Raw genomic sequence first — 366,151 nt, 5'->3', positions numbered from 1 at the left:
CCCTATAAAAGGTGTCCGGCGGTGTCCTACTCTCCCACACCCTCCCGAGTGCAGTACCATCGGCGCAGTCAGCCTTAGCTTCCGGGTTCGGAATGTAACCGGGCGTTTCCCTGACGCTATAACCGCCGTAACTCTATCAACATATCAACCACACCCACCCCACAAGGGTGTTGTGTGTGGCCGTCCGTTGGGAACCACAAAGTGGACGCGAAACATCGTTACATCTGAAAACCTATGCCCACCCAAAAGGTGGTGGAAATCAAGTCATCGGCTTATTAGTACCAGTCAGCTCCACCCGTTACCGAGCTTCCACATCTGGCCTATCAACCCAGTCATCTACTGGGAGCCTCACACACTCAAAGGTGTACGGAGATCTCATCTCGAGGCCGGCTTCCCGCTTAGATGCTTTCAGCGGTTATCCATCCCGAACGTAGCCAACCAGCCATGCCCTTGGCAGAACAACTGGCACACCAGAGGTCCGTCCAACCCGGTCCTCTCGTACTAGGGTCAGATCCTCTCAAATCTCCAACGCGCGCAGAGGATAGGGACCGAACTGTCTCACGACGTTCTAAACCCAGCTCGCGTACCGCTTTAATGGGCGAACAGCCCAACCCTTGGGACCAACTCCAGCCCCAGGATGCGACGAGCCGACATCGAGGTGCCAAACCATGCCGTCGATATGGACTCTTGGGCAAGATCAGCCTGTTATCCCCGAGGTACCTTTTATCCGTTGAGCGACAGCGCTTCCACAAGCCACTGCCGGATCACTAGTCCCGACTTTCGTCCCTGCTCGACCTGTCAGTCTCACAGTCAAGCTCCCTTGTGCACTTACACTCGCCACCTGATTGCCAACCAGGTTGAGGGAACCTTTGGGCGCCTCCGTTACATTTTGGGAGGCAACCGCCCCAGTTAAACTACCCACCAGGCACTGTCCTAAAACCCGATCAGGGTTCGTAGTTAGATATCCAATATGACCAGAGTGGTATTTCAACAACGACTCCACCAACACTAGCGTGCCAGCTTCACAGTCTCCCACCTATCCTACACAAGCCACACCGAACACCAATACCAAGCTGTAGTAAAGGTCACGGGGTCTTTCCGTCCTTCTGCGCGTAACGAGCATCTTTACTCGTACTGCAATTTCGCCGAGTTCACGGTGGAGACAGCTGGGGAATCGTTACGCCATTCGTGCAGGTCGGAACTTACCCGACAAGGAATTTCGCTACCTTAGGATGGTTATAGTTACCACCGCCGTTTACTGGGGCTTAAATTCAAAGCTTCGACCCAAAAGTCTAACCTCTCCTCTTAACCTTCCAGCACCGGGCAGGCGTCAGTCCGTATACGTCCACTTGCGTGTTGGCACGGACCTGTGTTTTTAGTAAACAGTCGTTCCCCACTGGTCTCTGCGGCCACCACACCCTTTCCGGAGTAAATCCGTATAAGTGGATGGCCCCCCTTCTCCCGAAGTTACGGGGGCATTTTGCCGAGTTCCTTCACCATGATTATCTCGATCTCCTGAGTATTCTCTACCTGACCACCTGAGTCGGTTTGGGGTACGGGCAACAGCAAACCTCACGTCGATGCTTTTCTCGGCAGCATAGGATCACCTGCTTCCCCAAACGGGTCCGCATCGTATCTCACCCAAAGCCGAAAACTATTAATAAACGACGGGCTACATACTTACACCGGGACAACCATCGCCCGGCACAGGCTACCTTCCTGCGTCACACCTCACGCTCACCACCCCAGTTCGGGTTCGCAGCCGCCACCGAACATCACCCGAAGGATCCATCCAGCTTTGGATTGCTTAGCACTACTAGTTAGGTCTTTGACGGTTTACCGCCGGTACGGGAATATCAACCCGTTGTCCATCGACTACGCCTGTCGGCCTCGCCTTAGGTCCCGACTTACCCAGGGCAGATTAGCTTGACCCTGGAACCCTTGGTCTTCCGGAGGACGGGTTTCTCACCCGTCTTTCGCTACTCATGCCTGCATTCTCACTCGTGTGGCATCCACGACTGGTTCACACCGCCGCTTCACTCGCCACACGACGCTCTCCTACCCATCCATACGGCTGGACCACGAAGGCCTACCTGTTATATGAATGCCACAACTTCGGTGGCGTGCTTGAGCCCCGTTACATTGTCGGCGCGGAATCACTTGACCAGTGAGCTATTACGCACTCTTTCAAGGGTGGCTGCTTCTAAGCCAACCTCCTGGTTGTCACAGCAACTCCACATCCTTTTCCACTTAGCACGCGCTTTGGGACCTTAGTTGGTGATCTGGGTTGTTTCCCTCTCGACTATGAAGCTTATCCCCCACAGTCTCACTGCTGCGCTCTCACTTACCGGCATTCGGAGTTTAGCTGACGTCAGTAACCTTGTAGGGCCCATCGGCCATCCAGTAGCTCTACCTCCGGCAAGAAACACGCAACGCTGCACCTAAATGCATTTCGGAGAGAACCAGCTATCACGAAGTTTGATTGGCCTTTCACCCCTATCCACAGCTCATCCCCTCAGTTTTCAACCTAAGTGGGTTCGGTCCTCCACGCGCTCTTACACACGCTTCAACCTGGCCATGGATAGATCACTTCGCTTCGGGTCTAGGACACGCGACTGAATCGCCCTATTCAGACTCGCTTTCGCTACGGCTTCCCCACACGGGTTAACCTCGCCACATATCGCTAACTCGCAGGCTCATTCTTCAAAAGGCACGCAGTCACACCAACAAAGGGTGCTCCTACGGATTGTAAGCAAACGGTTTCAGGTACTATTTCACTCCCCTCCCGGGGTACTTTTCACCTTTCCCTCACGGTACTAGTCCGCTATCGGTCATCTGGGAGTATTTAGGCTTATCAGGTGGTCCTGACAGATTCACACGGGATTTCTCGGGCCCCGTGCTACTTGGGATACACACCACGCGGTAAAACCATTTCGGATACGGGACTCTCACCCACTCCGGTCCGCCGTTCCAAGCGGTTCTCCTATAGCTTCACTCTCACGTTCGAGACTCAGCAGCGTCTCACGGCATGTCCCGCAACCCCGACCATGCAACCCCTGCCAGGTATCACACATGATCGGTTTAGCCTCATCCGGGTTCGCTCGCCACTACTACCGGAATCACTGTTGTTTTCTCTTCCTGTGGGTACTGAGATGTTTCACTTCCCCACGTTCCCTCTACCCGCCCTATATATTCAGGCGGGAGTCACCAGGTCAGCAAGCCGCCTGGCGGGGTTTCCCCATTCGGAAATCCTCGAATCACAGCCCGTTTATCGGCTCCCCGAGGCTTATCGCAGATTACTACGTCCTTCTTCGGCTCCAGATGCCAAGGCATCCACCGTTTGCTCTTAGAAACTTGAAATCACATAAGTATTCAGAAACACACACCCACCCAAAAAGATGAGCATGTGACCAATGAAATTACATTAAGAATCAGTAACACCACCAACACAAAACACACCCCCAAAAGGATACGAATCATGCGTGGCATCACTAGATGCTCGCGTCCACTGTGTAGTTCTCAACGTACGGTCGATCCCACAATCATGAGCAACACGTCCCATAACCGCAGGTCAGAAAACCAAGTCCACCCACCCCCAAAGAGGCAGATCGGCTGGTCTTCCAGGACCCAATAGTATGCACCAGAGAAACACCAACTCACACACCCACACGTTCCAACAACCCTGTCCACGAGGAACAACGCTGCGTACTAGCACAGGCGAGCAAATCAATGCTTGCATTGTCAAATGTTCCACCCATGAGCGGTTACGCATCACACGTATGGTGATGATCGCACCATTCTGCAACAACAATGTTGTTGAGTGCTCCTTAGAAAGGAGGTGATCCAGCCGCACCTTCCGGTACGGCTACCTTGTTACGACTTAGTCCTAATCACCAGTCCCACCTTCGACAGCTCCCTCCACAAGGGTTAGGCCACCGGCTTCGGGTGTTACCGACTTTCATGACTTGACGGGCGGTGTGTACAAGGCCCGGGAACGTATTCACCGCAGCGTTGCTGATCTGCGATTACTAGCGACTCCGACTTCATGGGGTCGAGTTGCAGACCCCAATCCGAACTGAGACCGACTTTTTGGGATTCGCTCCACCTCGCGGTATCGCAGCCCTTTGTATCGGCCATTGTAGCATGCGTGAAGCCCAAGACATAAGGGGCATGATGATTTGACGTCATCCCCACCTTCCTCCGTGTTGACCACGGCAGTATCCCATGAGTTCCCACCATAACGTGCTGGCAACATAGGACGAGGGTTGCGCTCGTTGCCGGACTTAACCGAACATCTCACGACACGAGCTGACGACAACCATGCACCACCTGTATAGAAGTGTCCAAAGAGTTCTGTATCTCTACAGCGTTCTTCTATATGTCAAGCCTTGGTAAGGTTCTTCGCGTTGCATCGAATTAATCCGCATGCTCCGCCGCTTGTGCGGGCCCCCGTCAATTCCTTTGAGTTTTAGCCTTGCGGCCGTACTCCCCAGGCGGGGAACTTAATGCGTTAGCTACGACACAGAACCCGTGGAACAGGCCCTACATCTAGTTCCCAACGTTTACGGCATGGACTACCAGGGTATCTAATCCTGTTCGCTCCCCATGCTTTCGCTCCTCAGCGTCAGTTACGGCCCAGAGATCTGCCTTCGCCATCGGTGTTCCTCCTGATATCTGCGCATTCCACCGCTACACCAGGAATTCCAATCTCCCCTACCGCACTCTAGCCTGCCCGTACCCACTGCAGGCCCGAGGTTGAGCCTCGGGTTTTCACAGCAGACGCGACAAGCCGCCTACGAGCTCTTTACGCCCAATAATTCCGGACAACGCTTGCACCCTACGTATTACCGCGGCTGCTGGCACGTAGTTAGCCGGTGCTTTTTCTGCAGGTACCGTCACTTTCGCTTCTTCCCTACTAAAAGAGGTTTACAACCCGAAGGCCGTCATCCCTCACGCGGCGTTGCTGCATCAGGCTTGCGCCCATTGTGCAATATTCCCCACTGCTGCCTCCCGTAGGAGTCTGGGCCGTGTCTCAGTCCCAGTGTGGCCGGTCACCCTCTCAGGCCGGCTACCCGTCGTCGCCTTGGTGAGCCACTACCTCACCAACAAGCTGATAGGCCGCGAGCCCATCCTTCACCGATAAATCTTTCCCACAACAGACCATGCGGCCATTGTGCATATCCAGTATTAGACACCGTTTCCAGTGCTTATCCCAGAGTGAAGGGCAGGTTGCTCACGTGTTACTCACCCGTTCGCCACTCTTCCACCCAGCAAGCTGGGCTTCATCGTTCGACTTGCATGTGTTAAGCACGCCGCCAGCGTTCGTCCTGAGCCAGGATCAAACTCTCCGTAAAAAATTACATGCACCCTGGTAAGCGGAATAAGCCACCACGATGCGAGTTCAACCTGACAAAACGAACATCATTACTGACGTTCATATAATTTGTCCAAAAGGAATCGCCATCAACCAAACCCACAAGGGCTTAGCGACGGGATAAATAATTGGCATTTGACAATCAAGTGCACACTATTGAGTTCTCAAAGACCAGACACCACCCGTAGAATCCCCCGAAGGAACCCTTCCGAACAGCAACTGTGCCCCAGGCAAACACCCAACCGGGCATTCGCTGCGCATTCATATAGACCGGACCGCTTGGCTTCTGCTTAGCTGCCCGGCTGCGTTGCGCTGACAAAGGAATACATTACGCAGAATCCGGGCACACCGCAAACCACACCCCGTTCCCGGGCGTGTCTCATCGTGCGGCCTGAGCTGTCCTTTCCTGGGCGCTCCCCCGGGCCTCCGACTCCTCCCCTGAGAGTGCAGAACGGGCGCGCACTCCGGGAGGAGTACGCGCCCGTTTCAGGATCACAAGTGGTGTGCGCTACTGCGCGGCACGCTCGAGCACAAGCTCGCGAACGCGTGCGGCGTCTGCCTGTCCACGCATTGCCTTCATCACCGAGCCGATGATGGCTCCTGCCGCCTGCACCTTGCCATCACGGATCTTGGCAAGCACATCGGGCTGCTCCGCAAGCGCGGCGTCAACCGCCGCGATCAGGGCGCCGTCGTCCGAGACAATTGCGAGGCCACGGGCATCAACAATCTCCTGGGCGGTGCCTTCACCGGCGATGATTCCTGCGATCACCTGGCGCGCGAGCTTGTCGTTAAGCGTTCCCTCGTCGACGAGCGCGACGACGGAAGCGATCTGCTCGGGGGTGATGAGATCCGCGGGCGCAGCGGACTGCTCGTTTGCGATGCGGGCAATCTCACCCGTCCACCACTTGCGCGCAGCCTGGGCAGGAACGCCAGCGGCAACGGTCGCCTCGATCGACGAAACGAGGCCAGCGTTGACAACATCCTGGAACTCCAGCGCTGAGAACTGCCACTCGGCCTTCAGACGACGCGTTCGCAGCGTCGGGTGCTCGGGAAGCTGCGCGCGCAACTCCTCCACGAGTTCACGCGACGGCGTCAACGGCGCAAGGTCCGGCTCCGGGAAGTAGCGGTAGTCATCCGCGTCACTCTTCGGGCGACCCGGCGAGGTCTCCCCCGTGTCCTCGTGCCAGTGACGCGTCTCCTGCGTGATGCTGCCACCCTCGCTGAGGATCTGCGCCTGACGCTGGATCTCAAACCGCACAGCGCGCTCGATCGAGCGGAGCGAGTTCACGTTCTTGGTCTCCGTGCGAGTACCGAGCACGCTCATGCCTGCGTCCTCGTTGCCGCGCGGACGCAGCGACACGTTCGCATCGCAACGCAGGTTGCCGCGCTCCATCCGAGCATCAGAGATGCCAAGCGAGAGCACCAGCTCTCGAATGGTGGCGACGTACGCCGCAGCGATCTCCGGGGTGTCTGCCTCGCCGCCGAAGATCGGGCGGGTGACAATCTCAACGAGCGGGACGCCCGCGCGGTTGTAGTCAACCAGCGAGTACTCGGCACCCTGGATGCGCCCGGTGGAGCCACCCACGTGGTTCAGCTTGCCGGCGTCCTCCTCCATGTGCGCACGCTCGATCGGAACGTGGATGACACGCCCCGAGGCCAGCTCGATCTCGACCGAGCCATCGTGGGCGATGGGATCATCGAACTGCGAGATCTGGTAGTTCTTCGCCATGTCGGGGTAGAAGTAGTTCTTGCGCGCGAAGCCAGACACTTCTGCGATCTCGCATCCGAGTGCGAGCCCCAGGCTGATTGAGTACCGTACGGCCTCATCGTTCACCACGGGGAGCGAGCCCGGCAGGCCGAGGCACACCGGGGTGAGGTTCGTGTTCGGCTCCGCACCAAAGGTGTTGGGGGCCGAGGAAAACATCTTGGTCTTCGTGTTCAGCTCGACGTGCACCTCGAGGCCGATCACGGGCTCGAAGCGCTCCAGCGCCTCGGCGTAGTCCATAAGCTTCGTCTTTGCCATTACGCGTTCGCCTTCCCGGTCGGGGCGCCTGCAAGGGACGGCGCCTGTGCCCAGAAGGGCGCTCCGTCGCGGTCGGTGATGAGCTGCTCAATCGCAGCCCCCGCCTGGTAGAGGCGTGCATCCTCAAATGCGGGAGCCATGAGCTGCAAACCGACAGGCAGTCCGTCTTCGCTTGCGGTGCCGATCGGCAGGCTGAGGCCCGGGATACCTGCGAGGTTCGCGGGAATCGTGGTCGCGTCGTTCAGGTAGTCCTGCATCGGATCGCCGCCGTGTGTGCCGAGCGCCCACGCCGTGGTCGGCGCGGTGGGCGACGCGATCACGTCCACCTGCGCGAACGCCTGGGCAAAGTCGCGCTGGATCAGGGTGCGCACTTTCTGGGCGCTGCCGTAGTACGCGTCGTAGTAGCCAGCCGACAGGGCGTACGTGCCGAGGATGATGCGTCGCTTCACCTCAGCGCCGAAGCCCGCCGCACGGGTTTCACTCATGACGCCCTCAACGGTCCCACCGCCCTGCGGCGTGACACGAAGGCCGAAGCGCACGGAATCGTACTTGGCGAGGTTACTCGAGGCTTCCGCCGGCAGAATCAGGTAGTACGCAGCGACCGCGTACTCAAAGTGAGGCGCATCGATCTCGACGATCTCCGCCCCCTGCGCGGCGAGCAGCGCAAGCGACTCGTCAAAACGAGCCTTGACCCCGGGCTGCACGCCATCGATCATGAGCTGCTTTACGACACCGACGCGGAGCCCCTTCAGGCTCGTGGGGTCGGCACCGGCGCGCGCTGCAGCCGCCATCGACGGCCACGCATGGTTCAGCGATGTGGAGTCGTGAGCATCATGCCCGGCGACGACATCGTGGAGAAGCGCAGTATCGAGCACGGTGCGCGCGCACGGCCCGATCTGGTCGAGAGAGGAGGCCAGGGCGATTGCACCGTAGCGACTCACGCCGCCGTAGGTCGGCTTCGCGCCCACGGTACCGGTGAGGGCTGCAGGCTGACGGATCGAGCCACCCGTGTCCGAGCCGAGCGCGAGCGGGGCCTCGAACGCGCCAACCGCAACCGCGGAGCCGCCGCCGGAGCCGCCCGGCACTCGCGTCTGATCCCACTGGTTGTGCGTCGGGCCGTACGCCGAGTTCTCCGTTGCGGAGCCCATGGCGAACTCGTCCATGTTCGTCTTGCCAATGTTCACAAGACCCGCCGCGCGCGCCTTGGCAACGGCGGTCGCGTCGAAGGGCGAACGGTACCCCTCGAGGATCTTCGAACCGCTCGTCGACGGCATGTCCGTCGTGACGAGAACGTCCTTGATCGCGAGCGGCACACCGGCGAGCTCACCAAGCTGCTCCCCCGCCGCGCGACGCTCATCAACCGCGCGGGCCGCGGCAAGCGACGCCTCCGCGTCGGTCGCGAGGAATGCGTGCAAGTTGCCATCCACGGCGGTGATCCGATCGAGGTGGGCCTGCGCTGCTTCAACAGCAGAGACCTCGCCGGCAGCGAGCTTTGCGGACAGCTCGGCCGCGGTCAGCTGAATCAGTTCAGACACTACTGCTCCTCCCCCAGAATCGAAGAGACGCGGAACATTCCGTCAGTGGTCTCCGGCGCATTCGCGAGCGCCTGCTCGCGGGTGAGCACGTCGGCGATCTCGTCCGGGCGGGTCACGTTGTTGAGCGGGATCGGGTGGCTCGTCGCGGGGACGTCTGCACCCGCAACTTCGCTCACCTTCGCGATGTTCTCGAGAATCGAGCCGAGCTCAGTCGTGAGCGAATCGATCTCAGCGTCGGTGAGGGCGATTCGGGAAAGACCGGCGAGATGCTGCACGGTCTCAGCCGTGATCTCTCCGCTCGATGCGGCGCGCTCGGCCGCAGAAGTTTCAGGCATGCTGCTCCATCATGGCTTCGGGTGTGGTGTCAACCCCTCTATCCTAGCGAGCAGCCAGCGCTCTCGACCCGTCAGGCCCCCTGAAACGCTTCGTTCACCTTCCCGCTGAAGCTCGTACTTGCTTCAGGGTCGAAGCGGAGTTCAGCCTCAGCGGTGAAGTCGAGCTGCGTGAGCTCCACCCATACGACGTTGGGGTTGCTCGTCGACTCGTAGAAGAACCGTCGATCGCTCAGGTCGGCGACCGTGCGCCAGCGAGTGGTCGAGACGTTCGGTCGCACGGGATCGGCCGTGCCAAACGGCGCGGAAGCATTGCGGATCACGCTGAACGCGTACGCTGCGGCGGCACGTGCGCTCTCGGTCTCGGGGAGACGGGCAGAATAGAACGCGGCACGAGCAAAGCGATCCGGCGAGTCGGTGCCGCCGGGAAGCGGCAACTCGCCACCCAATCCCGCGTAGCGCTGCTCGAGTTCCAGCTGCTCCGAGTAGACGGGAGAGTTGGCCATGACGGTGAACTCAGTGCCGTGGTGCACGACCATCTCGCCGGCGATGAACTCGATGATGGCGGAATCGCCGCTCGGATCACCCAGCGCGATGTGGCCAGTACCGGGCTTACCGCCGATATCGAGCGGGATGATCTGGACGTTGCTCTCCTGCAGCCACGCGACGGCCGCTGCGGTAGTGGCGAAGCGATCCAGCAAGCACTGAATCGCCTGCGCAAGCGCGAGACCGGGACGGGCCGCGTCGCGCTCTCCGTAGTCGGATTCTGCCAGGTAGAGCCCACTCACCTGGAGACCGACCTCGTTCAGGCCGTCCACGGCGATGGCGCCGTACATCAGACAGACGACACTGCCGTACTCCGAACGCCAGCTGAAGGACCCCGGATCCCCGGGCGCGCTCTCGCGCTCGACACCGCGCGGCCGCACAGCAAGCACCGTCCGAGTGTCCTCGAACCAGTCCATGCTGCGCCCTACCAGGACGTTTCCGCTGCCGGGCGTACCGAGCGAAGACCACAAGAATCGCGTGCACATACTTCACACATTAGCGGGCGTGTTGCCCGTGCGTCACCCCAGTACGACTGGAGTTTCGCTCCGCGTGCCATCCGTGTTCCAGAAGCCTGAGCAGCCGCGCCGATGGCTGTCCACAATGTGGGTGTCCACGATGCCAATCGCGCTCATGAGCGCGTACATCGTGGTGGGCCCGACAAAGCGGAAGCCTCTCCGCTTCAGTTCTTTCGCGAGGGCTTCCGACTCCTTCGACGTTGCAGGGACCTGTTCCTCCGTAGCGGGCGCCGGCGAGCGCTCCGGCATCGCAGACCACACCAGCTCGGTCAGGGTGGTCTCTCCTGCCGCGGCGAGGTCCTGGGTGACCCGAGCGTTGTGGATGGTCGCCTCGACCTTCCGCCGGTTTCGAACGATTCCCTCGTCTGCGAGGAGCCGCGACACGTCTGCCTCATCGAACTTCGCAACCCTCGCGGGATCGAAGTCTGCAAACGCCCGCTGGAAGGCCTCTCGTTTCTTCAGAATGGTCAGCCAGGACAGACCCGATTGAAACGCTTCGAGACTGAGACGTTCGAACACACCTCGGTCGTCGGTCACCGGCATTCCCCACTCGGTGTCGTAGTAGACCGTCAGCCGGGGATCCTGTGTGGCCCACGCGGTGCGGGTTGGAGCAGCGGCACGCTGGCTCATGTCGTTGTCCTTTCGGTCACCCGGCCCGGCGTCTCCGCGCTGGGTGGTCCCAGGCTAGTCAGCGTGCGCTCCCCCTGGAGCGCTCTGGCAGGGAATGTGGATAACTCGTGTGGCTACTCCGCAGTCAGCCCGAGCGCCGCCGGCCCCTCGGTCACGAGGATCGCGAACTGCGCAGCGTCGAGCACCGGAATGCCCAGCTCCTCTGCCTTTCCGAGTTTGGACCCTGCTCCCGGTCCGGCCGCGACAAAGTCGGTCTTCTTGGACACGCTCGATGCAGCCTTCCCACCCGCTTGGATAATCGCCTCTTTCGCGCCGTCACGTGTGAAGCCGTCGAGGCTGCCCGTCGCGACGATCGTGAGGCCAGCGAGCACGCCGCCCTCCGCTACCGCGGCGCCGGGGCCAGGGTGCCCCGGAGTCGCCCATTGAACGCCCGCAGCGGTCCACCGCTCAACGATCTCCAGATGCCAGTCGACCGTGAACCACTCCTGCAGCGACTCCGCAATGATGCCGCCCACGCCGTCGACCTCGGCCAGTTCCTCGAGCGAGGCTGCGCGGATCGCATCGAGCGAACCGAACCACTCGGCAAGCGCACGCGCCGCGACCGGCCCAACATGCCGAATGTTGAGTGACACGAGCAGCCGCCAGAGCGGCTTCGTCTTTGCGCGCTCCAGCTCCGCAAGGAACGTCTCCGCGGTCTTCGACGGCAACGTCTCGCGGTAGTTCTTCTTGATGCCCGCAGCGCGGCGCTCGGCCGGCGACTTCTCTTCCCACCCGGGCGGGTAGCTCGCGGCGCTGAGCCGCTGGAACGGCGCACGGCGCACCGGTTCACCGGTCTCCTCATCGATACGCTGCTCGCCCGTCTCAGCATCGCGCACGATCACTTCGATCGGCACGAGCTGCTCGAGCGTCAGCTCGAAGAGTCCTGCTTCCGTCTCGAGCGGCGGCGTCGCCGGGGTCTCCGGCTGGGTGAGCGCCGCGGCGGTGATCTCGCCAAGTACCTCGACGTCGAGAGCGCCTCGCGAGCCGATGTGCTCCACACGGCCGCGCACCTGCGCAGGGCACGCGCGAGCGTTCGGGCAGCGAAGGTCGATATCGCCCTCTTTCATGGCGCGAAGCGGCGTGCCGCACTCCGGGCAGGTCTCGGGCATACGCCACTCCACCTCGGAGCCGTCACGCAGCTCAAGCACGGCGCCCAATACCTCAGGGATCACATCGCCGGCCTTCCGCAGCACGACGGTGTCGCCGATGCGCACGCCCTTCGCCTGCACCACCTCCTGGTTGTGCAGGGTCGCCTGACTGACCGTGGACCCGGCGACCTTCACCGGCGCCATGACCGCGTATGGGGTTGCGCGACCGGTGCGGCCCACCCCCACTCGGATGTCGAGCAGCTTGGTGTGCACCTCCTCCGGCGGGTACTTGTAGGCAATGGCCCAGCGCGGCGCCCGGCTCGTCTCCCCGAGCTCGGAGTGCAGCGCGAGCTCATCGATCTTCACCACGATGCCATCGATCTCGTGCTCGACATCGTGCCGATGCGCCCCGCGGTCCTCGATGAACTCGGTCACCTCATCCACGGTCTCGAACACGCGCGAGTGCGGCGAGACTGGCAGGCCCCACTCTCCCAGCAGGCGGTACGCGTCCGACTGGTTCTCGAAGTCTGGGTGCTCCCATGCGCCGATCCCGTGCACGTACAGCGAGAGCCGCCCGAGTCGTTCACGCATGAGGCCCAGTTCAGCCGCAGACTTCTTCTCTGCCCGCTGCCGGAGGCTGCCCGCGGCAGTGTTTCGGGCGTTCGCGAACTCGGGGTAGCGGACCGTGATCTGATCGTCGGCCTTCCCGCGCGCCCGCTGCTCTGCCGCGTAGGCTGCCTGCAGCTCGTGCTGCCGCTCATTGAGCCAGGCGAAGTCGATCCCGCGCAGGAACACCTCACCTCGCGCTTCGAAGAACTCGGGGATCCCAGTTCCACTCAGCTCGCGCGGGATCGCAGGGATGAAGTCAACGTTTTCCGTGATGTTCTCTCCGACGCGCCCGTCACCACGGGTGGTCGCAGTTTCGAGCACCCCGTTCCGATACGCCAGGCTAATCGCGAGACCATCAATCTTCAGCTCCGAGAGCCAGCGTACGGGGCGCCCCGCCGCCGCGCGGGTCTTCTCCGCCCACTCTCGAAATTCCTCAAGTGAGAAGACATTGTCGAGGCTCAGCAGGCGTTCGGCGTGCTCGTGCTCAGGGAAACCTGCGGATACAACCGCCGCGCCGACCTCACGCGTGGGGCTATCTTGCCCGGCGAGCTCGGGGAATGCGCGCTCCAGCGCTTCAAGCCGGTGGAACTGCTCGTCGTACTCCGCGTCGGAGACAAGACTCGCGCCCTCGGAGTAGTAGGCGCGACGAAGCCGCTCAATCTCGACGGTCAGGCGCTCAGCCTCCTCGCGAGCCGCAGCAAAGTCGCTCGGCAGCGCTGCGGCCGGCTCGGACTGCGCTGCGAGCCCGGGGGTCTCAGCGGGAAGATCGGAGTTCGTGTTCACGCCACAATTCTAAAGCCGAGCCCTGACATTGCGGCGGGCGCACCCACGCGGGGTGGCTACAGTGGGCTCCTCAGCGCGATCTGCTCGAGCGGCAGTGCACGATCGATCGTGAACTGGCCGAGCACACGCGTGCCGATGTACAGCACCGCGGTCTGCCCGGGCGCAACGCCGAGCAGCGGCTCCGCGTGTTCCAGGTCAATATCGACGACGATCTCGTGACTCGCGTCGGCGCGGTGCTGCTCCGTGCGCTCGTGCTCGGTGATCGGCACGAGACGGGCGGTCGCGGGAACCGGCTCGGCGTGTGCGCGGATCTGCACCTCGCAGGTGAACTCTCGCACGGGATCGAAGCCCGGCTCGCCAGCCCAGCTGAAGCGTCCGCCGGCGATACGCGAGATCTCCAGCTGCTCCTTGGGGCCGACGACCACCTGGTTCGACACCGGGCGGATCGAGAGCACGTAGCGCGGCTTCCCATCTGCCGCAGGACGACCGAGCTGGAGGCCGCGCCGCTGGCCCACGGTGTAGCCGTGCGCACCATCGTGCTGCCCAATCACGTCACCCTGCTCATCGAGGATCTCCCCCGGTGTGCGCGTCACGTGATCGGAGAGCCATCCGCGCGTGTCCCCATCGGGGATGAAGCAGATGTCGTGGCTGTCGGGCTTCTGCGCGACCTGGATTCCGCGCTCGGCGGCCTCCGCCCGGATAAGATCCTTCGACGGCGTGTCACCCAACGGGAAGTAGCAGTGCGCCAACTGACGCTCGGTGAGCACTCCAAGCACATAGGACTGGTCCTTCGACCAGGCGCTCGCGCGGTGCAACTCACGGCCAGCCGGACTGTCGATCAGCGTGGCGTAGTGCCCTGTCGCGACCGCATCGAATCCCAGGGCAATCGCCTTGTCGAGCAGCGCAGCAAACTTGATCTTCTCGTTGCACCGCATGCACGGGTTGGGGGTGCGTCCCGCGGCGTACTCGGCGATAAAATCGTCAACCACGTCCTCCTTGAACCGCTCGGAGAGATCCCACACGTAGAAGGGAATGCCGAGCAGGTTCGCGGCGCGCCGCGCATCCATCGCGTCCTCGATCGTGCAGCAACCCCGAGACCCCGTACGCACGGTTCCCGGCATGCGGCTGAGCGCCAGGTGCACGCCAACGACCTCGTGACCGGCTTCGACCGCGCGCGCAGCGGCGACCGCGGAGTCGACGCCTCCGCTCATAGCTGCCAAAACTTTCACCAGAGTATTCTAGGCCAGTCCGGCGGATCGTGCCCGCACCAGTGCATCCGGGAGCGCGGCGAGCAGCTGCTCAATCTCCGCGGCCTCAGAACTCGCGGCGAGCGTGAAACGCAGCGCGCCTGCAGCCTCCGCTTCAGACGCGCCGAGCGCGCGAAGCACGTGCGAGGGCTCGGCAACTCCCGCCTGGCAGGCGGAGCCCACCGACACCGACACGCCGGCGGCATCCAGGAGAAACACGAGCGAGTCGCCCTGACACCCCGGGAACGTGAAGTGCGCATTTCCGGGAAGCCGTTCCGGGCCGGGCCGCGGGCCGCGCAGCACAGCGCTCGGATCAATCTCGTGAATGCCGCCGATGAGTTCGTCTCGGAGCTGCGTGAGCCGCGCGATGGTCGCCGCACGGGGTTCCCCACCCGCACCGAGTGTTTCAGCGAGCGCTGCGGCGAATGCGACCGCGCCGGCGACATCCTGCGTTCCCGATCGTCCACGCTGCTGCGTTCCACCGTGGAACAGGGGCTCAATCGTCGCGCGGCGCGACACGAGCAGCGCGCCCACGCCAACGGGCCCGCCAATCTTGTGCGCCGAGACGCTCACCGCAGCGGCCCCGGAACGCGCGAAGTCGATGGGGATCTGGCCCAGCGCAGCGATCGCATCCACGTGGACGGGCACGCCCACCTCGGCAGCGACCGCGCAGAGCTCAGTGACCGGTTGCACGGTGCCCACTTCGTTGTTCGCCCAGAGGAACGACACCAGTGCGACCTCGCTGGGACCGGCCTCCGCGAGGGCGGCGCGCAGGGTCTCGGGATGCAGGCGGCCCTCGGCATCGAGCGGCAGCCAGATCAGCTGCGCCCCCTGCGTGTCGCGGAGCCACTCGGCGGCCTCGATCGTGGCGTGATGCTCGCCATCAGCAACCAAGATCGTCGCCCCGGATCCCGCTGCTCGGCGCCCCCAGTAGAGCCCCTTGAGTGCGAGATTGACCGACTCGGTGCCACCGCCGGTGAGAATCAGCTCGGCGTGATCGCAACCGAGTGCCGCGGCGATCTCACCGCGAGCCGTCTCGAGGCGGTCACTCGCATCCTGGCCATGCGCGTGTGTCGAAGCCGGGTTGCCCACGGTGCGAAGCGCCGCAAGGTACGCCGCCGCCACCCCGTCGGACATCGGCGAGGTGGCGGCGTGATCCAGGTATGCGCGCACGGCTGAGCGGTGCGGGATCAGTACAGGAGGTTTGCGAGTCGGCCGCGCGCCGCAATGACGCGGGGATCTGCCACGCCGACCACCTCGAAGAGTTCCAGGAGACGCTCGCGAACCGTCGCGCGATCGTCCGCGTCACTCGCGGAGAACAGCTCGAGCAGGCGGAGGAACGCGTCCTCAATATGCCCACCCGACACGTCGAGGTCGGCGACGGCGAGCTGCTCGGTGACGCCCGTGGGCGCTGCGGCCGCGGCCGAGCGGATCTCGTCTGCGGAGCGACCGCTCAGACGATCGAGCAGACGCATCTGCACGAGCGCTGCACGAGCGACGTGATCAGCCGGCGCCTTCGCGAGCACGGCCTCCCACTCCGTGATCGCCGCTGCGAAGTCGCCACGCTCGGCGGCCTCGACCGCGGCGAGGTGGGCTTCGGGGATCTGTGGTTCAGCGGGGACCTCGGGCGCTTCGCCTGCATCGGGCGCGGAGACTCGGCCGGTGACGCCGTGCTGCTCTGCGAGCTGAAGCAGCTGAGCGAACAGTTCGCGAAGCTGCGGTTCGGGCTGCACGCCCTGGAACAAGGGCACGGGGCGTCCGCCAACGAGCGCGACAACGCTCGGCACGGACTCCGCCTGGAACGCCTGCGCGAGGCCCGGGCTCGCATCCACGTCGACGCGGGCGAGCATCACGCGCCCCTCGTGCTCGCGAGTGATCTGTTCGAGCACGGGAGTGAGCGTCTGTGCGGGTTCGCTCCACGACGCGCCAAGCACAAAGACGACGGGCACGATGCTCGACAGCTGCGCGACCTGTTCGAACGCAGCGTCGGTGACATCCATGACGAGCGACGGCACGTCAACCACGCGCGAGTCAGCGCTGCTCGCACCGCCGGGCGCCCCGGGGGCACTCGCGGCAGCCCCACCCGGGGCGCCCGCCTGCGCGCGCGCCGCGAGGTGGCTGAGGTCGACCCCGCCTCCGGGGATGCGTTCGGGCATCTGCTGCGCCATGGTTAGTTCCTCACTCCTACGAGCTCGCTCGTGACGCCGAGCAGCTCAATCTTGGTTCCGGCGGTCTTGCTGGGCACGTAGAACAGCATCTGGTGTGCGACTTCCTGGATGAGCTTGTCCTGCTCGCCCGTGAGGCCGGACAACGCGGTCACCGCGTCCTTCGCCTGCGGCTTGTATCGTCCACCCGCGGCGTCGACGATCTGCTCCTCGATGACGGTCGTGGCGACAAGCGCCCCACCCGCGCCGGTCGAGAGCGCGATCGGCTTCGAGTCACCCTGCTTCGCCTGCACGGAGAAGCGCATCGTCTGGCCCTTCCCGTCGGAGGCGGACTGCGCCTCGGCCGCACGAGCCTTACCGTAGCTGTCGAGCAGAGTGTCGGTCTCGAGGTCGAAGAACTCAGCCTGCTCCGCATCCTTGCCGTTCTGCAGCAGCGCTGCGTACGCCTCACCCACCTTTGCGGGTGCGAGCGTCAGCGTCTCGATGTCATTCGAGAGCAGTGCCGTACCGTCCTCTGCGGGGGCTGCCTGCGGCATCGAGATGCCGCCGCGGAGCGCGATCACGCGCGACACGAGGTAGTTCTCGTGCGGCGTCTGCTGCGTCAGCACCAGCGCAAGCGAGGGCGATGCGGGAGCGTCTGCTGCGGCGTCCTCCCCGTCTGCCGGCGCCTGGGCGCCACCCGCGGTGGAGGCAACGGTGACGAACAGCGTGCGCGGCCACCCTTCGGTGCTCTGCACGAGCTGGTAGTCCAGCTCTTGGTCTGTGAGCCGCGGCGGGAGCACCGCATAGTCCGCCTGCTTTGCGCGGATCTTGTAGTTGGCGGTGCGCTGCGCGAGAGCATCGCCGGTGAATCGCTCTGCGAGCAGCGTCGCATCGAGCTCGTCATCGCTCAGCCCAGCTGTCTCAGACACGCGCTGCACAATGCGCTGGAGCTGCCCCTCGGTCACCGGCACGGGAGCGACCGCAGATGCGGTGGGCGCTGGCGCCTCCTCCGTTGCGGCAGGCTGATCGAACTGCGGCCAGTAGCTCGCGGAACATCCGCTCAGACCCAGCGCTGCCGTCAGGCCGATCACGGGGAGTGCGGAGCGGCGGAGGGACCGCAGGCGGCTCGGCGCTGCGCTGCGCTGCGCGGTGTCGCCGGGCTTCGCGTTCGACTGCTCGGGCTGCGACGCCGGCTCTGGAGCTGACGCGGGCGCAGCATCAGGCGCGACACCGCCGTCGGCGGCTGGCTGACTCGGCGCTTCGCGATCCCGATCCGCTGCGGGCGTGGAGGTCTGCGACTCCGCGGACTCACCACGGCCGCCCCGCGAGAACGCATTCCGGATGCCTTGCAAGGGCCCCTTGCGCCCACGGCGCGGGCCGAGGCCTCGACGATCATGGTCGACCGCGAGGAGGTACTGGAGTCCGCCCAAGATCGCAAGCACGCCGCCCGCGGCGAGCAGGGGCCCGGCCCAGGGGGTATTCCGATCCTGTGCCCATACGAGCGACACGTCCTTCGGCACCGGCTGCGAGCCGTCGGAGGCGATGAGCACCGACTGATCCGCCGTGAGCGCCACCGGTACTCGGAGCGTCTCGGTCTCTGTTCCGGTTCCCGCCTCGTCGATGACGCGCTCCTCAAGCCAGAGGTCGGATCCGCGCGGATCGAGCCCTGTCTTCGCGGCCTCTGCTTCGCTGGTGGTCGCGTCGTCCGCGGGTGCCGCGTCGATCGCGGGCGCGATGAGCGCGCTCAGCAGCTTCTTACCGTTCGTGTCGACCGACAGCTCAGCGTGCGAGAACGGTTCGACCCAGCCGCGCACGTCGCGCGTTGCCCCGGTTGCCACGAATGCGTTCTCGCCCTTCACGACCACGTTCGCCTGCCCCGGCACCTTCGCGAAGTCCGCGCCATCGATCACCGCGTATGCGGTTTCGGACTTTGTGTCGACCGGGAAGCTGATCTCTGCCGGGCCCGCCAGGAATGTTCGCTGGCCCAGCCCCAGAATCAGCAGCACGCCTGAGAGCGCGAGCGTCGCAATCGCTAGCACGTATCGCACGTGAGCTCCTCCACAAGTTTGTTCGTCGGGATCCTGCCCCTGAGACGGTGGCCTCGGGTACGCAAAATGGGTCCCTCAACGCTCCACGCTACCGGAGCTTTCCGTGTGGCACATGCGGAACGTCTCGATATTTGCCCCTGGGACCGCGCAGATCACTGCACGGCACCCCCCGATGTGAACTATCATGAACCCTTACATGCCCGCGCCGCCACCCCGGCTTCTTTTTCTCACGCGCGCGGGAACGCCCCCGTTTCAGATTCCGGAGAACACGTGTCCGAAGCAGCCCAGCCCTTCTCCCCCGCCTTCCGCGGCTACAACCGCGAGGAGGTCGACGAGCGGCTCGGAGCACTGACTGGGCACATCGCGACGCTACAGTCCCATCTCGAAGCAGTGCAGTCCGCGCACCAGCAGGCGAGCACTCTGGGTCAGGAGCAGCGTCAGCTGATCGCCGAGTTGCAGGAGCAGGTCGCTGAGCTGGGTGCGAGCGGGTACTCCGGGCTCGGCCTTCGCGTCGAGAAGAGCCTGCAGGTTGCCGAGGATCACGCGCAGCGCCTCATGGCTCAGGCCGACCTCGACGCGGAGAAGCTGCGTCGCTCTTCAGAGGAGGAGAGCGCGCGAGTCTTGGCAGCGGCGCAGGCCCGCGCCGACGAGCTGGTGCGCTCGGCATCGGAGCAGGCCGAGGTGCTCATCACCGGTGCACGCACCGATACGGCTGAGCAGGATGCGGCGGCGAACGCTGAGCGCGAACGCCTCATCGATGAGGCGCGTCGCTCCGCCGAACTGACGCGAAGCTCCGCCGAGCGCGAGGCCGCGGCGGCACGGGAAAGTGCCCATCGCACCGCACAGGCTGCGCTTGCTACCGCGCAGGCCGAGGCTGAGCGTGTCACCGCCGAGGCGCGAGCCGCCGCGGATGAACTGCGCAGCGAGACCGAGCGCAGCGCGGTGACGCTGGCCCGACAGCAGGAAGAGAGCGCGCGCGAGGCAGAGCTCGAGCGGGCCCGACTGGTGCGCGAGGGTGAGCGCGCTCGCGCGGAGTTTGCCGCATCCCGCCAGCGCGAGGAGGCTGAGCAGGAAGAGCGGTTCACTGAGCGCAGCCGCCAGCTTGAGGCCGAGGCGGATTCGCAGCGTCGCGCACTGAACACTGAGATGGAGTCGCTCCGCGGTCGCATTGCACAGGAGCGTGCCGAGCACGACGCCGCACTTGCGAGTGAGCGCGAGCAGCACGATCGCCGTATCGCCTTTGAGCAGCAGACCCACCAGGACCGGGCCGCACAGGAGCGCACCGAGCACGAGGCGGCGATCGCCCGCGAGCTCGAAGCGCACCGCGCCGAGCTCGCGACGCTGACGGATCAGGCCCGACGCGAGCAGGAACGGCTGACCACCCTCGCGGAGCAGGAGCGCGGGGATGAGCGCAGCGCTCTCGAGACCGAGCTTGCTGCCGCCCGCGAGGAGCAGGAGAAGCTCCTCGCGGGCGAGTTCAGTGCGCACCGCGAGCGGATCGGCGCCGAGCGCGAGACGCACGACATGGCGATTGCGCAGGAGCGTGCACAGCATGACGAGTCGCTTCGCGCGGAAATCGTTGCGCACGAGGCTCGCCTCCGCGACGAGCAGGAGGCGCACGACACCCGCATCGCAGCAGAGCTCGATGCGCACCGGACCACGCTCACATCTGAGCGGGATCAGCACGATGCCGCCCTCTCCGAAGAGCGGTCCGCCCATGACGCGCAGATCGCAGATGAGCGAGACAAGCACGAGACCCGGATCGCGAGCGAGCGCGAAGAACACGAAGCTCGCATCACCGCGGAGCGCGCGGCGCACGAGGACGGGATCGCCGCGGAACGCGCGGCCCACGAGGAGCGAATCGATGCGGAGCTCGCCGCGCACAATGCACGGATCGATTCCGAGTCGACGGCGCACGCCGACCGCATCGCCGCAGAGCTCGCTACGCACGCCCAGGAGCTCGATTCGGCGCGCACAGCGCAGGACGCCGCTCTCGCCGCTGAGCTCGCGGACCACACCGCACGCATTGCTGAGGAGCGCCACGCTCACGAAGAGCGCATCGGTGGCGAACTCGTGACCCACCAGGACCGTCTCATCACCGAGTGGGAGACGAACCTCGATCAGATTGCCACGGCTCAGCAGGCTCACGCCGACGAGATCAGCACGGAGCGCGAGCGTGCAACGCAGCTTGCGCTGCGCGAGCGTGCAGCGCACGAGGCAGCCCTCAACGACACAGCGGCTGCGCAAGAGGAACGCCTCGCCGCACAGCTTGCCACGCACCAGCAGCAGCTCGCGGATGAGCTCGCAGCGGAGACTGAGCGGGCCAGGATCCTGCGCGAGGAAGCCGCGGAGGCTCTCGGCCTGGAGCGAGAGGAGCTTGAGTTGCGGATGGAACGCGAGCGCGCGCAGCTCAAGGCAGACCTTGCCCGCGAGCGGGAAGAGCACGATCGAGAGATCGCCGCGGCGCTCGCGCAGCACACTGAGGAGCTCCGCGTTGCGCGCGAGACCCACGAAGCCGCGATCGCGCGCGAGGTCGCCGCGCAGCGCGCTGCAGTCACCGAGGAGACGGATCTGCTCCGCGCTGACACGGTTGCCGAGCTCGCGGAGTACCGGAGCACAGAAGAGGCCCAGCTTGCCGCGCAGCGCGCGGAGACCGAGGATCGCCTGCGCGAGCTGCAGGAGCAGATTGACACCGATACTCGCGCGTTCGCGCTGAACTCCACGCAGCAGCGCGAGGAACTCGAGCAGGATCTCGCGGAGCGGCAGCGCACCGCCGCAGAAGCAGCCGAGCGTGAGACGACCGCGGTCTCAGCGGAGCTCGCGGAGCTGCGTGGTCAGCTCGAGGCCGCACGCGCCGAGTACGAGATCATTACTCGGGACGCCGCGCAGGAGGCACGAACGACGCGCGCCACTGCGGAGCGTCAGGCCGCCGAAATCGTTCTGGAGGCTGAGCGCCGCGCACAGTCGACCTTCGCCGCGGCCGAGGACCGGGCGTCGAAGGTGCTGGCTGCTGCTGAAGATCGGATGACCCAGCTGAAGGTGGAGCGCGGCGCGGTCGCCCGATACTTCGAGAGCCTCGGCGAGGTCATCACGAACGCGCAGAAGATGAGCACCGTTGCCGGTCGGCTCGTTGATGCTCCGGTTGCCGATGCGCTCACGAGCGACGACGCCCAGGCAGGCGAGGCGAGCGGCACGCCCGAGGCCGGCGGCACCACGCAGCCCGCAGCCCAGTAGCTCGCTTCCGTGTGGCGGTGCCGAGCGCACCGCCACACCGGCACTCACTCCCCCTCTGACAGACTGGACCCATGACTCTTACGGCTGCAGCAGACGGATCCGCACTCGGAAACCCCGGCCCCGCTGGATGGGCCTGGGTGATTGATGATGCGCAGTGGCGTGCCGGTGGGTGGCCGAAGGCGACGAACAACCAGGGCGAGCTCATGGCGGTGCTCGATCTCCTGATCGCGACCGCTGATCGAGCCCAGGAAGAGCTGCTGATCCTGTGCGACAGCCAGTACGTGATCAACTCGGTGACGCAGTGGATGCCAGGCTGGAAGCGCCGTGGCTGGCGAAAGGCTGACGGCAAGCCCGTGCTCAACCGGGATCTCCTTGAGCGCATCGACACGGCGCTCGAGGGTCGCAAGGTGCGGTTCGAGTGGGTCAAGGGCCACGTCGGTCACCCGCTGAACGAGGCCGCCGACGATCGCGCGCGCGCCGCTGCAACCGCCTTCAAAGCAGGGCGGGCACCGGATGCGGGCCCCGGGCTCGCCGACGCCGCCCCACGGACCTCACCTCAGCTTGATGTGAGCTCCTCCACGTCCGCGGCAGAGCCGACGCTCTTCTAGCTCGCGCGGTACCACGGAGCTCGGGCTACGCGAGACGCCAGCAGTGCGCGTGGTAGTGCCGGCGATCCTGCACCGCGGCGCCGTCACCAAAGAGGTGCTCCGCTGACCACGCCACCACATGCGCCTGACCGATCGGAATCCCTGAGCCGCAATCCGGGCAGCGGTACTCCTTCTCGGCGCGCGCTGCAGAGATCTCACGCACGAACCACTCTCGTCCGCGTCTCGTGACGCGCTGAGCTCCTCCGTGCGCAAGGCGGGAAACGTCACGCAACTCGCTCGGAGGCGTGCGACGGTGCTTACGCGGCATAGCGGGCCTGGATCACCACCAGTGGTTTGCGGTCCAGAACGCGTACGCGTCCTTCCAGCTGCCATAGCGATCCGTCGCATACCCGGTCGCCCACCGCAGGTTGTCTACCGGGTCGTAGCCGTTCCCGGGAACCTTCGAGCAGGGGTAGGCCTGGATGAGTCCGCAGGCGCCCGAGCTCGCGTTCGTTGCGTTCGGGTTCCAGCTGCTCTCCTTTGAGGCGATGTAGTCAACGAAACCCCAGTCCGACTCAGCGATGCCTGCGGCGCTCATCCACTCAGCCGGCGACCCACCGCCGGAGAACTTAGGCGGCGCACCGAGGTCGGCTGATTCGGCTCCGTCCGGGGTCTCCCCCGCGAGCTCAGCGGCCTTCTTCGCCTCTTCCGCGTCCTTCTTCGCCTTCTCGGCGGCGGCCTTCTCAGCCTTCCGGCGTTCCTCCTCCGGGTCCGGCAGCTGCACCACGGGCACCTCGGCGTACACGAGGTCAGCCTCGGGCGACTCGTTTGGCGTGAATTCCTGATGGATGCGCTCTTGGAACGCCTGGTACGCGAGCACCTCGTCGTCGGCCTGCGCACTCGGAAGCGCGAAGGGTGCGATCACCGCGGCACCGAGGAAACCAGCGACGGCGAGCCCTGCAATAGGGGCGCGAAGCCGGGATCGACGGGAGACGGAGGAAGAGTTCACGGAAGCCACAATGTAACGATTCTATCTCAGCAACGCCAGATCGACAACGGAGGCGTTCAGGTTCACGGATACGCCCGGGATTTCGAGCTATCGGGTCGAAAGAATCAACTCCACAACGCCGTCGAGCAGTGCATCAACCTGATCTTCGTTGTAGCCACGCCACTGCGAATGAAACACCACGTCGCGCACCTCTGCGGGCGAGAGTTCGAGCTCACGGCGCTCGAACATCTCGGAGACACGGTCGAGGAACGCATCGACCTGTGAGCGGCGATACCCCGTCGCGAACAGGCCGCGGCGGCGGAACCGGCGACCGCGGGGGCGCTGGATTCGACCGCGCACTTCGGAGAGGAGCGCCCGGGTTTCGTCCCACCACGCGTCCTCCCCCGCGGCGCGCACCTTCGCACGGCGTTCACGCTCGAAAAATACTTCTTCCAACCTGTCGAGCGCCGCGTCGACGTAGCGCGACGAGTAGCCGCCGCGCTTCATGGGGAATGCGGTGTGCCGGATCGTCTCGGCGGTGAGCGGCGCACCGTCTGCCGTCGCACCCTCGTAGGCCGAGCGTGCGCGCTGCAGGAACGCGTCAACGGGCTCCTGCGCGTAGCCGAGTTGGGAACCTGTGGCGATGGGAAAAGCTGTGTGCACTGCACCATTCTCGCGTGCGCGCGCGTGGGCTTGCTGGGAACGGGCAGACATCACACGACCCCGAGGACCAGCGCGACGCCGTAGACGCCCACGGCGGACGGGAGCAGTGAATCAAGGCGATCAAGGAACCCACCGTGGCCGGGGATCCACGAGCTCATGTCCTTCACCCCGAGGTTGCGCTTGATGAGCGACTCGGTGAGATCGCCCCCGGTCGCGGTAAAGAGAACCACGACGCCGAGGATGATGCCCACCCACCAGGGCTGTTCGAGCGCGAACACTGCGACCGATACTCCAACCGCCATGGCGAGCACAGCGGCGCCGAAGAATCCCTCCCAGGTCTTGTTCGGGCTGATGCGAGGCGTCATCTTCGTACGGCCCAGCGTGACGCCCGCGGCGTACGCTCCAACGTCGACCGACACCACAATCGAAACGAGCGCGAAGACCCACCACTCCCCGCGCTCGCCGTCCACGAGCAGCACCGCGAAGGATGCGAGGAACGCGACGTAGACGAGCGTGAAGAGACCGGAGAACACATCGCGGACCAGCGTGCGCGGTGGGGTTTCCCAGGCAGGGAAGAGCCCTTCAACGAGCCGCCACACGGTGAGCAGCGCAGAGCCGGCGAACAAGCCGAGGAGCATCCCCTCGGCTCCCCAGAAGAAGGCTCCGCCGACAACGACCAGGCCCCCCAGCACCACACCAACGCGTGGCACTCGACGGCCAGAAACACGGAACGCCGCGGCGAGCTCAACGAGCGCCACGGAAACGATCACTGCGACGAGGCCAACAAACACCTCACGCATGAGAAACAGGCTCGCGAGGAACACCCCGCCGAACACGAGGCCCGACAGGATCGCGAAGAAGAGGTTGCGCCCTGCGCGAGCCTCAATGCGCGCGTTCGTGGCTTCGAGCTGCGCACGCGTGGATTCAAACGCGTTGCGCAGCTCGTCACGCCGCTCGGAGCCGGTCATACGGCTCAGACCTCCAGCAGCTCAGCTTCTTTGCGCTTGAGCGCATCATCGATCTGATCGATGAACTGCTTCGTCACGGTCTCGAGCTCCTTCTCGGCGCGAGTGATCTCGTCCTCGCCGATCTCGCTCTTGAGCGCCTCAAGGTCGCCCATACCTGCACGGCGAACGTTTCGGATTGCCACGCGAGCATCCTCGGCGCGGCCCTTGACGATCTTGACGAACTCCTTGCGACGCTCCTCGGTGAGCTCGGGAAGCGCGACGCGGATGACGCTGCCGTCGTTCGAGGGGTTCGCCCCGAGGTTCGGCATATCGCGGATTGCCTGCTCGATGTCCTTCATCGCACCCTTGTCGTAAGGCGTGATGATGAGGCTGCGCGCGTCCTGGTTCTGCACCGAGGCGAGCTGCGGCAGCGGCGTAGGCGTGCCGTAGTAGTCCACCTGCAGGTTCTGCAGCAGGGCGGGGTTCGCGCGGCCGGTACGCACCGAGGCGAAGCCTTCCTTCGCGGACTCGACCGCGCCGTTCATGCGGTCCTTAATATCGACGAAGACCTCTTCGATCACGGTGCTCTCCTTATGTGTTGCCGAACTGAATCAAGCTTAGCGGTGAACGAGCGTGCCGAGCTTCTCGCCACGAATCGCCGCGGTCACATTGCCCGCGGGCTCCATGCCGAAGACGCGCATCGGCATGCCGTTGTCCATGCACAGGCTGAAAGCGGTCGAGTCGACCACTTTGAGGCCCTGCACCAGCGCTTCCCCGTAGGTGATGTCATCAATCAGCGTAGCGTTCGGATCCTTCGCGGGATCGGCCGTGTAGACCCCATCGACGCCGTTCTTGGCAACGAGGACCTCTTCAGCGTGGATCTCAAGTGCGCGCTGCGCCGACACGGTGTCCGTCGAGAAGTACGGGAGCCCCGCACCGGCACCGAAGATCACGACGCGGCCCTTCTCGAGGTGGCGAATCGCGCGGAGCGGAATGTAGGTCTCAGCGACCTGCGTCATCGTAATAGCCGACTGCACACGGGTTTCAACGCCCGCCTGCTCAAGGAAGTCCTGCAACGCGAGCGCGTTCATGACGGTTCCGAGCATGCCCATGTAGTCAGCGCGCTCGCGGTCCATGCCGCGCTGCGAAAGCTCGGCACCGCGGAAGAAGTTGCCCCCACCGACAACAATCGCGACCTCAGCGTGCTCCATTGCCGCTGCGATCTCGCGAGCGATCTGGCTCACGACGTCGGGGTTCACCCCGAGCTTGCCCCCACCAAAGGCCTCGCCAGAAAGCTTCAGCAGTACTCGACGCTTACGGTCTGCGGTGTCAGTCATGTGGGGTCTCCTTCGCGGGGAACGGGTGGGTGAAAATTTGGGAGGGCCTCAGCTGAGGCCAATACTAGTGCGGGCATAGCACGGGACCCGGACCAAATTGGCCCGGGTCCCGTGACTACCAGTTAGGCGCCGACCTTGCTGCGAGCGAAGCCGGTGACCGTGATGCCGGCCGCCTCAGCGACCTTCTTCACGTCGCGCTTCTCGTCGTCAAGTGCGTGAACCTGCTCGCCGAGAACGACCTGCTTGAAGAACGCGTTCAGACGCCCCTCAACGATCTTCGGGAGTGCAGCCTCAGGCTTGCCCTCGTTCTTCGAGATCTCGGTAACGATCTCGCGCTCCTTCTCGACGTCAGCCGCGGGAACCTCGTCGCGCGTGACGTAGAGCGGATCAGCGAACGAGATGTGACGCGCGATGCTGAGTGCAGCCTCTGCGCCGTCGCCCTCGTAGCCCACGACCACGCCGATCTGCGGGGGCAGATCCTTCGAGGTCTGGTGCAGGTACACCGACGTGGCCGGAGCCTCGACGCGCGTGACCTTGCGGAGCACGATGCGCTCACCGATGATGGCGGACTCGTCAGCGATCACGTCAGCGACGGTCTTGCCGTCGGCGGGAGCCGCGAGGGCCTCCTCAGCCGTTGCAGCACCCGCGGCGGTGATTGCGTCGAGGACGCGCTCAGCCAGAGCGATGAACTTCTCGTTCTTTGCAACGAAGTCGGTCTCGCAAACGAGCTCGATCATCGTGGCAGCACCCTCGGTCTGACGAACCGCGACGAGACCTTCGCTCGCCTCGCGGTCGCCGCGCTTTGCGACGCCCTTCAGGCCCTTGAGACGCAGGATCTCAATCGCCTTCTCGATGTCGCCCTCAGCCTCGACGAGTGCGTTCTTGCTGTCGAGCATGCCAGCGCCGAGACGCTCGCGCAGCTCCTTCACAGCGGCCATGCTTACTGCAGCCATGTGTGACTCCTTCTGAGTGGTTCTGAACGTGTAAGGGGAACCGAATTAATCGGCAGCGGGAGCAGCAGCTTCGGTCGCCTCAGCGGCCTCAGCGGCGGGTGCCTCAGCGGCGGGCGCCTCGGTTGCCTCAGCGGCGGGGGTCTCTGCACCGAGCAGCTCGACCTCCCACTCAGCGAGCGGCTCAGCCGCTGCCTCGCCGGCCTCGGGCTTCTGGTGGCGCTCCATGAGGCCCTCAGCAACCGCGTCAGCGATCACGCGGGTGAGCAGCGCCACCGAGCGGATTGCGTCGTCGTTACCCGGGATCGGGTAGGTGACCTCGTCGGGGTCGCAGTTCGTGTCGAGGATGGCGATCACGGGGATACCAAGCTTCTTCGCCTCGTCGATCGCGAGGTGCTCCTTCTTGGTGTCAACCACCCAGAGAGCCGAGGGGGTCTTGCCCATGTTGCGGATGCCACCGAGCGACTTCTGCAGCTTCTCGAGCTCGCGCTTCTTGAGGAGGAGCTCCTTCTTGGTGAAGCCGCTCGTGGTGCCCTCGAAGTCGAGCTGCTCGAGCTCCTTCATGCGCTCGAGGCGACCGGTGACGGTCTGGAAGTTCGTGAGGAGGCCACCGAGCCAGCGCTGGTTCACGTAGGGCTGGTTCACGCGGGTTGCCTGCTCGGCGATGGCCTCCTGGGCCTGCTTCTTCGTGCCGACGAAGAGAACGTTGCCACCGCGGGCAACGGTGTTCTTCACGAAGTCGTACGCGGCATCGATGTAGCCGAGCGACTGCTGCAGGTCAATGATGTAGATGCCCGAGCGCTCGGTGAAAATGAAGCGCTTCATCTTCGGGTTCCAGCGGCGGGTCTGGTGTCCGAAGTGGACGCCGCTGTCGAGCAGCTGGCGCATGGTTACGACGGCCATTGCCGTTCTCCTGTTCTGCGCACCACGAATGGCACGCGCTTTCGGTTTGTTCGATCGCGGGTGCGATCAGATCCTGGTGCCCTCGAGCCCCGCCGCTTCGATCAGAAGATCCGAAGACCGGTGGCGGTGCGCCGATGAGTGGGCACGCGAAGTCACCTCTTTCGAGGTGCGTCGACCAGTGTAGCATCCGGGGCCTCTGGAAACCGCACGCGGCGGCGCGCTTTCGCGTGTCGTTTGCGCGACCCCGGCGGACCGCCCTCGCTCACATTTCCTCGAGCCGCGCCGGTCTCGGCAGTGTTTCCACAGGCACGGAGTTCCTCCGTGCACGGGCAGCGCGGGATCGCACACTCGAGGCATGCAGATTCCTTTCGTTTCTTCCCCAGGGGTTCGCGGCGCACTGTCGCAGGGCGAGGCGGCGCCCGGGGCCCGCACTGCGCGGTTCCGCGCACGGTCGATCCTGGTGCAGGGCGTGCTCTGCGCATTCTTACTCACGGTGTCCCCCGGAGCGAGCGCACTCCCGCGACCTGTTCCCAGCGCTGAGGCCTGGGCCGCACCTCGCTGGCTGCCACCCCTCGCGGGGACGTTCACGGTGTCCGGGGCGTTCCGAGCCCCGGACACTCCGTACACCTCGGGACACCGCGGGGTTGATCTGCCCGCCGTCCCCGGCGAGTTGGTCAGCGCCCCGGCCGCAGGAACGGTCACGTTCGCTGGGGTGGTGGTCGATCGTCCCGTGATCTCAGTTCGCGTGGATTCTGCGACGGTGTACTCGCTCGAGCCGGTTGCGAGCACGGTGGCCGCTGGCTCACCTGTCATTGCTGGCAGTCAGATTGGTGAGGTCGCTCGCGGCGCGCACTGCGCTGCCGCCCGGAGCTGGTGCCCTGGCGCGAGTGAGTTGCCGCTACGCCCGCGGGTGGGCTTGCCGATAGCGCTCCGCGAGCCGCTCGGTCGAGACATGCGTGTACACCTGTGTGCTGGCGAGGCTGGAGTGCCCCAGCATCTCCTGCACCACGCGCAGGTCGGCACCCCCGTTCAGCAGGTGGGTGGCTGCAGTATGCCGAAATGTGTGTGGGCCGCTCGGGCCCCCGCCTGGCTCCTGCTCGAGTTCTCGCGACACCAAGCGATACACAGCGCTCGGCGTCAACGGCGCACCCATCACCCCGAGAAAGAGCGCAGTCTCAGCGCTCGTTCCGCCGGCTGCTGGTTCTGCGCGCGTCGCGAGCGCCGGCCGCGCGGACCGCAGGTACGTGGTGAGGGCCCGATCCGCGGGGCCGCCGTAAGGCACGACCCGTTCCTTTCCGCCCTTGCCGAGCACACGAACGGTGCGTTCTCGCTGGTCGAGGCCCGCCGGGGTGAGCCCGCACAGTTCGGAGACACGCAGCGCAGTAGCGTAGAGCAGTTCGAGCACAGCGTGATCGCGCTGCGCATCAGGGTCGCCGCCGGCCGCACGCTGCTCGGCGCGCCTCAGAATGCGTCCGATCTGTTCGTCGCCGAGCACCCGTGGGAGCGCACGCGGTGCCTTGGGCGTGCGGAGGCGAGACGCCGGGTTTCCTGGAACGAGCTGCTTCGTCTCGAGCCAGCCGCCGAAGGACTTCAGCGTGGCGACGTTGCGTGCGAGTGTGCTCTGCGCGAGCCCACGCTGTTGCCGATCCCACAGCCAGGCACGCATGAGTTCCAGGTCGCACTCGGCGAGCTGGGTGGCCCCCGCGTCTGCCGCGAAGTCAGTGAAGTCGGCGAGGTCACGGCGGTACGCGCGAACGGTGTGCTCGGAGTACCCGTATTCTGCGTGCACCGCGGTGAGGAACGCTGCGGTGGCGCTCGTGAGATCCATGCCTCTATTGTCGCCGCTGCAGCGCCCACCGCGGGGGCGCGTCCCCCGGCGTTTCCCGTCGCACCGCGCTGCCGAGCAGCTCGAGCTCAACAAGTGCGCGTTGCGCTTCCCGAGGGTCGAGCCCTGCGAGCTGCGCCAGCCTTTCCGCGGTGCGAGAACCGCGCAGCGGAAGCGCGTCAAGTACTCTGCGGTGCGTCTCGGGCTGCCGCGGTTCGCTGTCATCTGCGGCCGCGTGCGTTTCGGTTTGTGTGAGTGACCATTCGCCGCCCCCGGCTTCGATGAGCTCCGTGAGATCACGCTCACCGGTGATGAGGGCTGCCCCGTACTCCTGCACGAGGCGGTGGCACCCCGCAGACGCCGCGCTCGTGATCGGCCCGGGCACAGCACCGAGTGGCCGCCCGAGCGTCGCGGCGTGCCCGGCAGGGCTGAAAACAGATACCCTTTACTTATGCAGAAACTGGGTAAGCAATACGCCGGGATCACAAGCTGCGTGATCTACGTGCGCATGTCGCAGGACCGCGCCGGCGAGGAGCTCGGCGTGGAGCGCCACGAGGCGGACTGCCGAGAGCTCGCGGCTGAGCTCGGCCTCACCGTGGATCGCGTATACAGCGACAACGACCTGAGCGCGACGAGCGGCAAGGCACGGCCCGAGTTCGAGCAGATGCTGGCTGCTCGCCCGCAGGCGATCATCACCTGGCACCAGGACAGACTCCTGAGACTGACCAAGGACCTGGAGCGCGTGATCGAGCTGGGCTGCCCGGTCTTCATGGTGCACCAGAGCATGCTCGACCTCGCCACGCCCGCCGGACGGGCCGTGGCGCGCACCGTCGCCGCGTGGTCGCAGTACGAGGGCGAGCAGAAGAAGATCCGTCAGCAGTCGAAGAACGTCCAGCTCGCCGAGCACGGCCACTGGCAGTTCTCGCTGCGCCCCTACGGCTACGAGCGCGTCGACGGGAAGATCGTCCAGGTCGCCGCCGAGATCGAGGTCCTGCGCGAGGGATACCGGCGTGTGCTCGCGGGCGAGAGCTACCGCCAGGTGTCGCTCGACTGGAACAGGCGGGGCATCAGGCCGCTGCTCGGCGACTCCTGGAAGCCGGCCCGTGTGCAGCGGATGCTGGAGAACTCCCACTACGGCGGCGTACCGAGCTATGGTGGCGAGGAGGTCGAGCTTGCCGAGGGGAAGTCAATCCAGTGGGAGCCGGTGCTTACGCCCCGGCAATGGCGGGACTTCGTCGAGCTGAAGATCAACCGCAAGCGGGTCCGCTCATGGGGCGTCTCGCCGAAGTACCTGATGTCGGGGATGCTGGAGTGCGGTGTGTGCGGCGGCACGATGTTCACGCACCACCAGGACGTCATGACGCGCGACGTCGCGTCACGCGAACGCTGGAGGGACTCCTGGGACGCCACGCGGCGTGCAGCGTGGATCGAGAAGCACGGCGGCACTGACCCGCTGCCGACGAAGGCGCCGCGGTTCCGCGAGGACGGCTCCCGCGTGAAGCGGGTCATGTATGTGTGCTTCGAGGACTACTGCACGTCGATCAGCGGAGAGGTAGTAGACGAGGTGGTGCGTGCGGCTGTGTTGAAAGTGCTCGCCGACGAGCGCATCGCGAGGGCGCTGCGGCCAGGTGACGAGACGGGGTCATTGCTGGATGAGATCGCCGACCTCCAGCGTCGTCGCGACGACGTCGCCGAGCTCATCGGCGACGGCCTGATGGATAAGCAGAAGGGCATCGCGAAGCTCAAGGAGCTGGTCGATAGTCTCGACCGCGCGAACGCCCGTCTCGCGGCGGTGAGGGCCGAGTCGCCGCTCAGCGACATCCGGCTCGCGGAGTCTGTGCCCGAGCGCTGGGACTCGATCCCGGTGCTGGAGAAGCGCAGGATCGTCAGCGACCTCGGGCTGCGACTGAAGATCGAGGCTCTGCCTCCGGGGCCGGCACCTGTGGTGACCGACGGCAGCCGCAAGCAGCGGAAGCTCACTGCTCGCGAAGTGTCGATGCGGCGGATCGTTCCGGCTGGTGGCTCGGACGCAGATGCGGACGCTGTTGCCCCGTGACTTCGCTCCCGCTGCGTCACGGAGAGGGTGACGAGAGCGCTTGTAGCCGGTCTCGTGGCGTCTGGCGATCTCTCGTGGCGTCATGCTGTCCGCGGCTGCGCTCCCGCTGCGCCTCGGACGGTCGGCGGGGAGGGAGAGCTCGTCGGGCATGAGGTTGCTCAGGCAGACGGGTGCATGGCGGTGGGCTGCGGGAGGCTGCTTGATGCAGCTGGGCACGCCAAAAGGGTGTCACAGACGGTTTCGGAGCCCCTAACGTCTATAACTTCGAGCTAACGTCTATCGTAACGTCTATCGTTTTTTGGGGTCACTTTGTTGGTTTATCAGTGTTCTTTTCTGAACTATAGACGCTATAGACGAATAGACACTTGGTAACCCCTACACGTACGCGCACACGCGCACACGCGGGCCTCAGCACCGTCTATTCGTCTATAGCGTCTATAACGCTCCGTTTCGCCTGGTTTACCAACGAATAGGCGATAGACACTCGATAGACGCCCGGAAGCTAGTGTCTATAACCGTCTATCGACCTCCCTCAGCGTCCATGCGAGCACCCGCCGCGCGAGGGGGTCGCCTCCCCAGAAGGGCAGCGGGAGCGCAGCCGGGGGCAGCGACCCCGCGGAGCCCGACGACACGCCAAAGTTGCTCTGCGTGTTCCATGAGATTCCTGTAAGCTTGGGAGCAACGAAACGAAAGAGGCGAAGCACAATCTGATTCCATGAGAAGACACCGGTCGCCGGAGACTTTGTCCCCGGTCTGCGCTGCAGATATTTAGAGCATGGAATACGCCCGATCCAGGGGCATGCGTCTCGGGGATAATGGCATCTCCACCCGGTGCAAGCCGGCCTTAGATTCAGCGATACTGTTGCACCAGCTGATCTTGACCCGAGGGTCGATGTTACGTCGATCCTCAGCGAAGGATCAGCATCATGGCCCATACAACGGCCCCCCTGCCCGCGACTCAGCTCGCTGAGTACTCAGACGACGACCCCCAGCTCGATCTCCTGCAGATCTCTGAGACGCGTCTGCCTGACGGCACCCGTCGCTTCGGCTCCCACGCGACCATCCGTCGCCTCGTGATCGAGGGCGTCCTCCCTCACGAGCTGGCGCCGAACTCCCGCCGCTACCTGGTGCGGCTGTCGTCTCTCGAAACGCTGGAGCGCTCTCGCGGCACCGGCCCCGAGGCCGAGCTCGCCGAGCTTGAGCTCGCGGCAAACCGCGTGCTCAACAGTCTCGGACCCCTCTCCGACGAGCAGGTCGAGCGTATCGCCGACCGCTTGAAGGGGGTGCGCTGAGATGACCGAGCAGACTATGCCCGCCAAGTCGGGAGCACCGCCAGAAAAAGAAGAAGCCCCCCACCGTGAGGTAGAGGGGACTTCCGAAGCGTTTGGCGGCGCTGAGATCAATACTACAGGAACCGAGGCGTTCCTGCCACCTCTCGCTGCCGTGTTCTCCTTGTATTCGAGCAAGGGCAGCGGCGCCAGCGGCACGCTCAACGCGATCGTCCAGGGCGAGGCCGTCGTGTACCTCTTGGAGGAGCGCAAGAACGCCCAGGCCCGCGGCACTGTATCCAGCCCGCTCTTCATCGAGGACCAGCTCCTCGCAAGGATCAACAAAGCGCTGAAGCTGGAGAACGCTCGGCGCACCGTGAACGTCAGCCCTCGGGCGGACGCGAACGAGAAGAACCAGATCCCGCTGCTCAAGAGGCTCCCTCCTCACGTCATCGGCCTCGTGCTCCTCGCGCTGCATCACGTCGTCAAGATCAAGCCGACCACGGGCGGCGACGAGGACACGGATCTCTTGGCGATCTACGTCCCCGAGGGCGACGACGCCGGCCTGTACTCGGGCTCCATGTCGGAGCTGAGCCGCGCGGCGCGCCTCTACGACAGCAGCATCAGCACGCGCGAGCTGGCGGAGGTCAGGCAGTTCCTGCAGGAGCAGGCGCCCCGGGTGAAGCAGAGCACCGACAAGGACCTCGTGCCCGTCGCGAATGGGGTGTGGCACTATACCCGCCGCGAGTTGCTGCCGTTCTCCCCGGCGATGGTCTTCACGCAGAAGGCTGGCACGCCGCTCGACCTCTCGGCGACGAACCCCGTGATCACTCGTGCCGATGGCACGACGTGGGACGTAGAGAGCTGGACCGAGGGTCTCTTCGACGACCCCGCGCTGGTGAGCCTTCTCTGGCAGGTCCGCGGCGCCCTGGTGCGCCCGAACGTGCGCTGGAACAAGTCGGCGTGGTTCTTCAGCACGAAGGGCAACAACGGCAAGGGTACCGAGTGCGAGCTGGAGCGCGCGCTCGTCGGCGAGGGCCGCTTCGCGAGCCTGCCGCTCGACGAGATGGGCAAGGACTTCATGCTGGAGTCGCTGCTGTCGGCCATGGCGGTCATCGTCGACGAGAACAACGTCGGCGTCTTCCTCGACAAGGTCGCGAACCTCAAGGCGGTCATCACGAACGACGTGCTGCACGTTAACCGCAAGGGCCTGCGTGTGATCACGTTCCAGTTCCGGGGCTTCATGGTCCAGTGCCTGAACGAGTTCCCGCGGTTCAAGGACAAGTCTGATTCCCTCTACCGCCGGCAGCTGTTCGTGCCCTTCACGAAGCACTTCGAGGTGGGCGAGGATAAGAGCATCAAGGCAGACTACGTGCAGCGTCCCGAGGTGCTGCGCTACGTGCTGAAGAAGGTCCTCGTGGACCTGCCGCCCTACTACGAGCTCGTGGCTCCTCAGGCGTCGCTGGAGCTGCTGGAGCAGTCGAAGCTGCGCAACGACCCGGTGCGGGAGTTCTGGGACGAGTTCCAGGACGAGTTCGTCTGGGACCTGCTGCCCGCGAACTTCCTGTACGACCTCTTCAAAGCCTGGGTCGCAAAGGCGAACCCCTCGGGAAAGCCGATGGGCCGCCGGACGTTCCTTGACGACCTGGAGCGGATCGTCGAGGGCTCGGAGTCCTGGTACAAGCCCGAGGAGAAGACCGCGACCTCCAAGCGCATGGCGTCGTCGGAGCCGCTCGTCGCCGTGTACGCGCTTGAGGACTGGTACAACTCCAGCTACACGGGGAAGGATCCGGCCCGGCTGGGAGTGCCGAACAACCTCCCGGCGAACTTCCGCTGGTGCCTGCGCCGCGTCGAGGCGCCTGCGCTGCTGCCCTTCGGGAACGGCGACGAGAGCGCCGACGGCTGAGCGCCGGCACAGACCACGAGATCAGAGAACGAGAGAAAGAGAGAAACACCATGAACAACATCTACAGCTATTCCGATCTTGTCAGCGAGGCTGATCGTCTCGTGTTCATCGCCGAGGACGATATTGAGGACTCCCCCGCTAAGGCGCAGTTCATGGTGCTGCGGGCCCAGGCCCTCTCGACCCTCGCGCTCGCCGAGCAGCAGCGGCTCGCGAACGTGATCGCGTTCGCCTCCGCGATGTCGAATCGTGACGCTCGGCGCTACCTGCAGGAGCCCGCGATGATCCACTGGGCCGCCGACAGTCTTGACCCGGCGATCCGCCCTTCGTTCAGGGACGGGCTGGGGCTCGGGACCTTCCGACCCGACCTCGGAGACACTGGGCCCGAAGCCACGCCCTCCGCTCCCGCTGCGGGCGCTGCTGCGTCTCCTGCCGCAGCCGACGACCGCGACGACGTCCCCTCCGACGGCCTCCCGCGGGAGAGCTTCGAGGACGCCAGCACGGGCTACGAGGCACCTGCGCTGCTGCCGTTCGATGACGAGGGCGCCTCTGGCCTCGTCATGGGCCCTGTGCGCACCGGGGCGGGCCAGCGCCTCGTGCCCGAGAGCGCTGCCACGGCTCCCGCGTCCCCGTCCTCCGCTCCCGTTGCGGACGAGAACTGAGACCGACCAGACCATCTACCTGAAGGAGAGACAACACCATGAGCATTGACTACGCGGCGCTGGACGCCGCAGACGACGAGACGATCGACGAGCAGGAGGACGACTTCATGCCGCAGGAGGCTGTGCCTGCCCAGCCGGCTGCGCCTGCTGCTGCTCCCGCCGCTGCGCCCAGGAAGCGCGCGAGCAAGCGTGCCCTCACCGAGGACGAGCGCCTGGAGCGCGCTCTGGCTCAGGTCGAGACCCTGCGGGCCAGGGTGACCGCGAAGCGCGAGGAGCGCCGCTCCAGGCTCGTCGAGGACCTGTACCGCAAGCACAACATCGTCGAGGAGCCGGGAGACCTCGGCGAGGCGAAGCGGATCTCCGAGCTCAGGCGGGCGCTCGGGCTGTGAGCGGCGCCTGCTGCTCGACCAGCGTGAAAACAGAGACCCCCGAGGCATCGCGCCTCGGGGGTCTCTGCTTTGTCCGTGATTCTCACTCGTCGCCAGGCATGGGCTCCGCTGCGTCGTAGATCGCCTGCAGCTCCGGGTCGGCGAAGAGCGGCTCTGAGTGGTGGTCGTCCTGCTCGCTCTGATCGCCCTGCATGGGAGCAGCCGACAGCATCGCTCTCGGCTTGAAGAAGCGGCACTCGCGAGGGCACTGTTCTCGGGGAGTGACCCCGTGATGCGCCAGGATGAGCCGGTCTGCTTCCTCGCTGGTGATCTCGCCGCGGATCTTGCGGCGGACGATCTCGCGCGCGACGGGATCAGTGATTGCGTGTCCAGCAGCGCCGAGGACGCCGTCGGCGGCGGCGAGGCGGGCTTCGACCTCCGCCTCTGTTATCGGGGTCGCGGGAGCGCTGCTGCTCTCGTCGTCCTCGGCCATGGCGCGGTCTCCTCTCTTGTCGTTTCGTGCAATGCACCAGTGCCTGTACTGCGACGCTGTGCTGTGCTTGCTGGCACCAGCAAGCACAGCACACGCCTCATGCTCCGGGGGTACTCAGTACATGGATCGTCGGCTGCGGCTCCAGGTGGCGCGCCTTCCTCGCGCGCTGCTCGTCGAACGAGACGCGCACGATCCCTGAGGGGTTGTCCTCGGTCTCCTCCGGGAAGAAGATGTTCTCTTCCGGGACTATGGCGAAGCGGGCCTCGAACTCGCGGCTCGTCGTGATGCCGTCGGCCCGTCGCTCGCGCAGCACTGCGTGCTTCTCGACGCTGATTCCTGGGCGCGCCCCCGAGGGGTCGCCCTCCGAGCCGTGCACGAGCATCAGCGTGTTGACACCGCGGTGGCTGTGCCTCTCGTGCCTGCGCGGGTCGTTGCGGGTGATCCAGCCGCTGCGGGTGCGCTTCGCGTAGCCGCGAGGGCCGTTGATCCCTCGCAGGTGCGCCAGCGCCGCCTGGATGGCGTGCGACTTGTCGTAGCCGATCAGCAGGAGCTGCCGGGAGCCACGATTGTCCGTGTAGCTGAGGTCGTAGACCGTCGCCGAGGAGACGACGGCCCAGTCGGGGCTTGCTGCTTTGCCGTCGGGGGTCTTGCTGGTTTTAGTCATGGTGCTCTTTTCTCTCTGTGCTTGGTGTTGCTGTTCTTCTGTGCGCGCGATGCGCCCGTCACCGTCCCCTCCGCTCCCGCTGCGGGGCCGGAATGAGCCCCGAAGGACCACGCTGCTTCTTTCGTGACGGGTCAGGAGGACCACGCAGCGGCTCCGCTCCCGCTTCGCCGCCAAGGTGTCAGGACGTGGTCCTCGGGCTTTGTTTCGTGGTGGTCCTCGTGGTGGTCCTCGCAGAGCGCTCTTGCGGCTGTTTTGGTCGCTCTTCTGCCCGCCCCTCTCTGCTGCCGCTCCGAGGGGCAAATCTCATCGGTCGTAGCGGGCTGAGTCTCAGTGCGCGAGCCAGAGCCGCCAGACGAGGCCGGCGAGCAGTCCCGGGACGCAGGCGAGGACGAGCGCCCCTGCTACCAGCAGCGGCGTCCTCGCTCGCCCACGGCTCTTCTGTTGTCCCTCTGGGCCCGAATGGGTGCCGTACTTCTCCTTCGCCCGCTCGATCAGCTCGTCGAGGGTCGCTGTGCCATTGATGTACTCCTCGTCCTCGGCGAGTTCCTCCTCGTCGGGGTAGAACCCGTCGAGAGCATGGCTGCCGCGCACTATTCGTACCGCCCGGCGCCTCCGCTCCCGCTCCGTCGCCGAGAGAGGCGGAGTGTTCTCGTCGCTCATGAGCGGCCCTCCTGCTCGTTGTCTTGGTCGTCGATCCGCGTCCCCTGGGAGGGGCTCACGAGCAGATCCGCATGCGGGCCGGTCAGTCCCCGTTGCTCCACATGAACTCGCCCGTCTCGTGGCTGATGCCGCAGGCGTCCCAGTCGAGGTCGTCGATCGTGATCGGCATGTCTTCGGGCTCGATCTCAGGCGCCACCGAGATGGGCGGGGTGTCCTTGCTGCTCATGAGAAGTCCTCCTGCTCGTTGTACTGGTCGTCGAGGGCCGCGTCGATGTCGAAGCCGACAGAGCCGTAGAGCGGGTGCCCGACCGGGTAGGTGATCGAGTAGTTCCGCCCCTGGCTGATCGCGATCGCGCGGCCGGGCTGGTGCGCGGGCGGTGATGGTTGGGCGGGCAGAGCGTCGTCTGGTTCGCTCATGAAGCTGCCTCGTCGTAAGTCTCATCGTCGATGCTGTCGGGCGCGAAGCCAGCGATCTGGTCGCGCAGCGCGAACGTCGCCTCGATCTGCGCGCGGAGCAGCAGTGCGATCTCCTCCTGCGTGTCGGGTGCGTAGTTTGTCTGCTGCAGCAGATCGCGAGCCTTTATGGAGTGGGGGTTCGCGTCGAGCTCGGGGTGCCAGAGGATGCGGTAGCTCTCGTCCCCAGGGCCTCCTGTCTCCCATTGCTCTTTGATGATCTCGTTGGCTGCGGCTATTGCCTCCGCGCGCGTGAGGTACGGACCGTAGTGGTCGAAGCTGATGTTTTCGGTTAGGTACGGTTCGACGTACCAGTGCCCCCTCCGCTCCCGCTCCGGGGCTTCTGCTGCGCGTCGATCTTCGGCCTGCGCGGCGGCAACGCGCTTGATCTCGGCGCGTGTCGGGGGCCGCATGTTCGCGCGTCTCGCGCACTCCTCGTAGACTTCGTCGTCGTGCTGGCCCTGCTCGGGCTCTTCGTACAGATGCGCGCGGTAGCTGGGGTGCCTGCGCATCGTCGCTTCGCGGGTGTGGGCGCTGTTCGTCCGGTTGCTCGTGCTGGTGCTCATGTGGGTGTCTCCTCGTGGTGTCGTACCTCCCGTACGGGTGGTGCTGCTGGCGTGTGCTGCGTGGGTGCGCGTGCGTGCTCACACCCTTCTCACATCCCCACCCGGCGGGGGCTATGCCCCCGCACGACGGGAGGTCCCCTCCCTCGTGCGGGGTGGTGGTCTGCGTCGGTCAGCGGGTACCGCAGGGCGATCGCAGAGCACCGCGCGAGCGTCACGCGTGACGCGAGACAGCGTGCGTTCTGCAGCACCCGTGTCAGGGTGCGCAGACGTGCGCTGCTCAGCGAGCCGCGACGTGCAACGCACGGTGCGGCGAGCGTGTCATGACGAGCCGCGAGGGTCGGCATGACCACGTCGCGATCGAGGAACCGTACAGGTTCCGAGAGCGCGAGGTGAGCAGGTGGTCGAGGAGGGCGCAGCCCTCCCGCAAGCAAAGGAAGTGGATGTCGAGCGTGAGCGAGACAGACACGACCGGCCTGACTGTTGAGTTCGAGCGCAGCGAAGAACGTAAACGGTCAGGTTGCTTGCCAGTGCTTAGTCACCTAAAATGGAGCCCCGAGGCGCCTGCGTACGAAGTAGCAGGCGTCCGGGGTGACAGTGCAGGTGACTAAGGACTCGGAGGGCGCAGGCGATGAACGAAGAGAAGAGCAAAGAGCGCCCGACGTTTGGCGAGGATGTCGCAGCGGCAGCGCAGGCGTCCGACACCGCTCAGGCGGGCCCGAGCGGAGCGAAGGGTGCGCCTGCCGACGCGCGCAGCGCGGCGACCAGTGCAGCTCGCGAGGTCGTCGCCGTCAGGCTGTCGACCGAGGAGCTCGCGGCTCTCGACGAGGTGCGCGAGCAGCTCGGAGGGAGCCGTTCCGACGCGTTGCGCGCGTCGGTGACGAGTGTGCACGAGGCGCTCGCCTCGGGCTCGGTGGATAAAGTCGACGACGTGCTCGCGAAGCGCATGTCGCACCGCCGCAGCGTCGCTTTGCACGAGGACTCTGCTGCTCTCGTGGCGCTGCGCGAGTCGCTGCAGGACGTGTCGAAGCGCTACGCCGAGCAGACGTTCCAGCTGCAGCGCATCGGCAACAACTGGAACCAGATAGTGAAGCTCGCTAACAGCGGCGAGGCTGTGCCGGTCGACGCCGTGAACCGCGTCGGGCGCGTGCTTGAGGAGCTCCTGAAGGCGATGCAGCGTGATGCGCAGCGCGACTCCAGCGTGCAGTACCGCGCGCTAAAGGGGGTGAGCTGACATGCCTGTTATCGTCGTGAGCTCGACGGAGGTGGCGGCGCGTCTGGCGCGCTACACGGTGAAACCGAAGCCCGGGCAGACCGCTGCTGATCGCGTGCTGCATGTCGCGGGCAACTACTGCCGCCCGGAAACAGTGGCAGTCGACTTCGCGGTGACGCGCAGGCGCTTCGGCACGCAGGGCGCTGTGCGTACCTCGCCGTCCCGCTACGCGCTGCCCGAGGCTGGCGAAGTGGCGACGCACGTGCGCGTCACGCGCCCCAACGGCCGCCGCGTCTGGCGCGAGGCCCGCGACGGCGAGACGGCGACGCACGTCTGTCATCCCGGTGCCCTCGTGCGCCAGGCCGAGGCGCGGCACCTGATCATCTCGTTCGGCCCTGACGAGGTGAACCCCAACGACCCGGATCAGGTGGCGTATGCGTTCGCGTTCGTCAACGACATGATGCGCACGGACTACCCCGGCGAGCAGTTCATGGCGACCGGGCAGGCCGACGGCAAAGGCGGCGCGTTCCACGTGCACGTGGTGCGGAACGCTACTCTGTTTGCCGACCAGGTGGTCGACGGCAGGCTCTACCAGGCGGGCTCGAAGCTCGCTGGCGGCCTGACCGACATCGACGCGATGCGCGACCGGGCTGACCGATTCCTGGCCGAGCACGGTGCGCAGTACGGCCTGGGGCCGCAGCGCTTGCCCTCTACTGCCGAGCGTAAGCGCGAGAAGCGCAGCAGCCGCGACCGGCGCATGGCGAAGCAGGGCGGTAAATCTAATCACGACATCATCCGCGACGCGTTCGAGGCAGCGATGGACGACCCCCGCGCGGTGGACCTGGACGGCTTCACAGATGCCATGGCAGAACGCGATGTGTTCGTATACGAGCGGATAACGCGCGCAGGCACGCCCCGCGAGAAGCGGGCGCTGTCGTACCGGCTCCCTGGTATGCCGCAGAACGTCCGCGGCACGACCCTGGGCGACCACTACGCGCACGAGAGCGCCATGGAGCAGCTCGCCAGCAATGCTGCTGGGCTCCAGCGTGAGAAGCGCCCTGAGCGAGTGCAGGCGGGTCGCCCTCGCCCTGCTGACGTACCGACGCCTGCTGAGCTCGCAGAGATGCGCAGCGATGTCCTGGCGTTTGCCCGTGACGAGCAGCTTGACCGTATGGAGGAGGAGTTCTCTGCTGCCCTTGTCGTGGACGAGCACCTCGCCGGCGAGGCTTATGATTCTGGCGACCACGAGACGGTATTGCGGCTCGCGGCCGAGCTCAGGGCTGATCCTGCGGGCTGGCGGAAACGCCTGGAAGACGAGGAGAAACGAGCCGCTGCACGGCAGGCTCAGGCAGATGCTGCAGCTGACGCCCGCAACGCCGAGCGCGCTGCCCGGCTGGCAGCAGAACAGGCTGCAGAACAGGCCGCGCTCGATGCGGCGGCCGAGGCTCTCAGCCGGCCTCATCGCGAGCGCCTCGCCGAGGTGGGAGTAGCGCAGGCCGAGCACAACGAGGCCGTGAAGGCCGGTATCGCGGCGGCACTGGCTGAGCGCGAGGCGCGTCTCGCTGCGGACGCTGTTCCCCTCGTAACCGAGGAAGAAACGAGCGATGCTCGGCCTGTGGACTCCGCTCCCACTGCGTCCCCGGAGGGAGGCGAGCAGAGCGAGGAGAGCGCAGAGGACGACCGTGGTCTCCTTGCTCTCTCCGACGAGGAGATCGACGAGAAGCTCGATGCCTACGCGCCTGTTGCGAGCCCCTCCGCTCCCGCTGCGGTGCCGGCGGCTGCGCCTGTTACGCCCGATCTGACCCGGAAGAGGCCTGTCAGCTCTCGCGTGCAGGCTGTGCTGGACGCGCTGCCGGAGTTCGAGCGGGGTGCGCTGCTCGCCCTCTCCCGGGGGCACAGGATCGACGACCGCACCGTGCCGAGGGGCATCGGCGACAAGTTCCTGCGCGACCACGGTGGGAGCATGAACCCGCTCGTATATGAGCAGATGATGCTCCGTGAGAAGAAGAAGCGCACCGCCGACTGGCTGCACGGGCTCGGGCGCTACGACGCACGCGACGCCCTGCGCGACCAGAAGTCGCGCGGGATATACGAGATGGTCGCAGAGGACGAGCCTGTGCTTCTTGACGGCCCCCGGGAGGACGAGGAGCAATACGAGTAGAGGCTCGTGCCAACCTCGGTCATTTCGCTGTGATCGTGACCGAGGTTGGCACAAGGTGTCTCTGCCTCACGCCAACCTCGGTTGCACCTCGGTCAGAAGCTGGTCGAAGCTCGGTTGAGGCTCGGTTACTTACCGGTGTTTTCGACCTCGTGTCAACCTCGGTTGAAACTCGCGCAGACCTCGGTTATTTCTCGGTCAGAAGCCGGTCGAAGCTCCGTCGACACTCGGTCGAGACTCGGTGCAAACTCGTGCCAACCTCGGGTGGTCATTTCTCGGTCAAAACTCGGGTGAATCTCGCGCCAAGCTCAGTCGTATCTCGTGCCAACCTCGGTGATTTTCCCGAGGCGTGAAACCTCGGTCGTAGCACGGTCAAGAGCGTGTTGAAACTCGGTGCTTGCTCGGTCATTTCTCGGGTTAGATGACGTCGAATCTCGGTTAAAAGTCGGTCGAAGTTCGGTGCTTTCTCGGGTACTTCTCGGTTTGCGTGGTCCTCAGTGTGGTCCTCCGAGGGGTCAGAAGCATGGTCCTCCGGGGTCGCAGCGAGCGGTCGCGAGATACCCGCCGATCTCGATCTGGTCCTCTTGGTCCGGGGCTCTTCGGGGCGAGTGGTCCTCCTCGGAGGGAGGGTGCTCGGCAGCTCTTGTCGGTGGAATCGCGGAACAAAGGAAGCGTTGAGACGCCCGAGCCCGAGACGAGCTGCTTACGCCAAGATTGATCACATGGTCTATCTCGTAATCCCTTTTTCACTCGTCTCAGTAGCGCTCGTCTATGTACCCGTCGCAATGCTCGTGAAGGGGAAGCTGCAGGAGTACCTCTCCAAGGGGCCAATGCGGAACCCCTGGGCGAGGTTCGCTCTGCTGCTCCTGGTGCTCGGTGGCCTCGCCTGGTTCGTGCAGTGGGCGGTGACTGAGCAAATGAAGGACGCCTGGGAAGCTGCGGTGCTGTGGTGCACGGCTGTTCTTGTGATCTTGTCCGTGGCAGCGAATGCTCCGATACCCAGCGATCCCGATGAATCGACGCCTGACGAGCCGGCAGAAGACAATCAGCGCCCGTTCTGGGACTGGACAGAGCGCGTCAACGCAAAGTCGTTCGTCACAGCCCTGGCCGCGGTGCTCGGCGCAATGAGCCTCGGCCTCTGGTTCGTCTGATCCTGCAAGAGCGATCAAGACCCCGCAGCGTGATGCTGCGGGGTCTCTCGTGATGCTCGGCTCAGCAGCTCGGGACGATCGCCACGGAGGCGTAGGATCCCGGCTCGACGGGGCTGTGGTACTTCCCGGTGATGAAGCCACCGTCGGGCTGCACGTCCTCCGGCGCGAAGCACCATGCGAGGCGCTGGCCCTCGTGGTCGACGAGCTCGAACGCCATCGGCAGACGGGCCCTGCCGTCGGTGCCCTGCAGGCTGTCTACTGCTTCTGGCGAGACTGCGCCTGCTACTGAGACCGTGACGACGCTGCTCACGATCCCCGGCTCCTCACTGACGTACAGCGACGCGAGCTCGGGCGCTGCGCTGTCTTGCTGGACGTAGTCGGCCTCCGGGATCTCCGCGCGGGAGTCGACGTCTATGCTCGTCAGCTCAGCCGAGGCCGCCACCGGCACACATGAAGGGTCGGCATAGCGCGTGGCGGCTGCAAGGAACTCGGTGCTGACCTCGACGCGCTGCCCGGGCCCAAGGAAGCGCTCGACGTGCTCGTAGACACCGCAGACGACGCCTGAGGCGTCGCTGTACTCCAGCGCGAGCGTCGCGGACTCCCAGTGCTCGTCGCTGGTGTTGGCGAACGCTGTCGCGATGCGGACGCCCTCGCCGCCCTGATACATGATGAGCTGCCCGGGGTCGACGATGCTGTTGTCGGCCGTTGGCACACGGAGGTCGTCTGAGCTGTAGACGGTGCTCGTCATTCCCCCGATGGCGCCGAACAGCATCGGGACGAGCATCGAGACCCTGAAGAATGACAACACGAACAGCGCCGCCGTGGCGATGAGGCCGCCGAGCGTGAGGCCGGTGCCACCAACCTTGTGGATTATGAAGGAGGCGATGACGAGCCCCAGCGCGATCAGGAAACCGACAGGGTCGAAGATGATGGCGATGTTGTCTTCGGACATCTTGGCCTTGGCGTCATCCACGGAGAGCCCCTCATAGCCGAAGGCGTTGCCGATGCCGAGGATCTCCCAGGCGGCCCAGCACAGCACGGCCATGCTGAGTACGCCGGTGACGACGTCGTGTGTGTCGAACCGGCGCCGCTTGGGGCGCTGGCTTTGCCCCTGCTGCCGCAGGTGCTGCATCAGCGGGTGGTCGGGTGGCAGCCCAGGAGGCGGCGTTCTGGACATGCTCTGGGCTGCGCTCAGTCAGCGATCCAGTTGCCGTCGGTGTCGCGGACGAACCCGTCGACCTCGCTGCTGGTCACGGTGATGGTGCCCGACTTCATGATGGAGAGCTTCACCTCGGCGAGCGTCTCGACATCGCCGCCCGCGAGGACGGGGAATGTGAACACCGTGCCCCCGTCGTCCGCGGGTGATGCCGCGCAGGAGTCGACGATCGTGAGCAGCCGATTGTCCGACGTGATGTAGCTTCCCGGCTCGGGGGCCGCCTCGTCGAGCTCGGACGCGGGGCTCGCCGAGGAAAGCACAGACCATACCGCCTTAGGCTGGTACTCGGCGGCGAGGTACGCCTCGTACGCCTCGGGCAGGTCCTGGAGGAAGTAGGAGTCCGCAGTGTCGATGAACTTCTCGATCTGTTCCATGCTGGGGCGGTCCTGGAAGACGAGGCTCGTGTCGCCGGTCTCGTTGATGTAGTCGGCGATGAGGTTGGTCGCGTGATCCTGGAGGCGGCTCTCTTCACCTTCGCGCCACTCGTCCTCGGTCTTCGTGGGCTTCGTCAGGACGACCTCGCCCTCGCCCGCGTAGGTGATCGACAGGTCGACCGCGCAGTACTTCGCGCCGTCGAGCTCGCGCGGGGTGAGTACAGCCTCCGTGACTAGCGGCTCGGCGTCGCCGCCGAGGGCGCTGAAGAGGCCTTCGGGCAGGCGGATCAGCAGCTCGCCGCTGTCGGAGCCGTAGCGCGGCGTCTGGAACTCGAAGACGCCCTGTTCGGGCGCTGCGTCGTTGCCGGCTGCGCTGCTGCCCTGTCCACCGCCCGAGCATCCGGTGAGCACGAGCAGGACTGCGAGCAGCGCTGCCCCGGTCGCGACGGTCTTCTTCACTGCCTTCATGGCGACGGTCCTCCTGTGTTGGTCTGCGTGTCGCCAGCAGGTCGGGCCGTTGGGGGCTGGAGTCATCCGGTGCGGGCGAGGCGCCGGGCGGTGGTTCCCGTCTCTGCTCGGGCAGTATTTCTGCTCGTCTACGAGTCAATCTTAGCAGAAATAGGGTATTGACGTACCCTCGCGCAGCAGTGAAATCACCGATGGACTTGAATGTTATGTCCGACCCAGCAGCAGAGATCCTGAAGCAGATCCTCGCTTCCAATCTCCGCTCGTACCGCAAGGGGCGCGGCATCAGCCAGAGCGCGCTGGCGCACGAGCTGGAGCTCGACACGAGGTACTACTCCGGGATAGAGCGCGGCGAGTGGAACCTGACGTTCGAGACTGTGGGCAACATCGCGGACCGCCTCGGGCTGCACCCGCTCGACCTCATCACGGGGCACGAGCCGCCGCCCGAGGACGACGAGTAGCCGCTGCGCCCCCGCAGTGCGTCGAGCGCGCCTACGGCGCGGCTCTCGTAGCAAGTAGCAATACTCCTTCTTTAGGTAGTGGCTCGGGAGAAAGACCCCCTTCCAGGACGCTGCTCGGGTCCCGGGGCGCATGTACGAAGAGGCAAAATCCGCGTAATCATGCGGAAGTGTGCAGTTGTTGCAGTTCTATACCTATCTTTTTATACGCGGACGCGCGAGAGAAATAGTCTCTACAGAAAACTATGGCGAACAACTGCAACAACTGCACAAGGCTACTTGTGGCCCTCAGTTATGCAGCCCTTCTGACCGAGCTCTCTCAAGCCCGAGAGACCCTCTCCCCAACGACGAGCGGGCGACGCTCCAGGAAATAGTCGCAACACGCCGCAGATCATGTGCAGCAGGACTGGTAGAGTGGGTACCAGTAGAGCAGAACTAAGATCCCTGTCTGAAACTCCGGTCTACTTTCCGATTTGTGTGGCCCCGCGAGAGTCCTCTCCCGCGGGGCCTTCGGCATTCTGGGTCGCTCCGGCAGTGCGCGCCGCGGACTGCTGCTGCTCCTCGATGCTCGTAGACGAGTAGATCGTGAAGCTCGAAGCTATTTGTTCGCGAAAACTCCTGTTCAACGTCGTGTTTCGTCGCGTTTCGTGCGAGAATAGTTGCAAGCCGCGGACACTCCTACTTCGCCCGGGCCCCAACTGAATAGCACAGCAACAGAAGACGACTCAGCATCCGACGCACTGCCTCGTCGAGACGCCAACCGGCGATCTCGAAGACACGCAGATCGGATTCGTAATGAGCACGACTACGAGCGCAGGATGCGCTCCTCCCGCCGGCATCGCCGACGATCCCCTGGTCATCGAGGCGGACCTGCTGGCGCAGATCCCGGGCATGACCACGCGCCGCTGGCGCGACTGGCGCCGCGTCGGCAACGCACCGCAGCCGGACGTCACCAGCGGCCACTCGCGCTGGTACCGCACGAGCACCGTCGAGGCCTGGCTCGCTGAGCACGGCCACGCCGCCTCCTCAGCCGAGGGGGTGCAGCGATGAGCACCACGAACCTCGCCTCCCGTCCCACTCGCTCTTCACTTTGGGCCCGTGCGGGCTCCGTGACCGGCTGGCGCCGCTGGACGGCGCTGCTGCTGCTCGTGCTGATCCCGCTGACGGTCGTCGGCGGCATCCTCGGCGCGAGCTCGGCCCGCGCAGAGGAGAACGAGAGCCTCCAGTACTCGTTCTACCGTGTCTCGTCCGCCATGACCGCGTTCTTCAGCTCCACGCAGGGGCCCGACGTCGAGGACGGCAAGTCCCTCGGCACCCTTGAGAACTGGTCGGGCGTCGTGACGAACCCTGGCAGCGCGGGGTCCTTCCTTGGCTACGCCGACCCGAGCTTCTCCAGCGTCACCGGGTGGCTCTCCTCCAAGCTCTCCGGCTCCTCGGACGCGATCGGGTACGACACCCTCGCCCTCCGCGACGAGGACGACGCGGTCGTCGACGACTCCCTGCAGGGCCTCGTCGGCTACGCCTACTACGGCGCGTCGCTGAAGGGGCTGGGCTTCGACGGCACGAGCACGGGCCTCTCGCTCGGGTTCATGGAGATGGCCGGCGGCTTCGTCGTGTCCGCCTTCTACCTCCTCTCGGGCGCGGTCGACTGGCTTTTCGAGGCCGTGATCAACGCGATGGCGTTCCTCAACCCGTTCAAGCTGTTCTACCTTGGCGTGCAGGCCGTGGTCCCCGCCGACGTCGCGGACGGGATGGTCGGCGGCGACACGAGCGTGTTCGGCCCGCTGAGCGGCCTCGCGAGCTGGATCAGCGGGTGGTACCAGGTGCTCACGCAGCTGTCCTGGGCCGTGATGGTGCCCGTCTTCGTCGCCGTGCTCCTCATGGGGCTGCTGCTCTACAAGAAGATGAACCGGGGCAGCGCGATCAAGAAGCTGCTGATCCGGGTCGCCTTCATCGGGCTGGGTCTGCCACTGCTGGGCTCGATGTACACGGGCACCCTGACCTCGATGCAGGCCGCCGCCGACTCGGGCAACGCTGGCGCTACCCGCGTCATCATGTCGACCTTCGTGGACTTCGAGAGCTGGGCGAAGAACTCGCGCCTCGCGGTGCCCGAGGGCGCGACTATCGAATGGGACTCGTCGCGGGACACCCCGACGAACGAGGCACAGATGAACGTGCGGAACTCCGCGCTGGCCATCAACTCCCGCTCGCTCGGCCTCGGGCTCGACCCGATCCTGACGTCCGACAACGCGCAGACCTGGACGGACGCGGCGGTCCGGGGCGGTGCTGACGAGTACCAGTACGGCTCGTGGACGTACGGCAAGGCCGCGGACATGCTGCTGCGCTACATGGGCAACGCCCAGTTCAGCGCGTCGTCGTTCGAGACCGAGTCGAAGGGCGGGCTCTCCAAGATCTCTGCCGACACCCTCTCGAACGCCACCAAGAAGGGCTGGTTCAGCTCGGCGGAGAGCGGCGACGGCAAGGACAAGCAGTTCGTGAAGGACGGCGACCTCGCCGACATGCCAGCGGACCGGATCAACGGCAACCCGGTGATCTCGCTCGCCGACGGCGCTGGCCTCACTGCCACGAGGAGCGGGAGCGCCTATGAGTTCTCCACCGCGTCGTACTGCTACGGACCGGGGATCGTCCCGACCTACGGCTCGGACATGGGGCCGCGCAGCTGCAACCTCTCGCCGCTCGCGATGTACAACTACCTGAACACCGACTTCGGGCCGACCTCGATGACGATGTACTCGTCGTCGAACGTCTCCAGCGAGGCGACGCGCTCGATCCACAACTCGGTGAACCTGGTTGGCTCCGGCGCGATGTCGGCCCTGTACTGGACGAACGCGGTGGTGCTCCTGGCCGCCTTCGTGTTCATCGGGTTCGGCTACGCGATCTCGATGGCGCTGGCGAGCATCCGCCGCACTTTCCAGATGGTCTCGGCCGTGCCGTTCGCGACGCTCGGCGCCCTGGCGGCTATCGCCAAGGTGCTCGTCTACACCGTCGCGCTCATCGCGCAGGTGTTCCTGACGGTGTTCCTGTACAAGCTGGTCCAGGAGTTCCTGATCGCGCTGCCGCAGATCATCGAGTCCCCGTTCGCGCAGCTGCTCAACTCGAACAAGGCCGCGAACGGCTTCATGCAGTACCTGGTGAGCGGCACCGGGTTCTCCCTGGTGGTGACGATCGTCTCGATCGTCTTCACGATCGCGTTCACGGTCATGGCGATGCGCGTGCGCAAGAGCCTGGTCAAGGCGGTCGAGGAGGCGGTGACCAAGCTGGTCGAGAAGCTGACCGAGACTTCGGTGGGCGCGCCCGGTGGCGGAGGCGGTGCGCTCGCGCCTGCCCTCGCCGGCGGTCTCGGCGCGGGCGCGGGAGCCGCGATGGCGAACCGCGCGATGCAGAACGCTGCGGGGAAGAAGGGTCTCGCCGCCGGTGTGCCCGGCAGTGGAAAGGGTCCCGACGGCATGGGCACTGCAGGCGGCTTCACCGGCGGCACCGACGGCGGCGACTCCTCGACGACCGTCGGCGGCGAGATCGAGACCGGCGACGGGACGCTCGCGGTCGAGGGCAGCGGCGACGCCCCCGCGCCCGGCAACGGCGACCCCGGCAGCCCTCTGGAGCTCACCGCGGGCCCCAGCGGCGACTCTGCTGCTACCGAGACCGCCGAGGGCAAGCGCGTCGAGGTGGAGGGTCTCAGCCCCGACGGGCGGGGCTACGCCGTCGACGCCAACGGCGACGCGGTCCCGGCGAAGCCTGTCCAGGGCGACTCCGACGCCATGAGCGACGTTTCGTCGTCCATGGAGGAGAGCGCCGAGGGCTACAAGGCCGCCGACAAGCAGAAGCTGGCAGCTGGCACCGAGGGCGCTCAGGCCGTCGGCCATGGCGCGGTCGCGGTCGGTCGCGGCTTCGCGGGCGATGCGGCCGGTGCCGCTGAGTCCGGCGGACGCGCGGTCGAGCACGGCGGTCAGGCTGTTGCTGCTGGTGAGCGCGCCAAGCAGGCGGAGCAGGACGCCGGCCGCTCCAGCCTGGACAAGCCGAGCACGAAGCACGCCGACCGCGCGCAGAAGGCCCAGCAGGTCTCGCAGGTTGGCGGCACCGTGGCGAACGCCGCGGGCGCGGCGTCCTCGACTGGCGGCGCTGGCAAGGCTGCGTCCCAGGGAGCAGGAGCGGCCAAGGCCCCTGCGAAGGCCCCGCAGGCCGCTCAGAAGGGCGCGAGCGCCCCGAAGAGCACCCCTACGGCGCCGAAGCAGGCGCCTCGTCCGGCCGCGCCGCAGCGCGCCTCCTCGACGACGAACGTGTCCAGCACGTCGGTCGACCGCAGTAGCAGCGTCGACCGCCGCAGCAAGGTCGTCAACAAGTCGAAGAAGCGCATCGCCCCGCCGAAGACCGGCGGTAAGGCCACGAAAGGCCTGAAGCCCGGCAGCGGCTCGGGTAAGCGGTCCTGACCGGCGAGCACCCTCCCTGAAAAGCAGAACCCCCACGGCGCCAGCCGTGGGGGTTCTGTGCTCTCCCCAGCGCACGCTCCCTCTTTGCGGGGAGGGAGGCGCTCGGGCGGTGGGTGGTTACTGCGGGAGCGTCGCGAACGCGATGGCGAACCAGATGAGCACGACGGCGATCACGGCTGCGCTCAGGTAGCCGACGACGAGCGCCGCCGTGGCGAACGCGGTGCTGGTGCTGTGCTTCCTGGCACGCCGGCGCGCGACGTGCCCCAACGGGATCGCGACGAACCAGAGCCCGAGGAACGCGAAGAGGAACGAGATGACGGAGAGCGTCTCGTGGCGGGCGGGCGGTGCGACGGGCAGCACGGAGGTCGCGGGTGCGTGGGCGATCGTAGTGTTCGACATGATGGTGGCTCCTTCGTTTGGTTAACCGGTCACCATCTATCCCGGCCCGCCTATGGCGGGCACCCGCCTGAGACGCATCGTCTTCGGCCCGGGAGGGATCGTCCGTAAGCCGAACCATTCGCAACAGGAACGCTTCCGTACCTGGTACGAGAGCGTTCCTGACGAGAGCGTTAAAGAGTGGGAGAATCTCTGAGGCGCAGGCTCGGCGCGGGGCTGCGGGGGCAGCGCGAGCACTGGGGACTGACGCAGGAGCAGCTTGCGGAGCGGATCGGCGTCACGCCTCGATACCTGGCTGCGTTGGAGCGCGGCGAGCGGAACGTGACGATGGACACATTCGACGAGTACGCGGGTCTCCTCGGACTGGACGCGCAGGCTCTGCTGGCTGGCGAGACGCACGACGAGCTGCCAGCGGTGAGGCCGAGGCCCGACGACGCGAACCCGAAGGGTCGGCGGAAGCGCTCGTAGCGGGGTGCTGTAACTAACTATTCACACTTCCGGAGCGCGGATTATTCGGCTCACGTGACGTCATCGGCTACGGCGCCCGCGAGGGAGATCACCCCTCCTACGGGCGGCTGCTCAGAGCGTGGGCATTGCGGCGCATGATGCGAACGCAGCGTACCGCGAAGCCCTCCTCAACCCTCGCGCGAGCTCCCTCTGGGAGGAGGGATCCGCGCCCGCCAGGGGCTCAGACAGGGGTGGAAAGGGCCTCTGCAGGGGCTCAGAGCGGCAAAACGTACCACTTAGAAATGCTTCGTGGTACGTTCCTGAGGCTTCGTGGTACGTTCTGGAGGCCTTCGTGGTACGTTTTTCGACTCTTTTTTATTGATTTATCAATGTAAATAGAGAAGAACGTACCAGGTGTACCAGGAAATAACATGCCATATACACGCGCATGCGCACGCACACACGCACATGTAAAGTCTTCGGAAATGTCGGTACTCGTGGTACGTTTTGCAAGAAATCCCCGGTCAGCGTGCATTTACAGACCTTTAGACCGTAGCTATTACGATTTCTTCGCGGTACAGTCACTTTTCGCGCTCCGCTCGGTTGCGCGTCATTTACCCTCTCTGACCTGGGGTTTTCTCGTCTGTTCCACGAACGAGAAACGTACCTCGAACGAGCACCGCTTCGTGGTACGTTTCGTGGAACAGCTCGCTCTACGCCTCGCAATGTTGGGTCGCGCCGGCAGTGCGCGAACGCAGATCCGGTGAAAAGAAAGACCCCGCGGCCGAAGCCACGGGGTCTCTACAGAAGGAGGCGACTGATATGAGGGTTACAAAGCCTCTCGCCAGGCACCATCCCGGACCGTGCTGCGCACGGTCCAGCTCTAGCCCTGCTGCTCGCTGCGCTACGCCGCGGGCGCACTGCTCAAGCCCAGCGCCGTGAGCACCGCCTCTACTGCAGCAGAGTCAACCCGGGCGCCGCGCTCGATGAGCTGAAGCGTGCTCCGCCCCAGGCCGGCCAGCTCGGCGAGCTCGATCTGCGAGAGCCCGGCACCCAAGCGTGCTGCGCGGATACGTGCGCCGAGCGCCTCGTCGGGCGTGTCCCGCGCGCGCCACTTCGTCATCGGCAGCGGCGCGAGCACCAGGTGCGACGTCTCGATGCAGCGGAGGTAGCCGCGCTCGTCTTCTCCTCTCGCCCGAGCGAGCCCCTGGCAGGTGTGCTCCAGCCTGTAGCCTTCAGGCACCGGCTTACTGTGTTCCAGCTCCCAGGCGAGCTCGTGGGCGCGGCGTACGGTGCCGCCGTACTGCACCTGGGGCCTGCCCGCACGGTCGGTCGACCTCGTCCAGAGGCGGCAGCCGTCCGGCGAGCGCTCTGAGTGCATCGCGAGCACCTCCTCGGCGCTCATGCCCCGCTTGCGCGGCGCTGTGTTTTTCGTACTGCTCATGTCCCCTCCTGTTCTTGTCTTGTCTCTTCTGCTCCGAGCAGTGTTCTGCGATCCGGGGGCGCGAGCACCCGGTCGCATGCTCACCCGGGCCGGGCTTTGCCCGGCCACCAGCGACAAAGTTGGAGAACAAGAAACAACAAGAGCAGCAGCACAGCTACTCCCCTGCCTCGTTTCCTGCTCGTTTACGAGGAGAAAACGGTGATCTTGGCATCTTCCACCAACGATGAAACCCCAGGTCAGACGCGCGTTTCTTCCTGGTTCTTGAGCGAATACGTGATAGGCTTGCAGCAGGCACCTCCGGGCTTTCAGAGCCCGGGCAGGATGACCTCCACGACGAGACCTAGACGCAACAGCATCCCTCTGTACAAGTACGCTGGCGGCGCTTGAGTCTCGAAGGAATGAGAGAACCTCACGCACGCCAAGCGGCAAGCGTAAAGGCGGTTCTCTCTATGAGCACCAAGTTCTCCCGCGGCCCCGATGCCGCGAACCGGGCGGAGAGGCGTAAGCGCGGCATGCGCGGCGCTCCTGCCAAGATCCTCACCGGCGGCATGGCCGCTGGCCTGCTCCTCGGCGCCCTGGCCCCGGCCTCCGGCGCGTTCGCGTGGAGTTCCGGCGGTGGCGCGAACCCCGGCACCGGCGGCAGCAACGGCAACTACGCTGAGACTCCCTACGGTGTCTCGTTCGACGACTACAACGCCGACGGCACTCCGGTGCAGGGTGTGGGCCTTGCCTCGATGGACTACCTGATGGCTTTCGCGAATGCTCCGCAGCGCTATCCGAACATCGAGGCTGCGTGCACGCAGGCGCTCTCGAACGCCGACTCGCAGCCCGGAGCTACCCCCGGGCAGTCGCGCGTGATCGGCATCTGGTGGTCGGCCGGATCGTCGGGGCCCTTCCCGACGGGCAGCAGCTACCACCAGAGCGATAACTACTTCTGGCAGAACGCCTGGAACCCCTGGATCAGCGGCGGCTTCGCCGGGCTGAACATCAGGGCTGGTCTCGCGGGCGCTGACCTCGCGGCCTATGACGCCGCCGTGAACAGCGCGCTCGTCGGCACCGGCGTGACGACCAGCTGGGACGCCACCACTTCGGCCGCGTGCATCGCGCTGTCGAACAACCAGCCCGAGCCGAACTACCAGCTGACGCTTTCGACCGACCACTCGGCGAACGTGCCGGTCGTCGCCGGCACCCAGCAGGCTGTGTACGACACGATCAACGCCAGTCGCGGGAGCTCCTCGATCAGCGAGAACGTGAACGCTACGGTCACTCTTCGCTGGAGCGGTCCTGAGAGCGCGGCGGACGCCGTCGATGCCTCGGTGTCGAAGACGGTGTCGATCGCCAACAACGGCTCGACCCGCTCGCCTGACTTCACGCCTGCCGACTTCGGCTGGCATTCGTGGCCGTCGGGCAAGTTCTGGTTCGACGTCGACGTCGCCAAGCAGGGCAAGATGAAGGATCCCGCCTCTCATGCCGGCGTGAACGACGAGCGCGAGAACTGGACGACCCCTCGTGACGAGGACGTCGTCAAGTACCTGACTTCTGGCGACCCGGCTGATGCCGTCGCCGACCAGGAGGTCTTCGCGAGCGGCATGTTCTACAACGCGGTGATCACCGCGGCTGTGAACGGCTACGAGTCGAGCATGACGATCACGGACACGATCCATACCGATCAGGTGTTCATCGGCTCGCGGACCGCCGACGTGCAGGACGCCGCGTACATGCTCGATCCCGAGGGCAACCGTGTTGACGGGGCTCAGATCTCGATCGACCGCTCGGCAGCAGGAACCGTCGTCGTCTCGGGCACCGTGACTGACATTCCGACTGCCTTCCAGTCGCGCGACTACACTCTGGTCGTCCCGACGTACTTCCTGCCGACGGGCGCCGACTACACCGTCGAGGACGACTCCTCGGTGTGCTACACCCGCGACGTCGACGAGTGCATCGAGGGCAACAGCGAGTCGGTGCGCAAGGTGACTCCTGCTCCTGACAAGGTGTGGGTGCTCGACGAGACCGGTGCGCTGACCGCCGCCGATCCGAGTCACACGAATCAGGAGGGCGCTGACGGCAAGGTCTTCCTGATGAACGACGAGGTCGCAGCCGTCGTGAACGGTCGCATCCCCGCGAACCTCGCGGAGCCGTTCTCCAGCTACGAGATCATCGACGACTGGACCGACTCGGCCCGCTACGTCGACTTCTCGGACGCGTCGAAGGCGAAGGTCTTCATCGAGACGGCGCCTGGCTCGGGTCAGTACACGAACGTGTCGAGCGACTTCGACATCACTGTGAACGGCAGCGTCACCACGGCGAAGGCGAAGGCCGGGTCGCAGTTCCTGGCGCAGTCGAAGAACTCGTCGAGCGTCGACCGCAAGGTGAAGCTCGTGATCTCCGGCGCGTTCAAGGACGACTACGACACGAATGGCGAGCTCGTGCAGCTCACCAACGCCGGCCACGAGGTCTGGAACAACGAGACCGTGGACACCAACGTGCCTCCGGTGTTCACCTGGACTCCTGACCCCAACAAGCAGGTGCTCGGCTCTGCTGACGAGTCCGGTGACAAGACCTACGAGAACATCGACGGTCTCAGCGTGTTCCCCGGCCAGAAGCTGGAGTACTCGGTGGGCGTGGATCTCCGGGTGCCCGAGAACACCGCTCGCGGCGTGAAGTCGCTGGCCGTGCTGGACACCTACGACCCGATGTTCGCTCCTGATAAGACGAGCGTCGAGTTCTGGGACTCGCGCGATCCGCGCAACCCCAAGCCGGTTCCCGCGAAGAACTACAAGCTGACGTTCGACGAGGCGACCAACTCGTTCCGTGCCGATTTCACCCAGGAGTGGATCGACGCGAACGTGAACGTCGAGGGCGCCAACAGCGAGTGGCAGACCAAGGGCTGGCTGACGATGCGCTTCACGGGCACCGTGAGGGACACCGCCCCGGGCGGCAGCACGGTCAAGAACCAGGCGTTCCAGATCATCAACGGCGCGTCGACCGCGACGGAGATCCCTGAGGTCAAGATCCCTGAGATCGAGCCCGACAAGGAGGACCTGAACGTCCACACGCTGGAGAACATCGACGGCAAGACCGTGGTGCAGGGCGATCACCTGCTCTACCGGCTGACGCTCGATGCTCGCGTCTCCGCTGACGAGCTGGCGTACAACGTGCACAAGCTCGGCATGGTCGACGACTTCGACGAGGAGTACCTGGATCTCACCGAGGCCGGCATCACCGTCAAGAACAAGGCCACCGGCGAGGACGTCACCGACAAGTTCAACATCCAGGTGAAGGACGGCAAGGCGTACGTGTTCGCCAAGCAGGTCGACAGCGTGAACTACTACGGCGAGACCGTGCCCGGCGATCCTCAGCCCGAGGACCTCGCTGCGTATGCGGAGGCTGCGATTGATCCGCACAAGACGCCGATCATCGAGCAGTCGCTGCTCGGTCACGAGTACTACGTGCTGCTGGACACTGTCGTGAGCAAGGAGGTGGATGGCTACACCATCTACAACCAGGCCACCCAGAACATCCAGAACACCTGGCACGAGACCAAGATCGTCTCGAACCCTCTGAAGGACATCGACCCTGACAAGGACGTGGTCGTGAGCGAGGAGACGAAGGACGATTCGATTAACGAGGCCGAGGTCAAGCTCTACAGCGACTTCAACTACCGGTTGAACAGCTCGGAGATCCCGGCGAACCGTGCGTACGCCGCGAGCCAGTGGCAGCTGAAGGACACCTTCGACCGCGTGCACGACGAGTTCACCGGGATCTGGGCGATCTACGCGAACACTGATGTCTACGAGGGCGACACGCTCATCTACAAGAAGGGCGACCTGCTGCAGGACTCGGCCGGTCATGAGACCGAGCCGCGCGACAGCCTCTTCGACGTGAAGTTCGACGGCGAGAGCTACACGCTCACTGTGGACGCGACCCAGAAGTACCTGGACCTCGTGAACACGCGCATGGACCTCGCGAACTCGTTCTCGGTGTACACCAAGATGATCCGCATTGCTCCTGGCGAGAAGATCGACAACCAGGTGACCGAGACCTACAACGAGGTCGAGCGCGAGAGCAACATCGTGTGGACGTCGACCCCTGAGAACCCGAGCATCAACGTGGAGAAGTACACGCTCCACGAGGGCTGGGAGCAGGGCAAGAAGGGCGACCGCGATCAGGTGGAGCTCGCGTACCCGCTGGATCCTGCGAACCTGGGCATGCTCGGTGACGAGGGTGCGGACGGTGTTGTGTCGGAGCCTCTGGAGATTGGTTTCTTCTTCGAGAATGACGGTGATGTGCCGCTGAAGGATGTGACGTTCTCGGACGCGACGATCGAGGACACCTTCGGCGACGTCGGCGGTATCATGTGCGAGGTCCCCGTGACCGAGGAGGACAAGATCGCTGCTGGCGAGGAGCTCGGCGATACTCGCTGGGTGAGCCCCGGTACGATCACGACTCTCGATGTGGGCGAGCGGATCGACTGCAAGGGCACGCTCTCGGGCATGCTCCCCGGCATGGTGCACGGCGACAACGTCACCGTGACCGGCAAGTCGGTGTTCACCGATAAGCAGGTCAGCGACGAGGATCCGTGGTTCGCTGCGGCTCCGTCTACTCCGGGTATCGACATCGAGAAGTACACGCTCTCCGAGGGCGTCAAGGACGGCGACCGCGACTCGTACAAGGACGCGCTCGCGCTGACTCCTGAGCAGGCGAAGGACGGCGTCCAGATCGGCTTCGACATCACCAACACCGGTGACGAGCCGCTGAAGGAGCTGGACTTCTCCGACGTCACGAACGACGCCACGACCGGCAAGGTTGAGGACATCCGCTGGGCCGTGCCCGAGGGCGCCGAGACCGGGGCCGACCGTGAGGGCCTCGTGCAGCCTGCTGCCGGCCCTGCTGACACTCTGGTCGCAGTCGCGACCGAGTTTGTGGACGGCGCGCCTGTCGCTCCTGCTGCCCCCGAGGAGGAGGCTTCTGCCGAGGCTGAGGCTCCCGCCGAGACCGAGCAGCCTGCCGCGGCCGATACCGTCGAGATCGACGGCGTCAAGTATGAGCTGCGCTCGCTCGACGAGCTGAAGGACCACGTCCTGATGCCCGGCGAGACTGTGACCCTGGTCGGCGTCCTGAAGGGCGTCGAGGCCGGTACCGGACACCAGGACGTCGCCGACGTCGAGGGCACCGCGGTCTACTCGGGCACGAAGGTGTCTGACGATGATCCGTGGAACGCGAAGCTCCCGTCGGCCGAGGTGCCGAACCCGCCGTGCGGCTGCGACGATCCGAGCGACCCGAAGGGCGCCGTCACCGGTGACCCGCTGGCGTCGACCGGTGGCCAGGCCGCTCTCTGGGCCGGTATCGCGTTGCTGATCCTGGCGGCTGGTGCCACCACCGCCTGGGCCGTGTCGCGCAAGCGCCGCGCCGAGCTGCTGACCGCGGCCGGCATCGACGAGGCGCCGCTGGAGCAGTAGTCTCTGCGGCTTCTGCCCTGTGAAAGCGAGAACCCCCGCAGCATTAGCTGCGGGGGTTCTCTGCTGCTCGGGGCCGGCTGCTACCAGCACTGCATGCCGGCAGGGCAGCCACCGATTCCGCCTCCGGTGCCAGGGGGCGGGGTGATCATGCCGCCACCGCCTCCACCGCCGGTGCTGCCGCTACCACCGCCGCCCGAGCCACCGCTCCAGCCGGAGTCGCCTCCGCTGTAGTCGTCGTAGCCGTAATCGTATTCGTTGTACTGTGCTGCTGCCGCCGCTTCTGCGGCTGCGGCTTCTGCAGCGGCCTGCTCGGCAGCGATCCGGGCCGCCTCTGCTGCTGCGGCTTCTGCGGCGATGCGCGCGGCCTCGTCGGCCTGGAAGACCTCGAAGTCGTCGGCGAGCTCCTCGGTGGCGCTGTCGAGCGCTGTCGCGCTCTGCTGCACGGCCTCGACCTGGGCGGTGATCGCCGCGGCGTCGTCACGGGTCTCGCAGGCGCTCGCGAGGCCCTTCTCCGCCTTCGTGAGCTCCGCCTGGGCGTCGGTCACACTGTCGATGAGCTCCTGCCCGCTCGGGCGAGCAGGCACAGCCTCGACGGCGGGCTTGTCTCCCTCCGCCTTCTGGGCGGGTATCTCTTCTACCGCAGGCCGCTCGGCGTACAGAGTGCTGGTGCCGGCGCTGTCCGGGAGCACAGTGTCTTCGACAGCGGTGAGCCCGTCTGATGCGGCCAGCTGGGTGGTCTTGGCAGTCTTACTTGCCAGAGCGGCCGCGTCGGTTGCGGTAGCGCAGAGACGGGCCGTCTCGGCGTTGTAGCTGTTGACGCTGATTGCCGTGGCGGCGATGCCGCCGCCGAGCACGAGGGCCCCAGCTGCGATCCAGGCGATGAGCGCCTTCCTGCTGCGCTTTTTGGTCTTCTCGCCGGTCCCGCTATCGGGCGCTGCGGTGTTGGTGCTGATGTCGTCGTTGCTGTTCATGATGCAACTCGTCCTCCTTCGTCGGTGACCTGCGGCCGGGCTTGTCCCGGTCGCTGGTGCTGAGCTTTACTTTGCTGCTCACCTCGGGTGCCTTGGCGCACGAGGTGGCCGGGACTGTCCTCTGACAGCCCTCACACCCACCCCCGTGCCCGGCTGCGCCGGGCACGGGACAGGTGACCGCGTGCACGTGCGCTCCCCAGATGGAGCGCACGGCACCCGATGGCGCCCGTAGGGCGCCTGGCCCGCCATAGGCGGTGCTCTCCGGGTAGAAAAAGTACCCCGGTGCGTGCAAGCGCGTCGGGGCCCCCTGCAGAAGAAGTCGAGGACCGCGCAGCGCAGTCCTCAGTCGCGTGGCGGAAAGGCGTGGTGCGCATTCACCGAGTGTATCGAAAGAGGAACGGAAGCGTTCCTTGCAAACAATTCGGTAGAGCGGAGCAGCGATCGCCCCCAGTGAAAAAGAAGACCCCCGAGGCGCGATGCCTCGGGGGTCTATCTGCTCTCATTGCTCTGGGAACCGCGACACGAAGTCGTTGACATGCAGTCGCAGCATCGCTGCTACCTCCCTATTGCTATGCCCTGTCGCGCGGGCTTCGCTTACCACTGCCTTCCTACAGGCGTGCACCTGTGCCTGGACGGCCGCCAGGAGGCGCAGCAGGTCCTCGACGGACACAGAGAGGTGCGCAGCCCTCTCCGCTGCGGAGAGGAGCTCCTGGAGCTCGTACTGCCTGAGGGAGGCGCACTCCTCCTGCACGATGAGCTCGTGCTCAAGCAGCGCGGTCATCGTTGCGCTGCCTCTGCGGTGCTGACCACGGTCTCCATGGCGCAGGCGCCGTGCTCGGGGCAGACCCTCACCCTGTACGCGCCGAGGTCCGGGAAGAACAGCAGTTCCCTCGTGCAGAGCTGGGGCGGGTCGCAGTCGAGGCAGAAGCGCTGCCACTTCTCATCGGCGATCTCATTGGCAGACATGGCTCAGCAGCTCCTGAACACGTACACGCCGGAGGCCGGAGCCTGAGCGTCCAGCACAGCGTAGTCGTGCGCCAGCTCGCGGGCGTGGCTCTTCCAGTCGAAGTGCTGCGCGACCTCCTCGGGAACGCCGTTCAGCATCCCCGTGCTGTCGACGAGATCAGCCGCGTACTCCTCGAAGGAGTCCCAGTTCCCACAGTAGCGGTCGTGGAAATCACCGAGGGCAGGCACGTCGCTCCTGCCGTCGCCCTCGGCGACGTAGTCGCCGCTCGCGACCCAGGCCCGCAGGGCAGGGCGCAGGTGCTCTTCCACGGCGAGCAGAGCCTCGGCCTGCTGCTGGGCCTCGTAGGGGCTCATCTCGCGGTCGACGAGCATGTATTCGGTGTCGTAGCACCAGAGCTCCTCGCAGCCGGCAGGGTTTAGGCCCGTGCCTCTGTGCAGCTCGGTGACGGTGATAGTGCTCGCCTCCGCGGCGTCGTACCAGTCGCCGACCAGATAGCCGGAGTTGTAATGAGCCATGCAGCCGAGCCAGACGCTCGGTGTCTGCGCTGTGCTGTTTCGGCTTGTAGAAGAAGAAACAGTAGTAACCATGGGAGCGCCCTCCGGTCTCGTGCGCGAGCAGCGGCGGACGTGCCGTGCTCATCAGGGAGGCTCCCGGCCCCGCGTGAGCGGGGCGGCTCCGCGTGGTGTGCTGCTCCGCAGAGAAACAAAAGGTGTAACGATCCAATAACGAAAAAGAACAGTGACGGAGTGTTCCCATCTCTGTCACATTTTTGCGTACTAGACTTTAGCTTCACTACTCGATACCCGGGACGGGCATCATGACGATCACGAGCTGTTTTTTGCAGAGGTTACTCCGGCTCGTGGTGGCAGTGCAGAGCACTGCCCGGGAAATCACTTGAGAGAGAGATCCTGCTGAGGCAGAGGAGCTAAAGTCTAGTTCCTTCAGAAGCTGTCATAGGTGGTCGCCGGAAGCGGCCAGCTGAAGCCCTACCCCGACGCGATGAGCGTCGGATCGGGTGGACGAGTCGCCGCGCAGCATGCGCGAGCGCGAGAAGCACAGAGCGCGGCACGGACGCCGCGCGGGAAGTACAGCACGCGCACACGCGTGCGACAGGCCCCTGGCTGCGGTGATCGCAGCCAGGTAGCAACACAGAGAGCACTGGGCGGCAACACTGCCGCCCCGAGAAGCTGGTGAGACAGGTGAGAAGCGCCTGCCTCTGCGAGCCCGGCGCCCCTGGCGGAGCCTGCGAAGCGAGCGCTGTGACGAGCACAGCGAGCAGCAGAGCTTGGCGCGGCATGACGCCGCGCCCGGAAAAGCATGTGAGACGGGTGAGACGCACTCGTCCAGACGAGCGCGCGGCGATGAGCGCTGCGCGCGGCAAATCGAGAGAAGGACAAGAAGATGACTATTACGAGCAAGCAGTTGAACCTCGCATTCGACAACATGAAGATTCGCAAGGATCCGACGGGCAAGATGCCGCTGATCGTTGTCGTGCCTCGTGACGCGATCCCGATGGACACTCCCGGAACGATCACGATCGCGGAGGGCGGGACAAAGGCCATGCGCCTCGGCGTGGAGGATCACTTCGCCGAGCTGGCGGCAGCCGAGGCTCGGGGCGACGCCCACGAGATCGACGAAGCGATGAGCGCTGCCTCCGAGATGCTGGAGATGTGGCTGGCGATCGAGCTCTCCTTCGCAGGAGTGCTGCTGAAGCACGGCAAGAAGCTCAAGGGCCGCTCGATGATCGCGGTGAAGTAGCACGCGCCAGAGAGCAACAACAACCGGGGGCGGCACAGGACGCCGCCCCCGACGAAAAAACACAGCCTCGGCGAAAGTCGCCGAGGCCCTCGCGCAAGAGCGCAAAGAACCAGAACGGAGCAAGACCATGACGAAGACAGCAGAGACGACACAGGCCGAGCAGATGCAGCTCGACGCAGTATTGCGCGCAATCCAGACGATGAGCGACAAGCACCGCGAGTTCGAGGCGGCGATGCACGCCGGCGACGAGCAGGCAGTGCGCGCAGCGCTGCAGGCCTGCACCGAGGCGTCGCACGCCTGGATACGGACCCCGTCCTACTTCGAGAACGGCTCACCCGCTGATGTGGCGAGGTACGCAGCTCTGGACGAGATCGACGCGCTCGCGGCCGCGCCGATCCCGTGGGACCCTGAGGACCGTGGCGCGACGGTGCTGGCGGCCGAGGTCTCCGAGATCGCTGCTGCGAGCGATGCCATGGGGGCAGCGTACGAGCTGGTCACGGAGATCGACGAGGAGCTGGAATACCTGGAGGGAACGATCGAGCTGCTCCGGGACATGCTGGGGCTCTTCGATGACGAGGAGGGATGCGAGTGTGAGGACTGCATTCGTGAGCCCGACGAGCTGGACGACGAGACTCGCGTCGAGTACGAGGCACGCCTCGCCCGCGACGAGCGTCGGTTCGTGGAGCTCACCATGGAGCGCGCAGCGAAGCTCGGAGCGGGCGGAGAGGACCCGCTGGGCTACTGGGGTTTGCTCGCGAAGCACGGGTTGATGATCCCTGAGTGGCACGCGATCCACAGCTACCAGCAGCGGATGCAGCAGCCGCCGGCAGTGGTCTGAGAGACAGCGGGCAAGTTGGCGGTGTCTGGCAACGCAGGTAGCCAGACACCACTGCTCCGGTTTGGTCGTCGTTGGTCACGCAAGTGCTAAGCCTGAGGAGCATTAGCCACCTCTGAGAGTTCTCCTAAACACCTGGGGCCGGCGCGAGAGTTCGCCCCATCGTAAATCCTCGTGCTGGCGCCGTCGTGACGTGCCCTAACATGCCCGGAACGGAATGCTCTTCGCGCTCCTACACACGAATCAGTAGAATTGGAAAGAGTCCGTGTTGCGCACGCGCAATGACGGACTCTTTAGTCTTGCCAGAAAGGGGTGCCGATGTCGCGCTTGTCGGACCTGCTGCGCACGTTGGAACAGCTCGATCCAAAACTCGCGAAGGATCTCGATGAGGAGATCCGGCCGCTTCAAAAGCGGCTGCCTTTCGGTCTTAACTTTGAGCGTCATGCGCCCGAGGCAGTCGAGCTGGCGGGCCACCGCATCCGCAAGACGAACAAGGTCCGCGTGCTCCCTCCCAGGGGCTCGACGGAGCGGGGCGATCAGCGCCTCTGGCACGTCGACTCGATCAGCGGCGGCATCGCCGAGGTCTCGACGCCGAACGGCGAGGAGCGCGATACGCAGTCTGTGCCTGTCGAGGACCTGGTGCTCGTCGCGGAGTTCCGCGACCGCATCTACCCTGGCCTCCGGCCCGACGGCTCCGTGGAGCGGGGCGGTGACAAGCCGTTCCACACGGTGATCAACGGCGAGAACTTCCATGTGCTTGAGCTGCTCACGTTCACGCACGAGCACTCTGTGGACGCGATCTACATCGACCCGCCGTACAACACAGGCTCCCGCGACTGGAAGTACAACAACGACTACGTCGAGGGCGATGACCTCTACCGCCACTCGAAGTGGCTGGCGTTCATGGAACGTCGTCTGAAGCTTGCGAAGCGGCTGCTGAAGCCCGAGGACTCTGTCCTGATCGTCACCATTGACGAAAAGGAGTATCTGCGGCTTGGGTTGCTACTGGAGCAAACATTCCCTGAAGCTGATATTCAGATGATTACCAGCGTAATCAACCCTAAGGGCTCAGCGCGACAAGGGCGGTTCTCCCGCACAGACGAGTACATCTTCATTGTGATGTTCGGGGATAGCCATGTTGCGCCGTGGAATACCGACATGATCCGTGAGCCCCGAGGGGCCGAAGGTGCTCCCGAGGAAGTACGTTGGGCGGGGCTACTGAGAAATGGTGAAGGAAGCCTAAGAACACGCATTCCAAGCATGTTCTATCCGATTTTTCTGGATTCAACCACTGGTGCGTTTCATTCGGTGGGAGAGCCACCTAGCGTGGAGGTGCGCCGAGATTCAATTTCTGTGCCCGACGGTGCGGTGGCGGTTTGGCCTGTGGATGGGTCAGGGCGCGAGTTGATGTGGCGTCTAAACCCTGCATCCCTTCGAGAGTATTTGTCTAAGGGTTACGCGAAGTTCGGCCGACGTGATCCAGAAACCGGTCGACGCTCCCCGTCGTACCTTCAGTCCGGCATTCTGGCGAAGATTGAAAGCGGAGATGTCGTTGTCAACGGGTATGACAACGAGGGCGCGGCCCAAGTTAGTTACTTGCCCGGCAAGCGCACGGTTCAGCCGATGACCTTGTGGAACCGTATTTCCCATTCCGCATCTGAGCATGGTGCGACTTTTGTCAAGGCACTGCTACCAGGTAGGAAGTTCCCGTATCCCAAGTCTCTGTACGCAGTCGAAGACGCCCTGCGCTTCTTTGTGTCAGGGAAACCCGACGCTGTCGTGCTCGACTTTTTCTCTGGTTCCGGTACTACCGCTCACGCAGTCATGCGTTTGAATAAGCAGGACGACGGGCGACGACAGTGCATCTCGGTGACGAACAACGAAGTCTCGGCCGAGGAGCAGACGAAGCTGCGCAAGCAGGGCCTGCGACCCGGCGATCCCGAGTGGGAGCAGTGGGGCATCTGCGACTACATCACGAAGCCCCGCATCCGCGCGGCGCTCACGGGTCTCACGCCCGACGGCGCTCCGATCAAGGGCGACTACAAGTTCGTCGACGAGTTCCCGATGGCCGACGGCTTCGATGAGAACGCGGCGTTCTTCACCTTGAGCTACGAGTCGCCGTGGATGGTCGAGGCCGACAAGGCGTTTGCGGCCATCGCGCCGATGCTCTGGCTGCGCGCAGGCGCCGTCGGCGAGCGGATCGACTCGATCGAGGGCGGCTGGGCCGTCGCGGACAGCTACGGCATCCTCAAGGACCTGGACCTCGCCAGCGACTTCGTCGCCGAGCTCCAGCGCCGCGAGGGCATCCGCATCGCCTACGTCGTGACCGACGACGACGGGCGCTACCAGCAGGTCGCGAGCGAGATCCCCGGGATCGAGACCGTGCGCCTCTACGAGGACTACCTGCGCAACTGCGAGAGCACGGGTGACATCTGATGCGATTCACGCTGAAGGACTACCAGGCCGATGCCGTCGGCGATACCCTGCGCGAGCTCGCGTCGGCGAGGGACTTCTATCGCAGCGCCAGCAAGCGGGTCTCTTCCGTGGCGCTGACCGCCACGACCGGGGCCGGCAAGACCGTCATGGCCGCTGCCGTGATCGAGGCGATGTTCTGGGGCAGCGACGACTTCGACGTCGTGCCGGACGAGGGCGCAGTGGTCCTGTGGTTCAGCGACGACCCTGCTCTGAACCAGCAGACCCGGCATCGTCTTGAGCAGGCGTCCGACCGCCTGCGCAACAGGCTGGTCACTGTGGAGCACCCGTTCCGTTACCCGAAGCTGCTGCCGGGGCACGTGTACTTCCTGAACACGTCGAAGCTCTCGCGCAACAGCCTCCTGGTGCGCGGCCATGACGACTCGAACACGCTCGACGGCATCCAGTCGCACCCCGACACGGTGCCGTTCACGTTCTGGGACACGCTGCGGAATACGATCGAGGACGACGACCTCACGCTCTACATGGTCCTGGACGAGGCGCACCGGGGCATGGGCAAGCGCCCGTCGGACACGCCGACCATCGTGAAGCGCCTCATCAACGGTCACAGCGGTGTTCCGCCGGTGCCGATCGTGTGGGGCATCTCGGCGACCGTGCAGCGCTTCGAGGCCGCGATGACGGAGGCGGAGGTCCAGTCGAACCGCGTGCACCTCGGCACGGTCCAGGTCGACCCCGTGCGCATCCAGGAGTCTGGCCTCCTGAAGGACGACATCGTTCTCGATTTCCCGGCGGAGACCGGCGACTTCAACACTGTGCTGCTGCGCCGCGGCGTGCGCAAGGTCAAGGCGCTCTCCGACGCGTGGGCCGCCTACGCCGCCGAGCAGGGCACGGAGCCGATCAAACCGCTGATGGTGCTCCAGGTGCCGAACAAGCCCGCCGCTGAAGAAGTTGCATCGGCCATCGACGTGATCCGCGACGAGTGGCCGGAGCTAGAGCCTGACGCAATCGCCCATGTGTTCGGCGATCACACTGCTCAGACGTTCGGCATGCACAGCGTGCCTTACATCTCGCCCGAGCGCGTGCAGGACGCCTCGTACATCCGCGTGCTGCTCGCCAAGGACGCCATCAGCACGGGCTGGGATTGCCCGCGCGCGGAGGTCATGGTGTCGTTCCGTCCTGCGAAGGACGAGACCCACATCACCCAGCTGCTCGGACGCATGATCCGCACGCCCCTGGCGCGACGCGTCGAGGGCGACGACCTGCTCAACAGCGTCGAGTGCATTCTGCCGAAGTTCAGCAAGGCGACGGCCAGCCTCGTGCTGGAGAAGATCATGGGTAACGATCTCACGGGAGGCGGCGACACGGGCCAGCGCGTGCTCGTCGACCCGCAGCTCATGACGCCGAACGACGCCGTGCCCGACGAGGTCTGGGAGCTGTTCCAGTCGCTGCCCGCAGAGACGCTGCCGCGCAAGCACGCGAATCCCATCAAGCGGGTCACGTCGCTCGCCCACGCCCTGGCCTCCGACGGGCTCGTGCCGGACGCGGGCAAGATCGCCCACGAGCGCCTGCATGGGGTGCTCAATGGGCTTACGGCCCAGTACGCGAAGGACCTCGCGAAGGCGCGTGAGGACGTACTCACGGTCGCTGGTGGAACCATGAGGGGTCAGGCACGCCACGGCATGCGGCGCGACGATTCATGGACCGAGGCCGCGGACGACCGCGCGATCCAGGACTCATACCGCAGCGGCGCGCGCACGATCACGCCCGATGTGGCGCGCAGCTATATCGAGCACCTCACGGCGGACGCCGACGACGAGGACGACTACCGCGACGCGTACGTCCGGGTCGCCGCCCTCGCGATGCTGACGCAGACGCGCGCGAAGCTCGACGAGGAGGCGGACGCGATCTCGAAGGAGTGGCTCGACGAGCACCGCGTCGCTATCAAGGGCCTGCCCGAGTCGCGGCAGAGCCTCTACGCGGAGATCACCGCGATGAGCACGGACCCCCAGCTGATCTCGATGGCGCTGCCGAAGAACCGCCAGGAGGAGACCAAGCGGGCCGTCGGCGACAGCGAGCAGATCCTCGAACGACGCGCACTGCACCTGCTCTCCGATGAGGAGGGCATGTTCCCGGTCGGGAAGCTGAACCCCGACGAGGTCGAGGTGCTCGACGCCGAGATGGCGCGCGCGGGTGCCCTCGCCTGGTACCGGAACCCGACGGGCGGGCGCGACTCGATGAGCATCGCCTACCGTGACTCGCACGGCGAGTGGCGCACGCTGCGGCCGGACTTCCTGTTCTTCGTCGACACCGAGGACGGGGTGCGCGCGAGCATCGTCGACCCTCACGGGCACTGGCTCCCGGATGCTGCGTGGAAGCTGCACGGCATGGCCCGGTTCGCCGAGGTCTACGGCGATCGGTTCCACAGGATCGAGGCGATCAGCCGGATCGACGGGAAGCTTCGGGTTCTCGACTTCAAGCTCGCCGAGGTGCGCGCGAAGGTGCTGGATCATTCAGACGCGAGGTTCGCCTATGAGGCGGCAGCCGTGGGGTACTGAGGCTACATCACGCTTAACAGTGGCTATTCACTGCTCCTGCTAACGCGGCGCTTCATGTTTGACTAAATGCGTGGCCCCAATCGTCAACGCTATGACGGAGGGGACAAGTAAGAGCGGAGTGACGCCACCGTGGACGATGAGCAAATAGGAAAAGACACCAAAGACGAGTCCGACAACGGTCAGAATGAGGCTGGCGACATCCAGCCGACGTCGCGGGATATACCTATGATTCGTCACCTGCCGCTCTCCTATAACTTTCGACTCGGAGTACTGTCCAGGCAGTCCGTGTGCGCCCGTTCTTCTTAGTAACATCCTCTCGGATTCTTAGACGGAAGATGTCATTCTTCCTAATCGCTAGGCCGTTGGCAACACGCCCAAGAAAAACCTGATCCTCGACGCTGGCAGATCTCGATCTGTCCTTGGTTCGGACTCTCCATTTGGTGGGATCATCAAAGTCAATCGCTGACATCTGTGCTTCAACCTCGAAGATTTCCTGAGTCTCCTCGATATCGTCCTCAGGCTTGACCGCGTTGTAGTCCGGTCGGGTCAGTACGAAGACCTCTGGTGCGTCGTCTTGCGCGGTATCTTCGTCCTCCTCGGATGCTGGGCTTGCGACTTCCAGGGATGTCACATTTGGGTCGCTTAGGGGCGCCATAATCTGCCGGAGCTGCTTCTTGCGTCTGCGAGTGCGCTTTTGAAGCTCCTCCCAAGCCGCAGCCGGAACCTCCTGCGCGGTGTCATCCTGCCAAGTGACCTTGACATTTCCGTTTTCAAGATAGTCAAAGTCCTTTACGTCGGCCCGAGCGGATCGCGTCGCCCACCAGATCACGGTACTAAGCGACGGGATCCCACCCGCTGCCACCGCGGTCTCCCAGTTCTCGCTTAAGACACGCACGACTTCAATTAGGAAGGACCCTTCCTTCGCGGGTCGAACCAGTACTTCGGAACCGCTGGGGCCTTCTGGGCTAAAAACACCTGCCTTGTCGAAGTCGCTTGCAAGGCCCACAACGCCTTGGAGCACCTCAGCCACATGTGCGGCGCGAAGTTCATGGATCGCGGATCCCTCCTCGTCCTCGCCGACAAAGCGGAGGGTAAGGGTATCGACTACGTCGTCATCAATCTGATCGGGCACGCCTCTCATCATATTGGGAGCTTTTGATTTGCCAGATAGACCCGCTCTAGCACGAATGGCGGGCTGCTGGCCCGTGGGTAAGGACCGAGAAGGCGCCGTCTATCAGGGTCTACCCAAGTGGACGTCGCAAAGCACGGGTCTCCGTGCGTCCAACGGACGCAGACCGCATCTCAATGGACACAACTGTCGGATGGTCTTAGGTCAGGCCACCATGAAGCGGCGTCACCACTAACGTTTACTCGAAGTAGTCCTCGTCGACCTCGACAGCGCTGAACCGCTGCTTCTCCTGCACGCCGACGCGGTAAGCAATCATCAGGTCGACGAGCGTTGCGCCGTCGATGAGGATGATGCGCGACTGCACCTTCTTGGCGTAGTCGATCGCGCCTGAGGTGAACGTGCTCGTCGTGAGGAAGACGCCGCGTGACGCTCCGAAGCCGTGCAGTGCCCCGACGAAGGCCTGGATCGGCTCGCGGCCGACGTTGTTGCCTTCCTTGTAGCGCTTGGCCTGGATGTAGACCTGGTCGAGGCCGAGGGCGTCTTGGTCGATAAGCCCGTCGATGCCCTCGTCGTTGGAACCACCGATGCGTCGGCCTCGCTGCGCTGCGCCACCGTATCCCATTATGAGGAGAAGATCGACGACCGCCTGCTCGAAGAAGTCGGGGTGGCTGTTACGGAGCCGGTCGAGCAGATCCTCACCGACGCTCGCCTCGATACGGGAGACTGCGTCCTCGATGACCTCGATCGGGTCGGAGATATCATCGGACGGCTGTGGGTGCGCTGTAGCTGACGCAACAGCATTGCTTTGCTCGGGGCGGTCGACCCATCGGGCCTTGCCGAGATGGCTCAGCACCCATCCCATGCGTTGCACATAGCGGGTACCCCCGGACTTGAGCGTCTCCGAGGGCGTTGTCGCTGACGCCGGCGTGCTCGGCCACGGCATCGAACGGTCGCCCGCTCTTCTGTGTGATGCCCTTGAGTTTCAGGAGCGTTTCGAACGCGTCATTCCGGCTTGTTTGCTGCCCTGCGCGAGTCTGGTGGTGTATACCATGCCGTTGTCAGTGAGTGTGGATGCGGAACGTCAATGCGCGGTGGCCGCGGTCTGGAACGTGTCGGTCACGACCGTGTCAGTGATGCGTCGGAGTGCGCTGAGATGGAGTACGAAACGGCAATGATCATCGAGCCAACCGATCACCTCAACGTGAGCCAGGGAGAATGGCACCTAACCAAATCTGCCAATCCAAGTCAGATCCGTTCTCGAAATGTGGAAGAATCCAAACGCGCCTTCGTGCTGTGTTGGTCAAGGTCTAAGTGTCGTGGTGCCGGAGTGCCCTGGTCGATCCAATCGCGGTATGCCTTCGCATTCTCACCGAAAACAGCATGAGGTAGCAAGGTTGCCAGGCGTTCATGCACACGTTCAGCGTGCCCCGCGAGCACCAAGCACCTCGTGCAGCCTCCCACATGCCGGAGTGCAGTCTCATAGTGCCTCAGCCCCAGACGGTTTTCCGAGTATCTGCGGCTTTGTTTGAGGAACTCCCGGCACCCCGTTGAGAGGTTCCGCCCCGACCCAAGCTCCTCCTTGATCCACGCCTGCCAAAGCGATTTACGATCAGATTTCACCCGGTTACTCACGAGTGACGCAGGGGTTCCGGTGTAGCGTGCACATTCTGTGGCGCCCAGGAGTTCAACATCGTGATACCACAGCAGTTCTCGGCGCTGCCGAGACAGGGAAAAGTACGCGCCGACCAGTGAGCTGCGCTGGGGAGCCGGGGGCTCAGGTTTCTGAACGTCCCCCTGAACAGCCTGCGGAGGGCCTGGGATTCGAGCCTGGTCTCGTGCAACCGACTGTGCCGTGAGCGCGAAGAACGCGCGCACAGAGGCTTGGGGGTCGGCTCCGCCTGCAATCAGTGCGAGTGAGCGCCTTCGTGCGATTCCGAGGATCTCGCCCGTGTCGATGAGCGTGGGAATGCCCCGAATGACAGCAAGCTGTGCAGCTGCGTGCCGTTGCCAGAGCACTTCGAACGCATCCTTTGACCCGGAGCGGCTGACCCGGAGCAGCCGCTGGTCGGACGCCTTCAGAAGATCGGGCATCATGTACGTCACGATTGACTGCACTCGCAACTCCTGTCTTAAGTGGGCTGGTTCAGGAGGGGGCAATCGGTGAAGCGTTGACCCCCGAGGATGGAGAATGAAGGAGAGAGGTGAGAGAGTGTCGCTTGCCCAACCTGGGGACGTTGGAAAGGAAACGTCGAAAGTGGGAACTTCGCGTTCACGCACGCGACACTCTCTCGGGCTGAGCAGAAGTAGGGGGGGGGGAGATTCTGCCCAGCCCGCCACACGGCGGAAAGACTCAGGGGGGATGGTCGTCATTCTCTCCGTGTGGCAGCTTAGGTCAGCTGTCAGTGGCTGAAGGTTGTGTCGGGCGGATTCGGCGTGGGTCGGTGTATCCTGCACGCCACACAAACGCAGTCACCAGCACGATTCCGGCACCGAAGCCGAGCGCCCACCACGGGAAACCGGGAAGGGTGGATGCTTGCCCGAGCGTGGAGAGGTCTGCGGGCGGGGTCGGGGTGACGCGTTCCCCGGTGACCAGGATTCGGTGCGTGTTGATGCCCAGTGGGGTGCAGGTGACGAGCGTGACGAGGTCACGGCCCGGCTCCGCGCGCAGGGAGTCTGTCTCCTCGGGAGCGATGACTCTAGTTTCTCGCACCTCGTAGGTGAGGACCTCGCCGAAGGTTTCGAGAGTGAATCGGTCGCCGATTTCGACACGGTCAAGGTGGCTGAACATTGTCGAGGTTGCGAGGCCTCGGTGCGCGGTGATCACTGAGCGGGTGCTTTCGCCACCAACTGGTAGATGTGATCCTTCAAGGTGGCCTGCCCCTTTCAGTAGGGTGTCCTCTGAGGTGCCGTGATAAATCGGCAGATCAACATCAGCCACGGGGAAGCGAATACGTGCCATCATGCCATCCTCATTTGCGACAAGGGTCTGGTTGTAATCAAACGCCGTGTTGGCACTGGTACCCGTGCCAGTAGGGATGGTGGCTCCGGCGAGCAGATCCACGCCAGAGGTCAACGCGTCGTTGTATCGCACGGCCTCTCCTAGCTGCTCAACTGGTCCGGGGTTCATGTTGTCCACTTCGCCCGCATAGTTGCGAACGATCTGGGACTGGTTGTACGAGGAAATCCACTGTGATGTCGTCGGGTACAACGAGATGCCAAGCCCTACGAGCACCATTACCGCGATGAGCCACGTGATAAACGACGGCCCCCACTTCGGGTGCTTGGGCGTCAAACTCGGCGGTACTGCGGGTGCTGTCGGCGGCCGCTCGGGTCGAACCAGGAGGTTGGCTTCGAAGTTCACATGGGCTCCGTCTGAATCGAGATACGGTGAGAGCACAGGGAGGGCGGGTGCCCGCGCGCCTGGTGCAGGCGAGAGATGATGACGATTACACGTCTGCTTCTCGCCTGCACCACGCGCAGGTGGTTAGGCTTCGACCTTGCGGCGTCGGGCTGCAGCGAACGCAACACCGGCGACGAGGAGGGCGATACCGCCAGCGATCAGACCAGCCTGGCCTGCACCACCGGTGAGGGGCAGCTCAGGCACCGACTGCTTCGTGTTCTCGATGACAACATCAGCAGCCGACGAGACGCCCGGCGTCACTGAGACAGCGGTGAACGCAGCGTCACCGGTGGGGGTGACGAACCCGGCGGGTGCTTGGGTCTCCTTCACGAAGTAGCACCGCTCAGCAGCGGTATCGTTCGGAGTGTTGCTGCTGTCGGTGACGTATAGTCCACCAATGTTGACAATGCCGCCAGTAACGCTTGCGAACTCAGTATCGCCGTTCACTTCGATCGGGCCGGCACCGGGCGTGGTGGTCGAGCAGTCAGCCGCGTACGGGTCGCTCGACTCGTACACCTCAAACAGTGCCCCAACAAGACCGGTGCTGGTGCTGTCTGCGTCAACCTTGCTGATGGTCAGGTCGCCCCACTTTGTGGTGACGGTGTTCGAAGGCACGCCTTCGCCGTCCTGGTTCGGGTCGTTCACAAACAGTGTCGCCGTGTTGCTGATCTCGCCCGAATCACTCCCTGTGCCCAGGCTCTCCACGATGCCGGAGAAAACGACCTCGATGGTGCCACCGATATTGGCGTTCACCGCGGCAGGGTCAACAACAACGATGAGGTTGTTGCCGGCGCCCTCGAGCGTGTAGGGAACATCCACGCCGTCGATCTGCACGGACTCCACGGTCGGGGTCCCGAGGCGCGAATCAAGGGTGTCAGAAATGATGAACGAGGTGTACGGGTCACCGCTCGGGAGCGGGTTGATGGTCGTAGAAACCGGGAAGCTCACCTTGCTGCCCAGACCATACCCGTCAGGGGCGTCAACAGTCTTCTCAACAACGTTCAGGGTGTTCTTCGGGAACACGTGCACGTCATAGAGCCACTCACCCGCGTAAGGAGAGGGCACCGTCACGATGAACGGTGCAGAGCCGACCGAAGCACCATCGGGGAGCGTGGTTTCACACACGAGGTACGCGCCGACCGTGAGACCCGGGAACGTGGCAAGGCCGCCGGTAGTGACCTGTTCACCGAGCGACGTGCCGAGGGTCTCGCCAGGCACCTCGCAGGCGCCGGAAGCGTTCACCTGAGCAGCAAGCGCACTCAAGCCATCCCAGTCCGCGGCATCGGTGAGGTTGAGGCTCGTGATCGGCCAGGCCGTGAAGCCCGCACCGTCGATGGCGTCGCCTCCGGTGTAGGCACCGGTCTTCGGGTCACCGTCGATGGCGGGATCGATGGTCTCGTGCTTGTGAATGATGATCGAGCCATCGGTTACGGAGGTATCAATGTTTCCGGGGGCGGCATCCGTAGCGTTCGCTGCGGTGGTGGTAGCGAGCATCCCGGCAAGACCGAGCGCAAGCACACCTCCTGCAGCGAGCACTCGCGTACCGCGATTTGTGGGCACAGACATAGTTGTTTCCTTTCTTGGATAGCCGCAGGTGTTGGCTACGGCAATTGAGCGAATCTCAGTGATAGTTGGGTTAGGAAGCGAGCGAGAGATCGTTGTGCTTCTTCCGCAATCGGAGAAGGATCAGCGTTGCCGCGATAAGTGCCGCGCCGCCGCCTGCGAGGAGGAACCCGAGTTCACCCATGCCGCCGGTGAGCGGGATCGCGGGCACGGCCTGCTGGTCGTTCACGATTGCTCCGAGATCGAAGTTCGCGTTAACGTCCAGAGCGGTAGCGTCGATAGTGACGCCGATCGGGGCAGTGAGGAGCATGAACCCGGCAGGTGCCTTGGTTTCGTACAGCTTGTAGTCACCAGGCATAAGCGGCTTTACGAGAAGCTCACCCTTCTCAGGGTTCAGGTCACCATTCGCTGCATCACAGTCGGTTGCGTCGTTCGCATCGCAATCGATGATGACAATTGCCTGAGCGTCAAGCTCTGCACCGTGCTCATCGAGCGGCACGAGACGCCACTCTGAACCCGAGAGCTTGGTGTCGCTCCCGTCGACCTTCTGCCAGATGAGGCCCGGCTGGATCACGGGGAACTCGACCTCGGCACAGGTTTGGCTGGTCTGCTCATCCTCGGTGCACACCGGGGTGTCGCCGTCGCCGACGAAGGCTACGTTGCGAACATTGCCGTCAACACCTACGCCCATGACGACGGTGTACTCGATGACCACGTCCTCGCCCGATGCAAGCGGACCAGACCAGGTGAGGAGCGGATCGACGTAGTCGAGAGCACCACCGGCCGGGGTAACGGAAGCATCGTCTTGGTAGGTGCCGTCATCGATCACGTCGCTGAGGTCGTCAGTGATCGTCGCGGGGGCATCCACGGTGAACGCGCCAGGGCCTGAGTTCGTTGCCGTCACCGTGTACGTCACGACATCGCCGGGGGCCACGTCCACGGTCTTGTCAGCGACCTTGGTCACAGTCAGGTTCGGTAGCAGGAACTCGGTGCAGGACACATCACCCGTAGTAGTGCCAGGTACACAAGTCTCAGGATCAGGGGTAGGCATACCCGGATCAGTCGGATCACCTACGAACGCAATGTTCTTCGCAGTGCGATCTCCACCGTCCTTCACCGTCACTGTGTATGTGAGAGTGACAGTTTCTCCGGCCGCGAGAGGGCCTTCCCAGGCAATCCGCTTCGTTGCAGCGTCAAATACAGCAGGGCCGATCACAGCAGATGTATCGCTAGTAGCAACCAAAATTGTGGCTTCATCCAGGTCGGCATCGTCTAACACGCCGCTCAGGTCGTCGACGATCATCGCAGGATTCGTGGCCGTGAAGTCATCGCCACCAGTGTTTGTCGCGGTGATTGTGTACGTGACTTCGTCACCAATTCGCACGTTCTCGGTGGCGTTTGACGTTTTCTCGACCGCCAGTGACGGTTCGGCAATGTTGAGGACAACTTGATAGTCTTCGATTTCGCCTGTGCCAAAGCCCGTGGGCGTGAGTGCGCTTGCTTGCGTGTCAATGCGGAGCCGTGCAAACGTGGTTGCGGAGACCGCACCATCAGGGACAGTCCATTCCAGTGAGACTGAACTACCCGTACACTCCTGCACATCGGACTTCTCGCCGTCGTCAAATACGCCGTTATTGTTCCAGTCAATCCAGCCGCTGACGAAACCAGGCCCCGTGCACGCGACGTCCGTGCTGAACGTTGTTCCCCTCTTGACGTTGATGCCACTTGAGAAGTCTGCAGAGTCGTCTCCCTCATCAGCGCTCGCATCTGCAGAATGCAGTGGGGCGGTATCTGCGGTGATGCTTGTGCCCAACCGGGTCGGACCAGCATCTGACGGAACACTCAAGGGGAGGTTCTTAGCCCAGCTTTGCCCTTCAGGGATCTCGGGGCCTTGCCATGATTGAGTGAATAGCGACCACGGCTGACCGTAGCTATCCGGCGCGTCCCCTGTGTCGAGGTTTAGGACCACCCCGACCGCTATCGCCGCTGCAGATCTCATGTTAAATCGAAACTCGGTTTGACCTTCAAGGTAAGCAACATAGTTGTTGCCCGATATGCCCCAGGAGACTCCACACGCCACGTTGGGCACATCAAACAAAACCTCAGGGCCGTTCCTGGTAAGCCTGAATCCATTGTTGTTTGGGCAGATCGGGGCGCGTTGCTCGATCAAACGGAAACTTGCATTCGGATCAAGTGAAGTGAGTTTCACGTACTCAAGATTCGCGCCTCTGTGCTCAGTCTCCTCTGCGTCAGAAACCACCATGCCCGCGATCTCCACCGGCTCGCCGTTCAGAGTTGCACTACAGATGTACGTTCCTTGGGCCTCGGAATACATTCCTGAGTTGGACATGATTCCGCCCATCAATTGGTTGGCTGTTCCTGTCCCACCAATGTTGTACATGTCGTCGAAAGAGTCGCCGAGCCATGTACCAGGTTTGTAAGTTCTGAATGCTCCCACCTCAACATTCAGCGTGCACTCCGTGCGGAGGACTTGGCCACCAATTGTTCGCTCTGAGGAGAGTGTTGCCCCATTCGAAAGGGTCTGAAGATTGCTTGGGTTATGTTCCCATGTCAACCAATCGATTGTGTCCTTATAGAGACCAGTACCTCCCGTTGCGTACGCAGCATTCGCCGGGGAGGCATTCACGACCATCGCGGTGGCTAGGCCCGTGCTGAGTAGGCCAGCAACCAGGGTCAATGCCAAAGACCATGAAACTCCGCGCCGCACAGACGTAGACCTGCTTGCCTTGAATCTTCGCTCCATGTGAGCTGTTCGTTCGGACTTTAGCCTTCTCAACACTGGCTCCCTTCCCTACCTTGTTTCACTTACACGTGCTCGCGTGCGTGCAACAGCACGCAATTCTGGTGAGCTGCAGATAGGACGGGCCCACTGCCGTGAATCTGTCTTGCACGCCGCTGCTCGGGCGTGTCGTGCGTCTTGGCATGACTGTTCCTCACTCTCTCCCGGCGAGTGCACGGACCCGCAGTGCTCTGGCTGTGGCCAGGAGCGCGATCGCAGCACCAAGTGCAACTGCTCCGGAGCCGAGCGGTGTGACCCAACCTGCGATGCTGCTTTCAGGCTCTAATTCGAGTGATTTCGATAGCCTGACGCGGTTCGTATCTGTCTGCGGTGTCGCGGGTGTGAGCAGAGATAGCGGCTCAGCAGAAGCCAGGTCAGGATCAAGTGCCGGCTCCGCAATTGCTTGCCGCGCCTGTGCAGCAGGTCTCGGCTCGGACTGTGCTGCAGCCTGGCGTACGAACGCTCGGGTTACAGCTTCAGTCTTTCGAGGTTCCACCTGCGGTCCAGGAGTGACACTCACTTCAGGAAGAGGGTCTATGGCTTCATCGACTGTCGGCGGCTCGTCTTCGGCTTCTGGTGCCACGTCTTCTACAATCGGGGTTGCAACATGGACCGCGATGCTGCCCGTCATGGTTTGGCCGCTGCTGTCTGTCACGGCGTACGTCACCGGCGCAGTCGACCCAGAGAAGGTTGTACTCGGCGCGAAGGTCACTGAACCGCCCGCTGAGTCAATGATCCATTCGCCTTCGGCTGTGGTAACTTGCATCCTGCCCGCGGCCGTTGAGTGCGGGAACCGTAGCGTTTCAAAAAGTAGTTCCGCGCCTTGACCTGCGTTGTCGTTACTCAACGGGTAGATGACTACTGACTGACCCGCGGTTGTTGTTGCATTATCAGGAATCAGCACGGGCGTAGGTGCTTCAAGGCGCAGCGAGATCTCGTCGACGACTCCGTCATTCGCACCGATGCTGACGAGCGTGTCGATGACGACTTCTGCGCTCCTCGTACCTGGGGGCAGCAGCATTGTGCTCTGGAATGGCACGAAGCCTGAGGTGTAGCCGCGGTCGGCGGCAAGCACCGGCCCGAATTGCTCTTCATGCAGGACCTCGCCGGTGCTGTCCAGGAACCTGAATGTGACCTGCGCGTGATCGTTCTGTGCTTCGTACCCGCCAACGAACGCGGCAATATGCGCCCTCGTGTATCCGTTATCAATCGCTGGAGCCGCAGGGTTCAAGTCAACCCGTTGCCAGGCTGTCGAGGAATTGCCTACCCCAACGAACTGGTAGCTGCCGCCCGCAAAGGTGTCCCCGGTGAGGCCGTTTTCATTCACGATGACGGAGGCCGGGTAGCCGCCGACGCCAGGCATCACAGTTGCGAGACCACCGCTCCAGCCTTCGGTGGATGCGAACTCTGCGCCACCGTTGGCGATGAGTTCGCCAGGGAGGAATTCGAGCGGGGCCCACTGTTGAGTGGGGGCTGTGGCTGCTGCTGCGCTTGATACGAAGACCCCGGTAAGCAAAAGCATGGGTATCCCGACACAGACACCAGTCATGATCCGTTTCAACTTTCCCCACTTCCCCTGAATTTGCTGGCTGTGCTCACCCTCGTGCGAGCACAGCAAACCGCAATCCCTCAATCGGGACATCACGCCCCAATAGGGCTAGGACGCTCGAATGACCACAATCTGTCACTCGAAAAGGAGTCTCGGCGTGTCGCCTCACCCGTGGCGGGTGAAAGGTGCCGGCAACGGGTTACTTCCAGTCACCTGCGGCACGAGCAATGAGTTCTTGATTCTCAATCTCGGCAGTCGCCTTGAGCGTGAAGTTGCCCTCAGCTGTCGTCTGAATTCGGAACCTCAATGGTTCACTCGCTGCCACTCCACCAGGTGCCTCGCACTGCACCATCTCTGCCGCAAATTCGCAGTTGAGCTGGGACGGAACATCTGTGACTGTGTTTCCAGGAGAGAATCGCAATTCCAGATCATGTAATTGCAGCGCCCCGGTGTTCACAGCATCAAGCTGCACCGTCAGCGTGCGAGGGCCTGGAGCCCCCGGAGGAATGCCTTCACTCAGCGTGACGTCGAAGTTGATGCCGTGCGGGTTGTCGGTGACACGCTCTCCGTCGATGGTGATGGATGGTACCGGGCTGTCTGGCACGAATGCGGGCACGAGCAGGGTTGCTGCTCCTGCGGCAACCAACACAATCCCGGCGATGACGCCTCGTGTGGGGCCGATACGGTCGATGACGCGCGTAAGCACACCGTTCACGGGCGGTGTGATGACCGCTGCAGGGGTGATAGAGGTTGCAGATGCGCTGTACTGATGGGACTGCTCACCCCTGGAGTCTGCGTCACTTCCCGAGTCCTGCGCTGCCGTGAGTGCTGGGATCGTGTGTGGGTACTGAGCTGCTACGAACAGGGGTGTGATTCCGAGCAAGAGGCCTATCGAGGCGAATCCGCGCCAGTTCCTGCGACATTTCTTGCATGTGAGTATGTGGCGGAGTCCCGGTTCGTTCGCATCGTGCGCGTCGGGGGACTCGTGCACCTGCTTTGGGAGATCATAAGCGTTTTCCGCGCACTCAATGTCGCCTTCCGCAAGGTACTCAATGAGCAGTGCCCGACGGAGGCTCTGTTTGGCTCGTTGAAGCAGATTGGATATTGCTGGCGCTTTCCGTTCAAAGCGTTGCACAAGATCCGCGGGCTTGCACCCTTGCACGAGGACTTCTTCCAACACCATTTGCTGGTCTTTACTTAGGGTGGAGAACGCGCGGCTTACGGCATCTCGCTCGTGCACAAGGTCAGTGCTGAATTCCTCGTATGCTGGCTCGTGCTTGTCCGCTGCAAGCTGATCCAGTGAGCCTATCCGTGATCTGGGGCTGCGCAGCCGGTCGATGTATGAGTTACGGATCGACACGACGACATAGGCGCGGCTGTTGCTGCGTGGTCCTTTTTCTTGTTGCCACAGCTCGATGAGCTTGACGATCGCGTTCTGCACGAGATCCTCCGCATCTGACTGGTGCTGCATGTGCAGAATTTGTCTGGTTGCGGCCATCCAGTACGACAGGTTCGCGGCAATGAACTCGCCCCCGGCGTCTCTGTCGCCACGGTTTGCTCGCTGTGCGAGCGCTTCGAGCTCCTCAATCGATGCATGTGTCGTCCCCACCGACGGTTCCTACTTCCTCTCAAAAGTATGCGTTCTTGCCTTTGACCGCTTGGAAAGAGGACGAAGTTCTCACCTGCATCTGTCGCGCGCAACGCCGGCGCGGTAGATTCCTTAGATAGGCGATGGTGTCTCTTGGGCTGCTTCTGGCGGCTCGACTGTAACGGCGGCACACCATCGGGATGTTCGTCCTTCACCCGGTCCGGGTGATTTTGCAGGGAAGGCCGGGACGTTGCCAGGGGTCACATTACATACATCGCAGCAAGTTGAACCCTCACAGATCATGGAGCAGGACACGCAAGTTCTTCTCGCAGCGGCCCACGCTGCGGTATCTGACGGAAATATAGATGAGGCTGTGCAGATCATCCTCAGCTGTTGGATTGGGGTGCTGACTGGGCCGCACTTCTTGGAACTCGACGCATTATGTGCGCGGCTGCCACATGCTGCTGCGGAGGACCCCCGTATTCTCGCGGTTCGGGCATGCGCGCAGGACGCGCAGGGCACAGACAAAGTCGCACAACTCCTACTTGCGCGTGCACTGACACTTGCGGAGCCAGAACTCGCCGATCCAGAATCGATGAAGTATCCAGACCTCGAATGGCATGTGAGTTTCGCGAGAATGATCTTGCTCGATAACCGAGAAGAGGTCATCAAGTACACCGACCGGGTCTGGACGCTGTTGGAAGGGGTGCAGATAGAAGCTCGCAGCCGAGCGGCAGCGTTTCATCACATTGGTTGGGCCTTCCTCCGTCACCGTGGTGCACCCGCACAAGGGGTGCAGGCTCTACAGTTCGCCGTGCGGGAGGCAGCGGCAGTGGGTGACGTGGGGTTACAGAATCGTGCAGCCCGGCATCTTTCATACATGCTCGCGTGGGTGGGAAAGTTTCGCCACGCAGATGAAGTGTTACAGAGCATTCGGGAAATCCCTGAGCCTGGAACACCGTGGCAGCTGAGCTCGGTTGGGGATGTGGAAGCTGCGGAGGCATATCTCGGCTACTGGACCAACGATCTTGGCCGTGCGCGGAGAAGTGTTGAGAGACTGCGATCTGATGATGGGCAGATTGTTTCGTTTGCGGGAACCGCCAGGGTGCTGTTCGTGCTCTCTGCTGCAGCGTCTCGCGATCCCGCTTTCATCCGTCAAGCCGCGCATAAGCTTCGTAGGATCCCTCAGCAAGACGCACGTGGCGTCTCTTGGCGGGCGCTGAATCTCGCCTGCCAAGCGGCGATCGCAGAAGCCACCGGCCACCGAGAACGAGCCCTCGCCATTGCTCAGAAATTCACCGGCAACGAAGGGCTGCCCCTGGTAATCGTCGCCCTTGCAGGGATCCTGCGGCGGGCCGGGAAAGTAGACGAAGCTGTGCAGATGCTGCAGCATCTACAGCCCTACCAGCAACTCTCGTATGTCAATGTTGCAATGCTGGCCACCGCCGCAACACAACAGTTTCGTAGCGGCCACCCGACGGTGGCACACGAACTCTGCGAACGTGCACTCAACGCAGCCACAGAAGAAAACATTCGGCGCCCGTTCTGTGAATGGGATCTCGAAATGCGCAAGCTCCTCACCGCCCACCTCGCATGGGGCACGAAGCACGAAACGTTCATCGTAGAGTGTCTCGCCGACGAAATCGAGGCCAGTACCCATCACAGCCTCACCAAGCGCGAACTGCTTGTGCTCGCCCAGTTGCGCACCACGCAAACGCTCGCTGAAATCGCAGAGGTTCTGGGGGTTTCTCTGAACACGGTGAAAACCCAAGCAACATCGATCTACCGGAAACTCGGAGTCAGCTCCCGCCGCGAGGCGGTCGCTGTGCTTATGAAGAAGATCCAGCCCGAGACAGGTGCAATGTAGTCGCCCTGTGCTGCCTGCGGTGACCGTTGCCGAGAACCGCGAGTTAGGCGAAGTTTCGGATGTGAGTCGTGTCGTGCGCCTGAGCCAAGTCGCCGGCTAAGTCGGTATCGCCCTCCGTTCGAGACATATGCCAAGGTGAGGCGATCGAGTCGGCAGGTTGAAGTGCTTTCGAGGAGAAGGTCAGCGGCAAGCTCGCGGTCAAGGACCGCCCGGGGCTCACTGCTGCACTTGACTACCTGCGCGACGGGGACATGCTCACGGTGCAGGAGGTGGACCGGCTCGGCCGAAACCTGCTGGAAGGGCTCATCGTGCTCACTGAGCTTTTCGAGCGCGGTATCTCGGTGAAGGTGCTCGACGGCATCGCCGCTGGTGAGCACACGGAGCGGTCGCTGATCCTTGACCTTGCTCTCGCTCTCGCGGAGGATCGCCGCCGCGACATCAGCCGCAAGACGAAGAACGGCCTCGAAGCCGCACGCAAGCGTGGCAAGGTCGGCGGCCGGCCTCGCGTGATCGACGACGACAAGCGTGCGGTCATTCTTGCGCGCCGCGAGAAGGGGGAGTCGATAAGAGTCATCGCTCGGGTGCTCGACGTCTCCGTGGGCAGCGTGCACGCCGTGCTCTTGGAAGAGAGCGCAAAAACTGAGGCGAATGCATGATCGCTTACCCTTCCGGCCAGGAGCCAGACTTCTGGGACCCGAACCCGGCCGACGCCCGGCACCGCTTCGCGCTCGGCAGGATCGCTGCCTGCTCGCCGGGCTCGCCGCCGTTCGTGGTGATCGGCATGAACCCGTCGCACGCCCGCGAGACTGAGTCCGACAAGACCGTGAACCACGTGATTGACGTCTCCAGGCGGAGGCATCCGGGGTGGCTCATGCTGAACCTCTACCCGGAGCGGTCTCCCAAGCCGAAGGCGCTCAGGCCGTATGATGCGGGGCTCTCCGCTGCGAACTGCGACGCTATCCAGCACGTGCTCGACCTGGTGGGCGCGACCGAGGTGCTCGGAGCCTGGGGCAACATGGGCGGCTCCGCGACGCTGAGGCGAGCACTGCCCGACGTGCAGGCCTTGCTCGACCGGATGAGCGTGAGGGCGTACACGCTCGACGCACTGCTGAACACAGGGAACCCGGCGCATCCGCACCCGCCGGGCCGGCCGTTGCCGATGCTCGGGCCGAAGAGGTACCTCACGTGATGACTAGAAGCGAGGACCAGATGGACGCCTTGCAGCGAATCAGCACAGGCATCGAGCTGCTTGAGAGCGGATACACCGTCGAGTGGGAACCCTCGCGGGAGATCGAGCCAGGAGTGCACACGATGTCGTACCCCCGATATGACAGCCGGCTGACGGAGGCGCTATGGGGCGCATCGGAGCTGGTAGGAACAGACTACGGCTACATAGACCGTGTCGACGAGGTGCGAGAGCTGAGCATCCCAGAGATGAGCCAGTCGCAGCTGTCCACGTTCCTCACGTGGGTGCAGCGCGGCGAGAGGTTCTGCGACGGTTTCATCGCCGAGTTCGTAAAAGAAGGCAGTGTGCTGCAGGCGCTCCGCCGGGCTTCTGAGCTGGAAAGAGGCGTGGGACTGGGCGTCGATCGTGCACGGGGCCGTGGAGCGAGCGGGCGTGAGCAAGAGGACCAAAGAGGGAGAGCAGTCACTCCTGAGACGACGACGGCGGCACGCATCAGGGTCTCGCGTCGTGCGAGCAGATGGCGTTTCTGGGACTGGGACAAGCGCACCGTGTTCGAGACGCGAACTGGCGATGCTCCGACCGAGACCGTCACGGGCACAGAGCTGGTCGCGCGCTGGGAGGGAACCGTGTGGGAACGCGATGCGCACGCGTGCATCCAGACGGCGCTGCACCTGTCGCTCTCCGGGGATCGGAGCTCGTGGGTGCGCTGCCCGTCCGGCGAAATCCTCGCAGACCCCGATGCAACAGACACCGTGCGGCCGACCGGGCAGGCAGCGATCGACGCGCGCCGCGCGAGGCTAACCGTTCAGGACCGTGTCATAGTCCCGCTGCTGGGCTTCGGCGCCGCGGTGATCATGCTCGTCGTAGGTGGGGCCTTCACCTGGTCACGAGGTGGGACGGCCGGCCTCGCCGCGTACTGCTTGACCGCGCTGGCCGCGGCTGCGGTTGGATCCGTGACGCTCGCGGCCGCCTCGCTCGGCCCGAAGTGGGCGATGCAGCTCGCCTTCTGGGCGGTGCCCGTTGCGCTGCCCGTTGTGATTTCGCTCGATGGGTACGCCCTCGGATGGCTGTTCGGGCACCTGCTCGGCCTCGCCCTCGCCGCAGCGCTCCTGACACGGGCGCGCCGTGCTCGTCAGGCGCACGATGAGGCGGCGCAGCGATGAAGGATGAGCTCCTCTACGAGAGTATGAACCCTCCAGGGATCGGAGCGCTCGTGTTCATTCTGCTCGGCGCGCTCCCGACGGGGGCGGTGCTGCTGTTCATGCTCTTCGGCGAGCAGCCGGTGACCGCTCCTGTGCCGCTGATCGTCGTGCTCCTCGCCCTCGGAGGGCTGTTCTGGGCCTTGCTCGAAGGGGCCGGCACCCGCGTCTACGCCGACCGCATCGAGTACGTCCACAAGCTCGTCAAGCGCCGCCCGGTGTACTTCAAGGACCTGGTGGAGGCGTCGTTCGTCGAGACTGCGCTCTCGCACCCGAACGTGGTGCTGCGGACTCGGGACGGCCGGAAGCTCTCGTGGTTCGTCCGCGGCAGCAGGAGCGACGCTGACCGGCTGTTCCTGAAGACGCTGCACGACGCGCTCATCGACGGCGGATACCCGGTCGAGTCGAGGGACCTCGAAGGGAGAACACCGTTCACCGGGTGGGGCCTGGAGGCGCAGTCTTGATCAGGGATGAAGGCGCGGCTCCTACTGCAGGGTTCGGAGGCTTTGCCTCTGTCTCCGTCTTTCTCGCCTCGCGACCGCGAACGCCGGATACCCCGAGGCCGTCAGGCCCCGGGGTATCCGTCACTCGTCGTCCTCGATCAACCCGCCGCCCTCGTCGTAACTCGTCCAGCCGCGGTTCAGCCCCTCCAGCTCTTCGTAGACGCAGGAGCCGTCGGGCCTGATCGTGTACAGCCGAACCTCGAAGTCGTCGACGGTCCTCTCCGCCCAGAGGTCGCCGGTGGGCTCGCCCTGCTCATCGGTCACCGCGGCGATGAACGGTGTGCCCGACGAGCCGTAGATCTCGTCGATGGTGAGCCATTGCTCCTCAGTGGGCTCGATGTGGATGATTCTGTGAGCCATGGCTCAGGCCTCCTTCGTTTCGAGCTGATCCGTCTGCCCGCCGAGCATGTCGAGCACGTCAGAGCCGGATGCCACGAGCCGCGCCGTGCCCTGCTGGACGAGCATGTGGCATCCGGCACTGACTGCGCTTGTGACCGGGCCGGGCACTGCGCCTACAGGCCGAGCCATGCCGTGTGCGAGCTGCGCGACCGAGAGCGCGCCGGAGCGCACTCCAGCTTCAGGGATAACCACTGCGCTCGCGAGCGCGGCGATGATCCTGCCGCGCATGATGAAGCGCCAGCGGGTCGGCGCTGTGCCAGGCAGCATTTCACTGACTACACAGCCGTCGACGGCGATCCGCTCGATGAGCTCTCGGTGGCCTGCGGGATAGGCTCTGTCCACTCCGCTCGCGAGCACAGCGATGGTTTTACCGCCGGCCGCAAGCGCCGCGCGATGGGCCGCGCCGTCGATGCCGTAGGAGGCACCAGCGAGCACAGCGATCTCTTGACCGGCCAGCTCTGCTGCGATCTCGGTGGTTATGTGCTCGCCATAGGCTGTGCTCGCTCGTGCGCCGGTGATGGCGACGCTCTGCGTGCTCAGCAGAGGCACGTCCCCGCGCGCCCACAGCATGAGGGGCTGAGACGGCGCGAGCGGGTCGGCGTTCTCGACGTCCGCGAGCTGTGCTGGCCAGGCTGTGTCACCGGGAATGATCGGGGTGATGCCCGCAGCGAGGGCCTGGTCCAGCACACGAGAGGCGCTGCTTGCGGTCATGTAGCGGTGCAGCTCGTTCTCGAATAACCAGGTCTCCGGGCGCTCAATGAGCTCAGCAGCCGAGGTCTCCGCGAGGAGCGCCGCGAGCCTGCGGTCTCCGGGCTCCACTGCGTTGCTCATCGCGACACGGGCCAGCAGATCCTTGTCTCTGGTGCTCATGATCTGTTCTCCTTACTGCCGGCGGCGCGCATCTGCGCGGCCATGTCGGCGATTTCTTCGGGGTCCTCGGTGGTCCGCTCGGGGTGCTGGGCGCGCCACTCGTCGACCGTGAGCAGCTCGTGCTCGGGATCATGCAGGACGCTGCTGGTGATCTCATCGAGGCTGTGCAGCTGAGGGAAGTTCGTGCCGACGAAGCTCGCCCAGCCGTCTGAGCCGACTGCGAGGGCGTCTCGTACTGAGCAGCCGGCAGCGTGGAGCACGTCGGCCAGCACGCCGGTGAGTGCACCGTGTGGGCTCGACACGGGTTGCTTCGAGAGCACAGCGTCTGTGTTGACGACTACGGCGACTGCGTCTCCCTTGAGGGCGATCTCGGCGACGGTGCGCAGCCAGGCCGCGATCTCTTCGCCGGGGCTCTTCAGCTGCTTCTCCAACTCTTGCGGCAGGTCGATTCGGGCTGAGCCCAGTGTCCTGGGGCCGTCGAACAGCACGACGAACAGGCTCTCAGGGGCTGTCATACCGGTGAGGCGCGGCAGCGCGGCGAGGAAGTCAGCGCTGTTCGTGGCCTTGAGGACGGTGGGCTGCGCGTTCATGGTCGTGCTCCTTGAATCTTCTTGATGGTTCCTTGAACGAGGTGCCAGGCGTCGGCGTCGACGGCAGTACCCTGCTCGGCGAGCTCGATGAGGACTTTGAGGCCGACGAGGGTATCCTCGTCGAGAACGAGGACTCTGTCTCCGTCGATCTCGACGGCTGAGTCGTCGCCGTAGGTGCTGACGCTCAGCAGGTATCCCTGTGAGCCGTCGGCTGTGTTGTGGTCATGGCGCTTGCCGACGATCGTGAACACAGTGGTGCTCTCGTCGTCGTCGAGGTCGACGTAGCCGTAGTGGTCGTTGTCCGTGAGGCGCCAAGGCTGGGGTTCCAGGCGGTCGCCGGTGTCGTATGGGGTGAGCGATGGGGTCAGTGAGGGGGTCATGATGTCTTCTTCTCTCCTCTTTGTGCGTCGCGGGCACGGCCGATCACCAGGAGCACCGCGCCGAATGCGGCGAACAGGACGGCGCGCCCGAAGAGGCTCGTACCGTCGGCGATTACGAGATCATTGAGGGCGAGGCCGATGGCGCTGCCCACGACGACGGTGACGCCGAGGATCGTGAGCGTGGACGTGGCGGGCTTTGAAGCAGTCATTTCGGGTCCCCTCGTGCTCATGCCTGAGCCTTGTCTGTGCTTTCCTCTGCGTTCTCCGTGCCGCGCGTGAACTCGCTGGTGCCCCAGAACAGGTCGTGTCCCATGCGCTCGGCGTTGATGGTGTGCTTCGCGATGGAGCCGCCCCGGTTCCAGAGCAGCACCTCCTTAGCGGTGCCAGTCACGAGCAGACGGTCGCCCGGCTTGACGCTCTGCGATGCGTTCACGGCGAGCTGCCGGAACGCGTTCACTGTGTAGTACACGGTGCGCTTCGCGCCGCGACGTGGACCCTCCTGGACCGCGATCTCGAATGAGATGTAGGGCTGGCCCAGCTTCGTGGTGCTGTACTTCACCGTGTCCCCGACGACGCCGGACACGGTGATCTGCTTCTGTGCTTGCTTTTGCTCAGACATGGCTGTGCTCATTTCTGTTGTTCCGTGATGCCAACAGAGCCACAGCCCGCAGGGCTGCACCTCTCAAAGTTCTTCCCGGGACGGGCTATGCCCGGCCCCAACACTCGCTTCCTTGCTCGCATCGGCGAGCGGAATAGACGCAAGAACCCCGAGGCGCAATGCCTCGGGGTTTTTGTTTTTCAGGCTCGCGCTCTTGCCACTGCTCTTGACAGCCGAGAGCACAGTGCGCGTAGAGTCGCAGTATGAGCGACGACGATGACGCCGTAGTGATTCCCGACGACGTCAGGATCACGGTGCGAGCGGACGACGGCTACCGCACCTGCCGCGTATGCGGCAGCGACTGCGTGCCGGAGGACGTCGGCGCCGACGGTATTGGAGCTCGCATCGCGTTCGTCTGCCCGGAGCACGGGTTGCACTCCGTGGTCGACCCGTTCGGGCACCTACGGTAGAGGGCCGGAAAAGCAAGAGCCGTCACGGTTGCCCGTGACGGCTCCAGATACGGTCTGTACGCATGGCACAACCGCTAATGTCGTGTCTCAGCCGGAATCCAACCGGCCTCGCCTGCAGACTGTCCACTCGTCCTCGCGGGCGCACGCGCTCACGGCGAGGAATCGAACCTCGCGTCCCTTAGGGCGACTCAGAGCACCGAGTCACGACTTTGCAGGAGGGAACTCCTGTCACATCACCACCCGGGCGCGGCTGTGCTGCGCCCCAGCGCCTGACGTCGTGTCAGGCGCATCATGACTTGTTCAGATCTGTCCGCCGCTCATCTGACGGTCGACTGCCGGAGGCGCCACTGCCGGAGCGGGAAGAACGAACGAGGGTCGCGCCTTGTGTTATGGGAGTAGCGTGGCCCTCGGTGTTTCTTCGAGGCTAGGCGAAGCGACTTACAACAAGAACGATCGTTCCGGCGTGTCGCGGCGGTGCTTGCTGTGCTGTCGAGCCGCGACCACTGCGCTCCCGCTCCGTGGCCGCTGCTGCGCTCGTGGCTGGGCCTGCTGCTGCGTTTGTTGCAGTGCTCGTTTGCCCGTGCCTCCGCTCGTACTGCGGCACGATGCTGCGCTGGTGCGCCCTGAGGCGTTCGGTCGCGATCTCTGGTGGCCCGCGGCTGCGCTGCCGCTGCGCCTCGGGCGAGCCAGTCTTTGCTGTGCTGGAACGGTGCAGCCTACCCAAGAAATGAGTAAGCAACGGACATATAAGAGTACCCGTGCTGGTTGACCCGCGGTATTGAGGGAGCCGGAGCGTGGCCCGGCTTCCGTGACAAGCGTTGCGTCGGCAAGCGCGGCGATCAAGCGATTGCGCTGCAAAAACCGCCACCGTGTCGGCGCAGCCCCGGGGACGAGCTCTGAGCACACGACCCCCTGCTCTCGCACACGCGCAAGCAGAGTGTCGTGAGCGGCCGGGTAGACGCGATCAGCTCCGCCCGCGAGCACGGCGACGGTGGGGCGCTCTGCGGCGAGCGCGGTGCGGTGCGCGACAGCGTCAACTCCGTAGGCTGCGCCAGAGACGATGACGCGTCCGCCCGCCACCGCGGCTGCTGCGAGCTCAGCGGTCACGTGCGCGCCGTAGCTCGTGCACGCGCGTGCGCCCACGATCGCGAGCGAGGGCGCGCTGAGGTGCGTTGGATTGCCGCGAACCCAGAGTAGGTGCGGCGTGTGTGCGCCAAGATCGTTGAGTTGCTGGGGCCACGCGGGGTGGGTGGGGGTCACCACGCGCATGCCGAGCTCGACAGCACGCTCGATGTCGGAACTCGCTGGGGTGTCAGCGATGCGGGGCCGCCATCTTCGCAGCGCAGCGGTGATGGCCGGGCCGCTCGGCGGCTCCCCCGCCGCCGCACTCCCTAAAGGGGCCTCTGTGCGGAGAAACCGCTCGTCGAACTCACGCGGGTGCGCCCCTCGCGCGACGAGGGCGAGCGCAGCGGGCGCGCCCAGCCATGCGATGAGGGTACCGGCGGTCGCATCGCCTGGTTCGGTGATGCGAGACCAGACGATTCGTGCGAAGAGTTCCGCGAGCTCGGCACTGGTGAGTGCGAGCTCTTCGTGGGGTGCTTCAGCGCGAGTCCCAGGTGCGGATGTAGCGTCGAGCCGCAGCTCGGGCAGTGCCCACAGCGTGTGGAGCTGAGCGCTCGTTACGGGGTCGGGCATCAGCGGCGTCGCGAGGTCGTGGCCGGTCACAGCACTCCTCCGCTTCGGAGCACGAGCGCCTGGGCGATCTGTTCGCGGCGCGGGCGTCCACCGCCTGCAAGGTCAGAGATGCTCCACGCGACGCGGAGCACTCTGTCGTAGCCGCGAAGGGTCAGCGCCCCACGGCTGAGCGCCCGGTCGAGGATCAGTGTGTCTGCGGCGGGAAGTTTGAGCGCGGAGGTGCGAAGCCAATCACCTGATACCTCAGCGTTCACGCGCCACCCGGTGCCGGCCAGTCGAGCTCGCGCGCTTGCCCGCGCCTCGGCAACCCGTGCGCGCAAATCCGCGCTCGTGAGCACGGGGCGCGGTGATTCGGGCTGTCTCGCACGGGAGACCCTTCGGAGCTCAAGCTGAAGATCCAGGCGGTCAGCAAGCGGACCCGAGATGCGTTGCTGGTATCGCACGCGTGCGCTCGGCGTGCACCGGCACGGCAGTTCGGGGTCCAGGGAGTTCGCGTTCCCGCAGGGGCACGGGTTCGCCGCGAGGATGAGTTGCACTCGCGCGGGAAGTGTTGCTCGGAGCTGGGCTCGATGGATTTCCACACGCCCAGATTCAAGAGGCTGCCGCAGCGCTTCCAGGACCGTTCGTGAGAACTCGGGGGCCTCATCGAGGAACAGCACGCCACGGTGGGCGCGGGTGAGGGCACCCGGGCGCACCGCGTTGCCGGCCCCGCCGCCGATGACCGCCGCGGCGGATGCGGTGTGGTGCGGGCTCTCAAACGGTGGAGTGTGAATCAGTCGTGTGACAGTGGCCCCGCTGCCGAGCGAGGCAATGCTGCTGACTTCGAGTGCCTCGTCGTCTGTGAGTTCGGGCAGGAGCGTCGGCAGCCGGGAAGCGAGCAGCGTCTTCCCAGCCCCGGGCGGCCCGAGCAGTGACAGGTGGTGCCGTCCCGCAGCGGCAACCGTGAGCGCGTCGATCGCGTCTTCCTGACCAACGATCTCTCGCACATCATTGTGCGTTTCGGCGGGTGGGAGCTGCCGCGTGCGGCGAGCGGGTCGGGTAACACGGCGCCCACACCCCGGCACGCCCCGGTGCCATCCCACCGCCTCACTCACATCACGCACTGCGATCACCTCGAGGTCTGGCACGAGCGCGGCCTCACTCGCTCCCTCTGCGGGCACCATCACCCGGGCGAAGCCGAGCGCCTGCGCCGCAATTGCGAGCGACAGGAGACCAGCGGGCCGGCGCACATCGCCGCCCAGCCCGAGTTCACCCAGGTGCGCGGTCTCGTGCAGGCGCGCACCGCTCAGGTGCCCGGAGACGGCGAGGACCGCCAGCGCGATTGCGAGGTCGAAGCCTGCGCCGTGCTTGGGGAGCGCTGCCGGGCGCAGGTTGACGGTCACGAAGCGGTCGGCGAGCGGCAGGCCCGCCTGCGCGGTCGCCGAGCGGACCCGCAGTTTTGCCTCGGCAAGAGCGGTGTCGGGCAGCCCAATGATCGCCATTCCCGGAAGTTGCTGCGACACCGCGGCCTCGACGGTGATGGCGGTTCCTTCCATGCCGGTGAGCGCAACAGATGAAGCCCGGTACACACCGCCGCTCACGCGACACCTCGCAGATGCTCGAGCCTGGGCCCCGCGTCTGCACGCAGCAGGATGCCGATTACGTCGATGCGCAGCCGCGCAGACACCTCCCCGCTGCCGCTCAGCCATTCGCCCAGGAGGAGCCGCAGCCGTGCCACTTTCTGCGGGGTCACCGCGGACAGTGGTGTGCCATAGCCGGTACCCCGCCGAGTTTTCACTTCAACCGCAACGAGCGTGTGCGCGGTGCGGACGATGAGGTCGAGCTCACCGCGCCGACCACGCCAGTTCCGCTCGAGAATCTCGTAGCCGTGCTCAGCGAGGTACGCTGCGGCGAGCGCTTCCCCGCGTGCGCCGAGCGCCTGGCTCTGCACGGCGCGAGCGGACCGGGCAGCTCGGGCTGACGACGCGGACAGTGTGGGATTCATTGGAGCACCTCCTGCCGCAATCATCGGCAGCGGGGTACCTGGCGTGAGGCCCGATCCCAATCTTGTGAAGAATTCGCACAGAATCGGCGTGGTGGCGGCCCTGTGAGCGGGTTGTCCCGCACACAGGGTGCACCCTCAACCTCGAGCTACAGCTTCGCCCGGTCGTACAGCGTGTAGATCTCGTCGAGTACGGCTTCTCGCGCGGTGCCTTCGACCTCGCGATACGCCGAGTACAGGTGGTCAAGCTGGGCGCGCACCTCGCCGCCCAGCGCATCGTGGCGTTCGTTCCAGGCGCGTTCGTTATCAGTCCAGTACCCCACCAGGTGCGTGTGCGCGGCGGGGAACCCGAGCGTCTTTCGCAAGTGCGACCGCACCCTCCGGGTCATGGCGGACTCTCCGGCGACCCACACCGTCTCGCTCCCGTCCGCGGCGAGCTCGGCGCGCACGCAGACGTCTGCCACCCGGCTCGCGTACGCGCCGTTCCCGCTCTCGTACAGCCAGTTCGCGCACACGATCCGCTCGGCCGCTGCCGCGGGGAGGCGCGCATCACTCGCATCAGCGACCTCGCAAAACAGCCGGATCTCGGTGTCGGGCCGAGCCTGTTCGATGATGCGCTCCACGGCAGGCAACGCGGTTGCGTCTGCCACGAGCGTGATCCGCCGCGCGGCGGGATCGAGCACAGACTGAGCGAAGGGCGAACTGATGCCGATCGCATCACCCGGACGCACCTGCTCGGCCCACTCCGCCGCGAACTCCCACCCGCGCCCAACCGCCCTCGGAATCCGTGGCTCCTCACCGGGAACGTCGGGAAAGAACAGCCGCACGTACTCGTCAGGCGACCCTGTCGTGGGGTAGCCGGCGAGGTCGCTTCCGCCCAGCACCACTCGCATCATGCCGGGGCTCAGCACGGTCTTCTGGCACACTTCTGCGCGGTACACGCGCGCCGTCGGCGCATCCATCGTCGAGACCATGAACTACCGCTGCAGTGCGTCGGCGACCTCGGGCACGAACTCGTCAAGCACCCACGGCACCGACAGCACGGAGGGTGCGGCGACCGCCTGCGACACCTCGCGGTCGGTGAGCCACACCGCACGGTCGTTCGCGATCGGCTGCCATTTCCGGAAGAGGCTCTGCGCCAGCGCGAGGTCGACCTCATCCTGGTTGTTCACCAGCCCGAGGAACACGTCGGCCTCCACCTCGTCGATCTCTTCGAGACTCACGCCGAAGTAGAGCTCGTCGGGGAACTTCTGCGCCCGCTCAGCGACCTGGGGCGAGAGGGTCAGCCCGAGATCCTCGATGATTCCGATGAGCGAAGTGGTGGGCGCGTAGAACCCGACATCGGTTCCGCTCTCGCTCACGCCCGTGGAGTACACGAACGTCGACTCAGCGAACTCGGGATGCTCGGACCCGTGCTGGGCGATGTCCTGCTGCGTCTCAGCAACCAGTTGCTTGGCGAGCGCGGGACGACCGAGCGCCTCACCGATGAACTCGGTGTGCTCTTGCCAGTCGAGATACCAGGGCTTCTCCGGGTACGCGAGCGTGGGAGCGATCTCTGCGAGCCGCTCATACTGCACATCCGTGATGCCCGAGAAGGGTGCGATGATCGCGTCGGGCCGCAGCGCGAGGATCTGCTCGAAGTCAATCTCTCCCCCGCCCAGATCGGTGAGCGTTGCGGGGATCGGGGATCCCGCGCTCTCGACCGCCTCGCGGAACCAGGGCACGAGCCCGTCATCGTCGCCAGCCCAGCTGACCGGCACCGCGACCGGGGTGATGCCGAGTGCCACGGCGATGTCCTCGCTTGCCCAACCGATCGTCACAATGCGCTCCGGTGCTTTCTCAAGCGCAAAGGTGCCGAAGGCGTGCTCGAGCGACACGGGGAACGCTCCCGACTCAGCTTCGCTCACCACAAGCGATGACTCCGCAGGTGCTTCCGCCGCGGGCCGTTCCGAGGTGCACCCGGTGAGCACGAGGGAGGCTCCAAGCAGCAGCGCGAAAGCACCGCGGGCGTGGGCGCCCGGGCTTCTGCGTCGTTGGGTGGCAAGACGAGTCATGATTCTCCTAGCGATGTCCTGTTCACAGTGGTGAACAGTTCGAGCCTAGGAACGCGCGATGTTGCGGATCGCGCAGAACGTGTCTGATTCTGCGCATACCGCGGCGCACTCGCGCAGGTACGCGCCGGGAGTCTGCCCGAATTCCTGTCGGAAGGCTGAGACGAACGCGCTGGGCGAGTGGTACCCCACGCGCTTCCCCACCGTCGCGACCGGGAGCCCCTCTGCGAGCAACGACATGGCGGCGCCCACCCGCACCTGTCTACGCCAGCGCACGAAGCTCAGCTCCGTGGTTTCGGCGAAGGTGCGCGCAATCGTGCTGACGCTCGTCCCCGTGATGACCGACCACTGTTCGAGCGAGCGGTCATCTGCCGGGTCCGCAAGAATTGCGCGGGTGATCTGGCGGATTCGTGGATCGCTCGGCACCGGCAGGCCAGCGGCGTGCGTGTGCGAGTGACGCACCATATCGATACACACCTGCTGGGCGCGGAGCCGCTCGTCTGCTTCCATCCCTGTGTCGTTCAGGTATTGCAGCATTTCCATGAGCGCCCGGCTGAGCCGCACCTGAGTGGGCTGCTCGACGGAGAGCGCACGGAAGTAGGTCGCGCCAATGCGCGCGGAGCGCATCACCTGCGACGCGTGCACGGCGTTCGGGGGGACGAGAATCCCCCACCCCGGCCGGAGCACGTGGATGGCACCGTGGATGTTCACGTTCACCACACCGGAGACGACCCAGATGAGCTCGGCGACGCTGTGACTGTGTTCGAGCCAGCGTGCGCTCGACGGCTGCTCGCGCACCATCGTGGTGAGCAGAAACGGGTATGGGATCAGCTCTGCGGGATCCGAAATCCCGTGCACCTCAGCAGGGGCGGCGGGAGAAGGCGGCGCAGATGGCATGAAATAAGGCTAGCCTAAGTTTCATGCGATGATGACGTTCGGGCACACCGATAAGACCCGTTCGCCCAGCGCCCTTCACGCGGCACCAGGACACTCGAACCGCCTCGGCGGCCGTTCGGCTACTCGTCGAGCGCGAGCTCCTGCGGCAGCGAGAACTCGCGCGCCGAGAGCTCCTCGACATTCACATCCTTAAACGTGAGCACGCGTACCGACTTCACGAAGCGGTCGGCGCGGTACACATCCCACACCCACACATCGCTCATCGTCAGTTCAAAATAGAAGTCACTGCCGGCATCCTGCCGCTTCAGATCGACCTCGTTTGCCAGGTAGAACCGGCGCTCAGTTTCGACGACATAGCGGAACTGGCTCGCAATATCGCGGTACTCGCGAAACAGCGACAGCTCAGCCTCACGCTCGTAATCGTCCAGCTCGTCCTCATTCATCCCGTCCATCCTACGCCGTCCCGCCGAACGGCGCCCGACCGGGCGCAGGCGCGCAACACACGGGGTGCGAACGGGATTGACTTATTCGAACATATGTTCGAATATTGCTGCATGAATTCGACCGCGACCGTGCACTCGCTGCAGCAGCGCATCTCCGAGATGCAACCGCTGCGGCTGGACGAGCGCGCACTTCCCACCTCCGCGGGGCTCCGCTCGCTCCTCCCTGGCGGCGCACTCCGAGCGGGCGCAAGCTACACGGTGCGTGGCTCGCAGCAGCTCGCGCTGGCCTTTCTCGCCGCAGCCTCGGCTGCGGGCGCCTGGTGCGGCGTGATCGGGCTGCCGGCGTTCGGCGCGGAGGCCGCCGCGGCGCTGGGCATCGCACTCGACCGCTGCATCGTTATTCCCGAGCCGGGGGCCGAGGCGATCGGCCTTGCTGGCGCACTCAGTGAGGCGCTCACCGTGGTGCTCGTGCATACGCCCGCACGGCCTCGAGCCGGCGATGCTGAACGCATCGCCGCGCGCATGCGCGAGCACGGTTCAGCGCTGGTCGTTTCCGGTGACTGGCCCAACCCCGAAAGCGCCCTCAGCGTCACCGCCTCACGGTGGAGCGGTCTGGGGCACGGCGCGGGCATCCTCGCGACCCGCGAGCTCGCGGTCCAGTCGCAAGATCGGCGCGGGATCCGGCAGCACCGTGTCCGCTTCGCCGACGGTGCGGTGGCGGATCGTGCGGTGGCGGATCGTGCCGTGGTCGAGCAGGTACACGTACCGGGCGCGCAGCTTCCCGCGGCAGGTGCGCCGAAGCTGCGCGCGGTCCCAGATCTCCGGGCGGGTGCTAGCGTCGGCGCGGGTGAGGAGCATCATGCCCGCGGCTGAACGAGTGCTGGTGCTGTGGATCCCCGACTGGCCGATCCACGCGCACCTCCGCGACCGCGCGGCGCAGGCGCGCAGTGCGGCAGCGCAGGGGCTCCCCGCCGCGGAGCCCGGCGCGGCGACGGACATGGCTGACGCGGCTCCCGAGGTCAGCCCGTCCTCGCCGACGGGAGCAGCGCCGCAGTGGCCTGCGCTCGCGCTCGTCGCGAACCACCGCGTCGTGGCGTGCTCCCCAGCCGCTCGCGCTGAGGGGGTGCGGGCTGGGCTGCGCGAGCGCGAGGCGCAGGCGCGCTGCCCCTCGCTTGAGGTGCATGCGCACCGCCCCGAGGCCGATGCACGAGAGTTCGCACCGGTGCTCACCGCAATCGAGCAGCTCGTGCCCGGCGTCGAACCGCGCAGGCCCGGGCTCAGCGCGATGCGTGTGCGCGGCCCCGCGCGCTACTACGGGGGCGAGGAGCCCGCCGCCACCGCGCTTCTGCAGCTCGCAGCCGAACTCGGCTTCGACGACGCACGCGTAGGCATCGCCGACGGCATCTTCGCGGCAGAGCAGGCCGCGCGCTCGGCGGCTGAAGCGCCAGGGCTCTCGCCGGCTGGGCCGGGGATCATGATCGTGCCGCCCGGCCAGGCGCCCGCGTTCCTCAGCGCGCTGCCGGTGTCGCGCGCCGCGCCACGCGATTTCGCCGAAGTGCTGCATGGCCTCGGCATCCACACGCTCGGCGCTTTCGCCGCGCTCCCCGAGGAGGCGGTGCGCCAGCGGTTCGGTGCGAACGGGATCGCGGTGCACCGCCGCGCAACCGCCGCGGGCCCCGGCCACGGCGCCGAGCTCCGACCACGTACACCCGCGCGGGAGTTCACGGTGGAGCTCGCGTTCGAACCCCCGATCGCCACCGCTGAGCAGCTCGCCTTTGCGTGCGCCGCGCTCGCCGAGCAGTTCGTGTCCGGTTTCACTGCGGAGCGGCTCGTGTGCACCGCGCTCCGCGTTGAGCTCACCGACGATATCGGCGTGCATCACGAACGCGAGTGGGCGCACCCACGCCACTTCACCGCGACGGACGTGCTCGGGCGCATCCGCTGGCAGGCCTCCGGGCTCTCGCACGACGCGGAGCGCGGCGGGGCCGGTATCACGCTCGTGCGCCTCACCCCCACGCACACCGACCGGGCTGCGGCGCACGAGCCGGGGCTCTGGAACACGGAACCCGACGAACGCGTGCACCATCAGCTCAGCCGCGCGCAGAGCCGACTGGGGCACACCGCGGTCGGCACGATGCAACTCGGCGGCGGCAGGTTGCTGCGCGACCGCCAGCGCCGGGTGCCCTGGGGAACTCGGCACGCCGACGCCACGGGACACGCCTCAGCGGCTGGGCCGTGGCCGGGTGCACTTACCGGCCCAGCGCCTAGCCTGGTCTTCACCACCCCGCTCCCCGCTGAGCTCCGCGATCGCGCGGGCACGCTCGTGCGTGTCGACGCGGAGGATCTCCTCACCACGGATCCGGCGCAGCTCACCGTAGCGCACACGGTGCTGCCCACCCCCGTGCAGGGGTGGTCGCCCCCGTGGCCGCTCCGCGAGCACTGGTGGGAGGGCGCGCCCCCACGCTTCCGGCTGCAGGTTGAGCTCAGTAACGGCGATGCGTGGCTGCTCTATACCGAGGCCGGCGGCTGGTTTGCCGAGGGCCGCTACGACTAGTTCTCCCGCGGTACCGGGAGGCAGACAGAAAAGGACACGCAATGGGGTGGAACAATCCACCGCTCCCCTGGGCGGAGCTGGAGCGCACGCTCTCCGGCCGATCCCGCCCAGCAGGCACTGAGCGGAGCGCCGGGGATGCGCGCGGTGGGCGCCCAGCGCCGCCGCCCAGCGCGGCCCCGCCGCCCGACCGGGCGAGCGAGCGAGACCCCGCGCTGCCACACGTCCCGTACGCGGAACTCCATGCGCACTCCCACTTCAGCTTTCTCGACGGAGCGTCCTCCCCGGAAGAGCTCATAGCTGAGGCCGCCACGCTGGGCCTCGAGGGGATCGCGCTCACCGACCACGATGGACTGTACGGGGCTGCCGCGTTCGCCGACGCCGCCGAGCTTGCCGGACGCCGCGCCGCCGCCGGAACCACCCCACCTCTCACGGTGTACGGCGCAGAGCTCTCGCTCGGCCTTGATGCACCGCAGCTCGGCGCCACCGATCCCATGGGCACGCACCTGCTCGTCCTCGCGCAGGGAACGAGCGGCTACCACCGGCTCGCGGGTGCCATCACCGAGGGGCAGCTGAGCGGTGGCGAAAAGGGGCGCCCGACCTACGCGCTCGACGAGCTTGCCGCGCAGGCGGGCGGTGAGTGGGCGATCCTCACGGGATGCAGAAAGGGTGCAGTGCGCAAGGCGCTCGCTGCGGGCAGTACCCGCGCTGACGAGGAGGATCGCGCTCGCGCGGAGTTGCGCAAACTCACCGAACTCTTTGGTAGCGAACACGTGTTTGTGGAGCTCACCGATCTCGGGCACCCGGGAAACGATGTGACCAACGCGCGTCTCACCGCGCTCGCGGCTGAGTTCCACCTGCCCACACTCGCCACGGGCAATGTGCACTACGCGAGTGCGGCAGAGGCACCGCTCGCGGAGGCGATGGCAGCCGTGCGTGCGCGGCGCAGCCTCGACGAGCTCGACGCGTACCTCCCGGCCTCCGGCGCGGCGCGGCTCCGCTCCGGCGCAGCGCAGCTCCGCCGTTTCGCGCGCACACCCCACGCGGTGGCTCGCACCGTGCCGCTCGCGCAGACCCTCGCGTTCTCGCTCCGCGCGGCTCGACCGCGGCTCCCCCAGCTTCCCCTCCCACCCGGCGAGACCCAGATGAGCTGGCTGCGGCGCCTCGTCTGGGAGGGTGCCGAGCGCCGCTACGGCAGCATCAGCGACCCGGTGCGCGAGCGCCTGGAGCGCGAGCTCACCGTCATCGAGGAGAAGGACTTCCCCGGGTACTTCCTGATCGTCCACGACATCGTGCAGGAAGCCCGCCGCCGCGGCATCCTCTGCCAGGGGCGCGGCTCCGCGGCGAACTCCGCGGTGTGCTTTGTGCTCGGCATCACCGCCGTCGACTCGATCCGCTACGACCTCCCCTTCGAACGATTCCTTTCGAGCATGCGTGACGAGGAGCCCGACATCGACGTCGACTTCGATTCAGAGCGGCGCGAGGAGATCATCCAGTACGTCTACGACAGCTACGGCAGGCGCAACGCGGCCCAGGTCGCAAACATCATCAGCTACCGCCCGAAGGCCGCGATCCGCGACGCGGCGAAGGCGCTCGGGTACGGGCCGGGCCAGCAGCGGGCGTGGACGAAAGCGATGGAGCGGTGGCGCGCCATCGAGGAAGACCCAGACAGCCCGATCCCGCTCCCGGTCCAGCGCCTGGCGCAGCAGTTTCTCACGGCGCCCCGTCACCTCGGCATCCACTCGGGTGGCATGGTGCTCACGGAGCGCCCGGTCGGTGAGGTCTGCCCCATCGAGCACGCGCGCATGGAGCGCCGCACCGTGCTCCAGTGGGACAAAGAGGGCTGCGCGAGCATGGGCCTCGTCAAGTTCGATCTGCTCGGCCTCGGCATGCTGAGCGCGCTGCAGAAGAGCATGGACCTCATCGCCGATGCGACGGGTGAACGGTGGACCCTCGAGACCGTGCCGAAAGAAGAGCCGGGCGTCTACGACATGCTGTGCCGCGCCGACGCGATCGGCGTCTTCCAGCTGGAGAGCCGCGCGCAGCTCAACACGCTCCCCCGGCTGAAGCCGCGCAGCTTCTACGACCTCGTGATCGAGATCGCCCTGATCCGCCCCGGCCCCATCCAGGGCGGCGCCGTGCACCCCTACCTGCGGCGGCGCAACGGCACCGAGCCCGTCACGTACTCGCACCCGAAACTCGAGAAGGTGCTCAAGCGCACGCTCGGCGTGCCGCTTTTCCAGGAGCAGCTCATGCAAATGGCGATGGCGGTGGGCAACTGCTCCGCAGAAGACGCTGACCTACTGCGCCGCGCCATGGGGTCGAAACGCGGTGAGGAGCGTATCGACGCGCTCCGCGACACGCTCTTCGCCGGGATGGCGAGCAACGGGATCGTGGGCGAGGACGCACAGCACCTGTATGACCAGATTCAAGCGTTCGCGAGCTTCGGCTTTGCCGAGAGCCACTCGATCAGCTTTGCGCTGCTCGTCTATGTCAGCTCCTGGTTCAAACTGCACTACCCCGGGGCGTTCCTTGCCGGCCTGCTCCGCTCCCAGCCGATGGGGTTCTACGCCCCGCGCACCCTCGTCGCCGACGCGCGTCGCCACGGCGTCGAGATCCGTCCGGTCGATGTGCAGCGCTCCGGCGCGCTCTCCGGCCTCGAGGCCCGCGCCGATCCCGCTGCGGGCGCAACGGGATCGGGATCAGCGCGCACCGCAGCCGACGCCGGTTGCACCGCCGATGAGCCCGTCCGCGCGCTCGCGCCCCACGAGGCCGATGCGACCGTTCCCCCGTTCGAGCCGGGCCTGCCCGACACGAGTGGGGCCCACCGCAGGGATGGCGCCTTCGCCGTGCGGCTCGGACTCGCCGAGATCCGCGGCATCGAAACCGCCACCGCGGAGCGCATCGTGCGAGCGCGCGAGGCCGGCCCGTTCCTCGACCTCGCCGACCTTGCGCGCCGCGCAGACCTCGACCGCACCCGCATCGAGGCGCTCGCGGCGGCGGGTGCCTGCGACAGCCTCGGCGTGAGCCGCCGCGAGGCGCTCTGGTCTGCCGGGCCCGCCGCCGACAACCGCGAGCGCTTCCTCCCCGGCATCGCCGTGCATGTGCAGCCGCCGCTGCTTCCCGTGCTGAGCCGAGAAGAACAGACCACCCTTGATCTCTGGAGCACTGGCATCGCGACGGGCGACCACCCGCTCGCACTGCTGCGGGAGGAGCTCGATGCCCGCGGCATCACCCGCTCCGACCGCACCCGCCACACGCCACCGGGAACGCAGATCAGCGTTGCGGGACTCGTCACGCACCGTCAGCGCCCCAGCACCGCGGGCGGCATCACCTTCCTCACGGTGGAGGACGAGGTGGGCACGGTGAACATTGTCACGTTCGCGCAGGTGTGGCAGCGCAACCGGCTCGTCGCACGGTCAGCACCTGCGCTCATCGTGCGTGGCATGCTTGAGCGCTCCCCCGAGGGCGTCGTTAACGTCATCGCCGAGAGCTTTGCGCCGCTCGCGGCGCCCGCCAGCGTGCGCTCGCGGGACTTCCATTGAAACCCCTGGTGCGGCCCATTCTGCGGCTATGCTGGCGACGTGAACCCTTCAACGGCACTGCTCACTGACCACTACGAGCTCACCATGGTGGACGCGGCACTCCACGCCGGCACCGCCGAACGTCGCAGCATGTTCGAACTCTTCGCCCGACGCCTCTCCGGCGCCCGCCGCTACGGCGTCGTCGCGGGCACCGGCCGCCTGCTCGAGGCGATCCAGCACTTCCGCTTCGGCGACGAGGAGCTCGACTTTCTGCGCGAGCACCGGGTGGTCACCGATCGGACGCTCGACTGGCTCGCCAACTACCGGTTCAGCGGCGATATCTGGGGCTACCCCGAAGGCGAGGTGTTCTTCCCGGGCTCCCCGCTCCTCACCGTCGAGGCAAGCTTCGCCGAGGGTGTGCTGCTCGAGACGCTCGCGCTCAGCATTCTGAACGCAGACTCCGCGGTCGCCACCGCGGCTTCCCGCATGCGCCACGCCGCCGCGGGCAAGCCGCTCGCCGAGATGGGTTCGCGCCGCACGGGTGAGTACAGCGCGGTCGCTGCCGCACGCGCCGCCTACATCGCGGGCTTCAGCGCGACCTCCAACCTCGAGGCTGGCCGTAGCCACGGCATCCCCACGATGGGCACCGCCGCACACAGCTTCACCCTGCTGCACGACAGCGAGCGCGCGGCCTTCGAAGCGCAGGTGGCCACCCTCGGCACCGACACCACGCTGCTCGTCGACACGTACGACATCGAGCAGGGCGTGCGCACCGCCATCGAGGTTGCCGGCACCGAGCTCGGCGCCGTGCGCATCGACTCGGGCGACCTGCCCGTGGTGGTGGCCCGCGTGCGCGAGTTGCTCGACGAGCTCGGTGCAACGCAGACGCGCATCACCGTAACGAACGACCTCGACGAGTACACCGTTGCCGCCCTCGCGGCCTCGCCCGTGGACAGCTTCGGCGTCGGCACCTCCGTGGTAGTCGGCTCTGGCACCCCGACGATGGGCATGGTGTACAAGCTCGTCGCGCATCAGGACGACTCGGGCGAGTGGATCCCGGTCGCAAAGAAGTCCGCGGATAAGGCATCCGTCGGCGGACGCAAGAGCGTGCGTCGCGCGCACACCCCGCGCGGCGTTGCCCGCGCCGAACTGATCTACCTGGGCGACGGGCCCGCGGGCACCACCGAGGGCGAGGCAGGCGACGGCCGCGAGGTGCTCGTGCCGTTCGTCGTGGCTGGCGAGCTGCAGCCCGGCCACACCGGAGCCGACGGGATCGCCGCGGCTCGCGAGCGCCACACGCTGCGCGTCTCCGAGTTGCCACCCGTCGCGATGAGCCTCACCCGCGGCGACCCTGCGATCCCCACCGAGTACCGCTAGCTGTTGCGGGCAATGGGGGTGCTGACGTTCCTCGAAGGTCCCCGCGCAGACGGGTACGATGGTCTCTATGTCGAGCCCTGAATCGGACACTCAGGGGCTTTCGGTCACGCCGTCAGCCCCTCACCTCCGCCAAGCCCCTAGCTGATTGCACGCTACGCGCAGCATGTCCTTCGGGCGTCCTTGAGGCGCTGACCGTGGTGACGAGACGTTCTCTTGTTCGTTCTCTCGCTTCGGAGTTATCTCGATGCCTTTCGCTCTCTATCTTCTTGCCCTGGTGGTCTTTGCCATGGGCACTTCCGAATTCATGCTCGCCGGTCTCGTACCCGACATCTCTACGTACTTCGGAGTTTCCGTGGGGGCCGCTGGTCTCCTGACATCGGCGTTCGCCGCAGGGATGGTGATCGGTGCACCAGCGATGGCCGCGCTCACTCGTCGCCTCCCGGTGAAAGCGACACTCCTGGGTTGCGTGATCGTATTCGCGCTGTCCCACGTCGTCGGGGCGCTCACGCTGGATTTCACTGTTCTGTTCATCACGCGCGTAATCGCGGCGATCGTGAATGCAGGCTTCCTGGCGGTCGCGTTGGGAGCGGCGACGAGACTCGTAGCGCCCGACGCCAAAGGTCGAGCCGTGGCGGTTCTGCTGGCGGGTACCACCGTCGCCACCGTCGCAGGTGTACCCGCAGGTGCGCTGCTTGGGACGGCACTCGGCTGGCAATCGACGTTCTGGGCGATCGCACTTCTCTGCGTCCCCGCCGCGATCGGCATCGCTGTGGGCTTCAGCTCTGAAGCCCACGACTCATCAAAGGAGGAGCCATCCTCGACCTCGCTGCGTGTGGAACTGGCGCAGCTGGCATCCCTGCGCCTCGTTCCAACGATGCTGCTCGCCGCCCTGGTGAATGCCGGCACCTTCGCCACGCTCACCTTTCTCGCGCCGATCGTTACGGACACCGCCGGCCTGAGCCAGTGGTGGGTACCGGTGGCCCTTGTGCTCTTCGGTGTCGGCTCCTTCATTGGTGTCACCGTTGCAGGACAACTCTCGGATGCCCGACCCAGGATCGTCATCGTGGGCGGTTGCAGCGTTCTCGTGCTCGGGTGGGTCGCGCTGGCGCTCTGTGCAACGAACCCCGTTGCCCTGCTCGGGCTCGTATTCCTTCAGGGAGTGGTGGGGTTCGCCGTCGGGAGCACGCTGATCACGCGAGTGCTCTATGCCGCGGCGGGTGCACCCACCATGGCGGGGTCATACGCGACCGCGGCACTCAACATTGGTGCGGCTGCCGGTCCCGTGCTCGCCTCTGCCGCACTCAGCGTTATCCCGGGAGCACTCGGACCCGTTTGGGTAGCTGTGCTCGCGAGCGCCACGGCACTGCTGCTCGCAGTTCCGCTTATTCGGCTGATTGCCTCCGTCGAGAGCGAGGCGGTCAAGTGACGCACGCAAACTCGTCGCTGACGGCCGAAGGTCGTCGTCGCACCATCACCCGGCTCCTCGCGCAGCGGGGCCTGAACCAGCGCAAGTTTATTGACCCCAACGGGGAGGTGAACCAGCAAAGGCAGCGAGAAAGCCGTCACTGCCGTCGCGTTCCTCGGGCGTGCAAGAGCTTGGTTCGCTGAGCATGGCATCGCCGGGATCGAGCGCGTCGTGACCTCATACAGCTCGCCCGTACGACGAAGGGCCGCGATCCAGAATCTTGCTCTGGATCGCGGCCCTTCATCGTGTGCGGCGCCTCGGGCGCGCGCTACTTGCGCATGCGCTCGTAGACCTTCTTGCAGTCGGGGCACACGGGGAACTTCTCGGGATCCCGTGACGGCGTCCACTTCTTCCCGCAGAGCGCGCGGACGGGCTTACCCGTCATCGCCGACTCGAGGATCTTGTCCTTCGGAACGTAGTGCGAAAACCGCTCGTGGTCGCCATCCTCGATCTGCGAATCCTCGAGCAGCTTCTCAAGCTCGCGGTCGAGCACATCGGTGCCACCGGCGGGGCTCCCGGAGGAGTCGGAATCGCTGCGCGTAAAGAAACCCATGCCTCGATTGTAAACCTGCTCGCTGTGCGGCAACAGCCGGTTTAGTCGTAGACCTGCGTAACGCCAATCAGCTCCGGGCCGCTCCGATCGAAGATGCGCCCCCCGATGAGGATGCCGAGCACGAGGATCAACAGACCGTAGCCCGCACCGAAGAACGCGGCCCAGAGGTTGTCCCCCAGCGCCACGTCGGTGATCGCGGTGACCGCGAACCACACGGCGGGGATCGAGAGCAGGATCGCAGCAATCATCGACAGCGTCTGCGCAAGGCCGGAACCCGAGCCTGACCACTGCGGCTGCACGAAGGGGCTGTCGCCCGGTCGCGTAGTGGGGTACGGCATCATTACGGAGAAGATGCTCGAGACGCCGGCCGATACGAAGAGCACACCGAGGTTCATGCCGACCACCGCGGGCAGCACCCGCCAGTCGCCCATCACCGTCACGGTGATGCTCGAACCGATGAGCGCGAGCGGCACACCAAGCAGCAGCACGGGCGCGAGGCGGCCAGCGCGATCGGCGGCACCGCGAGTCCCGCTCGCCACGTGCTCCCAAATCGCGGTGGAGTCCATCGCAACGTCGTTGTGCTGCGACCAGCCGAGCAGCAGCAACACGATGGGCAGCGGCACGAGCGCAAGCCCCTCGAGCGGCACACCGGCGACCCAGAGCGCGAGCAGAATGAAGATCGGGGCGATCGGGATCGCGAAGAGCGCGACGCGATACCGCGGATCCCGCGCCCAGTAAGTGAGGAGCCGGGCGGCGATTGCGGGCGCCGGGCGGGCCGGGAAGCGCTCGAACCAGCCCAGACCGCTGCGCGCCACATCGGGGTCGATGGGTCGCTCAATGCGCGTGAGCGAGGCGCGCACGATCGCAAACCAGACGAGGCAGAGCACGAGAATCGCGGCGCCCACAACGGCCAGGCGACCAAGCGCCGCCGCTGGATCAGCACCGAGCGCAAGCGCCGCGAACGGCGCGCCGAAGGGCGTCCATCCGAGCACGTCCGCGAGATCGCCCGCAGAGTCGAAGCCACCGTCACGCGTCGTCGAGGCGATCGCGAACACCGCGACCGGCAGCGCGGCAACCAGCAGCACCGCGCCGATGGTCCGCACGAGGCCCTCGTAGCGGTCTCCCACCAGCAGCTTCGCAAGCGCGGAGGTGACCCGAGCGCTCACTACGGCCAGCAGCGCCGCAAGCAGCAGCGCAACGGGGGCGAGCCAGGCGGGATCACGCCACTCGGGGCGGAACACCGCGAGCGCGAGCAGCCAGAGCGCGAGCAGGAAGAACGGCCAGCTCACCACAGTGGTGGCGAGGAGCGCACCGCCAATGCTGCCCGGGCCCGCAGGCAGGCCGCCGAACTGCCGCGGCTCCAGGTGCCCACGGTTTGCGAAGAACGGCACGAGCAGGATCGCGCCGAGCACGATTGCCCCGAAGGAGATGTCCACCACAGCGCGGTCGTGCTGCGCCGGAATGAACCACGCGGGCGCCGCCGCGGCGACGACCGCGAGGGCTGCGAGCACGACGGCTCCGGCAATAGTGCGCGTGACCCGTCCGAACGGACCGCGCAGCGCACCGCCGAGCAGCGCTACTCGGAGTCGGAAGAGCCGTGCAGCCATTCGAGCCCCTTCTGCGTATCGCTCATGCCGGTCAGCTTCGTGAAGCGCTCCTCCAGGCTCAGGCCATCGCGCACCGCGTCGACCGTGCCTTGCGCGATCACGCTGCCATCAACGATGATCGAGACGTGGTCACACACGCGCTGGATCAGATCGAGGCTGTGGCTCGACATGACGACGCTCCCGCCGCCCGCGACGTACTTCTCGAGGATCTCGGTGACGTTTGCGGCAGACACCGGGTCGATCGTCTCGAACGGCTCATCGAGCACGAGCACCTCGGGCGCGTGGATCATGGCGCATGCGAGGGCGATCTTCTTCTGCATGCCCGCCGAGTAGTCGGACACCAGGCGCCCGAGTGCGGACTCCAGGCCAAAGGCCTCAGCGAGTTCCGCGGAGCGCTTGGCCACCGCTGCCTCGTCGACTCCAGCGAGGACGCCCGAGTAGTAGAGCAACTGCGCGCCCGTCAGCCGGTCAAAAAGTCGCAGCCGGTCGGGCAGCGAGCCGATGAGGCGCTTCGCCGCGGGGCCGTCGGTCCACACATCAACGCCGCTCACCGTCACTCGGCCGGAGGTGGGGCGCAACAGGCCGCTGATCATCGACAGCGTCGTGGTCTTTCCGGCGCCGTTCGGTCCCACAACTCCCGTGAACGAGCCCGCGTGCACCTGCAGCGAGACCTCGTTGGCGGCGACGACGGGTCCGTACGTCTTCGTGAGCATCTCGGTGCTGAGTACCACGGGGTTCTGCTCCGCCAGGCGACCCCGCTCGCGGGCACGCACCACTGAGGGCACGGGCACCTGAATGCGGCCGGTGCGGGGCGCCGCCTCGGCGGCGCGCTCTGCTGCGGGCTCAGGCGCCGGCGTCGCAGCCGGCTCAGCGGCGGGCGCTGCCGCGGGAGCCGGCGCTCCAGCGGCGCGGCTCGGACGAACTCGGGCTGCGCTGAGCGGCGCTGCCGCAGGATCTCCCTCGAAAACCGGAGCGCTCGACGCCGAGTTCTCTGCGGGCTCGGGTGAGGACGGTACTTCTGGAGTTACGGGCGGCACGTGAACCAATTTATCAAATCTGGAGCGCAGCGCGGCATGCGCGCCGGGATTCGCGAAAAGCGGCAGAATAGTCGTGTGAACTCTGCCCCACGACCGCCGCGCGCGAACGCCTGGTCTTCGCTCTGGTTGCTGACCAGGCGTGACCTGAAGGTGCGGTACTCAACGTCCCTTCTCGGGTACCTGTGGTCGATCCTCGACCCGCTCCTTATGAGCCTCATCTATTGGTTCGTGTTCACGCAGGTGTTCCAGCGTTCCGTGGGCGAAGAGCCGTACATCGTGTTCCTGCTCACGGCACTTCTCCCCTGGGTGTGGTTCAACGGAGCGATCTCAGATTCAACCCGCGCCTTCCTGCGCGACGTGAAGCTGGTGCGCTCCGTCGCCCTGCCGCACTGGATCTGGGTGGGGCGCATTGTGTGCTCAAAGGGCATCGAGTTCTTGCTCAGCCTCCCCGTGCTCGTGCTCTTCGCCGTGTTTTCGGGCGCGCAGGTGGGCTGGGGGCTGCTCCTCTTCCCACTCGCGGTCGTGCTGCACGCCACGCTCACGCTCGGCCTCGGCCTCATCATCGCCCCGCTCGTCGTCTTCTTCCGCGACCTCGAGCGCGCGGCAAAGCTGATCCTGCGCGTGCTGTTCTACGCCTCGCCCATCATCTACGGCGCGGCCGATCTCCCCGAGTTCGCTCGGCCACTCGCGTGGCTCAACCCACTCTCGGGCATCTTCGCGCTCTTCCGCGCGGGGTTCTTCCCCGACCAGCTGAACTGGCTGCTCGTTGCCACCTCGGCGGGGATCAGTGTGCTGCTGCTCGTCGTCGGCATTCTCGTGTTCCGCCGCACCATCGGCGGCGTCCTGAAGGAGCTGTGACGTGACTGAGCATCAGACGAGTGACACCTCGCCCGGCGCGGAGACGATCATCACGGCCGATGGCCTCGGCGTCCGCTTTCGCCGCAACCGTGGCTCGCGCCGCAGCTTCAAGGACCTCTTTGCAAGCCGCGCCCGGCGCAGTCGCACTGGGGAGTTTTGGGCGCTGCGCGATGTCTCGTTCACGGTCACGCGCGGCGAGGCGATCGGCGTCGTCGGCCGGAACGGGCAAGGCAAGTCAACACTGCTCAAGCTCGTGGCCCGCGTGCTCTTCCCAGATGAGGGGCGCGTCACCGTGCGCGGCGGCGTCGCCCCACTCATCGAGATCACCGGCGGCTTCGTGGGCGATCTCACGGTGCGCGACAACGTGCAGCTCACGGGCGGCCTCCACGGCCTCAGCAAGCGCCAGATCGCCGAGCGCTTCGACTCGATCATCGAGTTCGCCGGCGCCGAGGACGTGATCGATACCCCGTTCAAGCACCTGTCGAGCGGCATGAAGGTGCGCGTCGCGTTCTCCGTAATCTCGCAGCTCGACGAGCCGGTACTGCTCGTTGACGAGGTGCTTGCCGTGGGCGACAAGGCATTCCGTGCGAAGTGCTATCGCCGCATCGAAGAGTTGCTTGCGGAGGGCAAGACCCTCTTCCTCGTCTCGCACAACGAGCGCGATCTCCTGCGCTTCTGCTCGCGAGGGCTCTACCTCAACGGCGGCAAGCTGGTGCTCGACGGCCCCATCGATGAGGTCGTCGCGAAGTACAACGCCGATCACCCCGCCGGCTAGCCGTCAGCTGAACGTTCGCCTCCGCCGCGCGGAGAGCAGCCCAGTGTGGGCTACGCGTTTCCGCCGCGGCTGCGCCACGAGTCAGCGCGTGCGATGAGTTCAGCGATCGCAGCGTGGAACCGGCGCGTCGGGGCACCCGGCGTCGTGTCGCCGAAGTACCGCTGCGACCACGTGCCGAGCCGCTCGATCGCTGCCGCATCGTTGATCACCCGATCGGTCACCTCGGCCGCGCGGTCCAGCTCGCCCGCGTCGAGCCACTCGCACACGCTCAGGTAGCCACCCTCGTCAACCGCCGCGTCGGGGGCAACGGGCCGGGTCACCATGAGCGGCTTGCCCGTGGCCAGCCGGTCGTACACCATCGCCGAGATATCGCAGATCGCGAGGTCGGGGAGGCTCAGCTGCCAGCCAAGCACGGGCGACTGATCGTAGACGTGCTGCGCGCTGGGATCCGCCTGGTTGGCTGCCGCGATCATGGCGATGATGCGCTCGTTGGCCGCCCCGAACTCCGCGTCCACGACGCCGCTGCGCGGGTGCGGTCGGTATACGACCCGGTGCCGGCCGGTCGCGAGCAGCTCCGACACGAGCCGCTCTCCGTGCGAAGCGACCGAGCCGTAGCTCGCGGCGGGGCGATCTCCCTCCCAGGTGGGAGCGTAGAACACGACGGTGCGCTCGTCGGGCGTGAACGGCGGCTCGCCGCTCAGATGGTCGGTCTGGGGGCGGCCGATAGGAATCGTGCGCGCTTCGACGTCGTAGTCCCACAGCGCCGCCGCGAGCCGAGCGCGGGCGGCGTCGCCCGCCACCAGGGCGTAGTCGTACGCCTTGTGCTGATTGCTCGTCATATACATCTTGTCGCTCTCGCCGTGATTGACGAACACGTGCCAGCGCTGCCCGTACCGCATCATCTGGAAGTTGCGCGTGTTCTGGTTCACGTAGAGCACCACGTCGAGCTGCTGTGCTTCGATAACGCGCTCGAGGTCGGTCACCTTCTGCACGAAGGCGACGTCGAGCCCGCTCTCCTGCATCAGCTGCCGCGCGCCCGCCGCGTTTCGGGCCAGCACAAGCACGGGCCACTCCTGCGAGAGCTCCTGCAACGGCGCGTACCACTGGCGCATCTGGTAGATATTCACGTCGCTGTCGGCGAAGTAGACGGCCACGCGGAAGTGCTCCGTGGGCAGCGGACCACGCTTCGCGATCATCTCTCGAACCTCGAAGTAGGCCCGGCGCCCCTTCAACACTCGCTGCCCCAAACGGACCGCGCGCTTCATATCCTTCGCCAGCTGCATCGTTCCAGGATAGCCCCGCTTCCAGCCCCACGACCCGCGGCTGTGGGAAGATCAGGAGGTGCAGCTCCCCCCTCTCCCCGACTCCCCCGCCGTGAGCTTCGTGATGCCCGTGCTCAACGAGGAGGATTTCCTCGAGTCCGCGGTGCGCACCATCCTCGCGCAGGAGTACCCGGGCGAGAAAGAGATCGTGCTCGCGCTCGGCCCGTCATCGGACACGAGTACGGCCATCGCCGAGCGTCTCGCGGCAGAGGATCCGCGCGTGCAGCTGGTGGCAAACCCCGAGCGCGACATCCCTGCTGGGCTGAACCACGCGATCGCAGCGTCTCGCCACCCCGTGATTGTGCGCGTCGACGCCCACTCTGAGCTCACCCCCGACTACACGAGCCGCGGCATCGCAGCGCTCCGCGAGCACGCCGCCGCGGGCGTGGCGAACGTGGGCGGCATTATGCGGGCCGCCGGGCGCGGCGACGTGCAGCGTGCCATCGCGCGCGCCTACAACAGCCCGTTTGGGCTCGGCGGCGGCGCCTACCACGGGGACGGCACCCCCGGCCCGGCCGAGTCCGCTTACCTCGGCATCTTCCGCCGGGAGGCCGTCGACGCGGTGGGCGGGTACGACCCCGGCATTCTGCGCGGCGAGGACTGGGAGCTGAACCTCCGCATCCGACGTGCGGGGTTCACCGTCTGGTTCGATCCCGCGCTCGAGGTGACTTACTGGCCGCGCGCGAGCTTCACCGACCTCGCCCGCCAGTTCTTTGCGACCGGCACGTGGCGCGCCGTGCTCGTGCGCCGCTACGGCCGCGCAAACCCCTGGCGCTTCTTCGCGCCCGGCGCCCTCGTCGTGGGGCTCGCGGTGAGCATCATCACGCTCCTCATCCTCGTGGTCGGGGCGCTCCCGTGGGCATCGGGCTGGCCGATCCTGCTCGCACCGCTCGCGCTCTACCTGCTCGGGATCGCGTTCGCCACGTTCCGCATCCCCGAGCAGCGCGGGGTGCGGGATCGGTGGCTCACGGTTCGCACGCTCGTCACGATGCACCTGAGCTGGGGCACGGGATTCTTGCGTGGGATCGTGTTCGGCGGCGGCCGCGTCGTCGATCGCTCGCGCATCAGCTGACACCGGAGCGCTACACCCCCTCCGCCAGCAAGCCGGTCACGCGATACGGGATCACCTCGCGCAGAAACAGGCTGGTCGAGGTGCGCTTGATGCCGGGGCAGAGTCGAATCTCCTCGCTTACCCGGTACAGATCGTCGGGGCTCTTCGCAACGACGCGCAGCAGCAGGTCTGTGTTGCCCGCTGGCGCGAAGCACTCGAGCACCTCGGGAATGTTTGCGAGCGCCTCGATGGCCTCGGCGATGAAGTGCTGATCAAGCTCCACCTGCAGGCTTGCGCCCACCGGTCGGCCGAGCGCAGCGGGCGAGATTCGGGCGCTGTGAGCGCGCAGCGCCCCCTCGGCGGCGAGTTTTTCGAGGCGCGCCTGCACGGTGCCGCGGGCGAGCTCGAGGCGCTGCGCAATCATCGCGGTGGGCATGCGCGCATCGCGATCGAGTTCGCGCAGGATGCGCCGGTCGGTGGCATCGAGATCACTCATTTTGCTCGCTTCCCGCTCGACGACGCGCCGAGCAATTGATCATATTGCTCAATTCTAACGTGATCGCTTGCGCGGAACGCCTGGTTCTCGCTCTACTTATGCACAGGACGCGGTCAGTGCGTCTCACGCTTCACCCCACCCGCTCGCGCCACACCCGGTGTGAACGGCAGGACACGCCCCACAAGGGCACGCCCACCCGAGGAGCACGCCATGAGCGCGACACCCACCCCTGTACGCCCACTCTCCCCCGCGGCCCACCACAGCCCACAGCAGGTTCGCCCCCGAATCCGGGCCGCACTGACCGCCCTGACTCTGTTCACGCTGCTCGTCAGCGCGAACCTCACCACCCCGTTGTTCCCTCTACTTGAGCGCACGCTCGACTTTGGTCCGCTCGGCACAACGCTCGCGTTCTCGAGCTACGTGCTCAGCCTCATTGTCGGGCTGCTCGTCTTCCGCCGCTTCGCGGATACCGCGAACCGCCGCACGGTGCTCGTCGTCGCACTCGTGGTCACCGCCGTCGGCACCGCGGGGCTGGCGCTCGCCCCGAGTCTCGGCTGGTTCGCCGTAGCGCGCGCAGCGCAGGGCGCCGCGATCGCCTGCGCCACCGGCACCGCCTCCGGCGCGCTCCGCGCTCTCCTCCCCGGTCGCCCGGCGCTCGTGGGCCGACTCACGCTGCTCGCGAGCTCGGGTGGCGTGGCCTGCGGCCCCATCATCGGCGGTGTGCTCTCGCAGGGCGCCGCCCCGCTCAGCACCCCATTCATCACCCTCGCGGTCGCACTCGCGGCCCTCGTTCCAGCGATCCTCATCACAGCGCCGCACGAGCTCTGCCGCCCGGACACCGGCCCAGTGCCGATCGCGCTCGCGGATGCACCGCCGCGGGTCGCCCGCTCCGAGCGTCGGGCCGGACGCCAGTCGCCCGCAGCCCTGCGCGCGTTTCGGCTCGCCGCCGCCACCGGGTTTGTGAGCTTCACGGTGTTCGGCTTCTGCCTGTCGCTCGCTCCCTCACACTTCGCCTCGATCGTCGGCACCCACTCCCGCCCCGCGATTGGACTCCTCGCCGCGCTCACGCTCGGCGCATCCGCGCTCACCCAGCTTGTCCCGCTGCGCGGCGCGTGGCGTCTGCCCGGCGGCCTCACGGCGCTCGCTGCGGCGCTCGTGGGGCTCGCGCTCGCTGGCCCGCTCGGCAGCCCCGCGCTGCTCGTCGCCGCGGCGCTCCTCGCGGGTGTCGGGCAGGGCGTCGCCTTCCAGGCCGCGTTCACGGGAGCGACGGCCGCGGTCGACCCGCGCCACCACGCGTCGACGGTCAGCGCGATCTACACGGTCACCTACCTCGGCAGCGCGCTGCCCGTGATCGGCCTCGGCGTCCTCGCCGAGCGGCTCGGGTTGAGCACGGCGGTCACCGGCTTTGCGCTCGCCACCGCCATCGCCTGCGTGGCGCTTGCCGCCGCTGCACTGCGCCCCGCACCGCGCCGCGGGTAGCGGGCGGAATCCGTCTACTCGGCGAGCAGTTCGAGGGCCGCGCGATCCGCGTCGTCCAGGAGCGGCCCGAAGCGCTCGGCTACCGCGCCCCGCGCGATCCGCCCCGCTGCCTGCGCATCACGTCGCTCGATCGCGTCGAAGAGGCCACGGTCAATCGCAGCGGAGGCAAGCTTCACCCGGTTGTCGTGGTGCTCGCCCTCAGCGTCGCGCGCCATCATGCCGCGCAGCACCCCGGAGACCGCCTGCCCGCTCATCTCGAGAATCTGGTTGCCGCTCGCCGCCCACACGGCCTCGTGGAACTCGAGGTCGGCCGATGCGAAGTCTGCGGCGTTCGTGTCGGCCGCCGCCTGCATGCGCTCAACCGCCGCGCGCATACGCTCGAGTTGTGCGGGCGTGTGGCGCTGCGCCGCGAGCTTCGAGGCCGAGCCCTCCAGAATCACGCGGAACTGCACGAGCTCAGACACGCTGAGCGCGTCAGTGCCGATCATGGTGCGGAACGAACGGCCGAGCGTCTGCGACGACGGCGCGAGCACCTGCGGGCCGCCGCGCGTGCCCGGCTTCGACTCGATGAGGCCCATCGACTGCAGCACGCGGAGCGCCTCGCGCACGGTGGGGCGACTGACACTGAACTGCACCATGAGATCGCGCTCGCTCGCCAACTGCGATCCGATAGGGATCTCACCGGAGAGGATGGCTTCTTCGATCTGCTCGACGATGCGCTGGTACGTGTGCACAGGCACCGCCGGAGAAAAACTGTGGGTCGTCAACTGCGGGTCTCTCCTGTAGCTGGGGATCGCGCTCGCGCCGCGCTGCGCTTGGTCGATTCGCGCTGTTACGAAATTGCGCCCCAGTCTAGTCCCCGCGCAGTGGCCTTACCATGTATCCTGGTTCGAACCCCGTGGCCAGTACCCGGAAATCAAGGATGATTGGGAGTGAACATTGGTGCCACCGCACCGCCCCGGCCACGATGACGAGCACACCCCGCCCGTCCCACATATGAAACGAGCTGCGGCCGAAGCGTCGCAGCCCACCCCTCTTCTCGATAGGAAGCAACGATGCGACGCAGGAACTCCCTGACCCTCACCGCAACGCTGATCGCCGCAGGCGCCCTCGCGCTCAGCGGCTGCTCGGCGGGATCCGCCGGCGCCGGCGGATCCGGTTCGGGCGACGCCCCGACCACCGCGACGATCGCGCTCACCGGCGCCCCCGTGAACCTCGACTTCACGACCACCGCCGGCTCCGCAATCCCGCAGGCGATGATGTCGAATGTGTACGAGGGCCTCGTGCAGCTCGACCAGGCCGGTGAGATCCAGCCCCTGCTCGCGAAGTCGTGGACCATCAGCGACGACCGCAAGACCTACACCTTCACGCTCGAGGAGGGCGTCACGTTCTCGAACGGCGACGCGTTCACCGCCGACGATGTGAAGTTCAGCTTCGACCGTGTGAAGAGCGACTGGGTGTCCAGCCTCAAGGCGAAGATGGACGTTGTCGACAGCGTCGAGGTCCTCTCGGACACCGAGGTGGCCGTGCACCTGTCGAAGCCATCGAACGCCTGGCTCTTCAGCCTCGCAACCCCGGTTGGTGCGATCTTCTCCCCCGACGGCGTCGCCGACCTCGCCAACGCCCCCGTGGGCACCGGCCCGTACTCAGTCGAGACGTTCACCGCGAACGACAAGATCGTGCTGGATACCCGCGACGACTACTGGGGCGAGAAGCCCGAGGTCGAGTCCGTCACGCTCAAGTACTTCGCAGACGCAACCGCCACGACCAACGCGCTCCGCACGGGCGACATCGACGCGATCGTGAACCTGCAGGCGCCCGAGCTGCTCGACACCTTCGAGAGCGACGACAAGTACACCGTCACAACGGGCACCTCGAGCGGCGAGATCTCGCTGTCACTCAACAACAAGGCGGCCCCCTTCGACGACGTGCGCGTACGCCAGGCCGTGCTGTACGCACTCGACAAGCAGGCGATCCTCGACACCGCATGGAACGGCTACGGCTCGCTCGTTGCGACCTACGCGACGCCGACCGATCCCTACTACGAGGATCTGAACGATCGCTACCCGTTCGATCCCGAGAAGGCGAAGGCGCTCCTCAAGGAGGCGGGCCAGGAGAACCTCAGCATCACGTACACCGTGCCCACGCGCCCGTACGCGCAGGCCGTGTCCGAGATCGTCGTCTCGCAGCTCAAGGACGTCGGTATCACCGCGAAGATTGAAAGCTCCGAGTTCCCCGCAGTCTGGCTCGACGAGGTCTTCACGAAGCACGACTACCAGATGACCACGGTGCTGGCCACCGAGGCCCGGGACATCCTCACCGTGTTCAACGACCCGAACTACTACATCGGCTACGACAACGCGAAGATTGCTCCCATCGCGGCGCAGGCCGATGAGGCGGACGAGGCCGGCTACGTCGCCGGGATGAAGCAGGTCGCCGAGCAGATCGTCGACGACGCCGCCTCCGGCGTGCTGTTCCTCTTCCCGAACATCACGGTCGCAAAGGCCGAGCTGCAGGGTCTCCCCGAGAACGCCATCATCGAGGCACTCGACCTGACCGAGCTCAGCTGGAAGTAACGGGGCACCCGCTCCACACCCCCGGCGGGCGCGAACCACACGGTTCGCGCCCGCTCTCACCCCCACCACCCGAGGACCGCGCATGGCCATACGGATTCTGATCAACCTCGCCCGATTTGCGGTGACCTATCTCGTCGCGACGGTCGTCGTGTTCCTCTTCATGCGGCTGATCCCGGGCGACCCGGCGCAGATCGCCCTCGGCGTGAACGCGACCCCCGAGCTCCTGGAGCAGACCCGCAAGGAGTTCGGCACCGACCGGCCGCTCATCGTCCAGTACTTTGACTGGGCGGGCGGCCTCCTCCGCGGCGACTTTGGCGTCTCCTACGTCACCCGCACGGACATCAGCCCGCTCGTGAACGACCGCCTGCAGGTCAGCCTGATCCTCGTCATCGCTGCCATGATCGTCGCACTCGCCATCGCGATCCCGCTCGGCACGTGGGCCGCGGTGAAGCATCGCAATCTTTCCGGCGTGGTCATCGGCGCGGGATCCCAGCTGGGTGTCGCGGTGCCCGGCTTCCTCGCCGCGATCCTCCTCGTGCTCGTCTTCGCCGTGGGCCTAGGCTGGCTGCCCGCGAGCGGGTGGACCCCACCCGGCGAAGACTTCGGCGACTTCCTCCGCCGCCTCATTCTCCCCGTGCTCGCGCTCGCCTCCGTGCAGGGCGCGATCCTCACCCGTTACGTCCGCTCGGCCGTGCTCGAGATCATGAGTGAGGACTACCTCCGCACCGCGCGCGCGAAGGGGCTCAGCAAGATGGGCGCCCTCGTGAAGCACGGACTCCGAAATGCCGCGATCCCGGTCATCACCGTGACCGGCGTGCAAATCGCCGCCCTCATCATCGGCGCGGTGGTGATCGAGCGTGTGTTCGTGATCCCGGGCCTCGGATCGATGCTGCTCGACGCCGTCGGCAACCGCGATCTCCTCACCGTGCAGTCGGTCGTGATGGTCCTCGTCGCGATCACGCTCGTCCTGAACCTCGTTGTCGACGTGCTCTACACGATCGTCGACCCCCGGATGCGAAAGAGCGCATAACCATGACGACGCAGAATCTCCCCACGCCTCCCGTGCAGGCGCCTCGCACCACCGCGATCGCCGCACCCCGGCCGCCCAAGAAGCGCGCCGGGCTCTCCCCCACGCTCATCGTGGGCCTCGTGCTGGTCGCCATCGTCACCGTGGCCGCGCTCATCTCGTTCGTGTGGACGCCGTATGACCCCGTGCAGGCGATCGCAGCCGACCGTCTGCAGGGCCCGAGCGGCACGCACTGGTTCGGCACCGACAAGTACGGCCGAGACGTGTTCTCGGCCATGCTCTACGGCGCGCGCATCACCCTGTTCGTGGGCATCATCTCCGTCGGCATCGCGCTGCTCATCGGTACTCCGCTCGGCATCCTCGCCGGCATTCGCGGCGGCTGGATCGAAGAGGTCATCATGCGCACCTCCGACATCGCGCTCGCGTTCCCCGCGCTGCTCCTCGCGATCATGTTCAGCGCCGTGTTCGGCGCGTCCACGCTCACCGCGATGGTCGCGATCGGCATCGCAACGATCCCGGGCTTCGCGCGCGTCGCCCGCTCCGGCACGCTGCAGGTCATGAGCACCGAGTACGTCCTCGCCGCGCGCGCTGCAAGCCAGTCCCGCTTCCGCATCGCGCTCCGCCACGTCCTGCCGAACATCGTCGGCATCGTCGTGGTGCAGTGCTCGGTGTCGTTCGCGCTCGCCGTGCTTGCCGAGGCTGGCCTCAGCTTCCTCGGCCTCGGCACCCCGCCGCCCACCCCGTCGTGGGGGCGCATGCTGCAGGAGTCGCAGCAGTTCCTCGGCACCCACCCCCTGCTCGCCATCATCCCCGGTATCGCCATCGCGATCGCCGTGATGGGCTTCAACCTGCTGGGCGATGGGCTCCGTGACCGATTCGATCCCAAGCTGAACGGGAGCCGCGGCTAATGACCACCTCTTCCCCCACACCGCAGTCTGGCGCCAGCCCGCTGCTCGCTGTCGACGCGCTCAACGTCCGCACGCCGCACCGCACCCTCGTGCACGACTTCTCGCTGCACATGGCGCACGGCGAGCGCATCGGCCTCATCGGCGAATCTGGTTCCGGCAAGTCGATGACCACCACCGCGCTGCTCGGTCTCCTCCCAGCCGGGGTTACTGCCGACGGCTCGGTTCGCCTCGACGTGGCCGAGCGCCCGGGCAGTGCCGAGCGCAACCTGCTCGAAGCGCCCGAGTCCGAGCTCATGAAGATCCGCGGCCGTGACATGGCCATGGTGTTCCAGGAGCCACTCACCGCACTCAACCCGCTCATGCGCGTTGGCGCACAGGTGGCCGAGATCATGCTGCTGCACAAGCTCGCGCCGTCGAAGGCGGAGGCGAATCGTCGTGCAGTCGAGATGCTCGACGCGGTGCATCTGCCCGATCCCGCGCAGGCGGCACGCGCCTACCCGCACCAGCTCTCGGGCGGCCAGCGCCAGCGCGTCATGCTTGCGATGGCCCTGGCCAACGATCCCGCGCTGCTGCTGTGCGACGAGCCCACAACAGCGCTCGACGTGACCGTACAGCGACAGGTGCTCGACCTCATCCTTGAACTCGTGAAGAAGCGCAACACCGGGCTCCTCTTCATCACGCACGACCTCGCCGTCGTCGCGAACATGTGCACGCGCGTGCTCGTCATGAATCAGGGCATCGTCGTCGAAGAGGGCACCACCGAAGACGTCTTTACCCGACCGCAGCATCCCTACACCCGGGGGCTGCTCGCTGCGAGCGACCTCGATGCAACCGACGCTGATGGTCGCCTGTTCACCGTCGCGAGCGCGAAGGAGTACGTGCCGCCCACCCGGGAGGAGCTTGCAGCAGAGGCAGCGCGGAGCGCCGCTGCCGACGCGGCGTCCGTCGCCGACGCGGCGGCGGAGCGCGCGGTTCCGGGCGGTTCCGCCGCGCCGGCGACGGGCGCACCGGACACCGAGACCGTGATGCGTGTGACCGACCTCGTCCGCACGTACACCCGCGGGAAGACGAGCCTCTTCAAGCCGGCCCCCGAGGTGCAGGCGCTGAAGGGCATCTCGTTTGAGGTGCCGCGCGGCGGCCGGCTCGGGGTTGTCGGTGAATCCGGCTCTGGCAAGTCGACGCTCCTGCGCATTCTTGCGGGACTCGACCAGCCCACCTCCGGCAGCGCGATCGTCGCAGGCAACGAAGTAGCAGGAGCGAAGGAGGCGCAGCTGCGTGAGCTGCGCCAACAGTTGCAGATTGTGTTCCAGGATCCGATGGGGTCGCTCGACCCGCGCATGACGGTGGAGCAGATCATCTCGGAGCCGCTCCTCGTGCGCGGCCGCACCGAGACCGCGGCTGAGCGTTCGCGCATGGTCGCGGAGATGCTCGAGGCCGTGGGGCTCCCCGCGTCTGCCGCGGAGCGCTACCCGCATCAGTTCTCGGGCGGGCAGCGCCAGCGCATCTCCATTGCCCGCGCACTGATCTGCCGCCCGCAGGTCGTGGTCGCCGACGAGCCCGTGAGCGCCCTTGACGTGTCCGTGCGCGCGCAGGTGCTCAACCTGCTTGCCGACCTCGTCGACGAGTATGGCCTCACGCTCGTCTTCGTGTCACACGATCTGAACGTGGTACGCCACCTGTGTGACTCCGTCATCGTGATGCAGTCGGGGGAGATCGTGGAGGCCGGCCCTACCGAATCCGTCTACCGCGCCCCACAGCACCCCTACACGCAGCGCCTCATCGATTCGTCGCTGACGCTGCGGCAGGAGTTGCAGCACGCCTTCTAATCCATCCGCGGCCGCCCACCTGGGCGGCCGCGCTCAGCTCACCGTTCGAAAGGACCTTCTCGTGACCGCCTCCGGCACCACCCCCGTTTCCCCTCGTCTCGCAGACCTCGACGCTGGCGCACTCGCAGCAGCGTTCGCGGCGGGGACGCTCACGCCGAGTGAGGTCGCGGAAGACGTGCTGGAGCGCATCGCGGCGCGCGAGCCCGAGCTGAACGCGCTCTACCTCCACGATCCCGAGCAGGTGCGCGCAGATGCCGCGGCCTCGACCGCGCGCTGGGCCGCCGGTGCACCGCTCAGCGCGTTCGATGGCGTGCCCGCGACGGTGAAGGAGAACATTGCGCGCGCCGGGCAGCCGAAGCCGTCGGGCACCGCGATCCCGAACCCGCCGATTTCGCAGGCGAACGCGCCCACCACCGATCGCCTCGTCGAGGCCGGTGTCGTGATCCTCGGCTCCACCACCATGCCCGATTGGGGCATGCTCTCCTCCGGGGTGTCGAGCCTGCACGGCATCACGCGCAACGGCGTTGATCCGCGGCTGACCTCGGGCGGCTCCTCAGCGGGCGCTGGCACCGCCGCGGCCGCGGGGTACGGGCCGCTCCACGTGGGGACCGACATTGGCGGTTCCATTCGACTGCCCGGCACGTGGCAGGGACTCACGGCGCTGAAGCCCAGCGAGGGCCTGATTCCGCTCGATGTGCCGTATGACGGCCGCGCGGCGGGCCCGCTCACCCGAACGGTGGCGGACAGCGTGCACCTCATGTCGATCGTTGCGCGCTCGGACGCGCGTGACTACCTCACTCGGGCGTACCCCGAGATGACGTGGTCGACCGAGCCGCTCGAGCCGCGCGGCATGCGGGTCGCCCTGCAGCTCGACGCGGGTTCCGGGCTTCCGGTCGAGCCGGAGACGCGCGCCATCATCGAAGCTGCCGCTGAGCGCTTCGCGGAGGCGGGCGCCGAGATCGTTGAGCTCGCGCCGTTCGTCGGGGCTGAGGTGCTCGACGGCCTCGTCGACTTCTGGCGCAGCCGCTCGTACGCCGACTACGAGCTGCTTTCGGATGCGGAGCGCGCGGCGGTGCTGCCGTTCATCGCAGAGTGGTGCGCGGCGGGCGCCGACATCTCGGCTGCGCAGACGGTGCGCAACCGCAACCAGGTTGACGAGATGGCACGCCTCACGCGCGCGGCGACTGAGCCGTTCGATCTTGTCTTGTCGCCGGTGTCCCCGGTCGCCGCCTTCGCCGCGGAAGACCCCATGCCGATCACCGATCCGCGCGAGACGATGGGGCACATCTCGTTCACCGTGCCCTACAACATGTCCGGCCAGCCGGCGCTCTCGATCGGCGCAGGCGTGCAGGCCGATGGCCGCACGGTGGGTCTGCAGATCGCAGGCCCCATCGGCACAGACGACCGCCTCCTGCGCGTCGCAGCGTGGTTCGAGGGTGTGCGCGGCGCGGCCGCCGAGGTCGACTGGTCCCGCCTCCCCTAACCCCGCCCGCCCAACGGTTTGGGGTCACTTCGGCAGGGTGTCGCGCGGCCGAGCTGCACGACACCCTGCCGTAGTGACCCCGATTCAGGGGTGGAAGGGGCGCAGAGGCCGAGGGGCAGGGCCCCGTTAGCCGAACGCCGCGTAGCGGTCCGCCGCGTCAGCCACATCGTTGTTGTAGGCGACGCTCGGGTTGTAGGCATTCACCGCGGCAATCCAGTTCTCGGCAACGCGCAGGTCACCGCCTATGGTGCAGAGCATGGCGGCGGCCGAGAGCGCAGCGTCGTCGACCCGATCGATGTTCGGGCTTCCCGTCCCCGAGGCGCTGCGCCCATACTGTGCCCAAGTCTGCGGAATGAACTGCATCGGGCCGACTGCCCGGTCCCACCGAGCATCGCCGTCGATACTGCCCCCGTCAGTGTCCGGAATCGCCGCAAACTCCACCCCGTCGAGCGCTACACCCACAATGCGTGGCAGTGCGCGCCCATCGGGCAGCAACTGCGCGTCGCCGATGGTGCCGTGGTGCGTCTCCACTTGGCCAATCGCGGCGAGCGTGTTCCAGCCGATGCCACAGTAAGGCTGTTCACGCCCAACGGTGAGCGCCGCGTTCGCGTAGGCCCGAAGCGCGGGTTCCGGAATCTCCGCAGCCGCTGCTGTGTCGGCGAGCCACGCTGGATCCACGGTGGTGCGAGCGGACTCCGCCGCTCGTGCCCCGCGCGTGTCGGGGTCCGGTCCAGTCTCAGCTCCCGCGGTTTCCGACGACGAAGGAGCCGCCCCGGCGCCGGGTTCGAGCGGCGGTTCTGAGTCAGCCGGCTGCGACGCGGGCGCGGCGGCGCGGCGCTCGGTGTCCGGCGCTGCGCTCAGTTGCCCGCCCAGTACCGTGACCCCCAGGCCAACGATGCCGGCGACGACGAGCGCCAACGCCCCGAGGCCGAGCACGAGCGTGCCGCGTCGGCTCGGACGTGGCACGCTGTCCTGGCCCGGTGCGCTCGGAGATGAATCTGACACTCGAGTATCGTACGCGGCCCCACCCCCGGCCGCCGATTCCTCGAGGCCGCGCAGAAGCCAGGAGAGCGTGTCCTCCCCCGGCTCCGGCTCACGCGGCCCCGCGGGTGCCTCGGCTGAGCGGGTCAGCTCAGCCACGCGACCGTCGCGCACGACGAGTCCCTGCCGCGAGGAGCGCGCCCGCGCCAAAGACGAGCCCCAAGCCCGCGAGTACTGCGGTCGAGGGCTCAGCTCCCGTGCGCGCAAGCGTGCTCGGCCCGGCGGCTGCCACCTCGTGCGCGGCGGGCGCTAGGACGGCAGGACCCGTCGGCGTCCCTGCATCGGGTGTGGTTCCCGGGCCAGGCTCCGGCGTGGTTCCAGGCTCGGTGCTGGGGTCGGTCCCCGGTTCGACTCCGGGGTCAGTACCCGGGTCGGTCCCAGGATCAGTTCCCGGATCGGTCCCAGGATCAGTGCCCGGGTCAGTGCCGGGATCAGTTCCCGGATCGGTCCCCGGGTCGACCGCGTGCTCCGTGAAGCGGATGACCACGGGGTGCGGGCGCTTCGAGTCGTCGGTCGCCACCGCGCTCCGTGCAAAGAACGGAGCGACGAGCGGGTTCAGCAGGGAGACAAACTCGTTCGGGAACGAGTCCTCGTAGTCGTAGAACCAGGTTCCCGCTCCGGCGGCCTGCCCCGTCCACGAGAGCGGGATCGTGGCTTCCACGCGCCCGTCCTCGTCCGGGCCGGAAAGCTCAGCACCAGTAAAGGTGGCGATCGTGACCCGGCTGCTCGGGTAATCCTGACGAGCGTTCCCGGCAGCGTAGAAGCCGGAGAACTCGGCGGTAATGTAGCCGGATCCGTCTGCCCCGATGTGCAGGTGCGGCGCGGCGAAGTCCCACAGGTTGCCGCTCCCCGAGGTGAGACGAGCGGTTCCCGCAAACTCGACCACACGGTTGCCCGCGGCGTCACGTGCACCAGTGCCGCTCCCGAAAGTGAACGGACGGAAGAAGTAGGCCTGCAGCGCGGCATCGCTCGCTCCGGATCCCGGGTTCACGATGTCCGGCAGCGTCACATCGCCCGCAATCACCGAGCGTTCAAAACCGACTCGGAAGTTGCTAAACCAAATATTGCCGATCGTCCACTCAAGTTCGGCACCGTCGATCGTGGATTCGGGTTCCCCCGTCAGGTTCACATCGGGGACTACCCGCGCGGTGTCGACGACGCGGTAGGTGCGTGCCGCACTCGTGGCCGAGGCGAACGGCGTGCCCACTGCGGGAGTGAACACCGCCGTGACCTCACGCGCGCCTCCCGCCGGCCACCGGTCGGTGTCGATGCGCGCGGTCGCCGAGCCAGTCGCGTCCGCAGTCACGCTCGCGCTGCCGAGGGAGAGCTGCCCATCGAAGAACTCGACGGTGCCCGCGAGCTCGGCAGCTGGTTCGGCGCCGCCCTGCGTCCCGGACCCCTGGGGCACGGTCTTCACCGTGGCCGTCACGGGACCAGACTGCCCCAGAATGTATCGGGCACGATCGCCAACCTGCGGCACGGCCACCGACACGGTGGTCGACACGACCGCTTCGGCCTCCGCACGAAGCACTGCAGCTTGCGCATGGGGCAACGGCAGGCTGGGATCCGAGACCGCCCACGCTGAGTGCGGGGCGAGGAGGATCCCCGCACTCAGCGCGCACGTCACTGCGACGCCGGTGACCGGGCGGAGTGTCCGCTTCACTGTGCAGCCTCCGCGCCCACGCTGAGCTTCAGCAGTTCCGGATCGCTCGGCAGCTCGGCGTCCTCCGCTCCGCTGGCGTTCGGCACAAACTCGACCGTCGCAGAGCCTTCCTCCTCGGCAACCACGCGCACCACGCGCGGGTTCGCGTGTGGCGCGTCTTCGATCACCCGGACAGTTTTTGTGTCGTCACTCGAGACGTCCCAGTCCAGGCCGGGCGTATCGATGAGCACTCGGATTTCCTGGCCAACGTTGAGCTCGCCGTCGACACCAGAAAGTTCGCTCACTGGGACGGTCGCCACGACCGCACCGGCCTCGGCAGCCGCAATCGCCTCGTTCCCCTGATCGCCCGCGCCAGCGGCGGTGCAGCCGCTCGCCCCGATCCCGATCGAGAGCGCGAGAGCTCCCAGGGCACAGCCGCGCAGCCAGGAGCGCGTCGGGCGCTGCGATGCCTGTCCCAGCCGGCTCATGCTGCGTGCTCCGAGTACTCAGCAAAGCGATCCTCAAGGTCCTGGCCGGCAACGCCGTTGAGCCAGTACGCAGAGGCGACCTCGCGGAGCACCGTGCGCTCCTCGTCCGCGGTGAACCCGGCGCCATCCACGAGCGCGCGGTAGCCCTCCTTGTATGCGACTGGATCCGGGATCTCAGCGAAGGAGTAGAAGGTGGAGCCCAGATCACCATCGGTCTGGTAGCTGTCCCGGAACATGCGGGCAATCATCTGCCCACCGGAGAGGTCTGCGAGGTACCTCGTGTAGTGGTGCGCGACGAAGTGCGGCAGGGACTCGCCTGCGACCTCTGCGATGCGTGCCGCGTAGGTCATGATGCCGGTCGTCGCGAAGCGGTCGTATACCTGGTTCTGCCAGTCGGCGCCGAGCCAGTGCTCAAGGTCAGCCGCAAGTGACGGGAGGCGATGAAGTTCCGGCAGCCAGAACACGAAGTCTGCGCCATGCCGCTCGCGCTGCGTCGCTGCCGCACGCTCGAGCGCCTCGTACATGAGGTAGTGCTGCGCCGCCTGGGCAGCAATCCCGTCACGGTTCAATCCGCCCCGCAGAAACGCAATCGCGAAGCGAGGTTCGCTTTCGCCCTCGACGTGACCGATGCGCGACAGCGCCCGCAGTCGCACCGAAAGCGGCTGCCCCTCAGTCTCGGTGATGATGGCGTCGACGGGGCTGTCCACGAGCTGATTCATGAGTGCTCTCCTCTTGGGCCCCGTGCGGGGCGGTGTGGTCGGTGCGGGGGTGGGGCGCCAGAATCGACGCCCCACCCCTGGGTGTTACTCGGCGTGCGCCGTGCTGCGGCGGCGGAGGACGAGAATCGTCCCCGCAGCGAGCAGCAGAAGCGCGCCACCGGCTGCCGCGAACGGCAGTGCGGCACCGGTCACGGCGAGTGCGCCGGCCGGCTTCGCGGTGCCGGGCTGGGCGGTGCCGCCCGTGCCCGGGGTGGTGCCCGGCGTGGTGCCGGGCTCGGTGCCGGGATCAGTTCCCGGATCGGTCCCGGGGTCAGTGCCGGGCTCGGTCGCCTTTGCCGTGACGGTGAGCGTCACCGGCTCGGTGACGATCGGCTCGCCCACGCCGTTGTCGATCACGACGCGCACCTGGGTGCCGCTCTGGGCAAGCGCCACCTGCTGGAGCACGAGCGTGTCGGAGGTCGCTCCCGCGACATCCGTCCACTCGTCGGCAGGTGCAGCGAGCACTGCCGCGCGTGCGGCGGGCTCGTCGGTGTGTGCATCCTCAGCGGTTTCCTCGGCGGGAAGCGACTCGGGCGCACGCAGCTGCCACTGGAAGGTGGGCTCCGGGGTGCCGGTCGCAGAAACGCGGAACGTCGCGTCCGTGCCCTCGACCGCGCTCTGTGCGGTGGGAGCCGCGTCGAGCTGAGGAGCACGCTTCGCGCGCACCTCAACCTCAACAGCATCCGACGACGCGCTTCCGAGTGCGTTCGTCGCCACCACACGGTAGCTGCCGGAAACCTCGGGCTTGGCCGCTGCGAGCGTGAGCGTCACATCGGTCTCCCCCGACAGCTCGGTCCAGTCGCCATCCACCTGTCGCTGCCACTGCAGCGTCGGGGCGGGATCGCCCGTTGCCGCAGCCGTGAGTACGATGTCCTCGCCCTCGATGACGCGCGCACCGGTTCCGGCGGACGCCGTGGGCGCGGTTCCGGAGACGAAGCTCACACCGATCGGCGCTGCCGCCTTCGTCGGATCAGACGAGCTGCCCGACTGCAGGAAGTACGACCGCACGTTGCCGTTCACGAAACGCAGGAACTGGTTCGTGAGCGTTGCGCCCGAGTAGGAGCCGATCCACGTGCCGGCGGCAGTCTGGCCTTCGAAGAGCGGCGCAACCGAGAACTCAGTCGTGCCGTCCTGCGTGGTGGGCACAGCGCCTCGGAAGGTCTGCACGACAACGCGCTCGGGGCCGTACGGCTCGTCCTCGCCATCGAAATCGCTGCCGAACCACATGCCGTCAACCGTCGCCGTCACGTAGCCGTCGCCGGCCGCGTTCATGACGAGCTGCGGGTCGCGGAAGTTCCACTGTGGCAGCGTGCCCGAGGTGAGACGCACCGCGCCCGAGAAGTCGATGACTCGGTTGCCCGCGGCATCCTCGTGGCCCGTTCCCTTGGTGAACACGAACGCCCGGTTCGCGCGATCGGTCACGGTCGGCTCGGCCGGCAGCTCGGCGAGCGTCACATCACCCTCGAGCACCTCCTTGCCCGGGCCGGAGTGGAAGCTGACGTAGTTCGCCACCGACCAGTTCAGCTCAGCACCCGCGATGTTACGCACCGCGTCACCCACCGTGATCTCCCCCACTGCGGGAGCAAGATCGACGATGCGGAAGACACGCGCACCCGCCGTGGAGGGGGCGAACTTCGCCGGGTTCTCAGGGGTGAAGGCTGCCGTGATGCTGCGCGCACCGCCCGCAAGCTTTGCGGTGGAGAGCGTCGCAGCACCGTCTACGACATCGGCGGTGCCGAGCGAATCGCCATCGGCGAAGAACTCCACCGAACCAGCGGCCGCAGGGGTGACGGTGGCGCGCAGCGCGACGTCATCCCCAACGAACTGGGTCGGGTACGAGCCGGTGGGCTGCCCGTCGAGCACGGTTGCGGTCTCGGTTGCAGGAATCTCTGCGGAGACGTAGCTCACGCCAATCGGCGCGCCGGCCTTCGTCGCGTCAGACGAGCTGCCCGACTGCAGGAAGTAGGACCGCACGTTGCTGTTCACGAAGCGCAGGAACTGGTTCGTGAGCGTTGCGCCCGTGTACGAACCGCTCCACGTCCCCGCGGCGGTCTGTCCTTCGAAGAGCGGCGCGACGGTGAAGCCGGTCACACCCTCAGTCACGGCGGGCTCGGCACCCACAAAGGTCTGCACGACGACGCGCTCGGGGCCGTAGGCCTCGTCCTCGCCACCGAAACCGCTGCCGAACCACATGCCGTCAACAGTGGCCGTGAGGTAGCCGTTGCCCGCTGCGTTCATCACGAGCTGAGGATCACTGAAGTTCCACTGAGGCAGTGAGCCCGAGGTGAGGCGCACAGCTCCGGAGAAGTCGATGACGCGGTTGCCCGCAGCATCCTCGTGGCCCACACCATTCGCAAACACGAAGGCGCGGTTTGCGCGCTCTGCGGCGGTTGCGCCCTCGGGGACCGACGCGAGCGTCACGTCTCCATCGAGCACCTCCTTGCCCGGCCCCGAGCCGAAGCTCAGGTAGTTCGCGACAGACCAGCGAAGCTCGGCGCCCGAGATCTCGCGCACCGCGTCACCCACGGTGATCTCGCTCACCGCAGGCTCGAGATCGACAATGCGGAACACGCGCGCGCCCGAGGTGGACGGGGCGAACTCCGTGGCGTTCGCGGGGCTGAAGACGGCGGTGATGTTCCGCGCGCCGCCAGCAAGCGTCGCCGTGGTGAGTTCGGCTGCGCCGTCGGTCACCGCCGCGCGCCCGAGGGACGATCCGTCCGCGAAGAACTCGATCGTGCCCGCTGCTGCAGGAGCGACCACGGCGCGGAGCGGAACGTCCTTCCCCGCGAAATCGCGGGGGTACTCGCTGGTCGGCTGCGAGTCAACCGTCGTGACGGTTGCCGTCGCGCTCGGCACGGAGACCGTGAGGGTCACCACGGCCGACGTGACAGAACCCGCCGCGTTGGTAGCGATGAGACGGAAGCGATCGCCGCTCTGCTCCGCGGTCGCCTGCGCAACAGTGAGCGTCGCGGAGGTTGCGCCGTCGATGTCAGCGAAGTCCTCGGACCCGGCTGCCGCGCGCTGCCACTGGAACGTGGGCTCGGGCGTACCCGTCACGGTCGCGGTGAAGATTGCGTCGGCTCCCGCTGCGACCTCCGTGTTCTCCGGCTGAGCGGAGAATGCGGGGGCAATGCCCTGGGGCTCGTCGGCGAACTGCACGGGGGTGAAGACCTCGACGCCGCCTGAGCGCTGCCCGTGAGCACCGATCGTCATGAACCCGCACTGCGTGTTCGCGTCGAGGCAGTCAATGGTCTGCCCCGCCTGCGAGGTGAACTTGGCGCCCGGAATCGCGTGGTCCGGAAGGGTCCAGTTGCCGTTCGCATCCATGTAGGGCATGCCGGGCTCGGTCGAGTTGCCCGGGTAGTTGACCATCAGCTGGTACACACCGGCTTCACCCGCATAGTCGTAGTTCACGCCGCTCACGCCGCGCTTCGTGGGAGCCCAGCTGCCCGGGTCTGCCGCGTCCTTCAGCTTGATGGCGCCGAAGAGCGTGTAGGCACCTCCGAACGCGTTGCCCGTGTCCGAGCTCGTCGCGTAGTTCTTGCCGCTCAGCGTCACCGTCTGCGAACCGTCAGCAGCAAGGCCCTGGCCGGGCGTCACCGTGAGGCTCGGCTGGGGCTCGCCCGCGGCCTGGTTCACGCCGTAGCCGGTCGTGGATCCGGGGGTCCCGGGGTTCTCGCCGCCGGTGTCCGTCGTGACGGTGAGGGTGGCTGCGTCAGACGTGACCGCACCCGCCGCGTTCGTCACCACTACGCGGAACCGCGCACCGGTGTCGGCTGCCTGGGCCGCAGCGAGCGCGAAACTCGCGCTCGTGGCCTCGGCGATGTCTGCGAACGTGTCGCTGTCCGCAGCAGCGCGCTGCCACTGGAACGTGGGCTCCGGGGTGCCCGTCGCGGCTACCGAGAACTGGGCGTCCTTCCCCTCCGCAACAGTAGCGTCCGTGGGCTGCGCCGTGATCTGCGGTGCCACGTCAGCAACGGGCTCCGCGAAGGAGACGCCAACGTAGGCCTCGCTGCCAGCGTGCACACGACCGTGCGCGCCGAACGAGAAAAAGCCACAGCCGTTGCCGGCAAGGCAGTCAACGGTGCCGCCGAAGAAGCTCGGGAACTGGCTGCCGGGCACCGAGACCGACATCGTCCAGTTGCCCTGCGCGTCCATCTCGGAGTCCGCCACGTCGCCATCAGCGGAACCGTTGGCAACGACGAGGCGCGGAACGCCATAGACGTAGTCGCCATCGTGTCCGCTAAAGCCGCCCTGGCTCCGGCGCCACTGCTCCGGCATCTCGGGGCTGAGGTTCTCCCCGAGGCCGACGTAGATCGGCTTGCTCGGATCGTAGTGGTAGCCGCGCACGGTGACTGTGCTTGCACCGCTCGGGTCGAGCTGGGTGCCCGGCGTCACGGTCATGTAGGCCTGCGTGTCCGAGTACGGGGTGCCCGTCACGGTCTCGCCGGGAGCTGCGAGCGCCGGCGTCACGCCGAAACTCGACAGCACCAGTGCAGCGGTTGCGCTGAGCACAACCCCCGCGGCGCCGGCGCGCCGAGAGCCCCCGGCTCTCATCCGCGTGTCTCTCATGGTGTGGTGTTCCTCTCGGTGGTGGCGCGTGGCGCCGGATCAGGGGCCGGGAAAGCTCTCGGCCCGGAGGCGGTTCCGTTCGTGCGGAACCGAGCTATCGGGTGTGCGGCCCGGCGGGCCCCGCGTTTCTACGTCCGCGCAGGATCAGCGCGCCGCCGAGCAGCCCAGCGCTGAGCAGCAGCACGCCGCCGATCAACGTCGTGCGAGCGGACTCGGAGTCGCCGGTTCGCGCGAGGCCGCCGTTGACCCCGAGGCCCGTGCTGCGAGCGGTGCTCGCGGGTACCGCGTTCACGGGCGTCGCCGCCGGCGCGGGCTGCGCGGTGCCGGGGACAACGGGCGGGGTCACCGTTCCGGGGGTCTCGGGACCCGGCTTTCCGGGACCGGTCGGCGGCGTATCAGTGTCGCTCTGCCCGCCGAAGAAGACCGGCACGTACGCTTCGTTCGCCGCGGCGATCTTGCCGTGCGCACCGAACGAGAAGAAGCCGCAGTACGCGGTTGCGCAATCAATGGTGCCGCCGAAGAAGCTCGTCACGTCCTTCCCGGGCACGGTGACCTTCAGCGTCCAGGCACCGTCCGCGCCAATCTCCGCATCAGCAACGTCAGCATCCTGCGAGCCGTTCGCCACGATAAGGCGCGGCACACCGTAGTCGTAGTCGTCGCCAGGACCGCTCATGCCGCCGCCGCTCCGACGCCAGGTCTCAAGGTTTGTGTGGTCTGCGGGGGCGCCGAGGCCCACGTAGATCGGCTTCGTGGGGTCGTAGCCGGTGCCGGAGAGCACCACCTCGGTCTCGTCCGCGCAGGGCAGGTAGTTTCCGGGGGTCACGCTCATCACGGCGTCGGTTCCTGACAGCGCGGTCCCGGTGACGGTGCGCTCAGCGCCCGCCGGAACCTCGGTGATCAGGCACGGATCGGCGCCGGGCGTCGTGCCAGGGTCCGTCCCCGGATCAGTGCCGGGGTCGATCCCCGGGTCGGTGCCGGGATCAGTTCCCGGGTCGGTGCCGGGATCCGTCCCGGGGTCGGTGCCCGGATCAACGCCCGGGGTCTCTCCGGGGTCGTCGCCCACGAAGAAGACGGGGGTGAACACTTCCACCCCTCCCGAGCGCTGCCCGTGCGCGCCGATCGTCATGAACCCGCACTGCGTGTTCGCGTCGAGGCAGTCAATGGTGTTGCCCGCCTGCGAGGTGAAGCGCGCACCCGGAATCGCGTGATTCGGGAGGGTCCAGTTCCCGCTGACATCCATGTACGGCATTCCCGGTTCAGTCGTGTTCCCCGGGTAGTTGACCATCAGCTGGTAGAGGCCGGCCTCACCGGCATAGTCGTAGTTCACGCCGCTCACGCCGCGCTTCGTCGGCGCCCAGCTGCCCGGATCCTTCGCGTCTTTCAGCGTGATCGCCCCGAACAGCGTGTACGCGCCGCCCAGGGTGCCCCCGCCCCCGGTGGTGGTGGCGTAGTTCGCACCCGTGAGCGTGACGCTGCTGGGCTGATCGGGATCGAGGTTCACCGCGGGACTCACCGTGAGCGTGGGGCTCGCTGCGCCGACCTTCTGGTTCACACCGGTGCCGGTGGAGCTGCCGGAGGGCGCGGGCGCAGCCGCCGAGGCGATGCTTGCCCCGGCGCCGCCGAATGACAGGACGCCCGCGAGCGCAAGGGCAGCCGCGACACGTGCGGCGGGCCGCACCGTCCCGCGAAGCTGGGTGCTGATGGTGGGGATCATGCCGAAACTCCGATCGGGGTGGGCGGTGTGAGTGAGGTGGTGCGCCTCGACGCACGGAACAGTAGGGCGCCGCCGAGCGCGCCAGCGCTGATGAGCAGCACGCCGCCAAAGAGCGCGAGGCGGGCGAGTTCGGGCGCACCCGCGGCAGCGAGCCCACCGTTGACGCCGAGCCCGGCCGCCTGGCCCTGCGCGCCGCCCGCGGCCTGCGCCACGTTCGGGTTCGCCGTCGGCGGCGCGACAGCCGGCAGTTCCGGCTTCGCAGTACCGGTTTCCTCCGCGGAGTCCGTGAAGTAAACCGGAACGAAGATCTCGCCCTTCGCGTTCTGCTTGCCGTGCGCGCCGATCAGCAGCACGCCGCACTGCATCTCGTAGCAGTCCACGCTGATGCCGTGCTGGCTCTCGAAACGAGACGACTGAATCGGCAGTTCCATCTCGAATGAGCCATCCGCCGACATCGTGGGGAAGCCAGGCACCGTGCCGTTTCCGGGGTAGCTCACCATGCTCTGGTACGTGCCTTGGGGCTCGATGTCCTGCGTGTACGTGAAGGTGCTGCCCGATGCGCCGCCGTTCCCGGGGCCCCAGTTCTGGCCCGCCGCGGGGTCGACCCAGCCGAACAGCACGTAGAGCCCGCCAAAGTTCGTACCGTCGCTGCCCGTGGTCGGGAAGCCTGTACCGCGCAGCGTGAGCCGCTGATTCTGATCAGCAAGTCCGTACGCCGGGCTCACCGTGAGCGCTGCACCCGCGGCGTTCGTCGCACTGCTCTCGCCGTGGGGCGTCTTCGCTGTGGGGGTGGGCGTCACGGGGGTCGGATCAGTGCCGGGATCCGGATCCGGCTTCGTGCCAGGATCGGGCGTCGTGCCGGGATCGGGATCCGGGGTGCCACCGGTGTCGGCGCTCGTCCGCACGGTCAGTGAGAACGGGTCGGTGTACGCGTTGTCGCCGCCGTAGGTCGCCTGCCCGTCCATGCGCGGCAGGTGGTTCGTGCCGATCTCGGCGGGGAAGGTCCCATCTTCACTCAAGATCTGCGCGACCCCGTCGACCAGACGAACCGGATCCTCCCCCACGAGCGGGAAGGTCGCAAGCACGAGATCGTCGGTGCGCTTGGGTGTGCCGAAGCTCTCCCGCATGTCCACCGTGATGCTGGCCTCACCGGCGGCGATATCAAGCCGCACGTTTTCGAAGTGCAGCCACGACTGGCCGAAACCGTGCATGCGCAGTCGCCCAGTGAACTCGAGGTGGGCGGTGTCCTCTTGCTCGTCGATCCAGCCCGCGGCGAGCGGGAAGTGCGCGGCGGGATCACCCTTCCGGTATCGGGCACCGTCGTAGGACGCGACGTACCCTTCCGTGTGCCCGAAGTTCTCGAGGTAGCTGCGAATCGATCCGCGCACCCCCCAGTCGAGCTGCCCAGAACGAAGTTCGGTGGCGCCCGCTGGCACGTCGCTCACCGCGCTGAGCGTCTGCGGCTCGAGTGCGTTCGTTCGCGGTGCGGCCTCGGCCGCACCGGCCGAGACCAGCAGCGCCAGCGGCGCAACGAGTGCCGCGGCAAGGCCCAGGCTCAGGCTGCGCGCTGCGCGCCGCGCACGACCCCGGCTCACAGCGTGGCCTCCGCCCGAACCGCGGCGCTCGCGCCGCCAGTGACGGTGCCGGCCTCGCTCAGCGGTGCGCCACCCGCATCAGGACCCGCAACGGGAACGGCGGCCGATGTGACCGCGCGCCGCGCCCGTCGCCGCTTCATGGTGACCAGCACTACTGAGGTGAGGAGCGCCAGCACGGCAGCTCCCAGCACACCGATGATCGCCCAGGTGAGTGTCTGGTCTGCGGCCGCGGGCTCCGCGACAGGGGCGGCAGCAGCGGGGGTCTCTGCCGTGTTGTCCGCACCCGATTCCGCGTTCTGTTCCGCGGCACCGGGAACGTCAATCCGAGTTGCGGCGTCGTTTGTGCTGGGGGCGGCCGCGCTCGCGTCACCGGAGCCGCTGCCGAAATCGGTGATGGGCGCAGCGCCGGCCTGCAGCTGACCATCAGCCGACGCGAAGCTCACGGGTGTGAACGACTCGTTGTTCGCGTTCACGAGACCGTGCGCTCCGATCGTGATGATGCCGCACTGCACCTGCAGACAGTCGATCTCCTGACCGTTGCCCTGCGCGCCCTCGTGCGGGTTCCCGAAGCTCGCGGTGAAGCGCGAGCCCGGGATCGTCATCTGCGTGCTCCAGTTGCCGTTCGCGTCGATCTGCCCGTTCGCCTCGCTCGCGGAACTGCCGCCCTGGAACGCCACGAGCAGTCGCGCGCCGTCGGTGCCCGCGTAAGCGAAGGTCTCGCCGGAACGACCGCCCTGGCTGGGCGCCCACGCGTTCGTTGCCGGGTCGGCCACCGCACCAAAGAACACATACACGCCACCGGGCGCGTTCGGCTGGTACTGGAATCCGCTGCCGCTCAATGTGACGGTCGTCGGCCCATCGGCCGCGGGCGCAGGAGCAACGTCAACGCGCGATGCCGCCTGCGCGGGCGAGACACCCAGCGCGAGCGGGGCCACCGCGAGGAGGGGCAGGATCAGCGCTGCCGCGAGCTTGCGCCCCGCGCGGGGTCTGCGGGCCGCACCGGCGTGCGGTGAGTGGTGGGCGGTCATGGGTGAGTCCTCTCACTGGGGGTGGACGATGACGGAGGAGCCGGCTGCCCGCCGAGCTCAGCTGACTGTTCATCTGGGAAACGAACGGGCGTGATCGAGAGCGCGCCGTCTGCGTCGTGCGACACGCGAACGGGGTGGCGGTAGACCTCGCTGAGCAGCTCCGGGGTGAGCACCTCGGCGGGGGCGCCACAGGCGCGCATCGTGCCGTCGGCCAGGAGCAGCACGCGATCGCTGTACGCGGCGGCCGCCGCAAGGTCGTGGAGCACCACCACGACCGCGCTCCCGTGCCGAGCCGTGCGGCGGGCGATCGCGAGCACCTGCTCCTGATAGTTGATGTCGAGCGCCGCGGTCGGCTCATCGAGCAGCAGCAGCCCCGTTCGCTGCGTCATGGCGCGCGCCAAGGCCACGCGCGCGCGCTCGCCACCAGACAGCGAGGTGTACGTGCGCTCCGCGAAACGGAACGTGTCCGAGCGGAGCAGCTCTTCAGCGATGATCCGATCGTCGTCTTCCACCGTGGTGATCGACTGCCACGGCGCCCGACCCATTTTCACAATGTCGACCACGGGGAACGGGAAGCTCACCGAATTGCTCTGGCGCAGCACGGCCCGGCGCAGCGCAAGCTCTCGGTTGGGCCAATCGCTGACCTCGCGGCCGACGAGCTCGACCGATCCGCCGTAGGCGTGATCCCCAGCGAGCGCACCGAGCAGCGTCGACTTCCCGGCGCCGTTCGGCCCGAGAATCGCGAGCACTTCCCCCGCGCGCACATCGAAGTCCACACCCTCCACGATCCGGGTGCCACCAAGCGTCACCGAGACACCGCGTGCGCGAAGCACCGTTTCCCCGACGGGAACGGGCGCGGGCGCCTGCTGCGCCTTTCGCTTGATCGAGATCACAGCCAGCCCCCGTTCTTCCGCGAGGTCGCGCGGATGAGGAAGAAGAAGAACGGTCCGCCGATGATCGCGGTGAGCATGCCGAGCGGCAGCTCCGCGTACGGCACCGCCGTGCGAGCGAACGTGTCGGCGACGACGAGCAGCAGTGCGCCGCCCAACGCGCTTGCGGGGATGAGCACGCGGTGGCCCGGGCCGACGATCATGCGGATGACGTGCGGCACAACGAGTCCGACGAAGCCGATGATTCCGGCGAAGGCGACCGCGGCCGCGGTGAGCACGGACACGATCATGATGGCGCCGATGCGCAGCCGCTCGATGTTCAGGCCGAGGTGGCGCGCCGCGTCGTCTCCGAGGCTCAGCAGGTCGAGCTTGCCAGCGATCATGAAGGCGAGCGCGAGGCCGAGGATCACGAGCGGCAGCACCGTGGCCACCTGGGGCCAGAGCGAGCCGGCAAGGCTGCCCATCTGCCAGAACACGATCTGCTCGCGCTGGTTCATGTCTGCCGCGAAGGTCATGAGGGCGAGCGCGGCGCCGCCAAACGCGTTCACCGCGACACCGACGAGGATCAGGGTGATGACCTGAGTCTTTCCGCCGGAGCGCGAAATCGAGTAGATCAGCAGCGAGGTGAGCACGCCCGTCACAAAAGCGCCGACCGGGATCGCGAGGCTCGAGCCCGCGGCAAGACCCGTGACAATCATGAGGCTCGCGCCGACCGCGGCGCCCGAGGAGACACCGATGATGCCCGGATCGGCGAGCGGGTTGCCGAACACGCCCTGCATAATCGCGCCCGATGAGGAGAGCGCCATGCCGACGAGCACCGCGAGCGCCACGCGGGGGAAGCGCACCTCCCATAGCGCGGCATCAGCATTGGGGTGCACTGCTTCAGCACCGCATGCAAAGCCCACCTTTCGGCAGAGCGAACCGATCACCTCGACCACCGGAATCTGCATCTGGCCGAGTGCGGCCGCGAGCACGGTCGCGACGACGAGGCCGATGCCGAGCACGAGGAAGAGCATCGTGACGCGGCCCCGCTTGGGCTTCGGAAGTGCAGTCTGGCCGTAGTCGAGTACGCGGGGCAGCTCGGGCAGGGTCACTGGCCCCGTCTCAACGCGGCTCATGCGCCGGCCTCCTCAGGCAGCTCGACCGTGTCGAGGTCGACGTGGTAAATCGCTTCCGCGAGCGCGGTGAGCACGTCGGGCGTGCGCGGCCCCCAGGTGAACATCTCGTAGTCGCTCATGTCCACCACGCGCCGCCGCTCCCCCGCCGGGGTCTGTGCAACACCGGGAACGTTCAGCAGGCCGTCGATCCCGCCCACGGATTCGAGGCCGAGGGTCAGCATGAGGATGAGATCAGGTTCGAGGTTCATGAGTCCCTCGGCGGTGAGGTTGCCGCTCGTCCAGTTCTCCTCCCCCGCGACGTCGATGGCGCCGAGCTGTTCGATGAGCACGCCCGCGATGCCGGTGGAGCCGTCCGGGTTGTTGCCGTACATGTAGTACACGCCGGCGCGGCCGCGCATGTACAGGAACACCGTGCGCACCTTGTCGGCCTCCGCCTCGGGTGCGATCGCGGCGATCCGCGCAATCGTGTCGTCGAGCCGCTTCGTGAAGTCGCCCACGTACTGCTTCCCGAGTTCGGGGACACCGAGCGCGGACGCCACGTCACCGATCAAGCGGGGAATGTCGTCGATGTCCTTCGCACCGTCGAAGAAGACGACCGGGATCCCGGCGTTGCGCATCTGCAGCTGGACGTCATACGGCCCCACCGAGTAGTCCGTGAGGATGAGGGTGGGGTTGAGCTCGAGGATCGATTCCGCGTTCAGCGTGTGATTGTCCATCACGAGCGGCAGGTGCTTTGCCGACTCCCAGCCGGTGGTGAGGTCACGCCCCACGACGTTGGGGCCGAAGCCGAGGGCCCACACGACCGAGGCAAGGCTGCCGGTGCCGTCTAGGGCGAGAATGCGGCTCGTGTCGGTGATCTCGACGGCCACGTCGTCCAGTCCCGTAAAGGTCACGGGCAGCTGCGGCTCGGGGTTGTCCGTAATTGCCGCGATGTCCGGGCTGTCGAGCAGCGCGGTCTCCGGTCCTTCCAGGAGACGCGGACTCTCGGCGCTCGCGAGGCTCGTATCCGCAATGCTCGGCGCATCTCCAAACACGAGGGCGCAGCCGGCAAGGTTCGCGGCGAGGAGCGCGGCGAGTGCAGCCACGCCAAGTCGAATGGTGCGGGCGCGACGCCCGCCGTTGACGAAAAACACGAAGGTTAGGCTAACATTACTTAGGTCAGATGTTCAATCTTTCGTATTGCCTAACCTCCATCAGATGTTAGCGCGATCCTGGTCGCACGTGCACCAAGACCGCGCACGCGCGCAGATTCCGAGAGCTCACCGTGTCCTTCATGCCCCGCATCCGCATCCCGCAGTTCCGCATCACCCGGCACCGCCGCCCGCTCGCCGTCGCCGCCTCCGGCGCACTCGCCCTCGCCGTCGCACTGAGCGGCACCGTGGGCGTCGCCCAGCTTGCGGAGCTCGGCGGCGCTGATGGCCGAGCGGCAGCGCTCCGCAGCCACGCTGGTTCCGGAGCGAACGACACGGCGGAACCGCAGGTGGCACCCGAGCTCGCGGAGGCACTCACCGAGCTTGCCGGCACGCGCGCCGACAGCGCGACCGGCACGGATGAACCCGAGGGCTCGGCCGAAGAGTGGTTTGACCCGCAGTCCGGGGAAGCCGAGATTCTCATCCGCTTCGCCGACGCGGGCGTCGCGCCGGAGGCGGAGGGCGACCCCGCCGCAGCTGCTGCATCGCTGCAGGCGGGCGCGGCGGCCGCGCTCGCACGCGCAGAGCAGGGCCTCTCGGAACTCGAGGACGCAGGCACCATTCGCGTGCTCAACCAGTTCTGGATCGCCGCTGCCGTGCTCGTCTCCGCCTCGCCCACTGAGGAGACGCTGGCGAAGCTCGCCGCCCTCCCCGGGGTCGAGAGCGTGGCTCCGAACGGCGAAGTGACCCCGCTCGACGCCGTGGAGGAGCCGGAGCCGGTCGAGGATCCCGCCGCGCTCTCAGTTGCCACGGACGGCACGGGTGTTCCCGTGACGTACGGGCTCGCCGGCATCCACGCACCCGAGGCATGGTCGACGTACGGTGCGACCGGCAGAGGCGTGCGTGTCGCCGTGCTGGACACCGGCATCGATCCCAATCATCCAGATCTGCGTGATCGAATTGCGACCGTGGATCCGCATGATCCGCTGTTCCCCGGCGGCTGGATTCACCTCGACCGCACGGGCACGCCCCGGGCGAAGCGCCCCGCCGATCCCGCCACGCACGGCACCCACGTCGCGGGCACAGTGCTCGGCGGCGACGCCTCCGGCACCCGCATCGGTGTGGCCCCCGACGCCGAGCTCATGGCGGTGAACGCGATCAGCGACGGCAGCAGCGACGCGAAGATCCTCGCCGCGCTCGAGTGGACGCTCGCACCCTACGATGCGGCGGGGCGACCTGCGGGGCGCGCCGCCGACGTGATCAACATGTCGCTCGGCGTGAGCAACTCGTACAACGACTTCTTACTCGAGGTGCTGCACCGCGTGCGACAGGCCGGCGTGTTCGCCGCGGTTGCCGTGGGCAATGACGGCGACAAGATGCCCGGCTGCATCTCGAACCCCAGCTCCTCCGCGGACGTCTTCGCGGTGGGCATGACCAATGAGGCCCAGACCGTCGATCCGCGTTCGTGCGGCGGCACGACGCGCTGGTCGGCGAGCGTCGCGCAGCGCTTCGGCTGGCCGAGCGCCGAGTTCACGAAGCCCGACGCTTCGGCGCCCGGGGTCGACATTCTCTCCTCTGTTCCCGGGGGCGGGTGGGGGCGCTCCTCCGGCACTTCAATGGCCACGCCACACGTCGCTGGCGCCGTCGCGGCCCTGCGCTCGGCGCAGGCGGGACTCACCGTCGATGAGATCGAGCACGCCCTCGAGTCCACCGCGTGGCACCCGAACGGCTCACCCGCGGTCGGCGATACCCGGTACGGTGCCGGGATCATCAACCTCGCTGACGCGATCGCGGCGGTTCGCGGTGACACCGGCGTGCGGCTGCGGGTCACCGATGCCACGAGCGGAGCCGTGATCCCCGGGGTGACGATCAGCTACGGCAAACACGGTGAGACCTGGACGAGCGACGCAAACGGCTCCGCGCGTGCGCTGCTCCCCGCGGGATCGTACACGCTCAAGTTCGCGGCGTTCGGCTACACGAGCGCAACGCGCGAGGTCACCGTGTCCGCGAAGGGCCTCAGCGAACTTGCGGTCACGCTCGCACCGCTCACCACAGGCTCGGTCACCGGCACCGTGACCGACGCGGCCACCGGCACGCCGCTGCCCGGCGTGCTCGTCTCGCTTGCTGGGGCCGAGCTGAGCGCCACCACCGACCGGGCAGGCCGGTACCGCATTGAACAGGTGCCCCTCGGGACGCACCGGTTCCGCGCGGGCCTCGAGAACTACTACACCGCCACCTCGAAGGACGCCGAGGTGAAGCCCATCGAGAACGCGTCGACCACTGTCGATTTCCGGCTCGCCGCCCTCCCGCGGGTCTTGGTACTCGGCGACCAAACCGGCCGCACGGTCGAACTGCTCCAGTCGCAGGACATCGTTGCGACCGGACTAGACACCTTCCCCACCACCACGGAGGGCGCAGCAACCGTCTCAGACCCGAGCGTGCTCGGCGGTTACGACGCCGTCGTCTGGGACGACCCCGGTGCGGTGAGCTCGGCAACACTGAAATCTGCAATCCAGGTTGCGGACAAGGCGAACGCGGGCATCGTGTGGCTCGATCTGGGTTCGAGCGACACCTCGGGAATCGCGACGCTGCACGAGCAGTTCGGCTCGCCCGAGCAGCGCTCCGGCACCGTGGACGAGGCGGTGCTCGCAACCGGGTACCGGATCTGGGCGCAGCCGGAGCACCCGATCTTCGCGCCCGGCAACCTCGCAACCGGCGAGCTGATCACTGGAAGCATGGTGTTGCAAGACACGCGCCAGAATGCCGAGAAGTTCTACGCATCCTTCGAGTCGCTGAGCGGTGTGAAGCCCGAGGTACTCGCACACACGATCACGCGAGTGCAGGCCGGCGCCGAGGTGCGCGTCGACGATCACGGGGCAGGGATCGCCGTCGATGAACGGGGAGGCACGCCGCACGCCTACCTCGCGCTGCACGGCAGTCATTCGGCGTCCGACGCGCGCACCTGGTCCGCGGCAGGTCAGCAGATCCTCGTGAACGCGGCAAAGTGGGTATCGAAGGCGGCGACGGAGAGCCCGGAGCAGCCCGATCCCAAGCCCGCGGTCACGCCCACAAAGCCCGTTGACCCGGGCACCGTGACTCCCCCGACCCCGGGTGGAGAGAAGCCGACGCCCCAGACGCCGACCCCCACACCGACGCCCACATCACCGGATCAGCCCACCAAGCTTGGCGCCCTTCCCGCGCCGAGCGGCACGCCGGCGACCGGCTCGGGCAGCAGCGGTGGATCACTGCGCGCGCCCGCAACGCAGGCGAAGCCGAAGCCCAAGTTCACGCCGAAGGCGCCGGTCAGCACGCAGAATCTCCTGACCTCCGCGAACGCGGGCGGGGTGACCGTGCGTGTTGCGGAGGGGATCGCTCACCTGACGGTGCCGAAGAGCGCTGCCGGGGATTGGTTCTTCCTGCATGTCTACCCGAGCAAGACACCGGTCGACTGGATTCGGGTGAACGACTCGGGTGAGCTTCGGGTTGACGTGACCAGCTTGCAGGACGGCACGTACCGCTTTGCGCTCACCGATGTCGACCGGAAGTTCGTCGGCTGGACCGAGGTGAAGATCGGTTCGGGATCCGCGGCCCCCGTGGCCGAGCGCACCCTCACTGACCTCGCCACCCCGCTCCCAGCCGCTGTGGTGTCTCCCGGGTTCAGCCTCACCCCGACCGAGCAGTTGATGCTCCTGGGTGCGGCGCTGCTACTCCTCACCGCCGCGGGTGTGGTCTTGCTCGGCCTCAGGAAGGGACCCGAGGAGCTCACGTCCGGCGCGCTCCCGGGCACGGCTGGTGCCGCCGGATGAGTGGTGTCCCCGTGCCCGCACCGGCTGACGCGTCGCGGCCGCGTCGATCCGCGCGGCGCGTGCTGATCGCCGCGCTCAGCGTGGTGACGGCGCTCGCGGTGGCCGGTGGCGTGGGCCTCGTCGGGCTCGGCGCGTGGCGCCTTGTGGCGCCGGCCGCACCGGCCGCCGCGGAGCGGCACACCGTCGAGCGGCGGGCGCCTGCGCTCGCACCGGTCGCACCCGCGGAGCCGTCTCGCGTCACCATCCCCGCGCTGAGCTTCGATGCGCCGGTCACGGGGCTGCCGATCGGGGACGCCACGGTCCTCGACCCGCCCACCGCAGACGAGGTGTTCTGGCTGAGTGACTTTGGGCTCCCCGGCGCGGGCACCGACAACACCGTGTTCCTCATCGGACACACCTCAGCAGACGGCCGAGCGGTGTTCGATCCCCTCATCAACCGCGCAGAGCGCACCACCACGGCGCTGCCGGGGGACGAGGTGTTGATCGACACGGCGAACGGCACCGTCGCGTACGAGATCATCGCCACCGAGCGGCACGACAAGACCGCCCTCGCCACCGTTGCGAACGTCTGGGAGAACGTGCCCGGGCGCCTCGTCATCATCACCTGCCTCTTCCAAGCCGACCGCGATGTGGCTCCCGACAATGTGGTGGTCTTCGCGCAGGCAGCACCGCACTCCGCTGAGTGAGCCGCGCCGGGTGAGCCTCCCCGCCTCGGCTCCCCCTGAGCGATAGGCTGACCCTCGACGCAGTAGGCCGTGTGGTGTGGAAGGGAGCCAGCGTGGACGCGCTCCTCAACCCCACCGAGGCGTACCTCACCGCCGTCCTCGAGTGCGAGGAGGTCGGTGCAGATCCGCTCCGCGCCCGTATCGCCGAGCGCGTCGGCCATGCCCCCTCAACCGTCACGCAGACCGCCAATCGGCTGATCCGCAACGGCCTCTTCTATACGGTGCCGGGTGATCGCCGGCTCCACCTCACGGTCGAAGGTCGCCGTATCGCGCTGCGAGTGATGCGCAAGCACCGACTCGCGGAGTGCTTGCTCGTCGACACGATCGGACTCGAGTGGGAGTGGGCGCACGACGAGGCGTCGCGCTGGGAGCACGCAATTGGCGATGCGACGGCCGAGCGCATTGCCGAACTCCTCGGCCATCCCGAGCGCTCCCCCTACGGCAACCCGATCCCCACGCTTGCCGAGGCAGAACGCGGTTCCGCTCTGCCTCCACACGATCCGCACGCGATCAACGCCCTCCGCCGCACCTTTGACGCCGACCCGGCAGAGCCCGCCGAGCTCGTATCGATCAGCGAGACGGCGCAGTCTGATCCCGATCTGCTTGCTGAGCTCTCGGCCGCGGGCATCGCTCCCGGTGCGAGCCTCCGTGTGGAGCGGAGCGGTACGGGGGTGCGAGTTGCGCTCGCGAGCAGTCCCGACGGGCCTGGGATCGAACTCGACCACGCGCAGGCCGCTCAGTTCTTCGTGGCGTCCCCCGCGACCGTACGCTCAGAGTGAGCGGCCGAGGAGCTGGCCGGGCCAGCCGTCGTCGTCGAACGTGCTGAGGCGCTCGTAGCCGCACGATTCGTAGAACCGCACGAGCGCGCCGTCGCCTCCGCCGTAGCAGTCCACGCGCAGCGAGGAGACCCCTGCGCCCCGCGCTTCGTCGTCCGCGAACGACAGGAGACGCCGTCCGGCGCCGCGCGCGCGGGGGTCGCGCGACGCGATGAGCAGGCGCACATAGAGCTCCGGTTCCACGACGGGCGGCGCATAGTCGCTCGCTTCGCCGAGCACGAGCGCGCCCACCACGCCCGCATCGGCGTGCTCAGCCACCCACGCACCGGGCAGCGCGCACTCCGCGGTCACTCGGCCGATCTGGCGTTCCGAGGTCGACCACGGCTCAGTGCCCCACTGTTCCGTGTTGCCCATCGCAACGAACCAGTCGATCACCCCGTCGAAGATCTCGAGTATGGCCGGGGCGTCAGCTTCGCTCGCCGGTCGGATCCGCCACTGCTGCGTGGTCATTCGTCGTCGCTTTCCTCAGGCGTGGGGATCTCCCACCGTCCGAACAGTTCGAGGCCCGCCGAGCGTGCAAGCCCTGCCGATGCCTCATTGTCGAGCTGGCAGCGATATTGCAGCTCGAGTCCCTCTGCCGCCGCAACGCGGGCGAGCGCGCGCGTGAGCGCACGAGCATGGCCCCGGCCCCGGCCCGTCGGGAGCGTGATCACGCCAAAGTCGGCCAGCACCGAGTCGCCCCACGGGTAGGCGCTCGCCACGCTCAGGAGGCGGCCGCCCTCATCGAATGCGCCGTACACGGCCCAGTCGTCGAGATCCACCTGACCTGCATCGAGGTCTTCGGGGCCCGCCGCCTCCTCGAACTCGGCGAAGGCCTCGACATCGGCGGTTCGCTCGGGATCGAGTCTGCGCACGTGTGCGGCGTCCGGTTCTGATCGGAGCGCCGCAGCCGCGGTCAGCGGCAGGTAGAACAGATAGTCAGCACCGTGCAGGGTGATTCCCGCGTCGACAAGCGCCTCGCGGAGGGCTGCTTCACCAGCCGCAGCGGCCCGCACGCCGCCGTCCTCGAGCACGGCGGCCACATCCGGGCTCACGGCAACCGCCGTGTGCGCGTCGGCAACCGTGTGCAGCACGGTCACGCGCTCGTCTTCGTCCAGCTCGGGAGCGAGCGTCAGGCTCAGGTTCGCGCTCCGGTGTCGTTCGTCACCGGCCAGGGCTTCACGCCAGTACTCGTGCACGGATTCCGCGAAACGGGACATGCGCTTCTCCTGATTCTGCTCGCCGCGGGGGCAGTCTGCGTTGGGTCGGTAGATTCTCGACCCTATCGGGAGTTCTGGCATCCGCTCGAGCAGTTTTGCCAAATCCGCAACGCTCCCGCCCCACCCGCGTTTCCCCCAAATCCGGGTCACTTGGGCAGGGTGTCGTCTGGTCTCGCCACGCGACACCCTGCCCAAGTGACCCCGATTCGCTGGGGGCAGGCGAGGCTAGGAGGCCGGCGGGGTGAAGCGGCCGTCGATTGCCGTCCAGCCGCCGTCAACGCTGAGCGTCGAGCCCGTCACAAAGGTCGAGGCATCACTCGCGAGGTACACCACGGCACCCGCGAGCTCGTCGGGGCGCGACCAACGGCCGAGCGCGCTCTTCTGCGCGTACGCGTTGTACCACTCCTCGTTCGCCTTGATCTGGGCAGTCAGCGGAGTCTCCACTACCCCCGGGGCCACCACGTTGATGCGCACGCCCTGCGCCCCGTACTCAGCCGCAGCGGTCTTCGCGAGCTGCACGAGCCCAGCCTTCGTCGCCGCGTACACGCCCTGACCGGGCTCCACCACCTGCGCACGGATCGACGCAAAACCGATGATCGAACCGCCGCCGTTCGCAGCGAAACGCGCACCGAAGTGACGGATCAGCTGGAACGATGCGCGAAGGTTCAGGTTCACCACGCGGTCGAACTCGTCCATCGTGTAGTCGTCCATGCGCTTGCGCACGTTGGTCGCCGCGGTGAATACGAGCGCCGAAGCTGTGCCGAAACGCTCAGCCGCCGCCTCCACCTCAGCGTCATCAAGCACGTTCAGGCGGAACGCCTCGGCGGAACCGCCCTGCTCCTGGATCAGCGCGGTGGTAGCCTCTGCGGCGTCAAGCGCCCAGTCGGCCACAACAACGTGCGCGCCCTGCGCGGCGAGCGCCTGCGCCGACTCGCGACCAATTCCTGATCCCGCACCGATCACCACAACCGTGCGATCGTCGAGGCGGAACAGGCGGCTGTAGTCGGGTGCGACGTGCGTCATGCGGGGTGTCCTTTGCAAGGGTGCGGAGTGATATCGAGAAAGAAGTGAGTGCGAGCGGTGGCTAGCCGCGGGCGCGGGGGCGGATCATTGCCATGCGCGTGACGGTGAACTCTTCGATGGCGTAGCGCGGGCCCTCGCGGCCGATGCCGGAGTCCTTCACTCCGCCGTAGGGCATGATGTCGGAGCGGAAGCCGGGAATCTCGTTGACCACCACGCCTCCGACCTCGAGGCGCTCGATCGCCGCGAATGCGCTCTCGAGCGAGGCCGTGTAGATCGCCGCCTGGAGCCCGTAGCGCGAGGCGTTCACGAGATCGATCGCGGTATCGATCGAGTCGACCGTCGTGAGGCATACCACCGGGCCGAACACTTCCTCCGCCCACACGTCGACGTCGGCGGGAACGCCGCCCAGCACGGTCGGGCGCACGAGCGCGGCGTGCTCGCCCTCGGCGGGAGCTTCGCCGCCTGCAAGCAGCGTGGCACCCGCGGCGACCGCACGGTCAACCATCGCACGGATGCGCTCGCCCGAGGCCGCGTTGATCACCGGCGCCACGTTCGTTGCGGGATCGCGCGGATCGCCGACGACGAGCTCACCCATGCGCGCGACGAGGCGCTCCGTGAACTGCTCGGCAATGGGTCGCTCGAGCACGATGCGCTGCACCGAGATGCAGGCCTGCCCGTTGGCGTAGAAGCCGCCGCGCAGCACGGCGTCCACTGCGGCATCCACGTCCGCGTCAGCCGCGACGATGAAGCCGGTGTTCGAACCGAGCTCCAGCAGCGCCTTCCGGGGCGCCGCCTGCTGCGCAATGAGGTGTCCAATCTTTGCGGAACCGGTGAACGAGACCACCTGTGCGCGCGGATCGCGAACGAGCGTCTCCCCCACTTCGGGTGCACCATTCACCAACTGCACCGCTGCCGCGGTGATGCCGTGCTCAGCGAGCACCTCGCGCACGATAGCGACCAGCTCGAGCGTGGCAAGCGGCGTGTTCGGTGCCGGCTTGATGATCACCGGGCAGCCCGCGGCGATCGCCGGGGCGAGCTTGTGGCTCGCGAGGAGCAGCGGGTAGTTGAAGCCGGCAATGCCGATCACCACACCAGCCGGCTTTCGGCTGTAGTACCCGATCATGCCGCGACCCAGCTCCTGCAGGTCGAGGGGTACCGTCTCGCCGTGCACGCGCGAAGCTTCCTCCGCGGTGGCCTGCAGCGTGACAATGGTGCGCGACACCTCGGTCTGGCAGTCGACGCGCGGCTTCCCGGTCTCAAGTACGAGGAGATCAATGAGGCGCTCCGCGTGCTCCTCGAGTCGGTGCTGCACCGCGGTCAGCACCGACTTGCGCTGTGCGGTGGTGAGCGCGGCCACCTCTGCGCGGGCAGCCTCAGCCGCGTCGAGCGCGTCGAGCGAGTCCGCAACGTCGCTGACCGGAGCCTGCGCGATCACACTGCCGTCGAAGGGGAACACGATGTCTTGGTTCGCCGCGACCGCACGCCACTCGGCGCCGATGGGAAGCTGCCCGGCGGGGGCGATCAGTGAGAGCGTGTCGCGCATCGTGTGTCCTTGCGTGCGGGCTGACGCCGCGGCGAGGATCGCGTGCCGCGGTGCAACGGATGACCTGGGTACTCCAGCCACCCACTGAGTGGCCTTACCAGTTAATATAGTTCAACATCGTCCGATCGCCAACGCAATGCCGCGCGATCCGCAGCAGGCGCCGACGCCGGCTGCGATCCCGCCCGGAAGGAATCCTCATGACGAATCGCTACTCCCTCGCTGTGCTCCCGGGCGACGGCATCGGCCCCGAGGTGGTCGGCTGCGCGCTCGAGGTGCTCGATGCCGCCGAGGCACGATATAGCTTCACCACCGCGCGCACGGAGATCACCGCAGGCGCTCAGCACTACCTCGCAACGGGCGAACTCTTCGCCGAGGTGGAGGACACCCTGCGGGGCCACGACGCCATTCTGTTTGGCTCGATGGGCGATCCCGCGGTAAAGCCAGGCATCCTCGAGCGCGGCTTCATCCTCGAAATGCGCCAGCGTTTCCAGCAGGCAGCCAATGTGCGCCCCGTGCGCCTCTACCCTGGCGTGCCCACCCCCATTGCGGATCTCACCCCCGAGCGCTGCGAGATGGTGATCGTGCGCGAGAACACCGAGGGTGCGTACGTCGGTCAGGGATCGACCGTGCACGCGGGCACCCCGAACGCGGTCGCCATGCAGGAGTCGCTCAACACTCGTGCGGGTATCGAGCGAGTCGTGGACTTCGCGTTCCGCCTCGCCCTCGGACGACGCAAGAAGCTGACCCTCTGCCACAAGACGAACATCCTCGTTGCGGCGGGCCAGCTGTGGCAGGAGGTCGTCGCCGATCTCGCAACGAAGTACCCCGAGGTGGAGACCGACTACGTGCACGTCGATGCCATGTGCTTCCACCTGCCGCTCTCCCCCGAGCGATTCGACGTGATTGTCACTGACAACCTGTTCGGCGACATCATCACTGACCTCGGCGCGGTCATCCAGGGCGGCCTCGGCGTTGCGACAAGCGCAAACCTCAACCTGGATGGCACGGCGCCCAGCATGTTCGAAGCCATTCACGGCTCCGCGCCCGACATTGCGGGCAAGGGCTGGGCCAACCCCTCGGGCGCGATCCTGTCGCTTGCGCTGCTGCTCGGCCACCTGGGTGAGGGCCCCGCTGCGCGCGCAATCGAAGCCGCCACGGTGCAGGTGCTCGGCGAGCTCCCGGCACTCGCGGGTGCGGAGATGGGCCTGAGCACCGCTGAGGTAGGCGCTCGCATCGCGGCAATTGTGCGCGAGGGCGCAGCGAACGAGGCGCTCGTGCCAGAGTCCCTGCTCGGCCAGCTCGCCGAGCTCGCCCCGTCGCGCGTATAGCCGCGCCACACGGGCGAGGCCGGCGCGAGCGCTACTGGGCCGCCAGCGCTCCACGCTCGCGGAGCGCGGCAACCACCCGCTCTGCGGCGTGACCGTCGTCGTGGGGGGCGAAGCGCTCGCGCCAGGCTTCCGCTCGCTCGGGCTTGAGCCAGCTCGCGTGTGCGCCCTGTTCGGCCCACTCAGCGGCGCACGCCACGACCTCAGACCGCTCACTGAGAAGTGGACCGGGAGCCTCTCGCTCGAAATCGAAGGTGAAACCGCGCTCGCGGTCGCGATACGCCGCGAGATCCGGCACGAAAAAGAGCATCGGCACCCGCGCCACCGCCGCATCGAACATGATCGATGAGTAGTCCGTGACGAGCAAATCTGCGGCAAGAATCACGTCGTTCACATCGGGGTGAGCCGATGCGTCGATGACCCGTGCGGCCGCACCTCCGTAGCCCCCAAAGCCATGCGTGCGGGTGTGCCCGCGTGCAACGATCACCCAGTCCTCCCCCAACTCCGCAGCGAGCATCTGCACGTTGAGGTCGTCCACGACGGTGACTCCGCCATCACGCCACGTCGGGGTGTACGCGAGCACGCGTGCGCCGCTTGGTACATCAAGCGCAGCCCGCGCAGAGCGCACCGCGATCGGGTTCCGCTCTGCACCGATCGTGGCATTCGCGAGCCGATCGGCGCGCGGATATCCGAGCTCCAGGATTTCACCGCGGAACGCGTAACTTGAACGGAATTGCTCCGTCGAGTGAGGATTCTGCGAGAGCATGAGGCTCCATCGGCGGCTCTCGCGTCGGATCGCGAGACGCGTGCGCAGTCCAACATTCGGGCGCCCGAGCGCGAGATGCTTCAGCATGGTGCCGTGCCAGGTCTGCAGGACGGTTTGCCCGCGGCGACGGCGGAAGCGGTACCGCAGCCAATCATTGACGACGAGCAGCTGCGCCCCGCGCCGCGCCGCATGCCACTCGGCGCCGCCGACGAGCACCGGGATCGCGCCACTCGGCACGACCTGCCGCTCGCTCGTCACGCTCCAATAGCGCGTCAGCCCGGGGAAGGTTCGTGCGATCTCGGCGTCGAGCGCCAGCGGGTTGCAGCTCACCTGCCGCCCATAGAAGCTCTCAAAGAAGACGCCTCCGGGAGGGACAATCTGTGCGGCGGGAAGTCGCAATTGAGTGATCGCCGCAAGCACGCGGTCGGCGGCGTTCCCCTCCGGATACGCGTGGAAGCGAGCGGCGAGCTCGCGGGTCTCTGCCTCCGCGGCGCGATGCGCGGGCGACCCCGGGCGCAATTCTGCGATTCGTGCGAGCGCCGCCGTCCAGTCCTGCGCAACACGACCGCCGCTCGTCACTTCAAGCGGCTCATAGAGCCCACGAGCTGAGCCGTAGTCCTGGAGATCTGGAGCGAACCAAACGATCGGGCGCCCCAGCAGCGAGAAGTCGAGCGCAATCGACGAGTAGTCGGTGATGACGGTGTCGAAGCCACCCAACAGAGGTGTGACATCTCGGACGATCTCGGAGCCGAGCAGATGGATGCGCGGCCCGCGCAGATGCGCGTAGTCACCATGGCCCAACGGGTGCGAACGCACGACGAGGTGGGCGTCAAGCTGCTCGAGCGTCTCAGCGATCTGGCCCGCCTCGGCTGCTGTCGGGACGGCAGGGTCCACCGCGCCGTCACGCCAGGTCGGCGCGTACAGCAGGATCGACGACGCGGCCGCAAGCCCGGGCGCTCCCCCGAGCAGGGCGACGACGCGAGCTCGAGCCTCTGCCGCGAGCCCGGGATCCGCGGCCTGCGCCGCGAGTGCGTCGTCGCGCGGATCTCCGAGCACCCGCACCTTGCCCGGTGGGACGCGGAAGGCAGAACGCAGTCGGTCGGCCGCAAGCGGGGAGCCAGCAACGAACAGATCCACTTCCCGCGAGCCGGCGAGGTACATGCGCCGCAGCAGCGCGCGTACCGGGGCGGGCCCGCGCACTGTGGTCGTGACCGGTGAATCGAGATGCAGTCGCTTGAGCGGTGCGCCGTGCCAGAGCTGAATGATGCGACCACGCATGACACCGAAGCGATTCGCGTCACCAAGCCCGTGCGTGACGACGATCTGACCAGCACGGAGTGTGGCCCAGTACCCCGCCCAACCGCGGCGAGGCACGGATGAGAAGCCTTCGGCGCGTGCGGCCTCGGCCTCTGATTCGGAGCCGGTCAACCAGACAATCTCCGCCGCCGAATCCTGGATTCGCAAGGCGCGAGCAACCGCGAGCGCCCCCTCGCCAACACCGGCCCCGCTTCCGAACACCCACCGAGAATCAGCGCGGGGAACGAACCACGCGAGCAGCGCGGACAGCAGGTACTTGGGCAGCGCGAGTAGCTTGGCAAGATTGCCCTGCGCGAAGGTAAAACCGGGGGTACTCATCGTCCCCCACTGTAGAGGATTTCGCTGTGCGGGCCGCAGTGAACGCACTGCGGGCGCACTCCCCCGAAAGGGAATGCGCCCGCTGTGCGTGCCGCGTCACGCAGCTCGCTCGGTGTCTACCACTCCAACTTGCCGAGCGTGGCCTCTGTCTGACCGGCCTTGCCCCCGCGGAGGTAATCGATCTTCACGGTGCTCCCGCCCTCGTGCATGCGGATGAGCGCCGATACCGAGGTACCGCTCACTGCAGGCACGCCGTCCACCGCAGTGACTACGTCACCCGCCTTGAGTCCAGCCTTGGCAGCGGCCCCGTCGCGAGTCACATCAACGAGCAACCCACCTGCGTGCCCCGCATCCTCGTCAGTGTCCTGCGTGGAGTCTGCAACCGAGGCTCCCAGCAGGCCGTGCGAGGGCTGTTCACCGGCGATGATCGCATCGGCAACACGCGTCGCCAGGTTCGCGGGGATCGCGAAGCCCAGTCCGTCGCTGCCCGCCGCGCCGTTCGAGGCGGCCGCCGAAGCGATCGCGACGTTGATGCCAATCAGTTCGCCCTTGCCGTTGAGCAGCGCGCCGCCCGAGTTGCCCGGGTTGATCGACGCATCTGTCTGAATGACCGGCAGGGTCACGGCGCCACCGCCGGACTGCTGTTGCTGCTGCTGCTCTTCCTGCTGCTGGCCGTTGTCGGGCAGTCCGAACCGGAAGTCCCAGGGGAAGCCTGGGCTCTGCTGCTCGTCGTCCTGCTGCGGCGTCGGATCCTGTGGAATCAGCGGGCTGCCGACCGAAATGCCTCGGTTCAGCGCACTGACGACACCACTCGTCACAGTGTTCGCGAGGTTCAGCGGCGCGCCAATAGCTACCGTCAGATCGCCGACATCAAGCTTGTCCGAGTCCGCGACCTTGATTGCGGGCAACCCGGTCGCGTCGACCTTCACTACAGCGAGGTCGGCGTAGGGGTCGACACCCACGACCGAGCCGCTGAGAATCCGGCCGTCGCTGAACTTGACCCGCACGTTTGCGTCCTGCATCGCGGCCCCGTCGAGGGTGACCACGTGGGCGTTCGTGATGATGTACCCATCTTCGCTGTAGATCACGCCCGAGCCGGAGCCGCTCGCGTTCCCACCCGATACCTCGAGCGTGACGACGCTCGGCGTTGCGACCGCGGCGACACCGGAGATCGCAGTCGCGTTCTCCGCATTGTTGAGAGTGATCGTGCCGCCCTGTGCTTGGTTCTGCGGTGCATTGTTGGAGGAGACGAGCGCCGCGACGCCGCCGCCCACGAGGCCACCGAGGAGGGCGCCGATCGCGAGGCCAGCGAGCAGCGAGCCCGTGCGCGACTTCGGGTGGGCCGAGCCGCCCGCGGGCACTGCCGCAGCACCGAATGCCTCACCGGGCGTGCCGGTGCCCCCCGCGCCGCCCGAAGCGCCCTGCTGCGCGGGGGCCGGGATACCGAGCCCCGACGGCACCCCGTGCTCCGGCAGCTGAACGGTCGGCTGCGTGGCGTGCTGCTGGTGTGCAGCGTGCTGCTGAGCGCCGGCCGGCTGCTGCACCGCGTGCTGCTGCGCGACGGGCTGCTGCGGAACAGCGTGCTGCTGGTGCTGCGGCTGCTGAACGTCAGCGGTTGCGTGCGGCGCGTACTGCGGTGCCGGGGCGCTCACGGGCTGCGGAGCCGGCGTCTGAACAGCCGGTGCCTGCGCCTGCTGGGGCTGCGCCCCCGGGGCCTCGGGCACGGCGCTCGGCGCAGTGCCCTCAGTCGCTCCCTGCGTCGGCGCGTGCGGCGGGGTCAGGCCGTCACCGGGCGCGGCGGGCGTCGTGGGGGTCACCGCGTCCTCGCGGTCTGTGCCCTGGCTCTCGGGGGTGGTAGTCATGTGAGCTCCCTTCGTGTGTCTCTAGCTTGGCCCCGAAAGCTATGAATTCGATTAGGACGAACTGCATGTGACCTGCAGATTAGCGTCGTTCGATACCGAGTTCCGTGTTTCGTGCCCGGTGCGAGCGAGCGATTCGCAGGACCGCTGCGGCGAGCGCAGCAGAGAGCAGCAGTCCGGCGACGGCGAGCAGGGGAAGCGTGTCTCCCCCGGTACGGCTGAGTGGCTCGGGCGTCGGTGGGTGTTCGGCTTCCGCGGCCTGCACGGTAAAGAACTCGCCTGGGGCGCCGCACGTCCCCTGGTGGACGACAGTTTCCTGACCACCCTCCGTCATCACGAGCGTCTCGACGAACCCACCGACTCCGGTGCGATCGGCACGCGCGGGAACGCGGCGTGACTCGTAGGTGCCTGGTCCGGTGACGATCACCCCGTCTGGGTCTGAGTACTCCGGGATTTCGCGCTCGGGTGTGCAATTCAGGCTGCCGTCGGGCTCTGCTGCGTACGCGGTGAATCGCACACGGAACTCGATCCCGTCGCGTTCTGCAAGGCGCCCCTCCACAATCGCGGTGTCGTACACCTCCTCTCCGATCGCCACGGCGCCCATCGCTTCGGTGCGCACGCTCGGCCGCAGGATCGTGGTGGTCTCGTCCGGGTCGCCGCACACGCCGCGGGCGAGCTCCGTGCCGGTCCCAGCTGGTGCGCTGTCCGCACGTTGCGTCAGCACGGCGACCCACCAAACGGTATCTCCGTACTCGGGCAGCGCGGTGAGCTGCGGTGCACGCACGCTCCCGGGCTGCGCTATGAGGGTCGCGGGGGTCGTGAACACTCGGTTTTCAGCGGTGCAGGTGGCTTCCGCGGTTCCCGTCTGCGCCGAGCTGCCACGGTAGCCCTCGAACACCACTTCGTGCACAAGGCCGGGCCTCGTGGAGAGTTCACCAGACACTTCGGCAACGTCGCTGAGCTGTTCACCGATTGCCGCAATGCTCGATGCGTGCGTGGTGAGCGCTGGCGGCAGGACCTGCGTGCTCTCGGTGAGGTCGCCGCAGACGCCACGCTCCACAGGGATACGTTCGCCGCTCTCGTTCAGCCACAGCGTCGCGACCCACCAGATCGTCCCTGCCCAGTCGGGTTGCACCTCGACCGGACGCGACACATACGTCCCCGCACCGTCTACCGCGGTCGGGCCGGTCTCAAAGAGCAGATTTTCGGGGCCGCAACTGGGCGCCTCGGTGCTCGCTCCTTCCGCTGACTGCGGCTTCGTCGCGGCTTCGGCAGCGGTGCCCCGATAGCCGGCAAAGGTCACCTCCCATCTTGTGTCAGCTCCAACGCCCGCGCCTTCGCTGATTTCCGCCGTGTCGCTGATCCGGTCTCCCACCGCAACGCGCTCGGGGGCGTGCGTGGTCAGGGTTGGGCGGTCGATCGTGGTGGTCTCGTTGGGCAGCCCGCACGCACCCGCATGAATCAGCTGCGATCGATCGAGGCTGTCGAGAAACAGCGATTCCACCCACCAGATACGCTGCCCGTGCGCCCACCTGACCGGAAATGCGGGCGACTGCACCTCCCCGGCCGCTGTGACGGGCACGCGCGGGGAACGGAAGATGCGCTGCTCAGGCACGCACTGTGGGGTCCCGTCTGGGCCATACGCCTCACGGTAGGCATCGAAGAGCAGACTGTAGCGGGCACCGGCCGCGAGCTTTCCACTCACGACTGCGGTGTCACTGATGGCTTCGCCCACTCGCGCCCGCTCCTGCGCTTTCGTGACGACACCCGGGCGCGAGATCTGCGTGGTCTCGTTCGCTACCCCGCAGGTGCCGGTGTGCACTGGTTTTCCTGCAACCATGACTCGCTCCACCCAGTGCACCGTACCCGAGGACTTCACGGGGATATCCCGGCTACGGAAGACGCCGAGACCGGTGATCGGGATTCCAGCCTGGCGCGCGACCGGCTGCGCCACGCACCGTTCCTTCGGCGACATCGCCGCAATCTCTTCCGCCGTCCAGAGCACTGGGGCGGGTGATCGCGGCGGCAGCATCGTTCCCGTTACTCCTGCGGCGTCCCCGTTCACTGTCGTACCGGGTGCCACCTCGTCCTCGTTCACCGTCGCACCGGGTGCCTCGCCGTCTCCGTCCCACAACGCATCATCACTCCGACCGTCGTCCGGTCCCGGATCTTGGTCATCCTGCGGGGTTCGTTCCACCTGTTCAGGCACCGCTGAGAGCCGAGGCCTATCGGTCAAGCGTTCCGGCGGGGTATCGGGAGCGCCCTCGCTTCCCCCACTGAGGTTCCCCGCCTTGCCTCCGTCTGCGTCCTCGTCGGGCCGAGATTGAGGTGTCGTCTCGGTCTCGCGAATCACTTCCCAGTTCGTGTCATACTTCGGCTCCCCCGCCTCCGGAAAGAGATAAGCCGTGAACTCGCCTTCCGCGCCGGGCCACATCTCTGCGCGAGTTCCGGGCACGGCCGAAACATGCAGCTCATCGCGCATCACGCCACCAATCTCTGCCGCCGGTTGCGCGCGCGAGCTGACTCGGGGCGGTGCGGGCGGTGGCGGTGGCGTCGCCGATACCGCGGCAAGCCGACCGCTGAGCTGCGGAACGGCTGAGGCGCCGACGGCAACCGCGATCCGCTGCGCGCTCGCCCCCGCCGCCGTGCGCGTATCGTGCACCGTGAGCCGCGACTCCCAGCCGCGCATGCCGTTCTTGGCCCACCGCCCAGCGACCTCGACTCGCTCAGCCCCCGTACTCACGGCGATAACCTGAGTTCCGGCGCCACCACTCACCGCCAATCGCGCGTCTCCTGTGCGTTCAAACCGCCCGCCGGTCACAGAGAGTTCGGTCGTGCCTGCGGGGTAGCTCACTCGCATCTGGCGACTCTTGGCGTCCGGCACCTGCGTCAACGAGAGTTTGCCGGTCACCGGCGTAGCAGGCACGGGCCGAACTGCCCGTGTCTTTGCTTCCTGGTACAGCGCATCCGAGAACGCGATCAGCCGCCGCCCCTCCGCAGAACGATTGAGAATCGCAATTCGGGAGTTGAGATAGGGATTGCCCGCGCGAAAGTTCTCACGCATGCGCCACACCGTGATCTGCACGGCGGCCGCCTGCCAGGGATCTCGTGTCTGGCCGCGCGTATCAATGAGATAGTTCAGCTGACGCATTCCGTGCGGATCACTCCAGGCATGCAGCTGCCCCGTACGCCCCGGAAGCGACCCCGTCTGAGTGCCCGCGAGGAGGTTGCCGGTCGGCTCACCAAACTGAATCTCGATACAGTACGCGCGCTTCCCGTTCGGCATCACATAGTTCGAAATGACGAGGCCCCCCGGAAAGGTCATGGTTTCGCCGCGAGGCAGGGCGCGTGCCGGGGCATCCGCCGTTGCGACGAGGCCACCGCCCAACAGCACACCGAGGAGCACCAGGTGCGCTGCTCGGGTCACGATGCCGGGCCTCCTCGAGTTTTGGGGTGGGCCGTCACGAGCGGGACGCCCAGCCCGCCACCCCCATGTGCCAGGAATTCCCCGGTTTCGCCGCAGTCTCATCGCGCTCCCTTCGTCAGCGCCCGTATGGGCGTTCGGCGCATGTTCATGCGCCGTTCAGCGATCTTCGGGCACTTCGCGACTCGGTGCGACACGCCGTCCACAAGCGAAAACGGGCCTCGATTCGTGCTCGTGGAGGGGCCGTGCTAAAGTAATACATGTGCCGCGGGGTGGAGCAGTTCGGTAGCTCGCCGGGCTCATAACCCGGAGGTCGTAGGTTCAAATCCTGCCCCCGCAACGATGAGATTGGCCCCTGATCAGGTGTTCTTCACCAGATCAGGGGCCTTTCGCTTTCCCCATTTCGCCCCGATTCCGCCGAAGTACCGCCACAAGTACCGCCAGGCTCTTCTCTAGGTAGGCTGCGGTATGCACCGCCCTTCGGGCGGGCCGGGGGCCAGCTTGCCCCTCCGGGCAGGGGGTCAGGGTCGAAGAAGCAGATCGAGGGCGTCGAGGCCGAGCATCGCCGCGAACCGGTCGGCAGAATCGAAGGTCAGGTTCTCTCCGCGCTCGACTCGGCCCAGATACTGCACCGAGACGCCCAGCCGCTCGGCCAGCGCTTCCTGAGTAAGTTCGAGGGCCAGCCGATGCTCGCGGACGCGGGCACCGAAGACGATGCGCAGCGGGGTCGATTCTTGAGTCACCACTCAAGCCGAGTACAGGAATGCGCCTCTGACCAGCAACGGATGAGTTGCTATTGCGGTAGGCTGGCGAGCGGTATTTATGCCCGCTGACCGACAGGAGCCCCCAATGATGCCCCGCCTCGCCCGCACTGCCCCCGCGCTGCTCGCAGCGCTCGCGCTCACCGCGACCCTCGCAGCCTGCTCCGGAGGCGGCGCACCCAGCCCCGGCGGCACGGGCGGCAACCCCGCACTGGACGACGCCTTCGACTGGTCGCGCGCGAGCCACGGCCCCGCGCAGACCATCGAGTTCGTCCTCCCCGACGAGCTCGTCGCCATCGCGCCGGAGCTCGAGAACCTCACCGCAGTCCCGGTCAGCGCGACCGCTCGCGAACTCGACTCGGCGAGCATGTGCGCCGTGGACGTCGCGTACGACTTCCCGCAGGGGGTCGAAGCCGTCGCAGGTGGCGCAGGCATGAGCGAGGACGAGCTGCGCGACGAGGCCGCGATCCAGGCTTGGGGGCAATACGGCAAGTTCCAGGGCGACGGCGTCACCAACGCCGACGAGCAGCGCGAGTGGCTCGTAGAGCAGGAGACCGAGGCAATCCTCAGACTCGAGGAGAGCAGCGGCATCAAGCAGAACGTCGAGGGCGGCGTCGCGACGAAGATGGAATGGTACGACAGCCGGTTCGAGGAGGCCCTCGAGGCGCTGCGCCAGGACCAGGAAGGCCAGCTGGGCCGCACCGACGGGCAGAGCATGTTCGGCGCCGACGCGAAGCCGATCGACGAGCTCGACAGCGCCGACCCCGAGGACGGCTCCTACTACTCGGCAGACCTCGAGACCCTGACGATGGTCTGGGACTGCGCCGCCGACCCGCTCGACGCTAGCCCCTACGAGAGCGCCTGGTTCCACGTCCGGACCAGCGACGACGAGGAGCATCCCTTCGCCACTGCCTACATGACCTCGACGAAGAACGGCGACATCTACATCTTCGACGCGGAGGTCCGCAACTACGAGACCGACACGAACGGCGACTGGATCGCCGACTAGGCGCTGCGCGCCCGACCCGGAGCCCCGCAGCGCAGATGCGCTGCGGGGCTTTCTGCTCTGCTCACTCACCGAACTGCCCCTGCTCCACGCGGCCCTTGCGCAGCTCTGCGTCAGCGGCCAGCAGGCCCTCGGCCCGGCTCGCGAGCACCGGCTTAGAGGGCTCGACCGGAGTCGGCGCAGGCGTAGCCTCCCGCAGCCCCTCCGCGGCCTCCTCTACCTCGGCGAGGAAGTCCGACACCTCAGGCTCCTGCGCGGCCTCCTGCGCGCGCTCTACGGTCTCCGCGGCCCCGGCGCCCTCCTGCGGCTCCTCCACGGCCCCCTGCGGGGTCTGGGGCTGCTCCGCCGCGGGCTCGAACTCGGCCATGAACTCCTCGACTGCCGCGAGCGCTCCTGTCCGGCCCGTCACCGGCGCAGGTGCCGGCTCGACGCGAGCGGGCGGCATGCTGGCCCGCTGCTCCGCGAGCAACGTCTCGAAGCGCGGCATCGGATCGGCGCCCACAGGCACAGGCTGCCGCACCGGCTTCGCCGCCTTGCCACGAGCAGCGCGTGCCCGTCCGAGGCTCAGCTCGATGCCCTCGCGGCCGTAGGCCTCGCCGAGGCCCATCTTGCCCTTGGCACGAGCGTTGCGCTTCTTGCCGTCGGCGTCGGTAAAGGCATAGCTCAGCGCGCCCTCCTGGCCACGTTCACGCACCGCCACGCCCTCGGCAGCGAGCCGAGCCTGAAAGTCCGTCACCGTGCCGCCCTGAGCCGCTGAGAGGTCGATGCGCTCACGCAGGTCGTCGCGCCAGTTGTACTCGCCGCGCTCGCGCTTGCGGAGGTCGAACGCGGTCACGTTCGCCGCGCGCCTGCGGCCCTCGACCAGCTCCTTGTTCGAGTAGCCGAAGGCCTGCTCGATCATCTGGTCATTGAGCGCACGAAGCCGGTAGACGTTCGACATCTCGGCAGTGATCGCGCGGCCCGCCGAGCGCTCCTGGCGCACCGGTTTGCCGGTCTTCGCCGGGACGTACTCGAACACTGCCTCTCGGTGCGATTGCGCGATGACGGCACCGTGCACATGCCAAAGTCCAGAGGCGCCGTCTTTCTGAACTACGGCGATGCTCTGGTGCCCGGGAAATGCCGCCTCGGTGAAGCTCAGGCCGTAGGCGAGCGCCTTCTCTGCTGCCTCGGGGTCGTCGGGGTCAAGCTCCTCCGCCGTGAAGCTCAGGTAGAGCGACGCCGCCTGCCGCTTGGCGCCCTGTTTGCCGTGCGCTGCGCGGGTTATCGCAGCATCGCGGGCGAACGTCTCCGGCGTTGTTCCGATGCCGCTCGCGAGGACGTACCGGCGCTCGCCCGACCCGTCGTGCGCCTGACCGCCGGTGAGGTAGTTCCCGATCCTCCCCGCGGAGTCGGTAAAGCTGATGCCGAGTGTAGCCATTACTGCACCCCCGCCCGCAGGTCGGCGTCAACCCAAGCAGTGAGCGCCCGGGCCGTCTCGGCGTGCTGCGCCTGGAGCGCTTCGAGCCGCTGGGTCAGCCGCTCGACAGCGGCCACGTCGAGCGGATCGCCGCCGTTGACTGCGCGCGCGATCTGGTTCGCGTTGTTGCCGACCCGCTGGATCGCCAACCCAGTCGCGTTCACCGCGTCACGCGCCGAGTCCAGCTCGTCGCGCACCGCGTGCAGATCACGTGCTGCACGCACGCTCGCTGCTGCTCCGTCGTACCGCCGGAGCATGAGGCGGATCGCCGCGCTCTGGGTCGTGCCCAGACTCGCTGCGACGGTAGCCACCGCCTCAGCGTCCGACTCTGCGAGCCGGACGCGAACTCCAGGCAGCAGCCGCTCCCTCGTCGCTGTCGTTGGCTTCGCCATCTCCATCTCCTCCTTCGCAGCTCCTCAGCTGCCTGTCGTCGGTTAGGGCCCTACCTCTCCGGCGTTCCGCCTCCGAGGTTGGGCCCTAACCTTGGCGAGCATCTGTTCTGTAGGCCGCTTCGCGCCCCACAGAACAGAACTCGCCCCTCCTCCGTCGGGGGTGCAGGGGCTCCGCCCCTCCCCACTGCGCTTCGCTCCGTGGGGCCCCAACCCCCGGTCTCGGACGCTTCGCCCGAGCCCAGAGCAGCGCGTTTCCGATGTGTCGGAATCACGCTGTGGCAGCCCATGACGGATGCTCCGTCACGCGCTGGCGGCAGCTCCGCCGAAGTGCTCGATGAGCGCTTCGACGTCCATGCCGTCGGCGTCGCCGTGCTCCTTGCGGAGCACCTTGACTGCCGCTGCAACCTCGTCGGCGACGAGCTTGTGCTGGGCGTCGTCGAGCTGCTGGCGCAGCTTCTCGATGCGCTCGCGCTGCTTCTTGATCGCAGCGGTCGTCGGCAGCTCCTCGCCGCGCTTCTCGAAGACCTCCGCCAGGCCTGCGCGGCGCTCGGCAGCGAGGCGCTGCTTGCGCTGCACGAGGAGCCGCTCGGCGTCCTCCACGAGCTTCGTCGTGCTCGACACCGCGCGCGCGGCCCTGCGCTCCTGCGAAGCACTCGCAGCGGGCTTGGCAGCGGGCGCCGCCTTCGCCTCGGCAGGGATGCTCGGGGCAGGCTGCGGCCTGCTCTCGGCGCCGTGCGTGGGGGTCGGGCTCGAAGGAGCGGAACCGCCCTTGAAGAGAGAGCCCATATCGATGTTGTCGGCCATTCTGGCCACCTCCTGATGTAGTGCGGGTCGTGCCCGCTGCTGTGCGCCCGCCGCGGTCGCGGCGGGCGAGGTCTTCGTCACCCGCGGCGGCTGCCGCGGGTGTGCTTCTTCTCGTAGCGCGCGAGCATCGCCGCCGCCTTCCGGTCGAGCCCGTCGAGGGTGGCGCGATTGACGAAGAACCGCCCGCCGTCGGCGGCCTCCTCTACCTCGTTGCTGCGGTCGAGCATCGCCCTCATCACGGGGTCGTCGTCCCCGGCGATGTCGCCGTCGAAGCACTGCCCCTCCTCGTCGCCCGGCTCGTGCTCGGCGTCGTTCACGCAGCCCACCTCGCAGCCGTTCGCCTCGTGCCAGGCGGCTCGCTCCGTGGCGCGCTCTTCGAGGCGCGCCACGCGCAGCTCCTGCGCTTCTTCGAGCGCGCACCACTCTTCCCAGAACTTCAAGTGACCGCGATCCTTGAGGTGCCAGAGCTTGAGGTCTCGCTTCTGCGCCTTGCGCGAAGCCTCCGCCTCCTCGTGCGCCGCCCGCGCCTCCGCCTTCTCCCGCGCGAGCTGCCGCTCGTGCTCGGCGCGGTACTCGGGATCGGTCGCCAGGCGCTCCTCGTGCTCGCGCCGCTCGTCCTCCCGGCGCGCCGCCGCCTCCTCGGCCTCCCGCGCCTCCTGTGCGGCCCTCTGCGCCTCTTCCGCGGCTCTCTGAGCCTCGGCCTCGGCCTCGCGCTTCTCGGCCTCCTCACGGGCCTTCTGCGCGGCTTCCTGCTGCTCGGCATAGAGCCGCGATTCCTCGACCTGCTGCGCTTCCCGCTGCTGCCGCTCCTCGACCTCTCGGTCGTCGGCCCGCCACTGCTCGGCGCGCTTCTCGTAGCCTTCCCAGAACGCAGGCCCCCTATCCTTGTACGTCTTCGAGTGCATCCGGCGGACGTCGCGCGCCGTCAGCTCGCCGTCGAGGATGCGGTCCGTCAGCCGATCCACTAGCGTCTGCTTGGCCGCCTTCGCCGGGTCGATCCCCTCGTAGGCGTTCAGCGCATCCACGTCGGCGCGCCAGTCCCAGCCAGGGCTCGCGATCACCTCGTCGTCGCCGTACAGCGCTTTGCCCTTCGCCTGCTGCTCGGGGTGCTCGTGCGTGCAGTAGCGCGCCCCTCGCGCCGGAGCGTGCTTGCCCTTCATCGGCCCCGGCTCGTCGGGGTGGTAGATGAACGGCTTCACGATCACCGGCACAGGAAGCATGCGCTGCACCGCCTCGGCGCTCCGCTTCGTCTTCGGGTCGAAGAAGAAGACGTGCCCGTGCTCGCGGCTGCCGGGGTCGCGGTCATGCACGATGCCGACCGCCTTGACGTGAGGCTTGCGGCCCCCGACGAACTCGCGGATGTGCTCCTCGGTCAGGTCGTGACCGACCACTGACCAGGCCCGATTCCCAGGCTTGTAAGGCGGCGGCTTGCGCTTCTTCTTGGTAGACTTGTGGGTAGACATGGCTCCGAACCAGTCCTCTCTGAAACCCCCGGCGGACACCGGGGGTTTCCTCGTTTTGTGCCCATTCCGAGCACGTCTCGCACCGGCCGCGCCGACCGATGGAAATATCTGAGCCCGAAACGAGGGTATGCACCCTTCCGTTCTGTGCTCTGACCTGGGCTTTACACGCGCCCAGGCACGTCTGACTTGATTTGTCGCAGCGAAACGAGGGTATGCACCACGCACCGAGAACCGCGGAATCATGCCGATCTGCACCCCGAGTGCATACCCTCCTTTTTTCGGAAACGAGGGTATGCACCGCGGAAACGAGGGTATGCATGCCGAAACGAGGGTATGCAGACACGCGTACCAGCCCCTCGCAGCGCATCGCCGCCAGCCTCCCGGCCCGCCGCCCTAGCTCCGCGCCCCTCGCGCGTCCAGCCAGGCGTCAACAGCGTCCAGCAGGTAGTAGCTGCTCGCTCCGTCACTCTCGTGGACTGGCGGCACCGCATCCTCGGGCAGCAGGCCGTGGCGCACGCGGTGCCTTTTGTTGACCAACGTCTGCGGCGCCCAGCCGATGTATCGCGCCGTCGCAGGCCCATTCAGCCGCCGGGGTCGCGGCTCGGCGGCCTTGGGCGCGGCGGTTTTCTTCTGCTTCTGGGTCGTCTTCTTGCGGGCCTTCGTAGCCACGGTGCGCTCCTTCGGGAACACGCACCCCGCCAGAGTGCGTATCACCGAGAGCTAACGGGACCCGGCTCGGCGACCTTCGCCTCTGAGCGTCTAGCTAGTAGCCCGGCTCCGTTGCACCGGCCCAGAGCAGGGAAACCCCTGCTCGCCGTCCAATCCCGCGACGGCCCAGGTATCTCGTTTACGCCGGGGATTCGGCCACGCTCTCCCAGTTTCCAAGGCTCGCGTCGAGGTTATGATCCGAGCCTACCACACCCTTCCAAATCTTGCACAGCGCACCCCTTCCCACTTGATTTGAACCGTTACATAAAGTACCGTTGAAGCATGGCGAAGAACACAGCACTCAACCCCGGCGAGCACACCGTCGACCGCAACGAGCCGAAGTGGGTCGAGGCCCGCAAGGCCTACCGGCATCGCTTCAGCGTGAAACTCCGCGACGGACGCCTCCTCAAGGACCTCTACGGCCAGGGCCCGACGAAGACCGCAGCCAGAAAAGCCGCACTGACCAGGGCAAACGAACTGCTGCGTACCGGCGGGAACCGCGGCAGCTGGAAGCCCTCCGCCTCACTGCGCGACTACGTCGAGGAGGTGACCCTGCCCCTGGTCGCCAAGACACCCAACGAGAACACCCGCAGCCGCTACATGCTCGCCGTCGGCCAGCTGCTCGGCTGCCGCTACGCCGCCGAGGGCCACGCCGCCGACTGCGACGAGGCGGGCCTGCACCGCCACGACTGCGAGGGCCACCCCGGCGAGAAGCACGCCCAGAGCTTCGCAGGGCACTCCATCGCGTCCGGCATGCGCTTCCGCACCATCGAGGCGAACTTGCAGGAGATCGCCGCCCTGCACGGCCAGGAGAGCGCGCGGCAGGCCCGCACCGTCCTCGGCAAGTACCTCGCCCAGCAGCTCATCCGCGACGAGGTGATCGAGGCCAACCCCATCGCGGGCATGGCAATCGACCTCGAGAGCATGCGGCGCCAGCGCGACGACGAGCAGGGCGAGCGCGTAGCCCTCTCGCGCGAGCAGTGGCTCGCCTGCGTCGATTACCTGCTCGCCATCGACCCCGAGGCCACCCCCAAGCCGCGCCGGGGCCGCTGGAGCCATGCCGACGCGATCGCAAAGCGCCGAAACGCCGTAGACCTCGCCCTGTTCCAGGTATCCACCGGCGCGCGCCAGGTCGAGGTCGTTCACCCGAACAAGGGCCTGACCTGGGGTCGACTCGATGCCCGCGCCGACGGCCGGGTTATCGCCGAGCTGTGGGGCAAGGGCTCGACGGTCGCGAAGCCCCTGAAGCGCTGGGTGCCGCTCTTTGACCCCCGAGCCGCCGAGCGCATTCTGGCCCGGCGACAGGAGGCCCCGGCCAGCCAGCTTGTGATCGGCTCCCCGAGTGACCCGAGCGAGCCCTGGGATCGCGACAACGCTAACAAGGCGAGCCGGGTGATCTACGACGAGCTCGCCGAGGCTCTGGGTATCCCCGTGCTCGCGACCAAGTGGGGGCGCTCGCACGCCTGGCGCTACACCCTCAACACGCTGCTGCGCGCCGAGGGAGTACCCGCAGAGATCCGCGCCACGTACTTCGGGCACGATGAAGAGATCAATCTCAAGCACTACACCGACCTCCGCAACGTAGACCCGCTGCTCGACGCCGCGGATCGGCTGATCCAGCGCGTCTGAGGCGCGCCTGAGAGTACCGCCAAAAGTACCGCCATGCGGCGGTACTTTCTGGTACACCCCGGTAGGCCTTGGGATGATCCAGTACCCCCAAGATCGGCTCGTTTACAGCGCAAACTCGACCACCCAACCCGCTCGCTCAAATAGAACGCGCGTAACCCGGAGGTCGTAGGTTCAAATCCTGCCCCCGCAACCGTGAGGAAGGCCCTGATCAGGAGAAATCCAGATCAGGGCCTTCCGCCTTTTCTCGGCAGTTTTCTGTGGCACGACGCGCGCCGCTTGCTGCGCTGCAGCCCCTGGCCGCCTGGCAGCCCGTTTCGCAGAAGCCCCTCCGCCCGCACGGGACGACGAAATCTTCGCCGCCGTCCTCGCTCTGTGAGCGACGCTCACCGGCCACACGGCATTCATCCGCGATCTTGCACTCCCCGGCAGGCCTGCGCACGCAGGGACACTCACGCACACACCCCGGAGACACGCAAAGGGCCCGACCTCAAGCATTGCTCGAAGCCGGGCCCTCTCGCGCGCGCACTGCGCGGCGCATCCGACGGGACTAGCCCTTCAGCGCGTCCTCGATCGCCTGACGCAGCTTGTCGTCGGCCTTGCCGTAGGCGGCCCAGTCGCCGTCCTTCATCGCCTTGTCGCGCTCCTGCAGTGCCTCCTGCATCGCACGCAGCGCGGGATCGTCGTTCGCGCCGGCCGACCCCGATGAGCCGCTCTCGCCGCCAGTCTCGCCACCTTCGTCGCCCTCGCCAGGCGTTGCGCCCGGATCGACCTCCGTGCCGCCGTCGCCGGCGTTCGCGCCGGAGTTTCCGCCGAAGAGTTCATCAAGCGCCGCATCGAGGGTGTCCTCGAAGGCGATGTCATCACCGAAGGAAACCAGCACCTTCTGCAGGATCGGGAAGCTCGTGCCCGACGATGCCTTCACGTACACCGGCTGCACGTAGAGCAGACCGCCACCGACTGGGAGGGTCAGCAGGTTGCCGCTGATGACCTTACTCTCGCCCTGGCGCAGGATGTTGAGCAGGTTCGAGACCTTCGAGTCGGTGGTGAAGCTGTTCTGCACCTGACCCGGGCCGGGGATCGAGTTGCTCTTCGGCAGCGTCAGCAGCTTGAGCGTGCCATAGTCGTCCGAGACCTTCCCATCCGTGGATCCCGCATTCGAGTTCGCAGCCAGGTAGCCGGTGAGAATGTCTCGCTGGCCCTCTCCGCGCGCATCCGGAATGTACGTCGAGTAGATCGAGTAGTTCGGATCCTCGTTCGCCCCAGCCGCCATCGTCAGGTAGTAGGGCGGCTGCGCGAGCTTCTCCGCGTTCGCGGTGTTGCTCGACACTGGGTCGTTCGGCGTACGCCAGCGATCCTCAGCCGAGTAGAAGGCATCGGGGTCGGTGACGTGGTACTCGCCCAACACGGCGCGCTGCACCTTGAACATGTCGGTCGGGTAGCGCACGTGGCTCAGCAGGCCACCGCTCATCTCGGAGACGTCCTTCAGCGTGCCCGGGAAGATCTTCCCCCACGACTTCAGGAGCGGATCCTCCGAGTCCCATGCGTAGAGCGACACCGTGCCGTCGTACGCATCAACCGTGGCCTTCACCGAGTTGCGGATGTAGTTGACCGGCTTCGGCATGGGGTCGCGGGTCTTGTCGACGGAGTCAACCATCAGCGCGTTCATGTCGGTGACCTCGGAGTACGGGTAGTCAGCCGAAGTCGTGTAGCCGTCAATGATCCATACGATACGCCCGTCAACTACAGACGCGTAAGGCGACCCGTCGATCGTGAGGTACGGCGCCACCTTCTGCACCCGATCGACCGGGTTGCGGTCGTAGAGAATCTGCGAGCCATCAACCACGGCGCCCGAGAGCAGCACCTCCATGTCCTGGAACTTCAGGGCATAAATGAGCTTCGTGAAGATGTTGTTGAGCTCGGGGCCACCGTTGCCCGAGAACGTCGTCATGTTCTGACGTCCGCCCTCTGCGGACGCCTCAACCTTGTCGCCCTCCGACTGCTCCTCGGCGATCTTCTCGTCGCTCGGGGCGGTGGCAGCGCTGTCGTCCGCTGCGGGCGCGTCGGCGCTTGCCTCGGCGGCGGCGCTGTCTCCAGCGTTCTCCTCGGCAGGAGCGGCGTCGTCTGCGGTTGCTTCGGCGACGCTCTCGGCATCAGCCGGGAAGTCGAGCTCGATCGGCTTCTTCCGCTCGCCGCCCACAATTGAGTAGGTGGGTGACTCGAGGCCGAAGTACACGCGGGGCTCAAACTTGCCGAGCTTCCCGCTCGTGGGAATGCCGTTCTCAAGGAACACGGGCTCGCCGCCCGACGAGCGCTGGTTACCGTACGCCGCAACCATGCCGTAGCCGTGCGTGTAGACGAGGGTGCGGTTATACCACCCCTTCTGATCCTCAATATTGATATCGCGCACCGCCGAAACGGTGTCCTCGATCTGCCCGTCGATCTCGTAGCGGTCCACGCTCAGCGAGGTGGGGAACTGGTAGTACTGACGGATCTGCTCGAGCTGAGCGAACGTGGGCGACACCACCTCAGGATCGATGATGCGGATGTTCGCGGTCGCCGCGGCGTCATCGCGCAGCGCTCCCGGCTCGGCATCGGTCACCGCGTCGTACCGCTCGACTTCAACGTCGTCGAGCCCGTACGCGGTGCGTGTCGCATCGATATTGCGTTGGATGTACTCCGACTCCAGGCTCTTCTCATCCGGGCGCACCTGGAACTGCTGCACGCCCCAGGGGTAGCCGATGCCGAGCACAATGCTCGACACGAGGAAGAGCACCGTGCCGACGACCGGGAGGCGCCACTTGCCCGTGAACGCGGTCACGAGGAACAGGATCGCCACGATGATCGCGATGCCCGCGAGAATCTGCTTGCCCGGGATGACGGCGTGCACGTCCTGGAACATCGCACCCGTGCGGATTCCACCGGAGGTGGTGAGCGAGCGGTACTGGTCGAGCCAGAGGCTTACAGCCTGCAGCAGGAGGTAGATCGTTGCGAGCACTGCCGCCTGGATGCGGGTCGACTTCGACACGCGCACGTCGCGTCCGGAGAACGCGATGCCGCCGTAGAGGTAGCTCGTCGCGACGCCAGCGATGAGCGCGATGAGCGTCACGGCGGAGGCGAAGCCCACGATGCCCTGCAGCATCGGCAGGCTGAACAGGTAGAAGGAGATATCGAAGCCGAACTGCGGATCTTTCTCCCCCGTCGGCTCGGCATTCAGCCAGAGCAGCGCGGTCTGCCACTGCGTTGCCGTGCTGACGCCGGCGAACAGGCCGAGCACCGCGGGCAGCCCCCACTTCACGAGGCGGCGGAGCGGCTCAAACAGCTCCTGGTAGCGGTCGAGCTGAGCGGTAAGCCGCGCGTACACGGGCCGCTTTCGATACGCGATGTCGATCGCGAAGAAGATGGGAACCGCCATGCCAAGGAAGCCAATGACGAACATCACCGCCGCCGCAATCCACTGGGTGGTGAGTACCGGCAGGTAGCCGGTTTGCTTGTACCACAGCACCTCGCCCATCACCGCGGCGACCGCGAGGAAGCCGAGAATCAGGATCACCACGAGGATGATGGTGGCGGCAAGCGGCGAGAGTCGGCGCTGGGGAGCGGCTGGCGCTCCCATCGTCTGGTCGGTCACGTCTCTGAGTACTTTCCTGTCCGAAGGGCACCTGGCGGCGCTGAGCGGGTTCCGCCCACCACCCTATCCCCCGGCGCTGACAATCCTCCGGGATCCGAGTCAGCTTTGCCGCGCTTCGTGACTCGATCGCAATCCGGGACTCGATCGGGATCCGGGCACTCGGCTCGCTACTGCACCGCCCCGCAGCGCTCGGTGCCAGCCACGGGCTTCCCGGCACCGCTGTCGGCGATCGCGTCGAGTGCCTCATCCAGCGTCGCCACGGGAGCGATCTGCAGCCCGTCAGGGACGCGCTTCGGCAGGTCAGCGCAGTTGCCCATGGGCATGAGGAACAGGTCGCTCCCCGCGCGCTCGGCCGCCCACATCTTCTGCTCCAGGCCACCGATCGGGCCGACCTCGCCGTGATCGTTCACGGTGCCGGTGCCGCTCACCGCGCGCCCGTCAAGCATGTCCCCTGGCGTGAGCTGGTCCACGATCCCGAGCGCGAAGATCATGCCGGCGCTCGGCCCGCCGATCTCCGAGAGGCTGATGTCCACCTCGTGCGGCAGGTCGTACACCGAGGAAATGATCGCACCAATGAGAGGGTCCGTTCCTCCCTCCGGCACGGCGGGTGTGAGCACGACGGATTGCTCCGCACCGTCCCGGCGCACGTCGAGCGTCAGCTCGGATCCCGCGCCGGCTGCAATGATGGCGTCGCGCAGCCCGGCGAAGTCGGCAACTGGGCTGCCGCCCGCGCGCAGAATCACATCACCGTCCTGCAGCACACCGACCGCGGGCCCATCCTCGGACACTGCCGCGACCGTCAGTTCCACCGGCACGTCCTCACCGAGCGCGCGATACGCGGCAGCGGCGGCCTGCGCCTGCGACGACTGCATCTGCACGGTGCCCTGCGCCTCGCGATCCTCAAGCGTGGTGCCCTCGGGGAAGAAATCGCTTCGTGGCGCGATGCGCTGCGACGGGTCGACGAGTGCCGGCACGAGCGCCAGCCAGCTCGCGGGATGCTCTGGGCTGCCCACGAGGGACACCGTGAGGAGGTTGAGCTCTCCCGTCGTCGGGTAGGTCTTCGCCCCCGGAATAGAAATCACGGGGCGCGACTCGCCATCGATCCGCGCCTCGCCGAGCGTGTTCACCACGGGGCCGGGCCGTTCCACCGTGAAGGGCGAAGGGATCACCGCGGCCAGCAGCACGATGCACGCGGCCAGCGCAATGCTCAACGCCCAGCGCGAGCGACGCTGTTGCCGGTGCAGTTCGTCAGTTTCCACGACCGTGCCGTACTCGCCCAACGTGCTCCTCAAGTTCCAGATCACCGCGCCTGTTCGCACTCGGCGCAAAGGAAAACGCCGAGCGCGGGTCAATCTAGCAGGAAGAACTGACCGCTGTGCCGTAGCGTGGAAACACGACGAACAGCGAGGGAGCGGCGATGAGCGCGAACGACCACGACGGCTCCGATCGAGAGGGCCGGAACGACTTCGAGGACCTCCAGCGGATCCTTGGCGAAATGCTGTCCGGGCAGGGCGGCGATGGCGCGGCGCTTGATCCCGAGCAGTTTGCGAAAGCAGCGGGGATCCCGATCGATCCGCAGATGCTGCAGGGACTGTTTTCGACGCTGCAGGGCGCGATGCACAACCCTTCCGCCGAGATCGACTGGTCGGCGACCCGCCGCACAGCCATCGAGGTGGCGAGCGACGGTGCGGCTGCCGCCGATCCCGCGCCTGCGATGCGCGCGTTCCCGGTTGCGACGCTGTGGCTTGATGAAGTGACCGACATCGGTGCGACTCCGGACGCACCGCGCACGCTCGGTCGCATCGAGTGGGTGCAGCAGACCGTGGACACCTGGGTGGGCCTTGCGCAGCCGGTCGCCGAGTCCATCACCGGCGCGCTCATGGGGGCGCTCGAAACGCAGATGCCCGAGGAGCTCGGTGATGCACTCAAGGGCGCAGCGCCGATGCTGCGCAGCGTGGGCGGCGCGCTCTTTGCCGTGCAGCTCGGCACCATCATCGGCAAGCTCTCCGGCGAGGTCGTCTCGGCCGGAGATGTTGGGATCCCGCTGCTCTCAGGCCCCGGCCGCGAGGGTGGTGCGTTGCTCCCCGGCGGCGTTGCCGCGTTCGCAGAGGGACTCGATCAGGATCCCGAGGCGGTGACTCTCTACCTCGCCGTCCGGGAACTTGCGCACGCGCGACTGTTCCGCCACGCGAAGTGGCTGCGGCTGCACCTCCTCACCGCGATCACCGACTACTCGCGCGGCATCCGCATTGACACGGACCACATCCAGGATCTCGCGCACGAGATCGATCCGGAGCATCCCGAGCAGATCCAGCAGCTCATCACGAATGGTGCGCTGATTCCGCCGAAGACCGAGGAGCAGGAGGCCGCTCACGCGCGCCTCGAGACGATGCTCGCGCTCGTCGAGGGCTGGGTCGATGTGGTGACGGCGGACGCGGCGAAGCGGATCCCTGGCGCGGAGGCGATCGCCGAAATGGTGCGGCGCCGCCGCGCCACCGGCGGCCCCGCCGAGCACGCATTCGCAGCGCTGGCGGGCCTTGAGCTCCGCCCGCGTCGGCTCCGCGAGGCCGCGGCGCTGTGGCGTTTGGTGGGCGAGCGCAGCGATGTCGCCACCCGCGACGGGCTGTGGGCACACCCCGATCTGCTCCCCACTTCGGAGGAGCTCGACCACCCGGCGCAGTTGCTTGAGCGACTGGGGCTGAGTGGCGCGACGCCCGAGGCACCCGTTGACGAGTTCGATGCGGCGCTTGCGCAGCTGCTCGACGGCGAGCTCCCCCCGCACGCGGGTGGCGAGGATGGGCGCGACGAGGGGCAGCCGAACAGCGACGGCCCTGAGCCCACGACGCCTCCGACGGCGTCCTAGCCCCGGGCGGCGTCCGAGCCTCCGGCACTCAGTGAGCCCCCGCGCAGCGAGCGCGGGGGCTCACTCAGTTTTGCGGTCGTGTGGCGCCTGCCAGACTGTACGTATGCCCGGGTTTCATCATGTAGAGGTGTGGGTCGCCGACATTGCTCCGGCCCGCGAGGAGTGGGGCTGGCTGCTCCGCGAGCTGGGATTTGTTCAGGAGAGCGTGTGGGATGAGGGCGAGTCGTGGTCAGCTGGAGGGCCCTACCTCACGCTGACGGTCTCTCCGAAGCTGTCGGGAAGGACGCACGATCGTCGAACGCCTGGAGTCAACCACATCGCGTTCGGTGCTGGTGCTCCATCCGAAGTCGACAGAATCATGGCCGGTGCCAGCAGCCACGGCTGGAGTGCGCTGTATGAGGACCGATATCCACATGCTGGCGGGCCGCAGCACTATGCGGGCTGGATAGAAAACTCGGCCGGTTTCAAGGTCGAGATCGTTGCGGACGAAATAGCGTAGCTCCTCCTGAGGTCCGTATTCGGCTCGCGGTGCACTTGACGCGTGTTCCCCCCTCGTGGGACAACGTCAGCCGCGCGCCCGGTGCACCGGCCGCGTATTCGCTGGCGGATCCCCCACTTCCGCGACCGTGTGGCCGGAGCAAGGCGTCTTCGTCACGCTCGCCCGTTCGATGCGCGCCACCCGAAACCACCGCATTGCATCGCGCAGGCGGCACCACCCCACCAGGTACCACGTACCGTGGGCTGCGGCGAAGAGTACCGGCTCCACGTCGCGTGTGGTGATCGCCCCGTCGCCCGCGACGTACTGGATGCGAACCACGCGCTGATCGGCCATCGCCGCCTCAACCGCGGAGCGGACCAGCCGGGCGGGCCGTTCAGCATCAGTGACCCAGACCCGACGTGCGAGAGCGTCCGCGCGAGCGCGCGTTCCCGGGTCGAGCACATCAAGCACCTTCTGCACACCGGCGACCGCGAGGTCGGCATACGGCGCGTCCTGTGCTGCCGACACCGCGGAGAGGAGCGCAACCGCTTGCTCAGGCGAGAGCGTCACGGGCGGCAGCGTGGCCGCCGCAGCGAAGCCGTAGCCGCCCCCGGGACCGGGGCGAGACCAGAGTGGCGCACCACTTCGCTCAAGCGCCGCGAGGTCTCGCTTCACCGTGCGGACCGAGACCTCGAATTCGCGCGCGAGCCGATCCGCAGAGTATCCCCGGGTGCCGCTGCGACGCAGCATCTCGGACATGGCGTGCAACCGTTCGGCGCGCTTCATCGCGCGTTTCCGCGGGCGTCAAAATTCATGACATAAATAGTGACATACTGCTGTCCACTACGCCTGCCAGAGTCGAGGTATGACAGACACCACGCCACACACACCGATGACCTCTCAGCCTCCGCTTCTCATCCTCGTTCCCGGCCATTGGCTGGGCGCGTGGGCGTGGGACGAGGTGCGCGTCGAACTCGCCGCCGTTGGGATCGATGCGCACGCCGTCACGCTCCCCGGCATGGATCCCGACGATCCGCACCGCGCTCAACGGACGCTCTCGGAGCAGGCCGCGGCGATTGTTGAACTCATCGCCACGAAGGAGGGCGCGCACCCGGAGCGAAGGGCCGTGCTCGTTGCACACAGCGGAGCGAACGGGCCCGTCAGCCTCGTCCTCGATCAGCACGCATCGCTCATTGAGCGCGTGATCTGGGTGGACTCAGGGCCGCTCAGCTCTGGCACGGCATTCGCGCCCAACCTCCCCGCGGAGGTCACCGAGCTTCCGCTGCCTGCCTTTGGGGTGCTTGCGGAGCAGGCAAGCCTGGACGGCCTGAGCGGGGCCGTGCTTGCACGATTCCGCGACCGCGCGGTAGCGGAGCCCGGCCCCGTGCTCCGGGAGGCCGTATCTCTCGCGCAGCCCGCTCGGCGCGAGGTGCCCACGACGCTCGTGTGCTGCTCGATTCCCAGCGCCCAGGTTCTCGAGCTCGCACGCGCAGGCCACCCGATGTTCGCGGAGGTTGCCGAGCTCAGCGAGGTGCGCGTTGTCGATCTTCCCACCGGGCACTGGCCGATGTGGAGCCGCCCCCGAGATCTTGCCGATGTGATTCGCGCGGAGATCGCATAGGGCACTCGCTCACAGGGCGGGAGCGTCTCCCGGCGCGCCCACGTGCGCCGGGAGGCTGTGGACAACCAGCGAGGCAGGGAGACTTCCCCGCACACTAGTGGCCATGCCCGCGTTTCTTCGACTCCGCCCAGACCTGCCGGTCTGCTGGGAGAGTCCCGACACCCTACGCGTGGGGTTTGAGCGTGCCTACGCGCGCATCGTGTCGCCGAGTGCGGGCCAGCAGCGTCTCCTCGGCGCACTCCGCACCGGCTTTGCTGCGGCGGACCTGCCGCAGGTGGCGCGCCGCACGGGCGTGACGCTGCAGGAAGCGCGAGCGCTCCTCTCCGCGGTAGAGCGTGCCTGTCTGCCACGCACGGAACCAGTGCACGCGCTCCCCACTGTTCCGCGCTCCGCGCTACCGCCCCAGCTGTTCATCGACGACGCGGGGAGGCCTGTGCCCGGCTTTGCGGGCGCACTAACGCACGGGGTTGGGAGCACAGTCGCGTGGTCTACGAAGGCCCCGGGCGCGGGCGCGGACACAGGCACGGGCGCGGACACGGCACCCGCACTCGTGGTGTTCGTTGAACGGTTCCTCGAGCCGCTCGAGCGCGCGCAGCGGTGGCTCGTCAGGGGTGTCCCCCACCTCCTCGTGCGCTTGACGGACACCCGCGCGTCGGTGGGCCCGATCGTGGCGCCGCCCGGTGCCCCCTGCCACACTTGCATCACGCTCGCCGTCCTCGAGGCAGACCCGGGCGCATCGGTGCTCGCAGCGCAGCTCGTCGAGTCCACGCCTGCGAGCGAGACCGCAGCAGTGGGTGTGCTCGCCGCGGCGCTCACCGTGCAGTTCATCGACGCCTGGTTCAGAGGCGAATCGCGTGTGCATGGCACCCGGGTGTCGTTTGAGGTTGAGGCCGGCCACCCGCGCGGCACGCTCGAGGAGCATGAACTGTCCGCACACCCCGAGTGCGGGTGCGGCGGGTTTAGGTGAGCCCGGCCTCAGCGATGAACCGAGACGGCTGACGCGGAGCCCGCGCTCCCCCAGCAACGCCCGAGAGCCTGAGCGTGTCCCGGGCGCGCGTGAACGCCACGTAGGCAAGCCGCCGCTCCTCGTCAAGACTCGCCTCATCGACCGCGTGCACGATAGGAAACTGCCCCTCGCTGAGCCCGGCAACATGGACGAGCGACCATTCGAGACCCTTCGCGGCGTGCACGGCGCTCAGGGTCACGGCGTCGACCGTGGGCTCGTGTTGCGTGCGCTGCCGCGCCAGAAGCTCCTCGCTGAACTCCACGATCCCAGCACCCGGCGGCATCTCGTCGACCAGCGAGAGCAGCGCGCTCAGCGCCTCCCACTTCTCACGCTGCGCAGGACCCTCGGGCGGGCGAGCCGACCACCCGCCCGCACGGAGTGCGTCGCTCACGATCTGGAAGAGCGGCCGGTCGTGCGCGACCTTCGCTTCACCGCGGATCAGCATCACTGCCTGGCGCACATCGGCACGGTCGAAGAACCGCTGAGCGCCGTGCACGCGGACGCCAATGCCGTTCCGTTTGATGGCTTCCTCGAACCGAGCAGACTGCGCATTCGTACGGTAGAGCACAGCGATCTCGGATGCCGGGGTGCCCGCTTGCACTGCCGCAGCAATCGAGCCCGCCACCGCCTGCGCCTCGTCCGATTCTGATGCAAACCACTCAAACGTAGGCGGGGCTGCCACAGCGACTGGAGCGGAGGCGGCAGGAGCTGTGCCGGGCTCGCTCGCAGCCACCGAAGCCGCGGTGTCAACGTCGCCTGCGCCGCTGCCGCGCATCGCGCTGAGCGTCAGCGCACCCGGCTGGTCTCGCATCAGCCGGTTCGCTATACGCACGATCGGCTCCAGCGAGCGATAGTTGCGCTCCAGCCGCACCTGGCGCGCGTTCGGGTGTTCGACACCGAAGCGCAGCAGGTACGAACTCGATGCCCCCGCGAACGAGTAAATCGTCTGGCTCGCGTCGCCCACCACGCACACGTCGTCACGGTCGCCGAGCCACACCTTGAGCAGGGCGTGCTGCAGCGGCGAGACGTCCTGGTACTCATCGACCGTGAAGAACCGGTACCGCTCCCGCACCTGCAGGGCGACACGCGGCTCGCTTTCCAGCATGCCCGTGAGCAGCACAAGCACGTCTTCGAAGTCAATCTGCCGCCGCTCCTCAAGCAGCTCCACGTAGCCGCGCTGCAGGTCGACGAGTTGCTCCGCGGTGAGGCCTGTGGGAATCGGCCGCTCCTCAACGTGCGCGGCATAGCGGTCGATGCTCAGCATCGTGGTCTTTCGCCACTCGATTTCTGAGGCAAGGTCGCGAAGCGCCTCGCCCCCGAGCCGCATGTTGCGCGACTCCACGAGCTGCGACAGGGCCGCAACCTTTCCCGACAGGATCTGCGGCGCCGAGCCGCCCACCACATCGGGCCAAAAGTGTCCGAGTTGCGCGAGCGCCGCCCCGTGAAAGGTCTGAGCTCGCACGCCATCGGCGCCGAGTCCGCGCAGCCGCCCCTGAAGTTCGCCGGCGGCCTTTCGGGTGAAGGTGACCGCGAGCACCCGCTCTGGCGCGTACACGCCGCTGCGCACGCCATAGGCGATCCGGTGCGTGATCGCTCGCGTCTTTCCCGTGCCCGCACCAGCGAGTACCGAAATCGGGCCGCGCAGGTGCTCCGCGATCTGGCGCTGCTCGGGGTCGAGCCCGTCGAGCACTGATTCGGCGTCAGCGGCCACCGGGGCGCCCGTCCAGATCGTCGCTCACCGCTGCGTTCGCACGCGCATCGCCCGCGGGAACTTCAGCCAGCCAGCGATCAATGAGCCAGCGCGCGATCGACACCGACTGCGGCAGGATGATCCCTGGGTCAGGATTGCGCAGCTGCTCACGGCTGAACCAGCGCAGTTCTGAGATCTCTGCGGGATCGGGCTGCAGCGCATCCGGGTCGGCGCCGTCTGCCAGCGTGGCGCGGAAGCCGAGCATGAGCGACCGCGGGAACGGCCAGGGTTGTGAGGCGACATACTCGATGTTCGCCACCTGCACACCGGCCTCCTCGAAGACCTCGCGCGCCACGGTCTGCTCGAGCGCTTCACCTGCTTCCACGAATCCAGCGAGTAGAGAGAACCGCCCCGACTCCCACAGCGCGTTCGAACCGAGCAGGATCCGGTCCTCGTGTTCGATGAGCACGATCACTGCAGGATCGGTGCGCGGAAAGAGCTCGCCGCCGTGGGCGTCACGGCGACCCCAGCCGCCGAGCACCACCTCGGTGGGCTCGCCGTCGCGCGGCGAGAACTCCGCGGCCTCGTGCCAGCGCAGCAGGGCCGACGAGACGGCGACCAGCTCGCGCTCGGTGTCACCGAGGTCCCCGCTCGCAGCGAACGGGTGCCGCCACCGCACCGCAGTCTCCGCATCCGCGGCGCGCTCGTCGGTGGTCTCCGGGTTCTCCTCCGCCGCCGTCGCACACGCGAACACTGGCGCACCGGCCATCCGGCCGAGGTACACATGCCCAACCGCGGTACCCGTCAGATTCGGTTCACCGTGCGTGGGCACGAGCGCGAGCCGCGGCGCGGCGTCGGGACCCGTCACAGGCACCTCGATTCCGCGCAGCTGCAGCAGGCGCGCGCCGGGCTCGTTCCAGGCCGCGCGAAGCAACTCCGGGGTTTCCCGCGTCGCTGCGTCACGATCGAGCACTCCGCTGGCAAGTGGGGGGCGATCCTGCGTGTTCATTGCCTCTCCTCCTCTGCACCCTCGCGGGGCCGATCGAACGCGAACTGACACCCCGATCGAGGTGTCAGTGTGCTGTGCGGTGCGCGTGGCGCGACCACGGCCGCCCCGAGCCTGCATACCCTAATGTGCATGGCCAGCATCCCATTCACTCTAGCCGCGCTCGCGACCTCCGCCGTGCCAGGTTTGACAGTGTTCGGAGTGCGCGAACACACGGACGATTCTCGCTATGCGGCTGCCGTGATCACCACGGAGGACGCTGAACTGCTCGTGCGGGTGCCGCGGACGCAAGCCGCCGAGGTGCAGCAGTCCGCCGAGGTCCTCGGTCGCGCCGCACTCACGGAGGGCCCGCGGCGCCGGCTTCCCTTCGAGGTGCCGGAGACCCTGGGGATGACGCGAGCGGGCGAGACCCGCGCCGTCGTGTCCACGTTTGTGGATGGTGAACGGTTCGAGGCAGAGGACCTCGCGGACGACGCGCTGCTGTTGCAGCCCATCGCCGAGGCCATTTCCGCAATTCACGAGCTTCCGCTGAGCGTTGCGCAGAACGGTGGCCTGCCGGTGCACACCGCGCAGGATCTCCGGCTCATCGCCACTCGCCTGATCGATCGCGCGGAGGCCACCCGGCTCCTCCCCGAGACCGTGCTGCAGCGCTGGCAGCGCACGGTCGAGGCAGCCGAGCTGTGGGACTTTGCCCCCACCACGGTGCACGGCTCCCTGGACGCGGAGCAGTTGCGAGTCACGGACGGCGAGATCACCGGCGTCGTTGGCTGGGGTGAGCTGGCCGTGGGCGATCCCGCGCAGGATCTGTCGTGGCTGCTCGCACCAGGAAGCGACATCTGCGACGCGGTGATTGCGCGCTACGCAACCCTCCGCAATGCCGGGTCAGTCGCGCACATCCGCGCGCGGGCGGCGCTCTACCACGAGCTCGAGGTGGCCCGGTGGCTCCTGCACGGCACCGAATCGCATGACGAGGGGGTCATCGACGACGCGGTGGCGATGCTTGACCGGATGGTGGGTGTGGGCGGACCGTTGGCCGCCGCGTTCGCGGCCACGCAGTCGCAGCACCCACTCGATGAGGCAGAGGTCACGGCGCTGCTCGCGGACACCCCGACCGTGCACCCGCACCTGTCAGACACTGCCGCCGTCGAAGCACTCGATGAGGATCGCATGTTCGGCCACGACACCGAGTTCGTCGAACCGCTGAGTGCAGCCGAGGTCGACGCACAGAAAGCCGCCGCGCAGAAGGCCGCCGCGCAGCGCACGGCTCCGCCCGCCGCAGCCGTGGACGAGCTCGCGGACGCCGCGGGCACCGCCGAGGTCGATCTGGATGAACTGTTTGTGCCGCCGGTGTCCGAGGCGCTCGCGGCCGAGGCGGGCGACACTCCTGACGACGCAGACGATTCAGAGGCCGATCTCGCAGCGACCGAAGATCAGCTCACCGAGCCGCTCGACGCCTCAGATCTTCCCTCAGCTCGGGATCGCTAGGCACGGTCGCCGTCTTCGCTCGCCCCGGTGAGACTTGATGCGGCCGCGCCCCAAATCTCCTCAAGCTCAGCGAGGCTGCGCGTTCGTTCGCTGCGCAGTTCCACGCCCTCGGCGACGTAGAACAGGGAGACGTCGATGCGCTCCGGCGGGATGCTCGCCCATTGCGCGTAAGCGTGCCGGTACAGATCGAGCTGGAAGAAGCGCGACTCGCGCTCAGCGTCGGTGCGCGGCGAACGCCCCGACTTCCAGTCGACAATCTCAATGCGGTCATCCCCACCCGTGGAGTCGGGCTGGCGGTACACCGCATCGAGCTTGCACACGAGGGTTCGGCCGGCAAACGGGAGGGTGACCTCGATCTCAACAGCAACGGGGGCGAGGCCTGCCCAGCGCGAGCGCTCAAACTGCTCAATGAGGGGGCGGAGCTCGGCGGTCTCCCACGATTCGGCAGCAGCCGCTTCGGTGTCCAGCCCACTATCGAGCAACGCATCGGCATCACTCGCGTCCAGATCCAGTGTGCCGTCGAGGCCCGCGAGCGGGAGTGCGCTGCCGATCGCGGTGGTGGCCCGCCGCTCGACCCACTCGTGGAATCGGTTTCCCACTCGAGTGCGGCGGTAGGGCCGCTGCGGAATCGGGCGCAGCCGCATTCGTTCGGCGCGTGCGGGGTCTTCCACGAACTCGTGGAAGGTTGATGCGGTGATGCGTTCGGGCAGCTCTTCCGCGCTCGCTGCCGCAGTGTCCGCGTGCGCCGCTGCGCGCTCCGCAAGCAGGAGCGCCACAGTCGGATCGAGTTCGTCACCGCCGCTCGCACGAGGGCCGTCTGCCGCCGCGGCGTCGAGCTCCCCACGCAGCGCGTCCGCTGCCCGGCGCAGCGCCGGCCCGCGTGAGCCGAGCGGATCAAGCGGCCACTGCTCGGTGAGCTCACTCGCCTCACTGGGGTCGGCCTCGTGAGCGCTTTCTTCAGGAAGCCCGGCGATCAGGCCCGCTTCGCCCAGCTCAGCAAGAAACGTCGATGGAACGCGCGGCCGGGTCTGGCCGCCCCAGAACGAACCGCTGAGCAACAGCCTGTCTGCGGAACGCGTGACCGCAACATACGCGAGGCGTCGCTCTTCCTCAGCGTGTCGGTCCTGGAGTGCGGTGCGGTACTCCGAGATCCGGTCTCGGAGCTCCTGCTGCGTTGCGGCAATGCGCCAGTTGAGTTCGGGCCTGGCGGCTGCATCGCCCCGCAGCTCGTCTGGCAGCTGGCCGGTGCGCAGCCAGCCGGCCCCGCTGCGCGCTGATCCCGGAAACTCACCGGCGACCATCCGCGGAACCGCAACCAGGTCCCACTCAAGGCCCTTGGAACCGTGGGCGGTAATGAGGTGCACGGTACCCGGTGCGGGCGCCGCAACATGCTCCGCGGCCTCGTCCGCGAGCACCGCACGCTCAATCCACTCGAGCACCGAAGCGAGCGTGCCGCGCGGGTCGATGGCCAGGTAGTTCTCGATCAAGTCGATGAATAGGTCAAGATTCGCCTGCGCCGCTGAAGTTCCCGCGTGCTCGCGCGCCTCATTGGCATCAAGCTCGATATCGAGGCGGAGTGCCTGGATCGTTGCCCCCAACAGCTCCCCCATGTCGCCGCCGACGTACTGTCGCAGTGCGGCGAGCATACGCCCGGCCTCACGTAGCCGTTCGCGGCCCACTTCGCTGATCCCCCGAAGCGCGGCGTGCCCGAGGTCGCGCATCCCCGCGATCTGGTCCAACGCGTCGAGGAGGGTGAACTGGCGATCGGGGTCGGGAAGCACCCGATCGGCGGCGCGGTCCTCTTCACTGAGGGGCTGCTGTCTGAGGTCTCTCGCGGCGAACCAGCGCGCCGCGTCCCGCAGACCCGCGAGGTCGGCAACGCCGATCCTGAATCGGGGGCCGCTCAGGATGCGGATCAGTTCTCCACCGGCGTCGGCGTACCAGAGGCAGCGCAGCACGCATACGACGTCGGTGACCTCGGGGGTGGTGAGCAGTCCGCCGAGCCCCACGATGCGGTTCGGCACGCCGGCTTCGCTCAGCGCGGCGGAGAATGCGGCCATGTGACTGCGTGTCCGGAAGATCACCGCTGCGCTCGGCAGCTCTCCGTGTTCCGCGAGATGCGCAGCGCGAGCGTCACGCAGCCACTCGGCCACCGCGGCGCGTTCCTCATGCACGGTCTCGGGGTAGGCCCACTCCACGCTGCCCGCGCCAGCTCCGGGCCGAGGCGCCAAGCGAGGGACGTCAATCTCGGAGGCTGCGGCCAACGGCCCGGCGATCGCGTTTGCGGCGTCAAGCACCGTCCCAGGGTTGCGCCAGCTCGTGGAGAGCGTCAGCGTCGCGGGAGCCGTACGCGGGGACCGACGCTCACGGTTTGCGAAGTCCGCGTGGAACGAGCGCAGCCCCTCAGCGGAGGCTCCGCGCCAGCCGTAGATGGACTGATGCGGATCGCCCACCGCCATCACCGAGGAACCGCCGAACAGCATGGCGAGAAATCGGGTTTGCCCGACTGAGGTGTCCTGCACCTCATCAAGCAGCACGACGCGGTGCCGCCGTCGGAGCGCGGCGATCGCGTCCGGCGAGCGTTCGAGGGCGCGCGTCGCAAGTGCCAGCTGGTCGGGGAATTCGATGACTCCGCGCTGCTCCTTCTCTGCGGCATACTCGCGTGCCAGGCGGGTGATCATCGGCGTCTCCGCAAGTGCGGCGACCGCGTCGCGCACGGGCGCGTAGACCTTTCCGCTTGGCTCGCGGCCGATCTCCTTCTCCGAATACGGGAGGTGCAGCAGGCGCGCAAATTCAGCAACCACCTGATCGACCCGGTCGAGTGAGGTGAGGTTGTCGGCTACGGCGTGATCGAGCGCGAGCAGGTGGCGGATGAGCTCTGGGGTGCGCAGCTCACTCGTCGCGAGTTCAGGGTCGCTGCTTGCGACCACCACTTCCCGCGCGAGTCGCCAGGCGGTGGCCTCATCGATCACCGCGGCCCCCGGGGCAACGCCCGCGGCAATCCCGTACTCCTGCAGCACTCCCGCGGCAAACGCGTTATAGGTGCTGACCTCCGGGGTGTCGAGCCCATCGCCGAGCGCGCTCTCAAGACGAGCTGACGCAGCGAGCTCGGCTTCGCTCAGCGCGCCGCGCTCGCCAGCGTCGCGCAACCGTTCGAGGAATACTGCGAGGCGTCCGGTGATCCGTTCACGCAGCTCACCAGCAGCCTTCCGTGTGAACGTGAGGCCCAGTACGGCGTCGGGAGCAACGAGTTCATTCGCGACAAGCCATACCACGCGGTTGGCCATCGTCTCAGTCTTACCGCTTCCCGCACCCGCCACCACCAGCGTGCTTCCCCCCAGCGGGTGCTCGATCACTGCCCGCTGCTCCGGGGTTGGAGTGAGTGGCGGCGCAGGCGGCACTGCCAGAAGTTCCGCGATGCGCGCGGCGGAGAACACGACCTGCCGCGGCCCGCCGGATTCTTCTCGCTGCTCGCTCATGCGTGACTCACCGCCGGGATGATGTGCAGTCTGCAGGAGCCGGGCTGGTGCGGGTCGGAACAGTGGTGCTCGATGCGCGCGGTGAATGCGCCGCCCGCCATCACCTCGGCAATGCTCTCTACGCGGGCCATCATTTCCTCGCTTGCCTCCGCGGTAATGGGTTCCTGCACCCGCTCGATGAACTCAGCTTTCCCTGTGGCGTCGGGGTGAACGTACAGCAACCGTGCGCCGCCGCTGCCCGGCCGCTCAGCGTCACCGCTCGCGGAGTCATCCGCAGCGGGATCCCGCAGGGCCTCGAACGCGCCGAGCGTCACCCCGAGCTGGTAGGCGCGCAGCTGCGCATGGGTCTCCGCCTGCACCTTACTCGGCGGCGTGCGCCCGGTCTTCAGGTCGAGGACGGTCACTTCTGTGGCGCCGCTCGTCAGTACCCGGCGCTCCAGTCGGTCCGCGATTCCACGCAGCATCGCCCGCCCGATCGGAGCGGCAAAGAGCGCCTCGCGCCCCACGAGCTCACGCTCCGATGCCTCAAAATCCCTCAGGTAGGCAGCGAGCCCAGCCGTCATCGCAGTTGCGAGTCGCTCTGCTCGTACGGACTCCCACTCCGCGTCGAAGTCCAGCTTGCGCCACTCGCTCATCACCGCTGCGAGGAGCTCATCCGCATTCGCCGCAGTGGCAGTTTCAAGCGCATGGTGCACGAGCGTGCCAATGTTCGCCTGCACGCTTCCCGTGCTCCCACCCAAGTGCGCGATCGCCCAATCGAGGGGGCAGTTCTCGGCACGCTCAAGCTGCGAGGGGCTCACCGGCACCACCGCATCCGGATCGCCGTCAAGGTCCACGAGCGGTGCCGCGGTGCTGGGCGGCAACATGCCGTACCACTCGTCCGGGTGTGCGCCTGGCACGCCGGCGCCAGCCAATGCAGTGAGAGCTCCGAGCGCCCCGAAATCTGCTGGGTCATGTGTCAGTCGTCGCCGCATCGCCGCAGTCGCACCGCGGAGGGTGAGACGTGAGGTCGGCAGCGCGTCATCACGGTACTCGCGCCCCAGCCCAAAGAACGCGCTCGGGTGCTGATCTTCGTCTGCCACGGTCACCACGAGCACCTCGTCGCGTGCACGCGCGCAGGCATGCACCAGCAATCGCAGCTCGTCGTGAATGGTGTCTTTGCGTGAGGGGGGCTGTGCCGCTCCCCCGCGCAGCCAACGCTCAAGTGCCGCGGTGCCAAGGATGGACCCGCGGGCGCGCAGATTCGGCCAGGCTCCGTCTTGCAGACCGACAATCGCGACAAGTGCAAACTCGCGGCCGATGGCCCCCTGCGGGGTGGTCACCGTCACGGCGGCGCGTTCGCTGCGCTGCGCGAGCGAATCTTCGGGCACCGCGCTCAGCAGCAGCTCTTCGAGCAGTTCACCAATCGGCTGCTCGCTGTCCTGCTCCTCATGCCGCTGCAGCGCGAAGAACAACCCGAGCACCGCATCGAGCGAGCGGTGCGCCTCGTCTGCCCGCGCGCCCCGCCCTTCCAGTGCCTCCGACTGCCAGGCAGCCGCGAGCTTTGCACCGTCCCACAGCGCCCACAGGGTCTCGCGCGCGGTTCCCCCGGCCTCTCGCACTCGGGTTCCCGCGGCCGCGAGCACAGCGAGCCGGCGCAGGGCCCGCCCGCCCGCGGAATCCACCACGGGCGCCGCGCCGGGGAACGCAAACGCCTCGGCGACAAGTTCGTCGATACCGCGCGGTTCACGTTCTTCTGCCCGCGCATCTCGCCGTTCCTGGAGGAGCAGCGCACCGCGCAGCCGCCGCAGGGCAACCGGATCGAGGCCACCAATCGTTCCCGCGACGAGCGGCAGCACTTCCGCGGGCGCGAGGGGGTGCAGGCCAAGCGCGTGTTGCAGCAGCCGAATCAGCTCGCGCACAATCTGGTGCTCACGCAGCACGATTCCGCCTGCGGCCACCCCCGTGGGCACCTGATGGGACGCGAGCGCCCGCGCGACTCGTGTGGCCTCGCCGCGGCTTCGGCACAGCACCGCCATTTCGCCCCACGGCAGCGCATTGCGCCCGTCGAGGCCGAGTCGCCGCGCACGGAAGCGGTGTGCAATCGCGCCGAGCTGCTCTGCCGGCGAGCCGAGCGCAGCGAACTGCACCGGCTGCGCCGCCGAATGCCCGGCATCAGTCGCTGCCGAACGGAGCGGCACCGCCCGCCGTTGCTCACCAGCGCCCGCCGCACCGATGCGATCCGTGAGCCCAACAACCGCCGAGCGTAGTTCGGGGCCGTGCCGGTGCACAGATTCCAGAACCACCAGCTGTGCCGGTGCGTCCGCGCGAAGAGCGACGGGAGTCTCGGAGCGCCGCGCAAGCTCCTCATCAAGCTGTGTCAGCACACGCGCACGCTCACCATGAAACGCACCGGTCGCCGTATCCGGATCGCCAAACACCCACACGCGACTTCCCGAGTCCACGCACGCGGCAAGCAACGCGAGTTCACCCTCGCCAAGCTCCTGCGCGTCATCGACCAGGATGAGGCGTGGAATCGGCACCCCCGGATCCGCCGGTCCGTCTCCCACGAAAACGCCGGGCTGGCGGAGCCGCCCCTCGGCGCGCACCACCTGAGCCGCGGCGCGCAGGAGGCCGCTTGAGCTGAGTTCGCCCGGACGCTCAGCCGTCACGCGGGCCGCAACCGCGGAGATGAGCTGCAGGCCATCGCTCCAGCGCGCCGCGAGCTCGGGATCGGGAAGCTCGGTTACGGCTTCGCCCGCCCACCCGGCCGCCGTGTCACGCAGTGTTGCGGCGAGCGCGTCGGGGTCCCAGCCGAAGTTGTCGGCGACCCGCCAGAGTTCGCGCAGCTCTGCTCGGAACGCTGCGCTGTGCAAAACCTCTGGGGGCACGCCAGCGACCCCGGCGCCTGGTCGCTCGATGCCTTCGGTAACGCTCCGCGCAATCGCCTCGTCTTGCACGGTGCCAGTGAGCAGCCGGGGTGCGTCTTCGCCGCGGAGCGCGGCGCTCCGCCCGAGCACAGCGAACGCGAGGGACGCCGCCGTGCGTACCGGGGTTCCGCCAAACGCGCGCCCCAGTTGCTCAGCGAGTGCCGCGCGCAGAGCGGTGGCGACCAGGCGATTTGCGGCGAGCACCAGCACCTCGCCCTCCCGCCACGACTCACGACCGCTGCACTCAACGTATGCGGCGACCAGAGTGCGCGTCTTCCCGCTCCCCGGCGCGCCCAGCACACGGGCATGCCGAGCGGGATCGAGTGCGAGCACTCGACGCTGCGAAGGATCGAGGGAGACCATGCGGCCAGCCTACTGAGCACCACAGACATTCGTGATTCCACGCGAGCCGCACGGATTGGCGGCGCGATATTGTCTGCGGTCCGTGCCAGACTCGGTTCTATCCGGAACGCTCGTGCGGTGCCCGAGCAGCTGGCCTGGTGCGCTCGAAGGCGGGTGCGCCACCCCTCACCGTGGAGGACTCCAATGACATTGACCGCGCCAGAGCAGACGCTCGCCCCCGCCCCCGCAGCTGTCGGGGCGCCGCCAGGCCCACCAGGCGGCATGACCGAAGCATCCGGCCGGCGACGTCGTCCCTGGCGCATCGTGCTGTGGCTCGTTGCAGCTCTCGTCGCGCTCGCGCTCGTCGCGGCTGGGCTGGGTGCCTGGACTGTCACACGCTCATTCCCGCAGGCGAACGGCGCACTGGAGGCCCCTGGGCTCGCGGGCACGGTGCAGGTGCAGCGCGACGCGCATGGCATTCCCACCATCACTGCAGACACCTCCGCTGATCTGTTCTTTGCGCAGGGCTTTGTCCACGCACAGGATCGGTTCTGGGAGATGGATTTCCGCCGCCACCTGACGAGCGCTCGGCTCTCCGAACTCTTCGGCGAGTCGCAGCTCGGCACCGACTCGTTCCTCCGCACGCTCGGGTGGCACCGGATCGCCGAGGAGGAGGTCGCGCAGCTCCCCGCGGAGACTCTCGCGTTCTACGAGGCGTACGCTGCTGGGGTCAACGCGTACCTTGCGCAGCGCTCTGGGGCGGAACTCTCGCTCGAGTACGCCGTGCTGGGGCTGCAGAACGCCGAGTACACGCCTGAGCCGTGGACCCCGGCGGATTCGGTCGCGTGGTTCAAGGCCATGGCCTGGGACTTGCGGACGAACATCGAGGAGGAGACGGCACGCGCGCTCCTCGCTCAGGGGCTTGACGGCGAACAACTCGCCACCCTGTACCCCGAGTATCCGTTCGAGGAGCACCCGGTTATCCTCGCGGACGATCCCGCCGGCACCGGAATCGAGGATGCACGCATCCCTGCCCCGACGGGCGGCTTTGCGGCTGCGCGCGTCGAGCGTCCCAGTGATTCCGGTGGTCCCAGTGATTCCGGTGGTCCCAGTAGTTCCGCTGACCCCAGTGACTCCTCGGTCGCGCCGACCGCTCGCCTCGCGGACGCGAGCGCCACGGCCCCCGTCGTTCCAGCACCACTCCCCGCGCTCGCTCGTTTTGAAGAGCAGCGGGCGCAGGTGAGCGCGCTCATCAGCGAGCAGACGGAAGGAATCGGGTCGAACTCCTGGGTCGTGTCTGGCGAGCACACCACCACGGGGCTCCCCCTCCTCGCGAACGACCCGCACCTGAGCGCGGCGCTCCCCTCCGTCTGGACGCAGATGCAGTTGCGCTGCAGCGCGGTCACGCCCGAGTGCCCCTTCGACGTCGCGGGTTTCAGCTTCTCTGGACTTCCCGGCATCGTAATCGGCCACAACGCGGAAATCGCGTGGGGCTTCACCAACCTCACCACCGACGTTGCCGACCTCTACGTTGAGCGCGTCGAGGCCGACGGGTACTGGCAGGACGGGGTGAAGCACCCCTTTACGACGCGCACGGAGACCATCGCGGTTGCCGGTGGGGCGGACGTTGAACTCGAAATCCGCGAAACCGGACATGGCCCCATCGTGTCGGGCTTGGAACCCGATTTCACCGCGATCAGCGAGCAGCCCCGCGTCACGGGCGCTCGGCCCGCACCGGCAGCCTCGAGTGAGTCCAACGGGACCGCAGAGCTGCCGCCCGCCGACGCCGCGGTCGACGCCGCCGCAGAGGACGAGCTGCCACCCGGAGACTTCGCGGTGAGCTTGCGCTGGACCGCGCTCGACGTCTCGACCACCGCGGAGGCAATCTTCACGCTCAATCGGGCACGCGACTTTGGTGACTTCCGGCTCGCCGCCGCGCAGTTCGATGTTCCTGCACAGAACCTCATCTATGCAGACCGCGCAGGGAACATCGGGTACCAAGCCCCGGGACGGCTCCCCATCCGCGGCGCGGGCGATGGCTGGCTCCCCCAGCCCGGCTGGGACAGCGCGTTCGACTGGCAGGGCTTCATTCCCTTCGCGGAGCAACCCACCGCGTACAACCCGGCTTCCGGGGTCATCGTCACCGCGAACAACGCGATCGTCACCGACGAGTACCGCTACTTCCTCAGCCGCGATTGGGACACGGGGTACCGTGCCGCGCGCATCGCGGAGCTCCTCGACGAGCGGATTGCCGCCGGCCCAGTCTCCGCGCGAGATATGGCCGAGATCCACATGGACAATCAGTTCCCGGCGGCGGCCTCACTCCAGCGCGCCTACGCGGACCTCACCGTCGAGAATGAGGACCTCACGGCGGCTCTCGCGCTCCTCGCAGAGTGGGATGGGCAGAACGACGCGGACTCTTCCGCGGCCGCGTTCGCGAACGTGCTGTGGCGTGAAATCACCGCGCAGCTGACCGATGAGCAGGTGGTCCCCATTCCCCGCGACGATCAGTCACGTTTCGCTCTCCTGTTCGATCGTCTGCTCGACGATCCGGACTCACCCTGGTGGCAGAGCGCGGAGAACGGCCTTGCCACCACCCAGGCCGAGTTTCTGGATCTCTGCGCTGAGCGGGCCGTGCACGAGATCACGACGTTGCAGGGCTCCCGTCCAGACCGGTGGAACTGGGGAACGCTGCACGCCCTCCCGCTCACACACGGCACATTCGGCACGAGCGGCATCGCACCGATCGAGTGGCTGTTCAACCGCGGCCCGATCGAGGTTGGCGGTGGCTCGGGCGTCGTCAACGCGACGGGCTGGGACCTCGACGAGGGGTACGCGACGAGCTCCGTTCCTTCCATGCGCATGGTCATCGATCTGAGCGATTGGGATGCCTCGACGTGGCAGAACTTGACGGGCGCAAGTGGTCACGCATTCCATCCGAACTACACGGACCAGTCAGCCGGCTGGGCGCGGGGCGAGCAGTACCCGTGGAATTTCACACCGGCTGCGGTAGCCGAGCATACAAGTGATGAGTTGACGCTCACCCCCGCGCCGCCCACCCGCGGGTAGCCGGGAACAGGTGCTGCGCTCAGGGCGAACGCAGGCCCCGTTCCCGGTGCTGCGCAGGCTCATCGCCGTAGACTCGAAGCACATGCACACCGTGTGGCCGAAGCGCCACCCGTTAGAGGAGGCCCCGTGGAAGTTCGCATCGGCATCAAGCAGTCACCCCGTGAGCTCGCTTTCGAGACCGACGCCACCGCCGACGAGGTGCGCGGCCTGTTTGAGGCGGCCGCATCGAAGGAGTCCGACTTCGTCACGCTGCAGGACACGAAGGGGCGTCAGTTCCTCGTGAACGCAGACGCAGTGACGTACATCGAGCTGGGCGGCGAGGCTGAGCGTCGCATCGGCTTCGTGAGCTAACGCCACCGCACACGACAGTGCCCCGGGCGGGCGCGGTCCTCCGTTCAGGGGATCGCGGCCGCCCGGGGCACTGTCGTGTGCGGGGCATGCACCGCCCCGCGCTCCGGACTATTCTCGTGCCGCAGCATCGAGCTCGTCGCGCACGGCGTCGAGCAGACGTTCAGCAACCTCACGCTTCGAGCCGGCCACGCTCGACACCACCGTGCCGTCGGCGTCGAGTACACGCAACGCGTTCTCCGCGGACTCAAAGCCCTCGTTCCACCCCACCGCGTTCACCGCGAGCAAGTCGACGCCCTTGCGCGCGAGCTTTCGCCGACCGCGCTCGAGCAGTTCCTCTTCGCTCTCCACAGTCTCCGCGGCAAAGCCGACGATGACCTGGCCGGGACGCCGCGCCTGCACGAGGCCGACCAGCACGTCCGGGTTCTCGACGAGCGAGAGCGTCGGCGCGACCCCCGGAGAGTCCTCCTTGCGGAGCTTGCCGTCGGCAACATCCGCAACCCGGTAGTCAGCCACCGCAGCCGCCATGATCACGGCCTCCGCGCCCGCAGCAGCCGCGTGCGCCGCCTGCTCCAGCTCGGCAGTTGAACCGACCGGCACGATCCGCACGGCGGGTCGGTCTGCGACCTCCGCGAGAACAGCCTCGTCGATGTTTGCTGCGAGCAGCACCACCTTCGCGCCGCGCTCCGCAGCCGCCGCCGCAACTGCGACGCCCTGCCGCCCGCTCGACCGGTTGCCCAGGTAGCGCACCGGGTCAATCGGCTCGCGCGTACCGCCGGCAGTCACGAGCACGCGCACGCCGTCAAAGTCGCCCGGCTCTGCGTGAGTGCCCTCATCATCATCAGCCACGTCGTCGGCAGCTGCGCTCGGGAACACGCTCGTGGGCGCGGCCGCTCCCGGCACGACCACAGGAGCGAGCACGGTCGCGTCGTCCTCCCCCGCGGGGAGCGGCAGGATCGGCGCTTCGGGATCCCGCTCGAGCCCCACGGCCGCCGCGGCATCCGCAGCGACGCCGGCCTCGAGGATCTCCTCGATGCGCGCGAAAATGTCGGCGGGCTCGCTCAGTCGTCCCGGGCCCGTGTCGTCCCCAGTGAGGCGTCCGCTCTCCGGCCCCACAAAGACGACTCCGCGCGAGCGCAGAATCGCCACGTTGTCCTGTGTCGCCGGGTGCTGCCACATCTCCGTGTGCATCGCGGGCGCCACAACCACGGGCGCGCGCGTGGCGAGCAGCGTCGTACCGAGCAGGTCATCAGCGAGGCCCGCGGTCATCCGCGCCAGCGTGTTCGCGGTCGCGGGCGCGACCACGACGAGATCGGCGCGCTGTCCGAGCGCCACGTGACGCACCTCGGGAACGTCGTCGTGCACCGAGGTGGTGACGGGGTGACGGCTGATCGCCTCCCAGGTGGGCTGCCCGACGAAGCGCAGCGCGTCAGCCGTGGGGATGACGTGCACCTCGTGACCGGCCTCGACGAGGAGGCGCGCGAGCGCGACGGCTTTGTAGGCGGCGATCCCGCCGCTGACTCCAAGCACAATGTTCACGCTCCCATCCTCGCACTCACCGCCCAGAATCGGGGTATGAACCCGCCCAGCTACACTCGGGGCCATGTGCACGGTGGTGATCGATGTCCCCGCGAACCCGAACGGCGAGGTTCGGCTGCTCGCGATTCGCGACGAGGATCCAGCGCGAGCGTGGGATCCGCCCGGCCTCTGGTGGCCAGACACGTTCCCTGGGGTGCGTGGTGTGCGCGATCGCCGCGCCGGTGGGGCCTGGCTTGCCGCGGAGCCCGAGTCCGGCCGCCTCGCGGTGCTGCTGAACCGAGCCGCGGAGGTGCCCGAACCCGCGTCCGGGTTCAGTTCACGCGGCGCGCTCCCCCTCGCCGCAGCGCGGGGCGAACTGCCCACCACTTCACCCACCACGCCGGCATTCACCCTCGTGACGATCGAACCGGGTGGCTCGGAGGTGATCTCCTGGGACGGCAGCGCGCTCCGGCGCGAACCGCTGCTGCCGGGCGTGCACATGGTCGACCACTTCGAGGTCGACGACCCGGGGTCGCCGCGTATCGCACGGTGGCTGCCCGAGTTTCAGCGGGCGGCTGAGGGAGCGAGCCCCGAGTCCTGGCGCGACCGCTGGCACACGGTGCTCGCACACAGCGCGACGCTCGGCCCGCACGACGATCGGGCGATCATTCGCGACAACACCCCGCACGGCTACCCCACCCAGTCACTGCTGGTCTGCGACGCCGCGGTCGGCGGCACTGGGACCGCCCCAGAGCTTTCGCTCCGCTGGTCGGCGCTCGCCGAGCCCGGTCGGTGGGCCGAGCCCAAGTGGACGACTACGCTCCCCGCTCCAGCAACACCATGACCTCAAGGTGCCCGGTGTGCGGGAACATGTCGAAGACACGTGCTTCGCGCACACGGAAACTCGGCATCGCCGCAAGGTCCCGCGCCAGGCTCTCCGGGTTGCAGCTCGAGTAGATCACGCTCGGCACCACGGAATCATTCAGCCAGGCAGCGAGCTCCGCGCCAATGCCGCGGCGCGGCGGGTTCACGATGACCAGCTCGGGCAGCGACGCCGCGGGGGCGTCGAGCGCAAACGCAGTGGCATCGGCGGCAACAAAGCGGGCATCGATCCCAGCGTCACGAGCGCTCCGCTCAGCGGAGGCAACGGCGGCCTCTGAGAGTTCCACGCCGAGTACGGCGCGCGCGGCGCCAGTTCCCGCGCGCGGCGCACAGGCGAGCGCAAAGCCGCCGACGCCGCAGTACAGATCCCAAATCGATGCGGGATCGCGGCGCTCCACCCACCTCGACGCCTGACCATAGAGCTCCTGCGCCACCGCGGTGTTGGTCTGGAAAAAGCTCTGCGGCCGTAGGTGCAGCGAGACGTCCCCAAGCTCCATCGTGAGTGAGGAGCCCAGCAGCAACTCCTCGCGCTCGCCCTCGAGCAGTGCGACGTGTTCGGGCAGCAGGTTGACAGAGATCACGTCGGCGTCGGGAATCGCCGCGCGGAGTTCGGCCAAGCGCTTGCGAATCCGGGTAAGCCCCTCCTCCGTGCGCACCACGAAACGAAGCATCAGCCGCCCTGCAGGCGCCGCGGTGACGTGCAGATATTTCAGCTCGCCGCGACGCTGAGGCACGCTGTACGGCGGCAGCCCGGTCGCGTTCAGAAACTCCGCGAGGCGCGGGATCACCGCGCGGATCACGGGCTCTTGGATGAGGCAGTCGCGCAGGTCGACGCCCTCACCATCCCGCCCGAGGATGCCAAGCGTCACGTTGCCGGCTGAGCCGCCCACAACGAGCTTTGCCTTGTTGCGGAAGTTGCGATCGCCGCCTTCGGCGATCGGGAGCCATGCGGCCGCCGGCACCTCGGGCAAGAGCTCGCGGCATCGTGCGTCCTTTGCGGCCAGCTGCTCGGCGATTGGAGTTTCGATCAGCGTGCACGAGCGGCAGCGGCCCGCCTCGAAGTACTCACAGCGCGGCGTCGACATGAGCACGATCAGGCGGTGAGGCCGAGGCCGTCCATGCGGCGGATGTGATCGGCGATGAGCTCGGTGAAGACGGGCTCCATTTCGCTCGCGTCGAACTCGCGCCGTTCGCTGAGTGTGAGCACGGCGCGGGCGACGAGCAGGGTGTCACCGACCAGGCGGCGCCCCCACAGCGCGAGCCAACTCGACAGCCCCGAATCCGCCTCGAGCGCCGCCTCAAGCAGCGCCTTCAGCTCGGCCCGGCCTGCGTCGTTGCGCAGAATGCGGATCGCCTCCGACTTGTAGCTGTCGCGAAGCCCCTCTGCGAGGCTCGCGAAGAAGTCATCGAAGAGGCCACCGACGAGGTAGAGCGAAAGCACGTGCTGATGCCAGTCGGGCGTGTCAATGCGCTCAACGTACGAGTCGATGACCGGCGAGAACGGAGCCATCACCACGTGCGGTTCGTGTCCGCGATCGCGGATCTCCGCGGTGAGCAGCTGGTGCTTCGAGAGCGTCTGCCCCGCGATCTCCGCGAGCACGTTCTTCGCCTCGAGCGTTGGGGCGCCGGAGACGGCGCGCGTCGCTGCTTCGTAGAGTTCGAGCTGCAGGTAGGCGGTCAGCCCCAGGAAGGGCAGAATGCCGGGCGCGAGCTCGGCGAGCTCGACACGCTCCGTGTCGGCCCCCTCGCCGCGCGAGCGCAGCTTTCGGGCAGGGGCATTTTTCCTGCGCAGCCCACGGATCCACTCGAACACTCTGACAGCTTAGCGCCGCAGCGATCGCCACGCGCGCATGCCCGGCGCGTGCGCGCGAGCGATCCCGGTCGAAACGAACCGCGGCAACGCTCCCCGCCGTACTCCGCGCGCGGGAATAGACTGGTCGTTGTACGTATTCACCGCCGGCGACGCAGGAGCGCCGGCCGCTGCGCTCTTCGGTATCACCGCGCAGCACCGCACCCCCGAAGGACGCACCCGTGACGACTTTTCTCGAACTCGGCATCGACCAAGACATGGTCGACGCGCTGGCCGGCAAGGGCATCATTGATGCTTTCCCGATCCAGGAGCAGACCATCCCGCTCGCGCTGACCGGGCAGGACATCATTGGCCAGGCGAAGACCGGCACCGGCAAGACCTTCGGCTTCGGTCTGCCGCTGCTGCAGCGTGTGGGCGCCTCCCCCGAGCCCGGCGTGCAGGCCCTCATCGTGGTGCCCACGCGTGAGCTCGCCGTCCAGGTGACCGAGGACCTCCAGCTCGCTGCGCAGGGCCGCGATGCAACCGTCGTCTCGATCTACGGTGGCAAGGCATACGAGGGCCAGATCGAGCAGCTCAAGGCGGGCGCTCAGATTGTCGTCGGCACCCCGGGCCGCCTGCTCGACCTCTCGAACCAGCGCATCCTCAACCTCTCGCAGGTACGCGAGATGGTGCTCGACGAGGCCGACAAGATGCTCGACCTCGGCTTCCTCGCCGACATTGAGAAGCTGTTCTCGAAGATTCCCGCGATCCGTCACACCATGCTGTTCTCGGCGACCATGCCGGGCACCATCGTGACGCTGGCGCGCCGCTTCATGTCGAACCCCGTGCACATTCGCGCGACGGATCCCGATGAGGGCGCCGCGCAGGCGAACATCGAGCACATCATCTACCGCGCGCACTCGCTCGACAAGGATGAGGTGATCGGCCGCATTCTGCAGGCCGAGGGCCGCGGGAAGACCGTCATCTTCATGCGCACGAAGCGCGCGGCGGCGAAGCTGCAGGAGGAGCTCGTGGACCGCGGCTTCAACGCGGCCTCGGTGCACGGCGACCTCAACCAGGAGCAGCGCGAGCGCGCCATGGCGGCGTTCAAGAGCGGCAAGAAGGACATCCTCATCGCTACCGACGTCGCTGCCCGCGGCATCGACGTCGACGACGTGACGCACGTGATCAACCACACCGTGCCCGACGAGGAGAAGACCTATCTCCACCGTGTGGGCCGCACGGGCCGTGCAGGCCGATCGGGCATCGCCGTCACGTTTGTCGACTGGGATGATCTCCACAAGTGGGCGCTGATCAACAAGGCGCTCGAGTTCGGCGTGCCGGAGCCGATCGAGACGTACTCGTCGTCGCCACACCTGTTCAGCGACCTGAACATCCCCGAGGGTTCGAAGGGACGCCTGAAGGCGACCCCTGTGAAGGAGCGGCCGGCCGGCGGTCGTAGCGCTTCGAGCGGGCGCGGCGAGCGTTCCGGTGAGCGTACGAGCGATGGCTCGCGCACGCGCCGTCGCACGCGCGACTCGAACCCGCAGGGCCCCGGCCGTCACGAGAGCCACGGCCACGAGCAGCACGGCCACGACGCGGATGGTGGCGGCGAGCCCGGTGCCCCGCTGCAGGCTGAGGGCGATGCCGCACCGCGTCGTCGTCGTCGCCGCCGCCGGGGTGGTTCCGGCCGCGGTGCCGAGGGGGCGGCAACCGATGGCACGAGCAACGCCACCGAGGGTGGCTCGGCTCCCGCCGGCGAGGCTCCCGCGGCCTAGGCAGACGCCACGCACTCGGGGCCCGGGATCACAGACGTGATCCCGGGCCCCGAGTGTTTTTTCCGCCGCACGCTCGAGGATCAGCGGGGCGTTGCGAGGCCAACGCGCAAGCGCGCCACGACCGCGGCGGGCGTCGTGCGCTCCCCCAGCCTGTTGGGCTTCCCTGCGCCGTGAAAGTCGCTGGCTCCGGTGCGTTCCAGGCCGAGTCGCTCGGCTGCCTCGGTGAGGGGCGGCACCCACTCCGCCCGGTGCTCCGGGTGATCGAGTTCCACGCCCCAGAGCCCGGCTTCGGCGAGCTCTGCGAGCTCGATCGGGTCTGTCGGGCGACGCTGGCGCATCGCGGCGGGGTGCGCCAGAACGGCCCGGCCCCCGGCAGCGCGCACCATGCGGATCGCGTCACGCGTGGCAATCGCGTAGGTGCCGAGATAGTACGGTGAGCCCGGAAACAGTACGCGCTCGAACGCAGTGCTGCGGTCCGCGAAGTAGCCCGCAGCCACGAGCGCATCGGCAATGTGCGGTCGCCCGACCGTGCGCTCGTTCTCGGCACCGACAACGTCCTCCCAGCTGATCCGGTAGTCGCGGGCCACTCGGCGCACCATCTCTCTCGCCCGTTCCAGGCGGGCACTGCGCACGAGCGCGAGAGCCTCGAAGAGTTCGGCTGCTGCGAGATCGATGCCGTAGGCGAGGAGGTGCCGGGACCGCCCGGCGTGCTCGGTAGTGATCTCCATGCCTGGCAGGAAGTCGATGCCGTGCTGCGCCGCCGCCGCCCGCGCCTCATCCCACCCGGAGACGGTGTCGTGGTCGGTGAGCGCGAAGCCGCCGAGCTGCAAACTGGCGGCTTCGCGCGCAATCTCCGCTGGTGTCGTGGTGCCATCCGAGTGCACGGAGTGTGTGTGCAGGTCGTAGCCAGCGGTCCCGGTCATTTCCTCATTCTAGGAGGTCTCGGTCGCCACTACGGCGCGGTGTACCCACCGTCAACGAGGTGGTAGCTGCCCGTGACGAACGAGGCGGCATCACTCGCGAGGAAGACGACAAGCTGTGCGACCTCCTCGGCACGACCCAGTCGTCCCATGGGGTGCTTCGCAATCAGCGCCGCCCGCGCCGCGTCGTCGGCATTCTTGAGGAGCGGAGTATCAATGTAGCCCGGACCTACTGAGTTGACCCGTACGCCCGTCGCCGCGTTCTCCAGCGCCGCAGTCTTCGTGAGGCCAACGACAGCGTGCTTGCTCGCCACGTACGCGGGCGAGTACGCGCTGCCGACGCTGCCCAAGATCGACGCCAGGTTGACGATTGCGCCACCGCCGTTGGCCTGCATTTGCGTGATCTGCGCGCGCGTTCCGCGGAACACCGCGGAGAGATTGATGTCGATGACCCGCTGCCAGTCATCATCGGTGTACGCCGCGGTCGGTGCGACGGCGCCGCCGATTCCCGCATTGTTCACGCCGATGCGAAGCGGCGCGAGCTTCTCCGCGGCGCGGACTGCCGCATCAATCACCTCCGTCGACCCGGCGTCGCCAACTACCGCGACCGCGGTGCCACCCGCGTCCGTGATCTCAGCGACAACCGCGTTCGCGGCGTCCTCCGAGAGATCCTGGACGACAACCTGGGCACCATTCTCGGCGAGCAGCAGCGCAACCGCGCGCCCAATGCCAGAACCTGCGCCGGTGACGATCGCCGAACGATCCGCAACATCATACGTAGCCATATTCACGTGCTCCATTCCGTTGGGTGTGGGCGGGATCACCGCCCAATCCAGACGATACTCCGCGGTGCTGAGCGCATGCCAGAGGGGTGCCAGCGTTCAGCCCGGGGTGAGAGGATGGGGGTATGACTGAGAGCGCGCAGACCACTCACGAGGTGGAGATCGACAACAGCAACCGGAGCACTACTCCGCAGACGAGCACATTTGCGGATTACATTTCGCAGCACTGGGCCGAGCGCCCCGAGGAACTGCCGGAGGAGCTGCCCGTCGCCGCGCACGCCGCGACGCGTCGCCGCGTGCTCGGCGCGCTCTTCCCGGGCGAGCGTCTCGTGATTGCGGCCGGCGCGATGAAGCAGCGGTCAAACGACACGTTCTACCCGTTCCGCGCCCACAGCGCGTTCGCGCACCTGACGGGGTGGGGCGCGGAGAGCGAGCCGGGCGCAGTCCTGGTGCTCGATCCCGCAGGCGAGTCGCACGAGGCCACACTGTACTTCCGCGAACGTGCGGGACGCGACAGCGACGAGTTCTTCGCGAACCCCGAGATCGGGGAGTTCTGGATTGGGCCGCGCCCCTCGCTCGGCCAGGTCGCTTCGGCGCTGGGCGTCCGCACGGCACACCTCGCTGAGTTCGCAGCCGCCGCGGGCGACCGCACGCTTGAGGATGCCGATCTTGCGCGTGCAGCCTCCGAGCTGCGGCTCGTGAAGGACGCGTACGAGATCGCAGAGATGCAGGCCGCGGTAGACGCAACCGCGCAGGGCTTTACGGAGGTCCTTGCCGCACTGCCGCAGGCGAGCGCGCACCCGCGCGGCGAGCGCATCGTCGAGGGCGTCTTCAATCAGCGCGCACGCCTCGACGGCAACACCGTCGGCTACGAGACGATCGCGGCCTCGGGTCCGCACGCGTGCACCCTGCACTGGATCCGCAACGATGGGCCGGTGCGCGCGGGTGACCTGCTGCTGCTCGACGCCGGCGTCGAGCTCGACAGCCTGTACACGGCGGACATCACCCGTACGGTTCCGGTCTCCGGTACGTTCTCCGAGGTGCAGCGTCGTGTGTACGACGCGGTGCTTGAAGCTGCCGATGCAGCGCGTGCGATTGTGCGCCCCGGCATCCGCTTCGGCGATGTGCACGACGCGGCGATGCAGGTCATCGAGGCGCGCACGCGCGAGTGGGGGCTGCTCCCCGAGGACGACGGCACGGCGTACTACCGCCGCTACATGGTGCACGGCACGAGTCACCACCTTGGCATGGACGTCCACGACTGCGCACAGGCGCGCCGCGAGATGTACATGGACGGCATCCTCGAGCCGGGCATGATCTTCACAATCGAGCCGGGTCTCTACTTCCAGCCGGACGACCTCACCGTGCCCGCGGAGTACCGCGGAATCGGCGTGCGCATCGAAGACGACATCCTCGTGACGGAGGACGGCTGCGTGAACCTTTCGTCGGAGATCCCGCGCACCGCGGACGACGTCGAGGCCTGGATCCGCAGCGCGCAGTCGTAGCCGCCCGGCGGCGTCCCACCTCGCGGTCACCCCTCAGCCGCGGAAATCCGGCTGAGGGGTTGTTGTCGCGGGGTGACGGGCCTGCCCGGTTAGATTTCCTCGCCGTCCGTGTAGCGCCAGCCAGCGCCGGCACGCGTGAACCGGCTTCGCTCCCGCTGCTCGAATCGTCCCTCGACGCCACGGCCAATCGCGGTGAAGGTCACGAAGCCCTCCGCGTCACCGGGGCCACCGCGGCTCGTGTCCGAAATGAAGAGCCGCCGCCACTCAACCGTGTCGTCGAGCTCAAGTTCGTCTGGTCGGGTGGCAGGATCCCAACTCTCGAGCAGGTAGTCGGTGAGGCCCAGCGCAAACGCTGAGAATCGCGAGCGCATCAATCGTTCGGGGCTCGGCGCGGGCGCCCCGGCGTGCAGCGCACCGCAGCACGCTGCGTAGCTCTCGCCGCTCCCGCAGGGGCAGAAATGTTCCCCGGAGGGCCCTGCTGCGGCGGTGCTCACGCGCTGGGCCCGCCGCGCAGCGCGCGCTCGAGCGTGTCGAGCCGCACACCGCCCAGCGCGAGCGCCTCGCGGTGGAAATCGCGCACATCGAAGTCGCGGCCGGCGGTCGACGCGCGCATCGCAGCCTCATCGCGCAGCTGCTCCCAGATGCGCTGACCCACCTTGTAGGAGGGGGCTTGGCCCGCCCAACCGAGGTAGCGGAGCACCTCGAAGCGAACAAAGCTGTCGTTCATGTTGACGTGCTGCGCCATGAAGGCGAACGCGGCGTCGCCATCCCAGGTCCCACCATCGGGGTGCGGCTTGCCGAGGTGCACGCCAATGTCGAGCACCACGCGGGCCGCACGCATGCGCTGACCGTCGAGCATGCCGAGGCGATCCGCCGGATCATCGAGATAGCCCAGCTGCTCCATGAGCCGCTCCGCGTAGAGCGCCCAGCCTTCGGCATGCCCCGAGCTCCCCGCGAGCTGTCGGCGCCACTCGTTGAGCACACCCCGATTCACGACCGCCTGACCGATCTGCAGGTGATGACCGGGAACCCCCTCGTGATAGACCGTGGTGAGCTCGCGCCAGGTGTCGAACTCGGTGACTCCCTCGGGAACCGACCACCACATGCGGCCAGGACGGGAGAAGTCGTCGCTCGGCCCGGTGTAGTAGATCCCGCCCTCCTGCGTCGGTGCGATCATGCACTCGAGCGCACGGATCTCCTCCGGGATGTCGAACTGCGTTGCCCCCAGCTCAGCGACGGCGCGATCGCTCGTCTCTTGCATCCACCGTTGCAGGGCCTCGGTGCCGTGCAACTTGCGGCTCTCGTCGCGCTCGAGTTGCGCAATCGCTTCGGCGACCACACCGGGGTGGCGCGCGCCGCCCGTGATCTCAGCAGCAATACGCTCCTGCTCGTCGACCATGCGCGCGAGCTCCTCGATCCCCCACTCGTAGGTCTCGTCGAGGTCGACTTTCGCCCCGAGGAACGCCTCGGATGCGAGCTCGTAGCGCTCCCGCCCGAACGCGTCTGTGGTTGGCGCGACGGGCGCAAGCTCACGCTCCAGGTAGTCGGCCGTCTCGGCATACGCAGCAGAGGCGGCTGCAGCAGCGGCCTCGAGCTCCTCGCCACGGCCCGCAACCAGTTGCCCGAAAAAGCCGGGAGTCGCGGGCGTGCCGGCGGTGCGGCGCGTCTGCGCAGCAACCTCGGTGACCTGACGGAGGGCCGGGGCGAGCCCCTGCGCCGCTCCGGCGCCGAGGGCCGCGCGGTACCCGGCGAGCGCGGCGGGAATGGCGCGCAGCCGCTCGCCAATGTCGCCCCATTCTGCGTCGCTTGCGGTCGGCATCAGATCGAAGCTGTCGCGGATCTGTTGCAGCGGCGACTCGATGACGTTGAGGTCTCGGAGCGCTTCTCCCGCGGCATGCTGCGCGAGGCCCAGGGTGAGCTCCGAGCTCAGGTCCGCCTGCGTAACCGCGTCGACGGAATCGACGGGCGTCGCCGCCTGGAGCTCGGCGAGCGTGGCTCGCTGCGCATCCGCGAACCTTTCAGCCCCCTCGGGCGAGTAATCAGGCAGTCCGCCGCCCGCGCGGCCGATGTACGTGCCAATCGTCGGATCGTGCGCAACGAGGGTGTCAACCCACACCTCTGCGATGCGATCAATGGGTGTCTGCTCCCGCGAATTCGTCATGTCTCCAGCCTAGGCGCCCCTGGCACGCCGCGGGGCAGATTGCTCGTCCCCGAAAGCAGGGTAGGATGACAGTATTGGCGTTCTGCGCCCACCGACCACCCGCGAGGAGTAACACGTGAAGATCCGCACCCGCATCGCTACCGCCGTGACCGCAGCGCTCGCTTCGGTGTTCGTCGCAGCCCCGGCGTTCGCGTCCGGCGCAGCCGACACCACCGACTCGATGTTCTCGTCGGCCGGCCAGCCCGTCGACGTCGTTGCGATCTCGATCGTTGGCGTGGTGCTGCTCGCGGTCGTGCTCATCGGCTCGACGCTTATCGGCAACCTCTTCGAGAAGAAGTAAGCTTCTCTCACAACAACAAACGGGGCGGGATCCACTTGGATCCCGCCCCGTTTGCGTTCTGGTGCGCAGTGCGCGCCAGAACGACAAGTTACTCCCCGCGCAGCACGCGGAAGCCCGCAACCGCAGAGTCGACCGCACCACGCACGTAGCCGGTCGGTGAGGCGGCAACCGCCTGCAGGAACGCCACCGTGTCCGCGGTTATCTCCTCACCGGGCAGCAGGTTCGGGATGCCGGGCGGGTAGGCCGCGAGCGTATCCGCCGAGATGCGTCCGATCGCGTCGGCCGCCGGAACGACCTCGCTCTCCGAGAAGTATGCGTCCCGCGGACGCACGCGCAGCGGGCCAGCCTCAGGAAGCGAGGGGAACGCAATCGCGTCCGCAGCGGGCAACGTGGCTGCCTCGTCGGCCACAGCCGACAGGGCCGTCATGAAGCGCTCAACATCGATCGTGCGCAGCGCCCCGAGCACCGCCACCACGCTCGTCGCGGTGGACATCTCCAGGTAGACGCCGTGCTCATCAGTCATGCGGCCACGGACCCAGTGCCCGCTCTGCCCGAGGCGGGACACATCGATCGGCACGCGCAACAGGTCGGTCTCAGTGATGTCGGCGTAGGCGTCGAAGCCATCGCTGATCACAGCGAAGCGCTCGTCGGCCCGCAGCCGCTCACGGATCTCCTTCGCGGCGGCGACCGTCGCGCCAATGCGCGCTTCCCCGAGCACGAGCGCGCGGCGCGCGGTGTCGAGCGAGGACATGAGGATACCGCTCATCGAAGTTGACGCGGTCATCGAGAACGCGCGTGCAACGAGCGGCTCCAGCCGCTCGGCGTAGGGCCCGTGCCCCAGGTGCAGCATCGCCGACTGCGTGAGCGAGCCCGCAAGCTTGTGCGTGCTCGAGATCACGAGGTCGGCGCCAAGCCGCGCGGGCGACTCCGGCAGCTCCGGATGGAAGCCGAAGTGGGCGCCCCAGGCGCCGTCGACGATGATCGCCGCGTCGTGCGCGTGAGCAACCTCTGCGAGCCCAGCAACGTCTGCCGTCGAGCCGAAGTAGCTCGGCGACACTACGAGGACGCTCGAAACGGGGCGGCCCGCTTCGGCCTCACGACGCAGCGCGTCGTCAAGCATCTGCGGCGTGAGCCCGTGTGCAATCCCGTGGCGCTCGTCTACATTGGGCGATACGAACGACGGGATGAGCCCGGACAGGAGCACGCCGTCCGTGAGGCTCGAGTGCATGCTTCGCTGAATGAGGATCCGCTCCCCCAGCCCGCGGACCGCGATCGCCGCGGTGCGGTTGGCCTGTGACGCACCGTTCGTGAGGAACCAGGTGCGCTTGGCACCCCACGCATCGGCGGCGAGGCGCTGCGCTTCGACGAGCGGCGAGTCATCTCCGAGGTCGATCCCGGAGAGCATGAGGGGCACGTCGAGCTGCGGGACGCGCGGCCCGTAGAGCTCTGCGAGGTGCTGCGCACCCGCCTCGGGGTCGTTGCCGTGGCCGGGCACCATGAAGGAGAGCGGGCTCGAGTCAGCGAAGCGCTGCAGCGCCTCAGCGTAGGGCGCGCGTTCGTGGCCCGCGCCAATGCGGGGAGCGGTTGCGGGGGCGGAGGTTTGTGTGGGCACGGCCGCGCCATCCTGGAGGACGGGGGCAGTGGTGTTCGAGTCGTGGTGCAGCATGGTGCCAGAATGCCCGTTCGCAGCCGCGGCGAGAACCCCGGAAACCCCTCCCGGGCCCCATATACTGTCTTGAACGCGCACGGGAAGGGACCCGGGTGCGGTCCAGAAGGATTGGGGATACTCGATGATCGACCTCCGCCAGCTGCAGGCGCTCAGCGCCGTCGCCGCAGAGGGTTCCGTTGCCCGCGCCGCGACCCGACTGGGGTGGAGCCAACCCACCGTCGACTATCACCTCCGCAATCTCGACCGCCTGGTCGGCGCAGACCTCACCACACGCAGTACGCGCGGTTCGAAGCTCACCACCGCCGGAACACTGATGCTTGAGCGGGGCGAGGAGATTCTCGGGCTCACCGATCGCGCGCTCACGGATGTGCGCGATCTCGCACAGCTCGGCCGGATCCGGCTCCGCTTTGGCACCTTCCCCACGGCCGCAGCCCGCCTCCTCCCGGGAATTGTCAGCCGCGTCAGCGAGCTTGGGATCGAGCTCGACGCGCACCTCGAGGAGCTTGCGCCGCTCGTCACGCGTATCAACCAGCACACCCTCGACGCCGCGCTTGTGTACGCGGCGGGTGGCTACCAGCTGCCCTTCCGCGCTGAGGTGCACACGACGCACCTGTTCACTGACCCGATGTTGCTTGCGCTTCCCGCGGCTCACCCCGCCGCGCACCACGCGGTGTTCGACCGCGCGACGCTGCTCACCCTGGCCGAGGACAGCTGGGTGATGGGGTCCACGCCTGGCGACACGCTTGATGATCTCGTGCGTGAGGTGTTCCTCGCTGAGGGGCACAAGATCGATGTCGCCATCCGCACGGATGACTACTCGGTAGTGCTTGGCCTCATCGCCGCGGGGATGGCGGTGGCGCTCGTCCCCAGCTTGGTGAGCAACCAACCGCCGGAGGGCGTGGTGCTCCGCCCGATCGAGGATCCGCGTTTCGCGCGCGAGCTGCTGCTTGCGGCACCGGCGGGGCCAAGCGGCCCCTCCGCAGCGGTGCGCCAGCTCGCAGAGGCGGTGCGTCGCTCGATCAGCGCACTCGGCTGATCCGCCGCCTACGCTGCGGAGAGCCCCGCGGGGGGTGCGTAGCGCGCGGAGCGCGAGTGCCTGGCTCGCCGCGAAGAGCGCGACATCGAGCGCGATCGCGACAATCGCGAGCACAATGAGCGAGCTCGCCGCCGTCACCGCGGCGAACGCGACAAACAGCCCGAGAACGAAGCAGTACGCGGCGTCGATGCGGAGGCTCCAGGTGCCGAGCGCGCGGCCAGAGATGCGGGTCATGCCCCCAGGTCTGCCACGGCGCCCGGCCTCAGGACACTAGTGCGCGGCGGGCGCACCCTCCGCTTCTTCCGGCTTCGAGATGAAGAACGCGAGCACCACTGGGATGAGCGCGATGCAGGCCGCCGTGAAGAAGGCCGCGTTCGCACCGGGTGCCCCCGCGTCGGCGGTGGGCAGCCCCTCGGCCTCGCCAGCGTGCAGGAAGCCCGAGTAGATCGAGATGAGCACCGCGGTGCCGGCGGCTCCGGCGACCTGCTGCAGCGTGTTGAGGGCGGCTGAACCGTGCGAGTAGAGCGAGCGGTCGAGCGAACCGAGCGACGCTGAGAAGAGCGGCGTGAACGAGCTTGCGAGGCCGACCGACATCGCGATCTGCACGATCATGAGGAACCACATGGGAGTGTGCGTCCCCACGGTCGAGTACACGAACATCGCCGCGGCGATGAGGATCGTGCCCGGGACAAGCAGCGTCCGCGGACCGCGCGCATCGTAGATCCGCCCCATCACGGGCCCGAGCAGCCCCATGATCACGGAGCCCGGGAGCAGCACAAGGCCCGCGGCCGTCGGGTCGAGCCCCGCGACGTTCTGCAAGTACAGCGGCAGCAGCGAGAACGTACCGAACATCGCGAGCGAGATCACCGCCATGATGATCACCGCGACAACAAAGTTGCGCGAGGTGAACACGCGCAGATCGAGCAGGGCATCGTCCTTCTTCTGCAGTGCGAGCTGGCGCCACACAAACAGGCCGAGGAATACGGCTCCGCCCACGATGACCGCCCACGGCGGCAGCACGCCGGACGCGCCGTGGCCGCCCAGCTGGCTCAGCCCGAACACGATGCCACCGAATGCGAATGCCGAGAGCACGATCGACAGCACATCGATCGGCGCATTCGTCGTCTCACCCAGGTTGGTCATCCACTTCGCGCCGAGCGCGAGCGCGACGAGCGCGATGGGGAGGATGATGCCGAACAGCCACCGCCAGCCGAGCGAGTCGAGCACCACTCCGGAGAGGGTGGGGCCGAGCGCCGGGGCGAGGCTGATCACGAGCCCAACACGTCCCATCATGCGGCCGCGCGAGTGCGCAGGCACGACATTCATCACGGTCGTCATGAGCAGCGGCATCATGATGCCAGTACCCGCGGCCTGCACCACGCGGCCTGCAAGCAGCGTCGAGAAGCCTGGCGCGATCAGACAGATCGCCGTGCCCACGATGAAGGTGCTGATGGCCGCGAGGAACACCTGACGGGTGGTGAAGCGCTGCAGCAGGAAGCCGGTGGTCGGAATCACCACGGCCATTGTCAGCATGAAGGCGCTTGTGAGCCACTGGCCCAGCTCGGGCGGGATCCCGAGGCTCGCGTTCAGCGCGGGGATGGCGATCGCCATCGTCGTTTCGTTCAGGATCGCCACAAACGCGGCGACGAGCAGCAGCCAGATGACGCGCATCCCTGCGGGGTCGATGGCGTCAGCTGGCTGCTGCGGCACGCGAATGGAATCGGTGTCGGGGGTCACGAGAGAAAGCTCCTTGGAGGGCGTGAAGACGGACCCGCCCCGGGAGGAGTGTTCGGCCGATTCCTCGGAGGCAGACGTATTAGTCTACCCACAAATTGGCCGGTGTTGGGCTGTGACCTGGAAGATTATGCGTCGAAGGGGTCGCGAAGTCGCGCGAGGAACTCGCGGGTCTCCGCGCGCTGCGGCGCTTCGAAGATCTGCTCGGGCGGGCCCGACTCGATGATCACGCCGTCCTTCAGGTACACGACTCGGTCGGCGACGCGACGCGCAAACGACATCTCGTGCGTGGCCATCACGATCGTCGAGCCGCTCGCCTTCAGCTCGCGCACGAGATCGAGCACTTCGCCGACGAGCTGCGGATCGAGCGCGCTCGTGATCTCATCGAGGAGCAGCAGCTCGGGATCGGTGGCAACCGCGCGGGCGATCGCCACACGCTGCTGCTGGCCACCCGAGAGCCGATCAGGGTACTCGTCCGCCTTGTCGGCCAGGCCGATTCGCGCGAGGAGCGCGCGGCCCGTCGCCTCGGCGTCTGCGCGTGGGGTGCCAAACACCTTGCGCGCGGCGAGCGTCACGTTGTCGAGCACGTTCATGTGCGGAAACAGGTTGTAGTGCTGGAACACGACACCGATGCGTGCGCGCACGGCGTCGGTGTGTGCACGCGGGTCGGTGATGTCCTCGCCGCTCAAGAGGATCTGCCCATCGTCGATCTGCTCGAGCAGGTTCACGGTCTTCAGAAGCGTCGACTTCCCCGAGCCGGAGGCGCCAATCAGCACCACGACCTCATGCTGGGCGACGGTGAGGTCGATCCCGCGCAGCACGGGGTGGTCCCCGAAACGCTTGTGCACGCCGCGCACCTCAAGCACGGGTGTGGGTGCGGTGGTGTCCGCCGGGGCAGGCCCGGGGTCTTGCGCGGTCACACCGCACCTCCGATCTGCTCGCGCTTCTGAGCGCGGGCGGTGACCCAATCGGTGAGCCGCACGAACGGCCACGACATGAGCACGAACAGGATGCCAGCGACGACGTAGGGGGTGAAGTTGTAAGCCGTCGCAACCTCGATCTGCGCGGCGCGAATCGCATCGACGGCGCCGAGCACCGAAATGAGACCGACGTCCTTCTGCATTGAGACGAAGTCGTTCATGAGCGCGGGCGTCACCTTGCGCACGGCCTGCGGCATCACCACGAGGCGCAGGGTTTTGCTGTGGCTGAGCCCCAGCGAGCGAGCCGCGAGCCGCTGCGACGGGTGCACCGCGTCGATGCCGGCGCGCAGCACCTCCGCAACGTACGCGGAATAGCAGAGGATCAGCGCGATGGCGCCCCAGAACTGCGCCGGCATGCGCCCGGTGAGCCCGAGGCCCGGGATCCCGAAGCCGACGAGGTAGAGCACCAGCAGTACGGGAATGCCTCGGAAGAGGTCGGTGTACGCAGCCGCAAACAGCCGGAGGGGTGTAAACACCGCGCCCTTCAGCGTGCGCGCGATGGCGAGCAGCGTGCCGAAGATCGCCACACCGATCACCGCGACGACGAGCACCTGAATGTTGAGCCAGAGCCCTTCGAGCACGCGCGGCAGCGAGGCGATCGCGACGGCGGGATCGAAGAAGGTCTCGCGTACGCGGTCCCAGCCGGGGCTGTTGACGATGACGATCGCGATGACGCCGGCGAACACGAGCGTGCTTGCGAGGCTCACCAGGATGGAGCGCTGCTTGCGCGAGCGGCGGAACGCGCGGCGTTCCAGCTCAATCGCGCTCACGGCGAAGCCGCCGATGTCGGTGGATCCGACGCCGGCGGCCTGCGAAGCTGGGGTGGGGTGACTCACGCGGGGTTACTTCAGAACCGGGGCGCCCTGGTCGGCAACCCACTTCGCGATGAGTTCGTCGAGCGTGCCGTTCTCGCGGAGCGTGTCAACGGCCTTCGTCACGTCGGCGGTGAGCTTCGAGTCCTTCGGCAGCACGATCGCGAACTCGTCGCCGCCCTCGGTGGAGTCGAGCTGTCCGACGATCACACCGTCGTCGAGCTGCGCGTCGCGCACATAGAAGGCGCCCGGCAGGTCAGTGACGAGGGCATCGATGGTGCCGTTCTTGAGCGCAGCAACCGTGTCATCCACGTTGTTGAAGACCTGCAGCTTCTGGGTGGGGGCGATGATCTCTTCAGCAACGAGGAGCGACGTGGTACCCGAGGCGACGCCGATCACCGAGTCCTTGAGGTCCGCGAGGCTCGTTGCCTTCGCGGCGTCCGTGCCGCCGGCAGCCACAACGGCCTGCGTGGTCACGAAGTACGGCGAGGAGAAGTCAACAGCCTTCTTGCGCTCGTCGTTCACCGAGAACTGCTGCAGGTTGAGGTCGAAGTCCTTCGGGCCCGGCGCGATCGCGGCGTCGAAGCTGGTGCGCACCCACTCGACGTCCGTCTTCTTGTAGCCGAGCTCGTCGGCAACCGCGTATGCCACGGCAGCCTCGAAGCCCTCGCCGCTCGCGGGGTCGTTGTTCAGCACCCACGGCGCGTACGCGGGCTCACCGGTCGCGATCGTGAGCTTGTTGGGCGTGACCGTTGCCGAGTCAGTGCCACCCGCGCAGCTCGTGAGCGCGAGGAGTGCGGCGGCGCCAACAGCGACGGCTGCGGCGAGGCGGGACGTGCGAGACATGGAGAACTCCTAGAGAGGTGCGGAGGACGTGCGGGCGCACGAAACCGGTCCGCGCGTATGCCCCCAGTCTACGAGATGTCAGACCACCTCGCGCGCGGGGCGTCACGCACCGTCATACGCGGAGCCCGCGCGGTGGCGACCCTGTTTAGACGCCGGGCGCCCGGAAGCGCTCAACACCATCGACGATGGTGCGCCGGGCACGGCCCGCCCCGTCCTCCACCAGCTCAGCGAGCGCCACGTCGGGGTCGGTCGTTCCGACCGCAAAGAATGCCAGGTCGGCAACCGCCCCGACGCCCAGCTGTCCGAGCCGCCCCTTCCCCACGTGCAGGCCGAGCGCCGCGGCGCCCCCAAGGGTCGCAGCCCCAAACAAGCGCTGGTGCAGATCATCGCCGCGGTAGCCCTGCGCACGCGCCACCTTGTAGAGCGTCGCCACGTCGGCGAGCAGATCCAGTGACGGCGATGAGGAGAGCGAGTCGGTGCCCACGGCAATCTGATTGCCCTCGCGGAGGTACGCCGCTACCGGGGGCATGTCGAGGCCGATCACCTCGTTCGACCGCGGACACAGGGCCACGCTCGTGCCGCGGGCGCGCAGCAGCGCACGGTCTTCCGCACTCACGTACACGCCGTGCGCAATGTGGCAGTCTGGCCCGAGCACGCCCAGGTGGTCGACGAACTGCGTGGACGACACCCCGATGCCGTGGGAACGCAGGGCGCGGAAACTGTCGGCCTCAAGCTCCGGCCACTCGCCGTGACCACCGGGACCCGCGTAGCCGTCAATCCCGTCGAACTCGCGCTCCATGTGCGCCTCAGCGAGGTGAATGTGGAGGCGCAGCCCCTCCTCGCGCACGATGTCCGGCAGTTCAAGGAGCGGCTGCACCTCAAGCGAGTACGGGGCATGCGGCGAAACACCTGCCCCGGGCGGGGTGGGGATACGGCGCAACTGCTCACGCACCTCTTCGCGCGCGGCCTCGTCCCAGTCCTCGTTGCTCTTGCCGTAGACCTCCCAGTACGCGATGCCGTGCATGCCCGCATCGTGCAGCGCGCTCAGCGCCTCGCGGTCGGTGACGACGTCGGCGGCGGCGGTGACCCCGGCGGAGAGGCTGAGCTTCGCACCCGCTGCGGCGGCGGCACCCCAGTCGTGTCCGCCGCGGTCGTACACCACATCGAACGCGTCACCCCAGTCATCGAAGCCGGTGTAGTTGCGGGCAGCCACCTCGGCCATGTGCGTGTACTGCAGGTGGGTGTGCGCGTTCACGAGCCCCGGCGCGATCACACCATCCCATCGCTCTTCGGTGTATGCGGCCCCGCGGGCAGCGAGCGCCTCGCGCACCCAGCGCCGGTCACCGACGTGCAGAATCCGATCCCCCTGCACGGCCACCGCACCGTCGGTGATCCGAGGGCTCGTCACCGGGAACACGAGAGGGGAGCTATATACAACGATTGCGGGATCAGTACTCACCCCAAAAGTCTAGCCGCGGGGTGCGTCGGCCCGGCTGCGATACCGGTGAACGCGCCAGGGCTGCGCCGCACCGCCCGCGCGGTCCGAGCGGACCGGGCGCGCCGGCGCACCGCCGCGAGCATTGAGCGCGGCGCGCGCCACGCGTTCCTCCTCGGCGACCGAAAGCGCGTGGACCCCCGGCGGCAACGGCGTCTCGAGCAGCCGCAGCAGCGCGGCAAGCTGCGTGGCAAACGACAGGTCCATCACCTCGATGGGATTGCCCTCCGCCGCAGAGTAGTTCACTCCCCCACCCTCGGCGAGCACGAGTGGGCCCGCGTCTGCACCGGGTGCGAGCCACTCAGCAACCCGGGCGCCACGTGAGCGGTGCGTCCACCCGGTTTCGGCGAGCGTGTCGAGCGCAAGCTCATCGTCAATCCCCCCGGCGACTGCGACGATCGTGCCGGGGCGCAGCAGCGCGAAGCCCGCGGCGTCAAGCGTGTGCCACACGCCGGTCGCGCTCACGACCACATCCGCCTCGGGCAGGGCACGCTCGCTTGGCTGCGCGTCGAAGCCGTCGTGCAGCGCCGCGAGCGCGCGAACGGGATCTGGCTCGACGACGGTGATCCGCGCGCCGAGTGCCGCAGCGAAGCGTGCCACGCCCTGACCCACTGGGCCGTAGCCGAGCACCGCCCAGCGGGTGCCACTGAGCCCCGCGTAGTGCGGGTCGGCAGCATCCCAGACATCTGCGAGCGCGAACACGCAGGACTGCCCCGTGCCGATGAGGTTGTCAAAGCCGGTCTTCGTGCGCGCATCGTTCACGGCGATGACCGGTATCTGGAGTTCGCCGTCAGCCGCCATCTCATGCAGCGGCCGCACGCCGCTCGTCGTCTCCTCGGCAGCTGCGCGCAGTGTGACGAGCGCCTCGGGCTGCTCCGTGTGGGCCAGGCGGATCAAGTGCGAGCCGTCGTCGATGAGCAGTTCGGGGCGCCAGGCGAGCACCGCCGCGGCGTGCCGTGCGTCGCATTCCCGCACGGTCCGCGCGGAATCCTCGTCAACTGCGGCGAGCGCGGTGGTGGGCGCGAACACTGCAACGCGCCCCGTCGCCGCGAGCGCCGCAGCGACCTCCGGGTCGGTCTCGCTGACCGCGCTGAATACAGCGACCTCGCACCCGGCGTCCGCAAGCGCGAGCGTGAATGCGGCGGTTTTCGGCTCGAGCACCAGGCTCACCGCGATGCGCGGGGCGTGATCCCCGGTCGCCTCGGCGAGCGTCTGGGCGAGCTGCGCGGTTGCCGGCATGCCCTGGGCGGCCCACGCGATCCTCGCCTCGGCTGAGGCAGCGCGCGGCGATGCGAGGGAACCGTCGAGCCCCACGCGCACCGGGGGCAGAGCGCCCGCCTGCGATTGCGCAGCCGCCCGAGTATCTGCGCCCGCAGGCCTCGCGTCGATGCCTGCCGTGTCCGCAAACGCGAACTCGACGGTGGGGTGGGCCGCAGGGGCGGTACGCACGCCCATGCGCTGCAGCGCGGTGTGCAACAGGTCTCGCTGCGTGGGATCGCTGAGCTCTACGCTCGCCACGCCGCCCGCGAGCATTCGGTTTCCCGCTCGCGCCGCCGCGCGCAGCGCGCGTTCAACGGCGAGCTGCGGCGTTCCCGCGATCCCGCTCGAGAGGGCCTCGGTGCCAGTGTTCGACTCAGTCACGGTCCGTGGTGTCCTTCTCGTTGGTGTCCGGGGACTTCGAAGTTGATTTCGCTGCACGCTCGTCCGCAAGCTGCTTGGCGCGCTCTGCACACGCGGCGTCGGGGTCGTCGGGGAGTTCGAGCGCGGCGCGCGCGGCAGCGGCGGCCGCACCGCTCTCGCCCGCACCATCCCAGGCGTAGTCGAGCACAGCCGCAGCGTCGAGTTCCGCGAGTTCACGCGCCTGCGCGCGGTCGCTCAGCAGCGTGGCGCGCACCGCCTCAACCTCGTCGCTTGCCGCACGCGGCCATACGGAACGCTCGGGGTCCAGGCGCTTCGCGCCCTCGCCGCTCGCCTGTGCGACTTCAGTGAGCGCTTCAGCGAGCGGGGCGACGTCGCGGTCGCCGAGCGTCACGGCGATGCGGAAGCGTTCGAGTGCGGCGTCGGCCCGATCCCACGCCTCGTTCACCGGGCACACTGCGTCGAGGTAGGCCGTTCCTGCTTCGCTCGCCGAGAGCACCTCGGGTTCTGGCTCGGGCGCGCCCGAGCAGCCGCTCAGCGCCACCGCCGCCAGAAGCACGAGAGCAGCACTCGACACACTTCCCCCGGCCAGGCGCGACTTCTTTCCCATGGCCTCAGAATATCTCGTGCGTTCTCCCCACCCCGAAGTTAGGCTGAGCACATGGCCAGATATCTCACCGAAGACCAGGCTGCTGTCGATGGCTTTCTCATCGTGCACGACCCGGAGAACTCGGGATTCATCATCACGCACACCGTCGAAGGCGAGCCGGTGCGCTCCATCGGCTACGCGCACTACACGCTCAGCGGCGAGCCGCTCGCCGGGGGTGCCGCAGACTCGAACAGCGCGGGCACCATCAACTTTGACAGCACCCTCGTCGACGATGCGTACCGCGGTACGGGGCTTTCCGGTCTGCTCGCGCATCGCGCCGTGACCGATGACATCGTGCGCGGGCGACGGGTACTCGCGTCGTGCTGGTTCATCGACGGCTATCTGAAACGCCACCCGGAGCTCCTCGAGCAGGCCGGCGCCGTCACGTAGCGCGTGCCCAGCCCGCAGCGGGGTCGCGGTGGGCGGAGCGCACGGGGCGCTGATTACCGGATGCGCTTCCGATAGATTGCGATGGCACTCGCATACGCCACCGCGAGAATCGCGATGAGCCACGCCAGCGCGACCCAGATCTCGGCGCCGACCGGGGCGCCCGTCACGAGTGCCCGAATCGTGTCGACAATCGACGTGACCGGCTGGTGTTCGGCAAACCAGGCCACCGGCCCGGGCATCGACGCTGTAGGGACGAACGCTGAGCTAATGAATGGCAGGAAGATCAGCGGGTAGCTGAACGCGCTCGCTCCGTCCACGGTCTTCGCCGACAGCCCGGCGATCACCGCGACCCACGTGAGCGCGAGTGTGAACAGGACGAGGATTCCGGCGATCGCGAGCCAGGCCCCCGCCGTGGCCCCGGTGCGAAAGCCGAGCAGCAGCGCGACGCCGATCACGAGCGCGACGGAGACGAGGTTCGCGGCAAGCGAGGTGAGCACGTGTGCCCACAGCACACTGGAGCGCGCAATCGGCATCGACTGGAACCGCTCAAAGATGCCACCCTGCATGTCAAGGAAGAGCCGGTAGGCAGTGTAGGCAACACCCGACGCGATCGTGATGAGCAGAATGCCCGGGAGCATGTAGGTGATGTAGGACTCGTCGGAGCCGGTGTGGATCGCCCCACCCAGCACGTAGACGAAGAGCAGCATGAGCGCGATCGGGGTGACCGCGGTGGTGATGATCGTGTCGGGGCTGCGCACGATGTGTCGCAGCGATCGGCCGGTCAGCACCCGCGTATCGCTGAGTGCGTGGGAGGTCATTGGTCTTCCTTTCCGTGCGAGTCCGTGTCACTGGTGTGTGAGCTGGCGCCCGGAGCCCCAATCAGCGCGAGGAATACGTCCTCCAGCGACGGGCGCTGCTCGACGAGTTCGCGCGTCGGCGCGGGAAGCAGTCGCTGGAGCTCGCTGAGCGTGCCCTCCTGGATGATCGTGCCCTCGTGCAGGATCGCAATGCGATCCGCGAGCCGCTCGGCCTCCTCGAGGTACTGGGTGGTGAGGAGCACGGTCGTGCCGCCGCGGGCGAGCTCGGCAATCATGTTCCACACCTCGATGCGCGCCTGCGGGTCGAGGCCCGTGGTCGGCTCGTCGAGAAACACAATGGAGGGCTCCCCCACCAGACTCATCGCAATGTCAAGGCGCCGCCGCATTCCGCCCGAGTAGGTGGCCGCGCGCCGGCCACCCGCTTCGGTGAGCGAGAACCGTTCCAGGAGTGCATCGGCAATGTCGTACGGCTGAGGCAGATGCCGCAGCCGGGCAACGAGCACGAGGTTTTCTCGTCCCGTGAGCACCTCGTCGATTGCGGCGAACTGACCAGTGAGGCTGATGGCGCGGCGCACGTCGGCGGGCTGTGCGCCAACGTCGAAGCCGCCGACGTGAGCGGTGCCACCGTCCGCGCGGAGCAGCGTCGCAAGGATGCGCACAAGCGTGGTTTTGCCCGCACCATTGGAACCGAGGAGCGCGCACACGGTGCCCTGCGCGACGTCGAGGTCCACGCCCCGGAGCACGGGGAGTTCTCCGAACGACTTCTCGATCCCGCGGATGCGGAGTGCGGGCAGGCTCACCGCCGACGGCCGGGCCGCCAGCGCGCCAGCACCGGACTGCGGTGGCCAGGAGTCACTCATGGCGCACCTCTGGGGTGCCAGCATCCTCACCGAGCGCCGTCGCAACCGACGCGCGCAGCCGCGCCCGCTCCTTGTCGATCCATTCTTTGCCCCGGTATGCGAGTGCGAACTCCTCGGCAAACGTCACCGGATCCTCGCCGAGTACATCGCGCACCGGTGTGCCATCAATCGCTGCGCGCTCCCAGAGGTCGACGTGGTCCGACAGCATGGCGACGAGTGTCTCGCCCTCGGAGATCCCGGCGTAGTAGGTGAAGTAGCGCTGGAGCGCCAGAGCGGTCGCCCGGTACGGCTCCGGCAGCGCGTCCACCCGCGCCATGTCGGCGCGGTACTGCTTCTTCTGCTCGAGAGACCCGGTGAGAGTCTCGATCCATTTTGCGGCCATGATTAGGCTCCTTTAGCGGTGGTGTGGGTGGTGGTGTTCGCGCGAAGCGCGGTGATGCGGGCGGAGAGGCTGTCCCAGGTCTCCCAGAACTCTGCGAGCTGGGTTTCCCCCGCGGCCGACAACGCATAGACCTTGCGGGGCGGCCCCTTCTCGGAGGGCACCTTCTCCACATCAACGAGCCCCCGCCGCTCGATGCGCACGAGGAGCGCGTACACCGTGCCTTCTGCGATGTCAGGAAAGCCGGCGCCGCGCAATCGCGCGGTGATCTCGTACCCGTACGTTGGGTTGCCCGACAAGATCGCGAGCACGATGCCCTCGAGCGTGCCCTTCAGCATCTCGGTCATCTGGTTTGCCACGGCGCCTCCTACTCAGCGTCACTAACTACCACTACACAGTAACACCGAGTACCGGTACATAGCAACACCGAATACCGCGCACGCTGCACCCCGTCCCTGCGCACACAAAAGACGCCCCTCTCGTTTCTGAGAGGGGCGTCACGCCGCGGCCGTACACGCGGCAGGGCACGAACTAGGAACTGGTGCGATCCTTGCGCTTAAAGAGGCGCGGTCGATCCTGCTTGCCGCCCGGAGCTTCTGCCACGTGCTCCTGAATGAGCGCCGTCAAGTCTTTCTCAATGAGCTGCTGAATGCGGCTGTCGCGCGCATCGCGGTACTCCTCCGAGTCGCCACCACTGTAGTAGGGGTGGGTCGCGCGTTCCTTGAGCGAATCACCAATCTCATCCCACGCCATCGAGCGTGCGCGCTCCGCGGTTGCACGCAACGACTCCTCGTCGGCCGCGCGGGCGTGCAACTCGGCCGCAACCTGCTCGTACACCTCTTGGCGGTGCTTGAGCGTGCGGTTGTCGTCGTTGCCGTAGTCCGATTCGCTCCAGGAGCTGCGCCCAGTGTCACGAATCTCGCCGCGCATGCGCGCAATGTGTCGCGCATCTCGCTCACGCTCCGCGGCCAGATCCTCTGTCGCCGTGCGCACCATCTCAATGATCTGCGCCTCGTCGTAGTCGACGTGCTTTTGCAACGCGTTCATGATGATCGCGTTCTTCACCGTCATTCGGACCGCAACATCGGCGACGAGCAGCCCCTGCTCCACGATCTCCTCGACGGGGGCAAGCACCCGCTTCGGCAGCCGTCGCAACGGGCGCGCACCGCCGCGTTTGCGCTTCTTCGACCAGCCGAACACTGTGCTCCTCTCGCGCGCCCGCGTGGGCACACGTCCATTATCCAGGATCGGGCGGCACTCGCGTAGCACCTCGGGCACAGTGTTGGGCCGCGGGTTGACGCAGACGCGCACAGGCGCACGTCCCACAGCCTCCCGCGCGACCGCCGGAACACGGCGAGACCCGATCCCGATCTGATCCCTGTGCAGGAGCTGGGCGCGAAACGAAAGCGAGTGTGCGAAACTGGAAATGACCCCGACGCAGGGGTGCGGACGAGGGAGCAGTACCCGCACACTGACGACTGCCAGAGAGATGTCATTGTGACCCTCGCATGGATTGCGTTGATCCTGAGCGGCATGTTGGAGGCGGTCTGGGCGACCGCACTCGACGCCTCGAAGGGCTTCCGGAAGCTGTGGCCCACCGTCACCTTCCTCGCTTCATACCTCGCCAGCATGGCTGGCCTCGCCTACGCCATGAGCGTGATTCCCGTTGGCACCGCCTATGCCGTGTGGGTCGGGATCGGTGCGGTGTTGACCGCCGCGTGGGCCATGCTCACGAAGAAGGACCGCGCCACCGTGCTGCGCGTCGCACTGCTCGCTGGCCTCATCGCCTGCGTGGTGGGCCTCAAGGCGGTGAGCTAACCATGGCTGAGTACATCACTCCTACGCCGGTGACCGCGCACGCCCCCGCCGCGGCGGCCGCGCCCGAGGCGAAGACCGCGTCCACGCGCCACTGGGTGATCCTGTTCCTGAGCGCCGTACTCGAGGCGGTCTGGGCGCTCGCACTCAAGGAGTCACACGGCTTCAGCGAGCTCATGCCGTCGATCGTGTTCTTCATCGCGAACCCGATCAGCCTATTCGGCCTCGGCTACGCGATGCGTGGTCTGCCCGTCAGCGTTGCCTACGCGATCTGGACGGGCCTCGGCGCCGCGCTCACGGTCGCAGCATCGTTCGTCATGGGGCTCGAGACACCGTCGGTGTTGAAGCTCGTATTCCTCGCCGGCATTGTGGGCTGCGTGATCGGCCTGAAATTCGCGAAGGATCCGGCGCCGAAAAACTAGGCGCCCACTCGGGGCGGGCGGCGGGGTCGAGGGTTCTCGGCTACGCCGCCTCGCTCTGCAGCGAGACCCACATGGCAGCCGCGGCTGCTGGCCCGAGACTCACGGGCTCGCTCGCGCCACCCACGCGCACCGTCACCGTCTCCGAGTACGGCTCGCCGGGGAGCACTTCAAGCTCGGCGTCCACGACCAGACCGCGGCTGGCAAAGTACTGCAGCATGGCGGTATCCGAATCCGAGATGCGCTCCACGCGCACGCGGTTCGGCGCAGGCACCTTGGCGAGGATGATGGCATCGGGACGGTGTACGCGACCGTCAGCGCTCGGAATCGGATCACCGTGCGGGTCGCGCGTCGGGTAGCCCAGCGCACGATCAACGCGGTGAATCAGCTCGTCAGAGACCGCATGCTCCAGGCGGTCCGCCTCGGCGTGCACTTCGTCCCATTCATAGCCGAGCGCCTGCACCAGGTAAGTCTCCAGGAGGCGGTGACGACGGATCATTGAGACCGCGTGCTCGCGCCCCAGATCGGTCAGCGTCACGCTGCCATAGCGCACGTGGCTGATGAGTTCGAGCTCAGAGAGCTTGCGCAGCGCATCCGACACGGTCGACAGTCGCACCCCGGCAGACTCCGCGATGGCCGAGTTCGAAACGGGCGCGTCTGACCACTCCTGCAGCCCCCAAATCACCTTGAGGTAGTTCTGCATACTCGCCGAAAGATCGTCAACGCTCACGCCGACAAGAATAGCCCGCGTCGTTGATCTGCACCCTTTCCACACGGGACACGCCGCACACTGAGGTTGCTGAATCGATTTGGCAGGAGCTCCCGTCAGGCCTACGCTGAGGGAGGAGATCACACGTCACCGCATCGAGGGAGCCGCCGCACGTGCCACACCCCCACACAAACGGACTGCTCCCCCGCAGCCCCGAGGAGCTGGACACGCTCCTCAGCGACGTCCGCCTTCATATTGAGTCGCTTCTCGCGTCCGAGTTCGGCACGCACGAATGGGCGATCCGTTCACCGGCTCAACTCACCGCGCTCGGTGGCGGCAAACACGTTCGCGCGCGAGCATTTCTCGCCGCCGCACTCGCCTACGGCGCCACAGACGATGCAGCGCTCGTTGAAATCGGAGCAGCGATCGAGTTGCTCCACACCTCATCTCTCGTCCACGACGACATTATTGATGCTTCATCCCAGCGTCGCGGCGAGCCAACGCTTCATTTGGCCACCAGCGCTGGCACCGCAATTCTCGTGGGTGACTCGCTACTTGGGCTCGTTTTCCAGAGCGCAAGCCACCAATCCGCGGAGGCCGCGAGCAGACTCTCCGCCGCATACCTCGCACTCAACGAGGGTCAGCTCCTTGAGGAGTCTCTGGGCTGGGCGCCTGACCGACTCCAGGACATTGAGCGGTACTGCGTGCTGAAGACCGGCGCCCTCTTTGGTGTCGCTTTTGCGCTTGCCGGGCACGTTGCCGGGCTTCCAGACCATGAGACAGACCGCCTTGACGAGGCAGGACGACTGCTCGGCCTCGCGTTCCAACTCCACGACGACATCCTGGACATTCAGAGCGACGCAGCCGAGCTCGGCAAAGACGCCGCAGCAGATGTCAGGAATGGGATTCCAACCTTTCCGCTCTGGCACGCCTATCAGAGCCTCATTGCGTCAGGCGAGAGCGCTCCAACGCCGGCGCTCCTCATGTCAGCAGTGGATGCTCCTGGGATCATGGCCGTCGTTGCGGAACGCGTCGAGCAGCTTCGCGCAGAGGCCACCGGCATTCTTCCATCCCCCGTGAGCCTCGGCTTCCTTCAGACCTCCGTCGATACCGTGGTATCACCCCCGCATCGCCCCACGAACGGAGCAGCCACCAGATGAAATCTCGCCGGATCACCATCAAAGACGTCGCTCTCGAGGCGGGCGTCTCAGTTGCAACCGCATCTGAAGCGCTCAACGGGAAGGGTCGGGTTGCAGCTGCCACCCGCCAGAACGTGGTCGATACGGCGGATCGACTCGGGTACTCTGCGAATCGCCTCGCAAAGAACCTCAATGCAGGGCGAACCGGATCACTCGCGCTCACGGTCTCCCCGATGGCCGCACACTCAGCAGCCCCCGGCATGCAGCCCGAGTGGGATGTTGAATACTACTTTCGAGTCTTGAGCGGCGCGAGCGCACAGGCGTTTCAGCGAGGGTTCCTCCTCTCGATGATGCCCTCGGGCGAGCCGTCCCGTGGCCTCCTCGCCGCCACGGACGGGCTTATTGTGGTCGACCCCAGCCAGGATGATCCCATCATTGGTGCCGCTCTTCAGGCGGGGCTCCCATGTGTGACGATCGGTCGGAACGGGGACGACCTGAGCTGGGTGGACAATGATTTCGCGACGGGGACCACCTCAGCCCTCGCGCACCTGAGCGAGCTGCGCGATGCTCGGCCAGCACTCTTCCTGAGTGAAACAAGTTCCTCCTACGTTCGCGATGAACTCTCGGCCTACCTTGATTGGTGCAGCACAGTTGGAGTGGAGCCCGTCATCATCCGGTCTCCCGGCCCTCGTGTCGATGAGGCCGAACCTGTCATCCAGAAGGCGCTCGCAGCAGGAGACCGCAAGTTTGATGCGGTGTTGACAACGCTCGACACCCTTGCACACGCGACAGAGCGCAGCGCGCACATGCTTGGGCTTTCGATTCCGCAGGAACTGCAGATTCTCAGCCTCTCAGACAGCCGGTACCTCGACTACGGGCTCCAGATGCCGATCACTGCGCTCGACCTTGCTCCAGTTCGCCTGGGTGAAATCGCGGTTGATCTCCTCCTTGAATCAATCGAGGGGAAAAGCGAACGCCGCCGAGAACTTGTCCCGGCGACGCTCACTGTTCGCGATTCTTCTCTCGCTTCCTAGCGAGGCCCAGCAACACGAGACTGCGGTGTGCTCGTCCCCAGCAGCCGGTCAGGTTCCTGCTCATCCTCGTCATCCGCGGACTCATCGCGCTCGAACACCACAATGGTCGATCCAGTCGAGGCTGCGTGGAGTCGCTTCCGATGGACCCAAGCCTCAACGAAGACTCCGAGCACCCCCACTGCGGCGACACCAATCACAGTGGACCAGTCCGTCACCCATCCCGCACCCGATGGACGGGGCCAAGCGACGTTGACCACCTGGAACACGAGCCAGACGAGCGCGAGCGCGCTCACCGCTTTCCCTGCGCGCCCCAGGAACAGCGAAGGATCTTCGCGCCAGGTCCCGCGCATTCGAGCAACTGCGAGCCCCAGCACGGGGAACAAGAAGGAAATGAAGAACCCAACCGACGAGAACGAGATCAGTGCCATCTGAATTCCCTCGCTTTGGAACGGCAAGAAGAGCAGCACCGCAATCGCAGCAGTGATGAGCACAGCGCGCCTCGGCAGGCCAGTCTCACCTGAAAGCTTTGTCAGGAACCGAGCGAATGGCAACTCCCCATTTCGCGCAGTTGCCCACACGATTCGAGAGACTGTGATCTGGATCGTCATGAGACTCGCAGCGAACGCGATCACGAAGAGCGCCAAGATACCTCGGAATACTGGCTCAGGGAAGGTGGCAGCGATGATCGCGACGGCCGGGTCAGCAGCGTTCTCTGGGTCCTGGAGGAACGCGTCGCTCGGTACCGCGAGCGTGAACGCAAGCGTACTCAGTAGAACGATGATCATGATCGCAAAGAACGAAACGACCATCGCTCGAGGCACTGCCCGCTTCGGACGCTTCACCTCCTCAGCGATGGAGCTCGCGCTCTCAAACCCGATTGCAAAATAGCTCGAGAACGCAATCGCCATGACGAGCGGCGCGGAAAAGAACGCGCCACTGTAGTCACCGAGGCTCGCTGGCGACAGATACTCGAGCCCCTGGTGCCGCTCAAAGAAGAGCAGCCACACCGCAACACCGATCGACCCAACGGCCTCGGCTACGATCACCCCCACCATCAAGATCTTGATGAACACTCTGCCCGCAAGATTCACGAGCGTGCTGAACGCGAGAACCCCGATCGCGAGCCAGGTCACCAGGCCGTGATCTGCTGCGGGGATGTCGAAGATTGGCGGAATCAGCACAGCCCCCGCGTATGCGACAGCCGGGAGAGTAATCAACAGGGTCCAGATATAGGTCCATGAGGCAAACCAGCCGTAACGATGCCCCAGGAGACGACGAGACCACTGATAAATTCCACCAGAGTCAGCCCATTTCGACGCGAGCACCCCGAGCGTGAGTACAACGATGAACTGACCAGCGTAGAGAATGAGGCCACCCCAGATAAAGGCCGGGCCGGAAGTTGTCAGGCCAACGCCCAGCACGCTGTAGAGCGCGACGATGGGCGAAACAAAAGCGAAAGCGACCGATAGGGCGGAGAACATTGTGAACTCACGCTTCATCACCGGAGACGTCGCGGTCATGGAAACTCCTTTGCTTCGTGAACAACGACGGGGTGGCCTCGGAACTCAACGCGCCCGTCCAGAACCTCCGAGAACTCTCGCTACGTCGCGAGCCTTTGGTTCTGCGAACACGCTACCTTGGCCGAAACGTTTTAGCAATACTCTGTTTTTATAACGAATTCAGCCTAGTATTATGGTTGAAACGATTTAGCAACCTTCATCAGCTCTCATAGAAAGGGCCCCCATGTCTCCGACTCAACTCCGCGTCGAAATCCGGCAGGAGACCCCCGCCCCGCGCGACCTGGCAACCAATATCGAGCACGTGCGCACAACAATCGTGAGGTCTTCCGCCGATCTCATCGCGTTCCCCGAGCTCTATCTCACGGGCTACCAGACCGGGCAGCTTGACGAACTCGCCATGACTGAGCACGACGCGCGCCTCGACCCCCTTCGGGAAGCCTGTCGGGAGACCCAGACCGGGCTTCTTGTTGGCTTCATCTCACCGCTCGCCACCGGCTACTCTGACGCTTACCTCGCCATCGACACTGATGGCCGCACACTCGAAGCGATTCACAAGACGCACCTGTTCGGCACAGAGCGCGACGCCTTCCGCGCAGGTGAACGCATCGATACGATCACCCTGTGCGGCACGCAGATCGGGGTGATCAATTGCTTCGAGCTCGAATTTCCAGAGGTCGCTCGAACACTTGCCCTACACGGGGCAGAGCTCCTGATCGCCGGATCCGCAAACATGCGTCCGCATGAACGGGATCACCGCATCGCCGCGCAGGCGCGCGCACTCGAAAACCGACTTCCGCTCGCCTATGCCAACCGAGTCGGTACCGAATCTGGCCACTCATTCTGCGGCATGAGTTGCGCCGTATCGCCAACAGGCGAAATGCTCGGCGCACTCGATGCGCACACACCAGGAAGCCTCGTTGTCGATTTCACGATTGCTGCACCGGCGGATGCGTTCGCCGACATGCTGACACAGCGACGCCCCTCGCTCTACAGCTAGCGAGGCGCCACAAAAAAGCCGTGGGGCAAGGCGCTTCCGCCCGGCCCCACGACCACTTCAGCACCTAGCCGACATACACCGGCGTACTCGGGCAGCCCGCATGGAATGCGAGAGCCTCAAGTGCGAGGCGCCCCGCAATGAGCTGCGTACGAGTGGAGTGATCAAGAGACGGCGCCGGTTCCGCAATGTCCACTCCGATGAGTCCAGCGGGTGCGATCCCGCGGACAATCTCAAGCGCTTCTCGGATCGTCATTCCGCCCGGCGTCGGCGCACAGGTACCCGGCGCAAACGCGGCATCGAGCGCATCAACGTCGAAGGTCAGGTAGAACCCCTCTTCTCCAACTCGCTCAAGAATCTGCTCGACGGCCCACAGAGTGCCCTTCTCCCAGATGTCCTCAAGCCAAATGACTCGGATACCGTGATCTCGGCAGTATTTCAGTTCCGTCTTCGGGTTCATCCAGCCGCTGATTCCCACAAGCACAATCTTCGCCGGGTCATAGCCGTTGTCGACCGCACGCGTGATCGTGCAGCAGTGGTTCAGCTCCTCCCCGCCCACGTTCGGCGCCGCGTCAAGGTGAGTATCGAACTGCACCCAGCCCGGGCTTGTCCCTGGCTTCTTCGCCGCCTTGCCGACCGGAATGCTCACCGAATGATCTCCACCGAAGACAACGGGAATCGCCCCCGCGGCAACAATCTCAGCAATGTCAGCCTCGACACGCTCGAACGTCTTCGGCGTATTGCCCAGCGCCACGTTGCAATCCCCACCATCTGCGAGTGGAAGATGCGCAAATAGGTCAAAGTCAAACGTCGCTTGAAAGTTCGTGTACTGAACCGAAGTCTCCCGAATGGCACGTGGGCCGTAGTTTGCACCGCTTCGACTGATTGTCGTGCCGTCGAAGGGGAACCCGTACACCACCGCCTTTGCGCCTGACGCCACGATGGCCTCACGATTCAGCTCCACTCGCGGAACACCCATGAATGTTCCGCCGATCCCACCGTGCAGGAGTCCATTCCACATCGTCTCGTCGAACGAGCCGGCAGAGTTCTCAGTCATGATTCCTCATTTCACGTTCGCCGCACCACTGCGACGTTAATGCTGAAACGTTTGGATTCTTAAAACCAAACAAGCGCTTTCATTGCCGAAACGCTTCGGCAAGCGTAACAGCTCACCTCCGAGGTGTCTACGGCAGCCGCCGGAGATGCTCTGTGACGCCTCGCCGCGGCTCGCGTCTAGTTGGCGTCGAGGATGGCTCGGAGTCGCGCGAGCGCACGGGCGAACTCGGCGTCATCAGCGCCGCCCATTCCGACGACCAGCCCGGTCATGCCCGGTGCACGCTCCCCCCGCTGCCAGTAGCCCGCCAGGCCCTGCACGCCGAGTCCGTCGGCACGCGCCGCAGCGAGCACGGCTTCCTCGCGCGTCGGCGCACCCGGATCCCGATCTCCACTCGATGAGCCCACCCGCGGCAAGAACTCGAGCACCGCGTGAAGCCCACCATCCATGGGACGCACGCGCACGCCCGTCGCGCCCGCGAGCACCTCTGAGACAGCATCGCGCCGGGCGGCATACCGCCGCAGCATCCGCGCGGTGTGCCGCCGCAGCTCGCCACTCGCGAGGTAGGTGGCGAGCGCCGCCTGCACGACCCCCGAGACCGGACCGCCGAGCTCACGTCGCACCGGTTCGATGAGCGCGCGCAGCCCCGCGGGTGCGAGCAAGTAGCCCGCAGACAAGCCCGGGGCGAGCGTGCGCGAGAAAGTCCCGAGCAGCACGACAGACCCGCGCTCGGGATCGTCGAGCGCTGCGAGCGTCGGGAGCGGACTGCCTGTGTAGCGCAGCTCGGAGTCGAAGTCGTCCTCCACGATCACGACGCCCGTGCGCCGCGCCCAGGCGAGCAGCGCGCGTCGTCGCGGCAGGGGCAGCGAGCCGCCGAGCGGGTACTGGTGGCTGGGAGTAACGATCACGAGATCGAGCATGCCGTCGGGGAGCCGGCTGGTGTCGAGGCCCTCACCATCCGCGGGAAGCGCGACGATGCGCGCGCCATACCGCTGCGCGGCGCCCCGGAGCGATGGCAGACCGGGATCCTCCACCCCAACCACGAGCTCACGGCCCCGCGTGCCGCCGAGCGCGGTGAGCAAGAGGCCCAGCCCATCGCGGGTGCCCGCAGTGACGAGCACATCGCCTGCATGGCGCGCGGTGCCACGCATGCGCCGCAGGTGATCGGCAATCTCGATGCGCAGTGCAGAATCGCCGAGGGCTGGGGGTGCCGCATCCACCTGCGCGGCTGCAGCACGCCAAGCGCTGCGCCACGCCGGGCCAACCACCGCGTCAGTGATCGGCTGGCCGGGTGCGAGTGGCTCGGCCAGCGCAGTCTCCGCGAGCGGGCGTGTTGCCGAGAGCTCCGCGCTCGGGGGTGCGGGTGCCGCACGCTGCGCGGGTTCCGTGCGCTCGAGCGCGGGGTTGACCATCGTGCCGCGCCCGTGCGTTGCCGCGAGGTACCCCTCGGCGATGAGCTGCTCATAGGCGGCAACCACCACCCCGCGCGCGACGCCCAAGCGCCGCGCGAGCTCTCGTGTTGCCGGGATGTGCTCCCCCGGGCGCAGGGTTGCTGCGTCAATCGCCTCGCGCAGCGCCGCCGCAAGCTGCACCGGCAGCGGCGCCTCCGCACCCCGATCCAGGTGCACCGGGAAGGTACCGCTCGCACCGCCCGCGCCACTCACGAGAACCGCACCTCCCGGTCCGCGAAGCGGCGCCGCATAACTTCGGTCGCCTCGGGATTGTCATCAATGAGCACGAAGCGGCGCCCCAGCTCCGCCGCCGCCGCTCCCGTGGTTCCACTCCCCGCAAACGCGTCGAGCACCCAATCGCCCGGCCGAGTCGAGGCCTGGATGATTCGGCGGAGGATGCCGACCGGTTTCTGCGTCGGGTACCCCGTGCGCTCACTGCCCGTCGGCGAGACAATCGTGTGCCACCAGGTGTCGGTGGGAAGCTTGCCGCGTGCGGCCTGTTCCGGCGTTACCAGCCCGGGCGCCATGTATGGTTCGCGATCCACCGCTTCCGCATCGAAGTAGTAGAAATCGGGCAGCTTTGCGTACACGAGGATGTTGTCGTGCTTCGCGGGCCAGCGCCGCTTGGTGCGCGCGCCATAGTCGTACGCCCAGATGATCTCGTTGATGAAGCACTCGGGCCCGAACATCGCGTCGAGCAGCACCTTCGCGTAGTGCACCTCACGGTAGTCGAGGTGCAGGTAGAGCAGGCCGTCCGGGGAGAGCACCCGCCAGGCCTCCTCGAGGCGCGGTTCGAGAAACTCCCAGTAGTCAACGAATCGGTCGTCGTACGCGAGGGTCATCTCGCGGGTCACGTCGTACCCCTGCCCGCGGAACCCGAGCCGACCGCCCTCCGCGCGCACGCCGCGGACGCGCTCGGCCTGACGGGAGCGTCCCGTATTGAAGGGCGGATCGAGGTACACCGCCGCGAACGCGCTCCCCGGCAGGCTGCGCAGGATCGGCAGGTTGTCGCCCTCGTAGACCTGGTCGGGGCCGGCCGGATCCCAGCGTTCATTCACCCCACCAGCGTACCCGGCGCGCTAGCGTGGAGCTGTCACCCCCGACGGAGAGGACCCTCATGATTGAGCTCGGAATGATCACGCTCGACACGGTTAACCCCCGCACGCTTTCTGCGTGGTGGGCCGAGCGACTGGGCGGCGAGGTGGTGTACGACGCGGAGGGCTGGTTCAGCATGGTGCGCGTGCCCGGCGTGCCGGTGACGCTCGGTTTCCAGAAGGTAGCCGACCCCACCCCCGGCAAGAACCGCATGCACCTCGACCTCAATCGCTCGGCGGACGTCGACCGTGAAGCCGTCGTCGCGGAATGGACCGCCGCGGGCGCGCGCCACCTCGGCTTGCGTGGCGAGCAGGACTTCTCCTGGGATGTGTTTGCAGATCCCGACGGCAACGAGTTCTGCATCGGTGACCCCCACGAGTAGGCCCGCCCCACACCACCCAGTCGAAAGCCTCCCTGTGAACACCACACGTGTGCGCGAACACCTCGCATCCCTCGGCTTCACCGGCGAGATCTTGGAGTTCGCCGAATCGAGCGCCACGGTCGAGCTGGCCGCCGAGAAAGTCGGCACCGAGCCCGCCCGCATCGCGAAGACGCTCGGCTTCACCGATCCAGACGACACCGAGCGCGCCGTGCTGGTCGTCGCAGCGGGCGACGCCCGGGTCAACGGCGGCCGGTTCAAACGGGAGTTCGGCGCGAAGCCGCGCATGCTACAGGGCGAGGCCGTGCTCGAGCTCACGGGCTACCCGATTGGTGGCGTCTGCCCGTTCGCTCCCGCCCCCGGCGCGCGCGTGTTCCTCGACGCCTCGCTGCGCCGCTTCGCGACCGTGTTTCCCGCGGCGGGAACCGCGACGAGTGCCGTCGAGATCCCCGTCGAGCGGCTCGTCGAGCTCACGGGCGCGGAGGGCTGGGTCGACGTGACCCTCGGCTGGCAGCCTGACGAGGTCTAAATCTCAGGCTCGAGATCGAGCGGCCACTCCCTCGCATGCAGATCGGGATCGAGGAGTCCCGCGACCTCCGCCGGGTCGAGCTCGCTGATGGTCGCGGGGCGCCACGCCGGGTTCCGATCCTTGTCGATCACCTGCGCGCGCACGCCCTCCGCAAAGTCGGGACGAGCGCCGAGCCGGCCGAGCACCCGCAGATCGTCGGTGAGCACCGCCGCGAGATCGAGGCCCAGGCGCCGGGTGCGATCCAGCTGCGCGAGCGTCACCACGATTGATGCCGGGCACATGCCCCGCACCGTCGCGGCAACCTCGGCAGCGGCGGGGACGGGGCTCGCATCAAGCGCCGCAAGCAGTCGCAGTGCGGCGCCGATGGCGTCTCCCGCGACGGGGGCGTCTGCTGCGGGGGCGTGATGCTGACCAAGCGCGAACTCTGCGATCGGATCCCACCATGCCGCCGCGGCCATGACGCTGCCCGTCTCGGGAGGCGTCTCCGCAAACTTCGCGCACGCGGCTGCCGGTGACTCACCTGCGGCGAGCGCAGCGCGCAACTCCGGCAGCCGCTCGGACGGCACAAACCAGTCGGCGAACCCGAGTTCGATGGCGTCGGCGGCGCCGAATTCGCCGGCGGTGATGGCGAGGAGCTCGCCGAGCCTGCCGGGCGCACGCGCGAGGAGCAGGTGCCCGCCGACATCGGGCGCGATCCCAATCCGCGCCTCAGGCATGGCGAGCCGACTGCGCTCCGTCACGACTCGCTGCGCGGCGTGCCCGCCGAGCCCGATTCCGCCGCCCATGGCGATGCCGTCCATGATCGCGACGACGGGAATTGGCGAGTGCGCCACCCAGTGGTCGACGGCGTACTCGAGCGCCAGGATGCTGCGTGGATCCTTGCCGGAGATCTCCTTGATGTCGCCGCCACCGCAAAAGCCGCGTTCACCTGCTCCGTCGAGCACGATTGCGCGGGGCGCTTCCGGAGTGCCGGTGCTCTCGCGCGCATCGCGAAGCGCGCGAGCGAGGATGCCGAACATCTCATTCGAGAGCGCGTTGATGGCGCGCGGGCGGTTCAGCGTGATGTGCGTGATCGCGCCATCGCGCCGCACGAGGACAAGGGGCTCGGCGGTGTCCGAGCTCGGGGTCGCGGCAACATTGCTCATGGCAGCACCGTAGCAGCCGCGGGTGGCGCGAGCGCGAGCCGCCGCTACGGGGTGGGGTACAGCCCGTCGTAGTGCATGAAACCGCGCGCAGTGCGCATGAGCACGAGCATGACCCCGAGAATGACGAGGCCGCCGAGGAGTGGCGGCGCCCAGAGCGCGATCAGCGTGGCAAGCCCGCCCGCGATGAGGTCGCCCACGCGCGGGCCGCCAGCCACCACCACGTAGAAGAGCCCCTGCATGCGCCCACGCACATCGTCTGGCGCCGCAGTTTGCAGGATCGTCGTGCGGAACACGGCGCTCACGTTGTCTGCCGCACCGGTGCCGGCGAGCGCGATCCCGCCGAGCACGATCGCGGGAATCACGGGGCTGTCCGGCGCCCGGCCGCCACCCACGATGCCGGTGATGAGGAGCACAAGCCCGAAGAGCGCCGTGAACGCCCCGAACGCTGCGATGGCGAGCGTCACGGCTCGGCCCTGCCGTCGCACCGCGCCGAGGGGACCAGAGAAGAGTCCGCTGAGCAGTGCGCCTACCGCAAACGAGGCGGTGAGCACGCCGACGGTCACGGGTCCGCCGCCGAGCACGAGCGCGCCCGCCGCGGGGAACACCACACGCGGGGAACCGAGGGTCATCGCCACGAGATCCCACACGAACGTGGCGCGCACATTCGGCGCCGAACGCAGGAAGCGCAGACTTTCGATCACGGAGCCGAGCCCCACCCGCGCGCGCTCCCCCTCGGGCACCATCGACGGCAGGCTGAGAATGCCGAGGAAGGCGGCGGTAAACAGCACCGCGTCGAGGAGGTACGTCCACGGGAAGCCAACGCTCGCGACGAGCACACCGGCCACCGCGGGGCCGACGGTGATCGCGAGCCCCATCGTGATGCCACTGAGCGCCGCGGCAGCGGGCAAGAGCTGCGGCGAGAGCAAGCGGGGCAGGATCGCGCCGCGCGTCGCACCCAGAATCGTCGCCGAAGCCGCGTTCACTGCGGCGAGCAGGTAGTACGGCCAGGTCTCCGAGACCCCAAGAAACGCAATCACCGTCATCGTGCCGATGCTGCCCCAGGCGATGAGCGCGGTGATGAGCGAGACGAGACGACGGTCGAAAGTGTCGGCAAGCGCACCGCCCACGAAGCCGGCGAGAATCATGGGGCCGAGCGCCCACAGCGCAACGAATGAGACCGCGAGCGTCGACTGCGTCAGTGCGTACACGTGCAGCCCCACCGCGACGATCGTGATCTGCGCGCCGATCTGCGCCACGGAAGTGCCCACCCAGAGCTTCGCGAACGCCGGGCTGGCGCGCAGCGGGGTGACATCAACGAGCAGAGAGCGGAGGCGACGGCGCGGCTGCCGTTCATCGGAGGTCACCGAAGCACGCTATCAGGCACTCCCGACAGACACGCGGCCGATAGGCTCGGGGACGTGTTCGACGAACGTTACGACGGGGATCCCCTCGCCCGAATGAAACCCCGCCGCGGGCCCGTGCAGCGCCGCGAAGTCGTGCTCGCCAAGAACCTGGTGGTGGAGCACAGCGAATCCGAGTGGTGCGGCGCCGTGGTTGGGGCCCGCGAGGGACTGGTGCAGCTCGAGGACTTCCGTGGCCAGGTGCGCGCGTTTCCCCTGAGCGACGGTTTCCTCATCGACGGCGAGCCCGTGCGCCTCGTGCTGCCGACGCGGCAGCCCGCAGGCCGCAAGCGCACCGCCTCCGGCTCGTTCGCCACCGCGCCGCAGCGTGCGCGCGTGGCAATGCCCAGCCGCATCTTCGTCGAGGGCAAACACGACGCCGAACTCGTTGAGCAGGTGTGGGGCGACGACTTGCGTGTTGAGGGCGTCGTGGTCGAGCTGCTACAGGGCGCCGACAATTTGCAGGACGTCCTCGCTGAGTTTGGGCCGGGGCCCGAGCGTCGCGCCGGGGTGCTGCTCGACCACCTCGTGAAGGGCAGCAAGGAAACGCGCATTGCCGAGCAGATCGCGCGCGGCCCGCACGGCCAGCACGTGCTCATCGTCGGCCACCCGTTCGTCGACATCTGGCAGGCGGTGAAGCCGGCCCGGGTGGGGCTCACCGAGTGGCCCGTGATCCCCCGCTCGATCGAGTGGAAGGCGGGCATCTGCCGCGCCCTCGGCTGGCCGTCGGACGAGCCGGCCGACATCGCGGAGGCGTGGTCACGCATCCGCGGTCGCGTGCGCAACTTCCGAGATCTGGAACCGGAACTCGTTGGCCGCGTTGAGCACCTCATCGACTTTGTGACGGTGGGCTAGGCCCGGGAGACCACGCCACCGGCGCGTCGCGTCCCCCGTGCGCGAACACACGGCACGCGCACACGCCACGGGATTACCATGAGATTCCACGCACGTGCAGGAGGTCCCCGGTGTCCAAGCCAGCATTTCTTGTGATCCCGCAGTGGCAGGGCTCGCCCTCGTCACGCGCCATGCGCCTCGTCGAGGGTGCGGAACTACTCCGGGAGGACTTGCCGCCGAGCGCGCGCGTCGACGTCCCCGTTCCGCTCGAGGCGGGCGACGCACTCGGCACCCCCATCGCGCGACTCAGCAGCCTCGTGCAGGCGCGCGCCGCGGCGCGCGAGGCCATCACCGCGAGTTCGGCGCGCGGATTTGGCACGCCGATCCTGCTCGGCGGCGACTGCGCGTCTTCCCTCGCGGGGCTCGAGCACGCGACCGCGCAGCGCGCCACAGATGAGCGGCTCGCAGTGCTGTGGTTTGACGCCCATCCCGACCTGCAGCACCCGAGCACTTCGCCTTCGGGCGCCGCGTCGGGGATGACGCTCAGGCACGCGCTCGGTGACGGCGCACCCGACCTCGCGCTCCCGGAGCCCATCCCATCCGCTTCGGTGCACCTCGTCGGCGCTCGCGCCTTCGATCCCGAGGAGTTTGCCGAGGCGGAGGCGCGCAGCATTCGCAGGCTCACCCCAGACGCGGATCCCGCAGCCTTCGCGGAGCAACTCGTCGCCGCGGTCGATGGCGCCACCCGGCTCTATGTGCACATCGATCTGGACGTCCTCGACCCGGCCGAGTTCGCGTCCGTGCACACACCCGTGCCGTTCGGCCTCACCCTCGCGCAACTGACCGCGGGAATTCGCGCAGCGGTGGCGGCCGTGCCACTCGCGGGCGCTGCAATCTGTGAGTTCGCGCCGGCGTCCCGCGACGCCGCCGCGGCAGACCTGCCGAGCGTGCTGCGCGTGCTGGGGGCGCTCACCTCAGCGCTTCCGCGGGGCGCCGCATGAGCCGCCGCCCGCTCCCCTTCGCGCGGCTCGGCCACGCGTACGCAACCGCCGTCGGCTTTGTGTGGGGACTCATTTGGAGCACCGGCAAGATCGAGCGTTACGAGGGGCTCTGGGTGTTCTCCGGAATGCCGAAGTGGACCTTTGGCCGCGGCGGGGTCTGCGTGGGCTCGTGCTACCTCACCGACCGGAACACGCGCCCCGCGGTGCTGCGCCACGAGCTCGTGCACCGCGAGCAGTGGCGCCACTACGGGCTGGCGCTGCCGTTCCTGTATGCGCTCGCGGGGCGCGATCCCCTGCACAACCGCTTCGAGGTGGAAGCCGGGCTGCGCGACGGCGGCTACATCCGCTGACACTCACCCGGGACAGACACCACGTGGCTCGTAGACTGTGCCCATGACGACCACCGCAGCTCAGGATCCCGAGTTCCGCTTCCTCCCGGGCGACGCAGCACGCGTGGGCCGCACGTCGGCGCTGCCTACCGTCGCTCGGGTGTCCGCACGCGTGAGCGAGGAGCGCACACTGAGCGCGCTGTCGTTCGATGCCCCATCTCCCCCCGAGCTCGTGGCGTTGCACGGCGCCGGGCTCAACGCGCACAGTTTTGACCCCTTGTTCCTCGCGCTCGGCGTGCCCGCGCTCGCCCTGGACCTGCCCGGCCACGGGCGCAGCGATTGGCGCGCGGACGGCGACTACCGCCCAGATCACCTCGCCGGCGACGTCGAGGCGGCACTCGAACAGCTCGCCCCCGCGCCGGTCGTGCTGCTCGGCCACTCGCTGGGCGGGCTCACCGCCGCGCTGGTTGCCGCGGCCCGGCCTGAGCTCGTGCGCGCCCTCGTCATCGTGGACATCACCCCGGAAGTCTCACCGCAGCGCGACGCGGGCAGCATCACCGAGTTTATTCGCGGGCAGCGCGACTTCGGGAGCGTTGAGGAGATCGTCGACCGCGCCATCGCGTTCGGCATTGGCTCCGATCGCACCGCACTGACGCGCGGGGTGACCCTGAACACCCGGACGCGCGCTGACGGCCGGCTCGAGTGGACGCACCACCTCGCGCACCTGCCGGAGCTGATGCCCGGGGACCCCGCGCTCGAAGACCCCCAGCCGTACGCACCGATCTGGGCGTCGCTGCAGACCGTGAACGTTCCGATCCTGCTCGTTCGCGCGTCGCACGGCCTGATTTCCCCCGCGCTCGAGGCCGAATGGCAGGAACAGCTGCCCGATGCTCGTGTCACGACGGTGTCCGGTCCGCACAATCTGCACGAGGCCGCACCGACCGAGCTTGCCGCGGTGGTCGCGCCGGTGCTGCGTGAGTCTGCTGCCGCCGCGCAGAGCGGCCCGAGGTAACAACCCTGCAACAAGGCTCGTCTCAGGTGGAGTCGGTGCGGGCCGCGGCGTAGTCTCGGTCACCGATGCTCGCGCAGGGCCGCGCGTGGAATCGCCGTCTGTTGTGCCGCGACCCCGCGTGTTTGACCTGAGGAGTCCCTCCCGTGCCTGAAAGCCCTTTGCCCGATGCTGCCGTGCCCGCGCACGAGCGCGCCGGCACGCGCACGACGACGCGAGCGCGGCGTCGCACGCGCGGCCGCGGCCTTGCCGGAGCGCTGGTTCTCGCACTGGGCCTCGGCGCCATCGGGATGGGGGCGTTCGCGCTCGCGCGCCCGAGCGGCGCTGCAACCGCGGCAGCGCACATCGGCGTGATCCTTGAGCCGACCAGCCTCGATGTGCGACGCACCCCCGGGGTGGCGAGCGGGCAGTTGCTCATCGACAACGTGTACCAGGGACTTGTTGGGGTGCGATCCGGATCAGTGTCCGAGATCGTTCCCGTGCTCGCGACCGCGCTCCCCGAGGTGAGCGCCGACGGCCGCGAATACACCTTCACCCTGCACCGCGGCGTCCGTTTTCACTCGGGCGACACCCTCACCGCGGATGATGTCGTGGCATCGCTCCGCGAGACGCTCACGACCGAGCAGGTCGGCTTCACGCCCCGGGAGATCGCTCGGCTCGGCAAGCGCACCGTCAAGATCACGCTCGCCGAGCCGAATCGGGAGCTCATGCGCGCACTCGCGGGGGCGCCCGGGGTCATCGTGCGCGCGGAGGAGACCGGCCCGCAAGATCCTGGGAGCAGCACCGAAGACGTGACGAGCACCGCCAATGGCACGGGGCCGTATCGCCTCGGCGAATGGCAGCGCGGCGATCACCTGACCCTCACCAAAAACGCCAGCTACTGGGGCGAGCCCGCCACCCTCGACACGGCCGAGTTCCGCTTCCTCACGCAGGGACGCGACGCGGTGCAGGCTCTGAAGTCGGGCGAGGTCGACGTGCACACGGCTTTGCTCCCCTCGCTGCGCGAAGAGTTCGCGGGAAATCCGGAGTTCACGCTGGCGCGGGCCGCGGGCCCCGACGTGTTCACCCTCGCGTTCAACTCGGCGAAGGCGCCACTCTCAGATCCGCGGGTGCGCACCGCGCTCAGCCGAGCAATCAACACCGACGCGATCATCGCGTCCCAAAACGGGGACGGTGCGCCGCTCGGCGGCCCCATCTCCGCGGGCGAGCCCGGCTACGCCGACCTCACCGCAATCAACGCGTACGATCCGTCGTCGGCGAAGCAGCTGCTCAGCGAAGCCGGGCAAGAGAATTTAAACCTGACGCTCGCGGTTCCCGCGCACTACGACGCGGCACCGCTCGATCTTCTGAAGAGCCAGTTCTCCGCCGTCGGGGTCGCGCTCACCGTGCAACAGCTCGATTTTCCCACGTGGCTCGAGCAGGTCTACACGAACCACGACTACCAGCTGAGCTACGTCGATCACGCGGAGGTCGACACGCTCGCGAGCTACGCGAAGCCCGATTCATACCTCGGGTACGACAGTGCGTTCGTGCAGGATCGCTTCGCCGCTTCCGCCGCGACAACCGATGCGGCGGAGGCCGCCCGGCTTCGCGCTGAGGCGGCGGAACGCGTCGCCCAAGACGCGCCGGCGAAGTGGCTGTACAACTACACCCCGACGAACGTGATCGCGCGACAGGTCTCAGGCTTCCCCGCCGCCAACACAAACGCGCGCATCAACCTTGCCGGCGTGACGGTCGCCGCGCACTAGGCAGCGGCATCGCACCTGGCGCCGCTTCGTCGAACGCCCCCCGACGCCTCTGTCGCTACTCCGCGCGGAGCCCCTGCAGGATCGCATTCCGCAAATCGACGGGAGCCGCGTTCTCGCGCTCTTCCTCGCAGGCACGACGGACGACCTCGGTCAGGCGGAGGCACACGCTCTGCTCGTTCTGGCAGCCGGCGCACGTCTCGATGTGCTCACGGATCGGCGCGGACTCCTCCGCGCACAGCTCACCGCGGAGCAGCTCGTAGAGGTTCGCCTTCGCCTTCTCGCAACCGCAGTCGCTCATGACGCGTCTCCCTTCGCTGTTGTTGCCGCAGTGGTCTTCTTCGCAGGCTTCGTATTGAGTCCAACGCCTTGCTCGCGTGCGTATTCCCCCAGCGACTTTCGCAGTCGCGCGCGGCCGCGATGAAGCCGGCTCATCACGGTGCCGATCGGCACCGCAGCGATGTCCGCGATCTCCTGGTAGCTGAAGCCCTCAACGTCCGCGAGGTAGACCGCCATGCGAAAATCCTCGGGCAGCGCGTTCAGCGCATCGGTGACCACGGTGTCGGGTGTGCGGTCTATCGCCTCAGCCTCAGCGGAGCGCGACGACATGGCCGTGGTCGATTCAGCGCCGCCCAGTTGCCAGTCTTCGAGCTCTTCAACGACACCGAGGTGCGGCTCGCGCTGCTTCTTCCGGTACGTGTTGATGTACGCGTTCGTCATGATCCGGTACAGCCAGGCCTTGAGGTTCGTTCCCTCTTCGAACGACGCGAACGCCGCAAACGCTTTCGCGAAGGTCTCCTGCACGAGATCCTGCGCGTCCGGCGGGTTGCGCGTCATCTTCATGGCGGCCCCATACAGCTGGTCCAGCAGCGGGAGCGCCTCGTCGGTGAAGCGCTGCTCGAGCTTCGCCTGGGATCCGGTATCAGTCACGTTCCCGATCCTAGCGGGGCAAGCTCAAAGCATCGGGGATCCCGCGCCACCCGCCCAGCGCAGCCGGGTAGACTCGGTGGGGATGCTGATAGGAAAGATGAACCCGGGCAAGGACGGCGATGAGGCGCGCTCCGGCGATGCCCTGCCGGAGACAATCCCGCACTGGCCCGCCCCGCACGGCACGAACGCGCTGAACGCGCACTTCGCGCTGCCCGGCTCGAAGTCGCTCACCGGGCGCGAGCTGATTCTCGCAGCGCTCGCGGACGGTCCCGGCACGCTGCGCGCGCCGCTGCATTCCCGCGACTCCGCGCTGATGGTCGAGGCGCTTCGCGCGCTCGGCACCGAGATCACAGAGCTGCCGAGCAAGAACCCCTTCGGTGCAGACTTCCGAGTGGTTCCCGCGCCCGAGTTGACCGGCTCGACGAGCATCGAGTGCGGCCTCGCCGGCACCGTGATGCGGTTCGTTCCCCCGCTCGCTGCGCTCGCGCTCGGCCCCGTCGCGTTCGACGGCGATCCGTACGCGCGCAAGCGTCCCATGCGGCCACTGCTTGACGCGCTGCGCGCGCTGGGCGCGGACGTTGCCGACGAGGGGCGCGGTGCGCTGCCCTTCACCGTGCACGGCGCAGGCGCGCTGCACGGCGGCCGGGTGGAGATCGACGCCTCACTCTCCAGCCAGTTCGTCTCCGCGCTGCTCCTCGCGGGCCCTCGTTTCACCGAGGGTGTGCACGTGGTGCACACGGGTGAGCGGCTGCCGAGCGTGCCGCACATCGAGATGACCCTCGCCGCGCTTCGAGCACGCGGCGTCGACGCCTCGTCCCCAGCTCCCGGCGAGTGGCGAGTGGCGCCCGGACCGATCGGCGCGCTTGACACGACGATTGAACCAGACCTCTCGAACGCCGCGCCGTTCCTCGCGGCCGCGCTCGTCACGGGTGGCCGCGTGACCATCTCGGATTGGCCTGCTTCGACCACGCAGGTGGGCGACCAGCTCCGCACGCTGCTCCCCGCGTTCGGTGCGGAGATCACGGTCGCCGCCGATGGTGCGGTGACGGCGCACGGCGACGGCGTGCTGCGCGGCGTGCACCTCGACATTCCCGAGGCCGGCGAGCTCGCCCCTACGCTGATCGGTCTTGCCGCGCTCGCCGCACACGGCAGCGACGGCACCGACGGTGTCGCGAGCGAGATCACGGGCATCGGGCACATCCGGCATCATGAGACCGACCGCATTGCGGCGCTCGTTGCGGAAATCCGTGGGCTCGGCGGCGACGCCGAAGAGCTGCCCGATGGCATTCGGGTCTCCCCCGCCGCGCTGCACGGTGGCGTCTGGCAGAGCTACGCCGACCACCGCATGGCGACGACGGGCGCGCTGATCGGGCTGCGTGTTCCGGGTGTCGAGGTCGAAGACATTGCGTGCACGAGCAAGACGCTGCCCGAATTCCCGGAACTCTGGCAGCGCATGCTCGGCATCGGCGCCGCCACCGAGGGCGAGATGATCGACGCGGTCGCGGTGATGGGTGTCGAGGGAGTGCAGGCCGCGAGTCCACTCCTCGGTGGGCTCGGCCGCGCCGCGCGCTCCTTCCTCGAGGGGCTATAGACGTGAGCTGGTTGCTCCCTGACGACGACGAGGATGTGCCGTACGGCGAGTACGCAGACCACCGTGTGCGTGAACGCCCAAATCCGAAAGCGAATCGGCCGCGCACCAAGCGTCGACCCGACCACGACGACGCGATCGTCGGCATGGTGACGGGCGTGGACCGCGGTCGCTACGCGGTGCTCGTGCCCGCGGGCGCCGACCCCGAAGACCCGCGCGAGCGCGAGATCGTGGCCGCGCGGGCGCGTGAGCTCCGCCGCACCCCGATCGTCATCGGCGATCGCGCGCAACTTGTCGGTGACACGAGTGGGGACGAGGGCAGCCTTGCGCGCATCGTCGGCCTTGACGAGCGCCGCACTCTCCTCCGCAGAAGCGCAGACGACAGCGACACCGTTGAGCGGGTCATGGTCGCGAACGCCGACCAGATGCTCATCGTCATCGCCGCCGCGAACCCAGAACCGCGTGTGCGTCTCGTGGATCGCTACCTCGTCGCTGCCTACGATGCTGGGATTCAGCCGCTCCTGTGCATCACGAAGGTGGACCTCGCGGATCCCGATCCGTTTCTCGCGCACTTCGCCGCGCTGGAGGTTCCCGTCTTCCGCTCCGCTCGCGGCGCTGAGCCACTCGCCGAGATTCGCGCGGAGCTTGCAGGGAAGACCACCGTATTCGTGGGCCACTCGGGGGTCGGCAAGTCAACCCTCATCAACGCGCTCGTGCCGGAGGCAGAGCGCGCGACCGGTCACGTCAACGAGGTCACGGGGCGCGGTCGGCATACCTCGTCGTCGTCGGTGGCGCTGCGTGCGGCGACTCCGGGCGCAGCGGGGGGCGAGACCGGCTGGGTCATCGACACCCCGGGTGTGCGCTCGTTCGGGCTCGGGCACGTGACGAGCGACGGCATTCTGCGCGGCTTCACCGATCTCGCGGAGCTCATCGAGCGCTGCCCGCGCGGCTGCACGCACCAGGAGGACGCCCCCGACTGCGAGCTCGACGCGGCAATCGCCGACGGCCGTCTCGACGAGCTCGGTGCGCTGCGCGTGGAGTCACTCCGCCGCCTCCTGAAGTAGCTCGCTAGGCTGGGGACATGACTGAACGCGTGATCCTCGAGCCCGGCCAGCCCGCACCCGACTTCGCACTCCCTGACCAAGATGGGGTGACCCGCTCCCTCGCCGACTACCGCGGCGAGAAGGTCGTGCTCTTCGTGTATCCGCAGGCGATGACCCCCGCGTGCACGAGGGAGGCGTGCGAGTTCCAGGAGTCCGTTGCCCCGCTCGCCTCGGCCGGCTACCGGGTGCTCGGCCTGTCACGCGACGAGGTCGAGCGCCAGCGTCGCTTCGCGGATCGCGATGGCCTCGAGTACCCGCTGCTCAGCGACCCCGACACGAGCGTGCACCGCGCGTACGGCGCATACGGGGAGAAGAACAGCTACGGCCGCATCATCGAGGGTGTGATTCGCTCCACCTTCGTCATCGACGAGCAGGGACGCATCGAGCACGCGCTCTACAACATCAAGGCAACCGGGCACGTCGCCCGTGTGCTCAAGCTGCTCGGGATCACCGCGGCCTAACCGCGGCGCTCCCGCCGGCGTGACGCCCTCGCTAGCCCTGCGGCTCAGCGGGGGCGTCTGGCTTTGCGAGCACCGCGGCAACGAATCCGGCGAGCGCAAGCACCAGCAATTCGAGGCCGAGCACCGTCTGCGGTCCGAGCAGCCCCTGGAGGATGCCCGTCGCCGCTGCGAACAACAGCACATGAATGGTGATGGCAGAGCCGCGCACCCAGCTCGCGCGGTGCTTCCACGCACCCCACGCGGTCGCCGCGATCCACACCCACCAGATCACGACCGCGAGAAGCAGGCTGAGCCGGCTGCCGAGCGGTTCTCCCGCCGACGCAAAGAACCCAACGACGACGTTCCAGAGCAGCCAGGCGCCACCCACCACCTCGAGCAGCAGCACAATTCGGAGCGCGACCCACCCGGCCCGTGTCGGGAGGTGATCAGCGGGTGTCGCGTTCATTTCGGCTCTCTTTCTCAGTGATTGCAAATTGACTATTGATTTGCATTCATTTCCGTGGAACTATATATTCCGTCGAGTTTCGCGCACACCGACGTGAGCATTCTCAGCCACGTATTCAGGTTACGGTGGCGCGAATTCTAGGCTATCCGGTCTCTTTCGAATTCGTGCGCCCAGCGTTGCACATAAGGAGATCATCATGGATTGGCGTGAACAGGCCGCGTGCCTCACAGTGGACCCCGAGCTTTTCTTCCCGGTCGGAAACACTGGCCCGGCAGTTGAGCAGATCGAGCGCGCCAAGTCGGTCTGCGCCCGCTGCACCGTCACCGAGATGTGCCTCCAGTACGCCATGGACACCGGCCAGGATTCCGGCGTGTGGGGTGGCCTGAGCGAGGATGAGCGTCGCGCGCTGAAGCGCCGCGCTGCTCGCGCACGCCGCGCCTCCTAGCCTTCAGCGCGCGAGACTCGCAGCCCCGCGCTGCACGCAGCAGGTCCCGGTACTCCCTCGGAGTGCCGGGACCTGCTGCGTTTCCACGGCTGCTCAACGACAGCTCTACGGCGCTACCGGCCCCACAGCGTGATCAGCGCGGCGACACGGTTGGCTTCCCTGGACGGGGGCAGGGAACTTCACGGTGTGCCCTACCCGCGCGCAGCGAAGCTACCCTTGCGCGGAAGTGGTGGGCTCGGCGAGCGCGGGCTCGGCCTGCTGCGCCGGGGCCTCGCGACGCCGGCGTCCGCGCGCGAGCAGGTACACGCCGGCACCAAAGAACGGGAACATCAGGATCACGGCAATCCATAGGAAGAACTCCGTGAGCGACACCTCGTCCTGCCGCTTCACGAGCAGCACGAGCGCCCACACCGCGAGGCTGAGGAACGCCACCGCGATAGCCGAGAACGCGATGTCGTACCCCGTCGGCAGCAGCGGGTTCGGGCTCGGTGTCTCGGACATGACGGCCGCAGGGACGACGGCCAATTCAGTCAACGCGCTCAACGTAGTCATGGGGGTCACGGCTCTCAAATCTCGGTGTCGCGGGCATGGGCGCGCTGCACACAGCGAAGCGCCCCCGCACCAAGAATAGTGCGGGGGCGCTTCGATGCCCAGGTCGGCCCGAATTCCGGGCCGGGGTGCTTAGTCGGTGCCGGCGTCGAACGCGGCGGAGAGGCCGAGCACGTCGCCCTCCTCGCTGATGCCGGTCACGGCGTCCGCGATCTCGGCAGCGCCGCCCTTCTCGAGCTCGCCCACGAGGTCAGCAACCGCGCCGCCAACCATGCCCATCTGCGCGTACTGCTCGAGGCGCTGACGCGAGTCGGCGATGTCGAGGTTGCGCATGGTGAGCTGGCCGATCCGGTCCTCGGGGCCGAACGCTGCACCCACGGTGCGCTCCATGGAGAGCTTCTCGGGGTGGTAGCTGAGGTTCGGGCCCTCAGTGTTGAGGATGGTGTAGTCGTCACCGCGACGCAGGCGCAGGGTGACCTCACCCGTAACCGCGGAACCGACCCAGCGCTGCAGCGACTCGCGCAGCATGAGCGCCTGCGGGTCGAGCCAGCGGCCCTCGTACATCAGGCGACCGAGGCGGCGACCATCGGTGTGGTAGCTCGCGAGGGTGTCCTCGTTGTGGATGGCGTTGACGAGCCGCTCGTACGTGATGTGGAGCAGCGCCATGCCGGGAGCCTCGTAGATGCCACGCGACTTCGCCTCGATGATGCGGTTCTCGATCTGGTCGGAGACGCCGAGACCGTGGCGACCACCAATGGCGTTTGCCTCGAACACGAGCGCGACGGGGTCGGAGTACTCGACACCGTTGATCGCGACGGGGCGGCCCGCCTCAAAGCGCACCGACACCTCCTCGGTGGCAACCTCAACGTCGTCACGCCATGCGGCGACACCCATGATGGGCTCCACCACGTCAAGGCCAGCGTTCAGGAACTCGAGCGTCTTCGCCTCGTGCGTCGCGCCCCAGATGTTCGCGTCGGTCGAGTACGCCTTCTCGGTCGAGTCGCGGTACGGGTAGCCGTGCTCAACGAGCCACTCGCTCATCTCGTGACGGCCGCCGAGCTCGGTGACGAAGTCAGCGTCGAGCCACGGCTTGTAGATGCGCAGCGCCGGGTTGGCCATGAGGCCGTAGCGGTAGAAGCGCTCGATGTCGTTGCCCTTGTAGGTGGAGCCGTCGCCCCAGATATCGACGCCGTCTTCCTTCATCGCGCGAACGAGCAGCGTGCCGGTGACGGCACGGCCGAGCGGCGTGGTGTTGAAGTACGTCTTGCCGCCCGAGCGCACGTTGAATGCGCCGGTCTGCAGTGCAACGAAGCCCTCCTCAACAAGGGGTCGCTTTGCGTCGACGTGACGGGCGATCTCGGCGCCGTACTCCTTCGCACGACCGGCAACGCCGTCAATGTCGGGCTCGTCGTACTGACCGATATCAGCGGTGTAGGTGCAGGGCACGGCGCCCTTTTCGCGCATCCACGCGACCGCGCACGACGTGTCGAGACCACCGGAGAAGGCGATGCCGACGCGCTCGCCCACGGGAAGAGAAGAAAGAACCTTGGACATACTTCTATCCTAGGGCGCGCGCGAGGCCAGGAAGTACGAGACGGTGGCCCAGAGGCGGCTTTTCTCGGAACGGCAGCCCCTCGCGGGGGCAGAACGGTGGATCGTGCGGGCGAATAGGCTCGCCCGCACGATCCTGTTCGGAGCTATTCGCTGGGGATCAGTCCCAGCGCCTCCACCTGATCGCGTTCGGCGACCAGCTCCGCGACTGAGGCGTCGATCCGCGCGCGTGAGAACGCGTCGATCTCCAGGCCGTCGACGACCTCCCAGCGCGCGGGCTCACCGCCCGCGTCCCCCGCGGAGCGCACGGGAACAGAAGCGATAATTCCTTCCGGGATGCCGTAGTGCCCGGTCGACGGCAGTGCCGCGGAGGTCCAGGCTCCCGTCGTCCCGCCAGATGCAGGCGAGGCGTCGGTGCCCAGCACCCAGTCGCGCACATGATCGATCGCGGCGTTCGCGGCCGACGCAACCGACGAGCCGCCGCGCACCTCGATGATCTCAGCGCCGCGGTTGGCTACCCGCTCAATGTAGGCGCCGCGGCCCCACTCAGCCCCGACCGCGTCAAGCGCGGGGCGCCCAGCGACCGTGGCGTGACTGAGGTCTGGATACTGCGTGGTCGAGTGATTCCCCCAGATCGTCACACCCGCGACATCAGCCACCGCCGCGTCTGCGCGCTCGGCGAGCAACCCCACCGCGCGGTTGTGGTCGAGCCGGGTGAGCGCGGTGAAGCGCTCCGCGGGCACATCGGGCGCGTTGCGCTGCGCGATGAGCGCGTTCGTGTTCGCGGGATTACCGACCACGAGCACGCGCACATCGTCTGCCGCGTGATCGTTGATCGCGCGGCCCTGCGGCCCAAAAATCGCGCCGTTTGCGGCCAGCAGATCCGCGCGCTCCATCCCAGCGGTACGCGGACGCGAACCCACGAGCAGGGCGATGTTCGTGCCCGCAAAGCCCGCCGCGGCATCGGTTGCGATGTCGACCGAGGTGAGCAGCGGGAAGGCGCCGTCGACCAGCTCAAGCGCGGCGCCCTCAGCGGCCTGCACCCCCTGCGGAATCTCAAGCAAGCGAAGCGCCACGGGCTGCTCGGGTCCGAGCATCGCACCCGAGGCAATCCGGAACAGCGCGGCGTAGCCGATCTGCCCGCCGGCGCCCGTCACCGTGACGGTGATCGGCCGACGCGCCTCCCCGCCCGCCATCACTTGTTTCCGAACTCGCGGGGGTCGGGGCCGTAGTTACGGCCGTGCTCCAGCGCGGTGACGATCGCATGCTCGGTCTCCGTCAGTTCGAAGTCGAACAGCGCGGCATTCTCGACCATGCGCTCGCGGCGGCTCGTCTTCGGGAAGATGATCGTGCCGTTCTCAACGTGCCAGCGGAGCACCACCTGCGCGACGGACTTGCCGTGCGCCTCGGCGATCTCGACCAGGCGCGGCTGCGTCAGCAGGTCACTCTTGCCCTGCGCGAGCGGCCCCCAGGCCTCGAGCGCGATGCCGTTGCCGCGGCAGAACGCGGTGAGTTCCTGCCGCTGGTGCTCGGGGTGCAGCTCGATCTGGTTCACGGCGGGGAACTCGCCGGTTGCCTCGATGATGCGCGTGAGGTGCTCCACCTCGTGGTTGGAGACGCCAGCGGAGGTGGTGAGCCCCGCCTCGCGGAGGTCGAGCACCTGCTCCCACGCGGTCACATATGTGTCCTGGCTCGGCACCGGCCAGTGCACGAGGTAGAGGTCAACGCTGTCGAGACCGAGCTTCTCGAGGCTCTCCTCGAGTGCCGCGCGGGCATCGGTCTGACGGTCGTTCCACAGCTTCGTCGTGACGTAGAGCTCGTCGCGCGGGATCCCGCTCTTCGCGATTGCGGCACCCACCTCCGCCTCGTTCCCGTAGATCGCGGCGGTGTCGATGTGGCGGTACCCCACCTCGAGCGCTTCGGAAACCACTCGTTCAGTCTCGCCCGGCTCGACAAGGAACACCCCAAGACCCACCTGCGGGATCTGGCTTCCGTCGTTCAGCTCAATGGTCGGAATCGGCAGTGCGGTCGTCATCAAATCTCCCATCCGGTGATGCGTACATGCGGCAGTCTACGCCCGGGGAGCCACCCGCAGGCTGGGCCTGAAATAATGGTGTGATCATGACACTTCCTGCGCTTCGCATCGACTTCCCCGAGGATCTGCCGGTCTCGCAAATGCGCGACGAGATCGAGGCTGCGATCCGCGATCATCAGGTGGTCATTGTCGCGGGCGAAACGGGCTCCGGTAAGACCACGCAGCTCCCCAAGATCGCGCTCGCGCTCGGCCGTGAACGGATCGCGCACACGCAGCCGCGCCGCATCGCCGCGCGCACCATTGCTGAGCGCATCGCGGAGGAGCTCGGTTCCGAGCTCGGCGGGCTCGTCGGCTACCAGGTGCGCTTCACGGATAAGGTCTCAGCGGACACGCGGATCCGCCTCATGACCGACGGCATCCTGCTGAATGCGATCCATCGGGATCGAGATCTCTCTGCCTACGACACGATCATCATTGATGAGGCGCACGAGCGCAGCCTGAACATCGACTTTCTGCTCGGCTACCTGCAGACGCTGCTGCCGCGCAGACCCGACCTCAAGGTGATCATCACCTCAGCAACGATTGATCCCGAATCGTTTGCGAAGCACTTCGCTGACGTGCGCACGAAGCAGCCCGCCCCCATCATCGAGGTGTCGGGACGCACCTACCCCGTTGAGCTGCGCTACCGGCCGCTCGTCGAGCAAATCGAAGTCCCCGAGCCGAAGGGCGGGGCTCCGAAGGTCCGCACGATTGAACGCGATCTGTTCGACGCCATTGGCGATGCGGTCGACGAACTCGCGAAGGAGCCGCCGGGCGACGTGCTCGTCTTCCTCTCCGGAGAGGCAGAGATCCGCGACGCCGCTGATGCGCTTGGCGGGCGCGTGCGCGCGTCTGGCCGCGCCGCACGCACCGAGATCCTGCCGCTGTACGGCCGGCTGAGCGCCGCCGAGCAGCACCGCGTGTTCGAGCGGCCGAGTGGCGCACACGCGGGTGCCCGCCGCATCGTGCTCGCAACGAATGTGGCCGAGACCTCGCTCACCGTGCCCGGGATTCGCTACGTCGTCGACGCGGGCACCGCGCGCATCTCGCGGTACAGCGCGCGGAGCAAGGTGCAGCGCCTGCCCATCGAGGCGGTCTCTCAGGCGAGCGCGAACCAGCGATCCGGCCGCTCCGGCCGTACGAGCCCGGGCATCGCGATCCGGCTCTACAGCGAAGAGGACTTCGCGAGTCGCCCCGAGTTCACGGAGCCCGAGATCCGGCGCACCGGCCTCGCCTCGGTGATCCTGCAGATGCTCTCACTGGGCCTCGGGGACATCGCCCGGTTCCCCTTCCTCACTCCCCCAGACCAGCGCGGGATCGCCGATGGCTTGGGGCTCCTCACTGAGCTCGGCGCGGTCACCGCGAACACCGGCGGCGAGCGCGGCCGCGGCGCGAAGGGGAAACGTTCGGGCGCCACCCACCGCATCACGAAGGTGGGGCGCGAGCTTGCGCGGCTACCGATCGAACCGCGCTTTGCGCGCATGGTGGTTGAGGCGCGGCGTCACGACGTGGTCGCCGAGGTGCTCGCCATTGTCGCCGGGCTCACGATTCAGGATGTGCGCGAGCGCCCGCAGGCGGAACGCGGGCGGGCGGATGAGTTGCACGCGCGCTTCACTGATCCGCAGGGCGATCTGATGACCCTGCTGAACCTATGGAACTACCTGCAGAAGGAGCAGCGGGAGCGCTCGTCGAGCGCCTTCCGCCGCATGTGCAAGGCGGAGTACCTGAACTTCCTGCGCGTGCGTGAGTGGATGGATCTGTACCGGCAGATCGCGCGCATCGCCGGGGTGAAGCGCAGCGATGCCGACGCTGCCGCGCAAAGCGTCACGGGCGGCTCGAGCGAGGCGATCCACCGCGCCGTGCTCGCTGGTCTGCTCTCGCAGCTCGGGGTGCGCGACGATCGACAGGATCGCGCCGTGCCGCAGGGCCGCGGCGTCGCAGGCGCGGTGAAGCGAAAGCCCGCACAGGAGTACGTGGGCTCCCGCGGCACGCGCTTCGTGCTGTATCCGGGTTCGGTGCTGTCGAAGCGTCCGCCCGAGGTGGTGATGAGCGTCGAGCTCGTCGAGACGTCGCGGCTGTTCGCGCGCTCGAACGCGGTGGTGGATCCGGCCTGGGCCGAGGAGCTCGCTGGCCCGCTCGCGAAGCGGCAGCTGTCCGAGCCCCACTGGGAGAAGAAGCAGGGCGCGGCGGTCGCCTACGAGCGGGTGACGCTCTACGGGGTGCCGATCGTGGACCGGCGCCGCGTGCAGCTGTCGCGCTTCGACGCACCGCACGCGCGAGAACTCTTCATCAGGCATGCACTCGTCGAGGGCGAGTGGGATTCACCGCAGGCCTTCGACCGCGCCAACCGGCAGCTGCGCCGCGAACTTGAGCAATTGGAGGAGCGCACGCGCCGCCGCGACATCGTGGGCGACGACGAGGCCGTGTTCGAGTTCTACGACGCGCGCATCCCTGCAGACATCGCCTCCACCCGGGATTTCGAGGGGTGGTGGAAGGAGAAGCGTCGACACGAGCCGAACTTCCTGCACCTCAGCCGCACCGATCTCATCGAGGATGAGGCCGAGGAGGTCGATGAGGCCGAGTATCCGCGCCAGTGGCAGCACGGTGACCAGTCGCTGAAACTGCGCTACCGATTCGACCCCACGGCTGAGGATGACGGGGTGACGGTCAACGTGCCGCTGCCACTCCTCCCCCGGCTCGACGGAACGGACTTCGAGAAACTGGTTCCGGGTCTCCGGCACGAACTCGTCACCGCGCTGATCAAGACGCTCCCGAAGGCGATCCGCAAGCACGTGGTGCCCGCGGCAGACTGGGCGCGCACCCTGCTCGCTACCGTGGCCCCCCAGCTCGACGCGCCCGTGCCCGCGGGCGGGGAGGCACCGCAGCTCACCGCGCTCCTCGCGACCGAAATTCGCCGCCGCACGAGCGTGCCCGTGTCAGCCGCCGATTTCGACCCATCGCGCCTGCCTGCGCACCTCACCCCCACGTTCCGCGTGATCGATGCCCGCGGCCGCACGATCGGCTCAGGGAAGGATCTCGCAGAGCTGCAGGCGGCGCACAAGGACCGCGCCACGCAGGGCGTCGCGAAGGTCGCCGCGGCCGCGCTCCCGAAGAGTGAACTCGAAAAGACCGGTGCAACGGCGTGGGAGTTCGGGGACCTCCCCCGCCACGTCGACACCGCGTACGCGAAGGGCCGCGCGGGCGGAGCTGGCGTGGTGCGCGCCTACCCCGCGATCGTGGATCGGCGCACGAGCGTCGATCTGGTGCTCGTCGCCGACGAGGCCGAGCAGGCGAGGCTCTCGCGACGCGGCATCCGCCGGCTACTCGCGCTCAGCTCGCCCTCGCCCGCCAGCTATATTCGCTCGCACCTGTCGAACCACGAGAAGCTGCTGCTGGGTGCGGGGCCCTACCGCTCGCTCGACCAGGCCATCGCCGATGTGTCGCTCGCCGCAGCCGACCGGGTGATTCGCCGGCACGCTCCCGACGGTCTCGTGTGGCGCGCGGAGATCTTCGACTCGCTCGCGAACGACTACGCGCGCACGCTCATCGATGACATCTACGCGGCGATCGCACTCACGGCGCGCGTGCTCGACGGTGCGAGGCTCGCGCGCAAGGCCATCGATCAGGCAAAGTCGATCCAGGTGCTCGGTCAGGTTGCCGATGCTGCGCAGCAGATCGATGGCCTCGTGTGGGCGACGAACACGATCGGCTTCGTGTCGCACACGGGGCTCGACCGGCTCGAGCGGCTTCCGGTGTACCTCGAGGCCATCCAGCAGCGCATGCGCGCGCTCACGGAAAACCCGGGGCGGGATCGCGCCTGGCAGAACGAGGTGGACCGTGTGCGCGGCGCGTTCACGCAGGCGGGCGGCAAGATCCCACTCCCCGAGGATGCCCCGGAACACCTCGTGCGTGCGCGCTGGCTGATCGAGGAGCTGCGCGTCAGTCTCTTCGCGCAGCAGTTGCGCACCGCGGAGGCCGTGTCTGCGCAGCGCATCATGAAGGTGCTCGCGGGCTAGCCGCGAGCACCTTCCGGTGCGCGCCATCCCCCTACACGGGCAGCGGCGCATCGGCCCAGTGGCCGCGCGGGTGGGGCGCGCGGTCGCGCTGCGTGGAGAGCAGCCGATCCCGCACCTCGGTATCCTCCACCGCAGCGATCGCGGTGCGCGCGAGCGCGATCGCACCGTTGAGCACCGCAGCATCGCCCGCGGGCGATACCACTGCGGCCGCGAACTCGTGCTGGTGCGGCGTCGCGGTGGTGCCGTCGAGCGCGATCATCGGGTGGATCGCGGGCAGGTAGCGCGACACGTCACCCATGTCGGTCGAGCCGAGCGTCATCCCGGGGCCCCACGCGGTCGCGTCCTCGCCGCGAAGCTCCGCGAGCGCGCCGTCGAAGAACTCCGACAGATCGGGATCCTGCAGGAGTGGCGCGTAGCCCGGCGTCGGCACTGCGATATCGACGGAGCAGCCTGCGGCGAGCGCAGCGCCCTCGACGACCTGGCGCACCCGGGACTTCGCGGTGTCCCACGACTCGGCGGTGTTGCCGCGGATTTCGAGCTGCATCGTCGCGGTCTCGGGAATGACGTTCACCGCAGAGCCCGTCGTGGCGATCGAGGAGATGACCACATCGCTCGGCATGTGCTGGCGGAGGAGCCCGATTCCCACCTCAGTGAGTGTCACGGCGCTGCCCGCGTTGATGCCCTCCTGCGGGGCGAAGGCGGCGTGCGCGGGCTTGCCGTGGAACGTGACCTCGCAGTAGTCGAGCGCCTGGCTGCTGCCGCCCGCGGTGCGGATCTGGCCTGCGCCGGCCGCGTGCACCATGAGGGAGAACGTCGCGTCGTCCCAGGCGCCCCGCTCGAGCATGATGACTTTGCCGCCGCCGTTCTCCTCCGCGGGGGTGCCGAGGAACACGATGCGGCAGCCGAGCTCGTCCGCGACCTCGCGCAGGCCGAGCGCGGCCCCCACACCCGCCGCGGCGATGATGTTGTGGCCGCAGGCGTGCCCCACCCCGGGCAGGGCATCGTACTCGCCCACCACCGCGATCGTCACCTCGCCCGTGCCGTAGCTTGCGCGGATGGCGGTGGGCAGCTCGTAGGCGCCGAGCTGCACATCGAACCCGACCTCGGCGAGTGCGGCAGCGACTCGCGCCGCCGCGCGGTGCTCCTGGAACCCGGGTTCCGGGTCCGCCCCGATCGCGTGGCTGAGTTCGAGGAGCGCGTCGCTTGCCTGGCGGATTGTTTGCTCTGCGCGCTGCTGGGTGGATGAAGCGGTGGTCATGGTGCTGCCTTCTGGTGTGGGCAGGCCGGCGACGGGGCGGCCGCCGGCCCGCGGGTGGAGTGGGGTCTGCTGCGCGAACGCTAGGGCGTGACGAGCGGCTCTGCGGGCGCGGTCATCACGGCCTCGGTGCGGTCCGACTGGCGGCGGCTGAGGAAGAGCGCGAGCGCGGCGGAGAGGAGCAGGCAGCCCGCGAACACCGCCCACGTCACCTGGAACGAGCTCAGCGCGGGCACAGCCACCCCGTCCGCGTTCTGTTCGGCGAGCACGAGTGTCGCCATGATCGCCGCAACCAGCGCCCCCGCAACCGAGCCGCCGAGCGAGCGCAGGCAGTTGTAGAGGCCTGACAGGGTGGTCGCGACGTTGAGCGGGGCGCGCGCGACGATCACGCCGGGCAGGATGCCGAGCGCCACCCATGAGGCGAACGAGTTCAGCGCGAGGAGCAGAGTGACGATCACGGGCGATGCCGGGGCCGTGAGCATGAGGAGGAGGGCCGCAGCCGAAACGAATGCGGCCGCGGCAACGGCGCGGGAGGTGCCGAGCGCGCGGACGGCGAGTGGGGCGACGAATGCGCCGAGACTCGAGCACAGGAACACGAGCGAGACGATGAGGCCAGCGTTCCCCGTGCTCATGCCGGTGCCGTAGCCGACCTCACCCGGGTGGGCGGTGAGGTAGAGCGTCGTGGGCGTCGACATGCCGAACGCGGTGAGGGCGATGAGGAAGCCGAGGATCATGGGGATGCCGAGCTTGACGCGCCGCAGCACGGTGAAGTCGAGCAGGGGCGACGCCACCCGGGACTCCACGAGGACAAAGATGATCGCGCCGATCACGCCGCCGATGAGCGCGGCGAGCGTTACGGGGTGCAGCCAGCCGAGCTCGGTGCCCGCGGTGAGCCCGTACATGAGTGCGCCGAGCGAGCCGCTGAAGAGAATTGCGCCGAGCCAGTCGACGGTGTTCTCGGGGTTGCCGGTGTCGCGCGGCAGGCAGAAATGCACGGCGGCGGCGAGCAGAAAGAGTGGGATCGCGGGGATCGCCTGCGTGAGTGCAAGGTCTCCCGTTGCGTCCATGATTGCGCCGCTCAAGAGGCTCCCGAGCGCGATGCCGAGCGTCAGCGTGCCCACAAGGGCGCTCACGATGCGGTTCGCCTGTGCGGGGCGCTGCTCCTTCAGGATTCCCATCTCGATGGGCAGGAACGCGGCGACCGGTCCCTGCACCGCGGCCCCGATCAGCACGAATGCGAACGAGGGCGCGAAGGCGATCATCGCGCTGCCGACTGCGGTGAGCGCGATCGCGATGACGAGCAGGGCGCGCTTCCCGTAGCGGTCGGCGAGCATCGAGAAGAACGGGACACACATCGCCGAGGTGAGCATCGTGATCATGAAGTAGAGGCTGATCGAGCCAGCTGGCACCCCGTGGAAACGGGCGATCTCACCGAGCAGCGGCATGATCCAGCCCTGGATGAGTCCGGCGAAGAGTTCGACGGCGAGGAACGTGGGAACGAGGAGCCGCGCTCTGCCCTCGAGGCGGAGGTGGGTGGTGACGGCGCTGTCGATGGTCATGTGGTCGTTTCCTGACGTGCAGTGGTGAATGAGGGAACGGATCGGTACTCTGACAGAGCGTGCAGGATTTTGGATGAAATGCGCGTACTCTGCATTTGGAGGGTCGCAGATGACAGATATTTCTCTTGATGAGTTAGATTTCCAGATAATTCACGCGCTACAGATTGACCCGCGCGTGCGTTGGAATGCGCTCTCCGGCGTGCTCGGCGTCGACGCGCACACCCTGGCGCGCAGGTGGCAGCGCCTCGTCGATGGCGGTGCGGTCTGGCTGAGCGCCATGCAAGGCATCAAGCGCTTGGACGCGCTCGCGCTCATCGAGGTGGATAGCTTCCCCGGACAGGTCATCGCCGCGGCACAAGCGATCGCGGAGCTCCCCGGGGTGGCCTCGATCGAACTCGCCACGGGCGCGTGCGATCTCTTCATCACGCTGTTTGCGCGCGACGAAGACGCGCTCGCCCGGTTCCTCCTCGAGGAGATCGGCACGATCCCCGAGATTCGCGCGGTTCGTTCGCACCTCGTGAGCGATGTGGCGAAAGAGGGCTCGGACTGGACTATTCAGGCGCTCAGCGCGGCACAGTGCGCGCGCATTCCGGCACCCCGACCAGCACGCGAGGCATCCGCGAAGCGAATTGACCCTGCGCTCGCCACGGCGATCCGGGAGGCCCTGCAGAACGATGTGCGCATGCCCGTCACCGAGTTGGGCGCGCGCGTGGGCGTCAGCGGGCAGCGCGCCGCCGACGCGCTCGCGCGGCTCCGCCAGCAGGGGCAGCTGCAGCTTCGCGCAGACATGTCGGAGCGGTTCAACCCCTACCCTGCGGTGAATTGGTTGTTTCTGCAGCTCCCCGCGCCCCGCCTCGCTGACGCTCTCGAGGCCTTCGTCTCGGTGCCGGCCGTGCAGTTCGCCGCGAGCTCCACGGGCCCGGCGAACGCGATCGTTGCGATCGGTGCGCGCGACCGGCGCGGCCTTGTCACCGCCGAGATCGCGCTCTCCCAGCTGGTGCCCGAGCTCGCGGTGACGAACCGCATGACCATGCTGCGGCTCTACCGGCACCTCGGGCGCGAGGTCAATGGCTTTGAGCAGACGACGGGGCGAGCGGGAATGGCCGGTCGCTCGTAAACTCCCGGGCTGTGCCGTCCACCGGGTCGGTGAACGTCAGCTCGCTCGCGAGCAACTGCAGCGGGGTACTGAAGTCGTCCACCGCGACATCGAGCACATCCGGGTAGAGCGGATCGCCCGCCATCGGAATGCCGAGCCCCAAAAGGTGCAGGCGCAACTGGTGCGTCTTCCCGGTGCGCGGCGTCAGCCGGTAGGCGCCCCAGCGGCCCGACGGGGAGCTCCCCCAGTCGGCGTGCACCTCCTCGGGCACGAGTTCGCGCTCGAGCTCGACGAGCGACTCCGCGTTCGGCTCCGCACCGGGAACCACCATGCCCTGCCACGTCCCGTGCTCCTTGCGCAGGTGGTTCACCACCGTGGTCGGTAGTTCGAGCTCGGGCCGCAGCGCGGCAGCGGCACGGTAGGTCTTCGCGACCTCGCCGCGCATGAACATGCTCTGGTATGCCCCGCGCCACCGCTTCTCGGTGGCGAGGAGCAGCAGGCCAGAGGTCACCCGATCGAGCCGGTGCATCGGAGTGAGTTCGGGGAGGCCCAACTCATCGCGCATTCGCACGACGACGCTCTCGCGAATGTGCTTCCCGCGCGGAATCGAGGAGAGGAACGGCGGCTTGTCGATCACCACGATCCGTTCGTCGCGGTGCACCACGCGGATCTCGCCCGGCACCGGCGCCTCCTCGGGCAGATCCCGGTAAAACCACACGAACGTGTTGGGCCGGTACTCGGCATCCGCGAAGAACGGTTCCCCAGATTGGCGCACGAAGCGCTCGTCCGCCAGAAACGCGTCGACATCGATGTGCTGCGCGAGCCGGGATACGAGCCACGCGCGCATGGTGGGCCACGGCTGCGGGTTCGTCGCATCGAAGTCGGGCGTGCGCATCCAGGCCGCATCCAGGCCGAGACGTTGCGGCAGAGGAGAACGCGGAGGCATCAGGCGATTCTACCGCGCAGCGGCGCTTACTCGGCGGTGGGCCGGCGGCGCTGCTGCTTTGTCTGCGAGCGACGCCCCTTCTCGTCGAGTCTGCGGCGCTGCGATCCCCGGGTCGGCTTCGTTGCGCGCCGCGCGGGCCCATCGGGTGCGAGCGCATCGGCGATGATTCCCGCGAGGCGATCCCGCGCTGATTGTCGATTGCGCAGCTGCGACCGCCGTTCCGAGGCCGCGACCGTGAGCACGCCGCCCACGAGGCGGGCGCCCAAGCGCTCGGTAAGCCGAGCGCGCTGTGCGTCGCTCAGCGCAGCGGAATCGGTGACGCTCCAGAACAGCTCAACCCTGCTGTCTGAGGTGTTGACGTGCTGACCGCCCGGCCCGGAGGAGCGCGAGAAGCGCCAACGCAGTTCCGCCGCGGGAATCGTCAGCCCGCGGCCAATCTCGAGATCCATCTCTGCGTCACTCCGGGTGGTGCGATGCGCTGTCCCACAGCCGCGGGGCAGCGCGGTCGCGCGCTACTGCTGCTGCACCGAGTCCGTGAGGACCTGACGCGCCTGGTGCACAAGCTCCGGCTCAGTGATCAGGTCGTAGCGCGTGGCGACCATCTGCATCACGGAGGAGAAGTCGCGGCGGTTGCGGTTCATCGCGTACGACAACACACCGAAGAGCATGCCGAAGCCCGCGCCGATCACCACGGCGGAGAGGAACACCCCCAGGATCGCCGAGTTGTCGGGCTGGAAGATGAAGAGCAGCAGGCCAAGGAACAGACCGAGGTACGCGCCCGACAGCGCTCCCATGAGCGCGATGCGGCCGTACGTCAGTCGGCCTGTGACGCGCTCGACGCTGCGCACATCGTTGCCGACGATGCTGATGCGCTGCACGGGGAAGCTGGCGCGCGCAAGCACGTCGACCGCGTGCTTCGCGTCCTCGTAGCGATCGTAGGTGGAGACGATGTCGCCCTTCGGGATCTCCGGCATCAGCGGGAGGCGCGAGGATGACATGGGGCCTGGTGTGCTCATGTCCCGATTCTCCCACCTGATGCGGTGATTCGCACGATTCTTTCGCGTGCGGCGCATTTCTTGCGCGATCGGGATCGGGGCCGTGCTCACGGAATCGCGATGATCGCCTGAGGGTATCCGGGCACGGGGATCTCGCGCGGTGTGGCAGCGTCGTCGGCGCTGAGCACCACGAGCGTCACGCCGTCCCACCCCAGATCACGGGTGTTCCCGCCCGCGACCGCGGCAAATTGCGCGCCGTCCGCCGCACGCCACACGGCGACCGTCTCGTGGGGCACGTCGAGCGGCACGATGCGCTCGGCGCCACTCGAGGTGTCGAGGATCGAGAGGTTCGCGCCCCCGTCCGCGTTGCCGAACGCCCCGGTTCCCACGGTGAGCAGCGTGGTGTCAGCAAGCGCGGCGCCGTGCGAGTGCGAGTTTGCCGAACTCGCAAGCGCGGTGCTCTCCCCCGTCTTCGGGTTGAGCCGCACCACGGTGAGTCCCTGCACGGGGAGGAGGATCGTGCCGTCGGGGGCGACCGCCCCGTAGTGCACCTTCTCCCAAGATGCGAGCCCGCCCTCCGTGCCGAACGGCGCCACCTCGTGCGTGGTCGCAGCGAACGAGCTGGTATCCACCACGGTCACCGAGAAGCTGTCGTGGTCGATCGACGCGACCCACGCACCGTCGGGGGCGATGAGCACGTCGAACGGGCGCACCCCAACGGGCACGCTCTCGATCACGCTGCGGCTCGCGGTGTCCACGACTTCGAGCCAGGCCGGCCCCTCGCCCAGGGTCACCGCGACGTACACGCGGGAACCGTCGGGCGATACAGCGAGCCCCAGCCCACCAGGGCGGTACTCCCCCTGCGCAATGCGCGGGGCCGGGTGTGCATACGGGACGAGTGCCACGCGCTCGCCGGCCCCGAGGTCGACGACCGCAAGGCCCTCCGCGGTTGCCGCATACACGGTCGTCGCGCCCGCAGCGTCCGTGTGCGCTCCGACGCCCCACGGCGCTGCCCCCACCCGGATGCGCTGCGTCACCGCGTCGTTCTCCCGGGCCGGATCAATCACGGCAATCTCGTCGCTGTGCGCCAGCGAGGCGACCAGCAGCTGCGCGGGGGCGGGGCTCGGCTCCGGCTCAGCGGTGGGAATCGGCTCGGGATCCGCGCCGGCGCCGGGCGCCGCTCCGCTCCCCGCGCCGCCGGGCTCGGGTGCGCAGGCCACGAGGCCCAGCGCCGCGACCGCGGGCAGCGCGAGGAGAAGCCTGCGGCTGACGTGTGCGCTCGAGTTGGGGGCCATGCGCTCAGTGTGCCTGATCCCGGCTGAGCAGCGGCTCCAGACCGGGGAACTCACCGCGCGGCGGCACGCGGGGGCCTGGGGCTCGCGCGGCCACGATCCCGATCGAGCCACGCACGAGTTCACGCGCGCGAACACAGGTGAGCGCGCTAGCGTAGTGGTGTGAGGACATCGAGGGTATTCGTGGGGCGGCTCGCTGGACGCAGCGTGTTCGATCCGGTGGGCGACCGCATCGGCAAGGTGCGCGATCTGCTCGTCGTGTTCCGCGCGGCGGGAGCGCCGCGCGTGGTCGGTCTGATCGTCGAGATCCCGGGCAAACGCCGCGTGTTTGTGCCGATCAGCCGGGTCACCTCGATCGGCTCCGGGCAGGTCATCACGACCGGCCTCATCAACGTGCGCCGGTTCGAGCAGCGCGGCGGGGAGACCCGCATGATCGCGGAGCTCATCGGCCGCGATGTGCAACTCGCGGCCGAGACCGCGGGAGCCGTGCCGGTGACCGCGCGCATCGAGGATGCCGCGATCGAGCGCTCACGCTCGGGCGAGTGGCTCGTATCCGAGGTGTTTGTGCGACTCCCGAAGCCGGCCGCGCCGTTCAGCCGTGGCGATGCGAAGACCGTCCGCTGGTCTGAGATCCGGCTGCCGGCCGCGGGCGCGCAGTCCGCTGAGCTCTTCATTCAGACCATGGTCGATCTGAAGCCCGCCGACCTCGCGGAGGCGCTGCTCGAGCTTCCCCAGGCGCGCATGATCGAGGTGGTGGGCGAGCTGCCCGACGCCCGCGTGGCCGACGCGCTCGAGGAGATGAGCGAACCCGATCAGCTCGCGCTGCTCGCAAATCTGCGCCCCGACCGCACCGCCGATGTGCTCGACCGGATGGAGCCGGACGACGCCGCCGACCTCATTTCCGCGCTGCCCGCAGCGAAGGGCGAGGAGCTTCTCGACCTCATGGAACCGGAGGAGGCCGAAGACGTGCGCCGGCTCCTCGAGTACGACGCCGACACGGCGGGCGGTCTGATGAGCCCATCGCCGATCGTGCTCTCCGCGGAGTCGAGCGTGGCGGAGGGGCTCGCGATGATCCGTCGTGCCGAGATTCCCCCGGCGATGGCCTCGGCCGTGTATGTGACGCACCCGCCATACGAGACGCCCACGGGCGAGTACCTTGGCATGGCGCACTTCCAGCGGATGCTCCGCTTCCCGCCGCACGAGCGTCTCGTCGCGCTCGTCGATACCGAGATCGAGGCCGTCACCGTGCACGCGAGCGCGGCCGAAGTGTCGCGCCGGCTCGCGAGCTACGACCTCGTGGCGTTGCCCGTCGTAGACGACCAGAACCGCCTGGTGGGCGTAGTGACCGTTGACGACGTGCTCGACCACCTGCTGCCCGATGATTGGCGGCACGCCGACGACGAGGTCATCGCGCCGGGAGCAGAGCGATGAGGCTGTTCGGCCGGGACCCGGGTCTGGACGCGCCCCGACAGGCCGGCTCCCGTGCGGCACGAAGCGGTGGCGGAGACGCCGCTCGGGTAAGCGGCAATGAGCGCTTCGGCCGCTGGACCGAGAGCATTGCTCGCGGCATGGGCACGCCGTGGTTCCTGCTCATCCTCACGCTGTTCTGCATCGCGTGGCTCGCGTGGAACACCTTCGGCCCCGAGCACGTGCGCTTCGATTCCGCCGCCCTCGGATTCACCGCACTGACGCTCATCCTGTCGCTGCAGGCGTCGTATGCAGCCCCAATGATCCTGCTCGCGCAGAATCGCCAGGACGACCGTGACCGCGTGCAGATCGAGCAGGATCGGCAGCGTTCCGAGCGTGCCCTCGCCGACACCGAGTTCCTCGCCCGCGAGGTCGTCGCGCTGCGCCTGGCGATGAAGGACTTGCCGGACCGCGAGTTCTTGCGTGCCGAGCTGCGCGCGCTCCTCGCCGAGCTTGAGCAGGATGAGCCAGCCCCCGAGCAGACCCCAGTTCCCGAGCAGACGCCGGCTGCCGAATCGGCCCCGGTTCCCGAACGGATGCCTGAACTGGAGCCTGAGACTGACCCTGAGGAGACCGAGAAGTGACGGCCGACGACCATTCGGAGGGAGACGCCCTCACCGGCGCCCCGGACGACGCGAGTGCGGCCGAGCGCGCGGTGTGGAGCGAGCTCGGGCGCGTGCGCGATCCCGAAATCTTGCGCCCCATCACCGAGCTCGGCATGGTGCGTGAGGTTCGAGTGGACGAGGCGGGGAACGCGGACGTGTCGATCCTGCTCACGATCGCCGGGTGTCCTGCAGCACGCAGGATCGAGGCGGACACACAGGCGGCAGCAGCCGCGGCGAGCGGTGTCGCAGCGGCGACCGTGCACGTGGGCGTGATGACGCCGGCGGAGCGCCGCGCGTTCACCGACCGCGTGCGCGGCCCGGGCGGCACTCGCCCTGTGCAGTTTGGCCCCGACTCGCTGACGCGGGTCATCGCGGTGACGAGCGGGAAGGGCGGGGTTGGCAAGTCGTCACTCACTGCTGGGCTCGCGGTCGCGCTTGCGGAGCAGGGTCTCGCCGTCGGACTCATCGATGCCGACGTCTTCGGGTTCTCGATTCCGGGCATCCTCGGGCTCAGCCGTGACGGGCGCGTCGAACAGCCCACGCGCGTCGACGACATGATCTTGCCTCCCGTCGCGCACGGGGTGAAGGTCATCTCGATCGGCATGTTCCTCGGCGACGCTGACCCGCGCACCACCGCCGTATCGTGGCGCGGCCCCATGCTGCACCGCACCATCGAGCAGTTCCTGCGCGACGTGTGGTTCGGCGACCTCGATGTGCTCCTCCTCGACCTGCCGCCCGGCACGGGCGACATCGCAATCAGCGTGGGCCAACTGCTCCCCCATGCCGAGGTGCTCGTCGTCACGACTCCGCAGGAGGCGGCGGCAGACGTCGCGGTGCGGAGCGCCCTCGTCGCCCGGCAGACCGGGCAACGCGTCATCGGCGTGGTCGAGAACATGGCGGGCCTCGTGCAACCGGACGGCTCCGTGATCGACGTGTTCGGCTCCGGGGGCGGCGCACTCGTTGCAGAGCGGTTGAGCGACGACGAGCACGGCGAGGTGCCCCTCCTCGGCAGCGTGCCCCTCAGCCCCGCCTTCCGCGCGGGCGGCGATGCGGGCGATCCCGCGGTGCTTTCTGATCCGAAGGATCCAGCCGCGGCAGCAGTGATCAGCGTGGCCCGCGCGATCGCCTCACGCGGGCGCGGGCTCGCCGGGCGCTCGCTCGGGCTCAGCGTCGGCTAGGACCCGCTCGGCTCCGCTGCGAACCAGCTCAGCTCAGCGTCAGGTCGCGCATCAACCGGCGCGTTAGACCGCGACGAGGCTTTCGCGCACCGGGCGCGGGCGGCCGAAGAGGTAGCCCTGGAACGCGTCGACCCCGATCTCGCGCAGCTTGTCGAACTGTTCTTCGGTCTCGACGCCCTCAGCGACGATCTGCAGGTTGAAGGTGCGGCCGAGCCACACGATCGTCTGCGCGATCGCGGCGGCCTGCACATCATCCACCACCGAAGAAACGAACGAGCGGTCGATCTTGAGCTGCTGCACGGGCAGCTGCTGCAGGTAGCTGAGCGACGAGTACCCCGTGCCGAAGTCATCGAGGGAGGACTGCACGCCCTGCGTGCGCAGCACGGCAAGCATCCCGACGGTGCGTTCGAGGTCGGTGTGCAGCACGCTTTCCGTGAGTTCGAGGGTGAGGCGCCCGGGCGGCACCCGGTGACGGGTGATGGCCTCGCGCACGCGGTCTGCAAAGCCATCGACGCGGAGCTGCCGTTCGCTGAGATTGACCGAGAAAGTGAGGTTTTCGCGCTCGGGATCGACGCTCCACCGCGCCAGCGTGCGGCAGGCTTCCTCGAGCACCCAATCGCCGATCTCGACGATCACCCCGGTCTGCTCGGCGAGCGGAATGAACTCGTCCGGCGCGACTGTGCCGAGCTCACTCGAGAACCAACGGATGAGGCCCTCCTCGCCGATGACGCGACGGTTTCGATCCACGATCGGCTGCGCGAACAGCTGCAGCTCGCCCTTCTCCATGCCGCGGTGCAGCTCCGAGATGAGCCGCACACGATCGCGCGCCTCGTGCAGCATGCGCTGCTGGAACTGCCGCAGCCTGCGCGGGCCACCCTCGCGACGCGCACGCTTGCGGGCGATCTCGGAGCACTTCACCACCTCGTGCGGATCATCCGTCACGATGTACTCGTTTGCGGGGCATGCCTCCGCACTCGGCGAGTCGTTCATGGCCTTCCGGCCCGGGCTCGTCCACAGCACGTACCCCACGCTCGCCGACGCGTCGATCACCACGCCTGAACCCAGTTGCACCGGTCCCGCGAGCACCTCAAGCACCCGCTCGATGAGGTCGAGGCACGCACGCTCAGCCTCGCGGCAGTCCGCCCCGAAGTTGGGCAGCAGGATGCCGAACGTGTTCGAGCCAATTCGGCCAACGTGCGCCCGCTCGCCTTCGAGCCCGTGCAGCCGCTTGGAGGCCTCGAGCAGCAGGCGATCGCCCGCCTCAAAGCCAAACGCGTCGTTCACAACCGACAACTCGTCCACGCTGATGGACACGAACCCGCTGAAATCCTTCGCCGATCCCGTCTCGACCGCGGAGGAGATGGTGCGGAGCATCGACTCGCGGTTCACCAGCCCCGTCACGGAGTCGGTGTAGGCCAGGCGGCGCACCTGCTCCTCGGCCTGGTGCCGGGCGGTCTCCTCCGTGCGGATCGCGACATATCGTTCCGGCTTGCCGCGCTCATCGAGCAGCGGAATGATCGTGGTGTCGACCCAGTATTCCGTGCCGTCCTTTGCGCGGTTACAGATCTCGTCTTTCCAGACCTCACCGCGGCCAATCACACGCCACATCTCTTTGAAGAACTCTTTCGGCTGTCGCCCGGAGTTCACGATGCGGTGGGTCTGGCCGATCAGTTCCTCGCGCGAGTAGCGGGAGATCTCGCAGAAGCGATCATTCACGTAGGTGATGATGCCGCGCCGATCCGTGATCGCAACGATTGAGGTCGTATCGAGCGCGTACATGAGCTCATCGAGCACCTGGCGAGGAGCGATCTGGTCGGCCCCGAGCGGGCGCCTCCAGTCGCGGGGCTCCCCCGCTTCGACAGGGGAGGTCATGCGGAACCGTGGTTCATCATGTTGCCTCCTCGTCGAAGAATATGCCGCCCGCTGGAGGTTCCGCAAGAGATGCGGCGGCCGCGCGCTTCTCGGCGGCCTCATCCACTCGGGCGCGGCGAGCCGCGACGCGCGCTTCTCGCTCATCTTCGACGAGCGCATCGCGAATAATGCGACGCGGGTCGTACTGCCTGGGATCGAGCTGCTTCCAGTCGACCTCGTCGAACTCGGGGCCCATCTCGTCACGGAGACGATCCTTGGCACCATCAGCCATTCGCTTGATGTTGCGTACGAGATCACCGAGCTTCTTCGCGTACATCGGCAGCCGGTCGGGTCCCACCACGAAGAGTGCGATCACCAAGATCACCAGCATCTTCTCGAACGTGAGTCCCATAAGCCTCTATCGTAGCGCTGATTCCCGCTCCAACGAGGTGGCGACGCCCCCGTTCTCTGCCCGCTGAGTACTCGCCTCGCCCCGTTCGCAGCGTGGGACACCACCACACGCCACCCGTGGCCCTACGCTAGAGACAGCGTGTGGCCAGCGCCCGCAGAGATGCGTGCTCCACGGGGCTCGCGCGCAACATTTTCGGAGGGAAACGTGAGCAAGCTCGAACGCAATTGGCAGTACGCCGAACAGTACCCGGGGGAAACCGACGCGCTCGTCCGGGCTCGACGCCTCTCGCTCGAACTGGGCATTGAGCCCGTGAGCCGCTCCATCGGAGCGCAGCTCTCCGGACTCGCGGTCCTGACTCGCGCGCAGGCGATCTGCGAGGTGGGAACCGGTGTCGGCGTGAGCGGACTCTCGCTGCTCCGCCACGCACACGATGCAACGCTCACCACCATCGAGATCGAGCCGGAGCACCTGCGCGAGGCACGCACGATGTTTTCTGAAGCAGGTATCCCCGCCGCGCGTCTCCGTGCGATTGAGGGCGACGCACGCCACGTCATGCCCCGGCTGAATCTCGATTCCTACGACATGGTGCTGCTTGACGCGGACCCGGCGCAGCTCCTTGAGCACTTCGAGTACGCGCTGGGCATCGTCCGGCAAGGAGGCTGCATCATCGTGCCGGGCGCCTTCGCCCACGGTCGAGTGCCAGACCCCGCGGCGCGCGACGCGGAAACTCAGGCGGTGCGCGATCTCCTGACCCTCGTCGCAGAGTCGTCGGCGATCGCGCCAATGCTCTCTCCCGAGGGTGACGGTCTCCTCACGCTCGTGCGCCTCGACGGCTAGTTCCCAGACCACGCCATCAATGCAACGGGCCCGGCCACATTGGCCGGGCCCGTTCTGTGCGTCTTGCGCACGGTGGGTGAGAACGGGGCGACGCCCGCCCTCACCCTCCTCGCCTAGGCGAGCGGACCTGCGTCCGAGGCTCCTCGGCGTGAGCGCACCGCGAGCAGCACGCCGCCACCGAGCAGCGCAGCAGCGACTGCACCGCCGACGAGCAGGGCAGGCACGGATCCACCGGTGACTGCGAGCTCACCCGAGGGAAGCGGTGACCCACCGGATTCGCCGGGCTGCGTCGTCCCGGCGCCCGCGTCGGTGCCCGGCTTCGGATCGGGCTTCGGCTCGGGCTTCGGCTCAGGCTTCGGCTCAGGCTCCGGATCGGTACCGGTGTCTGCCGCGATGACCGCGAGCGGCAGGGCGAGCTCGGTTCCATCGGCACGCACGACCACGAGGCTGTGCGCGCCAGCCGGGGTGGTCGCGGGGATCTCAACCTCGGTGGCCAGCGCGCCGTCCGCACCAGCTGTCGCCGTTCCCAGCAGTTGCGGTGCGGAGCGCAGCTCGAGGCTCAGTTCCTCGCCCGCCACGAACCCGGTGCCGGTGACGCTCACGCGCTCGCCCGCGGTGACCTGTTCCACCGACAGTGCAATCTCGGCCGGAACGATCGGGGCGTCGGGCTGACCGAAGCGCACCTGGTCGATCGCCCAGAATGCGCTGTTGTTGCCCGAGTACGAGAACTGCAGGCTGAGCGTCTTCGGAAGGGCGCCGGCCGCATCACGCGGCAGCTCAATCGTGTGCCGTTCAACCGTGTTCACTGGGTTCGCACGGGTGCCGTCTGCCGGGTAGTCGATCAGCTTCTGGCGCGGAGCACCCGATTCCTCGTCAAACACCACCCACACGCTGGCGCCCTGCGGGCCGTCAACCGCGTAGTCGGAGACGAACGACACATCGGCCGTTGCCGCGCCGTTCAGCTCGTACGCCGGGGTGACGAGCGTCGAATCAAACATGTTGCCGCCGCGCGGCGACACGTCAGCCCACTCGTCCGAATCCGCGACCGCGAACACGTCACGCGAGCGGACATTGTTCTCGCGGTGCTGTCCAAGCTCGACGTTCGAGAAGAAATCGTCGGTCATGAACGTCCAGCCGCGGAATTCGGGGGCGCCACCCGAGGGCATCTTCGAGTTGTCAACCATCCACCCCTCGGGTGCAACATCGGTCCAGCCCAGCAGCTGGCCCGGGCCAGTCTCCTGCGCGGCGACGCGCAGCTGCGGGCGGAGCGTGTCGAAGTCGTCGGCGACGAGATCGTTCACGGCGGCGCCATCGAGATCCCAGCCCGCGTCACGCGCAATCCCGTTGTGGGCGAGCACGGTCGGCGCGATGTCCGAGATCTTCACGTCGTGACGCACGGAGCCCGGGGCAAACTCGGCGCCCTGCGCGATCACGTGCGTCTTCCGCTCGAGCTTCGTGGAACCGCCGTGTCCGCCCTTCGGCGTGTGGCCGTGATCCGAAGTCAGCATGATGAGCCAGTCTTCCGAGGCGTAGCTCGGTCGCGACTGCACCGCGGCGATCATCTCGCCAATCTGTCGGTCGGCAACCACGAGCGCATCGCGATACGCCTGCGAGCTCGAGCCGCTGCTGTGGCCCGCACCGTCCACCTCGTCGAGGTGAACGAAGACGTCGTCCGTCGCGGGCTCCGCAAGCTTCGCGACGACCTGTGCCGTCGTATCCTTGTCGCCCGCGCCCTTCACCCGCGTGTCAACTGCTGCACCGAACACGGTGGTGGAGATCGGACCCCAGGTCCCAATTGCGGAGGTGCTGCGCTCGGGCTGCGCCGCCTCGATGCGAGTCAGGTAGTCGGGGTACTGATCGTACTTTGGCGCGGTGAAGTTATTGTCGACAACGTTGTGCTTGTCGGGCCACACGCCGGTCGCGATCGTTGACCAGCCAGCGCCGGAGACGGTGGGAGCCATCGGGTTGCCGGGCAAGTTGCTCGCCGCGGTCAGCCCGCCGGCCTGCAGTGCACGCACGTTGGGCAGCTCGGTCTCCGCCATGATGTCGAACGCGGCGCCGTCGACGCCGATCACCAGCGTCTTCGGGGTGGTGCCTTCGCTCGGCGCCGCCAGGGCGGCAGGGGCAACGCCCGCACAGACGCCGGTCACGCCCAGCGCGAGCGCGCCGATCGACGCGGCAATGGTGTGTTTCCTCACAGTGACTCGCTCCAAGATGTCTTGAGAAGTGGTGGATCGTCGCGACCGCTCCGGTCGCGCCGAAATCCAGTCTGCGCACTGCGAATCCGGGCGTCAGGGACACGCGCGAGCGTCACGGAAGCTTCCTCACCGCGTCACGCGGCGTTCAGTTGTCCACACAACTTGGAAATCGTCTGCGAGTGAGGCACTGCCAGCAAACCGCGCAGCCACAGAGTTCGCAGCCTCGCCACTGAGCGCCGCGTTCCGCGCCACACATGCGACAGGCCCCGCTCCTCGGATGAGGAGCGGGGCCTGTCGCATGTGCGCCGAGCCGGCGCGTACGGGTGTGGTTAGCCGTCGAGCACGCCAGCGAGCACGTCACGCAGCTCGGCGGCTTCCTGGTCATTCACCGACACCACGAGACGTCCTCCGCCTTCAAGCGGAACACGCACGACGATCAGCCTGCTTTCACGCACCGCCTCCATGGGTCCATCCCCAGTCCTCGGTTTCATTGCAGCCATGACGCCTCCTCGCATAGTTTGGTGGTTCGCATCCATTTTATCGGTCCGCTGACCGCCAAGGCGAACTCAGACTGCGCCAGATGACGGGCGCGGCGGAAAGTGACGCCCAGCAGATCGGGATCGCAGAGCCCCCAGAAGCGTTCCGAGGCTACGCCACAGGACCAGAAAGCCAGCTCTTGAGCGCCGCATAGCCGTGCTCAATCTGGGCGACCGGCACCCGCTCGTCGTCCGCGTGGGCGAGCAACGCGTTCCCCGGCCCGAAGTTCACCGCGGGGATCCCGAGCGCAGAAAAGCGAGACACATCGGTCCAGCCGAGCTTTGCGCTGGGCTCCTGCCCCACCGCCGCGACGAAGCGCTGCGCGAGCGGCGCGTCGAGGCCCGGGCGCGCGCCCGGCGACAGGTCGACGATCTCCACGTCATCAGCGTCGGCGAAGAACTCGCGCACAAACGCCACGGCGTCATCCCCCGAGCGGCTCGGCGCAAACCGGTAGTTCACCTCGATGACGCAGCGATCCGGAATCACGTTGCCCGCAACGCCACCCTCCACACGCACCGCGTTGAGGCCTTCTCGGTACTCGAGGCCATCGACCACCACACGCTCGGCCTCATACGCCTCGAGCCGGGCCAGCAGCGCGCCAGCACGGTGGATCGCGTTCACGCCCATCCAGCTCCGCGCCGAGTGCGCACGCTTTCCTGTGAGCGCGACGCGGGCCCGCAGGGTCCCGTTACAGCCGCCCTCGATCGTGCCGTTGGAGGGCTCCCCCAGAATCGCGAAGTCCGCGGTGAAAAGCTCGGGGTGGTTGCGCATCGCGCGGCCCAGCCCACTCAGATCGGAGGCGACCTCCTCGTGGTCGTACCAGACCCAGGTGAGGTCGACGGAGGGGTCAACCAGCTCGACCGCGAGCGCAAGCTGCACGGCGACGCCCGCCTTCATGTCGACGGTGCCGCGTCCCCAGATCATGGCCTCACCGGTGTCTGGCTCCACCATGTCGCGCACGGGCAGGTTGTCGTTGATCGGCACGGTGTCGAGATGACCAGCGATCGCGACGCGGCGATCGCGCCCCAGCTCGGTGCGGGCGATGATCGTGTCCCCATCACGCGTGACGCTGAGGTGGGGGGCGTGCTCCGCAAGCATCGCGGCCACCGCATCAGCGATGGCGAGCTCGTCGCCCGACACCGACGGGATGTCGCACAGCTGACGGGTCAGCGCAACAGGACCGGATGCGGGATCGAGGCGGAAGACGGGGCGCGGGTTCTCCTGGGTGCTCACCCGACCAGCCTAGGCGGTTCGCAGCGGCGCCCGCGAGCCGCAGGCTTCGCTAGCATTGAGTGTATGACTGAGACCCGCTACGCCTGGGCCGCCGGAATCGCGACGATCGCCGCCGACGGCTCCACCCTCGACGCCTGGTTCCCCGCCCCCGCACTCGGCAAGCGCCCGGAGGACCGCGATCCGTGGATCGCTCCCGCTGAGCTTGCCGGACTCACCGGAACCGATGACGCACGCGGGGTCGAACTGCGCTTCGTCAACGTTGAGATCGATCTTGACGCGGCGCCGGCAACCACCGAGGACGCGTACCTGCGGCTGCATCTCCTTTCGCACTGCCTCGCACTGCCGAACTCGCTGAACCTCGACGGCATTTTCGGCAAGCTGCCGAACATTGCCTGGACGAGCGCGGGCCCCATGCTCCCCGAAGAGTACGCGGCGCGTCTCCCCCAGTTGAAGCGCGCGGGCATCACCGCAGTGGGTCTCGACAAGTTCCCGCGCCTCACCGACTACGTGGTCCCCGCGGGCGTGCGCATCGCTGACGCATCGCGTGTCCGCCTCGGCGCGCACCTTGCGCCGGGCACCACCGTGATGCATGAGGGCTTCGTCAACTTCAACGCCGGCACGCTCGGCGCATCCATGGTGGAGGGCCGCATCTCGCAGGGCGTGGTCGTCGGCGACGGCTCCGACATCGGCGGCGGCGCGTCCATCATGGGCACCCTCTCCGGGGGCGGCACGCAGCGCATTACGATCGGCGAACGCGCGCTGCTCGGCGCAAACTCGGGCGTCGGGATCTCGGTGGGCGACGACAGCGTTGTCGAGGCCGGGCTCTACGTCACCGCTGGCACCAAGGTTGTCTTGCCGCAGGGCACCGCAGATTCAGCGGGCGAGCCTGTTGAGGTCAAGGCCGTCGAACTTTCCGGCGTTGCCCAGTTGCTCTTCCGCCGGAATTCACGCACGGGCGCCGTGGAGGCGCTGCCGCGCGAGGGCTCTGGCATTGTGCTGAACGCCGCGCTGCACGCGTAGTCCTCGCCGGACGTTCTCAGCGCTCCGCCACACCGCCCCGCCCCGGCCGAAGCCACCCGCGCAACTCTTCCGCGTAGTGGCCCGGCCGGGGCGGTGCTGTGTTGTGTTGAACTCAGTTGTGTGGCTACTCGCCAATCACGGGCAGCGCACTCGTCGTCGCACGCGTTCCGCGGCGACCGAACACGAGTGCTGCCGCGCCCACGAGGGCAAGCACCGCGGCGCCAAAGAGCACGAGCGCACCGGATCCAGATCCGGTCTGCGCGAGCTGATCACTCGTCCCCTGCGCAACCTGCGGCTTCGGCTGCGCGCCGGTATCGGGCGTGGTCTCGGTTCCGGTCCCGGAGTCGGGGTTTTCGCCACCGGGGTTTTCGCCACCGGGGTTTTCGCCACCGGGGTTCTCACCGCCAGGGTTCTCACCACCCGGCTCGCCCGCCACCGAGAGCGTTCCCGCGTGCAGCGCCCCCGTCTTCACACCGTCAGTGAACCACCAGGCCGGACGCGACAGCGCAGGGTCGGCTGCGCGCACAGCGACGGCCTCACCAGCCCGCGCGGCAGCAGCGCCCACGGCGCCACTCAGCTCGGCCGGCGCGGTCGCGAATCCCTCGTTGTTCGTGTTCGGCAGCTCCGCGGGACGCGCGTAGTGCGTCACCTCGGGCGTCGCCGTTCCATTCAGCGTGATGAACGCCGCATCCCCGTTGCACCCGTCATCGCACACGGCCCACAGACCGCCAAGCACGGTATCCCAGTCGAGCGCCATGACGCCGCCGAGCCCCGGCTTCACCTCAGCAACGCGTGTGGCGCTCCCGTCAGTGTTCAGGGCGAAGGCAAACACCTGGCCACCGTCCTCTACCGCAACAAAGAAGAGTCCGTCGCCGTGCAGCGGGTAGTCAGCTGGGTTGTAGCCCAGGCCCGTGTTCGCGTCGATGAGTGCACCGGCGAGATCCTTATCCGCGACCCACTCGACCGCCTCGATCCCCAGGTTCGCGCTGACCTGCGGCAGCAGCGCGGTCAGATCCCACTCCGTGCTCGCGACAACATCCGGGCCGGCGGACTCAGGATCAATCTGCAGCACGACGTTGTAGTTGACGCCCTTCGCACTGTTGTCACGCTCGGACGCAAGGTAGATGAAGCCGTCGTTCGCGGCCGTGATGCCCTCCGTGTCCGGACCGGCCGCGCGCGGGTTGTCGGCATCCTTCTGGAAGCGAGCTCGCTTTCCCTCAGCCCAGCCCTCCGCGAAGCGCGCGGAGCCGTCCGCCTGCACGTCGAGCTTCCAGAACCGGCCCTCACCGTTGTCGACCGCCCACAGCACCACGCCATCCTCGGTGACCTGCGTGTCGAGCCCCGAGCTGTCCTCGAGGAACATGCGCGAGGCATCCACCTTCGTCACCGCGGCTGCGCCCGGCCATGCGAGGTTCTCGTAGCTCGGTGTCTCGCCGCCCGTGCCACCGTCACCGCCGCCGTCGGTCACGCAGCGGTTCGCGGCGCCGGGCGTCGGGTGAGCAAGCACGAACGGCCCCGTCCCTACGCTGCAGCGCGCAAGCGTCGCGAGCGCCGGGTCCCCATCGATTGCAGCGTGCGCAGTCCACGCACCCGTGTCGTCGATCAGCGCGCCCGAGGGATCGAACAAACGGATCTGATCGGCACTCCCGATCCCAATCGCTTCCCGGAAGAGACCATCCTGCGTGCCCACGATGCCGAGCGAGTTCTCGTCAACAACGAGGTACGCGCCGGGCGCGAGGGTCGCCCCCGCCGGGAACTTCCAGCTGTGATCATCGGAGTTGTCGCGCAGCTCGAAGCCCGCAAGCGCAAACTCCTCGGTTCCGGTGTTGACGAGCTCCACCCAGTCCGCCGGCTGCGAGTCAACCTCGCTGAGTCGCAGCGGCGAGACGGGCTCCGGTTCAGTGGTCTCGGCGAATCGGTTCTCGGCGCCCTTCGTGGCCTCGGAGGTCTCCGCCCAGTCACCCGCAGCCGTGCGGCCCAGCGTGTGTTCTGCGTGCGCGGACCAGCTCACCTGATCGACAAGCTCCCCCGCGGGATCGAAGAGACGCACCTCGTCCGCCTTGCCGAGGCCGAAGTCGAACTGGCCGAGGCCGGTCTTCTTGTCAAACTCGTCGAGCACGAAGAATGCGCCTGGCTCCACCAGTGTGCCCGCGGGAATCACAAACTCATGCGTGTCCTCGCTATCACGCACGCTGAACCCGCCGAGGTCCACGGCGGCGGTGCCCGCATTGCGGAACTCGACCCAGTCGCCCGGTGTGCCGCCGTTCGACTCAATCTCGGACAGCTGCAGCCCCGCGGGGGCCGCGGTGGGTGGTGCGGGCACGGCGAGCGCGGCGCCCACCGGGGAAAGGGTGAGGCAGGTAACTCCGATAGCGCCGGCGGCAAGCGCGGCGAACGGTCGGACGGTTCTGGGCAACATAACTCCTTCGTGATGGATGGTGCGAAACCATCGCATCAGTCGGGGGTTGCCGAGTGGCGAACACCGCGCAAACGCACGGTGTCCGCCCGCGGAATCTAGCCCTGCGCGACCACTCGGGCGAGCAGCTCGGGTGCCTTGCGATCGTAGATCGCCGCACCCCACCGCACCCCGAACCAGCAGACGAGTGCGCCACTCAGTAGTCCGACCGCGAAGGTCAACCAAATGTAGAGCGGCTGCTCGGTAATCGCCGCGGCGATCGTGAGACCGATCGTGGGCAGCGCGATCACCGCGAGCGATCCGTACGAACCGGCCATCCCAATGAGGCTGAGCATGCCTGCGCCGGGCTTCGACACGAAGGGGTTCTCCCCAGACTGCGGCACCGGCATGATGAAGAGCGCCGAGCACACGCTCGACACCCCGAACCCGCCAAGCGTCACGGCCGCCGTCAGACCGAGGAGCGTCGGCAGCTGGTCGAAGCGACCCACGATCGCCGTGGTGACCACCGCGACGATGATCACGCTCGGGATCGCAAGCAACGCGTTTGCCCAGATGCGCCCCACGCGGTCGTCAATTCCTCGCACCCCGCGCAGGATGTGCGTGCTGAACGCCGTGCCATCGTACGAGATGTCGGTGAAGGTACTGAGCGAGAGCATCACCGCGACCATGACGGTGGAGCCCGGGAGCAGGATCGGCGCACCCGAGCTGCCCGACACGAACGCGAAGATCACCGGCATGACGAGCACCACGAGGAGGCTCTGTAGGTAGCGCGGGTCGCGCAGCCAGTAGGTGAACGCGCGGGCGGCGACCGCGCCGCGCGGCGTATCCGGGAAGCGCGCGAACCAGCCGGCGCCGCGCTTCGCGGTGGCACGCGAGCCTTCGGTCATCGCGCCGAGATTCGAGAGGTAGAGCGGCCGCCAAGCGAAAAACAGCAGCACCGGAGTGGCGAGTGCGATGAGCAATTTCGCCACGGCAACTCCCCACGCACCGCGGGCGAGTTCCGCGGGCACGGCCCACACCGCACCGAGTGGCGACCATGAGATCCCGTCGGCAATCGCCGGCAGGCGCTCCGCGAGCGCTGCGGCGCCCGAGCCAATGCCCGCGATGAGCGGACCCGCGCAGACGAGCAAGAGGATCACGATGCCGCCGATGATCTCGCGGAAGCGGCGGCTTGCTGTGGCGCGCGACAGCGCGGTGACCATCAGCTGGCAGGCCAGCACGCACGTGAGCGCGGCGACCGGCGCGAGGAGGATCGCGGCGATCACTGCCGCCGGCGAGCGGAACCAAGTTGCCGCGGTCGCTGCTGAGACAAGCAGCGTCACGATGCCGGGCACACCGAGAAGGCTCGCGGCCACGATCCCACTCAGCTGGGTGCCCGCGCTCATGGGGAACATCACCAGTCGCGCGGGATCGAGGGTACGGTCCATCCCGGAGGAGACGATGGGGCCGAGCATCCAACCCAGGATCAGTGCGGCACCACCAAAGATCAGCGAGGTGCGGGCGAGCTGCGGATCGAGGCCCGAGGCCGCGACGAGGCCCACGACGACCATACCGAGCACCCCGAGCCCGTACAGGACGCCGATGATCGCGCCCACCAGCTGCCACGGGTGCCGGGTCAGTGTGTTCCATAGCACGCGGAAGCGCAGACGCACCAGCACGCGCACGCGAGCGAGCGCCCCCGTGCGCGGCTGTGCCGTGCCGATCAGGGGCACCATGCGGGCCGCCGCCGGGGCTACGCCTGATTCAGCCATGACGGGCCCTCCAGGTGCTGACGCCCGCCCACGAGCTCGACAAAGCGGTCCTCGAGCGTGGAGCTGCCGCGCACTTCGTCGACGGTTCCTGCGGCAAGCACCCGACCGTTTGCGATGACCGCGACGTGATCGCACATGCGCTGCACCAGATCCATCGAGTGGCTCGACACGATCACCGTGCCCCCACCGCGCACGAAGCCCTGCAGAATGTCGCGAATGTTCGCCGCCGAGACCGGGTCGACCGACTCAAACGGCTCATCGAGGACCAGCACGCGCGGCGCGTGCACGAGCGCGCAGGCAAGCGCGATCTTCTTCGTCATGCCGGCGGAGTAGTCGACCACGAGCGTGTTCCCCGCGTCATTCAGGTCGAGCATGGTCAGGAGATCCGCGCAACGTCGCGCCACCGTCTCGGCGTCAAGCCCGGACAGCAGGCCGTTGTACGTGATGAGCTGCTCGCCGGTCAGGCGATCGAACAGTTTCACGCCGTCGGCGAGGACGCCAACCAGCTGCTTCGCCTCCGTCGGTTGCGCCCACACGTCGACACCGTGGATGAGCGCCTGACCAAACTCGGGCCGCAACAGGCCCGTGGCCATCGACAGCGTGGTCGTCTTTCCCGCACCGTTCGGGCCGACGAGACCGTAGCAGGAGCCGGTCGGAATGGTCAGCGAGATCCCGTTCACGGCGATCTTCTCGCCGAAGCGTTTGGCAAGGCCGCGGAGTTCGAGCGCGGCCGGGTGGGTGGCAGTTTCCATACTGCCACCCTACCGAGCGCGCCAGGCGCGGCCCCTCCCCCTACAGGGGGAGATTTAACGGTCGAGGTGCCGCTCGGGCGAGCCGATGTAGAGCTGCTGCGGGCGGCCGATCTTCGTCTGCGGATCCTCGCGCGCCTCACGCCACTGCGCGATCCAGCCCGGCAGACGTCCAATCGCGAACAGCACGGTGAACATGCGGGTCGGGAAGCCCATGGCCTTGTAGATCACACCGGTGTAGAAATCGACGTTCGGGTAGAGCTTGCGCTCCTTGAAGTAGTCGTCCTCCAGCGCAATCTGCTCGAGCTCCTGCGCGAGGCCGAGCAGCGGATCGTTCACGCCGAGCTCCTCGAGTACCTTGCCGGCGCTCTCACGCACGATGCGCGCACGCGGGTCGTAGTTCTTGTACACGCGGTGCCCGAAGCCCATGAGCTTCACCCCGTCTTCCTTGCGCTTCACCTTCTCAACGAAGGTCTCAACGCTCTGGCCGGAGTCGCGGATCTGCGCGAGCATGTCGAGCACGGCCTCGTTGGCGCCGCCGTGGAGCGGGCCCGAGAGGGCGTTGATGCCCGCAGAGATAGACGAGAACATGTTCGCTCCGGTCGAGCCGACCAGACGCACCGTCGAGGTCGACGCGTTCTGCTCGTGGTCCGCGTGCAGAATCAGCAGCTTGTCGAGCGCGTCGACGAGCACGGGGTTCATCTCGTACTTCTCGGCCTTGTTACCGAAGTTGAGGCGCAGGAAGTTCTCCACGAAGCCGAGATTGTTGTCCGGGTACAGGAACGCCTGCCCAATCGACTTCTTGTGGGCGTAGGCCGCGAGCACGGGGAGCTTCGCGAGCAGGCGAATCGTGTTCACCTCGACGAACTCGGGATCCGTGGTGTCCAGCGAGTTCTCGTAGTAGGTCGACATGGTCTGCAGTCCGCCCGAGAGCACCGCCATGGGGTGTGCGGTGTGCGGCACTCCCTCAAAGTAGTAGCGCATGTCCTCGTGGAGCAGGGTGTGCCGGCGGATCTCGTCGTCAAACGCCGCGAGCTCGTCCGCTGCGGGCAGCTCACCGTAGATGAGCAGATACGCCACCTCGAGGAAGGTCGAGTGGCGGGCCAGCTCCTCAATCGGGTAGCCGCGGTAGCGCAGAATTCCCTCATCGCCGTCGATGTAGGTGATTGCGGACTTGGTTGAAGCAGTGTTCACAAAGCCATAGTCGAGCGCGGTGTAGCCGCTCTGGCGGGTGAGCGTGCTGACGTCGATGGCGGGGTGGCCGTTGACCGCCTCACGGATCGGCAACTCCGCCGATCCGCCGGGGAAGGTCAGTTTCGCTGAGGCCGAGCCCAGGCCCTGAGTCGATTCGGTCACGTCGTCTCCTCGTGGGGTCTCATGTGTGGCTGGGCGTCGGGTGCGACGCCGCCATTCCTACACCTTATCGGCTCAGTGCAGAGCCGAGTGGCGCAACGCAGATCGTGCGCACTCCCTCAGAGTATCTTGACGTCGAACAAAAAGTCGATTCGTCGCCGCCAGCAGGCCCACACCCCGCGGATCCACGCGAGGCACTCGGAACACGCTCAGGCGCCGCGGATTCGGCGTGCGGCCGTAGCGATATCAGCGTCGCTCGCGGTCAGCGCCAACCGCACATGCTGCGGCGAGTGGTCGCCGTAGAAGTGGCCGGGGCCTACCACGATCCCGAGCTGCGCGAACTCAGAGACACTGTCCCAGGCATCCGCTCCGCGCGTCGCCCAGAGATAGAGTCCAGCCTCACTCCCCTCAATGCGGAAGCCGGCGGCCTCGAGCGCGGGGAGTAGCACTGCACGCCGAGCCCGGTACAGCTCCCGCTGCTCGGCCACGTGTGCCTCGTCCGCGAGCGCGGCGATCATTGCCGCCTGCACGGGAGCGGGAAGCATGAGACCCGCGTGCTTCCGCACCGTGAGCAGGCGCTCCACGAGCTCGGGATCGCCAGCCAGGAACGCCGCCCGGTAGCCAGCGAGGTTCGATTGCTTGCTCAGCGAATACACGCTGAGCACATCTCGGTGGTCCGCGCCCACCACAGCAGGATCGAGAATCGAGGGGATCCGCTGCTCGTCCCACGGCGCGTCCCACGCAAACTCGGCGTAGCACTCGTCTCCCGCGATGACCGCGCCCAGTTCTCGCGCGCGCTCAACGGCAGCGCGAAGCCGGCCCGCATCGAGCACCCGCCCGTCGGGGTTGGACGGCGAGTTGACCCACACGAGACGGGTGTTCTCCGGCCATTCAGCAGGGTCGTCAGCCGCGATCGCGTCCGCGCCCACGAGAGCGGCGCCCATTGCGTAGCTCGGGTAAGCGATTCGGGGGAACACGACGGCCTCGCCCGCGCCGATGCCGAGCAGGAACGGAAGCAGCGCTACCAGTTCCTTCGATCCGACAGTCGGGAGCACCGCGTTCGGTGCGACGGTGACGCCGCGGCGGCGCAGGAACCATTCGGCAATCGCCTCGCGCAGCTTCGGTGACCCCGCGGTTGCAGGGTAAGCGTGCGCGTCGGTCGCGTTCGCAAGCGCCTCACGCACGCTTGCGGGGCTCGGATCGACGGGAGAGCCGACCGAAAGATTCAGTGCGCCCTCGGGATGCCGTGCCGCCTGTGCGGCGTACGGCGCCATCGCGTCCCAGGGATAGTCGGGCAGCGGTCCCCGCACGACTTACTCGCCCTGGGGCGGCAGCGCCGCGACGACGGGGTGGTCGAAGTCGTAGACCCCGACCTTGGCCGCGCCACCGGGAGAGCCGATCTCGTCGAAGAACTCGACGTTGGCCTTGTAGTAGTCCGACCACTCGCTCGGCAGATCGTCTTCATAGTAGATCGCTTCGACGGGGCAGACGGGCTCGCAGGCGCCGCAGTCCACGCATTCATCCGGGTGGATGTAGAGCATGCGTTCGCCCTCGTAGATGCAGTCAACGGGACACTCGTCCACACAGGCGCGATCCTTGACATCGACGCACGGCAGAGCGATGACGTAGGTCACGTCGCCCCCTTTCACTCGGCACTACGAAAAACAGCTCCAGTCTACCGCTGTGCGCACCGCTCCGTTTGCCGCCTGCTTCGGCGGGGCGCTTCTCGCGTTGCTACCCCGCCAGCGTCCCGGCGCGAAGTGCGCCTCCCGCGAGCGGCGCGAGCCAGCTCGCCGCGAGAATTGCTGGCCCGATCGGCACCTGGCCGCGGCCCCGGAGCACGGACGCGCACGCCGCGACCGTAATGCACCCCGCGAGCGCGAATGGAAACAGTTCGACCGCATCACGCACCGAACTCGCGCCAGCGATGATCACCGCAATGGGCAGCAGCTTCACGTCTCCCGCACCGATCGGGGGTGGGCGATGTCTTGCCTCGCCTGCACTGAACGCGGCCCACACGCTCGCTCCGAGCAAGGCCGCACCGACTGCAACTCCTGCGAGGAAGAACGCATGCCGCGGTTCACCGCTCCACGCCCACGCGGCGAACACTGGGGGCACGACGCTGAGCGCAGCCGCACCCAGCACAGGGTTCGGGAGCCGGTGCTCACGAACATCGATGATGCTGAGCACCACGCTCCAGGCGCCCGCAGCACCGAGTGCGCTCACCCAGAGCACGAATGCGCCGCCGCGCTTCGTCCCGGGCCAGTCGAGGGCCCCCGTGGCGGCGAGCAGCCCGACCACGAAGACGGCCACCGAGACGACCCCACGTGACCATGCGGGGAGCGCCCGCAACTCGGCGAGGAGGCCGCGCACTGCGGCTCCCCCTCGCCGACCAGACACTACTCGGGCGTCACTTCCGTACCGATCCCCCGCTCGGTGAAGATCTCCAGCAGCACCGAGTGCGGCTCGCGACCGTCGATAATTGCTGCCTTCGACACACCACCACGAACAGCCTCAAGGCATGCGCGCATCTTGGGAATCATCCCTGATTCGAGCGACGGAAGCATGTCTTCAAGCTCGGAGGCGGAGATGGAAGAGACCAGTGAGTCTCGATCCGGCCAGTTTGCATACAGACCCGCGACGTCGGTGAGAATCACAAGTTTCTCTGCGCCGAGCGCTGCGGCGAGCGCGCCCGCCGCAGCGTCGGCGTTGATGTTCAGCGAGTCGCCAGGCCGGTCGGCGTCCGGCGCGATCGATGAGACGACGGGGATCAGTCCGGCTTCCAACAGCGCGAGCACGGGCTCGACGCGCACGTCCACCACATCGCCGACGAGTCCGAGGTCAACGAGCTCACCGTCCACCTCGATGGGCGGGCGACGACGACCAACAAAGAGGCCGGCGTCCTCACCCGTGGTGCCTGCAGCGAGCGGGCCATGCGCATTGATCTCGTCAACGAGTTCGGGGTTCACCTTGCCGGTCAGGACCATGCGTACGACGTCCATGGTTTCCGGGGTCGTCACTCGGTAGCCGCCCTGAAACTCGCTCTCAATGCCGAGCCGCGCGAGCATCGCATTGATCTGGGGGCCGCCGCCGTGCACCACGACGGGCCTGATGCCGGTGTGGCGGAGATACACGACGTCCTCGGCGAAGGCCGCGAGGAGCGCGTCATCGACCATGGCGTTCCCGCCAAACTTGATCACCATGATCGCGTCGCGGAACTTCTTCAGCCACGGGAGTGATTCGATCAGTACCTGCGCTTTTTCGGCAGCCTCAGTGTGGTCCATGGGACCCAGCGTTGTGGTCATCGCTCGCCCCTAGCTCGAGTACGCGCTGTTCTCGTGCACGTAGTCGTGCGTGAGGTCGTTTGTCCGGATGGTGGCAGTGTGCGCCCCCGCGAACAGGTCGATCTCGACGTGAGTGCGACGCGGAGTGAGGTCGCACTCGCTCACCGGACGGTCAGGCGCACCGGCGTGGCAGAGTCGCACTCCGTTGAAGGACACGTCGACCTGGTACGGATCAAATGCGGCATCGGTCGTGCCGATGGCGGCGAGCACGCGGCCCCAGTTCGGGTCGTTGCCGAAGATCGCAGCCTTGAACAGGTTGTTCCGTGCAACCGAGCGGCCGACCTCAACCGCGTCGGCCTCGCTCGCGGCCCCACGAACCTCGATGTCAATGTCGTGGCTTGCCCCCTCCGCGTCAGCTTGAAGCTGGGCAGCGAGGCTATCGCACACCTGCACGAGCGCCGCCGCGAATTCTGCCTCATCGGGAGTGACGCCCGACGCACCGCTTGCGAGCAGGGTGACCTGGTCATTCGTCGACATGCAACCGTCGGAGTCCAGTCGATCGAAGCTCGGTGCCGTTGCTCCGCGCAGGGCGCGATCGAGCGCAGCGTCGTCGAGCATGGCATCAGTGGTGATGACGACGAGCATCGTGGCAAGGCCGGGCGCAAGCATTCCCGCACCCTTCGCCATTGCGCCGATGGTCCACCCCTCCCCTGTGTGCACGGCGGTCTTTTCGACTGAGTCGGTGGTGAGGATCGCGGCGGGCGCCGTTGTATCGTCCGCGGCGAGGCGCGCGACAAGCTCCGGAACGTTGTTCACGATCTTGTCGCGGAAGCTCTGATCGCCCGTGCCGATGAGGCCCGTCGAGCACACGAGAACCCGCTCAGCCGCGTCGGCCTCGCCAAGTTGCGCAGCAACCGCCTCGGCAGTGAGCCGGGTGGTCTCGTACCCAAAGTCGCCCGTGAAGCAGTTGGCTCCGCCAGAGTTCAGAATGATCGCGCGCGCCGGACCGTTGTCCGCGACCTTGCGGCTCCACAGAATCGGGTTCGCCTGTGCTCGATTGCTCGTGAACACCACAGCGCTCGCGGGCGCGGGGCCATCGTTCACAACAAGGGCGAGATCGGGCTTACCCGTGCTTTTCAGACCGACCGCAATGCCTGCGGAACGGAAACCAGCTGGGGTGGTGACGGTCACGGTGTCTCCTTGGTGCCGCGCAACGGCGGCGTGTGTTGGGTGGAAAGTCTCGTCAGTGGTGCGCAGGGTCGCGCTCGGAGGTCAGTGCAGTGCGGCGGCGTTCCAGCGCACGGCGCTGGGGTACTACGGCGCGACGCCGTTCACGCTCAATCCCGTCGACTCAGGAAGACCGAGCGCGATATTCGCCGACTGAATCGCGGCCCCCGCTGTGCCCTTTGCGAGATTGTCGAGCGCCGCGACGACAACGACGCGTCCCGCGGCCTCGTCGATAGCGATGCCCATGAGGCAGGTGTTGGCCCCCAACGTGTCAGCGGTGCGCGGGAACACGCCCTCTGGCAGCACGTGCACAAACGTCTCGTCAGCGTATGCGTCCTCCCAGGCTGCTCGCACCTCAGCGGCCGTCACACCAGGCACGATGCGGGCGGTCGAGGTTGCGAGAATTCCGCGACTCATTGGAACAAGCACCGGAGTGAAGCTCAGTTTCACCTCGGCACGAGCACCTGCTCCACGGAGGGCCTGCTGGATCTCGGGGATGTGCCGATGCGTGCCGCCCACAGCGTACGGGTTGGCCGTCCCCATGAGTTCGGCTCCGAGCAGGTGGGTCTTCGCGGCCTTCCCTGCGCCGGAAGGCCCAACAGCAAGCACAGACACGATATCGCCCGCCTCGATCACACCCGCAGCGATTCCCGGCGCGAGCGAAAGCGCGACCGTCGAAGCATTGCACCCGGGCGCCGCGATACGGTTCGTCCCCACGAGCGCGTCACGTTGCTTCCCAGCCCCAGCGACAAGCAGCTCAGGCACACCATACGTCCAGGCCTTGTGATGTTCGCCACCATAGAACGCCGCCCAATCCTCTGCGCTGGTCAGGCGGTGGTCTGCGCCGCAGTCAACCGCGAGCCGCACATTGGTGAGCTGCGCGGTGAGCTCACCGGACGCACCGTGCGGGAGAGCGAAGAACACAATGTCATGGCCGTCGAGCACCTCGGGGGTGGTGGGCTGAAGCGTGAGATGAGCAAGCGAACGCAGGTGGGGCTGTGAAGCGATGAGCGGCTGGCCGGCGGTCGAGTGCCCGGTGACCGTTCGCACGTCGAATTCCGGATGCCCGGCGAGCAGGCGCAGGATCTCACCTCCGGCATACCCCGATGCCCCCGCTACCGCCACGCTGTACGTCATCGACGCTCCTTTCGATTGCGCTCCCCCTATTCTGGCACTTCGTGGGCGACCCACGGACAGTTCTCCACAGCCACGGTGGGGTCCGGGAGGATCCCGAGCTGTCTGTGGATAGCTTCTGCGGAGAGGAGAATGGTCTGGCTCAATGGGTGCATGTCTCTCAGCACCGCATTTTCGACGACCGGCTCCTTCGCGGATCGAGCCCAGATTCTTGGACGCCTCGAGACGCTCGAGCAGGAGCAACGCGCTCGCGACGCGGAGCGGATGTCGTTGCTCGCAGCGGCACTCACGGACGCGCTGAAGCCACGAGCGCCCGAGGTTCCAGGACCTCCCCACGCCCCAAAAGACGGAGGCGGACCAGAGCGCGCTCAGCCGCGCGACACTCACGCTGAGCGAGAGCTGCAGATACGATCGCTCCGCGCCGAGATCGCGGCCACCCTCCAGCAGAGCGAGCGACAGGTGGAAGGCGATTTGGCGACCGCTCGCGCATTGGCGACGCAGTTCACCCGCACGCACACGGCACTTCAAGCGGGTGAGATTGGGCTCGGCCACGCCGCAGTCATCACTGCTGCGGCTTCGATGATCGGTACGGACGAAGATCCCGACACCACAGCACAACGCGCCACCTACGAGACAGCGATACTGGCGGAAGCCAGACAGACGACGCCGAGTCGACTGCGACCTCTGGCCACACGAATCGCGACGCAGGTCTCACCACGCTCACACGCAGAACAACACCGCGTCGCACGGGGTCTACGGAGCGTGCGACTGATTCACCGAGCACACGGTATGGCAGATCTCATCGCTCACCTCCCGCTCGTCGAAGCGCACGCGATTCATGCCCGCCTCACGCGCATCGCCAAGCTTGCGCACACAGGCACGCGCACCGATTCACCCCGTAAGGGCCAGGCCACCGGGGCATCCCGCGACGCACGCACACTTGAGCAGACCCGAGTCGACGCACTCATCGACCTGCTGCTCGCCGCATCCCCCACAACATTGACCGCGGGCACACCTGAGGAGGCTGTTCGAGCTCGGATTCACCTTGTTGTTCCCGCGTCGAGCACCAAACCCGAGGGCTCATTGCCCCCGCCTGCTGAAGTCGCGGGCCACGGCACAATCGACATGGCCACCGCGACCAGATTTCTGCTGCACACAGACTGGTGGGAGCGAGTCACCACGACAAGTATCGGCGACATTTCCGAGATCGATCGCTACCGGCCCAGTGCCGCACTGCGGCGCTTCCTCCGTGTGAGAGATCTCCACTGTCGATTCCCTGGGTGCCGCGTTCCGGTGCACCGCTGCGACCTCGATCACACGGTCGCGTTCGCGAAGGGCGGGAGCACGTCACGTGAGAATCTCGCGCACCTCTGCCGTGGTCACCATTCTGTGAAGCATCATGGCGACTGGCACAGTACTCAGCAGAGCAACGGCACGCTTACTTGGGTGACCCCGACTCGACGCGAGTATTCTGAGCCGCCACCAAGCCGTGTTCGCTTTGCTCGGCTCCCGCGAGGCCAGGCGATTCCCGAGCCCAAGAGGGAGCCACCCGTCGCGCCTACCGATGCGTGAAATTCGCCTCGCGCTTCTCTGCGAAGGCGCGCATGCCCTCCTTCTGATCGTCCGTTGCGAACGCCGCAGCGAACGCGAGCCGCTCAAGACGGAGACCTTCAGAGAGCGGAACTTCTTGCGCTGCCTGCAGCGCGTTCTTTGCGGCGTAGAGCGCTGGCAGCGACTTCGAAGCGATGGTCTCCGAGAGCGAGGTTGCCTCATCCAACAGCTCCGCAGCCGGCACCACGCGTGACACGAGGCCCGAGCGCTCAGCCTCCTCAGCTCCCATCATCCGTCCCGTCAAGACCATCTCGGCAGCCTTGTACTTGCCGATCGCTCTCGGCAGTCGCTGCGAGCCACCGAAACCGGGAAGGACACCGAGGTTGATCTCCGGCTGACCGAACTTCGCTGAATCAGCGGCAAGAATGATGTCGCACATCATGGCAAGCTCGCACCCGCCACCCAGCGCAAAGCCGGAGACCGCGGCCACGACCGGCGTGCGCATCCGCTCGAAACCCTCCCAGCTGGGGAACGCGCTGTTCAAGAACATGTCTGAGAACCCGTGCTCCGCCATCTCCTTGATGTCGGCCCCAGCGGCGAACGCACGCTCGGAACCGGTGATCACGATGCAACCAATCTCAGGTGAAGCGTCAAACGCGAGCGCGGCGTCGATGAGCTCGCCAACCAGCTGACCGTTCAACGCGTTCAACGCAGCGGGCCGGTTCAGTGTGATCCAGCCGACGCGTCCGCGCACCTCGGTGAGGATTACGCGGTCGTCGGAGTTCTCGGGGATCGAAGTCTGAGTCATGGAATTCGCCTTCTCTCGGGACCAGGGGCCACAGTGGTACCCCGCGCTGGGTGTGCCTCCACGCTACAAGTTCACGCCCGCGCCCGCAGCGCAACCGCGCACACTCCGCCGCGCGGCGGCAGTGCGACGTGGCTGCGGTGAAGCGTCTCACGGAACATGACGCTCCTCCGCGCCGTTGTATGCGGAGAGTGGGCGGATCAGCGCGTTCGAGGCTGACTGCTCCATGATGTGCGCGGTCCATCCGGTCACGCGCGCGGCCACAAAGATCGGGGTGAAGATCTCGGTGTCGAAACCCAGCAGATGGTACGCCGGACCGGATGGGTAGTCCAGGTTCGGGTAGATCCCCTTGCGTGCGACGAACTCGGCCTCGAGTACTGCATACAAGTCCGCCAAGTCTCTTCGACCGCTCTCCTCGAGCAGCACCTGCAGTGCGGCGTGCATGGTGGGTACCCGAGAGTCTCCGTGTTTGTAGACTCGGTGGCCGAAGCCCATGATCTTGCGCTTCTCTGCGATCGCGGCGTCCAACCACGGCACGACGTTCTCAGCGCGACCGATTTCCTCCAGCACGTGCATCACTGCTTCGTTGGCGCCACCGTGGAGGGGCCCCTTTAGCGCGCCGACCGCACCGACCACCGCGGAATACATATCCGAGGTCGTTGAGGCAATCACACGTGCAGTGAATGTTGATGCGTTGAACGAATGCTCGGCGTACAGCACGAGTGACACCCGGAACACGTCGACCGCCGCATCCGACGGCAACTCACCAAAGGTCATCCAGAGAAAGTTCCGCGAGTAATCGAGATCATCCCGTGGGGCGATCAGTGGGAGTCCGCGTCGGCGACGCTGCACGGCCGCGACGATGGTGGGCAGTTGTGCGAACAGGTACTCCGCACGACCGAGATCGAGCGTGCGGTCCGTCCAGCCGTTCGCCTCGTGCAGCGTCCCATCGAATGCGCCGAGCTGACTCACTGCCGTACGAACGAGATCCATCGGGTGCGCGTCCGCGGGCATTGCGTCCAAGAGTTGCAACGTGCGCGGATCGAGCGAGCGAAGTGACCGCTCACGCTGTTCAAACTCAGCAAGCTGCCCCGCGCTCGGGAGCTCTCCGTGCCAGAGGAGGTAGGCGACCGCTTCAAACGGCTGGGTGGCGGCGAGTTCCTGCACCGGGTACCCCCGGTAAAGCAGGCTGTTGGTCTCGGGGTTGACCTTTGAAATCGCAGTTTCATCAACGACGACTCCTGCGAGCCCCTTCTTGATTTCCGTGTCAGACATGATCGCTCCTTTGCGAAGAGTGTCGGGCCGGTGCGGGCGGCCGTTCATCTGGGCCGCCCGCCCGCGAATACGTGGCGACGCTAGCGTTCCACCTCAAAGTTGAACACACTCGTGTCGAAATGGTTGTAGCTCTCGTAATCAACGAGGTCGTAGAGCTCGGCTCGATGCTGCATCTCGCCGAGTTTGCTGGTGAGGTGCCCTTCTGCGTTCAACGTGTCGAGCGCCCGTTCCGTCGCGCCCATCGCGATACGCAGCATTGAGACGGGCCAAATGACCAGGTTGACCCCGACGTCCGAGAGCTGCTGAGCGCTGAAGAGCTCGCTCTTTCCGAACTCGGTCATATTGGCGAGGATCGGCACGTCAATCGCTGCGCGCACTGCCGCAAATTCCTCGAGCGTGCGCATCGCCTCAGGGAAGATCGCGTCTGCTCCCGCGTCGACGAGCGCCTGCGCGCGATCAACGGCCGCACGGAGGCCAACATCACCGGGCGCGGTCGCGCGGATGTCTGTGCGTGCCATCACCAAGAAGTTCTCGTCTCTCCGAGCGTCGACGGCGGCACGAATCCGCTTCAACGCCGTCGCCTCGTCCACCACCGCTTTTCCGTCGAGGTGACCGCACCGCTTCGGGTTGATCTGGTCCTCAATGTGCGCGCCAGCGAGGCCAGCATCTTCAAGAGTCTGAATCGTCCGCGCCACATTCATCGGTTCTCCGAAGCCGGTGTCTGCGTCAACGAGTGCAGGCAATTCGGTCATTCGGGCAATCTGCTGCGCCCGTCCTGCAACCTCAGTGAGTGTGGTGAGCCCAATGTCGGGGAGACCAAGGTCGGCCGAGAGCACCGCTCCCGAGATGTAGACCCCATCAAACCCCTTCTGTTCAATCATCCTCGCCGATAACGGGTTGAACGCTCCGGGGAAGCGCAGCAGTTCGCCGCTGGCAAGTCGTTCACGGAACAGCCGACGCTTTTCCGCGGCCGGCGTCTTCGAGTACAGCATCAGAACAGTCCCTTCGGTGCGCCCGCAAGATCGATGGTCCCAGGCTTCGCGACAATCCCGAGCTCCCGCACCTCGGCGGCGTTGAGCTCAGGGAGGCGCTGCACGAGCTCAAGAAAACGCTCGATCTCGGCTGCCTCAAGCACGGGCTCTGCAAGTGTGCGGAACTTCGCAATGTACTGCTCGCGAGCAAATGGGCGAGCACCAAGCGGATGTGCATCGGCAACGGCGATCTCATCAATGACCCGCTCCCCGCTGTTCAGCTCGATCTCCACACGGCCGCCAAACGCCTTCTCGTTCGGGTCCTCCGAGTGGTATCGGCGTGTCCACTCGGCGTCCTCCGCGGTCGTCACCTTGCGCCAGAGCGCCACCGTATCAGCGCGGCCCGCACGCTCCGGGGTGTACGAGTCGACGTGGTGCCAACCGCCATCCTGCAGCGCCACGGCAAAGATGTAGGGAATCGAGTGGTCGAGTGTCTCCCGCGAAGCGGTGGGATCGTACTTCTGCGGATCGTTCGCACCAGAACCAATCACAAAGTGTGTGTGGTGGCTCGTATGCAGCACGATCCGGGCCACGTTCTCGGGGTCGGCAAACTCGGGATGCTCCCGGTGCAGCTTCCGGGCGAGGTCGATCCATGCCTGAGCCTGGTACTCGGCAGAGTGCTCCTTCGTGTAGCTCTCAAGAATCGCACGCTTGGGCTCTCCGGCCGCGGGCAGCGGCACGTCGTAGCGCGCGTCCGGCCCGTCGAGCAGCCACGCAATCACACCGTCTTCACCCTCATAGATCGGGCTCGGCGAGGTCTGCCCGCGCATCGCACGGTCTACTGCTTCAACGGCCATTTTCCCTGCAAAGGCTGGGGCATGCGCCTTCCACGTGGAGATTTCGCCCTTCCGCGATTGCCGGGTCGCGGTCGTGGTGTGCAGTCCCTGGGCGACCGCTTGGGCGATCGTCGCAACGTCGAGCCCCAACAGGGTCCCGATGCCTGCAGCTGCGGACGGCCCGAGGTGCGCGACATGATCGATTTTGTGTTTGTGCAGGCATATCGCGCGCACCAAGTCCATCTGGATCTCGTACCCGGTAGCGATACCCCGCACGAGCGAGCGACCGTCGGCCGCGGTGTGCTGCGCTACGGCGAGGATCGGCGGGATATTGTCGCCCGGATGCGAGTACTCGGCGGCGAGGAATGTGTCATGGTAGTCGAGCTCGCGCACCGCGACTCCGTTCGCCCACGCCGCCCACTCGGGGCTGGTGAGATGCGCGTCACCCTCCTCCGACGCGAGTCCGAACACCGTCGCACCGGCTCCGCCCGTCGACACAGGATGCGAGAGCGCCTGTGCCCGCGCAGCGATAATTGGGCCGCGTGTCAGCGAGGCCGCTGCCACCGCCGCGTTGTCGATGATGCGGTTGATCACCATGTCAGTCACCTCGGCGTCGACTTCTACCGGGTCGGCCGCGACCTCCGCAATCTTCCAGGCCAGCTGCTCCTCACGTGGCAGTGGCTCTTCGCTGCGATACACACGAACGGGGTGCGAAACGGTCATTGTGGTGCTCCTTCGTTGGAGTGAGGGGTTACAAGTGATCAGTGCTCGGCGCACCATCAATCGCGCCGAGAATCGAGGTGAGTGCGTGGTGCAGGTGTACGTGCGTCGCGTGCGCAGCAAGATCGGGATCCCGCGCCGCGATTGCCTCTGCAATCAGCGCATGTTCAACGACGGATTGGTGCAGCCGCTCCGCGTTGTCGCGGGCAAGCCGTCTAGCACGAGCCAGGTGAGCCCGGATCGGACGGAGCGCCTGTGTGAGATAGTCGTTCTGCACCGCCGCATCGATCGCCGCATCGAACCGAGCAATGAGCCCATAGTAGTCATCCGCTGCGCTCGCGTTGGTCTCGGGGTGTGCCTCACGGAATCCCGCGGCGAGCTCATGAAAGACAGCTGAGTCGCCGCGCTGAGCAGCGAGCCGTGCAGCACTTTCTTCGAGCGCGCGTCGCACCTCGAAGAGGCTTCGAATGTGGGCAGCATCGAATCCCGCGACGACGAGCACTCGTGCAGACTGTTGCCGCACGAGCCCGTCGGCAACGAGCCGAGCAATCGCTTCTCGCATGGGGGTGCGGCTGACGCCGAGTCTGGCGGCCTGCTCGACCTCGGCGATCACCGCACCCGGGGCGAGCGCGCCACTTTGGATGTCCTCAACCAGACCTTCGTAAGCCCGTTCGCTCGCACGCATCTGCGCCCCTCTCAACACACGCTAGCGTATACACAAGAGCGTGCAGCCGCAAGCATTTCGAGAGATCAGGGATTTAATGTATACAAAATGGCGCTCGGCTCGGCGACCTCCGCGTCAAAGCTGACGCCGCAACTAGCCAATCAAGCTCGGTTGCAGATCACGCAGCGTGCGCGACCGCATCATCCGGGACACTCCAATCGCCGCAAGAAGCACCGCGATCACGAGGACAAGCCCGAGCCTCAGCGCATCGAGACCCGCGTGACCCAGATCCCCGCCGTACATGAGTTGTCGCAGGCCGTCGACCGCAAACGACATCGGAAGGTAGTGGTGCAGCGTCGCGAGCGGTTCGGGAAGCGTCTGCCAGGGGAACGTGCCGCCGGCGGTGACAAGCTGCAGCACCATGAGCACGAGCCCCATGAACTGCCCAACGCTGCCGAGCCACACGTTCAGCGCGAGAATAATCGCGGCGAATGTGGCCGAGGCGAGCGCCATCATGCCGTACGCAGGGATGGGGTGCGCGACCTGGAACCCGAGCGTGCCCGCGACGATGCCGAACAGCGCGAGCATCTGAGCTGCGCCGAGCAGAGCGGGGGTGAGCCATCCCGCAAGCGTCACCCGCAGCGGCGCATGCAGCGCGGTGACCGCGCGGCGCGACACTGGTTTCAGGATCAGGAAGAGCGCGTAGATACCGATCCAGGCGGCGAGACTCACAAAGAACGGCGCGAGGCCCGCACCGTAGGTCCCCGCCGAAGTCACCTTGTCAGTGACCACCGAGACCGGATCAGCGATGTTCGCCGCCTGCTTTGCACGCAGATCCGCAGTGCTCTCGGGCAGCTTCTGCACCCCTGCTCCCAGCGCGTCACGGAGCTGGGTGCTACCAGTCGCGAGCTGCCCGATCCCGCTCTCAAGCTTCGGAGCCCCGTCTGCGAGCTGACCCAGCCCATCGTTCAGCGTGCCGGCGCCGCTTGCCGCGTCCCGGATTCCGGCGGTGAGCTGCGGCGCAGCGTCCGCAAGCGCACGGGCACCATCAGCGAGCTGCTGGGACCCCGCGGACAGTTCAGTAAGCTGCGCGCTCGCGCCCTGCACCCGGGAGTTCGCGTCGCGCAACACGGTATCGGCTTCGCCGAGACGCGCGTTGACCCGATCGATCACGCCGGAGTCGACTCCGGCTTTCGTGAGCTCCGCGAGAATGGCCTCCCGCTCCCCCGCGAGTCGATCGGTCGCGCTCTGGCTCGCGCCGGCAACCTCACGACCGAGCTCCGCGACCGAGGCGTTGCCCGCCGATACTCTCGCGGCACCATCCGCAAGCTGAGCGGACTGCCCCGGCAGCGCGCTCGTTCGGTCCTCCAGCGTTCCGAGCCCGGCGGCGAGCGCACCGGAGCCGCTATGCGCCGTGGCAAGTCCTTCTGCGAGTGTTTGTGCGCCGCTACGGGCGGTGCCCGCGCCGTCAGCAAGCTTGCCTGCACCGTCACGGGCATCCCCGAGCGACGTCCGCACCTCCGCCAGCCCGTCGAGCATGGCCCGCGAGGCCTCACGCCCCACGGATTGGACGATCTGCGCCTGCACGCGCTTCACCGCCTGCTCACCGATCGTTGTGGCGAGGTAGCTGTTCGCATCATTGGTCGTCAACACGACCTGCGCCTGGTGGGGATTGTCCGTCTGCGAGGACTGCAACGATTCCGTGAACTCGCGCGGGATCGTGAGCGAGAAGTCGTACGCGCCCTCCGCGATGCCCAGTTCCGCGTCCTTTGCACTGACCCGATGCCAGTCAAAGCTGCCATCTTCCACGAGGTTGTCCGCGACCTCGTCGCCGATGGAGCGGACGGTGTCGCCTGACTTCACCCCGGCGTCCTCCACCACAAGCGCCACCGGCACCTGGTCAAGCTTTGCGTAGGGATCCTGGTTGGCCCACAGGTAGAGGCCGCCGTAGAGCAGTGGGACGCACATCAGGGCAATGAAGGCGAGTCGCGCCATTGGCGTCGCCCACAGGCGGGCAAACTCTGCCCGCACCATCTGCAGCACCTTCATCGTGCCCCTCCTTGCTCATTTTCCGCCAGTTCCGCGCTTCCGCGCAGCGGCGTCACTTCGCCCGTGCGCCACCCGTCTGGGTGGGCGTCGATAGCGGCTCGGGCGGCGAGCCCCGCGATCACGAGCACGGCGTGCCCGCGCTCCGCGAGCTCGCAGGCGATGCCCCACCACTCCATTGGATCGCCGCCGTGACGGTCGGGTGAAACAAGCACGATGCCTTCGACCCCGGGGCGACGCAGCGCGAGCTCGCACAACACTCGAACCCGCACTTCGGGTGCCAGTTCGGCGAGCGGTGTGCGCGCGTGATCGGCAAAGCCCAGACTGCGGAGCTCGCGTCGGGCCGCGAGCGGGCGCGGCGGCTCCCCCGCGAACATGAGTTCTTCTGCGACGACGTGCTCGAGGCGGACGTCGCCGTGCGGTTCGCTCACATCAGGGGCATCAACAAGTGCGATGCGCCTCCTGAGCTCACGCGCGCTCGGCTCGCCGTCGAGCAGCACCTCGCCCGAATCCGGCCGCATCCGGCCGCTCACGATCAGGCCGAGCACGGTGGGGCGCTGCGCGGTTTCCGCTTCAACGAACACCGCCGTGCCTGAGCTCATCTCGACGTCTGTGGGTGGAAGTGCTCGGCCAGCCGGCCCCTTGCTCACTCCGCTTGCGCTCACCTGCACGGGTGCTCCCCTCCGCCGCTCTCACTGGACTCAGGAAGTCTAGCGGTGCACAGACCGGGCGGGATCACGCACACTACAGCTCAGCGATGATGAGCTTCTTCATTTCGAGCATCCGCTCGAACGCGCCGGGGTGCGCCATGAGCTCCCCCATATTCTCGGGGACGATCTGCCAGCTCACGCCGAAGCGGTCTGCGAGCCAGCCGCACTGCTCCGCTTCGGGAACTGCCGAGAGCGCGTCCCACAATCGATCGATCTCTGCTTGGTCGGCGCACTGCACCTCGAGCGAGAGCCCGCAGCCGAATGTCTCCGTCTGCGTCGCCCCCGAGTCCATCGCCGCAAACCACTGATCGCCGATGCGGAATTCACCGAACATCAGTGCCTCTGCCGATGCCGGGCCCGTCGGCTCACCATACGGTACTCGCTGGCCGGGCCCGGCATCGGGAAAGACCTCGGAGTAGAACTCGATCGCCTCGTCGGCACGGTTCTGCACCGGACCGCCAAACATGAGACACGGCACGACAGCGGGCCGCGGGTCTCCATCGGGATCCGTGAGCATCAGCTGCCAGTTCACGCCGTAGCGGTCTTCAACCCAGCCGTAACGGGCGCTGAACGGGTACTCGCCAAGCGGCATGCGCACCTCGCCGCCGTCGCTCAGTCGTTCCCACGCCGCATCGAGCTGCTCGCGGGCCTCGATTGCGCCGCCGCTCATCCGCGCGGGATCGAAGTTCAGCATGAGCGACAGCGCCAAGTTGGGCCGAAACTCGGGCCCCGCATTCACGAGAACCAACCGGTAATCACCCACGGTGACGGCGACCGTCAGCGGCTCACCCGCGAGCGGCTCCTGGAACGGCAGCAGCCCCTCCGTGGGGTAGCGAGACTCCACGGTGTAGTTTGTGTCAGGAAGCGCGCCCGCGTAAAACGCACCGGCCTCAGCGGCAGTTCCGTTGCACCAAATGTTCGGTACGACGCGTTGTGTCGTGTGATCGCTCATCTATCCCGCTCCCTTGCTCACGCCGCAGCGTGCAGCGTGCGGCGGCTCTGCGGCAAGTATCCGCCTCCTGGGCAGCGCACCACAAGGGGAAGACCGGGAGAACACCGGCGTATTTTCAGGATGCGTCGAGCGTCGCCTGGGGCACCCGCAGCAGGACACGGGTGCCGAGGTCCTGATCCCACTCGACCTCGAGGCCGTGCTGTCGCAGTACCGGGAACACCGTCTCGGTCAGGAGCGCGGCCACGATCTCTGCGTAGCGTTCCTCGCGTGCGGACTCAGCGAGCGCTTCCCATTCGTCCTCGGTAAAGAACGCGTCTAGAAATGCGCCGTAATTCAGAAACGTTTCGCCGGACTCGGCAAGCCACTCGGCATCCTGTGAGTGGTAGAACACGTAGCCGCGCGAGCCGCCGCTCTCGTCACGTTCATCCCAGATCTCTGCGTCGCCGCAGGTTCCGCAGCAGGTGAATGCGGTGCGAGCGATCACGTGAGCGTCTGCGAGCGCGGCGAACGCCTGAGCGATCTGTGTCTCGGGGTTCGCCGCGCTCGTCATCACTTAGTCCCGCAGCTTCGCGTCGAACGCGAGTTCCGCTGCGGCGACGCCGGCGAGCTTGGCCTCGCTGGCCTCCTCCGCCTTCAGCGTACGATCCTCAGCGCGGAAGCGGAGCGCGAACGTCAGCGCTTTCTGCCCGTCGGCGATACCGGTTCCCCGGTAGTCGTCCACGATGCGGGCGCTCTCGAGCAGTTCGCCGGCCCCAGCGGTGACGACCGCGAGCACATCGCCCGCGGGCACATCGGCGCCCACGACGAGCGTGAGATCCTGCGTTGCCGCGGGGTAGGTGGACAGCTGCTGGGTCTCGGGCTCACGCGGGGCCAGTTCGATGATGCGGTCGAGGTCAAGCTCGAACGCGGCGACGCGACCCGGGAGGTGGGAATCGGCCACGAGCTCGGGCAGCAGTTCGCCGGCAACACCAACGACCTCGAGGCCACCGTCCTCGCCGTCCACATCAGAGGCGACGCGAATGCTCAGCTCGGCGGTGCGGCCCGGGTGGAATGCACGGTGCGTGCCCTGGGTGACGACGAGCTCGGCCGCGACGGCACCAGCGACGATGCGGGCCGCGTCAAGCGCGTCGGCCCAGTCCACCGCGCGAGCGCTTTCGCCGGCCTGCTTGGCAACGGCGTCGCCGATCAGCAGCGCTGCAGCACGGCGCGGCTGGTGCGGCACGGACGCGTAGAGCGCAGCGAGCGTGTCCGTATCGGGCAGCTGCGCGAGCGGCGGCACCACGTCTGTACCGAGGTCGGCACGCGGTTCGAACACCGAACCGAACTCGACGAGGGCGAGGTCGGTGAGGCCACGCGACACGTTCCGCTGAGCGGCAGTCACGAGTCCGGGCAGCAGCGAGCGGCGCATGAAGGGCGATTCCCCATCAAGCGGATTCGCGAGCTTCACGGCAGCAACCGGGCCGTCTGCGTTCTCGGACTGCGCAACGCCATCAAGAACTGGGATCGCGGGCTCCGCGCCCGCGCCGAACGACTCGAGCTGCGCACGGCTGACGAACGGGTAGCTCTGCACCTCGTCAAGCCCGGCCGCCGTGATCACGTTTGCCGCGCGACGACGCAGTCGCTGCACGCGCGTGAGGCCACGGCCTGCGGGTGCCACGGGCAGCACGGAGGGGATGCGGTCGTAGCCGACAACGCGGGCGACTTCCTCAATGAGGTCAGCGGGCCGCGTGAGGTCCGAGCGCCAGCTCGGCGGGCTCACCAGCAGCACAGCACTTCCCGCGGCGTCGGCGGGAGCGTCAGCGACAGTGCAGCCGATCATTTCGATCGCGTTGCGCGCCTCCGCGTCCGTGTAGTCGGTACCGAGCAGGCCGTTGATGCGCGCGAGCGGCAGCTCGATCTGCGGCGCCTCCCACGGCGCGAGAAGCTCGGCGCCCAACTCGTCCGCGGTGCCACCTGCGAGCTCGACGAGCAGGTCGACCATGCGCTGCGCTGCGGCGCGCGCGACGAGCGGGTCAACACCGCGCTCGAAGCGCTTCGACGCCTCGCTCGGCAGCTTGTGGCGACGCGAGGTACGCGCGACCGAGATCGCGTCGAACGATGCCGCCTCAATGAGCACGTCGGTGGTGGTCTCGTCGGCCTTCGTCGAGTTGCCGCCCATCACACCGGCGAGCCCAATGACGCCCGACTCGTCCGTGATCACGAGGTCCTCGGGGTGAAGGGTGCGCTCCTGGCTATCGAGCGTCACCAGCGTCTCGCCCGCCGTCGCACGGCGCACCGTGATGCCGCCGGAGAGCTTCGCGAGATCGTAGGCGTGGAGCGGCTGCCCGAGCTCCAGCATCACGTAGTTCGAGATGTCCACCTCGAGCGAGAGGCTGCGGATGCCCGCGAGCTGCAGGCGCGCCACCATCCACGCGGGGGTGGGACGCGACTGATCGATACCGCGCACCACGCGTGCGATGAAGCCGGCCGCGCCGACACGACCGCGGATGGGCGCCTGGTCATCGATCACCACGGAGAATCCGGTGCCCGTTGCGGGGTTCACTGCCGTCGCGGGGTCGCGGAACGCCACCCCCGTCGCGTGCGAGACCTCGCGTGCGACGCCACGAATCGAGAATGCGTAGCCGCGATCCGGCGTGACGTTGATCTCCACCGCCGTCTCGTCGAGCCCGAGGAGCGCCTTCGCATCGGCGCCCACCTCGGGGTCAAGCCCGAGCGTGGAGAGCACAATGATGCCATCGTGATCCTCGCCGAGCGACAGCTCACGCGCCGAGGCGATCATGCCGTCAGAGACGTGACCGTAAGTTTTGCGGGCAGCGATCTCGAAACCGCCGGGCAGCACAGCACCGGGCAGGGTCACCACGACCTTGTCGCCCACCTCGAAGTTGTGCGCACCACACACGATGCCGCGCACGTCCTCGCCGCCGTCGGCCGCGTTCTGGCCCTCGGGCGCGACGCGCACCTGGCACCAGTTGACCACCTTGCCGTTGGAGTGTTCCTCAGGCTCACGGGAGAGCACCTCGCCCACGACGACGGGACCGGTGACATCGAAGCGGCGGATGTCCTCTTCCTCGAAGCCGACGCGCACCAGATCGGCGTGCACCTCTTCGGGGGTCACTCCCGCGGGGAGCTCAACAGATTCGCCGAGCCAGCTCAGTGGAACGCGCATTAGACCAGTCCTCCGAACTGACGGTTGAAGCGAACGTCGCCCTCAACCATGTCTCTCATGTCATTAATGTCGTGACGGAACTGCAGGGTCCGCTCGATGCCCATGCCGAACGCGAAGCCCTGGAACTCGGTCGAGTCAATCCCTGCGGCGTCGAGCACGCGCGGATCGACCATGCCGCAACCGCCCCACTCGACCCAACGCGCGCCGCCCTTGGCGTTCGGCTGCCACACGTCCATCTCGGCGGAGGGCTCGGTGAAGGGGAAGAAGTTGGGGCGCAGGCGGATCTTCGCTTCCTCGCCGAACATCTGGCGCGCGAAGTGCTCGAGCGTGCCGCGCAGGTGCGCCATCGTCAAACCGCGATCGATCGCGATGCCCTCGATCTGGTGGAAGACGGGGGTGTGCGTCGCATCGAGCTCGTCGGTGCGGTACACCCGGCCGGGCGCCACAACGTACACGGGCAGCTCGCGGCCGAGCAGCGACCGGATCTGCACGGGTGAGGTGTGCGTGCGCAGCAGCAGGTGGCGGTCCGCGGGCTCCACGAAGAAGGTGTCCTGCATCGCACGTGCCGGATGATCGGGATCGAAGCCGAGCGCATCGAAGTTGAACCACTCGTGCTCAACCTCGGGCCCCTCGGCGATCTCCCATCCCATGCCAACGAAGATGTCTGCGGCCTCTTCCTGGAGCTGCGCCAGTGGATGCCGCGATCCCGCGCGCTGACGCGTCGGGGCAGCAGTCACGTCGACGGTCTCTGCGATGAGGCGTGCGGCGGCTTCCTGCGCGACAAGATCGGTCTCGCGCGCCTTGTAGGCGCCCTCGATGCGTCCGCGAGCCTGGCCCATGAGCTTGCCGGTCGCGGCCTTCTCATCCTTGGGCACCTCGCGCATGCGGGCGTTCAACTGAGCGATGGCCGAGCCGTCGCCGGCGTGCGCCGTGCGAGCGGATTTCAGCGCCGCAACAGAGTCGGCTGCGGTAAACGCGGCAAGCGCTTCCGCGACGGCCGCGTCGGCGGCTTCCTGGGTGATCGGATTGAGGTCTGACACGGGGGTCAAGTCTAGCCTGTGCGCGTGAACGGCGTGCGTGCGCCGCACGGGGTGCTGCGCCAACCGGGGCATTGCTCAGCTCGCGGCCGCGTAGACTGGGGCGCATGCAGAGCTCGCGGCGTTCCCCGCGGGTCGTCCCGGATACCGGAATGACCCGTGGCGTTCGCGTATTCCGGGGCTCGCTCGGAGCCACGGTAGCCGTGCTGCTCGCCGCGGCTTCGCACGGGATCGCCGGTGGCGTGATCACGTGGCCGTCGGTTGCGGCGACTGTGGTGCTCACGCTGCCACTGTGCGTCGCGCTGGCCGGCCGCGTCGGGTCGCTCTGGCGGCTCGCGCTCGCGGTCTCCGCCGCGCAGTTCCTCTACCACTGGACGTTTGCGGGCCTCGGCATTTCTGCCGTGGGTGGTGGGAGCGGCGAGGTCGTCTCACCCCACGCCGCGCACTTCGCCGCGCTCGAGAGCTTCTCGCCCCGGCTCGCCGAGGCTGGCGCAGCCGACACCGCGATGTGGGTGTGGCACGTGATCGCCGCGGTGCTCACCACGGTACTCCTCGCACGCGGCGAGCGCGCGTTCCTCGCGCTCGGGCGAGCGCTGCAGCGGGCGTTCCCGGTGCGGCAGCGCGCCCTGATCCCCATCTCGGATCGAATCGCCCCGCCACAGAGCTTCGCGATGCCGCCGCGGCTGCGCGATCGGTTGCTCGCAACAGGCGCGATCTCTCGGCGCGGCCCGCCGCGCTTCGCCTGATTCCACTCAATCCTTTCCCGCGCCCGCACTCATTTCGGGGGCTCCGCTTCGCGCACCTGCCCGGAGCGGCCAGAGGCGCACACGGACCCGGCGCACGCCGGAGAGAATCAGGAGACCATGTCTCACACACCAGCATCCGCCGCACGTCATCGAGCGTCCCTCGGTCTTGCGGCAATCGCGCTCCTCGCGGGCGCAACCACACTCGGCGTCGCGGCACCCGCGCTCGCCCATGACGAGCTCATCGGCACGGAGGTGGTCGCGAACGCGAGCACCGGCGCAGTCGAGGCGTTCGAACTGAAGTTCAACAACAGCATCATCGAGGTTGGCACCGAGATGGTAGTGACGGGGCCGGACGGCGCCGACGCAAGCGATGGCGAGCCCGAGATCGCAGGCCCCGTGGTCACCCAGAAGCTGAGCGCGGACCTCGCGCCCGGCGACTACTCGGCAGCGTGGCGCGTCGTTTCGAGCGATGGCCATCCCATCGAGGGTGCATTTGGCATCAGCGTGGCCGAGGACGGCACCGGCGAGATCGTCGCTGCCGCACCCGCGGAAGAAAGCGCCGACCACGAGCACGCGGACGAGACCGAGGCACACGAGCACGGCGCTGACCACGAGCACGGCACCGAGGACGCGCAGGGCGCCGACTCCGCTGGCCTGCCCGTTGGCGGCCTCATCGCCATCATCGGCGGCGCTGTCGTCGTGATCGGCGGCGTCACCGCTGCCATCGTTGGCCGCCGTCGCCGCGCACAGGGCATGGCCGCAGACACCCAGAACTTCACCGACACCGCCTCGACCGAGGGAGACACCAAATGAGCCGCTTCACCACCGCACTGACCGCCGCAGCACCGAAGACCCCCGCGAAGCGATTCGCCGCGTTCTCCGGGGCGACACTCGCCGCGGCACTGCTGCTCACCGGCTGCTCCTCCGCTCCCGCTGCGGAGGCCCCCGCGAAGCAGAACACGCAAGAGGCCCACGCGGAGCAGGGCGGCCATGCGACGTTCTCGATCGAGGGCGGCTGGGTCAAGGCACAGGAGGGTATGACCGGCGTCTTCGGCACGCTGAAGAACTCGGGCGATACCGACCTCACCCTGGTGAGCGTCGAGAGCCCCGCCGCGAAGATGGTCGAACTGCACGAGACCGTCACCTCGGGTGCCACGGCAACCATGCGCGAGGTGGACGGCGGGTTTGTGATCCCGGCCGGCGGCTCCTTCGAGCTTGCGCCCGGCGGCAACCACATCATGTTCATGGACATGCCGAAGGCGATCCTGCCGGGTGACGACGTGTCGCTCACGCTGCACTTCGATGACGGCTCGAAGGCCGAGGTCACCGTACTCGCGAAGGCGACCGAGGGCGCCCAGGAGAACTACGAGGGCGGCGACTCCGAGAACAGCGACATGGATCACGGCGATATGGATCACGGCGATGCCGCGAGTGATGAGCATGCCGCACACTAAGCCCGGTTCCGTTCCGAGCAGCGCGGCCCCCGTCTCGGGGGCCGCGCCCGCGGAGGCTCAGCCGCGCGACGAGCGTCGGATCGGCCGTCGCGCCCTCCTCACCGGGGGCGCGGTCGGTGCGGGCCTCGGCGCTGCGCTCGGCCTGGGTGCGGCGCTCGGCATCCCCGCACTGCGGGAGGCGAGCGCACCGGCCGCGGCAGAGGACGATTTCGGGGGCGAGACGCTCCCCTGCCACGGGGCGCACCAGGCGGGCGTTGTCTCGACGCCCACCGCGCACCTGCGGTACCTGTCGTACACGCTGAAGCCGGAGACGGACCGCGACGCGATCCGCCGGATGTTCCGCATCCTGAGCGGCGACGTGGAGGGCCTCACCTCCGGCGCGGCGCCGCTTGCTGATCCCGAGCCCGAGCTCGCTGCTCGTCCGTCGCGCCTGACCATCACGGTTGGTGTCGGCCCCGAGCTTGTGAACCGGGTGGATCCGGCGAAGCGCCCAGCTTGGCTCGGCCCGCTCCCGAAGTTCTCCCGGGATCGGCTCGACGGCGCGCACGATGGGGGCGATCTACTGCTCCTCTTGCAGGCAGACGACCCGCTTCCCCTCGCGCATGCCACGCGCATGCTCGAGCGCGATCTGCGCGCCTTCGCCGACCTCGCGTGGAGCCAGCAGGGTTTCCGCCAGGCCCGCGGCGCCGAGCCGTCCGGCACCACCATGCGGAACCTCATGGGGCAGGTCGACGGCACGATCAACCCGGCGCCGAAAGATGAGGACTTCGCAGACCTCGTGTGGGTTGGCGCTGCCGATTCGGCCGCGGCTGGCGGCGGGTGGCTCACCGGGGGCTCGGCGCTCGTGCTGCGTCGCATCCGCATGGAGCTCGACACTTGGGATCAGGTGGATCGGCCCGGACGTGAGCAGACCATCGGACGCACGCTCGACGATGGGGCTCCGCTCACCGGCGGTACCGAGCACACCCCTGTCGATTTTGAGGCGAAGAGTGCCATCGGGCTGCCGGTGATCCCGAGCTACGCCCACATTCGGCGCGCGCACTCCACGGATCCCTCAGAGCGCATCTATCGGCGCGCTGCGAACTACGATGAGGGTGGCGAGTCCGGTCTGCTCTTCGCGTGTTTCCAACGGGATCCGCGTACGCAGTTCATTCCGATCCAGCAGCGTCTCGACGAGCTGGACCTCCTCAACGAGTGGGTCACGCACACCGGTTCCGCAGTGTTTGCGATCCTGCCAGGCTTTGCTCCCGGAGAGTCGCTCGGCGCGTCGCTCCTCGCGTAACGCGCGGGCTCTGCCGTGCGCGTGGGGGCCTGCTCCCACGCGCACGGCGTTCGCCCCGCTCGCGCGCGCTTGCCTCGGAACCGCCCCACCAGACCGTGGCACTCAAACTCGCCGGAGAAATCCGCAATTTCGGACGCACTCCGGCGAATACGGCCGCGTTCCCGCATTTCTCCAGCGCGGAGCACGAGACGAGCTATCCAGAGCTTGGGTGCACCGCGTCACATCGAGCCGGAATCCCCCGCCCACGGGGCCATCCCAGCCGCCCCACCGCGAATCGGGGTCACTGCGGCAGGGTGTCGCGGAGGTGAGCCCAGCAATACCGTGCCGCAGTGACCCCGATTCGCGGGGTGCACGGGTTAGCTGCGCTGCGCGAACGCGGTCTCGTAGATCAGCACGCTTGCCGCGGTGGCGAGGTTGAGCGACTCCGCTGCGCCGTAGATCGGCAGCTTCAGGCTCCGGTCAGTGAGCCCGCGCTCTGCTTCGGAGAGCCCGCGAGCCTCGTTTCCAAACACCCAGGCAACCGGTCCATCGAGCACGCCCTCGGAACGCGCCGCCAGCAGTTCATCCCCTCGCACGTCCGCGGCAAGCGTCGTGACCCCCGCAGCGCGTGCAGCGTCGACCGCTGAGGCGAGATCCGGCGCGACCGCGACCGGCAGATGAAACAGCGACCCGGTCGTGGAACGCACGACCTTCGGGTGAAACGGATCGATGCTCTCCCCCGCAAACACGACCGCGTCGGCGCCCGCAGCGTCGGCGGCCCGCAGCACGGCACCGGCGTTGCCTGGATCGCGCACCTCGTGCAGAATCGCGACGAGCCGCGCACCTGCGAACACGTCGGCGAGGGAGCTCTCCCAGGTGCGGGCAACCGCGATGACGCCCTGCGGGGTGATGGTCTCGGCCATTGCGGCGAGCACGGGCTCCGTCACACGCTCAAGCGCAACATCTGCGTCCGAAGCCAGCCGGTCGATCTCGTGCTGCCACGATTCGGTGCCCATCGTGGCGAAGACGATCTCGGCAAGCTCCGGGCGGAAGGCGAGCAGTTCGCGCACGGCCTGCGGCCCCTCGACGAGGAACCGCCCCTGAGCCTGGCGCTCCTTCTTTCGGGCGAGCGCCGCCGCCTTCTTTACGCGCAGGGACTTCGGGTTCTCAATCACCCCGCAAGTCTACCGAGGCGGCGGCGGTGCCCCCGCCCGTGAATACGCAGAAGGCCCCGCCGCGAGCCACCACCCAATGGGCGGGGCTTCACGGACGGGGCCTTCTGACGAATGCCGAAGCGGTGCGTTACGCAGCCTTGGGCGCCGAGGTGTCCTCGGGCAGCGCGTTCTTTGCAACCTCAACGAGCGAGGCGAAGGCCTTGGGCTCGTTGGTGGCCAGCTCGGAGAGCATGCGGCGGTCAACCTCGACACCCGCGAGGCCGAGGCCCTGGATGAAACGGTTGTAGGTCAGGCCGTTGGCGCGGGCACCAGCGTTGATGCGCTGGATCCACAGGCGACGGAAGTCGCCCTTCTTCTTGCGGCGGTCGTTGTACGAGTAGACCAGCGAGTGGGTGACCTGCTCCTTGGCCTTCCGGTACAGGCGCGAACGCTGTCCGCGGTAGCCCTCAGCGCGCTCGAGGATGACGCGACGCTTCTTGTGGGCGTTGACGGCCCGCTTTACTCTTGCCATTTCAGTTCTTCCTTACAAACTCTGTGATGAAAAGCGTGGTGCTCGTGGCTTAGTGGCCGAGGAGCTTCATCGCCTGCTTGGCGTCACCCTTGGACAGCACCTGCTCAGCGTTCAGGCGGCGCTTGCGACGCGAGGACTTGACCTCGAGGTTGTGGCGCATGCCGGCCTGCTGCTTCATCAGCTTGCCGGAGCCAGTCAGCTTGAAGCGCTTCTTGGCCCCCGAGTGGGTCTTCTGCTTTGGCATCGATTTCTCCTTGTTGTGTGCGCGCCCGAGGGCTGCGTTGTGCACGGCACCAGCGGCGCGGGGCGCGCTGCGCCGACAATTAGTCGTCGGAATCGGCAGGTCCGGAGACCTTGTCCGCCTTCCGCGTAGCCTTCTCCTCGGCGCGGCGAGCGTTCTGCTCGGCCTTCGCCTCGGACTTGTTCTTGAGCGGGGCGATGACCATCACCATGTTGCGGCCATCGATCCGGGGGTTCGACTCGACAGTGCCGAACTCGGCAATGTCTTCTGCGAACTGCTGGAGCAGGCGGACACCCTGCTCGGGGCGCGACTGCTCGCGGCCACGGAACAAAATCATTGCCTTGACCTTGTCGCCCTGGGACAGGAAGCCCACGGCGCGCTTGGTCTTGGTCTCGTAGTCGTGCTTGTCGATCTTCAGGCGGAAGCGGACCTCCTTGAGGACCGTGTTCGCCTGGTTGCGACGAGCTTCCTTGGCCTTCTGAGCAGCCTCGTACTTGAACTTACCGAAGTCCATGATCTTGGCCACTGGGGGCTTCGAGTTCGGGGCAACCTCAACGAGATCGAGATCGGCGTCGGCTGCCATGCGCAGTGCGGTCTCGATCGGCACGACACCGACCTGCTCGCCACTGGCACCTACCAGTCGCACCTCGGTGACGCGGATTCTGTCATTCGTACGGGGATCGCTGATCGCCGGCTCCTCTGCTTCAGTGTGGCCACTCCCAGTCGGGAGAACCATGGACGCTCCCTTACGGGAGTCACGGAGAGGAAGATCAGGATCGCGCACGCGCCATCCCACACCCTTCAGTGCTGCCTCCTGGGAGGCGGGGTGTCAACAACCCGATAACCTATAACTGGTGCCGGGTGGGAGAATCTCCTCTTCCGCGTCTCGGCGTGAACACCGAGAACCGAATCAATGTTAGCACACCACAGCCGCAACAGTCAGGACAGCATGAGCGAGAACCCCAGCGATCAGCCGCAGACCGAGCCCGCAGCAGCAGAAACGGGCCCCGAGGCGCCTGCGCAGGAGGGCGCACCCCACGAGGACGTCGCTCAGGCGACGCGCGATATCGCGGACGTTGCCGCGGTCGAGGTCATCACCACGGCTGCCGTGCACCTGCTGAGTGCCGCCGCAGTCAAGGTGGGACTGGCCGACGATCCCGAGTCGCAGATCGACCTCGACGAGGCCCGCAAGCTCATCAACGCACTCGCCGGACTCATCACCGCAGCGGCCCCCGAGGTGAGCGACATGCACGCGCGCAGCCTGCGCGATGGCCTCCGTTCGGTGCAGCTCGCCTTCCGCGAGGCGTCCGCCATCCCCGACGCACCGGGCAAGGGCCCGGGCGAGAAGTACACGGGACCGGTGAACTAAGCCGTCTCGCCACAGCGACCCACGGCGCACGCAACGCGCCCCCTGAGCTCCCGCTCCGCCATCATCCCTTGATGTTCTTCATGGCGAAGTGGGAGCTCACTTTTCCCACCCCGCGAATCGACATGATCCGCTTGGTGAGGAACTCCTCATAGCCAGCGAGGTCGGCAACCGCAATGCGAAGGTAGTAGTCCGGGGTTCCAAAGAGGCGCTTGAACTCGGACACCTCGGGCAGCGCTGCGGCCTCCTGCTCGAATCCCGTCACCACCGAAGCTTCCTGCGTGACGAGATCGACGTGCAGGATGACCTCGAACCCGCGGCCCACCGCGTGCGGGTCGACCTCGGCCCGGTAACCACGGATCACGCCTTCCGCTTCGAGCCGCTGCACGCGCCGGAGGCAGGGGCCCGGCGTGAGGCCCACACGCGCAGCGAGATCCACATTGGTCATGCGGCCGTCGGCTATGAGCTCTTCGATAATTGCGTGATCCAGCGCGTCCATGCAGCTATATTGCCCGATTCTTGCCATTTCGGCACGATCACGCATGCACATTGCGCGGAATGTCCGCAAATATAGTCCTATGCACGAACCCCCCAGCGACCCGCCATCTCCGAGCGGGTCCACCTCGCCCGCCGGGGATGACGTCCCCGTCACACGCGCGGCCCAGATCCGCGCCGGCCTGGGTGACTCGCTCGGCGTAGGAATCGGCATCTTCCCGCTCGGGATCGCACTCGGCGTACTCGTGGTGCAAGCCGGGCTCCCCTGGTGGCTCTCACCCGCGCTCGCAATCGGTGTGTTCGCGGGCTCGGTCGAACTGCTGCTCGTGGGGATGCTCGCTGCAGCGACCCCGCTCATCACCATCGCCGTGACCGTGTTCGCGGTGAATTTCCGTCACGTGTTCTACGCGCTCTCGTTCCCGGCCCAGCGGGTCCGCGCCGGCCTGCCGCGCGCCTACTCGATCTATGGGATGGTCGACGAGGCATACGCAACGTATGTGTTGATGGCGCCGGAGAAGCTTTCTTCCGCCCGCATGGTGAGCGGCCAACTCGCAATGCAGGCCTACTGGGTGAGCGGCGGGCTCGTCGGCGTCGCGATCGCGGCGGCGCTCCCCGAGCCGATTGAGGGGTTCGAGTTCGCGCTGGTGGCACTCTTTGTCGTGATGACACTCGACGCGCTGCGCAGCCGGCGCGAAATCCCCTCAGCGGTGCTCGCGGGGCTCGCGGTCGGCGTCGCGCTGCTGCTTTTCCCCGGCCAGGCACTCCTTGCAGCACTCATCATGTTCACGGCCGCCCTCGCAGTGCGCTACGTCCTCACGAAGGGTGCCACAAATGCCTGACGTCACCTATCTTGTCGCCGGTGTCGTGGTCGCAGGCCTCATTACTCTCGGGCTCCGAGCCCTGCCATTCGCGATATTGAAGCCCCTGCGAAAGTCCAAGTTCGTCCAGGCCCTGGGGCGGTGGATGCCCGCCGGGATCATGCTCATCCTGGCCGTCGTGGTGCTGCGCGACGAGCTCGTCGCCCGACCGAATCAGGTGTGGGCGGTCCTCGCCGCCACCGCGGTCACCGTGGCGGTCCACCTGCTGTGCAAGCGGCGCGCGCTCCTCAGCATTGCTGCGGGCACCACCTGCTACGTGCTACTGCTCAACCTGCTGTAGCGTGCGAGCGCGCCACACGCACGCACGCACGCACCAGCAGCGTTGCCGACTACTCGATGCGCTCGAAGGCGCCGTCTTCGCCACCTGCCGGGTACTCGGCGACCTCGGGGCGGCGCGCGAGGAACACGGTGCTTGCGATGAGCCCACCCCAGATGATGGTGAGCGCGAGGACCAGGAAGGTGATGGCGATCGGGGTCATCGTGCGTTCTCCTCATCAATTCCAGCTGCGTTCTGCGTGGCTGCGGGGGTTGCGGCCGCGCCCGTGACGCCCGAGACGCGTCGGGTAGGAACGGGCGGCCACGGCGTAAACCGGTCGGGGTCGTAGCGCCAGGGCGCCGCGGTGAGCACGATCGAGCCGATGATCATGAGCGCCACCGATCCCCAGCCGACCAGCAGCAGGTAGCCGCTGTCGTAACCCGAGTAGGGTTCCTGCACCAGGTTAACGATCGTTGCGATGAGCATGTAGCCGAGCACCACGGGGCCGAGCACGGAGACGAAGAAGAGCCAGGTGCGCCCCACCTTGAAGGTGGACAGCACGCTCAGGTGGCCCGCGAGCTGCGTCCCCGCACGGCGAATCCACAGCACGGTAATGGTCATCACCACTGCGGAGGCCACGATCCCAATGTTGTTTGCCCAGTTGTCGATCGTGTCGAGCGCGGTGAGACCCGACTGGGTGCCGAAGAGCACCACCGAGATCACCGCGAGCACGCCGCCGATGCCATACACGGCACGTCGTCGCGTCAGCCCAAACTTGTCCATCACCCCGGCGAGGATCACCTCCATGATCGAGATCATTGAGGTGAGGCCCGCGAGCGTCAGCGCACCAAAGAAGAGCGCGCCGAAGATTTCGCCGCCCGGCATCTGCGCAGCGATCGCGGGGAAGGTCATGAACGCGAGGCCGACGCCCTTCAGGCCTTCCAGGTCAGCGACCGCGACGCCCTGCTGGTGCGCGAAGAAGCCCAGGGTGGCAAAGACGCCGATGCCCGCGAGGATCTCGAAGGATGAGTTGCCGAACGCGACGACGAGACCGGGGCTCGTCATGTTCGAGCGGCGGCGGCGGTACGAGGCGTACGTCATCATGATGCCGAACGCCACGGAAAGCGAGAAGAAGATCTGGCTGTACGCGGCCACCCACACCGAGGGGTCGGCGAGCGCCGCGAAGTCGGGAGTGAAGAGGGCGTTCAGCCCCTCTGCCGCGCCGGGTAGGAAGAGCGCGCGCACCACGAGAATGAGGAAGCCGACTACGAGAAGCGGGATCGCGATCATGTTGAGGCGCTGCACGCCCTTCACGACGCCTGCACCGAGCACCACGAGCGCGACGATCCACATCAGGATGAGCGGGATCAGCACCGCCGGCACGAAGGTCATGCTGAACGGCTCGTCCGCAAGCTGCAGGTACTCGCCGGTGAAGTACCCCGCAGCGTCGCTTCCCCACTTGAGATCAAAGGAGTACACGAAGTAGCTCGAGGCCCAGGCCAGCACCGCCGTGTAGTAGATCGCGATGAACACGCAAATCATCACCTGGAACCAGCCAATGCCCTCGCCCAGCTTTCCGGCGAGGCGGCGGAGCGCGAGCGGGGCCGAACCCCGGAAGCGATGCCCAATCGCGTAGTCGAGAAACAGGATCGGGATCCCGGCTGTGAGGAGTGCGACGATGTACGGGATCAGGAAGGCCCCGCCACCGTTCTCGTACGCGACGCCCGGGAATCGCCAAATGTTGCCGAGGCCAACCGCAGAGCCAATGGCCGAAATGATGAATCCGAGCTGGCCGGTCCATTCGGCGCGCTGGGGCGCGGCGGGTGCTGAGGTGGTCTGCGTCATCGTTCTCGCTTCGTCTGGGGTCGGAACCGTGAGCGAACCCCTCACGGCGCCGGAGGCACCCCGCGAGCGTAGCAGGCCGACACCCAGGCCGCGCGAAACCGGGCGCGGTTTACTGCGCCGCGCTCGGCCGAACGCGCATCGAGTCAACGCGCTCGGCGATGATCTCCGAGCTCGCCCAGCCCGCCTGAGCGCGCTCGAGCAGCGCGGTGAGTGCGTTCCGGTCGAGCCCTGGGGCCAAGCGCACATGCACGTCGACCTCGGGTGCGAGCAAGCGCCCCTCGGGATCCCCCGGCGCGAGCCAGAGCTCTGTGACCGCGGGCTCCCCCGCGACCGCTGCACGGAACGCCGCGAGGACTTCCTCATCCGCCCAGGCCGGCACGTATCGCTCACCGAGCGCGAGCGCCCGAAGCGCAGGGCGCCGAATCCCGTACTCGGCGTCCGCGGTCGCCGCGTCGAGGATGATGAGGTCCGTCTCCTCCTGCACCGCAGCGAGCGCCGCCTGGGTCGCGGGCACGGGAATCGGCCGCGCCTCCTCGTGCCACTTCGTGAGTGTGTCGACGGAGGAGAACACCGGGAGCACGCGTCGCCCATCGGGTGCCGCGACCGTCACGATGGACAGCTCCTGCGTTTTCTCGACGGTCTTCCCCTCCGGGGTGAGTCCGAGGTCTCCTGCCTCGGCCAGCATCGGGACGAGCACCCGGGCGGTGCCGAGCGCCTCGATCACCGCGGCGTGCGCTTCGGCAATGTCAGCAACCGCTGCCCAGTGCTCCGCAGCGCTCTGCGCCGCGGCTGCCGCGGTCGCCGCCCGGCGCAACCCCGCGACTGCCGCAGCGACGTGCTCGGGCGTTGTACCGTCGTCGTCGGCAAAGGCGGTGCCGTGGTGGTCGAAGGTGCGCCCCTCCCACGGAAACCCCGCGGAATCGGCCGCGCCCCCGGGCACCAGGCTTTCGGGGACCCCGGTAGAGCGGGGCGCGTCACCCGTTGAGGGGAGTTTCTTGATCGCCACCGTGGCCGTCCCTTCGTCCCTTTCGTACCGCTATTCGGCGCGTGCCGGGCGCCCGGCGACGTCGAGCGCCGCGGGGAGGGTGAACGCACCGTCGTAGAGCGCCTTCCCGATGATGGCGCCCTCGACACCGAGCGGCACGAGCGCGCGAAGCGCGATCAGGTCGTCCAGGCTCGAGACGCCGCCCGAGGCCACCACGGGACGGTCCGTGCGCTCGCACATCTGGCGCAGCAGCTCCAGGTTGGGGCCGCGGAGCGTCCCGTCCTTCGTGACGTCGGTCACCACGTAGCGCGAGCAGTTCGCGTCCTCGAGCTGCTCAAGCACGTCCCAGAGGTTGCCGCCGTCTTCGGTCCAGCCGCGCGCAGCGAGGGTCTCCCCGCGCACATCGAGCCCAACTGCGATCTGGTCGCCGAAGCGCGCAATCACGGAGCGGGTCCATTCCGGGTTCTCGATTGCAGCGGTGCCGAGGTTCACCCGACGTGCGCCCATCTCAAGCGCCGCTTCGAGGCTGGCGTCGTCGCGGATGCCGCCCGAGAACTCGATGTCGATCGAATCGCCCGCACGCTTGATGATCTTCCGTGCCACAGCAACGTTGCTGCCACGGCCAAACGCCGCATCCAGGTCGACCAGGTGAATCCACTCGGCGCCCTGCTCGATCCAGTCCATTGCCGCGTCGACGGGGCTCCCGTAGTTCGTCTCCGTGCCGGCCTCGCCCTGCGTGAGGCGAACTGCCTTGCCATCGACCATGTCGATTGCGGGCAGCAGCTGCAGTTTGGGGCCCTCGGTGAACTCGCTCATGTGTGGTGTGCTCCTTGTATGGGTCAGAACGTCGCGATCCAGTTGCGCAGCAACTGGATGCCGGCTTCCCCGGACTTCTCCGGGTGGAACTGGGTGGCGCAGAGCGGTCCATTCTCAACGGCGGCGATGAACCGTTCGCCGTGCTCAGACCACGTGACGCGCGGCTTCGTGGCGGCGGTGCGGCCCTCGATCGACCACTCGGTCGCCGCGTTCGAGTGCACGAAGTAGAACCGCTCGTCGGCGATGCCGGCAAAGAGCTTCGAGTCCTCGGGCGCCGAGACCGTGTTCCACCCCATGTGTGGAAGTACAGGAGCGCGCAGTTCGCGCACCGTTCCCGGCCACTGGTCGAGCCCTTCGGTCTCCTGGCCGCGCTCGATCCCGCGCTCGAACATCACCTGCAGGCCGACACAGATTCCCAGGACCGGACGCCCGCCCGCGAGCCTGCGGTCGATCAGCTCGTCACCGCGCACGGCGCGCAGCTGCTGCATGACCGCGTCGAACGCGCCAACACCGGGGACCAACAGCCCGTCGGCGTCCTGGACGGCGCGCGGGTCGCGCGTGAGCTCCACGGTTGCGCCCGCCGCGGCGAGCGCTTTGACGGCCGAATGAACGTTGCCCGAGCCGTAGTCGAGCACAGCGACGCGGGGGCTCGCCCCTGCGTCTGCGCTCACAGCGCGCCCTTGGTCGACGGTACGCCGGTGACGAGCGGGTCGAGCGCCTTCGCCTGGCGGAACGCGCGCGCGAATGCCTTGAATTCGGCCTCTGCAATGTGGTGCGGGTCGCGGCCCTCGATGAGCTTCAGGTGCACCGTGAGGCGCGCGTTCAGCGTGAGCGCCTCGAAGAAGTGCCGCACCATTGACCCGGTGTAGTGGCCACCGATGAGGTGGAATTCGAAGCCCGCGGGCTCCCCCGAGTGCACGAGGTAGGGTCGGCCGGAGATATCGACAACTGCCTGCGCGAGCGCCTCATCGAGGGGCACCAGCGCATCGCCGTAGCGCGAGATGCCGCGCTTGTCGCCGAGCGCGGCGAGCAGCGCCTGGCCGAGCAGAATGCCCGTGTCTTCGACCGTGTGGTGCACGTCGATCTCGACATCTCCCTGCGCACGGACCGTGAGGTCGGTGAGCGAGTGGCGGGCGAAGGCCGTGAGCATGTGGTCGAAGAACGGAACCCCGGTCTGAATGTCGGAGGCACCGGTGCCGTCGAGGTCAAGGCTCAGGCTGATCTGGGACTCGCTCGTGGAGCGCTCGAGCGAGGCCGTGCGTGTAGCTGCGGTCATGCCGCCAGTCTATCCGGGTTCGCGATCAGCCCGTGGTCGCGCGCTCACGCCGACGTCGCAGCACGTAGACGGTGAGCCACACCGCAACCAGCAGCACGAAGACGAGACCGACGATCCAGCCCGGCACGGCGTTCGCCCAGCTCATCACCTGAGCTTCGAGGTTTGCCTGCGCTGTTGCGCCGAGCACCCCGCCCAACGAGGTTGTGCCCTGGGTGATGAGCAGCAGCACACCGATCGCGATCGTGAGGAGACCACCAACGATGTTTGTCCAGGCGTTCCGCCAGCGCCCGATGACCAGTTCGCGCGGACGTACCAGCTTCCGCACTGCGGGAACTCGGTCCCAGAGCACGGCGAGGAGCAGCAGCGGCACCGTCATCCCTGCGGCGAACACGAGCAGCACGAGGCCGCCGAGCAACGGGTTGCCGCCGAACGCTGCGAAGGCGAGCGCTGCGCCGAGGAGCGGCCCCGCGCACACGCCGGCGAGCCCGTACACCGTGCCGAGCGCAAACACGGACGCGATCGACGCGCTCTTCGCTCCCTGCTGCGGGATCATCCCTGGCAGGCGCACCCCAAAGAGCATCGCGAGGCCGAGCACGATGACCAGCGCTGAGACGACCGTCACGAGCGCAAAACGATGCTGGTTCACCCAGGCGCCCAGTGTGCCCGCGAGCAATCCGAGCGGCACGAGCGCGGTCGCGAGCCCGAGGAAGAAGACCCCAGTGCGCGCGAGGAGGGCTCCCGGGCTCGAGAACGCGTAGGCGAAGAAGGCGGGCAGCAGCATCACCGAGCATGGGCTGAGGAGCGTCAGCACGCCGCCAAGAAAGGCGCCGAGCAGGCTCAACGACATCAGGCGTCCACCGCCCAGACGATACTTCCCTGCTCGGTGGCCCGGGCTGTTCGCGTCACTTGGCGGCGTCCACTGCCTCGTCGAGCAGCGCACGGAACGTCTCGACGGGCTGCGCCCCGCTCAGGGCCTGGCCGTCGACCGCAAAAAATGGGACGCCGGTGACACCCAGCTGCTGCGCCTGCGCGGTGCTCTGCGCGACGGCGTCCTGCAGATCGCTGCGGGTCATGTCGGCCTCGAACTTGGCAAGATCAGGGACACCCACCTGCTTCGCGAAGCCGAGAAGCTCCTCAGCGGGAAGTTCCGGGTGCCCACTCTCGGGAGCGGCCTCGTAGATGGCCTGCACGAACTCCACGTACTTGCCCTGTTCGCCCGCTGCACGAGCGGCAACCGCAGCGCGCGTGGACTGCTCGCCAAAGAATGCGACATCGTGCAACTCGATGCGCACCTTTCCGGTATTCACATATTCTTCGATGAGCACCGGCAATGTGTCGCGCGAATACACCGCACAGAACGGGCACCGGAAGTCGATCCACTCACTCATCACAACCGGCGCGTCAACATCACCGATCGCCATGGTGTCGGCGGGGTCCCGACGCTCAATGCTCTGCGCATCCGGCTGCTCCGCGCTCTCACCCTCGGCATTCACGCCGGTGGCAGCGCCCGCAGCACCGGCCGAGCCACCGCCCTGCGCCAGCTGCACACCGCCGAACACGAGCCCGATGATGGCGATCGCACCGAGGGCGATGTTCAGGGTGCGGGAGCGGCGCAACTTCCGTTCAAGCTCGTGACGGGGCAGTGCTTCGGGTGGCTGAGGCATACCCCCAGGCTATCCGGCCACTTCGCGGCGGGCTCAGTGGGCTCCCAGATTCGGCACACACTCGGACAGCCATCGCGTGAAGAGCGGGGCCCCACGGAACGAGGCCCCGCTCCGCGAAACGCGAGACCTACGCCTGCGCACCGCCTGGACCGAGCTGAGTGATCGCGTCGATCAGGATGGTCGTCTCCGCCGGCGTTCCCGCGGTGATGCGCAGATGGCCCGGGATACCGAGGTTTCGGATCAGGATGCCCTGCGAACGCAGCGCTTCGAACGTCGCCGCGGGATCCGTGAAGCCCCCGACCAGCAAGAAGTTTGCCCCCGACGGGTGGACCTCGTATCCCAGCGCGCGCAACGCGGACGCGAGCCGATCGCGCTCGGAACGAATCTCCGCAACCGCGCCCAGCATGGCGTCCGAGTGCCGTAGCGCCGCCGTCGCAGCCGCCTGCGTCAGCGCGGACAGGTGATAGGGCAGACGCACCAAGCGCAGCGCGTCGATGACGGCGGCGTCGGCTGCGAGATACCCCAGGCGCACACCCGCGAAGGCGAACGCCTTGCTCATGGTGCGCGACACCAGCAGGCGCGGGCGGCCGGGCAGAAGCGCCACAGCGCTCTCGGTGTCCGCATCGAACTCCTGATACGCCTCATCGACAATGAGCACCCCGTCGAAGGCGTCGTACGCCGCACGGATAACCTCGCGGTCGAGCACGGTTCCCGTGGGGTTGTTCGGGCCGCACAGAATCACGATGTTCGGCTGGTGCTCCGCAATGGCAGCGACCACCAGCTCGGGGGTGAGCGCGTAGTCCGCGGGCCGCGGCACATCGATCCACGTTGTGTCGGTGCCCGCGGCAAGCAGGGGGTACATCGAGTACGTGGGACTGAAGCTCAGCAGCGACCGCCCGGGGCCACCAAATGCCTGGAGCACCTGCTGGAGCACCTCGTTCGAGCCGTTAGCGGCCCACACCTGCTCCGGGGCCAATCCGTGTCCGAGGTAGCTCGCGAGCGCCTGGCGCAGTCCCATGAACTCGCGATCGGGGTACCGGTTCACGCCGCGCACGGCTTCGGCAAGGGAGCTCACGATGTCGGCGATGACTTCGTCGGGGATGGGATGCGTGTTCTCGTTGACGTTCAGACTGACGGGCACCGGATCCTGCGGTGCGCCGTAGGGCTCTTGCCCGACAAGATTGTCGCGGAGGGGGAGGTCACTGAGGCTGGTCACCACACCAGTCTAGTTTCGAAACGCGCCTGCGTCGTTGGGGCGCGAGCGGGTGGGCTACTCAGCCAGGCCGAGCTCTGCTGCCGGGATGGTCTGCGGGTCCCCCGCATAGCGAAGCGGCACCGCGAGGGGCTGGCCCACATCGACGCCAGACTCGGTGAGCTGGTTCAGCTGCACGATCTCGCTGACGAGATCACGCGGATCCGCCGACGGATCGAGCTGAGTGGCGATCTCCCACAGCGAGGAGCCGGGTGCCACCACGACGTAAGAAAACTCTTGGCCAGCGCCGGCCGCATCGGACGCGCTCGCCTGCGGAGCAGCGAACGTCGCGAGAAGCGCCAGCACACCGGCCACGAGCACCGTAGCGAGCGTTCCCAGCACCACGCGTCCGCGGCGGGTCAAGCGCAGTCGAGTGACCGCGGGCACGGAAGAAGCGGTGACCTCAGCCACGGGAGCGATCGATACACCTGCGCTGATCCGGGATCCTGCGAGAGTTGCGGCACTCATGGGACTTCCTTTCGTCGCGACGCCCGCGAAGGCCAGCGCCATGCGAACATCTGTTTCGAATATATCTTCGAGTATTCGAAACCGCAAGCCCGTGTTCGAAGATCAGTTTCGATCTTTTCCCACGACACTCGAACAGATGTTTGCCCCTGTTCCCAGCGCGCGGCTAGGGTTTCGCTCAACGAGATCACTGAACCAGGCACCACTGACATTCGGTTTTCACCGCCCCCGCCCTGCCCCTCCGGGCTCGAAAGGACAGCCATGAGCGACGCCGCAGCGCCACAGACCCGGAAGCCTCTGAGCGAGAAGCAGCAAGCCATCCTTGAGTTCATCGCGCGCTCCGTCGAGTCGCGCGGCTATCCCCCGAGCATGCGCGAGATTGGCGACGCAGTGGGCCTCTCCTCACTCTCGAGCGTCACACATCAGCTCAGCCGCCTGGAGCTGGGCGGCTACATCCGGCGTGATCCCAATCGACCCCGCGCCCTAGAGATCCTTGTCGAGCTCGCGAGCACGAGCGACGCGATCGCGGACACCCCGGGTCAGCAGGTCGAGGAGGCTGCGTACGTGCCGCTCGTTGGGCAGATTGCCGCGGGCGTTCCGATCACCGCAGACCAGCAAGTGGAGGAGATCGTGCCGCTCCCCCGCCAACTCGTCGGCGACGGGCAGCTCTTCATGCTTCGCGTCGTGGGCGAGTCCATGATCGACGCGGCGATCTGCGATGGCGACTTTGTTGTGGTGCGCCAGCAGCGCGAGGCAGAGAACGGCGACATCGTTGCCGCAATGCTTGACGGAGAAGCGACCGTGAAGGTCTTCCGCCGCCGCGACGGTCACACGTGGCTACTTCCCCGCAACAGCGCTTTCGAGCCGATTGTTGGCGACCACGCCGAGGTGCTCGGCAAGGTCGTCGCGGTGTTCCGCTCGGTCTAACCGCCACACGCAAGATGGGCCGCCCCGGCTTCCGGGGTGGTCCTTTTTGCGTGCCATGTCCACTCGTCTTGATTTGTTGTACCGAGTCTATTTAGTATGACGTCATGACCTCCCCCACCCTCACCCGGCCCCCAGGCACTCCCGCTCCGCACCGTGTACGCGCTCCCGGCCACCGGCTGCGGGTCGAAGGTCCTGGTTCCGAGCCCGTTCCGTACGAGCGCGGCCTCCGCCTTCAGGACGAGGCGGTCGCGCGGCTCACCGACCGCATCGATCACGGGACGCTGATCCTGCTCGAGCACTCCCCCGTGTACACCGCGGGCCGTCGGGCCGACCCGGCGGAGTATCCGCAGGACGGCACCCCGGTCGTGCCGGTCAACCGTGGCGGGCGCGTGACCTGGCATGGGCCGGGTCAGCTCGTGGCGTACCCCATCGTCCGACTCGCCCCTGGCGTGGGCGTCGTTGACTGCGTGCGCGCGCTCGAGGGCGCACTGATCAGCACGGCCGCTGCATTTGGTGTGCGCGGGGAGCGCATCGCTGGCCGCGCAGGTGCGTGGTCCACGCCTCCACGCCCCGGAGCCGCCGCCGTCAAATTCGGCCAGGTGGGGATTCACGCGAGCGCCGGGATCATCACCCACGGCGTCGCCCTCAACTGCAGCAACTCACTTGAGCCATTCGAGGGCTTTGTGCCGTGCGGGATCACCGACGCGGGTGTCAGCACGCTGAGCGCACTCGCCGGCACGCAGGTCACGCCGGCCGACGCTGCACCGATCCTGCGGGCCGAACTACTCCTCGCGCTCGCGGAGCTCACCGCATGAGCGCCCGAATACTCCCCTCGACCGGCACGCGGCCTGAGCCCGAGGGCCGGAAGCTGCTGCGTGTAGAAGCGCGCAATGCGCAGACGCCCATCGAGCGGAAGCCTGAGTGGATCAAGACCCGCGCTCGCTCCGGCCCGGAGTACCGTGACGTGCGCGATCTCGTCCAGTCCGAGGGTCTCCACACCGTGTGCCAGGAGGCTGGCTGCCCCAACATCTACGAGTGCTGGGAAGACCGCGAAGCCACGTTCCTCATCGGCGGATCCATCTGCACGCGGCGCTGTGACTTCTGCATGATCACGTCCGGCAAACCGCTGCCGCTCGACACCGACGAGCCGCGCCGCGTCGCTGAGTCTGTGCGCACGATGGGGCTGCGATACGCGACTATCACGGGCGTGACCCGCGACGATCTCCCCGACACGGGTGCCTGGCTGTACGCGGAGACGATTCGCCAGATTCATGCGCTGAACCCGGGATCCGGGGTCGAAGTGCTCGTCGACGATCTCGGCGGCCGGCCGGACGGGCTCGCGCAGGTGTTTGCGGCGCAGCCCGAAGTGTTCGCGCACAACCTCGAGACTGTGCCCCGCATCTTCCGACGCATACGTCCGGGTTTTCGCTACGAACGCTCGCTCGAGGTCATTGCCGAGGGCCGCAGCGCGGGGATGATCACGAAGTCGAACCTCATCCTGGGGATGGGTGAGACTCGCGCGGAGATCTCCGCGACCATGCACGAGCTGCGCGACGCGGGCTGCGACATCCTCACGCTCACGCAGTACCTGCGCCCCTCGAGCCTCCACCACCCCATTGATCGCTGGGTGCGGCCCGAAGAGTTTGTCGAGCTGAAGGCCGAGGCGGATGCGCTCGGCTTCGCCGGAGTCCTTGCGGGTCCCCTCGTGCGGTCCTCCTACCGCGCGGGCCGCCTGTGGGCGGAGACGATGCTCCGCACAGGACGGGAGGTGCCCCCGCAGCTGCAGCACCTCGCAGAGCGCGCCGCCGCGGACTTCCCGCAGGCGGTGTAGCGCGGCGCCTCCTCGCCCCGACCGCTCGCGCTATCCGAGCGGCGACGGGGTGAGGAGGTTCAGCTCGCGCAGCACCGCGAGTACCTGCTCGTGGCGGTTGAACGTATACAGGTGCACAGAGGGTGCGCCGCCCGCGAGCAACGCGCGCGCAAGCTCGACCGTGTGCTCGACGCCCAGCTCCGGTGCATAGCCTCCCGCCTCCGCGAGCTCCGCCGCGAGGAGACCCGGCGCGGGGCGTCCCGCCAGCTGCGCCACCTTTCGCAGTTGCGCGCTCGTCGATACGGGCATGAGGCCGGGGAGCACGGGAATCCGCAGCCCCGCCGCTCGTGCGTCCTCCACGAATCCGAGATACTCCTCGGCCTCGAAGAAGAGCTGCGTGATCGCGAACTGGGCGCCCGCTTCCTGCTTCGCGATCAGGTACTCAATGTCCTCAGATCGGGATCGCGACAGCGGATGCCCATTCGGGTATGCGGCAACGGCGGTGCGCCCCACACTCGTGAGCGCCGGACGCTCAGCGCGGGCCTCAGCGACCAGCTCAACGAGTTCAAGCGCGGAGAGCGAGCCAGCCACCGCGGGATCATCCTCTGTGAGCCCTCGCGGCGGGTCGCCGCGCAGCGCGAGGAAGTCGTGCACTCCCGCGTCCATGATCCCGTGGATCGCCTCCCGCACGGCCTCCCTCGATTCCCCCACCGTGGTGAGGTGCGCAAGGGGCAGGGCGTCAGTGTGATCGCGGAGGTACTTCAGCAGGTCGATCGAGGCATCACGATTTGAGCCGTTAGCGCCGTAGGTGACCGAGATGAAGTCGGGCCCCGCCGCAGACAGGTGTTGCACCGCGTGCCCCAATGCGAGGGCCGCCGCCCCGCTGCGCGCGGGAAACACCTCGAATGAGAATCTCGCGCGCGTGGGCGCGCTGCCGGTCAGCAGTTCGGGGCTCATGCGTGTCCTCCCTCGGGGGCCGGCTTCCCGGTCGCTCCGTAGCCCGCGTACGAGACGCCCGCGCCCGCGAGGCCCGGGCTTCCCGCAAGCTCGTCCGCTGCGAGCGCCGTTCCCCGCACGCGTGCGGCGATCTTCGCGAACGCCACGTCGCGAGCAAAGTCCGGCGAGCCGTGGCGGGGCTTCTCATCAATCAGATACGGCGAGAAACCGCAGTCGTCGGTGGAGCCGAGCAGTTCGGCCGGGATGAAGCGCGCGGCGCGCACAAGCTGATCCCGCACCTGCTCCGCGGTTTCGAGCTTCGGGTTCGTCGGGTTCGTCACACCGAGCAGCACCCGCGGCACGATGCCGCCGCTGCCCGCCTCCGCTGCGGCCCGGGTGCGACCCCGGAGCTGGCGGCCGACGAGCCGCGCCACACGATCCGGCTCTTTCTCTCCCGCAGCCTGCACCAGGAAGTACCCCGCCTCGATTTGAAATAGCTCCGGCAGCAGCTCCGCGTAGTCGATATCTGCGCTGTGGGCTGAGTCGTTGTCGTTCCCGGGGCACGTGTGCACCCCCACCGCGGCACGCTCGGCATCCGTGAGCTGATCGAGCACCCGGTTGATGAGCTCAATGAAGCCGCCGAGCGCCTGCGGACCCGCCCAGGGGGCGCGGAGATCGCGCCGGAGCGCGAGTCGCCCTTCGGTGAAGTCGATCGACACCCGCGCGGCCCCTGCCGCAAAGGAACGACGGATGTCCTCCGCGCACCCCGCGACGACGTCCGAGAGGAAGTCTTCGCGACGATACTCACCAAGCCCGCCCTCCGGCACCATGAGCGAGAGCATCGATGGCGAGATGACCGCCTGCTTGAGGGGCAGATCGGTGAGCTCGCGCGCGGCCGCCACGTCATCGGCAGCCCAGGCCTGAAAACGGAACGGGGCACGGGCGAGGCTCGGGATCACACGGTGATGCCCGTCCGCGAACACCGCGAACACGGGCCCCGCCGAGAGGTCTTCCGTACCAAGCGGGTAGCTCGCAAAGCTCTCGCGTCGCTGCTCTCCATCGCCCACGATGGGCGATCCGGTTGCGGCGAAGCGCTCGATCGTATCTGCCACCGCGCGATCCTGCTCCGCGCGGAGCTCAGCCCCCGTCGCCAGGCCCGTATCCGCGTCGAGCACCACCCGCTGCAGGCGGGCGGGGCGCGGCAAGGAGCCGACGGCCTCCGTGGGGAGGCCGTCGGCGGGCCAGGGCGTGAGTGAACCCTGGTCCACGGTGCTAGGCTCCGCGGACGGCGCGCGCCGCCTGCACCAGGTTCGTGAGGCTCGCCACCGTCTCCTCATAGCCACGAGTCTTGAGCCCACAGTCGGGGTTGACCCAGAGCTGCTCGCCCGGGATGCGCGCAGCCGCAATTCGGATCAGCTCCTCCTGCTCCGCCGCGCTCGGCACACGCGGCGAGTGGATGTCGTACACGCCGGGGCCGATGCCGCGCGAGTAGCCGTGATCGCCCAGCGGGTCAACGACGTCCATGCGGCTGCGGGCCGCCTCGATGCTCGTCACATCGGCGTCGAGCCCATCGACGGCACCGATGATCTCGCCAAACTCGGAGTAACACAGGTGCGTGTGGATCTGCACCTCGCTCGCAGCGCCACTCGTCGCGAGGCGGAAGGACCCCACCGACCAGTCGAGGTACGCCGCCTGGCGATCGGCATCGAGCGGCAACAGCTCGCGCAGCGCAGGCTCGTCGACCTGCACGATGGTGATCCCAGCGGCCACCAGGTCGTCGATCTCGTCGCGCAGGGCGAGCGCGACCTGCTCGGCGGTGTCCGCGAGCGGCTGATCATCGCGCACGAACGACCACGCGAGAATCGTGACGGGGCCCGTCAGCATGCCCTTCACCGGCTTCTCCGTGAGCGACTGCGCGTAGGCCGACCACGCGACGGTCATCGGCGCGGGGCGAGACACGTCACCCCACAGGATCGACGGTCGGGTTGCGCGCGTGCCGTACGACTGAACCCAGCCGTTCTCGGTGACCGCAAAGCCGTCGAGCAGCTCCGCGAAGTACTGCACCATGTCGTTGCGCTCGGCCTCGCCGTGCACAAGCACGTCGAGCCCGATCTCCTCCTGCAGACGGATCACGCGTGCGATCTCCTCGCGCAGGAAGCCGTCGTAGGCGGCCTGATCGATCTCGCCGCGCACAAACGCCGCGCGGGCGGTGCGAATCTCGGTGGTCTGCGGGAATGAGCCGATGGTCGTGGTCGCGAGCTCGGGCACACCGATGCCGCGCTGCGCGTCCCGGCGCGCACCCTCGTCGGCACGGCTGCGGTCGGCGGACGTCACCGCAGCGGCGCGCTCTCGCACGCGCGCATCCCGCACCCCGGGTGCGCCCGCACGGTCGGCGAGGGCGGCCTCGGTGTCCGCGAGCTCCGCTTCGATGGCGGCAGCACCCTCGGCCAGGCCGCGCGCGAGCGTCGCGACCTGCGTCACCTTCTGATCGGCGAAAGCAAGCCACGACGCCAAGCGCGCGTCGAGCTTCGTCTCGTCAGCGACATCGTGCGGCACGTGCTGCAGGGAGTTCGAGGTGCCGATCACCGTGGCGATGCCCGCGTCCGAAATTCGCTGCGCCAGCGCAAGCGCAGCGCGGAGGTCAGTGCGCCAGATGTTGCGCCCATCGACCACGCCAGCCACGAGCTGCGTGCCAGCGAACGCGGCGGCAAGCGAGCCGTCTGCGAGCGCCTCCTCCGGGAGCGTGCCGCGCACAAGATCCGCCTGCACCGCCTCGACCGGCAGCGCGCCGAGTCGCGTGAGCGCCGCCGACGAGTCGCCGTACGGCGCAGTCAGGAGAATCGCGGGCCGCGCCGCGCCGACAGCGGGCGCGCCCAGGGTCGTGTACGCGCGCTCCACGAGCGCGAGCACCTCGGCGCGGGGCACCGAGAGTGAGTCGGACACCAGCGCGGGCTCGTCGAGCTGCACCCAGCGTGCGCCCGCTGCGGCGAGCGCGGCAAGCAGTTCTCCGTACACGGCGACGACCTCGTCGAGTCGATCGATCGGCGCGAAGCCCTCTGCCGCGTCGTCCGCTGCCTTCGCAAGCAGCAGGTAGGTGACGGGCCCGACGAGCACGGGGCGCGACTCGATCCCCTGTTCGGCGGCCTCCGCGAGCTGAGCGACCAGCGCCGCGGCGTTCGCTGCGAGCGGCGTTGCGGCGCTCAGCTCTGGCACGCTGTAGTGGTAGTTCGTGTCGAACCACTTCGTCATCTCGAGCGGCTGGTGCGATTCGTCTCCGCGGGCAAGCGCAAAGTAGCTCGCGAGGTCGCTTCCGGTCTCAGCGACGTCGGCGAATCGGCTCGGGATCGCGCCGAGCGCGAGCGTCGCGTCGAGTACCTGGTCGTAGAAGCTGAAGCTCTCGGGCACCGCTCCCCCCGTCGCGGGGAGGCCCAGCTCGACGAGGCGGGCACGGGTCGCCGCGCGCAGCTCGCGCGCGGTGACGCGGAGCTGCTCCTCCGAGATCTTTCCCTTCCAGAACGCCTCAACCGCGCGCTTCAGTTCGCGGCGGCGGCCGATGCGGGGGTAGCCAAGGATGGTGGCCTGCGGCAGCGGAGCGACACCGGTCGGCGTAACGGGGTGGGCGGGAGCAGTCATGGGGGTCCTCCGGGAACGTGCGAGTTGAGACCCGGCGGGTGCCCCGGGCTCTCACACGCTAACCGCGCAGCGCGGCCCACCGCGCCCATGTTGCAGTGTATGAATTACGCCGTGTGACCTCAGGCTACGCCGCGTTACAGCGCGCGGCTGCGCACCCCGTATTCGATCGGGATCAGCCGAGGTACGGCTCGAGCTTCGCGAGCATTTCCGCGGTGACGTAGGCGCGCACGCGCGTGCCCTCCTCGACGTACTCGGTTTCGAGCACCCGGTTCCGCTCGTGCATCTCCGCGACGAGTTCACCTCGGTCGTAGGGCACGACAACGGTGACCTCGCGGTCGGGCACGGGCAGGGCGGCGTCGATCCTGCGCGAGAGCTCTTCGAGCCCCTCCCCGGTGCGCGCGGACACGAACACGGCATCGGAGACAAGCCCGTGCAGTACGAGACGCTGGGACTCGTCGATGAGGTCGGACTTGTTGAACGCGACGATCTCGGGGATGCCCTGTGCGTCGACCTCGGCAATGACCTCACGGACGGTGCGCAACTGCGCTTCAGGATCGGGGTGCGAGCCATCGACCACGTGGAGGATCACGTCGGCCTCCCCCACCTCCTCGAAGGTCGAGCGGAACGCTTCGACGAGCTGGTGCGGCAGGGCACGCACGAAGCCAACGGTGTCGGCGTAGGTGAAGCTGCGCCCATCGTCCGTCTCCGCGTGGCGCACGGCGGTGTCCAGTGTTGCGAACAGCTGGTTCTGCACGAACTCCTGCGTGCCGGTGAGGCGGTTCAGCAGGCTCGACTTACCGGCATTCGTGTAGCCGGCGATTGCCACGGAGGGCACCTCACCGCGCTTGCGGTTGGCTCGCTTCGCCTCGCGCGCCGGCGCCATCTGTGCGATCTGCTTGCGCAGCTTCGCCATGCGTGTGTGGATCTTTCGACGGTCGAGCTCCATCTTCGTCTCACCGGGGCCACGGGAACCCATACCCGCGCCGCCCGAGCCCACCTGGCCACCGGCCTGGCGCGACATCGACTCACCCCAGCCGCGCAGGCGCGGGAGGAGGTACTGGAGCTGCGCAAGCTCAACCTGCGCCTTGCCCTCGCGACTCTTCGCGTGCTGACTGAAGATGTCGAGGATCACCGCGGTACGGTCGATCACCTTGACCTTCACGACATCCTCAAGTGCACGGCGCTGCGACGGCGCGAGCTCGGTGTCCGCGACGACGGTGTCTGCCCCTACTGCGGCGACCAGCTCGGCAAGCTCTTGGGCTTTGCCCTTTCCGAGGTAGGTCGCGGGGTCCGGGTTCTGGCGGCGCTGCAGGAGGCCGTCGAGCACGGTGGCGCCCGCGGTCTCGGCGAGCGCGGCGAGCTCACGCAGCGAGTTTTCCGCGTTCTCGGACGACTTCTCGGAGTAGATGCCAATGAGCACCACGTTCTCGAGCCGCAGCTGGCGGTACTCAACCTCGGTAACGTCTTCGAGCTCCGTGGAGAGGCCCACCACGCGCTTCAGCGAGGCGCGGTCTTCACGCTCCATGCGGATCGCGTCGAGGTCGGCACCGAGCTCATCGTGGGCTTCATCTCCGAGCGCCAACGCGCCGCCCGTCAGGTCACGAATCACGGTCGCGGATTCGGCGCGCTCGGCGCGGCTCAGGAGGCGCGCGAGCGGATCCGAAGCCTCGGTCACGGCACTCTCGTGGTTCGACTCGTCGGTCAACACCTGGTCTGCATCTGCAGGAACACGTTTCGTCATCTGGCTTCCAGTGTACTTCGGGCGCGTCCCACCCGCACGGGTCGTTCGCCGACGGCGCAGGCGCAGCACCGGGCGCGGGGCTGCGATACTGGTTCAGTGAGCGAGCATTACTTCTCCGAGGCCCCGAGCGGCGATTTCCGACCCCGCGAGATCGAGGTGATCCTCACTGGCGCTCCCCGCAGCGTGCAGACCGCGGGTGGCGTGTTCAGCCCAGAGCACCTCGACCGCGGTACGGAGATCCTGCTCCGCACCCTCGAGCGGATCGACGATGCTCGGCCTGGCCCGGTGCTCGACCTCGGCTGTGGCTGGGGACCGATCGCGCTCGCTGCCGCCCTGAGCGATCCCGATCGAGAGGTCTGGGCCGTTGATGTCAACGAGCGCTCGCGCGAGCTGACCCGCGCGAATGCTGCGCGTCTCGGGCTCGACGCCGTACACGTGGCAGCGCCCGAGGACGTTCCCGCAGAGCTGCGTTTCGGGGAGATCCACTCGAATCCGCCGATCCGAGTCGGAAAGGAGGTGCTGCACGGCATGCTGCAGCTCTGGCTCCCCCGGCTCGCTCCCGGTGGCGCGGCTCACCTCGTCGTCGCGAAGCACCTCGGCGCGGACTCCCTGCAGCGCTGGATCGCCACGGAGTTCACTGATCTCGCGGTCGAGCGCGTGGCCCGCGACAAGGGCTTCCACATCATCCGCGCCGAACGCGCGGCGTAGCGCCGAGCCACGGGCGGCGCGCTCGGCGTTCGCGACGCGCTACGCCTCGGGGAGTTCGATCTCGCCGGAGTACACGAGCTCAGCGGGCCCGTTCAGCGACACGTGCTCGCCCTCCTCGGTGGGGAACATGCGCACGGCCAGGCGGCCGCCCGGCACATCCACGCGCCAGTGGTTCGGCATTCCCTCGCCACCCCAGTGGCGGAATGCGAGCGCCGCAGCGGCGGTTCCCGTGCCGCAGGAGAGCGTCTCGCCTACCCCGCGCTCGTGTACACGCATGCGGATACGCGCCACCCCGTCAACGACCAGCGGATCCTCGGGAACGACAAACTCCACATTTGCGCCATCGGCGGGCGCCGGATCGAGCGCCGGCGCGCGCGTGAGGTCCAGTCCCTCGAGCTCGTCGACGTGCGCGAGCGCAGTCACCACGTGCGGGTTGCCGAGGTCAATACCCAGGCCGGGGCGCGCAACCGGCAGGCCGTGCGCGGCAACCAGCCGCTCGGGCGCGAGGCGCCACCGCCCCAGGTCCACCGTGTAGCCCGAGACGCCAGCAAGCACGTCCTTCACGCCCGCGCGCGTGCCGATGGGCAGCGTATCACGGCGCTCCGGCGCGACGAGTCCCTCTGAGATCAAGTAGTGCGCATACACGCGAATACCGTTCCCGCACATCTCCGCGGGCGTCCCATCCGCGTTCCAGTAGTCCATGAACCACTCGGCCTCGGGCTCCTCTGCAAGACTCGCCGCCCCCTCGGGGAGTGCCTTCGAGCGCACTGCGCGAATCACTCCGTCAGCGCCGATCCCGAAGTTGCGATCGCAGAGGAATCGGATCTGCTCCGGTGAGAGCGTGAGCTCACCCTCCGGATCAGTGAAAAGCACAAAGTCATTGCCCGTGCCGTGGCCCTTGGTAAACGCGAGGGTCGTCATTCCCCCAGTCTACGATGCGACGTGGCCATCGAGCTGCGTGTCGAGCCGTTTGCCACGCACCACCACGTCCGATCCTTCATAGCCGAGCGCGTCGTAGTACGAAACGACGCCCGTGTTCTCCGACCGCACCATCAGTTGCACTTTGGGGCACCCCATCGCGGCGAGACGCGCCTCGGCCTCCGCGACGAGCGCCCGGCCGATTCCCTCGCCCGCACGCTCGGCCGCGCTCGCGAGATAGTACAGCCAGCCACGGTGTCCGTCGTAGCCCGCCATCACTGAGCCCACGATCTCACCTGCGTCCTCCGCGACGAGAAACAGCTCAGGTTGCACGCGCAGCTTTCGTTCGATGTCCGCAACCGGGTCGTTCCACGGTCGCGTGAGCCCGCGCGCCCCCCACAGCGCGATCACGGCTGCGGTGTCGGCTTCGGCGAACTGGCGAATTCTGCTGGGCACGTGGGTCTCCTCCTTCCGCGGCCGGGCGCACGCGGAGCACCCACCCTATCCCCCGGGGTGACCGGACCGTGAGCCGCTGCTACGGTGGGGCCATGTCTGCACCGCCGCTCACCGACATCGATCTTCGCCACCTCGGACGCTGTGTCGAGCTCGCCGCGGAAGCGCTCGCCGACGGTGACGAGCCCTTTGGCTCGGTGCTCGTCGACTCGAGCGGGGCGGTGCGTTTTGCAGACCGAAACCGCGTGCGCGACGGCGACGCCACACAGCACCCGGAGTTCGCGATTGCGCGCTGGGCTGCGGCGCACCTCACGCCAGCGGAGCGAGCTGCCAGCACGGTGTACACCTCGGGCGAGCACTGTCCCATGTGCGCCGCCGCGCACGGCTGGGTGGGGCTTGGCCGCATCGTGTATGCCGCGAGCACGGCGCAGCTCTCCGACTGGCTCGCCGAATGGGGCATCGCCCCCGGCCCCGTTGCGCCGCTTCCCATTCAGCAGGTGGCGCCCGGTGTTCCCGTCGCGGGCCCCGCGCCCGAGTTCGAAGCTGAGCTCCGGGCGCTCCACGCACGCAGCCGAGGAATCAGTTCGGCTCAGCGCTGAGATCCGGGAGCACGCCAGGAGCGCGCCACTCGATGCCCGGGTAGCGTTTGAACCAGCTCACCTGCCGCCGCGCGTAGCGGCGTGTCAGTGCTTGAGTCTCAGCGATGGCTTCGGCCTCACTCATCGTGCCAGCGAGCTGCGCGAGCGCCTGAGCATAGCCGATCGCCCGGGATGCCGTGGGTCCTTGCTCGATCCCCTCAGGGATCAGCTCGCGGACCTCCTCGAGCAGGCCGTCAGCCCACATCCCGGTGACGCGCGCGTCGAGCCGGGCGACGAGCTCGGCCCGCTCCACGGTCACGCCCGCGATTCGGGTGTCGGGGTACCAGAGCGCCGGCTCCGCAGGCAGGGTGGTCCGTGCATCGCCCCCGAGCAGCGCGACCTCCAGCGCACGTACCACTCGGCGCGGATTCTGCCCGTCCACGCTCGCCGCGGTCTCGGGTGACAGCTCAGCAAGCCGAGCGAGGAGTGGCGCGACGCCCTGCTCCGCGAGCTGCGCCTCCAGCGCGGCTCGGGTGTTCTCGTCGCGCGGCGGAAACTGAAAGTCAAAAATGACGCTCGACACGTACAGGCCCGAGCCGCCGATCAGGATCGCGTCGGCTCCGCGGGCATGGATCTCGTCGATCACCGCGCGAGCGACCGGCTGGTACCACGCAACCGTCGCTTCCGTAGCGGGTGCGAGCACGTCGAAGAGGTGGTGCGGAATTCCGCGCCGCTCGGCCACCGGCAGCTTGGCGGTGCCGATGTCCATTCCCCGGTAGAACTGCATCGCGTCCGCGTTGACGACCTCGGCTGGTCGGCCACGTTCGGCAAGCGCCTCAGCGAGATCGAGCGAGAGGGCAGACTTGCCCGTGCCTGTGGCGCCCACGACGGCCCAGAGCGCAGGACCGCGTGCTCCCGGTGCAATGTTCACTGCGGCGGGGGTGGCGCGCGTCGGCCCGGCTTCGCTCATCGCGCGCGAAGCGTGGGCAGGCCAAGGCTCACCGCACGGGGTGCGGTGCTGTCCCCACTCGGTGCCGGCACGCCGCAACTCTCCGCCTGGCGGCGATCCCAAGCGTCGCCCGCCCGCGTGCGGCGCAGCCGATACACGTCGGGAACCTCGTCCGCAATCACAAAGAAGGGAGCCGCGGCCGTGACCTGGACGGTGACCACATCGCCTGGGCGAGGCTCGTCGGCGCCCTCGGGGACGGCAAAGTGGACCAGGCGGTTGTCCTCCGCGCGCCCAGAAAGCCGCCGGGTTGCGGCGTCCTTGCGCCCCTCGCTCACCGCGACCAGCACCTCGACGGTACGGCCAATCTGCGCCTGATTCTCCTCAAGCGAGAGGCGCTCCTGGAGTGCCATGAGTCGCTCGTAGCGCTCCTGCACGATCTCCTTCGGGATCTGGCCCTCCATCGTCGCCGCGGGAGTGCCCGGGCGAATCGAGTACTGGAAGGTAAACGCGCTTGAGAACCGCGATGCTTCAACGACCCGGAGCGTGTCTTGGAAGTCTTCCTCGGTTTCGCCCGGGAATCCCACAATGATGTCGGTGGTGATCGCGGCATTGGGGATCTGCTCGCGCACGGAATCGAGGATCCCGAGGAACTTCTTCGATCGGTACGAGCGACGCATGGCCTTGAGCACGGTGTCCGAGCCGGACTGCAGCGGCATGTGCAGCGAGGGCATCACATTGTGAGTCTCGGCCATCGCGGCGATAACGTCGTCCGTGAAGGCGGCCGGGTGCGGGCTCGTGAAGCGCACGCGCTCGAGCCCTTCAATCTCCCCCATCGCGCGCAGGAGCTTGCCGAAGGCCTGGCGGTCACCGAACTCGACACCATACGTGTTGACGTTTTGGCCGAGCAGCGTGACCTCGATCGCGCCGTCGTCGACGAGCGCCTGCACCTCTGCAAGGATGTCGCCGGGGCGACGATCCTTCTCCTTGCCTCGCAGGGCAGGCACGATGCAGAAGGTGCACGTGTTATTGCAGCCCACCGAAATTGACACCCAACCACTCGACGCGGAATCGCGCTTCGTTGGCAGTGTCGAGGGGAACACCTCGAGGGCTTCGAGGATCTCGACCTGTGCTTCTTCGTTGTGGCGCGCCCGCTCGAGCATCGCCGGCAGCGAGCCCATGTTGTGCGTCCCGAACACCACGTCCACCCAGGGAGCCTTCTCCACGATGGTGCCCTGGTCCTTCTGCGCGAGGCAGCCCCCCACCGCGATCTGCATGCCCGCGCGACCGCGCTTCACGCCAGCAAGGTAGCCGAGCTGTCCGTAGAGCTTGTTTGCAGCGTTTTCACGCACGGCGCACGTGTTGATCACCACAACATCCGCGTCCGCGGGATCCGTGGCCGCGATGTATCCGGCAGCGTCGAGCGAGCCCGAGAGCCGCTCCGAATCGTGCACATTCATCTGGCAGCCGAGAGTGCGCACGCTGTAGCTACGCGGGGAACCGTCGGGGCGGAGGGCCGCGGGCGACGGAGCAATCACGGTGGGTTCTGCCGATGCAAGACTCATACGCCTAGTTTACCGGCGCGCCACTTAGTCTCCTGCACACCAGGGCCGGCCGATCCGGTTACTGGAACCGGACGCCGCTGCCGCCGCGCCCGCCGCGACTGGTGCCGTCGAGCGCCTCGCGCACCGCGCGGCTCGCAGGCTCCCCGGACCAGCCACGTCTGGCGAGGAAGCCGAGGAGACGCCGCTCGGCGACGGCACGATCGAGTCCGCCGAGCTTCCCCGCGCGTGCGACGGCGGCCTCGCGCAGCAGCGAGAATTCCTCTTCGTCGTCGAGTTCACCGATCGCTGCCTCGATGACAGCATCGGGCAGTCGGCGCTCGCGCAGCTTGATGCGGATCTGTGACCGACTGGCACGCTTCGTGTCGCGAAGCTTCTCCGTGACCGCGCGCGCCAGTCCCGCATCGTCAAGGTACAGCCGTTCCTCAAACTCGGCGATGACGACGTCCACGTCATGCGCTGCGTGCTCGAGTCGCAGCAGTTCCTCACGGAGTTCACCGCTCGAGCGGGCTCGGCGTGCGAGCAGCCGCACGCCGGCATCGTGCGCCGCCTGCGCGGCCTCGTCGGCTCCGTTCTCACCGTCGCTCTCGCCGGCGATCCCGGCCCCGCCTTCATCTTCAATTTCGTCCCCACCGGTACCGAGCTCGGTCGGGAGATCCGACCCGGCCTCCGAGACGCGCTCGGCCCGCACGGCGCGGGTGAGCTCGCTCGCACGAGTGAGGTGATCCCCCAGCGCGGAGATCACAGCCGTACGTTCGCTTCGCATTGCGCGCGGCGCAGGCGCAGTCGCCTCGGTCTCGCTGCTGACCTGTGCGTCGACGTCTGCGCAGGCGTCGGCGTCAGCCTCAGCATCGGCCTTGCCGATGGGCGCGGGCTCCGCGTCACGGACCGGCTCAGCCCACGCACGCTGCCGGAGCATGCCACGCAGCTCGATTACCTCGGCGAGATTTCCCCGGTCGGGGCCCGCCCCCGCGGTGGGTTCACCGGGGGGCGGGAGAAAGCGGACGGCCACGGGTTACGCGCTCGCCCGCTCGGCGGGCTTCGCCGCGGGCGCCTTCGCAGCAGTCGCGGGCTTCACAGGCGTGGCCTCCGCGGCGGGGGCTCCCTCCGCAGGCGTTGCCTTCGCATCTGCCGGAGCTTCCTCGCTCCGACCGTTCACACCGAGCTTCGTGAGGATCTTCTCCTCAATCTCGGCGGCAATGTCGGCGTGCTGGATGAGGAAGCGTCGCGCGTTCTCCATGCCCTGGCCCAGCTGGTCGCCATCGTAGGTAAACCACGCGCCGCTCTTCTTGATCAGCCCCTGCTCAACGCCGTAGTCGATGAGCGAGCCCTCACGCGAGATTCCAATGCCGTAGAGAATGTCGAATTCAGCCTGCTTGAAGGGCGGGGCCATCTTGTTCTTCACAACCTTGACGCGGGTGCGGTTGCCCACCGCTTCGGTGCCGTCCTTCAGCGTCTGGATGCGACGGATGTCGAGGCGCACGGAGGCGTAGAACTTCAGGGCCTTGCCACCCGAAGTCGTCTCGGGGCTGCCGAAGAAGACACCCACCTTTTCACGAAGCTGGTTGATGAAGATACACGTGGTCTTCGTTGCGTTCAGGCTGCCGGTGATCTTCCGGAGCGCCTGCGACATCAGTCGCGCCTGCAGGCCCACGTGGCTATCGCCCATCTCGCCGTCGATCTCCGCCTTGGGAACGAGTGCCGCCACAGAGTCGATCACGACGAGGTCGACCGAGCCCGAGCGAATCAGCATGTCGGCGATTTCAAGCGCCTGCTCACCCGTGTCGGGCTGCGCGACGAGCAGGGCGTCGATGTCTACGCCCAGCTTCTGTGCGTACTCGGGATCGAGCGCATGCTCCGCATCGATGAACGCTGCGATGCCGCCCGCGCGCTGCGCGTTCGCGATCGCGTGCAGCGTGAGCGTCGTCTTTCCCGACGACTCGGGGCCGTAGATCTCAACGATGCGACCGCGCGGAAGTCCGCCAATGCCGAGCGCGACATCCAGTGCGACGGAGCCTGTGGGGATCACCTCGACGGGCGCGCGCTCCTGGCTCCCCATGCGCATGATCGCGCCCTTGCCGAAGTTCTTGTCAATCTGTGCGAGAGCGACTTCGAGCGCCTTTTCGCGGTCCTTGGGTGCGGCCATGTTCATGCTCCTTGTGTTCTGGCGGATCGCTCCGCGCGCGGTGCTGCCTACCGACTGTCTCGGCCCCGTGTGGGGCAGACAAGGCATTGGTGTGTGTTGCGCTTCACACCCTAGAAGCACCCTCCGACATTCGCTGTCGAAGCCATATTTCCGGGGATGATCCGTCGCGAACCTCACCTGTGGACGAAGCTAGCACCCATCGAACACATGTTCGAACCAACCGTCGGCGTGTTGCGCCGAATTAGTCGCGCGGCTCGCGCAGTCCGCGACCGTGTCGCCGCTCAACCGGCACTTGCAGATCCACGCACAGGGCGGCCCACACATCTCGTGCGGGAACGCCGCGCTCAAGCGCGTCATTCGGGGTTCCACCCAGCACCCCGAGCCAGTGATCGCGCAACAGCACGCCTGCGTACTGTTCACCAAACTCCTCGGCGCACGCACGCCGGAACTCACTCAGTCGCATTCACCCCTCCCCTTCTGCTCCTTCCTCACCAACGGCAAAGCGCCCGCCCCCGGTGTGGGGTCGGGCGCCAAACCGCACGTTCACCGCGCGGAAGCCTGCCGGTGGCGCACGCTAGGACACAAGCTCGGGCGCGAAACCCGAAACCAGTTCCGCGGGCACCGTGTCGGGTACGCGGTTCGCAAGCGGCATCGACAGCCCCTCGACGATCGCGAGACGCTCACTCACCTCGCCCATAATCACGGACAGCGGGGTATCCAGCGCATCGGCGACCGCGGCGAGAATCTCGCTCGAGGCCTCCTTCTGGCCGCGCTCAACCTCGCTCAGGTACCCGAGCGCGACGCTCGCATCCCCGGCAACCTGGCGCAGCGTGCGACCCTTCTGTTGACGGAAGTCACGAAGCACGTCGCCGATCTCCTGACGCATCAGCACCATGTGGACCCTCCTTCACTGCACTTCCCCTGCGGGTTGTGCATCCACCCTACCCGCTGCAGCGCATATCTCCGCCGCGGGAACTCCACCCATTCTGGGAGGCGTCACTGGGAACAACTTCGACACTACCTCGTCTATTCCTGAAACTTCGCTGAACTTGAGTCAACTCCACTCAGGTTTTGCTCAATTCCCAGGAAACGCTTCGATCACGCCTCGAATTCTGGGTGTTCTCGCGCGATTGCCGCGTCAAGCGCGTCGAGCGCCGCATGGACCGTGCTCGCCCTGATCGCGGCACGATCACCCGTCAACACGAGTGGGATCGCGAGCGCCCGCTCACCGATGCTCACGCCGAGCCATACGGTCCCGGCCGACTGGCCGGTCTGCGGATCGGGATCGGGGCCGGCAACGCCGGTCGTGGCAATGCCCACCTCGGCATCGCGGACGAGCGACTCAGCGCTGCCAGCCGCCGCAGCGCGCGGCACCGCGCAGGCACGACGTACGCCGCGCGCCATCTGCCGCGCGACCTCCGCGTCGACCGGACCCTTTCGGCGGAGCAGCGCCGGGTCCACCCCCAGCAGTGAGGCCTTGAGCGCGGTGTCGTACGCGACGACCGCACCGGAGAACACCCGAGATGCGCCGGGAACCGACACGAGCGCGTCAGCAAGCGCGCCGCCAGTGAGAGACTCCGCGACCGCGATGCGAATCCCCGCGGCTGCCGCGCGAGCAATCACGTTCGACGCAGCGACCGTGGCGCCCCCGCTCGGGGCCGCACTAGGCGCGGCCACCGCCACCACGCCCGGTGCGAAGGAACGCAAGCACGTAGTCGATACCGCTGAGCACAGTGAGCACCACGGCGATGGTCATCGTGATGATGTTCGCCCAGACCGCGATCGGAGCTGCGCTTCCCAGAACGTCAGCAAGCGGCAGGAGCGCGAGCGTGATCGCAACAGACTGCGCCACCGTCTTGAGCTTGCCCATCCATGCTGCGGCAACCACGACGTCGCTCGCGATCATGAGTCGGTGCACGGTGATGCCAACCTCGCGGATGAGCACAATGATGGTCACCCACCACGGCAGCTCCCCCAGGACCGAGAGCCCCACGAGCGCCGCTCCCGTGAGGAACTTGTCGGCAATCGGATCGAGCAGTTTGCCGAGATTCGTGATCAACCCACGCGAGCGCGCGATGTGGCCGTCCCAGGCGTCGGTCGCGATAGCGATCACAAAGAACGCGGCGGCGGCCCACCGCAAGCCACCGTGGGCTCCCCCATCTGCGAGCAGCATCCACAGGAAGAACGGCGTCGCGATGATCCGCGCTCCCGTGATGACATTCGGGGCGTTCCAGTTGCTCGGCCGATCGGCCACCTGCTGCTCAGCCATGTGTGTCAGTCCCGTCCCGTCAGTTGCCACGCGTCTTCGTCGTCATCGCCGTCGACTTCTTCGAGGCTGTCTTGGTACTTCGCGATTGGATCGTCGTACCGATCATCAACCACGTTGAGGGCGGTTGTCGCGTGTTCCGTGAGCGGCTCGAGCACGGCGGTCTCGGGATCCGAGGCGTCGCTCGGCTCCGCGGTCGCGACAGTCGCAGCGTCGCTCTCGCCGGCAGCGACGAACGGTGCTGCGCCCGGCACCGCCGCCGCACCAGCGCCAGCCGGGGATGTTGGGGGGACCGGCTGCACGGGCGGAGCCGTGGGCGTCGGCGGTGCAGGCGGAGTGCCGCCCTTCAGTCGCGCAAGCACCTCAGGAAGCTGTTCGGGCGTGACGAGCACATCGCGAGCCTTTGAGCCCTCCGACGGTCCGACGATGTCGCGCGACTCCATGAGGTCCATGAGGCGACCCGCCTTCGCAAAGCCAACGCGCAGCTTGCGCTGCAGCATTGAGGTGGAACCGAACTGCGACGTGACGACAAGCTCAACGGCGGCAAGGAGCACCTCGAGATCGTCTCCGATGTCCTCATCGATGTCCTTCTTCTCCGCAGCTTGCGCCACGTCGGCGCGGTATTCGGGCTGCGCCTGGGCCTTCACGTGCGCCACGACCTGCGCGATCTCAGACTCATTGACCCACGCGCCTTGGACGCGCATGGGCGTCGACTCGCCGTTCAGCAGGAGCAGGCCATCACCCTGGCCGATGAGTCGTTCAGCGCCCACCTCATCGAGGATGACGCGGGAGTCCGTGCCCGAGGCCACCGCGAACGCGTATCGGCTCGGCACGTTCGACTTGATCACACCGGTGACCACGTTGACGGACGGGCGCTGCGTAGCGAGCACCAGGTGGATACCTGCGGCGCGGGCCAGCTGCGTAATGCGCTGGATCGAGTCTTCGACGTCGCGCGGGGCGATAAGCATGAGGTCTGCGAGCTCGTCGACCACGACGAGGAGATACGGGTAGGGCTTCAGCACACGCTGGCTGCCCGCCGGGAGCACGATCCCGCCCGAGCGAACCGCCTCGTTGAAGTCGTCGATGTGACGGAAGCCGAAGCTCGCCAAATCGTCGTACCGCATGTCCATCTCTTTCACGACCCACTGCAGCGCCTCGGCCGCCTTCTTTGCGTTCGTGATGATGGGGGTGATGAGGTGCGGAACGCCCTGGTAGACGGTCAGCTCCACGCGCTTCGGGTCGACGAGCACCATGCGAACCTCCGCGGGGGTGGCCCGCATGAGGATGCTCGTGATCATCGAGTTGATGAAGCTGGACTTACCTGATCCCGTGGCACCGGCGACCAGGAGGTGCGGCATCTTCGCGAGGTTCGCAACGACGAAGCCGCCCTTCACGTCCTTCCCGACGCCGATCGTCATGGGGTGCGTGCTGCGCTGCGCCCGGTTCGAGCGGAGCACATCGCCCAGCGCGACATTCTCACGGTCCTTGTTCGGGATCTCGATACCGATGGCGCTCTTCCCGGGGATCGGCGACAGGATGCGCACCTCGTTCGAAGCGACCGCGTACGACAGGTTCTTCGAGAGCGCGGTAACCTTCTCCACTTTGACGCCGGGGCCAAGCTCAACCTCGTACTGCGTGACCGTGGGTCCGCGAGAGAAACCAGAGACGCGAGCATCAACCTTGAACTCCTCGAACACGCGGCCGATCGCCGCCATGATCGCGTCGTTTGCTTCGGTGTGCGTCTTCGGGGCGTCGCCGGCGGAGAGCGCTCCCTGGTCGGGAAGGCGATACTCGAGCTGCTGCGCAGGGTCGTGCGCTGGGGCAACCTCAAAGGGGGTGGTCGCCGCCGCAGCTGCGGGCTCCGCTGCCGCGGGTGCCGGTGCCGGTGCCGGTGCGAAGTTGTCCCAGGAATCGTCGCCGAGTCCCGACGCTGATGCGCCGCCCAACTCCTCGACCGCGGCCTCCGCCTGGTCGAGGTCGTCAAAGAGTCCGTCAGCGAACGCCTCGTTCACCGGCGCGGGATCGGGGGTAAGCGCTGAGTCGAACGCGACCGCACGCGCGGGAGCTTCGGTCTCAGCCGAGCCAGCGCCGCCATCCAGTGCCGCGTCGAGGCCGGCCTGATCCCCCGCGTACTCGGGATCTTCCTCACGGCCGGAGGCGTTGCGGCGCCACCACGGGAGCGCGCCGGGCTCGGGCTCTTCGTCCTCGATATCAAAGAGCGGCTGCTGCGTGCTCCGGTCACGCTTCACCTTTGTCTTGGGTGCGGGCGCTTCCGCCCCCTCGGGCGTCGGCTCGGCCTCGGACACCCCAAACAAGAAGACGTACGCCTCGCGCAGGCGCTTGATAATGCGACCGGGCGGGGTCTTCGTGACAATGAGCACCGAGAACAACAGGAGCAGCGAGAAGAACGGCGCGGCCACCCAGATCGTCAGGGCAAGGAGCGGGGTGCCCACCATCCACCCGAGCAAGCCGCCGGCTTCCGCGAGCGCAGGCATGCCCTGCCGCGGATGAGGTTGCCCGCCATAGATGTGCGTAAGGCCGGCAACCGCGGTGATCGCGAGAAAGAGACCAATCGCGATGCGCCGATTGTCCGTCACGCTCGACGGGTGATTAAAGAGCCACAGTGCGAAGCCGACCATGATGATCGGCAGGCCGAAGGCCACACGCCCCAGAATGCCGCCGAACGACCAGGCATCGAGCTGCACGGCCACCGGGTTGCCGATGAGGAACCACTCGATCACGGCACCGATCACCGCGAGCAGCACGAGCAGCAGCGGGACGCTGTCGCGTCGATCCTCCGGCGCGAGCGGCTCAACCCGGAACGCGCGCGCAGCGCCGCCCACAGCGTGGGCGAGCCCGTTCCAGGCGCGCACAAGCACGCCGTCGCTCGGCTGCGCTTCTGCGAGCACCTTCGTCTTCGCGGTCGCTCGCGAAGCCTGCGTGCGGGATCCCCGCGACGCAGTGCTCCCTGATTTCGAGCGCGACGAAGCTTTACTAGCCATGCCTTCAAGGGTACGTTCGACCACCGACATTCGCGAGATGACGCTCCGACCGGCCCGGAATGCGCGCCTCCGCGCCGGTTTCAGCAGGTACGGCTAGACTCGATCGTCATGAGTGCTCCCGCGCTTCGCGCCCGTTACGCGACGCCTCAAGAAATCAGTTCCTGGGATACCCTTCTCGCAGACAACCCCGACGGGGGTGATTTCCTCGTCTCCACCACCCTTGCGGACACCAAGCGCACGGTCGCTTGGCAGCCCCGCTACGTCGTGTTCGAGCGGGCCGACTCCCGCGTGAGCGTCACGCTCGTCCTTGAGCGCAAAGTCCCCCTGCTGGGGCGGCTCTGGTACATCACTCGCGGCCCCGCCGTGACCGAGCTCAACGGGCTCGCGGAGCATGTTGCCGCGCTGCGAGACCTTGCGCAGCGCGAAGCGCGCAGCGTGTTCGCCATCACGTTCGAACCGCCCATCGCGGTGAGTGAGCTGAGCGAGCTCGAAGGACCGGCGCCTGCACCGCTCGCCGCGCTCGGCGCGGTGCGCCGCCCCGCGATCCAGGGCAGCGCGAGCACCGCAATCGTGTCGCTCGAGCGGAGCGAGGACGAGCTCATCGCGAGCTTCGACAAGAAGTGCCGCAACATGATCCGCCGCGCGCAACGCGACGGGGCGATTGTCGAGCAGCTCCCGGCATCCGAGGAGACCTTCGGCCACATGCACCGCCTCATGCGGCTGGTGGGCGGCGGCACCGCGAACCTTGCACTGCGGCCGAAGTCGTACACCGAGTCACTGTGGCGAGGCTTCGCGAGCGCGGGCCAAGGGCAGTTCTACGCGATCAACGTCGACGGCACCCCCGCGGTGATGAGCTACATGATCGTCATCGGCAAGCGCGCGTTCTACAAGGACGGCGGCTCCGAGCGCGATCGCGTCTCCCCTGGCATGTCGAACCTGCTGATCTGGCAGATGATGCTCGATGCGCAGGCGGCCGGCGCGACGGAGATCGACCTCGTGGGCATCGCACCCGCGTGGGCCACGAGCACCGCCGATCACCCCTCGTATGGGCTCGGGCTCTTCAAGCTCTCGTTCGCTCGCGAGCGTACGGACTACATCGGCGCCTTCGATCTGCCGATCAAGGCGGGCGCCTACCGGTTGTGGCAGCGGATCGGCGAGCGCGTGGTCGCCAAGCTACACCGCTCGAAGTACCAGGACATCGGGCTGTACTAGCCACACAGGCGTCTCACACGACAGCCACCCTGCAGCGCTCCTCATTCCGCACTGCAGGGTGGCTGTTGGAGTTTTGGCTGGCTACCCGCGGCCGAGCTTGCGGCGGAGGGTGCCGGCGATCTCGGTGATCTCGGGTGAGCGCATCGCGAGCAGCACCATGAGGTACACAAGTCCCACCGCGATCCCCACCACGATCGCGAAGGCAAAGGACTGCCAAACGTTGTAGGCGGGCACCCAGTGCTGCAGCGCAAGGCTCACACCCAGGCCAGCGAGCACCGCAGGCAGCACCGCGAGCGTGAATCGCACCATACTGCCCAGCACGCGCTGCCCATCGATCCGGCCGATCTTTCTGCGCAGCAGGATGGTGCCGACGAGGGCCTGCGCAAATGTGGCGATTGAGTACGCAAGTGTGACCGCTGCGCCACGAATGTCTGCGGGCACCCACAGGCACGTCACCGCGAGCACGATGAAGAGCCCCTGCTGCACACAGGTGAAGATGAACGGCGTGCGCGTATCAGACAGCGCATAGAACGAGCGCTGCACGATGAACAGGAAGCTGAACGGCGCGAGGCAGAGCACGTAGGTGCGCAGCACAAGCGCAAACTGCTCGACCTGCAGCGGGGAGCCGCGCTCAATGAGCGGGCTGAGGAACGTTGCGGCGGCGAAGATCGCGCCGGCGGCGAACACCATCACGAGCGACACCTGGCGCACCGAGGCGGAGAAGTCCGCCCGGAAATCTGCCATGCGACCGTCGCGTCCCGCCTCGGCGAAACGTGTGAAGTACGCGGTCGCAAGCGACACCGCGAGTACCGAGTGCGGCATCATGAGCACCAGCCAGGCGTTCCCGAGCGAAGCCGACGAGGGCCCCTGGCCGGTCGCCGTGCCCACCACGTTCGAGGTCACCCAACCGCCGATCTGGATCACGGCGATCATGGCGAGGCTCCAGCTCGCGATCTTTGCGGTTGCACCGAGGCCCATCCCCCGCCACACGAAGTCGGGGCGATAGCTGAGGCCCGCCCGGCGCCACGAGGCGAAGAGGATGAGCGCCTGCGCCACGACGCCGAGCGTCGCGCTGCCCGCAAGCACCGCGATTGCGAGTCCGTTCCAATCGCCGGGGGCACGCGCACCGGTGGGGTCGGCGCCGAACCACATCATGAAGAGCACGATGCCCGCGATGCTGATGATGTTGTTCAGCACGGGCGCCCAGGTGTACGGGCCGAACACGCTCCGCGCGTTCAGCACCTCCCCCATCACCGTATAGATTCCGTAGAACAGGATCTGCGGCAGGCACCAGTAGGCGAAAGCGGCAGAGAGCGCCAGCTGGTCGGCGGGCCACGAGAGCTGGAACAGCCATACGAGGAGCGGCGCGCCGAGCATCGCGAGCGCCGTGATGATCGTGAGCGCAACGATCACGAACGTGAGCACTTTGTTGATGTAGCCGGTGCCGCCGTCAGGATTCCGTGCGGCGCGCACGATCTGCGGCACAAGCACGGCGTTCAACATGCCGCCGAGCAAGATCGTGTAGACCGTGTTCGGCAGCATGTTGCCGTTCGCAAACGCGTCGGCCGAGATCGAACTCGTCTGGCCGATCGCGGCGGCGAGCACGATCACTTTGGCGAGGCCGAGAACTCTCGAGAGGATCGTTCCCGTCGCCATGACGGCGCTCGCGCGCAGCAGGCTCATCTGTCTAGTCCTTTGTGGGTTCCGCGGGTGCTGCCTCGGCGGGCTTCGCCTTCCGGGCCGCGGCCTTCGCGCGAAGCTCGTGCGCCCAGTCGAGGGTGCGACGCAGGGCGTACTTTCCGGGGAGCACGGGGATCTCCCACGCGCCCGAGAACTGCACGGCGTGCCCCCCGAAGGTGCGCTTGAACGTCGTGAAGCCGGTCCACTCGTCCGGCACATCGTCGCGCGCTGAAATCCCGTAGAAATCGAAGGTGCTGAGCCCCCGCGCTTTGGCGTCGAGCATCAAATACGCGATGAACGGCCCGGAGATGTGCATGCTCACGTTCGAGGTGTCACGGCCCACGTAGAGGTAATACCGAGTGTCCTCGTCGTCGACGACGTAGCCGACCACCTTGGTCTCGCCATCCTGCTTCGCGGTGAATACCCGGGCGATGCCCTCGTCCACCAGTCCACGGAAGTGCGTGAAGTACTCGCTATCGCGCACCTCGAACGAGCGCGTCTCGCCCGTCTGGCGGAGCAGCTCGATCCCCAGCTGGTAGTCCGCCTCGTCCGCCAGCTCAGCGAAGCTGTAGCCGCGCTTTGCCGCGCCGCGGTACTGCTTGCGGCGGGTGGTGTTCATGCCGGCAATGATGTCTTCCTCACTCTGCGTGAGGTCGACCACGTGCGTGCGGCTGGGCTGGAATCCCGTGAGCATGCGCTTGCCGCGCTTCCCCGCTTGCGCGGGGGTGATCGGCAGCGAGGGTTCGATGATCAGGCGGTAGCAGCCGAGCTGCTTGGCCTGCGCCTTCGCGTGGGCAATCGCCGCGTCGAGGCCGCGCTCGTCACGCACTACCGGCCCGTAGGGCAGGTAGAGGTAGGGGCCGAGCGAATCGCGCACGATTCGCCCGAAGTAGTGCCAGTCGGTGCCGGAGCCAGAGATGACTTTCTCTCCGAGCTCCGACTGGAACTGCCACCAGCGTTCAGTCTGGAAAAAGTTGGCCATACTCCCTACACCACCACGACGACGGGCACGATCATCGCCTTGCGGCGCAGCTTGGTGCCGACCCAGCGACCGACGGTGCGGCGCGTGATCTGCTGCAGCTGGTGGTGATCGGTGATCCCGTCCTTCATGGCATCCTCAAGCGCCTTCGCGACCTGGGGCTTGATCTTCTCGAAGACGTGCTTCTCCTCTGCGACACCCTTCGCGTGGATGTCGGGGCCGGACACGATCTGCCCGAGTGTGGTCTCCACAACGGTGATGACCGAGATGAAGCCCTCCTCGGCGAGCGTGCGACGGTCGCGCAGATCGTCCTCGGTGACCCGGCCAACGCTCTTGCCGTCGACGTAGATGAAGTCGATATCGAGCTGGCCGACGGGCCGTGCGACACCGTCAACGAGATCAACGACCGTGCCGTTCTCGGCGATCACGGTGCGATTCTGCGGCACCCCGGTCTCGATCGCGAGCGCGGCATTCGCGACGAGCATGCGGTGCTCGCCGTGAATCGGCATCACGTTCTTCGGGCGCACGATGTTGTAGCAATAGAGCAGCTCGCCCGCGGACGCGTGGCCCGAGACGTGCACCTTGGCGTTGCCCTTGTGCACGACGTTGGCGCCGAGCTTGATCAGCCCGTCGATCACGCGGTACACAGAAGTCTCATTGCCTGGGATCAGGCTCGACGCGAGGATGACGGTGTCGCCCTCACCCACCTCGACCTGGTGCTCACGGTTCACCATGCGGCTGAGCACTGCCATCGGCTCACCCTGCGAACCGGTGGACATGTACACGATCCGATGATCGGGGATGTCGCCGCTCTTCTTGAGGTCGACAAGCACGCCCTCGGGAACGTCGAGGTAACCCAGGTCGGCCGCAATCTTCATGTTGCGCACCATCGAACGGCCGAGCAGCACGACGCGGCGGCCATTCGCCTGGGCCGCATCCAGCACCTGCTGCACGCGGTGCACGTGGCTCGAGAAGCTCGCCACCACGACCTTGCCGCTCGTCTTCGCGATGACCTGCTCGATAACGGGACCGATGTTCTTCTCGGGCGAGGTGAAGCCCGGCACATCGGCGTTGGTCGAGTCGGTCATGAAGAGGTCAACGCCCTCCTCGCCGAGTCGCGCGAACGCGCGCAGGTCAGTAATGCGACCGTCAAGCGGCAGCTGGTCCATCTTGAAGTCGCCCGTGCCGATCACCATGCCGGCATCGGTGCGGATCGCGACCGCGAGCGCGTCGGGGATCGAGTGGTTCACCGCGATGAACTCAAGATCGAACGGGCCGAACTGCACACGCTCGTCCTCCGCGACCACCTTCGTGACGGGGCGGATGCGGTGCTCCTTCAGCTTCGCCTCAACAAATGCGAGGGTGAGCTTCGAGCCGACGAGCGGGATGTCCTCGCGCTTCTTCAGCAGGTAGGGAACGCCACCGATGTGGTCCTCGTGGCCGTGCGTGAGGACGACCGCGACGATATCGCCGAGGCGATCCTCGATCTTCGAGATATCGGGCAGGATGAGGTCAACACCGGGGTGCTGGACCTCGGGAAAAAGCACGCCGCAGTCAACGACGAGCAACTTGCCGTTGATCTCGTAGACGGTCATGTTCCGGCCGACCTCGCCGAGGCCGCCGAGCGGCGTGATGCGCAGTGTTCCCTGCTCGAGGGCGGGGGGCGCGTAAGGGGGGTTGGGCACAAAGCCTCCTGTTTGTTAGCGGGTGGTGCCTGCGATCTTGGGCAGGGCACCGCCGGCAGCCGCATTGCGGTCCGGCCTGAAGTTTGAAAGGTCGACGCCGGGGACGTCGCTGACGAGCGCGAGCTCGTCTTCGATGAGTGCGGCCTCCCACTCCTCCGGCCCCACGAGGGGAAGCCGGACGCGCGGGCTGCCGATACGGCCGAGGCCGTGCAGGATGTACTTCGCCGCGACCGTGCCGGGAACGTGCGTCATCACGGCGCGCACGAGGGGCTCGAGGCTCTGGTGTGCGTCGCGCGCGGTGTGCAGGTCTCCTGCGTTCACGGCGTCGATGATGGCGCGGTACGGCGCCGCGGCGATGTTCGCCGTGACCCCGATGAGGCCGGTCGCGCCGATCGCGAGGTGCGGCAGCACGTTTGCGTCGTCGCCCGAGAAGTACATGAGATCGGTCTGGTTCAGCACACGGCTGACCTCGCTGAAGTCGCCCTTGGCGTCCTTCACCGCGAGAATGTTCGGGTGCTTCGCGAGACGGAGGATCGTCTCGTACGTGATCGGTACGCCGGTGCGACCGGGGATGTCGTAGAGGATCACGGGCAGGTCGGTCGCGTCGGCGACCATGCGGAAGTGCGTGAGCAGGCCCGCCTGGGTGGGCTTGTTGTAGTACGGGGTGACGATCATCACACCGTCTGCGCCCGCCTTTTCGCTGGCGCGGTACAGCTCAATCGCGTGCGCGGTCTCGTTCGAGCCACCGCCCGTGATGATCTTTGCGCGGCCACCGGAGACCGACTTTGCCACCTCAACGAGTTTGAGCTTCTCAGGGTCCGTCAGCGTGCTGGTCTCGCCAGTGGTACCCGTGACGACAATGCCGTCGGCGCCACTGACGATGCAATCGTCGATGTGCTTCTCCACAGCAGGCCAATCGACCTCGCCGTCCGCCTGGAAGGGCGTGACGAGCGCGACGAGTACCTGTCCGAAGGGATTCTCCTGATTTGCCACCACCCTAGGCTACCGGACGCCGCGGCCCCTCGCTCACCGGGAGACCGTATTCGTCATTCGGTGACGCGCAGCCAGCGCTCGAATCGGTAGCCCAGCCCGCTTGCCGCACGCTCATCCACTCCGGCCTCAGCGAGTTGCCATTCAGCCCCGAGCTGGGGCGCGAAGGTATCAGCATCGGGCACGTCGAGCGCGATCCGGGTGATGACGAGCTCGCTCGCGTGCGGCAGGGCGCTGCGGTAGAGCTCGCCGCCGCCCATAATCCACGCGTCCACGACGCCCGGCTGCGCACCGGAATCCACGTCTGGTCCCGCGTCCGAGTCGAGCGCCTGCAGCGCTGCGTCGAGCGAGCCGACCACGGTGGCGCCGGGCGCCGCGTACGTCGAGTCTCGGGTCACCACGATGTTCGAGCGGCCCGGCAGCGGCCGAACGCGCTCCGGCAGCGACTCCCATGTGCGCCGCCCCATGATCACGGGCGCACCCAGGGTGCTTCGCTTGAAGTGCGCGAGGTCCTCAGGCAGATGCCAGGGCATGTCGCCCGCGCGGCCGATCGCCCCGCCCCGAGCTTCGGCCCAGATCATGCCGAGCCGCGGGCGCTCCCCCGCCATGGTTAGACCGCCACCGGGGCTTTGATGCCCGGATGGTGCTCGTAGCCCAGCACCTCGAAGTCCTCGAGTGTGTAGTCAGAGATCGACTCTGCCTTGCGGATCGCGATCTTCGGGTACGGGAGCGCCTCACGGCTGAGCTGCAACTCGACCTGCTCGACGTGGTTGTCGTAGATGTGGCAGTCGCCGCCCGTCCAGATGAACTCGCCGGGCTCAAGCCCGGTCTGCTGCGCAACCATGAGCGTGAGCAGCGCGTACGAAGCGATGTTGAACGGCACGCCGAGGAACATGTCGGCCGAGCGCTGGTACAGCTGGCAGGAGAGCTTGCCGTCCGCGACGTAGAACTGGAAAAACGCGTGGCACGGCATGAGCGCCATCTCGTCAAGGTCGGCGACGTTCCAGGCCGACACGATCATGCGCCGCGAGTCGGGCGTCTCACGGATCTGCTCGATGACGCGCTCGATCTGGTCGATGTGCTCGCCCGCGGGGGTGGGCCAGGAACGCCACTGCACGCCGTAGACCGGGCCAAGGTCACCATTCTCATCGGCCCACTCGTCCCAAATGGTCACCCCGTTGTCGGTGAGGAACTTCGTGTTCCCCTCGCCGCGGAGGAACCACAGCAGTTCAACCGCGACCGATTTGAAGTGCACGCGCTTCGTGGTGAGCAGCGGGAACGACTCCGCGAGATCGAAGCGGATCTGTCGCCCGAAGAGGCTCCGAGTGCCGGTTCCCGTGCGGTCCGACTTCGCATCGCCGCGCTCGTATACCTCGCGCAGCAGGTCTTCGTAGGGGGTGGGAATCTGATTGGCGCTCACGCCCCCAGTGTACCCGCGCCCCACTCGGGAACCGCCGTGCCGGGCGACTCCGCGCGTTCCGCCAGGAGCGGACGGCCGCGCCGCTTCGCACTCAGCATGAGGAGATCCGCGCGCTCGATGAACTCAGCGGAGCTCTCCCCCGGCCGCCACTCAGACACCCCGAAAGACCAGGCCGGCTCAGTGATCACGCCGCGCAGCCGCTCGGCGGTGCGCACGGCCCCCGCCTGATCGACGTCGACGAGTAGTAGCGCGAACTCGTCGCCCCCGAAGCGCGCAAACACGTCTTCCGGTCGCGTCCGCTGCCCCATCTGCGTGGCGAAGCCCCGCAGTAACGCGTCGCCGGCGCCGTGCCCCAGCGCGTCGTTCACGGCCTTGAATCCGTCGAGATCGAGGTACAGGAGGGAGAGCGGGTGGCCCCCGCGCTCCGCCGCGGTGACAGCCGAGCCGAGCAGTCGCTCAAAGCCACGTTTGTTCCACACATCGCAGAGCGGATCGGTGAGCGAGGTGCGTTCGAGCCGCGCTTTGAAGTGGCCCACCAGTTCGCCAATCACGATGCCGGTCACCCCGATCGTGAGCACGACCGTTCCCATTTGGATCCCGAACCGGCCCAGCATGATCGCGGCGTACAGGAGAATCCAGACGGAGCCGAGCAGCCGCGCGAACCACATCGGCATGAACCACACGAGGAACAGGAAGAACGGGAGGAAGAGGAGGCCCAGGTTCACCGCGCGCAGCATCGTCGGCACGAGCAGCACGGAAGGCACGACGACGAGCAACACGAGCACCATCAGCGTGCCCGCAGCCGCCCGCGTGAACCGTCGACCGAGCAGCAGGATAACCCCGCACGCCACGAGGCCCGCAAGCGCGGTGGCGAAGAGATCGGGGCGCGGCTCATCGTTCTGCCGCAGCGCGGTCGCATTGAGCAGCGCGAGGCAGGTGCCCGAGAAGAGAAATGCGGCAGCCGCAATCGACATCTCCGATTGCTGCACCCGCTTCATGATTCCCCAATCATGCGCTACCCTTCCCCGGGTCGCACCACACGTCACCGATTCTAGCGAGCGACCGCTCACCCCACACCTCCCCCGGGACGGACCGGAGCCGCTGCGGTGAGCGCTCAGCGATCCCGAACGAAAACGGCCTCGGCGGGCCGCAGATCGTCATGATCCGCGGCCCGCCGAGGCCGAAGCGCCCCACCGGGCGCACACGAGTGGCTAGGAACCGAGCCCATCGTCAAACACAGGCATCGCCGAAGTGTCGGACGCCGCATCCGCCTTCGCGAGGACCTGGCCGCGGAAGAACGCGGGCGAGGCCTTCGCCTGGACGAACATGAGCACGACGCCGAGGCCGAGCACCACGACACCGATGATGCCCACGAGCCCAATGCCGCCGATGTTCGAGCCCGAGCCGAACGCGGGATCCATGCTGTCGACCGTGGTCTGCACAAACACGATGAGCAGGATGATGCCGCCGAGGCCCGGGAGCACCATCTTCGAGATCACCGAGCCGAGGCCCTCCTTGCCGGCGGTCTTGCGGAAGTACCAGGGGCTCGCAAGCGCCGTAATGCCGTAGTAGAAGCAGACCATCATGCCGAGGGCGGTGATCGTGTCCCAGAGCACGTCCTCGCTGAGGAAGCGCATGATCGCGTAGAACACCGAGGCGACGATCGAGGAGAGCATCAGCGCGACGTAGGGCGACTTGTACTTCGGGTGGATCTTCTTGATGGCGGGCGGCAGCGCACCGTAGTGCGACATCGCGAGGAGCGTACGTGCCGGCGAGATCGCAGTCGAGTTGATCGAGGCCATGGCGCTCACAAGGATCGCGAGCGAGAGCAGGATCGCGGCGGGGCCCATCACGGGATGCGCGAGCGCGGCGAAGACGTTCTCGGCAATCTTCGGGTTGTTCAGGCCGGTGCCGGTCTCGCCCAGGCCCGCGTATGCGACGGTGGCCGCGGCGGTGCTGACGTAGAGCACAACAAGGATGAGAACGAGGATCATCGCAGCCTTGCTCTCGGTGGAGAGGCGACCCTTCGACGGCTTTGTCTCCTCGCCCATCGTGAGCACGGTGTCCCAGCCCCAGTACACAAAGATCGAGACGGCGATACCTGCGGCGAACGCGCTGAAGCTGTCCACCTCAAGCGGGTTGAACCAGGAAAGCTCGGGGACGCGGCCGGCCTCGTTGGCGGGATCAGCGGCGCCGACGAACATTGCGACGATGAACCAGATCATGATGGCCATCTGGAAGATGACGGTGATGTACTGGAAGATCTTCGTCGACGTCATGCCGCGGTACGAGATGAACGTCGCAACCGCCATGAAGCAGAGGCAGACGAGGATGTTGATGAGCTTGTTGCCCGAGAGCTCAGCGATCGAGGGGTCATCTGCGATGATGCTGATCGACTGGAACAGGAATTCGACGGCGATTCCCGCGAGGTTTGAGAGCACCAGCACCGTTGCTGCGATGAGGCCCCAGCCCGCCATCCAGCCCACCCACGGGCCGAAAGCGCGCGCGGCCCAGGTGAAGGAGGTTCCCGAGTCGGGCATCGCGGAGTTGAGCGCGCGGTAGCCGAGTGCCACGAGCAGCATGGGGATGAAGCCCATGAGGAAGATCGCGGGAGTCTGGTAGCCCACCTCGCTCGCGGCCGGGCCGACTGCGGCCGTCAGCGTGTACGCGGGAGCACACACCGAGAGACCGATGACAAGGGCGCCCATGACCCCCACGGTTCCCGACGGGAGGCCCTTCTTGCTGATACCGGTGACCGAGTCAAGCGTTCGAGTTCGTGGCTCGGGAGCGTTGAGGTCATACTTGGCCATGACAACCGTGCTTTCTGGCGCGTGATGGTGCGCATCGTCAGCTACAGGTGATTCCGGCGATGGAATCCGTACGGGGTCATCTGGGCCCCGATCCCTGTCTTTCGGGCATCGAGTCTATGCAGGGGATGCCGTTTTCCCTAATCCTTCGAAGAAATCCCACTGATTTCGTTCTTTTCGAGGGCAATCGCTTCGCGAATCGCCCCTCTTGCGCGCTTTCGGTCACCGCATGCGTCGTACACAATGCCGAGGCGCATCCAGCTTTCCCACGATTCTGGGTTCGCTTCTACCTCCGCACGGTAGCGCGGGAACGCAGCGTCGGCGTCCGCGCGCTCGGGGCGGCCTGAGGGCCGGGTTGCCACGGGTTCCTCAGGCATGAGGCCCGCGGCGTCGAGCCGATCTGCCAGGCGGGTGGCCTGGCGCCCGAACATCAGCTCGCGCGCGAGCGCCCAGACACCGAGCAGCGGCAACACCAACATAGCGACGCCCATGACAATCGGCACAAGCGTGCCCGAAGAGAGCAGCCCCACTGCGCGGATTCCCGCGAAGATGAAGTACAAGACGAGCAGCACGCTCATGATCGTGACGCCGATGATGGCGCGGGTGCGCGCGCTCACGCGAGGTCTCCCGCCGGCGCGGTCGCCGCGGACGCGGAAGCGTCGCCGACCCCCAGGACCCGGTCCAAGCCGACCGTCAGCCCGCTCGCCTCCGTGATGAAGCGCAGGGCCGCGGTGATGCCCGCGCGGTACGCATCGTTCGAGTGGGTATCGTGCGTCACGGTGAGCACCTCACCCGGGCCGCCGAAACGGACCTCCTGCTTCGCCACGACGCCCGCGAGGCGCAGACTGTGCACGGGGATTCCAGCAACGAGCTCGCCACGGGCGGGCTGCTCCGCAAACGGCGCGTCGATCGCGCGGCCCTCACGAGCCTCCGCGATGAGCTCCGCGGTGCGGACCGCGGTGCCCGAGGGCGAGTCCACCTTGTGCGGGTGGTGGGCCTCGACGATCTCGACCGCATCGAAGTATGGCGCAGCGATGCGCGCGAGCGCGGTGCCGAGCACGGAGCCGAGCGAAAAGTTCGGCACCACAAGGACGGTGCCCGAGTGTGCATCGACCTGCTCGGCGAGCCAGGCCAGGCGGTCCGCCGACCAGCTACTCGTTCCGATAATGACGCGCTGCCCGCGCGCGAGCGCGCGCTCGACGATCTCCGGCGATGCATCCGGGTGGCTCACGTCGACGAGCACCGCAGCGTCGGCTCCCGCGTTGTCGTCCGAGGCGCGGCCGAGGCGAGCAACGAGCTCGCACTCCGCCGATTGCTCGACCACCTCGCACACCAGAGAACCGAGACGACCGGAGGCGCCGGAGACCGCAACACGCACTGACATAGCTCCAGAATACCGGGGGCGTGGCTGCGCGACCGCCGCACGGCTTCCCCGCCGTCGCGCGAGAAGTCTGTGGGCGCCCTGAGGGCGATCCCGAGCTGGGGTACCCTCGAAATATGACGACCTCCTCGGGCTCAGCCCCCCAGCGCGCGCGACTGACCTCCCTCGAGCAGATCACGGAGCACCTGCGTGACTCCCCACAGCCGTTCTTCTACGTGAGCCGCTCTGCGACAAACCTGCTCGGTGTGGATCGCTGGGTGGGTGGCTTCCACTACATCACGCTGCGCGACAGCTGGGACGGGGCGCACCCGCGCGCATTCGCACCGAGCAACGTGCCGGCGCTTGAGCCGCGCGGCAACATCAACATCGTCAACTGGCTCCTCGCCAACGACCAGGTGCAGCAGTATATTGCGGCGAACACCCCCGCCGGGCTGCGGCCAAAGGTGGTCATCGCGATGTTCGACGAGCAGACCGAGGCGCTGTGCGCTTCACTCGGCTACGAGCTGGCGATGCCGCGGGTCGCGCTGCGGAAGTCGCTCGATTCCAAGATCATGACCACGCAGCTCGGCAACGAGGCCGGCGCTCCGAGCGTGCCCAATATCCTCACGACTATCACCGGGTGGGATGACCTGCGCGCGCAGGCTGAGGCAGGGGGCCTCGGCGAGAACCTCGTGATCCAGCTTCCGTACGGCGATTCTGGCCGCACCACCTACTTCGTTGCGTCGCACGCCGACTTCGAGCGCGTCGCGAGCGAGATCACGGGTCCGCAGATCAAGGTGATGCGACACATCAACCATCTTCCGCTCGCGGTGGAGGCCGTGATCACCGACAACGCGACGGTGACCGGCCCCGTGCTGCGCGAGATCACCGGGCACCCGGAACTCACCGCGTACAAGGGCGGATGGGCCGGCAGCGAGCTCTACCCCGCCCTCCTGAACGACGATGCACGTGCGCGCACGCTCGCGTTGGTGGAGCGGTTCTGCGCGCGCTTGGGCGCCGAGGGGTACCGCGGCATCCTCGAGGTCAGTGTGCTGCTCGATACCGACACGAACGAGGTCTACCTCGGCGAGTTGAACCCGCGCATCAGCGGATCATCCTCACACTCGAACCTCACGCCGGGCGATACGACGCTGCCGCTCTTCGCATACCACGTGCTGCAGTTCTCGGATGTTGACTTCGAGCTGGATCTCGCAACGATCCAGGCGCAGCGTGCCGCGGCGCTCGATGGCGAGACGTGGAGCACGCTCGTCATTCAGTACCCCGGCCCCGAGGTCGACCGCGTGCTCGAGGCACCGCGCACCGGGCGCTACCGTGTGCTTGACGACGGCGCCCGGCTGGAATTCGTGTCGGCCGATCTCGACTGGCAGGCGCTCACCGACCCCGACGAGGTGTTCTGGATGCGCGCTGTCGGCGAGGGCGAGGTGCGCGGTCGCGGGCTCGACATCGGCATGCTGGTGACGCGCAGCCGCTCGCAGGAGGAGCACTACGCGCTCACTCCCCGCACGAAGCGCCTCATCCCGGCAATCCAGGGCCTCTACCGCGGCAAGACGGTGCCGCTCCCCCAGGTGTACTGGCGTGCGGGTGTGCGCAAGCTCCGCGAGCTCGGGAAGCGCAGCGCGTAGCCTCGCCTTCCCCGCAGGCAAACTCCCCTGCGGGGGTGGAGCGGGCGAGGTGCGGCCAGCGCCCCGCTAGGCGTCCGTAGGCTGCAGCGACGAACGCGACACGTCGCCCACCGCGACCACCGTCATGGGGCGCGCGGCAATCTCCGCAGCAATACTCGTGATCTCCTCCGCCGTGACCGCTGTGAAGCGTTCGAGCGACGCATCGAGATCGTAGAGCTCACCAGCACCGAGCTCGGCCCGCGCAAGGCGACCCATGCGCGTGTCTGAGTCCTCGAGCGCAAGCGCGGAGGAGCCCGCGATCTGGCCAAGCGCCCGCTCATGCTCCTCCGGCGTGATCCCGGCATCGGCGATGCGCTGCAGCTCCAGCTGGCTGAGCTCGAGCACGTCGGCCGCCTTTTCGGGGGCCGTGCCGGCGTAGATCCCGAACAGCCCGGCGTCCGAGTAGCTCGCACCGAACGAGTAGGCGGTGTAGGCAAGCCCCCGCTTCTCACGGATTTCCTGGAACAGGCGGCTGGACATGCCACCGCCCAGCACGGAGTTCATGATGCCGAAGGCGAAGCGACGCGGATCGCCCGCGCGCAGCCCATCCGCGCCGATCATGAGGTTGATCTGCTCGCTCGGTCGCGCGGTCACACTGATGCGCGGTGCCGCCGCGGCCGGGGCGGGCGCCAGTGCCGCCGCCGCAGCGCCAGCCACCGACTCGGTCGCCCCGGTACCCTGGACGCGCCGCACGGGCAGCGCCGCGCGATCCGTGTGCCACCGCTCCTCGGGCGACGCATTCAGTGCCGCGACGACCTGAGCGACCAGCTTGTCGTGGTCTACCGCGCCCGCGGCAGTCACCACGAGCGTCGAGGGATCGTACTGGTTGCGGTAGTGTCGCTCCACGTCGTCACGCCGCGCGCCGCGGATCGTCTCGGGCAAGCCTCCAATGGGACGGCCGAGCGGGTGATCTCGCAGCACCTCCTCGAACAGCTGCTCGCTTGCCACGTCAGCAAGGTCGTCAGCGGCCATCGCGAGCTCTTCGAGGATCACGCCTCGCTCGGTCTCAAACTCATCGGGGTCGAGCACCGAGTTCAGCACCATGTCGGCGAGCACGATCACCGCGTCGTCCAGATCCGCGTCGCGCACCTTCGCGTAGTAGCAGGTGTACTCCTTCGCGGTGAGCGCGTTGTGCTCGGCACCGATCTGGTCAAAGCTCGTCGCGATCTCGTAGGCATCGCGTGTTGGGGTTCCCTTGAACAGGAGGTGCTCGAGGAAGTGTGTGGATCCCAAGCTGCCCGGGGCGTCGTCGCGCTCCGACTGCTCATCGCGGGAGCCGACGCCCACCCAGAAGCCAATCGACGCGCTGCGCGCGCTCGGCATGAGTTCGGTGAGCACGCGCAGGCCGCTCGGGTGCACCGTGCGGCGCATGAGGCTACCGCTCAGGTCAACTGTGAGCTCGGCCTGGTCGAGCGGGAGGAGGATCGGATCACGCATCCCACCAGCCTAGCCCGCGGGGGCCGTGCGCACACTGCGCCGACGCGGCACCATCCTCGCGCGCCGCGAATTCCCAGGCCGTGCTAGTGGCTCTGGTCCTTCAGCCGCACGAGGCGCTCGTGCCCGCTCTCCTCGAGCTCGGCGATATCCGAGCGCGACTTCAGGAAGTCGGAGAAGGAACGGAAGCCGAGCGCGCGCTCGGAGAATGACGGATCCATGCGTCGCATCTGCTGCTTGACCGCGGAGCTATACAGCCAACCGGAGTCGTCCTTGTCCTGGCTGAGCCACAGCGCACGAATGAGGAGCCCGGTGGCATCCAGATCGGGATCGTCGCCATCGTCGTCGTGGTCTGCGTCGTGCTCGTCTTCCAGTGCGTCGAGCGCATTGATGAGCCCGGAAAGCTCGGTCTCGACGGAGTCATCAGGCGTGTCGTTCTCTGCGGCTCCGGGAGTCGTTGCGGGCTCGTCCGCGTCCGTCGCGCCGGTCGAGCTGGCGGTGTCGTCGCGATCGGCCGAGCGGCCGCTCCCCCGTCGCCCGCGCCCGCGGGACGATGAGCCCGAGCGAGCCGCCGGCTCTGCGCCGCGCGCCGAGCCGGCGTCAGCACCCGCGGAGGCGGTGTCTGCCGCGGCGTCGCCGGCGACAGCCGATTCGGTCGCGGCGTCCGCCTTCCCGGAGACGGCCCCGTCCGACTGGGCGCCACCGCTTGCTCCACGCCCCCGGCGCCCGCGCGTTGCCGGCGCGGGTTCGCGCTTCGGCGCTTCGACCCCAGGCAGATCGTCGTAGCTTGCAAACTCGTCGCAGGCGGCCTTCAGCGACTTCGCGGTCGAGCCGGCTACGCCAATTCCGACCACGTACCGCCCCAGGCGGCGCACCCGCTGGGCGAGCGGAACGTAGTCCGAATCCCCCGCGACGATCACCACGTGTGTGAGGTCATCCAGTCGGAACATGTCTTCGACCGCATCAACCGCGAGGCGAATGTCGGCGCCGTTCTTCGCGTAGGCGGCGGCGGGGAACAGCTGGACGAGGTCGACCGCCCGGGCGACGAGCTGCGAGCGGTACTCCGCATTCACGAAGGCCGACCAGTCGGCGTAGGCACGGGTGAGCACCAGCGTGCCGAAGGACGACGCGTAGTCGATGATCGCACCCACGTTCACCGCGGCGGCCTGCAAGCGCTCGGTGACATCGGGCGCGGTGGGGTCCTCGGTGATCTTCTGCCGATCGCGCGCGAACGAGTTTCGCCCGTGCACCCGGTCGTACCAGGAGAGCACAATGTTGTCGAAGTCGAGGTAGACCGCGACCCGGCCGTTCTGAGTATCCGCCATGCGTCCAGTTTGGCAGGCGAGGCGGCTCCCCGATACCACCAGGCACACCGCAATGAAAAACGCCCGCCGTCCCGGAAACCGGGACGGCGGGCGTCAGGCGTGTGACGCGGCGAGCGGGCCGCCGCGCCACACCTCGGAGAGTTACTCCGTTGCGGGGGCCTCGGCCTCAGCTGCGGGAGCCTCTGCCTCAGCAGCCTGCTCCTCGAGCACGGGCTCGAGCGAGAGCTTGCCACGGTCGTCGACCTTCGTGATCTTCACGAGGATCTTCTGGCCCACCGAGAGCACGTCATCCACGCTCTCGATGCGCTTGCCGCCGGCAAGCTTGCGCACCTCGGAGATGTGCAGCAGGCCGTCCTTGCCCGGGAGCAGGGAGACGAACGCACCGAATGCAGCGTTCTTCACGACCGTGCCGAGGTACTGCTCGCCGACCTCGGGGTTCTGCGGGTTCGCGATCGCGTTGACCTGCGCGCGCGCAGCCTCGGCGGCGGGGCCGTCGGTGGCGCCGATGTACACGGTGCCGTCGTCGTCGATCGAGATGTCGGCGCCGGTCTCGTCCTGGATGCCGTTGATCGTCTTGCCCTTGGGGCCGATCAGCTCGCCGATCTTGTCGACGGGGATGTTGACCGTGATGACGCGAGGCGCGGTGGGCGCCATCTCGTCGGGCGCGTCGATCGCCTGGTTCAGCACGCTAAGGATCGTGAGGCGAGCCTCGTGAGCCTGCGTCAGCGCGCCCTTCAGCACGTCGGCGGGGAGGCCGTCGAGCTTCGTGTCGAGCTGAATCGCGGTGATGAAGTCGGCCGTGCCGGCAACCTTGAAGTCCATGTCACCGAGGGCATCCTCAGCGCCCAGGATGTCGGTGAGCGCCGCGTAGCGGGTCTCGCCATCCACCTGGTCGGACACGAGGCCCATCGCGATACCCGCGACGGGTGCGCGCAGCGGCACACCGGCGTTGAGCAGCGACAGCGTCGAGGCGCAGACCGAGCCCATCGACGTCGAGCCGTTGGAGCCGAGCGCCTCGGACACCTGGCGGATCGCGTAGGGGAACTCCTCGCGGCTCGGCAGCACGGGCACGAGTGCGCGCTCGGCCAGGAAGCCGTGGCCGATCTCGCGGCGCTTGGGCGAGCCAACGCGGCCGGTCTCACCGGTCGAGTAGGGCGGGAAGTTGTAGTGGTGCATGTAGCGCTTGCTCGTGACGGGCGACAGCGAGTCGATCTGCTGCTCCATCTTGAGCATGTTCAGCGTGGTGACACCCATGATCTGGGTCTCGCCGCGCTGGAAGATCGCGGAGCCGTGCACGCGCGGGATGACCTGCACCTCGGCGTCGAGCGCGCGAATGTCGCTCGTGCCACGGCCATCCATACGGATGCCCTCGGCGAGCACGCGGCTGCGCACGATGTCCTTGGTGACCGACTTGTACGCGGCCGAAACCTCCGCGTTCGCCGACTCGGGGAGCTCCCCGGCGTCAACCTTCGCAGCGATCTGCTCCTTGACGCGCGCCTTCAGAGCGTCGTCCTTGTCCTGACGCTCGAGCTTGTCGGCGATCTGGTAGATCGGCGCGAGCTCCTCGCGTGCGAGCGCGTCGACAGCAGCGAGCACCTCGTCCGAGTACGGCAGGAAGACGGGGTAGTCCGCAACCTCCTTGGCCGACTGCGCGGCGAGCTCCGACTGCGCCTTGCACAGCTGCGCGATGAAGGGCTTTGCAGCGTCGAGGCCCTCAGCGACCACGGCCTCGTTGGGCTTCGTGGCGCCGCCGCGGATCAGCTCCCAGCTGTGCTCGGTTGCCTCTGCCTCGACCATCATGATCGCGACGTCGTCGTTGCCGTTCTTGTCGGTGACGACGCGGCCGGCCACGACGATATCGAAGACGGCTTCCTTCAGCTGCTCGACGTTCGGGAACGCGACCCACTGGTCACCGATGAGCGCGAGGCGCACGCCGGCGATCGGTCCCGAGAAGGGCAGGCCCGAGATCTGCGTGGACGCGGATGCCGCGTTGATCGCGAGCGCGTCGTAGAACTCGCCGGGTGCGATCGAGAGGACGGTGATGACGACCTGAACCTCGTTGCGCAGACCGCTCACGAAGGAGGGGCGCAGGGGACGGTCGATGAGGCGGCAGACGAGGATCGCCTCAGTCGAGGGGCGGCCCTCGCGACGGAAGAACGAGCCGGGGATCTTGCCCGCGGCGTACGAACGCTCCTCGACATCGATGGTCAGGGGGAAGAAGTCGAAGTGATCCTTCGGCTGCTTCGATGCGCTGGTGGCTGAGAGGAGCATCGTCTCCTCGTCCAGGTACGCGGCAACCGCGCCCTGCGCCTGCTGCGCGAGTCGGCCGGTCTCGAAGCGGATCGTGCGCTTTCCGAACTTGCCGTTGTCGAGGACTGCCTCGGCAAACTTGATCTCGGGACCCTCCACGGGCTCTCCTTTGTTTGGGGTGGGCACGCGGCAACCGCTCGCCGACGCCGGGGCGTTCGCGAGTGCTGATCAACAGTGGAAGGCCACCCCCGCGATCCCAGGAACGAACTGGGAGGGATCCACCACCGAAGACCAGCCACCGTGTGCTCGGTTCATCGTTGTCACGGGCAAGCGCCCGCGCTTCTCAGGATAGCACCGCGGCCCTCCACGGCGGGTGAAAACCCTGGTGCCGCATAGACTGGAGCGCACACTTCCGCAGGACCGAACGGAGCCCGGGCTCATGCCAGCAGATCAGGATCCCGCGATCCGGCGCAGGGCTCGCCGGGACATCGCGATCATCATGTCACCACTCGCGGTCGGCGTACTCCTGAACGCAATCGTGCGCCCCTGGCTCGCCACGTTCATCGACGCGGAGGAGATCCGCCGAGGTACGTCGGTGCGCGGCTCGAACCGGTGGTGGGAGCCGACCCCGCAGTCGGTGGCCGAGCATCCCGTGATCTCCTGGTTTCTGAGCGTCAGCGATGGCGCGCTCGCCGGGGTGCTCCTCGCGAGCTGCGGCCTCATCGCGATCGCGATGTGGCTCTGCGGTCGCATCGCGCGGCGCCGCGGTGAGCGACGCCGCGCAGCTACGCAGACTTCGTGAAGAGCGCCTCGCCCACGTACTCCCCAGGCTGGATGCCACCCGGAATCGCCCACAGGCCGGAGCCCACGTGCCGCAGGTACTCATTCATCGCATCGCTCTTGAGGCTCTGCTGCACGCGCACAAACGTCTCGGGCGTGCGCTGGTAGCTGATGAAGAAGAGCCCGGCCCCCAGCTGGCCAAGCGGGTTCGACCCGTCAACGTAGTTGTAGCCGCGGCGCAGCATGCGCAGCCCGCCGTTCTGCTCAGGATGTGCCAACCGCACGTGCGCGTCCACGGCGATCGCCGGGCCACCCTCCGTCGACTGCGCCGCGAAGTTGGGGGCGTCGAACTCGGCTCCGCCGGAGAGTGGGCCGCCCTCGCCCTTCGTGCGGCCAACGATCTGTTCCTGCTCGGCGAGCGACGCCCGGTCCCAGGTCTCGATCGTCATCGCGATCTTCCGCGCGACGAGGTAGCTGCCACCGCGCAGCCACGCCTGCGGATGATTCTTCGGCGCCCAGATGTACTCGGCGAGCGCATCCTTTTCCTCCGCCATGACGTTCGCGGTGCCGTCCTTGAACCCAAACAGGTTGCGCGGCGTGTCCTGGTTCAGTGACGTCGATGAGGTCCGGCCGAAGCCGAGCTGGCTCCACAGGATACGCGCCTTCCCCATGGCAATGCGGCTGAGGTTTCGGATCGCATGCACGGCGACCTGCGGGTCATCGGCGCACGCCTGCACGCACAGATCGCCACCCGTCGTCGCCGGATCGAGCAGATCAAACGCGAACGCGGGCAGCTCGGTGAACTCCGCGGGCCTGCGATCCGCGATCCCGAACCGATCGATACCCTCCGCGTTCGAGAACAGCGAGGGCCCAAACCCGAAGGTCAGGGTGAGCCCTGCGGCGCCCAGGCCGAGCGCCTCCCCTGTGTCATCGGGCGGAGCGAGCGGTGGGCCGTCAACCGCGCCAGCCGCGGTCACGTCCTCGCCGCGGGTCAGCCGTTCGGCCGCCGCCGTCCAGTCGCGCAGCAGCTCGATCAGCGCCTCACGGTCGACCCCCCGCAGCAGCTCGAAGCTCGCGAAGTGCAGGCGATCCTGCGCTGGCGTGACAATTCCGGCCTGGTGAGCGCCGTGGAACGGGATGACCCGGTCGCCGGCTCCAGCGCCGCCGTCGCCGCCCAGCGCGCCACGTCCAGCGGCGTGCGCGAGCGCAGCACCGCTGGCACCGCCGACCGCGAGGCCGGCGGTGCCAGCGCCGAGCAGGCCGAGCAGGCCGCGTCGGCTGACGCGACGCTCGCTACTCGGCACTGATCCCGAGCACCGTGTGCGTGAGGCGGGACATCGGCTCGCTCAGCGCGTTCAGCTGTGCGCCGAGCTCACCGCGGGCACTCTGATCCACCGTCGAGTAGTCGACGAAGCCGGCCTCGTAGTCGCCGTAGGTGGCGAGCAGCTCGAGCATGCCGTCGAACTGCGCGTCGAGCGTCTTCGTGAGCTTGGCCCCATCGTCGCCCTTCGCCGCGGCGATGTCGCGCACGGCCTCGTACGCGACCTGCGCGCCCTCGACGTTCGCGCGGAAGTCGTACAGATCGGTGTGGGCGAACTCGTTCTCCTCGCCGGGCAGCTTGCCGTCGGGTGCGGCGATCTCGTCGAGCAGGCCGATCGCGCCGTTCGTGATGTCGCTCAGCGTCAGCGAGAAGTCATCCGAGTGCACGAGATCGTAGAGGGAGGTGATGTCGGCAACGAGCTTGTCGCCCACCTCTGCACGCTCCGCCGGCGTCAGCGCAACGAGCTGCTCATCCGGGTAGTTCTTCTTCGCCTCGTCGAGCCAGAGGTCCATCTCGATGCGGTGGAAGCCGGTGAACGGCAGGCCCTCGGCTTCAGCGCCCGGCTTGCGGTAATCGATCGCGGGGTCGAGATCACCGAACTGCTCTGCGGTGGGCTCGATGCGCTCGTAGCTCACACGTGCGAGCGGGAAGAGGCGACGCGCTTCGTCGTCGTTGCCCGCGGCGTACGCGTCGACGAACGCCTGCACCTGCGGCACGAGCTCCGCGGCCTGGCTCTTCACGTACGCGGTGTAGCTCGTCACAGCAGCCTCCTCGGCCGCCGCGTCATCGGCGCTCGCCTCGACCGTCTCGCCCGTCACGGTGAAGGGCATCTTGCCGATGCCCGCACCCACCATGCCCGGCTTGCACACCGTGTAATAGGTGCCGGGCTGCGCGACGAGCGTCAGGTCGCGGCTCGCGCCGGGGGCGATGTTCTCCACCTCGCCGACGATCGAGAGTTCATTCTCCGCGAGCACGTAGAACTCGGTGACCTGCTCGCTCGAGTTCGTGACCGAGAAGGTGATGGGGCCGCTCGCTGCGGTGTCCGCGCTCACCGCGCAGGCATCCGCCGACGAGTCGACGGTGAGCGCGGCTGCGGCGCCCGTCCCGGCGTTTGGCACGCAACCGGTGAGGGTGAGCACGCCAGTCGCGACGACGGCGGCGAGGGTAAGGGTGGATCGGGTCTGCACGGTGACTCCTAGTGGGTGGGTGCGGGGTGAGAAACTGACGCGGCGCTGGCGGTGGGCCGCCCGGCCGGCCGCAGGGCGCGGCGCAGGAAGAGGGTGAGCGTGGGGACGAGGTACAGCACGTACCCGACAAGCTCGAGCTTGGTCATCTCGGGCGTGAAGCCGATGGTGCCCTTCAAGAGGCTGCCCAGCACCCCGTCCGGGGCGATCACCTGCGGGATCCGGAAGGCCCACGCGGCCTCGCCGTACCAGGACTGGAGGAATGCGCCCGCACCCTCAGGGGCGACGGCGAAGGGCCCGGGAAGCACGGCGGCCTCCTGCAGATCATGGATCGCGTACGCCACCACCCCGGCAGCAAACACGATGAGCAGTGCGCCAGTCCAGGTGAAGAACTTCGCGAGGTTCACGCGCAGCATGCCGCGGTAGATCAGCCAGCCCAGCGCGCAGGCGAGCAGGATTCCGGCGATCGCCGCGAGCAGGCCGACGAGCGGGCTCTCTCCCGCCGACCGGGTGGTGGCCCAGATGAAGAGCGCGGTCTCGAGGCCCTCACGCCCCACGGAGAGAAAACCGACGGCCACAATGCCCCAGCCTGAGCCGGCAATTGCCGCGCCCAGCTGCCCCTCGAGTTCCGACTTCATGCCGCGCGCGGTGCGCAGCATCCAGAACACCATCCAGGTGACGAGGCCGACAGCCACGAGCGAGAGCGTGCCCCCGATGATCTCCTGCGCCTGGAAGGAGAGCCCGTACGCACCGAAGGTGAGGATGGCTCCTGCGGTGAGCGACGCGAGCACAGCAAGGCCCACGCCCGCCCAGATCCTCCGAGCTACGTCGGGCCGGCCGATGCGCTGCACGTAGGCGAGCAAGATCCCCACAACGAGCGCAGCCTCGAGGCCTTCACGCAAGCCGATGAGAAAGGTTCCGAGCATGTGTGCCTCTGCGGGAAACGGCCGGCACGCGAGCGCGAGTGTGGCCTGGTGTGATGATGGTAAGGCGTGCCTTACCTCTGGGACTCGATTACAGTACTCCCCCGGTGCGGCTCACGACAAGTCAGCGCGCGAAAACGCGAAAACCCCCTGCCGTACGGCAGGGGGTTTTCGCAGCGCATCACGCCAAAACTGGCGTTCGAGATCCGCAGATCAGAGCGCGTCGATGTCGATCGTGTGCAGCGCGTCAGCACCGATTGCGGCGCGCAGCGACTCCACCAGCTCGTCTGCGATCGGCGCGTCGACCGAGAGCACCGACAGCGCGGTGCCCTTCTTCTCGTCGCGCGCGATCTGCAGCCCGGCGATGTTCACGCCAGCGTCGCCGAGCAGGCCGCCGTACGCCGCGACGATGCCGGGGCGGTCGGTGTAGCTGAACACTACGAGGTGCTCAGGGATCGGCAGCTCAACCTCGTAGCCGTTCACCTCAACGATCTTCTCGATCTGCTTCGGCCCCGTGAGGGTGCCGGAGACCGAGAGCGGGGTGCCGTCAGTGAGCGCGCCGCGGATCGTGATGACGTTGCGGTAGCTCTCGGAGACCGCGTCGACCGAGAAACGCACCTCAACGTTGCGCTGCTCGGCGAGGAGCGGAGCGTTGACGTACGACACGGGGTCGCTGACCACCTTCGAGAAGATGCCCTTGAGCGCGGCCAGGCGAAGCGCCTCCACGTTGTGATCGGCGAGCTCGCCGTGCACCTCGATGTCGAGCGAGCCGATCGGCCCCGCCGCGAGGCCGGCGAAGATCTGGCCGAGCTTCTCCGTGAGGGGCAGGCCGGGGCGCACGGTCTCGTCGATCACACCGCCCGCGACGTTGACCGCGTCGGGTACGAGGTCACCTGCGAGCGCGAGTCGCACAGACTTTGCGACGGACACGCCGGCCTTCTCCTGTGCTTCTTCGGTCGAGGCACCGAGGTGCGGGGTGACGTTGACCGTGTCGAGACCGGTCAGGCTCGTGTCGGCCGGGGGCTCCTGCACGAAGACGTCGAGCGCTGCACCGGCGATCTCGCCGGCGGCAAGCGCGTCAGCAAGTGCGGCCTCATCAATCAGGCCACCGCGCGCAACGTTGACGACGTACGCGGTGCGCTTCATCGCTGCGAGCTGCTCCGCTCCGATCATGCCGAGCGTCTCGGGCGTGCGCGGCATGTGGATCGTCAGGAAGTCAGCGCGCTCCACCAGTTCCTCGAGGGAGACGAGCTGCACCCCGAGCTGCTGCGCGCGGGTGGCGGTGACGTAGGGGTCGTACGCGACCAGCTCGACACCGAAACCGCGAAGACGCTCGGCAACGAGTGCGCCGATACGGCCCAGCCCGATAATGCCGATCGTCTTCTCGTAGAGCTCGGTTCCCGTGAAGGACGAGCGCTTCCACTGGCCGGCGGAAAGCGAGGCGTGCGCGCGCTGCAGGTGGCGCGCGAGGCCGAGAATGTGGGCGACCGTGAGCTCAGCGGCGCTGATCACGTTCGACGTGGGGGCGTTCACCACCATGACGCCGGCCTGCGTGGCCGCCTTGATGTCCACGTTGTCGAGGCCGACGCCAGCGCGGGCGACAACCTTCAGCTGGGGCGCCCACGAGAGCGCCTCCGCGTCGATCTGGGTGGCAGAGCGCACCAGCACGGCATCAGCGGTCGCGAGCGCCGAGCGCAGCGCATCGCGGTCAGTACCGTCGACGTGCACCACCTCGAAGTCGGGGCCGAGTGCGGCAATGGTGGCGGGAGAGAGTTGTTCGGCGATCAGCACGACCGGCGCAGACATCAAGCGAATCCTTCGGGTCAGCGACAGGGAATCTGCATGAATAGTCACGCAGATCACTCAGTCTACCGGCGTCCCGGGCGCGTTCCGCGCGCTAGGCGAAATATGTCGACTCAGGAATGAGGTGCATGACGTCGAGCTGCACTACCGCCACGACAGCGATCCCCGCCGCGAGCAGGAGGATTCGTGTGCCGCCCCCGCGCTTCCGGCCGAGCAACAGCGCACCGGCAAAAATGAGCACCGGCATCGCGATCCCGAATACCAGCCACGCCCAGCCCGAGGCGCTCAGGCCCATCCCCAGCGCGCCAGCGAGGCCAAGCATGCCCGTGAGGTTTCCGATACCGGTCACGGTGGCGTGCACATAGAGCACGGCGACGAGAAGCCCGGCGATCCACCAAGCGATACGAGCCACCACGATTAGCCTCCTCGGGCGATGAGCATTGGAAGCGGCAGGAGCACGACGGCACCGACAGCGAGCAGGATCGTGAGTCGCGCCGCGCCCTTGCCGCGGGCGAACACGAGCGCGGTGAAGAACCACATGGCTGGCGCGAACGGAGCCGCCCAGAAGACAATCTGCTGCAGCACGCCACCGAGCGAACCGCTTCCCGCTGCGGTGAGCGCGTTCACGGTCGCGTAGGCCTGCGCAACGTTCGCCCAACCGAGCGTGTACAGGAGGTAGAGCCCACCGAACACGCCTAGCGCGACGAGCGCGCCGTTCGATACCTGTGTGCCGCGCTCGGCTGTCGCTGCCGCAGCCGACTCCTCGTCAGCCGGAGTGTCCACGGACCCGGGGTCCGGGGCCGCGGCGGCATCCGCGATCACGAGTTCCGGATCCGGATCTCCCTCTACCGTCCACCCGCTCGCGAGCGCGCTCTCCCGCGGCGCTCGGACCGTCTTCTTAGCCATCCCGCCAGCGTAACGAGATGAAGCTCCGAGACACCCGGGAGCCACGTATTCCCGGTATATTTTGACGTACCGTCGACTCGAAAGAGAGCTGTCATGACCGAAACCCCCAAGAAGAAGGTTGTTCGCGTAGAACAGCCTCAGTCCTCCGCACCGGCACAGGGAAGCCGTACGGAAGACGCCGGACCGGCGTGGACTCCCTCCCCCGAGGCGAAGGCGAAGGCCACAAAGCTCCGGATCATTTCCTGGGTGCTGTGGGTCCTCGCAATTGGCGTTCAGGCCTTCGCGATCTTCTGGGTCCTCAAGCAGGTCCCCGTCAACATGTGGCTGCTCATCGGAGCGATCGTCGTGACCGGTGTGCTCTCGGTGATCGGTTCGCTGTGCTGGAAGCAGTCGAACCGCCTCGATCCCGCTTCCGAGAAGGATCGCGTGAAGTTCTTCGTGCAGAACCAGCTCGGCGCGATCATGTCGATCGTCTCGTTCCTGCCGCTCATCATCATGATCTTCCTGAACAAGAACATGTCGGGCAAGCAGAAAGCACTCGCCGGTGGCATCGGCATCGTCGTGCTGCTCATCGCAGGCGCGCTCGGAGCGACCTACCAGTCGCCCTCGCAGGAGCAGTACGCCAACGAGACGAACATCATCGAGCAACTCACGGGCAACGATGAGGTGTTCTGGACGAAGAGCGGAAGCGTCTTCCACGTGTGCCAGACCGTTCCCGACGTGAACAAGGAGTCGAAGGACGGCACCATCTACGTCGGCACCGTCGCCGAGGCGCACGGCGCCGGCAAGGACCGTCTCACGCAGAAGTGGGAGAGCGAGGCGACAAAGCACTGCGGCTACACGCAGGAGCAGGTCGACGCCGTGAAGGCAGGCCTCGAGCAGCCCGCCGCTGACACCACGCAGGACACCGAGGCGCCGGCGGAGACGCCCGCCGAGGAGCCCGCGCAGTAGCGTTCAGCGCCTCCGTTCCGCGGAGGCGCCGCCGTGTGGCCGCCGATCCAGTGGGTCGGCGGCCACACGCGTCTCGGGGCACCAACCCTAGGATGAACGGGTGACCACGCACCTCTTCGACCTCGCCGTGATCGGGGCGGGGCTTCCCGTCGCCGCAGCGGCAGACGAGCTCGCGACTGCCGTACTGAGCGGCGCGGCTGTCATCACCGCTCCCCCCGGCACCGGCAAGACCACCTTCGTGCCAGCGCTCGTCGCGAACCTCTGTGCCGAACGCGCGCCGCGCGCCGCACCGGCGCACACGAGCGGCCGGATCCTCGTGACACAGCCGCGCCGAGTTGCCGTGCGAGCCGCGGCCCGGCGCCTCGCTGCGCTGGACGGCAGCCCGGTGGGCGGGCCCGTCGGCTTCACCGTGCGCGGTGAGCGCACCGTCAGCGCGGAGACGCGAGTAGAGGCGGTGACCCCGGGGGTCCTGCTGCGCCGGCTGCTGACTGATCCGGCCCTCGAGGGCATCGACGCCGTGGTGCTCGACGAGGTACACGAGCGCGGGCTCGAAAGCGATCTGCTCCTCGGGATGCTTGCAGAGCTGCGCGAGTTGCGCCCCGAGCTGCTGCTCATCGCAATGTCCGCCACCCTCGATGCGGCCGGCCTCGCCGAACTCCTCGGGGCGCTCACCGTCGAGGTACCCGCTGCGCTGCACCCGCTCGAGCTCGCCTACGCCGCAGGCCCCAGTGCCCGGCTCGACGAACGCGGGGTCACGCGAGACTTCCTAGCCCACGTGGCACGGCTCGCCGCCGCTGAGCAGTCGCGCGCCGGACACGACGCCCTCGTTTTCCTGCCGGGTGCGCGTGAGGTCGACGAGGTGACGCGACTCATCCGCGAGATTGTCCCCGGACCGACAGCGCCCCATGGCGTGGAGGTGCTTCCCCTGCACGGACGGCTGCCGGCCCGCGAGCAGGATCGCGCGGTCTCCGGCCGCGGCACGAGCGAGCCGGCACGCATCGTCGTGAGCACGGCGCTCGCCGAGAGCTCACTGACCGTGCCCGGTGTGCGGCTCGTAATCGACGCCGGGCTCTCGCGTGAGGTGCGCCGTGATCAGGGTCGCGACATGACCGGACTCGTCACGGTAAGTGCGGCGCGCGCAAGCGCGGAACAGCGGGCGGGCCGCGCCGCACGGCAAGGCCCCGGACGCGCGGTTCGTGCGTATTCCGAAGCCGACTTCGCGCGGATGCCTGCCGCCGTCACACCGGAGATCCTGTCTGCCGACCTCACCGACGCTGCGCTCATGCTGGCGATGTGGGGAACGCCCGGCGCGGTCGGACTTCGCCTGCCCACCGCACCGCCTGCCGCGGCGCTCGCCCGCGCACTCGAAACCCTGCACGCCCTGGGGCTCTGCCGCGAGGATGGCCGCGCGACACCGCTGGGCGAACGCGTGGCAGCGATGCCCGTCGGCGTTCGTGAGGCCCGCGCGCTCCTCGACGGCGCGGCCGAACTCGGCGACGCGGGCCGTGCGGCGGAGGTGGTGGCCGCGCTCTCTGACGACTTTCGTGAGCCGAACGCCGATCTCGGCGCCCTCCTGCGCGGGCTGCGCACGGGGCGCGCCCCCGGCGCAGATCGGTGGCGGCGAGAAACACGCCGCCTCACAGCGCTCATCGGCAACCCGCCTGCGACGGGCGGTACACCTGCTCCCGACGACGTGGGCGTGGTCACCGCGCTCGCGCGCCCCGAGTGGCTCGCACGGCGCACCGCGGAGCACTCACGCAGCTATCTCCTTGCGAGCGGTACCCGAGCGGCGCTGCCGGAGGGGAGCCCGCTTCTCGCGTCCGAGTGGCTCGCGGTTCGCGAGGTGCAGCGGGCCGCCGGACGCGCAGCGGATGGCACGGGAGCGGTCATCAGGCTCGCCGCGGCCATTCCGGCGGCTGAGGCGCTCCGAATCGGAGCAGCACTTCGGACCTCATCTCGCGCGGCTACCGTGACCGACGGCCGGGTGCGCGTGCGCGAGGAACATCGCCTCGGCGCGATCCTTTTGGCTTCGCAGCCGGCACAGGCGACTCAGGCTGACACCGGCCCCGCGTTCGCCGCACATGTTCTGGAGGTGGGACTCGGCGCGCTCGACTGGACCCCCGCTGCGCGCGCTGTGCGCGGCCGCCTGCACGTGCTGCAGCAGGCCCTCGGTGAGCCGTGGCCCGGGGTCGATGACGCGGAGCTGCTCACACGGCTCGATACCTGGCTCGGGCCGGATCTCGAGCGCCTACGCCCCCAGTCTTCCGTGCAGGGCATCGACGTCGCCCACGCGCTCCGTCGGCTCCTCCCCTGGCCCGACGCCACGCGCTTCGACGAGCTTGCGCCCGAGCGGCTCGCAGTTCCGTCCGGCACGAGCGCGCGCATCGACTATCCGGCACCGGACGAGCCCACTGCACGTCCCGTCGTCGCCGTGAAGCTGCAGGAACTCTTCGGTCTCGCTGATACGCCTCGCCTCGCCGGGGGTCGAGTCCCCGTGCTCTTCCATCTCCTCTCCCCCGCCCGCCGGCCGCTCGCGGTCACCGACGATCTCGCGTCTTTCTGGAATGGGCCGTACCAGGAGGTGCGGAAAGAGATGCGTGGGCGCTACCCGAAGCACCCGTGGCCCGAGGACCCGTGGACCGCGGAAGCGACCGCCCGTACGAAGCCCCGCGGCTGAGCCGCGAGCCGCGCGCCGCGCCACCTGAGGCCCCGGGGTGTTCCCCCGGGGCCTCAGGTGGCGCGGCGCGCGGGCCTTCTGGGCCGTTGTGCCGCTCACGCGAACGCGGTGACTAGCGCGCGACGCTGCCGTCGACGTAGTCCTCGTCAGTCGACTTCCAAGCGAAGAGCTTGCGCAGCTCACGGCCGGTCGTCTCGATGGGGTGCTGCTCACCCTTGGCACGGAGCTCGAGGAACTCCTTGCCACCGTTGTCCTGGTCGCCGATGAAGCGCTCAGCGAAGGCACCCGACTGGATGTCCGCGAGCACAGCCTTCATGTTTTCCTTCACCTCGGGGGTGATGACGCGCGGGCCCGAGACATAATCGCCGTACTCAGCGGTGTCGGAGACCGACCAGCGCTGCTTAGCGATGCCGCCCTCCCACATGAGGTCAACGATGAGCTTCAGCTCGTGGAGCACCTCGAAGTAGGCGATCTCGGGCTGGTAGCCCGCCTCGGTGAGGGTCTCGAAGCCGTACTGCACGAGCTGCGAGGTGCCGCCGCAGAGCACAGCCTGCTCGCCGAAGAGATCCGTCTCGGTCTCCTCAGTGAAGGTGGTCTTGATGACGCCGGCGCGGGTGCCACCGATCGCCTTCGCGTACGACTTCGCCGTGTCCCAGGCGGTGCCCGATGCGTCGACCTCGACGGCAATGATGTCGGGGATGCCGCGGCCAGCCTCGAACTCGCGGCGCACGGTGTGGCCGGGAGCCTTCGGGGCGACGAGGATCACGTCGACGCCCGCGGGGGCCTCGATGTAGCCGAAACGGATGTTGAAGCCGTGTGCGAACGCGAGGGTCTTGCCCTCGGTCATGTGCTGCTTGATCTGCTCGTTGTAGATCGCACGCTGGTGCTGATCCGGCGCGAGGATCATGATGAGGTCAGCCCACTCAGCCGCGGCATCAACGGTCTTGACCTCGAAGCCAGCCTCTTCAGCCTTGGCGATCGACTTCGAGCCCTCCTTGAGGGCAATGACGACCTCGACACCCGAGTCGCGAAGGTTCATCGCGTGGGCGTGCCCCTGGGAGCCGTAGCCCACAACGGCTACCTTCTTGCCCTGGATGATCGACAGATCAGCGTCAGCGTCGTAGTACATCTCAGCCACTGGATTACTCCTTTAGTTGTTGGTTCAGTTCTGCGCGAAACGCGCACGTCATGCGGGCCGCGATGCTGCGGCACGCAGTTAGTTCTTGAATACTCGCTCGGTGATCGACTTCGATCCGCGCCCCATCGCGATGAGGCCGGACTGCGCGATCTCCTTGATCCCGTACTGCTCAAGCACCTTCAGGAAGGCCTCGATCTTGCCGGAGTCACCCGTCACCTCGATGGTGAGGGCATCCGGCACCACGTCGACGACGCGGGCACGGAACAGGTTGACCGCCTCGAGCACGTGCGAGCGATTCTGGTTGTCGGCACGGACCTTGATGAGTACGTGCTCGCGCTGCACCGAGCTCGACTCATCGAGCTCGACGATCTTGATGACGTTGACGAGCTTGTTGAGCTGCTTGGTGACCTGCTCAAGCAGGGTCTCGTCTTCGTCGACCACCACGGTGATGCGGGACAGGCCGCGCATCTCCGTGGGGCCCACCGCGAGCGACTCAATGTTGAATCCGCGGCGTGCGAACAGGCCGGCGACTCGGGTCAAGAGACCCGGCTTATCCTCGACGAGGAGGCTGAGAACGTGACGGCTCATGGTTACTCTCCCTCCCATTCGGGGGCGTGATCAAGTGCGTACTGGATATCGCTATTCGAGGTGCCCTGGCGGACCATCGGCCACACCATCGCGTCGGCGCTCACAACGAAGTCGATCACCACGGGGCGGTCGTTCGTCTCAAGCGCGAGCTTGATCGCGTCGTCAATCTGGTCCTCACGCTCCACGCGGAGCGCCAGGCAGCCGTAGGCCTCGCCGAGCTTCACGAAGTCGGGAACGCGTTGCGAGCCGTGCCCGGTGTTGAGCTCCGTGTTCGAGTAGCGACCGTCGTAGATGAGGGTCTGCCACTGGCGCACCATGCCAAGCGAGGAGTTGTTGATGACCGCAACCTTGATGGGAATGTTGTTCACCATGCAGGTGGCGAGCTCCTGGTTGGTCATCTGGAAGCAGCCGTCGCCATCGATCGCCCAAACCACGCGGTCGGGTTCCGCGACCTTCGCGCCCATTGCGGCGGGAACGGAGTAGCCCATCGTGCCGGCGCCGCCGGAGTTCAGCCATGCGTTGGGACGCTCGTACTTGATGAACTGCGCGGCCCACATCTGGTGCTGCCCCACGCCCGCGGCGTACACGCCCTCGGGGCCGGTCAGCTCGCCAATGCGCTGGATGACGTGCTGCGGCGAGAGCAGCCCATCGCTCGTCTCCTGGTAGCCGAGCGGGTACTTCTCCTGCAGCTCGCGCAGGCGTGCCCACCACGGTCCCATGTCGGCGAACGTCTGGCTCATCTTTGCGGACGAGACTGCTGCGATCAGGTCAGCGATCACGTCGGCCGCGTCGCCCACGATTGGCACATCGGCGGCACGGATCTTGCCGATCTCTGCGGGATCGACATCGGCGTGAATCACCTTCGCCTCGGGGGCGAAGAGCGCGGCCTTGCCCGTGACGCGGTCATCGAAGCGCGCGCCGAGCGTGATGAGCAGGTCTGCTTCCTGGAGCGCGAGCACCGCGGGGACGGTGCCGTGCATGCCGGGCATGCCGAGGTGCTGCGGGTGCGAGTCCGGGAAGACACCGCGCGCCATCAGGGTCGTCACAACCGGCGCGCCCACGAGCTCAGCGAGCTGCTTGAGCTCCGCGGAGGCGCCCGCACGGTTCACGCCGCCACCGACGTAGAACACGGGACGCTCTGCCGCTGCGATGAGGTCTGCGGCAGCCTGGATCTGCTTGCTGTTCGCCTTCATGATCGGGCGGTAGCCGGCAAGCTCGACCTGCGGATCCCACTCGAAATCGAGCAGGCCTTCCTGGGCGTCCTTCGTAATGTCCACGAGCACGGGGCCGGGGCGACCAGTCGACGCCAGGTGGTACGCCGCAGCGATCGCGGCGGGCACCTCTGCGGCCGTGGTGACCAGGAAGGAGTGCTTTGTGATCGGCATCGTAATGCCGACAATGTCTGCTTCCTGGAACGCGTCGGTGCCCATGAGGTGCGAGAACACCTGGCCGGTGATCGCGAGGAGCGGCACCGAGTCCATGTAGGCGTCAGCGATCGCAGTGACGAGGTTCGTCGCGCCAGGGCCCGAGGTCGCGATGCACACGCCGACCTCGCCACTCGCTGCCGCGTAGCCTTCGGCTGCGTGACCGCCGCCCTGCTCGTGGCGAACCAGAATATGACGCAGCTTCTCCGCGTCCATGATGGCGTCGTACAGCGGGAGGACAGCGCCGCCCGGCAGTCCGAATACGTCCTTGACGCCGAGGGCTTCAAGGCTACGGAGGACGGCCTGCGCGCCAGTCATCCGCTCTCCCCGGCCTGAGCCGGGCGTTGCTGGTGAGGGTGCACTCGATTCCGAGGTCATTGCTTGCTTTCGTGATCGTAAGGTGGAACGCAATACAAACGTGTGCAACGCACTCCGTCTCTGCGGAAGCGGGGCGTCGCGGCTTAGCCGGTGACGGCGCCTTCGGAGGCGGAACGAACGAGCTTGGAGTACTTCGCAAGTACGCCGCGCGTGTATCGCGGGGGAAGCGGGGCCCAGGTGGCTCGGCGGGCCTCAAGCTCAGCGGGATCTACCAGCAGATCGAGCGTTCGTGCGGCGATATCGACCCGAATCAGGTCACCGTCGCGGACCAGGGCAATTGGACCTCCGTCCGTTGCCTCTGGTGCAATATGGCCGATGCACAGGCCGGTTGTGCCGCCTGAGAATCGTCCGTCCGTCAATAGTAGTACATCTTTTCCGAGCCCCGCGCCCTTGATCGCTGCGGTGATGGCGAGCATCTCACGCATCCCCGGGCCACCCTTGGGCCCCTCGTAGCGAATCACCACGATGTCGCCCGCACCGATCTTGCCCTCGGTGAGCGCGTCCATCGCGGCCCGCTCGCGCTCGAACACCCGCGCGGGGCCCTCGAACACCTCGGCGTCAAAGCCGGCCGTCTTCACGACCGCGCCCTCCGGCGCGAGCGAGCCGTCAAGGATGGTGAGGCCGCCCGTGGCGTGAATGGGGTTGTCCAGCTGACGAATCACCGTGCCGTCGAGGGGCTGCGGGGTCAGCTCGGCGAGGTTCTCGGCGACGGTCTTCCCCGTGACCGTGAGCGCGTCACCGTGGAGCAGGCCGGCGTCGAGCAGCGCCTGCATCACGACGGGCATGCCCCCGACACGGTCGAAGTCCTGCGCGACGAACTGACCGAACGGCTTGACGTCCGCGAGGTGCGGCGACTTCTGCCCGATGCGCGTGAAGTCGTCGAGCGTCAGTTCTACCTCTGCCTCGCGAGCGATCGCGAGGAGGTGCAGCACCGCGTTCGTCGAGCCGCCCAGCACCATTGCCACGGTGATGGCATTCTCGAACGCCTTCTTCGTGAGGATGTCGCGGGTGGTGATGCCCTTGCGCAGCATGTTGACCACGGCCTCACCGGAGCGGTGCGCGTAGTAGTCGCGGCGGCGGTCGGCAGAGGGCGGCGCCGCCGAGCCGGGCAGGCTCATCCCGAGTGCCTCAGCGACACAGGCCATCGTGTTCGCGGTGTACATACCGCCGCACGCACCCTCGCCGGGGGCGATTGCGCACTCAATGCGCTTCAGGTCTTCTTCCGACATTGTGCCGGCCTTGCACGCGCCGACCGCTTCGAACGAGTCGATGATCGTCACGGTCTTCTCCGTGCCGTCCGACAGCTTCACCCAGCCGGGCGCAATCGAACCGGCGTACAGGAACACACTCGCGAGATCGAGGCGAGCGGCGGCCATCAGCATGCCGGGCAGAGACTTATCGCACCCGGCGAGCACCACCGTGCCGTCGAGGCGCTCGGCCATCACGACGGTCTCGACCGAGTCGGCAATGACCTCGCGTGAGACGAGCGAGAAGTGCATTCCCTCGTGCCCCATCGAAATGCCATCGGAGACCGAGATCGTGCCGAACTGCAGCGGGTACCCACCGCCGGCGTGCACGCCCTCCTTCGCCCCCTGCGCCAGGCGATCGAGCGAGAGGTTGCAGGGCGTGATCTCGTTCCAGGAGGACGCGATGCCAATCTGCGGCTTGTCCCAATCCTCATCGCCCATGCCCACGGCACGGAGCATGCCACGGCTCGTCGTGGCCTCGATGCCATCGGTGACGTCGCGACTTCGAGGCTTCATGTCAATCTCTGCCATGCCCCAAGTCTATGCCCTCCCACATGCCCGATTGGAGTACCGGAGGGCGCCCAAAAAACAACAAACGCGCCGCCGACCAGAGGCCGACGACGCGTTCGCGCGTGATGCGTTACTTCCCGATAGCGGGAAGCACCGTGAACGGCAGCGCGAAGCCCACGATGGACGCGGCCAGGCCACCAACGAACAGCCACAGCTCCGTGGTCGCGCCGAGCGACGGGTTGAAGCCGAAGCTCATCAGTACGAAGCCACCGAATGCGAGTGCGATGGACAGGACGAAGAAGATCGCCGTGACCGCGCTCACCCCACCCCGCGAGCTCTCCTCGAACAGTGCCCCATTGTCCTGCGACGCCATAGCGATTTACTCCATTCACTGCCATCACCGCGGGGATTCCCGCGAAAAGTCTGCTCCGCACGGCGGAGTCCATCCGCCAGAATACCCCACTCCTCGATTTTCGTTCGCCTCCCCCGGGTAGGCTGATCCGCACAGCCGACGATTTGGAGGACGCGTGTCTCTTGGAAAGTACCTCACGAACCCCGGTGTGCTCGGCGCTGCGGTCGGCGCGGTAAGCACCGCTCGCCGCACGGGCGGTATGCCCCGCGATTGGCGCCGCTTCGTCGTGTGGGGCGTCTGGCTCGCCACGCTCGCTCTCGCGATCGGCAGCGTTGCAATGCAGGACAAGGATCGCGAGTTCGACGGCAAGTAGCGCCAGGGCGCGCCGCGTTTTCTTCCGCGCTGGGCGGGGGACCGCGCTACACTGTGTCGCGGTGAGTCGGGAAGTCTGGTCGACAGTGTCCATTGACCGTGCCCGAACAGAAGGCCAACGATGACCCCAGCCAAGAATTCCCCGATCCCCGGCGCCGAGCGGCCACGCCGACGCAGGATCCTCTCGCTCGTCAGCAAGCGCGAAGCCGCTCGCGTGAGCCGACTCCTCCGCGCCGAAGTCGTCGGCGGCGTGATTGTGATGATCGCCGCACTGCTCGGCTTCCTCGCGGCGAACAGCCCGATCGCTGACTCCTACTTCGCGCTCCGGGACACCAAGATCGGTCCCGCAAGCCTCGGGCTCAACATCAATGTGGGTCACTGGGCGTCGGATGGCCTGCTCGCCATCTTCTTCTTCATGGTGGGGCTCGAACTCAAACGCGAGTTCGTTTCGGGCGCGCTGAGCAAGTTCTCAACCGCCATCGTGCCGGTCGCCGCAGCATTCGGCGGCGTGGCTGTGCCCGCGCTCCTCTACGTCTCGTTCACCGCGGGCACGCCAGCGGCTCACGGCTGGGCGATCCCCACAGCCACCGACATCGCGTTCGCCGTCGCCGTCCTCGGCCTCATCGCCCCGCGCATTCCGCCCGCGCTCCGCATGTTCCTCCTCACCCTCGCGGTGGTCGACGACCTCATCGCGATCACGATCATTGCCGTGTTCTACACGGAGAACATCCAGCTCCTCCCCCTCGTCCTGTCGGTGATTCCGCTCGCCCTCTACTGGTTCATCTCCCGGAAGTACGCCGCCCGGTTGGCCCGCTCGACGTGGGGCCCGTGGCTCATCCTGCTCCCGCTCGGCATGGTCGCCTGGGCCCTCTTCCACGCCTCTGGCATCCACGCGACGATCGCGGGCGTGGTGCTCGCCTTCCTCGTTCCCGTGTCCGGCCGCGACGGCACGCAACTGGCGGAAACCTTCGAGCACCGCTTCCGCCCCCTCTCGACCGGGATCGCGGTGCCGGTGTTCGCGTTCTTCGCCGCGGGCGTTGCAGTGGGCGGCGCGTCCCGCTTCCCCCTCGACCCGATCGCGCTCGGCATCATGGTGGGCCTCGTGATCGGCAAGCCCGTCGGCATCTCCCTCATCACCTGGTTGCTCACCCGCTTCACGCGCGCCGAGCTCGACCCCGCGGTGCGCTGGCGGGAACTGATTGGTGTGGCGGCCCTCGCAGGCGTGGGCTTCACCGTCTCGCTCCTCGTGACCGAGCTGAGCTTCTCGGACGCGGGTGACGCCGACACCGCGCGCCTCGCGGTGATGGTGGGCTCCGTGATCGCAGTCGCGGTCTCCGCAGCGCTGCTCGTCAGGAAGGCTCGGCCGCGCGCGGTCGCTGCGCAAGAAACCGAGTAAACGACAGGCGTCCGGACGGGAACACGATCGCGACGCGCGCGGGATACCCACGCGAATTTGAACGCGGCGTCGCGATCGTGTTAGAGTTTCACCCGTTGCAAATGAGCCCCGGAGCTCAGGAAGCGGCAAGTAAGCGCCTTTAGCTCAGTTGGTAGAGCAGCTGACTCTTAATCAGCGGGTCCACGGTTCGAGCCCGTGAGGGCGCACAGTTCGGAAAGCTCGGCACTCGTGTGCCGAGCTTTCCGTGTATCCAGCCCCAGTTCACTCCTCGTTCATGGAGGGCGCCGATGAACACCTCACTCCCCGCGCAGTCCGCGGATCTCGCGTTCGCGCTCGAACTCGCAGATCTTGCCGATTCGATTTCGCTCCCCCGGTTCCGTGCTGCGGACCTCACGATCGAAACGAAGCCGGATCGCACCTTCGTCACCGACGCGGACCAGGCTGTCGAGCGCGCACTGCGGGATCGCATTGAGTCCGCGCTGCCGGGCGACAGCTTCCTCGGCGAAGAATCAGGCTCGGCGGAGCGTGGCTCGCGGCGCTGGATCATCGACCCGATCGACGGCACATCGAACTTTCTGCGCGGCGTTCCGAACTGGGCCACCCTCATCGCACTCGAGGTCGACGGCGAACCCACAGTGGGTGTCGTGTCGGCGCCCGCATTCGGCGCGCGCT

The 366,151-nt window shown here is 67.2% G+C and carries 312 protein-coding genes, 2 tRNA genes, 3 rRNA genes and 2 pseudogenes (1 of these 319 only partly in view); 104 read left to right on the top strand and 215 right to left on the bottom strand.

The annotated features are described in order from the left end of the window. Positions 1–13 precede the first annotated feature (13 nt). The 13 genes from rrf to D3226_RS06075 all read right to left on the bottom strand — a co-directional run bounded on the left by rrf (position 14) and on the right by D3226_RS06075 (position 18,916). Positions 14–130, bottom strand: a 5S ribosomal RNA gene (gene rrf / locus D3226_RS06135). A gap of 125 nt (positions 131–255) precedes the next feature. Continuing rightward, positions 256–3,360: ribosomal RNA gene (locus D3226_RS06130) — 23S ribosomal RNA — on the bottom strand. 471 nt (positions 3,361–3,831) lie between these two features. Next, positions 3,832–5,354, bottom strand: a 16S ribosomal RNA gene (locus tag D3226_RS06125). Together the 16S, 23S and 5S rRNA genes form the textbook arrangement of a ribosomal RNA operon. Before the next feature lie 528 nt (positions 5,355–5,882). Continuing rightward, entirely contained in the window at positions 5,883–7,397 is a 1,515-nt protein-coding gene (gene gatB, locus D3226_RS06120) for an Asp-tRNA(Asn)/Glu-tRNA(Gln) amidotransferase subunit GatB (RefSeq protein ID WP_202381453.1), read from the bottom strand. Next, complete coding sequence (gene gatA / locus D3226_RS06115) at positions 7,397–8,932, bottom strand: Asp-tRNA(Asn)/Glu-tRNA(Gln) amidotransferase subunit GatA (RefSeq protein WP_202381452.1); 1,536 nt, start codon at positions 8,930–8,932, stop codon at positions 7,397–7,399. The genes gatB and gatA overlap by 1 nt, the downstream gene beginning before the upstream one ends. Next, positions 8,932–9,267 (bottom strand): Asp-tRNA(Asn)/Glu-tRNA(Gln) amidotransferase subunit GatC, encoded by a 336-nt coding sequence (gene gatC, locus D3226_RS06110; RefSeq protein ID WP_202381451.1) that lies wholly within the window; start codon positions 9,265–9,267, stop codon positions 8,932–8,934. The genes gatA and gatC overlap by 1 nt, the downstream gene beginning before the upstream one ends. Positions 9,268–9,338: 71 nt before the next feature. Beyond that, the gene (locus D3226_RS06105; protein WP_272928862.1) at positions 9,339–10,295 is read right to left on the bottom strand and encodes a linear amide C-N hydrolase; all 957 of its coding nucleotides are present in this window, start codon (positions 10,293–10,295) and stop codon (positions 9,339–9,341) included. 33 nt (positions 10,296–10,328) lie between these two features. Continuing rightward, positions 10,329–10,955 (bottom strand): DNA-3-methyladenine glycosylase I, encoded by a 627-nt coding sequence (locus tag D3226_RS06100; protein WP_202381449.1) that lies wholly within the window; start codon positions 10,953–10,955, stop codon positions 10,329–10,331. Between the two features lie 113 nt (positions 10,956–11,068). After that, positions 11,069–13,405 carry an NAD-dependent DNA ligase LigA gene (gene ligA, locus D3226_RS06095; RefSeq protein ID WP_202381563.1) on the bottom strand — a complete coding sequence of 779 codons (2,337 nt, stop codon included), beginning with the start codon at positions 13,403–13,405 and terminating at the stop codon, positions 11,069–11,071. A gap of 125 nt (positions 13,406–13,530) precedes the next feature. Beyond that, positions 13,531–14,685 (bottom strand): tRNA 2-thiouridine(34) synthase MnmA, encoded by a 1,155-nt coding sequence (gene mnmA, locus D3226_RS06090; protein WP_237462256.1) that lies wholly within the window; start codon positions 14,683–14,685, stop codon positions 13,531–13,533. 27 nt (positions 14,686–14,712) lie between these two features. Further along, positions 14,713–15,894, bottom strand: a complete 1,182-nt coding sequence (locus D3226_RS06085; RefSeq protein WP_202381447.1) for an aminotransferase class V-fold PLP-dependent enzyme — start codon at positions 15,892–15,894, stop codon at positions 14,713–14,715. A 17-nt stretch (positions 15,895–15,911) separates the two neighbouring features. Continuing rightward, positions 15,912–16,889 (bottom strand): tetratricopeptide repeat protein, encoded by a 978-nt coding sequence (locus D3226_RS06080; RefSeq protein ID WP_202381446.1) that lies wholly within the window; start codon positions 16,887–16,889, stop codon positions 15,912–15,914. Between the two features lie 2 nt (positions 16,890–16,891). After that, positions 16,892–18,916, bottom strand: coding sequence for a DUF8094 domain-containing protein (locus D3226_RS06075; RefSeq protein WP_202381445.1), 2,025 nt, complete (start codon positions 18,914–18,916; stop codon positions 16,892–16,894). 270 nt (positions 18,917–19,186) lie between these two features. Here D3226_RS06075 and D3226_RS06070 point away from each other — a divergent pair, with 270 nt between their 5' ends. Together D3226_RS06070 and D3226_RS06065 are read left to right on the top strand one after the other, a co-directional pair. After that, positions 19,187–22,150: a hypothetical protein gene (locus tag D3226_RS06070; RefSeq protein WP_202381444.1), complete on the top strand. Its 2,964-nt coding sequence runs from the start codon at positions 19,187–19,189 to the stop codon at positions 22,148–22,150. Positions 22,151–22,221: 71 nt separating this feature from the next. Further along, the gene (locus D3226_RS06065) at positions 22,222–22,758 is read left to right on the top strand and encodes an RNase H family protein (RefSeq protein ID WP_202381443.1); all 537 of its coding nucleotides are present in this window, start codon (positions 22,222–22,224) and stop codon (positions 22,756–22,758) included. A gap of 25 nt (positions 22,759–22,783) precedes the next feature. On the opposite strand, the gene D3226_RS14655 is transcribed toward D3226_RS06065, so the two are convergent. From D3226_RS14655 to D3226_RS15205, 11 genes and pseudogenes are all read right to left on the bottom strand, one after another. Continuing rightward, entirely contained in the window at positions 22,784–22,960 is a 177-nt protein-coding gene (locus tag D3226_RS14655) for a hypothetical protein (protein WP_237462255.1), read from the bottom strand. 117 nt (positions 22,961–23,077) lie between these two features. Continuing rightward, positions 23,078–23,746: an aggregation-promoting factor C-terminal-like domain-containing protein gene (locus D3226_RS15020; protein WP_337248909.1), complete on the bottom strand. Its 669-nt coding sequence runs from the start codon at positions 23,744–23,746 to the stop codon at positions 23,078–23,080. Positions 23,747–23,833: 87 nt separating this feature from the next. Next, the gene (locus D3226_RS06050) at positions 23,834–24,388 is read right to left on the bottom strand and encodes a DivIVA domain-containing protein (RefSeq protein WP_337248908.1); all 555 of its coding nucleotides are present in this window, start codon (positions 24,386–24,388) and stop codon (positions 23,834–23,836) included. A 50-nt stretch (positions 24,389–24,438) separates the two neighbouring features. After that, positions 24,439–25,356: a phosphatidate cytidylyltransferase gene (locus D3226_RS06045; protein ID WP_202381439.1), complete on the bottom strand. Its 918-nt coding sequence runs from the start codon at positions 25,354–25,356 to the stop codon at positions 24,439–24,441. A gap of 5 nt (positions 25,357–25,361) precedes the next feature. Next, positions 25,362–25,916, bottom strand: a complete 555-nt coding sequence (gene frr / locus D3226_RS06040) for a ribosome recycling factor (RefSeq protein ID WP_202381438.1) — start codon at positions 25,914–25,916, stop codon at positions 25,362–25,364. Positions 25,917–25,952: 36 nt separating this feature from the next. Continuing rightward, positions 25,953–26,672 (bottom strand): UMP kinase, encoded by a 720-nt coding sequence (gene pyrH / locus D3226_RS06035; RefSeq protein WP_202381437.1) that lies wholly within the window; start codon positions 26,670–26,672, stop codon positions 25,953–25,955. Positions 26,673–26,794: 122 nt separating this feature from the next. Next, a complete protein-coding gene (tsf, locus tag D3226_RS06030; protein WP_202381436.1) occupies positions 26,795–27,625 on the bottom strand; it encodes a translation elongation factor Ts in 831 nt (276 codons plus the stop codon). 45 nt (positions 27,626–27,670) lie between these two features. Beyond that, positions 27,671–28,525 carry a 30S ribosomal protein S2 gene (gene rpsB / locus D3226_RS06025; protein WP_202381435.1) on the bottom strand — a complete coding sequence of 285 codons (855 nt, stop codon included), beginning with the start codon at positions 28,523–28,525 and terminating at the stop codon, positions 27,671–27,673. An 898-nt stretch (positions 28,526–29,423) separates the two neighbouring features. Beyond that, positions 29,424–30,353, bottom strand: coding sequence for a tyrosine recombinase XerC (locus tag D3226_RS06020; RefSeq protein WP_202381434.1), 930 nt, complete (start codon positions 30,351–30,353; stop codon positions 29,424–29,426). Between the two features lie 4 nt (positions 30,354–30,357). Continuing rightward, positions 30,358–30,633 carry a DprA-like winged helix domain-containing protein gene (locus tag D3226_RS15015; RefSeq protein ID WP_474197893.1) on the bottom strand — a complete coding sequence of 92 codons (276 nt, stop codon included), beginning with the start codon at positions 30,631–30,633 and terminating at the stop codon, positions 30,358–30,360. 12 nt (positions 30,634–30,645) lie between these two features. Further along, positions 30,646–30,762 (bottom strand): annotated as a pseudogene (locus tag D3226_RS15205) (DNA-processing protein DprA); the annotation flags it as partial. Positions 30,763–30,801: 39 nt separating this feature from the next. Between D3226_RS15205 and D3226_RS06010 the strand changes: the two are divergent. The 5 genes from D3226_RS06010 to D3226_RS05990 all read left to right on the top strand — a co-directional run bounded on the left by D3226_RS06010 (position 30,802) and on the right by D3226_RS05990 (position 36,628). Continuing rightward, a complete protein-coding gene (locus tag D3226_RS06010; protein WP_202381432.1) occupies positions 30,802–32,406 on the top strand; it encodes a recombinase family protein in 1,605 nt (534 codons plus the stop codon). A gap of 926 nt (positions 32,407–33,332) precedes the next feature. Further along, positions 33,333–33,698, top strand: a complete 366-nt coding sequence (locus D3226_RS06005; RefSeq protein WP_202381431.1) for a hypothetical protein — start codon at positions 33,333–33,335, stop codon at positions 33,696–33,698. Between the two features lies 1 nt (position 33,699). Further along, a complete protein-coding gene (locus D3226_RS06000) occupies positions 33,700–35,580 on the top strand; it encodes a DNA primase family protein (protein WP_202381430.1) in 1,881 nt (626 codons plus the stop codon). 50 nt (positions 35,581–35,630) lie between these two features. Next, complete coding sequence (locus tag D3226_RS05995) at positions 35,631–36,239, top strand: hypothetical protein (RefSeq protein ID WP_202381429.1); 609 nt, start codon at positions 35,631–35,633, stop codon at positions 36,237–36,239. A 38-nt stretch (positions 36,240–36,277) separates the two neighbouring features. After that, positions 36,278–36,628: a hypothetical protein gene (locus D3226_RS05990; RefSeq protein ID WP_202381428.1), complete on the top strand. Its 351-nt coding sequence runs from the start codon at positions 36,278–36,280 to the stop codon at positions 36,626–36,628. A gap of 82 nt (positions 36,629–36,710) precedes the next feature. Here the strand turns inward: D3226_RS05990 and D3226_RS05985 are convergent, their stop codons facing one another. The 6 genes from D3226_RS05985 to D3226_RS05960 form a co-directional block, all read right to left on the bottom strand. Then, on the bottom strand, positions 36,711–37,100 hold the full coding sequence (locus D3226_RS05985; RefSeq protein ID WP_202381427.1) for an antitoxin VbhA family protein: 390 nt from the start codon (positions 37,098–37,100) through the stop codon (positions 36,711–36,713). A gap of 97 nt (positions 37,101–37,197) precedes the next feature. Beyond that, positions 37,198–37,764, bottom strand: coding sequence for a hypothetical protein (locus D3226_RS05980; protein ID WP_202381426.1), 567 nt, complete (start codon positions 37,762–37,764; stop codon positions 37,198–37,200). Between the two features lie 327 nt (positions 37,765–38,091). Continuing rightward, positions 38,092–38,424 (bottom strand): antitoxin VbhA family protein, encoded by a 333-nt coding sequence (locus D3226_RS05975; protein WP_202381425.1) that lies wholly within the window; start codon positions 38,422–38,424, stop codon positions 38,092–38,094. A gap of 82 nt (positions 38,425–38,506) precedes the next feature. Beyond that, positions 38,507–38,650, bottom strand: coding sequence for a hypothetical protein (locus D3226_RS05970; protein ID WP_202381424.1), 144 nt, complete (start codon positions 38,648–38,650; stop codon positions 38,507–38,509). After that, entirely contained in the window at positions 38,647–38,841 is a 195-nt protein-coding gene (locus D3226_RS05965) for a hypothetical protein (protein ID WP_202381423.1), read from the bottom strand. Before D3226_RS05965 ends, D3226_RS05970 begins: the two co-directional genes overlap by 4 nt. Next, positions 38,838–39,443, bottom strand: coding sequence for a hypothetical protein (locus D3226_RS05960; protein WP_202381422.1), 606 nt, complete (start codon positions 39,441–39,443; stop codon positions 38,838–38,840). Before D3226_RS05960 ends, D3226_RS05965 begins: the two co-directional genes overlap by 4 nt. A gap of 628 nt (positions 39,444–40,071) precedes the next feature. Between D3226_RS05960 and D3226_RS05955 the strand changes: the two genes are divergently transcribed. The 3 genes from D3226_RS05955 to D3226_RS05945 all read left to right on the top strand — a co-directional run bounded on the left by D3226_RS05955 (position 40,072) and on the right by D3226_RS05945 (position 43,962). Continuing rightward, the gene (locus D3226_RS05955; RefSeq protein WP_202381421.1) at positions 40,072–40,674 is read left to right on the top strand and encodes a MobC family plasmid mobilization relaxosome protein; all 603 of its coding nucleotides are present in this window, start codon (positions 40,072–40,074) and stop codon (positions 40,672–40,674) included. Between the two features lies 1 nt (position 40,675). Continuing rightward, positions 40,676–42,814, top strand: coding sequence for a relaxase family protein (locus D3226_RS05950; RefSeq protein WP_202381420.1), 2,139 nt, complete (start codon positions 40,676–40,678; stop codon positions 42,812–42,814). A 719-nt stretch (positions 42,815–43,533) separates the two neighbouring features. After that, positions 43,534–43,962, top strand: coding sequence for a hypothetical protein (locus tag D3226_RS05945; RefSeq protein ID WP_202381419.1), 429 nt, complete (start codon positions 43,534–43,536; stop codon positions 43,960–43,962). Positions 43,963–44,023: 61 nt separating this feature from the next. On the opposite strand, the gene D3226_RS05940 is transcribed toward D3226_RS05945, so the two are convergent. Both D3226_RS05940 and D3226_RS05935 read right to left on the bottom strand, forming a co-directional pair. Further along, entirely contained in the window at positions 44,024–45,094 is a 1,071-nt protein-coding gene (locus tag D3226_RS05940; protein WP_202381418.1) for a hypothetical protein, read from the bottom strand. A gap of 59 nt (positions 45,095–45,153) precedes the next feature. Continuing rightward, positions 45,154–46,020, bottom strand: a complete 867-nt coding sequence (locus D3226_RS05935; RefSeq protein WP_202381417.1) for a hypothetical protein — start codon at positions 46,018–46,020, stop codon at positions 45,154–45,156. Positions 46,021–46,226: 206 nt separating this feature from the next. Between D3226_RS05935 and D3226_RS05930 the strand changes: the two genes are divergently transcribed. From D3226_RS05930 to D3226_RS05920, 3 genes are all read left to right on the top strand, one after another. Next, the gene (locus D3226_RS05930; protein ID WP_202381416.1) at positions 46,227–46,478 is read left to right on the top strand and encodes a helix-turn-helix domain-containing protein; all 252 of its coding nucleotides are present in this window, start codon (positions 46,227–46,229) and stop codon (positions 46,476–46,478) included. 792 nt (positions 46,479–47,270) lie between these two features. Further along, positions 47,271–47,525: a hypothetical protein gene (locus D3226_RS05925; RefSeq protein WP_202381415.1), complete on the top strand. Its 255-nt coding sequence runs from the start codon at positions 47,271–47,273 to the stop codon at positions 47,523–47,525. Continuing rightward, positions 47,522–50,923, top strand: coding sequence for a hypothetical protein (locus tag D3226_RS05920; RefSeq protein WP_202381414.1), 3,402 nt, complete (start codon positions 47,522–47,524; stop codon positions 50,921–50,923). The genes D3226_RS05925 and D3226_RS05920 overlap by 4 nt, the downstream gene beginning before the upstream one ends. A gap of 117 nt (positions 50,924–51,040) precedes the next feature. Here D3226_RS05920 and D3226_RS05915 read toward each other — a convergent pair whose 3' ends face one another. Further along, positions 51,041–51,322 (bottom strand): DUF4190 domain-containing protein, encoded by a 282-nt coding sequence (locus tag D3226_RS05915; protein WP_202381413.1) that lies wholly within the window; start codon positions 51,320–51,322, stop codon positions 51,041–51,043. Between the two features lie 177 nt (positions 51,323–51,499). On the opposite strand from D3226_RS05915, the gene D3226_RS05910 reads away from it, so the two are divergent. Then, positions 51,500–51,787 (top strand): helix-turn-helix domain-containing protein, encoded by a 288-nt coding sequence (locus tag D3226_RS05910; RefSeq protein ID WP_202381412.1) that lies wholly within the window; start codon positions 51,500–51,502, stop codon positions 51,785–51,787. An 883-nt stretch (positions 51,788–52,670) separates the two neighbouring features. Here the strand turns inward: D3226_RS05910 and D3226_RS05905 are convergent. Then, on the bottom strand, positions 52,671–53,210 hold the full coding sequence (locus D3226_RS05905; RefSeq protein ID WP_202381411.1) for a helix-turn-helix domain-containing protein: 540 nt from the start codon (positions 53,208–53,210) through the stop codon (positions 52,671–52,673). Between the two features lie 449 nt (positions 53,211–53,659). Here D3226_RS05905 and D3226_RS05900 point away from each other — a divergent pair, with 449 nt between their 5' ends. Then, positions 53,660–58,669: an LPXTG cell wall anchor domain-containing protein gene (locus tag D3226_RS05900; protein WP_202381410.1), complete on the top strand. Its 5,010-nt coding sequence runs from the start codon at positions 53,660–53,662 to the stop codon at positions 58,667–58,669. An 80-nt stretch (positions 58,670–58,749) separates the two neighbouring features. Here the strand turns inward: D3226_RS05900 and D3226_RS05895 are convergent, their stop codons facing one another. The 4 genes from D3226_RS05895 to D3226_RS05880 all read right to left on the bottom strand — a co-directional run bounded on the left by D3226_RS05895 (position 58,750) and on the right by D3226_RS05880 (position 61,194). Continuing rightward, positions 58,750–59,640 carry a hypothetical protein gene (locus tag D3226_RS05895; RefSeq protein WP_202381409.1) on the bottom strand — a complete coding sequence of 297 codons (891 nt, stop codon included), beginning with the start codon at positions 59,638–59,640 and terminating at the stop codon, positions 58,750–58,752. Between the two features lie 499 nt (positions 59,641–60,139). Then, complete coding sequence (locus tag D3226_RS05890) at positions 60,140–60,421, bottom strand: hypothetical protein (protein ID WP_202381408.1); 282 nt, start codon at positions 60,419–60,421, stop codon at positions 60,140–60,142. After that, positions 60,418–60,606 carry a hypothetical protein gene (locus tag D3226_RS05885; RefSeq protein WP_141886133.1) on the bottom strand — a complete coding sequence of 63 codons (189 nt, stop codon included), beginning with the start codon at positions 60,604–60,606 and terminating at the stop codon, positions 60,418–60,420. The genes D3226_RS05890 and D3226_RS05885 overlap by 4 nt, the downstream gene beginning before the upstream one ends. Before the next feature lie 3 nt (positions 60,607–60,609). Then, positions 60,610–61,194 carry an antirestriction protein ArdA gene (locus D3226_RS05880; protein WP_272928861.1) on the bottom strand — a complete coding sequence of 195 codons (585 nt, stop codon included), beginning with the start codon at positions 61,192–61,194 and terminating at the stop codon, positions 60,610–60,612. 814 nt (positions 61,195–62,008) lie between these two features. On the opposite strand from D3226_RS05880, the gene D3226_RS05875 reads away from it, so the two are divergent. The 4 genes from D3226_RS05875 to D3226_RS05860 all read left to right on the top strand — a co-directional run bounded on the left by D3226_RS05875 (position 62,009) and on the right by D3226_RS05860 (position 68,188). Then, the gene (locus D3226_RS05875; RefSeq protein ID WP_202381406.1) at positions 62,009–62,365 is read left to right on the top strand and encodes a hypothetical protein; all 357 of its coding nucleotides are present in this window, start codon (positions 62,009–62,011) and stop codon (positions 62,363–62,365) included. Between the two features lie 127 nt (positions 62,366–62,492). Next, complete coding sequence (locus D3226_RS05870; protein ID WP_202381405.1) at positions 62,493–63,203, top strand: hypothetical protein; 711 nt, start codon at positions 62,493–62,495, stop codon at positions 63,201–63,203. A gap of 315 nt (positions 63,204–63,518) precedes the next feature. After that, a complete protein-coding gene (locus D3226_RS05865) occupies positions 63,519–65,636 on the top strand; it encodes a site-specific DNA-methyltransferase (RefSeq protein ID WP_202381404.1) in 2,118 nt (705 codons plus the stop codon). Continuing rightward, on the top strand, positions 65,636–68,188 hold the full coding sequence (locus D3226_RS05860; RefSeq protein WP_202381403.1) for a DEAD/DEAH box helicase: 2,553 nt from the start codon (positions 65,636–65,638) through the stop codon (positions 68,186–68,188). Before D3226_RS05865 ends, D3226_RS05860 begins: the two co-directional genes overlap by 1 nt. Before the next feature lie 223 nt (positions 68,189–68,411). Here D3226_RS05860 and D3226_RS05855 read toward each other — a convergent pair whose 3' ends face one another. From D3226_RS05855 to D3226_RS05825, 7 genes are all read right to left on the bottom strand, one after another. Continuing rightward, complete coding sequence (locus D3226_RS05855; RefSeq protein ID WP_237462253.1) at positions 68,412–69,320, bottom strand: LAPAL motif-containing putative phage structural protein; 909 nt, start codon at positions 69,318–69,320, stop codon at positions 68,412–68,414. Positions 69,321–69,555: 235 nt separating this feature from the next. Beyond that, positions 69,556–70,179 (bottom strand): restriction endonuclease, encoded by a 624-nt coding sequence (locus tag D3226_RS05850; RefSeq protein WP_237462252.1) that lies wholly within the window; start codon positions 70,177–70,179, stop codon positions 69,556–69,558. Positions 70,180–71,709: 1,530 nt separating this feature from the next. Then, entirely contained in the window at positions 71,710–72,678 is a 969-nt protein-coding gene (locus D3226_RS05845) for a class C sortase (RefSeq protein ID WP_337248907.1), read from the bottom strand. Between the two features lie 123 nt (positions 72,679–72,801). Continuing rightward, the gene (locus D3226_RS05840) at positions 72,802–74,283 is read right to left on the bottom strand and encodes a SpaH/EbpB family LPXTG-anchored major pilin (protein WP_202381401.1); all 1,482 of its coding nucleotides are present in this window, start codon (positions 74,281–74,283) and stop codon (positions 72,802–72,804) included. A gap of 70 nt (positions 74,284–74,353) precedes the next feature. Beyond that, positions 74,354–76,933: a CshA/CshB family fibrillar adhesin-related protein gene (locus D3226_RS05835; protein WP_237462525.1), complete on the bottom strand. Its 2,580-nt coding sequence runs from the start codon at positions 76,931–76,933 to the stop codon at positions 74,354–74,356. 301 nt (positions 76,934–77,234) lie between these two features. Next, positions 77,235–78,641: an Ig-like domain-containing protein gene (locus tag D3226_RS05830; RefSeq protein ID WP_202381399.1), complete on the bottom strand. Its 1,407-nt coding sequence runs from the start codon at positions 78,639–78,641 to the stop codon at positions 77,235–77,237. Between the two features lie 187 nt (positions 78,642–78,828). Next, on the bottom strand, positions 78,829–80,238 hold the full coding sequence (locus tag D3226_RS05825) for a sigma-70 family RNA polymerase sigma factor (RefSeq protein ID WP_202381398.1): 1,410 nt from the start codon (positions 80,236–80,238) through the stop codon (positions 78,829–78,831). 280 nt (positions 80,239–80,518) lie between these two features. Here D3226_RS05825 and D3226_RS14640 point away from each other — a divergent pair, with 280 nt between their 5' ends. From D3226_RS14640 to D3226_RS05800, 5 genes and pseudogenes are all read left to right on the top strand, one after another. After that, positions 80,519–82,084: a helix-turn-helix transcriptional regulator gene (locus tag D3226_RS14640; RefSeq protein WP_237462251.1), complete on the top strand. Its 1,566-nt coding sequence runs from the start codon at positions 80,519–80,521 to the stop codon at positions 82,082–82,084. Positions 82,085–82,263: 179 nt separating this feature from the next. Next, a pseudogene (locus D3226_RS05815) lies at positions 82,264–82,740 on the top strand (recombinase family protein); the annotation flags it as partial. Then, positions 82,737–83,273 (top strand): DUF1643 domain-containing protein, encoded by a 537-nt coding sequence (locus D3226_RS05810; protein WP_202381397.1) that lies wholly within the window; start codon positions 82,737–82,739, stop codon positions 83,271–83,273. The pseudogene D3226_RS05815 and the gene D3226_RS05810, both read left to right, overlap by 4 nt. Beyond that, the gene (locus tag D3226_RS05805) at positions 83,273–84,433 is read left to right on the top strand and encodes a DUF6508 domain-containing protein (protein ID WP_237462521.1); all 1,161 of its coding nucleotides are present in this window, start codon (positions 83,273–83,275) and stop codon (positions 84,431–84,433) included. The genes D3226_RS05810 and D3226_RS05805 overlap by 1 nt, the downstream gene beginning before the upstream one ends. Beyond that, positions 84,430–84,933 (top strand): hypothetical protein, encoded by a 504-nt coding sequence (locus D3226_RS05800; RefSeq protein WP_202381395.1) that lies wholly within the window; start codon positions 84,430–84,432, stop codon positions 84,931–84,933. The genes D3226_RS05805 and D3226_RS05800 overlap by 4 nt, the downstream gene beginning before the upstream one ends. A gap of 120 nt (positions 84,934–85,053) precedes the next feature. Here the strand turns inward: D3226_RS05800 and D3226_RS05795 are convergent, their stop codons facing one another. Genes D3226_RS05795 through D3226_RS05770 form a run of 6 tightly spaced genes read right to left on the bottom strand, consistent with a single transcriptional unit; the run spans position 85,054 to position 87,830 of the window. Further along, on the bottom strand, positions 85,054–85,332 hold the full coding sequence (locus tag D3226_RS05795; protein WP_202381394.1) for a hypothetical protein: 279 nt from the start codon (positions 85,330–85,332) through the stop codon (positions 85,054–85,056). A gap of 3 nt (positions 85,333–85,335) precedes the next feature. Continuing rightward, positions 85,336–86,241, bottom strand: coding sequence for a DNA-processing protein DprA (gene dprA, locus D3226_RS05790; protein ID WP_202381393.1), 906 nt, complete (start codon positions 86,239–86,241; stop codon positions 85,336–85,338). Next, positions 86,238–86,831 (bottom strand): DUF4192 family protein, encoded by a 594-nt coding sequence (locus D3226_RS05785; protein ID WP_202381392.1) that lies wholly within the window; start codon positions 86,829–86,831, stop codon positions 86,238–86,240. The genes dprA and D3226_RS05785 overlap by 4 nt, the downstream gene beginning before the upstream one ends. Beyond that, positions 86,828–87,211, bottom strand: a complete 384-nt coding sequence (locus D3226_RS05780) for a hypothetical protein (protein WP_202381391.1) — start codon at positions 87,209–87,211, stop codon at positions 86,828–86,830. The genes D3226_RS05785 and D3226_RS05780 overlap by 4 nt, the downstream gene beginning before the upstream one ends. Then, complete coding sequence (locus tag D3226_RS05775; protein WP_202381390.1) at positions 87,208–87,420, bottom strand: hypothetical protein; 213 nt, start codon at positions 87,418–87,420, stop codon at positions 87,208–87,210. Before D3226_RS05775 ends, D3226_RS05780 begins: the two co-directional genes overlap by 4 nt. Before the next feature lie 17 nt (positions 87,421–87,437). Beyond that, positions 87,438–87,830, bottom strand: coding sequence for a single-stranded DNA-binding protein (locus D3226_RS05770; protein WP_202381389.1), 393 nt, complete (start codon positions 87,828–87,830; stop codon positions 87,438–87,440). 242 nt (positions 87,831–88,072) lie between these two features. Here D3226_RS05770 and D3226_RS05765 point away from each other — a divergent pair, with 242 nt between their 5' ends. Beyond that, positions 88,073–88,279 (top strand): hypothetical protein, encoded by a 207-nt coding sequence (locus D3226_RS05765; protein WP_202381388.1) that lies wholly within the window; start codon positions 88,073–88,075, stop codon positions 88,277–88,279. 438 nt (positions 88,280–88,717) lie between these two features. On the opposite strand, the gene D3226_RS05760 is transcribed toward D3226_RS05765, so the two are convergent. From D3226_RS05760 to D3226_RS05730, 7 genes are all read right to left on the bottom strand, one after another. Then, positions 88,718–90,004: a DNA-processing protein DprA gene (locus tag D3226_RS05760; protein WP_337248906.1), complete on the bottom strand. Its 1,287-nt coding sequence runs from the start codon at positions 90,002–90,004 to the stop codon at positions 88,718–88,720. Further along, a complete protein-coding gene (locus D3226_RS05755) occupies positions 90,001–91,509 on the bottom strand; it encodes a YifB family Mg chelatase-like AAA ATPase (protein WP_237462519.1) in 1,509 nt (502 codons plus the stop codon). The genes D3226_RS05760 and D3226_RS05755 overlap by 4 nt, the downstream gene beginning before the upstream one ends. A 41-nt stretch (positions 91,510–91,550) precedes the next feature. Further along, positions 91,551–91,958, bottom strand: a complete 408-nt coding sequence (locus tag D3226_RS05750) for a YraN family protein (RefSeq protein WP_202381386.1) — start codon at positions 91,956–91,958, stop codon at positions 91,551–91,553. Positions 91,959–92,104: 146 nt separating this feature from the next. Then, complete coding sequence (locus D3226_RS05745; RefSeq protein ID WP_202381385.1) at positions 92,105–92,929, bottom strand: siderophore-interacting protein; 825 nt, start codon at positions 92,927–92,929, stop codon at positions 92,105–92,107. 3 nt (positions 92,930–92,932) lie between these two features. Continuing rightward, complete coding sequence (locus tag D3226_RS05740; protein ID WP_202381384.1) at positions 92,933–94,009, bottom strand: iron-siderophore ABC transporter substrate-binding protein; 1,077 nt, start codon at positions 94,007–94,009, stop codon at positions 92,933–92,935. Positions 94,010–94,054: 45 nt separating this feature from the next. Continuing rightward, positions 94,055–94,903, bottom strand: a complete 849-nt coding sequence (locus D3226_RS05735) for a helix-turn-helix domain-containing protein (protein WP_202381383.1) — start codon at positions 94,901–94,903, stop codon at positions 94,055–94,057. Positions 94,904–95,022: 119 nt separating this feature from the next. Next, the gene (locus D3226_RS05730; protein ID WP_025133793.1) at positions 95,023–95,346 is read right to left on the bottom strand and encodes a DUF2469 domain-containing protein; all 324 of its coding nucleotides are present in this window, start codon (positions 95,344–95,346) and stop codon (positions 95,023–95,025) included. A gap of 111 nt (positions 95,347–95,457) precedes the next feature. Here D3226_RS05730 and D3226_RS05725 point away from each other — a divergent pair, with 111 nt between their 5' ends. The 5 genes from D3226_RS05725 to D3226_RS05705 all read left to right on the top strand — a co-directional run bounded on the left by D3226_RS05725 (position 95,458) and on the right by D3226_RS05705 (position 104,224). Next, positions 95,458–96,219, top strand: coding sequence for a hypothetical protein (locus D3226_RS05725; protein ID WP_202381382.1), 762 nt, complete (start codon positions 95,458–95,460; stop codon positions 96,217–96,219). After that, on the top strand, positions 96,206–97,900 hold the full coding sequence (locus tag D3226_RS05720) for a DNA polymerase Y family protein (protein ID WP_202381381.1): 1,695 nt from the start codon (positions 96,206–96,208) through the stop codon (positions 97,898–97,900). Before D3226_RS05725 ends, D3226_RS05720 begins: the two co-directional genes overlap by 14 nt. A 41-nt stretch (positions 97,901–97,941) precedes the next feature. Beyond that, positions 97,942–101,442, top strand: a complete 3,501-nt coding sequence (locus tag D3226_RS05715; protein WP_202381380.1) for an error-prone DNA polymerase — start codon at positions 97,942–97,944, stop codon at positions 101,440–101,442. A 39-nt stretch (positions 101,443–101,481) separates the two neighbouring features. Further along, positions 101,482–102,798 carry a nicotinate phosphoribosyltransferase gene (locus tag D3226_RS05710; protein ID WP_202381379.1) on the top strand — a complete coding sequence of 439 codons (1,317 nt, stop codon included), beginning with the start codon at positions 101,482–101,484 and terminating at the stop codon, positions 102,796–102,798. Positions 102,799–103,042: 244 nt separating this feature from the next. Further along, positions 103,043–104,224, top strand: coding sequence for a Cmx/CmrA family chloramphenicol efflux MFS transporter (locus D3226_RS05705; RefSeq protein ID WP_202381378.1), 1,182 nt, complete (start codon positions 103,043–103,045; stop codon positions 104,222–104,224). A 307-nt stretch (positions 104,225–104,531) separates the two neighbouring features. Here D3226_RS05705 and D3226_RS05700 read toward each other — a convergent pair whose 3' ends face one another. From D3226_RS05700 to D3226_RS05690, 3 genes are read right to left on the bottom strand one after another with little or no spacing between them, the layout of a single operon-like run. Continuing rightward, a complete protein-coding gene (locus tag D3226_RS05700; RefSeq protein ID WP_202381377.1) occupies positions 104,532–104,816 on the bottom strand; it encodes a DUF3039 domain-containing protein in 285 nt (94 codons plus the stop codon). 41 nt (positions 104,817–104,857) lie between these two features. Continuing rightward, on the bottom strand, positions 104,858–106,423 hold the full coding sequence (locus D3226_RS05695) for a hypothetical protein (protein WP_202381376.1): 1,566 nt from the start codon (positions 106,421–106,423) through the stop codon (positions 104,858–104,860). Continuing rightward, positions 106,393–107,460 (bottom strand): ATP-binding cassette domain-containing protein, encoded by a 1,068-nt coding sequence (locus D3226_RS05690; RefSeq protein WP_202381375.1) that lies wholly within the window; start codon positions 107,458–107,460, stop codon positions 106,393–106,395. The genes D3226_RS05695 and D3226_RS05690 overlap by 31 nt, the downstream gene beginning before the upstream one ends. A 36-nt stretch (positions 107,461–107,496) precedes the next feature. On the opposite strand from D3226_RS05690, the gene D3226_RS05685 reads away from it, so the two are divergent. Together D3226_RS05685 and D3226_RS05680 are read left to right on the top strand one after the other, a co-directional pair. Then, on the top strand, positions 107,497–108,318 hold the full coding sequence (locus D3226_RS05685; protein WP_202381558.1) for an ABC transporter permease: 822 nt from the start codon (positions 107,497–107,499) through the stop codon (positions 108,316–108,318). Position 108,319: 1 nt separating this feature from the next. Further along, entirely contained in the window at positions 108,320–109,093 is a 774-nt protein-coding gene (locus D3226_RS05680; protein WP_202381374.1) for an ATP-binding cassette domain-containing protein, read from the top strand. A gap of 50 nt (positions 109,094–109,143) precedes the next feature. Here D3226_RS05680 and D3226_RS05675 read toward each other — a convergent pair whose 3' ends face one another. After that, positions 109,144–110,376: a CDP-glycerol glycerophosphotransferase family protein gene (locus D3226_RS05675; RefSeq protein WP_202381373.1), complete on the bottom strand. Its 1,233-nt coding sequence runs from the start codon at positions 110,374–110,376 to the stop codon at positions 109,144–109,146. A 58-nt stretch (positions 110,377–110,434) separates the two neighbouring features. On the opposite strand from D3226_RS05675, the gene D3226_RS05670 reads away from it, so the two are divergent. Then, positions 110,435–111,487 (top strand): glycosyltransferase, encoded by a 1,053-nt coding sequence (locus tag D3226_RS05670; RefSeq protein WP_202381372.1) that lies wholly within the window; start codon positions 110,435–110,437, stop codon positions 111,485–111,487. Positions 111,488–111,497: 10 nt separating this feature from the next. On the opposite strand, the gene D3226_RS05665 is transcribed toward D3226_RS05670, so the two are convergent. Continuing rightward, entirely contained in the window at positions 111,498–111,962 is a 465-nt protein-coding gene (locus D3226_RS05665) for an Lrp/AsnC family transcriptional regulator (RefSeq protein WP_202381371.1), read from the bottom strand. A 210-nt stretch (positions 111,963–112,172) separates the two neighbouring features. Between D3226_RS05665 and D3226_RS05660 the strand changes: the two genes are divergently transcribed. Continuing rightward, on the top strand, positions 112,173–113,441 hold the full coding sequence (locus D3226_RS05660; RefSeq protein WP_202381370.1) for an MFS transporter: 1,269 nt from the start codon (positions 112,173–112,175) through the stop codon (positions 113,439–113,441). A gap of 14 nt (positions 113,442–113,455) precedes the next feature. Here the strand turns inward: D3226_RS05660 and D3226_RS05655 are convergent, their stop codons facing one another. Further along, the gene (locus D3226_RS05655) at positions 113,456–114,181 is read right to left on the bottom strand and encodes a FadR/GntR family transcriptional regulator (protein WP_337248903.1); all 726 of its coding nucleotides are present in this window, start codon (positions 114,179–114,181) and stop codon (positions 113,456–113,458) included. Between the two features lie 315 nt (positions 114,182–114,496). Here D3226_RS05655 and D3226_RS05650 point away from each other — a divergent pair, with 315 nt between their 5' ends. The 5 genes from D3226_RS05650 (at position 114,497) to D3226_RS05630 (ending at position 121,261) form a co-directional block, all read left to right on the top strand. Further along, positions 114,497–116,017, top strand: coding sequence for an ABC transporter substrate-binding protein (locus D3226_RS05650; RefSeq protein WP_202381368.1), 1,521 nt, complete (start codon positions 114,497–114,499; stop codon positions 116,015–116,017). An 82-nt stretch (positions 116,018–116,099) separates the two neighbouring features. Next, on the top strand, positions 116,100–117,047 hold the full coding sequence (locus D3226_RS05645; RefSeq protein ID WP_202381367.1) for an ABC transporter permease: 948 nt from the start codon (positions 116,100–116,102) through the stop codon (positions 117,045–117,047). A gap of 2 nt (positions 117,048–117,049) precedes the next feature. Then, complete coding sequence (locus D3226_RS05640) at positions 117,050–117,952, top strand: ABC transporter permease (RefSeq protein ID WP_202381366.1); 903 nt, start codon at positions 117,050–117,052, stop codon at positions 117,950–117,952. Continuing rightward, complete coding sequence (locus tag D3226_RS05635; protein WP_202381365.1) at positions 117,952–119,778, top strand: ABC transporter ATP-binding protein; 1,827 nt, start codon at positions 117,952–117,954, stop codon at positions 119,776–119,778. The genes D3226_RS05640 and D3226_RS05635 overlap by 1 nt, the downstream gene beginning before the upstream one ends. Positions 119,779–119,839: 61 nt before the next feature. Continuing rightward, complete coding sequence (locus D3226_RS05630) at positions 119,840–121,261, top strand: amidase (protein WP_202381364.1); 1,422 nt, start codon at positions 119,840–119,842, stop codon at positions 121,259–121,261. Positions 121,262–121,387: 126 nt separating this feature from the next. Here D3226_RS05630 and D3226_RS05625 read toward each other — a convergent pair whose 3' ends face one another. The 11 genes from D3226_RS05625 to D3226_RS05575 all read right to left on the bottom strand — a co-directional run bounded on the left by D3226_RS05625 (position 121,388) and on the right by D3226_RS05575 (position 137,240). After that, complete coding sequence (locus tag D3226_RS05625) at positions 121,388–122,266, bottom strand: lysozyme family protein (protein ID WP_202381363.1); 879 nt, start codon at positions 122,264–122,266, stop codon at positions 121,388–121,390. Positions 122,267–122,393: 127 nt separating this feature from the next. After that, positions 122,394–123,965 carry a hypothetical protein gene (locus D3226_RS05620; protein ID WP_202381362.1) on the bottom strand — a complete coding sequence of 524 codons (1,572 nt, stop codon included), beginning with the start codon at positions 123,963–123,965 and terminating at the stop codon, positions 122,394–122,396. Then, positions 123,962–124,432: a hypothetical protein gene (locus tag D3226_RS05615; RefSeq protein WP_202381361.1), complete on the bottom strand. Its 471-nt coding sequence runs from the start codon at positions 124,430–124,432 to the stop codon at positions 123,962–123,964. Before D3226_RS05615 ends, D3226_RS05620 begins: the two co-directional genes overlap by 4 nt. After that, positions 124,429–125,151, bottom strand: a complete 723-nt coding sequence (locus D3226_RS05610) for a biliverdin-producing heme oxygenase (protein WP_202381360.1) — start codon at positions 125,149–125,151, stop codon at positions 124,429–124,431. The genes D3226_RS05615 and D3226_RS05610 overlap by 4 nt, the downstream gene beginning before the upstream one ends. Before the next feature lie 84 nt (positions 125,152–125,235). Then, complete coding sequence (locus D3226_RS05605) at positions 125,236–129,762, bottom strand: immunoglobulin domain-containing protein (RefSeq protein ID WP_202381359.1); 4,527 nt, start codon at positions 129,760–129,762, stop codon at positions 125,236–125,238. 94 nt (positions 129,763–129,856) lie between these two features. Then, a complete protein-coding gene (locus D3226_RS05600) occupies positions 129,857–131,476 on the bottom strand; it encodes a hypothetical protein (RefSeq protein WP_202381358.1) in 1,620 nt (539 codons plus the stop codon). After that, a complete protein-coding gene (locus tag D3226_RS05595) occupies positions 131,473–133,071 on the bottom strand; it encodes an HtaA domain-containing protein (protein WP_202381357.1) in 1,599 nt (532 codons plus the stop codon). Before D3226_RS05595 ends, D3226_RS05600 begins: the two co-directional genes overlap by 4 nt. Beyond that, the gene (locus tag D3226_RS05590; RefSeq protein ID WP_202381356.1) at positions 133,068–134,099 is read right to left on the bottom strand and encodes a hypothetical protein; all 1,032 of its coding nucleotides are present in this window, start codon (positions 134,097–134,099) and stop codon (positions 133,068–133,070) included. The genes D3226_RS05595 and D3226_RS05590 overlap by 4 nt, the downstream gene beginning before the upstream one ends. Further along, positions 134,096–134,992, bottom strand: coding sequence for a heme ABC transporter ATP-binding protein (locus tag D3226_RS05585; RefSeq protein WP_337248902.1), 897 nt, complete (start codon positions 134,990–134,992; stop codon positions 134,096–134,098). Before D3226_RS05585 ends, D3226_RS05590 begins: the two co-directional genes overlap by 4 nt. Then, entirely contained in the window at positions 134,989–136,107 is a 1,119-nt protein-coding gene (locus D3226_RS05580) for a FecCD family ABC transporter permease (protein WP_202381355.1), read from the bottom strand. Before D3226_RS05580 ends, D3226_RS05585 begins: the two co-directional genes overlap by 4 nt. Continuing rightward, entirely contained in the window at positions 136,104–137,240 is a 1,137-nt protein-coding gene (locus D3226_RS05575; protein ID WP_202381354.1) for an ABC transporter substrate-binding protein, read from the bottom strand. Before D3226_RS05575 ends, D3226_RS05580 begins: the two co-directional genes overlap by 4 nt. Before the next feature lie 140 nt (positions 137,241–137,380). Here D3226_RS05575 and D3226_RS05570 point away from each other — a divergent pair, with 140 nt between their 5' ends. The 3 genes from D3226_RS05570 (at position 137,381) to D3226_RS05560 (ending at position 142,547) form a co-directional block, all read left to right on the top strand. Next, positions 137,381–141,043, top strand: a complete 3,663-nt coding sequence (locus tag D3226_RS05570) for a S8 family serine peptidase (protein ID WP_202381353.1) — start codon at positions 137,381–137,383, stop codon at positions 141,041–141,043. Between the two features lie 11 nt (positions 141,044–141,054). Then, entirely contained in the window at positions 141,055–141,729 is a 675-nt protein-coding gene (locus D3226_RS05565) for a sortase family protein (protein WP_202381352.1), read from the top strand. A 92-nt stretch (positions 141,730–141,821) separates the two neighbouring features. Further along, complete coding sequence (locus D3226_RS05560; RefSeq protein WP_202381351.1) at positions 141,822–142,547, top strand: iron dependent repressor, metal binding and dimerization domain protein; 726 nt, start codon at positions 141,822–141,824, stop codon at positions 142,545–142,547. On the opposite strand, the gene D3226_RS05555 is transcribed toward D3226_RS05560, so the two are convergent. From D3226_RS05555 to D3226_RS05540, 4 genes are all read right to left on the bottom strand, one after another. Then, a complete protein-coding gene (locus D3226_RS05555) occupies positions 142,539–143,054 on the bottom strand; it encodes a GNAT family N-acetyltransferase (protein ID WP_202381350.1) in 516 nt (171 codons plus the stop codon). The two genes, D3226_RS05560 and D3226_RS05555, sit on opposite strands and share 9 nt — an antisense overlap. Beyond that, positions 143,051–143,803 carry a GNAT family N-acetyltransferase gene (locus tag D3226_RS05550; protein ID WP_202381349.1) on the bottom strand — a complete coding sequence of 251 codons (753 nt, stop codon included), beginning with the start codon at positions 143,801–143,803 and terminating at the stop codon, positions 143,051–143,053. The genes D3226_RS05555 and D3226_RS05550 overlap by 4 nt, the downstream gene beginning before the upstream one ends. A gap of 225 nt (positions 143,804–144,028) precedes the next feature. Then, on the bottom strand, positions 144,029–144,826 hold the full coding sequence (locus D3226_RS05545; protein ID WP_202381348.1) for an SDR family NAD(P)-dependent oxidoreductase: 798 nt from the start codon (positions 144,824–144,826) through the stop codon (positions 144,029–144,031). Positions 144,827–144,887: 61 nt separating this feature from the next. Continuing rightward, the gene (locus D3226_RS05540) at positions 144,888–146,369 is read right to left on the bottom strand and encodes an aldehyde dehydrogenase family protein (protein ID WP_202381347.1); all 1,482 of its coding nucleotides are present in this window, start codon (positions 146,367–146,369) and stop codon (positions 144,888–144,890) included. A 197-nt stretch (positions 146,370–146,566) separates the two neighbouring features. On the opposite strand from D3226_RS05540, the gene D3226_RS05535 reads away from it, so the two are divergent. After that, positions 146,567–147,697, top strand: a complete 1,131-nt coding sequence (locus D3226_RS05535; protein ID WP_202381346.1) for a 3-isopropylmalate dehydrogenase — start codon at positions 146,567–146,569, stop codon at positions 147,695–147,697. Positions 147,698–147,728: 31 nt separating this feature from the next. On the opposite strand, the gene D3226_RS05530 is transcribed toward D3226_RS05535, so the two are convergent. The 3 genes from D3226_RS05530 to D3226_RS05520 all read right to left on the bottom strand — a co-directional run bounded on the left by D3226_RS05530 (position 147,729) and on the right by D3226_RS05520 (position 155,381). Further along, positions 147,729–150,095: a CDP-glycerol glycerophosphotransferase family protein gene (locus D3226_RS05530; RefSeq protein WP_202381345.1), complete on the bottom strand. Its 2,367-nt coding sequence runs from the start codon at positions 150,093–150,095 to the stop codon at positions 147,729–147,731. Between the two features lie 116 nt (positions 150,096–150,211). Next, the gene (locus D3226_RS05525) at positions 150,212–151,957 is read right to left on the bottom strand and encodes a trypsin-like peptidase domain-containing protein (protein ID WP_202381344.1); all 1,746 of its coding nucleotides are present in this window, start codon (positions 151,955–151,957) and stop codon (positions 150,212–150,214) included. A 79-nt stretch (positions 151,958–152,036) separates the two neighbouring features. Continuing rightward, entirely contained in the window at positions 152,037–155,381 is a 3,345-nt protein-coding gene (locus tag D3226_RS05520; RefSeq protein ID WP_202381343.1) for a hypothetical protein, read from the bottom strand. A gap of 263 nt (positions 155,382–155,644) precedes the next feature. Between D3226_RS05520 and D3226_RS05515 the strand changes: the two genes are divergently transcribed. Next, a tRNA-Met gene (locus D3226_RS05515) sits at positions 155,645–155,718 on the top strand. A gap of 181 nt (positions 155,719–155,899) precedes the next feature. On the opposite strand, the gene D3226_RS05510 is transcribed toward D3226_RS05515, so the two are convergent. After that, positions 155,900–156,121, bottom strand: a complete 222-nt coding sequence (locus tag D3226_RS05510; RefSeq protein WP_202381342.1) for a helix-turn-helix domain-containing protein — start codon at positions 156,119–156,121, stop codon at positions 155,900–155,902. Positions 156,122–156,227: 106 nt separating this feature from the next. Between D3226_RS05510 and D3226_RS05505 the strand changes: the two genes are divergently transcribed. Beyond that, the gene (locus tag D3226_RS05505) at positions 156,228–157,148 is read left to right on the top strand and encodes a hypothetical protein (protein WP_202381341.1); all 921 of its coding nucleotides are present in this window, start codon (positions 156,228–156,230) and stop codon (positions 157,146–157,148) included. Between the two features lie 61 nt (positions 157,149–157,209). On the opposite strand, the gene D3226_RS05500 is transcribed toward D3226_RS05505, so the two are convergent. The 5 genes from D3226_RS05500 to D3226_RS05480 form a co-directional block, all read right to left on the bottom strand. Further along, complete coding sequence (locus tag D3226_RS05500) at positions 157,210–158,562, bottom strand: relaxase family protein (protein ID WP_202381340.1); 1,353 nt, start codon at positions 158,560–158,562, stop codon at positions 157,210–157,212. Further along, the gene (mobC, locus tag D3226_RS05495; protein ID WP_202381339.1) at positions 158,562–158,993 is read right to left on the bottom strand and encodes a plasmid mobilization relaxosome protein MobC; all 432 of its coding nucleotides are present in this window, start codon (positions 158,991–158,993) and stop codon (positions 158,562–158,564) included. The genes D3226_RS05500 and mobC overlap by 1 nt, the downstream gene beginning before the upstream one ends. A gap of 300 nt (positions 158,994–159,293) precedes the next feature. Then, positions 159,294–159,797 (bottom strand): hypothetical protein, encoded by a 504-nt coding sequence (locus D3226_RS05490; protein ID WP_202381338.1) that lies wholly within the window; start codon positions 159,795–159,797, stop codon positions 159,294–159,296. A gap of 77 nt (positions 159,798–159,874) precedes the next feature. Then, positions 159,875–161,260 (bottom strand): hypothetical protein, encoded by a 1,386-nt coding sequence (locus D3226_RS05485; protein ID WP_202381337.1) that lies wholly within the window; start codon positions 161,258–161,260, stop codon positions 159,875–159,877. A gap of 393 nt (positions 161,261–161,653) precedes the next feature. Further along, positions 161,654–161,929, bottom strand: coding sequence for a hypothetical protein (locus D3226_RS05480; RefSeq protein ID WP_202381336.1), 276 nt, complete (start codon positions 161,927–161,929; stop codon positions 161,654–161,656). Positions 161,930–162,250: 321 nt separating this feature from the next. On the opposite strand from D3226_RS05480, the gene D3226_RS05475 reads away from it, so the two are divergent. After that, complete coding sequence (locus D3226_RS05475; protein ID WP_202381335.1) at positions 162,251–163,597, top strand: hypothetical protein; 1,347 nt, start codon at positions 162,251–162,253, stop codon at positions 163,595–163,597. Between the two features lie 547 nt (positions 163,598–164,144). On the opposite strand, the gene D3226_RS05470 is transcribed toward D3226_RS05475, so the two are convergent. Next, positions 164,145–167,225: a UPF0182 family protein gene (locus tag D3226_RS05470; RefSeq protein ID WP_202381334.1), complete on the bottom strand. Its 3,081-nt coding sequence runs from the start codon at positions 167,223–167,225 to the stop codon at positions 164,145–164,147. Between the two features lie 167 nt (positions 167,226–167,392). Beyond that, positions 167,393–168,517: a YlbL family protein gene (locus tag D3226_RS05465; protein ID WP_237462249.1), complete on the bottom strand. Its 1,125-nt coding sequence runs from the start codon at positions 168,515–168,517 to the stop codon at positions 167,393–167,395. 125 nt (positions 168,518–168,642) lie between these two features. Here D3226_RS05465 and D3226_RS05460 point away from each other — a divergent pair, with 125 nt between their 5' ends. Together D3226_RS05460 and D3226_RS05455 are read left to right on the top strand one after the other, a co-directional pair. Next, complete coding sequence (locus tag D3226_RS05460) at positions 168,643–170,088, top strand: zinc-dependent metalloprotease (protein ID WP_202381333.1); 1,446 nt, start codon at positions 168,643–168,645, stop codon at positions 170,086–170,088. Positions 170,089–170,191: 103 nt separating this feature from the next. Further along, a complete protein-coding gene (locus D3226_RS05455) occupies positions 170,192–170,587 on the top strand; it encodes a VOC family protein (RefSeq protein WP_202381332.1) in 396 nt (131 codons plus the stop codon). 66 nt (positions 170,588–170,653) lie between these two features. Here D3226_RS05455 and D3226_RS05450 read toward each other — a convergent pair whose 3' ends face one another. After that, the gene (locus D3226_RS05450; RefSeq protein ID WP_202381331.1) at positions 170,654–171,352 is read right to left on the bottom strand and encodes a helix-turn-helix transcriptional regulator; all 699 of its coding nucleotides are present in this window, start codon (positions 171,350–171,352) and stop codon (positions 170,654–170,656) included. Positions 171,353–171,431: 79 nt separating this feature from the next. On the opposite strand from D3226_RS05450, the gene D3226_RS05445 reads away from it, so the two are divergent. After that, a complete protein-coding gene (locus tag D3226_RS05445) occupies positions 171,432–172,187 on the top strand; it encodes an alpha/beta fold hydrolase (RefSeq protein WP_237462248.1) in 756 nt (251 codons plus the stop codon). A 103-nt stretch (positions 172,188–172,290) separates the two neighbouring features. Further along, positions 172,291–173,154 (top strand): hypothetical protein, encoded by an 864-nt coding sequence (locus D3226_RS05440; RefSeq protein WP_202381330.1) that lies wholly within the window; start codon positions 172,291–172,293, stop codon positions 173,152–173,154. On the opposite strand, the gene D3226_RS05435 is transcribed toward D3226_RS05440, so the two are convergent. Further along, a complete protein-coding gene (locus tag D3226_RS05435) occupies positions 173,147–174,904 on the bottom strand; it encodes a UvrD-helicase domain-containing protein (RefSeq protein WP_202381329.1) in 1,758 nt (585 codons plus the stop codon). The two genes, D3226_RS05440 and D3226_RS05435, sit on opposite strands and share 8 nt — an antisense overlap. Next, the gene (gene nudC / locus D3226_RS05430) at positions 174,894–175,892 is read right to left on the bottom strand and encodes an NAD(+) diphosphatase (RefSeq protein WP_202381328.1); all 999 of its coding nucleotides are present in this window, start codon (positions 175,890–175,892) and stop codon (positions 174,894–174,896) included. The genes D3226_RS05435 and nudC overlap by 11 nt, the downstream gene beginning before the upstream one ends. Before the next feature lie 129 nt (positions 175,893–176,021). Between nudC and D3226_RS05425 the strand changes: the two genes are divergently transcribed. Further along, a complete protein-coding gene (locus D3226_RS05425) occupies positions 176,022–177,374 on the top strand; it encodes a phosphotransferase (protein ID WP_202381327.1) in 1,353 nt (450 codons plus the stop codon). On the opposite strand, the gene D3226_RS05420 is transcribed toward D3226_RS05425, so the two are convergent. Beyond that, positions 177,371–180,853 (bottom strand): ATP-dependent DNA helicase, encoded by a 3,483-nt coding sequence (locus D3226_RS05420; protein WP_202381326.1) that lies wholly within the window; start codon positions 180,851–180,853, stop codon positions 177,371–177,373. The two genes, D3226_RS05425 and D3226_RS05420, sit on opposite strands and share 4 nt — an antisense overlap. Continuing rightward, entirely contained in the window at positions 180,850–184,125 is a 3,276-nt protein-coding gene (locus D3226_RS05415) for a PD-(D/E)XK nuclease family protein (RefSeq protein WP_202381325.1), read from the bottom strand. The genes D3226_RS05420 and D3226_RS05415 overlap by 4 nt, the downstream gene beginning before the upstream one ends. Positions 184,126–184,308: 183 nt before the next feature. On the opposite strand from D3226_RS05415, the gene D3226_RS05410 reads away from it, so the two are divergent. Together D3226_RS05410 and D3226_RS05405 are read left to right on the top strand one after the other, a co-directional pair. Continuing rightward, positions 184,309–187,173 carry a penicillin acylase family protein gene (locus D3226_RS05410; RefSeq protein WP_420029084.1) on the top strand — a complete coding sequence of 955 codons (2,865 nt, stop codon included), beginning with the start codon at positions 184,309–184,311 and terminating at the stop codon, positions 187,171–187,173. Positions 187,174–187,299: 126 nt separating this feature from the next. After that, positions 187,300–187,524: a DUF3107 family protein gene (locus D3226_RS05405; RefSeq protein ID WP_202381324.1), complete on the top strand. Its 225-nt coding sequence runs from the start codon at positions 187,300–187,302 to the stop codon at positions 187,522–187,524. A 108-nt stretch (positions 187,525–187,632) separates the two neighbouring features. Here D3226_RS05405 and D3226_RS05400 read toward each other — a convergent pair whose 3' ends face one another. After that, on the bottom strand, positions 187,633–189,060 hold the full coding sequence (locus D3226_RS05400; protein WP_202381323.1) for a phosphopantothenoylcysteine decarboxylase domain-containing protein: 1,428 nt from the start codon (positions 189,058–189,060) through the stop codon (positions 187,633–187,635). A gap of 64 nt (positions 189,061–189,124) precedes the next feature. On the opposite strand from D3226_RS05400, the gene D3226_RS05395 reads away from it, so the two are divergent. Continuing rightward, a complete protein-coding gene (locus D3226_RS05395; protein ID WP_202381322.1) occupies positions 189,125–189,883 on the top strand; it encodes an NRDE family protein in 759 nt (252 codons plus the stop codon). On the opposite strand, the gene D3226_RS05390 is transcribed toward D3226_RS05395, so the two are convergent. Next, positions 189,855–191,006, bottom strand: a complete 1,152-nt coding sequence (locus D3226_RS05390) for a methyltransferase domain-containing protein (RefSeq protein ID WP_202381321.1) — start codon at positions 191,004–191,006, stop codon at positions 189,855–189,857. The genes D3226_RS05395 and D3226_RS05390 overlap by 29 nt on opposite strands. Positions 191,007–191,014: 8 nt before the next feature. Continuing rightward, positions 191,015–191,734, bottom strand: coding sequence for a ferritin-like fold-containing protein (locus tag D3226_RS05385; RefSeq protein WP_202381320.1), 720 nt, complete (start codon positions 191,732–191,734; stop codon positions 191,015–191,017). 218 nt (positions 191,735–191,952) lie between these two features. Here D3226_RS05385 and D3226_RS05380 point away from each other — a divergent pair, with 218 nt between their 5' ends. Continuing rightward, positions 191,953–193,488, top strand: coding sequence for a DEAD/DEAH box helicase (locus D3226_RS05380; RefSeq protein ID WP_337248901.1), 1,536 nt, complete (start codon positions 191,953–191,955; stop codon positions 193,486–193,488). Between the two features lie 80 nt (positions 193,489–193,568). On the opposite strand, the gene D3226_RS05375 is transcribed toward D3226_RS05380, so the two are convergent. Then, the gene (locus D3226_RS05375) at positions 193,569–194,411 is read right to left on the bottom strand and encodes a PHP domain-containing protein (protein WP_202381319.1); all 843 of its coding nucleotides are present in this window, start codon (positions 194,409–194,411) and stop codon (positions 193,569–193,571) included. A 29-nt stretch (positions 194,412–194,440) separates the two neighbouring features. Further along, positions 194,441–195,193, bottom strand: coding sequence for an SDR family NAD(P)-dependent oxidoreductase (locus D3226_RS05370; RefSeq protein WP_237462246.1), 753 nt, complete (start codon positions 195,191–195,193; stop codon positions 194,441–194,443). A gap of 122 nt (positions 195,194–195,315) precedes the next feature. On the opposite strand from D3226_RS05370, the gene D3226_RS05365 reads away from it, so the two are divergent. Continuing rightward, on the top strand, positions 195,316–196,695 hold the full coding sequence (locus tag D3226_RS05365) for an aminopeptidase P family protein (RefSeq protein WP_202381317.1): 1,380 nt from the start codon (positions 195,316–195,318) through the stop codon (positions 196,693–196,695). An 89-nt stretch (positions 196,696–196,784) separates the two neighbouring features. On the opposite strand, the gene D3226_RS05360 is transcribed toward D3226_RS05365, so the two are convergent. After that, a complete protein-coding gene (locus tag D3226_RS05360) occupies positions 196,785–197,189 on the bottom strand; it encodes a YchJ family metal-binding protein (RefSeq protein ID WP_202381316.1) in 405 nt (134 codons plus the stop codon). Continuing rightward, on the bottom strand, positions 197,186–198,856 hold the full coding sequence (locus D3226_RS05355; protein ID WP_202381315.1) for a DUF885 domain-containing protein: 1,671 nt from the start codon (positions 198,854–198,856) through the stop codon (positions 197,186–197,188). Before D3226_RS05355 ends, D3226_RS05360 begins: the two co-directional genes overlap by 4 nt. Before the next feature lie 115 nt (positions 198,857–198,971). On the opposite strand from D3226_RS05355, the gene D3226_RS05350 reads away from it, so the two are divergent. Then, positions 198,972–199,196, top strand: a complete 225-nt coding sequence (locus D3226_RS05350) for a hypothetical protein (protein ID WP_202381314.1) — start codon at positions 198,972–198,974, stop codon at positions 199,194–199,196. 88 nt (positions 199,197–199,284) lie between these two features. Here the strand turns inward: D3226_RS05350 and D3226_RS05345 are convergent, their stop codons facing one another. After that, a complete protein-coding gene (locus D3226_RS05345; RefSeq protein WP_202381313.1) occupies positions 199,285–200,862 on the bottom strand; it encodes an aminotransferase class I/II-fold pyridoxal phosphate-dependent enzyme in 1,578 nt (525 codons plus the stop codon). Positions 200,863–200,986: 124 nt separating this feature from the next. Between D3226_RS05345 and D3226_RS05340 the strand changes: the two genes are divergently transcribed. After that, positions 200,987–201,901: a LysR family transcriptional regulator gene (locus D3226_RS05340; protein ID WP_202381312.1), complete on the top strand. Its 915-nt coding sequence runs from the start codon at positions 200,987–200,989 to the stop codon at positions 201,899–201,901. A gap of 270 nt (positions 201,902–202,171) precedes the next feature. Here D3226_RS05340 and D3226_RS05335 read toward each other — a convergent pair whose 3' ends face one another. The 7 genes from D3226_RS05335 to D3226_RS05305 form a co-directional block, all read right to left on the bottom strand. Further along, positions 202,172–203,638 carry an MDR family MFS transporter gene (locus tag D3226_RS05335; RefSeq protein ID WP_337248900.1) on the bottom strand — a complete coding sequence of 489 codons (1,467 nt, stop codon included), beginning with the start codon at positions 203,636–203,638 and terminating at the stop codon, positions 202,172–202,174. A 125-nt stretch (positions 203,639–203,763) separates the two neighbouring features. Next, positions 203,764–204,555 (bottom strand): ATP-binding cassette domain-containing protein, encoded by a 792-nt coding sequence (locus tag D3226_RS05330; protein WP_202381311.1) that lies wholly within the window; start codon positions 204,553–204,555, stop codon positions 203,764–203,766. Further along, entirely contained in the window at positions 204,552–205,400 is an 849-nt protein-coding gene (locus D3226_RS05325) for an ABC transporter permease subunit (protein WP_202381551.1), read from the bottom strand. Before D3226_RS05325 ends, D3226_RS05330 begins: the two co-directional genes overlap by 4 nt. Before the next feature lie 57 nt (positions 205,401–205,457). After that, positions 205,458–206,273: an ABC transporter substrate-binding protein gene (locus D3226_RS05320; protein WP_202381310.1), complete on the bottom strand. Its 816-nt coding sequence runs from the start codon at positions 206,271–206,273 to the stop codon at positions 205,458–205,460. A 145-nt stretch (positions 206,274–206,418) separates the two neighbouring features. Then, positions 206,419–207,732, bottom strand: coding sequence for an amidohydrolase family protein (locus D3226_RS05315; protein ID WP_202381309.1), 1,314 nt, complete (start codon positions 207,730–207,732; stop codon positions 206,419–206,421). 9 nt (positions 207,733–207,741) lie between these two features. Further along, a complete protein-coding gene (locus D3226_RS05310) occupies positions 207,742–209,409 on the bottom strand; it encodes an adenosylhomocysteinase (protein WP_337248899.1) in 1,668 nt (555 codons plus the stop codon). Continuing rightward, positions 209,402–210,016 (bottom strand): hypothetical protein, encoded by a 615-nt coding sequence (locus D3226_RS05305; protein ID WP_202381308.1) that lies wholly within the window; start codon positions 210,014–210,016, stop codon positions 209,402–209,404. The genes D3226_RS05310 and D3226_RS05305 overlap by 8 nt, the downstream gene beginning before the upstream one ends. Positions 210,017–210,067: 51 nt before the next feature. Between D3226_RS05305 and D3226_RS05300 the strand changes: the two genes are divergently transcribed. After that, positions 210,068–210,445: a GNAT family N-acetyltransferase gene (locus tag D3226_RS05300; RefSeq protein WP_202381307.1), complete on the top strand. Its 378-nt coding sequence runs from the start codon at positions 210,068–210,070 to the stop codon at positions 210,443–210,445. A 53-nt stretch (positions 210,446–210,498) separates the two neighbouring features. Here D3226_RS05300 and D3226_RS05295 read toward each other — a convergent pair whose 3' ends face one another. The 5 genes from D3226_RS05295 to D3226_RS05275 form a co-directional block, all read right to left on the bottom strand. Further along, positions 210,499–211,263 carry an ABC transporter permease gene (locus D3226_RS05295; RefSeq protein WP_202381306.1) on the bottom strand — a complete coding sequence of 255 codons (765 nt, stop codon included), beginning with the start codon at positions 211,261–211,263 and terminating at the stop codon, positions 210,499–210,501. Continuing rightward, positions 211,260–212,123: an ABC transporter ATP-binding protein gene (locus D3226_RS05290; RefSeq protein ID WP_202381305.1), complete on the bottom strand. Its 864-nt coding sequence runs from the start codon at positions 212,121–212,123 to the stop codon at positions 211,260–211,262. Before D3226_RS05290 ends, D3226_RS05295 begins: the two co-directional genes overlap by 4 nt. Next, the gene (locus tag D3226_RS05285) at positions 212,116–212,505 is read right to left on the bottom strand and encodes a DUF1048 domain-containing protein (RefSeq protein WP_202381304.1); all 390 of its coding nucleotides are present in this window, start codon (positions 212,503–212,505) and stop codon (positions 212,116–212,118) included. Before D3226_RS05285 ends, D3226_RS05290 begins: the two co-directional genes overlap by 8 nt. 2 nt (positions 212,506–212,507) lie before the next feature. Beyond that, positions 212,508–212,861, bottom strand: a complete 354-nt coding sequence (locus D3226_RS05280) for a PadR family transcriptional regulator (protein WP_337248898.1) — start codon at positions 212,859–212,861, stop codon at positions 212,508–212,510. Between the two features lie 172 nt (positions 212,862–213,033). Continuing rightward, positions 213,034–213,702: an asparagine synthase gene (locus D3226_RS05275; RefSeq protein WP_202381303.1), complete on the bottom strand. Its 669-nt coding sequence runs from the start codon at positions 213,700–213,702 to the stop codon at positions 213,034–213,036. A gap of 297 nt (positions 213,703–213,999) precedes the next feature. On the opposite strand from D3226_RS05275, the gene D3226_RS05270 reads away from it, so the two are divergent. Together D3226_RS05270 and D3226_RS05265 are read left to right on the top strand one after the other, a co-directional pair. Then, positions 214,000–214,320: an SMR family transporter gene (locus D3226_RS05270; RefSeq protein WP_202381302.1), complete on the top strand. Its 321-nt coding sequence runs from the start codon at positions 214,000–214,002 to the stop codon at positions 214,318–214,320. A gap of 2 nt (positions 214,321–214,322) precedes the next feature. Then, positions 214,323–214,739, top strand: coding sequence for a DMT family transporter (locus D3226_RS05265; protein WP_202381301.1), 417 nt, complete (start codon positions 214,323–214,325; stop codon positions 214,737–214,739). Positions 214,740–214,779: 40 nt separating this feature from the next. Here D3226_RS05265 and D3226_RS05260 read toward each other — a convergent pair whose 3' ends face one another. Continuing rightward, positions 214,780–215,466, bottom strand: coding sequence for an iron dependent repressor, metal binding and dimerization domain protein (locus D3226_RS05260; protein ID WP_202381300.1), 687 nt, complete (start codon positions 215,464–215,466; stop codon positions 214,780–214,782). A gap of 152 nt (positions 215,467–215,618) precedes the next feature. On the opposite strand from D3226_RS05260, the gene D3226_RS05255 reads away from it, so the two are divergent. Together D3226_RS05255 and D3226_RS05250 are read left to right on the top strand one after the other, a co-directional pair. Then, positions 215,619–216,605: a polyprenyl synthetase family protein gene (locus D3226_RS05255; protein ID WP_202381299.1), complete on the top strand. Its 987-nt coding sequence runs from the start codon at positions 215,619–215,621 to the stop codon at positions 216,603–216,605. Further along, positions 216,602–217,618: a LacI family DNA-binding transcriptional regulator gene (locus tag D3226_RS05250; protein WP_202381298.1), complete on the top strand. Its 1,017-nt coding sequence runs from the start codon at positions 216,602–216,604 to the stop codon at positions 217,616–217,618. Before D3226_RS05255 ends, D3226_RS05250 begins: the two co-directional genes overlap by 4 nt. Here D3226_RS05250 and D3226_RS05245 read toward each other — a convergent pair. Then, positions 217,615–219,138 (bottom strand): APC family permease, encoded by a 1,524-nt coding sequence (locus D3226_RS05245; protein WP_237462245.1) that lies wholly within the window; start codon positions 219,136–219,138, stop codon positions 217,615–217,617. The genes D3226_RS05250 and D3226_RS05245 overlap by 4 nt on opposite strands. 223 nt (positions 219,139–219,361) lie before the next feature. On the opposite strand from D3226_RS05245, the gene D3226_RS05240 reads away from it, so the two are divergent. Beyond that, entirely contained in the window at positions 219,362–220,135 is a 774-nt protein-coding gene (locus D3226_RS05240) for a nitrilase-related carbon-nitrogen hydrolase (protein ID WP_202381297.1), read from the top strand. Positions 220,136–220,199: 64 nt separating this feature from the next. Here the strand turns inward: D3226_RS05240 and speB are convergent, their stop codons facing one another. The 3 genes from speB to D3226_RS05225 all read right to left on the bottom strand — a co-directional run bounded on the left by speB (position 220,200) and on the right by D3226_RS05225 (position 223,695). Beyond that, a complete protein-coding gene (speB, locus tag D3226_RS05235; protein ID WP_237462244.1) occupies positions 220,200–221,189 on the bottom strand; it encodes an agmatinase in 990 nt (329 codons plus the stop codon). Between the two features lie 176 nt (positions 221,190–221,365). Next, positions 221,366–222,850 carry a MocR-like pyridoxine biosynthesis transcription factor PdxR gene (pdxR, locus tag D3226_RS05230; protein ID WP_202381296.1) on the bottom strand — a complete coding sequence of 495 codons (1,485 nt, stop codon included), beginning with the start codon at positions 222,848–222,850 and terminating at the stop codon, positions 221,366–221,368. After that, entirely contained in the window at positions 222,847–223,695 is an 849-nt protein-coding gene (locus D3226_RS05225) for a DNA methyltransferase (protein ID WP_202381295.1), read from the bottom strand. Before D3226_RS05225 ends, pdxR begins: the two co-directional genes overlap by 4 nt. A 59-nt stretch (positions 223,696–223,754) precedes the next feature. Here D3226_RS05225 and D3226_RS05220 point away from each other — a divergent pair, with 59 nt between their 5' ends. Beyond that, complete coding sequence (locus D3226_RS05220) at positions 223,755–224,114, top strand: VOC family protein (protein WP_202381294.1); 360 nt, start codon at positions 223,755–223,757, stop codon at positions 224,112–224,114. A gap of 34 nt (positions 224,115–224,148) precedes the next feature. Then, positions 224,149–224,640 (top strand): YbaK/EbsC family protein, encoded by a 492-nt coding sequence (locus D3226_RS05215; RefSeq protein WP_202381293.1) that lies wholly within the window; start codon positions 224,149–224,151, stop codon positions 224,638–224,640. Here D3226_RS05215 and D3226_RS05210 read toward each other — a convergent pair. Together D3226_RS05210 and D3226_RS05205 are read right to left on the bottom strand one after the other, a co-directional pair. Continuing rightward, on the bottom strand, positions 224,637–225,785 hold the full coding sequence (locus D3226_RS05210) for an enoyl-CoA hydratase/isomerase family protein (protein ID WP_202381292.1): 1,149 nt from the start codon (positions 225,783–225,785) through the stop codon (positions 224,637–224,639). The genes D3226_RS05215 and D3226_RS05210 overlap by 4 nt on opposite strands. 44 nt (positions 225,786–225,829) lie before the next feature. Then, entirely contained in the window at positions 225,830–227,149 is a 1,320-nt protein-coding gene (locus tag D3226_RS05205; RefSeq protein ID WP_202381291.1) for an MFS transporter, read from the bottom strand. A gap of 54 nt (positions 227,150–227,203) precedes the next feature. Here D3226_RS05205 and D3226_RS05200 point away from each other — a divergent pair, with 54 nt between their 5' ends. The 5 genes from D3226_RS05200 (at position 227,204) to D3226_RS05180 (ending at position 232,106) form a co-directional block, all read left to right on the top strand. Further along, a complete protein-coding gene (locus D3226_RS05200; protein ID WP_202381290.1) occupies positions 227,204–228,040 on the top strand; it encodes a DUF3097 family protein in 837 nt (278 codons plus the stop codon). A 110-nt stretch (positions 228,041–228,150) separates the two neighbouring features. Further along, on the top strand, positions 228,151–229,020 hold the full coding sequence (locus D3226_RS05195) for an arginase family protein (protein WP_337248897.1): 870 nt from the start codon (positions 228,151–228,153) through the stop codon (positions 229,018–229,020). Further along, the gene (locus tag D3226_RS05190; protein ID WP_202381289.1) at positions 229,017–229,370 is read left to right on the top strand and encodes a Fe-S oxidoreductase; all 354 of its coding nucleotides are present in this window, start codon (positions 229,017–229,019) and stop codon (positions 229,368–229,370) included. The genes D3226_RS05195 and D3226_RS05190 overlap by 4 nt, the downstream gene beginning before the upstream one ends. Positions 229,371–229,413: 43 nt before the next feature. Continuing rightward, positions 229,414–230,361, top strand: a complete 948-nt coding sequence (locus D3226_RS05185; protein WP_202381288.1) for an alpha/beta fold hydrolase — start codon at positions 229,414–229,416, stop codon at positions 230,359–230,361. A gap of 143 nt (positions 230,362–230,504) precedes the next feature. Then, entirely contained in the window at positions 230,505–232,106 is a 1,602-nt protein-coding gene (locus D3226_RS05180; RefSeq protein ID WP_202381287.1) for an ABC transporter substrate-binding protein, read from the top strand. 55 nt (positions 232,107–232,161) lie between these two features. On the opposite strand, the gene D3226_RS05175 is transcribed toward D3226_RS05180, so the two are convergent. Next, positions 232,162–232,404, bottom strand: a complete 243-nt coding sequence (locus D3226_RS05175; RefSeq protein WP_202381286.1) for a zf-HC2 domain-containing protein — start codon at positions 232,402–232,404, stop codon at positions 232,162–232,164. After that, complete coding sequence (locus D3226_RS05170) at positions 232,401–233,033, bottom strand: sigma-70 family RNA polymerase sigma factor (protein ID WP_202381285.1); 633 nt, start codon at positions 233,031–233,033, stop codon at positions 232,401–232,403. The genes D3226_RS05175 and D3226_RS05170 overlap by 4 nt, the downstream gene beginning before the upstream one ends. A gap of 82 nt (positions 233,034–233,115) precedes the next feature. Between D3226_RS05170 and aroA the strand changes: the two genes are divergently transcribed. Genes aroA through bcp form a run of 3 tightly spaced genes read left to right on the top strand, consistent with a single transcriptional unit; the run spans position 233,116 to position 236,185 of the window. Continuing rightward, positions 233,116–234,624: a 3-phosphoshikimate 1-carboxyvinyltransferase gene (gene aroA, locus D3226_RS05165; RefSeq protein ID WP_202381284.1), complete on the top strand. Its 1,509-nt coding sequence runs from the start codon at positions 233,116–233,118 to the stop codon at positions 234,622–234,624. Between the two features lie 2 nt (positions 234,625–234,626). After that, on the top strand, positions 234,627–235,685 hold the full coding sequence (gene rsgA, locus D3226_RS05160; RefSeq protein ID WP_202381283.1) for a ribosome small subunit-dependent GTPase A: 1,059 nt from the start codon (positions 234,627–234,629) through the stop codon (positions 235,683–235,685). Positions 235,686–235,702: 17 nt separating this feature from the next. Next, a complete protein-coding gene (bcp, locus tag D3226_RS05155; RefSeq protein WP_202381282.1) occupies positions 235,703–236,185 on the top strand; it encodes a thioredoxin-dependent thiol peroxidase in 483 nt (160 codons plus the stop codon). A gap of 31 nt (positions 236,186–236,216) precedes the next feature. Here the strand turns inward: bcp and D3226_RS05150 are convergent, their stop codons facing one another. Next, entirely contained in the window at positions 236,217–236,630 is a 414-nt protein-coding gene (locus D3226_RS05150) for a hypothetical protein (protein ID WP_202381281.1), read from the bottom strand. 196 nt (positions 236,631–236,826) lie between these two features. Between D3226_RS05150 and D3226_RS05145 the strand changes: the two genes are divergently transcribed. Further along, on the top strand, positions 236,827–237,075 hold the full coding sequence (locus D3226_RS05145; RefSeq protein WP_010156721.1) for a WhiB family transcriptional regulator: 249 nt from the start codon (positions 236,827–236,829) through the stop codon (positions 237,073–237,075). Positions 237,076–237,285: 210 nt separating this feature from the next. Here D3226_RS05145 and D3226_RS05140 read toward each other — a convergent pair whose 3' ends face one another. The 4 genes from D3226_RS05140 to D3226_RS05125 all read right to left on the bottom strand — a co-directional run bounded on the left by D3226_RS05140 (position 237,286) and on the right by D3226_RS05125 (position 241,210). Beyond that, positions 237,286–237,627: a PLD nuclease N-terminal domain-containing protein gene (locus tag D3226_RS05140; RefSeq protein WP_237462480.1), complete on the bottom strand. Its 342-nt coding sequence runs from the start codon at positions 237,625–237,627 to the stop codon at positions 237,286–237,288. Positions 237,628–237,756: 129 nt separating this feature from the next. Next, entirely contained in the window at positions 237,757–239,178 is a 1,422-nt protein-coding gene (gene argG, locus D3226_RS05135) for an argininosuccinate synthase (RefSeq protein WP_202381279.1), read from the bottom strand. Between the two features lie 143 nt (positions 239,179–239,321). After that, positions 239,322–240,371: a malate dehydrogenase gene (locus tag D3226_RS05130; protein WP_202381278.1), complete on the bottom strand. Its 1,050-nt coding sequence runs from the start codon at positions 240,369–240,371 to the stop codon at positions 239,322–239,324. Further along, a complete protein-coding gene (locus D3226_RS05125) occupies positions 240,371–241,210 on the bottom strand; it encodes an aldo/keto reductase (RefSeq protein ID WP_202381277.1) in 840 nt (279 codons plus the stop codon). Before D3226_RS05125 ends, D3226_RS05130 begins: the two co-directional genes overlap by 1 nt. 86 nt (positions 241,211–241,296) lie before the next feature. On the opposite strand from D3226_RS05125, the gene hrpA reads away from it, so the two are divergent. Then, on the top strand, positions 241,297–245,265 hold the full coding sequence (hrpA, locus tag D3226_RS05120) for an ATP-dependent RNA helicase HrpA (RefSeq protein WP_202381276.1): 3,969 nt from the start codon (positions 241,297–241,299) through the stop codon (positions 245,263–245,265). A 31-nt stretch (positions 245,266–245,296) separates the two neighbouring features. Here the strand turns inward: hrpA and D3226_RS05115 are convergent, their stop codons facing one another. After that, entirely contained in the window at positions 245,297–246,523 is a 1,227-nt protein-coding gene (locus D3226_RS05115; RefSeq protein WP_202381275.1) for a M20 family metallopeptidase, read from the bottom strand. Positions 246,524–246,603: 80 nt separating this feature from the next. After that, a complete protein-coding gene (locus tag D3226_RS05110) occupies positions 246,604–248,079 on the bottom strand; it encodes an MFS transporter (protein WP_202381274.1) in 1,476 nt (491 codons plus the stop codon). Between the two features lie 109 nt (positions 248,080–248,188). On the opposite strand from D3226_RS05110, the gene D3226_RS05105 reads away from it, so the two are divergent. After that, the gene (locus D3226_RS05105; protein WP_202381273.1) at positions 248,189–249,196 is read left to right on the top strand and encodes an Lrp/AsnC family transcriptional regulator; all 1,008 of its coding nucleotides are present in this window, start codon (positions 248,189–248,191) and stop codon (positions 249,194–249,196) included. Here the strand turns inward: D3226_RS05105 and D3226_RS05100 are convergent. The 4 genes from D3226_RS05100 to D3226_RS05085 all read right to left on the bottom strand — a co-directional run bounded on the left by D3226_RS05100 (position 249,144) and on the right by D3226_RS05085 (position 252,411). Continuing rightward, positions 249,144–250,121 (bottom strand): pseudouridine synthase, encoded by a 978-nt coding sequence (locus D3226_RS05100; protein WP_202381272.1) that lies wholly within the window; start codon positions 250,119–250,121, stop codon positions 249,144–249,146. The two genes, D3226_RS05105 and D3226_RS05100, sit on opposite strands and share 53 nt — an antisense overlap. 26 nt (positions 250,122–250,147) lie before the next feature. Then, positions 250,148–250,570: an alternative ribosome rescue aminoacyl-tRNA hydrolase ArfB gene (gene arfB / locus D3226_RS05095; RefSeq protein ID WP_202381271.1), complete on the bottom strand. Its 423-nt coding sequence runs from the start codon at positions 250,568–250,570 to the stop codon at positions 250,148–250,150. A 63-nt stretch (positions 250,571–250,633) separates the two neighbouring features. Then, a complete protein-coding gene (locus D3226_RS05090) occupies positions 250,634–251,137 on the bottom strand; it encodes a YflT domain-containing protein (protein WP_237462243.1) in 504 nt (167 codons plus the stop codon). A gap of 86 nt (positions 251,138–251,223) precedes the next feature. Then, a complete protein-coding gene (locus D3226_RS05085; RefSeq protein ID WP_202381270.1) occupies positions 251,224–252,411 on the bottom strand; it encodes a YncE family protein in 1,188 nt (395 codons plus the stop codon). 159 nt (positions 252,412–252,570) lie between these two features. Between D3226_RS05085 and D3226_RS05080 the strand changes: the two genes are divergently transcribed. The 3 genes from D3226_RS05080 to D3226_RS05070 all read left to right on the top strand — a co-directional run bounded on the left by D3226_RS05080 (position 252,571) and on the right by D3226_RS05070 (position 255,658). After that, positions 252,571–253,839, top strand: coding sequence for a magnesium transporter MgtE N-terminal domain-containing protein (locus D3226_RS05080; protein ID WP_202381269.1), 1,269 nt, complete (start codon positions 252,571–252,573; stop codon positions 253,837–253,839). Next, positions 253,836–254,459, top strand: coding sequence for a DUF1003 domain-containing protein (locus D3226_RS05075; protein WP_202381268.1), 624 nt, complete (start codon positions 253,836–253,838; stop codon positions 254,457–254,459). The genes D3226_RS05080 and D3226_RS05075 overlap by 4 nt, the downstream gene beginning before the upstream one ends. 71 nt (positions 254,460–254,530) lie before the next feature. Further along, complete coding sequence (locus D3226_RS05070) at positions 254,531–255,658, top strand: Mrp/NBP35 family ATP-binding protein (RefSeq protein ID WP_337248915.1); 1,128 nt, start codon at positions 254,531–254,533, stop codon at positions 255,656–255,658. Positions 255,659–255,721: 63 nt separating this feature from the next. Here the strand turns inward: D3226_RS05070 and D3226_RS05065 are convergent, their stop codons facing one another. Together D3226_RS05065 and D3226_RS05060 are read right to left on the bottom strand one after the other, a co-directional pair. Beyond that, positions 255,722–257,530, bottom strand: coding sequence for a putative bifunctional diguanylate cyclase/phosphodiesterase (locus tag D3226_RS05065; protein ID WP_202381266.1), 1,809 nt, complete (start codon positions 257,528–257,530; stop codon positions 255,722–255,724). A 16-nt stretch (positions 257,531–257,546) separates the two neighbouring features. Next, on the bottom strand, positions 257,547–257,921 hold the full coding sequence (locus tag D3226_RS05060; protein ID WP_202381265.1) for a twin-arginine translocase TatA/TatE family subunit: 375 nt from the start codon (positions 257,919–257,921) through the stop codon (positions 257,547–257,549). 204 nt (positions 257,922–258,125) lie between these two features. Between D3226_RS05060 and D3226_RS05055 the strand changes: the two genes are divergently transcribed. Further along, positions 258,126–258,758: a class I SAM-dependent methyltransferase gene (locus tag D3226_RS05055; protein ID WP_202381264.1), complete on the top strand. Its 633-nt coding sequence runs from the start codon at positions 258,126–258,128 to the stop codon at positions 258,756–258,758. 113 nt (positions 258,759–258,871) lie between these two features. Here D3226_RS05055 and D3226_RS05050 read toward each other — a convergent pair whose 3' ends face one another. From D3226_RS05050 to dapE, 3 genes are all read right to left on the bottom strand, one after another. Next, entirely contained in the window at positions 258,872–260,956 is a 2,085-nt protein-coding gene (locus D3226_RS05050) for an alkaline phosphatase family protein (RefSeq protein ID WP_202381263.1), read from the bottom strand. Between the two features lie 329 nt (positions 260,957–261,285). Continuing rightward, a complete protein-coding gene (locus tag D3226_RS05045) occupies positions 261,286–261,456 on the bottom strand; it encodes a DUF3117 domain-containing protein (protein ID WP_075201434.1) in 171 nt (56 codons plus the stop codon). Between the two features lie 148 nt (positions 261,457–261,604). Next, positions 261,605–262,726 carry a succinyl-diaminopimelate desuccinylase gene (dapE, locus tag D3226_RS05040; protein ID WP_202381262.1) on the bottom strand — a complete coding sequence of 374 codons (1,122 nt, stop codon included), beginning with the start codon at positions 262,724–262,726 and terminating at the stop codon, positions 261,605–261,607. A 63-nt stretch (positions 262,727–262,789) separates the two neighbouring features. Between dapE and dapD the strand changes: the two genes are divergently transcribed. Continuing rightward, on the top strand, positions 262,790–263,746 hold the full coding sequence (dapD, locus tag D3226_RS05035) for a 2,3,4,5-tetrahydropyridine-2,6-dicarboxylate N-succinyltransferase (RefSeq protein ID WP_202381261.1): 957 nt from the start codon (positions 262,790–262,792) through the stop codon (positions 263,744–263,746). 124 nt (positions 263,747–263,870) lie between these two features. Here the strand turns inward: dapD and D3226_RS05030 are convergent, their stop codons facing one another. From D3226_RS05030 to argC, 10 genes are all read right to left on the bottom strand, one after another. After that, positions 263,871–266,165: a lamin tail domain-containing protein gene (locus D3226_RS05030; protein WP_202381260.1), complete on the bottom strand. Its 2,295-nt coding sequence runs from the start codon at positions 266,163–266,165 to the stop codon at positions 263,871–263,873. Positions 266,166–266,260: 95 nt separating this feature from the next. Further along, entirely contained in the window at positions 266,261–267,913 is a 1,653-nt protein-coding gene (locus tag D3226_RS05025; protein ID WP_202381259.1) for a transporter, read from the bottom strand. Next, complete coding sequence (locus D3226_RS05020) at positions 267,895–268,665, bottom strand: ABC transporter ATP-binding protein (RefSeq protein WP_202381258.1); 771 nt, start codon at positions 268,663–268,665, stop codon at positions 267,895–267,897. The genes D3226_RS05025 and D3226_RS05020 overlap by 19 nt, the downstream gene beginning before the upstream one ends. A gap of 54 nt (positions 268,666–268,719) precedes the next feature. Continuing rightward, complete coding sequence (locus tag D3226_RS05015; RefSeq protein WP_202381257.1) at positions 268,720–270,018, bottom strand: citrate synthase; 1,299 nt, start codon at positions 270,016–270,018, stop codon at positions 268,720–268,722. Positions 270,019–270,224: 206 nt separating this feature from the next. Beyond that, the gene (gene dapC, locus D3226_RS05010; protein ID WP_202381256.1) at positions 270,225–271,325 is read right to left on the bottom strand and encodes a succinyldiaminopimelate transaminase; all 1,101 of its coding nucleotides are present in this window, start codon (positions 271,323–271,325) and stop codon (positions 270,225–270,227) included. A 3-nt stretch (positions 271,326–271,328) separates the two neighbouring features. After that, positions 271,329–271,649: a ferredoxin gene (gene fdxA / locus D3226_RS05005; protein ID WP_202381255.1), complete on the bottom strand. Its 321-nt coding sequence runs from the start codon at positions 271,647–271,649 to the stop codon at positions 271,329–271,331. 100 nt (positions 271,650–271,749) lie between these two features. Then, positions 271,750–272,388 (bottom strand): prepilin peptidase, encoded by a 639-nt coding sequence (locus tag D3226_RS05000; protein ID WP_202381254.1) that lies wholly within the window; start codon positions 272,386–272,388, stop codon positions 271,750–271,752. Between the two features lie 26 nt (positions 272,389–272,414). After that, on the bottom strand, positions 272,415–273,320 hold the full coding sequence (gene argB / locus D3226_RS04995) for an acetylglutamate kinase (RefSeq protein WP_202381253.1): 906 nt from the start codon (positions 273,318–273,320) through the stop codon (positions 272,415–272,417). Positions 273,321–273,329: 9 nt separating this feature from the next. Then, the gene (gene argJ / locus D3226_RS04990; protein WP_202381252.1) at positions 273,330–274,490 is read right to left on the bottom strand and encodes a bifunctional glutamate N-acetyltransferase/amino-acid acetyltransferase ArgJ; all 1,161 of its coding nucleotides are present in this window, start codon (positions 274,488–274,490) and stop codon (positions 273,330–273,332) included. A 123-nt stretch (positions 274,491–274,613) separates the two neighbouring features. Then, positions 274,614–275,663 carry an N-acetyl-gamma-glutamyl-phosphate reductase gene (argC, locus tag D3226_RS04985; RefSeq protein ID WP_202381251.1) on the bottom strand — a complete coding sequence of 350 codons (1,050 nt, stop codon included), beginning with the start codon at positions 275,661–275,663 and terminating at the stop codon, positions 274,614–274,616. Between the two features lie 150 nt (positions 275,664–275,813). Here argC and D3226_RS04980 point away from each other — a divergent pair, with 150 nt between their 5' ends. Then, the gene (locus D3226_RS04980; protein WP_202381250.1) at positions 275,814–277,232 is read left to right on the top strand and encodes an HNH endonuclease; all 1,419 of its coding nucleotides are present in this window, start codon (positions 275,814–275,816) and stop codon (positions 277,230–277,232) included. Here D3226_RS04980 and D3226_RS04975 read toward each other — a convergent pair. The 11 genes from D3226_RS04975 to pheS all read right to left on the bottom strand — a co-directional run bounded on the left by D3226_RS04975 (position 277,219) and on the right by pheS (position 290,396). Further along, positions 277,219–278,019, bottom strand: coding sequence for an enoyl-CoA hydratase-related protein (locus D3226_RS04975; protein ID WP_202381249.1), 801 nt, complete (start codon positions 278,017–278,019; stop codon positions 277,219–277,221). The genes D3226_RS04980 and D3226_RS04975 overlap by 14 nt on opposite strands. A gap of 147 nt (positions 278,020–278,166) precedes the next feature. Further along, positions 278,167–279,291 (bottom strand): bifunctional 2-methylcitrate synthase/citrate synthase, encoded by a 1,125-nt coding sequence (locus D3226_RS04970; RefSeq protein ID WP_202381248.1) that lies wholly within the window; start codon positions 279,289–279,291, stop codon positions 278,167–278,169. 80 nt (positions 279,292–279,371) lie between these two features. Beyond that, a complete protein-coding gene (gene prpB, locus D3226_RS04965) occupies positions 279,372–280,283 on the bottom strand; it encodes a methylisocitrate lyase (RefSeq protein WP_202381247.1) in 912 nt (303 codons plus the stop codon). Continuing rightward, positions 280,283–281,821 carry an MmgE/PrpD family protein gene (locus D3226_RS04960; protein WP_202381246.1) on the bottom strand — a complete coding sequence of 513 codons (1,539 nt, stop codon included), beginning with the start codon at positions 281,819–281,821 and terminating at the stop codon, positions 280,283–280,285. The genes prpB and D3226_RS04960 overlap by 1 nt, the downstream gene beginning before the upstream one ends. A 28-nt stretch (positions 281,822–281,849) precedes the next feature. Then, positions 281,850–282,503, bottom strand: coding sequence for a GntR family transcriptional regulator (locus tag D3226_RS04955; RefSeq protein ID WP_202381245.1), 654 nt, complete (start codon positions 282,501–282,503; stop codon positions 281,850–281,852). Between the two features lie 132 nt (positions 282,504–282,635). Then, positions 282,636–284,531: a YhgE/Pip domain-containing protein gene (locus tag D3226_RS04950; RefSeq protein ID WP_202381244.1), complete on the bottom strand. Its 1,896-nt coding sequence runs from the start codon at positions 284,529–284,531 to the stop codon at positions 282,636–282,638. Further along, on the bottom strand, positions 284,528–285,130 hold the full coding sequence (locus D3226_RS04945; RefSeq protein ID WP_237462241.1) for a hypothetical protein: 603 nt from the start codon (positions 285,128–285,130) through the stop codon (positions 284,528–284,530). The genes D3226_RS04950 and D3226_RS04945 overlap by 4 nt, the downstream gene beginning before the upstream one ends. Positions 285,131–285,272: 142 nt before the next feature. Next, positions 285,273–286,190, bottom strand: a complete 918-nt coding sequence (locus tag D3226_RS04940; RefSeq protein ID WP_202381242.1) for a VOC family protein — start codon at positions 286,188–286,190, stop codon at positions 285,273–285,275. Positions 286,191–286,305: 115 nt separating this feature from the next. After that, positions 286,306–286,740 carry a DUF6891 domain-containing protein gene (locus tag D3226_RS04935; protein ID WP_202381241.1) on the bottom strand — a complete coding sequence of 145 codons (435 nt, stop codon included), beginning with the start codon at positions 286,738–286,740 and terminating at the stop codon, positions 286,306–286,308. Positions 286,741–286,743: 3 nt separating this feature from the next. Continuing rightward, complete coding sequence (pheT, locus tag D3226_RS04930; protein ID WP_202381240.1) at positions 286,744–289,356, bottom strand: phenylalanine--tRNA ligase subunit beta; 2,613 nt, start codon at positions 289,354–289,356, stop codon at positions 286,744–286,746. Beyond that, on the bottom strand, positions 289,356–290,396 hold the full coding sequence (gene pheS, locus D3226_RS04925) for a phenylalanine--tRNA ligase subunit alpha (RefSeq protein ID WP_202381239.1): 1,041 nt from the start codon (positions 290,394–290,396) through the stop codon (positions 289,356–289,358). Before pheS ends, pheT begins: the two co-directional genes overlap by 1 nt. A gap of 104 nt (positions 290,397–290,500) precedes the next feature. Between pheS and D3226_RS04920 the strand changes: the two genes are divergently transcribed. The 4 genes from D3226_RS04920 (at position 290,501) to D3226_RS04905 (ending at position 293,875) form a co-directional block, all read left to right on the top strand. After that, positions 290,501–291,139, top strand: coding sequence for a hypothetical protein (locus D3226_RS04920; protein ID WP_202381238.1), 639 nt, complete (start codon positions 290,501–290,503; stop codon positions 291,137–291,139). Positions 291,140–291,256: 117 nt separating this feature from the next. Then, positions 291,257–291,952 carry a copper resistance CopC family protein gene (locus tag D3226_RS04915; protein WP_202381237.1) on the top strand — a complete coding sequence of 232 codons (696 nt, stop codon included), beginning with the start codon at positions 291,257–291,259 and terminating at the stop codon, positions 291,950–291,952. After that, the gene (locus D3226_RS04910) at positions 291,949–292,593 is read left to right on the top strand and encodes a copper chaperone PCu(A)C (RefSeq protein WP_237462239.1); all 645 of its coding nucleotides are present in this window, start codon (positions 291,949–291,951) and stop codon (positions 292,591–292,593) included. Before D3226_RS04915 ends, D3226_RS04910 begins: the two co-directional genes overlap by 4 nt. Further along, a complete protein-coding gene (locus tag D3226_RS04905; RefSeq protein ID WP_202381236.1) occupies positions 292,580–293,875 on the top strand; it encodes a Dyp-type peroxidase in 1,296 nt (431 codons plus the stop codon). The genes D3226_RS04910 and D3226_RS04905 overlap by 14 nt, the downstream gene beginning before the upstream one ends. A 356-nt stretch (positions 293,876–294,231) precedes the next feature. Here D3226_RS04905 and D3226_RS04900 read toward each other — a convergent pair whose 3' ends face one another. The 4 genes from D3226_RS04900 to infC all read right to left on the bottom strand — a co-directional run bounded on the left by D3226_RS04900 (position 294,232) and on the right by infC (position 296,517). Beyond that, the gene (locus D3226_RS04900; protein ID WP_202381235.1) at positions 294,232–295,029 is read right to left on the bottom strand and encodes a TrmH family RNA methyltransferase; all 798 of its coding nucleotides are present in this window, start codon (positions 295,027–295,029) and stop codon (positions 294,232–294,234) included. Between the two features lie 127 nt (positions 295,030–295,156). Beyond that, positions 295,157–295,540, bottom strand: a complete 384-nt coding sequence (gene rplT / locus D3226_RS04895; protein ID WP_202381234.1) for a 50S ribosomal protein L20 — start codon at positions 295,538–295,540, stop codon at positions 295,157–295,159. 49 nt (positions 295,541–295,589) lie between these two features. Beyond that, positions 295,590–295,784, bottom strand: a complete 195-nt coding sequence (gene rpmI / locus D3226_RS04890) for a 50S ribosomal protein L35 (protein WP_025133275.1) — start codon at positions 295,782–295,784, stop codon at positions 295,590–295,592. Between the two features lie 79 nt (positions 295,785–295,863). Then, positions 295,864–296,517: a translation initiation factor IF-3 gene (gene infC, locus D3226_RS04885; RefSeq protein WP_202381233.1), complete on the bottom strand. Its 654-nt coding sequence runs from the start codon at positions 296,515–296,517 to the stop codon at positions 295,864–295,866. Between the two features lie 213 nt (positions 296,518–296,730). Between infC and D3226_RS04880 the strand changes: the two genes are divergently transcribed. Then, on the top strand, positions 296,731–297,150 hold the full coding sequence (locus D3226_RS04880) for a DUF1844 domain-containing protein (RefSeq protein WP_202381232.1): 420 nt from the start codon (positions 296,731–296,733) through the stop codon (positions 297,148–297,150). A gap of 61 nt (positions 297,151–297,211) precedes the next feature. Here D3226_RS04880 and D3226_RS04875 read toward each other — a convergent pair whose 3' ends face one another. Beyond that, positions 297,212–297,646, bottom strand: a complete 435-nt coding sequence (locus D3226_RS04875; RefSeq protein WP_202381231.1) for an Lrp/AsnC family transcriptional regulator — start codon at positions 297,644–297,646, stop codon at positions 297,212–297,214. 79 nt (positions 297,647–297,725) lie between these two features. Here D3226_RS04875 and D3226_RS04870 point away from each other — a divergent pair, with 79 nt between their 5' ends. Together D3226_RS04870 and D3226_RS04865 are read left to right on the top strand one after the other, a co-directional pair. Further along, complete coding sequence (locus tag D3226_RS04870; RefSeq protein ID WP_202381230.1) at positions 297,726–298,481, top strand: AzlC family ABC transporter permease; 756 nt, start codon at positions 297,726–297,728, stop codon at positions 298,479–298,481. Then, complete coding sequence (locus D3226_RS04865; protein ID WP_202381229.1) at positions 298,474–298,800, top strand: branched-chain amino acid transporter permease; 327 nt, start codon at positions 298,474–298,476, stop codon at positions 298,798–298,800. The genes D3226_RS04870 and D3226_RS04865 overlap by 8 nt, the downstream gene beginning before the upstream one ends. A 49-nt stretch (positions 298,801–298,849) precedes the next feature. Here the strand turns inward: D3226_RS04865 and D3226_RS04860 are convergent, their stop codons facing one another. The 10 genes from D3226_RS04860 to D3226_RS04815 all read right to left on the bottom strand — a co-directional run bounded on the left by D3226_RS04860 (position 298,850) and on the right by D3226_RS04815 (position 307,082). Continuing rightward, on the bottom strand, positions 298,850–298,999 hold the full coding sequence (locus D3226_RS04860) for a methionine/alanine import family NSS transporter small subunit (protein ID WP_202381228.1): 150 nt from the start codon (positions 298,997–298,999) through the stop codon (positions 298,850–298,852). After that, the gene (locus D3226_RS04855) at positions 298,996–300,621 is read right to left on the bottom strand and encodes a sodium-dependent transporter (protein ID WP_202381227.1); all 1,626 of its coding nucleotides are present in this window, start codon (positions 300,619–300,621) and stop codon (positions 298,996–298,998) included. Before D3226_RS04855 ends, D3226_RS04860 begins: the two co-directional genes overlap by 4 nt. A 109-nt stretch (positions 300,622–300,730) precedes the next feature. Continuing rightward, a complete protein-coding gene (locus D3226_RS04850; RefSeq protein WP_202381226.1) occupies positions 300,731–301,627 on the bottom strand; it encodes an SseB family protein in 897 nt (298 codons plus the stop codon). A 30-nt stretch (positions 301,628–301,657) separates the two neighbouring features. Beyond that, positions 301,658–302,422, bottom strand: a complete 765-nt coding sequence (priA, locus tag D3226_RS04845; protein WP_202381225.1) for a bifunctional 1-(5-phosphoribosyl)-5-((5-phosphoribosylamino)methylideneamino)imidazole-4-carboxamide isomerase/phosphoribosylanthranilate isomerase PriA — start codon at positions 302,420–302,422, stop codon at positions 301,658–301,660. Positions 302,423–302,445: 23 nt separating this feature from the next. Further along, on the bottom strand, positions 302,446–303,093 hold the full coding sequence (hisH, locus tag D3226_RS04840) for an imidazole glycerol phosphate synthase subunit HisH (protein ID WP_202381224.1): 648 nt from the start codon (positions 303,091–303,093) through the stop codon (positions 302,446–302,448). After that, positions 303,090–303,698 carry an imidazoleglycerol-phosphate dehydratase HisB gene (hisB, locus tag D3226_RS04835; protein ID WP_202381223.1) on the bottom strand — a complete coding sequence of 203 codons (609 nt, stop codon included), beginning with the start codon at positions 303,696–303,698 and terminating at the stop codon, positions 303,090–303,092. Before hisB ends, hisH begins: the two co-directional genes overlap by 4 nt. Positions 303,699–303,723: 25 nt before the next feature. Further along, entirely contained in the window at positions 303,724–304,545 is an 822-nt protein-coding gene (locus tag D3226_RS04830) for a cytochrome c biogenesis CcdA family protein (protein WP_202381222.1), read from the bottom strand. 55 nt (positions 304,546–304,600) lie between these two features. Next, entirely contained in the window at positions 304,601–305,362 is a 762-nt protein-coding gene (locus D3226_RS04825) for a DsbA family protein (protein WP_202381221.1), read from the bottom strand. A 127-nt stretch (positions 305,363–305,489) separates the two neighbouring features. After that, complete coding sequence (locus tag D3226_RS04820) at positions 305,490–306,578, bottom strand: histidinol-phosphate transaminase (protein ID WP_202381220.1); 1,089 nt, start codon at positions 306,576–306,578, stop codon at positions 305,490–305,492. A 54-nt stretch (positions 306,579–306,632) separates the two neighbouring features. Next, a complete protein-coding gene (locus tag D3226_RS04815; protein WP_237462237.1) occupies positions 306,633–307,082 on the bottom strand; it encodes a LysM peptidoglycan-binding domain-containing protein in 450 nt (149 codons plus the stop codon). 258 nt (positions 307,083–307,340) lie between these two features. Here D3226_RS04815 and lexA point away from each other — a divergent pair, with 258 nt between their 5' ends. From lexA to lipA, 3 genes are all read left to right on the top strand, one after another. Beyond that, entirely contained in the window at positions 307,341–308,006 is a 666-nt protein-coding gene (gene lexA, locus D3226_RS04810; protein WP_202381219.1) for a transcriptional repressor LexA, read from the top strand. Between the two features lie 104 nt (positions 308,007–308,110). After that, the gene (gene lipB, locus D3226_RS04805) at positions 308,111–308,821 is read left to right on the top strand and encodes a lipoyl(octanoyl) transferase LipB (protein WP_202381218.1); all 711 of its coding nucleotides are present in this window, start codon (positions 308,111–308,113) and stop codon (positions 308,819–308,821) included. Then, positions 308,818–309,837, top strand: coding sequence for a lipoyl synthase (gene lipA / locus D3226_RS04800; RefSeq protein ID WP_202381217.1), 1,020 nt, complete (start codon positions 308,818–308,820; stop codon positions 309,835–309,837). The genes lipB and lipA overlap by 4 nt, the downstream gene beginning before the upstream one ends. Positions 309,838–309,867: 30 nt before the next feature. Here lipA and D3226_RS04795 read toward each other — a convergent pair whose 3' ends face one another. The 4 genes from D3226_RS04795 to hflX form a co-directional block, all read right to left on the bottom strand. Then, a complete protein-coding gene (locus D3226_RS04795) occupies positions 309,868–310,773 on the bottom strand; it encodes a methylenetetrahydrofolate reductase (RefSeq protein WP_202381216.1) in 906 nt (301 codons plus the stop codon). Further along, the gene (locus D3226_RS04790) at positions 310,770–312,020 is read right to left on the bottom strand and encodes a uroporphyrinogen decarboxylase/cobalamine-independent methonine synthase family protein (protein WP_237462235.1); all 1,251 of its coding nucleotides are present in this window, start codon (positions 312,018–312,020) and stop codon (positions 310,770–310,772) included. The genes D3226_RS04795 and D3226_RS04790 overlap by 4 nt, the downstream gene beginning before the upstream one ends. A gap of 4 nt (positions 312,021–312,024) precedes the next feature. Continuing rightward, entirely contained in the window at positions 312,025–314,385 is a 2,361-nt protein-coding gene (metE, locus tag D3226_RS04785) for a 5-methyltetrahydropteroyltriglutamate--homocysteine S-methyltransferase (protein WP_202381215.1), read from the bottom strand. Positions 314,386–314,557: 172 nt separating this feature from the next. Next, positions 314,558–316,126, bottom strand: coding sequence for a GTPase HflX (gene hflX, locus D3226_RS04780; RefSeq protein ID WP_202381214.1), 1,569 nt, complete (start codon positions 316,124–316,126; stop codon positions 314,558–314,560). 96 nt (positions 316,127–316,222) lie between these two features. On the opposite strand from hflX, the gene D3226_RS04775 reads away from it, so the two are divergent. Continuing rightward, positions 316,223–316,834, top strand: coding sequence for a methyltransferase (locus D3226_RS04775; RefSeq protein ID WP_202381213.1), 612 nt, complete (start codon positions 316,223–316,225; stop codon positions 316,832–316,834). A gap of 39 nt (positions 316,835–316,873) precedes the next feature. Here the strand turns inward: D3226_RS04775 and dapF are convergent, their stop codons facing one another. Both dapF and D3226_RS04765 read right to left on the bottom strand, forming a co-directional pair. Beyond that, positions 316,874–317,755, bottom strand: a complete 882-nt coding sequence (dapF, locus tag D3226_RS04770; protein ID WP_202381212.1) for a diaminopimelate epimerase — start codon at positions 317,753–317,755, stop codon at positions 316,874–316,876. Positions 317,756–317,764: 9 nt separating this feature from the next. Beyond that, entirely contained in the window at positions 317,765–318,208 is a 444-nt protein-coding gene (locus D3226_RS04765) for a GNAT family acetyltransferase (protein ID WP_202381211.1), read from the bottom strand. A 92-nt stretch (positions 318,209–318,300) separates the two neighbouring features. On the opposite strand from D3226_RS04765, the gene D3226_RS04760 reads away from it, so the two are divergent. Further along, positions 318,301–318,804, top strand: a complete 504-nt coding sequence (locus tag D3226_RS04760) for a nucleoside deaminase (protein ID WP_202381210.1) — start codon at positions 318,301–318,303, stop codon at positions 318,802–318,804. Here the strand turns inward: D3226_RS04760 and miaA are convergent. From miaA to D3226_RS04715, 9 genes are all read right to left on the bottom strand, one after another. Then, positions 318,785–319,753 (bottom strand): tRNA (adenosine(37)-N6)-dimethylallyltransferase MiaA, encoded by a 969-nt coding sequence (gene miaA, locus D3226_RS04755; RefSeq protein ID WP_202381209.1) that lies wholly within the window; start codon positions 319,751–319,753, stop codon positions 318,785–318,787. The two genes, D3226_RS04760 and miaA, sit on opposite strands and share 20 nt — an antisense overlap. Then, the gene (miaB, locus tag D3226_RS04750; RefSeq protein WP_202381208.1) at positions 319,750–321,294 is read right to left on the bottom strand and encodes a tRNA (N6-isopentenyl adenosine(37)-C2)-methylthiotransferase MiaB; all 1,545 of its coding nucleotides are present in this window, start codon (positions 321,292–321,294) and stop codon (positions 319,750–319,752) included. The genes miaA and miaB overlap by 4 nt, the downstream gene beginning before the upstream one ends. Positions 321,295–321,352: 58 nt before the next feature. After that, the gene (locus tag D3226_RS04745) at positions 321,353–322,303 is read right to left on the bottom strand and encodes a regulatory protein RecX (RefSeq protein ID WP_202381207.1); all 951 of its coding nucleotides are present in this window, start codon (positions 322,301–322,303) and stop codon (positions 321,353–321,355) included. A 3-nt stretch (positions 322,304–322,306) separates the two neighbouring features. Continuing rightward, the gene (gene recA / locus D3226_RS04740) at positions 322,307–323,437 is read right to left on the bottom strand and encodes a recombinase RecA (RefSeq protein ID WP_202381206.1); all 1,131 of its coding nucleotides are present in this window, start codon (positions 323,435–323,437) and stop codon (positions 322,307–322,309) included. A gap of 241 nt (positions 323,438–323,678) precedes the next feature. Then, positions 323,679–323,900, bottom strand: coding sequence for a DUF3046 domain-containing protein (locus D3226_RS04735; protein ID WP_202381205.1), 222 nt, complete (start codon positions 323,898–323,900; stop codon positions 323,679–323,681). Positions 323,901–324,011: 111 nt separating this feature from the next. After that, entirely contained in the window at positions 324,012–324,332 is a 321-nt protein-coding gene (locus tag D3226_RS04730) for a helix-turn-helix domain-containing protein (protein ID WP_202381204.1), read from the bottom strand. Between the two features lie 203 nt (positions 324,333–324,535). After that, positions 324,536–325,144: a CinA family protein gene (locus tag D3226_RS04725; protein WP_237462233.1), complete on the bottom strand. Its 609-nt coding sequence runs from the start codon at positions 325,142–325,144 to the stop codon at positions 324,536–324,538. Continuing rightward, the gene (pgsA, locus tag D3226_RS04720) at positions 325,101–325,706 is read right to left on the bottom strand and encodes a CDP-diacylglycerol--glycerol-3-phosphate 3-phosphatidyltransferase (protein WP_202381203.1); all 606 of its coding nucleotides are present in this window, start codon (positions 325,704–325,706) and stop codon (positions 325,101–325,103) included. Before pgsA ends, D3226_RS04725 begins: the two co-directional genes overlap by 44 nt. A 5-nt stretch (positions 325,707–325,711) precedes the next feature. After that, entirely contained in the window at positions 325,712–328,705 is a 2,994-nt protein-coding gene (locus tag D3226_RS04715; RefSeq protein ID WP_202381202.1) for an FtsK/SpoIIIE family DNA translocase, read from the bottom strand. 108 nt (positions 328,706–328,813) lie between these two features. Here D3226_RS04715 and D3226_RS04710 point away from each other — a divergent pair, with 108 nt between their 5' ends. Continuing rightward, on the top strand, positions 328,814–329,917 hold the full coding sequence (locus D3226_RS04710; RefSeq protein ID WP_202381201.1) for a lipid II:glycine glycyltransferase FemX: 1,104 nt from the start codon (positions 328,814–328,816) through the stop codon (positions 329,915–329,917). A gap of 81 nt (positions 329,918–329,998) precedes the next feature. On the opposite strand, the gene murJ is transcribed toward D3226_RS04710, so the two are convergent. From murJ to dapB, 10 genes are all read right to left on the bottom strand, one after another. After that, positions 329,999–331,600: a murein biosynthesis integral membrane protein MurJ gene (murJ, locus tag D3226_RS04705; protein WP_202381200.1), complete on the bottom strand. Its 1,602-nt coding sequence runs from the start codon at positions 331,598–331,600 to the stop codon at positions 329,999–330,001. Positions 331,601–331,604: 4 nt separating this feature from the next. Further along, a complete protein-coding gene (locus tag D3226_RS04700; RefSeq protein ID WP_202381199.1) occupies positions 331,605–332,579 on the bottom strand; it encodes a lipid II:glycine glycyltransferase FemX in 975 nt (324 codons plus the stop codon). 5 nt (positions 332,580–332,584) lie between these two features. Continuing rightward, the gene (locus D3226_RS04695; protein ID WP_202381198.1) at positions 332,585–334,261 is read right to left on the bottom strand and encodes an RNase J family beta-CASP ribonuclease; all 1,677 of its coding nucleotides are present in this window, start codon (positions 334,259–334,261) and stop codon (positions 332,585–332,587) included. Between the two features lie 15 nt (positions 334,262–334,276). Beyond that, a complete protein-coding gene (gene dapA, locus D3226_RS04690) occupies positions 334,277–335,254 on the bottom strand; it encodes a 4-hydroxy-tetrahydrodipicolinate synthase (RefSeq protein WP_202381197.1) in 978 nt (325 codons plus the stop codon). Between the two features lie 53 nt (positions 335,255–335,307). Next, complete coding sequence (locus tag D3226_RS04685) at positions 335,308–335,859, bottom strand: dihydrofolate reductase (RefSeq protein ID WP_237462231.1); 552 nt, start codon at positions 335,857–335,859, stop codon at positions 335,308–335,310. Positions 335,860–335,861: 2 nt separating this feature from the next. Then, positions 335,862–336,671, bottom strand: a complete 810-nt coding sequence (locus tag D3226_RS04680; protein WP_202381196.1) for a thymidylate synthase — start codon at positions 336,669–336,671, stop codon at positions 335,862–335,864. Then, entirely contained in the window at positions 336,668–337,669 is a 1,002-nt protein-coding gene (locus tag D3226_RS04675) for a GGDEF domain-containing protein (RefSeq protein WP_202381195.1), read from the bottom strand. Before D3226_RS04675 ends, D3226_RS04680 begins: the two co-directional genes overlap by 4 nt. Positions 337,670–337,882: 213 nt before the next feature. Beyond that, positions 337,883–339,481 carry an APC family permease gene (locus D3226_RS04670; protein WP_202381194.1) on the bottom strand — a complete coding sequence of 533 codons (1,599 nt, stop codon included), beginning with the start codon at positions 339,479–339,481 and terminating at the stop codon, positions 337,883–337,885. Positions 339,482–339,618: 137 nt separating this feature from the next. Continuing rightward, positions 339,619–340,095: a hypothetical protein gene (locus D3226_RS04665; RefSeq protein WP_337248896.1), complete on the bottom strand. Its 477-nt coding sequence runs from the start codon at positions 340,093–340,095 to the stop codon at positions 339,619–339,621. Then, entirely contained in the window at positions 340,092–340,862 is a 771-nt protein-coding gene (gene dapB / locus D3226_RS04660) for a 4-hydroxy-tetrahydrodipicolinate reductase (RefSeq protein ID WP_202381193.1), read from the bottom strand. Before dapB ends, D3226_RS04665 begins: the two co-directional genes overlap by 4 nt. Positions 340,863–340,975: 113 nt before the next feature. Between dapB and D3226_RS04655 the strand changes: the two genes are divergently transcribed. Next, positions 340,976–342,481, top strand: coding sequence for a biotin carboxylase (locus D3226_RS04655; RefSeq protein WP_202381192.1), 1,506 nt, complete (start codon positions 340,976–340,978; stop codon positions 342,479–342,481). 66 nt (positions 342,482–342,547) lie between these two features. Here D3226_RS04655 and D3226_RS04650 read toward each other — a convergent pair whose 3' ends face one another. The 3 genes from D3226_RS04650 to D3226_RS04640 form a co-directional block, all read right to left on the bottom strand. Beyond that, the gene (locus tag D3226_RS04650; RefSeq protein ID WP_202381191.1) at positions 342,548–343,957 is read right to left on the bottom strand and encodes a M16 family metallopeptidase; all 1,410 of its coding nucleotides are present in this window, start codon (positions 343,955–343,957) and stop codon (positions 342,548–342,550) included. Between the two features lie 83 nt (positions 343,958–344,040). Next, positions 344,041–345,279 (bottom strand): NYN domain-containing protein, encoded by a 1,239-nt coding sequence (locus D3226_RS04645; protein ID WP_202381190.1) that lies wholly within the window; start codon positions 345,277–345,279, stop codon positions 344,041–344,043. A gap of 141 nt (positions 345,280–345,420) precedes the next feature. Further along, positions 345,421–347,688, bottom strand: coding sequence for a polyribonucleotide nucleotidyltransferase (locus tag D3226_RS04640; RefSeq protein ID WP_202381189.1), 2,268 nt, complete (start codon positions 347,686–347,688; stop codon positions 345,421–345,423). 280 nt (positions 347,689–347,968) lie between these two features. Between D3226_RS04640 and D3226_RS04635 the strand changes: the two genes are divergently transcribed. Then, positions 347,969–348,331, top strand: coding sequence for a hypothetical protein (locus tag D3226_RS04635; RefSeq protein ID WP_202381188.1), 363 nt, complete (start codon positions 347,969–347,971; stop codon positions 348,329–348,331). On the opposite strand, the gene efeB is transcribed toward D3226_RS04635, so the two are convergent. The 6 genes from efeB to D3226_RS04605 form a co-directional block, all read right to left on the bottom strand. Next, complete coding sequence (efeB, locus tag D3226_RS04630; protein ID WP_202381187.1) at positions 348,315–349,613, bottom strand: iron uptake transporter deferrochelatase/peroxidase subunit; 1,299 nt, start codon at positions 349,611–349,613, stop codon at positions 348,315–348,317. The genes D3226_RS04635 and efeB overlap by 17 nt on opposite strands. Further along, complete coding sequence (gene efeO, locus D3226_RS04625) at positions 349,603–350,817, bottom strand: iron uptake system protein EfeO (protein ID WP_202381186.1); 1,215 nt, start codon at positions 350,815–350,817, stop codon at positions 349,603–349,605. The genes efeB and efeO overlap by 11 nt, the downstream gene beginning before the upstream one ends. Positions 350,818–350,825: 8 nt before the next feature. Beyond that, positions 350,826–351,740 (bottom strand): iron uptake transporter permease EfeU, encoded by a 915-nt coding sequence (efeU, locus tag D3226_RS04620; RefSeq protein ID WP_202381185.1) that lies wholly within the window; start codon positions 351,738–351,740, stop codon positions 350,826–350,828. A 210-nt stretch (positions 351,741–351,950) separates the two neighbouring features. Further along, positions 351,951–353,543, bottom strand: coding sequence for a phosphoglycerate dehydrogenase (gene serA / locus D3226_RS04615; RefSeq protein WP_202381184.1), 1,593 nt, complete (start codon positions 353,541–353,543; stop codon positions 351,951–351,953). A gap of 91 nt (positions 353,544–353,634) precedes the next feature. Next, the gene (locus D3226_RS04610; RefSeq protein ID WP_237462230.1) at positions 353,635–353,952 is read right to left on the bottom strand and encodes a hypothetical protein; all 318 of its coding nucleotides are present in this window, start codon (positions 353,950–353,952) and stop codon (positions 353,635–353,637) included. A 5-nt stretch (positions 353,953–353,957) separates the two neighbouring features. Beyond that, positions 353,958–354,446 carry a hypothetical protein gene (locus tag D3226_RS04605; protein ID WP_202381182.1) on the bottom strand — a complete coding sequence of 163 codons (489 nt, stop codon included), beginning with the start codon at positions 354,444–354,446 and terminating at the stop codon, positions 353,958–353,960. 93 nt (positions 354,447–354,539) lie between these two features. On the opposite strand from D3226_RS04605, the gene D3226_RS04600 reads away from it, so the two are divergent. Further along, entirely contained in the window at positions 354,540–355,397 is an 858-nt protein-coding gene (locus D3226_RS04600) for a hypothetical protein (RefSeq protein WP_202381181.1), read from the top strand. Positions 355,398–355,497: 100 nt separating this feature from the next. Then, positions 355,498–358,074: an ATP-dependent helicase HrpB gene (hrpB, locus tag D3226_RS04595; RefSeq protein ID WP_202381180.1), complete on the top strand. Its 2,577-nt coding sequence runs from the start codon at positions 355,498–355,500 to the stop codon at positions 358,072–358,074. A 112-nt stretch (positions 358,075–358,186) separates the two neighbouring features. Here the strand turns inward: hrpB and ilvC are convergent, their stop codons facing one another. The 5 genes from ilvC to D3226_RS04570 all read right to left on the bottom strand — a co-directional run bounded on the left by ilvC (position 358,187) and on the right by D3226_RS04570 (position 363,732). Beyond that, entirely contained in the window at positions 358,187–359,203 is a 1,017-nt protein-coding gene (ilvC, locus tag D3226_RS04590; RefSeq protein ID WP_237462458.1) for a ketol-acid reductoisomerase, read from the bottom strand. Between the two features lie 87 nt (positions 359,204–359,290). Continuing rightward, positions 359,291–359,800, bottom strand: coding sequence for an acetolactate synthase small subunit (gene ilvN, locus D3226_RS04585; RefSeq protein WP_202381178.1), 510 nt, complete (start codon positions 359,798–359,800; stop codon positions 359,291–359,293). A 2-nt stretch (positions 359,801–359,802) separates the two neighbouring features. Continuing rightward, the gene (locus D3226_RS04580; RefSeq protein ID WP_202381177.1) at positions 359,803–361,602 is read right to left on the bottom strand and encodes an acetolactate synthase large subunit; all 1,800 of its coding nucleotides are present in this window, start codon (positions 361,600–361,602) and stop codon (positions 359,803–359,805) included. Between the two features lie 83 nt (positions 361,603–361,685). Next, positions 361,686–363,380, bottom strand: coding sequence for a dihydroxy-acid dehydratase (ilvD, locus tag D3226_RS04575; protein WP_202381176.1), 1,695 nt, complete (start codon positions 363,378–363,380; stop codon positions 361,686–361,688). A gap of 109 nt (positions 363,381–363,489) precedes the next feature. Then, positions 363,490–363,732 (bottom strand): hypothetical protein, encoded by a 243-nt coding sequence (locus tag D3226_RS04570; protein ID WP_202381175.1) that lies wholly within the window; start codon positions 363,730–363,732, stop codon positions 363,490–363,492. Between the two features lie 154 nt (positions 363,733–363,886). On the opposite strand from D3226_RS04570, the gene D3226_RS04565 reads away from it, so the two are divergent. The 4 genes from D3226_RS04565 to D3226_RS04550 all read left to right on the top strand — a co-directional run. Beyond that, positions 363,887–364,084, top strand: a complete 198-nt coding sequence (locus tag D3226_RS04565; protein WP_202381174.1) for a hypothetical protein — start codon at positions 363,887–363,889, stop codon at positions 364,082–364,084. A gap of 120 nt (positions 364,085–364,204) precedes the next feature. Continuing rightward, entirely contained in the window at positions 364,205–365,479 is a 1,275-nt protein-coding gene (gene nhaA, locus D3226_RS04560; RefSeq protein WP_202381173.1) for a Na+/H+ antiporter NhaA, read from the top strand. 133 nt (positions 365,480–365,612) lie between these two features. Beyond that, positions 365,613–365,685 (top strand) — tRNA-Lys (locus D3226_RS04555). An 81-nt stretch (positions 365,686–365,766) separates the two neighbouring features. Continuing rightward, on the top strand, positions 365,767–366,151 hold the 5' end (the start) of the coding sequence (locus D3226_RS04550) for an inositol monophosphatase family protein (protein ID WP_202381172.1). 440 nt of this gene lie beyond the right edge of the window; the window shows 385 of its 825 coding nt (coding positions 1–385); its start codon is at positions 365,767–365,769; its stop codon lies off the right edge, out of view.

Source organism: Leucobacter chromiireducens subsp. chromiireducens (assembly GCF_016758255.1).
Lineage (GTDB): Bacteria > Actinomycetota > Actinomycetes > Actinomycetales > Microbacteriaceae > Leucobacter > Leucobacter chromiireducens.
This window is presented reverse-complemented; position numbering and strand designations above follow the sequence as displayed.

Excerpts from the sequence above, each read along its gene's own strand:
- gatB (WP_202381453.1), bottom strand. The coding sequence starts at position 7,397 with ATGGCAAAGACGAAGCTTATGGACTACGCCGAGGCGCTGGAGCGCTTC.
- gatC (WP_202381451.1), bottom strand. The coding sequence starts at position 9,267 with ATGCCTGAAACTTCTGCGGCCGAGCGCGCCGCATCGAGCGGAGAGATC.
- D3226_RS06105 (WP_272928862.1), bottom strand. The coding sequence starts at position 10,295 with ATGTGCACGCGATTCTTGTGGTCTTCGCTCGGTACGCCCGGCAGCGGA.
- D3226_RS06100 (WP_202381449.1), bottom strand. The coding sequence starts at position 10,955 with ATGAGCCAGCGTGCCGCTGCTCCAACCCGCACCGCGTGGGCCACACAG.
- mnmA (WP_237462256.1), bottom strand. The coding sequence starts at position 14,685 with ATGAGCGGAGGCGTCGACTCCGCGGTCGCCGCTGCGCGCGCGGTCGAA.
- D3226_RS06080 (WP_202381446.1), bottom strand. The coding sequence starts at position 16,889 with ATGGCGCAGCAGATGCCCGAACGCATCCCCGGAGGCGGGGTCGACCTC.
- D3226_RS06065 (WP_202381443.1), top strand. The coding sequence starts at position 22,222 with ATGACTCTTACGGCTGCAGCAGACGGATCCGCACTCGGAAACCCCGGC.
- D3226_RS06045 (WP_202381439.1), bottom strand. The coding sequence starts at position 25,356 with ATGACCGGCTCCGAGCGGCGTGACGAGCTGCGCAACGCGTTTGAATCC.
- pyrH (WP_202381437.1), bottom strand. The coding sequence starts at position 26,672 with ATGACTGACACCGCAGACCGTAAGCGTCGAGTACTGCTGAAGCTTTCT.
- tsf (WP_202381436.1), bottom strand. The coding sequence starts at position 27,625 with ATGGCTGCAGTAAGCATGGCCGCTGTGAAGGAGCTGCGCGAGCGTCTC.
- rpsB (WP_202381435.1), bottom strand. The coding sequence starts at position 28,525 with ATGGCCGTCGTAACCATGCGCCAGCTGCTCGACAGCGGCGTCCACTTC.
- D3226_RS06020 (WP_202381434.1), bottom strand. The coding sequence starts at position 30,353 with ATGGATCTCACGAGCGCCACCGCAGCGTTCCTCACCGCGGTGCACGCA.
- D3226_RS06010 (WP_202381432.1), top strand. The coding sequence starts at position 30,802 with ATGCAGAAACTGGGTAAGCAATACGCCGGGATCACAAGCTGCGTGATC.
- D3226_RS06005 (WP_202381431.1), top strand. The coding sequence starts at position 33,333 with ATGGCCCATACAACGGCCCCCCTGCCCGCGACTCAGCTCGCTGAGTAC.
- D3226_RS06000 (WP_202381430.1), top strand. The coding sequence starts at position 33,700 with ATGACCGAGCAGACTATGCCCGCCAAGTCGGGAGCACCGCCAGAAAAA.
- D3226_RS05995 (WP_202381429.1), top strand. The coding sequence starts at position 35,631 with ATGAACAACATCTACAGCTATTCCGATCTTGTCAGCGAGGCTGATCGT.
- D3226_RS05990 (WP_202381428.1), top strand. The coding sequence starts at position 36,278 with ATGAGCATTGACTACGCGGCGCTGGACGCCGCAGACGACGAGACGATC.
- D3226_RS05985 (WP_202381427.1), bottom strand. The coding sequence starts at position 37,100 with ATGGCCGAGGACGACGAGAGCAGCAGCGCTCCCGCGACCCCGATAACA.
- D3226_RS05980 (WP_202381426.1), bottom strand. The coding sequence starts at position 37,764 with ATGACTAAAACCAGCAAGACCCCCGACGGCAAAGCAGCAAGCCCCGAC.
- D3226_RS05975 (WP_202381425.1), bottom strand. The coding sequence starts at position 38,424 with ATGAGCGACGAGAACACTCCGCCTCTCTCGGCGACGGAGCGGGAGCGG.
- D3226_RS05970 (WP_202381424.1), bottom strand. The coding sequence starts at position 38,650 with ATGAGCAGCAAGGACACCCCGCCCATCTCGGTGGCGCCTGAGATCGAG.
- D3226_RS05965 (WP_202381423.1), bottom strand. The coding sequence starts at position 38,841 with ATGAGCGAACCAGACGACGCTCTGCCCGCCCAACCATCACCGCCCGCG.
- D3226_RS05960 (WP_202381422.1), bottom strand. The coding sequence starts at position 39,443 with ATGAGCACCAGCACGAGCAACCGGACGAACAGCGCCCACACCCGCGAA.
- D3226_RS05955 (WP_202381421.1), top strand. The coding sequence starts at position 40,072 with ATGAACGAAGAGAAGAGCAAAGAGCGCCCGACGTTTGGCGAGGATGTC.
- D3226_RS05950 (WP_202381420.1), top strand. The coding sequence starts at position 40,676 with ATGCCTGTTATCGTCGTGAGCTCGACGGAGGTGGCGGCGCGTCTGGCG.
- D3226_RS05945 (WP_202381419.1), top strand. The coding sequence starts at position 43,534 with ATGGTCTATCTCGTAATCCCTTTTTCACTCGTCTCAGTAGCGCTCGTC.
- D3226_RS05940 (WP_202381418.1), bottom strand. The coding sequence starts at position 45,094 with ATGCAGCACCTGCGGCAGCAGGGGCAAAGCCAGCGCCCCAAGCGGCGC.
- D3226_RS05935 (WP_202381417.1), bottom strand. The coding sequence starts at position 46,020 with ATGAAGGCAGTGAAGAAGACCGTCGCGACCGGGGCAGCGCTGCTCGCA.
- D3226_RS05930 (WP_202381416.1), top strand. The coding sequence starts at position 46,227 with ATGTCCGACCCAGCAGCAGAGATCCTGAAGCAGATCCTCGCTTCCAAT.
- D3226_RS05925 (WP_202381415.1), top strand. The coding sequence starts at position 47,271 with ATGAGCACGACTACGAGCGCAGGATGCGCTCCTCCCGCCGGCATCGCC.
- D3226_RS05920 (WP_202381414.1), top strand. The coding sequence starts at position 47,522 with ATGAGCACCACGAACCTCGCCTCCCGTCCCACTCGCTCTTCACTTTGG.
- D3226_RS05915 (WP_202381413.1), bottom strand. The coding sequence starts at position 51,322 with ATGTCGAACACTACGATCGCCCACGCACCCGCGACCTCCGTGCTGCCC.
- D3226_RS05905 (WP_202381411.1), bottom strand. The coding sequence starts at position 53,210 with ATGAGCAGTACGAAAAACACAGCGCCGCGCAAGCGGGGCATGAGCGCC.
- D3226_RS05900 (WP_202381410.1), top strand. The coding sequence starts at position 53,660 with ATGAGCACCAAGTTCTCCCGCGGCCCCGATGCCGCGAACCGGGCGGAG.
- D3226_RS05895 (WP_202381409.1), bottom strand. The coding sequence starts at position 59,640 with ATGAACAGCAACGACGACATCAGCACCAACACCGCAGCGCCCGATAGC.
- D3226_RS05890 (WP_202381408.1), bottom strand. The coding sequence starts at position 60,421 with ATGACCGCGCTGCTTGAGCACGAGCTCATCGTGCAGGAGGAGTGCGCC.
- D3226_RS05885 (WP_141886133.1), bottom strand. The coding sequence starts at position 60,606 with ATGTCTGCCAATGAGATCGCCGATGAGAAGTGGCAGCGCTTCTGCCTC.
- D3226_RS05880 (WP_272928861.1), bottom strand. The coding sequence starts at position 61,194 with ATGGTTACTACTGTTTCTTCTTCTACAAGCCGAAACAGCACAGCGCAG.
- D3226_RS05875 (WP_202381406.1), top strand. The coding sequence starts at position 62,009 with ATGACTATTACGAGCAAGCAGTTGAACCTCGCATTCGACAACATGAAG.
- D3226_RS05870 (WP_202381405.1), top strand. The coding sequence starts at position 62,493 with ATGACGAAGACAGCAGAGACGACACAGGCCGAGCAGATGCAGCTCGAC.
- D3226_RS05865 (WP_202381404.1), top strand. The coding sequence starts at position 63,519 with ATGTCGCGCTTGTCGGACCTGCTGCGCACGTTGGAACAGCTCGATCCA.
- D3226_RS05860 (WP_202381403.1), top strand. The coding sequence starts at position 65,636 with ATGCGATTCACGCTGAAGGACTACCAGGCCGATGCCGTCGGCGATACC.
- D3226_RS05850 (WP_237462252.1), bottom strand. The coding sequence starts at position 70,179 with ATGGGATGGGTGCTGAGCCATCTCGGCAAGGCCCGATGGGTCGACCGC.
- D3226_RS05840 (WP_202381401.1), bottom strand. The coding sequence starts at position 74,283 with ATGTCTGTGCCCACAAATCGCGGTACGCGAGTGCTCGCTGCAGGAGGT.
- D3226_RS05835 (WP_237462525.1), bottom strand. The coding sequence starts at position 76,933 with ATGGTCGTGAATGCCTCCCCGGCGAATGCTGCGTACGCAACGGGAGGT.
- D3226_RS14640 (WP_237462251.1), top strand. The coding sequence starts at position 80,519 with ATGGAGCAGGACACGCAAGTTCTTCTCGCAGCGGCCCACGCTGCGGTA.
- D3226_RS05810 (WP_202381397.1), top strand. The coding sequence starts at position 82,737 with ATGATCGCTTACCCTTCCGGCCAGGAGCCAGACTTCTGGGACCCGAAC.
- D3226_RS05805 (WP_237462521.1), top strand. The coding sequence starts at position 83,273 with ATGACTAGAAGCGAGGACCAGATGGACGCCTTGCAGCGAATCAGCACA.
- D3226_RS05800 (WP_202381395.1), top strand. The coding sequence starts at position 84,430 with ATGAAGGATGAGCTCCTCTACGAGAGTATGAACCCTCCAGGGATCGGA.
- D3226_RS05795 (WP_202381394.1), bottom strand. The coding sequence starts at position 85,332 with ATGGCTCACAGAATCATCCACATCGAGCCCACTGAGGAGCAATGGCTC.
- dprA (WP_202381393.1), bottom strand. The coding sequence starts at position 86,241 with ATGAGCACCAGAGACAAGGATCTGCTGGCCCGTGTCGCGATGAGCAAC.
- D3226_RS05785 (WP_202381392.1), bottom strand. The coding sequence starts at position 86,831 with ATGAACGCGCAGCCCACCGTCCTCAAGGCCACGAACAGCGCTGACTTC.
- D3226_RS05780 (WP_202381391.1), bottom strand. The coding sequence starts at position 87,211 with ATGACCCCCTCACTGACCCCATCGCTCACCCCATACGACACCGGCGAC.
- D3226_RS05775 (WP_202381390.1), bottom strand. The coding sequence starts at position 87,420 with ATGACTGCTTCAAAGCCCGCCACGTCCACGCTCACGATCCTCGGCGTC.
- D3226_RS05770 (WP_202381389.1), bottom strand. The coding sequence starts at position 87,830 with ATGTCTGAGCAAAAGCAAGCACAGAAGCAGATCACCGTGTCCGGCGTC.
- D3226_RS05765 (WP_202381388.1), top strand. The coding sequence starts at position 88,073 with ATGAGCGACGACGATGACGCCGTAGTGATTCCCGACGACGTCAGGATC.
- D3226_RS05755 (WP_237462519.1), bottom strand. The coding sequence starts at position 91,509 with ATGGAAGGAACCGCCATCACCGTCGAGGCCGCGGTGTCGCAGCAACTT.
- D3226_RS05750 (WP_202381386.1), bottom strand. The coding sequence starts at position 91,958 with ATGAATCCCACACTGTCCGCGTCGTCAGCCCGAGCTGCCCGGTCCGCT.
- D3226_RS05745 (WP_202381385.1), bottom strand. The coding sequence starts at position 92,929 with ATGGTCTCGACGATGGATGCGCCGACGGCGCGCGTGTACCGCGCAGAA.
- D3226_RS05740 (WP_202381384.1), bottom strand. The coding sequence starts at position 94,009 with ATGACTCGTCTTGCCACCCAACGACGCAGAAGCCCGGGCGCCCACGCC.
- D3226_RS05735 (WP_202381383.1), bottom strand. The coding sequence starts at position 94,903 with ATGCCATCTGCGCCGCCTTCTCCCGCCGCCCCTGCTGAGGTGCACGGG.
- D3226_RS05730 (WP_025133793.1), bottom strand. The coding sequence starts at position 95,346 with ATGAATGAGGACGAGCTGGACGATTACGAGCGTGAGGCTGAGCTGTCG.
- D3226_RS05725 (WP_202381382.1), top strand. The coding sequence starts at position 95,458 with ATGAATTCGACCGCGACCGTGCACTCGCTGCAGCAGCGCATCTCCGAG.
- D3226_RS05720 (WP_202381381.1), top strand. The coding sequence starts at position 96,206 with ATGCCCGCGGCTGAACGAGTGCTGGTGCTGTGGATCCCCGACTGGCCG.
- D3226_RS05715 (WP_202381380.1), top strand. The coding sequence starts at position 97,942 with ATGGGGTGGAACAATCCACCGCTCCCCTGGGCGGAGCTGGAGCGCACG.
- D3226_RS05705 (WP_202381378.1), top strand. The coding sequence starts at position 103,043 with ATGCCTTTCGCTCTCTATCTTCTTGCCCTGGTGGTCTTTGCCATGGGC.
- D3226_RS05700 (WP_202381377.1), bottom strand. The coding sequence starts at position 104,816 with ATGGGTTTCTTTACGCGCAGCGATTCCGACTCCTCCGGGAGCCCCGCC.
- D3226_RS05695 (WP_202381376.1), bottom strand. The coding sequence starts at position 106,423 with ATGGCTGCACGGCTCTTCCGACTCCGAGTAGCGCTGCTCGGCGGTGCG.
- D3226_RS05685 (WP_202381558.1), top strand. The coding sequence starts at position 107,497 with ATGCGCGCCGGGATTCGCGAAAAGCGGCAGAATAGTCGTGTGAACTCT.
- D3226_RS05675 (WP_202381373.1), bottom strand. The coding sequence starts at position 110,376 with ATGCAGCTGGCGAAGGATATGAAGCGCGCGGTCCGTTTGGGGCAGCGA.
- D3226_RS05665 (WP_202381371.1), bottom strand. The coding sequence starts at position 111,962 with ATGAGTGATCTCGATGCCACCGACCGGCGCATCCTGCGCGAACTCGAT.
- D3226_RS05660 (WP_202381370.1), top strand. The coding sequence starts at position 112,173 with ATGAGCGCGACACCCACCCCTGTACGCCCACTCTCCCCCGCGGCCCAC.
- D3226_RS05650 (WP_202381368.1), top strand. The coding sequence starts at position 114,497 with ATGCGACGCAGGAACTCCCTGACCCTCACCGCAACGCTGATCGCCGCA.
- D3226_RS05645 (WP_202381367.1), top strand. The coding sequence starts at position 116,100 with ATGGCCATACGGATTCTGATCAACCTCGCCCGATTTGCGGTGACCTAT.
- D3226_RS05640 (WP_202381366.1), top strand. The coding sequence starts at position 117,050 with ATGACGACGCAGAATCTCCCCACGCCTCCCGTGCAGGCGCCTCGCACC.
- D3226_RS05635 (WP_202381365.1), top strand. The coding sequence starts at position 117,952 with ATGACCACCTCTTCCCCCACACCGCAGTCTGGCGCCAGCCCGCTGCTC.
- D3226_RS05615 (WP_202381361.1), bottom strand. The coding sequence starts at position 124,432 with ATGAGCCGGCTGGGACAGGCATCGCAGCGCCCGACGCGCTCCTGGCTG.
- D3226_RS05610 (WP_202381360.1), bottom strand. The coding sequence starts at position 125,151 with ATGAATCAGCTCGTGGACAGCCCCGTCGACGCCATCATCACCGAGACT.
- D3226_RS05605 (WP_202381359.1), bottom strand. The coding sequence starts at position 129,762 with ATGAGAGACACGCGGATGAGAGCCGGGGGCTCTCGGCGCGCCGGCGCC.
- D3226_RS05600 (WP_202381358.1), bottom strand. The coding sequence starts at position 131,476 with ATGATCCCCACCATCAGCACCCAGCTTCGCGGGACGGTGCGGCCCGCC.
- D3226_RS05590 (WP_202381356.1), bottom strand. The coding sequence starts at position 134,099 with ATGACCGCCCACCACTCACCGCACGCCGGTGCGGCCCGCAGACCCCGC.
- D3226_RS05580 (WP_202381355.1), bottom strand. The coding sequence starts at position 136,107 with ATGAGCCGCGTTGAGACGGGGCCAGTGACCCTGCCCGAGCTGCCCCGC.
- D3226_RS05570 (WP_202381353.1), top strand. The coding sequence starts at position 137,381 with ATGCCCCGCATCCGCATCCCGCAGTTCCGCATCACCCGGCACCGCCGC.
- D3226_RS05555 (WP_202381350.1), bottom strand. The coding sequence starts at position 143,054 with ATGACCACGCAGCAGTGGCGGATCCGACCGGCGAGCGAAGCTGACGCC.
- D3226_RS05550 (WP_202381349.1), bottom strand. The coding sequence starts at position 143,803 with ATGTCCCGTTTCGCGGAATCCGTGCACGAGTACTGGCGTGAAGCCCTG.
- D3226_RS05545 (WP_202381348.1), bottom strand. The coding sequence starts at position 144,826 with ATGACGCACGTCGCACCCGACTACAGCCGCCTGTTCCGCCTCGACGAT.
- D3226_RS05540 (WP_202381347.1), bottom strand. The coding sequence starts at position 146,369 with ATGCGCGACACGCTCTCACTGATCGCCCCCGCCGGGCAGCTTCCCATC.
- D3226_RS05535 (WP_202381346.1), top strand. The coding sequence starts at position 146,567 with ATGACGAATCGCTACTCCCTCGCTGTGCTCCCGGGCGACGGCATCGGC.
- D3226_RS05530 (WP_202381345.1), bottom strand. The coding sequence starts at position 150,095 with ATGAGTACCCCCGGTTTTACCTTCGCGCAGGGCAATCTTGCCAAGCTA.
- D3226_RS05525 (WP_202381344.1), bottom strand. The coding sequence starts at position 151,957 with ATGACTACCACCCCCGAGAGCCAGGGCACAGACCGCGAGGACGCGGTG.
- D3226_RS05505 (WP_202381341.1), top strand. The coding sequence starts at position 156,228 with ATGATGCCCCGCCTCGCCCGCACTGCCCCCGCGCTGCTCGCAGCGCTC.
- D3226_RS05500 (WP_202381340.1), bottom strand. The coding sequence starts at position 158,562 with ATGGCTACACTCGGCATCAGCTTTACCGACTCCGCGGGGAGGATCGGG.
- mobC (WP_202381339.1), bottom strand. The coding sequence starts at position 158,993 with ATGGCGAAGCCAACGACAGCGACGAGGGAGCGGCTGCTGCCTGGAGTT.
- D3226_RS05490 (WP_202381338.1), bottom strand. The coding sequence starts at position 159,797 with ATGGCCGACAACATCGATATGGGCTCTCTCTTCAAGGGCGGTTCCGCT.
- D3226_RS05485 (WP_202381337.1), bottom strand. The coding sequence starts at position 161,260 with ATGTCTACCCACAAGTCTACCAAGAAGAAGCGCAAGCCGCCGCCTTAC.
- D3226_RS05475 (WP_202381335.1), top strand. The coding sequence starts at position 162,251 with ATGGCGAAGAACACAGCACTCAACCCCGGCGAGCACACCGTCGACCGC.
- D3226_RS05460 (WP_202381333.1), top strand. The coding sequence starts at position 168,643 with ATGAGCGCGAACGACCACGACGGCTCCGATCGAGAGGGCCGGAACGAC.
- D3226_RS05455 (WP_202381332.1), top strand. The coding sequence starts at position 170,192 with ATGCCCGGGTTTCATCATGTAGAGGTGTGGGTCGCCGACATTGCTCCG.
- D3226_RS05450 (WP_202381331.1), bottom strand. The coding sequence starts at position 171,352 with ATGAAGCGCGCCGAACGGTTGCACGCCATGTCCGAGATGCTGCGTCGC.
- D3226_RS05445 (WP_237462248.1), top strand. The coding sequence starts at position 171,432 with ATGACAGACACCACGCCACACACACCGATGACCTCTCAGCCTCCGCTT.
- D3226_RS05440 (WP_202381330.1), top strand. The coding sequence starts at position 172,291 with ATGCCCGCGTTTCTTCGACTCCGCCCAGACCTGCCGGTCTGCTGGGAG.
- nudC (WP_202381328.1), bottom strand. The coding sequence starts at position 175,892 with ATGAACACGCAGGATCGCCCCCCACTTGCCAGCGGAGTGCTCGATCGT.
- D3226_RS05425 (WP_202381327.1), top strand. The coding sequence starts at position 176,022 with ATGGCCAGCATCCCATTCACTCTAGCCGCGCTCGCGACCTCCGCCGTG.
- D3226_RS05420 (WP_202381326.1), bottom strand. The coding sequence starts at position 180,853 with ATGAGCGAGCAGCGAGAAGAATCCGGCGGGCCGCGGCAGGTCGTGTTC.
- D3226_RS05415 (WP_202381325.1), bottom strand. The coding sequence starts at position 184,125 with ATGGTCTCCCTCGATCCTTCGCAGCGTCGAGTGCTCGCACTCGATCCC.
- D3226_RS05410 (WP_420029084.1), top strand. The coding sequence starts at position 184,309 with ATGACATTGACCGCGCCAGAGCAGACGCTCGCCCCCGCCCCCGCAGCT.
- D3226_RS05395 (WP_202381322.1), top strand. The coding sequence starts at position 189,125 with ATGTGCACGGTGGTGATCGATGTCCCCGCGAACCCGAACGGCGAGGTT.
- D3226_RS05390 (WP_202381321.1), bottom strand. The coding sequence starts at position 191,006 with ATGTCGACGCCGCGCTGTGAGTACTTCGAGGCGGGCCGCTGCCGCTCG.
- D3226_RS05375 (WP_202381319.1), bottom strand. The coding sequence starts at position 194,411 with ATGACCGGGACCGCTGGCTACGACCTGCACACACACTCCGTGCACTCG.
- D3226_RS05370 (WP_237462246.1), bottom strand. The coding sequence starts at position 195,193 with ATGGCTACGTATGATGTTGCGGATCGTTCGGCGATCGTCACCGGCGCA.
- D3226_RS05365 (WP_202381317.1), top strand. The coding sequence starts at position 195,316 with ATGACTGAGAGCGCGCAGACCACTCACGAGGTGGAGATCGACAACAGC.
- D3226_RS05355 (WP_202381315.1), bottom strand. The coding sequence starts at position 198,856 with ATGACGAATTCGCGGGAGCAGACACCCATTGATCGCATCGCAGAGGTG.
- D3226_RS05345 (WP_202381313.1), bottom strand. The coding sequence starts at position 200,862 with ATGCTGCACCACGACTCGAACACCACTGCCCCCGTCCTCCAGGATGGC.
- D3226_RS05340 (WP_202381312.1), top strand. The coding sequence starts at position 200,987 with ATGATCGACCTCCGCCAGCTGCAGGCGCTCAGCGCCGTCGCCGCAGAG.
- D3226_RS05320 (WP_202381310.1), bottom strand. The coding sequence starts at position 206,273 with ATGTCTCGCACGTCCCGCCTCGCCGCAGCCGTCGCTGTTGGCGCCGCC.
- D3226_RS05305 (WP_202381308.1), bottom strand. The coding sequence starts at position 210,016 with ATGGGAAAGAAGTCGCGCCTGGCCGGGGGAAGTGTGTCGAGTGCTGCT.
- D3226_RS05300 (WP_202381307.1), top strand. The coding sequence starts at position 210,068 with ATGGCCAGATATCTCACCGAAGACCAGGCTGCTGTCGATGGCTTTCTC.
- D3226_RS05295 (WP_202381306.1), bottom strand. The coding sequence starts at position 211,263 with ATGACCTCCCACGCACTCAGCGATACGCGGGTGCTGACCGGCCGATCG.
- D3226_RS05290 (WP_202381305.1), bottom strand. The coding sequence starts at position 212,123 with ATGAGTGACTCCTGGCCACCGCAGTCCGGTGCTGGCGCGCTGGCGGCC.
- D3226_RS05285 (WP_202381304.1), bottom strand. The coding sequence starts at position 212,505 with ATGGCCGCAAAATGGATCGAGACTCTCACCGGGTCTCTCGAGCAGAAG.
- D3226_RS05265 (WP_202381301.1), top strand. The coding sequence starts at position 214,323 with ATGGCTGAGTACATCACTCCTACGCCGGTGACCGCGCACGCCCCCGCC.
- D3226_RS05250 (WP_202381298.1), top strand. The coding sequence starts at position 216,602 with ATGAAATCTCGCCGGATCACCATCAAAGACGTCGCTCTCGAGGCGGGC.
- D3226_RS05245 (WP_237462245.1), bottom strand. The coding sequence starts at position 219,138 with ATGACCGCGACGTCTCCGGTGATGAAGCGTGAGTTCACAATGTTCTCC.
- D3226_RS05240 (WP_202381297.1), top strand. The coding sequence starts at position 219,362 with ATGTCTCCGACTCAACTCCGCGTCGAAATCCGGCAGGAGACCCCCGCC.
- speB (WP_237462244.1), bottom strand. The coding sequence starts at position 221,189 with ATGACTGAGAACTCTGCCGGCTCGTTCGACGAGACGATGTGGAATGGA.
- D3226_RS05220 (WP_202381294.1), top strand. The coding sequence starts at position 223,755 with ATGATTGAGCTCGGAATGATCACGCTCGACACGGTTAACCCCCGCACG.
- D3226_RS05210 (WP_202381292.1), bottom strand. The coding sequence starts at position 225,785 with ATGAGCAATGTTGCCGCGACCCCGAGCTCGGACACCGCCGAGCCCCTT.
- D3226_RS05190 (WP_202381289.1), top strand. The coding sequence starts at position 229,017 with ATGAGCCGCCGCCCGCTCCCCTTCGCGCGGCTCGGCCACGCGTACGCA.
- D3226_RS05185 (WP_202381288.1), top strand. The coding sequence starts at position 229,414 with ATGACGACCACCGCAGCTCAGGATCCCGAGTTCCGCTTCCTCCCGGGC.
- D3226_RS05175 (WP_202381286.1), bottom strand. The coding sequence starts at position 232,404 with ATGAGCGACTGCGGTTGCGAGAAGGCGAAGGCGAACCTCTACGAGCTG.
- aroA (WP_202381284.1), top strand. The coding sequence starts at position 233,116 with ATGCTGATAGGAAAGATGAACCCGGGCAAGGACGGCGATGAGGCGCGC.
- bcp (WP_202381282.1), top strand. The coding sequence starts at position 235,703 with ATGACTGAACGCGTGATCCTCGAGCCCGGCCAGCCCGCACCCGACTTC.
- D3226_RS05150 (WP_202381281.1), bottom strand. The coding sequence starts at position 236,630 with ATGAACGCGACACCCGCTGATCACCTCCCGACACGGGCCGGGTGGGTC.
- D3226_RS05145 (WP_010156721.1), top strand. The coding sequence starts at position 236,827 with ATGGATTGGCGTGAACAGGCCGCGTGCCTCACAGTGGACCCCGAGCTT.
- D3226_RS05140 (WP_237462480.1), bottom strand. The coding sequence starts at position 237,627 with ATGACTACGTTGAGCGCGTTGACTGAATTGGCCGTCGTCCCTGCGGCC.
- argG (WP_202381279.1), bottom strand. The coding sequence starts at position 239,178 with ATGTCCAAGGTTCTTTCTTCTCTTCCCGTGGGCGAGCGCGTCGGCATC.
- D3226_RS05130 (WP_202381278.1), bottom strand. The coding sequence starts at position 240,371 with ATGGCGGGCGGGGAGGCGCGTCGGCCGATCACCGTCACGGTGACGGGC.
- D3226_RS05125 (WP_202381277.1), bottom strand. The coding sequence starts at position 241,210 with ATGACGACCGCACTGCCGATTCCGACCATTGAGCTGAACGACGGAAGC.
- hrpA (WP_202381276.1), top strand. The coding sequence starts at position 241,297 with ATGACACTTCCTGCGCTTCGCATCGACTTCCCCGAGGATCTGCCGGTC.
- D3226_RS05115 (WP_202381275.1), bottom strand. The coding sequence starts at position 246,523 with ATGACCACCGCTTCATCCACCCAGCAGCGCGCAGAGCAAACAATCCGC.
- D3226_RS05110 (WP_202381274.1), bottom strand. The coding sequence starts at position 248,079 with ATGACCATCGACAGCGCCGTCACCACCCACCTCCGCCTCGAGGGCAGA.
- D3226_RS05105 (WP_202381273.1), top strand. The coding sequence starts at position 248,189 with ATGACAGATATTTCTCTTGATGAGTTAGATTTCCAGATAATTCACGCG.
- D3226_RS05100 (WP_202381272.1), bottom strand. The coding sequence starts at position 250,121 with ATGCCTCCGCGTTCTCCTCTGCCGCAACGTCTCGGCCTGGATGCGGCC.
- arfB (WP_202381271.1), bottom strand. The coding sequence starts at position 250,570 with ATGGATCTCGAGATTGGCCGCGGGCTGACGATTCCCGCGGCGGAACTG.
- D3226_RS05090 (WP_237462243.1), bottom strand. The coding sequence starts at position 251,137 with ATGAGCACACCAGGCCCCATGTCATCCTCGCGCCTCCCGCTGATGCCG.
- D3226_RS05085 (WP_202381270.1), bottom strand. The coding sequence starts at position 252,411 with ATGGCCCCCAACTCGAGCGCACACGTCAGCCGCAGGCTTCTCCTCGCG.
- D3226_RS05075 (WP_202381268.1), top strand. The coding sequence starts at position 253,836 with ATGAGGCTGTTCGGCCGGGACCCGGGTCTGGACGCGCCCCGACAGGCC.
- D3226_RS05065 (WP_202381266.1), bottom strand. The coding sequence starts at position 257,530 with ATGACCTCCCCTGTCGAAGCGGGGGAGCCCCGCGACTGGAGGCGCCCG.
- D3226_RS05060 (WP_202381265.1), bottom strand. The coding sequence starts at position 257,921 with ATGGGACTCACGTTCGAGAAGATGCTGGTGATCTTGGTGATCGCACTC.
- D3226_RS05045 (WP_075201434.1), bottom strand. The coding sequence starts at position 261,456 with ATGGCTGCAATGAAACCGAGGACTGGGGATGGACCCATGGAGGCGGTG.
- dapD (WP_202381261.1), top strand. The coding sequence starts at position 262,790 with ATGACTGAGACCCGCTACGCCTGGGCCGCCGGAATCGCGACGATCGCC.
- D3226_RS05030 (WP_202381260.1), bottom strand. The coding sequence starts at position 266,165 with ATGTTGCCCAGAACCGTCCGACCGTTCGCCGCGCTTGCCGCCGGCGCT.
- D3226_RS05025 (WP_202381259.1), bottom strand. The coding sequence starts at position 267,913 with ATGGCTGAATCAGGCGTAGCCCCGGCGGCGGCCCGCATGGTGCCCCTG.
- D3226_RS05020 (WP_202381258.1), bottom strand. The coding sequence starts at position 268,665 with ATGGAAACTGCCACCCACCCGGCCGCGCTCGAACTCCGCGGCCTTGCC.
- argB (WP_202381253.1), bottom strand. The coding sequence starts at position 273,320 with ATGACCACAACGCTGGGTCCCATGGACCACACTGAGGCTGCCGAAAAA.
- argC (WP_202381251.1), bottom strand. The coding sequence starts at position 275,663 with ATGACGTACAGCGTGGCGGTAGCGGGGGCATCGGGGTATGCCGGAGGT.
- D3226_RS04980 (WP_202381250.1), top strand. The coding sequence starts at position 275,814 with ATGTCTCTCAGCACCGCATTTTCGACGACCGGCTCCTTCGCGGATCGA.
- D3226_RS04975 (WP_202381249.1), bottom strand. The coding sequence starts at position 278,019 with ATGACTCAGACTTCGATCCCCGAGAACTCCGACGACCGCGTAATCCTC.
- D3226_RS04970 (WP_202381248.1), bottom strand. The coding sequence starts at position 279,291 with ATGTCTGACACGGAAATCAAGAAGGGGCTCGCAGGAGTCGTCGTTGAT.
- prpB (WP_202381247.1), bottom strand. The coding sequence starts at position 280,283 with ATGCTGTACTCGAAGACGCCGGCCGCGGAAAAGCGTCGGCTGTTCCGT.
- D3226_RS04960 (WP_202381246.1), bottom strand. The coding sequence starts at position 281,821 with ATGACCGTTTCGCACCCCGTTCGTGTGTATCGCAGCGAAGAGCCACTG.
- D3226_RS04955 (WP_202381245.1), bottom strand. The coding sequence starts at position 282,503 with ATGCGTGCGAGCGAACGGGCTTACGAAGGTCTGGTTGAGGACATCCAA.
- D3226_RS04950 (WP_202381244.1), bottom strand. The coding sequence starts at position 284,531 with ATGAAGGTGCTGCAGATGGTGCGGGCAGAGTTTGCCCGCCTGTGGGCG.
- D3226_RS04945 (WP_237462241.1), bottom strand. The coding sequence starts at position 285,130 with ATGAGCTCAGGCACGGCGGTGTTCGTTGAAGCGGAAACCGCGCAGCGC.
- D3226_RS04940 (WP_202381242.1), bottom strand. The coding sequence starts at position 286,190 with ATGAGCGATCACACGACACAACGCGTCGTACCGAACATTTGGTGCAAC.
- D3226_RS04935 (WP_202381241.1), bottom strand. The coding sequence starts at position 286,740 with ATGACGAGCGCGGCGAACCCCGAGACACAGATCGCTCAGGCGTTCGCC.
- pheT (WP_202381240.1), bottom strand. The coding sequence starts at position 289,356 with ATGCGCGTTCCACTGAGCTGGCTCGGCGAATCTGTTGAGCTCCCCGCG.
- D3226_RS04920 (WP_202381238.1), top strand. The coding sequence starts at position 290,501 with ATGCAGAGCTCGCGGCGTTCCCCGCGGGTCGTCCCGGATACCGGAATG.
- D3226_RS04915 (WP_202381237.1), top strand. The coding sequence starts at position 291,257 with ATGTCTCACACACCAGCATCCGCCGCACGTCATCGAGCGTCCCTCGGT.
- D3226_RS04910 (WP_237462239.1), top strand. The coding sequence starts at position 291,949 with ATGAGCCGCTTCACCACCGCACTGACCGCCGCAGCACCGAAGACCCCC.
- D3226_RS04905 (WP_202381236.1), top strand. The coding sequence starts at position 292,580 with ATGCCGCACACTAAGCCCGGTTCCGTTCCGAGCAGCGCGGCCCCCGTC.
- rplT (WP_202381234.1), bottom strand. The coding sequence starts at position 295,540 with ATGGCAAGAGTAAAGCGGGCCGTCAACGCCCACAAGAAGCGTCGCGTC.
- rpmI (WP_025133275.1), bottom strand. The coding sequence starts at position 295,784 with ATGCCAAAGCAGAAGACCCACTCGGGGGCCAAGAAGCGCTTCAAGCTG.
- infC (WP_202381233.1), bottom strand. The coding sequence starts at position 296,517 with ATGGTTCTCCCGACTGGGAGTGGCCACACTGAAGCAGAGGAGCCGGCG.
- D3226_RS04880 (WP_202381232.1), top strand. The coding sequence starts at position 296,731 with ATGAGCGAGAACCCCAGCGATCAGCCGCAGACCGAGCCCGCAGCAGCA.
- D3226_RS04875 (WP_202381231.1), bottom strand. The coding sequence starts at position 297,646 with ATGGACGCGCTGGATCACGCAATTATCGAAGAGCTCATAGCCGACGGC.
- D3226_RS04870 (WP_202381230.1), top strand. The coding sequence starts at position 297,726 with ATGCACGAACCCCCCAGCGACCCGCCATCTCCGAGCGGGTCCACCTCG.
- D3226_RS04865 (WP_202381229.1), top strand. The coding sequence starts at position 298,474 with ATGCCTGACGTCACCTATCTTGTCGCCGGTGTCGTGGTCGCAGGCCTC.
- D3226_RS04860 (WP_202381228.1), bottom strand. The coding sequence starts at position 298,999 with ATGACCCCGATCGCCATCACCTTCCTGGTCCTCGCGCTCACCATCATC.
- D3226_RS04855 (WP_202381227.1), bottom strand. The coding sequence starts at position 300,621 with ATGACGCAGACCACCTCAGCACCCGCCGCGCCCCAGCGCGCCGAATGG.
- priA (WP_202381225.1), bottom strand. The coding sequence starts at position 302,422 with ATGAGCGAGTTCACCGAGGGCCCCAAACTGCAGCTGCTGCCCGCAATC.
- hisB (WP_202381223.1), bottom strand. The coding sequence starts at position 303,698 with ATGACCGCAGCTACACGCACGGCCTCGCTCGAGCGCTCCACGAGCGAG.
- D3226_RS04830 (WP_202381222.1), bottom strand. The coding sequence starts at position 304,545 with ATGTCGTTGAGCCTGCTCGGCGCCTTTCTTGGCGGCGTGCTGACGCTC.
- D3226_RS04825 (WP_202381221.1), bottom strand. The coding sequence starts at position 305,362 with ATGCCTCAGCCACCCGAAGCACTGCCCCGTCACGAGCTTGAACGGAAG.
- D3226_RS04815 (WP_237462237.1), bottom strand. The coding sequence starts at position 307,082 with ATGAGTGCCGCAACTCTCGCAGGATCCCGGATCAGCGCAGGTGTATCG.
- lexA (WP_202381219.1), top strand. The coding sequence starts at position 307,341 with ATGAGCGACGCCGCAGCGCCACAGACCCGGAAGCCTCTGAGCGAGAAG.
- lipB (WP_202381218.1), top strand. The coding sequence starts at position 308,111 with ATGACCTCCCCCACCCTCACCCGGCCCCCAGGCACTCCCGCTCCGCAC.
- lipA (WP_202381217.1), top strand. The coding sequence starts at position 308,818 with ATGAGCGCCCGAATACTCCCCTCGACCGGCACGCGGCCTGAGCCCGAG.
- D3226_RS04795 (WP_202381216.1), bottom strand. The coding sequence starts at position 310,773 with ATGAGCCCCGAACTGCTGACCGGCAGCGCGCCCACGCGCGCGAGATTC.
- metE (WP_202381215.1), bottom strand. The coding sequence starts at position 314,385 with ATGACTGCTCCCGCCCACCCCGTTACGCCGACCGGTGTCGCTCCGCTG.
- hflX (WP_202381214.1), bottom strand. The coding sequence starts at position 316,126 with ATGACGAAACGTGTTCCTGCAGATGCAGACCAGGTGTTGACCGACGAG.
- dapF (WP_202381212.1), bottom strand. The coding sequence starts at position 317,755 with ATGACGACCCTCGCGTTTACCAAGGGCCACGGCACGGGCAATGACTTT.
- D3226_RS04760 (WP_202381210.1), top strand. The coding sequence starts at position 318,301 with ATGTCTGCACCGCCGCTCACCGACATCGATCTTCGCCACCTCGGACGC.
- miaA (WP_202381209.1), bottom strand. The coding sequence starts at position 319,753 with ATGAGCGAAGCCGGGCCGACGCGCGCCACCCCCGCCGCAGTGAACATT.
- miaB (WP_202381208.1), bottom strand. The coding sequence starts at position 321,294 with ATGAGTCTTGCATCGGCAGAACCCACCGTGATTGCTCCGTCGCCCGCG.
- recA (WP_202381206.1), bottom strand. The coding sequence starts at position 323,437 with ATGGCCGCACCCAAGGACCGCGAAAAGGCGCTCGAAGTCGCTCTCGCA.
- D3226_RS04735 (WP_202381205.1), bottom strand. The coding sequence starts at position 323,900 with ATGCGACTGAGTGAGTTCCGGCGTGCGTGCGCCGAGGAGTTTGGTGAA.
- D3226_RS04730 (WP_202381204.1), bottom strand. The coding sequence starts at position 324,332 with ATGGTGCTGATGCGTCAGGAGATCGGCGACGTGCTTCGTGACTTCCGT.
- pgsA (WP_202381203.1), bottom strand. The coding sequence starts at position 325,706 with ATGGCTGAGCAGCAGGTGGCCGATCGGCCGAGCAACTGGAACGCCCCG.
- D3226_RS04715 (WP_202381202.1), bottom strand. The coding sequence starts at position 328,705 with ATGGCTAGTAAAGCTTCGTCGCGCTCGAAATCAGGGAGCACTGCGTCG.
- D3226_RS04710 (WP_202381201.1), top strand. The coding sequence starts at position 328,814 with ATGAGTGCTCCCGCGCTTCGCGCCCGTTACGCGACGCCTCAAGAAATC.
- murJ (WP_202381200.1), bottom strand. The coding sequence starts at position 331,600 with ATGAGCCTGCTGCGCGCGAGCGCCGTCATGGCGACGGGAACGATCCTC.
- D3226_RS04700 (WP_202381199.1), bottom strand. The coding sequence starts at position 332,579 with ATGGCCAACTTTTTCCAGACTGAACGCTGGTGGCAGTTCCAGTCGGAG.
- D3226_RS04685 (WP_237462231.1), bottom strand. The coding sequence starts at position 335,859 with ATGGCGGGGGAGCGCCCGCGGCTCGGCATGATCTGGGCCGAAGCTCGG.
- D3226_RS04675 (WP_202381195.1), bottom strand. The coding sequence starts at position 337,669 with ATGAAGCGGGTGCAGCAATCGGAGATGTCGATTGCGGCTGCCGCATTT.
- D3226_RS04670 (WP_202381194.1), bottom strand. The coding sequence starts at position 339,481 with ATGGCCAAGTATGACCTCAACGCTCCCGAGCCACGAACTCGAACGCTT.
- dapB (WP_202381193.1), bottom strand. The coding sequence starts at position 340,862 with ATGTCAGTGCGTGTTGCGGTCTCCGGCGCCTCCGGTCGTCTCGGTTCT.
- D3226_RS04655 (WP_202381192.1), top strand. The coding sequence starts at position 340,976 with ATGACGACCTCCTCGGGCTCAGCCCCCCAGCGCGCGCGACTGACCTCC.
- D3226_RS04650 (WP_202381191.1), bottom strand. The coding sequence starts at position 343,957 with ATGCGTGATCCGATCCTCCTCCCGCTCGACCAGGCCGAGCTCACAGTT.
- D3226_RS04645 (WP_202381190.1), bottom strand. The coding sequence starts at position 345,279 with ATGGCGGATACTCAGAACGGCCGGGTCGCGGTCTACCTCGACTTCGAC.
- D3226_RS04635 (WP_202381188.1), top strand. The coding sequence starts at position 347,969 with ATGCCAGCAGATCAGGATCCCGCGATCCGGCGCAGGGCTCGCCGGGAC.
- efeU (WP_202381185.1), bottom strand. The coding sequence starts at position 351,740 with ATGCTCGGAACCTTTCTCATCGGCTTGCGTGAAGGCCTCGAGGCTGCG.
- serA (WP_202381184.1), bottom strand. The coding sequence starts at position 353,543 with ATGTCTGCGCCGGTCGTGCTGATCGCCGAACAACTCTCTCCCGCCACC.
- D3226_RS04605 (WP_202381182.1), bottom strand. The coding sequence starts at position 354,446 with ATGGCTAAGAAGACGGTCCGAGCGCCGCGGGAGAGCGCGCTCGCGAGC.
- D3226_RS04600 (WP_202381181.1), top strand. The coding sequence starts at position 354,540 with ATGACCGAAACCCCCAAGAAGAAGGTTGTTCGCGTAGAACAGCCTCAG.
- ilvC (WP_237462458.1), bottom strand. The coding sequence starts at position 359,203 with ATGTACTACGACGCTGACGCTGATCTGTCGATCATCCAGGGCAAGAAG.
- ilvN (WP_202381178.1), bottom strand. The coding sequence starts at position 359,800 with ATGAGCCGTCACGTTCTCAGCCTCCTCGTCGAGGATAAGCCGGGTCTC.
- D3226_RS04580 (WP_202381177.1), bottom strand. The coding sequence starts at position 361,602 with ATGACCTCGGAATCGAGTGCACCCTCACCAGCAACGCCCGGCTCAGGC.
- ilvD (WP_202381176.1), bottom strand. The coding sequence starts at position 363,380 with ATGGCAGAGATTGACATGAAGCCTCGAAGTCGCGACGTCACCGATGGC.
- D3226_RS04570 (WP_202381175.1), bottom strand. The coding sequence starts at position 363,732 with ATGGCGTCGCAGGACAATGGGGCACTGTTCGAGGAGAGCTCGCGGGGT.
- nhaA (WP_202381173.1), top strand. The coding sequence starts at position 364,205 with ATGACCCCAGCCAAGAATTCCCCGATCCCCGGCGCCGAGCGGCCACGC.